Below are 455,302 nucleotides of genomic sequence, written 5' to 3'. Positions count from 1 at the left end.
GGTCGATGGACTTCCCCGTCTCCCACGACGCCACCGTGTCGGCCACTGTTTCGACCGACGCCGGTTCCTCGGCGTCGCGGAGGTAGACGAGGATGTACCGACTCCGGCGCGACGCGAGCGCGTCGAAGACGTTGTCCTGCGACAGCGGCGGAGCCTCGATGTCCGGTTGGCGAGGTGTCGTTACCGACTCCGAACCACCGTTCGCCCCGTTGCCGTCCGTGATTCCGTCTTTCATCTTATTGCGATACGCGTTTGCCGGGGGTGTCTCTGGTGGTTCACAGATAAAGGCATTTATATACAATCTCACCCCGGAACCCCGACGCTGTCGGCGAAATCACCCACTACGAGGCCCCTTCCGCAGTCTTAAGCCTCCGGAGCGAAGACGGGGAGGTGTGCCCAAGGCGATACGTGCGAGCGTGACGGCGGGTCTCTTGCTTCTCGTCGTAGGAGTATTCGCCGTGGCGACCGGTCGGACCTTCCTCTTCCCCAGTCTCGGTCCCTCTGCGTATCTGCTGGCGACGAAGCCGCGAGCGCCCGAGAGCCATCCGCGCCGCGTCGCAGGCGGACACCTCGTCGGCATCGTCGCAGGCCTGCTCGCCTACTACGTCCTCGCGCCCGGACTCGTCGTCACGTCGCCACCGCCTGCGCTCTCGCCCGCTGGCGTGTCGCTCGCTGTCAGTGGCATCCTTTCGGTGACGCTAACGACTGGCGGTATGGTCGTTACCGACCTTCGTCACGCTCCAGCGTGCGCGACGACGCTCATCGTCTCGCTCGGCTTGTTGCCCACGCTCTTGGACGCACTAATCATCGTCGCGTCGATACTCTGCTTGCTCGCCAGCAACCACGCGCTACGGATTTCCGGCGTCGCTCCGCAGGGCGACACCGGCGAGCGTTCACCCGCTGGAAATTAGTTGCTCGCCTCCCTACCTGCTCGACTCGTTCGTCGCCGTCGCGTTCACTGCCTCGTCGTACCACGGCGGTCGCTCGACGGTCGTCTCGCCGAGCGCCGTGAACCGACTCGTCTGGCTGACGTGCCACGTCCGGTTGCCCGACGTGGCGTCGTACTCGACGTGGTACTCGTGGACCAAGCCGTCGGAATCGACGAGTGCGGTCATCGAGACGTTCGACGCCGACTCGACTCCGAACAGCGAGGCGAGAGTCGCGTTGTCGGCGACGCCGGTCGAATTGACTCGATAGAGGGTCGTTCCGTTCTGCGTCGTCGTTCGGGTGACGCTCGTGTTCAGCGAACCGAACAGCACGCTGAGCGTGTCACGCCCAGTTCGAGCGCTAGCCACCGAGACGCCGCGACCGTTCGACTCTCGGTAGGTCGTGCCGTTCTGCCCTTCGACGGCCTCGAAGGTCTCGTTCTCGCCCGACCAGACCTCGATGTCCTGTGGGAAAGCAGGCGTCACCGACGCGTTGCCCGAAAAGTCGTACCGCCAGAAGACGCGCGTCGGTTCGTGTGCGACCTTCGTCGTGGTGTTCGTTCGGGAGAGGACGACGACGGTCGCGTTTTGATTCCCGGTCCCGTTCGACGCCAGTCGCTGGCTCTCTGCCGTGTAGGAGGTGTTGGCCAAGACAGCGGCGTGAGCGTCGGCTAAGAGAGTGGCGTCGGTCACGCCGGACTTAGTGAGTCCGGGGGCCAGTTGGGACTCCGATTCGTTCGTGGTGTTCGCTTCGCCTGTCGTCTGGGTCGTCCTGGTCGTTTCGTCCGTCCTGGTCGTCTTGTCGATTGCACCGATTGTCGTGCCTGATGGCGATTCTCCGGCGGTGGTCGGCGGGGCGGTGCCACCGCTGGGGAGATTGTTGCAGCCAGCGAGGAGGAGCATCGCGGCTACGAGGAGGGTCAGGGCGGTACTACGTCGCATACCGGGAAGTTGTTCGCCTTGCTATAAGTATTTTAACGCCGACAGAAAAACTGGGAGAAGAACTCTTTACGCCGCTTTCGCGCTGGGTTCGGCGTCTGTTTCGTCTTCGTCTTCGTCTGCGTCGTTCGCACCTGTCTCGTCTTCCCGAACTTCGCGCACGAACTCACAGAAGTTGTCGAAGACGAGTTTCGCCTCGCTGGCCTTCGCGTAGTTCTCGTCGGTGATGCCGTCCAGCACTCGCTGTTTGCGCTCGTCGGGCAGGTCCTTGCCCTCGGTCACGTCTCTGGCGGTCTCGGTGTCGTACTCGGGGTGGAACTGCAAGCCGAAGACTCGATTCTTCCGGAACCCGTGGTTGGAGTAGTCGTTGGCCGCAATCTCTTCCGCATCGGGCGGCAGTTCGACCACCGCGTCGGAGTGAGTCGTAAACACGGTGAATCGCTCGTCTACGCCGTCGAACAGTCGGGAGTCGCCGGTCTGTTCGACCTCGCGGTAGCCGATTTCGTACTCGCCCATGTCCTGCACGTCGCCGCCGAGAACGTCCGCGAGCAACTGGTGGCCCCAACAGATGCCGAGACACGGGACGCCAGCATCGATGGCCTCGCCGACCCATCGCTTGGTCGGTACTATCCACTCTTCGTCCCAGTAGACCGACGACCGCGACCCGGAGACGACGACGCCGTCGAAGTCGGTCGTCTCGGGGAGATGGCCGCTGGTCGCGTCGAACTCCACGAGGTCGGCGTCCAGTTCGCGCCGGAAGTTCCGCCGCGTCATGGTCCCCTCGTGGGCGGCGTTGATGAAGGCGATACGAAGTCGCGTCATTACAGGAACGAAGCCACCCTGTTCAAAAAGGGCTTGCGCTACCGGGAGTTCTGCCGGTATCTGCGTTCGGATGGGGTCTGCAGTCGCGTTCTGGGTCTCCGGTCTCTCACCCGTCCAACTGCCGCCGCAGTTTCGCCCGATTCACTTCGCCCGTCGGTCGTCGCGGGAGGCTCTCTACGGTCGTAATCTCGCGCGGAACAGCCCCGTTCGGAAGCCGTTCGCGTGCGAACCCCCGAACGTCGGCGGCGTCGGCCGACCCGACGACCATCGCTCGAAGTTCGTCGTCCGTGCCGCCCGCGCCTCCCCCCACGACGCCTGCCGCAGTCACACCCTCGTGGCGTTCCAGCGTGCGCTCGACCAATCGGGGGTGGACGCGCTCGCTCCCCGCTCGAACTTCCTCCGAAGAACTGCCGAGGACGCAGTAATCGCCGTCTTCGCGGTAGGCAACGTCGCCCGTGGCGACCCACTCTGGGAAGGGTTCGCCGTCTTCCACGTACCCCGCGGCGACCACTGGCCCGCGAACTTCGAGGTCGCCGACTTCACCGTCCGCTGTTCGCTCGGCGTCTTCCTCGCTCTCTCGGACCACGCGCAGTTCACAGTCGGGAAACGGACGCCCGACGTAGTCGGGGTCCATCGCTCTGTCGGCGCGCTCCGGCGGAACGTAACAGTTCGCCCCTGTCTCCGCGCTGGCGTAGATTCGAACGACGGGCACGCGTCGAGCGACCGCCTCGCGCACGTCTGTCGGGAGTCCTGTCCGCGTGGCCGCCCAGTCGAGACCGTCGAAGTCCGTGCGTTCGAACGTCTCGTCGGCGACGAGTTCGCGGTACTCTGTCGCGCCTGCGAGACAGAACGTGACTCCCTCGTGCTGTATCGTCTCCAGCGCGTCGCTCGGGTCGAACGCTCGCAGAAGGACGACTCGGCCACCGGCGTACAGTAGAGGTAGGGCCGTCCTGAGCAGTCCGTCGGGGTCGGAAAGTGGTAACAGGGCGGGCGCACAGTCTGCGCGCCCGAGACCCCACGCGGCCCCGACGGTGACGCAGTTCCACTCGGCGGCGCGAGTGGGTACGTCCACGACGGGAGGCGCACGGCGAGGCCCACTCCGGGAGTCGGTGCGCGTTTTCCGTGTTGGGTCCGGATGCAGGTAGAGTGACGTCCCGGAGTTCGAATTCGGCCGCTCGTAGGACTCGGTCTCCAACCGAGCGAACTCCTCGAAACTGTGGATTCGCTCGTCGGGAACCTCCCGAACGAGGTCTCGCTGGGCCGCCTCGTGGACGACGACTGCGGGCGAAATCGTGTCGAGCGGCCCCTCGACTGTTGCCGGTGTGAGGCGGTGCGAAATCGGGGCAAAGATAGCTCCGAGACGCCGAGCGGCGAACAGGAGCGCGAGTACCTCGATGCGATTGCGCGAGACGACTGCGACGGCGTCGCCTGCCTCGACGCCCAGTGCAGCAAGTCGGCGCGCGGCCGATTCGGCTTGCTCGTCCAGTTCGGCGTAGCTCACTCGCTGGTCGTCGGTGACGTCTACGACGGCCGTGCGGTCGCCCCAGAGGGCCGCACGGCGTTCGAGCGAGAGTGACATCGAACGCAGTACAACGTGGCTGTACGTAGTCGTTGTCCCGGACGGAGGTGGTCGCGGTTGTGGTCGCGGTCGTCAGGTCAATCGTCGCCGGGTGAGCAACACGACGACGAAGAGTCCGAGGAGGACGCCGGTGCCGAGCAGTACCAAACTGACGAACATGGAGAACAGGTTGGAGAGGCAGGCCCGCTCGGTGAGCAGTCCGTCGCTAAAAATCCGAGAAGCCCCGTGGGTTCCGAAGACCGTGTCCCCCGACGGCAACCAAGAGGAGGGAGATGCCGGTCAGTATCTGCTCTGTGGTGCGCATGTGTCGATATATCGAATTAGCCGACACGTCTCTTCTGGTCAGTACCGTCGCGCCCGGAGTGCCACGCCAGCGGTCGAAACCAGCACGACGGCTGTGTAGACTCCCCAGACCGTCCCCGTCGTCAGTTTCAGTGCGACGGCTCCGCCGAGGACGGCAGTCAGTGCGCCGACGAGCAGCGTGAGTCCACCGACGAGGTTCGCCAGCGCGGCGTCGTTCTCGACCGTCTCAGAGTCGAACCCGGCGACGAGGTGCATTCGCCCCTGGAATCGGATGAAGAATCCGAGGACGGCGAGGAGTCCCGCCACGAACCACAGAGTGACTGCCGACATCGACTCTGGCATTAGTTCCGTGTTACTAACCCTGATACTGAAAACTTCGGGTTTCTGCTCAGTCGTCGCGTTCCGCTTCGAGAAAGCCCACGAGCGCGTCGTTGACCGCTTTCGAGCGTTCTACGAAGCAGAAGTGTTCGCCCTCAAATAGTTGCAACTCGCCTCGCGGTAGTTGCTCGGCCAGCAGGCGACCGTTCTCGACTGGGAGTACTCGGTCTGCCGTGCCGTGGCCGACGAGCGCGGGAATCGTGATTTCGTAGAGGCGGTCGCTCACGTCGAAGTCGTCCATCGCCGCGAAGTGGGCCTGTTGGACCTCACGACTCGCGTCTTCGGCCGCTCGCCAACCAACGATTTGCTCCACCAGTTCCTCGGTCTCCAGCAGTTCGTCGCTGGCAACCGGTTCGAGCGACGTGCGGAGCGATTCTCTGTCTTCTGGGTCGGCCGCGAGTTGCTCCCGAATTTCGGGGGCTGTAGATGTGGCCTGCGGGCCGCCCGGCGAGGTGCCGAGTAGCGAGAGCGTCCGCGCACGCGAGAAGTCGAGAGCGTACTGGAGCGCCACCATCCCACCGAGTCCGACGCCGACGAGGTGGGCGTTTCGCGTGCCGAGGTCGGCCAGCACTGCTTCGAGGTCGGCCGCGAGGGTCGCTACGTCGTATGGTTCGCTGGCGTCTGAGTTCCCCGTTCCGCGAGCGTCGTAGGTGACGACTTCGTGTGGCCCGGCGAGTGCGGCGTGTTGCCAGCCCCACAGCCACGCGCCGTACCCGGCGTCCGGCACGAGGACGACCGGTGTGTCGTCTGCCAGTCCCTCGCCCGCAGTCTCGTAGTAGATGTCCACGCCGTCGCTCGTGGCAGTCGGCATGGTCGATAGTTGGTCGGCGCTCCGCTTCAATCGTTTCGTTCGGTCTGCCGAGCGACGACGAGCGGCCACCCGTCGGCCCCTTCAAGGTCGATTCTCACGTCGGCGAACCCCGCGTCACGGACACGCTGTCGAATCTCCTCGGCAGTGAACGTTCGGAGCGACATCTCCTCGGTGACCTTGGCCGTATCGCCCGATTCGCGGTCGGCCAGTTCGTACGTAAATTCAGCGTCGAGGCGGTCCGGGTCCGTGTCGGAGTCGTGGTCCGAAGTCGTACTTCGGGACTGTCGCCGGACTCGAAACCGCTCGCTCTCGAACGTCTCGTCTTTCTCGTGGTCGTCCTCCATCCGCTCGGTCGGGAAGTAGTCGAACAGCGCGACGCCGTCCGGTTCGAGGTGCGCGCGGACGTTCTCGAATAACCCCCGAACCTCCTCGTCTATCGTCGTGTGACCGGTGATTCGTCCGAGTGCGACCACGGCGTCGAACGTCGCCTCGAGACTGTCTTGGGTCGCGTCACCGACGACGACCGACGTGTCGTCGGTTCGCGCTCGCGCTCGTTCGGCCATCGACTCGTGCAGGTCGAGACCGACGACCGTGTCGTATTCCTGCTCCAGTCGGGCCAGCAGTCGCCCGGTGCCACACCCGACTTCGAGGACGCGCTGAGCGTCCGGTGCGAGGTCGGTGACGAGGCGACACTGGTCGTCGTAGTCGAAGTGGCGCTCGTAGACGAAGTCGTACACTGGAGCTAGCGACGAGTACATGTGTCCTTCCTCGATGTCTTGGCTCCGCAGTGTCGCAATTACGTCGTCGAGACTTCGCATGCGAAGTCGGTTGCGCCGCCGCGGGAAATACGCTCGGGTGGTGTGTCACGCCGTCAGGATTCCATCTCCACCACGTCCAAGCTTCCGTCAACCACGACCCGGAGCGTTTCCCCACCTGCTTCCACGTCCACCGCGACTCGCCACCCCTCCAAGTCATCTTCCGAACCCACTTCCAGCACCTCCGTCAGATTGTCCGAAGAGACGAACTCAACCGCCCAAACTCGCCGCTCGGAGAGGTCTACGTCTCGCTCGTAGCAGAACGACACCACGGCCGGTTCGAACAGCAGGTGGGCACCGACCCGGGTGTAGTTGAACGCGCCGCAGTGGTCACAGGTTTGCAGTGCCAGCACGTCGTTGACCTCCTCGCCGCCGTACCTGTGGTCCTCGTCGAGTTCGAACAGGTGCGGCGGCATCTGTCCAGCGCAGTACGGACAGATGCGATTCGAGAGGGTCGAGAGGTGGTCTCGAATCCGCTGGTCCACGATTCGGAGCGTCTCGGTTTTCGACTCCGGCGCGAGACTGCTCGGCGGCAGGTGGCGGTGGTAGTAGTCGCTCTCGCAGTCCGGGCAGTCGATTTTGAAGATGAAGTTATCGTAGCGGCCTTGCATCGCTCCATCACAGACGTGACACGCCGCATCGAGGTCGAACCGCGGAATCGTCACGTCTTCGGTGTACGTTCCGGCCCGCATCGACTGGTAGACGCGCACGCCCGGAAACCGGAGGCGGTACCCCTCGTCTCGCTGTTCCACGAAATGCCCGACCAACTCTCCCAGATGGTAGTTGAACCGGCCGCTCTCCTCGATTCCCGCTCGGCGACGCAGTTCAGAGAACGGTATCGGTTCGACGCCCATCGGGTCGGCGGCGTCGCCGAGCGCCCGGACGATTCGCAGGCGCGTCTCGTCGGCCAGCAGCGTGAACGCGTCGTCGGGGTCCAGTTTCCCCTCGGTTTCGACGCGGAACGACTCTCCCATACCTCGCCTCGTTCGAGCGTCGGCGAGATTACGTTTTCGGGAGTCGCGTGACGCTTCGGGAGTCACGTGGCGAGTTCGACGGGCGCGTGACGACGGCGTTTTTACGCTCGCTTGCGAACGCCGAGGCCATGGAAGCCATCAAGGACAGCGTCCACGACCACATACCAGTCGGGGACCTCGCGGCCGACCTGCTGGAGACCCCGGAGTTCCAGCGGTTGCGCCACATCAAGCAACTCAGTACGGTGCGACTCGTCTACCCCTCCGCGAACCACACTCGATTCGAACACAGCCTCGGTGTCTATCACCTCGCGCGCCAAGCCCTCGACTGGCTCAGCATCGACGACGACCGAGCGAAGGCCGTCCGCGCCGCCGCGCTCCTCCACGACGTCGGTCACGGTCCCTACGGCCACCAGACCGAGGGCATCATCCAGCGACGACTCGGCAGACACCACGACGAAATCGAAGGCCTGCTCTCCGCTGGTGAACTCCCCGAGGTCCTCGAATCGCACGGTCTCGACCCTGAACGAGTCGCCTCACTCGTCGCGGGTGAAGGTGACCTCGGGCAACTCGTCGCCGGGGAACTCGACGTGGACCGCGCCGACTACCTCGTTCGGGACGCCTACCACACCGGCGTTCCCTACGGCACCATCGACCACGGTCGCCTGCTCTCCGCACTCAGAATTCGGGACGGGGAACTCGTCCTCGCGGAGGGCAACGTTCAGACCGCCGAAAGCGTCCTCGTCGCCCGTACCCTGATGAACGCCACGGTGTACCGCCACCACGTCTCCCGAGTCACTGGCGCGATGATAGAACGCGCCGGAGAGCGACTGTTGGACGGCGCGCCGCTCGACCCCGAGGAGTTCGCCCGGATGACCGACGACCGACTGCTCGCGGCGTTTCGCGCCCACGGAGCGACCGCCGAGACGGCCGACCGACTCGAACACCGGGACCTCTACAAGCGCGCGGTCTGGGCGGACCTCGAAGACGTAACGGAACCGGTCGTCACAGCGGACCACGAGACGGTTCGGGAGTTCGAGCGCGACATCGCGGCAGACGCTGGTGTCGCCCCGGAGTACGTACTGGTCGATACGCCCGGAGAACCCAACATTCCCGAGACCTCGACGCGAGTCGTCGTAGACGGCGAGATACGGCGACTCGCCGACGAGTCGCCGCTGGTCGAAGGGTTGCGGGCCGCCGGCCGTGCCCAGTGGCGCTTCGGCGTCTACGCGCCGGAAGAACAGGTCGATGCAGTCGGAAAGGCCGCCGAGCGGGTCCTCGGTCTCGACGCCTCCGCGGTCGATAACTAGGACATCGGTCCCCCTCCGTACCGTGGCTGCTGTGCGTGCTGTTGGCTGCCGACCTGCGAGACGTTCCACTGCTCTCTCGCGGTCTGGCCGACGCTCACCGGTTGTCCAGTAGTGTCTGTCTGCTGTCCAGTCTCACTGGTCTGTTGTCGGGCCACTCCGGTCTGTTGGCCCATCGCCGCTCCAACTGTTTGGCCGGTCTGTTGTCTGCCCATCTGCTCCTGTCCCGTCATCTGTCGATTCCCCGCCGTCTGCTCGGCCATCGGCTGGCTCCCCGTCACTTGTCCCGTCGCCTGTGGTGTCTCGACTCGCTCGCGGGCCTGCTGATGGGCTTCGAGGAACCACAGTTGTTTGTCGATTTCACGGGATAGTTCGGCGTACAGGTCGCCCGTGTCCTGGTCGCCGTAACTCATCGAGGCGTCGATGTTCGCTCGCAGGTTCGCGGCGTGAATCGCCACCCGTTCCACGAGTGCCGCGACGTACTCCGGTCCTGTGGTGACGCGCTCTGGTATCTCGGGAATTCGCGAACTCGACGCCGCCATTCGAACCGTGCCGGTCGCTTCCCCGCCCAGTTCGGTCGCGCGCTCGGCGATGTCGTCGGCGTGTTCTTCCAGCACTTCGGCTATCTCGTCGAACAACAGGTGGAACTGGTAGAAGTTCCGCCCCTTGACGTTCCAATGGGCGTACTTCAGTTGCGTCATCAGGTCCGTCGTGTCCGCGAGGCTCTGATTCAGTAGTTCGACGGACGAGGCTCTAGTCTGTGGTGACAGGTCGTTCGCGGTCCGGAACCAACTCTGCTGGTGCTGGCTAGGTTGTATGCTCATTGTTTCCCCCGACGCCGAGTGACGACGAGCGCGGAAAAGAAGGTTTTCGCAGGCGAGTGAGGGGTCTGACCGAACCGGGGCGAACTGCCTCGTACGGCGACAACTGCTTTCACGCTCCGTGTCGATTCCCGGTTGTCTATGGGGGACCACGAATGGGAGTACGAGACGCTCCGGCCGCCGCGGGAGGGGACGAAGAAAGAGGCTCGGGACCCGAAACGCCAACTGAACGAACTCGGCGCGGAGGGGTGGGAACTAACGGCGACCATCGAATACGTCGGCGGCGGGACGAAGTTCCTGATACTCAAGCGACCCGTCCCAGTGGCGAACGACGACTCCGTAGGGCAGACCGATGAGTGAGGGCGACGGCGAGAACGACCACGACATCAGCACCGCGAACACGATGCGCGAGCGGACGGACGAGAGTCGTCTCAAACTCCGCCTCCTGCTCCGGTCGAATCGCCTCGCCGTCACCGGCGTACTGGCGGGAACAATTTTCGTCCTCTTCGTGCTGTCCGGGCAGTTCGTCTTCCCAACGTTTCGCTCGACGGCGCTGTCCGGCGACGTGGTCGAGACCATCTTCTCGACGATGATCAGTGTCGTCGTCACCGGCACGACGCTCGTCGTCACTATCAACCAACTCGTTCTCTCGCAGGAGACCGGCCCGCTGGGCGACCAGCGTAAACGGATGAGCGACGCGATGGACTTCCGGACCTACGCTTCGGAACTGCTCGGGGAGACGACGCCGTCGGACCCTTCTACGTTCTTGCGGGCCATCGTAGACGTGAGCGAACAGCGGGCGAAGGTGCTCGGTGACGCTATCGCCGACAGCGACGACGCCGAACTCCGAGACGAAGTCGAGGAGTTCACCGACAGCATCACCGGGAACGCCGAGGAGGTCAAAGACGAACTTGACGGGGCGGAGTTCGGCACCTTCGACGTGCTGTTCGCCGCGCTGAACTTCAACTACTCGTGGAAAATCTTCCAAGTCGAGCGCCTCCGCGACGAGTACGAGGACGTGCTCACTGACGACCAGCGCGAGTCGCTGGCCGACCTCCGCACCTCGCTAGTGATGTTCGGGCCAGCCCGCGAACACGTCAAGACGCTGTACTTCCAGTGGGCGCTGGTGGACCTCTCGCAACTGATTCTGTACGCGGCGGTCCCCGCGCTCCTCGTCGCGGGCGTCATGCTCGGGTTCGTCGGTGGCGAGTCGTTCCCCGGTTCGACGCTCGGCGTGAGCAACCTGCTCTGGGTCGTCGCCGTCGCGTTCACGATTACGACGATTCCGTTCCTGCTGTTTACGGCCTACGTCCTCCGAATTGCGACGGTAGCGAAGCGTACGCTCGCCATCGGGCCGCTGATTCTGCGGGAGTCACAGCGGTGAGCTACGCTTTTTCGATTTCCAACTCGAAAGACCACTTCGCGATGGCTTCCCATTCCTCGACATAGCAACTCTCTTCGAAGGTGTACCGACCGGGCGGCAGACAACCATCGGCGCGGTGGTCAGTCCAGACTTCTGCCTCGCGGGAGAAGGTATCGCCAAGTTCGACTTCGTGGAACCACGCCGCGAGGTGGTATCCGAAGCCCTCTTCGGGTCCCTTGTCCACGCGCCAGCACTCCGGTCGCGTCTCGTCGCGGTCGAAACGACCGCTCGGAACGAGCGCAATCGTCTGGTTCGACACGTCATCCACCAGCGGGAGCGTCATCGTCGGCTGCTCGGCCCCACTGCTGATTGTGACGTCCTCGTCACCGACCCACTGGAGTTCGGCCCGAAGCGACGCCGGATCGTCCTTGGTCACCTCACTCCTTTGCATCTCGACGGAGAGTTCGGCGGGGATGACTGTCGGTTGGGAGACTTGGGAAACCGAGACCCGACGGAAAGGCGTGTCGGCCATCGTTGCTCGTCGGTTCCGCGTGTCAGACGATAAGCCTTGTTTCGACTCCCGCACGTCTCACGGACGAAAGTCTGAGCGAACCCTCAAGCACCTACAGTTCGAACGACGACACACGCAGATGGCTCGAACGCTCGAACTCCCCAACGGCGAATCCGTCACGAGCGAGGACGTGTTCTTGTACAACAACTACCCGTACCGGGTCGTCTTCGTGGACGACGAGGAGTACGAGTTCGAACTCTCGCCGCTCCACTGGGGCGGTGGCGACATGGACATCCCGTTCCGTGACCGGGAGGCGCTGGTCGAACAGTGGGGGTCGGAGTCGCGCGGGACGCTGACACCGACCGAGTGGGATCAGTGGCTGCGCGAGGTTCGCCACGACGACCGGTTCGGCGACGACGAACTCAGCGTACTCGCCCGGGAACTCCCGAATTCGGACGGACTTCTGACGAGATTTCGCCGTGCGCTCGGCTTGTGACTGGCGACGGGTTCGTTTTACTCCCCTTCTCGTTGTCTGCTGACTGTTTCACGCCGAAGGTCCTCTCAACCCTGCTCTTTGCTTCTCACGGTCGGGAGTTAGGCAACTACTTACGCAAAAATATAATATGTTAAACCATTTCACGCGTCCACGAAACCGTTCCGGCCGTCTTATGAACATACTCAAACACGTCCTGTTCCCGATAATAGAGTCCATAACAAAGTGGTTGGTCGGCATAGACCGAAGTGCGCCCGGCGGCTCGGGCGCAGAGCGTGCAACGCACGGCCACCCCCGACGTAGCCGGAGGCGCTGGTGATGGGCTGGCATCTCATCAACGTGTCACCAAACCTCCCACGAAAGTTCTCATTTCGGGACGCCGTCGATTCTCGCTATCTCCTTTCAGGACTGCACCACGCGCGGGGAACTCCCCGCGCGTTGGTTCTCAGGTACGCATCCAAGTGTGACCAGTGCCGTCGCTCCTCGACTAACGCCGTTACTGCGAAGGCTTCTCGACCGGCGTAACCTCTTCCATGCGGCCACTCTTCTGGATAATGTCGAAGGCAGTCAGCAGGTCTGTCCGCGAGATGATGCCCGCGAGTTCGCCGTCAGCGTCGATGACGAGCAGCCGACCGATGCCGTGCTGTTGGAGCTTCTCGAAGGCCGAGATGGCGTCGCCGGCCGCTGGAATCGTCTTCAGGTCGGTGGTCATCACGTCTTCGACTCGGTAGGCGTCGCGCTCGACCTGTGGCACCTCGCGGGCGTCCTCCAGCGTTATCATGCCGACGAGTCGGCCGTCGTCTAAGACCGGATAGCCAGTGTGTCGCTGGCGGAACATCGTCTCGAAGAGGTCCGCGATCGACGTGTCCGGCGAGACGACGTCGAGGTCGGTAGTCGAGGTCATCACGTCGCGCACGCGCACGTCGCGAAACGCCGTGGACATCACCGTCTGTTGGGCCTCGCTCGTCGCGCCGATGTAGATGAAGAACGCGATACCGATGAGGATGATGTTGAACTGCAACAGGCCGAACAGGCCGAGCAGGACGGCGAACATCTTCCCGACTTCGGCGGCGGTTCGGGTCGCGTCGGCGAACGACCGATTGCGCGCCAGCAGTGCTCGAAGGACTCGTCCGCCGTCCATCGGGAAGCCCGGCAGGAGGTTGAACGCCGCGAGGACGAGGTTCATCAGCGCGAGATAGCCGAAGATGAACCTCGCCGTCGGAAATCCGTTGGGAATCAGGAACAGCGCGAACACGTACGAGACGACGCCCAGCGCGATGCTGACAGCCGGTCCGGCGATGGCGATGGCGAGTTCCTGTCGCCAGTCTTCTGGTTGGTCGGTGAGTTGAGCGATGCCGCCGAAAATCCACAGCGTGATGGAGTTGATGGGGAAGCCGTAGCGCATCGCCACCAGCGAGTGGCCGAGTTCGTGCAACACGACGCCAGCGAACAGTCCGATGGCCGAGACTGCGCCCAGTATCCACGGCATCGGTCCTGCCGTGAGTGTCCCGTTTTGGAGGTCGATTCCCCAGAGTAGGTTGAGGATATCGACCCACTGGCCGACCTGTGAGCCGATAATCCACGCGAAGATAGGGAGTATCAGCAGGAACGTCAGGTCGAGTTTGATGGGAATACCGAACGCTCGACCGACCGTGAAGCTCCTCATACTCCCCTCTACTGTTGGAAGTATCTTAAGGGTGCGTGGTGATTTGGGGGGTCGCGGTGTGACGATTTGGGTGGCTCTCTCGAACGCCGAACTGCCTCGAACTGTCTCGAAGCGTCCTACCGCACCCAGCACGTGTCAGAAGAGCTTGGAGGCTGGGTGGTCGATATCTCGCACCTCTAGAACGCAGTGGCTTTCAGGATAGCGGTTTTCGAGTCGTTCGATTCTCTCTCGACTCTCGTCGTCCGGCGAGAGACAGTCTGACGTACCACCTTCTAACCCAAAGTATTCAAGACCCCACCTGAGACATGGACGTATACCGTGGCGGACACCGAGTATTTCAGACGGACGGCGGTTACCGGTCTCTCTGTCGGACCCGCAGAAGCGGAGCGGCTTCGCGGACTTATCGAAGAGTGGAAACGCGGCTGTCAACTCGCGGTCAACGAGGCGTGGGGTGTCTGTCACACCCGGAGCGAAGTACAGCAACTCGCCTACGACACGCTCCGCGAGGAGACGACGCTCGGGAGCCAGCACGTCGTGTTGGCGACTCATCGAGCCGCGGAGGCTATCAAGCGTGCACAGGACCGAGACGGCTCGAAACCGGAGTTTACGAGCCCGTCGGTCACGTTCGACACCCGGACGATGACCGTTTTCGACGACCGGACGGTCAGTCTGACGACGACCGACGAACGCGTGCGTTGTGACCTCTCGCTTTCAGCCGACGGTGGCTATCAAGCGCAGTTTCTAGACGACGAGCAGTGGGAACCCGCCAAGAGCACCCTCCACTATCGCGACGGCGAGTTCGTCCTGCATTTGGGATTCCGCACGCCGCGCCCGGAAGTCGAACCACCGACAGAGGGCGCGACCGTCTTGGGCGTCGATTTGGGCGTCGAGAACCTCGCGGTGACGAGTACCGCCCGATTCTTTTCGGCGGGCGAACTGAACCACCGCCGCGAGCAGTTCGAGCAAGTCCGGGCGTCGCTTTCGGCGACCGGAACGCGGAGCGCCTCGCGCACGCTGAAGCAAGCAGGCTACAGCGTGGACCAGTTCGTCCGCGGACGACTCCACGAGGTGGCGAACGGCATCGTGGACGAAGCCGAGCAGTACGACTGCCAACTCGTCGCGTTCGGCGAACTGAGTGAGGTCGTAGACATCCTGCCCGAAGCAGACCCGTTCCACGAGTGGCTGTTCTCCCAACTGCTCTCGCTGGTAGAGTACCGCGCCGCAGCGCGCGACATCTCGGTCGTGCAAGTCAATCCGGAGTACACGAGCCAACGCTGCATGGAGTGTGGCTTTACCCACCCGGAAAACCGAAATCTGGACGAGGGGCAGTTCGAGTGCCTGAAGTGCGAAGCCTCGGCCAACGACGACTACAACGCCGCGAAGAACATCGCGTTCCGGTGTGTGCGCCGTGGCCCGCTCTCCTCCCGTGGTCTCGGTGCGTCGGCCTGCGCGCTTCGCTCGGGTCTCATCAGTCCCAACGACGGATTCACGCCGTACGCGGAACTCACGGACGCACCGCGGTCTGATTGACTTTTTGTACCCGCCGTTCGTAGCGAGGTGTATGAGCCAGACACCCAAGCCACTGGTGCGACGCGCAGACGACATCGAGTACGAGTCGGTCGGTGCCGCGGAGGGCATGTCGAAGGGCGTCCTCATCTCCGAGGAGCAGGGCGCGCCCCACTTCGCAATTCGGCGGTTCGAACTGGACGCAGGTGCGGAAGTACCGAAGCACACCAACGAAGTCGAACACGAACAGTACGTCCTCGAAGGCGAGTACGTCGTGGGAATTGATGGAGAGGAGTACACCGTCAGCGCGGGCGACTCGCTACTCATTCCGGCGGGTGTCGTCCACTGGTACCGCAACGAGGGAGACGACGCTGGTGCCTTCCTCTGTGCGGTTCCCAACGGTAACGACGAGATAGAACTGCTGGAGTAGGAGAAACTACTCGCACTCCGGAAGCGAGACGACGGCGTCTATCTTTGCCGAAATCCACGCCTCCGGTACCGAACGGTCCTGTATCCGGACTATCGGTCGTCCGTCCTCGCTGTCTTCGATTTCGAGTTGCACTTCGTCGTCGAACCGCCCGGGTAATCGTTGATTGTGACGCCCTCTCATGGTTTCGATGCGCTGTTCATCCCGCGCTTACCCCGAGACGGCCTTTGTTATTTGCCGGTTGTAGGAAGGTATTCTGAGAATAACTCCTGTCTCAAGACGTTATTTTGAGCTTATACTGGGTTATTGTCTCATTTCCTCCGACAAAGGTCGCGGGAGATCGCTTCTTTCTGAGCCGGGAGGCCTGATCGTCCGCAGTTGTTGCTGATTGCAAGACAAACGCTGTTACTGCTCGATTTGTCAGTCGAACAGCCTAGGTGAACCGCAGAACGCCGTCACAAAGGAGACCACCCCCGCACAGCACCGCCTCAGCCACACGCCTCCCTTCGCTCCCTTCGGTCGCTTCCTCCGACTCCGAGTCGCGTAGTCGGGTGGAGAGGGACGTGGCAGTCGCGTGCGTTGGCGGTGCTGTGCGGTTGCGGTCTCCTCGGTATCGGGAGTAGCTAGCTTCGCCGGGGTCTCATCTTACTCGCTGTCGCTCTGTCCCTTTCCAACTCGCTCCTCCGAACGCCACGCACTCCCGAACACCAACCGCCATTCCGAATTGCTAAAATAGCGCCAGCAACTACCCACGAGCGTGTCAAAGCAGGTCCCGCAGGTCGATACGCTGTTCCTCCACGAGTCGGTCAGCGGCGACTACGTCGCAGTCGTGAACCGAGACCGGGAGCGCGTGTTGCAAGCGAAGCTAGAGCTCAAGGAGACGAACGCCGGGCCGCGTCCGGCGAAGTTCCGCGTCCTCGAAGGAACGAGCGAGGAGCCACGGAGTCCCGACCAGTTTATCGAAATCGCTCGCAGAGCCGAGCGCATCCGCATCTCACAGCAGACTTCCGAGCAAGCACGCGAGGAGTTCCAAGAGATGCTCGACGGCTACCAACTGGACGCGAAGGCAGTCCGGACTTGTCGGTTCTGCGCCTCCGACGGCTACTACTCGCCGATTACGTCCGACACCGCAATCGACGCGGGTAAGGAGTACATCTGCCCCGACTGCGCGAAAGAGGAACTGGAACGAGAACTCGCCTTCCAAGGCGACTTGACGCGGGCCGCCAAGGACCGCCTCGAAGACCTCTTGCTGGAGGTCCAAGACCTCGAACGCATCACGAACCTGCTGAAAGGGCAACTCGACCCGGACCTGACGAAGTTCGACGAAATCAGCGCGAACGTCGAGGACGTGGACCCCGTTCCGGTCCCCGACTTAGACCTCCACCCCGGTATCCAGAACCTGTTGGAAAGCCGGTTCGAGGAACTCCTTCCAGTGCAAAGCCTCGCGGTGGAGAACGGCCTGCTCGACGGCGACGACCAGTTGGTCGTGAGCGCGACGGCGACAGGCAAGACGCTGGTCGGCGAGATGACCGGCATCGACCGCGTGCTGAACGGACAGGGCAAGATGCTCTTTTTGGTGCCGCTCGTCGCGCTTGCCAACCAGAAGCACGAGGACTTCGAAGACGAGTACGGCGACCTCGTGGACGTGACGATTCGCGTCGGCGCGAGCAGGGTCCGCGACGACGGCCACGCCTTCGACCCGAGCGCGGACGTGATAGTGGGGACCTACGAAGGCATCGACCACGCCCTTCGGACAGGGAGAAACTTGGGCGACATCGGCACCGTCGTCATCGACGAGGTGCACACGCTCAAAGAGCAGGAGCGCGGTCACCGTCTGGACGGCCTCATCGCGCGCCTGAAACACTACTGCGAGACCCGAGCGAAGAAGCAGAACGACTACGGCGGTGCCCAATGGGTCTACCTCTCCGCGACGGTCGGGAACCCCGGTTCGCTCGCCAAGTCACTCGAAGCCAATCTCGTGGAGTTCGAAGAGCGCCCGGTCCCGCTCGAACGCCACGTCACCTTCGCCGACGGCCAAGAGAAGCCCGAAATCGAGAACAAACTGGTCAGGCGCGAGTACGACCGGAAATCTTCCAAGGACTACCGCGGCCAGACCATCATCTTCACGAACTCGCGGCGGCGCTGTCACGAGATTTCCCGGAGACTGGAGTACAGTTCCGCGCCGTACCACGCCGGACTGGACTACGGCCGCCGGAAGAAGGTCGAGCGCATGTTCGCCGACCAAGATTTGGCGGCAGTCGTGACGACTGCCGCGCTCGCCGCAGGTGTGGACTTCCCGGCCTCGCAGGTCGTCTTCGACACGCTAGCGATGGGTATAGAATGGCTCTCCGTCCAGGAGTTCCACCAGATGCTCGGCCGCGCGGGACGCCCGGACTACCACGACCGCGGGAAGGTGTACGTCCTCGTCGAACCCGACTGCTCGTACCACAACAGCATGGAGATGACCGAGGACGAAGTCGCGTTCAAACTCCTCAAAGGCGAGATGGAGAACGTCGAGACCCTCTACGACGAGAGTGCGGCTATCGAGGAAACCTTGGCGAACCTCACTGTTGGTGGGTCCCAAGCCAAGCGACTCAACGGCCGGATGATAGGCGACGTGCCGACGAAACACGCAGTCGGCAAACTGCTTGAGTACGACTTCATCGAGGGACTTTCGCCGACCGACTTAGGCCGCGTCGTCACCACCCACTTCCTCGCGCCGGACGAGGCGTTCCGGATTCTGGACGGCGTCCGCAAGGAGAAGACGCCGTTCGAAATCGTCGCCGACCTCGAACTGTACGGCGACGAAGAGTGACCACTACGTATCGCGTCCACGACTGATGTTCTGCATCTCGCCGCCGCATTCGGGACAGTCGCCGGGGTTGTGTTCCGCTTGGGTTCGGTAACCGCAGTTCGAACACTCGAACGTATCGCGAGGCTGGTCGTTTGCGTCGGTAGTTTCGTTCGATTTTTCGGGTGCCATGCGACTCTGCGCGACGCGGAGCAACTCGTGCTTTCGGGCCGAGTTCATGCTTTCTATATCAGGTCTCAACCCCGTTTTCTGACGAACGTCTGACGCTCGTCTGCTCAACATTAATATATCATTCGGCCAAAATCAGCGTCAATGGGTACGGCAGAAACTGAAGTGGGATACGGTGTTTCAGCACCGTTGTACGAGACGCGACACGACGACGACACGTCACTCGGTGTAACGATAATCGACGCAATCGCGGCGGTCGAAGAAATCGACCCGATGTGCGAAGACCTCGGTCTGTACGAATCTGTAGATTTAGAGGCAGTCGAGACGCTGTTCGAACACCGGCCGTCCGGCGAGCGATGGCGGTTCGAGTTCACTGCTGGTGGGTACACCGTCATCGTGGACGGCGACGGTTTCGTCACTGTCTTCGAATAGTAGTTACTCATTCGATTCTCGACTCGTTGTCGCTCGCGCTTTCTCCGTCCCTCGTTCCCACACACTTTTTGACTGTTCGCCGAGTTGTAACGCTCGTGGTACTCGCCGAGTTGACGACGGGTATGCTCGTAGTGTTCGCCATTATCCTCGTCGCGCTCGTCCTGTTTGCGACGGAACCGGTTCCTATCGACATCACGGCTATCGGCATCATGGTGTCGCTGATGGTGCTCGAACCGTGGACGCAGGTGACGCCAGCACAGGGCGTTTCGGGATTCGCCAGCACTGCGACTGTGACGGTACTGGCGATGTTCGTCCTGAGCTACGGCGTCCAGCGAACCGGTGCGGTCCAGATTCTCGGCCAGAAGATTGCGGCGTTCACCCGCGACGACGAGACGAAGCAACTCGGCGCGACTATCGGCGTCGTCGGGCCGATTTCGGGGTTCATCAACAACACCGCCGCGGTGGCGATTCTGTTGCCGATGGTGACCGACCTCGCCCACGAGGGCAAGACATCGCCGTCGAAACTGCTCATTCCGCTGTCCTACGCGTCGATGTTCGGCGGCATGTTGACACTCGTCGGCACCTCGACCAACATCCTCGCGAGCGACCTCGTGGCCCGACTCGCCGCCGACCAACCGCAGGTCTTCCCGGAACTACACGCGTTCTCGATGTTCGAGTTCACCGGTCTCGGTCTCGTCGTCACCGTCATCGGCACGGTTTATTTGATGACCGTCGGGCGGTGGCTTCTCCCCGAACGAATCCCGCCGAAAGAAGACCTCACCGAAGAGTTCGAGATGGGGAACTACCTGACGGAAGTCGTCGTCCGCGAAGACTCCCCGCTCGTCGGCCAGACCGTCGGCGAGGCACTCACGGAGACCGACCTCGACGTAGACCTCGTTCAACTCATCCGCGACGGCCAAACGTTCGTCGAACCGCTCCGCCCGAAACAGATTCGCCCCGACGACATCTTCGCAGTTCGAACCGACCGGGATACGCTGGTCGAACTCCTCGACGCCGAGGGTCTCTCGCTTATTTCGGAGTTCGACGTGAGCGACGAGGAGTTAGAAGGCAACGATACCGAGCGAAGCCTCGTCGAAGTCGTCATCTCGCCGCGCTCCTCGCTCGTCGGCGAGACGCTCGCAACCGCGAACTTCCGGGACCGCTACGACGCCACCGTCCTCGCGCTCCGTCGCGGTCCCGAACTCATCCGGAAACGGATGGACCACACCGAGTTGCAAGTCGGCGACACCTTGCTGGTGCAGGCGACGCCCGAGAGCATCTCTCGGCTGAACGTCAATCGCGACTTTATCGTCGCCCAAGAAATCGAGCGCCCCGACTACCGCGAGGGCAAAATCGCGCTCGCAATCGGTATCGTCGCCGCCGTCGTCGCGGTTGCGGCACTAAACATTCTTCCTATCATGGTCTCCGCGCTCGCGGGCGCACTGGTCATGGTCGTCACTGGCGTGCTGAAACCGCCGGAAGTGTACGACGCTGTCGAGTGGGACGTTATCTTCCTGCTCGCGGGCGTCATTCCGCTCGGCATCGCCATGGAGCAGACCGGCGCGGCGAACCTGCTGGCGGACCTCGTAGTCGCGAGTGCAGACTTCCTCCCCGCAGTCGCCGTTCTTGGGGTCTTCTATCTCGTGACGGCGATTCTGACGAACATCGTCAGCAACAACGCCAGCGTCGTGCTGATGATTCCGGTCGCCGCCGAAGCGGCCAGACAACTCGATGCCAACGCCTTCGCGTTCGTGCTGGCGGTAACGTTCGCCGCCTCGACGGCATTCATGACGCCTGTGGGTTACCAGACGAACCTCTTCGTCTATGGTCCCGGCGGGTACAAGTTCACCGACTACGTGAAGGTCGGCACGCCCCTGCAGTTGGTCTTCGCCGTCGTGACGACGGTCGGCATCGCGGCGATTTGGGGCGTGTGACTCTCGCACGCACGCTGGTTCCACAAACGAAACGTTTTACACGCACACCCGGCTACTGATGAACGCGGGATCGTGGGGTAGCTTGGTATCCTTTCGGCCTTGGGTGCCGATAACCCTGGTTCAAATCCGGGCGATCCCATTTTCCAGCGGCAAACTCGTGAGCGTCGCGTAGCGGCGCGAACGAACGCCGCCGCTGGAAAATGGCGTAACGAGGATTTGAACCCAGCAAGTCGCATGCCCGGACCGTCTTGCCCAGGTTCAGAATCCGGGCGATCCCATACAACCTTTTGCTGCGCTCCGAAACGCGAGCCGTCGGCTCGCGTTTCTCCGCTGGCAAAACGTTGATGAAAAGCACTGCGCTCCTCCCGTTGGTCGTCGCTTGGCCCGCTCGCTTCGCTCGCGGCACAAATACTTCGACCGACCGCACAGTCCCGCAATCGCACAGCACCACTACCGCATAGTACCGCACAGCAACGCTAATCCGCCACCTCGAACGCACTCGCAATTGACTCAAACCACTTCCGCTGGTCGTCGGCTTGCACCGCCGCAGAGGCCGCACCCGCTGCGTCCGCACCTAGTTCGAAGGCGCGCTCGACGTCGCTTCGCTCGCTGATGCCGCCGCCCAGAAGCACTCTCGTCTCCGGTGCAGTTTCTTCGACCATCGCCACGAACTCCCGGACGAGTTCGGGATTCGACTCGGGAAGCGAGTTCCCCGTCGCGATGTCGTCGGGATTCTCGAACAGGAGACAGTCGGGGTCGAACGAGAGGACAGCGCGCCCTTTCTCCAGCGTATCGACGCAGACGATGGTCTCCAAGTCGCAGTCTGTGCAGGCCTGTACAGTCTCCTCCATCTCTGCTAGCGTCGCTTGCGATTCCGGATGATTCACAACTACGCCATCAGCACCCGCTTTCCGTACTGTCTCGGGCAGAATCGCGCCGTTCCCCCGGCCCGTCCCACCGGCATCGACCGACTGTGCGACCACCGGGAGCGACGTGTTCTCGGCGACGAGTCGCAGGTCCGGCGTCTGTGGCGCGACGACGAAGTTGGCCGCCGTCGCCTCCTGTACTGCTTCGATGGTCTTCGCCAGCGCCACGCCGTCCTCGGCGCTCGTTCCGTCGTACACCTTGAAATTAACGAGAAAACTGGGGTAGGGGAGCGTCATCGCCCCCGACTTCACTCCGGAGCGTCTTAGGAGTGGTTCTCTGTGGGCTCTTCCGCTGTGGCGTCCGTGCCGCAGGTCTCGCAGTCGTTCTGGCTCCTGTAGTAGACGAGACCGCCCAACAGTCCAGTCGAGACGACGCCGAGCAGGGGCCGCAACGGGTCGAAGTACGTCATCAGCGCGGAACTGCTGAACAGTGCCAGCAGGAAGACGTTGTAGATAGGGCAACCGAACGCGAGGAAGCCACCGACCGTGCTTCCGATTGCGAGATGCCCCGATTCTTCTTCGCTCACCGGTCGCTGAGCGGCGTACACACCGACGAGGGCAGCCGTAGTGGTCAGAAACAGGTAGTCAAGCACGGTCCGTGGTATCATCCGGACGTAGAGCGGGTTCGGAATCAGCCCCGTGACGATGCCGAACAGAACGAACGCCCCGCCTCCGACTGCGACTCCCTTGCGGACGCGCCGCGGCTCCAGATTCATCTCTCGATTCGGACGATGAACGTCACGACAAAAACCACTGTGGGTCCGGGCAGGAACGTCCCTGGTCGGACAGTAGACGACGGTCAAGCTATGTAGTGAACGACTGTCGGGCGATACAAGTGGGTTCGACGGGTGGTCAAACGTAACGAGACACATGCAGCGACCTCACCCTCTCCGAGAGAACGTACGCACTTCCGGAGCGTGTCGAAGATGATCCCTCCCAGAATCGGCGTTGACGTGGGCGGCACGTTCACCGACGTGACTCTGCTCACGACCGACGGCGAACTGGTGACCGCGAAGGTCCCCTCGACGGCCGACCAGAGCGACGGCGTCCTCGACGGCATCGAGAAGGCCTGTGAGGCAGGCGACGTAGACCCCGCCGACCTGCGCGAGTTCGCGCACGCGATGACCGTCTCGACGAACGCCCTGCTCGAACGCGACGGCGCGAAGACCGCGCTCGTCACGACCGAGGGGTTCCGCGACGTGCTCGAAATCGGTCGCCAGACGCGACCGGACCTCTACGACTTAGACGCCGAGAAGCCAGACCCGCTCGTCCCGCGACGCCACCGCTACGAACTCGCCGAGCGGGCGACGGCGGAGGGAGTCAGGGCACCGGTAGACGACTCTGAAATCGACGCGCTCGCCGAACAATTGCACGCCGCCGACGTAGAGAGCGTGGCCGTCGTCTTTCTGCACGCCTACGCGACTCCCGAAAACGAGCGTGCGGTCGCCGAGCGACTTCGCGCCGAACTCGACGTGCCGGTGTCGGCGTCCCACGAAGTCCTCGCGGAGTTCCGCGAGTACGAACGCACGGCGACGACGGCAGTCGATGCCTACGTCACGCCGACAATCGACTCGTATCTCGGCCGTCTCGAACAGCGGGCACTCGATGCAGGCGTGCCAGCGCCCCGAATCATGCAGTCGAACGGCGGCATCACCGACGCGAAGACTGCCCGGTCGAACGCCGCAACGACCGCTTTGTCGGGACCTGCGGCGGGCGTCGTCGGCGCGAATCAGATCGCAGGCGAGACGACGAACGAACAGAATCTCGACGGTCTCGTCACGCTCGACATGGGCGGCACGTCGAGCGACGTGAGCCTCGTCCGCGAGGGCGCGGCCGAGCAGACGACCGACACGACGATAGCCGACGTGCCGATTCGACTGCCGATGGTCGATATCCACACCATCGGCTCGGGTGGTGGGAGCATCGCCCGAATCGACGCCGGTGGCGCGCTCCGCGTCGGTCCCGAGTCGGCGGGTTCCGAACCGGGTCCGGCCTGCTACGGCAAGGGCGGCACCGACCCGACCGTCACCGACGCGAACGTCGTCCTCGGCTACATCGGCGACACGGCCGCTCTCGGTGGGGAACTCACCATCGACGACGAGGCTGCACGCGACGCCCTCGAATCGCTCGCCGACGAAGCAGATCTCGACTCGGCGCGCGAGGTCGCGGCGGGCGTCTACGACGTGGCCAACGCGAACATGAGCAGAGCGGTTCGCTCGGTGACGGTCGAACGAGGATACGACCCTCGTGAGTTCGGACTGGTCGCCTTCGGCGGCGCGGGACCGATGCACGCCGCACCGGTCGCCGACGCCCTCGGTATCGACACCGTCGTCGTCCCGCTGGCAGGTGGCGTCCTCTCGGCGTACGGCCTGCTCGCGGCCGACGAACGCTACGACGAGGTTCGGACACATCTGGTCTCGCTGGGCGAGGCAGAAGGCGGCGAAATCGAGTCGATTTTCGCCGACCTCGAAGCGAGCGTCCTCGACAACTTCGCCGACGGAGCAGGAGACGCGGCCGACGCAGACGAAGCCGATGCGAGTGTCGAATACGCCGCAGACCTCCGATACGAGGGCCAGAGCTTCGAACTCTCGGTGCCGGTCGATACCGGCGGCGACGGCCTCGAACTGTCTCGACTCCGCGAGCGATTCCACGCCGCTCACGAGCAGGCCTACGGCTACAGCGTCGAGGAAGCAATCGAACTCGTCAACCTCCGGGTCACCGCGTCGATAGAAAACGAGACGACGAATCCGACCTACGAACCCGAGGGCGACAGCTATCGCGCCAGTCGAACCGCGTTCTTCGGTGGTGACGCGTTCGAGACGGACATCTACCGTCGGCGTGGGCTCGAAGTCGGTGCCGAAATCGACGGCCCGGCAGTGGTCGAGCAGGCCGAGAGTACGACCGTGATTCCTCCCGATTGGGACGGCGTCGTCCAAGGGGACGGGACGCTCGTCCTGACGCGAGGTGAGAAAAGATGAACGACGAGAGCGACGACACTGACCAACAGCACGATATCGACCCGGTAACCCTCGAAATCCTCCGCAATCAACTCGAAGGCATCGCCGAGGAGATGGGCCAAGTCCTCATCCGTGGCGCGTACTCGCCGAACATCAAGGAGCGCCAAGACTGTTCGGCCGCGCTGTTCGACGCCGACGGCCGGATGGTCGCGCAGGCCGAACACATCCCGGTGCATCTCGGCGCGATGCCCGCCGCGGTCGAAGCTATACGAGACAAAAACCCCGAACCGGACGAAGCGTACGTCCTAAACGACCCCTTCCTCGGTGGGACGCATCTCCCGGACATCACTATCGTCTCGCCACTCGCTCCAGAGGGAAGCATCGTCGGCTACGCCGTCACCAGAGCGCATCACGCCGACGTAGGTGGAATGACTCCCGGAAGCATGCCTGCTGGCGCGACCGAAATCTACCAAGAAGGCGTCCGAATTCCCGGTACGCGACTCGTTCGGGACGGCTCCGTCGAGGAGGACGTACTCGAACTGCTCGTGACCAACATGCGCAACCCCGACGAACGCCGCGCCGACCTGCGCGCTCAGCTCGCGGCGAACGAGCGTGCCGAAGAGCGAATCGGGGAGTTGCTCGCAGAGAGAGACTGTGAGGACGACTCGCTACAGCCGGTCTTCGACGCCGTCATCGGCTACTCGCGCCAGCGAATCGACGCCGAACTCCGAAAATTCCCGGACGGCACCTACCACGCCCACGACGTGTTGGAGGGCGACGGCGTCACCGACGAGGACGTGCCAATCGAAGCAACCATCACCATCGAGGAAGCCTCCGTCGCGGTCGATTTCGCGGGCACGGCCGACGAAGTCGCAGGCAACCTCAACGCGCCGCTCGCCGTCGCCAAGAGCGCGGTGTACTTCGCCGTCAGAGCCGTCACGGACCCCGAGATACCGCCGAATCATGGTTGCTACGAGCCAATCTCGATTTCCGCGCCCGAGGGATGCCTCCTCAACCCCACTCCACCGAGAGCAGTCGTCGGTGGCAACGTCGAGACGAGTCAGCGCGTGACCGACGTCGTTCTCGAAGCCTTCGGCGAGGCGGCCCCCGAGCGAGTCCCGGCGCAGGGACAGGGCACGATGAACAACCTCATCGTCGGCAACCGTGACGGTGACGGGTTCACCTACTACGAGACCATCGGCGGCGGGTTCGGCGCACGCCCAGAGAAAGACGGCATGGACGGCGTGCAGGTCGGCATGACGAACACGCTCAACACGCCCGTCGAAGCACTCGAATCGGAGTACCCCATGCGTGTCGAGGAGTACGCACTCCGCCCGGACAGCGGCGGTGCAGGAACTTATCGTGGCGGCCTCGGACTCGTCCGCTCGCTCACCGTCGAAACCGACGCTGTAGTCTCGTTGCTCACGGAACGCCGCAAGTACGGGCCGCGGGGTGCAGAGGGCGGCGAAGACGGCCAACCGGGCGTCAATCGAATCGACGGCGAAGAAGTCGGTGCGAAGACGACGAGAGAGGTCGATGCTGGCACGACCGTCTCGATTCTCACCCCCGGCGGTGGCGGCTACGGCGACCCAAAAGAGCGCGCGAAGTCGACGATCGAGGAGGATCGCAGGGACGAGAAGGTCGGAGAGTCGGGCGAATAGCCGAACATCTAAGTCATTATCACGATAATGATTATCGTAAGAATGACCCGCAACCGTGCCGCCGAACTCGCGCAGTTCGAACGTCGTTCGGTGGTATCGCGGTGAACCAACACGGCAGTCGCTGGCGATTGAGGACTACATTCGCGTAGGTCGAGTATGCTCGGGATACAGTGGCTACGAACGTATTTGGACGCTCTCGAACACGGCTGGAACTCCTTCGGACGCGGGTGGGACTCCCTCGGACGCGGTTGGCGCGCCGTGTTCTTTGGGCTTCTCGTCGTCCTCGTCTTCGCACTCCTCTAATCCGATGTCTCTCCGAACGCTCCTCCCCGGAATCGGCCTGTTAGTCGCTATCGGCGCGGTTAGCGAAGCGGTCGCCCACTTCGTCGGCGCGAACGCGTTGCTGGTCGCCGTCTTCTGTGGACTCCTGCTGGCTAACGGCTACGGGGTCCCGTCCCGATTCGAGTCCGGCGTCGAGACGTACAAACTCTGGCTCGAAACTGGCATCGTCCTGATGGGCGTTCGCGTCTCGCTGGACGCCGTCCTGGCGGCGGGCGTTCCCCTCATAGTCACCGTCGTCGGCATCGTCGCGTTCACCGTCGCAGTCGTCGAGGTACTCTCTCGGCGCGTGTTCGGCCTCTCCGACCGACTCGGGTCGCTGTTGGCGGCAGGGGCGAGCATCTGTGGTGTCTCGGCAGTCGTCGCCGTCGCTGGCAGTATCGACGCCGACGAGGAGAGCATCGCGTACGCGACCAGCACCGTCCTCCTGTTCGACGCCGTCACACTGTTCGCGTTCCCGGTAGTCGGCCGCTCTTTGCACCTCTCCGACCAACTGTTCGGCATCTGGGCAGGGCTCAGCATGTTCAGCACCGGCCCCGTCACGGCCGCGGGATTCGCGTACTCCGACGTGGCCGGCCAGTGGGCGACGCTCACCAAACTGACCCGAAACGTGTTGCTCGGCGTCGTCGTCGTCGCGTACTCCATTCGCTACACCGACACCGGCGGCGACTCGTCGGTGGGTCTCTCCCACCTCCGGCGCATGTGGCGTCGGTTCCCCAAGTTCGTCCTCGGGTTCGTCGCGCTGCTGGTCGCCGCGAACGTCGGTCTGCTCTCGCCCACCGACGTCGAACGAGTGTCAGTCGCGTACCACTGGCTGTTTCTGCTGGCGTTCGCCGGTCTCGGCATGAACACCGAACTCTCTGACTTCCGTCGGACGGGGCTTCGACCGGTCGGCGTGCTGTTGCTCTCGCTCGTCCTCGCCAGCGTGGTGTCGCTACTGGTCGCTCGGTTCGTCTTCTGACTACCGACGCTACGACTCCGTTTAGAGTGAACGACCGCTCGCCGGTGAGAAAATACTTGTCGCTCGACTTGGATGAACCGCGTATGGCCGCCATCGAACTCCGGTCCCTCCAGAAGCAGTTTGGCGACTTCGTCGCGCTCCGCGGCGTGGACCTCACCGTCGAGGAAGGCGAGGTGTTCGGATTCCTCGGCCCCAACGGTGCGGGGAAATCCACGACCATCAACATCATGCTCGACTTCATGCAGTCCTCCGCTGGGTCGGCGCTCGTCTTCGGACGCGACGCCCAGAAAGAGTCCCGCGAGATACGCCGCCGAACCGGTGCGTTGCTGGAAGGCTACGGCGTCTACCCGCGACTCACCGGGCGCGAACACGTCCAGCACGCTATCGAGACGAAAGACGCGAGCGACGACCCCGACGAACTGCTCGCCCGCGTAAACCTCTCGGCGGACGCGGACCGCCGCGCCGAAGAGTACTCGAAGGGGATGGCCCAGCGGATGGCAATCGCCGTCGCGCTCGTCGGCGACCCCGACCTACTCGTCCTCGACGAACCATCGACGGGACTCGACCCGAACGGCGCGCGAACGCTCCGGCGAATCGTCAGCGAGGAGGCCGCAGACGGCACGACCGTCTTCTTCTCCTCGCACGTGTTGGAAGACGTGCAGGCCGTCGCCGACCGCGTGGGCATCTTGCTGGACGGCCGCCTCGAAGCGGAGGGCAGTATCACCGAACTCCGTCGGCAACTCGGCGCGGGCACGACGCTCGAAGTCGAGGTGGGGTACGTTCCGAGCGGCTTGGTGGAACGCCTCCAAAATATCGAGGGCGTCCGAAACGTGACGACGGACGTGTCGAAAATCGCCGTCTCCTGTGAGGGCGACGGGCAGACGAAACTTGACGCGCTGACGACCGTCGCGGACGCTGGCGTCTTCCAAGACTTCGCAGTCCGGGAAATATCGCTGAGCGACGTGTTCTCCGAGTACACGGAGGCGAAGCGATGACGTGGCAGGACGTGGCCCGCCGTGACCTCCGGAGCGTCTATCGCTCCCGTCTCGGACCGGCCGTCGCCATCCTCACGCTCGCGTTCACCGTCGGCTCGGTCGCGCTCATGGCGTACCTCTCGAATGGGTATCGGCCCGACACGGACCAAGCCGTCTTGGTCCTCAGCTCGGTTCTCTCGTTCGTCGTCCCGTTGATGGCACTGTTGAGCAGTTATTCGGCCATCGTCGGTGAACGGACGACCGGGAGCGTTCGCTTCTTGTTGGGGCTCCCGAACTCGCGCGCAGAGGCCTTCCTCGGTAAGTTCGTGAGTCGTTCCGTCGTCGTTCTGGCACCGCTCGCTGCCGGGATGTTTGGTGCCACCGTCGTCGTCGAGGGGTTCTATCAGGGTGGGTCGTTCGCCGCCGTCCCGGTCATCGCACTCGTCTCCGCGATACTCGCCCTGTTGTTCGTCGGATTCGGACTGACCGCCTCCGCGATGGCGGACACGGACACACAGGCTGTCAGCCTCGCCGTCGGCATCTACGCCGTGTTGCGCGCCGGATGGCCCGTTGCTCAGTGGCTCGGAACGCGTCACTTGGACTACGCTGACCCGAAGCCTGAGTGGTACTTCTGGTTCGGACGGATCAACCCGCTGAACGCCTATATCCGCGTCACCGACGTACTCCGGCCTGAGATGTACCATCCGCTGATTACTCGGACGTCCGAACTCGACAGCGTGATACTCTCACCCGAGTTCGCGCTCGTGGTGCTCGCCTGCTGGACTATCTCCGTGCCGCTGGTCGGACTCGCCTACTTCCGACAGCGAGATATGTTGTAACGTCTCTTTCCGCTCGAACTTCCGTCCGAGTTCTATCGTCCGTTTCGGCCCTGAACCTTCTTCTCTCGACATAGCAAGACCTTTAGTTTCGATTCGAAATACTCAGGTATCGTGTCTCGTCTGCCGAACCCAGTGCGGGGACTCATCCACGCTATCGGTCTGTTGCTCGTCCGTCTGGGCCTCCTCGACCCGGAACACGAGCGACGGACCACGGAGCTAGCGTGGCCGCGTATCCTCACCGGAGTGGCGCGGATGTCCAAGAGCGCCGTGGACGTGGCGATGGTCGGCGCGGCAGTCGGCCCGGTGGCCATCGCGGGCGTCGGGTTCGCCACGCCGTACTGGGGCGTCGCGTTCTCGCTCGGCGGCGGTTTCGCTGGCGGGACCATCGCACTCGTCTCCCAGAGCTACGGCGCGGAGGCGCGCGAGGAGTTAGAGCAAGCGATTCGGTCAAGCGTCGCGCTCGTCCTCGTGGTGACTCTGCCTGTCGCCGTCTTATTCTGGGCGTTCCCGACAGAACTCGTCGCGGTCATGACCGACGACCCCGAGACCGTCGCACTGGGTGCTGAGTACCTTCAAATCGTCGCGTTGGGTGTCCCGTTCGCTGGACTGAATCTGGTCGGCAGTCGAATCTTCATCGGCGCGGACGACTCGTGGACGCCGATGGTCGTCCGGTCGGGCGGCGCGCTCTCGAACATCGCGTTCAGTGCCGTCCTCATCTTCGGGTTCGATTTCGGTGTCGCTGGCGCGGCAATCGGGACGGTGCTGGCGAACGTTGTCGTCACTGCGACGTTCGCCGTCGCCGTCGTCGCCGGGTGGCTTCCGGGCCTCGGCAGACTCCCCGTGCAAATTTCGGCGTTCGATTCGTACTTCGACGGCGAAACCTTGCGCCAGTTGGTCAAAATCGGCCTCCCCGTCGTCGGTCGGAATCTGGTGTGGACCGTCGCGAAATTCCCCATGATGGCCATCGTCGCGCTGTTCGGTCCGAGCGTCGTCGCGGCGTACGTCGTCACCCGCCGAATCTGGGGCCTGATGAACACGCCCGGTTGGGGCTTCGGTCTCGCGTCCAGCAGCCTCGTCGGCCAGAAACTCGGCTCCGGCGACGAACAGGACGCCGAGTCGTACGCCCACGACGTCCTCATTTTCTCGGTGGCGACGTACACCTTCGCGGCAGTCGTCGTCGGACTCTTCGCAGAGCCAATCGTCGTCGCGTTCCTCGGCGACCCGACCCACGACTCCGTTCCGGTCGCGGTGGCGCTCGTCTACGTTGCCTGCGTCGCTATCGGCCCGCAGGGTATCAAGGCGGCCGCGGCGGGTCCGCTCGACGCGAGCGGTGACACCCAGTGGCCGTTCTACAGTCAGGTCGTCGGGATGTTCGGCGCGGCCATTCCGCTGGCGTATCTCGGCGCGACTACCTCGCTCGGACTCGTCGGCCTCTCGCTGACGTTCGTCGCCGAGACGACGATTCCCGCGGCTATCAACTACTATCGGTTCTCGACCGGCCGCTGGAAGCAGATTAGCCAGTCGTTCGGTCCGGACGCGACTCCGGCGGACGACTGAATTCGGGTGACCGAGACGCGACGCAGGTCGCTCGCGTCGGAGAACCTAGACTTACTTGTCGGCGACCACGAGTACTCACCAGACGAATGGCTCCCCTCACTCGCCGCCACCTCCTCCACGGCACGACCGCTCTCCTCGCCACCCTCGCGGGGTGTGGCGGAGAATCGACTACCACGTCGTCGTCCTCCGCCAATCGATTCGAAAACGTCGAGAAGAACCCCGAACAGTACCCGCTCCGCAACTCGGGCGACGAACAGGTCGTCTGGACCCGAGAGACGGCCGACGGCAACGAGGGCGACTCTCGTCGTCACTTGTCCCAACGACTCTTCGCGGACGCTTCGAGCGCCAAGTCGCTCGTGTTCGCCGACGTGGACGGCAAAGCCGAAGCAGAACAGTTCGTCGCCGACACGGACTTCGACACCGAGACGCTGTACGTCGAACAGAACCGGGTCAACGAGTGTTTCGAGGAAGAACTCTGCTACGTCTCGTGGAGCGCGACGGAAATCGACACCAGCTACGGCCGCCGGTACCGGGACGCCGACGTCGAGTGTAGCGTCGAAGTCCGCGATACCGTCGCCCAACTCATCCGGGTTCCCGACACACTCGACCCCGACGAAGTGACCGGATACGGCTCCGGCGGCAGTAGCGGTGGCTGTCGGTACCCGCCGCCGCTTCAGACCACCGGCGAGACGACGACGTGGGCAGAGACGGAGACAAAAAATGCGACTCGGACGACCGGGACGACTAATCAGACAACCGAGACGGAGGGGGAGAACTGATGGCGAGCGAACGCCTGTCCCGTCGAGGTTTTCTCGCACTCGCCGCGACCGGCGCGCTCGCGGGCTGTAACGCGCTCCCGGAACCGTTCTCCGAAGACCAGCAGTCGCCGAAACTCGACGCGAGCGAACTCGAAGCGATGGCGAGCGAGGACGGGCCCGACGTTTCGCCGCCGAATCCCGTCGCCGTCGAGCAGTCGTACTTCGATGAGAGCGTCGCCCGCGTGGAGAAACGCCTCGAAACAGTGCCAGCACCGCTCGATTCCGACGACGTTCCGAACGAGGCGATTCGCAAGCGACTCGTGGGTGCCTACGAGCGAGCCAACGACGAACTCGACGCCCTCTCGGGCGCAGAACCGTCGGTCGCGGCACTGGACGACGTTCGTCGCGCTCGCGAAAACGCCCAGTTCGCCGCGACTGCGTGGGAGGTCATCACGACGGACCGCACGCGCCGAGACGTAGCGAGACAAATTCCCGAGATTCGGTCGGACCTCGACGCGTTTCGGGGTCGCTGGCAGTATCTCGGCGACGACCCGATTCAAGCAGTGTTCGTCCACGAGACCATCGAATCGTTGGTCGGTATCGCCGACCGGCACGCGGAGCGCAACCAGCGACAGCGGTACGCCGACCCGCAGAATCCACTCGCAGTCGGCGAATTCGCGGGTCGGCTCGAAGAAGCCCGCGCGGCCGTCGCGGACGCAAGCTACCTCTACGACCAGTTCGAGGGTTCGCTCGACTCAGCTCGAAATCTCCGTCCCACGTTCGAGCAGACGAGCGAGTCCCTCGGCGAGACGCTCGCAAAGCGCCGAAGTCGGCTTCCGACCACTACCGAGAACGGCGAGGCGACGTTCGTCGAGCGTGACATCTCCGAGACGCTCGCCGAGCGCGCACTCGAAGAACTGTTCCGAGACGCACGCTACTCGAACCTCGACGAGTTCCGAACTGAGGGCCGGTACGCCCACGCAGTTTTAGAAGCACACTCGGACCTCGCAGAAGTTCGCGCGTTTCGGTCGCTCCGCAAGCAGGTCGAAGACGGTCGAAACTTCACAATCGAGAGCGCCGCCGACGTGAAGTCGCTCCGAGCGACGGCCGTCGAAGCGATTTCGAACGCGCCGTCACAGACACGGTACGGACGACTCGCACGCGAGGTGGCGTGGGACCTCAGTGGATACGTCGAATACGCAGACGAAGAGTTCGGCCGAATCCGCAGTTCGCCCCGAGCGGACTGGGTCCACAGAGACGTCGTGAACTATCTCACCGCCACCGAGATTGCGCGGGCCGTTCCGTCGGCGAGCGACGACGTGGGCGACGAACTCCGCGACTGATTAGCGAGCGGTCGAACGCTCGGTTCTTCCGCGGAGCCGATTGCCCAGAACCGCTAGCCACGGCGTCCCGTACTCGTAACCCATCGCCGTGAGCGCACCGAGTGAGACGCCCCACGCGACGTGGCTCACGAGCGTGAGCATCGAGAGGTTCGGAAGCGGTGCTGGAATCCCGACGAGTCGCAACCAGACCGCCGAGACGAACCCGGCGGCGACGAACCAGAGGAAGAGTCCCCACGCGAGACCGATGGCAACGTGCGCGGAGAGTCGGGTTCGGTACGCTGGCGGGGCCAGCGAGAGTAGTCCGGCGAAGACGAATCCGAAGACGGCGCTGTGGAACTCGTGGGTGAGCCAGCCGACGACGGTACTCTCGACGCCGTACAGCACGCCGATGATTCCGATGGAGCCACCGAGAAGTTCGGCCACGAGACCGTAGACGACGCCCGCGAGTATCGCCGCACCGAGCGTGACGACGAGATTCGGGATGGCCGGGCGGACGCCGGTGAGGGTCGCCGGAACCGGCCGCACGTCGGCGTCGGTGCCGTCGATTCTCGCCCGGGGTAGGACGACCGTAATCGTCGTTCCCGAGTCGTCCACCTCGGTCTCTATCGAACCCTGATAGCTCTCCACGAGCAGTCGAACGACGTTCAGGCCGAACCCCACGTCCGGGTTGTCGAACTTGTCGATGTCGCCGGTTTCGAGGAGCACCTGTTGACTCTCGGGAAGCCCGGGGCCGTCGTCGCTCACGCTCACGCTGACCCTGTTCGCCGTCGCCGACACAGACACTTCGACCGCCGCTGTGTCCGAACTGTCTGGCCGTTCGTCCTCTGACTTCTTGTCCGCGGAGTAAGCGACGGCGTTTTCCAACAGATGAGTGAAGACCTGCTCAAGTCGTTCGTTGGCGCGCACGGCCAGCGTTTCCGACTCTAAATCGAGCGCGACGTTCGCGTCCGGATACTGCTCGCGCACGGCTTCGACGCTCGCTTCCAGACAGGCTTCAACTTCGACGACACCCCCCGACAGTTCGGTACTCCCCGCGCTCTGGGTGAGGTAGTTCACTTCTTCGATAGTCTCTTCGATGGCGTCCGAGCGCCGTTCGATGACGTCCGCGGCCTTCTGATTCGCGTCCGCACCGAGCGACCCGTACCCACGAATCACCGTGACGGAGTTGAGTATCTCGTGGCGGAGCAACCGGTTCAGGACTTCGAGTCGGTTCGCCTGGTGGCGGAGTTCGCCCCGCTGGCGGCGGTTGCGCGAGGCGTACAGTCCGGTCAGCGTGCCGCCGACGCTCCCACCGATGAGGAAGTTCGAGAGGTAGGTCTGCGAGCGCATCCCCGCAACGTCGGGGAGACCACCGGTCGTCGAACCAAGTAGCGTGAGCAGTACGAGGACCAACATCGTCCCGGCACCCGCGACACACCAGAGCGCCGTCGTCCGGACCAGCGAGCGTTCGACGTCTGCGACGGCCAACGCCACGCCGAACGCCGCCAGTCCGAGTCCGAGTACCAGCGGCACGACGCCCGCGAGGTAGAAGTTGAGCGGTTCTTCGTAGATGGCGAGCGTGACGGTGAATCGCGTGAGGAAGAACCCGATTCCCGCGACGACGAGTCCCCAGTAGTTGACGTGTGTGCCCATCGCTACGTTCTGGCGGAGACGTTCTCACCAGAGACTAAATATGTATGGTGGTCGTTCACGTCGCTCGTCAGATCAGTTCGGGACGATACAGGCTCTCTGCTTAGATATCAAGGTGTACTGGATAAATTATCTATCATTGGAAATTGTATTTTGAGCGAAAGGTATTTGTGGTGATAGGGAGGGCGACTCCATATGCCACTACCTTCTGGAGAGTCTCAGCTCAACGGGTCGCTGGTCGATAGGTGGAGGCGACAGGTCGATGCAGGACCACGAAACACCGCTCCGCAGGAGCAGGTCACTCTCGGAGATGGCGGACAGTCTCCTCACAGTCGCTGAGACTCCTTTTCCCCGTCACTGCGGAACGTGCACGTCGAATCTGGCACCGCCGAGGTCCGACTCGCCGACTTCGACGTGCCCACCGTGTTGGCGAGCGATTTCCTCGACGAGGTGGAGGCCGAGTCCCGACCCGGCGTTTCGACCCATCTTCTCCCCGCGTTCTAACACTCGTTCTCGCCGCTCGGCAGGGATGCCGACGCCGTCGTCTTCGACGGTAACGACAACGTTGCCGTTCTGAGTGCGACTAGAGATTTCGACTGTCGTCCCCTCGGAGTGCGTGATGGCGTTGGCGACCAAGTTCGAGAAGAGTTCTTCGAGGAGCGGTCCGCCGGAGACCGACGGCCCGTCGATACGGTCGATTTCGATGCCGTTCTTCGCCGCGAGTTCGCGGTGTCGCTCGACGACGGTTTCGAGGAGTCTGTCGCGCTCGTGGCCGTCCTCGACGCACGGGTCGAAGTCGTCGGCACGCAACAGCGTATCGACGTTGTCGATGATGGAGTTACACTGGTCGAGTTCTCTTCTGGCCATCTGGAGTCGTTTGGTCGTCTCCGTATCGAGGTCCTGCTCGGCTATCTCTTCGAGGTAGCCCGCCACGAGTTGCTGTTTGTTTCGGAGGTCGTGGCGCAACAGCGAGTGGAGGAACGCCTCGCGGTCTTCGGTGGCCTTCCGGTCGGTAATCTCCATCGCCGTGAGATACACCCGCGAATAGTCGTCGGCGTACGCGTCCGGCACGTTCACTTCGAGAATCTCGTGTTTCCGCTCGCCGTCGAGCGTCTTCGACACCGACTCGGTTCTGAAGTGGGTCTCTCCGTTGGCGACGTTGAGCATCAGCGACTTGTTCGCCTCGTAGGACTCTTCGGTGAACATCTGCTCGATGTTCTCCATCAGTTCCTGCTTCGTCTCGGCCCCGTAGTAGTCCAGCGCGTTCTCGTTGACGTCGAGGATATCCACTTTGTCGAGCAGAACCTTCACCTCGTCTGGGTGCTCCTCGAAGTACGACTCCAAGTCCTCGGTGTCGTCCGCGAGTTGGTCCGCGTACGCCTTCATCTCCGAGAAGTCTTCGACCCAGAAGACGATGGGATTGTTCTCGAACAGCGATTCGTATCGCCGTTCGGACTCCCGTCGAGCGAGTTCCGACCGGTGATGCTCGACCTCTTGTTCGATAGCTTGGGCCAACACCCCGTACTGGGAGGAGGGGTCGCCACCTTTCTGGAGGTAGCGGTTCGCGCCGAGGTTGAGCGCCTCGATAGCGACCTCTTCGCGTCCTCTGCCGGTGAACACGATGAACGGGATTTCACAGTTTCGCTCACCGCGGAGCGTCTCTAGAAACTCCAGACCGTCCATCTCGGGCATCTGGTAGTCCGAGACGACCACGTCGTACGAACGCTCTTCGAGTAGTTCGAGTCCGTCTTCGACTGTCTCGGCGGTATCGACCGTGAGGCGAGGGTCCTCTCGTTCGAGATACAACTGCGCCAACTCGACTAACTCCGGCCTGTCGTCTACGTACAGTACCCGATACTCGGTCACGCTACTCCCCCGATCCATGTCACAAACTCACATTGATACATGTTACCTAAATAAGCTTGCATTCGTGTCGGATTATTCGTGACCAATCGTAGATAGTCTCGGCCACTCACCCAAGAATTTCGTCCGCGAGCGTCGGCACGAACGTCCCCACGTCTGTCACCATTCCGATAGCTTGGGCGCTGCCGCGGTCGAGCAGTTGGGTCACGGTCGCGGGGTTGATATCGACGCAGACGACTCGCGTCGTCGAAGGGAGACAGTTGCCGACGGCGACCGAGTGCAACAGCGTCGAGAGCATCAGCACCATGTCTGCCTCGTGGGCCTGTTCGCGGATGGCGTTCTGGGCTTCCACCGCGTCCGTGATGGTGTCTGGAAGCGGCCCGTCGTCTCGTATTGACCCTGCGACGACGTACGGCACGTCGTTCGCGACGCACTCGTACATCACACCCTCCTCGATGTGGCCCGCTTCGACTGCTTCCTCGATGCCGCCTGCGCGAATCACCTCGCTGATGGTGTAGATGTGGTGCTTGTGGCCTTTCCGCGGGTGTTCCATCGTCTCCACGTCCATCCCGAGAGAGGTGCCGTACAGGCCGCGTTCGATGTCGTGGACGGCGAAACCGTTGCCCGTGCTGAGCATGTCTACGTACCCCTCGCGAACGAGTCGTGCGAGAGCGTCGCCAGCGCCCGAGTGAATGAGCGCAGGCCCCGTCACGGCGAGAATCTTGCCCCCTTCCTCTTTCGTCTCGACAATCGAGTCGGCAATCTCCCGAATCGTCGATTCGGACGGGCGCTCGCTCGACACGCCGCCCTGCATGAACCCGAACGGGCCACTGGACCCACGGGGTCGCTCCGGCGGGTCTACGCGCACGCCCGCCTCGTCGGTCACGACGAGGTCGTCTTCTTCGATGGCGTTTAGGACTTTGGTGTAGGCTCGCGGGGCGTCTCTCCCTTTTCCTCCCTCCGGTTCCACGACGATGGCGCAGTCCATCTCGATATTCTCGACCTCGACCCACTCGTCGTCGTAGCGAATCTGGGTCGGGTGGTTCGTCGTGGAGTAGAACCCTTGCGGGACGACCTGGTCTGCGGGTGCCCGTTTCAGGGTGACGTTCGGCGGGTTCGTGAGGTGGGCACCGTTCTGGTTGAGTTCGTGCAGAATCGACTTCAGCGTCTCCTCGTCGTCGGCCGAGACCGTCATCCGGCAGTACGACTCGGCGTCTTTGTGCTTCCCGACGTCGAACACCTCCACGTCGAAGTCGCCGTCGAGTTCCATCACCACGCCGAAGCATCGTTCCATCATCCCCGAATCGATGATGTGGCCCTCCAACTCGACTGTGCGTGCTGCTGTCATACGCATGCAGAAGGCGGTTGGCGGTATCAAGGTTGCCACGGCGGCAACGAATCTACTGGATTTCTCGAACCAAACTGATTACTCGTTGACGCTCGAACGCGGCCCCATGTCGGACGAGGAGACGACCCAACCGGAGACGACGGACGCCGCTCCACAGGAGGCGTTCGCGCTTATCGGCAACGAAGTCCGTGCCGAAATTGTCCGCGCACTCGGCGCTGAGCAGAGCGGTCACGTCGTCCTCCCTTTCTCCGAGTTGCGTTCGCGGGTCGCCACCGACGTGAACAGTAGCAAGTTCAACTACCACCTTCAGGAACTCGTCGGCCAGTTCGTCACCAAGACCGAGGAGGGGTACAAACTACGGCCCGAGGGACTGAGTCTCTATCGCACTATCGCCGCCGGTTCGTTCACCCGCGAAGCGTCGCTCGCCCCGTTCGAAGTCGGACTCGACTGTTACTTCTGTGACGCGCCGGTCGAAGCGACGTACGACGACGGTCAATTCTTGATCCGGTGTTCCGACTGCGGCCATCGCTACTGTCACACGATGGTGCCACCGAGCGTCGTGGACGACCAGCAAGAACTGCTCACCCGAGTCGCCAACTACACTCGCTACGAGACGCTGGCCGTCGCGGGTGGCGTCTGCCCGACGTGTCTGAACGGAGTGGGGACGGAGTTCATCCCCGCTGGCGAGTCGCCACATCACGCTGGCGACCAACTGGACGTGTTGGCCAGGCGGTCGTGTGACCACTGCGGCGAGACTCACTTCATGTCGCTCGGCGTCGCACTCCTCGACCACCCGGAACTGGTGACGTTCTGCCACGAACGCGGCCTCGACGTGGCGACGACACCGATTTGGGACCTCGAATTCGCGTCTACCGACCGCTCCGTGACCGTCCGCTCCCGGGACCCCTGGGAAGTCGCGCTGACGCTTTCGCTCGACGGCGACCGACTGGAACTGGTCGTGGACGGCGACCTCTCGGTCGTCGCGACGAAATATAAATAATTCTACAAAAACGCGCTTTCGGGAACGCCCTTGAGGGTGCCGCGAGACGACCTATTCGATGGCGAACGCTCGGAGCCTGCTTTGGAGATACTACGTCTACCGAATCACGGGCGCGACCGGGTTCTACCTCCCGGTCAGTATCCTCTATCTGAAACACCAAGGGTTCGGCCTCGCCTTCATCGGACTCGCACAGGCCGCGTTCCTCTTTGCGATGGTCGCCGCCGAGATTCCCTCCGGCTACCTCGGCGACCGACTCGGACGGCGCGCGAGTCTCGCCCTCGGAAACGGCTGTCGCGCGACTGCGATGGTTGCGCTCGTCCTCGCCGACACACCGCTCGCGTACCTCGGGGTGAAAGTCCTCTGGGCCGTCGGGTGGGCGTTCCGTTCGGGAACCCAAGACGCGTGGCTCTACGAACTGCTCGAAGCTCACTTCGACGAATCGGCGTTCGCACGCATCGACGGCCGCGGAAGCACTGCCCTCCTCGCCACCTCGGCAGTGACCGCCGTCGCCGGTGGCGTCCTCTACAGTTTCGACCCTGCGCTCCCGTTCGTCGTCAACGCCTGCCTCGCCGCTGTGGGGGTTCCACTACTGTTCACGTTCCCCCGACTCGAAGATAGCGACCAAGACGACGCAGAAGCGGACGCTACCGACGACGTGTTCACCGCCCGCGAAGCAGTTCGAATGCTCCGACTCCAAGCTAACCGACCAGCGATTCGGTGGTTCGTCGCGTACGCTGCGCTGTTCAACGGCCTGTTCGGCCTGACCCGGACGTTCGAACAACCAGCCCTCGACGCCGCTGGCGTCCCCGTCGTCGGGTTGGGACTACTCTACGCCGCGTTCAAACTCGTCTCCGCTGGTGCGGCCTCGACCGTTGGATGGCTCGAAGAGCGACTCGGAGTGTACGGCGTCTTCGCACTGCTCGCGCCCGTCTTCGGCGTCGCGTACGCCAGTCTCGCGCTCTCGCCGCTGCTGTTGGTGCCGGTGCTGGTTCTCTACCGGACTACGCGGGTAGTCGTGCGACCGATTCAGAACCAGTATCTCAACGACAGACTCGGCAACGTCGGGCGGGCGACGGTCCTCTCCGGTGCGTCGCTCGTCCTCTCGCTGGCCAGCGGAGCCGCGAATCTCCTCGGTGGTTGGATAGCCGAGACGATGGGTCCCGTGCAGTTCCTGCCGTGGGCAGGGCTCACCGTCGCGGGAGTCGGCGGTGTCCTCTGGTTAGCAACTTCGCCCGTTCGCTCCGACGCGACGGCGACCGGAGTCGGTGCGACGGGGGTGGCCGAGACGGATTGAATCCGGGTTCCTCTCCGCTCACTGTCGTCTCTCCTTTCTGTTGTATCTGTACCTTGTCGTGTTTATTTCTGAATTTGTGCCCACAAGATTTTCATAGGGGCAGTATTTGGGACTGAGTATGGCCCACCCTCAGCGAGTCCCTCCTGCTCCGTCGCGCCGCTCTTCCGAAACGTCACAGAACGACCGTGTCAGCCCGCTCTCGCACCCGGCGAGCGGCGGGCGCACGCCGCGCGCAGGTGACGGAAAATGAACTTCAGTCCGGACAACCTCCACCGACTCGGCGGCATCACGGGACTCGGGTGGACGACTTCGATGCTCGGATATCTGACCACCGTCGTCGGCGTCGGCGGTTCCTACGCGACGCGACTGTTCACCGACCCTCACTCGTTCCTCTACGCTGGCGGCATCTTCTTCCTCGCCACGCTCGGACTCGACAGACTCGCTCAGTCGGGAACCGAAGAGAAACCCTGAACGTCTAGCCGACGAGCGTTCGAGTTCGTTCTGCGACTGCCGACCGGAACGCCTGCACGTCGAGGTTTGTCTCGCGATGGAAGAGTCGCCGATGCTCCTCCCGGACGATGGCTTCGAACAGTCGCTCGAACACCGAGTCGAACGTCGCCGGACGCCCCTCGGATTCGAGTTTGCGAGACACGGCTTCGACTCGCTGTTCGGTGACGAACTCGCGGGCGATTTCCTCCGGCGACCCGTCGAGCGGAGTCGGGTCGCTTCCGGTCGCAGTCGCTCCGAGGAGTTTCGCCCGTTCGCCGGTCTTGCTCCGGAGGACGACGCCCGCCGCGGGTCCGTCGTACCAGTTCGACTGCGGGAGTTCGTACGAGTCCGGGTCGAAATCGGTCGCCCGCACTTCCTTTTCGAACGTGTTGACCGAATCGAGGCCGAGACGCGCGTAAATCTGTTCGGCGACGTCCGGCGGGAAGAACCCTCCCTTCTCGTCGGACCAGACCTCGTAGCCGAGAACCGACGGGAGTGCGTCCCAGTCGTAGTCGATGCTATGGCGATGCGTTGCGACGCCGCCGAACACTACAGACTCGACTTCCGCTGTGGCGTCTCGAAGCGCCTGCCTGTCGAGGCGTTCGCGGACGTGGCGCACCGCGTGGCGATACGGCGCTGGCACGTCCTCGGCGTCGAAGGTGCGCTCGCCGTCACCGAACTTCAGCAGTCCCGATTCGAGGAGTCGAAACTGAAACTGCGCACCGTCTACGTACTCCTGAATCCAGAGGTGGCCGCCGTCGAGCAGGCCTGACGGTGCGTCCTCGACCTGCGGAATCGCCGGGAGGTGGTTCATCGCGTGTCCGTAGTTCGTGGCGGTCGGTAACTCTTCCCCACGAAAATGAAATATATATTACTTAAATGCCGTTCTGCGAGCGCTTTAGTGACAGTCGCTAGTAGTTCGGCGTAACTCGACTATGACTCGGTGTTTCTTTGGTCTCACCTCGAACTGGAGTGGTGCGTAGATGGGTCGGTTCGACCTCTCGCCGACGGAGATAACCGAGGGGTCCATCCCTCGTGCGCTGGTGGTCCTCGCCGCACCGCTGTTCGTTCAGAACATGGTGCGGGTCGCCCAGCAGGTCATCGACCTCTTCTGGGTCGGCCGGTACAGCAGCGACGCCGTCGCCGCAATCGGTCTCGCCTCGCCCGTCGTCTGGTTTCTGCTGGCCAGTACCATCTCCGCGACGTTCGTCGGGACGCAGGTACTGGTCTCCCAGCGCGTCGGCGCGGAGAATCACAGCGGTGCGCGCAGTGCAGCGTTCACCGGCATCCTCCTAACTATCGTCTTGGCAGTCGGCGTCGGCGTGCTGATGTTCCTCAACGTCGAGACGCTCCTCGAATTGGTCACGAGTACGCGACCCGACGCCACCGGCAGTGCGGAACTCACCCGCCTCGCGACGCGCTACCTCGAAGTCATCGCGCTCGGCATCGTCTTCGCGGGCCTGAGCGACGTTATCGAGGCGGCGTTCCTCGGTTGGGGCGAATCTCGGGCCGCCCTCTACATGAACGTCTTCGCTGTCGTCGTCAACGTGAGTCTCGACCCGCTGTTCATCTTCGGCGCGGGACCGATTCCGGGGATGGGAATCCGTGGTGCCGCGCTCGCCACCGTCGCAGGCTACGCCGCTGGTTTCCTCCTCGGGCTGGCGTTCGTCGCACGGGGGCGCGCTGGCGGCATCTTCTCGTGGGCGACTGCACGGGTCGATATCGACGAGTTCCGCGAACTGCTCGACGTCGGTCTCCCGAAGGCCGTGCAGGGGGCCGCCGGAAGTAGCGGCGGCATCGTCATGGTCCTCATCGTCTTCGCGGTGGCCGGTGCGCCCGGGTTGGCGGCGTACACCGTCGGGAGTCGCGTCGGGTCGCTCTCGTTCCGGTCGATTTCGGCGCTGAGCAACGCCGCCCAGAGCATCGTCGGCCAGAACCTCGGTGCTGGCAACCTCGACCGTGCCACCCGGACGACGTGGACGGGCGTCAAAATAGGAACCGCACTCCTCGCCACAGTCGGGGCCGTCCAGTGGCTACTCCCCGGATTCATCACGCACCTGTTCGTCCCTGAGATGGAGGGTCGCTCGTTCGTCCTCGCAGTCGCGTACCTCCAAATCGTTGCGGTCGGTTATCCCGCGAAGGGCGTTCTCTCGCTGGTCAAAGCGGGTTTCAACGGTGCGCGCCGAACGAAGGCGACCATGGTCGCGTCGCTCGCCCAGACGTGGATCCTCCAACTGCCGATTGCCGCAGTGGCCGGAATCGCTCTCAGTCTCGGCGTCGAAGCCGTCTTCTGGGCGCGGCCGCTGGCGACGACGGTGATGGCGGCCTGTCTCGGTAGCTACTACGTCTATACGACGAACGACGGGATGTACGCCCGTGCCGCAGAACGAGTCGAGACGACGCCGAGCGACTAGCTACTCGGTAATCCACACGTCGCCTTCTACCGTGTAGATGTAGCCGCGATTCTCCAGACTCTGGAGGAGTTCGTCTGCGCTGACTTCGGTGTACCCGTCTTCTGCGAGGACGGCTTGGGCGTCCTCCCACGTTCGGCCCTCCTCGGACTCGAACGCCGCGTCGAGTAGCGCGAGGGCACGTTGTTCGCTCGGCGGTAGTGGAGTTCGCTCCCGCATCGTATTTAGTTCATTTCGCAGGGGGTTGTAAACTCTTCCCCGACTCTGCTACCGATTTGGGGTACGTCTCGACCTAGCTACTTCCGTCTGCGACGCAGCGTCCGACAGTTGCCGTCCACAGCCGACAGTGAATCTCAGCGGTTCTCCCGTCGTTTTTCGCGGATTTTGTCGTCGTACTTGAGTGTCGTGATGCGCTCGCGTACCTCGTCGAGTTCGTCCCGTATCTCGTTCGTCCGGTCGATGTTCTCTTCCAGGAAGTCTATCATCCCCTGGTCGAACTGGCTGTTTCCCCCCTCGATGAGTGCCTTTAGCTCCTGTAACTCTGTCTCGTTCGTGCGCGCGTGTTCCAGCGCTGTCTCGACGCGAGTCTCCATCGGGTCCAGTTCGTCCTCGACTTGCTCTCGGACGTACGACTTCGTCGCCAACCCAGCGGAACTGCGCGCGAACCAGTAGAGGAACCCGCCGAGCGTGCTGCAGATCGTCACGCCGATGCCGACGAGTTCTACGAATTTCATCGCTCCTATGTTTTCCATTATACAGTATTCGTGTCCTGTCACTCGTTTTGCCGCCCCCACCACGGTCCGACGAAACGGAGACGGAGTTATTCGACGTATCCTCCCGAAATACCGACCTCGAACGACTGCTGGTGTCGGTCCGGTGAAGTCACAGTCACGGGAACGTCCGCGGTGTGCGACCCGTTCTCCTCGTCATCCAAGGTGAACGTGTACCGCTCGCCTTGGACGGCGAGCCAGCACTCACCGCCGTAGTTTCCCGACACCGTGGCGGTCGCCTCGATAGCTTCGCCAGCCTTCGGCTTGTCGCCGCGCAGTCCGTCCAGTTCGAGGTCCTGTCCTTCCATCTCGATGCTCACAGTTTCGTCGAACGATTCCACGTAGGTCGATTCGTCTTGGTCGTCTGCCATCAGTTTCACTCCGAGTTCTGCTTCGATGTTCGTCGCCTTGCACAGCACCGAGGCCTTCGCGGACCCGGCGAACAGTTCCGCGAGCAGTTCGCCACTCGATTCGAGGAACACCGGCGACCCGCTGTCGCCACCCTCCGAAATCCGGGACGTGATGAGTTGGTCGCGCAACGTCACCGCGCCCAAGTCGCCGCCGTACTGCACGGTGACGGTCGCGGAAGTCGCTTTCACCTCACCGGCCGTGACACCGGTGGTTCGACCGGTCTTGACGACTGCTTCGCCGAGGAGGTCTCCGGCGTTCTTTCGGTAGACGCCGGTCGGGTAGGTGTCGTCGAGGTCGTGGTACGTCGTGGCCTCCTGCTCGGTTTCGACCGACCGCGCGGCGACGTCCACGCTCGTGCCGTTCTCGATGGGGACGTAGCCAGCTAACTTCCCGACGCTATCGGACTCGTCGCCACCGTCGTACGGCGACGGTTGGAGAATCGACTCGCCGAGGGCTGCTTCGTTCGCTCGCGCGTAGACGTGATTGTTGCTAAGTCTGACGCGCTCGCCCTCGGAAACACTGTTGTCCCAGTCGGCCGCGGTGATATCGACGACTTTCGCGGGATACAGTCCGGCCGTTCCGGCGGTTATGTTCGCGTTGGCTTCGCTGACGCCGCCTTCGACGGGCCGGTGGCGGTCTTGGCGCATCCCGTGGGCCGCCGGTAGTTCGTCTTCGCTCTCGGCCGTCAGCGGGGTCAACTCACCGAGTTCTTCGACTGCACTGTCCTTCTCGACGTTTCGCTGTACGACGTGGTCTGGGTCTAGCTCCGACTCTGGCACTTTCTTCGTCACGAACGCGACGACGCGGTCGTCGCGTTCGTCGTACTCTACGCCGACGACGTTTTCCAGTTCGAGGAGGACCTCGAAATCTCGCGTGTGTGTCATATACTCTCCTGAAGAATCGCGTCCGCACCGCGTCCACGCGACCTCCCCTACAATTATGTCTTAATTTTTATATATTGGTTTTCCACGGTGCGGCTCGAAATGACGAACGGACTCCGTGAGAATCGCCACGATTGCCGCCTCGAACCGCTACGTCCGATACTCGAAATCGAGTTGACGACCCTAGTCGGAAACGTCCACTCCGGGCCGAAATCGAATTCTGGGCGGCAGAAACGTTCGCGTTGTTACGAGTTAGAGGTAGCCCATCGCTTCGAGCCACTCGGTGTCCGGTTCGCGGCGATGCACGAGTTCTGATTCTTCTCGCCTGACTTCTTCGTACAACTTCGCTAACTTCGCTTTCTGAACCGGATTGTCTATCCGTCGCTGGAGTCGATACCCGTCCTCTGGGTCGGGACTCGTTCGGGTTTCGAGGAGGAGCGTTTCGTCGGTGTCGAGAGAGAGGTACGCCTGTTCGCTCGTTCGAACCCCGTCGCCGAAACCGCTTCCCGCGGTTCTCCCTCCCATCGTGTAGCCTGCGAGTTCGCCTTCGAACTCGGTGAGGTCTACGCCTTCGTACTCGTGAGGTATCTGATCCATCGGTACGTCGGCACCAGACGCTATCGTCTCGATAGTCGGCAGCACGTCGATAGCTCGCGCGTTGGTCGATACGTCTACTGAGTCGTTCTCGAACAGTGGCGAACAGAACGCGATAGGAACACGTGCGACGCACTCTTCGGGGAAGTGACTGTGTGCGAGTTCGCCGAACGGGTCGCTCGTCAGCGCCTGCCCGTGGTCGCCCCAGAGGACGAACAGCGTGTTCTCGTACAGTCCCATCTCCTGAATCGTCGCTAGCAACTGCTCGTGGGCGGCACCGGACAGCGCCAACTGTCTTCGGTACTGTCGATGATTGAACTCGGGGTCCCCCGACTGGTCGGCGGTGAAACTCCAGTCGCTGCTATCGCTTGCTTCAGTCTTGTGGAGGAGCCAATCGTGCAGGAAGACGAGGTCGTAGTCCCCGAACTGCCTGACGTTCTCTCGGTACTCTTCTGGACCGGGAACGGCCGTCGAATCGCCGTCGCTGTCGTCTAATCGTGCCGGGAACCATCGCGAGAAGTCGAACTCGACGTTCTCGCCCGGTTCCAGTCCGTTGACGAGACCCGCGCCGTCGTCGGTGATGGCGGAGGCGCTCGCGCTCTCTGTCGCACTCAGTAACGTCTCTTCGCCCTGATATTCGTCGCCGAAGGCGTACACGCCGTGTCGGGGTGGGTTCAGCCCGGTGAACAGGCTGGCGTGAGCCGTCGGGGTGTACGTCGCTTGCGTGGTCCCGCGATACCAGACGCCGTTCGGATAGAGGTCTCTGTACGGTTCGTGGTACTCCCACCGCAGACAATCGACGGTGATCACGACGATGCGCTCGATCCGGTCGTCTACAGGAACGGTCGTGGTCATGGTGGTGAACGGTCAGTCCCGAACTCCGCGATGTCGGCGTCCTCGATTGACGGGGTCGTCACGAGAAGACACTTCCGAGTGCGTTGGTCGCCTTGTCCCTCAGGTACGACCCCGCGGTGTTGTACTTGTAGTCCATGATGGGTTCGCCGGAACTGAGGTCCCAGCCACCGACTTCCGACACGTCCTCCACGTCGTCGTGGTTCCACGCTTCCTGTGGCAGTTCGTATCGGTCGCGTACTTCCTGCCAGTGCTGGTTGATTATCGCCCGGTTCTCCGCGTAGTAGTCCTTGTAGACGGAACTAACCCACGCGCGTTGGCGGTCAGAGGCGAGTGCCCGCTGGAGCAGGTAGTGCTGTTTCTTCAGCGCCTCACCAGCGTTCCCGCCGACTCGCGTGTCGTGTCGCCGCTGATGGTGCGGGGCCGTCGAGTGAACGTCCATCGCACCGAATCGACGCTGGTGGTGGACCATCGGAGCCTCTGCGACCTGATACACTTCGCTGACGTGTCGGCCTCGTTGGTCGAGTATCTCTTCGTGGATGATGCCGCGCCAGCGCGGCCGCTTCTTGTCCGCGTCGATTTCGTCGGGATTCGGACAGTAGAGCCGATAGTCGCGGCCGATTCGCCCACTCGCCTTCCGACGGGTGTGGACGTAGGCGTAGTGGTCGAACTCCCGGCCGAACCACTCCTCGTCGAGGACTTCGACTTCCACGTCTGCGCCGATAGAGAGCGTGTAATCGCAACTGGCTTGCTCTTCCATACGGCGGCGTTGGGTCGCCGGTCCCTCGACGAGGTACTCCCACTCGCTCGATTCGATACACGTGAACGGGATTCCGTGTTCGTCACACCACGCTTCGCAGACTGCGACGGTGTCGTCGTCGCTGTCGCCGTCGAGGATAACTAGTTCGTCGAAGATGGGCCACGCGGAGTCCAGCGTGTCTTCGATGTGCGATGCTTCGTTCAGTGTCAGGATACAGGCAGTGATGTTCGTTTGCATGCGTCTTACTCTCGGTTGAGGACGAGGGTGTCTGCGTCGCCTCGAACGCGGTCGAGGAGTGACTGGTACCGTCTTCGAACGGCTTCGTCGTCGGTCGGTTCGGCGAGTGCGTACCCAGCGTCGCCGTCCGGTCGGTGACGGGTGCGGTAGAGCTGTCGGACGTCGCCGTTGTAGAGGCACCACTTGGGGCCGCGAACGGCGTCGCCGGTCCCGGACTTCGGCGTCGTCGGACTCATCGTGTAGCCCGCCAGTCGCCCCTCGAACGTGGTGAGGTCGATGCCCTCCATCTCGTGGTCGGGGTCGTCGAATCTGAGGCCAGCGTGGCGCATCACCGACCGGAGCGTCGGTAGCACGTCCACCGACCGGGGATTCGTCTCGTGGTCTACTGTCGTCGCTTCGAACAGTGGCGAACAGAACCCAATCGGGACGCGACAGCACGGTTCGTGTGCGTCGTGAGCGTGCCCGAGGTCGCAGTCTGGCTGTTCGTTCAGGCACTCGCCGTGGTCGCCCCAGACGACGAACAGCGTGTTTTCGAATAGGCCACGATTTCGAAGGGCCGACAAGAGGTTCTCGTGGGCGGACAGACTCATCTGCTGGCTCTTGCGGTAGCGCCGGTGATTCTCGGCGGGGTCGGTCTCCGAGATGGTGTAAGTCCACGCGCCGGGATGGCCGCGGTCGGCCCCGTGGACGACCCAATCGTGGAGAAACGTCACGTCGTGGTCGTCCAGACTGTCGAGCAGTGCGTCTGCGTCCTCGGGTTCGCGGAACTCGTCGTCGTGCTTGGCGTTGTCGAGTCGCGGCGCGAACCACTTCCGGAACTCGACTATCGGTTCGTTGGTGGCGTTCAACCCTGCGATTACGTCGCCGTCCCGCGTGATGCGAGAGCGACTCGCTGCGTCGGTCACGGTGAAGAGGCTCTCGTCGCCGACGTACTCGTGACCGAAGTCGAAGACGCCGTGTCGTGGCGGGTTAAGTCCGGTGAACAGGCTGGCGTGTGACGTCGGGGTGTAGGTCGCCTGCGGCGTCCCGCGGTACCAGACGCCGTTGGGATACAACTCCCGGTACTCGTCGTGGTAGTCCCACCGCAGACAGTCCACGGTGACGACGAAGACGCGCTCTATCGGTTCGGCGAGCGGGACGTTCGTCGTCATCTATGCGTACTCTGTGGGCAGGCGGTGACCGACGGAGTCGTCGGGGATCATAGCAGGTGTCGCTCGACGATTTTGGTCATCTGTTCGATGAAGCGTTCGCGGGCGAACTGCTGGGCGTGTTCGCTGATGGCGTCGGGGTCGTACTCCTCGGAGTCGAACTTCTGCAAGTCGCCCGCGAGTTGGTAGTGGTCGAACCCTTTCGGGTCGAACAGTTTCCCGCGCTCGGTCTCTATGGGTGGTTTCGGGTCAGCCTCGAACCCTTCGCCGACCGATTCGAGGAAGCCACCGGAGGCCGGGAGCAGACACGGCGTCCCGCAGGCCATCGACTCGACGGGGACCATGCCGAAGTCCTCGCGCATGGTTCCCTGCAAGGTCGCCTTCGCGCCTCGATAGAGGTCGCGGAGCGTCTCTTCCTCGACGTAACCGAGGGTGTGAACGTACGGCGAGTACTGTGCCTCGCGGCGAGCGTAGTCTTCCAGCGTACCGGTGCCGACGATGACGAGGTGTTCTTCGGCCATCTTGGCCGCCTCGACCAGCACGTGGACGTTTTTGTAGGCTTCCAGTCGCTGGGGAGCGAGGAAGTAGCTGTCGAGTTCGAGAACGTCTCGTTCGGGTTCGCCCGGCGTGAACAGGCCGGTGTCGATGGCCGGATACACCACGTTCATCCGACCACGAGAGACGTTCCACGTCTCGTTCGTGTGGTGTTTCGTCCGCTCGCTGTTCGTGACGATGTGTTCGGCCTTCTTCGTCGCACGCTTCATTCGACGTGCGTTGCCCCACCGTTCTCGTAGGAAACTGAACTTCTCTCGGAGTCCCTCCGTGTTGTCGAACATCTCCCAGAAGTAGTCGTTCCACATCTTCCCGGCGTGGTGCATGTAGGTGACGTACGGGAGCCCGGTCATCTCCGCGAGGATGGTGCCGTGCATGTCGGTGGCGACCAGCGCGTCCGTGGAGAACTTCTCGACGTCCACCTTCTCCAAGTCCTCTATCAAGACGGCTGGAATCGGCGACTGAGCGAAGAATTGGTCCGTGTTTACTTCGTCGTCCAGGTCCTCGTCTTCGTTGTCCTTGGCGACCTTGCGGATTCGGTGGCCCATGTCCGCGTTGAACTGCTTGTCGAACCGCTGGGGGTCGTACGAGAGGGTGTACACCGGTGCGTTGAAATCGACCGCGAGCGCGCGGACGATCTCTTCGGCACCCCCCTGAATCATCAGACTGCCACAGACGATACCGACGCTGGATTCCGAGAAGGGGTCTTTGAACTCACTCATTGTCCTCACCGATGGTGAACGTCTCTTCGTCGTCGTTCGCTCCGTCGTCCGACGGGAGGTCAATGCTGAACTCCGAGTCGTCGAGTGCGTCGCCGACGAACTCTTCGATGGCGTCGGCGTCGTTCTTCAGCGAGAGCGTGCTGTCGCCGAACGCGCGATACTCGTCCAGCGGGTAGCCGTAGTTGACAGCCATCGCGCCAGCGAACTCCTCGATGGTCGCGTCGGCGTCGTCGGCGTCGTAGACGATTGCCATCACGGCCGTCGCGTCGCGGTGGTCGGCTGGTCGGCGATGGACCGTCGCACCGAGAATCTTCATCGAACGGTCGATTGCCTCTGCCGCGCCCCGCGCTCTGACGGTCGCGTCTTTCGCGTTGTCGTCTCTCGTGGTGAATCTAATTTCGTAGAACTCCATCGTGGTCACTCCCAGACGTAGTATCCTGCTGTTCGTTCGTCGGACGCGGCTTGGAACTCGGCGTCCGCGTCGAGACTCGATTCGACGGCCGTCGCGTACTCGTGGTTGGTGACGATTCTCGAATCGGCCCACCCGCGCTTGGTGACTTCTTGCTTGACCAAATCGAGGACCGTCGAGTCGTCCGGCACGCCGTAGAATCGGACCATCGCTTGATACGACCCGACGCTCGACTCGATGTCGGTGATAGGTTCGTACCAGTGACTGTTGGGAACGACCGCGACCACGCCTTGGTGTTCGGGTTTCGACGCGTGTCGGACTCGGTAGAGTCGCAGGCCGTCTGCTCCTTCGTCGAGGTCCGACAGGTGGTGATTGAGGAGTTTCCCGACGTTGCGGTACGACTCGCCGTCCTCGTGGAGCGTCTCGGCGACGGCTTGGGTCTCGTCGGGGACCGCGACCGAGAGGAACCAGTCGCCGTCGTCGGTCAACGCTTCGAAGTCGTCGGGGTCTACGTCGCCAATCATGCTGGCACCCCCAGCATGAGCAGGACGCTGTTGTACTCCCCGGCGTAGCCGTCGTTGGTCTTCAACTGGAGGTGATACGAGTCGTAACCGCTATCGTTCAGACTCGTCCACCCGCTGTCTCCGACGCCCCATCCGTCGTTGGCGCTGACCGAGATTTCGGTGCCATTGACCGACGAGGCCGCGTTCTGCCGGTACATCCGGGCGTACGTCGTGCCGGAGTTGTCCCAGTGTTTGAGGTGGCCGTAGAGCCGACAGTAGAGGTTCCCGTCGCTGTCCTTGTAGTCGTCGGGATTGAACGTGATGTCGGAGTTCGCAATCGTGTTGTACCCCGTCGAAGAGGTCGAGGAGCCTTCCGCGCCGAACCGTTCGGTCGCCACGATGTGGCACTTCGTCGAGCCGTCGTCGTAGACCGGTGCGAGGTCGCTCGCGTGCATCCCATCGACCATGTCGGCGTCTGCCTTCGCGGAGGCGTTGCCGGTGTGGATGATGGCGTTGCCCGCGATGGTGGACCCGGACGCTAGCGTCGCGCCCGTCTGGACGTCCACCGCCTCGACAGTCGGGTGTGCCCGCTCGAAGTGGGTCTGCAACCGCGCTTCGATGGCGTCCCAGGTCGCTCCTTCGGTGAACTCGCCTTCGCCTTCCGCGACGTAGACCACCTCGTCGTCGGTGGACGCTTCGGCGACACACTGGGCACAGACGCCCTTCTTTCGCTGGCCGTCGATGTCGTGGTAGTCGGTGTAGCCGTACCAGAACTCGTGTTCGTGGTAGTCGATGACGCCGACGTTCCGCTCGCCGTCGGCCGACAGTTGGACGACCGGGTCTACGGCGTCGCCGACGAGACCGCTCAACACGCGGTCGGCGGTCTCGCGCGAACTGTCGAGTTCCTCGGCCAGTAGCGCGACGGCCTCCGGCCGAGGGAACAGGTCGCCTTCTCGTTCGTGAAACACGGTCGCCGCGTCTCGTAGCAACGACCGGACGTGTTTGCGTTCCGATTCTGCTCGTTCGAGTACTGCTGCTGCGTCGAGTTGGGTCATGTTACGTTGGTTCGATTCTGAACTGCGTGCCGGGGATGACCGAATAGGAACTGTCACCCGGTTGTTTCCACGCGACGGAGATGCCGTCGCCGCCGGTGCCTTCCTCGTAGCGGGCGCGGAACGAGTGCCACCCTCGCGAGAGCGTGACCGTTCCGTTGTGCCCGTAGTTGCCATCGGTACCGTGGCCGTCGTACCAACCGACGACGACCGACCCGTCTATCGAGAGGTCAGTCGCGTCGTCTGCGTCTAGGCCGAACGTGTAGTCGCCCGCTTCGGGAATCCAAATCTCGCCGAAGGCTTCCCACGCGTAGCCGTCGCCCGGCAAGTACGGCGGTTTTCTGTCGGGGTAGTCGCTACTCGTAGCCCAGTTGAGCGACCCCGGATGCGTGCCGAGGCCACCTGCAGAGACGCCCGACGAGTCGAGGTCGAAGTACGCGTCCAGTCCCGACTTCGTCGTCGGATGACTGTTGCTACTGTGGCGACTGCTGGTGTCGTACCACTGGTAGAGCAACTGGCCACGGGCGAGGTCGGTCCGCGTCTTCCCGTCCACGGTTCTGGCGTCGAAACCACTGGCCGTGCCGTCGTTGCCGGTGTGCCAGACGCGCTTGCCGCCCGCGGTCGTCCGCGAGCGCAGAATCGCGCCGGTCTCGACGGCGACGGAGTCCGGGTTCACGGTCGAGTGTGTCTGTTCGTAGTGTCGTTCGATGTCTTCGGAGACGGGCATCCACGACTCCTCGGCGGTCGTCGTTCGGAACACGTCGTCGTCGGTAGTCACCTCGTGGACGCACTGGGCGCAGACGCCGACGCGATGGCGACCGTGATAGTCGTGGTAGTCGAGGAACCCGTACCAGCCGTCGCCTTCCACGAAGTCGAGGACGCCCACGAACGTCTCGCGGACGGTTCGCACTGCGACGACGGGGTCCACTCGGTCGCCGGTCAGTCCGGCGACGAGGTGGCCTGCCGTGGGTCCGTCCACGTCGATTGCTTGCGCGAGGGCCGCTACCGCGTCTTCGCGCTGGAGCAGTCGGCCCTCCCGGTCGTGAAAGTACTCGGCCGCGTCTCGGAGTAGGGTCTTGTTCATCTTTGCCACTCTTTCGTTCGTGAAGTCGGTGGACTCGTCGCTAGAGTCGAAGGCGCAATCGCGCCCACGTATCACCGTATTACACCGATAGGAGTTGTCGGTATAATACCAGTTTTCGTGGTCGAATCAGGATACTCCGGCGTAGATGTCCTGTATCTCGCTTCGAGTGAGTTTCCGTCGGTAGATTCGAGCGTCGTCGATTTCGCCATAGAACGGAAAGTCACCGTCGGCCCGCCCGCCGATAGCGTCGGTGTTCTGACTGTCGGCAGAATTACCGGAGGTAGCGAACGTCGCCACTTCCACCCCGTCGAGATAGCAATAGACTGTGGTGCTGTCCCACGCTTGGGCGAAGTGATGCCACGTTCCCGACGAGACCGGTTCGTTGTGTTCGGACCCGTCGTGATAGTACCGGAGTTTCCCTTGGTCGCTGTTGTTCCGTCCATCGACGCCGGGGTGAATTCCGTTGTTCGTCTGGAGCGTGAAGATGGTCTGGAACGTCCCGTTCGCCGCGTCCGTCGTCCGAATCCACGCCGTGAGCGTGTACTGTTCGAGGTTCGGGAAGCTCTGGCTTAACGCGACGCTGTCGTCTGCGCCGTCGAACGAGAGCGCGTACTCGCTGGTCTTGGCGTCGCTCGTCCACGACGCGCCCGAAATAGTCCCGGAGTTCGTTCCGCCAACGGTGTCGTAGTCGGCGGCCGTGTTGCCGGTTCCTCGCTCGAACGGATACCACAGTTCGAGTCCCAGTCGGTTCACGTCGAGATGGCGCTCTACGCCGCTGTCCGCGCGGCGATTCAGCGTTCCACCAGACACGCCGTCGAGTTCGTTCGCGTCGAAGCAACTGCCTGCGCCGTCGTTGCCGGTGTGCCAGACGCGGTTGCCGCCGACGGTCGTCCGCGAGCGCAGCACTGCGCCCGTCTCGACGGCGACTGCAGTCGGGTCGATTTCGGGATGGGCCTGCTGGCGATGTTTTTGGAGGTCCGTTCGAAGGCTGTTCCAACTGTCTTCGTTGGTCGTCGTTCGGAACACGTCGCCGTCTGCCGTCGCCTCGTGAACGCACTGGGCGCAGACGCCGACGCGGTGTCGGCCGCGCAGGTCGTGGTAGTCGGTGTAACCGTACCAATCGTCGCCTTCCACGTAGTCGATGACGCCGACGTAGGTATTACGGGGTGCCCGCAGTGCGACCACCGGGTCCACTCGGTCGCCGGTCAGGCCGGCGAGGAGCGCACTGGCAGTCGTCGCGTCCACGTCGAGGTGCTTCGTGAGTCGCCCGATTGCGTCGTCTCGCGGGAAGAACGTCCCTTCCCTGTCGTGGAAGAACTCGGCGGCGCTTCGCAGGTGCGTCTCGTCCATCAGGCCACCCCGTCGTAGATGTCCTGTATGTCGCCCTGCGAGAGCGCCCGGTGGTAGACTCGCACTTCGTCTATCTTGCCGTCGAAGTAGTTGCTCGTCTTATCGTCGTCTTGGTAGGTGGCCTCGGAGCCACAACCGACGAACCCGTACCGGTTGGTCCCTGTCCCGATGGAGTTCCCGTCACCGAACGCTGCCGTCTGTGCGAACTGCGAGCCATCGACGTACAGCGTGGAGTTGCCGGTCTCGTGGTCGTACCGCGCGGCGACGTGGTGCCACGACCCGTCCGCGATAGACCCGCCGGGAGTGTGGTCGTACGTCGAGTCACCCTCTCGCGTCAACTTTAGCATCGGTCCGCCATTGTCCATCCCGAAGCGGTAGTACTCGCTTCGGTCCCACGAGACGAGCGACATCTCGGCCGTGCTGGTCGTCTGCATCCAGCACATGACTGTGAACTCGTCGAGTTCCCCGCTCTGGGTGTAGACCAGTCCGTCGTTGACGGCCACGCGGTCGCTACCCCCGTCGAACGAGAGCGCGTTTCGGATGCGACCACTGGTCCACGACGGGCCGATGATGTCGCCGGTCGCGCCGTGTTGTGAGTGGTCGCTCAGGCTTCCGCCGGACCCGAGGTCGAACCGGTACCAGAGTTTGAGTCCGAGTCGATTCAGGTCGAGGTGGCGGTCCACGCCGCTGTCCTGCCGTCGGTTCAGCGTCGCGCCGTCGAGACTATCGACGGTCGGTGCGTCGAAACCGCTCCCTGCGCCGTCGTTGCCGGTGTGCCAGACGCGGTTGCCGCCGACAGTCGTCCGCGAGCGCAGGATTGCGCCCGTTTCGACGGTCACTGCTCCCGAATCGACGGTCGGATGCGCTCGCTCGAAGTGCCGCCGGAGGCCTGCTTCGAGTGCCGTCCACGACTCATCGGGTTCGACCGTCGTGGTGTACACTTCCTCGTCAGTCGTCGCCTCGTGGACGCACTGTGCGCAGACGCCGCGTTTGCTCGGCCCACGCAGGTCGTGGTAATCGGTGTAACCGTACCAGCCGTTGCCTTCCCAGTAGTCGAGAACCCCGACGAACGTCTCGTCGGGCGTCTGTACCGCGACGACGGGGTCTACCCGGTCGCCGGTCAGTCCCGCGAGCAGGTCGCTCGCGGTCGTCGCGTCCACGCCGAATCGTCCCGAGAGCGACCGAATCGCTCGGTTGCGCGCGAACAGTCGTCCCTGCCGGTCGTGGAAGAACTCGGCCGTGGCGCGAGGCGTTGGCTGGGTCGCGTTCGGGTCACTATGCATCGTCGTCTCCTGTGTGTCCGTACTGAATCGTACCATGGCTCTCAGAGAGTCACGTCTTCTAGCAATCGGCCACCGAGAGCGAGCGCTCCGTCGCCGTACGGCACTCGCTGGTCGCCTTCGTACAGTTGGAACCCAGTCACGTACACGTCGCCGGTCGTGGACTGCTGGGGATAGCCGCAGTACCACCGGAACTTGCTGACCGCGCTCGTCCCGGTGTCGAACGACTTGGTCACGTACTGCCACGTGTCGCGTTCGCTCGGAAACCCGCCGTTTGTGGTCCCGAGTTCGGTGCCGCTGGGGTCGTACCACCGACTGTGGAACAGTTGTTCGTCGCCGTCCCAGTCGCCGGTTGCGTAGACCCACGCACCGAGGGTGTAGGTGCCCGCAGGCTGGTCCTCGCTCGGATCCACGTCAAATTCGTACTCGCACGTTTCTCCGGAGGTCGGACCGAAGTGCAGAACGTAGTCCGTCTTAAGCGGGTTGCCCGCCGTGGGTTCCTCGATTACCTCGAAGTACGACGGGTTGGTGTGCCCACCTTCGGGTTGCGGCCGGTCGCCGTCGGCCATCAGACCGTTCGAGAGGTAGCTCTCGGTTCTGGGCGAGACCTGCATCTCCGTCGCGCAAAATTCCGTGAAACCGTTTGCGATGCCGCGAATACCCGCCACGTCGCCGTCCGCGAACGGCGTGGCGCTCGCTCGCTTCTCGACCTGCACCGCGTCGTAGTAGATGTCGCCGGTCCCGCCGTAGTGACCGTAGAGATATACCTTGAGTTCGTCGCCGCTGTCGTCCGACGAGACGGTGTAGGTGTACTGGCCACGCGTCCACGACCCGTCCGCGTTCGCATCGACGCTGTCCTTGCCGACCCACGTCTGGTCCGTCGGGTTGTAGATTCCACAGACGGCGCGCTTCCCGTCCGGAGATTTGCACCAGTAGCTCAGCGTCAGTTCGTCGCCGACTGCGAACTCGCCGCCGACGTAGCCGAGCGTCTGGGACGCGCCGACCCACTCGCCGTCGTCGTCGTGCATCAGCAAACACTGGTCGCCGTAGACACCGCCGCTTGCGACCTCGGGGCCGGTTCCAGTCGTCGCGTTCCACGACCACACTGCCGAGTCGTCTTCGAACGAGGCGTTTTCCACCCAGTTCTTCGTACCGGGCGCGACGGCGAACCCCGTCGCGTCAGTCTCGACTTCTTGCAACTCGCCGGTCAGTAGGAGGTCGCTCCCGGGACGCTCTTTCACCGAAGCGTCGCCCCGAACCGTCATCTCGTGTCCGTTTCCGCTGAGGTCGGATACCGAGGTGTCGCCGGGGCCGTTGAACTGCCAGTAGCCCGCGAGGTCGGCTTCGCCGCCGCCGGGGCCGTACTGGGTGTGCCGAACTTCCTGCTGGGAGAGGCCGCGGTTCCAGAACGCGACCCACGCCACGTCGCCGCTTGGAGTCGAACCGGCACCTCCGTGGTTCCAGACGCCGAAATCCGTCGAACAGGTCGGTTGAACGCCGCTCTCGGCGCGACCCACCAGTTCGTCGCCATCGACGTACAGTCGTTGCTCGGTCCCGTCCCAGATGCCGGTGACGGTCACCCATTGGTTGACGACGACGTTTCCGCCGCCAGCGGTGAGCCACCCGCTATCGGAACCGAGCCAGAACGACCACGTGTCGTTCTCCGATGCGTAGAGGTTCCAGCCGGTTTGGTTCGAGCCGTTTCGTTTCTGGACGACGCCGCGCCAGTTCCCCTGACCGCCGGTGATTCGACACCGAACCATCACGGTGAACGTCGATGGAGTCAGCGTCGCGGTCGAGGGCGTTGACGCGCCGTCCGTGGTCGGACAGCGAAGGTAGCCTCGCTTTCTGAGCGTTGCGTCGGGCATGTGTAGTTCGTCGTTGTGATGTCGTGGTTGGTCGCGTCGTTCGAATTCGGTGCTACTGGCTGCATGCGTTGATTCGGTGGCGATACGGCAGTGGTCGTGAGAGGCGAAGCCGAAGCGAACGCCGTCGGAGCGAACGTCGGCAGGAAGTAGTGTTATCGCTCGTCCAATCGGCCGACAGACAGCCGCGTCGGCGCGTCTTCCGCGACCGTCGCTCCGTCGAGTGCCGTCTCCTCGTCGAACTCGACGGCCGAAATGACGCCGTCTTCCCCTACGTCGAACGCTCCGGAGTCGGCGGCGTCGGGCGTCTTCACGAGTCGGAGGTCGCGGAGCCGAATCGTCTGGTTCGTGTCGCCCGTAGTCGGTCCCGTCCGGTACAGTTGCAGTCGGTCCATGTCGTCCCATGGCGTGCTCGACGCGCTGACGTACTCGTCGCTATCGACGGGGACGTAGAACTCGTTCCACCCGGTCTGCCAGCCGTCGGGCGAGACGACGCCTGCCGACCACGCCACTTTGAAGCCTCTATCGTTGTTGTCTTTGGTGAACTCGAAGGTTTTCGGCACGTACGTCGTGTCGGTCACTTCGGCTTCGCCGACCACTGCGATACTGCCGAGCGTGTCGTCACTCTCGGCCCAGTCGCTCAGGTCGGTGTCGAGTGGGGTGACTGTTGCGAGCGACCCGTACTCCTGCTGGCTGCAGGCGAACGTCTCGTCGTCTATCATCAGTCGCTCGTCGTACTCCACGAACTCGTGGGCGTGGAGCGTCCCGTTGTGGTCGAGGCTGGCGCGGTTCCGGTAGAGATGCTCGATTTCACTCGCCGAGAGCGCGCTGGCGTACAGGCGAACGTCGGCGAGTTCTCCCGCGAAGTACTCGTCGTTGAACCCACCGATTCGGTAGTCCGCGTCCGCGAACGAAGGGGTTGCAGGCGAGTCCGTACCCACCTGCTGGTCGTCCAGGAACACCGTTCGCTCGCCGGTGTCGGCGTCGTATCGCGCGACGACGTGGTGCCACGACCCGTAGTAGTTCGACGTACTCACGTTCAGGTCGTCGCCCCAGAAGTAGAACTTGAACCCACCGTCGCCGTTCGTCCGTAGCGAGAACGTGTCGCTCCCGTCCTTGCCGCCGAAGCCGAAGACGTTGTTCGAATCGTCGGCGTCCGAATCGACTCGGAGCCACGCCGAGAGCGTGAGCGACCGGTCGCCAGAGAGACCGAGGTTCGGCAGGGTGATGCGGTCGTTCGTGCCGTCGAACGACGCACAGGTCGTCCCGAGGATACTCCCGTCTGCTTGGGAGACGCCGGAAGCGTCACCGTCGTAGCCGTGACCGGTGCTATCCGGCGCGAGTCCGGGCCGAGAGCCTTTGCCCTGCACGAACTCGTCGGACGGCGCGGTGCCGTACTGGACCTGCAACCCGCACAGCTCCAGCGTCTGGGGACCGTAGTCGTAGCCCCACTGCCACGACGGAGTGACTTCCTTGTCGGTCGTCAACTCGACCGTCGTCTCGAATCGGTGCCACGTGGCGTCTGCTTCGAGCGAAAGTCCGGTCCCGTCCCCGTACTCGTTCCACGATTCGTTAGTCGCATAGAGCTGACAGGAGAGTCCTCGCGGGTCTCCCGACGAGTCGGTCAGTCGGTACCACCCCGAGAACGTGAACGTGTCGCCCGCCGAGGCGACGACGCTGTCCGCGCCGTTCTTGTGGTCGCCGTGCCAGATTTTGTCGTCCTCGCTCGTCCCCGAGTCGTCCCCCGTCGTCGTCTTCTCCATGACGAGTTTGGTCGTACTCTCGGGTGCGCTAGGCGCGGCGGGGTCGTCGGTGACGCTGATGGTTCCGCTCCCGTTACCGTGGGTCACCATGTTCCACTGCGGGCCGAGGTTCTCTGAATCGTAGATGTTGTCGATGGGTTCGACGAGGTCGCTGCACTTCCAGCGCCCCACTTCGTCACGGGCGAAGCGCCGAATCTCGCCGTCGGAGACGGCGTGGTCGTACAGTCGCAACTCGTCGATTGCCGTGTCGCTGTCGTTCTGGTCGATCTGCAGGCCGCCGGAAATCTGTGGAATCGGGTTCGAGACGTTGGCAGTGTCGATTTCGGTGCCATCGACCCAGACGCCGACGTTGTCCGGTTGGCGGCGGATTACGAGCGTGTACCACTCGTCGGCGGGGCCGATGTCGTGGTTCGACAGCGTCGTGTTCGTGTCCGTGAGACCGAAGTTACACCAGTAGTCCGCACGGCCAGTATTCGAGTCGGCGTTACCGCGTTCGAGGCGGCGCTCCCATCCTTTCGGGTCGTCGTACCGGAGGATGTCCGCCCACTGCTTGCTCGAACTGTCGATGCGAATGCGAACCGCGACGGTCAGTTCGGTGCCCGAGAAGACACCTTCCATCTCGCTCGTGAGCGGCACGTCGAGTGCGTTGCCTGCACTGACCAGTGCTTGTCCTGTCTTCCCCTCGGTGTAGGCAACCGACCCCGAGAGGTCGTGGTCGGACCCCGACCGGTCTTTCAAGTCGCCGTCGAACGTCCACTGTGCGACGAGCGTCACGCCAACTCCTCCTTTGCTACGATTTCAGTACTCATTCAGTTCACCTCCGAGGCCGAACACGCCGCCCTCGTCGCGGGCCAACCCCGTCGAGAGGGAGAGGTTCGTCTCGTCGAACGCCGCGGCTTCCACGACGCCCGTCTCCGTCGGCAGTCGTGTCGGCCCAGCGTAGCCGTCGGCCGACGACGCCCCGAAGAACGTCGTCTCGTCGTCGTTGCTGTAGTTCTCGAACATCGCCCATTGGGGGGCCGAGCAGACGAACTTCGTTCCCGCGGCGAGCGTGTACGAAACGTCTCCCTCATCTATCTGGCAGTAGGTCGGCGCGTTCGCGGCAGACCCGCCGCTGACCGTCTGGGTGTCGATGCTCGACCCCGACGGGTCGTACACCTCGACGGTCGCGCCTGCTTCCAGTCCGGCGAGCGTGACGAACTCCGCGCGAACCGGGAGGACGTACTCGGTGGCGAACCCACGCCGGTCGAAGAACGTCGTCATGTCGCCGCCGTCACCGTCACCCTGCGTGTCGCAGGTAATCGGCCCGTCGGCGACGAGATTCACGGCGACGCCGTCGTACTGGCTGTTCGAGTACGGCGACCAGTGGTCGCCGCGACTCAGCGTGTTCGAACTCGACGTGCCGTCCGACGCGTACGCCGTCACCAACGTGCCGTCTTCGAGCGCCACGACGTTCATCCCGCCACCGGGAACCCCCGTGAGTTCGGCCGTCGCGGGATAGAGCGGTCGGTAGTCGCCGCTCGGTTCCGCGAAGGCGACGACGGGTTCGTCACTCTCGATTATCCATTGGTCGTCGTCGTCGGTGGTCGAAACGGTCACGTGCGTCTGAGCCGGGACGGTCGTCGTCGCGTCGGGCGCGTACGGGTCCGAAGCCACCTTGTACACGTCTACGGTCGCGTCGGCGTGCGTCGCGTAGAGGTGAAGCGTAATCGGCCCGTGGCGGTCGTTTCGCCACGCGAACTGCGTGCCGCGCCAGCCGAGTGGTACGCCTGCTCTGTAGTCGCCCGAGTAGAGCGGTTCGTCAGCCGAAATCACGTCGCCGTCACTGACGGACAGTGAGACGGTCTCCTGTGCGGTCAGCGTCGTCTGCTTCGCGCCGTCTACGTAGACGTCGGTGCCGTCTCGAAGTGCGGCCAGTTCGGCGGTGTCGCCGACCGAGACGTAGCGCGCACCGTCGGCACCACGTCGAATCGGATGCTCGACGAACTCGTGGGCGTGCAGGCTCCCCCGGTCGTCCAGCGTCGCGCGATTTTCGGCCAGTTGGCCTATCGCCTCGGCGGAGAGTTCGGTCGCGTACAGTCGCACGTCGCTGATTTCGCCGGACCAGTGCGTGCCGTCCTCGGAAATGTACCAGTCGCTCGCGTTAGTGTCGAAACTCCCCGTCGTGGAGAACGTCTTCGAGGTGGCGAGTTCGCCATCGACGTAGAGTTTCGCCTCGCCGGTCGCTCCGACGTGAGTGAACGCGACGTGGTGCCACTCGCCGACGGCGAACTCGCTGTCGGGTGCGTCGGTCTTCAGTCGGTTGCCGCCGACGTAGACGCTCCCAGAGAACGTGCCGCCCTCTTCCAAGAGGAGTCGGTACGGCGACCCCGAGCGACTACAGATTCCTCGCCAGTCGTTGTCCGCGGTCTGGTCGGGGTCGATGTCCGACCGGACCCACGCGCTAATCGTCACTGCTTCACGGACGTCCAGCGAGTCGTCGTAGGGGACTTCGACGTGGTCGTCGTTCCCGTCGAACGTGTAGCACCGTCGCGTGAGCGCGGTGTCGGCCGTCGTCTTCGCGCCGCTTGCGGTGCCGTCGTTGTCGTAGACCGAACTGTCCGTGGCCGTGCCGTTGAGTTTCCAGTGGCCCACGAGGCCGCGACTCACCTGTCGAATCTCCACCTCCGACAGCGCACGGTCGTAGAGTCGTATCTCGCCGATGTCGCCGCCGCAGTCGTGCGGATTGATGGCGAGGTCGGTGCCCGCGTCGATGGGCGTGACCGACCCCGACACCGACTCGGAGAGAATCTTCGACCCGTTCGCCCACGCGCTCTGTTCGGTCGGCGTGCGCCGTATCACGAGGTGGAACCACTCGTCGCTCCCGACGCCGAACGAGTCCGTCGAAACCTGGTTGCTCGCGTCGGCGAAGTTGCACCAGAAGTCCGCGGTGGCGCTGTTGTCGGCGTTGCCGCGTTCGAGCCGTCGCCTGTTCCCGTCGGTATCGAAGTACCGGAGGATGTCGGCCCAGTCGTCGCCGTCGGTGTGACTGGTCTGTTTCCACCAGACCGAGACGGTGAACTCCTCGCCGCTGAACACGTCTTCGATGGACGAAGACACCGGAACCGAGACGGTCGAACCGTCGCCGACCAACGCGCGGCCCCATTTGCCGTTCGCGTAACTGACAGCCCCCTCCCCGTCGTTGCCGTTACCGGTGGCGTCGGCCAACGTTCCGTCGAACGGCCACGCTGCTCTGAGCGACATCTACCCGGTGTAGTTGAATTCGAGTGCGTTCGTCGAACTGTTCGCTCGGACTTCGAAGTCGCCGTACTGCGTGGCGTTCGACCCCATGTCGAGGTCGCCGCTCATCGAGTCGCCCGACTTCTCGACGTGGGCGGCCTCGACCGAGAGGTTGACAGAGCCGCCGAGCGCCACCGACCCACCTCCGGAGAGGCCGTTCCCCGCGGAGATGGTCACGCTGTCGTTCGACAGCGCGAGGTTGTCGCTCCCGTCGTCGGTGAGACCTGCGCCCGCGAAGTTCGCCGGTTCGACGTTCAGCGTGGTCGAACCACCGAGTGCCGTCTGGCCACCGCCCTTGAGACCGTCGCCCGCGGAGACGGTGAGGGAATCGTTTTCGAGGCGACCCTGTGGGACGTGTCCGGCCGAGGTGTCCCAGACCGTGGTGCCGCCGTCTTCGAGGTCGTTGCCACCCATGTCGAGGTTCCCTGCCATCGTGTCTCCGGAGTTCTTCACGAAGTCGTCGTCCACCGAGAGGTTCAGGGTGCCGCCGAGTGCGACCGACGCTTCTCCGGAGAGGTTGCCGTCGTAGCTCACGTCGATGGCGTCGTTTTCGAGGCGACCCTGTGGGACGTGTCCGGCCGAAGCGTCCCAGATGGTCGCTCCGCCGGTCGTCTGGAGGTCGTCGCCGACCGACAGCGCGCCGTTCGGTACTTCGAGTTCGCCGCCCTCGTGTGCGCGAGCGATGTCCTGTCCGGCGGACTCGTCGTACAACTTGACCTGTCCGCTTCCGCTGCCGCTCGTTCGGACGTGGAAGTCGTCGTGGCGAGCGCGAACGTCGTCGGCGTTCACGTCGGCGACTCTGTCCAGCGAGTTGTACTTGAGGTCCACGTTCGTGCCGAACGCCGGGAACGTCGTCCAGTGACCATCGACCGCGTGGCGCTCGGCGTACACGTCCCCGTAGTGGTCTTCGAACTGGAGGTCGCCCGTCGAGGACTCCTTCGTGACGTAGCGGCCGCCGAGCGTGTACTCGTCGGTCTGGTCGATAGAGAGGGCGCTCCCCGACTGCGTGATTTCGACGTAGTAGCTGTCGTCGTCGAGTTGTTTGTCCGTGTCGAGGAACGTCGGCGTCTTCGACCCGCCGCTGGCCACGGTCACGCTCTTGGTCTCTTCGATGACGAGCGTGCCGCTGGCGTCGCTTCCGCGGTACAACTCGACGGTCACGTCCTCGGTCGCCGAGGACGAGGTGCCGTTCGACACCAGCACGTCGGTCTTCGTGTGGATGTCGCGCTGGGACGACGCCGTGAACGTGAACGACTGGGGCGTCGATGACTCGGTTATCGTGTCGGCGGGGTTGCGACCGACGCCGAGGCCGTCGAGGTCGAGTTCGGCCTGTCCGCCCGCCTCGTGGAATTCGGCGTGGTCGCCGAGCGTCTGGTTGAGCGCGTCGATGTCCTTCGTGACAGCCCACATCGACCAGTTGTCGTAGGCCGCGACGGGTTGTTTGCCCCGCTCGTAGGTCTCGTCGCCCTTCGTCGGTTTCGTGCCACTGTCCGTCCAGATGTAGGAGTTGGTCGTGATTGCGTTCGTCATTGGTCGCTCACCAAGTCACGGTGGTTCCGCAGGTGTTCGAGTGCGATGCGGTCTTTCTCGATGGCGCGTTCGAGTCCTTCGACGCGCCCGTCGATACCTTCCAGTCGCTGTTCGAGTCGCCGAACGCGCTCGCCGAGTTGCTCGCGAACGTCTTCTCGCTCGTCGGCAGGGACGCTCGTCGAAATCCCGCCTTCGAGGTGCTGCATGACGAGTTGGTCGTCGTCGGCCGACGCGATTCGCTCGGCGGTGTATTCGAGCGCGTTGATTCGGTCGTTCGTCTCGCGCCGCCGTCGTTGAGTCTCGGCCAACTGCTGGTTCAACTGCTCGACGGACTCGCGCTTGCGAGCGAGCGCCGTCTCAGCGCGAGCGGCCTCGGTGTCGCCCTCGACCGCAGTGAGGATTCGTTTCGCCTCTGCTTTCCCCTCTGATTGGGGGTCGAACGAGTCGCCGGGTTCGGTCGGCGACTCGTCACCTTCGGGCGATGCAAACCCCCCGTCGCCGTCAGTCGGTTCGATTCGCTCGTTCGAGTCGATTCGCTCGTTCGACTCGATTCCGTCGCTCGATTCCGTTCGCTCGTCTGGTTCGGTCCGGTCGCTGTCTGCGTGTTCGAGTTCTTCGGTTTGCATGGTTACAGAATTCCGGCGTAGGTGCCGTTCTCGACCCCATCGTCCGGGTCGTAGTACCCCTTCCCGGGGTCGTTGCTACCGTTCTCGTAGTCGTCTACCGTCCGGTGGATGAACGTCCCGCGCACCTGCACGACCGACCGAACGCCAGCGCTCCGCACTTGGTCCACGAACGAGCGGAACTCCGAGTCGGTGACGCCCGCCGCTTCGAGGTCGCTCTGCCAAAACTTGACCGTGAACCGGCCGGGTTCGACGTCGAACTCCTCTTCGATGGCGATTCGGTCGGAGTTGACGTTGAGCAGGATTGCGGCGGTCTCCTGTATCTGTTCGATAGTCGCCCCGCTCAGGAAGCGCCGAAGTTGCACCTTGAGCCGACCGCGGTAGTGGTCGTCTGACTCACCGCTGTGGCGCGTCGTCTGAACTAATTCGCCGAGTTTGTCGAGTTGCGCGCCGGTCGCGTCGTCGATGACCTTCGAGTCGAGTGTCTCGTGGTTCTTCTCGCCCAACTCGCCGACTTCGCTCGCAATCGTCTGGAGTAGGTCGTGCCAGAACGTCCCCTCGTCGTCGGGGTACGGACTCTTGAGCGTCCGACTGAGACGCTCGAACGACTCGTCCTCCAACTCACCCAGTAGTTCGGGGTTCGTCTCGGATTCCGTCTCGGCCACGCTAGTTCACCACCACGTCGAGCCAATCGAGGTCGGTTCGGGCGACGCTCGTCTCGCCGACTTGGACGTTCGAGCCGTCGAGGTCGCCTTGTTCGCCGAGCGCGATGTCTACCTCTTGGACGCCGGTCACGTCCATCACGGCCGCGAACACTTGGTCGTAGATGACGTTCTCGCCGATTTCCGTGCCGGAGAACTCCAGTCCCGCGGTGTCTTCGCCGCCGACGTAGTGGACGACGTTGTCCTTGATTTTCGTCGCGCCGTCGCTGGGGAAGGTGTTCGTCGTCGTCACGTCGATGTCGGCGTAGACGTCCGTCTGGGTCGCCCGCTGGAAGTTCTCGGTCTTCGTGATGCCGTCAGTCGTCTCGGCAGTGCCGGACTCGTCGCCGTACGACTGGATGCCCGCGGGTCGGGAGTCGAGAATCGCTTGCGCGATTTCGTCGGGCGACCCGCCCAGCACTGTCGCGCGGAACGACTTAGCGGGGAGACCGCCCGACCCCGTGTTGTCGTTCAGCGTGACGTTTTCCTCCATGTAGACGTTCACGATGTCAGCGGAGGCGTTGAATATCTCCGACCGGACCGCGTCCATCGTCGCGTCGCCGGACTTCGCGAAGGTGTTCTCGTACCGGAGTTTGAACTCGGCGTCCGACTCGCGGTCGCGGCCCTCCACGAACCCGATAGCGGTGTCGCCAGTCGGTTGGGGGTTCGTCACGGAATCGATGCCCGAGAGCGGTTCTTTGAGTTCGGTGAGGGTGTTGGCCGCCAGGTTCGTCTCCTCGCCGAGCCACTTCTCGTCTACGTTCGTCTCCCAGGGTTTCTTGCCCTCGACGGCCACGGTGACGCTCGTCTCGCCCGCGGGCAGCACCGCTTCTTCGACCGTCTTGAACGGGATGGCGGGCTTCTCGTCGGTCTTGCGCGTCGTCACCTCGCGGCCCTTCGAGACGGTCTTGTCCGTGTCGTTTGGGTTCTCGGTGCGGAACTCCACTTCGCCGGTCGCCGAGCGGCGCGGGATGCGGGACATCCCCGCCAGCGACAGGAGTTTGTCGAGTTGCGTGCCGAACGCGTCCTCGTAGTAGGTCGCATAGTAGTTCTCTTCTGCGGCCTCCCAGAGACCGGCGACTTCGATTGCGACCGTGTCCAGCAGTTGCTTGAGCGGCGAGGACTGTTTCAAGTCGATGTCCTCCCCGGCCTCCTGCTGAATCTTGTCCATCAGGCTGTCCTGGATGTCGTCGATGTGCTTTCGCTCGAACGTTCCGTCGTCTTGAACTCCGTAACTCATTGTGTCACCTCGAACGTGTGTTGGCTGTCGTCTACGAGCGTCACCGTCACCTGCACCGACGCTCGTCGGCTATCGTCGCGGTCGATGACCACTTCGTCTACCTTTTTCACCCGGTCGTCGCGGTCGAGTGCCTGTACGACTTCGAGTTTCAGTCTCGGTTCGCTGGTTCCCGTGGCGGCGAACATGTCGAGGCCGTGTTCCGGGTCGAACGGGTCCTCGCCCTGTATCGTCGCCAGCGTCACTTTCAGGTCCTGTACGACCGCCTCGTGGCCGCGGACCCATCGGATGGTGTTCAACTCGTTCACTTCGAGGTCACCGCTCGATTCGAGTGCCAGCGTCTTCCCGAAGCGAGTCATCTGATTCAAATTTTATCACTCTCCTTATGTATGTGTTTTCGACGGCAGTTCGCCGTCACCATAGTTTCGTCCATCACGATAGCTCCGTGTCTGTGCCATCCTCGTTCGGCGACTGAGTGGTCGCCGTAGCGCCGTCGCTCAGCGTCACGTCGTGGGTGTGGTCCTGTACGGCGACCGACTCAGCGGCCGCGGGGTCGCCGATGCTGACCGTCCCTTCGAGTTCGATGCCGTCAGATTTGAGCCGAATCGTCTGCCCGCTCGGATGCGACACCGTCGTCTCCTTCGTCTCGGGGTCGAGTCGCAACTGCTGGCCGGTTTCGTCGGCTAGTGACACCGTGCCGTCGGGTTTGACGCGAATCACGCTGTCTGCGTGCGCGATGAGGTACTCGCCCGGTTCGTGGTCCGGAATCGTGTCTTTCTCGTTCCAGACGCAGGGGAAGAAGACGGCGTCCTGCGGCGCGAACTGCCGCTGCTCGTAGCTGATTTCGCGGTGCCCGCTTTGGATGAGCAGTTCGTCCAGTGGCTCCTTCGTGTGCAGGACGAACCCTTCGTCGCCCTGCTGGATGGGGGCAATTTCGCCGTAGCCGTCGCCGGACGCGAACGTCGCGGCGATGGGAACTTCGTCCACGAGGACGTTCTCGTCCCGCTTGAAGCTCACCGTGCATCGCCGCCGCTCGTCGTCTACGGACTCGACGACGACCATCGAGACGGTGTAGACGCCACGCAGTTCGTCGGCGACGTACTCCCGGAGGAGCGAGGGTAGCTTACTCATCGGTGGTCACTCGGTACCGCTGGTCTGTTTCGCCCACGCGAACGACGCGCGGGGAGTCCATGCCCGTGACGTGACTCACCTGCTTCGAGAGCGCCGACAGCTCGAACTCGGTGCCGGTCGCTATCGTCGTCACGTCGAAACTTCGACGGCCGCCGTCGAGTTCGACGTAGCCGAGACAACTGCGACAGCGCCAGCCCTCTGTCTGGCCCCACTGGTCGTCCAGCATGGCGTGTGCCACGCCGTCGCACGCCGGGCAGGGTATCGTCGGTGGTGTCGTAACGTTCATTGTACGGTGTATTCGACGTCGAGCGGCGCGAGACGCCCCTCGACGTAGTGGTCTCCCGTCTCGGAGTCCGAGACGTATCGATACTTGGTCAGCGAGTACGGCCCCTGGTAGCGGTCGGTGTTCACGACGACCGAACCGCCACGTCGGAGCCGTGGCTCGCAGAGCGCTTCGAACTGCAAGCCGCTCTCTTCGGCCTTCGAGTCGCCTTCTGCCTCGCCGATGCTGACGAGCGTGTTGTCGAAGGACAACTCGACGGCCTCTTCCTTGCGACCGTCCTTGGTCACGAAGTACAGCTTTCCGGCCTCCACGAACCACTCCCACGCGGTGTCGGTCCGCTTCTGGGCTTCCTCGACGAGTCTGTCGAGCCAGTGGCGGACGGGCTTGTCTTTCGTGATCATCCAGTTGTTGTCGAGTTGCTGGCCGACCGCCTCGACCTCGCCCGTAGTCAGGCCGATTTGGTTCGCGATGTCGGCCGCCACGCCGTCCGGTGCCTTGCCGTACCACGTCTTCGAGAAGCGACGGCTCGTCTGCTCGTCGGTCCGGTCCTTCCCCTGCAACCGGAACTTCACGTCGTTGCCGTCGGCTTCCTTCTTCTTCTTGCGGACGACACCGTGAACCACGCTCTTGGAGGGACCGTTCTCCCACCCGAGGACGATGCGGCACTCGTCGCCCTTGCCGATTCGCTCCCACGAGGCGTCTGTGAGGTTCCAGATGGTCACGTCGAAGAGTAACTCACCGTCTTCGCTCATCTCGACCTCGATGTCCACGTCGAGGTCCTCGATGCTGAGTTCGCCGACGTCTACGCGGCGATACTGCTTCCAGACCATCAGCGGTCACCGGTCTCCAGCATCTGGTTATCCTCTTTCGTCATTCTCGACCACCCGCCGTGCGCGGGAACACCCCGAGAACGACTTCGCTCCCGAGGTTCTGTGGCGTCACCCGCTCGGCTTTGTTCGCCGGGTCGAAGAGGACGAACGTGACGTAGGGGTCCAGTGTGTACTCCCGCATGAGACACGCGGGGGCACGGACGAACCCCCGGTCGGTGTTCTCGTGGCTCACCCGGAGTATCCAGCGCTGTAGCTCGCTGTTCCAGTCGAATCGGATTTCGAAGCGATGGCCGGGCCACGCGTCGAGTTCGGTCGTTTCGAGCCGAATCGGCTCCTTGCGTTTCGCCTGCTCGGTCGGAATGGGAATCGTTTCGACAGTCATCAGAAACCAATCGCGTCAGCGAGGTCGTTTACGGTGTCGTCGAGGCTCCAGCCGCCGCCCGAGGAGCCGTCGTCGCCCGTGGAGTTCTCCTGCGAACGGGCCAGCGTCACGTCGGCCGCGTCGGAACTTCCGGCGAAGACCGACCCGTTCCCGCGGCCGTCGGTCGAATCGACGACCAACGTCGCGGTCCCGGTGCGGGCCTCCTGAATCTGGGTCACCGAGATGCGAACCGAGTAGTGACTCGTCGAGGACGCCTGCTGGTCGATCTGCAGGTCGTCCAGCTTGCTCCGGCCGAGCGAGACGAAGCCCACGGCCACCGGAAACGGCTCGTCGGCGTCGCGCATGTCCGCGAGCCGCGAGTACGTCCGCGGTTCGACCACCGCCTCGACCTTCACCGAGACCGGTTCCGCGCCGACCGACGTTCCGTACGCGAAGCCCTTCTCGGTCTTCTTCGTCGGCGCGTGCTGGCCGCCTCGTTCGTTCACCTTCGTTACGTTTGTCAGCGTCACGTCGCCGACGAGCATCGTCGTCTCGCCGCCCGTCGCCGCCGTCGGTCGTGCGAATGCTGCGTTCATGTTAGAGTAGGGAGCCTGCCGCGTCGCTGCCCATGTCGAGGACGTCCTCGATGCCGCCTTGCGCTTGCTTGACGGCCTGTCGCTGGGCGTCGCGGACTTTCTTGTCTATCTTCTGTGCGTCGTGGACCTCCCCGTGGAAGTGAATCTGGGTGTTGTTCTGCTGGGACTTGCCGCCGCCACCGCCGCCCATAATCGAGCCAGCGAGGTCGCCCGCGGCGTTGCCGATACCGCCAGCGACGTTTCCGGCGGCCTGCCCGGCCGCACCGACGGCGTTGCCCACGTCGGACGCCATCGAGGCCGCGCCGCCGACAGCGCCGCTGGCGACCGAGGCCGCTCCGGAGACGGCACCGCCGACCGCATCGGCGGCACCTTTCGCGGCGTCCATCGCGCCCTGCACCGCGCCGCCGATAGCACCCGCGGCACCCGAGATGCCGTCGGCGATACCGTTGGCGATTTCACTGCCGAGCGAGAGCGCGGCCTTTCCGAGACCGCCGAGCGCACCACCCAGTGCGGACAGTATCGCGCCGCCGATGGCCGCCGGTGCGCCGAGGATTCCAGAGGCGATAGTCTTGACGAGCGACGCACCGGCACCGGTCAGGTTCGACAGCGGCCCTCGCTGGGCGTCGCTCGACGGCAGGAACGGAACGACCGCCGAGAGGGCGGTCGAAATCGCGTTCTTCAGCACTCTCGGTCCCGCAGTGACGAGCTTCTTCGCCATCGCCTTCACGAAGCCGATGCCCGCGTTGGCGAACGCGGTGAGCGTCTCCTTGGGGTTCGAGACGAGTCGCTTGATACCACCGAGTAGCGAGTCCACGACGCCCATCACGCTGCCGACCGCGCTCTGGAGCATCGCGCCCACGTCGTCCAGCAGGCCGAACTGTTTGAGGATTGCCCTCACGACAGGGATGACGGGGAACAGAACGCTGAGGAGCGTCTGTGCCCACTCCATCATTCCCTGGGGCTTGCCGCCGACGCCAGCGAGCGACCCGAGCAGTGCAGTAATCTCCGAGACGGACGGAATGAGCGCCATCACGGAGTCGAGCAAGCCACCGAAGATGCCGGAGACATCGACCGCACCGGTCATCTCCAGTGCGCCTACCAGTGCCACGATGGCACCGACGAGGACGAGGATGAGACCGACACCGGACATCGCGAGGAACGTCGTCCACACTGTCGTCAAGATGCCGACTGCGGTCGAGGCCGCCGACGAAGCGGCGCTGAACGCCCACATCGCGCCGGACACCGCGTAGCTCGCCGCCGCAGACGCGTAGGACGCCGCGGCTTGCGCGCTGATGAGCGACACGAGCGTTCCCGTCACGACGGCGACTGCGTTCTTCGCGCTCGCTAACGTCCAACTCGCCGCTGCTGAGGCGTAACTCGCCGCCGCAGACGCGTAGTCGCGGACGATGCCGACAGCCTTCGTCGCGTTCTCACGGTTGATGACTGACGTGACCGCGGTGACTGCGGTTCCGAGCGCAGTCTTCGCCGCACTGTACACGTTCGTCGCTTTCGTCGCTGCCCAGTCCCAGGCGGCACTGGCTTTCTTCGCCGCTGTTTCGGCGACCGTGGTGTTTTTCACCCACTTGATGGCGCCCGAGAGTTTCTGTTTACTCCAGCTTAGGCCGTTCGTCGCCTTCTCGGCTGTCCATGCGGCAGCCGCATAGGTCTGCAGTGCCATGGCGCTGACCGCCATCGCCGAAGCCACGGCTGCCTGACTGGCGGCGAGTGCAGTGACCGTCGTCAACAGGATAGCGAATCCGACGCCGACGGCCTCCAACAAGCCGGGGTACTTGTTCAGCTCGGTGACGACGAAGGTGAGGACGTTGACCAGTGCTATCAGTACCGGAATCACCCCCTTCATCACGAGGTCAACGAACTTCCCGAGTTTCCTGTTGAGCGTCTTCGTCTTACTCTTGAACTCGTCGCTGTTCTTCTTTGCCTCTGCGAGAACGGCACCCCATATCGTGCTGAGTTGCTTGAAGGCCGCAGTTGCGAGCCCCACCTGTTTCCCGGCCGCGTCTACGCTGGCTTTGGCCCGGTCCATCGCGCTACTGGTGTCTCCAGTAGCTTTGTTGACGTTGTTGATTCTCGTCTCCGTCGCTTTCATCCGCTCGTTGAACTTGTTCACCGAGTCTATGCTGCTGAAGAACTGTGAAATTCCCATTTTCCAAGAAATTGCTTCTCAGTCGTCCTTGACGCGGACGACGTGTTCGTGTCTGGCCACCGACGGGTGGACCCCGTTCGAGGCCGCTGTCGGCGATGCGGGAGCCGAACCCGTCGAACCCCCGACGTCTCCGGTGTTCGGATTAGGTCTGTTCGACCGCTGTTCCTCCTGATGAGCCCCGATGGCGATAGCGTAGGCGTATCGCCGACGCCACGGCCACGCCGCAATCTCCTCGATTGGCTTGTTCAGCCTGAGCGCGAGCGAGATGGTGATGCGGCCAGCGGCAGACCGGGCCCATCCGGCTACTCGTTCAGAAATCCCTCGCCTAGTCCGAGGAACTCGGCGGCCTGTCCGGCGAGACCGAGTTTGGCTGCGAAGGACATCTGTTCCCAGCGGTCGTCTGTGACCTCGGGCTTGGCGACGACGAGTTGGACTAGCGCCTTCATCTGTGCGCTGCGGTCGTCGTCGCCGACCTGGTCGAGTTCGTTGAGAACGGTGTCGTCGTTCTCCGGTTCCTCGAACAGAAACTTCATCCCCTGAATCTCGTGGACCTCGGGTTCTCGCTTACCGCCGAGCGTCCACTCTTGGTTCTCGAAGTCGAAGTTCTCGGGGTCGGCTGCCGAGGATTCGTTACCCCCGGTAGATGCCTCGGCAGCCCCCTCGTCGCCCGACTTCCCAGTTTCGAGGTCGTCCGTGTCGAGCATCTCGTCTACGGTCTGTTCGACCTCGTCGTTCGTTTCGAGGTCGCTCGCGTCGCGTCGTTCGAGTACGGTATCGTCGTTCATAGTGGCTGATGGTACGTGTTATCGGTGAGTGACTTCGGCGGCTTCCCACGAGCCCTCGACCGTCGGGACGCCGTCGAGTTCGTAGTCCGAGGGACCGTAGTCCGTCAGCATGCAGTCCACGAACGTACTCTCCGAGCGCGGTTCGCTCTCGGCGTAGGAGATGGTGATGTCGAAGACCGTGCCCTCTTGGAAGAGGTCTTCGAGCATCGGTACGTTGTCGGAAGTCGCCTTCACTGCGAAGGAACCGGAGAACTCGCCGGTGCCCTTGACCCAGACGCTCCCGCCGTCGAGGGTGCGTTCGAGTTCGTGGGCCTTCGACTGGTCGTAGCCGAAGCTGTCTAAGTCAGCAATCTGTTCGCCGTCAACCGTGATGGAGATCTCACGGGCGTCGTATTCTTTGTTTGGCATCTGTAGTCACTCCTTAGGCGCGGACGTTCAGCTCGACGCCGAACTCGTGGACGTTGCTCGCGAGCGTTCCCTGGATGGTGATACCCGGGAAGACGCGGTTGGACTTGTCCGTGTCCGAGAGTTGGTCGATAGTCGGTGCGGTCACTTCGAGTTCCGAGAGCGGCGCGCCGTTGGAACCGACGTACTGCTGGAGTCGGCCACGAATCGCGCCGAGAATCTGGGAGCGGCCGTCCTTCGTGAACGGAATCTGGTCGTTGCCGAGTCGGAGGCTCTTGAGCGCCTCCTGTGCTTCGTTGGCGATGAACGCCTCGGTGCGGCCCACGTCGAAGTAGCGGTAGTTCGAACTCGCGCCGGCGGTCGTCAGCGAGTTCGACAGCACGAGGGTGCCGTCCACGGAGATGATGGCGTTCGACGGGCCGTTGCCGTTCTCGTCGCCGCCTTCGAACGTCTCGGTGGTGCCGGGGTCGCCGACTAGCGAGCGGCGGTAGAGACCGGTGTCGAAGGGGTAGCCGTCGCCGTCCCAGAACGGGTCGAACCACGCAGGGTTGACGCCGAGTTGGCCAGCGATGTACGCCGCGACGTCGTCGCTGGACTTGTGGGCGGCCATGATGAGGTCGCCGCTCGGGACCGCACCCGCGACATCCTGTGCGGTCTGGAGTGCGGTCTGGTCGTCGGCCGCTTGCGAACCGTTCATGTGCGCGGCGACGACTGCGGCGTCGATGGACCCGGCGAACGAGACGAGTTCGCCGAGGTTACCGACGTGCTCGCGCTCACAGCGGGTGTCAGCGAGGACGAACAGGTCGATGCCGAGCGGTTCGAGTTCGGGCTTCAGACTCGACCAGTCGAGGTAGTGGTAGTCGGCGACGATGCCGGAGGCACTCCCACTGGTTGATTCGCCGGTGACGACTTCGCCCGTCTCGAAGTTGACGTACGCTTCGTCGGTCGCGGGCGACTCGTTCGCGTCCGGCGGACTGGCTGTCTTCGGCACGACGGTCTTGTCGGTGCCGTCTACTGCGATGCTGACTGCGTCCGTGTCGTCGTGGACGGGGACGTTCGAAATCGTGCCCGTACTCGTACTGGACGCGTCGCCGCCCAGCAGTTCGCCGGAGGCAGTCTTCTCTGCTGCACACGCCGCGACCCACGATTCGACGCCCATTTCGGAGAGCGCCTGCGCCGCGGTGTACACGTCGCTCTGGTCGCCGAAGTCGCTGGCCACGTCGTCGGGACTGGAGTATCGCTTCGCGTTGTTGTACCCGACAGATGGTTCGGTCGTGGAATGACCGATCAGTGCGATGTCGTTGTACGTCGGCTTCGCCGTCGCGCCGGTCGAGGCCGACAGGTCGATGTTGACTACTGAAACTGGCATGGGACTGGCAACTATCTCTACTGCCGGGAGCTTATATATCAGTTTTCCGACAACACCTGGAACGGTGGTTTTTGGTGGGTGTGAGGAGTCGGGAATCGAGTTCGGCGGGGAGAATCTGCCCGTTGAACTATCGCGCAATCGCGAGAAGAAGTTCGGTAGGACGACCTGGCTGGTACTGCGACCGGACCGCTCAGTCCGCGTCGAAGCTGTACTCTACGTCCTCGACTGTCTCGACCGTCTCGGTGTGTTCGTCGGTGTAGTGGAGTCGAACGCGGAACTCGTACTCCTGCACGTCGGTCCCCGAGGGGTCCGCGTGCGCGTCGTGAACCGGCGACTTCGAGAGTCGCGCGACGACCGGACGCTCACCGTTCGCACCGGCGCTATTCTGGTCGAAATCGTACTGGAAATGTTCACGCAGTCGCCGTGCGAACGACTCGGCACGTTGCTTCGGCGGCACGTCGTCGGCGTTCGTCGCGTCTTCGACGAGGCACGTGACGGACAACTCGTCGTAGAGTCGCGTCGCGTACGTGTACTCGTACGCGTTCTCGCCCTCTCGCTCGTCGATTTCGGCCACGCCGCCCATCGACTGCTCGTCGGTCTTTTCGACGCTTCGTTCGTTCCACCCGAGAATTGCCTCGGGGTAGCTTCTCGTGTGACTCTCGTCGTCCCACCACGTCTGGAAGTCGTAGGTGTACGTCGTCCCGTTGGACGTGACGCTGTAGGAGGTCGGAAGACTGTTCGTCAACCTGATTCGCTCTTGGTGGGTCAACATGCGCGGTCACTTCCGTGCTGGCTCGGGAACGTATTGTGGAACATACACATACTGTACTTTAGCCATGTTCTAAATGCGGTTTGGTCAGTTAGGGCACGCCGTCCGAGCGACGATGGGTGGTTCGAACCGCTCCGCGGCGGGGCCGCCGTGTTCACGGATCGCTAAACTGCCGGATTCGGTACACTCGTCGATGCCGTCCAGTTCTCGGACGGACTCGTACAGCGATTCGGCGTCGCCTCGGTCGGCGAACGGCACGGACGCGCCCACGACTGGGTTTCCGAGTCCCGTCTCGTCTACGTACGTCTTGTGCCCGGCCGCATCGACGCCGGGGGTCTCCGGGCCGGGCACTGCGTCGAGGACGAAGTCGGCGAACGCGCTATCGTCTACTTCGAGGACGAACTGTACCGCGTAGGTTCGGTCGGTCTCTTCGTCGTTGCTGAGCGACATGGTTCAATCAAGACACAGTAGGATATAAACTGGTTTTCCGCGTCGGTGTGATTTCAGACTGATTCAGAACAAAGTCGTGACTCAGAACCTCGCTATCCCCGAAAAAAGTACAATGCGGGCACTGAATTGGACCGTCAGACCCTAAATACGGCCCTGTTCCTCTTCGAGACCGGACTCGACGATGTCGTCGAGGACCGACATCCCCTGTGGCGTGACCACGGCGTCGTCGTCCTCGTCGATGTCGAGGGTTCCTCGCTGCTGTTTCATCTTCTTGCGGTACTTCCGAACGGCCCAGACCGAGCAGTTCGCCTTCTTCGAGATGGCTCGGTTCCCGAAGAACGGGGCACAGGCCATGATTACGACTTTCTGCCAGTCTCGTAGCTGTTTGTTAGGCATCGTGTGGTGGCTGATGGATTCTCGGCAGGCGTCTCGCGCGCCGCGAGACGCCCTTCGATAGTTGTCGTGCGATTCTGTGGCGGTCCCGTTCGAACCACAGCGGGTCCGAGACCGCCGTTATTACTTTTACCGGGCTGTTATTAGTTAAAACTATTGGTGCTAATAAATGGTTTCGAACAAGTTGAAGAAAACGCTATCAGACGCGCGAAAACCGGGCGGAGCGTGGCGTGGAACGACCGTCGAACGACATGGGGTCGTCGTCGAACGTGCCGAGGTCGCTCCCGGTCTCTGAACCTCCATATCGACCAACTTGCGTCGGCGCGGTCAGTTCCTGTTCGACGTACCACGCACAGTCCTGAATCGCGTCGGCCGCGAGACCAGTCGTCGTTTCGTCGGTGTCCAACCACGTCTGTGGCGACTCGTGGTACGTTTCGAGTGTGACCTGCTGGCCGTCCGCCCCGGTCGCCCACTCGATGGCGACGTGACACTCTTCAGTCCACGCGTACCGCGCTGTTGCGCCGACTCCGTCGGAGGCGACGGCGAGCGTTTCGACGACCCACCCGTCCCCCAGATGGTCGGCGATGCGTTCCATCTGCTCGATGCACCCATCTGGCATACCCACATATTGTCAGTGTTCTTTTATACTCGTTTTCAGCAGGCCGCCGAGACCAGTAATCTATTTGTGGGGTGGGTTCACACACGTCGATATGTCTCGTCCAGCGGACCGACCCGAGCGTGAACCGACTGGCAAGTACGTCGGCTCGACTGTCGTGGACCTCACCAAGCGACCGGATGGCTCGTGGGAGGCGACCCAAGACGGCATCGACGTGGTGGGGACCGGCGACTCCGCGGCGCGAGCGACCGAAGACATGGCCGGAAAAATTGCGACGTTGAAAGAGACCGACGACCGCTGAGTTCTGTCCTCGATTTAGGAGTGTTCGCGTTCCGGTTGGCCAGTCGCCGCCGACTCGGCGTAACTCCGCGAAGACGTTGAGAGAATTCCGTAGCTCGTGCTGCCGCAACTCGGGCACTCGTCCTGTACGGGACGGACGCCCGTCGGCGTATCTCGTCCGACGCGCGTCTCGGTACAGTTCGAACAGCGAATCGTGTGAAAGACCATGGTTTGTCAGGCGTGTTGGGTCAGCTGAAACTCGTCGATACGGGGGCTGGCGAGTTCGTCGAGTCGAGGCGTCGCGGCGACGGTCTTCCTGTCGAACTCGACGATGCCCGCTTCCTCCATGCGCGGAAGGTGGTTGTGCGCGAGCGAGAAGCGCACTCGTCGCCGGGTCTGGCGGTCGGAGCCCTCCGTGGTCTCGTCTACGGTCTCGGCAACTGCTTCGGTCAGTTCCCCGCGAGTCAACACCTGCGCCTCGTGAAGCACGGAGATGACTGTCCGACGGAGCGAGTTGCTGCGCACGTCGAACCGGGTCTCGAAATCGACCGTGGAGCCAGTCCCCGGTCGGTGGCCGCTGGACGGAGAACTACTTTTGGACATACGAGAAAGTACACTAGCGAGGCTCCTAAGCCCCAGTAACGCTCCATTCCGTTTTCGACCGTTCCGCTCGCTTCGCAGATATACTACGTCGAGAGACAACTGACGAGACGATTCCGGCGCAGTCTTGCGATTTTACGCTCCCAAAAATTGCTCTAACGACCCGGTAACGAGTGCTATATACTGGATAACACGGTAAACTATCACTCGGAAGATAGTCGGCGCTCGTCTACAGTTCCCGCACCTCGTGCGGACTCGCTTCTAGCATCGAGCGCGCCTGCTCGAACGCCTCGTGTGGCGTCTCGAACTCGCCGTGGTGTGCCCACTCGTCGTCCTTGGCGCTCGTGGTATACACGTCGAACTTGCCGCCACGATACTCGTGAGACTCGACGTAGAGTTCGGTCTCGACGGTTTCGTCGTCCACGAGGAGCCACACGCCCAGTTCTTTGCCCCCTTCGAGGTCCCGCCTCCGTTCCCAGTGCATCCTGACGGCGTACCACGTGCGACTAATTAATCGTTGGTTCCGAAATCCGTAGACCGTTTTTCTGACTGTGACTATCGTTCAGCATCCAGTCGGCGCGCGCTGGCGTGACCCTCGTGGTCACGCCGAACTCGTGCGAGGGACGAGGACCGTAGGTCGGAGCGTAGCGGAGACCGAGGACCGCAGTCGGTTGGGGAGGTGTGTGGCTGAGGCGGTTGCGGTGCTGTGCGGTTTCTCCTTGGTACCGGGAGTAGCTAGCTTCCTCTGTTCGGCTATCTCTACGTAGCAACCTGCATAACCACAACTTCCTCGTAGAAAGCCCCCGGCCGCTCGCGGTCGTCTCGGCGACATATTCGGCGCAAACAGCGCGCCGAATAGAGGCCACCGAGACGACCACGTAAACGCGAGCGCGCTCCGCGCCTCCGGCGCTCCGCATCGAGGCGCGCGATGCGCGCCTCGCACCCGGCCCCTTTCAGTCCCACCCGGTAGTTTGCGTCACCGGTCGCTTCCAGTTGAAGGTGTCACTGCGCGTTCCTCGTGGAAAGTGTCACAGTCGATACTACCCCTCGCCACCACCCGAATCACCCCACGTACGCTTCTGTGGCAGAAGGAAAAGCTATAGTACCGTCGTAGCCCGAAATTCGAGCATAATGACCGACGGAACTGGCGAGCAGCGCGAGCGGGGGTTCGACCACGCCGCAGTCGAACCCAAGTGGCAGGAGGCGTGGGACGATGCCGACGTGTTCCGCATCGAGGACAGCGCCGAGGACCCCAAGTACGTCCTCGCGATGTTCCCCTACACGTCCGGGAGCCTCCACATGGGCCACGTCCGGAACTACACCATCACCGACGCGTACGCCCGATTCGAGCGACTGCGCGGCGAAGCGGTCTTGCACCCGATGGGCTGGGACTCGTTCGGTCTGCCCGCCGAGAACGCCGCCGAGGAGCGCGACACGAACCCGCGCGACTGGACGATGCAGTGCATCGACTCGATGACCGAGCAGTTCGAGTCGATGGGCTTCGGCTACGACTGGGAGCGCGAGATTACGACCTGCGAACCGGAGTACTACCAGTGGAACCAGTGGCTGTTCAACAAGTTCCACGAAGAGGGACTGGTCGAACGCCAGAGCGCGGAACTCAACTGGTGTCCCTCTTGCGAGACCGTCCTCGCCGACGAACAGGTCGAAGGCGAAGCCGAACTCTGCTGGCGGTGTGACACGCCCATCGAACACCGCGAGATGGACCAGTGGTTCATCACCATCACCGACTACGCCGACGAACTCCTCGAAGCATTAGACGACCTCGACGGCTGGCCAGCCAACGTCAAGGAGATGCAGCGCAACTGGATCGGCCGCCAAGAGGGCGCGAGCGTCGAGTTCGAAATCGAAGGCTACGGAACTGCCGAAATCTTCACGACTCGTCTCGACACGATTCACGGCGCGACGTTCTTCTCGCTGTCGCCCGGCCACCCAATCGCACAGGACCTCGCCGAGGAGAACGACGACGTTGCAGAATACGTCGAACGCGTCGAAGCCGCCGACGAAGACGAAATCGAGGAAACCTCGGGCGTCTTCACCGGCGAGTACGCCACGAATCCGGCCACGGGTGAGGAAATCCCGGTCTACGTCGCCGACTACGTGCTGGACGACGTTGGCACGGGTGCCCTCTATGCTGTGCCCGCTCACGACGACCGCGACCACGCCTTCGCGGAGGCCCACGACATCCCAATCGAGCAGGTCGTAGAGCCGAACCCTGACGCCGACGTGTCTCCCGACGAAATTGACGTGCAGGAGGCCGCTTACACGCCAGACGGCGTCCTCGTCAACAGCGGCGAGTACGACGGCCTCGAAAGCGAGGAAGCCCGCGACAAATTCGTGAAAGTCTTCGACGGCGAGAACCGCACGGACTACCGACTGCGCGATTGGGGCGTCTCCCGCCAGCGGTACTGGGGGACCCCGATTCCGATGATTCACTGCGACGACTGCGGCCACGTCCCGGTCCCCGACGAGGACCTGCCCGTCGAACTGCCGGAGTTCGTCCACACCACGGGGAATCCGCTGGACGCCGCCGAGGACTGGAAGCACGTCGAGTGTCCCGACTGTGGCGGCGATGCAGTGCGCGAGACGGACACGATGGACACCTTCGTTGACTCCTCGTGGTACTTCCTGCGGTTCGTCTCGCCAGACCTGGGCAGTGCGCCGTTCGATAGCGAGCGCGCCAGCGACTGGATGCCGGTGGACCAGTACGTCGGCGGCATCGAACACGCCGTGATGCACCTGCTGTACGCGCGTCTGTTCACCAAAGTGCTGGACGACATCGACCTGCTCGAAGGGACCCGAGAGCCGTTCCGGAACCTCACCAACCAGGGCATGGTGCTGGGCGAAGACGGCAACAAGATGTCCAAGAGCGGCGACAACGGCGTCTCGCCACAGCGCATCATCGACGAGTACGGTGCCGACACGGCCCGCCTGTTCATCATGGAGGCCGCCCAGCCGGAGAAGGAGTTCGCGTGGAGTCCCGAGGGCGTCCAGTCGGCTCACAGCTTCCTCCAGAACGTCTACAAACTGGTCGAGGAGTATGCAGACGGCGAGGTTTCGGCCGACGCAGAACCCAGTGACCACGCAGTCTCGGAGTACGTCGCCCGTGAACTCGACGCCACGGTCGCAAAGGCAACGGACGAATTCGAAGCCTTCCGGTTCAACCACGCGCTACAGGCGGTGCGAGAGATGATTTCCCTGCTGCGCCGCTACCGGGAGTACACCACGCCGGACGCCGACACCTTCGAACGCGGCCTCCGAATCGCCGTCAAGCTACTCTCACCAGTCGCGCCCCACGTCGCCGAGGAAGCGTGGAACCGACTGGGCGAAGACGGCCTCGTCGCGGAGGCCGACTGGCCTGCCGCAGACGCCCCCGACGACTACGACACCGAGCGCCAACTCGTCGAGAACACCCGCGAAGACGTGCGCGATATCGTGGATACGGTGGGCATCGAGGACCCTCAAACCATCACGCTCGCCGTCGCACCGGAGTGGAAGCACCGCGCCCACGAAATCGCGATGAACGCGGACGGCAACGTCGTCGGCACCATTATGGGCGACGAAGAACTGCGCGAGGTCGGCAGCAATGCCGCCGACTTCGCGAAGGACTTGGCCGCCAAGTCGGAAGCACTGGACGAGCAACTTTCGCCGGAGCGCGAGCGCGAGGCCCTCGAACGTGCCGCGTGGCTCCTCGAACGCGAGTTCGGTGCCGACGTGGTCGTTCAGGACGCCGACGCCGATTCGAATCTTGCAGGGAAGGCCGCTCCCGGCCGCCCTGCCATCGACATCGCCGAGTAGGCTTCGACCAGGTCTTCTCTCTCGTTCCTCTCCCGTGAGAGCCGATTATATTCCTAGAATGATTTAATATGCCTTGCCGAAATCCTTTTATCGTAATTCGTTGTCCTCTGCTACAAAATGGCGGCAAAAGACGGAACGAACGTTTGCGAAGTTGTGACGAACGTCGAAGACGACGTGACGTACGTCCAGAAAGCGTGTGCATACATCACGCGAAACGACCCCGAGTCGGCCACCGGACGCGAGTTGCTGGTCTTCGAAGGACCAGGCCACGAGGGGTTGCAGATACCGAAAGGAACCATCGAGTCGGGGGAACAACCGCACACCGCGGTGTTGCGAGAAATCACGGAGGAGAGCGGTCTCGCAGTCGGTGAGACGCAGTATCTGACGACTGACGTGTGGACTCGTCGTCACTCACCACCGAAGCGGTACGTTCGCCACTTCTTCCACGCGAACGTTGACGAGTCGCGCGACCACTGGACTCACACCGTCACTGGCGAAGGCGAAGAAGTGGGGATGGACTTCGAGTACTCGTGGGTCGAACTCCCGGCGTCTGGCGACTTTGCGCTGGCACTCGACGATTACGTGCATCTGCTCGGCCAGAGTTCGTAGCAAGTCGAACGGTCGCCGGTCTCTCTTCTAACGGCCGCGGGTCTCCCTTTTCTGTCGGGAGGGTGTGACTAACGACACGACCTATGTCGCTCCGCGTCGAACTGTCGCACATGTGTGGACGAACCTCGCTCTTCGTCCCGCAGTCCGTCCTCGAAGAGCGCTTCGACGCGACTGCAACGAAGCCGATTACGCCACGATACAACATCGCACCCGGCGACAGGTTGGCGACGATTCAGAACGACGCGACCGACGAAATCGACCAACTCGAATGGGGATTGGTTCCCTCGTGGGTGGACGACCCAGACGACTCGCCGAGACCAATCAACGCGCGCGCCGAGACGGTCGCCGAGAAACCGATGTTCCGAGATGCGTTCGAGAAACGCCGGTGTCTCGTCCTCGCCGATGGCTTCTACGAGTGGCAGGGCCAGCGCGGGTCGAAACAACCCTACAGGATCACCCGGCGCGACGACCAACCGTTCGCGTTCGCGGGGCTCTGGGAGACGTGGGACGGCGGAGACGACCACCCGAATGGTGAGAACGGCCACCGCGAGACAGTGACGATTATCACGACCGACGCGAACGAAACCGTCGCCGACGTTCACGACCGGATGCCGGTGATTCTCGACCGAGAAGACGAACAGATGTGGCTGTCGGCGACCGACGAAAAACAGTTACAGGGCGTGTTAGACCCGTATCCGGCAGACGAGCTACGGGCGTATCCCGTCTCGAAACGGGTGAACAATCCCGCGAACGACTCGGCGGACGTTATCGAGGAGATAGACGTGGGCGAGCAGGTCGGCTTCGACGAATTTGGGAGTTGACGCTCTGCGAGGATTCGACTGTTCTCACGAGGTCGCTACGCTGTAGACCGCGGCCCCGGAAACCAGCGCGATTAGGAGTCCGGCACCTGCGCCGAACGTGATGCCAGTCCCAGTGTCGCCGCCCATCATATTCGCCATGACGAGTCCCCACCCTGCACCGATGCCGACGCCGATACCGATGCCCGCTCCGATGGCCTTCGAGCGGTCGTCGTTCGACTGTCCGACTTCCGACTGTCCCGTTTCCGAGTCACCTGCACTCATATCTTTTAAAACGAGTCGGAGTCCTATCACGTTACTGCCGATATCGGTCTCTCAGCTATCGCAGTTCCACTGCCTCGTAGACCCCCGCGATTCCCGTCTCTTCGACTTCGGCAATGACTTCGTCGCCGTCGTTCGCTTCCGTCTCTGCGACTATCGTCACCGGTTCGATTGGGTCGCGCAGGAGGAACGACTTGATGCGTTCGAACGGAGACGGGTGGCCGCCTTTCCGGCAGACGAGGACGTACCGCGACTCCGCGAGCGAGCGCAACTCGCCGTCGAGGTCGTGGTCGTCTAACTCGTCGGGTCCCACGACGTGCAGAACCTCTCCTCGCAGTGTCTCGACCATACTGATTGCAAGTACCCGGTACAGATGTGCCTTACTCGTCGTTCGCCGTTCGTCGTTCGTCGTCTCTTTCCAGTCGCCTCTCGTCTGTCGCCCGCCTACCCGAGAGACCAAAGGGAGTGGCGTCCAAGTAGGAGACAGAACCGATGGTAACGTTTGTCGAGGAGGTGCAAGCTGTTGAAGATGGGAACGTCGAACAGTTCGACCAGCGGTTGGCCGAACGAATCGAGGCCGTCACCGAGGCGGTCGAGTATCTGGAAGAGTGGACTGAATCGACCGAAGAGACGCGGGCCGAGTTGACCTCGAAGTACGAGATGGCCAAGACGTTCGCCCGAAACGAGATTCGGGCCGCGGACGACGACGCCGACGCAGAGAGCGTTCCGGCGACGGAGTTGCTCGACCATCCAGCGGTGAGCGAACAGACGAGAGAGAACCTGAGCGAGTACAGCACGAAACTCGCCGTCTTCTTCGACGAAGAGCAGTCCTACAGAGAGGCCCGACAAGCGATACTGGACGCGGTCACCGCAGAGCTAGACCTCTACAACGACGTACTACTCGAACTAGACTCCGGCGAGAGTTCCGTGACGGACGCGAAACAGCGAATCGCTCGGTTCGCCCGCGACGGTTCGATTGGCCCGGCGAACAAGACGGCGGTCGATATCGTCCTCGACTCGGACGCCGACGAAGAGCGCTAACATGAAGGTCCTCGTCGCCGGTGGAGCGGGGTTCGTCGGTCTGCCCACCTGTCGAATCTTGGCCGAGCGCGGCCACGACGTGACCGTGGCTTCGCGCACGCCGGACACTGCCGAACTGCCATCACAGGTCGAGACGGTCGCGCTCGACGTGACCGACCCCGACTTGACCGAGGCCGTGAGCGGCCACGACGCCGTGGTCAATCTCGTCGCGTTGCCGTCGCACCGAGACCCTCGCGGACGAACTCACGAGTCGGTCCACCGCGACGGAACCCGGAACCTCGTTAGGGCGAGCGAAGAGACCGATGTCGAGCGATTCGTCCAGATGAGCGGACTAGGTGTCGAGTCCGACGTGGACACCGCGTACTTCCGAGCGAAGCGCCAAGCCGAGCGAATCGTCCGAGACTCCGACCTCGATTGGGTCGTCTATCGCCCCTCTGTCGTCTTCGGCGACGGCTGTGCGTTCCTGCCGTTCGTCGAGCGCGTCACTCCACCCATCTTCGCGCCCCTACCTGGTGGTGGCACGATGGAACTCCAACCGATGTGGGTCGAGGACCTCGTGCCGATGCTCGCCGACGGTGTCGAGGACGAAAGGCGCGTCGGCGAAATCTACGAACTCGGCGGCCCGGAGCGACTCACGTTCGCCGAAATCGTCGAGCGGGTCAACGACGGCGTCTCGGTGGTTTCGGTACCAAACTCGCTCGCGTCGGTCGGATTCTCGGTCGCCGAGCGCGTTCCCGGTGTCCCGTTCGGCCGCGACCAGTTTCGGGTCTTCGCGGCAGACAACGTGGTCCCATCGAACGACGTGACGGCGTTCGGGGTGTCGGAAGACGACCTTCGGAGCTTAACCGACTACTTGGACAAGTAACTCACTACCGACTGAGACGGTTGTACAGCCACGCGAAGGCGTACCCGCCAGACGCGCCGTCCAAAAACGCCCAAACCGCTCCGATGGCGATGCCGGTGGCGCTCTCTCCGTAGCCCAGATACGCGTCTGCGAGAAGATTCTCCCAGCGTTCGGCCCACCCGTAGCGAGCGATGAACCCAATCCCAGCTACGCCGAGCGACCAGAGTAGTCCGCACGCGAGCGCGAAGGCGCGCTCGTCGAGTCTGGCGTGACCGAATCGGTCGGCATCGTGTTCCGAGGTAGTGCGACTGACTCGGTCGCTTTCGTATCTCTCCCCCATCGTTCGTCGCTACGACGACGTTCTGGATAAGTGTAGTCCCGGTACTTTCTCGCGGACGACTCCGGTCGCTGGATTCGTCTCTCTCGTCGGCCGGGCACGAACTGAGTTCGGGAGGTTTCTCAGTCGTCGGCGGACGCGGCGGGGTCCGAGATTCCGGACGCTTCGTCGCTCGTCACGGTGATTCCGCCAGTCAGTTCGGTGTGTGAATACGGCATGTCGATACCCTCCGCGTCGAACTTCTCTTTCACCGCCTTGACGAACGCCGCCTTGACGCCTGCGGCGCTGCTCTCTTCGGGGTCTATCCAAACGCGGCCGTCGAGAACGACTGCAGACCCGCCGAGTTCCGAGACGGGTGCGGCGGGTTCCGGGTCCGAGAGGACGCCGTCGAGTTGCGCCCCAACGTTCGTGATTGCCTCTTGGGCGTGGTCGATGTCGTCGTCGTAGCTGATACCGAACCCGTACGAGATTCGTAGTTCGTCGTTGGCGACCGGATTCGTCACTACGTTGTTCGTCAACTCGGAGTTCGGGACCGTCACGAGTTCGTTGTCGAAGGTGTTCAGTTTCGTCACTCGAAGGTCGATTTCTCGCACGACGCCGACGTTCCCATTCCACTCTATCCAGTCACCGGTCTGGAACGGTTCGTCTTTGAGGATGAACACCCCCGCGACGAAGTTAGCGATGAGGTCCTGAGCGGCGAATCCGAACGCGAGCGAGAGCGCGGCGACGACTGTCGCAAATGCCGCGAGAACGACGCCGAAGCCAGCGACGCTCGCGGCCATAGCGAGGCCACCAACGAGGGCGAACGCCCCCGCGATGCTACTTCCGAGACTCACTACCGCGGGTGAGAACCCTCGCGTGTCGAGTACTCGTCGAGTGAGACGAACGAGGATTCGCTTCCCGATGCCGTAGATGAGTACGAACGAGACTCCGAAGACTGCCAGCGTGACCGCGAACCCGAGGAGGAGATCGCCGACATTGTCTGCTGGCAGTTGTTGGTTCTGTGCGAATAATAACAGATCTATCACGGAACCCGTCATCGACTGTACTTTCCTAGTCAGGGTCTATACTTATACAGGCCATAACCGGAGTAGACGCGCTCTGCTACCCAACGGACTCTTATCGACGGTACTCGTCTTTTCGGCGGAACAGTTCGCTCGGCTACCTCAGTCTCGATTGAGTCGCCCCACGCGTTCGTCGGGCACGTACTCGGGGTAGTCGGTCCCGTATCCACAGAGCCGACCGATTGGAGCCAGGAGTTGGATGCCGAGTCGCTGGAGCCAGATAGGGAACAGAGCGAGGTAGAGCAAGTCGTCGAACTCGTCGAGAACTGGCGCGAGTCGAAGTGGATTCAGCGGCATCCCCGACGGCGTCGCTACGAAGTCACGCGTGAGGCCGTAGGTGAGATACATGAACGACTCCGTGCGGAGCGCCGGTCGGACTTCTCCGACCACGTGCAACTCTTCGTCGCCAGCGTTCCAGAATTTGTGTGGCTCGCCCGCCGGAATCTCTGTACTCTCGCCCGCCGAGAGGTGGCGAGTCGTCCCGTCGTGCCAGACGCCGAGGACGCCACGCCGGACTTCGAGGTATTCGTCCTGTTCCGGATGGACGTGCTTCATCGGCCCGTGCGACTCCGGCGGGATGTCGAGCCACATCTCGAATCGGGCGTACTCGCCGTCCGTCTCGTCGGCAGTTTCGAGGTACCGAACGTGCTTGCCACTCTTCGGTGCCTCGACGATTGGCGCGCCCACGTCGTCGCTCATCGCTACGTGGCAGTTGTTCGGAGTGTCAGATAAATTGGTCCCTCTCTGGGAACTTCAGAAGATTACTGTCGCGGCGAGCGCGCCGTTCGAACGTCGGCACCGTCGCGGACGATGTCCTCGCAGTCCGGGCAGACGCGCGGTTCGTCGAGGTCGGAGGGAGTAAAGACGCGGGCGTACTGGGCAGTGACGAATGAACCACAGTTTTGACAGTTCGGCATACGTATCGAGTCACAGTCGTCAATTATATACTTTCTGTCTGTTTCACCGGAGTAGAAATGCGAAGCGACCGGAGGCGTCGCCTCGACACGTCGCCGACTCACTTTCACTTCCGGCGTACTTTGCGAAGGTTCTTAGCAGATGAGGGAGTAACCAGTTGGTGAATGGCTCGCGCGGAAAACACGGAGCTCATCGACAACTTCGAGCAGTTCTATCGGCGGTACTACAGCGACGAAATCGGCGACCTCGCACAGAAGTACCCCAACGAAGAACGGTCGCTCTACGTCGATTGGCAGGACCTCTACAGATACGACGCCGACCTCGCAGACGACTACCTCGCCCAACCCGACCAGATGCAGGAGTACGCCGAAGAGGCGCTACGTCTGTACGACCTGCCGGTAGACGTGAGCCTCGGACAGGCCCACGTCCGCATCCACAACCTCCCCGACCCGACCGACATCCGTGAAATCCGCGCGCGACACGTCAAGACGCTCATCAGCGCGCAGGGCATCGTCCGCAAAGCCACCGACGTTCGCCCGAAGATTCAGGACGCCGCCTTCGAGTGCCAGCGCTGTGGCACCCTCACGTACATCCCACAGAGCGGCGGCGACTTTCAGGAACCCCACGAGTGCCAGGGCTGTGAACGTCAAGGCCCCTTCCAAATCAACTTCGACCAGTCTGAATTCATCGACTCCCAGAAAATTCGGGTTCAGGAGAGTCCCGAAGGATTGCGCGGCGGCGAGACGCCACAGAGTCTCGACGTACACATCGAAGATGACATCACCGGCAACGTGACGCCCGGCGACCACGTCACCGTGACCGGCATTCTGCACCTCGAACAGCAGGGAAGCGGTCAGGACAAGTCCGCCGTCTTCGAAGTGTACATGGACGGCGTCTCGGTGACCATCGAGGACGAAGAGTTCGAGGACATGGACATCACCGACGAGGACAAGAAGGAGATCGTCGAACTCTCCCAGCAGGACGGCATCTACGAGCAGATGGTCGCCTCGATGGCCCCGGCAATCTACGGCTACGACCAAGAGAAACTGGCGATGATTCTCCAGTTGTTCTCCGGCGTCACGAAGCATCTGCCGGACGAATCCCGGATTCGCGGCGACCTGCACATGCTTCTCATCGGTGACCCCGGTACGGGTAAGTCCCAGATGATTTCGTACGTCCAGAACATTGCGCCACGGTCTGTCTATACGTCCGGTAAAGGCAGCAGTTCGGCCGGTTTAACCGCAGCGGCTGTTAGGGACGACTTCGGCGACGGTCAACAGTGGACTCTCGAAGCCGGTGCGCTCGTCCTCGCGGACAAAGGTATCGCGGCAGTGGACGAGCTAGACAAGATGGAGGCGTCGGACCGCTCGGCGATGCACGAGGGCCTCGAACAGCAGAAAATCTCCGTCTCGAAGGCCGGTATCAACGCCACGCTGAAGTCTCGCTGTTCGCTCCTCGGTGCGGCGAACCCCAAGTACGGCCGATTCGACCAGTACGAGCCAATCGGCGAGCAGATAGACCTCGAACCCGCACTCATCTCTCGTTTCGACCTCATCTTCACGGTCACGGACCAACCCGACGAGGAACACGACCGCCGACTCGCCGAACACATCATCCAGACCAACTACGCGGGCGAGTTGAACACCCAGCGCACGGAGATGAGTGCGCCGAACATCTCCGCCGAGGAGGTCGAAAGCCAGACCGAGGAAGTCGCGCCAGCCATCGACGCCGACCTCCTGCGGAAGTACATCGCCTACGCGAAACGCAACTGCTACCCGACGATGACCGACGAGGCGATGGAGACGATTCGGGACTTCTACGTGGACCTGCGGACGAAGGGCGCAGACGAGGATGCCCCCGTTCCAGTGACGGCGCGTAAGTTGGAAGCGCTCGTCCGCCTCTCGGAGGCGAGTGCGCGCGTTCGACTCTCCGACACCGTGGAAATATCCGACGCCGAGCGTGCCGTCGAAATCACGCGCTCCTGTCTGCAAGACATCGGTGTGGACCCCGAGACGGGGCAGTTCGACGCCGACGTGGTCGAGACTGGGACTTCGAAGAGTCAGCGCGACCGCATCAAGAATATCAAGCAACTCATCGCCGACATCGAAGAGGAGTACGACGACGGCGCACCCGTCGATGTCGTGCTTGAGCGCGCGGACGAAATCGGCATGGACCACTCGAAGGCCGAACACGAGATTGACAAACTGAAACAGAAGGGCGAGGTGTACGAACCCTCGACAGACCACCTACGGACGACGTAGATGGACCGAATCTCCGCCCTCCGGAACATCGAGGACGCACTCGCCGAATTCGAGTCCGGCGAGGTTGACCTCCAGACGACCCGACAGCGCGTCTCGAACGTCTTGCAGACCTACGCGACGGAATTCGAGGACGACCAGTTGGCGGCCTACCGCGCGGTTGGGGAGGAAAGTGCCAACGGACTGGTGGTCGTCGCGTCCTCGCACTCGCAGGCCAGAAGTAGAGTGAAGAACCTTCTCGACGCCGAAAACGTCGAATTCGACCTCGAACAGCTAGGATAGCCGATGAGATGATGACACCAGCCAGAGGGGAAAATAAATAAACTAGGTCGTATAAGATGAATACGAATAGCTTGGTTTCCCACCAAGTTCGAGTCAGCTACGGCCGCGAGACAATCTGAGAGAACGCACGGATGCAAACGAAGGGTCACAACGGAGGCGGTTCGTTTCGAGACGACGTAGAGCGCGGGGCTTCTGTTCTGCTGCTCGCTCCATCGCTCCACGAGTCTACCGATAGCGCCTGCCTCGACCTGCTTTCTCTCGACGACCCGGACGAGGAGAATCTGCTCTGGGTGACGTACACGCGTTCGCCCGACTCCTGCGTCCAAGATTGGCTCGGCCACGCGGGCGAACGCCCAGACAACATGCGCTTCGTCAGTGTCGGCGAGACGACGCGTTCTGCGTCGGCCGTCTCCGGTAGCGGTGGCGCGTCGCCGCCCGGCGGCGACCTCGTCGAGACGCTGTCGAGTCCCGGCGACCTCACCGGTCTCGGTATCAAACTGAGCGAGATCCTCAAAGAGTGGAGCGCGAACGACAACCACACGGTCTGTTGTTTCCACTCGTTGACCGCGCTGTTGCAGTACGCCGACCTCCAGACGGTCTACAAGTTCCTCCACGTGTTGACCGGTCGCTTCGAAGCGACGGAAGTAACGGCGCACTTCCACCTCGACCCCGACGCCTGCGACACCCAGACGGTCAGCACGCTCACGTCGCTGTTCGACACGGTCGTCGAGTTCGACGACGGGGACTGGGTCGTTCGGTCCCGATGAGGTAATTTTAAATCGGAAACCGCTGCAAGTTGGCTTGTGCTGCTGGTCGTTACGTACTCTCGGGAAGCGCGCCAGACGCTTCGAAACGTCTGTAACACCCACGAGGAGTCGGTCGTTCAGCGATTCGGTCGCGCGGCGCTGTTCGAGGCGACCGAACTCGGCGCGTTCCTCGCGCTTCGACTGCGCGAGAAGCACGACGCCGACGTGCAGATAGAGCGCACCGTCCCGTTCAACGAGTTCGAGACGGTCGGGGACGACGTTCGAACGGCCGCCCGCGAGTACGAGAGCCGCGACCAGCCGAGTACGTCCTACGCGAAGTTCGCGGCCGGAACCGACTGCCCCGACCCCGAGGCGATGGCCGACCGAGAGCTATGAAACTGCGATTCGAAGGACGGACGTGGGCGGGCAGTGCCATCGACTTTCGTGGCGCAGAAACAACGGTCTCTCCAGAAACCGTCTTCGAGGCGATTCGAGACGGCGAGGACGAGCGGGTGACCTGCCCGGAACCGCGGCCAATCCACGGTCACGTGGGTCTCGTCGTGCCCGATATCGAGTTCGACCGCACCGACGCGCTCTCGGCCGCCGCTCGCTCACGTGGCTCCCACGCGCCAGTGGACGACGAACTGCGGGCCGTCCGCGAGCGACTCGAAGCCCTGTCTCCTGCGTCTATCAACCTCCGAAGTGCCCGACGCCGTGTCGCTGACGCCAGCGGTGCGGAGTCAGAACTCCGCGAGCGCGTGGCCTCGCTTCAGGGGAGGGTCCGCGCACTGCGGGACACCGGCGGCGACCCGACAACCGCCGAAGCGGAACTGGCAACGGCGACGGGAGAACTCGCAGAAGCCGAAACCGAACGCATCGCCGCAGAGCAAGCGTTGGCGACCGCCCGCGAACAGGCCCGCGAGAGCCGCGAGAACCGGCGGGAACGACTCCGCTTGCAGGACCGCGAACGCAACCTCAGACGTGAGGCTCGCGCTCACCTCGCCGAGCAGTTGCGCTCGGAGTTCGACGCCGCGCTCGACCGATTTTCAGACGAAGATTCGACCGCACAAGCCCTCGCAGTACTTCACGTCGCCGACGTACGAGCGCCCGTCGTGGTGGCTTGCGAGACTCGCTTCGAGAGCGTCGAATCCGCTGCCGACTGGCTGGACGCGCCCGTCGTTCGGGTCTGAACGTTTAACACCGAAAACGGGACGAACAGGGTGCATGGTGAACCTCGACTGGCGAGTCGAAACCTCCGAAGGAGTGACGCTCGCCGAACTGCTGGTTCGAAACTCCGCGAGTGTCGCTCGACGCGTCCGAATCGGCAACCGTCTCGACGGCCCGGTGTGGCCGCCCAGACACGAGGGCGTCTCCGAGGCCGGGTGGGACGACGGCGGTTTCGAGGGCGTCGTCCCTGCTGGCGAGCGACTCGCACTCGGCTACGCGAGTCCTGCGCCAGCAGCCGAACCCCCCGCAGAAGTCGTCTGGAGCGAGCGTGCAGCGAGCGAGGGCCGAGCAGGAGAGCGCGCGCAGGAGGCGCGCTCTCCTGACGACTCGCATACGAAGAGAGTGACGAGCGTGAGCGCCGCGACGACGCCGTCCGGCGTCGTCCGCGCGCTGGGAGACGGTCGCCCGCCAGCCGACGCCGTGCCTGTGTCCGTCTCTTCCGAAGAAACAGCATCCGAACCAGCACTCCCCGGCCCCGTCGAGTCGTGGTTCGCCGCAGTCGAGCGGCGCGCGGAGCGCGCCGCGTCGCTCGCGAATGGGACTCCCGAAGTCGGTCGCCTCGAAACCGACCGCCAGCAACTGCTCGCGGTCGCACGTCGCGCCGAACAGTTGGCGACGCGTGTCGCCAGCACGCCAAACACTCGGGGCGACGACCGGAGGACGCAGTGATTCTCGCCGTCGTGGGCGGGAAGGGTGGCGTCGGCAAATCGACGGTCGCACTGAACCTCGGCGCGGAATTGGACGCCGTGGTCGTGGACGCCGACCTCGGGATGGCCGACTTGCCGAACGCCAGAGCCCCCGACTTGCACGACGTACTCGCCGGGCGCGCGGACCCGGTCGAAGCGGTTCAGGGGGTCGGCGGAGTTCACCTACTTCCTTGCGGTCGCACGCTCGCCGGAGCGCGCGCCAGCGACGTGACTGACCTCGCAAGTGCAGTCGAAGCAGTAGCGGCGGAGTACGGCACCGTCGTCGTCGATTGCCCGGCAGGGATGGCCGCAGACGTCGGCGTCCCGTTGCTCGTCGCCGAGGCGTGTGTCCTCGTGACGACGCCGCGGCCGTTCGCGCTCGCAGACGCCGTCCGAACGCGCGAGTTGGCCCGCGAACTCGACTGCGGTCTCGTCGCCGCGGTGCTGAACCGTGTCGTCGGCGACCCGCCCACAGAACGAGTCCGGCGTGCGCTCGGTGCCCCGGTCGTTTCGATACCTGACGACGACCGAGTAGCGCGCGCTCAGCGACACGGGCGACCGGTGCGGTCGCTCGTCGGCGAGAAAGACGGTCTCCCTGCGCAGTTCGCTACAGTTGCAGAAGAAGTTCGGTGCTGTCGCTAACTCGCTCCGAAATTACCCTTCGAGGTCGTAGTACGTCGAGCGGAGCGTCACGGGCGTCACGTCGGCCACGTCGGCGGCAGCCTTTTGAGTGACTTGGTGGGCAGTCTCGCACGCAGCGGCGTACAGACAGGCGGCGGCGAACCCGCTCGGGTCGCGGCCGCCGACCAGGTTCTGTTCCCGTCCTCTTTCGACCAACTCGCTCGCTTCGTTCTCGACTTCGACCGGCAGGTCGAGTTGCGTGGCGAACCGGGGCAGATACTCCCGTGGGTCGATGGGACCGGTCGGCAGTCCCAACTCACGATTCAGCGCGTCGTAGGCGGTCTTCAACTCGCTCCGGTCGGAGCGAGCGACTTCCAGCACCTCTTCGAGCGTGCGCGAGACGGAGTCAGTACGACAAGTGGCGTAGACGACGGCCGCCGAGAATCCTTCCAGCGAGCGCCCACGGAGCAGGTCTTCGTCTTGGGCCGATTCGAAGAGGACGCAGGCGCGGTCCCGGATGTTCCGCGGCAGGTCGAGCGCACCGACGAGGCGCCGAATCTCGGTGAACGCGTACACCTGATTGCGCTCTTTCTTCGAGGAGATCCGCGCGCGGTCGTGTTCGCGGCGCATCCGTGCCACGCGTCGACGCTTGCGCCCAGTCAGTCTGCGGTCGTTGCCGTGGCCGATTTCGGTCGTCAGGCCGCGGTCGTGGCGCGAGCGCGTCAACGGTGCGCCAGTACGCTCGCTCTCGCCTTCGTCCTCGGCGAACGACCGCCACTCCGGCCCGCGGTCGATACGGTCCTCGGCGACGACGAGGCCGCAGTCGGTGCAGACGGTCTCTTGGCGGTCGGGAGTCAGTCGGCCGTCACATTCCGGACAGGTCGGCGTCGTGTGTGCTTTGCTCATCACAATCGAAACTTCGCTCGGAATAGTATTTAAACGAACGACGAAACTGCTCGAATCGGCCGAAATCGGCGGGAAGAGCGTACCGGTAATCGGTACGTTCCTCGCCGCGGAAACTATTTATCCTCAAATTTGTTGGAAAAATTTAAGTAGATGACGCGACCAGTTTCGCGTATGACGCTCTCGGACATCGCCGACGGGTTGGAGGTGACGACTGAGCAGTGCGACCGCGGCGTCGCCACTGTGGACGACACGGGGAGCGACCTCCGGGAGCGACTCGATTCCTTCGAGGCGGAGTTGCCCTGCGACGTGGACGCGGCCGCGACAATCGTGGACGCCCACACGTCCGGCCGGGCTATCGGCGACGGAGCACGAGCGGCGGGTGTCGCACCGATAACGGCCGCCAAAGTGCTTCACCTGCTCGGCTGTGAGGGCATCTCGCCGCTGACGCCGCGCGCCCGCGAGATTCTGCGCGACTGGCTGTCGGCGGACCTCTCGCGCTCGGACGCCCTCGCGCTCACCGACGCGTCCGAGACGGAGTTCGCGTTGGCGACGTTCGTCGAGACTCACGACCCGATTCCCGGCGCGAGCGACGCGCTGGAAGGCGCGCTCGCGCCCGAGGGCGACGCCGCCGTTCGGAAGCAGGAGGTTCTGAGCGGGACGATGAGTTCGCCCGGCGACTTGCTGTAAGGTTCGAGTGAAGGACCCGGATTCAGCGTACCGCTCGTATTTTATGCTAGCCTTCGATAGTGACTTCCAATGAACATCAGCATCATCGGGTCGGGATACGTCGGCACCACCGTGGCCGCGTGCTTGGCGGACCTCGGTCACGACGTTACCAACGTCGATATCGACGCGGATATCGTCGAAACCATCAACGCGGGAGATTCGCCCATCGACGAACCGCAACTAGACGGACTCATCGACGAGCACAGCGGTGAGCGTCTTCGGGCGACGACCGACTACGACGCCATCCTCGACACGGAACTCACGTTTCTCACGCTGACGACCCCCAGCAACCCCGATGGAAGTCTCGACACGTCTATCATCGACGCTGCGACCGAGCAACTCGGGGAAACGCTGGCGGCGAAGGACGGCCACCACTCCGTCGTGGTCAAGAGTACGGTCGTTCCGGGCACGACGCGAGAGCAACTGATTCCAATTCTGGAACGGACCTCGGGGGGCGTCGTCGGCGACGAACTCCACGTCGCCACGAATCCCGAGTTCTTGCGAGAGGGGAGTGCCGTCTCGGACTTCTTGGACCCAGACCGAGTCGTCGTCGGCACCAGCGACGACCGCATCCGCGACCAACTGCGGGAGGTCTACTCGCCGCTCGACGGAGTGCCGGGCGAGAAACTGTTCGAGACCGATGTCTCCACTGCGGCGATGATAAAGTATACGAACAACTCCTTCCTCGCCTCGAAAGTGTCGCTGATAAACGACATCGGCAACGTCTGCAAGGAGTTCGGCATCGACACCTACGAAGTGGCCGACGCGCTCAAGCTAGACGACCGGATTTCCGAGCGTTTCCTCCGGAGCGGACTCGGGTGGGGCGGGTCCTGCTTCCCGAAGGACGTCGCCGCGATTACCCACGCCGCCACGGAACGAGGCTATCAGCCAGCGATGCTCGAAGCGGCGGTCGAAGTGAACGACCGCCAGCCTCGGCGTCTGTTGTCGCTGATGGACCGTCACGTCCGCGTCGAGGGGAAACCTGTCGCCGTTCTGGGGTTGTCGTTCAAGCCGGACACGGACGATACGCGAGGCTCTCGGGCCATTCCAGTCATCGACGGCTTGCAAGAACGAGGGGCGAACGTCGTCGCGTACGACCCCGCCGCGACCGAGAACATGCGCGAACACTTCCCGGACATCGAGTACGCAGACAGCGCGCAGTCAGCCGTAGAGGGTGCGGTAGCGGCACTCGTCGTGACCGACTGGGCCGAAATCGAGCGACTCGACGACGAACTCGACCGGATGGCCACTCCTGTCGTGATAGACGGCCGAAACGCGATCGACCGGCGCGACGGCATCGTCTACGAAGGGTTGACGTGGTGAGGTCCTTCGAAGCCCCCAGCTAATCTGTCAACTGAAGCATTTATCCGAATCGCTCCCGAAGCGGCGTATCCATCTATGCAGTTAGTATCCTCGCAAGATAATACAGAAATTGCCTACGGACGAGATGGAGACGGGCCGCCGGTCGTCCTCGTCCACGGTGGCTCTGCGACTCGCCACAGTTGGGACGCACTGACCCCGCCCCTCGCCGACGACTACGAACTGGTCGCCCTCGACCGACGCGGGCGCGGCGACAGCGGTGATGGGGAAGAGTACAGCCTCGAACGTGAGGTGGCCGACGTTCGCGCAGTTATCGACGCACTCGACGACGACCCCATTCTGTTCGGCCACTCGTTCGGCGCGCTGGTCGCGCTCGAAGTTGCGCGAACGACCACAGTCGAGCGATTGGTGCTGTACGAACCCGCGTTGTTAACTGGTTCTCATCGAGAGGGTGCAGTCCTCGCCGACCGGATGCAGGAGCGCCTCGACGCCGGTGAACGGCGCGAAGCCGTCGAACTGTTCTTCCGCGAGGCCGCCGGAATCGAGAACCTCGAACCGTTGCCGGTCGGTCGCGTCGCCGAAATCGCCGAGACCATCGTCCGCGAGAACCGCGTGGTCGAACGGTACGAACTCGACGCCGACCTCGAAATTTCGGTTCCGACGCTCCTTCTCACGGGCGAGAACGGCCCGGAACATCTCCGCGATGGAGTTCGTACACTTCACGAACGACTGGCCCAGAGCCGACTGGTCGAACTATCCGAGGCAGGTCACGTCGGCATTTCGACGGCACCCGAACAGGTCGCACAGGAATTCCGAGCGTTCGCCGACGAAGACTGAACAGTTCAGCGTAGCGCGTCCGGTAGATACTCCTCGGTATCGAGGTCGAGCATCCCCGGTTCTTCGAACTCCAGTGTCAATTCTACCTCACAGACGACCTCAGCGGCGTTGGCTATCGCTGGCGCGAACGCCGAGTCGGTGTCGGTGACGCTCGCAGGCACGTTCTCGACGGTCGTCGTTTCGCTTTCGGGAACGACGGCGTCGGCACTTCGCATTGGACTGTCGCCCTCGGCCTGGTTGGCGACGACGCTATCGACTGCTGCGCCCACGTCGGTAATCCGACCACGCGTTCGCTGGAGGGCGTCAACGCCACGCTCACTGGCGGGCGCGACGACTGCAACGCGGTCTGCACTCGTGATCGCCGCGACAGCTTGATTCGCGGCGACTGGCGGCGTGTCCACGAGAACGTGGTCGAACCGCTCGTTGGCGTCTGCGAGGAGCGTCACGAATCGCTCGGCCGCGCCCGCGGTCTTGGCGCGAGCCATCCGTTCGAACGCCGCGCGGGCCGGACAGAGCGCGAGTTCGCCCGTTACGTCGTCGCTCACTTGCTGCTCGTAGAGACCTGCGTCCAGCGGACTATCGGTCTCGTCCGTGAGCAAGGTCGTCAGGTCGGTGTCGATGCGACCGGAGACGTGGCGTGCGAGTCCTTCCGTGGCGAAGGCGGCGTCTACGACGGCGACGGTCCTGCCGTCGCGGGCGAGCGTCGCCCCCAGTTCGACGGCCAGTCGGGTTGTTCCGGCCCCGCCGGTCGCACCGACGAGCGCGGTAGTCGAGTCGGTCATTGATTCGAGCTTGTTTCGAGTTGATATAAAAACGTACGGGTCCAACTTCGCGCATCGGAGTGGTCGTGTGAAAGACAACGTTCGGGGTCGTCACCGGGATAGGCGCGAAAAGCGCATGACTGCGACAATGACTGGAATTTTATGTTTGTCAGACAAGTATAAGGGAGCGGATAAGATTAAAGTCGTCCGAGCGAGACGTAGTACTCCCTAGGCGAAAGACTCACTGGAGAACCGCGATGGTGGAACGTCGTTATGTTCTCCGTCCGACGGTATAAGCCTTTCCCAGAGTGGCGACGCTGTCCCCCGGATTTCGTACCGAGACGCGTTCGACCGGACGCCGAACGCGACCGCGACTGGACTTCGGACGGTTCCAACTGGGAGTTCGGACAGCCACGCCGCACCTCACAGGACCAACCCATGGGCTCGATAACGATACAGAACGGATTCGACGTAGAGGAACACGCCTCTACTGCACTGGACGGACGAATAGAGATAGACCTCGACGACCCAGACCACGTTCGGTTCGTGGTCGCAGCGAACGGTGCCGTCGATGAAACGATGGTCGAACGCGCTGGCCTCGTCGTCAGCGACGGCCCGCCGACGCTCGACGCGTGGTGGCTCCTCGTCGCTCCGCTCGCTGCCGCCCTCGCGCTCGTGCCGGTCGCCCTACTCGCGCCCGGCGCGCTCCAGACGGGAACCACTCCGGCGGGACTTCTCGCGTTCGCCCTGCTCGTCCCGTTCTTCCTCCTCTGCGTCGCTGGGACGGTACTGCTCTACCGAGACGCCACCGCGCTCGGAGCAGTAGGCGCGGAGTGGACGCCGAACCCGTGGCGGTACCTCGTCCCGGGCGCGCTCGCGCTAACGTTCGCCCGCTCGTACCCGGTGGTGCAGGCCAGCGGGAGCGGTGACGAACTCGGCGGCTTCGTCGCGGGGACGTTCGTCGTCGCGCTCGTCGCGTCGTCGCTACTGGCGGGACCAGTGTATCTCTACGATCGGCATCGACACTTGGGACTGCCGTAGATCAGGGCAGCAGCGCCAGTCCGAGCAACGCCGTCGAAATCAGCACGACGAGCAGCGTGACCGCGAGAAGCACCACCGCGAGCAGTCGGTCGTGTTGGGCTTGGTTGTCCGTCTCGTCGGTTTCGGTGTCGTCGGCGCGGGTGCCACTGACGACATCGACGAACCACTGCGTGGCCGCCGAACTACGCTCTACTGCCCACCTTCCTGCCGCCCTACACCGCCGACCGACCCATCCGAGGAGGTGGACGACGAGATGGCCGAACTCCGAGAGCGGGGTGTCGGACTGTTCACCGGCAACCGTCCTGTTGCTGGTTTTGCCACCGCCCCCGCTATCATCCGTCTCCTCTCCTCGAAGTCGCTCGACTTCCGTTTCGAGTTCTTCGATTCGCTCTTCTTTCTCTCGAAGCTGTTCGCGTAGTTCTGCAACGTCTGCGTCCGCGCTGGCCGGGTCGGCGTCCGTCTCGACCGTTTCGAGCGCGGCGACTACGTCCTCGCTCACCGTCTGGAGGTCCGGCCGGTCGAAGTCGTCTAGTCCCGGCGTCGCGCCCGCGTCGAAGGTCCGCTTGCGGCGGAACTGCACCCGTTGGACCGACTCGTCCCAGTCGGTCATCAGCAGCGCTTCGCCGTCGCCGAGTTCTTGGACGGTCGATTCGGCGTCGGTCCCGAGAATCCGGCCGACGACTTTGGTGTCGTTCTCCCACGTCAGGCGGTGCCAGGCAATCCAGTCGCACTGGGTGATGAAGTCCTTGTCCACGGCGGCGGGTCGCTGAGACATTCCACAGAGGCCGAGTCCGCGCTTGCGGCCGCGCTTGGCGACCCGGACCAGCGTCTCGCCCACGTCGCCGAGACCCCCCGACTCGGGGACGAACTCGTGCATCTCCTCGACGAACAGCAGGAACGGCTTTCTGGCGCTCTTCTCGCGGCGGAACAGCGCGCCGACCACGGCGTCGATAACCGCTTCGACCTCGTCGTGGTCGGCGTACCCCGACACGTCGAGGATGACGGGGACGTTCTCTTCCAGTGCGAGTTCGGCGAGTCCGTCGGCGTGTTCGACGCCAACCCGCACGTCGCAGGCGTCGTCGCCGCCGACGTGGAGCATCTCGTACGCTTCCTTCAGGCCGTAGTACTCCCCGTCGGTGTCGATGACGAGCAGCGGGACGTTCTGTTCGAGCAGTTCTTCGGCGACGACGCTCGCGGTGTTGGACTTCCCGGACCCGGACTTCCCGGTGATGAATCCCCGGCCGGTCAACACCTCGACTACCGGGAGCGTGAACCCGTCGTCCGTGACGGTAATCGTCTGGTCGTCGCCCATGTCGGTCCGGGGGTTTCGAGGCCAAGGGTAAATGCTTACTGTCGGAGTGAGTTGGGAGTTTTTCAGATTTACGGGAATAGAGTATTCCATCGACATTGTTGACGCAACCGCTTAGAAAGCCCTCGCACGCTCGCGGTCGTTCAGCGACATATCCGTGCAAACCGCCGGAAGACAAACCGCGTCTTCCGAGGTCACACTCGCTCCGCTCGCGTGACCGCACGCGGATAGGGGTCGCTGAAGCGACCACGTAAACGCGAGCGTGCGGCCCCTTTCATTCCCACCCGTGGTTTGTGTAGCGGGTCGATTCCGGTGGATGGAGTCACCGAACTCTGTCTTGACCGATGAGTCGCCTTCGTTCGAGCGGTGGCCCGTTCTGGCCGCCTATCTGAACAGGGCCGTCCGAATCCTCCAGTAGGTTTTTAGCGTCCCGGTTGGAGCAACCTTCCATGGTCTCGGCCGATTTCGACAGGGAGTTCCTCGCTCGTGCTGGGGGTGCTGTCGCCGCCAGCACCGTCGTCCTCACTGCGAGTTTCGTCGGCGTCGTCGCATTTTTCACAGGTTCCGCGAACGGTGTCGGCGGCCGACTCCCCTTCTACGTGCTGACGATGGCCGTCGCGTTTGCGGCCACCATCTTCGCGCTCGACGACCCCGAGGCGGACGGTTCGCGGGTCATCTCCGCGACGGCGGGCGTCACGGTGGCTAGCTTCGTCCTCGTGACGCTCGCTGGCGAGGGATTCGTCTACGCCGTTCGGTTCCCCGGAAAAGTACTCGCGTCGAATCTACTGGTATACTTCGCGGCGGCCGGACTCATCTGCACCGGTCTCGCCTACTGGGCACTCCGCCACTGGCGGGAGTTCACCGTCGATTCCGCCGCGGAGGCAGAGGCGGGGGCGGACGCGGAGTAAGCGTCACGAACCGGCGCTCGCCCCCCTATCGCCGTACGCCTCGTTCCGGTAAACGACCACCTTCTCGTTTTCGAGGACGACCACGAGGTCCGACTGCTCCGAGAGGAACTCGTAGGTTCGGTAGTCTGTCTCCTTCAGCAGGACGACGTACTTCACGTTCAGTGGCGCGACGGCCGCACCGAATTCACTTGACGGGGCCGTCGTGCTGTTCGACGCGTCGTCGGAATCGCCCCGATACGTCCGAAGCAGTTCGCGGACGCGGGCGTGTTCAGGGTCGGTGGCCTGACTGCGAATCGCTCCGACTTCGGCGTTCTTCCCCCGAAGTACCGGCCGCTCGAAGAAGAGGTCCGTGGGGTTCGCCACCGTTCGTTCGGTGAACGAGAGGTCAAGGTACTGGTGCCACGGCAACACTAACACCTGGTACTCTCCCGCGTCACCTGCGGGCGCGTCGCCCGCAAACACGTCGTTCGCGGCGTGCCACTCCTCGGGATATTCCGTCGTCCCGACTTGGCCCGACAGTCCGCCGAGCATCGGTGCCGCCGAGAGGAGCGGCACCGCGAGCAGGAGACCGACGACCGCGACAGTCCCTACTGTTTGCCAGTCGCCGAGTGGCGTCTTGCCGACGCTAGAAATTCGTATTTCTGTTCCTCGAAGCAAAGCGTCCACGCCGAGTCCCCCGAGCGTGGCGTAGGCCAGTGCGAGCAGTCCGGCGAACTTCTGGGAGTCGCGCATCCCTCTGAACGGCGGAATTGCTTCGAAGAGAGCACGAAACACCGGTTCCGTCCGCGTGTCTGCGACCCCGAGCGCGAGGACGAGGCCACTCGCGCCAGCGAGCGCGACCGCACCTGCGAGGACGGCGACCTGCGGGTCGCTCTTTTCGACTGCCGAATCCCCGCGATACACTGCCAGAAGGCCGAACACCGCGAAAAAGAGGACGACAGAGAAGAGACCCAGTGCCACGGGCAGAGAGAGCATCGCGGCGGGCGCGGTCGCCCCGCCCCGCCAGAACCCGTCGAGCATGGCGACCGACAGCGCGACGTTGTCCGCAATCGTCGGTCGCGGTTTGAACACCGCGAGGTCGGCCCCGGACACAGCCGCAAGTTTCGTGCCACCGACGACGGCGTGCCAGAGCGCCGGACCGAGCCAGTAGCTGTTGACGACTGCGCTCGCCGCGACGAATTTGCCGAATCGGCGAACGGGCGCTCGAAGTTGGTCACCAACTACGACCGCCACGACGAGCGCAAAGCCGCCCGCCACCGCGAGCAGCACCACGGCGTGCGGGTCGAAGACGGCGACGAGCGTAGCGAAGCCGACCGCCGGAAGGAGTTCGGATTCTCTGACTTTTTCACCGTCTTCTGCGACTAGATATCTCACTAGCGACCAGAGCGCCAGCGGCAGGAGCGCGTACCCCCACAGGAAGTACCAGTGGCCCGCGAGCAGTCGGACGTACACGAACGGGTTGACCGCGTACAGCGTGCCAGCGAACAGTTTCGCGGCGGGCGCTCGCGCCGGACACGCCCGGTAGGCCGCGAGTCCGGCGACGGCGACCAGCGCGACCAGCAGGACCTTCTGAATCGCCCAGTCGGGGACGACCAGCGCGGCGGCGTCCAGCAGTGCCAAAAACGGCAGTCGGCCGTAGTACAACGGGTCTTTCGCGTCCAGCAAGTACGCCACGTAGTCGGCGTTCGGCCCGAACACCATGTCGAGCGTGAGGACGTACCCCGGAGCGAGCAGTGGCCCCCAGACCAACAGCGAGAGACCGACGAAGTAGGCCGTGGTCGCGCCACGCGCTGTCCACAGACCTACTCGCGCTCGGGTTACGAGGGTGCGCAGTGCAGTGAGCATTCAGTCGTCGCCGTCTGTCGAGGTGTCGCGTTCTGCGAGCGGGTCAGCATCGACGCTCGAAGCGGAACCACTCGACGTCAGCGAACCGAGTCGTCGATTCACTCTGGCCACTACCCGGAGTCGAATCCCGACGAGCGCCACGCCGACGAAGAGCCACGACAGGAGCCAGAACTTGACGACGGGCAGTCGAGACCCGCCGCCGGTCCACCGAATTTCGTCTGCGTCGGCGTTCGTGAACCCGTTCGCCCACCCGGCGGCCCGGAAGTGGTCTGCGTCCGGCGGCCCCTTCCACCGCTCGTCGTAGGAGGTGTGTAGCACCGTCACCGACGAGTCGTCGAACGCGCCGACGACCCAGTAGTCGATGACGACCGACTCGCCGTCAGGTTCGGAGTAGACCGTCGCGTTCTCCGGCACTACGTCGTCAGCGCGCTCTTTCGGCACTCGCACGCCGACGCCCTGCCGGAGCGAGTCGTCGAAGACCAACTCGCCGCCGAGAACCGTCTCTGCGTCAACGAGTCGGACGCTCGCGTTCGTCGCATCCGTCGCGTTCGTCTCGCTCGCCGAATCGAGGTTGACTGAGACGTTCGTCGCCACGTCCGGGGCTTCGCTGGCGTTCACCGCGATGCCGGGCACGCGGGCGGCGGCCGCCGGGAACTCCGTCTCCGGCGGATACGTCGTCCGTCGGACGCCGACGTCCGCGACGACTACGCGCTCGTCGGCCGGTTTCACGCGTATCGACAGCACCGACCCGCGCGCCGTGACGACCTGCTTGGAAGCGTTCAGCGGCACGGAATCGACCGCAGTCGGCGACTTCGCAGACTCGTTGTCGTACCAGTAGAGGAGTACCTGTCCGTCGCCGGTGGCGTTGACGCGCACCCGATAGGGATGGCGCTCGCGAACTCCCGACGCCGTCTTCTGGGCGATTGGGAGCGCTTGCTCGTCTTCGCCCGTCGTCAACTCCGCGGCCGGTCCGGAATCGGTTTCGACCACCTTGAAGGAGGTGGCTCCGTCTTTCTTCGGTGCCCACCAGTCCGTGAAGTTCTGCTCGAACGAGGGGTTCGAGACGACGTTCTCGCCGACAGTCGAGACGGTCGCCTTCTGGGGTGCCGAGACGGCGTGGACACCCTCGGTCTGGGACGTACGACCCTCGACTTCGACGCCCTGCACTTGGTAGACGGCGTAGCCATCGACGCGCTCCCGGAAGGAGAACGACACCGACTCGTTCAGTCGCGTCTCGAACTTCGAGGTGTTGCCCCAGAGCCACGGCGCGCCCCACTTCTCGACCAGTCGCGGCTTCCCGGCGTCGTACCGCGCGGGCGCGTCTGCATCGACCACGACGTACTTTACGCCGAGGGCCGCGAGTCGCTGGCGAACTTCCTTCCCTTCTCCCAAATCACTGAACAACTCCCTGACGTACTCGACGTTCTCGATGCCGTGGAGGACGCCGCCGCTCTTGATGCCGACGTGGTTCGGGTAGGCGTGGCGCAGGCGCAACTGGGTCGTGTAGCCGTACGGCACCCACAGCGCCTTGCCCTCCAACCTGTCGGTAATCGTCTCGTACTCCTCGGGCACTGAGTAGTCGTCGCCGCGAATCTCTTCCATCCCGAGCGCGCCCGCCGTCGGCGCGGCGTACGACACCAGTGAGAGGGTCACGACGGCGACCAGCACGACGTTCGCAATCGGCGGCCCAGTTCCGTCGCCCCCGAGTCGTCCCTCGGAGAGCAGCGAGTCGCGGCGGACAGCAGGTCCCGGCGTCCGGCCGAGCGCGACTTCGAGACCCGCGCCGAATAGCACCGCGAGCGCCAGCAACAGCGGATACTGGAGCTTGATGGGGTTCCGAACCGACCATAACAGCGGAATCGCGTCGAACAGGGGGTACGTGAGACCAGCGCCGGTCAGACTGACGAACGCGACGACGCCGCCAGCAACGGCGTAGAATGGCCGCAATTCCGTTCGTCTCCACGCGAGCAGTGCGATGCCCGGAATGGCGAGACCGACGACCATCGCGGGGTCGTCGTTGTAGCCGAGTTGACTCATCGCTCGCACGCCACGGTTGCCCGCGAGTCGCACGACTGCGAGGGGGTCGGCCGCCGCGTAGTTCCACTTGAGTGTCTCGTAGAGTAACGTCTTGCCGGTGTCGAAGTTCCCCGCGCGTTGGAGGACGTGGTGGACGTTCGGCAGGGAGAGCAGAATGCCGATTGCTCCTGCCGCGACCAACTTCGCCAGCGTCCTGGGCGCGCGCCAGGTCCGGTACGCCAGAAACGCCGCGAACGGGCCGACCATCCAGAAGCCGAGCCACGGGACGACCGTCGTCGCGCCGAAGACGGTCCCGGCCTTCAGCGAGTCGGCCCAGTCCTCAGTCTCCGTGATTTTGTACAGATAGTGCAACACGAGCGGCAGCCCCGCGAAGCCGATGAGCGCACTGAGGCCGCCGTTGGCGAACTCGCCGACGGTTATCGGGTTGACGGCGTAGATGCCAGCGGCGAGATAGCGCGCGTCGAGTCGCTCGACGAACCGCCCCGAGAACACCAAAAACGCCAGAAAGCCGCAGGGAATCAGCGTCAGGTAGAACAGGTTCTGGCCGAGCGCACCTCCGACGGCAGTCACCGCGCCCATGTACGCGGGCAGGACGTTGTAGATGTACGCGTAGCCCAGTTGCTGGTCGTGCCACGTCTCGACGAACTTCCCGAACGCTCGGTCGCCGAAGTACGGCGAGAAGTCGCCGAACGCGTACAGTTCGCCGAGTTCGATGCCCCACAGCAGGGCGACGTACGCGACGGCGAACGCGAGCAGGCCGAGACAGTGACGGAGCGTCCGGGGGTCCCGAAGTCGCCGCAAGTGAGCGCGCAGACTCATCTCAGAGGTAGCCCAAGTCCTTCAGCTTCTGTTCGACGCCCTCGTCGTGTTCGAGTCTGCGTGGCTCGTCGCGCCGGACGCCGACCGGCGCGCGCTCGCCGGTCTCTCCGAACAGGCCGAGGCTCTCGCCTTCCATCTCGTCGGGCACCGGCACGTCGAAGGCGTCCAGTACCGTCGGCGCAACGTCGTACAGTCGGGGGTTCGATTTGTCGAGGTCGCCGAGGTCCGGCCCGAGTGCGGACAGAATTCCCGTTCGGCGGTGGTGTGCGATGATGTCGCCGTCGAGTTCGTACTCGAAGGTGACGCCGGGTTTCACCACGTCGCTGATGACGTAGTCGGTGTGTTCGACCACGAGGTCCGGCACCCGCACGTCGCAGTCCGGCCAGAGGTCCGCGCCGAAGTGAACCTCGTCGATGAATCGTTCGCCTGCTCTGTCTTCGACGGCGAGTAGGCCCTCTCGAATCTCCTCGGCGACGGTGCGGTCTTTCGTGTAAATAAGGGGCGCGAGCGCGATGGCGTCGCCGTCCCAGTCGAGTTTGTCTTGGGTGCCCTCCAACTTCCGGTTGCCCGGCATCTGGCGTGCGATTCGCAGGAGCAACTCGCTCGGGAAGACGGTGCGCAGGAGGCCAGCGAGTCGGAGTTTGTTGACGATGGCGTACGCGGTCTGGTAGTCCAGTCCGACTGCGCCCGCAACGTCGCCGAAGTCGAAGCCGTCGTCGTCCACCGACATGTAGCCGTGGTCTTCCAGCCACGTGTTCAGGTAGAATCGCCCCTTCGAGCGACCGAACCCGTGGTCGGACATCAGCACGACGTTCCACTCGGAGCCGAGTCGCTCCACGAACCGACCGAGTTCTCGGTCGATGCCCTTCCAGAACTCCTTGCAGGCCGCCGAGTCCCACTCGGTGTGCTGGACGGTGTCGGTGACGTAAATCGTGACGTGGACGAAGTCGGCGTCTTCGGACAACTCGACCGCCACGTCGAACTTCTCGTGGGCGGCCGCGACGGCGTCGTCCAAGTCGTCTTCGTCCCGGGTCAGGTAGTACTCCGGCAGGACCGTGTAGTCGTCCGCGGCGAGTCTCTTCTGTAAGGACGGCGGCCGCGCGAAGTCGTCGGCGTCGGCGAACGGTCCGGCGACCATCGAGCCGTCTATTTCCCGTGGCGGCGACGTACTCGGCATGTTGACGACGGCGCTTTCTCTCCCTGCTTCGCCGAGGTAGTCCCAGATTTCCCGGTGGGTGAACGTCTCGTTGCTCACGGTGGTGAACCGCTCGCGCTCGAAGTCCGGTTCCACGAACGTGAACACGCCTAAATCGCCGGGAGACATCCCGGTGGCGTAGCACTTCCACGCCGGAATCGAGATGGGTGGGACGCAACTGTCGAGGTCCGCGCGCATCGAGTCGGCAAATTTGCTGAGTGTGGGCAACTCGTCTAACCACGGGTCGAGCAGGTCCCACGTCGCACCGTCGAGACCGACGACACAGACCTTCACGCGACCACCTCCGACGAGGGTCGGGCCGAGCGTGCGGCCGGCGCGTTCTGTGATTCCGTTCCAGTCGTCGCGTTCGTTCGTTCGCCGAGCGGTGCGATGAGTCCGAATTCGGTGAGTGTTGCGTTCACGTAGTTGTCCTCGCTGTAGACTGCACTGTTCGATACCGTGGACCACTCTCCGTCGAACCGCCAGAGTTCGAGGGCGTCCTCGGTGGTGTCTGCGTCTGATACTGTCTCCTGTTCGTAGCTGACCGCAAGGTCGAGTCGGGCCGACGAACTGGTCGGTTGGGTGCGGACGAACCGCTCGATTCCGACGTAGCCCTCGGGGAGCCACGGCTGTCGCTCTACCGACCCGAGTGCAACGTCTGTCGCCACGACCGAAACGACAGCTTCCGGCCCCAGCGTCAGGTTCGTCGCCGTCGCGTTCGTCGTGCCAGCGGTCGCCAGGAACTCCCAGCCCGAGGCGTCCGTCGCCGCGACCGACGAGAGACGACTGTCCGTCGCCCCCGAGAGCCAGACGCCGTAGCGATTCGCCTCGACCGTCGCGTTCTCGACCGTCGTGTCTCTCGTTCCGGCGAGTCGAACGCCGGAGATGTCGTTGTCGAACGCCGTGACGTTCTCCAAGTGGTTGCCAATCGCTACGTCGGGTCCCGGAGTCTCGGAACCGCCGGCGTCCACGCGGATGCCGCCCCAGTCGTTCTGCACGGCTGTGACGTTAGTAATCGCGGTTCGGCTCGACCCCGAGACGTGGACGCCGAACCGGTTTCCAGTGGTCTCGACGCCGTCGATGGTGGTGCGGTTCGACGCGGCGACCAGCACGCCTGCGTACTCGTTGAAGTTCACGCTCGCGTTCGAGACGTTGTTGTCGGGGCTCCGTGAGAGCCACACGCCGCGGTCGTTGCCCTCGGCCACCGCATCGTGGACGGTGCTGTCGCTGGTCCCGTGGAGTCTGACGCCGGTACCGCCGTTCGAGCGTGCGACGATATCCTCGACTTCCATCTCTTGTGAGCGCTCGATTCTGACCCCTGCCTGCTGGTTGTCGGTCAGGCTCGTGGCTCTCACGTCTACGCCCTCCGATTCCTCCACGAACACGCCAGCTTGGTCGTTGTCCCTAACTTCGTTCGCTTCGAGCAGGTTGGGACCGGTCCGCCAGAGGTGGACGCCTCCGTCGGCGTTGCTCACGATGGTCGTATCGACCACCGCGTTCATGTCTGTCTGCGCGAGGTAGACGCCGACGCCGTCGCCTCGCCGGATGGTGGAGTCGGCGAGCAGATTGTCGCTCCCGCCGTAGATGGAGACGCCGTCCCAACCACTCTCGACGATGCGACTGTCGCGTATCGTGTTGCTCCGAGCGTGGTCGAGGTTGTAGCCGTACTGAACCGGGTGTTCGACGGTGTTGTTGACGAAGCTGTTCTCGTGGGAGTTGCGAACGTCGAAGCCATCCAAACCGCCCCGGACGACGTTGTGCGAGACGAAGTTGCTGTCAGAGCCGTCTAACAGGTCGATGCCGCCGTCTACCACCGTGTTGTTGGTGACGGTTGCGCTGTCGGCGTTGGAGAGTCGAAGTCTCCCGACCGCGTTCGCCTCGATTTCGGTGCCCGTCGAATCGACCACCTCGAATTGGTGGGCGTCGTTTCCGCGGAGGGTCGTCCCGGTCGCAGACAGCACCCGGACGTCGCGGTGCCAGCTAAGCCCGAACGTGTTGTCGGTCACCGCGTTGTTCCGTCCGCCCGGACTGACCCGGACGCCGACCGACGTGTAGGAGATGCTGCTCTCGGTGACGAGGTTGTCGTCGCTCGCTCCGCCGTCTCCAAGCCGAACGCCGAACCACGCGTCTTCGATAGTAACGTTGACGACCGCGTTTCCGTCGCTCCCGCCGACGACGTTGATGCCGCGCGAGAACTGCACGACGTCGAGATTTCGGACGGTGACGTTGGACTCGGTCACGTTGACGCCCACGACGTACCGCGACTGACTGCGGTCCCACGTTCCGTCGATAGTGTGCCCGTCGCCGTCGATGGTCACGTCGGCCGCCGCGACCGTAATGCAGTCGCCGTCCTCGCTCGTGACGATATCGGCAGTGAGGACGTACGAACCGGGTGCGTCGAGTGTGGTACAGGCGTCGATAGTCGTCGCCCCGGCAGCGCTCGCGTGCCCGGTGACGGCACCTGCGGCCGACAGCGAGACGAGTGCGGCGACCAGCAGGGTCCGGACCTGCTCAGACATAGCCGAGGTCCTCCAGTCTGTCGCGTGCGATGCCGGAGACGCTCACGTCGGCACCTGTCCCGTCCGGCCACGGTGGCAGTGTCTCGGCGAGTCGCCGTTCTACGTCTCTCGGGAGGTCGGTCGGGTCTTCGTCGGGGAGCGAGAAGCCTGCCGCCACGTCGTCGCCCTTCGAGACGAGGAGCTTCCAGTCGCCAGAGTAGGCGGCCTTCTTCTCGTGGCCGTAGCGCGCGGCCTCCACGAGCAACACCCGGTCGTCCGGGCGCTCCTCGAACAGCGATTTTCCGCTGGTCGAGAGCGCGTTGGGGTGTCCGAGCGCGTCGCAGAGCGTCGGCGCGATGTCGATGAGCGAAGTTGGTCCCGCCTCTACGTCGAGGCCCTCGACGACCAACGGCACCCGTGTGAGACACTCGTAGGGGGTGCCGCCGTGGTCCACGCAGTGGGCCGGTCTGGAGTCCACGAAGTTGTCGGCGTCGTAGCTCGAATGCTCCCAGAACGCCTCGCCGTGGTCGCCAGTGACGACCAGCGCGAACTCGTCTCCGACGTGGCGCACGAGTCCGTTTCGTAACTCGCGGAGCTGGTCGTCCACGTAGTCCGTGGCGGCCCGGTAGAGGCGTTTTCGATGCGCCTGATACCGTCGCGCGGCCGAACCGGGGTCGGTCTCCGTCTCGAACGCCCACCGCCGAATATTTTGGATACTGTCGTCTACGTCGTGTTTCAGCCAGTAACACCCTGGCGGGTCCACGGGTTCGTGGAGGTCGCCAAGATGCAGATATGCGAAGGTTCGCTCGTCGCTGCGCTCGTCCAGCCAGTTTCGATAGTCAGCCAGCAACTCCTTCGCTGGTGCGTCGTCGTACAGCGCGTGGCGCTCGAACCGCCCCGACAGCGCGAAGAAGGGCATATGGAACGCGAACGCGCCGTAAGTGTCGTAGCCCGCGGCGGCGAACGCGTCCGAGAGCAACTGCTGGTCGTCGGGGAGTTGCGGGGGCACCACGAGGTCGTCCGCCCCCCGATTTGCATCGTCGGATTGGCGCATCGCTCCGTGTTCGTGGGGGTACTGCCCTGTGAACAGCGAGGAGACTGCGGGGAACGTCCACGGCGCGGGCGTGCGAGCGGTCTCGACCGACCGCTCGTGGAGGAACGGCGTCAGCGAGGTGTCGAGGGTGTCTGCGCGGAGCGCGTCCACGACGACCACGAGGACGTGTTGGGGGGCATCAGTGGCGGGAGCCAACTCCTCTCGCTCTCGGGCTTGGAATGTTCTGTCTGCCCGTCTGCGCTGTACCCGGTTGTACGGCCGAGCGAGTCGCCGGACGACTGCGTTCGGCAGGTAGCCCGCCGCTCGCATTCCTGCGCTTTCGAGTCGTTCGACCGGGCCGTCCGTCACGGCTCCTCACCCCAGACGCGGACTGCGGGCGTCTCGCAGTCCGGACAGACCACCGCGTCGGTGTCTTTGAACTCGCCGCGCGATAGGGTACCCTCACAGTTCGGAAGCGGGCAGTCGGCGTCGGCGAGTCGGGAGAGTGCGTCTCTGGCGGTTCGTCGCTTTTTCGCGCGCTGCTGCTCGCTCACCGCGTCTGGCATTCGCCGTACACCTCCGCGAAGCGTTCGGCCGCGTCGGCCATCGTGAACTCGTCGGAGGCGGCGGCGTTCTCGCTGGCCATCTCGGTGAGTCGCTCGCGGTCGTCCCACAACTCGACGATTCGACTCGCGATTTCCTCGGGGCGACCCTCCGGCACGAACGAGGCGCTCCCGCCGGTCTCGACGGTCGCGGTTCGCATCCCTTCTACGTCGAAGGCGAGCACTGGCCGCCCGTACGACTTCGCCAACTGGAAGACGCCGCTGACGCCCGTGCAGGTGCGATACGGCATCGCCAGTAGACTCGCGCTCTCCCAGAGTTCGTCCATCTCGTGGTCTTCGACGTAGCCCGTGAACCGAACGCCGGGCGTGCCCGAGAACTTCTTCTCCAACTGCTCGCGGTAGCCCGGGTACCCCGGATGGGAGTCGCCCGCTATCCAGAGTTCGGCGTCGGGCACCTCCTCGTGGACGAACTCCATCGCTTCGACCATCGTCTCCACGTCCTTCGTCGGCCCGAGGTGACCGAACACCATGATGCGCAAGGGAGCGTCCAGGTCTGGCAGCTCGGTGGTCGTCCGTTCACCCGCCGCTCGTTCGCTGGCCGTCCGGAACGTCCCGTGTGGTACGTGGCGAACGTCCGGAGCCTGATACCGACTCGTCACCACGTCCAAGTACTCCTCGGAAGTGACCGTCGTCGCGTCGCCCAACAGGACCATCTGGGTCGCCGCCACCGCGCCGAGTCGCTCCATCACGCCGATTTCCTCTTCGACCACCTGGTCGTCCACGACTTCCAGCAGGTCGTGGAGCGTCGTCACGACCGAGGCGTCGGAGAGTCGGCTTATCAGCGGCGGGAGCGCGAGACCCGCGAACCGATAGCGGTTCTTCGTCCCGAAGTATGTCATGTGGATGTTGAAGTGAACCACGTCGTAGTCGTTGCCGACGAGTTCGCGGAGCAGACTCGCCGTTCCTCTCGCCGAGTCGCGTTGCCAGACGCGACGGACGACGTAGTCGTCGCGATGTTCGACGCTCGGCGCGTCGTCCGAACACTGTGCGAGGACGGTCAGGTCAACGTCGTCGCGCGCCCCGAGTTCGGTTGCGAGGGCTTCGCAGTACTCCGAGAGGTGGCCCTGTAACGGCGGATGACACGACACCATCGCTACCTGCTGGCTTCCCGGCGTCGAGGCACGCCCCGGCGCGGCGGTGCGAGTGCGCCGAATGCGCTGGAGAGACGACAGCATCTTCGGCACGTCGCTCTTCAGTTGCACGTCCGAGTCGCCGCTGTCGTTCCACTCGATGGACACTTCCCGGATGGTGAACCCGCGGTGGTAGAGTCTGGCGACCAGTTCCGTGTCGAACGAAAACCCCTCCTCGGCGTTGTGAGCGGTGACGCTCTCCCACGCCTCGCGAGTGAACGCCTTCGCACCACACTGGAAGTCCCGAACTGGGACGCCGGTCGCACGTCTCGCGAGGGCGCTGTATCCGGCGGCAAACGCACGCCGGAGCGTCGATTGCCCCGCTCGTCGCTCTCTCGAAATTCCCCGGGAACCGATGGCCACGTCGGCGTCGCCGCTCTCGACTACGCGGTAGAGGCAGGCCAACTCCTGCACGTCGATGGCACCGTCGGCGTCCACGAAGCCGATTACGTCGGCGTCGCTGGCGTCGAGGCCGTCGATGAGTGCGCCGCCTTTGCCCCGCCGGTCGTCGCTGACCGAGAGCGTCACGCGCTCCTCGCCGTCGATGTCGCGAAGTGCCTTGCTTCCCGACCAACCGGGGTCGTCGGCGCAGACGACGACCTCGTCCCAGTCGGCCGCGAGTAGTTCCTCGACGAGTCCGACCCACGATTCGACCGGTTCGTCGTAGATGGGGAGGACGACGGCTCGGGTCGGCTCGCTGGCTTGCTTCGCCGTCCCGGCCGCTGTCGTGGACTTCGAGACGGGCCGTCGCGGCGGTGTCTCGTCGTCCGAATCGGTCCCCTGTTCGCTCGTTTCTGTCGCTTCACTCCGTTCACTCGCTGGTTCCGCTCCGCTTTCGTTACTTGCTTCGACCGCTCCGTTTTGCTTCCCCGAATCGGTCGCCGCGTCCGCGGCGGCCGGTTCGACTGTCGATTCGTCTGTTCGAGTCTCGGTTTCGTTCTTGCTCATTGTTTCAGTTTCACAGCGACGTACCCATACGCGAAGAGGAGGGCGTTGGTGACCACCATCACCTGAACCACCTGGATCATAGAGGCGTGAAAGCGCCAGAGCAGCAGAATCTCGACGCACGAGGCCGCGGTGAAGACGTAGACGAAGCGGTTGCGGTCGCGCGCGAGTTGGAAGTTGAGAACCACGATTGCGAGGACGGCCGCCACGATGGCCAGCCCGTACCAGCGCAGGAGTGGCGCGGCCTCGACGTACGCCGGGCCGAAGACGAGCGCTAGCAGGAAACGGGGCGCGACCCAGTAGGCCAGCGCGCCCGCTCCGGCGACGGCCGCCGAGTAGGCGAGCGCCCGGTCGAGTAGGCCGTGCAACCGCTGGTCGTCCGCTCGGTCGTGGGAGACCTTCGGGAACAGCGCCGACGTGATGCCGGTCGGGAGGAAGACCAGCACTTTGCCGAGGACGCTCGCGGCCGTGTAGAGGCCCGCCTGATGGTCCGTGAAGAAGTGCTTGACGACGATGACGTCCGCCGTCGCAGGCACCGTCAGGCAGAAGCCAGCGAGCGTGGCGGCGGGCGCGTAGCGGTACGCCCGCCGGTAGTCGAAGTCGTGACCACGGAGTCGGTCGGGGACGGCGCGGAGGCCACCCTCGAACTGAGCGTGTATCCACGCCGTCGTGACGACGAGCAGTGCGAGGACGGCCAGCACGACCGCACCGAGTGCGCCCGCCGCGGCGTAGCCCGCGGCGACGAGCGCGACTGCCGCGGCGAGTTTCAGCACGGCCAGCGAGAGTCGATAGCCCGCGAGCGCGCCGAAGCGTTGGAGGCCCTGTAGCGCCCCCAAATTCGCCCGCAGGACGAGGACGCCGAAGCCGTTCAGCGCGACGAGCACGACCAGTGTCGGGTCACCCAAGCCGACGAACGACGCGACCGGTCCGCTGGCCAGCGCGAGGCCGCCGAACACGACTGCGCCGAACGCGGTCGCTCGGAGTTGCAGGCCGGTGACGAACGCGCCGACCGACCCATTAGTTCCGAGCGCACCGCGCTCGCCGTCTAGTTCCGCGACGAACCGCGAGGAACTGAACCGAACGCCGGTTCCGAGGACGTTCACGAGGTACAGCAGGGCGAACGCCGCCCCGAAGACGCCGTACTGCTCGGGGCCGAGCGCTCGTCCGACGAACACCTGATAGAGGTAGTTTAGTCCGCCGATGAGGACGGTCGCCGCCGACATCAGCCCGCCGTGTCTGAGCAGGTCGTCGGCCCGGAGTGCCCCGCGGAGTGCGGTGACGGTCGTCTGTCCGAACGCAAGCAGTCGTCGGCCGATAGTTCGACCGGAAAACTCTCCCGACATCGACTATCGGAAGAGTGAGGCTGTTCGGTGGCCGTTCGTCGCCCTGTCCTCGAAGATGGACCGTACGAGGTCGGCGACGACGGAGACGACGCGGCGCACGAAGTCTCGCAGGTCGCTGTTTCGGTCGCCGTCGTTGCCGTCGTCACCGTCGCCTTGGTTACCGTCGTCGCCTTGGTTACCGTCGTCGCCGTTGTCGTCGTCACCGTCACCGGGGTTCTCGCCCGGTTTCTCCACGGCGAATCGAAGTTGACCCGCTTCGATCGGTTCGCCGTCTGCCGTCGCGCTCGCTCGAAGCAGGTACTCGCCCTGCTTGAACGCGCGGGCGTCGAGTTGGATTTCGAAGACCACGGTTCGTTCGTCGTCGCCGTAGCCGTAGCCATACCCGTAGCCGTAGCCGTAACCCGAGTCGCCGTCTCGGTCGAGTCGGGTCACGTCGAGGGACTTTCGCAAGCGGTTGACGCGAATCTCGCCCTCGCCGACGACGCCGCGCTCGGGCGTCACGCTCCGAACCGTGCCGTCTGGTGCCACGTCGATGGTGACGACTTCCCCGTCCTCACCGTCTGCTGGGCGAAGCGCGAAGGTCACACCGTCGAGCGTCGCGTCGCTCGGAACTTCGACGGCGGCCGTGTACGTGACCGTTTCTGGAACACTCACGGTGTCCGGGCCGGACACCGTGACGCCCGTGGCCGCCGATGGCTGGGCGGCAACGAGCAAGGACGTAACGAGCCCAATCGTAATTATTGCACTTACTACGACGTCCCGACGTAGCTCAATCATGTATCACTCTGCCGCATTGCTCTCTTTTTTCTAGCATTCCACACCTCAGATACCAATTCATTTGGACCAAAATAAACTTATCTTCAGTTAATAATCTAAATTAATATTTCTAAAATTCTCTGAGGTATGTCTGACATTAGTCTAGAATCTAGGTCTATATCTCTATTGAGGCTACAAATCGTAGAGAAATGCAGATAGCAAAACAAACCGAGAGGTAATAATACTGATGGCCAATATACGAGAAAACTAGAACGAATACCGACGGCGAGCGGACGCACTATCTCGGACGAGTCGAATCGCAGAAACAGAGTCGAGGTTCAACGACTTCTATTCAGCTGTTGTCGTGAATCGCACCGGCGATTTTGTCGAGTTCTTCGTCCGAGAGGTTCGGGCGCTCGCCCGCGACGGCGTGAATCGGGTGGCCGTCGTCGCCGTCGAACCGCGGAATGACGTGCCCGTGGACGTGCGGCACTTCCTGCCCGGCCGCCTCGCCGTCGTTGAACGCGACGTTCGCGCCGTCGGCGTCCACGGCGTCCTGTACGACGGTGTTCAGTTTGTGGAGGACGCCGAAGACCCGCGCCGCAGTCTCTTCGGGCACTTCGTCCAACGTCTCGTAGTGGTCCTTCGGAATGACGAGCGTGTGGCCTTCCGCGAGGGGGTTGGCGTCGAGGAACGCGATGACTTCGTCGTCCTCGAAGACGGTGCGACTCGGGATTTCGTCGGCGACGATTTTGCAGAAGATGCAGTCGTCTTGGCTCATGTGTGGTCGTGTTTTCGGTCGCTTCGGGTTTGTAGTTTGTCGCTGTCGGAGACGAGACTGTCCTCGATGTTTCCTCCGATAGCGGTTCCCCGCTCTGCCCCAGTGGCCATTGTGAACACTTGCCAGATAGTGTTTTATACTCCCCACTACAGTGTTCTGTCACGATGAGCTACGACGCGGTGTTGTTCGACTGTGACGGTGTCATCGTCGAGATGCCCGACCGAGCAGCCATGACGGACGCGATGCGGCGCGTCCAACAGCGATTCGGACTCTCCGTCCCGCCGGAGAACGTCGTCGCCGACTTTTTCAGAGGCAATCTCTCGGCTATCACCGAACGCTGTCGAGAGGCGGGAATTGAGCGCGATTCGTTCTGTGCGGAGGCAGCACGGGAAGCCGTGAGCGCACAACTGACCGAGATTCGTTCGGGTCTCCGTTCGCGGTACGAAGATGTCGCGGCGATTCGGGACCTAAACTTGCCGCTCGGCGTCGTCAGCGACAATCACCCGCGCGTCCTTTCGTTCCTCCTGCGCCAGTTCGACCTGACGGGACTGTTCCAAACGGTGCGCGGTTGTCCGTTCACCCCTGCGGGACTCGAACGCCGCAAGCCGGACCCCAGCAACGTCGAAGCCGCGATGGAAACGCTCGATGCCGAGACCGCCCTCTACGTCGGCGACCGCGAGGTAGACGTGCTCGCCGCGGAGAACGCCGGAATCGACTCTGCGCTGGTTCGACGTGAGGACGCGAGCGAACAGGGATTCGACGTGTCCCCGACCTACGAACTCGACTCGCTGTGGGACCTCCCGGCGACGGTTTGAATGTCACGAGCGAACCTCGGATTTTGAGGAGCGTTCTCGACCAGCACTACATCTTGGGACGACTTCTCGGAGCTAGCTACTGCCGAAACCTATGAGAGACCACACCGCCCCGAAACCGCGACCGCATCAGCCACGAACCTCCCCAACCGATTCGCTCACGTGTGTTCGCTCATCCCTCGCGCGGTCGCACCAGAGGTGCGACTTCGCGCACCGAAGTGTTCCAAGTCAGCTTCGAGACAGGATTCCGGTGTCACGGCGCGCGCTGGCGCGGCGCGTCAGGGCCGCGCCAAACCCGTGCGAGGGATGAACGTCGAAGGCTGAAAGCCGAGACGTGAATCGGTTGGGGAGGTGTGTGGCTGCGGTATCCTAGGCTTCGGGAGTAGCTAGCTTCATCCTCTCTTCCGGCCCTGACAACGACGCTAAGATAGTTCCAGCACTTTCACGCCAGCAAAGTCTATTTCCGCTATCGAATCACGACCAACCCCGGACATACAGATCGAACTGCACAACCGAACCCGATTTAACTCCGTAGGAGAACAAAACCAGTATGAGCAGGTTCGGCGAAGTAGACGACCAGTACGAACCGGACGCGGTCGAGGACCGCGTGTTCGACTACTGGGACGAGGTAGACGCCTACGAGAAGGCCAAGAACCACCGCGCCGACGGCGAGGACTTTTTCTTCGTGGACGGTCCGCCGTACACGAGCGGCGCGGCCCACATGGGCACGACGTGGAACAAGACCCTGAAAGACGCCTACATCCGCTACCTTCGGATGCAGGGCTACAACGTGACCGACCGGCCGGGTTACGACATGCACGGTCTGCCCATCGAGACGAAAGTCGAGGAGGAACTCGGCTTCGAGAACAAGAAGGACATCCAGGAGTTCGGCGAGGAGAATTTCATCGACGAGTGCAAGGAGTTCGCCGAGGACCAACTCGTCGGCCTCCAAGAAGACTTCAAGTCCTTCGGCGTCTGGATGGACTGGGACGACCCGTACAAGACGGTCAACCCCGAGTACATGGAGGCCGCGTGGTGGGGATTCCAGCAGGCCCACGAGAAAGGTCTCGTGGAGCAGGGCCAACGCTCCATCAGTCAGTGCCCGCGCTGTGAGACGGCCATCGCCAACAACGAAGTCGAGTACGAGGACGTAGAGGACCCGTCCATCTACGTGAAATTCCCCCTCAAGGACCGCGAGGGCTCCCTCGTCATCTGGACGACTACGCCGTGGACCATCCCCGCCAACACCTTCGTCGCGGTGGACGGCGAGATGACCTATCAGGAAGTCCGCGCCGAGAAAGGCGGCCAAGAAGAGACGCTCTACGTCGCCGAGGAGTGCGTCGAGGGCGTCCTGAAGGCGGGTCGCTACGACGACTACGAAGTCGGCGAGACGTTCACCGGCGAAGAGATGGTCGGTTGGGAGTACGACCACCCCCTCGACGAGGAGGTCCCCGACCACGCCAGCGGCGAGGGCACCTTGCAGGTGTACACCGCCGACTACGTGGAAGCAGACCGTACGGGACTCGTCCACTCCGCGCCGGGTCACGGTGAGGAGGACTTCGAGCGCGGCAAAGAACTCGGCTTGGACATCTTCTGTCCGGTCGGCGGCGACGGCGTCTACACCGCGGAAGGCGGCAAGTACGAAGGCCAGTTCGTCAAGGACGCCGACGAGGAACTCATCGCCGATTTGGAAGCGAAGGGCCTGATGCTCCGCTCGGACACGGTGACACACAGCTACGGCCACTGCTGGCGCTGTGACACCGGCATCCTGCAAATAGTCACCGACCAGTGGTTCATCACCATCACCGACATCAAAGACGAACTGCTCGCCAACATCGAGGACAGCGAGTGGCATCCCGAGTGGGCGCGCGACAACCGCTTCCGCGACTTCGTGGAAGACGCGCCCGACTGGAACGTCTCGCGCCAGCGATACTGGGGCATCCCAATCCCCATCTGGACGCCCGAGGACTGGGACGGCGGCATGGACGACGTGAAGGTCGTCGGCACCCGCGAAGAACTCGCGGAGATGGTGGACCAAGACGTGGACCCCGACGAGGTGGACATCCACAAGCCGACCGTGGACGACCTCACCATCACCGAGGACGGTACGACCTACACACGCGTCGCCGACGTGTTCGACGTGTGGCTGGACTCCTCCGTGGCGTCGTGGGGCACCCTCGACTTCCCCGAGGAACAGGAGGCGTTCGAGGAATTGTGGCCCGCCGACCTCATCATGGAGGCCCACGACCAGACCCGCGGTTGGTTCTGGTCGCAACTCGGCATGGGGAGCGCCGCCGTCGGAAAAGTGCCGTACAAGGACGTGCTGATGCACGGGTGGGCGCTCGCCGAGGACGGCCGCAAGATGTCCAAGTCCATCGGAAACATCGTCTCGCCCGGCGAGGCCATCGAGCGCCACGGCGCGGACCCGATGCGCACGTTCCTGCTCCACCAGAATCCGCAGGGCGACGACATGCGGTTCTCGTGGGACGAGATGCAGAACATGCAACGGGACCTGAACATCCTCTGGAACGTGTTCCGGTTCCCGCTCCCGTACATGCGTCTGGACGAGTTCGACCCCGAGGAGACGACCTTGGAGTCTGTCTCCGCGGACCTCGAACTCGTGGACGAGTGGGTCCTCTCGCGACTCCAGACGGTGAAGGCCGAGATGACCGACCACTGGGAGGACTACCGCCAAGACAAGGCACTCTCCGCACTGCTCGACTTCGTGGTCGAGGACGTGTCGCGGTTCTACATCCAAGTGGTCCGCGAGCGCATGTGGGAGGAAGAGGACAGCGCGAGCAAGCAGGCCGCGTACGCGACGTTCTACGCGGTGCTGTCGGACCTCGTCGCCCTGTTCGCGCCCTACGCGCCGTTCGTCGCCGAGGACGTGTACCAGAACCTCACTGGTGACGCGGGCTACGACACGGTCCACATGCGCGACTGGCCCGAGGTTGACGAGCAGTTCCGCGACGAGCAACTCGAAACCGACGTGACGCTCCTGCGCGCCATCGAAGAGGCGGGTTCGAACGCCCGCCAGCAGGCCGAGCGCAAACTCCGCTGGCCCGTGACGCGAGTCGTCGTCAACGCCGACGACGAGCGTGTCGTCGAAGCAGTCGAACGTCACAGTCACCTGCTGGCCGACCGACTGAACGCTCGGAACGTCGAACTCGTCGCGCCCGGCGAGAACTGGGGCGAACTCCACTACAGCGCGGAGGCCGACATGAGCCTCCTCGGCCCGGAGTTCGGCGACGACGCAGGACGAGTCATGCAGGCGCTCAACGCCGCCGAAGTCGAGTCGATGGACCTCGACGCACTCGAAGAAGCGGTCGAAGCTGAGACCGGCATGGACGTTGACCTCACGGACGAGATGGTCGAGTTCGTCACCCAGACGCCCGAGGGCGTCACCGGCGTGTCGTTCGACACGGACGGCGACAACCGCGGCGTCGTCTACATCGACACGGCACTCACCGAGGACATCGAGAGTGAGGGCTACGCCCGAGAGGTCATCCGACGTGTCCAAGAGATGCGCAAGGAGATGGACCTCGATATCGAGGAACGCGTGCGCCTCGAACTCGACATCGCCGACGAGCGCGTCGAGTCGCTCGTGGACGAGCGACTCGACCTCGTGAAAGAGGAAGTCCGCGCCGACGAGGTCGGCGCGGTCGAAGACGGCCTCCGCAAGGAGTGGGACGTGGAGGGCGTCGAGATGACCATTGCGGTCGCGCCGCTGGCGGAAGTGCAGGCGTAATTACCGCCTCCCGGGAGTGTGACTGCGGTGGGTGGTGCTGTGCGGTCGCCTCACCAAGCCACCCCAGACGCGAGAATTTGGCCGCGATGCGGCCAGATTTCTCGGCGTCCCTTTTTTGGTGCAGATTTTTCGAGGAGTGGTGCGCGGCGCGCAGAGCGCGCCGCAGCACCCGACGAGAAAAAGGTGCAGTGTTACATATGAGTGTCCGCACTAAAGGGGTTAGAGTTCGTACTTCGCATACGGAACCACGGAATACACTGTGCGTCACTCCTCTCCTTCAGACGTGGAGGACATGGATACTATGGAAAATCGTGCCGGTGCTGCTCCATACACGTGTCAACACGTGACCGCATCACACGGTCTCCACGCGTTCCGAAGCGAGGAACATACCATGTCCAACTACTCTAACTCTAACGCGCACGACTCGTCGAAGCCGAGAGGCGAGTCCAAGCAATCGACTGCCCTCGGTCCTCCGAACGGGGACTCCGAAGGAGAGTCGTGGGAGATGCGTCGAACGGTCGCCGACGAACGCCGCCAGCACCTCCTTCGATCGCTCGGCGAACACGACGGACCACTCTCGGTCACCGAACTCGCCGAACTCGTCGCCGGATTCAGAACGTCGGACGACCGCGAGTGTCCGACTCCCGTCGCCATCGAGCGCGAACGAACCCGCCTCTGTCGCGTGGACCTCCCGCAACTCCACGACGCCGGATACGTCGTCTACGACGCCGACGAATCGGAGGTTTCGCTTCCCGAGTCGCCGAACCGAGAGTTCACGTCTGTTCAGGCCGACGACGACTGAGAGAGTACCTATTCTGCGTGCGTTCGCGACCGGTTCGATCATTCGAAACTGCGACTTCTCACTGCCGACCAACGTCCCCCATCTTCATCGACTAATGTCTGCTTTCGTCGTCCACCCCCACTCAGTCGGTCAGTTTCGAGTTCACTCACACCTGCGTAAACCTAGATACTTAACTGTCTGCCAATCGACCGAGGAGACGGGACGCCCAATCGTTCGGGTGAATCGGTAGGTGGTCAAATGTTTGTGAATGCAGATGCATCCCGCGGTGTAGAACGGCAGGTAAGCTATTTGTTGGTCTCTCGGGTGGAGGAACTTCGATGACGAACTGCAAGGGGGAACTGGACGCTTCGATTCCGACCGACGCCGAACCGCCGCTTCCGGTCGATACGCTCTTCGACGTGTTGTCGGATTGGCGACGCCGTCGCGTCTTGTGGCGACTCGATACCGAGGACGACCCTGTCGCACTCGCCGACCTCGCAGCACTGCTCGTTGCCTGTTCGAACTCGACGCTCGATTCGGACGCGGCGCGGGTGTCGCTTCACCACTCGATTCTGCCGCGACTCGCTGCCGAAGGACTGGTCACCTACGACAGAAACGCTGGGCAGGTTGTACTCTCCGATCTAGGGGCACAGTTGCGGCCGTACGTCGCGCACGCGAGGAAGTTAGACCCGAACGCCAGTGATTGAGGTACGTAGACGAGGCGACTACCGCGGTGGTTCGATGGTGTACAGTCCGCTGCTCCGAATCGTGACGTGGTAGCCGTCTACGTCGAAGGAGACGCGGCCGTTGTCGCGTTCGCTGCCGTCGTGGCGAGGTGCGAACAACAAGTCGAGTGCGTCGGGGTCGATGTGGTCGTGGAGTCGTATCGACGTCACGTCTTCGTCACGAACGTCGGCTAACGCCAGCGCGACGCGCGTACTCGCCCGCTGGTCGGAACGACAGTCTCCGACGCGAATCGCCGGATTACTGGAATTTTCTGGCAATTTTCTCACCCGTATGGAATATCGACTGCCAGGAATGTGGCAGCCGGACACGTAGTGGTAGGTGGTTGGGATTTTCGACCACGCGCCAGTCGAAAGTCGATTCCCAATCACAATTAAGGTTTTGTGATTCTGTGGGTGAACGCATTTGTGGTGATTCAGCTCCCGAAATTCTCCGAATTTCTGTGTGATACCACCCAAGAAATATATCTTCAATTCTTCTCAGCGTGAATTTTCTAGAGATGGGAAAAAATACCGTGATTTGTATATGCAAGCACGCTCCTACTCACGACTAACTCCGAAACGGTCGATGTGATACGTGCGGTGCGTCGTGTCGCTCGCCGTTCGGTAGGTGGTTGGGCATGAGCGACGAAGCACAAATTACCGTAGTCGAATTGTTGCAGCAACTAGGACTGAAAGAATACGAAGCGAAAGTGTTTGCGGCACTCGCCCGCTCCTCGAATAGCACTGCCCGAGAAATAAGCGAACTCGCGGACGTACCGCGAACCCGCGTCTACGACGCTGGCGAACAGCTGGCGTCTCGCGGTCTGGTCGAGGTTCGTCACTCGAATCCGAAGCGATACCGAGCGATTCCAATCGGCGACGCCGTCGAGATACTCCGCAGTCGGTACGACGCGCGCTTCGAGCAGTTGGCGACCGCACTGACGGAACTGGAGACGAACTCCGAGTCCGCTTCGGACTCGACTGACGGCGTCTGGTCGCTGTCGGGTGTGACGACTATCGCCGAAATCACCGAACAGATGGTCGAAGACGCCCAGCGTGAAGTGTTGGCCGTCCTCGGTTCGACTGCCGACCAGCAGGAACTACTGGACGCGCTCGGTGCGGCGTCCGACCGCGGCGTGACCGTCTACCTCGGCTTGTTGACCGACGACGAGGACGAGCGAGACCGGGCGTTCTCGGCAGTCCCGGACGCCAAGACCCCGCCGCTGTTGGAAGACTGGTTGAACGATTCGGAAAGTACGGACGACAAACGAATCAGTCAACTCATCGTCGCCGACCGAGAGCAACTGCTTCTCAGTGCAGTTCGCGAGCAAAACGGCGACACCGTCCAGAATGCGATTCACTCGAAGGGGTTCGGCAACGGCCTGCTGGTCGTCGTTCGACGACTGCTCGAAAACGGACTCCCCGAGTAGAACTCCCCACGGAGTCCGGCCTCTCTCAGAGCGCGTCTGCTAATTTCGGCGCGACCGACACCTCGCTGACGGCGCGCTCGATAGTGTCGGTGCCGTACACAGTCTCGACGCCTGCCCGCGAGAGTTTCGTGTAGGCGTCGGCGGCGAGCATGGGATGGACGCAGGTGACGAAGACGCGACTCGCCTCGCGTTCGTGGAGGATTTCGACCGCACCCGACATCGTGGACCCGGTAGCGATGATGTCGTCCGTGACGACCACGTCGCGTCCCGACACGTCGGTGTCGCTCGGCGTCAACTCCACTTCGGTACTGGAGTGGCGTACCTTCTCGAAGTAGTCGGCGGTGCCGGTGCCGTAGGACGTTTTGACGGTTTCAGCGATGTCGATAGCGCCCGAATCGGGCGAGAGGAACACGGGGTCGTGCAGGTCGTCGGGGAGCGGTTCGGCGAGTCGTCCGGCCCCGTCTACGGACTCGGCGGGCACGTCGAAGAAGTCACAGACTGCCTCTTCGTGAGGGTTGACCGTCATCACGCGGTCGGTACCGGGGGAGAGCGCGCGGGCAACCGCTCTCGCGGAGACTGGTTGGCCGGTCTCGAAGGCCTGGTCTTGGCGCGCGTAGCCCATGTACGGCAGGATGGTGACGACTTCCTCGGCACCCCACTCGCGCACGGCGTCCTGTAACTGGAGCAGTTCGAGGTGGGCGTCCGAGGAGACGGTCGAACCGACGACGATAGCCCGGTCGTCCTCGAATCCGGGGGCGCTCGCCATCACCTCGCCGTCAGGGAACCGCTCGTACTCTACGCTCGCCAACGGTTCGTCCAACTCGGCGGCGAGTTCGGCCGCCAGCACCTGCGAGGCTGACCCGCTCACGATCATATTCGTGGGGTGGATACGGGAGGTTAAACCGATTTTCACTCGTGGCTGTTCGGGAGGGGTTCGTCGGCTGTGACAGGAATATCAGGGATATTGGGTTAGTGACAGAAAACTCCGCGACGACAGCGACTGCTCCTCCAGTAGAGCACTCCTGAACGATAGCGACTTCCTCCGCGACAACGACCGCTACTAATCCCTATACAAAGGAGAAACCGCGCCGCACAGCACCGAACGAGCCACATCTTCCCACCCGATTGCGGCTCTCGATTTCAGAAAACGCAGCACGCCGCGTTTTCTGAGCTATGGTCCTCATCCACCGTCAGCGCAAGCTCTGACGAGCCTTGGCTCACATTCGTTCGCCAAGACCTCGCGCGGACTGGTCGTGGCCCAAACCACGGGCCACGACCGCGCGCGCCGGTTGGTCAGTGAAAACCCAATAAACCAGTTTCTAACTCAAGGCGTCGCAATTGCTTTCACGCCCGGCAACCCCAACACCTGCTTGCGCCACCCATCGCCGACCGACAACAGAAAATCACCATCCTCAGTCGCGGCGTACACCGCGTCGTGTCTCACCACGTCTTCCGAATCGCCCTCTGTCGAGCTCTCGTATACGTCGTCGCCGTGGGCCAGCGTGACGACGCTCCCTTCGGTCGGTATCTCCACGGAGTGCCACTCGTCGTCGTAGCCGAACAGGCCGTCCTCGCCTGCGGCGTGTGCCCGACCGAGTTTCCCCGTGTTCTCGGTCGCACTGACCGCGACGAACTCCCCTTCCAGTACCTCCATCCAGCCGTTGCCGAGCGTGTAGAGACCGTCTGCCGTCGCGGCCAGCGGAACGCCCTCAGTGGACACGTCCCGCGCGTCGGCCAAGCCGACGTGGTCTAAATCTCGCGCTTGGGCCCGATAGACGCCCGACTCTGCCGCGAGCAGGGGGCCGTCGATTGCGCGCACGTCCTCCAATCGGCCAAGTTGTCGCCACCCTCCGCCGTCCTCCCGGAAGACCGCGCCGTCCTCACGAGCCACGAGCAGGTCCTCGCCGTCGAAGCCGACCGCAGTCGAGGCACCGACTTCCAGCGGTTCGAAGCCCTCCGTGCCGTACACCAGCGTCTCCTCGTCGGTGGCCACCGCGACGCGGCCGTTCCGCCCAGCTACGTCGCGGGCCGTACACTGGTGTTCCAACCCGAACTCGCCCACGAGGTCGTCGGAGGTTTCCACCCCGGCGACTCCGAAGTCGCCAGCGACGTACACCGGAGTAGAGTTCCCCGTCCCCCGGTAGACTCGCTTCTCTTCGATGCTGACCATACTAGAACTCGGTTGTCGGGTCAGAAATGCGTTCGGGCTTTCGGCCACGAGACAAATCAGCGAATTGAGGCTCTGGGGTCGCCGAACCGGCCGTCACGGGGTCACACGGCCGCCTGCCACCGGAATCCCTTTCACCTCCGGGGTACCAGCCACGCTTATGAAGGTATTCGGGTCGAGCGGCACGCGCGGGGTGGCCAACGAGGAACTGACACCCCAGTTCGTGCTGAAGGTCGCTGAGGCCGCGGGGACGGTCTGGCGGGCCGACCGGGTCGCGGTCGCTCGGGACACCCGTGCGACGGGCCAGATGCTCGCCGACGCGGCCGCCAGCGGTCTCGCCAGCGTCGGCGCGAACGTCGATAGACTCGGCGTCATCCCGACGCCCGGCGCACAGGCGTACGCCGAACGCGAGTCGGTGCCGGTCGTCATGATTACGGCGAGTCACAACCCGCCGGAGTACAACGGCGTGAAACTCGTCGGCGCGGACGGCATCGAACTCGCCGTCGCGGACTTAGAGCGCATCGAACAGAAGTTCCTCGCCGAGAAGTTCGAGAAAGTCCGCTGGAGCGAGACGGGCACCAGCAGAGAGATCGAGAGCGCCCGGCGGGAGTACGTCGATTCGCTGCTCGACAGCGCCAACCGCGAGAAAATCGCCGACACCGACCTCACCGTCGCGCTGGACCCCGGCCACGGTGCGGGGTCGCTCACCTCGCCGGAGTTCTTCCGGAAACTCGGCTGTCGCGTCGTCACCACCAACAGCCAGCCGGACGGTCACTTCCCCGGTCGGAACCCCGAACCGGTCCCGGAGAATCTCGAAGACCTCGGCGCACTCGTTACTGCCGCGGACGCCGACGTGGGCATCGCTCACGACGGCGACGCCGACCGGGCCATCTTCTACGACGAGAACGGCGAGTACATCGAGGGAGACGCGACGCTCGCGGCGCTCGCCGCCGCGGAACTCGACCCCGGCGACTCGGTCGTCTCGGCGGTCAACGTCTCCCAGCGACTCGTGGACGTGGCCGACGACCGCGAGGCGTACCTCGAACTCACGCCCATCGGTTCGACCAACATCATCACCCGAATCGAAGACCTCCAGAAGAAAGACCGCCACGTCCCGGTCGCCGGTGAGGGAAACGGCGGCATCTTCTTCCCCGACTACCGACTCTCGCGGGACGGCGCGTTCACCGCCGCACGATTCCTCGAACTGCTGGCCGACCAGCCAGCGAGCGAAGTCGTCGCGCCCTACGACGGCTACCACAACGTCCGCATCAACATCGAGTACAGCGGCGACGCGGAACGCGAAGCCCTCCTCGAAGCGGCCGAGGAGGCCGCTGACGAGACCGACGCCGACTTGACCACGCTCGACGGCTACCGCTTCGACTACGGCGACGCGTGGGTGCTGACCCGACCGAGCGGCACCGAGCCGATGGTCCGAATCTACGCCGAGGCCCGGGGGGAGTCTCGGGCCATCGAACTCGCAGAAGAGATGGAGGAAAGACTGCGGGCGGCGAAGGCCGAAGCCTGAGAAATTACTGCGACCGCTCGGGGTACTCTTCCAGCGCAGATTCCAACTGCTCTTTCCGCTCGCGCAACTGCTCTAGTTCCCGCTCCACCTGTCCGTTCGCCAGTTTCTCGCGCTCTTCGCTCGCCAGTTCTGCTTCGGCACGCGCCGCGGTCCGAAGGCGCCCGAACTCCGCTTCGTCTCGGGTCAGGTCTCGCACCTCGCGCAACTTCGCGACCACGTCTTCCGGCGCGAACTTCGCCACGACCGCAATCAACTCGTCGGCGCGCCAGCGCAGTTCTGCCCCTTCTCTAGGGGGCCACTCCACTTCGAGCGGGTGGCTATCCAATCGTTCGAGATACGTCTCGTTGGTCGCCACGGCACGCTTGAGCGCGGCGGGGTCCTCGACGTAGTGGTCCAACTTCGAGTTGGAGTACCGAGAGAACTCTACCAGTTCTGGAATCGGTTTGGTGCCTGCTTCGCGCGACTCGACGTACGAAACGAGAGCCTCGGGTGGCTGGCGAAACTCCACGAGCGGATACTCCTCGGTCGCTTCGACGAAGTCGAGTACTTCGCGGGCGCTCGCGTCTTTCTTGAACGTGGAAAACGCCGTACTCACCGCCTCGTCGTAGGATTCGATAGGCTCGCGGAGGTTTTCGGTTGGGGCTTGGAGGTCTGCGTCGCCGAGTTCGAGCAGATTTTCGTGGGACTCGATTCGCTCTCGCGTCTCCACGAGGTCCGTCGTCACGTCGCGTCGGGCTTCGCGATACTGCGCTCTCGCTTCGCGGCGCTCGTCCAGCAACGCTGCGATGTCTGCGGCTCCTTCGAGGTCGGTACGAGCGCGCTCGAAGTCGCGTTCGCTGAGTCTGCGTTTGTCGATGCGCTCTTCGGCGGCCTCGAACGCCTCGCGCTCTGGCAAGTCGTCGGCCAGACTCTCCACGAGGTCCGCGAACTGCCCCTGAAACTCGAGGTACGCTTCGAAGTCGCCCGTGCCTGTGGCACGGCCCTCGTAGCTGTCGAGCAGTTTGATTGCTTGCTCGTAGGCGTCGGCGACTTCCTCGACGGTCTCCTCCCCATACTCCGAGACTCGTCGCTCAGTTTCGGTTACTTCTGTGGCGGCGACTTCGAGTTCGCCGGTCGGGTCGCCTGCGTTCGTCGTCGTCGTTCCGGTGTTCCTGCTCATCGCACTACTCGTACACGTCGTTGGGGTCGAAGGCTTTCTCTGCGACCTCTTCGCCGTCGATGTTTCGGTAGAAGCAGGTCTCGTAGCCCGTGTGGCAGGCTCCGCCCTCTTGGTCCACCAGATAGAGTAACGTGTCGCCGTCGCAGTCTACCCGGACCTCCCGGACGTGCTGGACGTGCCCGCTCGTCCCGCCTTTCTGCCACAGTTCCTCGCGACTCCGCGAGTAGTAGTGTGCGAGACCGGTCTCGCGCGTCTTTCGGACTGCCTCGGGCGTGACGTAGGCGAGCATCAGCACCTCGCCGCTCTCGGCGTCTTGTGCGATTGCCGGGATGCGGCCGCGCTCGCCAAAGTCGAGGTCAACCTCGGGGGACAGGGCGTCGCTCATGTGTCGTGGTTCGGGTTTCCCGGCGATATGTTTTGTGTGTGCTACTCCTCGACGCCGCACTGACCTTTGTAGTAGATGGTCTCCTCGCAACTCGTCGCGTTCATCTGCTCGGAGTAGACTGCGTCGGCGAAGCCACGCTGATTGAGTTTCTGTGCCGACTTCTGCGAGAGGTAGTAGTCGTTCTCGTAGGAGAGGAACCCTTCGCAGGTGTGCATCTGGCCGTTGCAGTCTCGGCCGCCGATTTCCCGGACGACGTTGTGCAGGAGTTCGTGCGTGATGGTGTGGGCCTTCCGTCGCGCGTCGTCGCGTTCGGAGCCGAGCCACGGCGTGACGATGTTCGTCTTCGACCCGCCCGCGTTGCCGCTGCCGCGAATCGGAACGCCGTCTCCGGCCATCACGACGAGGAAGTGACTGCCCGTATTCTCGCCGATAGTGTTCTGGTTGTAGAACTCCCGCATCGCCATGAAGCCGCTGACGCCGTGTGTCGTGGTGCCGTCGTCGTGTTCCCACTCGTCGATAGAGCGGTCGATGCGCTCCTCGTCGGTGAAGTGGACGTTGATGCCCGTCTCGCCGTCGGGGTTCTGTACCGGCATGTCGGCGTACCACTCCTCGACGTTGTCGAAGACGCTGAACGGGAGCGTGTACTCAGTGTTGCGGAGGTAGATGACGTGGACGAACATGTCCTTGTGGAGCGGGTCGGCTTCCGAGAGGTCCGCACCCTTCGGACTCTCTCCCCTGACTTCCCAGCCGTCGAGCAGGTTGTCGCCGTCGGTGTCTGCGAGGGTCGGGTCCAGCGGCCCGTTGACTTCACGCTTGTCCGAAAGACCGTCGCCGTCCGAATCCGCGCTCGTCGGGTCCAAGCCGTCTTCTGCCTCTTTCGCGTCTGGAATCCCGTCGCCGTCGGTGTCTTTCGAACGCGGGTCTGATTTCTCCCACGCGACGATGTTGCCGTACGTGTACGTTCCATCTCCCGCGGGGTTACCGTACAACTCCTCTCTGTCGCTGAGTCCATCCCCGTCGGTGTCGGCGACTGTCGGGTCAGACCCGAACTCGTACTCGGTGTCGTCGTCCAGTCCGTCACCGTCGGTATCGCCACTGAACGGATTCGTCTCGCCCAACTCATCCGTTCCCGCGATACCGTCGCCGTCCACGTCGAGTGCGAACGCCGTCCCGACGCCCGTAGCCACCACGAGCAGAAAGACGACGCCGACCAGTCTCGGCGTCAGTTGCACCATGCGCATGACCAATCATGGATTTGGTATAAAGGTTGGTCAGCAGGTGAATCTTCGCTGGATTTCTGTTCGCTCGTCTCATCCGCTTTCGGCCCGTTCTCTCGTCGTCACTCGATTTCTGCTCGGCCGCTCGTCGCGCTCCGAATCCGGTCTCGAAGCGCGTCTGCTTGCTCCTCGGGCACCCGAACCTCGAAGGCGACCTGCTCGCCGTACTCTGCGTCGAACTCGACGCCATCTCTCGGATTCTCCGCTCGTTCGTCCCGACGCGCTCCGCGCGTCGCGCTTTCGAGTACTCCTCGCACCGTTCCCGAATCGTCGTACTCGACCGTAATCTCGAATCGCTCGTGTGGTTCCGCTTCGACCACGCCAGCGGCCTCGACGGCTTCTTTCACAGCTTGGGAGTACGAGCGCGCAAGGCCACCGACCCCCAGATTCGTCCCGCCGTAGTAGCGCGTGACGACGACTACGACGTTCTCGATGTCCTGTTGCTGGAGAACGTTCAGCGCAGGCTTGCCCGACGACCCGGAGGGTTCGCCGTCGTCGCTACTCCACTCCCGGAGCGGGTCGTCGCGCACTCGATAGGCGGGCACGTTGTGGGTCGCGTCGGCGTACTCCAACTCGATTTCCTCGATGAATTTCTCGGCTTGCTCGCGGCTCTCGACCGGTTCGGCGTGGCCGATGAACTCCGACCCTCGCACTTCGAAGGCGGCCTGTCCGCGGTCTGCGAGAGTTCTGTAGGTGTCGTCGCTCATTCGCTTCCTCCGGCGTCTGCCTGCGCGCCGTCGCTCCGTTGGGCACTCTGGGGGTCTGCACCTATCGACTCGGCACCCTCGGCGTCCGGAGACGGCGTCTCGCCGTGGACGAGGTCCGGCACGACGATGCGCGCCAGTTGCACCAGCACCACGGCGACGAGCGGACCGAGGAACAGTCCGTACCAACCGAACAGCATGGTGCCGCCGATGTACGCGAACACCATAAGTCCGCCGTGGAGGTTCCGTCCCGCGATGTACGGTCGCAGGACTGCGACGGGAAGTAGGTCCAACAGCACGAGACACACCGCAAAGAAGACCACGGGGAACCAGAGTGGTCCCGCACCGGTCGCCGCCTCGTAGCCGATGTACGCGCCCACCGGCACGTAGACGATTTTCCCGACGACCAGCGGCACGAGCGTGGCGACTCCAGTCAGGAGCGCGAGCAGTGTCGGCACTGGAACGCCGAGACCCGACGGCGCGATGGCGTTCAGTGCGTTGTAGACGACGACGCCGAGTCCCATCACCGCGAAGACGGTCAGCAGGTTGCCGACGTAGACCTTCTGGAGGTCTTCGTCCACGGCCGCGACGTAGGCGCGTGCAGTCGAGTCTTCTGCGGCGATCTGCTCGCGGAACCAGTCCGCGACTCGGTGGTCGTCTCTGAGCAGGAAGAACGCGAGCATGAACGAAAGCGAGAGGTGTGCGAGACCGCCAGCGATGGTTCCGAGGACGCCTACCACCGTCGAGAGCATCTGTTCCTGTGCGTTCTGTCCCGGTCCGGCAATCTGTCTGAGGCGTTCGACCGCCTGCGTCGGGTTCTCGGGCGTGCCGGGGAGGTATCGCGCGAACGACGACAGCGGTGTGTTCGTCAGCGCGCTCAACTCGCTGAAGCCCACGAAGACGGTGTAGCCGACCAGCGCGACGACCGGAATCGTCACGAGGAGGAGCGTCGCGGCGGCCGCACCTCCTGTGGGAAGTATCGTGCGCAACCGCTGGTACGCCGGGCGCGTCCCGTAGTAGACGAACAGACCCAATACGACCGTTCCGACGAACGCGTGGAGGACGAACAGAAACACGACGAGCATCGCCAGCGAGAAGGTCCACCACGCGACTCGCTTGCGGTCGTCCGGGAGCCAACTCATGGCAACTTGCTACGGGACGGAGAGGGAAAGGTAGGCGGGCCGACGGCGAAAGCAGAATCGCTTACTTCAACTCTATCTTCCGAACGAACTCGAAGTTCTTCAACTCGTTCAGCACGTCGCCGGGAACGTCCTCGTCGGTAACGATGTAGAGTCGCGGGTCGTCGGTGAATTCCGGGTCCTCGCTAATCGTCTGGCGAATCGAGATGTCGTTGTCCGCCAGCAGGGTCGTAACGGTGGCGACGATGCCCGGTTCGTCGGCGTCGGCCACTTCGATGGTGAGGACGGTGAGGTCCAGCACCGGCGCGAGGTCCATCAGACTCGGAATCGAGGAGATGTTCTGGAAGATGCGCCGGAGTTGCTCGTCGTCAAGGATGGCGTCGGTGGTCGAATCGACTACTCTGCGGTCCACGTCGATTTCGCGGGCGATTTGGGTGTTGGGGATTTCGATGCCGCCCGACACGACTCTGCCCTCGTCGCTCACGGAGAACCCGCGTTCGAGGAGCAAGCGTATTACGGCTTGTTGGGAGGGGCTTCCCTCGAACTTCTGCATTATCTCGTCGAACATTGATTGGTGAGTAGTGGGGTATCGAGGGGTTTAGTCGTTGTCTCTCGCTTTCTTGGTTTCAACTCTGTCAGAAGTTTCGACGTGAGTTCGAAGGAGAACACTTCGAAAGAATCAGTGGGACTGTGGCCACCCAGAAAGCCCCGCCCGCTCGCGGTCGCTGGCGCAGGATATTCTGGCCTCTCCGCACAACTCGGCCAGAATAGTGGCCTGCGCAGACGACCATGCAAGCGCGACCGGGCGGCTCCTTTCAGTCCCCCGAACACCGCACCGTCTGAGCCACGCCCTCCCCAACCGACTGCGCTTCTCAATTCCGGGAAACGCGGCGTGCCGCGTTTCCCGAGTTGCGATGCTCATCCCTCGCACAGTGTTGACGATAGATGAACTCGCGCCAGCGCGCGCCGGAGTGGACTGTCCACCTTCGAAACAGCAGTTGAGATAACCCCACAAAACGCCCGGTGAACCAGACCACAGGGCGGGACTGAAAGGGGCCACTTGCTCGCGTTTATGTAGTCGTCTCAGCGACATATCGGTGTCTCTCCGGCAACGCCCGACACCGATATGTCGCTGAGCGACCGCGAGTTCTGTTGGAGCAAGCTCCAACAACATCACGCTCACTCCGTTCGCGTGACCAGGTGGGGGCTTTCGGGGTAGTCACATCAGCTGTAACTGTGCTGTCGCTGTAAACTATCACACCAAACCCAACGTCCTACAGTTGCCCTTTCGTACTCGCCACGTCACTCCGTCGTTCGTCCACCCGCGTCGCGTCATCCAAAGCCCGAGCCACCGACTTGAACATCGCTTCGATTTCGTGGTGCGCGTTCTCCCCCTCGACACCAACATGAAGCGTCAGTCCCGCGTTCATCGCCAGCGACCGCATGAAGTGCTTGGCCATCACGCTCGTCATCTCGCCGACTCGCCCTTGCGAGAACTCACCGTCGAACTCGAACAGCGGCCGCCCGCTCACGTCCACCACGACCGAGGCCACTGCCTCGTCCAGCGGCACCTTCCGGTCTGCAAACCGCTCGATGCCGCGCTTGTCGCCGAGTGCCTCCTCGAACGCCTGTCCCAAGGTTATCGCCACGTCCTCGACCGTGTGGTGGTCGTCAATCTCCAAATCCCCATCACAGCGCACCGTCAGGTCGAACAGGCCGTGTTTGGCGAAACTGCCGAGCATGTGGTCGAAGAAGCCGATGCCCGTCTCGACGGTGGCATCGCCGTCGCCGTCCACGTCCAGCGTCACCTCGATGTCCGTCTCCGCCGTCTCGCGGGTGACGGCGGCCGTGCGGTCTGTCATGCCTACAACGTTGGACCGGAGGTACAAGGTCGTTACCTTCGGCGCAGTCGCATGACGAGCGTCTGACGAGATTATATTACTGTGTTTCCTGTAGGAGGAAACGATAGAGATGCAGAAATCTGACGTGCTGAGTACGTTGATGGTGCCGACGGGAGGACTACTCGCGCTGACTGGCGAGGGCGCAATTCTCGGCGTCCCGCTACTGGCCGCCAGTGCCTATCTGTTCGCGGGGTCGAACACCACGCCGGACCGCGACGAGGTGGAATCGACGATTCGACAGTTCACGCACTAATCCAACGTTCGTCCGTCAGTCGAGCGTCTTCGCTTCTTCGAGCGTGAACTGTCCTTCGTAGAGTGCCGTCCCGACGACGACGGCGGCGGCACCTGCCTCGCGGAGTGCGCGCACGTCGTCTAGCGTAGCGACGCCACCCGAGGCGATCACCGGAATCTCGACGGCTTCGACCACCTCGCGAACGCGGTCGGTTTGGACGCCTTCCAGTTTGCCCTCCACGTCTACGTCAGTGAACAGAATCGCGCCTGCGCCCAACTCCTCGTAGCGCGCCGCGGCCTCTGCGGGGTCGAGTCCCGTGCTTTCGGTCCACCCCGAGACGACGACTTCGCCGTCTTTGGCGTCTAAGCTGACGGTGACTGCCCCCGGATACTCCTCGCTAATCTCGGCCACGATGTCGGGGTTCTCGACTGCGGCGGTGCCCAGAATCACGCGGTCCACGCCTCTTTCAAGGAGGTCGGTTGCGTCCTTGACGGTACGAATCCCACCGCCGAGTTGCACGTCTACGTCCGCGGCGTCCAGAATTCGCTCCACCGCGTCGGCGTTCTGGCGCTCGCCCTCGAACGCGCCGTCGAGGTCCACGAGGTGGAGCGTCTCGGCACCGGCGTCTATCCACCGCTCGGCGGCCGCGACCGGGTCGCCGTAGGTTTTCTCGGTGCCGCGTTCTCCTTGAACGAGTTGTACGACTTTGCCGTCCTGCATGTCTACTGCCGGGACGACTTCGAACTCGGGGAAGTGGGTCATGGCTGGGGGTTTGTGGTGGGAGGGCTAAGTTCTCGCGCTTCCGGCTAGCATTGTCTGGGTGTGGGTTTTGGGGGGTCTGCTGGTGAATTGGAGATGCTTGTGTTTCGAACTTCGCTGTTGGTGACGTACACGAGAAGCTAGCCACGCCCGATACGCAGTAAGCTTCGACTTTCCGCGGTGACTGGCCAGTCTTCGAGTCGAAGCTAGCTACTCCCGAAACCAAGGAGAAACCGCACCGCCTCAGCCACACACCTCCCCAACCGATTGCGGTCCTCAGTACGGACGACGCGACGGAACGCGTCGTCCGGGCTTGCGGTCCTCATCCCTCGCACGAGTCGCTCCTTCCGTCGCTCCCGCGCGCCGAAGCAGGTGTGAAGATACGTGAACCTGATTTCTCATCACGGCGCGCGCTGGCGCGAGGCTTGGCTCGCGCCGACACCGTGCGAGGGATGAGCGAACGAACGTGAGCGAATCGGTTGGGGAGGAATGTGGCCCGTGCGGTGCTGTGCGGTCTTCATAGGTTTCGGCAGTAGTGCTGTTCTCGAACTCGGTGTCTCCTGTAGCGTTCGATAGTGCTGTTCTCGAACTAGTCAAGCGAACACTAGCTCTCGTTTTCTTATCGCAAATCCCGTTGCTACCACTCGTTTCAAGCCCCCTCCACACGAACAAACCCCCATGTCACTCGTCGCGTTCGACTTCGACGGAACACTCTCGGACTCGGAGATGACGGTCCTGCTCGGCAGCCAAAAAGGAGTCGCCGACCAGATGGCTGACATCACCGAGCGTGCGATGAACGACGAGATTAGCTACGCCAAGAGTCTCCGGGACAGAGCCGCTCTGCTCGAAGGACTTCCCGAGGAGGACGCCCAGACTGCCTTCGACGAGGTGGTCCTGCGACCCGACGCCGGAACCCTGATTCGGGAACTCAACGACGCGGGCGTCACCACCGCGATTCTCACCGGCGGGTTCGAGCGCGGCGTCGAAGCAGCACTCGCAAAAGAGCGCGTCTCGGTGGATACCATCGTCGCCAATCGACTTCCAATCGAGGACGGCGAACTCACCGGTGAGGTCGAAGGCCCGCTCATCGAGGGCACGAAAGACGACGCGCTCGAACGACTCGCCAAGGAGCGCGAGATTCCTATCCGCGACACGTACGCAGTCGGCGACGGCGCGAACGACCTGCCGATGCTCGAAACCGCGGGCCACGCGATTGGGTTCATCCCCAAGCGTGCCGTTCGGCCCTCCTGCGACGTGGTCGTCGCCACGATGGAGCGACTCCACACTATCTTCGAAGAGGACGGGCTACTCGACTGAACCCCCGTCATCTCGAAACAGCTCAAGTGCCGATATCGGCCTCTTGATAGCACGTATCCAGCTATCTTTATCTCCTCAGCGAGCGTATATGTGTTCGGTGAAAAAGAAAATGACTCGTTACGACCCCTTCGAAGAGATGGACCGCATGTTCGAACAGATGCGAACCCGCATGTGGAACGTCGGCGGGACACGCGGGTCGCTCCCCGTCGGCTCTCGCGGTGAGATGACGCAGGGCGACACCAGTATCGACCTCCAAGAGCGCGAGGGTGAGTTCGTTCTCGTGGCCGACCTGCCGGGATTCGAGAAGGAGGAAATCGACCTCAAACTCGACGACGACACGCTGACTATCGCCGCCGAACACGAGGTCGAAGAGATGACCGAGTTGCCCGCCGGCGAGACGACCGAGGGCGAGATGGTCGGCACGACTAGCTTCGCCCGCTCGCGCAAGGTCGCAGAGCGCGTTACCCTCCCCAAGGAAATCGAGGACGAGGGAATCACCGCGACCTACCGCAACGGCGTGTTGGAAGTCCACCTGCCCATCGCTGAGGAGCAGGAGGAAGACGACAGCAAGAAAATCGACATCAGCGACTAAGCGGATTTTTCGAGACTCAGTCCTCTGTTAGCGACTGCAAATACTCGTACTTCTGCTCGTAGCCTCGCAACTCGGTCGGCAGTTCGTCGGCAGTGAGCCACGCGAGGTCCGATATTTCTTCGTGAGACTCGATTTCCGACTCGCTCAGTCCCGTTCCGTCGTCAGTCGGTCGTCCAGTGAACACCGCGACCGGAATCGGCAGATGCTCGGGGACTCCCAAATCGAGTTCCATCGTGCGCACGAACAGCACTCCGGTTATCTCACACTCGACGCCGGTTTCCTCTCGCGTCTCGCGCCGTGCCGTCTCGGCAGGAGTCTCGCCCGATTCGCCCGCGCCGCCGGGCGTCTCCCACTCCTCCCGAATCGAACTGTTGACGCAGAGCAGTTGCGCCTCGTCGTCCGTAACGACCGCTCCAGCGGCATAGGGATAGTACTGCTCCTGAAACGTGTCGGCACTCTCCGGAAACGAATCGTCGTCGTCGTCGGACAACGGGGAGACTGTCAAGGAGTCGAGTCGGGGAACGTCGCTCCAACGCTCTTCGATGCCAGTGACGACCCTTTGGGCGTCGGCATTGATTGCGTCTCGAACCGCGGCGCGTTCGTCGAGATTCATGGTTGCTCTGCTCACTCGTCCTACGAGTATGCTGTCTCTGACGCCGTACCCTTTTCACGCCGCCGTCCCACCGTTCGACACGTGACAGACATCGCTATCGTCGGTGCGGGCGTGGCCGGTCTCGGGGCCGCCTACGCGCTCCGCGACGCCGACGCGACCGTGACCGTCTTCGAACGAGAAGCGGCGGTCGGCGGTCGCGCGGCGACGCGTCGCCGCGCTGGATGCGTGTACGACGTGGGGGCGAACTACGCAAAGGGTGGGGACGACCGAGTGGCGAATCTCTTCCGCGAAGTACTGTCGGACGGCCTCGTGGACACCGACGGCCCGGTTTGGACCTTCGACGACGAGGGCGAGATTTCCGAGGGGAAAGACGACGACGCGCCGAAGTGGACCTACGAAGACGGTCTCTCGACGCTCGGCGAGCGTCTCGCAGACGCGAGCGGTGCGACGATTCGAACCGGGACCGAGGTCGTCGGCCTCGCACGCGAGGCCGACGACTGGCGCGTCCAGACTAGCGAAGACACCTTTCGCGCCGACGCGCTCGTTCTCACGCCGCCCGCACCGCAGACTGCCGAACTGCTCGCCGGAGCCGACTGGGACGACGAGCGGCGCGAGACCTTGCCGGACGAAATCGCTCGCGTGCCGTATCGCTCGCTTCTCACCGTCGCGCTCCACTACGACTACCGCCGCGAGGAACCGTACTACGCGCTGGTGGACACGAGCAAGGACCACGACCTCGGATGGGTCGCCCGCGAGGAGTGCAAGCCCGGTCACGTACCGGACGGCGAGAGCCTGCTAATCGTCCAGCCATCGCCGCGCTGGTCGGCCGAACACTTCGACGACTCCGACGAAGACATAGCGGTCGCGGCCGCCGACCGCTCTGCGGAACTGCTCGGCGACCCGGACCGCTATCAGCCCGACTGGTTCGACGTGGTTCGCTGGCGCGACGCGCTTCCGGACGCGAGCGCCGACGAAGAGGTGCTGTCGGAGGCGGCGAGTGTGGACCTCTACTTCGCTGGCGACTGGGTCGTCGGCGAGGGACGGGTTCACGCCGCACTCCGGAGTGGGTTGGAAACTGGGAAGCGACTGGAACTGTGACCTGACTCGAAAATGGAAACTGAGTGAGAGTAAATCGCGGTTGTTGGTAAATCGCGGTTGTCAACTCCGTTCGGACTCTCCACGACCGCTTTCGACTCGCTTTCCTCCCTATTCGCTCGAACTTCGCGTCGCTGGTCGAGAGCGGCCATACTCGCTACTTCGTAACGGCTCGGCGTGGTGACTGAACTTCCCTCCCTGTGACAGCAGTGGGATTCGTTCGAAACACATGTGCAGAAACGTGTAGTTGACTGGTAGTGACGGCTGGAATGCAGGAGGAAATGTTGGTGTAGTACAGAAGTGGTGTGTGAACACGGTGGATACTGCTCGAAATATCGAAATATACGTCTGCAACCACAGTTACCCCGGCCATGCCGTGTTAATAACAATGGTGTAGGGGGCTGTGCTAACGACTGCACAATCCGTGGAGAGGACCTGTGCAATGCAACGAGGGGAACGCCGATGACTCGAACGACAGTACGACTCGCCATCGCTCTCGCGGTGATGTTTGCACTCACGGCCGGCACGGGCTTTGCCGTCGCCGACACGAGCAAAAACTCTGCGAGCAAGTGCAAGAAGTACAAGTACAAGATCAAGCACCATCCGCCGGGCAATCCGTCCAACGTGCAGTATATCTACGTCGGTAGTTGGAGTGCAGTGAAAGCACACAAACACAACCACGGTGACAAGTTCATCAAGAAAGTGTGTACGAAGTATTAGTAGCCGTTCTGAATGGAAAACACCGACGTCGTTCGGTTTTTATTCGACTACGCCCTCCGGACTCGCCGTCCTATCCCCGCCGAAGCCACACCACCGATGTCCCCGACACCACACTCACCGCGACGACGTGCCCGAGAAGTGCCAACACTAGCACCTCCCGAGGCCAGACGAACGGCACCAGCAAAAGCTGAACCAGCGCGAAGCCGATAGTCAACAAGTCGATACGGAGCAGGCGCGAGCGCGTCGCTTCTTCGAACTCGCCGCCGAACCGATACGTCCGCCAGAGTCCCGTCACGCTGGCCCACCAGCCGGTGCCGATGCGGTAGCAGAGGTCCCACAAAATCAGCAGCGCGAGGTAGATCACGGGAATCGGCGGTACTTCTCGGAACAAGGCGCGAAAGAGCGGCGGCGACCCTCCGTGAGGGTCCACCGCGAACACGTAGGTCAGGAAGGCGACGAACCCCAACACGCCCAGCACGACTTCGATGCTGGACGAGAAGAGCAATCTGCGGTAAGTATCGGGCACTTCGACTTGCCGAATTTGCGCCCCCAGTGCGAGCATGACGTAGCTTCCAGCGGCCGCGACGACGACGGCCGCCGTGCCTGCCGGAACTGCCGCCCAGAGGTCGTAGAGTGCGGCGAACGCCAGCACGAGGCCTTCGAAGAGGACGAATTGCACCGTCACGGCCGAGCGGTCGGACAAATCGACGCCCGGAATCGCGCCGACGATGCTCTCGTACACCCACGTCTCGCCGTACTCGGGGTCGGTCGCGACCGGGTCGGTCCGAACCGAATCCGAACTCATCGGCTCATTCGCCCGCCAGCGCCCGCTCGACGGCTTCCTCGAACGGCGTCAGTTCGACGGGGAGCAACTCGCGGATGGGGGCGTCGTCCGCGACGACGGGATTCTTCAGCCCGTTGATGAGCGGGTGGGCGACGCTCTTGGGCACGTCGGTCACGAGGTCCACCCAGTACGCGGAGAGTTGCGGGGAGAGGACCGGTACCGGCACGACGACCGGGTCGCGGTCCATCAGTTCGCCGGTTCGGTCCAGCATCTCGGCGTAGGTCAGCACCTCGGGACCGCCGATTTCGTAGGTCTCACCCGCTGTCTCGGGTACGTCCAAGACGCCGACCAGATACGCCACTACGTCGCGGACGGCGATTGGCTGACACTCGGTGTGGACCCAGCGCGGCGTGACCATCACCGGCAGTTTCTCGGCGAGTTCCCGGACCATCCGGAAACTCGCGCTCCCCGCGCCGATGACGATGGCGGCCCTGAGTGTCGTCACTTCGAAGTCGCCGTCGGCTAGAATCGCCTCGACTTCGCGCCGGGACTTGAGGTGTTCGGAGAGGCCGTGGCCCGTCTCGCCGAGTCCGCCGAGGTAGACGACGCGCTTCAGGCCCGAGTCGCGCGCCGCGGCCACGAAGTTCCGCGCCGCGAGGCGGTCGCGTTCGGCGAAGTCCGGCCCGGTCTGCATCGAGTGGACGAGGTAGTAAGCCGCGTCGATACCGGCGGACTCGCTCCGCTCGTCCGACGACGTTCGTCTCGCTCCGCCCGACGAACTACCGTCGAAGATTCCCGCCAGCGTCTCACGTTCGAGCAGGTCTGCTTCGACTACCTCGACGCCGTCCGGCGCGTCGTAGCGTTCGGCGTCCCTGACGAGGGCGACGACATCGTGGCCCGCGTCGAGCAAGGCGGGCACGAGGTGGCCGCCGACGAACCCGGTTGCTCCAGTGACCAACACGCGCATTTTCCACTACTTCGGCGGCGATGACCATAACTGTCGGCGGCCCGCCCAATGCGGACTGACAGACTGGTCGCTACATCTGTCCGGGAAGCAGTCGAATCCCTACGCCTGTCCGGGCTGTGGTCTCCGGGCCAACACGACTCGAACTTCGACCCGCTGGCCGTTCCGTAGCACCGTCACCGTCACCGTCTCGCCCGGCCGCTTTTGGGTCAGCACGCTCCCGAGGTCTTCCGCGGAGTTGATTCTCTGGCCGTCGATGGAGAGGATTACGTCGCCGCCGACCGGGACTTCGAGGCCATCGACCTGTCGGGTTCCCGTACTTCCGCGCAGTGCTTCTGCGGCCGGACTCCCAGTCACTGTCTCGACGACCAGCACGCCGCGCGTGACGTTCAGGTCGTTCGCGGTGGCGACGATTGGCGACACGTCGAGCGTCGAGACGCCGAGATAGGAGTTCGCGTAGCTTCCGTTCTGGACGAGCGCCGGAACGACTCGCTCGACGCGCGAGGCAGGCACGGCGAACCCTGTATTGTCGCTCCCCTGTGCGCCAGCGGTGTTCACGCCCACGACTTGCCCCTGACAGTTCACGAGCGGCCCGCCGCTGTTGCCGGGGTTGATGGCCGCTGTCGTCTGGATGGTGTTCGGAATCGGGAACGTCGGCCCGTCAGGCCCACCCGCGGGGAGCGAGCGGTTCGTCCCGCTGACGATGCCGTTCGTGATGGTGCCGCGCAGTCCGAGCGGACTGCCGAGCGCGGCGACGGGTCGCCCCGGTTCTGGCTGACTCCCGTTCACCGCGAGCGGGTCGGCGTAGTCGGGCGTGTCGTTGACTTCCAGCACTGCGAGGTCGCTGTACACGTCGGTTCCGATTACGTCGGCGGTGGCCCACTCGCCGCGGTCGAACTGCACTTCGACCGCCGAGGCATTCGCGACGACGTGTTGGTTCGTGACGATGTGGCCCGAATCGTCGTAGACGAACCCGGACCCGATGCCGCCGCCGGTCTGGCTTCGGACCTGCACGGTGACGACCGAACCGATGGTCTCGTCGTACAACTGCGTGAAGTCGCAATCGGTCGGTTGTGCTTGTGCAGTTGGTCGCGTTTCTGGAGTCTGTTCGAGAGTCGTACTCCCGACTGCCGTCGCTGGTCCCCATCCCACCAGCGCGAGCAACAGGACGCCGACTGCGATGTGTTCGCGCATCTCGTACAGTGCACGCCAGCGACGGCTATCAAACTCGGGGTCGCGGCATCCCGCCGAGAGACGTGAACCTTTTTCCGACCGCCCGCCAACGCTCTCGCATGTCAGAACCCAACGTCCTCTCCTCGTTGCCGGACAAACCCCTGTTGGACTCGAAAATCGAGCGAATCGCCGACAGCGACGCGGTCGATTGGACCGAACCGCTACTCCGCGGCGAGGGCGAGCGCGAGAACGTCGTCAGCGGCTGGTTACTCGAAGTGAACGGCACCGTCCACGCGCTCTTCTACGCGATGGACCACTGGGTCTCGAAGGGGTCGTTCGACGCGGACGGACTCAGCGACGACGAGAAACGCGAGCGCGGCCGTGAACTGCTCGGCGCGTAGGTCGGCCGACTCGGCCGTCTGCGACGACCGACTACGACAGCCGTCGCGTCTCGGTCTCCTGTTTTCAGTCGCCCGTTCTCGGCCTCCGGTTCTCAGTCTCTTGCTTTCAGTCTCTCGTTCTCAATTCCCGTTTTTCCCTCCGGGTCGGACTCCGGTCGTCACCCCAGTCGTTTCGTTGGGCAGTTGGGTCGTCGCTGTCGGCGGTTGCGCCGTAGTCGTCGGCGGTCGTGCTACCGTCATCTGCGGCACTGCCGGGAACGACGGCCGTTCGCCGAGCGTCACCTCGACCGTTCGATTCCGGTCGTTTCGAAGCACGGTGAAGTTCACCGTCTCCCCCGGTTCGGTTTCCAACAGGAGGTACGTCAGGAGGTCTTCTTTCTCGGCGACTGGGGTGTCGTCCACGGCGAGAATCACGTCGCCGCCGAAGGGGTTGCCGGTCTCCTTGTCGATGGCGGGCGCGCCGCGCAACTGGCCGTCCGCTGGTCCGCCGGGAAGCACGTCGGCGACCATCACGCCGCGCGAGACGTTCAGGTCGTTCTCCTCGGCGATTTCCGGTCCGATTCCGACGACTCGAACGCCGAGGAACGAGTGCCGGTAGTTTCCGTCCTCGATGAGCGTCGGGACGACCTCACGGAGCGCCCGCGAGGCGATGGCGAAGTTCACGTCTGCGAACACTGCCCCGCCCACGGTCATGCCGACGACTTCGCCGTCGCAGTTGACCCACGGCCCGCCGCTGTTGCCGGGTTCGGTCGAGGAGTCGGTCTGTAGCATCGGTGCCAGCGTCCGGTTGAAGCCGTCTCGGTACGGGAACGTGACCGCCCGCTCCACGCCGCTGACGATGCCTTGGCTTATCGACTCCTCGAAGCCGAACGGTTGCCCGAGGACGGCGATGCGCTGGCCGCGCCGTGTCTGGTCTTCGGCGATGGGCAACTCTTCGGCGGAGTCCGGCGCGTCGGTAACGCGGAGGACTGCGGTGTCCGTAGCGTCGTCGGTCCCGATGAGTTCGGCCTCTCGCCAGCGGTCGTCGTTGAACTGCACGTCGTACTCGGTGGCGTTGTAGACGACGTGCCAGTTCGTGACGACGTAGGCGGTCGAAGTTCCCTCGTTCACCCGGTAGACCCAACCGGAGCCACCACTCACCTGTCCGGTCTCGTTCGAGACGTTTATCGTCACGACGGCGTTCGTCGCCGTCTGGAACAGCCTCGTGTAGTTACACCGTGCCTGCACTTGGAGCGGTTTCGAGTCGCTGTCGCTCCCTGTTGGCGATTCGACGGCCATTGGCGCGTCGATGGCCGCCGCTCCGCCGCTCGCATCTGACGTTCGCGTCTCTGCGTCCTGTGCCCCGGCTCCCATCGCGTCAGGCCCGATAGTCGCTACGCCGCCCACCGACCCAGCAGCCACCACTACGAGGACGAATAGCCCCGCTAATAGTCGTTGACTCATTCCCGAACAGGCCCACGACGCCCCGTACAATGAATGTGCGGGTCGTTGACACGCCTACGGAATCGTTCAGTCGCCGTTTCGAACTCGCTCAGTCGCCGAACAGACTCGTGTGAACCGGAGCGAACTCCCGCTCTTCGGCGTCGCTGACGGCCTTCCCTTCGACGCCCGCCGCGATGAAGTCCCGAATCGGTGGGCCGACCTGTTCGGGTTCCACGAGGAAGGCGTCGTGTCCGTGGTCGCTCTCGACCACGTGATTGGCTGTCTCGACGCCAGCGGCGTCGAATGCCGAGGCGAGTCGTTCCGACTGCTCGACCGTGAAGTGCCAGTCGCCTGTGAAACTCACGAGGAGGGCTTCGCCGGAGAATCCAGCCAGTGCGTCAGCGTCCGAGTCGTAGCCAGACGAGAGGTCGTAGTCGTCCATCGCTCGGGTGAGGTAGAGGTAGCTGTTGGCGTCGAAGCGCTCGGCGAACTTCTCGGCCTGATAGTCGAGATACGACTCGACTTCCCGGTAAGGGAAGAAGTCGCTCGCGGGGTCGTCCGGTGCGAAGGCGTCGGCGATCATCGCCCGGCCTGCCGACCGGCGGCCGAACTTCCGGTCCATCGAGTCCTTCGAGAGGTACGTGACGTGGCCCAACTGGCGCGCGACGGCGAGGCCTTCTGTCGGTTCCGTCTCGTCTTCCCCATAATACTCCCCGCCGTTCCAGTCATCGTCGTTCGTAATCGCCCTGCGAGCAATCGCTTCGATGGCGAGCATCTGGGGGTCGAGTCGCGCCGCGGTCGCGAGCGCGACGACTCTGTCCACGCGCTCGGGGTAGCGTTTCGCCCACTCCAAGGCGTTCATCCCGCCGACGCTTCCGCCGACGACGGCCTTGAGCGGCCCGATGCCGAGGTGGTCGAGCAGTCGGTGCTGGGCGCGCGTCCAGTCGGTGACCGTGACGGCGGGGAAGTCGGTACTGTAGGGGTCGCCGGTTTCGGGGTCGAAGCTGGCCGGGCCGGAACTGCCGTAGCACGAGCCGGGGACGTTCGCGCAAATCACGAAGTACTCACGGGTGTCGATGGCCTTGCCGGGACCGACCACGTCACTCCACCACGCGGCGGCCTGTCCGTCGGTGTCTTCGTTTCGAGCGGACCCCGTCACGTGCGCGCTTCCGGTCAGCGCGTGGCAAATCAGGACCGCGTTGTTGCCGTCGTACTCGCCGTAGGTCTCGTAGGCGACTTCGAGCGGGATTCGTCTGCCGCACTCGAACTCGAACTCGCCCAACTCGGCGGTGTCACAGGTCCGGTTCATGTTGTACTAGCTATCGCCTGTTCCACGTCGGCCAGCAGGTCCGCCGGGTCCTCGATGCCGACAGAGAACCGAACGAGGTCCGGTGAGACGCCTGCGGCACGCTGTTCCTCGGCGGACAACTGGGCGTGGGTCGTACTCGCGGGGTGAATCACGAGCGTCTTCGCGTCCCCGATGTTCGCCAAGAAACTCGCCAACTCGACGTTCTCGCAGAACGCCTTGCCACCTTCAAATCCGGCTTCGAGACCGAAGGCTATCATCCCTCCATACCCTCCATCCAGATATTCGACCGCGTTCTCGTGGGTCTCGTGGTCCTCCAACCCCGGATAGGAAACCCACGCCACGTCGTCGTGGTCGGCGAGATATTCGGCGACAATTGCGGCGTTCTCGCAGTGGCGCTCCATTCGGAGGGGCAGCGTTTCGAGGCCCTGCAAGGTCTGCCACGCGTCGAAGGGTGACTGCTGGTTGCCCAGACTCCGGAGCGCGCGGAATCGTACCGCAGACGCCAGCGGGGCGTCCGCGAAGTCTCGCGAGAAGTCGGTATCGTGGTACGCCGGATTCACGCCCGCGAGTTCCGGGTAGTCGTCTTCGTGTGCCTCCCAGTCGAAATTGCCGCCATCGACCAGCACGCCGCCGACTGTGGTCCCGCTCCCGTGGAGCCACTTCGTCGTGGACTCCCAGACTACGTCCGCGCCGTGTTCCAGCGGCTTACAGAGCGCGGGCGTGGCGAAGGTGTTGTCCACGACGAGCGGCGTGCCCGCCTCGTGGGCGACGTCGGCCACGCGCTCCAAATCCGGCGTGACGAGCGAGGGATTCCCCACGGTTTCGACGTGGACGTACGCAGTGTCTTCGTCGATTGCCTCCTCGTAGGCTTCGTAATCGAGCGTCTCCACGAACCGGGCTTCGATGCCGCGTTTGCTGGCGGTCTTCGAGAGGTAGGAGGTCGTCCCGCCGTAGGTGTCGGTCGAACAGACGACGTTGCTTCCTTGGTCGGCGAGGACGAGCGTCAGCGAGTCGAGCGCGGCCATTCCGCTGGCGGTGGCGACTGCACCGGTCCCTCCTTCGATGGAGGCGAGGCGCTCTTCGAGCGCGCGCGTCGTCGGATTCGAGATGCGAGAGTAGATGTCGCCCTCCGCGTCGAGGGCGTAGAGGTCCGCGGCGTGGTCGGCGTCTTCGAACTCGTAGGAGGTGGTCTGGTACAGTGGCGGTGCCCGCGCCCCCGTCGCGGGGTCGGCCCCGTGGCCCGCGTGGAGACTGCGAGTGTCGAAGCGTGGCTCGTCGCTGGTCATGTGTTATACGCATATTCTCGCAAGATTTTATAACCGCCAGTTACGGCAAGGCTTGCAGGGACGAGATGAGTGGTGGGTTTGGTGTGATGGAGTACAGTCGATTCGAAATACGCTGGCCGCTCGCAATGAACCGCAGAAGTCAACGTGATTTCGGCCGCTTCGTACCGCGAGGATTACTGCAACTGTGACCGCCTCGAAAGCCCCCGGACGCTCACGTCTAAAGGACGTGAGCGTCCGTTCCCTTTCGGAAGTCCTACCCGTTCGGTTGGTCCGACGGACGATTATTGATGGGTAGTCGAAAGGGCGTTTGCGGTAGCGAGTGGCGTCGAGTCGTTCGCGAACCGGTAGTCTCCGACTTAGACGGGCGGACCGAGCGGTAGCGAGAGCGGACAAACTATAACCGTGCGTGAAATACAAGTCAAGTTATCAATGAGCGACGTGGAGATTGAAATCGTAGAGTACGACCCCGAGTGGCCGGTCCGGTTCGAGCAGGAGGCCGCTCGAATGGAGACGATACTCGGCGACCACGTACTCCGCGTCGAGCATATCGGTAGTACCGCCGTACCGGGACTCGCGGCCAAGCCCATCGTAGACATCTGTCCGGTCGTTTCGGACATGGACGAGGGCCGGAGATGTGCGGAACTATTGCACGAGTCTGGCTACTATCTGAGCGACAAAGACAGGGGCGACGAGTGGATAGAACTCGGCCGAGTCGCCGCGGACGACCAGCACTTCAACGTTCACGTCCGACCACAGGACTCGGAAAGCCTGCAGAACAACCTTCTCCTTCGAGAGTACCTTCGCGACCATCCGCAAGCACGAGACGAGTACGCGAGGGTCAAACGGGCCGCCGCAGAGGAGCACTCCTGCGACGCCGAAGAGTACACCCGGAAGAAATCCCCCGTCATCGACTCCATCCTCGAAAAAGCGCGCAAAGCGGGGTACGAACCCAACCTGTAGCGCGGCGGGGAATTCTGCGCACCGCCAGTTCGAGAACTGGCGCAACTACTGTGAAAGTGACATCAACGGATACACTGCCGACGTGAGTCCGGCGAGTAGCAGTGCCACACTCGATGCCGTCGAGGTGGCACCCGTAACCAGACACGTGGTACCCATCGCTGACGAACAGATGCTTCCGATGGATGCGATGTAAATGACCGTCGAATCCTCCACAACTGCTGGGTACGCTGTAAATGATTTATGTTTTCCGTGACAGTACGCCAAGCGAAACGGAACGCGCTCTACCTACGCTGACGTAGAGTGCGCCAGCGCCTTCAGGAACAACCACGCAAATCCGCCGATACCAAGTAGCAGGCCGACTACCACTAGTTCTTCAGCGTACTTGACGAACTGAACAACTTCTATCAACAGGAGCGCGATAACTAAATACGCAAGGCGATCCACCTTCGCCGCGAGTTCGGCGTTCTCCACGGACCCTTGGTCGTCTGTCATCTGTGTCACTCGCTTCCGACCCATCGTAAAAGATAGGAAACTACGCTCAGACAGTCCGACCATGAGCGAATTCGTCGTGCCGCCCGCGCTCGAACGTGGGGACCGCGTCGCCATCGTCGCTCCCGCCTCTAATCGCGCGACCGACTTCTCGCACGTCTACGAACTCGGACTCGACAGACTGCGAGACGTGTTCGGTCTGGAACCGGTCGAGTTTCCGACCGCGACGAAGGACAGCGAGTACCTCTACGACCACCCCGAAGAGCGCGCCCGAGACTTGATGGACGCCTTCGTGGACCCCGACATCGACGGGGTGATGACCGTCATCGGCGGCTACGACCAAGTTCGCGTGCTGAAGCATCTCGACCCCGACGTACTCAGAGAGAACCCGACCCGGTTCTACGGCATCAGCGACAACACCAACTTCCAGAACTACCTCTGGAACCTCGGCATCGTCTCGTTCTACGGCGGGACGCTGATGACCGACCTCGCCATGCAGGGGTCGATGCACGACTACACCATCGACTACCTCGAACGGGCGCTCTTCGACGACGAAATTGGCGAGATTTCTCCGGCGGAGCAGTTCACGGACGACGACCTTGAGTGGGCGGACCCCGCGAACTTGGAGAAACACCGCGAGATGGAACGAAACGCTGGGTGGAAGTTCCGCGGTCCCGAGACGACCGTCGAGGGCCGAACGTGGGGCGGGTGTCTCGGCACGCTCGACATGCAGTTGCGCACCAGCACGTACCTCCCGACGCCGGAGGACCTCGATGGGAGGGTCTTCCTGCTCGAAACGTCCGAGGAGATGCCCGACGCGATGGACGTTCGACAGTTCCTGATAGGCATGGGCGAACGTGGCCTGCTCGAACGATTTTCGGGCGCGCTCGTCGGGCGAGCGAAAGCCCGCAGTCCCTTCGAGGCTCGGGGTCCCGAAGCCCGCGAGAAGTACCGACGAGAGCAACGCGAGGCCATCGTGGACACCTTCGAGGAGTACAACCCCGGCGCGCCGCTCGTCTTCGACGTGGACTTCGGCCACACCGCGCCGGTCGTCCCGATTCCGGTCGGCGGGACGGCGCGAATCGACCCCGACGCAGAACGCATCGAGTTCCGTACCTGAACCGTGACCGACCAGCATAAGGCCCGACAGTTCCAAGACGGGATATCTCCGTGACTTCCTCCGGACGCGACAGACCGATACTCGCCACGGCGGTGTTCGCTGTCTTGCTGGCGCAGGTGTTGCTCTACCCCGGCGTCCCGGACCTCGTGAGTGCGGTCGGCGCGACGACGACGCTCGACGCGAGCATGTGGTTCCTCGCGGCCGAGTTCGCCGCGTTCGTCGTCTGCGCCGGTCTCTGGGGTGCCGCCAGCGACAGTTTCGGCAAGCGCGGGCCGTTCATCGCGGCGGGTGCGCTCGGTGGCGCTGTCGGTTACTTCGCGCTCGCGCTCCTCCCGGAAGCGTTTTCGCTGTCGTTCGGTGCCGTCCTCGCCATTCGCGTCTTTCAGGGTGCGATGACAATCGGCGCGTTCTCGCTGGCGATGACGATGCTGATGGACTTGGAGGGCGGCCACGGCAAGAACATGGGCGCGGCGGGCATCGCCATCGGCCTCGGGACGGCCGTCGGCGCGCCGCTCGGCGGCCAACTGTACGGCGTCGGCCCTCTCGTCCCGCTCTACGTCGCTGGCGTCCTCCTACTCTGCGTCGCCACGCTCACGCCCCTACTTTCGGACCGCGCGCCCAGCACCGCAGAGCGTCGAGTCCGCGAAGCACTGGCGACGCTCGCCGACCAACCGACGCTCGGCGTGCCGTACGTCTTCGGCTTCATCGACCGCTTCACGGCGGGCTTCTTCGCTCTCGTCGGCACCGTCTACTTCCAGTCAGAGGCCGGGTTCGGTCTCGACGCCGGAACGACCGGTATGATGCTCGGCCTCTTCTTCGCGCCGTTCGCCCTGCTCCAGTATCCGTTCGGCGTCCTCTCGGACAGAGTCGGCCGCACGGTCCCCATCGTCGTCGGGTCGGCGCTATACGGCCTCGCCGTCGTCGGCGTTGGACTCGCGCCCACCGTCACGACTGCTGGCGCGGCGATGGTCGTGGTCGGCGTCATCGGCGCGCTGATGGCTCCGGCAACGATGGCGCTCGTCACCGACTTAGCGACCGAGGAAGGAAGAGGCACCGCGATGGCCGGGTTCAACATCTTCGGGAGTCTCGGCTTTCTGGCGGGAATCGTGATTGGGGGAACTGTCGCAGACGAAATGGGCTTCTTCGCGGCGTTCGTCGTCGCTGGTGCGTTAGAGACAGCGATTGCACTCGTCTCGATTCCGGCGTTCTTCAAGTTCGACCTCGGAGAACGGGGAGAAGGAGCGGTGTTCGGGCGGTAACCGGGAGTTCGGAAGGTACTCAGCGTAACGTCTCGCGCGCCGCCTCGACGCCTACTTCTCTGTCTACGTCTGCACCGACCTCTTCGAAGGCCTCACCAATCGTACGCACGCCGCGCAGAATCTGCTCCGAGGAGAGGTGGCCCATGTTGCTCACGCGGAAGATTTCGCCGCCGAGGTGGGCCTGTCCACCACTAATCGAAACGCCCCGGTCGTCCACGGCGTCGAAGAAGTCCTCGGGGTTCTCGCGCACGTCTGCGGGCAGGGAGATGGCCGTGAGCGTGTTCGAGAACTCAGTCGCGTCGTTGCGCTCGGGGAACATCTCCAGTCCCATCGCGGTGAAGCCGTCGCGGAACGCTTGCGATTGGTTGCGGTGGCGCTCGATGCGGGCGGGCATCGTCTCCTCGGCGATGTCTTCGACGGCGAGAGCCAGTCCCCGAAAGAGCGGTACTGCGCTCGTGAACGGCGTCTGGTGGGAGTCGGCCTTCCGCAGGTGCCAGTCTAAGTCCTCGTAGAACGGCGCGCTGTCGCCGTCGAAGCGCTCTTGGGCGCGCTCGGTGGCGTACATCGCGGAGGTGCCCGGCGGGGCCGCGAGACACTTCTGGGCGTCCGTGACCGCCACGTCTACGTTCCAGTCGTCGATGCGAAACTCGTCGCCGCCGATGGAGGTCACGCCGTCCACGACGAACGTGGCGTCGTGTTCCTTGGCAATTTCGCCGACTGCTTCGACCGGATTGAGCAGGCCGGTACTCGTCTCGTTGTGGACCATCGTCACCACGTCGGTGTCGTCGTCCACGGCCTCCTCGACTGCTTCGAGGTCGATGGAGTGGCCCCACGTGGCCTCCACGGGGTCCACGGAGGCGTACCGGTCGGCGATACGTTTGAACCGACGACCGAACTTGCCGTTGACGAGTGGGACGACGTTCCCACCGTCGCCGACGAGATTCGCTACTGCGGCTTCCATCGCCATCGTCGCGGTGCCGTTGAAGATGAGGCTCGTGCCGTCGCTCGCGGTCGAAGCGCCGTCGAGTGTCGATTCGGTGAACACGTAGTCGAGCGCGTCTTGCGCTCGCTCGTAGACGGCCTCGAACTCCGCAGAACGGTGCGAGACCATCGGTTCGCTCATCGCTTTTCGCACCTCGCGCGTGACGGGGACCGGACCCGGATTCAAGAGGAGAAAGTCCTCGCGCATGCGTCCACTGTTCGTCGCCGTCGGCTTAAGTACGCGGGTCGTCGCAAATGCCGCCACGGTCGTAGGGCGTGCTTGCCCACAGCCGTAGGGTGTCTTTGACCACGCGTAGGCAGGCAACAGCGTAATCTACGTCCTGCTTGTACTGCTGGTGCCATGGTGAATTTCACCGACGACGACGAAGGCAAATCTGTCGTCATGGGGGACGAGAAAGTGGGTATGATTACCGAGGTCGAGCACGGCACCGCGTACGTGGACCCCGACCCCGGCATCACCGACCGAATCAAGGCGACGCTCGACTGGGGCGACCGCGACGAGGATACGTATCCGTTGCAGGAAAGTCGCGTCGATACCGTCACCGACGACGAGGTTCGTCTGCGAGACGACCTCTGAACGGAGAGTCACTTGCGCTCATTTTTCGCATAGTCGCGCCGTGATACCGTCGAGATGGTCGAGTCCGACGACTGCGACGACGGGTCCGCGCTCGCGGAGCGAGGCCAGTCGCGTCGCCATGTGTTGCTCGCGAGTGTCGTCTCTGAGTCGAATCGGTTCCGGGGTGTCGAACGCGCGCAGTAGCGATTGGGTCTGTTCTGCCTGCTTGCGTTCGTCGCGGGCCTGCACGTCGGGAGAGTCGGTCGAATCGCAGTCGTGCTTGACCGGTGAATCGACCTCGACGCGGAGGCCAGTTCGAGTGGCGACGGCGGCGGCCATCCGGCAGACGAGCGCGTGGCGCGTCACCGAACCGACTCCCGAGAGGACGCGTCGAACGGTCGTCGTCGAGGCACGTTCGTCCCAGCAGTTCCGAGCGAGTCGAGCGAGAAACGCTCCAGTCGGCGCGTCGATGCCGACCACGTTCGCTTCGGCTTCGGCGGCCGCGCAAGCGGCCGCGCTCATCTCGCCGCCGAATGCTGGTGTCTCGCTACTGGAATTCCGGGCGTACGTCTCGTACAGCGGCACCGCGAGCGGCGGTGCTTCGAGCGCGACGACTTCGGGGTCGCGCTCTCGGACGATTTTCTGCGTCCGGTAGACGCTCGCGGGGTGGTCGTGAACGACGCCGACCAGCGTCACGTCGCTAGCAAGTCCGGATTCTGTGTGTACGTACTCCTCGCGTAGCCGAGGGTCGCGCTCGCGTGCCATGAACTCTCTGGGTGGGTATCACGCACCCGTCTTAGTCGTTGCTACTCACTTCCTTTTCAGTTAGAACAATAATATTGAATGGTTCCGGATGTCGTTACCTCAACCAGTCAAAGTATACCCTTCGAGTGAGCATATGGATGCGATGGGCCGGTGTGAACCGTTCGAATCGGGCGTCGAAGTCAGAGGGGACGTCGTGGACGCGGTCCTCCGGGCCGCTGGCGAACTCTCGACTGCCTACCAGTCGCGGATGGAGGCCGCACTCGCCGAGGAAGGCATCGACGACCCGAGACCTGACGAGTGGTACTCCCAGCGGGCGTATCTCCACGCGCTCGACGCCATCGTCCAGTCTGCTGGTCCGCAAGTCGTGACGACCGTCGGCGAGCAGATACCGCGGAACGTCGATTGGCCCCGCGAAGTCGCGACGGCCGAAGACGGTCTCGGACTACTCAACGAGACCTACCAGGACAGTCACCGCGGGGGCGACGTCGGCTACTACGACTTCGAGCAGGTCGCCGCGTCGGCGGGACGGGTCTTCTGCAAGAATCCCTATCCCTGCGCGCTGGACCGCGGCGTCGTCGCTGGCGTCGCCGAGTGGTACGGCGAGAACGAGACCACCGTCTCGGTCACGGAATCGGGCGAGACGTGCCGTACCGAGGGCGACGCCGAGTGCGTCTATCGGGTATCGTGGTGAGCTTGCCACTGTCTCCCCGTCGTTTTATCGCCCACCAGTGCTTGCGCTGAGGTATGAGTGAGTTGGACGCCGACGAGAACCCGTACGTCGAGGACCCGACGACGGAGTTCGAACCGGTCGAAGAGTTGGACGAGCAGGGTGCCGAGGAGCAGGCCCAACAGCTACGAGAAGCTATCAGGTATCACGACTACCGGTACTACGTCGAGAACGACCCGGTAATCGGCGACCGAACCTACGACGTGCTGTTCACGCGCTTGCAGGAACTCGAAGCAGCCTTCGACATTCAAACCGCAGACAGTCCGACCCAGCGCGTCGGCGGCGAACCGCTTTCTGAACTCGGAACTGTCGAACACGTCGCGCCGATGCTCTCCATCGATTCCAGCGGGGAAGCCGACGACGTGCGGGACTTCGACGCCCGGATTCGCCGGGAAGTGGGCGACGAACAAGCGGACGGCGTGGAGTACGTCTGCGAACCGAAGTTCGACGGCCTCTCGGTCGAAGTCGTCTACGAGGACGGCGAGTACGTTCGCGCGGCGACTCGCGGCGACGGCCACGAGGGCGACGACGTGACCGAGAACGTCCGCACCATCGCCAGTGTCCCCCACCGACTCAGAGGAGATTATCCCGACTATTTGGTCGTTCGTGGCGAAGTGTACATGCCAGAGGACGCCTTCCAGAAGCACAACCGCGAGCGCGTCGAGCGCGGCGAGGACCCCTTCGCGAATCCTCGGAACGCGGCGGCGGGAACGCTTCGACAACTCGACCCCTCCATCACCGCAGAGCGCCCGCTCGACTGCTTCTTCTTCGACGTGCTAGATTCTTCAAATGGGTTTCAGAGCCACTGGGGCCAACACGTTACTCTTCCGAACTTCGGCCTGAAGGTCAACGACCGCGCGGAACTCTACGCGGACATCGAGGACGCAATCGAGTACCGAGACCGCTTGATGGACGCCCGGCCGGAGTTGAACTACGAAATCGACGGCGTGGTTATCAAGGTCAACGACTTGGCTACCTGCGAGCAGTTGGGAACCACACAGCGCGCCTACCGGTGGGCCTACGCTTACAAGTTCCCTGCGCGCTCCGAAGTCACGGAAATCACGGACATCACTGTCCAAGTCGGCCGAACGGGCCGACTCACGCCAGTCGCTCTCTTGGAACCGGTAGACGTCGGCGGTGTCACCGTCTCGCGGGCCAGTCTCCACAACCCCGAGGAAATCGCCGAGATGAACGTCAACGTCGGTGACGAGGTGAAGGTCGAACGAGCGGGCGACGTGATTCCGTACGTCGCCGAAGTCACGGACAAGCGGAGTTCCGGCCACTACGAGTTCCCCGACCACTGTCCGGTCTGTGACAGCGCAGTCGAGTTCGACGGGCCGATGGCGTACTGCACTGGCGGTCTCGCGTGTACCGCCCAACTCGTCCGCGCAGTCGCCTACTACGCCAGCGACGACGGCCTCGACATCGAAGGGTTGGGCGGCGAGCGCGTCGAGCAGTTGGTCGATGCGGGACTCCTCGAAGACAGTCTCGCGGACCTCTACCGAATCGAGAGAGACGACCTGCTCGAACTGGAAGGCTGGGGCGAGAAGAGCGCGGAAAATCTGTTGGGAGAACTCGACGCCTCGAAGCATCCGCGCCTGCGCGAGTTCCTGTCGGCGCTCGGCATTCCGAAGGTCGGCCCGGCGACTGCGGCGGACCTCGAACGCGAGTTCGGCGACTTCGAGGCGATTCGGGAGGCGTCTCAGGAAGAGTTAGAGCGGGTGGACGGCATCGGCCCGAAAGTCGCCGCCCAAATCGTGGAGTTCTTCGACTCCGAGAAGAACGAGCGGGTTATCGACGACTTGCTCGCCGCTGTCGGGCCGCTGGAAACGCCCGACGATACAGAGACCGGCGACGAATTAGCAGGTCTGACCTTCGTCTTCACCGGGTCGCTCGACGGCTACACGCGGAGCGAAGCACAGGAACTGGTCGAGGACCACGGCGCGAACGCCACGAGTAGCGTCTCGGGCAACACGGATTATCTGGTCGCAGGGGACAGTCCGGGGTCGAAACTGGACGACGCCGATGCGAACGACGTACCGGTGCTGGACGAAGAAGAGTTCGAAGAACTGCTGGAAGAACGGGGAGTTCTGTAGGACTCGTCCTACAGGTCTGCTTGGTCGAACGCCCAGTAGCCGACTGCGACTGGCACGAACAGCCAGAAGAGGAGGTAGATGACGACGAACGCGTTCGACAGGAAAACCGGAAGCGACTCGCCGAGTACCTGTGCGGCTTTCTGTCGGTTGAAGAGGCCGAACATGAGTAGTCGCGACTGGAACGCAGACTCCATCAAGACTGTATCGACGAGCGTCTTGTACGCCTGCGTCGGGTTCATCAACTTGATGAACAGTAGCGCCTGATACTTCCCTTCCGTACCCAGTCCAGCGTACTTGGTCAGTGCGTTCACGACCTGATTGGCGAAGGAATTCCAGAGGACGACGAACCAGAAGAACAAGCCAATCGATGGGATGATCGCAAGTTCGTTGCTCTCTGCCGCCGCTGAGATACCGACCGACAACCCCACGAACACGACGCCGAGGAGCACCGTCAGTATCCCGAACAGCAGGAAGTTCACGAACTTGAACGACAGCGAGGTGAACAGCAGTAGGAACGCGGCGACGACGAACCCGATGATGATCGGCACGGTTAGGACTGCGCCGCGGCCCAACACTTTGCCAAACACTACGTCTTCGCGGGAGTGTGGGAGCGAGAGCAGGAGTTTGAGCGAGCCAGACGCTCGTTCGCGGGTGATTGCCGCGTACGCCATCACGATGGAGATGAGCGGAATGAGGATGGACGTTCCCTGTTTCATCAGGTAGATGAACACGTCCGAGGTTCCGCTTTGGCCCTGCGACGGTGCGGTACCCATCTCTAAGTAGAACAGCAGGAACAGTGGGAGTGCGAATATTCCGACGAACAGCACTGTCAACGCCCACAGCCACTTCGAGCGAATCGAGTCTTGGAAGTCCTTCCGAGCGACTGCTTGCCAACTCATGCTGGCACCTCCTCTCGGTCGGTCGTGTAGGCCATGAACAGGTCTTCGAGGGAGGCTTCCTTCGTCTCGAAGTCCTCGACAGTGACGCCTGCGTCTTCCAGCGTCGAGAGGACGGTGGTCTTCTGGTCGCCTTCGCAGGAGACCCGAAGCGTGTCGCCGCTTTGGGCCACTTCCGAGACGCCGTCGAGGTCCCGGACCTGCTGAAGCGCGTCCTCGGTCACGTCGCTGACGGTCACGCGCATCACAGTGTCGGCGCTCGTCGCGTCGCGGAGTCCTTCGATGGAGTCCTCGGCGACGAGTTCGCCGTCGCGCATGATGCCGACGCGGTCACAGACCGACTCGACCTGTCCGAGGATGTGGCTGGAGAAGAACACCGTCGCACCGCGGTCGGCCTCTTCTCTCACGATGTCGCGCATCTGGCGCGCGCCCGCCGGGTCCAGTCCGGTCGAGGGTTCGTCCAGAATCAGGAGGTCGGGGTCGCCGACCAGCGACATCGCGAGGACGAGCCGTTGAGCCATCCCCTTCGAGTACCCGCCAGCTTTCCGGTCGCCGTCGCCCGTGAGGCCGACACGTTCCAAGAGTGCGTCCGGGTCGTCGTCTGCTTCCTTCGACTCGATGGCGAACTCCAAGTGTTGGCGACCGGTCAGTCGGTCGTACACGGAGAAGCCCTCCGGGAGGACGCCGAGTCGTTCTCGCACCGCGACGCTCTCGTCGTGAGCGTCGTGGTCGAGCACGCGCACCTCGCCTTCCGTCGGCCGGACGAAGTCCAGCAGCATGTTGATGGTCGTGGACTTGCCCGCGCCGTTGGGGCCGAGGAAGCCGAACACCTCGCCTTCTTCGACCGTGAAGGAGAGGTCGTTGACGGCGACGACGTCGCCGTACCGTTTGTGTACCCCGTCCAGTTCTATCGCGGTCATATGCGCCGCTTTTGCCTCACCCTACGTAAAGGCTTGTCCTTATCGTGTCGCGTCAGGAAGGATTTCCAGCGACGTTCGAACGGAAAAACGGCTCACACCGCGTCGTCTGGGTCGTATCTGTTTGCCATCTCTCTGGCTTCGTCGGCGTAGCGTTCCCGCACCTCTTCGTCGTCTACAGCCTCTAAGCTTTCCGGGTCGGCGTCGATACCTGCTGTCACGTCCACTTGCTGAAGCATGTTCATCGACCGCTGTTGCTGGAGGCGGCGTTCGCCATCCGTAGTCGCGTACACGAGCGTGACCAGTCCCTTGTCGGTGTACGTTCGCTCGACGAGCCAGAGTCGCACGTCGGTGTCGTCCATACAGACCATTTCGTCGGTAGGCTGTTGAATCCCGTTGGTTCGTCCCGTGTGGCCGGAAATTGGCATCTAACCGTCCTCTCAGTTTATTTTTTAGTCTGTAAGATGGTAATCACACTTTCCCAATACTGCCAGTAGTGTTAAGAAGGAAAGGAGCGTATCGGTGTGACGAATGACAGTATCTGGGTGGCAGGCACGCACGAAGACTGGTGTACTGGGGAGTGCACCGACACGGGTACGGGGAATCGACCACGAACGCTATTGCGGTCATCGAGCGAACCAGTGACGACGACTGAGTCCCCACTGTCGCAGGCGACCGACGACCGCCTCGACAGCATGCTCTTCCAAGGCGAAGAGGTCGAAGAGGAGTTGACGATGGAGGGTGCGCGTCTCGCGGTCACGACCCATCGTGTCCTCGTGTTCACCCCCGACGGCGACGCCAACGGCCGACTGTTCGACCACGAAGACCGGCCGAACGTCCTCGACGCGAACGTCCAGACCAGCGGCCGCGACGCCTACGCGGGTTGGGGCGTCAAGTCCGCGGTGTACGGCGTCGTCTTCCTCGGCGGCGGTTTCGTCGTCCAGAGCAGTGGCATCCTCAACACGCTCGGAGAAATCAAGACGCCGGAGTCGGGTCCGGGCGCTGGCATCGCGCAGTTCGCGGCCACGCTCCCGACTGTGTTCACCGTCCTCATCACCGGTCTCCTGTTGGTCGGCGGACTACTGCTGCTCGTGGCGGCCGGACTGGGCGCGTTCTACTACACCTCGCGCTCCGACGAGTTGGTCATCGAACGAGCGGGTCGCGACCCGATTCGCGTGCCGATGCAGGAAGGCGAGGAAGGCGAGCAGATCGCTCGCCGCCTGCGCACGGTCGTAGGAACAGGTTCAAAGCCCAGCACCGACTAGCTGTTCTCGATGGATGGGGCCGCCGTCCGGGAGTCCGCATCGTCGTTACCGCGGGACCCCGGGGTCTACCAGTTTCAGCAGGGAGAGACGACGCTCTACGTCGGCAAGGCCGTCTCGTTGCGCGAGCGCGTTCGCTCGTACGCCGACCCGCGGAGCGACCGCATCCGTCGGATGGTCCGGCGCGCGGACGCCATCGACTACTCCGTCACGGACACCGAAACCCAGGCCCTCCTACTGGAGGCGAACCTCATCAAGCGGTTTCAGCCCCGTTACAACGTTCGGCTGAAAGACGACAAGTCCTACCCGCTCGTCCAACTGACCGACCACGAATTCCCCAGAATCGAGATAACGCGAGACCCCGACCCCCAAGCCAGAGCCGCCCGTGGGAGCGACGGCCCGCGCGTGTTCGGCCCGTTCACGAAGAAGACACAGGTCGAAGTCGTCGTGAAGGCGCTCCGTGAGACCTACGGTGTGCGAGGCTGTTCGGACCACAAGTTCGCCAATCGCGACCGGCCGTGTCTCGACTACGACATCGGTCTCTGTACCGCGCCCTGCACCGGCGAAATCGGCGAGGACGCATACCTCGCTGACGTGGAGTCGGTCGTCAGATTCTTCGAAGGCGAGACAGGCGTGCTGGCAGACCCCCTGCGAAGAGAGATGGAAGAGGCCGCTCAATCGCAGGAGTTCGAGCGCGCGGCGAACCTCCGAGACAAACTCGACGCCGTCGAAGGATTCCACGGCGGCGCGGGCGAAGCCGTCGCCAGCCAGCAGGACGAGCGCGCCGTAGACGTACTCGGCGTCGTCCTCGAAGGCGACGACGCGACGGTGGCGCGTCTGCACAGCGAATCGGGCCAACTGGTCGAACGTGAGCGTCACGCCGTCTCGATACCGAACGATTCGGACGGCGACACGCGCTCTGCGGCCGTCGTCTCAGCGTTCGTCCCGCAGTACTACGCCGAGCGCGAGTTGCCCGACGCCCTACTGCTCTCGGAGCGACCGGACGAACAGGAGGTGCTGGACTGGCTCGAAACCGAGGGCGTGGCGGTTCGCGTGCCGGGAGCAGGTCGTGAGGCGACGCTCGTCGATTTGGCGCTGAAGAACGCCCGGCGCGGCGGTGGCGAACCGGATGCGCTCGCGGGACTCCGGGACGCGCTGAACTTGGCGACGATTCCCCGCCGAATCGAGGGGTTCGACGTGAGCCACGCCCAAGGCAAGAGCGTCGTCGGGAGCAACGTCGTCTTTGCGGGCGGCACCCCAGAAAAGGCCGACTACCGGCGGAAAAAGCTGGAGGACGTGAACGACGACTACGCGAACATGTACGACCTGCTTCGCTGGCGCGCCGACAGAGCGGTCGAGGGCCGCGACGACCGGCCCGACCCAGACCTACTGCTCATCGACGGCGGCGAAGGGCAACTGGACGCGGCGCGCGAGGCACTGGACGATGCCGGGTGGGAGATTCCGGCAATCGGGCTTGCGAAGGCCGAGGAACTAGTCGTGACGCCAGACGGCACATTCGACTGGTCCAAGGACGCAGACCACTTGCACGTGCTACAGCGAGTGCGCGACGAAGCCCACCGCTTTGCGGTGCAGTACCACCAGACCATCCGGGACGGCGTTTCGACGGAGTTAGACGGTGTGCCCGGCATCGGCCCGCAGACGCGCCGGAAGTTGCTTCGCAGATTTGGAAGCGTGGAGGGGATTCGAGACGCCTCGGTGGCGGAGTTGCGCGAGGTAGAGGGCGTCGGCGAGAAGACGGCGGAGACCATCGGGACTCAGCTCTGACTCTTCAACTGCTCGCGGGCCCGGCCGTTCCACGCGACGACGAGCGAAACGGCCAGCAGGACCGCGAGAACGAAGAGGAACGCAGTTCTCGATATCAGCAACAGTGCCCCGACGCCGAATCCGAGCGTTCCCACCGCCGCGACTCGAAACTGCTCGTACCAGATGCCCGCCGCTCCCGTCACCGCGAACACGAGCGCGAGGAAGTACGCGAGTAGCCACTGCTGGCTGACGCCACCGAGCAGGAGGACGAGTAAGGACAGCAGGAGGACTACGACGACTGCAACGGCGAACCCACGGGCCAGCGCGACGCGAGTACTCGTCATACTCGATGGTTGTTCGTCTTGCGTGATAAGGGTACGTGAGACGGTGGATTGGTGTTTTTCGCGCTTACTCGGTGACATTTCCGGCGCGGGCAGTGCGGAGAGCGGGCCTCGGACAGTGAGTAGCGAGGGACTCGGCGAGTTCCTCGGACCATGCGAGCGGTGCGAAGCGCGAACGTGTGGCTCTCGCGGTGCGGAGCGGTGCTATGCGGGGCGTTCTCTCCTCGTTTTCGGGAGTAGCTAGCCTCACTGCTATCTACGTCGCTACGTAGCACTCAAAGCAAGCGACGTATTTTCTCCGAAAGTCTAACCTCGGCGGTTGACTCGCCAGTTATTGCACCTCCAACCTCAGCCACGCCGGAAAAGTGACCAGCACAATTAAGCCGCTCCCCCATAGTGTAGGTGACATGAGCAATCTCTTCTACGAACTCGGCCGCCTCACCGGGGGTGGCGGAGGCGACGGTAGCGGACCGTCCGGCGGGAGTAGCAAGAGCCGCGAAATCGGTCGCTATCTCGCCATCGCCGTCGTCGTCCTCGCTATCTTCTTCGCCGTTCCCTCCCTGAACTTCGGCGGTATCGTCGCCCTCGTCGCCGCGTTGGTACTCGCCGGAATCATCTACAGCGCGGTCGAAATCGTCGGTCCCTACGAGAAACGCCCGATGACGGTGTTCGGCGAGTACAAGAAACTGCTCGGTCCCGGTATCAACGTGGTCATCCCGCTGGTCAGCGAGACGCACGTCTACGACACGCGAACGCAGACTCTCGACGTGCCCGAGCAGGAAGCCATCACGCGCGACAACTCGCCGGTCATCGCAGACGCAGTCATCTACATCCGCGTGATGGACGCCGAGAAAGCGTTCCTCGAAGTCGAGAACTACAAGAAAGCCGTCTCGAATCTGGCCCAGACAACCCTCCGTGCCGTGCTGGGCGACATGGAACTGGACGAGACGCTGAGCAAGCGCGAGGAGATAAACGTCCGCATCCGCGAAGAGTTGGACCGGCCGACCGACGAGTGGGGCGTCCGGGTCGAGAGCGTCGAAGTCCAGAAAGTGATGCCCTCCCAGTCGGTCGTCAACGCGATGGAGAAACAGACTTCCGCAGAGCGCCGCCGTCGCGCCATGATTCTAGAGGCACAAGGCGAACGCCGCGCCGCGGTGGAGACGGCCGAGGGCGAGAAGCAATCGAACGTCATCCGCGCGCAGGGCCTGAAACAGAGCCAGATTCTGGAAGCCCAAGGTGACGCCGTCTCGACGGTCCTCCGCGCGAAGTCCGCCGAGTCGATGGGTGAGCGCGCCGTCGTCGAGAAAGGCATGGAGACGCTCCAAGCCGTCGGTGACGGCGATTCGAACAAGTTCGTTCTCCCGCAGGAACTCACCTCGCTGGTGGGTCGCTACGGCAAGCACCTCACCGGCAGTGACGTGAGTGCGACTGACAGTGAGTCCCTCGACAGTCTGGCGTTCGACGAGGAGACGAAGGAACTGCTCGGTCTGGACGACGTGGACGAACTCCTCGCGGAGATGGACGACGTGGAACTCGAAGACCGCGGCGAGGAGCGCGAGAAGATGAAGGAAGTTTCGCAGGACTGAACTCGTTTTTCTCAGAACGCCCCGAGGACCATCACGAACAGCGCGACGGAGATGATGGCGAACAGGCTACCGACGAACTTCTTGATGGTACTCGTCTCCAGCGCGTTCGAGACGTAGGGCGCAATTTGCCCGCCAGTGACCGTCGCGGGAACGGTGAAGATGACCATGTTCCACGGCGTCGAGGCGATGCTCAGGGAGTGACCGCCGACCAGTCCGCCGCCGAAGACGTGGACGAGCGAGGCCAGAATCGCGGTCAGCGCGACCACGATGTGGTTCGTGCCGATGGCGACTCTGACCGGGACTTTCGTGCCGAGCATCGAGACGATGCCCAACTCGCCGATGCCGAAGCCAGCGAGTCCTTGGAACGTGCCGCCGACGCTGTAGTTGGCGAACCGGCGCAGGTAGCCGCCGCGGTTGTAGACGTAGTCGTCGCCCTCTTGGTCCACTCGCGTCACCGTACCAGCTTCGTCGGTTTCGACGCCTGCGGGGCCGAGCTTTCCGTCGTCGTTGGGGAGGTCACGCGAGTCGGTGCCGCCGTCGGCGATCGCCTCGCCGCTCGACGCGCTCTCTGATTCCTCGTGGCCGAGGTCGGCCCGAAACAACAGATAGGAGGCCGTCATGAGCGCGAGACCGAGCAGCAAGTGGAACACTGGCTTCGGGATGACGAACGACAGGAGCGCGCCAGCTATGACGAACGGAATCGCGCCGCCGACGAGCGTGAGCGCGAGTCGGCGGTCTACGAGTCCGTAGCGGATGAACGCGACCGCCGAACTCGACAGCCCGAACGCCTCGCTGATGAGGCCGATCTTCACCAGCGTCTCGGGTTCGAGCGGATGCGCGAACAACGGGAAGATGAAGATGAGGAACGGCACGAACAGCGCCGACCCGCTGATTCCGACCGTGTTCACGATGGTCGCCCCGAGCAGGAAGAAGGGGAACAGCCACCAGTACTCCAACCAGTACTCTGTCCCACCGCTTCCCGAGGTCGGGGCGAAGAAGTAGACGGCGGTGACGAACAGCACTGGCGCGGCGAACACGAAGAAGTGCTGGTACTTGAGGAACGACTTCTGCACTTTTCCGAGGGACGGCGTCTCGACTACGTTTTGGAGTGACATGGTTGTGTTCGAGTTCGGATGTTAGCTGTCGAAAACGAGTTCCACTGCCGGTGTCGAGCGTCCCACGGCGGAACGATGCTGGCCCACGGTCGATGCGGAGACTATTTGCGGTCGCATCTAAGTAATTCCTCCTCTAGGCGGCTGAATCGGGTGTCCGGGGTCGGACCGTGCGCTCGCTACCTTCGAATTCATAGTACCACGGTCTAAACGAGCCCCGACAGAAAAATGTTATCAACGAAATAGAATGAAATTATAGACCGTTATGGTCCCCGCAGGGGACGACGAGAGTGGCTATCGAGAGGGTGTCAGCGGCGGGAGTGTCCCTCACTGGACGATAAACTGGCCAGCTATCTCCTTGACCTCCTTCATCGTCTTCGGCTCGTCAACGGCCTTCGGGTACGGGTTCGACACGTTCAGTTCGTTGAGGAAGCTCGCGTGGCGGGCTTCGACGCTGTGGATGCCGATTGCGGCCGAGAACACGTCGTCGTTCGACACCGAGGGGGCAGCGCCCTTGTACGCCGCGACGCCAGTGTTTTCGAGCGCCTTCGCCACGCCGAAGAACTCACTGGCAGTTCCGTAGCCGAAGTCGTACTCGGCTTCCTCGACGGGTGTGCCGCCGAGTTTCTTCACTGTGTTCGTGATGGCCTTCACGTGGGCCGCCTCGTGCTCGCCGACTGCGCGGAGTCGGTCGGGGACGGTCATCCGAAGTTCGTCGCCGTACTCCGACAGCACGTCGGCGTTCATCAGTTCGTCGTCGCTGAAGTTCTCCAATCCGTCGCGGTAGAAGGCGTTCTCCAAGTGTTCGAGCGTCAGCGCGTAGTTCAGAATCTTCACGTCGCCGGTGCCGTCGTCCTTCTTGCGGTCTGCTGTCGGCTCTTCTGCCATCTCTTGTGTCGTCTCGCTGCCGCCCATGTCGGAGGTGATGAACTGGCTGGCGATTTCGATGACCTCGTCCATCGACTTCGCTTCGTCCACGGCCTTTGGGAACGGCGACGAGGAGTTGACCATGTTGAGGAAACTCGCGTGGCGGGCCTCGACGCTGTGGATGCCCGCGGCGGGGCCGAGGATGTCGTTGTCTTTTATCATTGGTGCCGCTCCGGCGTAGGCCGCAACACCGGTGTTTTCGAGCGCCTTCGCGGTGGTGAGGTACTCGCTGGGCGTCTCGTAGCCGAAGTCGTACTCGGCTTCTTCGACGGGTGTGCCACCGAGTTTCTCGATAGTCGCGCTGAGCGTCTTCACGTGGGCCGCCTCGTGTTCGTCCGCGACTTTCAGGTACTCGGGCACGTCCATTCGCACCGTCTCGTTGAACTTGCTCACCGCGTCGGCACCCATGAGTTCGTCGTCGGAGAACGTGTTCAGGCCCTCGCGGTAGAAGGCGTTCTCCAAGTGTTCGAGCGTCAGCGCGTAGTTCAGTACGTCGAGGTCGGGGTGCGGCTTAGACATCTCCTCGGTGGTGGTCTCCTCCGTGGTCGTGTCCATCATCTCGGAGGTGGTCTCCATCGTCGTGTCCATGCCGGTCGTCGTCTCGTCGCCACTGCCGCCGCCAGAACAACCAGCGAGCGCGGCCGTCCCGACGACGGCAGTTGCGGTCAGGAAGTTCCGGCGGGTTCGGTTGTCGTTCGCGTTGTCGTCGCGGGTCATGATTCGTTTCGAGCAAACCGCTATCAGTAAAAGAGGATATTCCGAACTTCGACCGGAGTTTCACCCACTCCTCACCCAAATTCGTTCAGGTTGAGGTCAAAGTGGTCCTGTTTGAAATCCGAAAATCACCGTCTGGCAGCAAACCTTCATGAGTTATTGGCTGTAGGTCGATGACATGAACCAGAGTTCGATGGATGAGAACAAACAGCAGGAGAAGCGGAGCATTGAGTTGGCTCAACAGAAAACGCCAACAGGGCCGAGTGTTCGGTCCCGTGAGTTCTGGTTCGAGCATATTTGGTCAATAAGCGTCGTCAAGAATTTTCTGACAAAAAACATCGTGGGTAAGTTCGATGGTTTGGCCGTTGTACTCGTCATTGCAGCTTCGGCTTTGGTGGTCTTTTCATACGATTCCGGAGGGAATTTCCTTGCTGTCTCTACTGCCTGTTTTTCAGCAATTTTCACCGTCTTGGCTATCCGGGAGACTAAGCGTAACCGAGAAGCAAGACACGCCCCCACGTTGTTTCTCGCCATTCGGAACGGCAAAGAGTTAGGTCTAAAGAACATCGGAAATGGACCAGCCCACGAACTCACAGTTGAGGACCGCGAGATTTCGGATGAAAGTTTAGTCGAAAATGCGATTGTCGAAGCTGATGGCTTCATCTCTCTTGAACCAGAAGACGCAGAAGATCGTATTTTAGAAAGAGCAGAACCAATCCAAGTCAAGATGAGCTATGGCGACTGTTTAGGAGTTGAACACACAAACATCGTCCGAGAAGCTAACCTCTCCGATTGGCAATCGAGCTAAAACTCGCCTTTCGGTTCCGGCACGCCACCCTCCACCTCGACATCAACGTCGAACTCCTCGCGCAACTCCCGCATTCGGTCCCGAATGTCCGCCGCAAGTTCGAACTCCAGATTGCTCGCGGCCTCGTTCATCCGGTCTTCCAGTTCTGCAATCCGCGCCTCTGCCTCGTCGTCCGTCTCGGGGTCGCCGGTACTCATGCCGGAGGTGTCAGTTTTGCTCCCCGGTAGATTCGCTTCCGAGACTTCCTTGTCGATGGTCGTCGGCGTGTAGCCGTGTTCCTCGTTGAACTCGCGCTGAATCTCGCGGCGGCGGCGTGTTTCGGAGATTGCATCGTCCATCGCGTCCGTGCGCTCGTCGGCGTAGAGGACGACTTCACCGTTGACGTTCCGCGCGGCGCGACCCATCGTCTGGACGAGCGAGGTTTCCGAGCGCAGGAAGCCCTGCTGGTCGGCGTCCAAAATTGCGACGAGCGAGACTTCCGGGATGTCCAATCCTTCCCGCAGAAGGTTGATGCCGACGAGAACGTCGAACTCCCCGAGTCGGAGCCCTCGGACCAGTTCGTGGCGTTCGAGCGTGTCCGTCTCGTCGTGCATGTACTCGACGGCGACGCCCGCCTCTTCGAGGTACTCGGTCAAGTCCTCGGTCATACGCTTGGTGAGCGTCGTGACCAGCACGCGCTCGTCGTTCGCGACCTGCTGGTCGATGCGGTCCATCAGGTCGTCTATCTGGCCCTCGGCGTCCGCAACCGAAATCTTGGGGTCCACGAGATGCGTCGGCCGAACGATTTGCTCGACGATTTGCTCGCTCTGCTCTTGCTCGTAGTCGGCGGGCGTCGCGGAGACGTACAGCGTCTTGTCGGTCTTCTCTTGGAACTCCTCGAAGGTGAGTGGCCGGTTGTCGTAGGCGGTCGGCAGTCGGAAGCCGTTCTCGACGAGGCTGTCCTTTCGGGATTTGTCGCCCGCGAACTGGCCCTTGATTTGGGGCACCGTCTGGTGGGACTCGTCGATGACGGTGAGGAAGTCGTCCGGGAAGTAGTCGAGTAGGGTAAAGGGAGCGTCGCCGACCTCCCTGTCCGAGAGGTACACCGAGTAGTTCTCGATGCCCGAACAGTAGCCCGCCTCTTTCATCATCTCCAAGTCGAACGTGGTGCGCTCCTCGATTCGCTGGGCGGCCACGAGGTCGTTGTTCCGCTCGAAGTACCGAATGCGGTCGTCCAAGTCGTCCTCGATTTCCGCGATGGCGTCCTGCATGGTCTGCTCCGGGATGGAGTAGTGTTCTGCCGGGTGGACGAGGACTGCGGGTTCTTGACTCTCGACTTTCCCCTCCAAGGGGTCCACCTTCATCATGCGGTCGATTTCGTCGCCCCAAAGTTCCACGCGCACGGCGTAGCGGCCGTACATCGGGAAGATTTCGATGGTGTCGCCCCGCACGCGGAAGGTGCCCTGCGTGAAGTCCACGTCGTTGCGCTCGTAATTCAAGTCAACGAGGCGGGCCAGCAGTTCGTCTCGGCCGATTTCGTCGCCCGTCTCCAAGCGCAGGCTCATGTGTTCGTAGTTGGCCGGGTCACCGAGACCGTAGATTGCCGACACCGAGGCGACGACGATTACGTCCTCGCGCGTGAGGAGCGAACGCGTCGCGGAGTGGCGAAGCCGGTCTATCTCCTCGTTGATGGAGGCGTCCTTCTCGATGTACTTGTCCGTCTGCTCGACGTAGGCCTCCGGTTGGTAGTAGTCGTAGTAGCTGACGAAGTACTCGACGGCGTTGTCCGGGAAGAGATTCCGGAACTCCTCGTACAACTGGGCGGCCAGCGTCTTGTTGTGCGCGATGACGAGCGTCGGTTTCTGAATCTCCTCGACCACCCACGAGACGGTGTTGGTCTTGCCCGACCCCGTCACCCCGAGCAGGGTCTGTTTGTCCATCCCCGACTGGTAGCCCTCGGCGAGCTGTTCGATTGCCTCGGGTTGGTCGCCCGCGGGGTCGAAGGGCGCATCGACCCGGAACTCGGTCTCTGCCTCGGGTCTGTCGGGGGAGAGTGGTCCCTCCTCGGCGTCGCTCATTGTAGAGTTTGGTTGGGGTTGGAGCTACTTTAGGGGGTCGTTTGGGAGTGGGACGATGGGTTGTGTGTGGTACTAGAGATGGTACATTCGGGTGTCGAACTGAACTCTGGTGTCGAACTGCGGTGAAGGGACTCCGAGAAGCTAGCTTCGACGCTGTAGGAACCACCAGTCCGTCCTCTCCAAATTAACACTCCCGCGAATTCCGCTCTTCCAAATCAACACGCTCACCAACTATCCACTACTCGAACGACAGATCGCTCGGGTCTTCGGCGACGACCCACCAGTGAACGTCCTGTTTTGGATGCCTGCGCTCGACGTGGTCCTCTAACTCGTCGCCGCCCTCGAAGTCCTTCCCGCAGAGATTGCATCGGTGGTGCTTCTTGCGTGGCATGACGAACGATGTACGCGATTCTGTGGCTAAACGTTGACGGCGAAAAATCGACTGCTCGTCTCAACACACCGGTTTCGGATTGACGCCCATCCCCTCTAGGGTCTCCGTGTATTCTTCGTAAGCCGCATTAATCGCGCCGCTGGCGGTCTCTTTCGCGCGGTCCCAGTCGTCGTCGCTCTCGCACACCTCGTCCAGCAACGCTTCGATTCGCTCCAACTGTCCGTCCAAGTCGTCGCCCAAGTCGCGGAACAACTGGGCGGTCTGCGGGTCGGCCTGCCCGACGAAGAAGCCGACCATCTGCTCTTTCGATTTCTCGCTGGCGATAGTTCTCCCTAAAAAGCCGCCGACCCGGCCCGCGGTGTCGTCCACGTCGCGCAGGTACTCGTGAACTGCCGGAACCTCACTCGGTTCGTGGTCTTCGTCCAACTTCGCCGTAACCTGTTCGTAGTGGTCGCGCTCCTCCGCAGCGGTCTCCCCGAAGGCTTCGCTCGCGGTCTCATTCGCCTCCGAATCGGCCCACGCCTCGAACGTCTCGGCGGCGGCGTACTCGGCGTCGGCCGCGGCGGCGAAGACGACCTGCGGTTCCATCTCGCCCTCCGTCTCGGCGTACAGCGACTTCGAAGAGCCGAGTCGGGAGAGCGCGGTCTCGTTGTCGTCGCGGACGGTCTGGACGAACTCCTCTGGATTCATAGATTGAGGTACGCAGGGTGGCGGTTTGTAACCTACGACGGCGGCGAAAGGTGTGGAAGTGGCGGGTTGTCGGTGTGTAGAACCAGACCATGCAAACTCGATACGGTGAAACTTTGGTCAGGGCGCGTGCGGTCGCACCCTCGTGGTGCGACCAGTTCGCGCGAGGTCTTGGCGAACGGACGTGAGCCAAGGCTCGGAAGAGTCTGCTCTTCCGGTGGACGAGTAACGGAGCGCGGAAGGCGCGCGACTGCGCGTCTTCCAGACCCGAGTAACGCAGTCGGTTGGGGAGGGACGCGAGGCGCGCGGGTGTTGCGGAGAGCGGGCCTCGGATGGCGAGCGGCAGAGCCGCGAGCGGTGGCCGTCGCGGTGCTGTGCGGTCTCATTGGTTTCGGGAGTAGCTAGCGTCACTGCGTGCGTCGTTGCTACATAGCAGTCAATACACCCGCAGTTTCTTCCTCGAAAGCCCTCGGACGCTCGCCACCGGCAGACGGTCCTGCTCGCGCTGCTGCGCGGGCTGCGACTGCCGAGGTCTCGTTCGCTTCGCTCACGAGACGGTCGCTGACGCGGGATACTCGCGCTTCTCCGCACCGCCCAGCGCGAGTAGTGCCCGCGCAGACGACCAAGTCAAGCGCGAGCGTCCGACCCCTTTCAGTCCCGCCCGTGTGGTTTGTATCACCGGGCGTTTTCGTCGCCAGTTTCACCGAGCGCTGCTGGTTGCTTGCGTCCCCGAGCGTTCCCGATCGCCTGTCTCACCAGCCGTTTCTGGTGGTTTGCGTAGCCGAGCGAAAGACGCCGTTTGACTCTCGGATACAGAGAAAGCCCAGAATCGCGAGAAAACAAAAGAACGAGTTCGCGGTTAGTTACTGCCGGTCTCGATGGGGGCATCCACGAGGTTGCCCCACTCCGTCCACGAGCCGTCGTAGTTCACGGTGTCCTCGTAGCCGAGCAGTTCGTGGAGTGCGAACCACGCGACCGAGGAGCGTTCGCCGATGCGGCAGTAGGCGACCGTCGTGCCGTCGCCGTCGATGCCTTCCTCGGCGTAGAGCGATTCGAGTTCGTCGCGGGTCTTGAACGTGCCGTCCGCATTCGTCACAGCGGCCCACGAGATGTTCTTCGCGCCGGGAACGTGGCCACCGCGCTGGGCGGTCTCCTGCAGTCCCGGCGGGGCGAGCACTTCGCCGCTGAACTCCTCGGGCGAGCGAACGTCCACGAGCGGAACGCCGCGCTCGATGGCCTTCTCCACGTCGTCGCGGTAGGCGCGGATGCTCTCGCGCGGGCCACCTGCCTCGTAGCTCTGTGCGGAGAACTCCGGCACTTCGTCGGTGGTCGGGTAGTCGTTTTCGAGCCAGTACTCGCGGCCACCGTCGAGCAGTCGCACGTCGTCGTGGCCGTAGTACTTGAACTGCCAGTAGGCGTAGGCGGCGAACCAGTTGGAGTTGTCGCCGTACAGCACCACGGTCGAGTCCTCGGTGATGCCGTGGTCTCCGAGCAGGTCCTCGAAGTCAGACTTTTCGAGGATGTCGCGCTGGGTCTGGTCCTGCAGTTGGGTCTCCCAGTTGAACCCGACTGCGCCCGGTGCGTGGGCCTCCTCGTAGGCTTCCGTGTCTACGTCTACTTCGACCAGTCGGTACTCGGGGTCGTCGCTCTCGAACTCGCTCAGGCGGTCTTCGGCCCAGTCAGCCGAGACCAGCACGTCGTTTGCGTACTCGCTCATAACCAGTTTCGAATAGACGTTCTCGGGTTATATCCCTGTTACCCCCGGTAGGTTCCGCCTTGTGTCGGGACTTCCGGAAAGGTTTGCCGGGTCCCCCCGGCGAGCCACCTCGTCCCCCCAATCTGATACGTCATCGCCACCGGGAAGCGGAGACAATTGCCGCTACCTGCGAGCAACGGTCAGAAGTCGGCCCGAACGGCGCACATAAACCACCGGCCCACCTACTCCTTCTCGATGCACCAGAACGTCGTAGTGAGCGACGAGTGGCTGTCTGAGCGACTGTCAGCGGTAACGGTCGTTGACGTGCGTGACGGCTGGGAGTACGACGGCATTGGCCACGTTCCCGGCGCGGTCAACGTGCCGTTCGACGAGTTTCGGAGTGATAGCAACACTGACCAAGGCATGCTCCCCGGCGAGGAGAAGTGGGCGGACTTGCTCGGCGATTCAGGAGTCAGCGACGACGACACCGTCGTCGCCTACGACGACATGCACGGCGTCTTCGCGGCGCGGTTCTTGGTCACCGCCGAACTGTACGGCCACGAGGACCTCCACCTGCTCGACGGCGACTTCAGTTCGTGGACGCGCGAACACGAGACGACGAGCGAGGTTCCCGAACAAACCGGGACTACCTACGAAATCAGCGAGCCAGCACATTCGCCACTGGTCGGCCAAGACACCGTCGAGCAGGCCATCGACGACTCGGACGCGGTCGTACTCGACACCCGCGACCCCGAGGAGTACGCCGAGGGCCACATTCCGAGCGCGGTCAATCTCGACTGGCTCGAACTGGTAGACGACGAGACGCGGGGACTGAAACCCCGCGAGGAACTCGACTCGATTCTGGACGCCCACGGCGTCACCCCCGACAAACAGGTCGTCCTCTACTGCAACACCGCCAGGCGAATCAGCCACACCTACGTCGTCCTCTCGTCGCTGGGCTACGACGACTTGGCGTTCTACGAGGGCAGTTTGACGGAGTGGGAGGCGGCGGGCGCGCCTATCGAAACTGGCTCCGAATAGCGCTACGCCCCTTCTCCGTTCACTTCCACGCTCAGCAGTTCTGCCGCTTCCACCAGCAACGCGACGACGAGCGGCCCAGCGATGAACCCGACCGGGCCGAGACTCAGTAGCCCGCCGGTGAACCCGACGAAGTAGAGGCTACCCGGTAGATGCGCCGTTTCCTGCGCCAGTCGCGGCCGAATCACCGCGTCGGGAAGCCACGCAACGAGTACGCCGCCGAAGACCACGACCAATAGCGCACCCGGTACGTCGCCCACGGTCACTCGATACGCCGCGAGTACGGCGAGCAGAAACGACGGGCCGACGATTGGGAGAAACTGGAGGAAGCCAGCGAACAGTGCCAACGTGACGAAGAACTCGTAGCCGAGGACGTAGAACACCGGTAGCGCCAAGAGGAACGTCCCGGCGGCCGTCGCGGCCTGCAAGACGTAGATGGCGAACAGCGTCTCTCGGGTGCGGTCCTCGAACGACGCCGCGATATCTCGGTACTTCGGAGGAACCAACCCGAGCAGCGCCCGGTGGGCTTGCTTGCGCCGCACGAGCAACGCGAAGACGAGGAGCGCGAACAGCGTGAACTTCAGCGCGAGAACCGGTGCGAGTCGCGCTATCGCCAGTGCGAAGTCCCGCGTGTTCGCTCGGACGAACTGAAACACGACGCTAGCGTCGAGGACGTAGACGAAGCCGAGTAGTTCGAACGTGAGACTTTCCGGCAAGTCGCCCAAGAGCGCGAGCAGTTCCGTCTGTCGCCGGTAGAGGAGGAACCCTGCGGAGAGGAACGCGAGCAGGACGCCGACGAACGCGACGACGGTGGCGACCGCACTGGCCATCCACCGGGAGACCCCACGCTCGACCAGCCATCTGTGCAGAGGCGTGAGAACGTACGCAACGGTAATCGCGAAGAAGACCGTGCCGAGAACGTCGAACAGCACGGCCGCGGCGACGATAGCCAGCACGGCGAACAACCCCGTCAACACGCGTTGTCGCGCTCCGCTCATACCGGGCCATCGAACCACTGCGAGAAAACTGTTCGCTCTGAGCCACCCGGCGACCGCTCCGGTCGTCCCGGCGCAGTCTATCGAAGCGAGCACCCGCCGCAGGTCGTAATCTCGGTTACCGAACGAGGAGTGATAGACGACGGCGGGCGATAGACTAAGGATGGTTACAGGCGTCGGAGACGGTTCAAACGGACGACTCCGAGCGTCTCGTGTCTGACGGTCGCTTCGTCTCGGAGTGTCTCCTCTCACCGAACTGGGAGGCGAACGAGACTGAAAACTTGTAAACGACGGGTTCCATCGAACGGTACTGGACCGAAATGCTCGTTTCGCTCGTGCAACCTTCGATTACGAAGAGGCCGAGCGCGCTATTCGTCGGTTTGACGCTCGACGTTTGCGCTACGCTCCTCGTTGACGATTCGGTACCGATTTCGCGCCACTGAACCATTTCCGCCGGGGTAATCCGCCATACTCCGAACTGCGTCTGAGCAACGGTCTGTAGAACGTCTCGTACAGTCGGCAAACGGGTGACTGCCCGATACTACACTTCCGTATCTACAGAAAAAATCGTTGAAATACTCCAAAAGAACGGATTTAGGGCGTTTTCGAACCGGTTCGTAGATATATTTCGCCGTTGACCAAATAGGGTGAATCTAGCTCGTTGAACAGTTGAAGCCCTTTATGCGGGGTTCCGGCTTACAGAAGTAGTGCCCCGAAGAGGGGGGAAAACAATGGCAGAAGACGAAACAGAAACCTACGAAGAAGAGACGGGGGAATCGAGACGGTCATTCATGAAGAAGGGAGCAGTTGCCGCTGGCGGACTGGCCCTCGGTGCCGCGAGCGCGGACAGTGCGGCGGCCCAGCAGTCCCGAAACGTCCTGGTGTACTCCTACCAGTACTACCCGGGCGTGCGGTTCCGCGTAATCGCGCCGCTCCAACAATCGACCACGGTGCGCGCGCTGCGCCGCCCCGGCGGCCAGACCGTTCCGGAAATCAGCCAGCCCGACGACTACAATGGCTACGTCATCACGTACCGACTCTCTACGGGCGGTGACACCGACCGTGCTGCCGGTATCACGACGTTCGCGTTCACGCGACAGAACCTGCAGACTGGTCGGAACTACCGCATCGGCGTCGATGCGACGGTCTTCAGTTCCCGCCTCAGCCTACTCTCGTCGCAGGCGCGTCTCCAAGGGAACTGAGAACGTCTCACAGTTCCGTCGTATTCGAAACTGCACTTTCGACCGTATCTAATTTTTCCACGTAGATGACTCGGAGACGTTACCCGGGCGGGGACGACCGCGGACACCGACGGGAGAGGCGATGACGACCAGCCAAAGGAGACGAACGACTGACCAACGAAAACGAACGACTACCCAAGGAAGACGAACGAATGAGTGACCAGTCACGCACAGTCGAGCAGTCGGCTATTTTGACGAATCGAGAGACAGCCGTGACCGACGAGCAGACGGCGAACGACGACCGAACGGCGGGCCTCCAGCAGACTACGACCGACGGCAATCGAAGACGCGGCACCGCCTTGGTGTTCGCCCGCGAGTTCTATCCGACCGCGAGATTTCGAATCGTCGGCACGCTTTCGGCGAGCATCACGGTTGCGATGCTCACCGAACCGACGGGACGGCCGGTTTCCGTCATCTCTCAACCGGACGACTACAACGGATACGTCGTCTCGCTGAACATCGGGACCGCTCCGGTCTACCTGTTCGTGTTCACGAGACGATTCCTCCGGTCGTCGGGTCGCTACGCGTTCGGGACCGAGACGACGTACTTCAGTTCGGCCCTCAACTTACTCGAAGTGCCGATACGCCGCATCGACGAGCAACAGTGACAGACCGCTAGACCGGCGTCGCGGGGGTCGCTAATTCTGCCGGAGGCCATCGACGTTTCGGTCGCGGACGATACCGCTGTCGCGGTCGTAATCGACCGCGCCGTAGCGCTCCAACAGCGGCAGGTCTCGCTCGTGCAGGCGCAACTCGACCGTCCGCTGTTTGGGGTCGCTGGTCGGGCCCGGTGGCCGGTCGTGCTTGCGGACGAGCAGACGCTCGGCGAGGTCGGCGAGACCGACCGCTCCGTCCGCGCGCCGAATGTACCGGAGGGCGGCTTTGCACCCGGCGTTCGCCAGTACGTCGTACCGACCGGTTCGTGACGAACTGTCGATTTCGATGCGCGTCTCTGTCGCGTCCTTGATTCGGGTCACACAGTTTCAGTAGTGACCCTCGACCCATACGCCTCCGGCATGAGAGCGACTGCCCCTTATTAATTAGTGAAATAAACCTTCAACGTCGGCTATCGGCTCCCAGAACGACGAATCTCTAGTCTCGTCCTACATCACGCTAATTAAGTACCACTGGATTCAACCACCGAGTAATGAAACGACGAACCTTCGTTAAAAGCGGCGTCACCGGCACCGTCGTCGGACTCGCTGGCTGTATCGGCGGCAGTGGTGACGACGCGACGACCACGGAAACGACCGAGAGCGGTGGGACGGACACGGAAACGAGTAGTGCGACGACGACCGACTCGGGGACCGAGACGCAGACCGAGCAGAGTCTCAGCGGGACGCTGCAGGTCGCGACCTACAGTTCGTTCGTAGACGCGCCAAGTTCCTCGCCGGGACCGTGGCTCAAGAAGACCTTCGAGAAGCGCCACCCCGACGTGACCGTCGAGTGGAAGACGCCCGAGAACGAGATGAACTACTACATCCAGCGACGCGCGCAGGGTGTGGACATCGACGCCGACCTCTACGTCGGGGTCAACACGGACCATCTCATCCGAATCGACGACAAACTTGGGAACAAGGAACTGTTCGCCTCGACGGGCGACTCGCTTTCGAACTACGGGCACGTCAAGGACAGTCTCAAGTTCGACCCGAAGAACCGCGCGGTACCGTACGACACGGGGTACATCAGCCTCGTCTACGACAAGAACAAGGTCGAGACGGCTCCGACGACGTTCGACGACCTCACGAAAGACCCTTACTCGGGCAAACTCATCGTGCAGAACGCCCAGACTTCCGTCACTGGCCGCGCCTTCCTGCTCTGGACGGTTCACACGCTCGGGGAAGACCAGTACCTCGACTACTGGAAACAGCTCAAGAACAACGACGTGAAAATCCTCGGCTCGTGGGACGACGCCTACACTGCCTACGAGAACGGCGAAGCGCCGATGGTCGTCTCCTACTCCACCGACCAAGTGTACGCCAACCGCTACGATCAGGACATGAGCAAGCACCAAGTCGGCTTCCTGAACGAGCAGGGCTACGCCAACCCCGAGGGCATGGCGAAGTTCGCGAACACCGACAACCCCGAACTCGCCGAGGCGTTCATGGACTTCATGCTCTCGGCGGAAGCACAGGGTAAAATCGCCACGCGGAACGTCCAGTTCCCCGCGACCGACTGGGCGAAGCTCTCCGCGGAGTTCGAGAAGTACGCGAAGGTGCCGAAGAATCCGGTCACGTTCACGTACGACGAACTCAAGGGGAACGTGGACGAATGGGTCGATTCGTGGGCACGAGAGATAGCGAGCAAGTAAGCGAGAGCGGGAGCGAGACCAGAGTGAGCGACGCGACCGAGAGTCTCGAAAACGCGAGCGAGGAGGACGAGTCGTGAGCCGAGACGAGCGAGATGGCGGAAGTCGGAAGTCCGACCACCGCACCGACGGCGGCCAGACTGCTGGCCGCCGAGAGTCCGCGACGCCGAAACGAGGACTCGAGTGGTTCGAACGCCACGCGCTCGCCATTCTGGGAGTCGCAACTGCGCTCGTCTTGGCGGTCCTCTTCTACTACCCCGTCCTGACCGTCTTCGTCGAAGCCGTGCGCGTCGGCGGCCAGTTCAGCCTCGGTACCGTCCGCGAAATCCTCACCGACTCGTTCTACTTCGGAGTCCTCGCGCCACTTCTTGGTGGAAACTTCTCTGAACTGGGCGACGTCGCCGCCAGCACACCGCTCGGCCTGTTCGGATTCACCGCGTTTCAGGCGTTTCTCTCCACGATTGCCAGCGTCGCGCTCGGCTTGCCCGGCGCGTACGTCCTCTCGCGCTACGAGTTCTGGGGCCGCCGGACGATTCGGTCGCTGACTATCCTGCCGTTCGTCCTCCCCTCCATCATGGTCGCCATCGGCTTCGTCGCCTTCTTCGGGACGAACGGCCCGCTGAACGACCTGCTCGGATTCTTGGGTCTCGGCCAAGTGAACCTGCTGTTCACGCTCGAAGCGATAATCGTCGCCCACGCCTTCTACAACGCGCCGCTGGTGGCACGCGTCACGACGGCGGCGTGGGAGGGCGTGGACGCCCGGATGGTCGAGACGGCGCGAAGCCTCGGCGCGAATCCGATTCGGGCCTTCCGTGACGTACTCGCGCCGCAACTCCTCCCCGCAGTTCTGACCGGCGCGCTCCTCACTTTCGTCTTCACATTCATGTCGTTCCCCATCGTCCTCGCGCTCGGCGGGTTCGAACTCGCGACCGTAGAGGTCTGGGTCTACTCGCTGGTGCAGGATTTGGACTATTCCGAAGCCGCAGTTCTCGCAGTCATCGAGACCGTCCTCTCGCTGGTGCTGACCTACGCGTACCTCCGCTACGAGGCTCGACAGGCGGGGAGCAATCGCGCCGTGAATCCGCCGCCGAGGAAGCGACTGGTTCCCGGTGAGTGGACACCGAGCGCGCTCGCCGAACGCGCGGGCGTCCTCGTCTACGCAGTCGTCGTCGCAGTCGTCTTCGTCGGCCCACTCGCCAGCATGGTGGTCGAGAGTATCACCGGTCCGAACGGCTTGACGTTTCAGTACTACCAGTTCCTGCTCGAACGCCAAGCGACCGGAGCCTCGTTCCAGACGAAACCCGGCGTCGCCGTGCAGAACTCGCTTCTCTTCGGCGTCGCTGCACTCCTCGTGGCGCTCCCGATGGGCGTCACGATTGCAGTACTCACCACGCGCGGCGGCCGGGGGAGCAAGGTGGCCGACGCCGCGGCGATGGCCCCCCTCGCGGTCAGCGGCGTCGTCGTCGGACTGGGGATGTTGCGAGGGCTGGTCTTCGGCGTCGAACTGTTCGGCACGCGATTGCAAATCGGCGGCCCGGTCGCTATCGTCGCCGCCCACGCCGTCGCCGCGTATCCGTTCGTCGTGCGCAACGTCGCGCCGCCGCTCTCGGGCATCGACCGCTCGATGGTCGAATCCTCGCGGGCGCTCGGTGCGTCTCGCGTTCGGGCACTGCTCGACGTGGAACTCCCGCTCGTGGCGTCGGGCGTCGCGGCGGGCGCGGCGTTCGCCTTCGCAATCAGCATCGGTGAGTTCGACTCGACAGTGATTTTGGCCACGGGAAGTACGAGCTACACGATGCCAGTCGCCGTCGAACGCTACATCGGCAACCGGACGTTGGGCCCCGCTACTGCGATGGGAACGGTCCTGCTCGCGGTGACGAGTCTGAGCTTCGTCGTCATCGACCGACTGGGAGGTCGATTCGAGCGTGGTTGACCTCGAACTGTCCGAGGTCTCGAAGGCGTTCGACGGCGTCACCGCGCTCTCGGACGTGAGTCTGCGAGTCGAGGACGGCGAGTTCTTCACGCTCGTCGGGCCGTCTGGCTGTGGGAAGACTACGACTCTACGAGCAATCGCTGGCTTCGAGACCCTGACTTCGGGCGAGGTGTACTTCGCCGACCGCGAGATGTCCGGGGCCGCCCCCGAGAACCGAGACGTGGGAATCGTCTTCCAGAACTACGCGCTCTTTCCGCACATGACCGTCGCGGAGAACGTCGCCTACGGACTGCGGTTCCGTGGGACGCCCGGCGGGCAGTCAAAAGACCAGCGAGTCGCCGACCTGCTCGAACTGGTGGACCTCGCTGGCTTCGGCGAGCGCGCTCCCGACGAACTCTCCGGTGGCCAGCAACAGCGCGTCGCGCTGGCGCGGGCGCTCGCGCCCGGACCCGACGTACTCCTGCTGGACGAACCGATGAGCGCGCTCGACGCGCGACTGCGCCAGAGCCTGCGAACGCAGGTCAAGCGGATTCAATCGGAACTCGGGATTACGACTGTCTACGTCACCCACGACCAAGAGGAGGCGCTGGCGGTCAGCGACCGCGTGGCCGTCATGAACGACGGCCACGTCGAGCAGGTCGGCAAGCCAGAGGAGGTGTATCGCCACCCCGAAACCAGATTCGTCGCGGAGTTCCTCGGCGACAACAACGTCTTCGAGGGCGAAGTCTGGGCAGACGGTGTCGCCGTTGGCGACACTGTCTTCGACGTTGCGGGCGTGGATGCCAGCGAGGGCGAATCGGTCGTCTTCTGCGTCCGCCCGGAAGCACTGGAACTCGGCGGCGACGGAACCGCCAACGCCTTCGACGCTACCGTCGAAACTGTCGAGTTCCTCGGCGAGTCGTTTCGCGTGCATCTCGACTGGGCGGGGCGCGACGTGACTCTGCGCGTGTCCGAGCGGCCAGATTCGTCGTGCGTGACTGTCGGTTTCGCTCCGGAATCCGCGCACGTCGTCGAGTACGGCGGTCGAAAAAAGTCTTCGAAGACGGCAGACGACTGACGGTTAGTCGAGCGTCGAGAACTCGTAGTCCCGAACTATCGTGTCGCCGTCGTCGTCGGTGACTCGCACTGTCACCTCGATGCTTCCACAAGCGGGCATCGTCACTTCGGCGGTCTTGCCCGTCACTTCGTAGTCGCCGTCACCGTCGAGGTCCCACTCGACGCTCTCTATCGTCTCTTCGTTCGTCGAGTTTACACGGAGTTGCACCGTGGAGTTGCCGTCGAGTGCTTTGTCCTCGGCGTTTTTCGGCGTCGTCTTGAGTTCGAACGCAGGACCGTAGTCTCTGTCTCGCGGTTCGTCCGGAGCGAGGCGATGTTCTACCGGTGGTTGCGTCTCACTGCCGTTCAGCACGTAGAGGTTGCCGTCGGTGCTGTACTGGTCCTCGTCCGCGACGTACACGTGGTCGCCCACGGGTGCCGTGGCAAACGGGTCCATCTCGGTCGTTCCGTCGTGGGTCGCGTAGCTCCACTGTTCGGCCCCATCCATTCGGTCGAGCGAGTAGACGACTGTTCGGGACATGTACGTCTGCGTTGCCCCTTGCGGGTTGTCCTCCACGTAGTCGCCGTCCTGTTTGGGGTAGTCGCCGCTGACGTACACTGAGTCCTCGCCGACCGATGGTGCGGTCGTGAGGAGTGCCGACGTCTGGAACTGCCAGTCTTCGGCACCGCTCATCGCGTCGAGTGCGTGGACCGCGCCGACGCGTTCGTCGTCGCCCTCTTCGCTGTGGTCGTCTGTGGCGACGTAGACCGTTCCGTTGTCTACTGCCGGGGCGCTCACCCAGTCGGACTTGCTGTCTTGGAAGTCCGCAGTAACCTTCTGCTTCCACCGCTGGTTGCCGTCAGTCGAGAACTTCACGACCGTATTCGGTTGGAGCGTCACGTAGACGCCCGAGTCGGTGGCCGCCATTCCTTCGGACGCGCCGTTCATCGTAGTGGTCCACGCTTTGTCGCCGCTCGCCGCGTCGTACGCGACGACGTCCGTCGAATACTCTGGGTCGTACTCGTCGGTGCTGTAATCGGTCACGCTCTGTCCGACTTCGACGTAGAGTGTGCCGTCAGCGACGGCGAATCCCTTGACGTACCGAGAGGTCGTCACGCCGTCGTCGGTAGTCCCGCCCTCCGTCGGTGGCGAGATAGTTCGGAGTTTCTCGCCCGTCTCCGCGTCGAGCGCGTACACCGTGTCGTTCGAGATGGCGTACACCGTGTCGCCGACGACGACCGGCGAGATGCCACGGTCCCAATCGACTGCACCGGTGAACTTCCACTTCGTCTCACCGGTGTCGGCGTCGAACGCGTAGAAGCCGCGTTCGATGCTGTCGTTCCGTTGTTCGTAGCCGCCCGCGGTGTACGCTTCCGTGGCGACGTAGACCGTATCTCCGGCGACCGCTGGCGTTCCAGCGACCTTCGGAATCTCGTTTCGGGACCACTTCAGTTCGCCAGTTTTCGCGTCTCGGGCCGCAACTTTGCCTTTGCTGATTGCTACGTCATACTTCATCTCGATACCGACGTACGCGGTTCCGTCCGCGACCGAGACGCCGGTCGGTTCGCCGTCGAGTGCGTCGGAGTGCCACGCCGTCCCGGCGTACTCCGCGCTCGGCCCGGCGGCGTTCGTCGCGCCGGTGCGACCGTCGTCGGCGCGGTCGCTCTCCCACGCGTCGCTGCTGGCGTTCGCTGCTGTCGGTTGTGCTCCCATCACTGCCCCACCGAGTGTCGCCCCGGAGACGAGGAGGAGTCCGGTGAGGAAGACGCTCAGTAACTTCGTTCGCCTATCCATTTTCGATTCCAACTATCATTTAGTTGTCTTGTATATCGTTCGAACTCCCGATACCGTTCGGCAGTCGATTCGTCTCGACCGACCGCGTGGCCGGTCTGACGACTGCACGAAGTATGGTTAGACGGTTTACTATTCGGCGGCTAAGGACCGGACAGCTGATTTATTCGGGGGGCAACCACTCGACAAAGCAGTGACTAATCGCGCTGGTCGAGAGGTCGTCACGTCGTCTGCGCTCACTCGACTTCCGACTCGCTCACGACCTCTACCGCGCCCCGCATCGACTGCGGGTGGAACGCACAGAGGTACTCTGCCATCGCCGGCGTCGCCTCGAACGACGTTTCGTGGGTCTCGCCCACGTCGTCCCGACTGCTGGTATCGGCGAGGTCCTCGCCGCTCGCGTTCACCACGTGGAAGTCGTGTTCGACGCCGTCTAGGTTCAGCCAGACGAGTTCGTACTCTTGGCCCGCTCGAAGTCGAAGCGGTGGATTCGGGCGGCCCTGAATGGCGCTCGGCGCGAGTCCGAGCCAGTAACCGACCCGTCCGCCGAGAACGATGGTCTCCGCTTCCAGAACTGGCACTCGACCGCTCTCGACGGTCGTTTCGGACTCCGTGGCCGTTTCGGTCGCACCACCTGACTCGACGGCCACCGTCCCTCGCATCGTCTGGGGATGCACTGCACAATAGTACTCGGCCATCGCAGGCGTCGCTTCGAACTCGACGGTTTGGGTCACGCCCTGCTCGGACAGTACGTCCGTCTCGACGAGCGAGTTCTCGTCGGCGTCTTCGACGACGAAACTGTGCGGAATTCCGTCGGCGTTGGTCCACGTCACGCGGTACGTCACGCCGGGTTCGAGCGAGAGCGTCGGATTTGTCGCCCCCGCAACCGACTGCGGCGACTGTCCGACCCACCCCGAAACCCGCGCGTCCAGCGCGATTCCGGCCGTCTGGGTCCTTCCGAATTTTCCGCCTCCCCGTACGCCCCCGATTCCTGCGAGTGCCCCGGTCGTCGCGGCGGCCGCGAGGACGGCCCGCCGCGACAGCCGCGCGTGTTGATTTTCCCCCATCGAGGCGCGTTACAACTGCTGAGCGGATAAATTGGACGGACACTCTCTACGCCGTTCGACGTAGCGGTGAAAAAGGATGCGACGCCGGTCGATTCGAGGACCGTCGAAGCGTTCGATGGTCCTCGAAGCATTCCGATGTCTTCGAAGTCGCTCGCTTACGCTCCGGCGTCGAGCGTAATCGTCTCCGTCGCTGTGTCGCCGTCGCTACTGGTGACGCGCAGTGTGACTTCGACGCTGTCGCACGCCGGGACGGTCACTTCCGCACGCTTGCCAGTGGTCTCGAAGGTGCCGTCACCGTCGAGGTCCCACTCGTAGGTGGCTATCTCGTCGTCCTCGTCGCTCGCGTTCGCCCGTAGTTTCACCGTCGAGTTGCCCGCAAGTTCTCGCTCTTCGGCGTTCTTCGGCGCGGTCCGAATCGTCGCCGTCGGTTCGGAGTCTCGCGTCCGCGGTTCGTCGTCTGCGACCTGATGCTCGTCGCTCGGTTTCGTCTCGCTCCCGTTCAGGCTGTAGACTTTCCCACCGGAAGACAACGCTCGGTCGTCACTCTCGGCGACGTAGACGCGACCGTTCACGGGTGCCGTGACGAACGGGTCCTCGTACCACCTTCCGCTCTTGGTGGCGTAACTCCACCGCTGGCTTCCGTCCGCTCTGTCGAGCGAGTAGACGACCGTATGGGAGGCACTGGCGTGAATCCCGTACTTGGTCGGTTCCTCGCCGCGGTAGCTCGCGCTGTAGTCGCCCACGGTTGCGTAGTCGCCGCCCACGTACACCGCGTCCTCACCGACCGTTGGCGCGCTCGTGAGTCGCGCGGCAGTTCGGAACTGCCAGTCTTCGGTGCCCGTCTTCACGTCCAGCGCGTGAACCGCGCCGACGCGTTCGTCGTCGCCGTCTTCGTAGTGGTCGTCGCTGGTGACGTACACCGTTCCGTCGGTGACCGCAGGTTCGCTAATCCAGTTTGGTTCGCTGTCCTCGAACTTCGCTCGCACGGGCCGCCGCCACTCGACGCCCCCGTCGTCCGCCGACAACCGGTAGACGACGTTCGGTTGTGCGGTGACGTAGAGTGCCCCCTCCGAGACTGCAGGACCAGACATGTCCGACGCGGCAGGGACTGACACGTTCCACTGTTGGCTCCCGTCGCTGGTCGAGTAGGCCGTCACGGTTCCGTCTGCTCCGGTCACGTAGACCGTTCCGTCGGTGACTGCGAGGCCCCCGTAGCCGGTGTAGCCATTGACTCCCGCCGAAGTCTCCACGCTCCAGCGTTTCTCACCGGTCTCCGTGTCGAGTGCGTAGAGCGTCCCGTTCGAGATGCCGTACACCGCTCCGTCGGTGAGGACGGGCGCGGTCTCCCAGTCGGTGGTTCCCTCGAAGCGCCACTTCGTCTCACCGGTGTCGGCGTCGAGTGCGAAGAGTCCGGCTTTCCCAACATCGTAGCTCGGCGGACTGGTGATCGTCTCCGTGGAGACGTACACCGTGTCACCGGAGACCGCGGGCGTACCGACCGCGACCGAGAGGTCAGTTCGGTTCCACGCCTCCGCGCCAGTCGTCGCGTTTTGAGCGACGACTGCGCCCTTACTCACGGCGGTTTGGTGTTCGGTTTCGTACCCGACGTAGGCGGTGCCGTCTGCGACGGCCACGCCGGTGGGCTCGCCTTCTCCCTCTGTGTCCCACGCGGTGTCTGCGTACTCCACGCTCGTTCCGGCGGCGTTCGTCGCGCCGGTTCGCGCACTGTCGGCGCGGTCGCTCTGCCACGCGTCATCACTGGCGTTCGCCGCCATCGACGACCCGGCGAGGACCGCCCCGCCGAGCGAGGCCGACGAGACGAGGAGGAGGGTCGTTACTAGCAGTACCGATAGTTTCGTTGTTCGTTGCATCTCTGTTGTCACTAACTGTCGATTTAGCCGCTCGGCCGACTGTCTGACCGAGGGCGACACCGCCCCCGAGTACAGTTAGTCAGTTTACTATTGATTGAATAACAGACGCTCTCGCCGCAGTTATTCGCCGCACAATCTGATAGGGGAGTCGGTAAGAGTACAGAAATCGGGAACGAGAGCGCGAGCGTACCATCAGTCGCGCCAGAACCGCTCCAACCCGAGCGACAGCATGTCCGGACTCACCGGTTGGAACTCCTCGCGTTCGTGGTCGGGGAAAAAGTCCCGCACGCTGTTCCACGACTCGCGCGCGTAGCGTTTGTCCACCAACACTCGCACGCCGACTTCGTCCCAGCCCCGAATCACCCGGCCGAGCGCCTGTCTGGCCTTTCGCACCGCGGGCACGGTCAGGGCGTACTCGAATCCGTCGCCGAACGCTCGGTCGTAGGCAGTTCTGACTGCCTTCGTCCGGGGACTCGCGGTGTTGATGATGGGGACGCCACAGACGACTGCCGCGTGAAGTTTGTCGCCCTCGTAGTCCACGCCCTCGGTCAGCGTGCCGCGCAGACTCGTCACCAGCACTTTCGACTGGCCGCCGAAGAACTCGTCTTTCAGGTCCTCGGTCACGTCGTCGGCACTCGACTCGTCCAGCAGAACTGGCTTTTCGATACTGGAGTTCTCGCGCAGCGTCTCGGCGGCCCACTTCGCCTCGGCGTAGTTGGGCATCCCGACGAGGACGTTGCCGGGCGACGACTGAGCGACGTCGCGGAGCGCGGCGGCGTACACCTGTCTTGTCTGGGTCTCCTCGTCCGTCTGGCCACGGTTGTCGTAGGTGAATTTGGGGGCATCGACCGCGAAACTCTCGCGGTTCTCTTCGGGGAAGTTCAGGCCGTAGGTTCGCTCCACGACTGGTCGGCGGTCGTTCTCCTGAAGATGGTTCAGCCCCGTCACCTCCTCGAACACGTCGAGCGGTTCGAGCGTCGCGCTCATCAGGACGCCACCGCCGAACTCCCCGAGTTGCTCGCCGATGGCGTCGCTCGGCACGCAGTTCTGCATGGCGAGGCGGGCGTTGTATGCGCGTCGCCACGACTTGTTCGGCTCCATGTCGTTCCACGTCCGCTCCAAGACGATTTCCCGGAAGTAGTGCTCGTGGTCGTTGCGATACCACTCGCCGAGGACGCGACCAGCGGGGAGGCAGGCGCGCTCTTTCTCCTCGTCTTCGGCCTCGTTCAGGATTCGAGACACCACCGCGCCGACTGCCTCGGCGCGCACCCAGACCCCATCGTGGTAGCCTCGGTCTTCGGCCCACTCGCTGATCTCGTCCTGCTGTGGTTGCGTCGGGGGTCGCAGTGGAATCTCGTCGTCCGGCAAGTCGGTCAGGTTCGACTTCCAGCCGCGATGCTCGCGTTCGAGGTGGGCCGTGACTCGGCGGTCCAACTCTTCGCGCAAGTCCCGGATGAACTCGCGAGTCTCCTCGATTTCCGAGAGGTTCACGTCGCTGTCTTGCAGTTCGCCGCGCACCAGATTGGCGTCGGCGGTGGTGTGGCTCTCCTTGCCCTCCTTGTCGAATTGGAGCGGTTGGATAACTCGACTGAGTTCCGATTCTGCGTCTCGAAGCGTCTGGTCGGCCACCGCGTCGCTCACCAAGTCGCGCACGCGCGGTTCCAGCATGTGCGCCTCGTCGCAGACGACGAACGTCTCGTCGTCCAGCAACGCACCCGTGAAGGTGGCCGTCGTCACGGGGTCGAACGCGTGATAATAATTTCCGACGACGACCTCGACGTGGGGCAGTAGCGCGCCCATCATCGAGTGCGGGCAGGTGCCGTGCTGAACGGACAAGGAAACCAGTTCCTCAGAGTCGATGAGTCCCATGCTGTCGAAGTCGAACGGCACGGCTTCGATGGGGTCGCCGTCTTCGGGCACGTCTTCGAGGAACTGCGCGTAGAACGGGCAGTATTCGAGGTCGTCGTACTCCGGCATCTCCGGTGGGTAGGGCGTCGGTTCGTCGGCTGTTTCGAGGTAGGAGGCAGCCGCCCGGCCCTGATTGCGGCTATCGGCCAAGCCGGTTTGCTGGCTTCGAGCGCGCGAAACGAGATTCTGAGCCGTCGTGGAGCCACCCTCCCCAGTTATCGCGCGGGTATCCTCGCGTAGGGTCTCACAGCGGCTGTAGACGTTCTCGTCGTCGATGCCGCCCGCATTCTCGCGGTTGTACGGACACACGTCGGCCTTCCCGACGAGCGTCTGGGCGGTGACGGGGTCCCAGTTGTCGGGCAAATTTTCGTTGATGGTCTGGAGGTCTTCTTCGAACTGGCGCAACTGCTGTTTGACACTGGTCAGGACGAACACTCGCTCGAATTGGCTGTCGGGGTCCCGAACGAGGTGGATGCCCGCGGTCAGCGCGAGCATCGTCTTGCCGGTCCCGCAGGCTCCTTCGAGGACGGTGAACCCACCGTCTTCGGCGGTCTCGACGGCTGTCTCGATGCCGTCTACCTGCTCGTCGTAGGGGTCGTCGTGGCCGAACACCTCGCGCCACGAATCGGCGGAAGTCACTGCCACGAGGTTGCTCGCCTTCGGGTTTGAACCTTCGGAATGCGAGGTGGAAGTGAACGCGAGTTTGTGAGATACTTCGTTTCGAATTTGGAGGACGACGTGACCGAGACTGACAATTGAGTTGGTTGACATTTCCGGTGGAGTGAGGACGACGTGAGGCTAGCTACTCCCGAAACCAAGGAGAGACCGCACCGCCCCGCACAGCACCTAACGGGCCACACGCTTCTCCACCCGATTCGCTCGCACCGAAAGACAAACCGCGTCTTCGGAGCCTTCGTTCGCTACGCTCACGAAGACTTCGCTCACTCATCCCTCGCACGAATTGTCGGACCACGAGGCACCGACGGACAAACCGCGTCCGTCGAGCCTGCGTTCGCACCGAAAGACCCGGAGGGTCTTTCGAGCCTTCCTTCACTTCGTTCAGGAAGACTCCCCTCACGCAGAGTCCGACACCACGCTTCGGGTGGATTCTGAGGATGCGCGAAACTGTCTGTAGGTCATCGGCGCGCGCTGGTCGCGGTCTTGCGCCCGCGACCAAACCTCGCGCGAGGGACGAGGCTTGCGAGACGCTCCGCGTCTTGCTGATCTGCGGATGTAACCCGCAGATATCGGAGCGCGGAAGACGCGCGACTCCGCGTCTTCCGAACCTGAGAAACGCAGTCGGTTGGGGAGGGTGTGGCTCGTGCGGTGCTGTGCCGTGCGGTTTTCTCGGTATCGGGAGTAGCTAGCTCTCCGATGTTGTTCACTGGCGTGCTAACTTCAACTTCCGTGAAAACACCCCTACGCGGCTAGCGATGCAAACCGTTACCCGGCCCAAACCACAACTCCCGACTATGACTACGGAAGAAGACGACTTCGACCAAACACAGTGGAGCGAAGAACTCCAGAGTCACCGCGAGCAGAAAGACGAGATGTTCGCCGACCACCCACAGTCGCCCATCCCACCAGAAGAGCGCGAGGACTTCGACGGCCTCGACTACTTCGACCCCGACCCCAAGTATCGCGTCACCGCCGACGTCGAGGTCCACGACCAACCCGAACCTGTCGAGATGGACGTGAGTGCGGGGCGACCACAGCGATACCTGCGCGTCGCCACGCTCCGATTCAGCATCGACGAGGAAGCCTACGAACTCACAGGCTACCAGCAGGAGAGCCAAGACGGCCTGTTCGTCCCGTTCCGGGACAAGACGACTGGACAGCAGACGTACAAAGACGGCCGCTACATGGAGTTCGAACCAGAGGCCGACCTCGCCGAAATAGACGAGATGACGCTGGACTTCAACCTCGCGTACTCGCCGTTCTGCGCGTTCAGCGAGACGTTCTCCTGCCCGCTCGCGCCCGAGGAGAACTGGCTCGACGTGGAGATTCTGGCTGGCGAGAAAGACTACTGAACTCCGCGAGAACACTCGCGGGCGGGCTAAACTACTTCCTGCCTGCTACCGAGTCGTTGGTATGGCCGACGACCCCATGTCGAACTTTCCGGTTCCGGAGACCGAGGACCTACCAGACGACCTCCGAGAACGAATCGAAGAGGAGACCGAACGCGCCGGGTTCACGCCGAACGTCTTCCGCGCGTACGGCTACAAACCGAGTCACTTCCGGCCGTTCTTCCAGTACCACGACGCACTGGTCGAGGACACGCCGCTCGACCGCGAAGAAGTCGAGATGATAGTCGTCACGGTCAGTGGCGTCAACGACTGTCTGTACTGCGTGGTCGCCCACGGCGCGCTCTGTCGGTTTTACAGCGAGCGCCCGAAACTCGCCGACCAACTCGCCACCAACCACCGCGCCGCCGACCTCTCGGAGCGTCGGCGCGCGATGCTCGACTTCGCAGTGAAGTTGACCGAGCAACCGGGAAGAGTAACAGAAGCAGATCTCGACGCACTCCGCGAAGTTGGACTCTCCGACGAGGAAATTTGGGACGTGGGGAGCGTCACCGCCTTCTTCAACCTGAGCAACCGCATGTCCACGCTGGCGGACATGCGCCCGAACGAGGAGTTCTACACGTTCGCGCGGGAGATGGAGTGATTTCTCGACCCCCAATATTTGTGTATAAGGGGCATACAAGCTACCTAAAACACCCTAATTTGTATGCCGGAAAAATATATACGTCTTCTCGGCCCACCAGTAGCCATGTCAGCAACGACGTGGAACGACCCGAATCACTGCCCGTTCTGTGGCACCGAACTCGAAACTCCCGGCGCGGGCTTCGTGGACCACCTCGGAACGAGCGAAGAGTGCGAGACCGGGTTCGAGACGTGGAGGAGTAACGTCGCAGGCGACCTCGCTGGCGGTTGGAGCGGATAAGAATATCAAGGCGCGACGCCGACGGTCAACAACGTCCCGAACTCCCGATATCGCTCGACCATCGCCTCGCGGGTCTCCCAGTCGTCGGTGGGGAACTCGCTCTCGTCGGGGATGTCGATGTCTCGGTCCGGAATGTTGTCCTGCTCGGCGACGTAGAGACCTGCTTCTTCGAACGCTTCGCGGTACTCTGCGGCCGACCAGCGAGTCATCTCCACGTCGATGAACTCCTGCCACTCGTGGGAGTGGACGTTCTCCTCGTAGTAGTTGACCGCACAGTAGAAGGTGCCACCCGGTCGCAGAACTCGTTTGATCTCTTCTAAGGTCTGTTGCGGGTCGTTGGCGTAGTAGAACGCCTCCATCGTGAAGACGTGGTCCACGCTGTCGTCGGCGAACGGCAGGTGGTCGAAGTCGCCGACCAGAAAGCCGACGTTGTCGTCGTCGGTGTACCCGCGGGCATTCTGGGCCATCTCCGGCGAACCGTCGAGACCGTACGCTCGACCGGCGCGCTTCGTGTCGCGGAGCGCACGAAGCGCGTACCCGCTCCCGGTGCCCAAGTCGAGGACCGTATCCCCCGCATCCACGGGCATCCGAGCGAGGACGTGCTTCGCCGTGTGCCAGTGGCGGTCTTCCATTCCCTTGTCGCGGCCGTCGGCCGCCCACTCGTCGAACTCGTCGCGGACGCTCATGCAGGCAGGGAGGAATGCGAGCGACAAAATGGGTTCGGAACGAGACTCCGACGCGGCGCTCCTCGTGGCAGGAACCTTTTACGCACGGGGCCTGTCACTTCGCGTATGGTCGGAAACAAGAAACGGTTCGCGCTGGCCGACTCCGCCCAACAGATAGTGGGCGGGTTCCTGCTCGCCGGGCCGTTCGTCGTCACGGAGGAGGTGTGGCGACTCGCAGAGAACATGGAGACGTGGCAGGGACTGCTGACGGTCCTCATAGTCTTCGGCGTCGGCTACGGCGCGCTCTACAAGGCCGACGACGAACGCGACCCCGACCGCGAGGCGGAGGTCGCGGGCATCCCCTCGCGGTTCATCTCGCTGATGCTCGTCTCGTTCGGGTCCGTCGCTATCCTCGTCCTCGTCTTCGACGCACCCGAGACGTTCCTCTCGGACACCTATCTCGATGGGGTCTCTCGGCAGACGATGGCGACGACGCTCAAAGCACTCTCCGTCGGTTCAATCTTCAGCGTCGTCGGCGCGGCCACCGCTGACAGCGTGTTCTGACTCCTGTCTGTTGACTCCTGACTGTTGACCCACGGGCTTAAGTCGGCCCCTCCTCTTATCGGCCGATATGAACCATCACGTCGTCGTCTCGGCACGGAGGCCACCTCCTCGCAAGCGCGCACATGACGACTGAGGCCCCGGCCGTCAGTCGGTCTGTCGTCCGGCAGGCACTCGCTCGGGTCGAGGTGCCCGAGCAGCACCGATTCTCGGCGGCCGACGCGACGATTACGCACGTCGATGGCGGCGTCAACGACGTGTTCTTCGTCGGCGGTCCCGACCACGACGAGTTCGTCGTCAAGTTCGCGGCCTACTCCACGAGGGCACACTTTCGCGCAGGCGTCGCGGCGTATCGGTTGCTCGCCGAATACACCGACCTCCCGGTTCCAACAGTCTACGCCTTCGAGGAGAACCCCGCTGAGACGCCGCCGTTCGTCGTGATGGAGCGACTCCCCGGCGAGGAGTTGGCCGCGGACTTCCGAGATGTGGCGAGTGTGACGGCCCCCGACGCGGTGCGAATTTTGGGTGCCGTCGTCGGCGAGTTCGCAACGATTCCCGAGTCAGCGACCGACGGATACGGGCCGATTCAGTCGTTCGATGACGATGGCTCGGGACCACGGGCCGTCGCCAACTTCGACGACTGCGCGACGATGCTCGTGGAGTACGGAGAAACGCTCTACGACGGCTCACCGGACCACGACGCGCTCGAAGAAATCGTGCCAGCGGTTCCCGAGTTCCTCCGCGCGAATCGGGACCGATTTCCGACCGAACCGACTCCTTCCGTGGTCATCACCGACCTGTCTCCGCAGAATCTGCTGAGTCGTGATGGAACTCCGCCGGACGGCATCGACGGCGTAACCGGAGTGTTCGACTTAGAACGCGCCAAAATCGGGCCGCTCGAATTCACCGCCATCAACACGGAGTATCTCCTGTCGAGGTACGTCTCCGACCCGGACCCCGTCCGCGAAGCACTCTACGACCCGCTCCCGTTCGACTCGGACGTGCCCGCCCGCGACCTCTACCGGTTGATCGCCATGGGACGGTCGGTCAACGCGCTCGCGCGCTGGTACGACCCCGGCACGCTGGAGTACCGTCACCGTGGACAGGAACTGGCCACCGAAATCCGTCGAATCGTCGAAAATCGTCCGCCGCGTTGACCCCCGCCAGCGCGCCCTGACCCGCAGTCTTAAGTCCGTCCCCCGTATTACCGGACGATATGGATTATCAACTCGCAATCGAGAACGCGCCCGACACGATTCCCGGTGGCACGGGCATCCTGCTTCTGCATCCCAGTACCGGTGAAACAGATCGCATCGACACCGACTTCCTGAAAGCCGACACGGACAACTTCCTCGTCATCTCCACGCGAACGACCGCGCGTGAGGTAAAACAGAAACTCGACCACTACGACGTAGACGAGACCAAAGCCGAGATTCTGGACACGCTCAGCATCGAGCGCGGTTACTCGCGACGAAGCACCGACAACGTCCACTACGTCTCTTCGCCCGACGACTTGGACGGCATCCTCGAAATCACCGAGCGATTCCTCGAAGAGACCGATGGCAAGCGCCGTATCAGCCTCGACTCCATCACCGAGATGGCCTACTACGCAGACGAGGGCGACGTTCGGGACTTGATTCAGGACGTGCTGGACATGCTGGACGAACACGACGCAGTCGGTCTCTTCCACCTCTCGAAAGGCGTCCACGACGAGGTGCAGGTCGAGCAGTTCCTCGGCATGTTCGACGCCGTGGTCGATTTGGACCGCGACGGCAACGTCTCGGCTGACTTCTGAACGAACGGCTATTTCTCTCGGAGTGGACGAACTGAGGAGTCTGACGCTGGTTGCGAAGCGTCTACCCTGTACCGAGAGGGGAGCGTGAGAACTCCGAGACCCCGCAACTCCGAAATCCCCAAACGACCGATTCTAGGCGACCAACTGGACCTAAGCGTCCAGCAAATCGCCTCGATACGACACGCTGAAACGCGCTCAGATTGCGTAATCGACCCCGCTAGAGCGATTTGCGGCCGTAACGCCGTCTCGAAAGAGAGAGGCTTAAGTGTCTCCACAGGAAAGACGGATTCATAATGGCGAACGGCAAGTACGCAGCGCGGAAGCTGAAGAAGGACCGCCAGAACCGTCGGTGGTCCGACTCCGATTACGCCCGACGCGAGCGCGGTCTCGGGGAGAAGTCCGACCCCCTCGAAGGCGCGCCGCAGGGCCGAGGTATCGTTCTCGAAAAAGTTGGCATCGAAGCGAAACAGCCCAACTCTGCGATTCGGAAGTGTGTCCGAGTCCAGCTCATCAAGAACGGCAAGCAAGTCACCGCGTTCTGTCCCGGTGACGGCGCTATCTCGTTCATCGACGAACACGACGAAGTCACCATCGCCGGTATCGGCGGGGCGAAGGGTCGTGCGATGGGTGACCTCTCCGGCGTGAACTACAAGGTCGAGAAGGTCAACGGCGTCGCGATGAAGGAACTCGTTCGCGGGAACGCGGAGAAACCGGTGCGATAATCCATGGCAGCAGAAGACCAACCCGACCCCGACAAACCTGCGGGCACGGACGAAGAGGGCGCGGCAGCCCAACTGTTCGGCGAGTGGGACATTACCAACATCGAGTACGACGACCCCTCGACCGAGCGCTACATCACGGTGACGCCGGTCGCCCACACGATGGGTCGCCACGCTGGCAAGCAGTTCCAGAAGAGCGAGATTTCCATCGTCGAGCGACTTGCCAACCGACTCATGCAGACCGAGGAGAACACGGGCAAGAAACAGCAGACGATGCAAATCGTCCGCGACGCGTTCGAGGACATCCACGAGCGCACCGAGGAGAACCCGATTCAGGTGCTCGTCCAAGCGGTCGAACACTCCGCACCGCGAGAGGAGACCGTCCGCCTCAAGTACGGTGGCATCTCGGTCCCGAAGGCAGTTGACGTGGCACCTCAGCGCCGCGTCGATCAGGCCCTGAAGTTCATCGCGGAAGGCGTCCACAGTTCGTCGTTCAAGACGACGACGAGTGCGTCCGACGCGCTGGCCGACCAACTCGTCGGCGCAGCGAACTACGACGTCCAGACCTACGCGGTCAACCAGAAAGAAGAGAAAGAGCGCGTCGCGGCCGCGGCCCGCTAAACTCCGCTATCCTCTTTCGTTTTCTCGCTTCGTAGCGACGGCTATCGACAGCGCTGGTTGGTCACGCTATCTGTCGAGTGCCCACCGACTGACGACGAGTAGTGCGAGACCGACCGTTCCGGCGATAGCGACCGGAGCGACGCCCGTTCCACCGACGAGGAACGCCACTGCGAACCCGAGCGTGAGCATCCCGAGGACGGCGAACGCGCCACCGACGCCCATCGTCCACCAGCGTTCGTCTGTGTCTCCGCTAGGGTCGCTCGTGCGCTCGGCGACGAAGACGGACACGAGGGAGAACCCCAGACAGAGCGCGAGCAAGACGGCTTGGAACGACACCGCGAAGCCTTCCGACCGAAGCGCGTGTTCGACCGTATCGGCACCGGCGACGAGGAAGTAGCCGGGCGGGAAGCCGACCATTCCGAACGCGTAGAGCGAGAAGAAGACCGCGAACGCGACGGCAGCGTCCCGAATCTGGCTTTGCAGTCGTCTCTCGGCGGTCGCTGTTGCCATATGCAATAGTGGTTACCGAAACGACATAACGTTTCGTGCCCGCGCTCACTCCGTCCGCGGGTCGGTCACGTCGCAGAGCGCGTCGCCCAGCACTTGGAACGAGACGACGGTGAGCGCCAGCGCGGCCGTCGGGAAGAAGACGCCCCACCAGAAGGAAGTCGGGAACATCGCGCTCCGGGCGCTAGTCGTCAGGACGTAGCCCCACGACGCCTGCACGTCGGAGCCGATACCGAGGAACGCGAGGGTCGCTTCCAGCAGGATGAGCCAACCGACCTGTAGCGTGACTGCCGTCAGTACCGCGTTGAGCGTGTTCGGCACGACGTGTTTCCTGACGATGGCGAACTTGCTCGCGCCCGAACTCCGAGCGGCGCGAACGTAGCCCTCCTCTTGGAGTTGGAGCGCCTCCGAACGGACGATTCGAGCCACGCCGCCCCAACTCAGGAGGCCGAAGACGAGGACGATGAGGAAGAAACTCCCGGCGAGTCCCTCGGTGATGTGGTTGAGCGCCTCTTGGGTGAGGATGATGACGAAGAACGCCGGAACGGACTGCTGAACGTCCACGTAGCGCATGAGGAGTTCGTCGATTCGGCCGCCGTACGTCGCGGCCGTCGTCCCCACGACGGTAGCCAGCGGGACGATGAGCGCGATTGCGACGGCGGCCATTTCGAGGGCGATGCGTGTCCCGGCGACGGTCATCCCGACGACGTCCTTCCCGCCGCGCGTGGTGCCGAAGGGATACGTCCACGTGCCGTGACAGCGGCCGTTCGTGACCTCGCCAGCACAGGTGGGCGCGGCGCTTTCGAGGATGCTGAACCCGACAGGTGGCTGGCCGATAGGGACGCCGTAGACGCCCGCGCTTCCGATGGCAGCCTCGTTCGGCTTGAAGACGACGGGTCCGACGAGTCCGACGACGGTGAACGCCACGAGTACGAAGAAACTCGCGGTCGCCCAGCGATTCTGTCGGAGTCGTCGCCAGTACGTGCGACTTCGCTCTCTGTTCGTCACTAGCGGCACTACGAGGTAGCAGACGAGCGCGCCCAGCGAGTACAGAAACAGCCAGTCGAGTCCCGTGAAGTCCACCGAGAAAACGACCGAATCGACTTTGAAGACGCCTTCTCGGTCGGCGAAGAAGAGCGCGAGCAGGGTGAGGAGGTATCCGGCGAACGCCCAGTCGCGTCGTGCTAACCGGGAGAGTCCGCTATCGACCTCTTCTAAGTCGTCGTACAGTTCGACGAACTGGTTCATCCAGACTCACCGCCTTCGATTCGCGGGTCCAGAATCGTGTACGCGATGTCTTGTGCTAAGTTGCCGAGCATGACGAAACAGATGGGGAAGATGGTGGTTGCGAGGATGAGACCGATGTCTCGACTCCGAATCGCGTCGTAGAGCAACGACCCGAAGCCGGGAATGCCGAAGATGACCTCGATGACGACGACTACGACGAACATCACGCCGACCATCTCCGAGAAGAACAGCGACAACAGCGACGAAGCGGCGTTTCGGACGACGTGGGTCACTATCGAGCGGGTTCCGGCCCCGTTCGCCCGAAGCGTCCGGATGAAGTCTTCTCTGAGGATTTCGACGGATTCTGAGCGCGCGTAGCGGAGTTGTATCGCGACCATGTTCACCGCCAGCACGAGCGCGGGGAGCGTGATTGCTCCGAGGTTTCGCCCCGTGAAAAGCGCCAGTTCAGTCTCGTAGCTGAAATTGTACCACTCCAGATAGTCCACGACGAAGATGAACAGCACGTCGGCGGCGACGATGGTCGGTATCGCAAAGCCGACGTACGACAGTCCGCGGAGCGCTCGGAGGGCCACGCTATCTCGATACTTCGCCGCGAAGACACCGAGGAGGACGCCGAAGACGACGGCGATAGCGATGGAGGGGACGAGGTAGGTCAGCGTGACCGTGCTCGCGTCCGCGAGGAGTCCCAGTATCGGTTCCCCGTACAGCGTGTTTCCGAGGTCGAGCGTCAGGAAACTCTCCATCCAGGTGAAATAACGCTCGTGCAGCGGTTGGTCGTAGTTTCTGAGCGCCCGGTACGCTCCGCGGTCCATGCCGAGTTGGAACTGGTTCGGGTCTGGCGTCAGCGCGAAACTCAGGAAGAGTCCCGTGAGGACGGCCCAGACGCCTGTGACCGTCCACGTGAGTCGGTAGGCGATGTAGCGTGTTCTGCTCATAGGGGAGGAGGCGTCACGGCTGGCGAAACTCCGGGACCACGACCGCGACTGCCTTTCGTTATCGACTCACCTGTTTCGCCTACGACATAAACCTTCGCTACTAGTTATCACGACGCGTCCGGCGCGCCGACGAGGACGAATCGACTCTCCGTGTCGCCGTTGTGAATCTGGCGAGTGGATTCGGGAGCGATTCGGAGCGCGTCACCCGACTCCATCGCCACGTCTTCGCCATCTACCGTGACGGTCGCTTCGCCGTCGAGCAGGACGTACACCTCTTCTTGGCCGTCACTGCCGTGGTCGTGTTCCTTGCCGGTCCACCCTGCATCGACTTCGGCAACGGTGACGCCGAGGTTCTCGCAGTCGAGGGCGTCCCGCAGGAAGTGCAGTCCGCCACCGACGGGTTCGACGCTCTCGTACTCGGTTTTCGTGTAGGGCATGCCCGAGTACGTACGAACGCGAACGAAGAATAGCTACCGCCGACCACCGCTTAGTCGCCGAATAAATAAGCCCGTAGCGTCGATATCCTGACGTAATCATGGACGAAGCACTCGAAGCCGTGGAACTCGTCGCGGACTCGGAACTCGAAGGCGCGTTCACGTGGTTGCTTCGCATCGTCGGGTTGCTCGTGCTACTGGCCGGAGTCGGGCTCTGGCTGTTCACCGAGATGGGCCTGCTCGTCCTTCCGGCAGTTCTCATCGTCGTCGGCCTCGTATTGCTCGTCGCGCCGAGCATCTTGCTGGCACTCGCAGAACTTACGTAATCGATTGCACAAACTAACATAGCACCCACTGCAGCTGACCGACTTTGGAACCACTGGCGCGCTCTGCGCGCCGGTTTGCGGTGCTGTGCGGAAGTCGCACTACCGTACCGAAGACGCAGAGAAATCTGGCCGCGCCGCGGCCAGATTTCTCCGCGTCCATTTTTTCATCGACGTTTTTTGGAGTACCGAGGGACTCCGTCCCTCGAACCATGCGAATAGCGCGGAACGACGTTCCGCGGACCGTGCGAGCGGCGAAGCCGCGAGCAGACGGCCTGCGGCCGTGAGCAGAGAGTGGTGGCCAGCGCGCGAAGCGCGCTGAGCCACCCGACGAGAAAAAAGGTCGCGGTTAATCCGCGGCCTGTTCGCCGGCGGTTCCACTTCCGAGCGCGTACTCCCTCGTTGCATCGACCAGCGTCTTCCGGTACTCGCTCTCGCCGGGGTCGGGCCCCAGCGAGGCGAATCGGTGCTTGAACCCGGCGAAGTCGATGCTCGGCGCGTCGTTCGCGGCCGCGTGCGCGAGATCATACAAGCGGTGGTCGTCGGCGACGAGGTCGTGGCGCTCTACCAGCGCGAGCGCGAAGGCGGCGTTGACGACCGTGATTTCTGGGTCCGCTGTACTCGTCAGTCGGAGGCCGTCTTGCTGTCGGGCCGGTCGGTCGGCGACCGCCGCGGCCAACTCCGATTCGAGGAAGGCGACGAGTTTGTCCGTCGGGCCGACTCGCAGGGTGATGTCGTCGGCGTAGATGTCCTTCATGTGGTTGGCGATTTGGTAGCAGTGCGTGAGTCTGCGCCGTTCGACCGACTTGCCTGCCAGCGCGAGAAACAGCGCCTCCTCCGTCGATTGCGTGTGGGAGGGATGGGACTGTTCGTGGCGTGCCATGTGGGCGTACTCGTGGAGTGCGAGTTCGCGGGCCATCGCACTGGTCGCGGCCTGCCGGGAGATGTTGAGGACGTGGTGGTCCTCGGGGTGGGCGGTCCACGTCCGCTCGTCGGGGTTGTCTCGAACGTGGACGCGGACTGGCAGGTCGAGGTCGTGTTCGGTTTCGAAGAGGTCACGTGCGCGGAGGAACGGCGTCGCGGGGCCGGGACCGTGGACGCGAACATCCATGTGTATGGTTGACAAGGCTCCTTGCGTAAAGACTCTTGCGTTGGTTGCAGTCGTTGGACGGTGCCTGCGTTTGACTCACGAGCTTTCAGACGGTGAAAACTATCTCGATGGCGCTCCCTGTCGAATTCGGACCGCTACCGAAATCCCTTCGTTATTTGTTCACACCTCCGTTCGCGGTGAAACACTACCCTTTTCAACCTCCTAACGGTAGAAATCCACAATGGGAAGACGAAAGAAGATCGTCGAACAGTGTGAGCGACTGATGGACAATCCGGACCAGATCCGGAACATCGCTATCGCCGCACACGTCGACCACGGTAAGACGACGCTGACAGACAATCTCCTCGCTGGTGCAGGCATGATCGCCGACCAGGGCGAGGCGACGCAGTTGATGATGGACACCGAAGAGGACGAGCAGGAACGCGGTATCACCATCGACGCCGCGAACGTCTCGATGACCCACGAGTACGAGGGTGAGGACCACCTCATCAACCTCATCGACACGCCGGGCCACGTGGACTTCGGTGGCGACGTGACCCGAGCGATGCGCGCTGTTGACGGCGCACTCGTGGTCGTGGACGCAGTCGAGGGCGCGATGCCCCAGACCGAAACCGTCCTGCGACAGGCGCTCCGCGAGGGCGTCAAGCCGACGCTGTTCATCAACAAGGTGGACCGCCTCATCTCGGAACTCCAAGAGGGTCCCGAGGAGATGCAGCGCCGCCTGCTCAGCGTCATCGACGACGTGAACGAGTTGATTCGCGGCATGACCGAGGAGATGGACGACATCGACGACTGGACGGTCTCCGTCGAAGAGGGCACCGTCGGCTTCGGGTCCGCCCTCTACAAGTGGGGTGTCTCCATGCCGTCGATGCAGCGTACCGGGATGGACTTCGGCGACATCATGGACCTCGAGCGCAACGACAAGCGCCAGGAACTCCACGAGCAGACGCCGCTCTCGAACGTCATCCTCGACATGGTCTGTGAACACTTCCCGGACCCAATCGAGGCCCAGCCCCGTCGTATCCCGCGCGTCTGGCGTGGCGACGACGAGTCCGAACTCGCAGAGCAGATGCGTCTGGTAGACGAGGACGGCGAAGTCGTCCTGATGGTCACCGACATCGGTATCGACCCGCACGCTGGCGAAATCGCCGCCGGTCGTGTCTTCTCCGGCACGCTGGAGAAGGGTCAAGACCTCTACGTCTCCGGGACGGTCGGGACGAACCGCGTCCAGTCCGTCGGTATCTACATGGGTGGCGAGCGCGAGGAAGTCGAGCGCGTCCCCGCCGGTAACATCGCCGCAGTCACGGGCCTGAAGGACGCTATCGCCGGTTCCACGGTGTCCAGCGTCGAGATGACGCCGTTCGAGTCCATCGAACACATCTCGGAGCCTGTCATCACGAAGTCCGTCGAGGCAAAGAGCATGGACGACCTGCCGAAGCTCATCGAGACGCTCCGACAGGTCTCCAAGGAAGACCCGACCATCCAGATCGAGATCAACGAGGACACCGGCGAACACCTCATCTCCGGGCAGGGCGAACTGCACCTCGAAGTCATCACCCAGCGCATCGAGCGCAACCAGGGCATCCCGGTCAACACCGGTGAGCCTATCGTCGTCTTCCGCGAAGCGATTCAGGAGGCGACCGACGTCATCGAGGGCATCTCGCCGAACCGTCACAACCGCTTCTACATCGAAGCGCAACCGCTCTCCCAAGATATCATCGAGAGTCTGCAACTCGGCGACGTCTCGATGGACATGCCCGAGCAGGAACGACGTGAAGCCCTGCAGGAAGCTGGCATGGACAAAGACACCAGCCAGAACGTCGAGGAGATTCACGGCACGAACATCCTCATCGACGACACGAAGGGTATCCAGCACCTGAACGAGACGATGGAACTCGTCATCGAGGGTCTCGAAGAGGCACTCGACGACGGTCCGCTCGCCGCCGAACCCGTGCAGGGGACGCTCCTGCGTCTGCAGGACGCGAAGCTCCACGAGGACACCATCCACCGTGGTCCGGCGCAGGTCATCCCTGCAGTCCGCAACGCGGTCCACAACGCGCTGGTCGCTGGCCGCGTCAAGCTCCTCGAACCGATTCAGAACGTCCGCATCGACGTGCCGAACGAACACATGGGTGCGGCGTCCGGCGAGATTCAGGGCCGACGTGGCCGCGTCGACGACATGTACCAAGAGGGCGACCTGATGGTCGTCGAGGGCATCGCGCCTGTCGACGAGATGATCGGGTTCTCCTCGGACATCCGCTCGGCGACCGAGGGTCGTGCCTCGTGGAACACCGAGAACGCCGGGTTCCGCGTCATGGCCGACAACCTCCAGACCGAGACCATCGTGGAGATCCGCGAGCGCAAGGGCATGAAGACGGAACTGCCCGAAGCCATCAACTACTTCTAAGGCGGTCTCTCTCCTCGCGGCTTTTGCGGTTCTCCTTTCGACTGCCACCGTTCGAGCGACTGCCATCGCAATCGATCAGCGCGTTCGCACTCCCCGACTCGGACTGGCTTGCTCTACTTCTGGCACTTTCGACTCAGGTTCTGGTGCTGCCAACTCTCTTCAGGACCGGCCTGTCGGGCACTTAGGAGGCGAATAATAAAGCAGGTTGTTAGCATACTTCGATACGTACCGGAGCCATGATACCTCTCGTAACCTTCGTCTGGGTCACTCTCGTCACGCTCCTCTGGGTTGCTATCACGGCGGGCATCTGGGCTATGCTCTACGCGAGCGGTGACCCATCACCGGGCGTCCCAGCCGCAACGTCGAACGATTGACTGTTCGGGTTTCTGACTCGCCACTCGGTGTGCTCGTCTTCTTTCGGTTGGAACCGCAGTTTTGGCCGGGTTTCGAACGTGGTCGGCGGTACCGTTATCTGATTCTTCGCTGGTCGTATCGTCTGTTCCGCTTGCAGTTGGTTCTCTTCGCTTGTAGGGTGGTCCACGCTGCACGTTCGATTCGCTGTGAGTAATCGACTAATCGTCCGTCGCTATCGCTCGGCGTCGGGTACTCTGGTGAGGAAAATAGGATGGAGGCTGTTCAGTTGGACGCCTTATCGCTCCCCGCGCACGATTACTTCTGCGTCGCACATCGGGCAGACGGTCGTCTGGGTCACGTCGAACGTGCCTTGGCAGAAGACACAGACGTGTTCGCTGTCGGTCAGTCGGCGCGTTTCGGACACGTTGTCTGTCGTGGACATACTCAACGCATGGACTCGGCGGGGTATTATTATGAGCTGGCTAAGTCAATAGTTACCACACCACACGAATTGGGATGGTACTGTTTACCGCGCAACTCCCAACCGTTTCAGGCCGTTGTGTATCGTTGAGATCCGGACTGTCTGTGAAACAGACGATTCTCTGGGTCGTTCTCGACTACCCGTCCTCAGCCGTTCTGGCGCTCTTCTATCGGCATATTCGTCTGAAATACTCGGGAAAAATACTCTTCGAAACTACGGGATAGACCGTTACATCTCCCCGGAACGATACGAAAGGTGTCAATCGACCCCGCTCCGACCACGTCGCCCCCCCATCCTCTCGCTGGATTGAAAATTACATCTCTTCCTATTAAATGACAATCACGCAATTTTTAATTAACTTCTATGCCGTTATACTCTCGGGGGTCTCGTACTGATGAACCGTCGAACGTTCCTCGGCACGCTCGGGTCCGGGTCGGTGGCCAACTTCGCAGTCGGCCAGAGTCTAGTCGATACGCTCGCTACGGGTGACCGAGAGTGGGTGAACACGTTTCGATACGGCGATGCGGGTCGATACGATTCGGTGAACGTCGAGATTTACAAGCCGACCCACACCGACTCGGTGTATCGATACTGGTCCCGAATCGGCGCGCAGAACGTGTTAGGTCAGGCCACCGACGACGGCTACATCTCTGGCTACCAAATCACGGAGTGGAACATCGACTGGACGGCGGACTGTGACGGCGACCTCCTCGCGCAGTGGAACGACTACCGAACCAAACAGGGGTGGACGAGAGACGGGTCCCATCAGTTGATAGTCAATTGTGGTGACCCCGGTCCCGCGGGCAAAGCAGGGTCGGGAGACGCGTGGCGGACGGACCGTTCGTGCTGGGTGAAAACGTACCATAACGAAAAGGACGAACTGCCGTTCAAGCACACCGTCGCACACGAGGTGCTCCACAACTACTATTCGAGCCTCGACTGCGAGACGGTCAAGTCGCTGACTGGGCCGCACAACTCCGAACACTCGCTCGGCACCGTCATCGACCGGGACGGCCAGAACCTCGGAACCCCGCTGGCGGACCCGGACCACTGGAGTGCTGGCCGTTGTTCGTACTACGGCGAATCGACCGACGGGGCTACGATGACCCTGTCCGCCTGCGAGAAACAAGCGCTTAAGTACAGCGCAGACCACTGGAACGGTCGGCACTGATAACGATTTTCGAACTATCGAGAGCCACCTCGTCAGCTACGAAGTTCGCCCAGCGTTCGCAGTGCCGGACGCCCGAACATGGCGAAGACGATGCCGAACCAGAGGAGTCCTAGCAGTATCGCGCCGCTGTAACTCGCAAAGACGCTGGTCTGGCCGTTGACAGTCGGTGCGAACCAGTTCTCCGAGTTGGTGTTCTGTAGTCGTTCGATAAGCGTGTAGAACCAGAAGAGACCGGGGGAACTCATCACCGCGAGCGAGAAGAGCATGGCGAGAACGTCACGCACCGGTGCCCAGTCGGAGTTCCACTCCTCTTTCGGGAAACTGTAACTCATCTCACCTGAACTGTCGCTTACTCTTCTCCAAAAAGATTAGGAATCTAACTACTATGCGGGGGGTCGTCGTTTCTTGAATCCCGACCGCGTCTTCGCCCGGCCAGTTTTGCACTCGACTGAACCTTTTTGCCCGCCCACGCGTGAGAGACACATCACATGAGCGACGATGCGAGCGCGGACGGGACGGCACCGCAGGCACACACCGTCCGCTTAGAACTGGTAGACGAACCCGGCGAGTTGCTCCGGGCGCTCGAACCCATCGCGGACAACGGTGGGAATCTCCTCTCTGTCTTCCACGAGCGCGGTTCGCTGACACCGCGGGGTCACATCCCCGTCGAGGTGGACTTAGAGTGTCCGCCCGACCGGTTCGACGCCATCGTCACCGGACTCCGAGACGAGGGGGTCAACGTGATTCAAGCCGGGGCCGAACGCTACGGCGAGGAAGTGACCGTGCTGCTCGTCGGCCCGCTCGTCGAGACGGACCTCTCGGAGACGCTCTCTCAGATAGAAGACGGTGCCGACGCGGCGGTCGAAGACCTGTCGCTGTCGGCCCCCGACGGTGCAACCGAGGAGGCGAGCGCGCGACTCCGACTGGCGGCCGAGATGGGACGAACTAGCGACGTACTCGCCGTCGTGAACGAAGTCGCGGCCGAGAAGGACCTCCACGTGGTCGAACCGCTGGCCGAACTGGAGGGGTCGGCGTGAAGTTAGCCGTCCTCGGTGCAGGGGCAGTCGGGCGCTCCGTCGCCGAACTCGCTGGAGAGTACGGCCACGAGGTCGTCGCGCTCGCCGACTCGTCAAGCAGTGTCGTGAACGATAGCGGCATAGACGTCTCCGACGCACTCGCGCACAAGGACGACGAGGGGCGCGTCGGCCCGGAGGACCCCGAGACCGCGCTCGACGCCGACTACGACGCGCTGGTCGAAGCGACGCCGACGACACTCGGCGACGCCGAACCCGGATTCAGTCACGTCCGAACGGCACTCGAACGAGACCGTCACGCCGTGCTGGCGAACAAAGGACCAGTCGCCGAGCGGTACGCGGACCTCCGCGAACTGGAACGCGCGAGTGACGGAGCGGTTCGCTTCGAGGCGACGGTCGGTGGCGCGATTCCGGTCCTCTCGACCATCGACGACTACGGGCCAGAGACCATCACTGCCGCGCGCGGCGTCCTGAACGGGACGGCCAACTTCATCCTCTCGCGCATGGCTGCGGAGGGACTGGACTACGAACACGTCCTCGCGGAAGCCCAAGACTTGGGCGTCGCCGAAGCAGACCCAGCCTTCGACGTGAACGGCACGGACGCGGCACTGAAGTGCGTGATTCTGGCGAACGTCCTTGGCGACCGGGAGTACACGCTGGACGACGCCGAAGTCGAGGGTATCGCCGACCTGCCGGGGACCGCGCTCGACCTCGCGGCCGAAGACGGTCGCACGGTACGACTCATCGGGGAGGCGACGCCAGCGGGCGTGCGCGTCGGCCCGCGACTCGTCCCCGAAAACGGAACGCTCGCCGTCTCGGGGACACGTAACATCGTGCAACTGGAGACCGAACACGCTGGACGACTGAACATTAGCGGGCGTGGCGCGGGTGGTCCGGAGACGGCGACGGCCGTCCTCGCGGACGTGAATCGACTCCGCGACTGAGTATCGAGACCGACTTTTCGTCGCCCTCGATTCGCTCGATTCGTCGCTCACTCGCCTAGACCATGTGATGGTCTAGCAGTAAACGCCAGAGGGCGTCGGGGTCGGGTGCATAGCGTATCGAAATGGTTTTAACCGCTTCTGCCAAAAGATTCCGACAGAGCGCGTCTGCGCGTGAGATATCAATGAGCGACAAACCACACCAAAACTTGGCCATCATCGGCCACGTCGACCACGGTAAAAGTACGCTCGTGGGACGACTCCTCTACGAGACGGGGTCGATTCCGGAGCACGTAATCGAACAGAACAAGGAAGAAGCAGAAGAGAAGGGCAAGGGCGGCTTCGAGTTCGCCTACGTCATGGACAACCTCGCCGAAGAGCGAGAGCGTGGTGTCACCATCGACATCGCCCACCAGGAGTTCGACACGGACACGTTCCACTTCACAATCGTGGACTGTCCCGGTCACCGCGACTTCGTGAAGAACATGATTACCGGCGCGTCCCAGGCGGACAACGCCGTCCTCGTCGTCGCGGCTGACGACGGTGTCGCGCCCCAGACCCAGGAGCACGTCTTCCTGGCTCGTACCCTCGGTATCGACGAACTCATCGTCGGCATCAACAAGATGGACGTCGTCGACTACAGCGAAGACGACTACAAGCAAGTCGTCTCCGAGGTTCAGGACCTCCTCAAGCAGGTCCAGTTCAACACGGACGACGCGAGCTTCATCCCGATTTCCGCTTTCGAAGGCGACAACATCGCCGAAGCGTCCGACAACACCGACTGGTACACCGAGGAGACGCTCCTCGAAGCCCTGAACGACCTCAAGGCACCGGAGCCGCCGACGGAGGCCGACCTCCGTCTGCCCATCCAGGACGTGTACACGATTTCCGGTATCGGTACCGTCCCGGTCGGACGTGTCGAGACGGGTACCCTGAACGTCGGCGACAACGTCAGCTTCCAGCCGAGCGACGTTGGCGGCGAGGTCAAGACCGTCGAGATGCACCACGAAGAGGTCCCGAAGGCAGAGCCGGGTGACAACGTTGGATTCAACGTTCGTGGCATCGGCAAGGACGACATCCGTCGCGGTGACGTCTGTGGTCCCGCCGACGACCCGCCGAGCGTCGCCGAGACGTTCCAGGCCCAGATCGTCGTGATGCAGCACCCCTCGGTCATCACGGACGGTTACACGCCGGTCTTCCACGCCCACACGGCGCAGGTCGCGTGTACCATCGAGTCCATCGACGCGAAGATCGACCCGTCCTCCGGCGAAATCGCCGAGGAGGACCCGGACTTCATCCAGTCGGGTGACGCCGCGAAGGTCACCATCCGACCGCAAAAGCCGCTCAGCATCGAGCCGTCGTCGGAGATTCCGGAACTGGGCAGCTTCGCAATCCGCGACATGGGCCAGACCATCGCAGCGGGTCAGGTCCTCAGCGTCAACGAGCCATAACGCATGCAGCAAGCACGCGTCCGCTTGGCGGGTACGAGCCCCGAAGACTTAGACGACATCTGCGACGATGTCCGCGAGATTGCCAGCAAGACCGGCGTCTCGCTCTCGGGTCCCATCCCGCTCCCGACCAAAACGCTGGAGATTCCCACTCGGAAGTCCCCCGACGGTGAGGGGACCGCGACGTGGGAACACTGGGAGATGCGCGTCCACAAGCGTCTCATCGACATCGACGCCGACGAACGCGCGCTCCGCCAGCTCATGCGAATTCAGGTTCCGAACGACGTGAGCATCGAGATCGTCCTCGAAGACTAAATCTCGACGTCGCGACCTCAACTGAACTTCTCCATTTCTCAGTTTCCGTAGCCGCTGGCTCGGCAGAGTTCCGATAGGATTTCACTCTCAGCACGACGCTCGGTGCATCGACCGGCAGTGTCGCCCGGTGACGCAAACCACGGGCGACGCTCGGTGACGCAGACCACCGGCAACGCTCGGCTAACCAAAGAACAGGGTGGGAATGAAAGGGACCGCGAGCGTGCAGGGGGCTTTCGAGGTAGTAATGTCAGCGATGCTGGCACCTGAATACGTAGGAACTGCTACCCCGAACACTACTCATAGCTCGCCCCTGAGACTTTTGTCATCTCGCTACCAAGGTAGTCTGTGAACTTCCGCAAGAGTCCGACCGTCCAGACGTTGGCGGTGTTCTGCGTCGTGTTCGCCGTCCAGTCGCTCATCGGACTGGTCGCTCAGGGGCTCGCCACGCAGTTGTTCGTCCTCCACGCACCAGTCGGGAACAACCCGCTCTCGCTCGTGTTGAGTGTCTATGCCCACGGTAGCGTCGGCCACCTCTTCTCGAACGCGCTCGTCCTCGTGCTGGTCGGCATTCCGGTCGAGCGCACGACGACGAAGTGGCGGTATCACGGCTTCTTCGCCACGGTCGGAATCGCCGCTGGCGTCTCGCAGGTCGTGTTCACCAGCCTCGTCACCTTGGGAACCACGCGGCCGGGCGTCCTCGGAGCCAGCGGTGCTGTGTTCGGCCTGTTCGGCTACCTACTCGCGAGCAACGTCGTCGCGGACACGCTGTTAGAGCGCCTGCCACTCGGTGCCCGCGGGCAACTGGTCGTGCTGTTCGTGTTGGCGATGGGCGTGACGTTGCTCACGGCGTCACCGGGCGTCGCACTCGTCGCGCACTTCACTGGCTTCGTCCTCGGCGCACTCGCGGGCCGTGTTCACCTCTTGCGCACACGTGCTGAAACACAACCTTCTAATAAGTGGGAACGATACGGTTAATCGCAGTTGCGGGCTCGTAGATCAGCGGCAGATCGCTTCCTTCGCAAGGAAGAGGCCCGGGGTTCAAATCCCCGCGAGTCCATGATTTTTGCGCGAGTTACACTGTGAGCGCCTCGTGCGCTCACTACTTCTACGAGCGCAAATTCTTTCGTGAGCGGGGATTTGAGCAGACCAGTCGCAGGCCCGCGGACGAGACGCTTCGCGTCTCGAAAAGGCGAGCGATGAACCTGCGAGCAAGCGAGCAGGAACGGCTGGTCGAGTTCAACATCTCTGCGAGGCTACGTGCAATTTCTCGCGGTCGAAGGTCCGAAAACTCACCGGCTCAGTAGCTGACAGTAAACGAAAGAGGCGAACCACGAATCGGTTGAGACTGAGTGACAGTGTACCCGGAATCTTTTCTATTCCGGTGGGGAAGTTTGCCCAATGACAGACTGGGCCGAGGAATACGCCGAAACGGACGATTTGAACGAGAAGTACGGCCTCCTCCGTGCCGAGATAACCAGACTCCGTGGTCGAAGAGACGACGTCGAGTTCTTCGACACCGATGCAGTCCGTAGCGACGTTCGACGACTAAGCGACGCAGTCGCTGGCGACCTGATAGTGTTCGTCGCAAACGACTTCGGATTGCCGGTCGCGTACCGGCCGAGAGACGTGTCGAAGGACGCTCAAAACGAGATTCGGCAGGCGATTCTCCAAGACAAGTACGACGAAACGAACGAGGACCTGAACAAAATCCGTCGAGAATTACTGGACGAGCATCTGGGCATCCACAAAGCTATCGTCGCAGAGTCCACCGAAGAGACCGTCAGATACCATCTTCCGGAAGGGTCGAACGAGACGACCAACTTCATCACCGTTCGTGAGATGGTGGGGCTAATCGACTACACGACGAACAGTTTCCAGAGCGACGGACTGACCGAAACCTACTGACGTCGATGGGTTCCTGTCGATGAGTGGGTGTGATTTCACCACGTCTCCCGACAGGGGTTCGTCAATCGGGCCACAGTCAATATAGATTCGTACCGAACTATATCGCTCCTAGTTCGAGTTTTATCCCCCGCGTCCCAACGAAAAAACGAGGTGTACAGACACGTGAGTTCCACCCAAACCACCGAGAAGACCATCCTCGAAACGATAGACTGAGAACGTACCTCCCACGTCGGCGCGCTCGAAGACGCCCTCGACGCCGGGCCAGTCGTCGTGGACCAGCGGTGTTTCGACCTCCAGCGCAAGGGCCTCCTCCGCCCGGTCGGTGCTGGCCGGTACCGACTGACGCCCTCCGGGAAGCGACGACTCCGGCGACTCCACGCGCTCGACGGGTAGTTCTATTACCCTCCTGTTTTCTCTATCATCCTCTCCATTCTGCCGTGCGCCGAGCGTCATACAATCAAGCACAACCCTTACCATACTTGAACCTAAGAGAACGCACGAATGAGTCTCAGGTGTTCGCTCCTCGGTCACAACTACGGGGACGCAGAAATCGAACGCGAGCGCGAGGAAGAGGGAACGGAAGTGGTAGTCACGGTCAGGGAGTTCAAAGAGTGCGACCGCTGTGGCGAGCGCAGCGTCGTCTCGGAGAACAAGGAAGTCACCGCCTTAGAGACCCCAACGCAGTCGGCTGACACTGGAGCGTCCAGTGGGGGTGCCGGAAGCACCGGTAGCCCGAGTGCCGGTGGCGGAAACGGTGGTAGCCCGAATGTGGGTAATCCGAGCGGCAACGCTCCCAGCGGCGGCAGTCCCGCCGGTGGCCAATCCGACGTGACCATGGGCGGCCAGTCGGACACTGGTGCGGGTGCAGACGGGCAAGCCACTGGCACTCCCTCCAGTACCGCTCCGTCTATGGACAGCGAGTTCGAGGCACCCCAGTCCGCGGAGGAGGACGACGGCGTCATCCTCGAAGACGACGATGACGACGAAGCCGACGATGACCGACAACCCGGTCAGTGGCCCGACAAGGACGCGAACCGCTCCTCTTCAGAGGAGAGCCAAGCAGGTGCGTGGCCGGAGGTCGGCCGCGAGGACGACGGCTACGACGCCGAACCGTCGGACGGCGAGGACGCGGACGTGCAGTTTGGTGGCGGCTTGACTCCCGAATCCGCCCCTGAGTCGTCTTCCGACGACGAAGCAGAGTTCGTCAACGCGGAGGGCGACAATCTTCAAGCACAGAACAGTGCCCAGCGCAGTTCGAGCGGCGGCCACCGCGAACTCTCCTCCGGGTTCACCGCGGGCGCGAGCGCACCGTCGGCGGCGAGTCCGTCCGAGGACGACGACGTCGATGCGGAGTTCGTCTGTCCGGAGTGCAACTTCCGAAAGGAGGTTGCAAACTCCTCGATGCGCGCGGGCGACATCTGCCCGGAGTGCCGTCGGGGCTACATCGCAAAGGAATAGGGCGGTACATTCAAGAGTAATCGAGACGCGAAAAGGGTATACATCCCCCCATCCAACAGACCGTTACCATGAAAGAGTACAAGATGCGACGAGGCGAGCACTTGGAGGACCGAATCCCGGACATGAAGGCCAAAATCGAGGACTTCTTCGGCGAGATTAGCGGCACCGAGGAACACAACGGCCACGAACTCTACGTCGTCGAAGACCCCGACAACCCCGTCTTCGAGCGTATTATCGCCGGAACTGCAGAGTACAGTGGCAAGAAAGACAAACTCGCGGTCCACTTCGAGGAGCGCCCCGCCGAGGACGTCATCGCGGAAGGTAACGCAGACGCCGCCGCCGACGCGGTCAGCAAGAAAAACGAGTTCCTGCTCGACGCGACCGGCCGCGACGCGAAAGCCCGCCGTGACTCCATGAAGCGCACTGTCGAAGACGACGCCGAGACGCCCGACGGCGTCTCGTAGAGCGACTTTCTGGGACTCTCGACTCTTTCGTTCTGTTGTTTTTGCGACTGCCGCGCTTTTCTTCCAACCAGCGACGTCTCTCTAGCTCGGAACAAAAGACGGAGAAAAGAGAGCGAAGGACGTTACCGGCCCAACTTCTCTCGACTGACGTTGATGCCCGTCGGGGTGACCAGAATTTGGTCGTCGCCCTTCTGGACGATGTCGCCGTCTACTTCCCGGGCGACCTGCTGGAGTTCGTTGGTGATGCGCTCTACGGTGGTGTCCTCGGTGCGCAGGCGGGTGATGTCAGCGACGACGAGGTCGCCGTCGTAGATGGCGTCTTTGATAGCGATGACGTCTTGCTGGCCCTGAATCTCGGCGATGTGGACCTGCATCGCGGCGTCGCTGGTCGCCGTATCGAAGTCGTCGAGATTGAGTTCGACGTAGTCCTCGGCGTTGCGCGAGTCCCGTTCCCCGAGGATTTTGCTCATGAAGCCCATAGAGATATGGGCCAGTTGGAGCGGTATAGTTCTTACGTCAGACGGCTTCCAGACGAGAAGCTTCCGTCGAGAAGATTTCGTTGAGAAGCTTCTATCGAGACGACTTCGCGTCGTCTCGTCTGCTCTACTTGCACGCGTCGCCGCGAAGCCGACCTTTTTGCGCGCTACGCTCGTCGCCTCTCGCATGACCTTCAGCATCTGTGTGCGAGAAGAGTACGAAAGCGAGGACGGAGACGACCAGACCAGATTCGGCGTGGCCGTCACGACCCGCCTGCCCGGCGTCGGCACGCTCTGTCCGTTCGTCAGCGAGAACGGTGCAGTCGCCACCCAGAGCCTCGTCAACGTCTAACTCGGAGAGAAGGGCGTCGAGTATCTGGACGACGGACTGGCCGTCGAGGGCGCGCTCCAGAGCCTGCTCAACGCCGACGACGGCGCGGCCCAGCGGCAACTCCACGGCGTCGATTCGGAGGGCACCTTCGCCTTCTCCGGCGAGGAGTGTCACGACTGGTACGGCCACGTCGAGGGCGAGGGCTACACCGTCGCGGGCAACCTCCTGACCGGCGAGTCGGTAATCGAAGCCGTGGCAGACGAGTACGAAGAGAGCGCGCCGCCACGCGGCGCGAAAACGTCGAGTGCGGAGACGCGAGACGTCCGGGACGATACTTCTACACCGCTCGCCGAGCGCCTCGTCGATGCACTAGCAGCGGGTCACGCGGAAGGCGGGGACAAGCGCGAAGAACTCCACGTCCAGAGCGCGGCACTCATCGTCGAATCCACGGAGGACCGCGAGATGGAACCGTACTACGACGACCTCAGAGTAGACGCGACCGAGACGCCAATCGAAGACTTGCGCGAGACGTACGAACTCGCCAAGGAGGGCTTCGAGATGGCGGTCGAACGCTACGAGGAAGCGTACGAGGACGACAACATGGACGCCGCAGAGTGAGCGGCGGAACGGACGGGGCAGTGAAGCATCCGACCTCAGTCGTCAGCCGACGCCGTTCGGGAATCGACCGACTTCGTCCGATTCGAGAGAGAAATACCGATTACGACTCCGAGGGCGACGACGCCGACGAACGCCAGCGCCACCGTGGGTGTCGTCGTATCCGCGACCCGGCCACCGACGAGCAGGATGGGGACGCGAACGATGGCACCGACGAACGCGACGGCGCTGAGGGTCGTCGCACGGCCGATGGACTCGGCGTGCTCGTTCAGATAGGCGCTGTGAATCGGCTGGACGACTTCCAAGCAGGTCTGGAAGCCGACGACGGCGAGAAGCGTCGCGGCGACGGTCGCGGTAGCCACACCACCCAACGCTCGCACTGCGACGAGGGGAACGACCATCGCGACTCCGCCGACGCCGACCAGCGCGAACAGCGCGCCACGCGCACCGAGTGCAACCTGGAGCGCGTCGGCACGGTCAACCGCGGCCGCCGACAGCGCGGTGAACGCGGCGTACAGACACCCGAGGACGACGAACTCCGGGAGCGGAACGCCAGCGACCGTGAGCGTCGTTCGAGGTAGTACGCCGACGACCACGGGTTGGAGGTAGTCACCCGCGGCGAAGCAGACGCCTCCAAAGACGGCGACGACACCGACGATGCCGCGTAAGTCGGGGCGACCGAGGAATCGCCGGACGACCGTAAGCGCGCGGCGAGGGGTGAGCGGATTGTCGCTTTTCTCCTCGTTTTCGTCTGCTGTCTCCTCACCCTCGCCACTTCTCCCGCGATACTGCGCGTTCGCCGGGAGCGAGGCGACGATGCCGACGCCGGTCCAGCTTAGTGTGGCCGCACAGGCGAACGGAATCCACGGTTCGACGACGTAGAGGAGACCACCCGCGACCATCGTCGTCGCCGTGACCCAGAGGCGCAGTGCGGAGCCACGACTCTCGATTTCGGTGTATCGCCCGGCTTGCTCGTTCTCGTCCAGCACGTCGTAGAGCCACGCTTGCGTACTGCCGGACTGGAAGGTGCCTCCGAGACCGAGGACGACGAAGACGCTCACGACGGCGGCCGTCGAGCGGACGAACAGCCACGAGGAGATGCCGACTGCGAACAGCGTCTGGCTGAGCAGGAGGCTTCGACGCCTGCCGAGTCGGTCGCCGACGTAGCCGCTCGGGACTTCCCCGAGGACGGTGACGGCGGCCATCGCCGACCCGCCGAGTGCCAAGTCGGTGAAGGTGACGCCGCGAGTAACGAGGAAGACGTTCAGGAACGGCCCGATGAAGCCGATGGCGCTGATACAGCGGTAGGCGTAGTAGGTGAGGACCGCCCGGCGAAGGTCGTTCACTGGGACCGCCTCCGGGAGGATTCGGAGTGGTCTTGCCTTCGACGGCGGTGGGGTGCTTGGAGAGGCGTCTGCGCGTCAGCGAAACTGTACTGTCGGTTCGAACTGCGAGTTGCGTGTCGGAACATGCGGCGTGATGGAAGCTAGTTGCACCGCTGGCCACGTTCGGGAATCTGCTGGAACCACTCCCAGCATGAGGCCTGCGTCGGCGACTCTACGGTCGGAACATCACGCCGTGTTCGACATACACGAGAAAGATGGTGAAGAAATGATAAAAGTATTCTTTGGGTGTGTGTCGCAAACGCAGTATCCGTTCGGCGCGCCTTCGGCCCTCAGCGCACCCGAGTGGAAAAGGTGGCAGTGTGGCTCTAAATCACGAACTCGTACAACTCGTCGCCGACGTGGTGGAGCGAGGAGACGACTTTGCCCTCGTTGCCGACCATGTCGTCGCCGTCGGTCTGCGCGCGCCCGATGGCCAGCACTTTGCCGTGGGACTCCTCGGCGATTGCGACGAGGTCGCCCGACGCGATTTCCGCGTCGGCCTCTACGATACCGGGGCGCATCACGTCCGCACCGTCGCTGACGAACGAGACGGCTCCGGCGTCCACAGTCACGACGCGCGTCTGCGGCGGGTACTCGTTCGCGCCGTGGACGGTCAGGAACGGTTCGTCGTCCACGTACAGCACTGCCGGTTCGCCATCGACCAGCACGAGGTCGAAGTCGCTGTCTTCGAGTTCCACGAGTTCGTAGGTGTCGGCGTCCATCTCGACGCCCAGTTGTTCGGCGAGTCCGTCCTCTATCTCCCGCACTTCGTCGCTGCGGAGGTGGTGGCGCGATTTCACTTGCATACCCGCACGTGCGTCGTTTCGCGGCTTAATACCCCCGCCTTCGGTTCGCGCGGGGATAAGCGTAAAAACCCGCCCCTCATACTCCCACGTATGAAAGCAAAGCGGGAGTACCGGAACCGGAAGGAAGTCGAGGTCGCCGTCCTCGACGCTCTCGTCGACCGGGGCGAGGAAGGTATGACGGTGTTCGAACTCCGGTCACACGTCGAGGCCGATATCGACGAATTGGAAACCGCGCTCGGCGAACTCAAAGAAGACCACCTCATCGACGCCACCACGAACGACCAGCGAACGCTCATCACGCCCGACGAGCGCGTGGTCCCCGACCCCGACGAAGACCCCGAGGAACCCTCGTTCGTGGACCGGATTATCGAGAAGTTGCCGCTCTAGGATTCGGTGCGTGTTGGTTCGGTTCCTGCTGAGTGTGATGGGGTTCCGACAATTTCGGAGACTACATGACTTCACTGTTGAAGCTAGCTACTGCCGGTGCAAATGAGAAACCGCCCCGCACCGCGAGCACCACACGCCTCCCCACCCGACTCACTTCGTTCGTCCACCGTCACTTCGCTTCGCTCGTGACGAGCCTTCAGTCACTTCTTCCTGAAGACCTCGCGCGGTCGCACCTTCCGGTGCGACTTCGCGCGCCGTGTGTTCAGATATATGCGCGAAATTAGCCAAGCCACTCGGCGCGCGCTGGCGCGACCGCAGAGCGTGTCGCGCTAACTTCGCGCGAGGGACGAGGACCACAACGCGGACGACGCGACGAGTCGCGTCGTCCGAACCTGAGGACCGCAGTCGGTTGGGGAGGGATGTGGCTGAAGCGGTCGCGGTGCGGTCTCTCCTCGGTTTCGTGCGAGCAGGGTGCTTCTCTCCAGAAGCACCTCTCCTGATCGCGACAGCACAAGATTCGGTGCGAGCAGGACGCTTCACTGAATTACCAACCACAAAGTCACGTCCTCCACCCGGGGTCCTTCCACAACTCACTCGAACACGCATGCAAAGCCGACCCTTTAACCGCCCGAGACCCCCACACACAGCTATGACAGTAATCGAGGACCAGCAGACGGACCTCGGCGCGACGTGGACCGAGGTCGGCGGGCGCTCTATCCCGGCGGAGTACGGGCGACCGGAGCGGACTCACCGCGCGGTGCGCAACGTCGTCGGCATCACCGAGATGCCCTACGGCGTCGTCGTCGTCCGCGGCGACGACCGTGTCGAGTACGTGGACAACGTCGTCTCGAACGCCGTGCCAGAAGCCGACGGCGAGGGCGTCTACGCTCTCCTGCTCGACCCGCAGGGCGGCATCGAACTCGACATGTACGTCTACAACGCCGGGAGTCAACTCCTCCTGTTCGTCCCGCCGGGGCGTGCCGAATCGCTCGCCGCCGACTGGCGCGAGAAGGTGTTCGTCCAAGACGTGGACATCGAGGCCGCGAGTGACGGGTTCGCCGTCTTCGGCGTCCACGGGCCGCAAGCCACCGAAAAAATCGCCAGCGTCCTCAACGACGCCGGGGCACCCGACGGCCACCTCACCTTCGACCGCGGCCGAATGGCAGAAATCGGCGTCACCGTGATTTGCACCGACGGACTCACTGGCGAAGAAGGGTACGAGGTCGTCTGTACCACGGGAACGAGCGAGACCGAGACCGGCGAGGTGTCGAACGCCGAACGGGTGTTCGACACCCTGCTGAATCACGGGCTGAACGCCGCGCCGTTCGGCAGGCAGACGTGGGAAACGCTCACGTTGGAAGCTGGAACGCCGCTGTTCGACACCGAGTTGCAGGGCAACGTCCCGAACGTACTGGGCCTGCGGAACGCGCTGGACTTCGAGAAGGGTTGCTACGTCGGCCAAGAGGTCGTATCACGCGTCGAGAACCGCGGACGGCCGAGCAAGCGATTGGTTGGACTGCTTCCCGAGGCAGTACCCGAATCAGGCGCGGCAGTCTTCGCGGGCGACGAGGCAGTCGGCGAGGTGACGAGAGCGACGGCGAGTCCGAGCAGAGAGGAGCCAATCGCGTTCGGACTGGTGGACTACGAGGCCGGCGGCGACCCGGACTCGGAGCTAACCGTTCGCGTCGATGGCGAAGAAGTCCCTGCGAAAATCACCGAGTTGCCGTTCGTGGAGGGGAGCGACCGGTCTGCTCGCCTGCCGACGTACTGATTTAATTCCCTTCGATAGCGTCGATGACCATCGCGGAGGCGACGACGGCCTCCTTCGGCACGCCGCTGGCGTCGTCTATCTCCACGTCGTACTTGTCCTTGAACGAGAACTGGCCGTCGATGGTACCGACGTGGCCGCCGTTCGCGTCGGTAATCTCGTACTCGTGGGGAATGAGGCTGAAGATGGCGTGGATGTGCCGAAGGAACGAGACCAGCGTACTCTTCGACTCGATTTCGGCGAGCATCGCTTCGGTGTCCGGGTCTCGAATCTTCCACTTGTCGGTGAGCAGCGTGAGGTTCTCGTCCAGTGTGACGACGGGCTGGTCGGTCCGACTGTCTATCAGTGCGTAGTTGCCCGCCACGTCGAGGATGCCGCCCGCTTTGACGGTGAACGCCTCGTTACCGTCGCCGTCGGTGAAGGGGAACTCCTCTTTGAGCTTGAACATCTTCTGTTTGCCCTTCAGTACCAGATTCCCGGCGCTGTCGTAGGCCTTGTACTTGTTTCGAATCAGCGATTGGACGACCTGATACTCGTCGTCGGTGAGGTCGAGACCGCTGATGTCGGGGGAGGACATAGGTGTGGATTGTTACCAGTCAGTTAAAAACCTTGGCGAGTTGCCGGATGACGGCCCCGAGCAGAAACAGGACTACAACGCCAGCGACTAGCGGTTCGACGGGATGCTCCTCGGTCACTTCCCGATACACCTCGGGGACCGCTTCACCGCGCTTCACTCTGAGGTACTGTCCCGCGCCGCCCCGGCGGACGAGTCGATGCACCCATTCCGGGAACGCTTCCGGGACCGCGGCGGGGTCTACGAGCCTCGGTGATACGCCTCGATACGCGCTCCCCTGATAGAGTATAGTGCATTCGTCTGCCGCTCGAACGTTTTGGTACCAGTCCACGTCGATTCCGTACGGGAGTGGAACGACGAACCAGTCACCCGAGGTGGCGACGACGACCGGCGTATCGTACGTCCGTCCGGATCGACGACCGATGTGGCGGACGACGCCGTACGGAGAGAAGCGCCGACCGGCAAACCGCAGTGTTACCGGATTGAGCGATCGTTTGTTGAACACCCGAACGCGATCTCGGATTCGGCGGTACGTAGGCGCGTCGTCGGGATACGTGGACTCTTTGTCGGCGGCCATCGAAATCGTACGTTCACTAGCCGAGTGAGTCCTTAAGCGTACTCCCGGGTTGGTCCACCGTGTGCCCAGTCTCGTGATGGAACTCCGTCGGCGAGGTGCCGAGTGACAGCAACCACTTTCACTCCGGTTTCGACCCGGACCGACAGGGTTTCACCCCCCAAGTTCCAACCTGCGTTCGAATGAGCAAGGACTACATCGACGTTCGGGGAGCAGAGGAACACAACCTCAAGGACCTCGATATTTCTATTCCACGCGAGCAGTTCAACGTGGTCACGGGGCTGTCGGGGTCGGGGAAGTCCTCGCTCGCCTTCGAGACCGTCTACGCCGAGGGCCAGCGGCGGTACATCGAGAGTCTGTCGGCGTACGCACGCAACTTCCTCGGCCAGATGGACAAGCCACAGGTCGAGAACGTCGAGGGACTCTCGCCCGCTATCTCCATCGACCAGAAGAACGCCGCCAACAATCCTCGCTCGACGGTCGGGACCGTCACCGAACTGCACGACTACTTCCGACTGCTGTACGCGCGCATCGGGACGCCTCACTGTCCGGAGTGCGGACAGGAAGTCGGCGAGCAGAGCGCCCAGAACATGGTCCGGCGAGTGCTAGAACTGCCGGAAGGCACGCGAGCCAAAATCGCCGCGCCGGTCGTCCGCGACCAGAAGGGTGCCTTCGAAGACCTCTTCGACGACCTCGTGAGCGAGGGCTACAGTCGCGTCGAAGTTGATGGCGAGGAGTTCGACCTGACGATGGATAGGCCAGACCTCGACAAGAACTACGACCACGACGTGGACGTCATCGTAGACCGCGTGAAGGTCAGCGACGAGGCCCGCTCTCGCATCACCGACAGCGTCGAGACTGCCCTCGAAGAGGCTGACGGCGCGCTGAAGGTCATCTTGCCGAATCCACCGGAGGAGGCGGCGGCCGAAATCGGCGGCGCGGCCGCTCGCTCTACAGGTGACTTGGCGGGCGAAGCAGACGACCGACTCGTCGTCGAGTTCTCCGAAGACCTCGCCTGCACGCACTGTGGTATCGACTTCCGGGAGATAGAGACACGGTCGTTCTCGTTCAACAGCCCACACGGCGCGTGTCCGGAGTGTGAGGGCATCGGCGAGACGAAGGAGGTAGACGAAGACCTCGTCGTCGTAGACGAGAGCAAGCCGCTGAAGCACGTCTTCGAACCGTGGAGCTACAACCGGACGTACTACCAGCGCCAGATAGACAACGTCGCGGACCACTTCGGAATCAGCGTCTCGACGCCGTTCGAAGACCTCCCGGAGGACGTACAGCAAGCCTTCATCTACGGCACCGACGAGCAGGTCCACTTCGAGTGGCGCACCAAGAACGGGGTGCGAGAGAAGGACGAGCGCTTCGAGGGGGTCATCCCGAACCTCGAACGACGCTACGTCGAGACTGACTCGGACAGCACGCGCGAACACATCGAGGACTACATGGCCGTCACCGAGTGTCCGGTCTGTGAGGGCACGCGACTGAACGACCAGAGTCGCTCGGTGTACGTCGATGGCACTGCGATTACCGAAGTGAACGAACTCTCCATCGGCGACGCGCTCGACCACTTCGAGGGATTGGAACAGAACTTAGACGAGCGCGAGACGAAAATCGCCGAGGAGATTCTCAAAGAGATTCGCGCACGACTCGGGTTCATGGAGGAGGTCGGTCTGGAGTACTTGACCTTGGACCGCGAAGCCTCGACGCTCTCGGGCGGCGAGAGCCAGCGAATTCGACTTGCCACGCAGGTCGGGTCCGGCTTGGTCGGCGTGCTCTACGTGCTGGACGAACCGTCTATCGGCCTCCACCAGCGTGACAACGACCGTCTGCTGAACACGCTCGAAGGGCTTCGAGACTTGGGCAACACCCTGCTCGTCGTGGAACACGACGAAGCCACGATGCGCCGGGCGGACAACGTCATCGACATGGGGCCCGGTCCGGGCAAGCGCGGCGGCGAAGTCGTCGCACAGGGGACCGTCGAGGAAATCGAGGCCTGCGAGGAGTCCATCACGGGCGATTATCTGTCGGGGAGGAAGGACATTCCCGTTCCCGACGACCGCCGGACGAGCGACTCCGCGCTGACAGTGAAGGGGGCACGCCAACACAACCTCAAAGACCTCGACGTGTCGATTCCGGTCGGCGAATTCACCGCGATTACGGGCGTCTCCGGCTCTGGTAAGTCCACGTTGATGCACGACGTGCTGTACAAGGGACTCGCCCGCGAGATGAACGACAACACGAGTGTGGACCCCGGCGACCACGACGACATCGAGGGCATCGACAACGTGGAGAAGGTGCGACTCATCGACCAGTCGCCAATCGGGCGCACCCCGCGGTCGAATCCCGCGACGTACACCGGCGTCTTCGACTACATTCGGGAACTGTTCGCCGAGACGAAACTCGCCAAACAGCGCGGCTACGAGCGCGGCCGCTTCTCGTTCAACGTCAAGGGCGGCCGCTGTGAGGAGTGTGGCGGGCAGGGCACCGTCAAAATCGAGATGAACTTCCTCTCGGACGTGTACGTCCCCTGTGAGGAGTGCGACGGCGCACGCTACAACGACGAGACGCTGGACGTGACCTACAAGGGCGCGACCATCGCCGACGTACTCGGTATGTCCGTCGAGGAAGCCTACGACTTCTTCGAACACGACCAGCGTATTGCTCGGCGTCTCAAGCTTCTGAAAGACGTGGGTCTCGACTACATGAACCTCGGCCAACCGTCCACGACGCTTTCGGGCGGGGAAGCCCAGCGAGTCAAGTTGGCGGAGGAACTCGGCAAAAAGGACACCGGCGACACGCTGTATCTGCTCGACGAACCGACGACCGGCCTCCACAAGGAAGACGAGCGGAAACTCATCGAAGTACTCCAGCGACTGACAGACCAGGGCAACACCGTGGTCGTCATCGAACACGAACTCGACTTGGTGAAGAACGCCGACACCGTCATTGACCTCGGCCCGGAAGGCGGCGAGAACGGTGGCCGTGTCGTCGCGCAGGGAACCCCTGAAGCCGTTGCTCGCACGAAAGAATCCCATACGGGCAGGTATCTCCGAGACATGCTACCCGCCGTCGAGCTAGAGGGACCGCGAGCGGACGAACGAGTCGCTCCGGCGACCGACGACTAGAAATCGGTATATTTCTACTAATCCTGGTGCGGTATGAGTAGGTTAATGCCCGGAACTCGGGCGTTACTCCGGGAAAATATAAAATTCGTGATAGTCATCGGCGGCTAAGTACTGGATAACAAAGTGTGGTCCCGGAGAAATTGGCGTACCGTGTCAAGGCGGGGGGCGACGGCATTAGCACAACAAGCGATTGCGCGACTTCGGTAGCATGAGTTCGGCTGATAACACACCGGAACGAGAGAGACTGTCCGAAGATCTCATCTTCGACGTCCTCAAGAACCGACGGCGACGGTATACGTTGCATTACTTGAAACAGCAGGACCGTCCGGTCGAGCTGAGCGAACTCGCAGAGCAGGTCGCAGCGTGGGAGAACAACACGACCGTAGAAGGACTGTCGGCCAACGAGCGCAAGTCGGTGTACACGTCGTTGTATCAGACACACTTGCCAAAGCTGGCGGACGCGGGTATCGTCGATTACAATCAGAATCGTGGCGTGGTCGAGCTATCGGCGAACGCGGCGCAGTTGGAGGGGTATCTCCGTCCACAGGACGAGTTTCCGTGGATACGGTACTACCTCGCTCTCGCTGTCGTGAGCGCAGTTCTCGTCATCGGGGACTTTCTCGACGTGCCACCGTTCTCGGCGATTCCGAACGAAATCTGGGGCGTCCTCATCGTGGCCGCCTTCGCCTTCTCGGCACTGGCCCACTACCTGCGACGGCGGCGACTCGCTCGGCAAGAACGGCCGTCGAACGTCGAAAGCTGAGACTTCTGGACAGAACGGTGATTACTTGGGTGGGAGGATAGTACGGGAGACCGAATGTACGATTTCGTCGTGGTCGGTGCGGGACCCGCAGGCTCGCGGTTCTCGCGCCGCGCCGCCGAGGCGGGCTACGACGTGCTGACGCTCGAACGCGGGGAAGTCGGCAAACCCCTCGCGTGCTCGGGTCACGTCAGTACCGACATCTGGGAGTTCACGCCCGACGGAGCACGCGAGGAGTTGTTGCAGAACGAGGTGTACGGCGCGCGCTTCCACGTCGGTGGCCCGCGAAGTGACGACTACCCCTTTTATAAGCAAGAGGTCGTCTCGAACGTCATCGACAGAGTCGGTTTAGACGTCCGTCTCGCGGCGGCCGCAAGAGAGGCGGGTGCAGACCTCCGAGAAGACCACAGCGTCTCGTCGGTCGAAGAACACCGCGAGTACGTCGAAGTAACGGCGAATACGCCTGACGGCACCGAGACGTACCGAGCGAAGATGGTCGCTGGCTGTGACGGGCCCGTCTCGCGGGTTCGGACCGAACTCGGCCTGCCGGAACCGGGTGAGAAACTGCAAGGCGTACTGGGTTTCAGCGAGGAGGACGACCCTGGCGACTACGTTGACGTGCATCTCACTGCCCCCAAATTCTTCGCGTGGCGAATCCCGCGAAGCGACGCCGGAGTCGAGTACGGACTGGCGGCACCGCCGGGGTCCGAGCCGACCGCAAAGGAACTGTTCGAGGAGTTCACCCAGAACTACGACATCGAGACCAGCGAGTTCTGTGCCGGGATGATTCCGGTCGGGCCAGCACCGCGCGTCAGCAGTTGGCGCGGGTTCCTAATCGGGGACGCGGCGGCCCAGACTAAGCCCTTCACCGGTGGCGGGATTCTGTACGGCATGACCGCCGCCGACCACGCAGTTCGGGAAATCGACCCCGACGACCCTGACTCGCTACAGAACTACGAGTCGGCGTGGCGCGACGATTTGAGTACGGAAATTCGACTCGGCCACTGGATTCGCCGCGCCTACTCGTTGCCCGAGCCAGTGCAGAAAGCGGGGCTGTCGGCGTTCTCGGGCGAAATCGGCGTCCACATGGACAAGCCGACCTCGTTCTTCTCGAAAGAGCATCTCTCGAAACTGCTTTCGCGGTCGTGAAACGGTGGGAGTGGTTTCGTGAAGTGGACTTTCTGACTTTTGGCGCGCGCTGGCGCGGCGGATAAGTGGCCGCGCCGAAGCCGCGCGAGGGATGAGCGAACGAATGTGAGCGAATCGGGTGGGAGGTGTGTGGCTCTCGCAACAGCTTGTTGGAGACGTAAGAAATCCGTGCGCTACGCGCGCGGATTTCGAGCGTCGGTTTTTTGGTCCAGATTTTCCGAGGAATGGTGCCGAAGCGCGGCGGAGTCGCGCGCTGGCACCCGACGAGAAAAAAGGTGGAGCCACAGCACATACCTTTCTCCGAAACCTATCTAGAGAGTATGGTCGAAGAAGATCTCGGAGAGGCGACTATCGTCTACGAAGACCCGGACGAGGGCACCGTCGAGAAGACGGTCCAGAACGAGCACGTCGCCTACTTCCAGGACCACTGGATGGTCAAGACCGGCGAGGACGAACAGGGTCGGGACACCGTACGGCGGATTCCCACGACGAAGGTTCACTACGTCGAGCGCACCGTCGAGGAGTTCCAAGACGAGATGAAGACGTTCCGCGACCAAGTGCAGTCGTTCACCGACGACCTGCGCTCGAAGTTGCTCGGCGAACACGGGTCGCACGGGCGAGGCAGTGGGGAAGTCGAAGACGAAGAGGTGTACCGAATCGACGTGGAGAGCGGCGAAGAAGCGAAGGACGACGACGAGGAGTAGTCGAAACGACGTATCGACGGTCTGTTGCTACACTTTCTCCGGTAACCAGCCCCCATCGACTTCGATGTTTTCGCCGCTGATGTAGTCGCTTCCCTCCTCCAAGAAGAACAGCATCGCTTGCTCCATGTCTTCGAAGTTCGCCGGACGCCCCCGCGGCAGTTCCTCGGGGAACTCGTCGGAGTTCTCCACCACGTAGGGCGAGATGGCGTTGACCGTGATGCCGTCGTCTTGCGTATCGTTGGCCAACATCCGCGTGAACATCAGCACGCCAGCCTTAGCGATGAAGTACGGCGCGTTCTTCGGGTTGACCAGTCCCTTCTCGGAACTCGCATAGCCGACGTTGACTATCCGGCCCCAGTTTTGCTCGCGCATTCCGGGCAGCGCGCGCTTACAGCAGAGGTAGGTACCATTAATATTGGCCTGCAAGACCGTGTTCCATTTCTCGTACGAAATTTCCTCCCAGTGAGCGGGCGCGAACGGGCCGACGTTGTTGACTAGCACGTCTACTGTTCCCAATTTCTCCTCCACGCTGTCGAACATCGCCTCGACTGCATCTGGATTCGCTACGTCGCCCTGCACCGTCGTCGCCTCCGGCGCGCCTCGCTCGCGCGCTCGCTCGGCGACTGTCTCGGCTTCCTCTTCGCTCGACCGGTAGTGGACCGCCACGCTCGCGCCGCAGTCGGCCAGCGAGAGCAGCAGTTCGCGGCCGACGCCCGTCGCGCTCCCGGTGACGAGCGCGATTCGGCCGTCTAACTCGGGTCGTATCATGCTCCCAGCTTCGACCCGGCGGTATAATTTCCTTGCCGCTCGCCGCGCAGGTTGTTTCGTTGACGAGTAAACCGCCCCACACGTTTAATATTCGGGAGAAAAATCCTTTCGTATGGCTCTTGAGACGATACTGCTCGCGGTCGGACCCGGAGACGCCGACCGAGCGGAGGAACTGGCACAAGCCGCAATCGATGTCGCTGAACCCGCCGGTGCGACCGTCGTCCTCGCACACGTGTTCACCGACGACGAGTTCGACGAGGTCATCGACCGCCTCGACTACGACCCGGACGGCGAAATCGACCCCGACGAAGTGGCCGCCCGTCACGCGACGGTACGCGAACTCACCGATGAGTTCGACGACGCTGGCGTCGAGTACCAAGTCCGTGGCTCTGTCGGCCCGCACGGCGAGAACATCGTCGCGCTCGCCGAGGACGTTCACGCAGACCGCGTCCTCGTCGGCGGCCGCACTCGGTCGCCCGCCGGGAAGGCCGTCTTCGGCAGTACCGCCCAAGAAGTGATGCTATCGGCTCCCTGCCCGGTGACGTTCGTCCGCGGCGACTGAACTCACTCTTCCACGCGCCCTTTCCACTCGCGCTCCTGCTGTCGCTCGGCCACGTGTCGCGCACCGTCGGCTATCGAGTCGCGGGTCTCTGACTCGAACGAGACGACCTCCGAGAGACACCCCGACTGGAAGGCTTCGAGGACGCCGTAGGACCACGTGTCGTCTAAGACGCCCTGCGGGAGCAACTCTGTGCGCAAGCGGTCGGCGAGAGCGTCGTGGCCGCTCGCGCGCAGCAGTGGTTCGGCGTCCGCGAGGTGGTCCATCGCGTGGCCGGTCGCGTGGTGGAACTGCACGAGGTGGCCGTGCGCTCGGTGGAGCCACTCGACGCCGAGTTCGACTTCGTGGAGTGCCGCGATTTCGTCTTCGGAGAGGTTGTCGTCGGAATCATTGGTCATGTGTTAGCACACGGTGTGAGACGTACTACGAATTTCGCTACTCCGAGCAGTGGCATAGTCATAACACGACACCCCGTCGTGCCAACGAACGGCATACTCGTTGGCGAGTAAATGCTTGTAGTTAAGTGCGCCGGGGTACTCAATCACGGCCTGAATGGCGTACTACGCGGGCGTTGACCTCGGGGCGACGAACGTCAGGGCGGCAGTCGCTGACGACGGCGGGGACGTAGTGAGCGTCCACCGCGCGAACACGCCCAACGGGCCGACTGGCATCGCCGTCACGGAGGCAGTCTTGACGTGTCTCCGCGAGGCAAGCGAGTCGGCAGACATCGACCCCACTCAGATCCGTGCGGCAGGTATCGGCTCCATCGGGCCGCTGGACTTGGCCGCGGGCGCGATAGACAACCCGGCGAACCTTCCCGACACTATCGATAGGATTCCACTGACGGGGCCGGTCGGCGAACTCATCGACAGCGAGCGGGTTTTTCTCCACAACGACACTATCGCGGGGGTCATCGGCGAACGCTTCCACAGCGAGCGCAACCCCGACGACATGGTGTATCTCACTATTTCGTCGGGTATCGGTGCTGGCGTCTGCGTCGATGGCGAAGTCCTCTCCGGATGGGACGGCAACGCTGGCGAAGTCGGCCACATGGTCGTGGACCCGCAAGGACGGCGCACCTGTGGCTGTGGCCACGAGGGCCACTGGGAGGCGTACTGCTCCGGCAACAACATCCCCCGCTACGCCGAGATGCTCGCCGAAGACGACGAGAGCATTCAGACCGACTTGCCCATCGAAGACCCCGATTTCGACGCGGTTGACGTGTTTGAACACGCTGGCGACGACGAACTCGCCGACCACGTCGTCGAGCAACTCACGCACTGGAACACGCTCGGCTTGACCAACATCGTCCAAGCGTACGCGCCGCTGGTCATCTACATCGGCGGTGCCGTCGCACTGAACAACGAGGAACTCGTCGTGGACCCCATTCGAGAACGCCTCGGCGAGATGGTGTTCAACAACGTGCCGGACGTGCAACTGACGACGCTCGGTGACGACGTTGTCCTGAAGGGTGCAATCGCCAGTGCCCTGACTGGCGGCACGGGCGACCGGTCGAAAATCTAACCGGAAACGCCGGTCTCGCTCGCCGATGCCCGCTTATTTATCCCGTTGGGGTCCGTTACTGGTGCTATATGCGACGGCGCGAGTTTCTGTTGGGTGTGGCGGGAAGTTCCGCGCTCGCTTCTGCTGGCACCGTGAGGGGTCACCCCGGACCGTATCGCTACCTCGGGAGAGTTCCGATAACCAACGCCCGTGAGGCCGTCCCCGGCCCGAACGGCGATTACACGTACGTCGCCGCGACCAGTGGGTTCGCGGTCGTGGACACGAAACTCCCCAGAGAGCCGAAACTGGTCGTCGAACGACGAAACCTCCTGTCGGACCGCGAAACTGGCCCGCTTCGGGACGTGCAGGACGTGAAAGTCGAGGGCGACCGACTGGTCGTCGCGGGACCTGCCGACCCGTATCGCAACGACGTGTTGCAGGGGTTCCTACTCTACGACGTAAGTAATCCCGAGGAACCCCAGCGACTCGCCTTCTTCGAGACTGACTACCCGATTCACAACTGCTTCATCCGCGACGGGCACGTCTATCTCACTGGTAACAACCGTGGTCGCAACCCCCTCGTCGTCGTAGACGTGAGCGGCGACGAACCGACGGAGGTCGCCCGCTGGTCGCTGTTGGACCGCGACGACCGCTGGAGGAACGTTTCGCCGGGGCTTCGGACGATTCACGACGTATGGGTGGGTCGAGACGGTCGGGCGTATCTCGCTCACTGGGACGCCGGAACGTGGATTCTCGACGTGAGCGACCCCACGAGTCCGCAGTACGTCGCCCAGATTGGCGGCCGACCCCTCTCGAAGTTGGCGAGCATTCCACAGGAGAACACTCGAAATCGGGTTCTGAGACTCCCGGGCAACGCCCACTACACGATGCCCAACGACGATGGCACGTTGCTCGGCGTCAACAAGGAAGCGTGGCAGGTCGGCGGCAAGGGCCGCCCCGGCGGCGTCGAACTGTGGGACATTTCGGACCCGAAAGACGCACAGAAGCTCTCGACCATCCAAGCACCGCCGTCTCCGGACCCCTCTATCGGCGGGACGTGGACCACCTCACACAACTTCGACATCGTCGGCGACCGCCTGTTCACCTCGTGGTACGAAGGCGGCGTGAAGATTCACGACGTTTCGGACCCGGCGAATCCCGAGCAACTGGCGTGGTGGCGCGACCCGGAGAACGCCGTCTTCTGGACGTCGAAACTCGCCGCCGAGAAGTTCTTCGTCGCCAGTAGCATGGGCAGACCCAACGACGAGAAGGGAGCACTCTACACTTTCGGGAACCACCCCGGCCAGCAGAAAGACGCGCCGCTGCTCACCCAGACGGGCAACGCGACGAAAGCGACGGAGGTGTCGCGCGCGACGACCGAGAACGAGGCAACGTCGAACGAGACGACCACCCAGTCGTCCGGGTCCTCCGGCGGTGCGCCAGGATTCGGTATCTCGGCGACGGTCGCGGCCCTGCTCGGTGGCGCGGCGTGGCGAGAACTGCGAAAGTAAACCCAAAGCCCTACCACCTTCGGAACCAAGACCTACGTATGACTGACGACGATTCGTTGAAGGCCCGCGTCGAACGCTGGCTCACGGGTCAGATGCCCATCATCAGCATGCACGGCGGCACCAGCGCCGTGCAGAAAGCCGACCCCGAGAGCGGCGAGGTCGTCGTCGAACTCGGCGGTGCGTGTTCTGGCTGTGCCATCAGTCCGCGGACGACCCAGAACATCAAAATCGACCTCGCCAAAGACTTCGACGAAGTGGACGACGTGACGGTCCGAGTCGCCGACGACGGGATGGGCGAGTGGGACATCGACCAACCGGAGAGCGTCATGGGCATCGACCGCAACGAAGGTGGCCGCGGCGGGCGCGGCGAAGGCTCACCGAATAGCGATCACTTCTGAGACAACGTTTTGCTGCGCTCGGCCGGTGGAAGCCAACGGCTTCCACACGACCTCGCTGGCAAAACGTTGATGAAAATCACCGGAAGACAAACCGCGTCTTCCGAGCCTTCCTTCGCGTTCGCTCAGGAAGACACGTCGTCACCCGCGCCAGCGCGCGCAGAGCGCGCGCTTCTGCGGGTTCCTCGGACGCGCTCGCTCGGCGAGATTCCGAAGGAATCTCGCCTCCGCTCGCGGTGGGTGTGCTGGGGTGTGAGGACGAGTAGTAGCTACGTGGTGGACTGCGAAAATTCTCGATACAGTACTGATTGCGAAAATTCGCCGAACTCTATTCCTTCTCTTCTTCAGGCGTCTTCACAGCCTTCCCGACGGCCTTCTCGGCGACGGAACTCGGGATGTCCGTGGGGGTAGTCAGATACTCTTCCAGCACGACCATGAGGACTGCGACGGCGACGAACGCTCCGCCGACGAGCATCTTCCCGTCGAGGAGCATCTGCACGCCGAGCAGGCCGATAGGGAGCGCGAAGACGAGCGTGGCCGCGAGTTGAATCGTGCCCATGATGCCCGGTTTGCTCATTACCACCCCGTAGCCGCCGCCACGGCAAAAACCCCGCGGGCACGACTCGCGTCGGCCGACGCGAACCGGCATCGTCGCGATTCGTCTCGGGTCCGCAACCCTTTTCATCCGAACGCCACCACATTTTCGATATGTTTACCGGAATCGTTGAGGAGTCGGGCGAGGTACGCGACGTGACCGTGACCGAGGATGGACGACGACTTACCATCGGCGGCGAAGTCGTCACCGAGGACCTCGAACGCGGCCAGAGCATCAGTGTCAGCGGCGTCTGCCTGACCGTCGAGGAGTTCGGGGGCGTTGACGCGTCGGCAGACGCGTCTGCTCGTCGGACGGAGTCCGACGGTGACTGGTTCGAAGTGTTTCTCGCGGCCGAGACGGTCGCCAAGACGTATCTGGGAGCAGTCGAAGTCGGCGACCCCGTGAACCTCGAACGCGCGATGCCCGCCGACGGCCGCTTCGACGGACACGTCGTGCAGGGCCACGTCGATACGACGACGGAAGTCGTCGGTGTGGAACAGGTGGGAGAGGACTGGCAGTACGAGTTCGCTGTGCCGGACGACTACGCGAAGTACGTCGTGGACAAGGGTTCGGTCACGCTCGACGGCATCAGCCTCACCGTCGCGGACCTCCGTGAAGACACCTTCACGGTCGCAATCATCCCCGAGACGCGCGCCGTGACGAACCTCTCCGAAAAGGGCGCAGGCGACCCCGTCCACCTCGAAGTGGACGTAATCGCGAAGTACACCGAGCGGATGCTCTCGGAGGCCGGGACGGAACGAATCGACTTATAGTTCTGGACGAGAGTACACTGTTTCATGCTCCCCCGAGACGCCTTCGACCGGACGACCCTCGTCGGTGCGGCGATTCTGTTCGCCGCCGTCGCCCTCGTCGCGTTCGCACTCCCCGTGGCGTATCGCTCCGACCTCTCGCAGGTGTCGCTGGTCGCCGTCGCCGTCTCGCTGGTCGGGTTCGGCGTCGAGTATCGCGGTAGCGCTGACCCAACTCGCCGAAAGGGCCTCCGCGCCGGGGCAATCGGTGGCGGTCTCTGCGTCTTCCTCGTCGCGGCACAGGCGGCGACGAAACAACTCGACTATCTCCCGATAATCGCGGCCAGCGCAGTCGTCCTCCCGGTCACGTTCGGCGTGGTCGGCCACGTCTCTGGAACTATCGGCAACCACGCCTCGGAGTACTGACACGTGGCCGTAACTTTTTAAATTCGGCCTACAACGCATTACCGAATGCGACGTTTCGCGCTGTTGGCAGGGTTACTCGTCGTCGGAGCGACGGCGGTGGCCACATCCACCGCCAGTCCGGGTCCCGAACCGGCACTCGTCACTGCTGGCGCTGGCGTGCTGGGTGCTGGCGTCGTCGGTGTCGCCGTCGAAGGCGTCGGTACGTTCGGTTCCAGTTCCGAAATCGACCGCTTCGTCGTCGCGCTCGGTTCCGGCGCACTGTTCGTTCGAGTCGCGGCGGTCCACGTAGTCGCGAGGCCGCTCCGCTACGACGGCGTGGCACTCACGGCTCTCGGCGTGTTGACTGTCGGCGTCGTCGTCGGCTATCGCGCCGCGGCACTCACGGCTCTCGGCGTGTTGACTGTCGGCGTCGTCGTCGGCTATCGCGCCGCGGCACTCACGGCTCTCGGCGTGTTGACTGTCGGCGTCGTCGTCGGCTATCGCGCCGCGGACGACGCACTTGACGGACTCAGACAGGGACTGTTGGCCTGCGGACTCGGCGGTGTTCTCTGTGTGTTGTTCGTCGCGTACAACGTGGTCCGACTCGACGCGCTGACTGCCTTCGACGCCCTCGTCGCCGGAAGCGGCGTCGTCCTGCCGGTCGTCTTCGGGTTGTTCGGTGCCGTCTCGGGCGTCGCTGGTTGGTGGCTCGCTGACTATCTTTCGGCCCCGGACGCGCTCGCTTGAGTGCGCCGCGTCCGTTCGACCCTCACTTCGACTCCGTCTCGAAGGAGTCCCCTTCTTGTTCTGGTTGTGCTTGCGCCTGTGCCTCCGAATCTTCGAAGGTGACGCTCTGACCCATGTTGGTCTGCTGGTACGCCTGCCGGTACCGGGAAATCTTCCGGTAGAGCAGGTAGCCGAAGACACCGTCGTAGACGACGACGAACGCGATGAACGCGACGCCCGGATTGATGCTTGCCCCGCTCAGTTCGAGGAGCGGCGTCAGGTACGTGACCGACGTGTTGTACGTCGCGTGGATGAACCCCGCGATGAGCAGGCCCTTGACCGCGATGGGGCCCGCGTTCTCCCGGTTGAACTTCGCTAGTCCGAGGTAGTAGCCAGCGAACGCCGAGTAGATGACGTGGCCCGGCCCGGCGAGGAGTCGAACTGCCGCCGTCTGGCCCGCGTCGGCGATAGCTTCGGAACCGAGTCCACTGGCTCCGCTCAGTCCTTGCGTGATGTAGATGGCGTTCTCGATGGTGGCGAAGCCGAGCCCTGCCATCGCGCCGTACACCGCGCCGTCGATGACCGCGTCGAAGCGGCTACTGCGGAACGCGTACAGCCGAATCGCCAGCCACTTCACCGTCTCTTCGACCGGCGCGACGATGAGATAGAAGAACAACACGAGGCCGATTGCCGGGACGAAGTTGACGAAAATCGGCTGTGCGATGGTGTTGACGATAGCAGCGAACCCGGCGAACAGCACTCCGAGCAGGAAGGTACCGACCAGTAGTGTGAGCGGCTCGGAAGTCGTCACGTCGGCGTACCAGATGTATGCCGCCAGCGCGAAGGCCGGGACGACCGACAGCAGGACGAACGCGCCGATGTACGGTTCGCTGATGGCGGCCAGCCCCGAGAGCAGGAACTGCGCGACCAGAATGAGCAACGCCAGTAAGACGACGACCGCTCGCGCCGAGAATCTCAGAACTCGATAGACGACGCTCGACAACCGGTCCAACCAACTCCGCTCTTCCCACGTCGCGACGTCGTAGAGGTCGGCGGAGTCGGTCGCACCCTCTTCGACGGGGTCCCGTTGCGGTTCCATCGCCAAAGGCTATGCAGGCCACTACTAACTATCTGGTCCCCGAGTGCGCCTAGTACACCTTAGTGGTGATAATATGCCATTAACACTTTGGCCGGAATTCTTTTCAACAGGAACCAGTCTAAACGTGGGTAACGATGACGTACCAAAGCACAAGCCGAGGCATCATGTACAGCGCGCCGCCGAAAGGCGAGCGAAACGACGAGAAAACACGACCGGAGACAACAGAATCCGAGACCGAAACAGAACACGAGACGCCCACCATCGAGAATCCGACCCAAACGACCGACGCGAACTGGACCGGACACGTCCCTGCTGACGACTGACCCCTTCGACCGCCCGAATTCGGACCCTGCGCCGCTCGCAGACGACCCCGTTCCCCCGACTCCGATTCCCCGACGCGATTCCGCTGAGAGATTTTGATTCCGTTCCCGCTTCGACCCCCGCTTTTCCGAACCGCCAGACCGATGGTCGCGCCGCCACAGTAGTCGCCTATGAGCTTCGATTCCCGCACGCGCCGCGCGCTCCGCGAGGCGGGCGTCTCCGAGGACACGTTGCGAGCGGCCTCGGAGACCGCCGCCAAAGACGCCGAGCGCGTCGCCGACGAACTGGAAGCCTTCTTCGCCGACCACGACACCGTCTACTCCGACATGGACCTGACTCACAGTAGCTCGGAGTTCCCTGAACACACTGTCGAGTACGCCGACTTGTTCACCCACAGTGAGGACGTTCGCGGGTGGCTTCGATTCGATTCGTGGGGCGTCTACGTCGAAGGCGGCCGCATCTTGGACGACGAATTCGTCGAACTCACGCTCGGCCCGACCGTCCACGAACGAGTGCGATTCGCCGCCGACCGCGAGTCGCTATGAGTCGCGTCCGACTTCGCGGCATCTACACGACCGCACTGACCGAGCGACTGCGCGAGCAGTTCGACGTGGTACAGGCGTCGCCGCCGATTCGGCGGCGCTTCGACGCGGACTTCGACCACGCGGAGTACGACGCCACCGTCGAGACGACCGACGACCGGCAGGGAGTCGGCGTCGTCGGCGACGACGCAACTGTCGAGCAGATTGCCGACGCGCTCGCCGCCACCGGCATCGACACGTTCTGCTGGACCGACTCTGCACCGCGTGGTGCGATTTTCGATGGTCTCGTCACGGAGACGCTGGGCGGCGGCGCAGTCGTCGATTTGGGAGACCGCGAGGGCTATCTCCCCTTCGGCGAGATAGACCGGCGAATCGACGTTGACGACCGCGTGCGCGTGCAGGTCCACGACCCCGCGGCCCCGTGGGTGAACCAACGACCCGGACTCGGCACTGAAATACAGACACAGGGCGGTGTCGCCAGTCTCTCGAAGGGTATCGACCGAATCGTCGCGAAGGGCGACGACGCGACCCAAACGGAACTCGCCAGAACGACCGAGATGCTCCCGACTGACGTCCCCGACGACTGGGGCGTCCGCTGGGAGTACGCCGCCGAAGAAGCAGGTCTAGACGCGATGGACGGCGCGCTCTCGCAGGCCATCGAAGAAGCCGAAGCTATCGACGGCGCGCTCGCGGACACGCCGGACCTCGCGGAGCGAGACGGAGTTCCCCATCAAATCGTCGCCCCGGAAGCCACGACGTGGCTCTGGTTCGGCCGCGAGTCGCGCTTCGGACTGGACGACCTTCGAAGGGAAGTCACGACGACGATGCCGGGCCACCACCGCGTGAAGGCCGCCCATCGCTCGGCCAGCACGGCGGTCGATTTCGTAGAAGACCTGTGTAAGATGTCTGGCGAGTTCCGAACTGGCGCAGTGCTGCGCCAGTTCGGCCCACGGGACGGCGGGAAGACGAAAATCGTCCACGGCAAGCCCGACGGCCGCTGTTTCCCGCTGGGTCGCGGCGAGGTGACGAGTTTCGACCCCGACGAGGGGAAACTGACCGTCCAGCGAGAGATGTCCGGCAGGGGCACCTACGACGCCTTGGAAGTCCCCCGCGAGTCGGGCGACGTAGCCACCACGAAGTTCCGCGAGGGGCGCTGGTGGTATCCGACGGTCTACCGGAGCGAAGACGGCGAGACGAAGGGCACCTACGTCAACATCTGCACTCCGGTCGAACTATTCCCCGACGAAGCGCGCTACGTGGACCTCCACGTGGACGTGGTGAAATTCCCCGATGGAACGGTCGAGCGCGTGGACGACGACGAGTTGGACGCGGCAGTCGCGGTCGGCAACATCTCTGAAGCGTTGGGCGACAAAGCGCGTAGCGTAGCGAGTAGCGTCGAGAACGCGTTGCGTTAAGCGGCGAAAAACAAGGGTCGCCGCTCCCGTCGCGCCGACTGGTGAGACGCAGTCGTCCGCGCCGCCGAACCGGGAGCAGGTGGGACCCCGACACGAGCGACAAGTGGTGGTTGCTCGTCGCGGTCCACCTAGGTGCGATTCCACTGCTGTTCGCGCTGGCGCTCGTCGGGCGGGGCGTGGTTCTCCTCGTCGGTCAGGGGTCCGCAGGCTTCGTCCGGACGCTCCTGCTTCTGGCACTGTACGTGATGTTGTTCGTCGCCGGACCGGTCGGCGTCTTCTTCGACAAAAAGTACGTGCGGAGCGTCTCGGGGTGGACGCCGACACGTTGGTACTATCTGATGTTCTTCGTGCCGTTCAGTTGGGTGATGGCCGCGGACTACCTCTGGCGGCGACACAGACACGTCGGAACGCCGTGAAGACTACAGAAAACAGGCAGCTACGCCCTCACTGCGCGGCCGCTTCTTCCAACTCTAGAATCTCGTCTACGCCCTTCCCGTTCGGTTCGTTGTACAGCAGTACGTCCAGCGGGAGCGTCGGCGCGCCGTTGACGAGGTTCTCCATCACGACCAGTCGCTCGCGGGCACGGGACATGCCGACGTAGAAGACGCGCCGTTCGTTGTCGGTCAGGACCGGTACGGGGTCGGTCTTCGAGGTGTACTCCTCGTCGCCGGGCACGTCGTCGGGGTCTACTGTCGCGGCCATCTGCTCGACCACCTTCTCGGTGAGGTCGGTGGCGACGAACACGTGGTCTGCCTCGCGACCCTTCGCGGAGTGGATGGTGCCGAGGCGGACGCGGTCGGGTTCCATGTCCTGATAGTCGCCGTTGAAGTACGCCTTCATCGAGTTCTTCTGGAAGCTGGTGACCTTCCGAACCATGTCGGCCGCGGAGGCCGGACCGGGCATGAACGGCGCGAAGTCCTTCACGAAGTCGGGGTCCACTTCGATTTCGGCGAGGTCGTCGGTGTCTGCCTCTTCTTTCTTCTCGTCCAGCGCGTCGAAGAGGTCGTCGCGCTCGTTGGTGCCGAACGCGGAGTCCATGAGCATGTCGGCGAGGCGGCGGGCTTGCAAGCCCGTGATGGGTTCGCCAGCATCGACCTTCTGGACGGCTTCGACGTATTGGCTCAGTCGGTCGGTCCACATCCGCTGGTCGGTCAGACAGCGGAACGGGATACCCTCGTCGATGAACTCGTCGATGAAGCGGAACATCTGGTAGCGCGCCCGGAACAGCAACATCAGTGTCCCGTCGTGTTCGTTCACGGTGAACCGGACGTTTCGGACGAGTTCGAGCATCGACGGGCTGTCGATGGCTTCGACCGTCCCGCCCTCGATTCGGGGTTGGAGATTCTTCTCTTGGCGCTTTTCGAGGTGGCCGATCTCCTGTTGGACGACTTTGAGAATCTTCGAGGGAAGACGGTAGGAGGTGTCGAGAATTACGTCGTTGCCACCTTCGTCGAGGAGCAAGCTCGGGTCGGCACCCTGCCACGCGTAGACGACCTGGTCGTCGTCGCCCGCGATGAGGACTTTCTCCATGTGGGGCTTCCACTCCTCGTAGACGTCGTACTGCAGTCCCGTGATGTCCTGGAACTCGTCGATGACGAGGTAATCGACGTTCGGGAGGAGCGAGCGTTGCTTGACTCGTTCGAGCATGTCCGCGAAGCCGACGAGGTCGTTGTCGCCCTTGTGGGCGCGCCAGCCACGAATCGCCTCGGGAACGTCGATTCGGTCGTCGTCGCTGGGCCACGTCGGGGTGTACTTGTTGCCCTCTTGGGCGTTGTCGTCGATCTCCGGCGGGAGACGCACTTCCTCGTCGTTCCACTGGAACGGCACGTCGTACCAGTCGGCCACGTCGCGCCGGGTGCGCTGGAGCCACTGACTCGTGGCGATAATCTTGTTGCCGAGCGTGGTCGAGCGAGCGGTGCGACGGCCCGCGCCGCTGTACTCGTCTTCGAACTCGATACCGAAGTCTTCGCAGAACTCCTTCTTGTCGGATTCGCCGACGACGTCGTTACGCGAGAGGTCGAGCAGTTCGTACGCCTTCGCGTGCATCGTGCAGACGCTGCCCTGCAACGAGCGCGGGTTGAGGTCTCGTCGCTCGGCGAGACGCTCCCGAACTTCGTTGGCGGCCGCGCGAGTGTAAGACACGAGCAGAATGTCTTTGACGCCCACGTCGTCTTGGTCGAGGAGGGCTTCGACCCTGTCGAGTAACTCCGTCGTCTTCCCGCTACCCGGCCCACCGAAGAGACGGGTAACCCGTTCGTCCGTCGGATCTTGGCTCATTACACCAACCACATGACCCGACCACCCATAAAACGCGTGAATTCCTTCCAGCAGTTTCGTCTCCGCTCAACAACAGTCGTCGATCCGTGTCGAAAGACGAGAGATACGTCGAAACGCGACTTCTCTTGTCCTGTCTCAGGAGTAGCTACGAGTTGTTCCGTGGCGAACGTGCCTGTCGAACGTCACTTCCGTCTCGTATCTTGTCTTCGCACTCCGGGCAGACGCGCGGATTCTCGACACCACGAGGGGTGAACACTCGGGCGTACGCGTCGGTGACGAAAGAACTGCAATTCTGACACTCGGGCATTTCTCTTGTAGACCTACGAAAATCTTACATTATATATCTGCCGACACAGATTGGATACTTTCGCTTGGTGAACAGTCGGGACGACTGTTCAGGCACTCGATTCGACGGCGACTAGATACCGCGTTGATACGTATTTTCGTCCTGAGCAACTTGCCCCGACCCCGCTGGTTAACTCGCCAGCGACCCTACTACGGACGATGGTTCTCTCGCTCGACGTTCTTGCGCTGGCGCTCGTCCCCGCACTCTTGTGGGGTGCCAGCCCCATTGTCTCCAAACGCGGCATGGCGGGCGGTGGCTCCTCGCTCCAAGCTTCGCTGGTCGTCGTGCTGGTCGATACCTCGCTCTACTGGACTGCGCTGTTCGTCTTGTACGGGAGTTCGCCACTGTCGGGTCTCGACGCGACGACTTTCGGCGTCTTCGCGTTCGCAGGACTCGTGGGGACTGCACTCGGCAGGCTTGCCACTTTTACCGGCGTGGACCGCGTCGGCGCGAGCGTCAACAGCGCGGGCGTCAGTACTCGACCGCTGTTCGCCACGGCACTCGCGGCCGTCTGGCTCGGCGAGACGGTGACGCTCACGACGGCCGCAGGCGTCCTCGTCTTGGTCGGTGGTCTCGTCGCACTGGCACTGGCGAAGGGCGGCGACGTCTCGGGGTGGGAACCCAGCGAGTTGCTCTTCCCGCTCGCGGCGGCCTGTGCGTTCGCAGTCGGGAACGTCGTCAGGAAGTTCGGACTGGACACGACGCCAGCGACGACGTTGCAGGCGGTCACAATCAACGAGACGGCGGCCCTCGTCGGATTAGTGGGATACGCATTGGCGAAGGACCGGCGGGACGTCCTCTCCGCACCGAAGCGCACGTACGGCTTATTCGCAATCAGTGGTACCTTAACGGCAGTCGCTCTGCTGTCGCTGTTCGAAGCACTCGACAGAGGACAGGTCGCGGTCGTAGACCCGCTCGCGGGAACCGCGCCGCTGTTCACGACGCTGTTCGCGGCGGTTTTCCTGAAGGACTTGGAGCGGGTCACCCGCGGCGTCGTCGCGGGCGCGTTGCTCATCGTCGTCGGTGCTGCGGTGATTACGGCGTTGTAGATGAGCGAAGAAGAGTCGCTCGTCGTCTCTAGCTCCGATTCTGCTCTCGACGCGCTATGCTACTGCTATCGCGCTATTCCGGTCGCCAACCACACACTGTGCATTCACTCGCAGACGTATCGTGAAGGCCGCTGCACTCCGGACACTGCTTCTTGTTGTATTCCTGCTGCCAGCCTACCGTTTCGGTTTCGTGGCCGCGGTCGGACAGGAACTCGTCGAAGAGGTCGTCGTCTCCGGTTGGTGCGGTCGCCATACATGCTATGGTAATGCATACCTCCCATATAATGGTACTGGTCGAACAGTTCGTGTAAATTCACTGTCGGAACCCCTAATTTCGGTTGTGGGGTCTCTTACCGCCGGAAATAGGCAGGGCTTAACGAATTACGCGTCGCGAAAATCCGGGTTTCGTGGGGAAATCGCGGGGTGTAGCGAGTGGAAGTTGACGTTCGTTCGAGTCGGCCGAGTGGCTCGGATTTGGGAGGGCTTCTCGAACTTTCACGGGCAACTGGCGCGTGCGGTCGCACCCCTTCGGTGGTGCGACCGTTCGCGCGAGGGACGAGGGAGCGAAGCGACCCAGTCGGTTGGGGAGGTGTGTGGCCCTCGCGGTGCGGGAGTCGCACCAGCATCAGGAGATTCGAGAACTCAGCGCGTGAGACGCGCTGAGTTCTCGCATCGCTTTTTTGGTCCAGATTTTTCTCGGAGTGGTGGCAGGTGCGTGGAGCGCACCGTTGCCACCCGACGAGAAAAAAGGTGGTTGCCGGGAGGTGTGTGGCCCTCGCGGTGCGGTGGCGGAGCGGTGCGGTCTCTCATCGGTATCGGGAGTAGCTAGCACTAACGTCTTCGCAGAAATAGCGTCGTCTCGAACGTCGCTGGCAGTAATCCAGGTTACTAGCTCACCTTCATCCCTCGCTCTTCCCATTTACTCCAGCGCGAGCAGATGAAACGACGACTCGCCGGTCTGGGCAATCACGTATAGCACGCCGTCATCCAACACTGGTCCCGGACCCACTCGCCCGTGGAACGACTTCTCGAATCGCTTCGCCGGGCTACTACCACCGGCGTCGAGACCCTTCGGCGTCGGGTCGAAGGCGTACAACTTGTCGCCACCCACGAACAGCGTGTCGCGGCCGATAGCGGGAGCGGTCCCCGACCAATCTCCGATGTCCTGTTGCCACACTTGCTCGCCGGTATCAGTATCGAGCGCCTGCAACCCGTCGGACCCGGCCGCATAGAGGTGTTCCTTGACTGCGAGTCCGCCGTTTGTGCCGGGGATTTCAGCCTTCAACGCGACATCGCGGTGGGGTGCCTGTCCGAACGAGATACCCCACGTCGTGCCGTCGAAGCAACTCACGTAGACGTTCTCCCTACCCGCGGTCGTCGGAACGTCCGGTCGAGACGGCAGATTCCACTCCCCGTGGCCGGTCCCCTCGAAGTCGATGAGATACAACTTCCCGGCTTGGGAAGCGACGGCGAGGTAGTGGCCCGCGTAAACCGCGGGCGAACCGAGCAGTTCTCCGAACAGTCGTCGCGACCAATCGACTTCGCCCGTTTCCACATCGACGCGGTGCATCGTCTCGTCCGCAGGCACGTAGAGCCAGTCGCCCGAGTACATCGTGGGCGTCCGAACGAAATCCTGTTCCGTGAACTCCGTCTCCCACTCCGGCTCGCCAGTCTCGGCGTCGAGGGCGCGCAGCGTATTGCCGAAGCCGAGATAGACCGTGCCCTCACGCACCAACGGCGTCGTACTCGTCTCGTCTTTCGTCCACAGTTCGCTCCCGTCCTTGGCGTCGTACACTTCGAGTTCGTACCGAATCGACTGGTAGACGCGGCCCCCTGCGACTATCGGTGCCTGATTCGTCAACTGCGGCACTTCGACTCGCCAGCGTTCTTCGACGCCATCGACGGGTGCCTTGCCGTCCCACACTGCGCGGGTGTTTGCGGCGTTACAGCCGAAACTCGACCACTCGCCGTTCGCGCCGGCGAGGTGGTTGTCCGGGTCGGGTATTTCGTCTACGCCCGGTTTCGGCGGGTCGTCCGCGGTGATTTCTGTAGCGGCGTTGCACCCCGCGAGCGCGACACTACTGGCGCTCACGCCGAAGGTAGCGAGAAACGTCCGTCTGGAGGGCATGCCCGGGCGTTCTTGTGGAAAACTAATATGTTTTGTCGAATCGCCTGTTAGAGGTCGTAGATGTCGCCGAACTTCTCCTCGACGTAGTCGAGATAGTACTTTGCCGTGAGGTCCTCGCCGGTGGCCTCGCGAATCAGTTCGTCGGTGGTGTAGCGCTGGCCCTGCTGGTGGACGTTCTCCTCGAACCACTCGCGGATGGGTTCGAACTCACCTTCTCGAATCATCTCGCGCGGATTGTCCAACTCTTCCTCGATGGTCGCCCAGAACTGCGCGGCGAGCAGACTGCCGACAGTGTAGTTCTGGAAACTGGCGAAGCTCTGGGTCCAGTGGATGTCCTGTAGACAGCCCTCCGAGTCGGTGTCGGGCCGAACGCCCAGATACTCTTCCATCTTGTCGTTCCACGCGCCCGGAATCTCCGAGACTTCGAGGTCGCCCTCGATGAACTCCTGCTCGATTTCCGAGCGGAGGATGATGTGCATGTGGTAGGTGACTTCGTCGGCCTCGACGCGAATCAGGTTCTCCTCGTTGACGCGATTCGCGGCCAGATAGGCTTCCTCTGGGGTCACGTCCGAAGCCTGCGGGAAGTGTTCCTTGAACGTCGGCAAGAATAGTTCCCAGAACTCCCGCGTTCGTCCAACATGGTTCTCCCAAAAACGCGACTGCGATTCGTGGACGCCTGAGGAGCGAGGTTGGCCGAGCGGCGACCCGTAGGCGTCCTGTCGAAGGCCGAGTTGGTACGTCGCGTGACCGAACTCGTGAATCGTCGAGCCAATCGGGTCGATAGGGTCGTCTTCGTGGAACCGCGTCGTCACGCGAGCGTCGAACTGGTTGCCGGACATGAACGGGTGCGGCGCGGTGTCGAGGCGGCCGCGAGACCAGTCGTAGCCGAGCAAGTCGAGTACGTCTTCCGCGAGGTCGCGCTGTTCGTCCTCGTCGTAGGTGCCTTCGAACACGTTCGGGATGTCCTCGGCGGCGCGAATCTCCTCGATGAGCGGGACGAGTCCTTCCTTCAACTCCTCGAAGATGCGCTCGACGGTGTCGAGTCCGAGGTACGGTTCGCGGTCCTCGAACATGACCTCGTACGGCCCCCGACTCGAATCGATGTGTTCGGCCCGCTCGGTCTGCAACTCGACCAGTTTTTCGAGCGTCGGCGCGAACTCCGAGAAGTCGTCGTCGGCCTTCGCGGCCTGCCAGTCGTCTTGGGCTTCCGACCCGGTCTGGGCTATCTCCTCGACCAGTTCGCCGGGTACGTCGGTCGCGCGGTCGTACTGCAGTCGAATCTCCCGGACGACTGCCTCTTGCTCGTCGGTCAGGTCCTCGCTTTCTGCAGCCTCCAGCAACCTCCCGGTCTCGTCGTCGGTCAACTGCTCGTGGTGGACCGCAGAGAGTGCGGAGAGTTGCTTCGAGCGGGCGGCGGTCCCCTGCTCGGGCATCATCACCTGCTGGTCCCAGTAGAGGACGCCGCGGCCGTCGCCGAGGTAGCTGATCCGCTCGTAGCGTTCGAGAAGGTCGTCGTAGGCGTCTGCCATACTGTCGCGTTGGCTCGATGATGTATTAACGTCCGGGTCCCGGCGAACCGCGTGGGGTTCGGTGGCGTGGGACGTATCGACTGCGAAAAAAGCGGTTCAAAGCAGGAACGATACCACTGCCAACACGAGGAAGGCGACGACTAGCCACTTCGCGATGTCCATCGACAACCCCGCGACGCCGCCAGCGCCGAGTACCCCGGCGACGATTGCGAGGACGAAGAACGCGACAGCGAGTTCGAGAATCGCCATCTCAGTGGTCCCCTGTCTTCTGTGGTCGGTTGCTACTCTGTCCGGTCGTGCTGCAGTTCGTGTTGAATTGCATGCCTCCGTACCAAGTCACAGACCTGTATAGGCTCCCGGCCGGACAGGTCAGGGTCTCGAAGTCAGGTTTGGGGTCTGTAGGACCTGCACGCAACGTTTAAAGTGGCAACGAAACAAAGTCTTCCTCGTGCCCTCTCGAAGACAGGTCCTCGCGGCGGGAAGTCTCGCGCTCGCAGGGAGTGCGGGTTGTCTCGGCGGTTCGACTATCGGTATCGGCGGAACTGACGACACTACCGACAGTTCCGAGACTGTCGCGACCAGCACCGTAGACCAGACGACCGCTGCCAGCGAGGCGACTACTGCTGACGAAACGAGTCTCGCCAGTGCAACCAGTGCCGACGCGGACGCGTTCCGAATCGTGGTCGTTGACAGCGACGACGAAGTCCAACTCGTCACTGGAGTGGATGTGGCCTCGGTCGGCGAAATCGAATCGGCCAGCAACGGTAGTGGCTACCGCCTTCCGTTTCGACTCACCGACGACGGGACGACGGCGTTCGCCGACGGACTCGAACAGGTGGGAGCGTTCGACAACCCCGAGGACCACCAGATTCGGACGTACTTCGAGGCCGAACTGCTCTACGAGGCGGAACTCGGTCCGGGCTTGGCCGACGAAATCGAGTCGGGCGAGTGGAACGGGGAGTTCCTGTTCACGGTGTCCGAACGGCAGACCGCAGAATCGGTGAAAGCAGCGTTGAAAAAGTAGAAGGAAAAAATGACCGAGCGCGGCGATTAGTAGTCGTCCAAGTCGTACAATTCGCCGTACTTGCGCTTCACGTAGTCGAGGAAGTAGTCGGCGGTGTACTCCTCGCCGGTCGCTTCCTGAACCAGGTCGTCAGTCGTGTACTGCGAACCGTGCTGGTGGACGTTCTCGGTCAACCAGTCGTGCAACTCGTCGAAGTCACCCTCACGCACTTGGTCGTAGAGGCCCTCGATGTCGTCTTCGGCGTGGGCGAACAGTTGGGACGCCAGCACACTCCCGAGCGAGTACGTCGGGAAGTAGCCGAAGTCGCCGTGACTCCAGTGGATGTCCTGTAGACAGCCCTCTGCGTCGGTGTCCGGCCGGATGCCGAGGTACTCCTCGTACTTGTCGTTCCAGACCTCCGGCACGTCTTCAACGTCTAAGTCGCCGCGAATCAGGTCGCGCTCGATTTCGAACCGGACGAGGATGTGCATGTGGTAGGTCAACTCGTCGGCTTCGACGCGAATCAGGTTGTTCTCGTACACTTCGTTTGCGGCCTCGTACACGTCTTCGACGGACGCTCCCTCTAGTTTTTCGGGGAATCGCTCCTGCACCTTCGGCAGGAATCGCTCCCAGAACGCCTCCGAGCGACCGACGTGGTTCTCCCAGAGGCGCGACTGGGACTCGTGGACGGTCATGTCACGACTCTCGCCGAGCGGCGTCCCGTACTGCTCGCGGGGCAGTCCGAGGGTGTACGTCGCGTGGCCGAACTCGTGGACCGTCGCCATCAGCGCGCCCAGCGGTTCCTCGGGATTGAATCGCGTGGTGACGCGGGCGTCGAACTGGTTGCCCGACGAGAACGGATGCGGCGCGGTGTCGAGACGGCCGTGTTCCCAGTCGTAGCCCAGCGTGTCGAGCACGTCGCGGGCCAGTTCTTCCTGCGTGTCCACGTCGAACTCTCCCTCGAAGGTATCGACGGCGAGGTCGGCGTCGCTCTCTCGCACGGCGTCCACGAGCGGGACGAGTTCTTCGCGCAGTTGGTCGAGCACTTCCTCGGCTTTCTCGATGCCGAGATACGGTTCGTATTCCTCGAACAGTACCTCGTAGGGGTCCCGCTCCGGGTCGATGTGTTCGGCGTACTGTCGCTTGAGTTCGACCAGTTTTTCGAGCGTCGGCGCGAACGTCTCGAAGTTGTCTTCCTCCTTGGCTTCCTCCCAGACCGGCATCGCTTCCGAGGAGGTCTGGGAAATCTCTTCGACCAGTTCCTCGGGGACCTTCGTCGCTCGGTCGTACCTTCGTCGGGTCTCGCGGACGACGGCGGCCTGCTCGTCGGTCAGGTCCTCGTCTTCCAACTCGTCCAGCATCTCGCCCATCTCGTCGGACGTGAGCAGTTCGTGGCTGAGCGTCGAGAGCGCCGACCGCTGTTGGGAGCGCGCAGGCGTGCCACCCTCCGGCATCATGACCTCTTGGTCCCAGCCCAGTACCATCCCGGCGTTACTGACGTTCGAGAGTCGTTTTACTTTCTGCAGGAACGCAGAGTACGTCTCGGACGCCTCGTCCGTGGCGGCTTCGCTTGCCATACGCGGCGGCTATGCTGGGAGCGATTATCAAAGCGCGGGTTTCGGAACGAAGGTCCGCTACAATCGAGACAAAGCAGTCGTCACAGTTGTTCCGCGGCACCCAGATACGTCCGATAACACCGCTCTAACACGTCGATACTCACACTCTCGTCTTTCGTGTGGGCCTCCCCCGGTTCCGAAGCCCCGCAGACCACGCAGGTGGTTCCAGCCTCCGCGAGCCATCCGGCGTCCGTGGCGTGCGGTTTCGAGACTAGCTCCGGGTCGCCCGTCTGGGCCCCTATCGCGGCGTTCAGCACCAACTCCGCGAACTCCTCGTCGTCGCATCGCATCGGCGGCAGGTCTTGGTCGATTGTCCACTCGACGCCGTCGATTTGCTCGGTCGCTTCGAGGTCGGCGCGCTCGCCGGGAACGGTTCGCTCGTCTACCGTCAGTTCGCACCGCTCGGGAATCACGTTCCACGCGCTCCCACCGTCGATTTCGGTGACGGCGACGCTCCCTCGCAGTCGCTCGCTGAACACCTCCACGGCTGGGAAGTCGAGGTCACGAATCACGTCTACGGCGTCGGACGCACGATAGATTGCGTTCTCGCCTGCCTCGGGTTCGCTGGCGTGAGCGGCCGCCCCACGGGCGGTGACCGTGCTTCCGCGCCGACCCTTGTGCGCGACGACGACATCGGTAACACCCTCCTTGGAGTAGTTCGTGGAGCCTTCCGCGACGATGGCGTAGTCTGGCGCGAAGCCGCCTTCGATGGCCGCTCGTGCGCCGACGCCGCCGATTTCCTCGCCGACGAAGCTGGCGAAGACGAGTTCGCAGTCGGGGTCGGCATCTCGAATCGTCAGCATCGCGGCCGCTACCGCGCCTTTCATGTCGGCGGTGCCTCTGCCGTAGAGTCGGCCGTCGCGCTCTTCGACGACGTAGCTTCCGTCGTCTGTCGTCTGCGAGTCGGCAGGCGGCACCACGTCGTGGTGGCCGACCAGCGCGAGCGAGGGACCGGACCCGCGCCGGGCGATGACGTTGCCGGTCTCGTCGCGGGTGACGCTCGCCTCTGTGTTCTCGCGGAGCCACGCCTCGATGTAGTCTCCTGCGTCCGTCTCGTCCTCGTGGGAGGGAATCGAGACGAGTTCACGGGTCAACTCAGCGACTTCGCTCGTGGTCATGGGTGTCGTGTGACTCCGCGGCGGCATAAATCGGTGGTTGGCGGAAGCCGAGGTGTCGATTCGACTTCAGACCGCTTCGCGCTGGAAGTCCCGGACGGCTTCCCGCACGCGGTCAAGTCGCGCCGAAGTCTCGCCGGTCGTCTCGGAAGCGAGTCGGTCCAGTTCCGCGCGAATCTCTTGGAGGCGGTCGGCCTTCGGTTCCGCGTCGCTCGCTCGTATCTCCGAGAGTGCCTGCTCGACCGAGGTGAGCGGTTCGCGCACGTCTCGACTCGCGTCGTTCCGTATCTCGCGTATTTCCTCGTGGATGGCGTCGAAGTCAGCCATGCCCTGGACACGACGTTCTGGACGATATCGGTATTGCCTCAAAAATAATGCTCTCGGCTAGGTTCGCTGCTCGGGCCGCAGTCGTCGGCGACTTAGATGTCACGGTCGTCGGCGATTCGTTGGCTCAGATGCCACAATCGTCGGCGAACTCGTAGCCTGCATCCTCTTGGGGACGGTTGTCGGCTTCGCGAAGTTTCGACTCGATGGCGTCGGCGACCCACGCTTCGACTGACTCGCCGTCGCCGAGCGAATCCAGAACGCGCCGCTTCGTCTCGGCGTCGAGCGTGACGACGATGTGTTCGTGCCGCATGCGCTCTGGCACGGGAGCGACGCCGATAAATCGCTCGCCGAGGGAACGTTTTTCCAGTCCGCCGACGTATCACCACTCGAATGCCCGGTTCGCTCTCCACTGCCGCCCGCGAAAACGACCTCTGGAAGTCGCTCGGACTGCTCGCGCTTCTGGTTTGGGTGTTCGCCGTCTTCGGCGACGCGTCGGTGGCGTCGTTTGCCCCACTGGTCGTCATCACTGGCGGGTTCGCCATCGCAAAGACCGTCACCGACGCCTACGACCTGCCGGAGAGTCTGGCACTCACGCCCCTCGGATTCGCGCTGGCGGGAGGTGCGGCGACTGGCGTCTTGGTAGAAGGGAACCGTCCGTGGCTCTCCGCGCTCCTCGGTGTCGCCGGACTCTGGGTCGTCTTCGACGCGATTCAGCAGGCGCGCCACGGCGACTCTGGAACGAGCCAAACGGAAGCGTATCTCGACGGCGACGACCGCTCGGAGACGATGCTCCGGTTTCAGTTGCTGAACCGGGTCGTGCAAGCAGTTCACGCGGAACCGCGAACGCGAGCAGAACTCGCAGACGACCTCGACCTAACGGAGTCACGAATCGAGCAGACGCTCTCGGTGCTTGCCGAGCGGGGCTACGTCTATCGGGACGGCGACGTGTATCGAGCGCGAGACGAGAAGTTCGGGAAGTTCGCGCCGCTTGTCCGGTTCGTTCGGTGGCTCCCTCGAAGGCTCGTCCGGCCGTTTCGATACTGACGCTAGGAATTCTCCTCGACGGTCTCAGAGAGCGTGTCGGCGGCTTCCTGTGGTCGCGGCGTGGCCCACGCCGCGACCACGAGACCGCCGACGGTGTTGAACACGAGGTCGTTGATAGCGTCGTCCAGTCCGTACTGGACGAGGACACTCTTCCCACCGACCAGTCCGACGGCGAACTCCAGAATCTCCCACGACACACCGAGCGCCAACACGAATATCAGGACGAACACGAATCGGAGTTCGGAGCCGAGAGTCGTCTGCTCGGAGTTGCGGTCGATTGCGACGACTGTCGCATATCCAACACCGGCGACGATGGATGCAGACAATCCGTGGGTTACAGCGTCGTACCACGGGTACTGCCGGTACGGTCCGAGGACTCCGACTGCGTGCAGGAACACCGCTAGCGCTATCCAGACGACGTACCCTGTCGGGAGTGCCACCCCGGCGTCTCGGCGGAGCAGTGCCGGGACGAAGGTCACGGCCAACCCGAGTCCGCCGTTGACCAAGATGCCTGTCTCGCCGCGGACGAGTCCGTACCCTGCGATGGCTGCCAGTCCGGCTTGTAATAGGCGGACGACCCATATCTCATGTCGCCCGCTCGGGAAGTTCACGCGCCGTCACCTCCCTCGTCCGTCACTGCCGACCCGGAAGCGTCCATCGGTGCGCGGGTCCGGAAGTACACCTCGAAGAAGAGCGCGGCGATGACTCCGGCGACGGTCGCCTGCACGAACTCCCACATCAGCGTATCCAGTGACCCGAGCAAGTCGGTGCGGAGATACGCGTCCGAGTAGAACTGGAGGACGGCCCAGACGCCGATTGCGGCCATCGTCGTAAGCAGGACGGTGACGGCGGCGAACCACGGCGACATCTCGGCGGACGTGAACAGCGCCAACTCGGTCACGACTGCGAGCGCCAGTGCTGCGACGGCCAGATAGGTCGCGTACTCGCCGACCCACGCTGGCCCGAACGGCCAGAACGCTCGGGTCACCGCCGGGAGGACTGCCAGTCCGACGACCTCCGGCGGAAGCATCGCCGCAGGGTCTCGGAACGCGACCGGCGGTAGCAGTAGAATTGTGACCATACCCACCATGAAGACCGTCCACGCGAGGTCGCCGCTGAAGACGTTCTCCGGGACCGCTATCGCGAGGAGGCCGACGAGCACCCAACTGCCGGTGTTCGCGTCGTCCACCAGCGACGCGAGCGTTGACATGCATGGAGAACAAGGACCTCGACGGGATTGAAACTTGCTGCCGAGCGCGTCCGAGGAAGGTATCCTTATCAACGCTCACTCCCAACAAACTCCCATGAACGTACTGCCGGACACGAGCGTCGTCGTCGATGGCCGGGTTTCCGAGCGCGTCGCCGACGAGTTCGCCGGCGCGACGGTCCTCATCCCGGAAGCCGTCGTCGCCGAACTCGAAGCGCAGGCCAACCGCGGCGAAGAGAGCGGTTGGGACGGACTCTCGGAACTCCAGCGACTCGCAGACCTCGCCGACGAGGACGCAATCGAACTGGAGTACGTCGGCGAGCGACCCGACACAGACGCGGTCGGTGCCGCCAAAGAGGGCGAAATCGACGCGCTCATTCGCGAACTCGCGGCCGAACACGACGCGACGTTCGTCACGAGCGACGCCGTCCAGAGCGAAGTCGCACAGGCGAAAGGACTCAGCGTCGAGTACATCGCGCCGAAGACGGACGAAGCGGACGAAATCGGCCGCCTCGGCATCGAGGACTACTTCGACGAGCAGACGATGAGCGTCCACCTCCGCGCCGGGGCCAAGCCGATGGCCAAGAAGGGCGACATCGGCGAGATGGAGTACAAGCCTATCGGCAACGAGGTCATGGACGACGAGACGGTCAAAGAGTACGCCAACGAGATACTCGAAAGCGCGAAACGGTCCAACGAGGGCTTCGTGGAACTCAGCGAGCGCGGCATGGACATCGTGCAGTTCCGCGACTACCGCATCGCCATCGCGCAACCGCCGTTCGCCGACGCGTGGGAGATTACCGCCGTTCGACCTATCGTCAAAACCTCCATCGAGGACTACGAATTCGCCGACGAACTCCAGGACCGACTGCTCGACCACCAACGTGGCGTCTTGGTCTCCGGTGCGCCCGGTGCCGGTAAATCGACGTTCGCCCAAGCAGTCGGCGAGTTCCTCGCCGATAGCGGGTTCGCGGTGAAGACGATGGAGAAACCGCGCGACCTGCAGGTCGGGCCCGAAATCACCCAGTACACCGAACTCGGCGGCGAGATGGCCAAGACGGCCGACTCCTTGCTTATGGTGCGGCCCGACTACACCATCTACGACGAGGTGCGCAAGACCGACGACTTCGAAGTGTTCGCGGACATGCGACTCGCCGGTGTCGGCATGATTGGCGTCGTCCACGCGACCCGCGCCATCGACGCGCTCCAGCGACTCGTCGGCCGGGTCGAACTCGGCATGATTCCGCAGGTCGTCGATACAGTGGTCTACATCGAAGCAGGCCAAATCGCGAAAGTGTACGACGTTTCGACGCAGGTCAAGGTGCCCGAAGGTCTGATGGAGGAGGACCTCGCGCGCCCGGTCATCCAAATCAAGGACTTCGAGACGGGCAAACCGGAGTACGAAATCTACACCTTCAACCGACAGGTCGTCACCGTTCCGCTCACCGAGGGCGAACAGGAAGAGAGCGGCATGTCGAAACTCGCGCGACAGGAAATCGAGCGCGAGATTCAGTCGGTCGCTCGCGGCCCCGTGGACGTGAACGTCGAAGGCCAGAACCGCGCGACGGTGTACGTCAGCGAGGACGACATCTCCTACGTCATCGGCAAGGGCGGCGGCCGAATCGACGACATCGAGAACCGACTGGGCATCGACATCGACGTGCGAACGCACGCGGAGAAACCGGATTCGATGAACACGGGAAGCAGTGCCGAGCAACCGCGCGGCGCGGTCGTGACGCCGGAAATCACGAAGCGCCACATCGTCATCCCGACGGAAGGCCACGCTGGCGAGACCGTCGAAGTGCAGGCCGACGGCGAGTACCTCTTTACTGCGACCGTGGGCAGAGGGGGCGACATTCAGGTCTCGCGCGGCAGTGCGATTGCCGAAGAACTGGAGCGGGCTATCGACCGCGAGCGCGCAATTACGGTGACTGGGGCTTAGCGGCGACTTCGATTTCTGGATTCCGTGTGCAGATTAGCAGGTTTCGGGGTTACTGATGCTACTGCTTCGACAGCGCCCGCCCGCTCATTATGAATTGTTTCCACGACTGCGACTTTTTCGAAAGCCCCCGTCCGCTCGCGATCGCTCAGCGACATATTCGGCGCAAACCGCACGCCGAATAGGGGTCGCTGAAGCGACCACGGGCCCTTCGGCCCGCGACCGGACACCGGAAGACGTTCCTGCTCACTTCGTTCGCGGGCGTGCGACTTCCAAGGCCACCCTCACTCCGTTCGCGTGACCGGCCCCTTTCATTCCCACCCCGTGGGATGGTCAGTCGGGCGTTTCCGTGGAACGTGGCACGGAGTGTCCTATCTTCACAACTCCTTCTCGTACCAGACGTGCTCCGAGTCATCACTGTCTTCTATTACCTGATACCCGTGCGACTCGTAGAATCGCTTGGCCTGCTCCAAACTCTCGGTCGTCTGTAACACGACTTTCTCGAACCCCGCTTCGCTCGCTCGCTGTTCCAACTCCGCGACGAGTTCGGTGCCGATGCCCTGCGACTGACATTCGGGTCGAACCGCGATACTGCGGAACCGACAGACGGCATCGAGCGGTTCGTCCTGCGGCGGGAGGCCCGCGGCCGAGTACGAATCTGCGAGCGCCGAGAGCGGTTGAAAACCGCCGATTGCGAGGATTCCATCGCTGTTCACCGCGACGAAAAACTCCCCACCTTCGTCCAGAAATTCGCGCTCTATGTGTCGCAGATACCGATTGTACTCCGGTGAGAAGTCCATCGCCGAGTCGCGGAGTGCCTCGTCGTGGACCTGCCACACCTCGTCTTTCAGCGAGTCGTCGTACCGTCGAACGTCACACTGGAGGGCCATGCCAATTGGCAGTCACAGGCCCGAATAGTATGAATCAGTCGCTCGCTGTCTCCGCTACGTGCCCCTCGACCAGTTCTGAACCGCCGAGATATCGCTCCCACAGCACCAGCAAACTCGGCAGGACGACCACGCTGGAGACGAACGCGAAGATAATCGTCGTCCCCGTGACGAGGCCGAACCGTTGGAGCGACGGCACGAGCGCGAACAGCAACACGCCGAAGCCACCGGCAGTCGTCACCGCACTCGCCAGTAGCGCGCCGCCAGTTCCCGCAAGCGTCGTCTCCAAGGCCGCCGTCGCACTGGCGCTCTTCTCCAACTCCTCCACGAAGCGCTCGCTGATGTGGATGGCGTAGTCTACGCCGATACCGATTGCGATGCTGGCGATGATGGCCGTCTCCGTGTTGAACGGAATCCCGAGCAAGTACATCGCGCCGAGAATCCAACTCAGTGCGAAGACGACCGGAATCATCGTGACTGCGCCGAGCGAGAGCGTGCCGTAGCGCCGGTAGAAGATGACCGTGAGGAAGGTGACGATGACCCCGAGCGTGATGAGGAACGTCTCGACCAGCGTCGTGAGCAGTCCTTGCTGAACGATTTCGTTGATGATGGGTTGGCCAGTCGCCGTGACGGTCAGATCACCGTCCGACTCGATAGTCCCCGCCACGCTTCGCATCTCGCTCGTGACGACGCCCGTGTCCGACCCGCCCCGAATTGCGACCGAGAGTCGGAGTGCTTGATACTCACCGCCGTCTCGATAAACCACGCTCTCGGCTTGCTCTGGGGCCGCCGCGTACACCGCGTCGTACACTTCCGCCAGATTCTGGTCGGGGACGCCATCGCCGTCGGTGTCGTGTTCGGCGACGACCTGCGCGACGGTCTCGTTCTGGGCGGCGACGCTCCGAATCACCGACAGCGGACCATCGACCTTCGGGTTCCCGTTGGCGAGCGTGATGGCCGTCGAAGATTCCTCGATTCGGTCGCGTCCCGCGGCGACCCGTTCGAGCGCGTCGTCCCCTGTGACGGGGCCTTCGACCAGTATCTCGACTTGCGAGCGGTCCCGCGACTGGACGAAGTTGTCGTTGAGGAAGATGACGTTCTCCCGCAGTTCGTAATCGCCCGGTTGGAGCAGGCCGGGGAGCGAGTCCATCCACTCGGGAGAGTCTTGCGGCAGGAAATCGACCTGATTAATCGAGGTGTCGATGTTCGTCGCGGCGTAGCCACCGCCCGCGCTGACGAGGAGCGCGACGAGGACGACGGCGATGGGAATCTTTCTCGCCGTAATCGCGCCGACGCTCAGCAGTCGCCCGGCCAAACTACCGCCGGTTCCGAACGCCGTTTTTTCACGCTGGAAGCCGAACCGTTCGAGCAGCGTTTCGAGTTCGAGTTTCAGTGCCGGGAGCAGGCCCGCGAAGACGACGAACGCCGAGACGATGCCGAACGCGCTCACGAGACCGAACTGCTGGATGGACGTGATGGGACTGACCAGATTCGAGAGGAATCCGACTGCGGTGGTGAACGTCGTCGCCGCCAGCGCGACCGTGACGCCAGCGAGACCGACGCGCATCGCGTCGGCGGGCGAGCGGTCGCGGTCCGCCGCACCGGCTTCCCGGTAGCGCATGACGACGTGGAGCGCGTAGTCGATACTGAGGCCGATGAGCAGGAACGGCACCGCGATGATGATTTGGGTCACGCCGATTCCGGCCCATCCCATGAACCCGCCCATCCAGACCAACACGAGGAGCGTACCGAGGAGACCGAGCGCGACGTCTACCACGTCGCGGTAGGCGACCCCGAGGACGCCGACGATGAGGAGCAGTGCGAAGGGCGTGATGACGGCGAAACTTTCACCAGTGGCTTGCCCCGACTCCTCGTCCACGATGCCCGCACCGAAGACGAACGAGTCGGTCGATTCGACGGTTTCGTCTGCGAGGTCGCGGGTTGCAAGCTGTGCAGAAACAACGTCTTCGGAGAGCGCGTCACCATCTCCGCCGGTCTGCTGGAAGACGAAGAGGACGCGGGCGTCAGCAGTCGTGGTTCCCGGTTCGTACTCCGTCGAGAGCAGAGTGAAGGGGTCAGTCGGTCCCGTCGCTTGCTGGTCGGGGTTCAGTACGTCGAGCAGGACACTGTCGATTTCCGACTGTGACATCGACTCCAGTTGGGCGATTTGTTCGTCCAAGGTCGGTGGCCGTGCTGGCGGTCCTGCCTGCTGTCCGTCGTTCGCTGGTGGTCCAGCACTCGCGTTTTCGCTCCCGCTCGAATTGCTTCTGCTCTGTGCCTGCTCTTGACGAATCGCTTCGATTGCGACCAAATTCGACAGGCCAACTGTCGATTGCCCGTTCACGAGTGTCGCGTTCACCGTCTCGTTCTGTCGGAGTCGCTGTTGCAAGCGTAACGTCTCCACCAACGACCGTTTCGTCAGTACGTCGTCGCCCCGGACGACGACCTGCATCACCGTCGTGTTCTCCTCGCCCGTCGAGAAGTTCGCCTCGACGTAGTCGAGTTTCTGTGCTTCAGTCGAGTCGCTCCCGAAACTGGCAATCGTGAGTCCTGAATCGACGCTCCCCACACCGTAGCCGACAGCGACAGTCGCGAGGAGCAACACCGCCAGTACGACGCGACTGTGTTTCGTGAGAACTTCCGCGTAGCGTTCGGCGAGTCCCATCTGTCTCTACGTCGTCGTTCGCACCACTGGTATAAAGAGTTGTAGATAATTACAACACAAACTCGGCGCGACACTCGAAACCACTTACTGCTTGAAGCGTCTCTCTCCGAGCAGACGACATGAGTGCGCACGACGCGATTTCGGCGTTGAAGGAACTCGGCCTCTCGAACTACGAGGCGCGGGTGTTCGTCGCACTCCAGCAACTCGGAACCGCGACGGCCCAAGAAGTGAGTCAGGTGTCGGACGTGCCGCGCTCGCAGGTGTACGGCACGGCCGACGACTTGGCGAGCAGAGGCTTTCTCGAAATGGTCGAGTCCTCGCCGAAGCGCTACCGCGCGGTGAGTCTCTCGACGGCGCGCAAACAACTCCAGTCGCGCATCGAGCGCCAGCAGGAACGCGCGTTCGACAACCTCGAATCGCTCCAGCACGAACACGCAGACCACGCCAGCGAGAGCGACGTCTCGACGCTCCACGGCCAACACGGCATCGACGAGCGACTCGTGGAACTGGTCCGGAGCGCCGAGGAGCGCGTCGTGTTGGTCGTCGGCGATAGCTCGTTGCTCTCCGAGACGGCCGAAACCGTCCTCAAGGAGAAAGCCGAGGCTGGCGTCTCCGTCGTCGTCGTCACCGAAGACTCCGAAGTCGAGAAGCGGTTCGCGGACGACGTCGTGCAGGTCGTCGTGGCGAGTCGCGAGCGAACGGGCGGGTTCACCGGGCGAACGCTGCTCGTAGACGACTCGACGGTCCTGCTGTCGGTGCTGACCGACGGCGACGACCCCGAACCGTTCGAGGAAACTGCGCTCTGGACCGCCGACACTCGCATCGGCCACATCCTCGCGCAGTTCGTCCACGCGGGGATGCAGTCGGGATTCGGCGAGCAGTACTGACGATTTCGCAAGTCGGCGACGTGACTCCTGAGACGGTCGAACGACTAAAAGAAACAGTCACGCACGCCGTCGCGTCGGTCTCACTCGGCGCACTTCTGCGGGTCCGCACACTCAGCTTCCGTTTCGAGAGGCGCGTCGATTTCGTAGAGGTTCTGACGTGCGTCCGCGAAGTAGACGTCTTCCTCGACGACGCCGAGTTCTTCGAGGCGTTCGAGGGCGTAGCGGACGGTTCGAGCCGACAGCATCGACTCCTCGACGATCTGTTTCTGGGTGAGCGAGCCTTGATATTCGAGGACCTTGAAGACGAGTTTCGCGCTCGGTGGGAGGTCGTCTAGTTCCTCACGCTCGGACTGAGACACCATCATTACGTTTCGAAACAGTCCACCCCAATAAAACCCCACGACCTTTTCCTGCGGGGTGGTCGCCGACGGCGACCACCCGCTGGCAAAACGTCGATGAAAATCACGTCGTCACCGCCTCCGCAGGCCGCAGAGCGGCCTGCTTCGACGGTTCCTCGGACGCGCTCGCTCGGCAGCGCGCGGAGCGCGCCGCCTCAGTTCGCGGTAGCGCGCGGTGTCTAACCGCACAAGATTCACCGAGTGACACAGCGGATAGTTTCGGCAGTCGAGACGAGGAATGTTTCGACAGGCGACACAGGAACCAATCCCAGCAGGCGACACTTCCCCCTGCGGTCGAGTACCAGCAGTCGTACCGCGAGCGAATCGAGGTTCGCAAAGCGCGCCTCGTTGAGCGAGCGCGGGCGACGAATCCCTCGGAGGCAGGCCGTTGGCCTGCCGGAGAGGGTGAGGACGGCTTTTCATCGACGTTTTGCCAGCGGGTGGGCGCGACGCGCCCACCCCGCAGCAAAAGGTTGCGGGGCATTTTTCTGCTAGGGTCCCCGAGTGACGCGTATGGCTACCGAACAGGTATCAGAACGACGCTCCTCGCACCTTCGCGGGATTACGGTGACGGCGGTCTCCACGCTCGCTGGCGTGGCCGCGGCAGTTGCGTCCTCGTCAGTCCTCGGGATGACGGCGAAGGACCAACTCGGCTTGGGTATCGTGGGCGCGTTCGTTCTGCTTCAGATGCCGCTGTTACAGGGGCTCGGAATCGACGTAAACGACTTCTCGGTGAAGGACTATCTCTACGTCGTCTTCATGACGTTCTCGCTGTGGTTCGTCACGTGGACGATTCTGCTGACTAACAACGTCACCTTCTAACAATGGCAGACGACAGCATCGCCGTCGTAGACTTAGAACGGTGTTCACCGGACCGGTGCAGTTACGAGTGTAAGAACTACTGCCCGCCCAATCGCACCGGCAAGGAGTGCATCACCCTCCGCGGCGAGGACGCAGACGACGGGCAACCCGACCAAGTCCACATCAGCGAAGAGATTTGCCTCGGGGAGACTTGCGGTATCTGCGTCGAGAAGTGTCCGTTCGACGCTATCGAAATCATCAACCTTCCGCAGGAACTCCAAGAGGAACCGGCCCATCGCTACGGCGAGAACGCCTTCTCGCTGTACGGGCTTCCGGTCCCCCTCGAAGGGCAAGTCACCGGCATCCTCGGCCCGAACGGTATCGGGAAGACGACGGCCGTGAAGATTCTCGCGGGCGAACTCGCGCCGAACCTCGGCGAATACGCCGACCCGCCGAGTTGGGAGGAAGTCCTAGACACGTACCGCGGCACGGAGCTACAGGAGTACCTCGAAACGGTCAAGGACGGCGACGTGAACGTCGCCCGCAAACCGCAGTACGTGGATAAGATTCCGGACCAGTTCTCGGGGCCGACCTCGAAACTGCTCGAAAACACCGACGAGCGCGGGGTCATGGACGACCTGTTGGAACGTCTCGAAATCGAACACGTCGTGGACCAAGACATCGACAGCCTCTCCGGCGGAGAACTCCAACGAGTCGCGCTCGTGGCGTGTCTCGCCCGCGACGCCGACTTCTACTTCATCGACGAAATCACGCCGTACCTCGACATCAGCCAGCGGGTCACGGCGGCGCGACTGGTTCAGGAGATGGCCGAGGAACACGGTAAGTCGATGCTCGTGGTCGAACACGACCTCGCGATTCTCGACCTCGTGGCGGACAACCTCCACGTCGCGTACGGTGAACCCGGCGCGTACGGTGTCGTCACTTCGCCAAAGTCGGTGCGTAACGGCATCAACGAGTACCTCAAGGGGTATCTCGACAACGAGAACATGCGGATTCGCCCCTCGGCCATCGAGTTCGAGGAACACGCGCCCCGGCAGGTCACGCGGGCCGACACGCTCGTGGAGTACCCCGACATCACGAAGTCCTACGGCGCGGGCGAGTTCGCGCTCGACGTAGAGGGCGGGAAGATTCGTGAGAACGAAGTGTTGGGAATCGTCGGTCCGAACGGCATCGGTAAATCGACCTTTGCGAAGTTGCTCGCGGGGAAACTCGAACCGGATTCGGGCGACCTCGACTTCGAACTCGACATCGCCTACAAGCCCCAGTACATCGAAATCGACCAGCCGATGCGAACCGATTCGTTCCTGCACTCCATCACGGACCAAGTCGGGTCGTCGTACTGGAACACCGAAATCGCCCAACCGCTCCAACTCGAACGCATCATGGAGCAGAACCTGACCGACCTCTCGGGCGGCGAGCGCCAGCGAGTCGCCATTGCGGCTTGCCTCTCGAAGTCCGCCGACCTCTACTTGCTGGACGAACCGTCGGCGTACCTCGACGTGGAACAACGAGTTCGCGCGACCCGCGCCATCCGTCGGTTCGCCGAACAGCAGGACGCCACCGTGTTGGTCATCGACCACGACATCTACATGATAGACCTGCTGGCGGACCGCCTGATGGTCTTCGACGGCGAACCCGCGGTGGCCGGTCACGCCAGCCAACCGAAGGGAATGCGCGACGGCATGAACGACTTCCTGTCGAACCTCGACATCACGTTCCGGCGCGACGAGAACGTCGGTCGCCCGCGCATCAACAAGCCCGGCAGTCAACTCGACCGCCAGCAGAAGAAAGAGGGCGAGTACTACTACGCGCCGTAACCGCCTCACCCGGTTCTCGACCCTTTTTTGGAGTTTTATCGCTCGTACTCGAACCGTTCCTCACCGTTTCACGTTCGTTCCAATCGCTTAATACGACCATAATAAGGGGTTTTGGAGCCTAATCGTGGTGACACATGAAGCGAACCGTCCTCCGCGTACAGGTGTTGCTGCTCGTCGCGGCGCTCGTCGTGTCCGTCGCCGCGCCGACGGCAATCGGTGCAACGAGTAACGAAACGGCGACGACTGGGGCGATGCAGGGGGAAGTGTCGAGTGCGCACATGAATGCGAGTCCGTCGAGTCCGAACGCTACTTCGACCCACGAAGTGGGCATCCCCATCACGAGCGATGCGACGTTCACGAGCGTGAAACTGACCTACGAAGGTGACGCCAACGTCAGTGCCGTGGACGCCGGAAACGTCGTCCGACTCGGAGTGGACCGCGGCAACAACGGTGGCGGTTACGGAGTGGACGTGGACGCCACCGACACCGTCACCAACGTTTCGGCGAAGGGCCAGACGCTCGTCATCAACACGACGGGCGACCTGAATCTCAGCGACGGCGACGAACTCATCGTCGCCTACGAGGACGTGAAGAACCCCTCGAAGGAGAAAGACTACGCGCTTGACGTGGACGTGAACCCCGACCAGAGCGGTGGCACCGGCACGGCGACGCTCACGCTCCGTGACCACGTGCCAGCAATCTCGATGATCCTCACCGGAAACAAACCGAAACAACTCACCGTCGAGCATCTCCTGCCCGCCGACGAGTCGGGCTTCCTCGTCGTGACGAACGAGAGCGGTGCAGTCATCGGCACCTCGTCGCAACTGAACGGTTCGACTCCGTACGAAAGTGAGTACCAGACGGTCGAACTCTCGCGCTCGAAGGCGGCCCAGAATGCCACGGTCACGTACTACGACGACTCGAACGGGAACGACGAGTTCGACGCCAGCGAGGACGAACCGTTCACGGTGAACGGCAAGAACATCACGAAGTCGGTGCAACTGGCGAAGATGCAGGCGACGACACAACAGACGACCACGTCGGAGTCGAACGCCACGACGACTGGCGTGACCGACACCACGACAGACGTGGGCGAGACGACGACCGCGGCCTCGACCACCGAGGACAGCGGTAGTAGTGGCACAGTCCCCGGATTCGGTCCTCTCGCAGCACTCGTCGCGCTGGTCGGCGCGGCCTTGCTGGCGACTCGCCGGTAGTCCTCCGAAACTGCCGTTCCTCCCTCTTTTTGGTCGAACATCCGTGAAATACGTTCTCGTACGTACATTCGGTGGATTTTCGTGAGCGGCAAACCGAACGATTTTCGTGTAAGAGCTCTTACCGCCGACCAGTGACATCGGCCCTCCCCGCGTGGCTCGGGTCCGGACACGAGCGACGTGCCAAACTGTTCGCCTGCTTCGCACTCGCGTCGCTACTGGTCACCACGGTCGGCGTCATCGCGGCCCCCGACCAGCCACGAGTGACGGTCGCGGACCAGCGACCCGACTCGAACACCCTCGTCGCCTTGCAGGGCTACCACGACGAGGGTCGAGCCATCGAAGTCACCCCGGACGGCGACGTCGTCTGGGAGTACGCGAAGACGGACGATATGTTCGACGTGGAGGCTCTCGGGCCAGACAGGGTCCAACTCTCGACCGCCACGGAGGTACCCGACGAACAGTGTCCGGCCCGCTTCCAGAACGACGGCTTCGAAAACTGCGTGCGAAACAGTCTCCGAATCGTCGAGCAGTCGAACAACGAGATTCTGTGGGAGTACGCGTGGTACGACGTGGAACTCCACGAACACGAACTCCACGACGCCGACCACTACACGGTCGATGGAGAGGACCGCTGGGTCATGGTGGACATGGGCAACGACCGTGTCTTCGCAGTCAATCGTCAGAAGGAAATCGTCTGGCAGTGGAACGCCAGCGACACCTACGACCGCCCCGCCGACATGGGGCCGGAGAGCGACTGGACGCACGTCAACGACGTGGACCGGATTCGGCCGGGCGTCTTCCAAATCAGTCTGCGAAACTTCGACACCGTGGCCGAACTGCACGTCGAGAACGACTCGGTGACCGTCGAGCCAGTAGTCGGCCCGAACCAGTTCGCAGGCAAGGGCGAGAAACTCTACGAACAGCACAACCCCGACAGACTCGCGAACGGCCACCTCCTCGTGGCGGACAGCGAGCGCGACCGAATCGTGGAGTTCGACCGCTCTGGCAAAGTCGTCTGGAAGTTCGGCGGCAGCGGCACGCTGAACTGGCCGCGAGACGCCGACCGCCTCGCCTCCGGCCACACCCTCGTCACCGACTCCTACAACGACCGCGTGGTCGAAGTGGACGAGAGCGGCACCGTCGTCTGGGCCGTCGAGACGGGGTCGCTTCCCTACGAGGCAGACCGCCTGCCGGTGGAGTGGAGCGACGGCGCGCGCGCCGAAGGTAGTGCGGACCGACCCACTGCGCCCGAAGCAAAACTCGCTGACGGCGGTCGGGATGGGTCGTTCTTGGAACGCTACGGCGGGTTCGTGGTCGCGATGGCTAAGTACGTCCTCCCAACGGGACTCGGCGAACAGGTCTTCTCGATACTGTTCGGCGTCGTCTCGCTGTTCGGGGCCGTGATAGAAGGAGTTCGGTGGCGGAAGTGACGAATTAGTTTTTACTCGCCGTCCGAATCCGAGTCGCCGTCGGACCAGTTGCTTCCATCCCACCGGACGCGCGTCTGGTCGATGCGGTAGTCGTCGTCGTACATCTTCAGGCGGACGGTGAACGACCCGCACCCGTCCGTCTCGACGGTCGTCGTCGAACCAGTGTCGTCGATAGTGTCGTTGTCGTAGACGTCCCAGAGGTAGGTCACCGAATCGTCGAACCCCGTCGAACCGCTCCCGTCGAGCGTGTAAGTGCCGTCGCCTTCGTCGCGGACTTCGATACTGGCCGACGGTCGCTCGTCCGGTATCTCCTCGTCGGTCGATTCGGCCACGTCGTAGGCGGCCAGTCGCTCCGTCTGTGTTCCGTCGTTGGCCGTCCAGCCACTGCCGACGTACATCTTTCCGTCCACGACGAACGGTGACGTCTGCCACGTCCGCTTGGTGTTCGCTTCGTCGTGTCGCATCGCTTCGCGGACGACGCCGTCGTGGCGGTCGATTGCGAGTACGACGTCGATGCGACAGCCAGTGCCGTCTCGAACCCACGAGACGCAGTAGAGAGTGTCGCCGACGACGGTCAACTGTTCTCGGACGTTGCCGAACAGCCAGCGAGCCTGTTCGTCACCAGTTTCGGGGTCGAGTTTGAGAATCGCAACGTCGTCATCGTCGTCGTCCGAGTCGACCAGCGCGTAGAGAGCATCTTCCGTGGCGACGAATACCTCGTTCAGCGAATCCAGCCTTCGTCCCTCGAAGTCGGCTTCCCACAGGCGAGCGCCGGTCTGAAGTTCGAACGCTTGGATACCGCCGTGGTAGACGGGCACGTACGCGCGGCCGTCTCGAATCGCGACGGGTGCAAAGAGCGTGCCGGGGCCTTCCTCCGACCACACTTCGTCTCCGGTCTCCACGTCGAGGGCGACCACGCCGAAGTTTTCGACACCGTCGTAGCCGACGACGACCAAGCCGTCCTTCACGGCGGGCGCGTTCATTCGGACGGTTCCGAGTTCGTGTCGCCAGCGTTCGGTGCCGTCGTGGTCGAGGGCGACGACGGCCGTCTCGGTGTCGATGTAGACGCCCGACTCGTGGGCGGTCACCTCGTCGTAGTTGTCGGCCTCGTACGACCAGCGCCGACTGCCGTCGGCGATAGCGTACGCGTACAAGTCTCCATCCGCACGGAGGTAGAGGGAATCACCGAAGACGGCTGGCTGTTGAGGGTAGGCGTCCACGTCGGCCGTCCACTGGACGGTGCCGTCTGTGGCGTCGAACGCGTACAGTTTTCCGCCGCTATCTACCTGTCGCGCGAAGTACACCGTTCCGTCGGCGGCTACCGGGTCGGTCACGAGATATTCGTCGTTCCACTCCTGTTTCCACGAAGACTCGAATCCTCGCGCGGTCGGCCCCTCGGGTTTGTAGCCCGTGTTCTGGGGACCGCATCGCAAGTGAGTCCACCCTTCTGTGGAAGACTGGTCGTCGCTGTTCGTCGAGTCGCTCGTCGATTCCGTGCCCGTGACTGTCGCGGCCAGTCCGGTGCCACCGACGGTGAGACCGACGGTCTTGAGGAACGTGCGCCGTGAGTTCGTCATATAGTTCGGCTCCGAAGTCCCCTTAGCTAGGTGCCAGTTTTACTATATAGCTGCTAAGAATTTTCGTCGTGAGTAAACGACCTACCAACCACTCGCAAACGACCCGCTAAACGGTCCAGAATCGTGGAATATCCGTCGAAATGTCCCTCGGCAAAAATCCCGACTACAGAACTGTCCGCTGGCAGGAGCCACAGAGGTTCTCTTCTTTCACGTCTACTTCGCGCACCGTCGGCGAGAAGTTCATCACACAGCGTTTGTTGTCGCAGTGTTCCAGCCCCATCGTGTGGCCGATTTCGTGGACGACTTCCTTGCGCACGCGGTCAGAGAAGATGTCGGCGGCGCTCCGGTTCGAAAAGCCCCCGTCGCTGGAAGTTTGGAGTCGATAGGTCGAGATGACGCTGCCATTGCCGTCGAGGTACGCGAGTCCGAAGACGTAGTTTCGGCGGCGGTAGAAGAGGTCATTGGGCGTGATGGCGATGTTCTTCTCGCCGGAGCCGAGTCTGCTGGCGAGTTCGATGAACTCCTCGGCCCGGTACTGGTCGCGCTTTTCGTCGTGCGCACCGGTCGGGACGGGTTGGGCGTCGTGAATAGAGACGTCACAGTCGTAGACAGAGCGCAGGGCGGCAGAGGCTTGCCGCTTGACCGGTGCTGGTACGTCCCCAACGGGGACGACATCGACGAGCATGGGAACTACTATGCAGGGCCGCCCCATAAACATCCCGCCGTGCAACCGCAAACCTGCGACGCCATCGCCGCCCGCCTCTCGGAGTTCGAGACGCTCGTGGAGGTCGGTATCGGCAACCGGCCAGACGTGGCGCGCGCGCTCGCCGACGACGGAAAGATAGTTACCGCGACGGACGTCCACCAGCGCGAGGTCCCGCCCGGCGTCGAGTTCGCCGAAGACGACGCCTTCGACCCGGACCTCGCGGTGTACCGCATCGCCGACGCCATCTACGCACTCAACGTGCCGCCCGAACTGCATCGCCCGCTGCTGGACATCGCCGAACAGGTCGATGCCGCACTGCTCTTTACGACCCTCGGCGGCGACCAGCCAGCGATTTCAGTCGAGCGCGAGACGCTGCCGGGCGAGACGCTGTTCGTCGCGCGCGAGTGAGTGTCCCGACTCGCCCGAGTAGTGTGTTAACACACCTCTGGCGTTATACCGCTGAGTCGTGTAGGTCACGTATGGGGAGTTGCAAGCGGTGCGGCGAGAAGGTGACTGGTGAGCGAGGCTGTTCGTACTGTGGTCACACGTACTGCCCGAAACACCAACTGCCAGAGAAACACGACTGCTCGGGCGTGAAGAACTGGGACACTGAAGGCGAACGGTTCGACAGCGGATTCGACGGGATTAGCTGAGCAACGTCCGAATGAGCACCGAATTAAGCCTTACGCGCGACCACGACCTCTGCGGCGTGCTGGTGCGGTTCCCCACCTGACTCGTCGTCGAAGACCAGTTCCTCCTCTTCCAAGAGGTCCCAGTTCTCGTAGTACTCGCGCAACTCGCCCTGCTCGTAGCAGTACTCGTTGTCGCCCCAGTCGGGCGCAGTCGGAATCTCGGGGTGGTCCACGAACGCGAATAGCGCGTGGACGCCGCCCGAACTCGTCTCTCGCTTGAACTGCTCGAACTGTGCGTCTCGATTCTCTGGTCGTAGATACTGAATCGTCCCGATGGAGTACAGCAGTTCGACCTGCTCGGGCAGTTCTATCTCGTTCACGTCGCCCCGAATCGTCTCGACCGACTCCGAAACGCCGCGCTCGTCGGCCAGTCGCTCGGTCTTCTTCAGACCGGCGGGAATGGGGTCGATGGCGAACACGGCCAGTCCCTGCTCTGCGAGGTAGACGGCGTCCCGGCCTTCGCCTGCGCCGATGTCCACCGCCGTTGCGTCTTCCGGAGTGTCGAGATAGTTTACCGCGGTCTCCGCGAGGTCGTTCGGTTCCGTGCCCCAGTAGTACTCCTCGTCGTCGTACAACTCCTGCAACTCGGCGTGGTCCATGTGACTCCCTTACTCGCTTCCACTAGAGAACTTTCGATTTCGGGCGCAAGACCCATACTGCCGCTTCGACTATCCCCTCGCATGCAAGCGGACGCTGTCGTGCTGGACATCGACGGAGTACTCGTAGACGTTGCCGACTCGTACCGCCGAGCGATAATCGAGACCGTCGAACTGGTCCACGGCGACACCATCGAAAAAGCAGAGATTCAGCAGTTCAAGGACGCGGGCGGGTTCAACAACGACTGGGAACTGACCTACGCCGTCGCGCTGTACGTCCTCGCCAGCGAGGAGCAGATGGACCTCGACGTCGAAGCGTTCACCGACCGCATCGCCGAACGCGGCGGCGGTCTCGACGCCGCAGCAGCAGTCGTCGATACTGCGGTCTCCGAGGAAGCCAGCGACCGAGTGCGCCGCGACTGGAACCCCGAACACCTCCGAGACGTGTTCCAGCAGTTGTACCTCGGCGCGGACCTCTACGCCGACCTCGAAGGAAACCAAGCAGACCTCGACGCGCCGGGGTTCATCCACGACGAACCGGTCATCCTCGAATCGGCGACTATCGACGCGCTCGAATCGTATCCGCTGGGCATCGTCACCGGCCGCCCTGCCGCAGAGGCCGACATCGCCCAACGGCGAGTGAATCTCGACCTGCCGACCGACCGACGGTTCACGATGGACGACTGGGAGGGGGGCAAGCCACACCCCCACGCCCTGACGACGCTCGCCGAGCAGTTCGACGCGGAGTCGGTCGTCTTCGTCGGTGACACGTTGGACGACGTGAAGACGGCGACGAACGCCGCCGAAGCGGACCCCGACCGCGAGTACCACGGCGTCGGCGTCCTCACTGGTGGCTTGACAGGCGAGGAAGGCCGCCGGAAGTTCGAGGATGTAGGTGCGCGAGCGGTCCTCGGGTCAGTCAACGACTTGCCGGGCCTGCTTGACAAGTAAGGAGAACGTCCTGCCTACATCCCCTCCCTCTTTAGGCGCTTGTCGATGCAAGCCGTCAGGGGTTCCGTGGATGGTTCCAAGCAGGGATATGGAACCTCACCCGTCCGACTCGCTCTCGCTGGACGAACTGTTCGACCTCCTGTCGAGTCAGCGGCGGCGTCACGTCTTGGACTTCCTGTCCGAAACGTCGGCCCCGACGACCATCGACGCGCTCGCAGACGAGGTTGCTGTCCGTGAGGCTAACGACCAAGACGAGATGTCGCAGGAGAGTGTTTCCCGTATTCGAACGACGCTCCACCACAGCCACGTCCCGAAACTCGTGGATCACGGCGTCCTCGACCACGACGAGTTAGCAGAGTCCGTGGTTCCCGGCGAGAACATCGAAGACGCGACTCGCCTGCTCGACGCCGCACGGGCGAATCGAACGTCGGTCGCGGACTCGACTCGTCTCCAGGCCGGAACGAACTAACCGACCGCATCGCTTTTGCTGTCGGGGGAGAAACAGCTTCGACATGGACAGGTCTCGGCTCGGTCACGCGGTGCTGGATGCGGTTTTCGTCTCGTTTCTACTGGCTTCGGTCGCCGGGCCACCGGACCCAGTCACACAACTCCTCTACTTGCTTCCGGCACTCGCAGTGACACTCCCGCTCGCCTATCACTACGACGTGCGACTGCTTCGGCGGATGTTCCGCGGCGGGTGGAAACGATTCCTCCTCTTCTTCGTGGTGCTGGTCGTCACGCAGGCCATCTACAACTACTCGAACCACTTCGCGTCCGGATTCGTCGGGTCGATTAGCACTGCTATCCACCTCGCGGGAGCGGTGGTCGCCCTCTGGCTTGCCTACTTCGGCGGCCTCGAAACACTCCGTGGCGGCTCGGAGGTAGCATGAACTGGCGACGAGTCGAACGCGGCGCGTGGTCGCTCCTGCTCGGCGGGTTTCTGGCCTTCCTCGTCGGCGGTCTCCTCGCGCCGAATCCGAACAGCTTCCTGCCATACGCAATCGGCTCGCTCGTCCTCACGCTCCCAGTCGTCTACTGGCTTCTGGGCCGCTCGTGGGACGACGACCAGACGAATCCGGGGCAACCGACGCTGTTCTTCGTCGTGATTATGCTCGTCGGGACGGCAGCGTTTCAGGCAACTGATTTGCTGGTGTCACGGGACACGACGGTCGGAACGCTCGTCGGTGCCGCTGCCTTCGGGTTCGCGTATCTGGTCGCCCGCGGAGTCGCCTACCACGGCGGGTACGAGCGATTGCGGGACGCGCTCGGCTAAGGAGCTATTCGAGCGGCGGACTCTCGAACTCGCTGCCGCAGTCTTCGCAGACGACTTTCGTCTGTGGTTCTCTCTTCGCTCGCGTCGCTGTCTCGTTCTCCTCCTCGGCGAGCGTTATCCGTAACCGGGCGCTCCCGCAGTCCGGACAGTCCTGCGGAACGCGCTCGACACCGCAGTCGGGACAGACGAACGTGAGACCGTCGTCCGTCTCCAAGCGCAGTTGGTCGTGACCGCAGTCTGGGCAGTCCGCCGGAATCCGCACGTCTTCGCCGTCGCGGGGTGCCCCGACGGCGAGTGCGACGAGGACTTCTTCGCCGTCGTTTCGCCCCGACTGGAACTCGCCGGGCGCGAATCTGACTGCGTGCCCTGCTTCGACGGTGAATTCTCCTTCGAAGGTCTCGAAGGTCGCTTCTCCTGCAAGCACGACGAACACCTCCTCTTGGTCCGCGTGGGCGTGTAGCCCGCTTGGGAACCCATCGCCGGGTGCGATTCGGTAGTGGTTGAGCGCCACGCCGGTCGTCCCGAGGGGGTCGGAGAGCCGTCTTTGCTCGCTGTCGATGCCGTCCTCGCTCCCGAAGGCGTCTGCTGTCACACTGTCGAGCGAGACGTGTTCCATGCTCGCCAGTTCGGGTAGCCCCATCAAATGCGATGCGGTATTCGAGATTCGCTCGTTCTCCCGTTGCGTTTGCCGCAGTGAGGAACGCTTATTTCCGTTCCGAGAAACGTTCCCGTATGCGAATCGCACTGCTTGGCGGGACCGGTGACATCGGGCAGGGGCTGGCACTGCGCTGGGCGCACGACACCAACCACGAGGTACTGATTGGCTCACGCGACCCGGAGAAGGCCCGCCAGAAGGCCGACGAGTACGAGACGGAACTAGACAGCGTCGGCGTCGAACGCACGGTCAAGGGCTTCGCCAACGAGATGGCGGCCGACCGCGCCGACGTGGTGGTGCTGGCGGTTCCGGCCTACCACATCCGGGATACCGTAGAGGCCGTCGCCGACCGCATCGAAGATGCAGACGCACTCGTCACCCCCGCCGTCGGGATGGACCGCGACGACGAGGGGTTCCACTACAAACCACCGAAGGTCGGGAGCGTGACGGAGTTGGTGGCTGAGACTGCCCCAAAGGGCGTCCCGGTCGTCGGTGCTTTCCACAATCTGGCGGCAGACCGACTGGCGAATCTCGACGTGGAACTGGACTTAGACACCATTCTGGTCGGCGACGACGAAGACGCAGTCGAGACGGTTTCGATGCTCGCCGAGCAAATCGAGGGCTTGCGCGCGCTGAAGGCTGGCGGCGTAGCGAACGCGGCTGAAATCGAGGGGCTGACGCCGTTGCTGATCAATCTGGCAATGGAGAACGAGGGCATGCACGACGTCGGCGTGAAATTCTTCTGACTGGGGTTTCGCGGTTTCTTCGTCTGGCTTTCGAGTTGCGTTGACTGCGCGAGTCACGACTCGGTATCGACAGCAGCTAGCCTCACTGAAGAAATTTCGTCCACGAAGCTACCATAGGCAGTCATCCCGAAAGCGCCCGTCCCCACCGAAGCAAGTCCTCTCTACCGACGCTCACGCAGTTCAGCCCGCAACTCGGCCACGTCCATGTCCTTCATCGAGAGCAGGACCAGTAGATGGTACACGATGTCGGCGGCCTCGTGAGCAATCTCCTCGCGGTCGTCGTCCTTCGCCGCCAGAATCAACTCCGTGGACTCCTCGCCCAACTTCTCAAGTACGGCGTTCTCGCCTTTCTCGTGGGTGAACAGCGACGCGGTATACGAGTCCTCGGGCAGTCGCTCTTTGCGGTCTTCCACGACGGCGAACAGTTCGTCGAGTATTTCGTCGGTACTCGTTTCCGAGTCTCCGTTCTGCCTGCTCATAGCCCCAGTTCAGCGACTTCGCGGATGTCCTGTAGCTCTTCGAACTCCTCGCGGGCGCGGCGGCCGTTCTCGAACACTTCGTCCTCCACTTCGATGGGAGCGTTCGTGCGGGCGACCAGCGCCAGCGAGTCGCTGGGCCGGGCGTCCACGACCGTCGAGTCGCGGGCCGTGTCGAGGTGGAGGTCCGCGATGTAGGTGTTGTCCTCCAGCGCCGAGACGACGACGCGGGTGACTCGACCGCCGAGTTCTTCCATCACGTCGAGCAGGAGGTCGTGAGTCAGCGGCCGACCGATGTCCTCGGCTTCCATGCCACGAGCGATGCTCACCGCTTCTTCGAATCCGATGAAAATGGGCAGCACGTCCTCGTCGTCTTCGGGCGCGAGAACGACGACGGGCACCGGTCCGTCCTCGGTCATGGCCACGCGCACCGCGTCGATTTCGGCGTTCATACTCACCCCGAGGGGAGCCAGCAAGTAAAGCCTGCCCTACTGTGGGGCTTGCTCCGCATTCGCGTCTGCGCCCGACTTCCCCTCTGCCACTTCCTCTAACACGTCGAAGAACGCCAGCCAGTGAATTCGGGAGTCGTCGGTCAGTTCGGGATGGAACGACGTGCCGACGACCGGGCCGTCCCGAACTGCGACCGGGCGGCCGTCCCAGTCGGCCAGTACCTCCACGTCCTCGCCCACCTCGGCGATGAGCGGCGCGCGGATGAACACCGCGGGAAACGGTTCGTCGAGACCGGTCACGTCGAGTGGTGCCTCGAAACTGTCTTTCTGGCGGCCGAAGGCGTTGCGTTCGACGGTCACGTCGGCCAAAGAGAGGTTGTTCACGCGCTCGTCGCCAGCGTCCGTGGCGGCGACGATGAGACCCGCACAGGTCGCGAGGACGGGCTTTCCGGCTTCGACGTGCGCGACGATTTCCTCGGCGATGCCCTCCGAGTCGAGCAGGCGCGAGATAGCGGTCGATTCGCCGCCGGGCATGAGCAGGAGGTCACACTCCGGCACCGTCCCCGACGTGCGGATTTCGACGACTTCGACGTCCCGGCCGTGGGACTCGGCCGCCCGCCGAATCGCGTCGGCGTGTTCGCTGACATCGCCCTGTACGGCGATGACGCCAGCTTTCAGAGTCATACGCTGAGGTTAGACTGGGACAGCAAAAAAGGGTCCGTCTCGATGCAGACAGGGTCTCTCTGGCTACGCGACGTGGTACTCGTTACGAGACATGGTACTCGTCCCGGAGTACCTCGCGGTGTTCGGCCGCGCGGGCCTCGATTTCTCGCTCCGAACGTCCGGCCATCTCTGCTTCCAGATTCACCATCAGTCGCAGGCGCGCGCCGAACTCGTAGAGTCGGCGGCGAGCCTCGAAGTCGCCGTCGCGCTCCAGCGCGTCGCCGTTCGTCTCTCGGTAGCCGTCGTAGAGCCGTTCCCGGAGCGTCTGCTGGCGCTCGGCGTCGAACTCCGGCCAGTCGATGAGAATTGCGTCGGTGATTGCGAGTTCGCTCTCTGCGGTCGTTGCGACGGGCGTCGCCCAGTCTACCACTGCGTTCGTAATCTGTGAACGGCCGCTCTCTCCGTCCAACAGCACGTTCCCGAGTCGGTAGTCGTTGTGCGTAAGTACTGGCTCGAACGGTCCCAGTTCGCGGAGGTCGTCGGCCAGCGCTTCCGCGCGCTCCGCGATTGCTGGCGCGAGGTCAGCGAATCTGGTTTCTTCGAGTCGCTCGGCGTTGTGCGCGAGCCACGTCTCGAAGTGAGTCGGCCAGTCGGCGAACTCCCGGACGAACGCCATCTCCTCGGCACCTGCTTCGACGCCGAGCATCCCGAACGCGTCGGCGGGAAACGCCGCGTGGAGTTCGCCGAGATTGCGTCCGGCCTCGACGCAGACGCGTTCGAACGACTCCGGCGAGAGGCGGGTCGGGGCGAACTCGTAGTTCTCGCCGGGCACGCGCTCGGCGAGGAAGTAGGGGGCCGCGTCGGAATCATCCGTGTCGGAGTCCCTCGAACCGAGTTCGCCATTGCCGAGGACCTCCGGCACGGGAACGTCCGTTCGCTCGGCGACCTGTCCGAGGAGGACCGACTCGGCGCGACAGCCCTCGGGGAAGTGGTGGTCGCCGATTTTCAGAACGAGTTCGTGCTGGTCGGCGTCAGGTTCGTGCTGGTCTGTAGCCGTTTCCACGGTGAGAAAGTAGACAGTGTTCTTGCCGCTCTCGGCCTCGGTTACGTCGAGAAGGTCGGCGTCGGGGAGTGTGTCAGCGTCGGCGACGACAGCGCGGAGGGTCTCGCGGGAGTGGGGACCGGGAAGTTCCTCGTCAGCGTTTGACATGTGGGGGAAGTCGAGCGGACTACTGATATACTTTCTACCGCTCGTCGCCCGTGCGAGAGCCGAGCCACGTGCCGAGTGTCAAGCCGTAAATCAAGTGGCCGACGTGGAAGACGAGGCGTTCGTCCGAGTCGAGCGTCAGGTCGAGCAGTTCGTTCAACAGGACGCGCTCGCCGACTGCCGAGAGTGCGAGACCGTAGAGCGTCCCCCAGAACAACCCCGCGAGTTCGCTTTCTGTGACCTCCCTCGCGTGGCGTTCCGGTGCCGTCGCGCCGAACGCCGCTCCTGCTACCGTGCCGTAGAGGAGGTGCAGGACGAGGCCCGGAATCGGGTGGTCGTTCGGGTCGCCGCCAGCAACGAACTTCGACCAGAACAGCGCGGTCGGTGGGAGTGCGTGGGAGATAGGCAGTCGATAGCCAGTCATCACGAGCGTGGCGACGAAGCCACCTTTCGCGCCTTCGACGATTCGGGCGAGACGAGCGGACGAAGACGGTGGTGGTTCGAGAGCAGTCGTACCGTGGGAACTGGTCGCGGCATCTTCGCGCGGACTATCGGCGTCGCTCTCGGAGAACCAGCGCATGGTCGGACAGGCTACGAGAGCCGTCCAAGTAGTTGTAGTGGCCGAACTCAGAGGCCGACCACGTTCAGCACCAGAATCATCACGCCGAAGAGGACGCCGAACGCGACGACCGTCTTGGGGTCGATACGGATGGCGTTTCGGTCCTCCGCGTCGAAGTAGCGAACGAGTCCTGCGCTGGACATCAGTCCGCCGTCGTTCTTGCTCATAGTCGTGTCTCTGTTCGCTCCTCGCCTAAACCTTTCGGAGCAGCTTTTCGGAAATCCGGCAAGTCGAGACTGGTGGGAAACCCTTATGCGCGCGGCGAAGATAGTTCCGTCCAGAGCAACATGACTGTGACCCTCAAGGACTTCTACGCGGATTGGTGTGGCCCCTGCAAGACCCAAGACCCCATCATCGAGGAACTCGAAGCCGACTGGGAGGGCGTCGAGTTCGAGAAGGTGGACGTAGACGAACACCAGGACGTCGCCAACGAGTATCAGGTCCGCTCGATTCCGACCATCGTCGTCGAGAACGACGACGGCGTCGTCGAGCGTTTCGTCGGCGTCACCCAGCGCGACGAACTCGAAGACGCGCTCCAAGAAGCGGGCGCTTAGAAACGGATTTTTGCTGTGCGGTCTTCGCGTGGTGAGTTGGTTGGTAGTGGTAGCTGAATCGGTATCGGTAGTGGTAGCTGAATCAGCAGTCGTGAGTTTTGGAGTGGACTCAGTGACGAGAGGCTTCCTGCAGTGAGAGCAACGACTTTGATGAAGCTTCCTGCTCACACGTGGCGGATAGCAGGAAGCCACGTCGTCCCGAAAACCTCGGAAGCCAGAGTAGCGCAGCGATCAATTACTAACTGAGAATCACCACTCGACACCAAAATCACGAACCCACCAATCCACGCTCTACGGCTCCACCTCCTCGAAGCGATGCAGCACTACCTCGCTCCCGTCGTCCCACTCGAAATCGTCGTGAGCGCGGTTCAGCATCTCGCGATACTGGGCCAAGTCTCGCATCCCCTCGGCCTGCGCGTCCTCGTCGGTCAGGTCGCCAAGCGTCCGCTCCTGCACTTCCACGACTTCGAACTGTTCGCCCTCGATTTCGAAGCGGTCGCCCTCCTCGGCGTACTGGTGGCCGCGATGAATCTGTGTCACGTCGCCCGCGAGGGCACCCTCTCGCATTCGACCGTTCGGGAGTAGCGTGTCGGCGTCGGTGTCTGCCATACTCGGTGCATGGGCGGCCACGCCAAAGAGCCTACTCCTCCGCAATCCACCCGCCAACCGCACCGGCCAGCGCGCTCTCCAAGCCCAACACCAGCGCGAGGACGACACCGAGGACGAAGACGCTCCCGCCGACGACGGGACCGAGAGGTCCCAGACCGAACGACCCGACGACGCTGATTACGAGACCAAGAACGATAGCGAGGACGATGCCACCGATCGAGCCAGCGAGCAGGCCGTGCCACGCACCGCGGCCGATGCCACCGGCGGCCATGTAGCCCGCGAGGAACCCGCCGACGAGACCCGCCGTGAGTTGGCCGAGACCCGGAATGACGATGCCTATCGTGCCGACGATTACGGAGACGACGAAGCCCCATCCGACTGCGGACCAGTTGGTCATAGATAGGGTACGGCGGAAAGAAGTAAAAGCGTAGTCCCCAGAAACGACGCTACCAGGGGGATTACGTACTCAGCGACTCGGTCATCGTCCGAATCGTCGTGAGCAGGTCGTAGCCGAACCAGCGCGTCAGCACGAGCGTCGAGAGCGCGTACGACCCGACGCCGACCAGCACGAGCGCGCTGAAGGCCAGAATTCCTTCAGACAGTCCAGCGGTCTCTCGCACCCAGAACACTGCGCCGCCCATCACCGCGCTCGCAACTAGTGGGTACCCAATCAGCGCGAGTAGTTCCCGCATCTCGCCATCGACTTCCCTGACCGCGAGATAGCCCGCGACCGGTTCGGAGAAGAACAGCGAGTTGACGACGATGACTCCCGCCGTGCCAGCGACGCCGTAGGCCTCCGTCGCCGGGTAAATCAGCACCGCGATGATGGCCAGTTTCCCGAGCTGAATCTTCGTCGCGAGGTCGGGCTTGCCGACCGCTTGGAACAGCGGCCCGGTCGTCGCGCCGAGCGAGCGAAGCAGGCCCCAGAGCGCGAGAATCTGGAACAGCATCACCATCGTGTCGGTGGACCACTTCGGCCGGAGGAACGTCTCGGCGAACGTCGGCGCGACGACGATGATGCCGACGGCGGCCGGGAACGAGAGGAACGTCGTCACCTCGACCGTCTTGAAGAAGCCTCGTCGGAGCGTCTCGGTGTCGTCCTGAACCTTCGCGTACGCCGGGAAGACGACGCTGGAGACGACTTTCGTGATTTCGGTCGCCGGAGCGTTCGAGAAGCGATAGGCGACTTGGTAGAACCCGAGCGCGCCCGCACCGATGAACCACCCAACGAAGGCGTCGTCGCCCTCGTTGATGAGGTAGACCACGATGCCCGAGAGGGTAATCCACTTGCCGTACCCCAGCAAGTCACGAATCTGCTCGCGGTCGATGTTGAGTTGTGGTCGATAGGGATGAATCGCGTACGAGAGGACGAGCGCACTCGCACGCCCTGCGATGGTGCCGAGGACGAGCGCCCACGCGTTGCCGAGGATGAACGCCGCGGTGATAGCGACGACGACGCCGACGACTGCTCTGCCGACGATGTAGATGAACTGCTTGTCGAAGTTGAGTTGCTTCCGGAAGTAGACGCGGCCGGGGTTCTCGAAGCCCTTCAGAATCGGTATCACTGCGATGCCCTTGACGAGCGGTCCTGCCTCCGGCGCGGAGAAGAATCCCGCGACGAACGGCGCGATGAGGAAGATGACGCCCGCGAGGACGAACCCACGCACGACTCGGAGCGTCCACGCTACGTCGAGGAACTCGTCTACGTCGTCGGCTTTCTTCTCGATGAGTGCTTGGTCGAGACCGAGCGTAGACATGCGGCGCACCGCCGCCAGGGTCAACAGCGCGTAGCCGACCAGTCCGAACTGCGTCGGCGAGAGCAACCACGTCAGCACGCCGAGTTTCAGAAACTGGAGTCCGCGTCCGATGATGTTGGCCAGCGACGCCCAGATACCACTCCTGAGTACGTCGCCCAGCACGCCGTCGTCCGAGACGAGCGAGTTGACGCGTTCGATGACTGTCGTCAGCACGGAATCACCGCCGACTCGCTTCGCCGTCTACTATCCCTCGTTCGGTTCCGTTCCCTTCTGGCGGCACGTCCTCGCCGTCGTAGATGCGCCGGGTTCGCTCGGCAATCGCGTCCCAGTCGAACTCCTTGGCGCGCTCGTAGTTCCGTCGTCCGGCCGCCTCTACGTCGGCGTCGAGTGCGTGGCGCATGGTCGCTTCGAGGTTGTCGGGGCCGCGCTCGTAGAGGAACTCGTCGGTCTGGGCCAGCACGTCGGGGAGACAGCCGATTTCGGGCGCGATGACGACGTTCTCGTAGGACATCGCCAGAATCGCGCTTCCGGACGTGAGGATTCGGTCGAACGGCAGGGCGACTGCGTCGGCGGCCCGCATGTAGCGTTGAATCTCGTCTTCGGGGATGAACTCGAACTCGGTGACGATGCGGTCGTCGGCCTCGCATCGCTCGCGAAGTCGTCGCTCCTTGCCGTCGTCTTCGGGCGGTCGTCCGGCGATGAGCAGTCTCGCGTCTTCGTCCTCGTCGAAGTTCTCGAACGCCGATAGCAGGTCGTCGAGTCCCTTGTACGGCTTGACGTTGCCGAAGAAGAGGAATACGGTCTCGTCGTCCTCGAAGTCGAACGAGTCGCGCGCTTCCTCGCGGCTCATCGTGTTCTCGTAGGCGTCCGCGAAGTGACCGTGGTCTACTGCGACGACGTTCGAGCGCTCGTCGTCCGGGACGTCGTAACCGTCGGCGATTTTCGACCGGACGCCCTCGCTGTGGACCATGACTGTCTCGGAACTGCGTGCGACGATTCGGCGAAGCCAGAGCTCGAGTTTCGGCCGTTCGGCCTCGTGACCGAGGTAGTTGTGAACCGTCCAGACGACGCGCACGCCCAGAAGCTTGCAAAGCATCAACTCGAACAGCAGACGAAGACTGAGTAGCGCGGCGTAGAACGGATTGTCGGAACTGACCAGCGAGTCCATCCAGTGGAGGTGGACCACGTCCGGCCGGTCTTTGAGGAGGTGTTTCGAAATCGGGAGCGGGTCGGTGTGGTCGCCGGGGATAACGTCCACGTCGTAGGAGGACAGGGCATCCCACAGCGATGGCTGGTAGGGATTGCCGTCGTACGTCGGGAGAAACAGGACTGTAAGGGGCTTACGAGACGAGGTCACTGATAACGGAACAGTCGCACGGATTCCGTATAAGTGTTGTCTCATGCAGTGAAGTCACTCCCGGACATCGTTCAAGGCTCGGCCATCATAGGATATTTCCGCCCTGGTCGTATCCGCTTTGGCATGAAGGTCCTCCGCCGAAGGCGGTTTCTACTCCCCCTCCTCGTCGTCGCTCTGGGAGCCGTTCTCCGCCTCTACGCGCTCGGTGCTGAGAGTCTCTGGACTGACGAACTCATCACCGTGAACTTCGTGATGGGGATGACGGCCCCCGAACTGCTGGTCCGAATTCCCCAGACCCAACCCCACCTCCCACTGTACTACGTGCTGCTCGACCTCTGGATCGGTCTCGCCGGAAGCTCCACGACGGCGATGCGACTGCTCTCGGCGCTGTTCGGCATCGGCTCTGTCGGCGCGTTCTACGCTCTCGGCCGCCACCTCGTAGACCAAGAGGTCGGATTGGTAGCCTCGCTGTTGCTCGCACTCTCCTCGTTTCACGTCTACTACGCCCAAGAAGTGCGGATGTACAGTCTACTGACCTTTCTCACGATAACGTCGTTCTACGCACTCGTTCGGTTCCGCGAGTCGCCGACTCGTCGAACCGGCGTGGCGTATCTCTTGCTCGCCGTCGCCGTCGCTTCGACGCACTTCTTCGGCATCTTCGTCGTCGCCGCGCAAATGACGTATCTCGCGGTCAGACTCGACTCACTCGCGGACGACCGACTGCTCGGACTCCCCGTTCGCCGACTGCAGCAAGGCTACGCGACGGCGGCCCTCGTCAGTCCGTTCGTGATTATAGGCGTCGTCTCGTTGCTCGACCACGTCCCCCGATACCACTACATTCCGTACCCCTCACTCTGGGGCGTCGTCACGACTATCACCGAATATCTTGGGTATCCGGAGGGGACGGAACCGTTCGCAATCGTCGGCCTGTTCTGTCTGTTCGTCGGCACGGCGACACTCGCATTCGTGCGGTTCGACGCCGCCGACAGGCAGTCGGTCGTCTCGTCGCTTCGTTCGCCAAAGTTCGGCATCGGCGACGACGAGGACCGAGACGCGCTGACCCTCGCCGCGCTCTGGTTCGCGGTTCCGTTCGGCGGTCCGCTCGTGCTCTCGTATCTCGTCACGCCGCTGTTCTGGCCGCGCTACACTATCGCCGCCTCCACTGGCTTGCTCTTGCTGGTCGCCATGGGCGTGCGAAACCTCCCGCGCGGACAGCTTCGGGTCGCAGTTGCTATTCTGCTCGCGGTGAGTCTGGTCCCATCGACCGCGCTCTACCACACCCAGACCGACAAAGAGCAGTGGCGAGCAGTCGGTACGACCATCGAACAGGACGCCGAACCGGGCGACTACGTCCTCGTCGTGGACCGTATCACCGCTCGCGGGGTGCGCTACTACAGCGACCGCTCGGACATTACGATTCGGGGCGTCGCCGTCGAAGGGTCCGGGACGGGACGCGACCCAGCGCCGACGAGCAAGTTCGAGAATTCGACCGATTCGCGCGACCGCATCTGGGTCGTGTTCTCCCACGCACCCGACTCTGAGCGCCGTCGCGTGCTGAACGTCGTCAACGACTCGCGCACGATGGTCCGCCACGAACAGTACGAAAAGGTCGAACTATATCTGTTCGTCTCGGAGGGCAACCAGTCGAGTTCGCGGGCGACGGTACCTGACGCGCCACGCGCGACGAACCGACCGACACAAGCAAGTAGACAACGGCAGGGTTTTGCCGCGCCGCTTTGACCACCCGGTATGGTCAGTCTCGCGTTCTTCGGTAGTCATCCGCTCGGCGAGCGATGTCTCGAACGACTCCACGACCACCCCGAGGTGGACGTGTCGGTCGTCGTCACGTACCCTCGCGACTACGACGGCTGGTGGGACGGGTCGGTCCACGAACTCGCCGCGGAGTTGGGTTACGACGTGCTGACGCTAGACGGGGAGACGCAAGTTCTCGACTATCCGGTCGAGTATCTGCTCAGCGTCTACTATCCCAACATCCTCGGCCCGGACCTGCTCGACCACCCTTCGGAACTCGCGCTCAACCTCCATCAGGCAGAACTACCGCGCTACCGGGGGAGCAACGTCTTCAGCCACTCCATCATGAACGCCCGCGAAGACGACTACTGGCAACACGGCACGACGCTCCACGTCATGGCCGAAGACGTAGACGCCGGCGACGTCATCGACCGCGAGTTCGTCGAGATTACCGAGCGTGACACCGCGCGCTCGCTCTACGAGAAGACCCGCGAAGCCTCCGTCGAACTGTTCGAGCGCCAACTGCCGAACGTCGTCTCGGGCGAGGTTCACTCCCAGCGGACGCCCCAATCCGAATTTGACGGCCCTCGCTACTTCTACAACAAATCGAGTCTCGACGGCCTCAAAGAAATTGCGCCCGAGGAATTGGCAGACGAAGGGCGCGAAGTCGAACTGTACGACCGGATTCGCGCGCTCGACTTCCCGCCGCACGAACCGGCCTACACTCGTCTCGACGGGCGGAAGGTGTCGCTGACGCGTCGAAACTACGAGTGAGGCCGCTCGCAGTCGAGCCACCTCACTGGTAGCCGAACTGCACCGCCTCACCCGTCTCGTCGGAGCGTTCGGCCGCTTCGAGCAGTTCCACCGCCTCCGCGCCGACGCGCCCCGGTGCGCGCGGTTCCGACCGCGTCGCACAGTCGTCCAAGAACGACTCGACTTCGATGCGGAGCGGTTCGCCCTGTTCGGCCTCGATGCGGTGTTTGCCTTCCTCTCGGGCACGTAGCTGACCCTGTTCTTTCACGACTTCGGCGTCGTGGAGTTCCAGCACGTTGTCTTCGAGATAGTCGATGTGGGCCGAGCGCTGACTGCCGACGACGGTCAAATCGCGGCGCTTGCCGAACACGGGGACGTTCCACGACTCGTTGATGACGCCGGTCGTCTCGCCGTACGAGAGCGTGAGCGTCGCCGTCTCGTCCACGCCGTCTCGAATAGTGGAGTCGAGTTCGCAGTGGAGTCTGTCGGGTCGCTCGCCCAGCAGGTGCGAGTAGATGTCTACGTCGTGGACCGCGAGCGAGTAGAGCGCGCCCACGTCGGGCCGCGGCGTGCGGAACGCGTAGCGGTTCGTGGAGAGGTACTGAATCTCGCCGAGTTCGCCGCGGTCTACTCGCTGTTTCAGCTCCGCCAACGCGGGGTGGAACCGGAAGATGTGACCGACCGCCAGCACTCGGTCGTTCGCCTCTGCCACTTCGACCAGTCGCCACGCGTCGTCTGCGTTCGTCGCCAGCGGCTTTTCGACCAGTAAATCGATGCCCGCAGAGAGCAGTTTCTCGCCGAGGTCCACGTGCGTGGTCGATGGCGTCGCCAACACTGCCGCATCGACGCCGCGCTCGACGAGTTCGTCAACGCTGGTCGCGTAGGGAACGTCGTACGAGGTGGCGATGTCGGAGACGCGCGACTCGTCTACGTCGCACAGCACCAGCGACTCTATCTCTCCTTCTTCGAGCAGTTCCGCACCCACGCGGGCGTGGTTCGACCCCCAGTAGCCCGTGCCGATGACCGCGAAGTCCAGCGTCACTCGAAGTACGCCTCGATTGCCTCGCAGACGCGGTCGATTTCCGACTCGGAGAGACGGGGATGCATCGGGAGCGAGACGTTGCGCTCGTAGAGGCGTTCGGTCTCGGGGAGTGTCGGGAGTTCACCAGCGACCGCGGGATGGTCTTGCACCGCCGGGTGCTGGTGGGCAGGCGTCTCGTAGTGGCGACCGGTGTCGATGCCGCGCTCGTCCAAAAAGTCCCGGAACGCTTCGCGTTCGTCCGGCGGCACCTGCACGACGTAGAGGTGGTAGACGTGCGTCGAATCGGGGGCTTCTGTCGGCGTCGTCACAGGGGCTACGTCCGAGAGTCGGTCGGTGTACTTGCTCGCAACCTCAACGCGGGCCGCGTTCCAGCCTTGGACGTGTTTCAGTTGCTCGTCGCCGACGGCGGCGTTCAGGTCGTCCAGTCGGTAGTTCAGGCCGAGCGTCTCGTGGACTCCGTTCTCGTCGCGGCCGTGGTTCCGAATTTTACGCGCCGTCTCGGCCACGTCCTCGCGGTCGGTGACGAGCATGCCGCCGTCGCCGCCGACGGTCATGTTCTTCGAGGGGTAGAAACTGAACGCGCCCGCGTCACCCGCGGTACCTGCAATCTGGCCGTCTCGCTCGGCGAAGTGGGCCTGACACGAGTCCGCGACGACGGATAGGTCGTGGTCGTCTGCAATCGTCGTGATTGCCTCCACGTCGGCCATCTGGCCGTAGATGTGGACCGGAAGGATTGCGGCGGGATTCGCGGCGTCGGCGACCTTCGCTTCGAGGTCCGCGGGGTCCATCGTGTACGTCTCCGGGTCGATGTCTACGAAGACAGGCGTCGCGCCGACAGAGAGAACTGGACTGACGGTGGCGAAGAACGTGTTGCCCGGCACGAACACCTCGTCGCCCGCTTCGACGCCGACTGCGCGAAGCGAGAGCAGTATCGCGGCGGTGCCGCTACTGACCCCGACTGCGTGTTCGACCCCGCATTCCTCGGCGAAGTTCTCCTCGAACGTCTCCAGTTCGGGACCCTTGACGTACCGCGTGCTTTCGAGGACGTCGGTCGCGCGCTCGACAATCTCGTCGTCTACGTAGACGTCAGTGAACGGAACTCGCTCGGTCATTTGCATGGCGACTTCTCTCTCATATTGTCTGCTACTCCGGGTCGTTCCCACTCAGTTAATCGGATGCTAATGGGGGTCTGGTCGGCTTTTTCCCACTCCTTAGCTCTCCCATAGTAATGCGGATGTGGTCCGTAACTTGGGACAATGTCTGCACTGGTTAGCGCAGTAATCCCAACCTACAATCGCGCCGAGTACGTCGGCGGCGCGATAGAGAGCGCGCTGAACCAGACGTACGACGACGTGGAGGTCGTCGTCGTCAACGATGGCTCGACCGACGACACGCGGGACGTGCTCTCGACCTACGAGGAAGACGACCGAGTACGCGTCCTCCACAACGACGAGAATCAGGGCATCCCGACGACGATGAACCGCGGCATCGACGCCGCGGACGGCAGGTACGTCGGCGTCTTCGGCGACGACGACCGCTGGCGACCGACGAAAGTCGAAAAGCAGGTCTCGAAGTTGGAAGGCGCGAACGACAACTACTGTGGCGTCTACACCGACGGCGTCATCACTGACACGGACGGCGAAGTCGTCCAGCGCGTCGAGTCCGGCGTCGAAGGCAACCTCTTCCCGCACATCTTCGTGGAGATGACCGTGTTGCCCCATTCGAGCCAACTCGTCCGGAAGGAGTGTCTCGAAGCAGTCGGCGGGTTCGACGAATCGTTCGAAATCGCCTGCGACTGGGACCTCACGGCGCGACTCTCCGAGGAGTACTGCTGGAAGTACGTCCCCGAAGTGCTGGTCGAGCGCACACACCACGAGGACAACGTCACCGGCGACGCGGACTACGACGTGCGCGCTCGGCGACAGATGTACGAGAAGCACCGCGACACCATCGCCAAGCACTCGAAGGTCCACCGGAAGTTTCAGGCGGCGCGCAAGCGCGAACTCGGTCTCCGCGCGCTCGAATCCGACGAGCGATTCGACGCGCTCCGGTCGTTCGCCACCGCGTCTGCGAACGAACCGCGGTTCGACCACGCCGCGTTGCTGGCGCTCTCCCCGTTCGGGATGGACGCCATCTCCTCGGCGCGCCAACTCAGAAACGACTCCGATTCCGGAGAGGCGACGTGACACAGGACCGTGGACCTCGACAAAACGAGCATCAGTCTCTACGTCTCGCGGATTCTCGTCAGCGTCGTCGGCTTCGCGGGCACCGTCTACTTCGCCCGCCTGCTCGGTGCGTCCGGTCTCGGCGTCTACTTCACCTTCGAGACGGTCGTCGTCGTGCTGGGCGTCTTCGGCCGCGTCGGCGTAGACAACGCCATCGTCAAGCGTCTGAGCCAGTCCGAGAGCGACGCCCAGCGAGGCACCTACCTCGGCGGTGGCCTGCTGTTGGTCGCAATTCCGTTCGCCGTCGTCTCCGCAGGCGTCCTGCTGTTCGCGGCCCAACTCGAAGCGATAATCGAGTTGGCAATCGCGCCGCTCGTCGTGTTGACGCTCGCGCTCACGATTGGCCGTCAACTCGTGATTGCGACGCTTCGGGGCGAGCGCCGGGTGGCGACCAGCGGCGGCATCGAACTACTCGGCGAACTCGCTCGGGTCGGCGCGAGCGTGGCGCTCGTCGTCTCGGGTTTCGAAGTCCTCGGACTCGTCTACGGCTACGTTCTGGGACGCGTTGCGACGGTGGTCGTGGGCGTCCCGCTCTTGCGAACTCGGCCCAGACTACCCACCCGCGAGACGCTCCGGAGCGTCTTCGACTTCTCGAAGTACACCGCGGGACTCGACCTGAGCTTTCTAGCGTACAGTTGGCTCGACACGCTCTTGCTGGCCATCTTGGCGACGAAGGCCGCAGTCGGCGTCTACGAGGCGGCGTGGCGAATCAGCGCGGTGACGATGCTGGCCGGGCAGGCCATCGGCATCTCGCTGGCCCCGAACGTGAGCAACTGGCACGCCGCTGGCGAGCGCGAGGCCATCGAGAACGCGTTCACCAGCGCGACGACGTACGCACTCGTGCTGGTCTTCCCGGCAGTCGTGGGCGCGGCGGTGCTGGGCGACGCCGTGATGGGTGTCCTCTACGACTTCGACGCCCCGCTTGGCGCGACGGTGCTGGTGGTCCTCGTCGCCGGAAAGCTGTTTCAAGCGCTCCGCGACGTGGTCCAGAGTACCTTGCTGGGCATGGAGCGCCAGCGACCCGCCTTCTGGGTGAACGTGACGACGCTCGGCGCGAACTTCCTGTTGAACCTCCTGCTCATCCCGGAGTACGGAATCCTCGGTGCCGCCGCCGCGACGGTCGCTACTTCCGGCATCGCCGCGCTCGCGCAGTTCTGGATACTCCGCAAGACGCTCCGCGCCAGCATCGACAGAACGGCCGTCGCGTGGCAAGCGGGGGCCGCGCTGGTCATGGGAGGCGTCGTCTACGCGCTGACGGCGGTCGTCTCCCCAGCGACGATTCCCGGTCTGTTCGCACTCGTCGGCGCGGGCGCGGCAGTGTACGGTCTCGTCGTCCTCGGACACGAGGGAATGCGCGACCGGATTCTGGGGTTGGTCCCACGACGAAGCGCAGTAGAGGCATAATACAGTAACTCATGACAAGAAACGTCGTACTGCTCTGTCTGGACACGGTTCGCAAAGACTACTTCGACCAGTTCGCGCCGCGACTCCAGCGACTCGCGGACGTGACGTTCACGCAGTGTCGCGCCGTGAGCGCGTGGTCCACGCCGAGTCACGCGAGCATGCTGACCGGCGACCTGCCGTCCGACCACGGCGTTCACACGCACGCCCTCGACTTCGAACGACTCGACAGGGACGACACGCTTCTCGGGGACCTCGAAGCCCACCGTTCGTTCGGCGTCAGCGCCAACGTCTACGCCGGGTCGGCGTTCGGCTTCGACGCGCTCTTCGACGAGTTCCGGGACGTGTCGCGCTACCACCGGTTCCCGGACGCACTCGACGCCGAGACGTTCGTGGACGACCACGGCGGGAACGGGGTCGAAACGTACACTGAACTCCTGAAGACTGTCGCCAAAGACGACCGGCCGCTCCGTAGTCTGGCGAACGTGGCGCTCTTCCGGGGCAACGACCTCGTTCGACACGGCCCGCTCGGTGACGCTCCCGAACTGTTCGACGACGGTACGGCCGTCGTCCGGCGCGAACTGCTAAAACGCGTCGAGAGTGAGGAGAATGCCGACGGCACCGAAGAGCCGTTCTTCTGCTTCGCCAACCTGATGGACGCCCACGAACCCCACCGCACGATTCGAGGCTACGACGAGACGCTCCACTCGGTGCCGAACGATTGGACCAGCGAGACGTTCGACAACGGCGACGTGATTCAGAATTCCGGGGAGTACGCGACCGACCTCGAAAACTACCGGGACCTCTACGGCGCGTCCATCGACTACCTCGACCGCGTGGTCGCCGGCACAATCGAGTCGATACAGGAGCGAACGTCGCGCGAGACGACGTTCGTGATCACGGCCGACCACGGCGAGAATCTGGGTACGGAGGCCGACGAAAGCCTGTTCGGCCACCTCGCCAGTCTCTCGGAGGGCGTCCTGCATGTGCCGCTCCTGCTGGTCAATCCGCCCGACGGGTACGACGAGACGATTACGGAGTACGCCTCGCACCTGTCGTTGCGGGAGCTACTCCGGGGACTCGCGGCGGGCGAGACGCCGGACGTAACCGAGGACAGAATCACTGCGGAAGTCGTCGGCCTCACGCCCAACAACGATTCACTGGCCGACAGCGACGAGGCGTACTGGGACCGCTTGCTTCGCTGTGGCTACGAGGGCGACGAAAAGGTCGTCTGGGACAGCCTCGACGAGCGAACGACGTACGAACTCGACAGGGAGCGACCCTGCTGGCAGGCAGAGCTGTCGGGAGACTCCTCCGTCCCCGACTGGGCCACAGCGCGCTTCGAAACCGACGCACAGACCGCCAAAGAACGAGCGAAGGAAACTGACGTGGACCGAGACGTGAGCGACGACGTGGAACGACGACTCGCGGAGTTGGGATACAAATGAGCGGCGACCCGTCTCGATACACTGTCGAGGCGCTTCCCGATGTAAACCTATTTCCGACAGGTGTGTCACGCGACCGTATGGCCAGCAGAACGTCCGAGCGCCGCCGCGGCCCTCCCGACGCCTCGCCGACCGTCGCGGTGGTCGGCCTCGGCTACATCGGACTCCCAACCGCGTTGCTACTGGCGCGCGAGCAGTCGGTCGTCGGGGTGGACATCGACGAAGAGAAAGTCGCCGACATCCGCGCGGGTCGCCTCCCGTTCGAGGAACCGGGACTCGACCGACTGTTCGCGGACGTTCGCGACCGCTTCAGGGTGCAGACGACGGTCCCCGACGCGGTCGATACCTATCTCATCGCCGTCCCGACGCCGCTGGACAAACTGACCGACGTGGCGAACCTCAGCTACGTTCGCGCGGCCACCGAGACGGTCGCGGACGCGCTCGACCCCGGCGACTTGGTCGTCCTCGAATCGACGGTGCCTCCGGGCACCTCCGAGCAACTCGTCCAGCCGATTCTCGACGCGAGAGGCCCCAGCGGCGAAATCCGGTACGCCTACTGTCCGGAGCGCGCCTCGCCGGGCGACACGCTCCACGAGATGGTCCACAACGACCGCGTGGTCGGCTGTGCCGACGAGGCGACCCAGAGCCGAATCGACGGTCTCTACGAGTTCGTGGAAGGCGAAAACTTCCTGACCGGCCCGACGGAGGCGGAGTTCGTCAAGCTCATGGAGAACACCTACCGCGACGTGAACATCGCGCTGGCGAACGAGTTCGCCCTGCTCGCGGAGGACTACGGCATCGACGTGCAGGAGACCACCGAACTCGCGAACGAGCATCCGCGCGTGAACGTCCACTACGCGGGGCCCGGCGTCGGCGGCCACTGTCTGCCCATCGACCCGCAGTTTCTCACCCAGTCTTCGACGGCGTCGCAACTCGTCTCGACGGCCCGCGACATTAACAACTCCATGCCGGTCCACGCGCTCCACCTCGTCCGGAGTCTGCTGAGCGAGACGAACGTCTTCGAGCAAGACTCGCTCCCGCAGGTCACGCTCCTCGGCGTCGCGTACAAGGGCGACGTGGACGACACTCGCCGAACTCCAGCGCTCAAACTCCACCGACTGGCGAAAAACGAGGGCTACGACGTGCGCGCAAACGACCCCCACGTCGAGGATTTCGAGATTCCGCTCGAATCGATGACCGACGCCGCCGACGGGAGCGACTGCCTCGTCGTCGTTACCGACCACGACCACTACACCGAACTCGACCCTGACGAGATTGGCTCCGCGATGCGCCACCGGAACGTCGTCGATACGCGAGGACTCCTCGACGCCGACCGCTGGCGGGACGCCGGATTCACCGTCAGGCGACTCGGCGACGGGCGGCGATAATAAGGTAATAATAAAGCCCGTTCCACCAGAATCGGTCGGTCAGTACATGCGAGACGAGGTTCTCAAGCGATGGGTCAAACAGCCGGAGGTAGCGCCGATGTTGCAGTATCTCCGCGACGCCGAGAAGGAGTCCGCGTGGGAACTGTTGGGCGAGCGCGGCCGAGTCCTCGACATCGCCTCGGAGTCGAACGTCACCGAAGGCTTGAACGCCGAGGCAATCACGCGACTCGACTTCTCTGCGGAAGCTATCGACTACGCTGGTGAGATACTCGGCGAGACGGTCGATTCCTACGAGTGGGTCGAACCCGAAGAACCGACGCTTCCGTTTCCCGAGGACCACTTCGACGGGGCGGTCTCCATCGGGCCGTACGACTGGCGGTTCCTCGACGTGGCGACGCTCACCGAGGAGATGCGCCGCGTGCTGGCGGACGACGGCCTCTACGTCTTTTCGGTGCCGACGCCGCGCTCGCCGTACTACGTCGGCGGCAAGTACCGACTGCGCTACTACACCCCCGACGAAATCAAGCGCATCTTCTACCCGATGTGGCGACTCGAATCGTACGACCTCGTCTACCAACTCCCCTATCGTGCCCACGCGAAGGTCAGCCACTCGCCCCACTGGGCGCAGGGTCCCTTCGTGAGACTCGCCGAGAAGCAGTCTGACAGACTCTCTGCGCGCGACGACTGGGACGACGCCTCGTATCTCGTCCTCGGTCTCCAACCGTTCGACTACGACGGCTACCTCGACAAGGCGCTCGACTGTCTGTTCCGGCCGGTCGGAGAGAACGGCTTCTGGGACGACGAGGAAGAGCGCCTGATTCGCGCTCTCGACTACGAAATCGACGGTAACCGGCTCTCGTGGACGCCCGACGACTCGAACCAGTGGCGCTACGCCCCGTTCGCGCTGATGGGTCTCATGCAGTGGCGTGCGTCTGCGGAGGGTGATGGGACGTACGACGAGCAACTTCGTTCGCAACTCGACTACTTCGCGGACGCCGTGGCCGACGATTCGACGCTCCGGGAGATGCCGAGTTACGGCATCGGCCCGCTCCTCGTGGCGTTCAGTCTGGCTTCGGAGGTGTTCGGCGAGAGTGGCGCGGACGACGACGAGGACTACCTTTCGGTCGCCATCGACCTCCACGACCACTCTGCGAACCGCTTTGATTTCGACCACAGCGAGGACAGTCTGGTTCTCTACGGTTGGACGTTCCTCGCCGAGCAACTGTCGGGCGACGAGAAAGACGCGGTGCTGGACGACGTGGACGGTGCGATGTACGAAATCGTGGACCAGCAGAACGCGTGGAAGACGCTCTTTTACTTCGACAACCCGACGACGCGCCGCCACCAGAACCAGATGTACACGCTCTGGGGACTCTGTCGCGGCATCGAGGTGACGGGGAGGACCGGGTATCTGGAGAACGTTGAACAGGTACTGGACTACACCGTCGAAGAGCGCATGCAAGACGACGGCGCGTTCATCTGGGAGGACCCCTCGAACCGGGCGTATCTGGGCACCGAAGCCCGCCGAACCTTGGGGTCGGGAGACGCCCGGCCGCCACACTGGGAGTTCCTCTACGAGTGCCACCAGACGTTCTTCGTCAACGCCGTCGCCCACTACTACGCGGCGGGAGGCGAGCAGAACTACGACCGGGAACTCGGCGACGCGATGGAGTGGATTTACGGACGGAACGCCCGGGACGAGAATCTCGCGGCGGTGAGCGGTCTCGACGTGCCGATTCGCTTCATGACGTTGGACGGGGGTATCGAAGTGGAAGACCAGATGTTCAAGGGGACCTACGAAATCGGTTCGTACGTGATGGCGCTGACTAATTTCTTGACGGGGAAGGCTAGGTCGGGGTAAGAGTCGGGATTGCTGGGTTTTCACTAGGGTGGGACTTTCTGGGATGACTTGTCGGTCATGACCGTTGCTACGTAGCCTCGACGACCGCAGAGACGCTCGCGACTCCCGAAACCGAGGAGACCGCACAGCACCGCGACCGCACCAGCCACATGCCTCCCCACCCGACTGCGCGACTCAGGTTCGAAAAGCGCGACATGTCGCGCTTTTCGCGCTCGTTGCTCGTCCCTCGCGTGACTCGTCGGACCACGAGGGTCCGACGGCACGCGCCGAGAGGAAGGTGTAGATTCAGAAATAGACCCTGCCACTCTCACTCGAACGACTCGTACACGTCCACCAGCGTCTCGCCTTCGTTCTGCCAGTTGTACTCGCCATCCACGGCTTTTCTCGCATTCTCGCCCAGTCGCTCCATCTGGTCCTCGTTCGTCGCCAACGCCACGACTGCCTCGGCCATCGCGGCGTCGTCGCCGTCGTTGATGACGTAGCCCGAGTCCGTCTCCTCGACAATCCTGCCCAGCGGCCCCACATCAGTAACGACGACCGGATTCCCGAACGCCATGTACTGGAAGAGTTTGTGCGGAATCGTCGTCGCCGTGTGCGGATTCTCGGTGTGGAGCACGAACGGCACGTCGCTGGCGGCGACGTAGGAGGGAACCTCGTCCAAATCGACCCACCCGGTGAAGGTGATGTTGTCGCTGGCGTCGCTCTCGGCGGCGAGGTCCCGGAGGTGCTGGTCGTACTCTTCTTCGCCCGCGGCACCGACGAGCAGGAGACGCGCATTCGGTACCTCCGCGACGATGTCGTCCATCGCGCGAATCGCGGTTTCGAGGCCGCGGTGCGGGCCGAAACTCCCGATGTAGGAAATCACGAACTCGTCGTCGTAGCCCACGTCTGCGAGGTCCGCGTCGTCGAATCGAGAGCGTTCGACCGTGTTCGAGACCACGCTGAGTTTCTCCGGGTCGGCACCGCAGTCTTCCAGATAGTGCTCTCTTGCCTCCTCGACCACCGTAATCACGTGGTCGGCGCGCTCGACGCACTCCGATTCCAACTGCTTCAGTCGGGACTTCGGCGTGAACGTCTGCTGAATCGTCTTTCTGGGTAGCGCCATCCCCTCTCGCCACTGTGCCGCCGCTTCGGGATAGTTCTCGTGGAGGTCCGCGACGAGCGGAATCCGGTACTTCTCGGCGACCGAGAGACCGGTCTTCACGAGCGGGAGGTCGTGGACGTGCAACACGTCGATGTCCTCCTCGGCGACGAATTTGGTCATCTCGCGGTCCCAGATGCGGTCCCAGAGCGTCGTCACGAACAGCGCGGTCTTGACGGTTCGCTGAACCGGTCCGTAGTCGCGTTCGCGGTGGATGCGTCTGATTTCCACGTCCTCGAATCGGTCGGTCGCCGGTTCGTCCGGGCGACCCAGACAGAGGAGAAACACGTCGTGGCCCGCGGCCGACAGCGTTCGCGCTTCCTTCTCGACTCGGACGTCGTGTGGATAGAAGTTCCGTAGTACCATTCCGATTCGCATCGTACACCTACTGACTCGCGCAGTCGTCGCCGTACGGAAGCGCGGTCGTTGTTCCCACAGGGGCGCGAGAGTCACTTAAGCAGTTCGGAGGGTTACGAGAGGTCGGTTGCGAGAATCTCGGCGACTCGCTCGCCAGCGTCGCCGTCGCCGTAGAGGTCCGGTTCACCGACCATCGAGTCGGCCTCCGACTCGTACACTGCGGCCAGTCGTTCCGCGAGGTCTGCCGGAGCCACGAGTTCGTTCACGCCCGCTTCGACGGTCTCCGGTCGCTCGGTGTTGGGCCGCACGGTCAGACACGGCACTTCGAGGACGGCGGCCTCCTCCTGTATCCCGCCCGAATCGGTGACCACGAGTCGCGCCGCCGATTGGAGACGGAGGAAGTCGAGGTAGCCGAGGGGGTCGATTAGCCGGAGCGACCCTTCCGGCCGAACGTCGGACGCTTCGAGGGCGTTCCGCAGGCGCGGGTGTGCAGGCAAGACGACCGGCGCGTCGGCCCCGTCGAGTGCCTCCATAATCTCGCCGAGTCGGTCGGTCTCGTCGGTGTTTCGCTGTCGGTGAATCGTCGCCACGACGTACTCGCCGGGCGTGAGGTCGAACTCGTCCAGTACGGTCGATTCCTGCTCGGCGACCGCGCTGTACCGGCGGCAGGCGTCCACGACGGTGTTGCCGGTGACGAACACCGTCTCGTCGTCCTCGATGCCCTCGCTTGCGAGGTTGTCGGCGGCAGCTTCCGTCGGTGCGAACGCCCAATCGACCACGTGGTCCGCGAGGACGCGATTCACTTCCTCGGGCATCGACCGGTCGAAACTGCGGATTCCGGCTTCGACGTGGCCGAACTTCGCAGAGGACTTGCTCGCGGCAAGCGCGGCGGCCAGCACGGTGTTCGTGTCGCCCTGCGCCAGCACTGCCTCGGGGTCGGTTTCGGCGATGGTCTCCCCAATCGCCGCGAGCGCGTCGGCGGTCTGTCGGCTGTGACTCGCGCTCCCGACGCCGAGGTACCGCGACGGTTCGGGCAAGCCGAGCGTCTCGATGAAGGTGTCGCTCAACTCCTCGTCGTAGTGCTGGCCGGTGTGGACGAGTTCGAACGAGAGTTCCTCGTGGTCTTCGAGCGCCCGCACGACGGGTGCCATCTTGACGAGTTCCGGTCGCGTCCCGACGACGACCAGTACGTGGTTCATTACGTGGGTGTTCCGAGAGCGGTCGAAAGTAGCTTTGGACATCGAACGCTCCCTCCGTGACTTGTGGACTGGCTTGGAGCTGGAGGGACTCGGCGCGCTCGCGTGGTCTGTGCGGGCGAAGTGGTTCGGTGTGTGGCGGCGCGGTGCTGTGCGGTGGGTAGCGGTGGGTAGCGGTGGGTGGCGGTGCGGTGCTGTGCTGTGCGGTCTCCTCGGTTTCGGGAGTCGCGAGCGTCTCTGCGGTCGTCGAGGCTACGTAGCAACGGTCATGACCGACAAGTCATCCCAGAAACCCCCCGACCAGTCGCGGTCGTCCTTCCTAGTGGTTGTCCAACCGAGCGTTCACAGACCGAACCCCACTTTCTCCACCCTACTCCAAACCCACCTTCTCTGCGTACTCCTCGAACACTTCCCACGAGGGGTCTACTTCGGGATGCTCGACGCGTTCCCCATCCAGATACACTCCCTCGCCCTCCCCGACAGTCCCAATCTCGGCGGCGACGATGCCTTCCGACTCCAGCGCGCGTAACACCTCGTCCACCCCACTCGACTCCACTGTCAACAGTAGCGACCCCTCGCTGGTCGTGGTCCACGGGTCGATGCCGAAGTAGTCGCAGGCTTCTCGAACCCCCGGCAGGAACGGCACTCGCTCTGAATCTACTGCCAAACGCACCCCGCCAGCGCGAGCGACTTCGACCAGCGCGCCCTGCACGCCGCCCTCCGTCGCGTCGTGCATGGCGGTAACTGGTCCGGCGGCCGCGGCGGTCAGCGCGTCCCGCACCGGACTCATGTCGTAGAATCGTTCCTTCGCGTCTGCGATGGTCGATTCTGAGAGGTCGATGGCGTCCTCGAAGAGCGGCACCATGAACCCGGCCGCTTCGATGGCCGGGCCTTTCGTCAAGAGGACCTTGTCGCCCGCTCGCGCGCCGTCGGGCCGCACTAGGTCGTCTGGGTCACCCACGGCGAGTGCCGTCGCGCCGCCGACCCACGGATACGAACATCCGCCGTAGCGGGCGGTGTGCCCGGTGACGATGCTGACGCCGAACTCCGTGGCTTCGCGGTCGAACGTCTCCCAGACGGTGCGGAACTGCTCGTCGGTCATCTCCGGCGGGAGGGTAAAGGAGACGGTCAGATGGCTCGGTGGAATTCCGCTGACTGCGGCATCGGAGAGAGCGACGTGGACGGCGAACCACGCCGCCCGCTCGAAGCCCAGCGCGGGCACGAGCGAGAGCGGGTCGCTCGCCAGTACGACCGCCTGTTCGCCGACTTCCACGACGCCGAAATCGACGCCGTGCTGGGGGCCGAGCAGTACGTCCTCTCGCTCGGCCCCGAGGTTCGGATAGATGTGTTCGTCGAAGAACTCGCGGTCTACCTTGCCGAGGTCGGTCATTGCTCCGTGTTATTTTCGGGGAAGCCAAAGCGGTGATGGTTCGAACGCGGACCTGTCTCTCTCCGAACCCTACCTGGTTACTCTCGGTAACTAGGTAGCTCCGGGTAACTATTTAGGGCGAGAGGCTGTACGCCCAAGTATGAGCGACACAGACGGATCGCCGAGTGACACGGACGAACCGCTGGAGGTGTGGTGCGCCGGGAAGGAGTGGTGCCCCATCACCTCCACGGCGACGGTCATCGGCAAGAAGTGGCATCCGGTGGTCATCCACCGTCTGCTCGAACACGGTCCGATGGGGTTCAACGAACTCAAAGAGGACGTAGACGGTATCTCAAGCAAGGTACTGTCGGATAGTCTCGAAGACTTAGAGGACAAGTCGTTGGTGAACCGCGAGATAATCAGCGAGAAACCGGTTCGAGTCTCCTACTCGCTGACCGAGCGCGGCGAGTCGCTCCAGACGGTCATCTACGAGATGGCCAAGTGGGGTGCCGAACATCTCGCCGCGCCCGAGGAAGTCGAAACTACGTCGTGACCATCCCCGACTCACCGGACGAGCGCTCCGAACACTCGCTCTTCGATTTTTCGGAGGTGCTCGCCGACGGTCGTCGGCGCGATTCCGACGACTTCGGCGACGTCCTCGTGCGTCGCCTCCCGAGGGGCACGGTAGTAGCCAACCGTGACTGCGGCGTCGAGAACTTCTTGTTGGCGCGTAGTCAGCAGCCTCGTGAACGACGTTTCGTCGGGTTCGTACTCGCCAGTCTCCACGACTTCGAACTGGACGCTGTCCTCGTCGGTAACGCTCCGATACATCTCCCGAAACGCTGACTCGCTCCCCACGTAGGTTATCCGAAGCGCCCCGTCTGCAGTGATGCGAATCGGCATGTCGATGGCAACGTCCGACTCGCGCTCTCGCTGCAGCATCCGTCTGGTGGTGTCCGTCGGTTCGAACTGACTCACCGCCATCCACCGTTCTCTCCCGGAGACGAGCGAATCGACGACACGAGGCGACTCCTGCATTATCTGCTCGTATCGGTCCCTATTGCCGCTTCCTTCTGCGAACAAAAACACGGTATCGTCGGCGAGGAGCGTCCCGGACTTCGCTTCCCGAGTCAGGCGTCTCGACGGCGAACTCCGCACCTGACCGCCGGACGCGTCGCGGACGTCGCGGACTGTTCCAGATAGCTGTCGCTGGCTCACTCGACATCCATTTGCTATCGCGTAATTCAGTTTATCACCGTCTCGTAGCTCGCGGCGAGCGGATACCGCCACCCGACGCCGAACGCCTTCGCGGTGACTTTCAGCACCGGAGCGGCCTGCCAGCGCTTGAACTCCGAACTGTGGAGCATCGACAGCACTTCTCGAACGACGGCGGGGTCGTGGCCTGCCGCGACGACCGCCTCGCTCGTCGCACCCTCCGCGACGTAGAGTCGCAGAATCTCGTCCAGTGTCTCGTACGGTGGGAGGGTGTCCTGATCGGTCTGGTCGGGGGCTAATTCGGCTGACGGGGGGCGATTCAGCACGCGCTCGGGAATGACTCGGCCCTCACTACTCTCGTTCACTCGTCGCGCCAGCGCGTACACCGTCGCTTTCCGGCAGTCGGCCAGCGGTGCGAGCGCGCCGACCATGTCGCCGTACAGCGTGCAGTACCCCGTCGCCAACTCGCTCTTGTTGCCGGTCGCCAGCACGAGTCGCCCCGAGTCGTTTGCGAGTGCCATCAGCGTCGTCCCGCGAATTCGGGCTTGCAGGTTCTCTTTGGCGACGCTTCCGAGCGAGTCGAACTGCGCCGTGAAGCTTTCGAAGGTCTCCTCGATTGGAATCTCGCGGAACTCGATGCCCAGATTGTCGGCGAGCGTGGCGGCGTCTTTCTCGCTCGCGTCGCTGGTGTAGCGCGTCGCCATCGCCACGCCGAGGACGTTCTCGGGGCCGAGTGACTCCGCGGCGAGGGCGGCCGTCACCGACGAATCGACGCCGCCCGAGAGGCCGAGGACGACGCCTTCGAACCCGGATTTGTGGACGTAGTCGCGGATACCGAGTCGAATCGCGCGTCGGACCAGTTCGGTGTCGTCGAACGCCGCGCCGATGGCCTCCGGTCGTTCGCTCACTCCGCTCGCTCGCGCTAACTCGCCTGCTCCGCGGCTTCGCCGCTCCGCTTCGAGGTCCTCGTTCACTTCGTTCACTCGGACCTCGCCAATCTCGCAGACTGCGAACTCCTCCTCGAACGCCGCGAGTCGGCACCCGAACGCTCCGTCCGAATCGACCACGAACGACCGGCCGTCGAAGACGACTTCGTCGTTCGCGCCGACCTGATTGACGAACACCAGCGGAAGTCCGTGGTCGGTGGCGTGGCCCGCCATCAGTCGCTCGCGGAACGCTCGCTTCCCGACGTAGAATGGACTCGCCGAGAGGTTGACCAGCAGGTCTGCCCCGGCGTCCGCGAGGTCTTCGATTGGGTCCTGTTCGTAGCGCGGGCGCTCCCACACGTCCGGTTCGTTCCACGCGTCTTCGCAGACGTGGACGCCGAGCGTGGTTCCGTTCAGGCCGTGGGTCACGATCGATTCGCCGCGTTCGAAGTAGCGGTCCTCTTCGAACACGTCGTAGGTCGGCAGCAGGCGTTTGTGGGTGGTTCCTCTGAGTTCGCCGCCAGTGCAGAACGCCGCGGCGTTGTAGAGTGGTCGCCCGGTCGCGTCGGGATTGGGGTCGGCGAAGCCGACGAGGAGGGCGAGGTCGTCGTCCGTGAGGGTTGCGACGCTGTCGAGGGCGTCCATCTGTGCCGCGACGAAATCTTCGCGTTCCACGAGGTCGCGGGGCGGGTAGCCAAGCAGTGCGAGTTCCGAGCAGACAAGCAGGTCGGCGTCTGCTTTGCGGGCGCGCTCGACTGCGCCTGCTACCTTCTCGCGGTTGCCGTCTACGTCTCCGACGGTGTAGTTCAGTTGTGCGAGCGCGACGCGGAGTGCGGTCATCGCCCCCTAAAGAAGGCGGGCAGTTCGTTAGTCTTGTCGGGGGTCACGCTCTCGCTCTTCGTCCTGAATTTTATATCGGAACGCGCGACCAACTCGCCGGGATGGGACACCGCGCACTCCTCGCGTACGAACGTGCCGACGGGAACTACGACCTCCACCGCTCTCACTGGGGCGGTGCGAACTTCGCGCTCGCCGACGCAATCACCGTTGACGACCCGTTTGCCGACCGCGTTGCAGGCACCGTCGATTTCGAACCGCTCGCGACGGACCTCGAACTCACAGAAATCGTCGCCGACCATCTCGACTTCCTCCACCACGAGGCCTTCTACCGAGTCGCGAGAAACTACGAAGTCACGCCGTTCCACGTCTGCTGGTTCGGTCTGGAAGCAGAATGTGAGACCGTCGAGCGGAGCGAGACGGTCGGCAACGGCGTCGCCGTGGAAGCCGAACCGCCGGACGACTACTTTCGGGGATGGTTCCGTGGGACGAAGGCGACGGTCGCCGAACTGGTCGATAGGGGACTGTTCGCGCCCGACGACGCCAGAGAGTATCTCGTCACGCGAATCGCCTCGTGGGCCAGTGAACGGGAGGTACTCTGAGAGCGGTAACCGCGCGAGGTGACGCGTTTTTGTAGTCGCGTCGCATACCCCCAGACAGTGACCACTCAAGAGGAACGCGACAGGTCGCTCCAGCGTCCCGACCCCGAGACGGCCCGCGAGTGGCTCGCCCAAGCCATCGACCGCGGCGACATGATAACCGTCTTCGGCCGCTGTACGGTCGCGTACGAGGGTCGCGCGTCGAGCCACCTCGGCCCGGGCGACCGACTGGTCGTCCTCAAGCCCGACGGGACCATCCTCGTCCACACCGAGGAGGGCCAGCAACCGGTGAACTGGCAACCGCCGGGTTGTACCCACGAGGCCCGACTGGCCGCGGAGGACCTCGAAATCGAGAGCGTGCGCGACTCGCCCGACGAAGAACTGCTCGTCACGTTCGAGCGCGTCCGACAGGTGACTGCGTTCGACGTGACCGACGACCACGAGTTGACGTTGTCCGGTTCCGAAGAGGACTTGCGGCGACGAATTCTGGACGACCCCGACCTCGTGGAAGCAGGCTTCGTCCCGCTGGCCACCGAGCGCGAGACGCCCGCCGGAGCGGTAGACATCTACGGCGAGGACCGCGACGGCGCGACGGTCGTCGTGGAACTCAAGCGCAAGCGCGTCGGTCCTGACGCGGTGGGGCAACTCGCTCGCTACGTCGAGGCACTGAAGCGAGACTTGCACGCCGACGCAGACGTTCGGGGCATTCTGGTCTCTCCCTCGGTCACCGACCGGGCGCGGGAACTGCTGGCGAAGAAGGGATTGGAGTACGTCGCGCTGACGCCGCCCTGATTCATCAGAAGTTGGTCACCTTCGACTGGATTCGCCCGTCGTCTATCTCCGTAGTCTTCTCGTCGTCACCGAAGTACCGGGCCAACTCGTCCATCCGAACCTCGTCGCTCTCCCGCAAGAATGCGAGCTCGGTGAGCGACAGCGTCTCGCCTCGTTCCAACTTCTTCCGGAGTTGTTCGGCGGTGAGCGACTGGAACGTCAGGTCGAAGTCCACTGTCGCCGCTCGCTCGTCTTTCGCCTCGGCCACGTTGATGCCTTCAGTGAGTACCGTCTCGAACTCGACGTCGGTGTCGTTCGTCGCCTGATAGACGAAGGCGACGGCCGATACGAGCGCGTCCATCGCTTCGGTACCCTCGATTTCCTCGAAGCGCTTCTCGAAGACGAGTTCGCGGTCGTTCTTCGAGAGGTGTTCGACGAGCAGTTCGAAGTCGAAGATGGCTTCGAAGATTCGGTTACGAATGCGAGCGCGAGTGTTCCGCTCGGACTGGACGCTCGCGAGTTCGGTCTCGCCGCGCAGGTACGCTCGGTCGGCCTCACTCAGGATTCCGCGTGCTCTCTCGTCCTCGGACATAATCTGTTTCTGGTTATGAGTTAGGGCATACGGATATAAAGATAACTTGTTTCAGGTTATAGCTTCGGATATCGACAGAACACTTATAGGATAGTTCCCTGATACAATTCACGAGAACTGATGAGCGATTTCGACTCCGTTACCACGACCCGGCCGTTCCACGCCATCGTAGACGCCGACTCGATTCAGCAAACCGTCGCGTTTGCGTCCGCCTTGTTCGAGGAGTGCCATCTCCAGTACGACGACGACGACGGCATCCGACTCTCGGCCATCGACGCGGCGACTGTCGCGTCGGTCGAAATAACGTTGGAAAGCGCCGCCTTCGACGCACTCGAAGCGACCGAGGGCCACGTCGGCATCGACCTCTCTCGACTGCAAGACGTGGTGAAGATGGCCGACCGCGGACAGCTAATTGAGTTCACCCTCGACACCGAGACCCGAAAACTCGAAATTTGTATCGACGAACTCGAATACACGCTCGCTGTCATCGACCCCGAGACTATTCGCTCGCCGCCGGACCGGCCTAGCGAGGGCTTCGACTTCACGGGTGCTGTCGTCACCGACGCGGGTGAGTTCGAGCGCGCGATTCGCGCGGCGGACATGGTTTCAGACCACCTCGCGCTCGGTCTCGACGACGCCGAGGAGGTGTTCTACGTCGAGGCCGAAGGCGATACTGACGACGTGTCGCTCACGCTGTCGGCAGACGAACTGGTCGAGTTGACGCCGGGCGACGCCCACTCGCTGTACTCGCTGGAGTATCTGCTCGCCATCGAGCGGGCGATGTCCAGCGACCTCGAACTCGACCTCCGGATGGGCACGGAACAACCGCTCGAAGTCGAATCCGGGTTCGCCGACGGCGCAGGCTCCGTCGAGTATCTGCTAGCGCCTCGCATCTCCGCGACCTGAGAAGACCGCTATTCGAACTCGCGTTTCAGTTCGGCGAGTTCGTTCATCGCCTCCAGCGGCGTCATCGTCGCCACGTCGATGGTTTCGAGGCGAGCGGCGACCTCGCCGCTCGCCGCGCCATTCTGACTGGCCTCGTTCCCGCCGTTTGCTCTCGCGGATTCCCCGTCCGCGGACACGAGTTCCGAATCGCTCTCTCTATCTCTTCCCTCCACATCCTCACACAGCAACTCCCGCGAGCGCTCGACGACTTCGTTCGGGACGCCCGCCGCGCGGGCGACCTGGACGCCGTACGAAGCGGTCGCCGCGCCCGGCCGCACGTCGTGGTCGAAGACGACCTGCTCGCTCGACTGGTCGGCCGAGAAGTGCAGGTTGAACGCCCCCGGAAGGGCGTCTGCGGTCTCGGTCAACTCGTGGTGATGCGTCGCGAAGAGCGTCTTCGCGGCGATTTCGTCGTGGACGTGCTCGGTCACGGCCCGCGCGATGGCGAGTCCGTCGGTGGTGCTGGTGCCTCGGCCCACTTCGTCCAACAAGACCAACGAACGGTCGGTCGCACTGCGCAGAATTGCGGCGAGTTCGGTCATCTCCACCATGAAGGTAGACCTCCCGCCCGCGATGTCGTCGCTCGCGCCGACGCGGGTGAAGATGCGGTCTACTGGCTGGATCTCGGCGCTCGACGCTGGGACGAAGCTCCCCGTTTGGGCAAGTACCGTAATCAGCGCGACCTGCCGCATGTACGTCGATTTCCCGGACATGTTCGGGCCGGTGACGACCGCGAAGTGCGAGTCGTCGGTGAGGTGAACGTCGTTCGGGACGAACGACTCCTCGGTGCGCTCCACGACGGGGTGGCGACCGCCCTCGATATGGATGCCGTTTCCTCCTATCTCGGGCCGATTGTAGTCGTGCGTCGCCGCGACTTCGGCGAGTGCCGTCAGGACGTCCAACTCCGCGAGTGCATCGGCGAGCGCCTGCACGCGTTCGGACTCGGCGGCGACGGTCGAGCGCACGTCTCTGAACAGTTCGTGTTCGAGGTCGTCCGCGCGATTCTCCGCGCGGATAATCTCGTCTTCGCGCTCCTTCAACTCGGGCGTGTAGAACCGCTCTGAATTTTTCAGCGTCTGTCTGCGCTCGTAGTCGTCCGGCACCGAGTCGAGGTTCGGGTTCGTCACCTCGATGTAGTAGCCGTGGACGGAGTTGTGCCCGACTTTCAGCGAGTCGATGCCGGTTCGTTCGCACTCTTGCTGTTCGAGCGAGTCTATCCACTGCTTGCCTTCGCGCTCTGTCTCGCGGAGGTCGTCCAGTTCGTCGTCGTAGCCCTCCCGAATCACGCCGCCCTCCGTAATCTCGCGGGCGGGCGTCTCCTGAATCGCGGCACCGACGAGGTCCCGGATCTCGGCGAGTTCGTCCAGTCGCTCTCGCAGGTCGCTGAGCTTCTCGGATTCGAGGTCGGCTATCTCGGCTTTGAGTTCGGGGACGACTTCGAGCGTCGATTTCAGCGAGCGCAAGTCCCGTGCGTTCGCCCGGCCTCGTGAGATGCGGGCGATGAGTCGCTCGATGTCGTACACGTCGCGCAGTTGCTCGCTGACTTCCTCGCGGGCCTGTACGTTTCGCGTCCACTCCTCTACGGCGTCGAGTCGGGCCTCGATTCGGTCGGGGTCGAGCAGCGGTCGTCGGAGCCAATCTTTCAATTTGCGGCTTCCCAGTGCGCAGGAAGTCTCGTCCAGCACGCCGAGAAGTGTCGCGTCGTCGTGGCCCCGGACGTTCCTGCGCTCGAACAGCTCCAAACTCGAAAGCGCCACCGCGTCCAACAGCATGTACTCCCGCGGTTCGTAGCGCGTGAGGTGGTTGAGGTAGCCCAAATGGTCGTCTTCTCCGCCGCGTGTGTACTCCGCGTAGGCAAGGAGCGCGCCAGTGGCTCGAATTTCAGCGGGTGCCGCCAGCAGGTCGTCCGGCGACCCGAAGTAGTCGCTGACACGTTCCCGGGCAGTGTCGAGGTCGAACGCCGCGGCGTCGTACGGCGTGACCATGCACTCCCGACCGAACTGGTCGGCCGCCGCGCCGGGTTCCACGATAGCTTCGGCGGGCGCGAAGCGGCTGATTTCGTCCTCGATGGTCGTCTCTCTGCGGGTGCTGGTCGCGTAGAAGTCGCCCGTCGAAACGTCGAGCATGGCGAGACCATATCTATCGCCTGCGGCGGCTTGCTCTGCCTTGGTGCCATCCTCCGTGAGACACGCCACGAAGTTGTTGTCCTCGGTGTCGAGCAGTTCGTCTTCGGTCAGGGTGCCCGGCGTGACGATGCGCGTGACGGCGCGCTCCACGACGCCAGTCGCCTCCTCGGGGTCCTGCACTTGGTCGGCGACGGCGACGCGATATCCTGCGTCGAGCAAGGTCTCGATGTACGACTCGGCGTTGTCAATAGGGATGCCCGCCATCGGGTAGGTTCCGGTCGAATCCTCGCGCTGGGTCAGCGCGATTTCGAGCAGGCGGGCGCTCGTCTCGGCCGCCTCGCAGAACGTCTCGTAGAAGTCGCCGACCTGAAAGAGGACCAGCGACTCCTCGTACTCCGAGCAGAGTTCGAAGTACTGGCTCATCATCGGCGTCAACTCGTCGCTGTGTTCGGCCATCTTCTCGGGTGGCCCCAGCGCCGCGTCCATGGGATACCGCAGGGTTCGGAGGTGGTTATTTGCTCCGGATTTCAGTCTGCTCGTCCCCGTCGTTATTCCTCATTCTTGCTTTCTTCCGCTGGTACCGTCAACACCGGCACCGGCGACGTTCGAACCACTCGCTCGGCCGTGCTACCGGTGACGAACCGGTCCAGTCCAGTCACGCCGCGCGTCCCGACGACGAGTAGGTCGGCGTCGTTGTCCGCCGCGTAATCGACGATTGCCGCCGCGGGGACGCCTTCCATCACCGTCGTCGTCACGTCTACGTCGCCGTCCTCGTCGTCGGTCGTGACCTGCTCGATGGCGTCGCTGACTGCGTTTTTCGCCTCGATTTCGAGCGACTCCAGCAGCGCCGCCGACTGTGAGAGTCGCGTATCGACCACCGACAGCACGTGAACGGTCGCGTCGTAGGCGTTGGCGACGGTCAGCGCTTCGGTGATGGCGTCGTCTGCGGGTTCGCTCCCGTCGGTTGCGACGACTATCGTCTCGTAGTCGGTCGCGTCCTGTCCGTTCGCTCGCACCGTCAGCACTGGCACTGGCGAGTACCGGACGACGCGCTCTGCGGTGCTTCCCACCAGAAAGTGTTCGAGGCCGGTCCGCCCGTGGGTTCCCATCACCACGAGGTCGGCGTCCCACTCTGCGATGGCGTCCAGAATCGCGTCCGCCGGGATGCCCTCCCGGAGTTCGCTCGTCGCTTCGACGCGTCGCTCCGCCGCGGCGTTCTCGACCGCTTCGGTGGCTTCCTCACCGTCGTGTTCGAGTGCCTGCGTGACTGGGTCGCCGTCCGCGTCGCCGAACTCTAAGCCGCTGTAGCGGTCGTCCACGACGTACAGGGCGCGGACGAGACCCCCGAACCGCGATGCCAGTTCCACCCCGTGAGTCGCCGCCCGGCGGGATTCCTCGCTCCCGTCGGTTGGGACCAGTACCCGGTCGTACATAATCGGACTACGGGCCGAGATGCCTAAATTACTCTGTCGCCAAAACGGGGTGTGACCACTCGCTCAGATTCCCCCGACACGCCGGTCCAGTTGGCCGACGCCGATGAGTTAGCCGCCTTCGTCGCCACTCACGACCTCGTACTGGTCGATTTCTACACGAACGGGTGTGCTATCTGTCAATCAATCGAACCTGTCGTCGGCAACGTCGCCCGCGCGACCGAAGCGGCGGTCGGCACGCTGAATCCCCGTGACGACCCCGAGCTAATCGACACATACGACGTGCGGAGCGTGCCGACCCTGTTGCTGTTCGAAGACGGCGAACTGGTCGATAGGTTGGCGGAGGGGTTTCAGGAAACGCAGGCGGTCGTGGAGTTTGTGGAGAATCGCGGGGAGTAACCTATCGGGCACTGACGACAACTCGTCCCGGCCGAAATCTCCGCGACTGACGCTCTTTTGTCCCCGTGGTCGTTTCTGTCTCGTATGACCAACGACGCGCTCGCCGTCTATTCGGACTACGTCTGCCCGTTCTGCTACCTCGGGAAAGCCGCGATGGAGCAGTACCGCGAGCAGGCAGACGACCCACCCGAAGTCGAGTGGCAGTTCTACGACCTTCGAGGGTACAAACGCGACGACTCCGGCGAGATTCACGACGAGGTAGACGATGGCAAGGACGACGACTACTTCGCGCAGGTCGAGGAGAACGTCGAGCGTCTGAAAGACCGCTACGACGTGGAGATGACGCTCGACTACTCGCTCGACGTGGACTCGTGGGACGCCCAGCAGGCCGCGCTCTACGTTCGCCAGAGTTACGACGAGGAGACCTTCTTGGAGTTCCACGAGGCGATTTTCGAGGCGCTCTGGCAGGACGGGCGCGACATCGGTGATGCAGACGTGCTGGTCGAGATTGCGGAAGGTGTTGGCTTGGACGGAGCGGAGATTCGGGATGCGACCGAGGACGAGACCCTGGAAGCAGAACTGCGCGAGCGATTCGAGGAGGCGCAAAAGAGAGGTGTGAGTGGAATTCCGACGTTCGCGTACGAGGGGCACGCGGCGCGAGGTGCGATTCCGCCGGAGCAATTCGAGCGACTAGTCGAAGGTGCCTGACGACGGAGACCCAAAAGCTACTGACTGACTGCCCGGACGACCCGTTCGCGCGCACCGAGCAAGGTCTCCAGATGGCCGTGTGCGTCCAACACGGTCAGATTGGCGTGAGAAATCGATGCGGAGAAGTCGCGTACCCCTTCGACGGGTACGTTCTCGTCCAGTTCACCGTGCCAGAACCGGACCGGACAGGACGTCGTCTCGGGGTCGAAGTTCCACGACGAAGCGAACAGTTGGGAGTCTCTAACCGCCCCGCTTGCCGTTTCGGCGAATGCTTCCCGAAAGTCATGTTCGACCAGTCGTGCGACTCGCTCGGATACTTCGACAGGACTCGATTCGGTGGTGTACTGCGAGACGATTGCGTCTGGCGGAAGCAATCGAGCCAGTGCGGCCTGAAATCCAAACCCCGCCGAGAGGAGACTCGGCGTCGTCGTCGCCAGTCGCCGCATGACTCGGAGGGCCGTCGGTAGGTTCTCCTCGTATGCCGGCGGAACGGCCCCCGAAACGAGGTCCACGGAACGAACTCGCTCCGAGGCACTCGTGGCGGCCGCGAGCGCGTACGGCGCGCCCCCAGAGAAGCCCGCGACGGCGACTCGCTCTGCATCGACGCTCTCGGCGAGTGCAGCGATTCCCTCCTCGATGTCCGGGAGGTCGTAATCGCTCGGAAGTGCAGAGCGGCCGTATCCCGGTCGGTCGGGTGCGAGTACGCGGACGCCGTTCTCGCGCGCCATGTCGTCGAAGAGACGGCCGAGGAGGCGCGAACCGGGGGTTCCGTGGAAGAAGACGAGCGGCGTTCCCTCGGGGTCGCCGTACGTCGCGTAGCAGAGCGTCGTCCCCGCGCTCGTTTCGACAACTTGGGGCGCCGTCTCTTCGGAGTCGGCGGAATCCACAGCATCGTCGGGCACTGAGAGTGCGTTGGTAGTCATCGTCTGGCGATTTTCGCGTCAGCGTGGTGGCGGTACTGCCGTTCCAGGCCGGTCTATTAAGTAGTGGCGGAGACGAGTCCTCGACATGCGACGCGTTTCGGTCGTGTTCGACCGCTCCCGACAGGACGCCCATCCCCTGCATCGAGCGGTCATCGACGCTGCGACGGTTTCGACGGCTACCGTGCTGACGTGGGACGCCAGTCGTCCGACTCCGACGACGCTCTCCCGACTCGATGCACCGCCGTCGGTGGTCAAGCCGCTAGTGAACGACCTCTCGGCCGTGGACGACTACGCGCTCTCAGACGACGACGGGGCGACGTACGCGTTCGTCCAACAGGAGCAATTCGAGATGGCTCCCCGACTCGCGGACGCAGTCGCCGCGTCCGGCATTCTGGCGCTCCCGCCGATTACGTACCGTGAGGACGGCACCATCAAGTTCACCTTCGTCGGGACCCACGACGCCCTCCAGACACTGTTCGAGAAACTCGAAACGGCAGGCGACTACGAGATTACGAGCGTCGGCGAGTACGGCAGTCCTGCCGGACGGTGTCGGCTTACTCCTCGCCAGCGGGAAGCACTGAAAGTCGCCGTCTCCGTCGGCTACTACGACGTTCCTCGCACCGGGTCGATGAGCGAGGTCGGAGCGACGTTGGACTGCTCGGAGAGCACTGCCTCGGAACTCGTTCGGAAAGCGCAGGCGGCGGTCGTCACGGGGTTCGTGGAGTGAGAGTGGATTTGGAAGACGGTAGCTGGCTGGGCTCCCGAGTGAGTAGGGACGAAGGAGACATTCAGTTGCGCTACTGGTTCCGTAGCGACGACACGTCGTCGTGATAGCGCGCGCCAGTTCTTCGCCAAAATCCACGAACTGACCTGAAACCGTCTTCTACAAACTCTGATTCCCCGCCCGAACCAGATTCCCGGCGAGCAACGCGACGCTCGTGACGAAGAACAACGCACCCAGCGGCGAGGCCAAATCGACGAACAGCCAGTAGAGCGGTGCGGCCGCAGCAGGTCCGACCGACACGACCACCAACTCGGAGATGACCGGGCCACAGCAACAACAGGCGTTCGGGGCCGCGACGGCCGCCGACCCCGCAGTCGTCTCCATCGCGCCAGTGCCGTGTTCGGTGCGCCACTGATACGCGAGCAGCGAGGCGTTCAGCGCGACCAGTACGGCGACGAGACCGACCAGCAGGGCCATTCCGACCGAGAGGACGCCGCTCAGTGGCACCGTCCCGATGGCGTCGTGGAAGTGGAACTCGACGCCGGGCCAGTAGACTAGCGGGTTGGCAACCTGCGCAGTCGTCACGAAACTCTCGTTCAAGTCCACGCCGCCGCCGGGTTCGGGGACGAACGTGAGCATCCCCATCGAGAACATGAAGAACAGGCCCGCGATGGCACCTGTGCCGACGCCGAACCAGCGAGCGACCGAGTCGCCGAGGGCTCGCCGGATGAGGCTCCCGGCGTCCGCCCACAGCAAGTAGCCGACGCCGATTGTCACCGCCAGCGCCAACACGTAGCCCAGCGGGTTCGTCAAGGCGCTCGGAGCCAGCATCGGATAGCTGACCCAGAGGCCGAGCAGGATACCGAGGCCCGCGTATCGCGGCCGGTCGGGCCACTGCATCCGGCCGACGACGAGACTTCCGATTGCGATTGCGACGCCTGCGCCGACGGTCAGCGCACCGAGTGCCGACCGCGAAACCGGTGGTTGACTCGCCGCCAGCGTCTCGACGGGCGACAACTGTACGAGTCCGACTGCTCCGATTGCAGAGACGACGATGCCAGCGAAGACGCCTGCGAGCGCCACCTTCGCCGAGATATGGCGCTTCGAGTACGCGCTCCCGACGATGCCCGCGACGCCTACGACCAGAATCAGCAGCGCGAGCCATTGGGGAAGCGGCGGCGCGGCCTCCCCTCCGTGGGCCGAAGCGACCGGGACAGTCCCCAGCGCCCCGAGCGTCGCCAACAGACGACCGACGGCTTTCGAACGGTTCGTCCGGTCCATGTCGGGTCCTCGGCGTTGCGCCGGTATGTATCCGTTGGAACCGTCCGTTCGCCTACCCGACGACGGCGACGCCGATGAGTCGTCCCACGACGAACGTCAGCGCAGCGGCGGCGAGTCCGACGACGACCTGCCGCCCACCCGAATACAGTGCACTACGGCCGGTCAGTACCGTGATTCCCGCGCCGATGACGAACAGCGCCACCCCGCTGACGAATAGACTGGTGACGACGGCCGTCGTCCCGGCGAACGCGACGAACGGGACGACCGGAACGATAGCACCCAGTGCGAACAGCACGAACGACGTGACGGCGGCCTCGACTGCGGACCCACCGAGTTCCTCGGGGTCGATACCTAACTCTTCGCGGGAGAGCGTGTCGAGTGCCGTGTCCCGGTCGGCAACCAGTCGCTCTGCGAGGCTTCGGGCTTGCTCTTCGGGCAGGCCCTTCGCCTGATAGATGAGCGCGAGTTCTGTCTCCTCCTCGTCGGGGACCGCCCGCAACTCCTCTCGTTCGACCGCTATTTGTCGCTCGTAGAGTTCCCGGGAACTCTGCACGGAGAGCCACTCGCCCATCGCCATCGACCCCGCGCCAGCGAGCAGTCCCGCGAGTCCCGTGACGAGAATCGTCTGGGCGGCGAGCGCCGCACCCGTGACCCCCATCACGAGGCTCAAATTCGAGACGAGTCCGTCGTTGGCACCCAGCACGGCCGCCCGGAGGGCGTTCCCGCTGGTCGTCCGGTGGCGGCCTTCGAGGCGCGCGAGCGTTCCTCCTTCCATGCCCGTCGGCGCGTCAATAGCCGACAGGAGGCGAGCGTGTGACTCCTCGTCGGTTGGAAGCGACGTGTCGCGCGATTCCGTTTGCGTAGCGTAGCCGCTGGTGTCGCCTGCCTCTGCACCGCGGAGCGTCGGCAACACGGCGTCCGGGCCGAATCGACGAGCGACCCACGACAGCACTCGCGCCCGCCAACTGGGCGAGGGTCGCTCGGCAGACTCCCCGGTCGATTCCAGCGTCTCTAACCAGAAGTCGGCGTGTTCGTCTTCGGTGTCGGCCAGACGCTGATACAGTTCCGCGAGGTGCGGCGACGACTCGACCTCGGCCAGCGTTCGATACACCGATGCACTATCCACCTCGGCCTGTGCGTTCGCTCGATAGCGCTCGACGTCGGCTTTCGAAGCCTGCTCGCCACTCTGTGCCGGTCGCTCTGCTGTCCCACCCATGACTCGTGGTTCGACGGCCGACGATTTATGTGTGCAGTCGAAGACGCTTCAGGCGAACCCCTTCAGCAAGTCGCCGACCACGAACGCCACTGCGGCCGCCGTCATGCCGATGACGAACATCTCCGCGCCGTTTCGGACCCAGCCGCGAGCCGTCACGAGGCTTCGACTCGCACCCACGACGAAGAACGTGAGACCGGTCACCGCGACGGCGAGCGGAAACTGTGGGTCGAGGTCCAAGATGTAGGGCGCGAGCGGGAGCCATCCGGCGACGACGAACGCGAGGAAGGTAGCGAAGGCGGTTTTGGCGGGCGACTTGCCGCCGTCGTCGTCTGCCTGAACGTCTCCGCGCGCGTTCTCGTAGTCCATCTCGGAGCGCCTGCTCAGATAGTTGCTCATGCCCATCGAGAAGCCGTCGGCGAAGAGGTTCGCCGCGCCGAGGACGACCACGATACTCGGCGAGAGCGCCGCTCCTGCCACGCCCGAGACGACCGCGAACGTCGTGACGATGCCGTCGTTCGCGCCGTATACCAGTTCCGCGACGTACTCGCCGGGAGACTCCACCTCGTCACCGAGTAACACTTCTAACATGGCACGTGATTCGATTCGGGAGTCTAAAGTTGTCCCGCCAACGCTCTACGAGTTCTCGCAGAAACGTTCCACTGATGGGACTGACGGTCGAGTCTCGTGGTCGCCACGAACAGGAACAGCAGGAGTAGTCGTTTAGTACTGAAAAATCAAAACTCACCCGAGCAGGTACCCCAGCGAGGGGTACCGCTCGATCAGCGTCTCGCCGCCGAGGTCGTACTGCTCGATGTAGGCGTCGAGGCCGAGGATGCGGCCCGCGCCGAACGCCGCGACGGCGAGGAAGACGAGCATGTACGCGAAGTCGCCGTTGATGAGCCCGTGTCCCACGTCCCAGTTCGAGAAGTAGAACATGAGCATCATGAACGCGCCCCAGAACGCCGCGAAGCGGGTCAGGACGCCGGTGATGAGCGCGAGGCCGATGAGGAGTTCACCCCACGGGACGGCGACTGCGAGGACCTCCGCGAACCACGCAGTCGAACCCATCCACGCGAACAGGTCGGCCAGCGGGCTCGCGGCTGGAACCGCGTTCGTCAGGTAGCCCGTCGCGCTGAACGGCTCTGCGGCGACGATTTTCGACCATCCGGCGTAGAAGAACGCCCCGCCCATCATCAGACGGAGGGCGAGGACGAACCACGCGCTGAGGCTGTGGGCCTTCCCGCGAACCGTGTAGCCGCCAATCGTGCTCTCGAACTCGTTCGTGTGTTGGATTTCGTTGGTAGTCATGGGTAACACCTTACGACTAAACAGACGCCAGCGAAGCGCATATAAGCAGATACCATTTCTCAAGCGCTGAGAACTACGCTACTGGCAGTCACGGCGGTTTTCTCCCTTCTCGGCTTCGGCTACTCAGTCAGCGTTCACGGGACACGCTTCCTCGGCGTACTCGACCTGCGAAATCGATTCGATTGGCTCGTCTCCGCAGACCGGACAGTCCGGGTTCTGTTTGAACGCGACTTCCTCGAAGGACATGTCCATCGCGTCGTAGAACAGCATCCGGCCGTCGAGCAGTTTCCCCTCGCCCAAGAGGTACTTCACCGTCTCAGTCGCTTGAATACAGCCGACAGTTCCGGGAAGTACGCCCAACACGCCCGTACTCGCACAGTCGGGGACCATTCCCTGTGGCGGTGCCTCGGGGAACAGACAGCGGTAGCAGGGGCCGTCGGTGGTGAAGGTCGTAACCTGTCCTTCGAACTTGTAAATCGCGCCGTGAGAAAACGGCGTGTCCGAGAGCGTGCAGGCGTCGTTGACGAGATATCGCGTGCGGAAGTTGTCCGAGGCGTCCACCACGAAGCCGTAGTCGGCGACGAGTTCCTCGACGTTGTCCGGTTCGACTCGCGTTTGGTGGGTCTCGACCGTCACGTCAGGATTTATCGTCCGCACGTAATCCGCGGCCGATTCGACTTTCGGACGACCCACGTCTGCGTCGCCGTGGACGATTTGGCGCTGGAGGTTGCTCAGTTCGACGTCGTCGTCGTCGGCGATGCCGAGCGTACCGACGCCTGCCGCCGCGAGATACTGGATGACCGGCGACCCCAATCCGCCTGCCCCGACGACCAGCACGCTGGCGTCGAGCAGGGCCGACTGCCCGTCGGGACCCACCTCGTCCATGATGATGTGCCGCGAGTAGCGGTCGAGTTGGGTCGCATCGAGCGAGAGACTCATGGCTGGTGGTTGGGGGCGTTGCGGTAAAAAGTCGCTGTTGACCGTGACAGTTACTCGGTCGTGGAAGGCAATAATTCTCGTCCCGTCGAAATCACCGGAGTCATTATCCGATCCCGAATCATCTTGAACGTATGAATCAAGCGACAGATACTACTTCGACAGTCGCCCGACCGACAGGAAACGCCTCGTTCGGCAAGCGGTTCGTGGCACTGTTCGCGCTCGGGATGGTCGGCGTCATCGCGGTGGGTATTTCGACGGCCACCGGCGAGGGAGGCGTGCCCGGGCTCCCCGAAGTTTCGACGCCAGTTCTCGCCGTATTGGTGATGGTCCAACCGGCGCTTCTGCTCGCGCTCGCAGTCGCAGTCGGAACGCTCCTCGCGCCCCGCGTCGGATTGACCTCGCACGTGGACGAGCGCGTTCGCGGCGGGCCGTCGGTTCTCGGGTCGCTCCGTGAGGAACTCCTGTTGGCTATCGGCGTCGGCGGACTGACGTTCGTCGCCGTCGTCGGTGGCGACGTACTCTTCGCACCGTTCGTCGCCGAGAGTCTCGAAGCGGCGACTCCCGTCGCTCAGACGCAGACGATTTCGGGACTGCTGGCGAGTCTTCCGGTGCGATTGTTCTACGGCGGTATCACCGAGGAACTCCTGCTTCGGTGGGGCGTCTTGACGCTGTTCGCGTGGGCAATTCACGCGGTCCTGGCGCGGTTCGGAAACGCAGGCGAGACGCTTGCTCCCGCGACGGCGTGGGTGGCAATCGTCCTCGCCGCGCTCCTGTTCGGCGTCGGTCACCTCCCGGCACTCGCGTCCATGGTCGAACTGACTCCCGCGCTTATCGTCCGAACGGTCGCTCTCAACGCAGTCGCCGGAATCGGATTCGGTTGGCTCTACTGGCGCAAGAGTCTGGAAGCGGCGATGGTCGCTCACGCGACGTTCCACGTCGTGCTGGTCAGCGTCTCGGTGTTGGGGCTGTTGGTTGCGTGAAGCGGTGCTGGGGCTACTGATGAGCTGAAAGAACGAAAAACGAATTGGACGCAGTGCGTGCAGAATCGCTTACTTCGCGCGACCCTGACCGCCGTTGTTGCTCGGGCGGTTGTGCTCGGTGCCCTTGCCCTTCTTGTAGAGGCCGCGGTTGTCCTTGCCAGCGCCGGTCAGACCGCGGAACGCGCGGCCCTGGTGGTCGTCGTTGCAGATCCAGTTGAGGTCGTCGTCGTTCTGGATGGCACCGTGTTCGGGGTCGATGAGGATGACCTCGAACCACTTCTGACTGCCGTCCTCGCCGACCCAGTAGGAGTTGAGGACGCGCAGGTTGCGGTACTTGCGACTGGCGCGCTCTTCGCCGATGCGCTCCAGGTTCTTGCGTCGGTAGATGCGACTGACACCTTGGCGCTTCGAACGGCGGCCAGCCTTGAACCGCTCCTTGCGAGCGGAGCCTTTACGAACGCTAACGCGAGCGACGACGACACCCTGCTTCGCCTTGTAGCCCAGTTCGCGGGCCTTGTCGAGGCGGGTCGGTCGGTCGATTCGCTCGATAGCGCCCTGCTTGCGCCACTCCTGCTTTCGCTGCCACTGGAGTTCGGCGAGGTCGCCGTCACTTGGGTCTTTCCACGCTTCCTTGATGTGGGAGTAGAAACTTTTTGCCATGGTTTCTCACCACGGGCGTTGTGTGGTTCAACTCGTGCGAGATTCGTAGAATCTCACACGAGTCACATCCCGTCCTGTGTGCGAGCGACCGATTCGGCCACGACAGCACGAGTCGGTCGCGCTCGTGTCCACAGGTGCCCGCTGGTGCCCGTGTCGTCCAGCGAGTTGTCGTTACTTTTCGGCGTCGGCGTTTAAGGGCTTCGTCTTCAGCATAGCGTGTGACGCCGAAGCATGGCGGTGTCGGGACACGAAGGACCCTTCCTTGCACAGGAAAGCCTCCCTTACACACGAAAGCCGCTACACCGTTCCGTCCCGACCGTTCCAGTCGGAAAAGCAGATAGTCTAGAAGTATACGCTATTTACTCGCCGAGTAACTAAACGCGTACAACGGTTACTGGGAGGCATGACGCACAGCACTGTCTGCCGTCGATGTATCACCGCCAGACCGTCGCAGTGCGACGGAGGTCGATAGCATGGCTATTCTCGAACTCGCAGTCGCGTTCTTCGTCATCGCGGTCATCGCGGGTATCTTCGGCATGCGGGGCGTCGCCGGACTCACGATGGAGATAGCGAAGTTGTTAGTACTCGTCTTCCTCATACTGGCGGTCGTCTCACTGCTACTGTGAGACCACGCGGACGAGTTCCGCTCGTCCGCCGAACTCCACCGGCCTCACTCGTCCGCCGCGAACTCGCGGACAGTCTCGAACGACCCGTCAGCGAGGGCCGCGGTCACTGCCGACGAATCGATTTCTTTCGGTACTAGTTGCGGGTACTTTCGCTGGAAGTAGCCGACGATGTTGTTCACGTCGCGTTCGAGCAACTCTTGGCTGTTGTCGTGGTCGGTCGGCACGGCTTGGGGCCAGTCGAAGATGGTGATGCCCTCGTTGTTGACGAAGACGTTGTACTCGCTCATGTCCGCGTGGACGAATCCTTCTTCGTAGGCGGTGCCCATCTCCGAGAGGACGAGGTTCAAGATTGGCACGACCTGCTCGTCCTCCAATCTGGTGCGAGACAGTTCCACGCCGTCTATCTTCTCCATGATGATAGCGTGGCGGTTCTGGTCGATTGGACGCGGCACGCGCACGTCCGGGTAGAGGGTTTCGAGTGCTTCGTACTCTCGCTCGGCGGCCTTCCGGGCGGTGTAGAGCCACGAGACGTGTTCGCGGTCGGACGTGTAGTCCCGCTCTTTCATGACCTCGCGGAAGTTCGTGTAGCCTTCGCGGTGGTACTTCAGCGCGTGGGGCTTGTACGACTGGACCTCGTACACGTCGCTCTCCTTGCCGACGCCGAGCGGCGCGCCGAACCCTTCGATAGTCTCGCGCTCGGCGAAGGTGTGGAGCGCGAGCGCGTCGTACCCCTCGAACTTCAACTGGTAGCCCTCGTACTGAATCGTCTTCCGTTCGAGCAAATCGCGGTCGAGACAGCGGTCGAGGCGGTACTCTACCTCCTCGGGGGTCAGTCGAGAGAACTCCGGAATCTTCTCGCGGGCGACCCACTCCGAGAAGCGCATCCCCTGCTCGACCCCAGAGAGCAGGTGGAAGTCCTCCGGCTCCAACTCGGCCAGCAGGCCCGCGACGTTCTGAACCATCGGCAGAGAGTAGACGCTCGGTGGGTAAAAGTTCCGCGCGTCGGGCCGACACCATCGCGATACACTCTCTGGGAGGGTACAGCACTCGATTCGCGAGACGAAGCAGAGACCGTCAGGGACGCGTCTCGGTCGCTTCGCCAGCGTCGGCTGACCGATGCCACCGTCTCGTCCTCGCGGATTCCACCGAGTTTCTCGTCGAGGCCTGCTGCTTCGAGTAGACGACAGACCTGGGCGTTTGCCCCTGCGACCCAGCGGTCGGTTCCGTCGGATTCGAGGTCGTCGTATACGTCTTCGAGCATCTCTGCGGCGGCGAGGTCCACGATGGGCGACGAGACGAGGTCGAATACGACCAGTTCGACCGGTGTCTCGTGCTTCTCGATTCGTTCGAGTAAGTCCTCGCGTATCGTCGTCGTGTTCGCGTAGAACAGTCCGCCATCGACGCGAGCAAATAGGTTACTCCGTCTCCGCACCTATCGCCCGAACTGTCCACTGAACTGCGCAGAGTCTCGCGTCTTCGCGTCCAACTCGTTCTGTACCGGTGGCCGGGACGCTCCCGCCTCCACGTCTAACTCTTCGTCCAGTACGTACAGCGTGAAGCGATACTCGTGAGGCGAGTCGCCCTTCGGTGGGCAGGGTCCGCGATAGCCGACTTCGCCGAAGTCGTTTTCGCCCTGCTTCGCGTCGCCGAGGTTCCGAACCTGCTCCGTCTGGCGAACGCCTTCGCCGATTTCGACGGTCTCTGCAGGCAGGTTCCAGAGCAACCAGTGGGTGAACGTTCCGCTCGGTGCGTCCGGGTCGTCTACCACGACTGCGAGCGCCGCGGCGTCGTCCGACACGTCGCCGATGGTCAACTCTGGCGACACGTCCTCGCCTTCGCAGGTGAACTTCTCGGGAATCGATTCGCCGTGGGTGAACGCCGAGGTACGAAACGAAACCATGTGCCGTCAGCAGTTGCTCGTGAGCAGTCGAGTTAGTGATGACGGCCGGTAGTGGTGACGGTCAGCGACCGTGACCTGCAAGGCCCTCACAGAGAAGTGGTAAGGAGATTTTCGACGAGGCCCAGTATCTGGTCGCGCTCGGTCACTGGCTTCTGGAGGTAGGAGTCGTAGCCGAGTTCCCGGATGGTGTCGTCGGGAGCCTCCGCGGAGATGATGGCGACGCGGCAGTCGATGCCGCGCTCGTGCATCTCCGTGAGGACGTCTTCGCCGGACTGTTCGGGCATCCGGCGGTCGAGGAGCATCACGTCGATGGTGCCGTCGAGTTGCGCTATCGCCTCGGAACCACTGTAGGCGGTTCGAACGTCGTACTGACTGGTGAGCCACTTCGCGTACGCGTCGGTTATCGCTGGCTCGTCGTCGACGACGAGGACGGTCCCAGACTCCTCGGTGGAGTCCGACGGCTCCGCGTATGCCTCGGGCTTCTCCGGGTCTACTGTCGATTTCGACTGGGAGTGACGGGCATCTGGAGGCGTTCCGTCGCTATCGTCTACCATTTCTTTGTCCATCGGCGATTCCTGCTCCGTAAGTAGGGCAGTTGATTGTAATCGAAACAGCGATTCCGACCTTGACCGTCGCCCACACGGTGCCGTCGAATACGCCACGGTTGGGTATTCGTGGGGAGAGTTTCACTCGACTGAGTTGTGCCCCAGTCGGGGATGACTATCGGCCGAGTGCGGCACGGAGTTTCCTGTTACAACGTTTCTGTCTCACCCCTAATAATTGTTTTCTCTTTCGTAGTAACAGACTAGACAATCATAGTATATAATTTTCGAATATTCGAGACGTACCATCGAAACACACTGTTCGTCACGGCGAGATGACGCGTCGATTCTCTCACCACAAATATGCGTTCTGGCCGCTGTGGCTGGTTTCAGGAGCAGACTTATACGTCTCAGTTGGCTAGACTCCTTCGCCAATTAACCGCCATTCCCCGCCAGAGGAGGTTTCAGATGACCGATAATACGCACAAAGAACACGCCATCACTTCGCTGCAGGAACTAGGCCTCAGCGGGTACGAGGCGAAATGTTTCGTCGGACTCACACGGCTCTCCAGTGGGACCGCCAAAGAGATAAGCGAAATCACCGACGTTCCCCGTTCACGGGTGTACGATTCGGTGGAAAAGCTACAGCGTCGTGGACTGGCAGATGTCCAGAATTCCACGCCGCGGAAGTACCGTAGCGTCCCCGTAGAGACTGCCGTCCGTGCCTTCCGCAACGAGTTCGACTCGAACGTCGAAACCGCGAGTCGGTGTCTTCGACAGGTCCAGTCGCCGTCGCCGAACGACGACGGCGACCTCTGGACGATTTCCGGCCGAGAGAACGTGACCGACCGCGGGTCGGAACTCATCTCGGAGGCCGACACCGACCTGTATCTCGGCCTCTCGGACTCGGTAGCCGATGCCGGACTCGAATGGGTACGGGCCGCCACAGACAGGAACCTCGACCTCACGGTCAGCGTTTCGTCCCAGTCGCTCGAACAGCGCGTCGAACAGTTCGTTCCCCGAACCGACGTGACCGACCGGACGAACAAACCGGGACCGAGCATGGTCCACGATGCTTCGGTCGGCCGCGTCCTCTTGGCTGACGGGACGAACGCCGTGGTGAGTTCCGTGGAAGGCGTCTCGACGAGCGTCGAGCGCGAGAGCGCGGTTCTCGCCAGAGACGGGAGCGTCGGAACCGGTATCGTCGCAATGCTCCGGGAGGTGCAAGGACTTACGCACGCCGAACCACCCGCGACTGCGAAAGGGGCACAGACCACTGGACCGGACGGCTCTGGAACCGGCGACTAGTTTTCGGGCGCGCTCCGCAATTCACTTGCCACCCCCACGCCAATCCCGAGTATGGCGCTGGCTGACCGCGAGTGGCGACTCGTCCGCGAGGAGTCGTGGGACGGCCCGGTGAACATGGCGTTGGACGAAATCGCCGCCGCGACGGCGGCCGAGGGTGGCCCGCGAACGGTCCGAGTGTATCAGTGGGACCCCTCGACGCTCTCGCTCGGCTACCGACAGGACCCCGAGACGGTCGATTGGGAGTTCTGCGAACGGGAGGGGATCACGGTCACTCGTCGCCCTACTGGCGGCGGTGGCATCTACCACGACCGCTACGCCGACATCTCCTACACCATCGTCGCACCCGCCGAGGAACTGCCGGGCGACCTGATGGAGACGTACGAGATGCTCTGTGAACCCATCTTCGACGCCTTCGAGAAGTTGGGCATCGACGCGCGGTTCACCGACGAGGAGATGCCAGCGATTCATCAACCGGCGTGTTACCTGCGGAAGTTGCACCCCGCACACGACATCGTGGCTGGGAATGATGGCAGAAAGATTAGCGGCAACGCCCAGTACCGCCGCAAGGACGCCATCATCCAGCACGGGTCGCTGAAGTTCGACCTGAACACCGAGCGTCACCTCGGGGTCTTCTCGGACCCGGACACGTCTCCCGAGGAGTTCCGCGAGCGCGTGACGACGGTCTCTGAACAATCCGACGCGACCCGCGAGCAAGCGGTCGAAGCACTCGAAGACGCACTCGCGGACTGGGCCGACGCCGACGAGGGGTCGTGGACCGATCTGGAACTAACCGACGCCCGCGACCACGCCGACCGGAAGTTCGGAAGCGATGCGTGGACGCGAGACCGGGACGACCCGACGGCGTGACACTCGCTTTTACAACCCGAACGTCTCCGACTCGTTCCCGCCGAACTCCTCGACGATGACCTCGTGAATCTCCGAAATCGGCGGTTGGTCACGCGTCGGGTCCACTGGATGTTCACCGACCCACTTGTAGCGGACGACGCCGTCGGTGTCCAGCAAGAAGCAGGACCGACGTGAGCGGGGTGCTACCTTGAACGCGCGATAGTACACGTCGAACGCCTTCGTGAGCGTCAGGTCCGTGTCGGCGTACAGCGGAAAGTTCAGGTCGAGGAAGTCGAGGAACCACCGGTGCGTGGGCACGCCCGACTTGCTGACGCCGACGACCTGCACGTCGTCGGTGCTGTTGAACCAGTCGTAGTCGCGGAACGAACACCACTCAGAGAGGCAGTCGGGCGTGAAGTCGTTCGTGTAGAACGAGAGCAACACTGGACTGTCGGCCCAGAGCGACGACAGCGACGTCTCGGCCGTCTCGCCGCCCGGCCGAACGAGCGTCTCGCTCAGGTCTGGAACAGTCTCTCCGACCGCTAACCCGTTAGAACTCCCAATCGACCGAAGGATGTGAACGAATCGACTTAAAAACTAACTCTCGACGCTCCGAATTCGTAGCGCGACTACGCTCCGCTCAGGCCGAACAGCAGTTCGGTCCCAACTCTAACTCCGTCGCTTCCGCCACGTCTGTTAGAAAACGATCCAATACTAATTGGCCAGCAGTCCTCAGACGAGCAGTTGGATGTCCGCGTCGGCCATGTGTTCGAGCGCTGTGGCCGCGCCGACGCCGACTTCGACGCCGTCGTAGAACTTCGACTCGTCGTAGTCCATCAACTCGATGGTCATCTGGCAGGCTTGCAGTTCGACGCCCATCTCGATGGAGGTGTCGATGAGTTCCGCTATCGTCGGCGTCCCCTGTTCGTCTATCTTCTTCTCCATCATCTTCGTCGCCATGGAGTCCATGAACGGGAGGGTCGCCACGGCGTTCGGCATCGGCATGCTCGGGTTGCCGACCGCGCTGAGTTTGAGGTCCTTGGACTTCTCCTCGTGGAGGATGTCGAGGCCCCAGAAGGTGTGGAACACGACTACGTCCCAACCGAAGGCGGCCGCGGTGCTGGCCAGAATCAACGGCGGGTACGCCATGTCGAGGGTTCCCTTCGTGGCGATGATGGTCATCTTCTTCTGGTCGTCGCTGGTGTCGGTTTTCACCGCTGCCAACTCTTCCTCCAACTCGTCGATGCGACTCTGTAGGGCCGCCAACTCCTCACCCTCGCCGTCGGGGGCGTCGGTCGTCGGTTGTGTGTCGGTGCTCATGGATTACTCCGTCTTGCGGACGTAGTGCTTGTAGACCGACTCGCCGCCCTCCTCGCCTTCTGCTTGTTCGAGGAGTTCGACACCGTCGGTCGTGTTCGCCCACCCTTTCACGTCGCTCATGCTACCAGAGTCGGTCGATAGGACTTCGAGGACTTCGCCCTCGGAGAGGCCATCGGCCGTCTGCTTGGTCTTCACGACGGGCATTGGGCAGGACAGTCCTTTCACGTCAAGTGTCTCGGTGACTTCGAATTCCGTGCTCATAGTGTAAATCACCCATGTGCTATCTTGGGCTCACCCCACAATACTAGTCCCGGGTACAAAAACTCGTCGAATTGTGGAAACCGCGCTCGACTGTTGGGCCTCGGTCATAGCTGTGTGCGCGGAAAGAATAACTAATAAGTTCTCTATGCCGCTTTTCTGGCAATCCGACTCTCCTCTTCTGCCCTCCACTCCTCAACAGTATTGCGTAGTAATCGAAATACTATGCAAAGGCTTATGTGCGGCCGTCCGGTACCGTTTGGTGAAGACATGAGTGAAGAAGCATTCCCGACTCCCGACGTGGAAGTGGGCTCTATCGAACCGGAGACGCTGAAAGAACAGATCGACAGCGGTGAATCGGTCACCATCCTGGACGTGCGCGCTGAATCCGAGTTCGACGAGTGGCACCTCGACGGTGACTCGGTCGAAATCGTCAACGTCCCGTACTTCGACCTCCTCGACGGCGTGGACGAATCGGACTTGGAGCGAATCCCCGAAGGCGACCCGCTCGTAGTCGTCTGCGCGAAAGGTGGTTCGAGCGAGTACATCGCCGGGCAACTCATCGAAGCAGGCCGAGATGCGGTCAACCTCGCCGAGGGCATGAACGGATGGGCGACCATCTACGAGTACAAAGAGGTCGAGACAGACGGCGACGCCCTCGTCGCGCAGTACCAGCGCCCTTCCAGCGGTTGCCTGGGATACCTCGTGGTCTCCGACGACGAGGCAGCAGTCATCGACCCACTCCGGGCGTTCACGAACGTCTACAAACAGGACGCGAAGGCACTCGGTGCCGACCTGCAGTACGCCATCGACACGCACATTCACGCCGACCACATCTCGGGCGTGCGTGACTTGGTCGAGGACGGCGTCGAAGGCGTCATTCCGTCCGCTTCGGTTGACCGTGGTGTCACCTACGCTGACGACGTGACGCAGGCCGAAGACGGTGACGTCTTCGAAGTGGGCGAAACCACCATCGAGACGGTGTACACGCCCGGTCACACCTCCGGGATGACCTCCTATCTCGTCGATGGCGAACTCCTCGCTACCGGCGACGGCCTGTTCATCGAGAGTGTCGCCCGCCCGGACCTCGAAGAGGGCGACGACGGCGCACCAGACGCGGCGAAACAACTGTACGAGTCGCTCCAGGAGCGCGTCCTCACGCTCGACGACGACGTACTCGTCGGCGGTGCGCACTTCAGCGACTCGGCCGAACCTGCCGCAGACGGGACCTACACCGCGACCATCGGCGAACTGACGGAGACGATGGACGCGCTCTCGATGGAGGAAGACGAGTTCGTGGAGTTGGTACTTTCGGACATGCCGCCCCGTCCCGCCAACTACGAGGACATCATCGCGACGAACCTCGGACAGCAATCGGTCGATGACGAGGAAGCCTTCGAACTCGAACTCGGCCCGAACAACTGCGCAGCCAGCCAAGACGCACTCACGAGCGACTAAGCCGAAGGATAGTCGTTCACCCACCATAATCAATGAGTATGGAACTACTACCAGCACTGACGTACGCCGAGCTGTTCCCCAACGGCGTGATGCGGTACGCCATCGGGGGACTACTCATCGGTCTCGGTGCCGCCGTCATCTACCTCGGCACGGGCATCATCGCAGGAGCGAGTACGTTCCTCGAATCGACGTGGTCGTACGCTTCCGATCTGCCCCGATTCAACCGACGCAAGTACCTCGATTCCCGCGACTGGCGTGTCGTGTTCACGCTCGGAATCGTCCTCGGTGCAGCGGTCTACGCAGTCGTCTTCCAGGGCGGCACGTGGACCACCGAGGTGCAGTGGTGGCGACTGCTCGGCGGGGGCATCCTCGTCGGCATCGGCACTCGGGTCGGTAAAGGCTGTACGTCAGGCCACGGCGTCTGTGGTGTCGGGTCGGTCTCCGAGACCTCGCTCGTCAACGTCGCAACGTTCATGGCCGTCGCCATCGGGACCGCACAACTCGTTCAGGCTCTGGGGGTGACGCCATGAGTTCGGACCAACAGCGACACCCGGCGTTCATGCCGCTGATATTACTCGGCGGACTGATATTCGGGTTCGGACTGGGGTACAGCCACATGGCGCGCCCGGAAGTCGTCTTGAACTTCCTGCAGTTCGACGACCTCGGACTGCTGTTCGTGATGGGTGGGGCCGCGGTCACCACCGGTATCACGTTCTTCGTGGCGACCAACCTCCTCGACCGGGCACCCTTGACCGGCCGACAGTACACGCGCCGACTCAAGTCGTTCGACCAGAACGTCCTCGTCGGCGGTGCCATCTTCGGCGTCGGTTGGGGCGTCTCCGGAATCTGTCCCGGTGCCGCGTACGCCAGCCTCGGGGTCGGCAACTTCCCCATTCTGTGGGCTATCTCCGGGATGTTCATCGGAGCGTACCTACAGGGCTTCTGGCGGGCGCGCTCCGCCGACACCGACTCCACGGCCGCCGTCAGCGACTGAACCGACTTTCGACCACTCGTTCTCTCGTCAACTCGCCTCGAAGAGCGACGGCACTACCGACACGCTCTCGGAAGCCCGTCGAACGCTACGTCGGCGTCTTGTACACACAAAACAATTTCATATCTCTCACCGAGCTTCGCTACCCGCCCAAGTCACGACTATCGACTCCATCTCCGTTCTCGAATGAACGGACTTCGTCTCTCGTAGCTATCTATAACTTATGTCTAACCATGTATGTGGTACTCAAATATGGTATTGTGCAGTATTCCCAAAACCGTTAAGTGGGGTAGTCGGCTACTAGCAATCGCACAGAAATCCATGAAGCGCACAAGACTACTCGACGTATCCAACCATGTTCGGAATTGAAACCCTCTCGGGCCCCACCGGGGCCGCCGCGTTGATCGGCATCGTGCTGGTCGAGGCGATTCTGCTGTACGTCGGCTACGGCGTGCTGGAGCGACTGTTCGGCCCGACCATCACGGACGTACTCCGAGGTGACTAACGATGGAGATATTCGGAGTTGCGGCCTCCCTACTGGGGATGTTCGCCGGATTCGGTTTACTCATCGGTCTCCTGTTCGGCTTCTTCGGAATGGGTGGCTCGTTCCTCGTTACGCCCGCGCTGCTCGTGATGGGGTACGAACCGGACGTCGCAGTCGCGTCCGGCCTCGCGTTCGTGTTCGGGACCTCGGTTATCGCGACGCTCAAACACCGTGACCTCGGCCAAGTAGACTACAAACTCGGCGTGCTGATGATCGCCGGTACCACCGCAGGCATCGAGGTGGGGAAACTCGGTCTGCACTGGCTTCAGGACATCGGGTTAGCTGATACGGTCGTCAGCGTCGCCTACGTCGCCCTCCTCGGTGGCATCGGCGTGTTCATCACGTACCGTGCCATCAGCGGTGACGGTGGTGGCGGCGTCAGTCACGACGCAGATGGGGACGACGAAATCGACCCAGACGACATCCCCGAGATAGCCAAGACGATTCAGTCGTACCGGATTCCGCCGATGATGACTCTTCGGGGCGGCGTGCAGGTCTCGCTGTGGATGATTCTCGTCGTCGCGTTCGCTACGGGGCTCCTTTCGGGGCTACTGGGCGTCGGCGGCGGTTTCATTCGAATGCCCGCCCTGTTCTACCTCATCGGCGTTCCCGTGCCGGTCGCGGTCGGGACCGACCTGTTCGAGATCGTCTTCTCGGGCGGTATCGGTAGCTTCCTGTACGCGATGGACGGTGCAGTGGATCTGGCCATCGTCGTTCCGCTGCTCGCAGGGAGCGCGCTCGGTGCGCGACTCGGCGCGGCAGCGACCAGCCTCGTGGACGAGGACGACATCAAGGTGTACTTCGGCGTGATGCTCCTGCTGGGTGCTATCGCCGTCGCCGTGCGCAAAATCGGCGGCATCTTGGAGATGCCGGTTCTCGATACGGTGAGTCTGGCCATCATCCTCGGTGCTGCGACGCTCGTCAGTGGCGCAGTCGTGGTCAACTCCATCCGGGAACTCCGCACGGAGACTCCCGCAATGGCCCAGACCTCGGACTGATAGCACGAGCGACACCGGTCGTCCGGCGATGCTGTTTCTCGACGTGGTTCTCTCTTCGTCGAGCGTCTTCGCCAGTCTCTCAGTTGACGGGGGGTAAACTCCGTCGTGCTGGTCGGTTCGAAGGCGTCGTTGGACGAGATAGCAGTGTTGTACACACTATGCAAAACCTTTTACGTGCCTACTACCTAGGCTGGGATAGATAAAATGGCAGATTCGATGTCCGAGTACCTCCAGAAAGACATGGAGTGTGAGGGGTTGCTCGAATGCATCCACGGCCTGAAAGAACTCGACCGTGAGTGTTTCCAAGCGCTAGTCACCAGCGAGGAACCGCTCACCATCGACGAAGTGGCCGACCGCGTCGAGCGCGAGCGCTCGACGGCGTACCGTTCCATCCAGCGACTCCTGCAGTCTGGATTCGTCCAGAAGGAGCAGGTCAACTACGAGCAGGGTGGCTACTACCACGTCTACCGGCCGACGGACCCGGACGAAGTCGCCGACGACATGCAGCGGATGCTCAACGACTGGTACGCCAAGATGGGTCAGTTGCTCCAAGAGTTCCGCCAGAAGTACGACGAACAGCCCGCGATGGCCGAGAACTAAGGGTCGGCTGCTTTTTGCCGACGAGATGACGGTCGCGTAGCTACTGCTGGCGTATCCACCCGGGCGCGCACTGGTCGCGGCCTTGCGGTTTGAGGTCGCGACCAGTTCCGTGTGAGGGATGAGGACCACAGCTCAGAAGACGCGTCGCGTCTTCTGGAATCGAGGACCGCAGTCGGGTGGGGAGGCGTGTGGCCGTCGCGGTGCGGTGGCGGTGCGGTCTCTCCGTTGCACCGGGAGTAGCTAGCCGCAAGTCTCCGCTGACGGTTGCTCTCGTTGATGCTCGCCCTGTGTCACTAACTAATCGCAAGTCAGCAACGCGAACTTTCGAGACGCCAGCGAATCCTCTCACTACGCCACCAACACCCTAGCCCCGACACGTCACCGTTTTCAGCACACCTCCCTAACTCCAACCCAATGGAACGAGCGCGGGCCGTCGAACGAGCGACTGAAATCCTACAGACCGTCGAAGAAGAGACGATGCCCGTCCCCGTCCGCGAGGTGTGGGTGTACGGCGACGTGGCGCTCGGACTCGACCCGGTCGAGCGACTGAACGTCTACGTGACGAAGGACATCCTCCTGCGCGGTGACGCCGACGCCGCCGCGGAGTTCGAGCAGACTCACGGCGTGAAGGGCGTCGGCAAGACCGTCCGTGCAGAGTGGGCCGAGCAGTTCCCCGAGTACATTCGTGCGAACGACAACGGCCACGCCGCGCCGGAGAAGTGTCTGGCCGCCCACTTGCTGGAAGACGACGAACCGGTGCATCTCGAAGTCTGCAACTCCGGATTCGAGGACAACGTCACCCAGCGACTGAAGGGGGCAATCGCTCGGGAGAACTACGAGCAGATTCTGGACCCCCGCGGCGTCTGTCTCTGGGCCGACGGCCAGCGCTCGGACGAGGCGCTCCGCAAGCTACGCGAGAGCGAACTGGCCTTCCCGACGCTCCCCGACGCGCTGGAGATGCTCGGCATGGACGCCGAGCAGACGACCGAGGCCGCCGAAACCGTCGAATCCTACCGTAAACGGCAGGAGGGCGCGACGGTTCGGGGCGACGTAGTATGATTCGAACAGGCTGGAACAGGTAGCGATTCGTTTCGCGCGAGGGTTCCCAACACACCCGCCTCGACCACTCGCGCGCTGGTTTTCAGGTCACGACCGAGATTGGCCGCGCGCTGGTATTTGAACCTTCGCAGGGCGCTCGCTCACTGGTAAAAACTGGAAAAAACCCGGTGCGTTCCCGACGGTTGCCACCGAGTTCACTGGTGCGACGCTATCCCTCGAATCCGTCTTCGAATCGGAACGTGCCGTCGCGCTGGACGATTTCGTCGTCAACTTCGATGTAGGAGTCCTCCGCCATGTCCACTATCATGTCCATGTGGACCGCGCTCTCGTTGTACGTCTGGCCGTCCGGAACCGTCTCCCGAATTGCACTACCGACTGCGAGGTGGACGGTGTCGCCCATCTTCTCGTCGAACAGCATGTTGTAGGTGAACCGGTCGATGTCGCGGTTCATGCCGATGCCGAGTTCGCCGAGACGGCGCGCGCCGTCGTCGGTGTTCAACACTGCGGCCAGCACGTCTTCGTTCTTCTCGGCGTCGTGCTCGACTACGTCGCCGTCTTCGAACCGAAGCCACGCGTCTTCGATTTCTCGGCCTTGACGGACGAGTGGCTTATCGAACAGCACCTCGCCCTCGACGGAGTCCGGAACCGGCGCGGTGAACACCTCGCCGCCGGGCAGGTTCTTCTCGCCGTAGTCGTTGGCCGTCTTCATCCCGGCGACACTCATTGTCAGGTCGGTAGTCTCGCCCGAGACGATGCGGACTTCGTCTGCGGGGTCCAGAATCTCGACCATCTGGGACTGGTGTTCCCGCTGGGCGTCCCAGTCTTTGTTGACAGCGCCGTAGACGAACTCCTCGTAGGCTTCGGTGCTCATCTCTGCCTTCTGCGCTTCGCCCGACGCGGGGAACTGGGTACCGACCCAGCGTTTGTTCGTGCGCTCGTCCACTATCGGTCGCTGGGATTCGGCGTAGGCGGTGTGCTTCGCTGGCGGGACGTCGCTCATCTCGGCGGTGTTTCGGTCGCCTTTGATGATGATGACGACGTCCGTCTCCTCCATCATCGCGAGGGTGTGTTCGTTGAGTTCGAAGTCGTCGGTGTCGCCCGCCTGAACGAACGCCCGTGTCGCACGAGTACTCGATAACGTCACGGAAGCATTCGCGCCGATTTCCCCTAGCTTTTCGGCGACTGCGACGGCGAGGTCCTCGGCGGCGGGCGGTGCGCGGACGAGGACGTTGTCGCCCGCCTCGACCTGCGTCGAGTGGTCGGTCAGAATCTCGGCGTGGTCGCGGATACGTGGGTCCATATCTTCCAGGATAGTCGCTCGCCTGATAGCTTTTTTCGAGTCGCTCGGTTGCGCCGAGTTGACGACCTCGACAAGTCATGCCGACTCGACAGAACCGACAGTCACGTAGAACGGCACGACCTCGACTCGCTTGTACTCCGCTTCACTCATCTGCTCGATGGTCTCCCGACCCATCTCGCGCCAGTCGCTCCGCAGGTCGTCGTAGCCTTCGACGTCGAGGTCACCGGCCAAGAGCGTTTCGCGGTCGCTCGCCAGTCCCTCGCCGCTGGCCTTCCGCTTGGCCGCCTGTACGTCTGCGTCTCCGTAGGGCGGTTCGATAGTTCGGGTGTGGTAGTGCGTGCGCGTCGAGACGTTCGAGAGCCCCGCTTGCTCGAACACCTCGCGGGTCCCCTCTCCACCGAGTGTCACGTCTGTCGGGACGCCCTCCAGATACGCCTCCCGTGCGCGGGCCGCCAGTGCTCCCTCGCTATCGACCGTCGATTCGACCGACACCGCCGAGTTGTCGGGTTCGACCGCCGCAACGAGGTCCGCGGACACGCGGCGGAACTCCTTGACTGCCGCGACCGGGTCCGGCAGGTTGATGAGCAGTGCTTGACAGACCACGAGGTCGAAGCTGTCGTCGGAGAAGGGGAGGCGGGTCGCGTCTCCAGCGACCACCGGAACGACCTGCTGTGCCACGCTCAGTAGTTCTCCGTCGGCGTCGGTGCCCACGACTTCGCCGGGCGTCTCCTCGGCCAGTACCCCCGAGAGTTCGCCGGTGCCACAGCCGACGTCCAGCACGCGCTCGCGCGAGTCGAGTTCGAGGTCGGCGAGCGCGGCCCGGTCGTCCCACATCCCGCGGCGGGTGTTCCGGAGGTAGTCGGCGGAGAACTGGCGCACGTGAATCGTCTCGTTGTTTCGAACGGGGACGAGAAAAGCGGGGCGGTCTGGGTCCGTCGGCCGAAACACGGCAATCGAGCGGGGGAACCGACAGTGCTACACTCTACAGCGAGAAGGTTCATCTGTGTCGTCACCACGAGCAGACTTTCTCTCGGGCGTCCGCGTCGCCGCGCCGATTCTGCTGGGGGTCGTCCCGTTCGGGATGGTCGCGGGCGTCGCCGCGGTCGGCGTCGGTATCCCTGCGGTGCAGGCGCTCGCCATGTCGGTCATCATCTTCGCCGGGGCGTCCCAACTCGCGGCCATCGAACTCGTCGGTCGGAGCGCGCCAGTCGTCGTGGTCGTCTTGACCGTCTTCGTCGTCAACCTCCGGATGGTCATGTACAGCGCGTCTATCGCGCCGTACTTCGAGTCAGAGTCGCCGCGCTGGAAGGCCGCGCTCTCGTACTTCCTGACCGACCAGGCGTACGCCGTCTCGTTGCTGGAGTTCGAGAACGACCCCGAGACCAGTCGCCGCTGGTACTACCTCGGCGTGGGAATCCCGCTCTGGGTGACGTGGCAGGCCGCGACGATTGCTGGAATCGTCCTCGGAGCGCAACTACCCGCTGGCTGGCACCTCGAATTCGCGGTGCCGCTGGTCTTTCTGGCGGTCCTCGTCCCGGCCGTCACCGACCGTTCGACGGGGGCCGCGGCAGTCGTCGGCGGGACCGCTGCCGTCGTCGCGCACGGACTCCCGTACAACCTCGGACTCGTCACCGCCGCAGTCGTCGGTATCGCGGCCGGCTTGGTGGTCGAGGAAGTCGCAGGGGAGAAAGCGACGGACGAGACGAACGAAACGAACGAGACGACGAACGACGCGGAGGGCGGTCACTGATGGCCGAGACGACCTTCGACGCCACGACGCTGTGGCTGCTCATCGTCGCCGCTGGCGTCGGGACGTACCTGATTCGCCTGTCGTTCATCGCGCTGTTCGGCCTGCTCGACGAGGTCCCCGAGCGAGTCGAGCGGGCGCTCCGTTTCGTCCCCGCGGCGGTCCTCTCGGCGCTCGTCGTTCCGGACATCGTCTTCGCCGACAGTACGCTGGCGCTCTCGCTGGGCAATACGAAACTGTTCGCTGGCACGCTCGCGGCGCTCGTCGCGTGGCGAACGGAGAACATTTTAGCGACGCTTGTCGCAGGGATGGGCGCGCTCTGGTTGTTAGAATTCTTCTTCTAATCGCGGAGCGTCGTCACGACTGCGGCGAGGATGGCTATTACCGCCATGGCAGTCGTCCACGAGTTTCCGCCCGAGCCGAACCGAATGTCGAACACCGTGTAGGCGACGACTCCAGCGACGAAGCAGACCACGGCGAGGAGGGTCAACAGTGTTGAACGTGAGCGCATACGAGAGACTTTGCGCTGACGTGACAAAAGCTCCGTGGGAGCAACGCGCCAGAAGGTCGGTCGCCGAGAAAGTATATCAGTCGCCTCGCAGTATCGACTGGCGTTCGAGTAGTCGCCATGACAGAACGCGACGAGACGCCCCGAACCGATACTTCGACAGGGTACGACAGCTTAGCAGAACGGGCAGACGAAGACCTCGACAGGCAGGGGAGTCCGTGGGGCGACAGCTTCTTTCAGGAACACTACTCGTGGCCCGCGACAAGAGCGATGCTTCCCGACGTGACCGGCGACGAGGTACTCATCGCCGGTTGCGGGCGCGGCGACCACGTCGAGTGGTTCCTCGAAAACGGCGCGACAGTCGTCGGCATCGACGCCAGCGAACGGGCAATCGAAACCGCTCGGGAGCGATTCGGCGACGAAGCCGACTTTCGCCACGCAGACGTGTCTGACCCGCTCGACTTCGAGGCTGACAGCTTCGACCTGGTGTTCAGTCACCTGATGCTGGGCCATCTCGAAGCGTGGTCGCCGGTCTTCGATGAGTTCCATCGAGTACTCACCGAGCGCGGAACGCTCGCGTTCACCGTGATTCACCCCCAGTACCTACGCGAGACCAGAGACATCACGAACCACTACGCGACCCAGCGCATCGTGGTGCAGTGGCCGGGTGCCGAGATTCCGGCCTACTACCGGCCGATGAGCGGGATAGTCGGACCGCTACTCGAATCGGCGTTCCGACTGGAGTCGTTCGAGGAACCGAAACCACGCGAATCGTTCAGAACACACTCTCCCGACCGATATCGGGCCGCGATGCGCTCGCCGCAGGTACTCTGCGTTCGAGGGCGTGTGGTGTCTAAAGAGTAAGTCGAGTCGGTTGCTTACTGTGACTCTTCGATTTGCCAGTAGAGATACTGGCGAACGAACTGCGAGAAGTTGTCGTGGCCACACTTCTCGCAGTCGAACCCGTTCCACTCCTCGGTGGAGAAGACGTACCCGCAACCGTTTCGACAGCTTTCGCCGCCGAACTGGTCGATGAGTTTCGCTTCGAGCGTGTCGCGGTGGTTCGTATCGAGGTGGCTCTCTCCTCGCTCTTTCAACGTCTCGCTGGTCGGTGCTTCGATGGTCGAATCACAGAACTCGCAGTCCAGTCGGAACTGTTTCGTCTGGCTCATGTAGACCTACGTCGTGTTGGTCCACTCTCAGGGGTACCGAACGGAGCGTCAGCAGTAGTGGACTTGTGGAGTTCGTCTATCAATTCCGCCGTCATATGTGTAAGTAGTAGTTGACATAACTAAGTAAGCCATCGGGGTGCAAGCGAACGTCGTATAAGTAGGCCGTCGTATGTATGCCGAAGTCGTCGCCTCATCGGTGATTCGATAATTCAAACCTCTCTTATTTACTTTCTGCCATTATCGAGTTCGAGAGGAGTGTGTTGACTCCCCGTGCGATTCGCCGGGAGAACGACTGGCGCGTGATGCCCATCTTCTCTGCGAGTTCCGACAGCGACGTTTCGCGGGGGACGGCGAAGTATCCCTCCTCGAACGCCAACTCCAGTGCTTCGCGCTGTTTGGCCGTCATGCCGTAGGGGTTGTTCCGCGACTCGTTCGGGTTCCACACTCGCTCGACGGTGTTCGGCACGTCGCACTCGTTGAGGAACTGCTGGAACGACGAGAGCGTCTCGTGGTCCCGTCCTCGCAGTTCGAACCGCCACGTCTCCTCGGTCCCCATCGCTTCCTTGATGTGTAGGTCTTGGTCGTCGATCTCCTTGAGCAAGCCATCTATCTCCGTCTCCCACTCGATTCGATAGAGCGTCCCGCTCGTCCCGACGTCCACCCGTTCGAGGCTTGCCACGCGGTCTTCGTTCTCTACTGCGTCTTCGAACGCCGCTAAGTCGGGTGCGTCCGCCCAGAAGTAGGGGACGAACGTACTTCCGGTCGGCACGAACTGCGTGAGTTCGATGCGGTAGTCGGTCCCCGCCACGACCCGGCCCAGTTGGAACGAGTCGGCCGGGATAGTGATGTCCGCGGCGACGCTACTCATCGTGATTGCCCCGCAGTCCGAGAGCGATTCGACTGTCGAACTGTCCCACTGCACGGCCAGATTGAGTAGCATCACTCGTGCTCCGCGATAATATCTCGATAGATGACATAGATTGTAGTTGATGATGCAGAACGCGTGGGAACTGTGTGACGCGCTCCGCGCATCGAACGCGCGGATGAACTGCTCGACACCGCCCAAGCGACAGAACTGGCCTCTTCTGTCAGTCGAGCGAGCGCGCAGTGTGTGATCGTGGTTCCGTGTGTTACGATTATAGTCACATAGGGATACATCTGTGGCTTCTAGACAATTATTTTATACTACGGGATTCGTCTCTCGCGGCACAGGTGGTTTCGCGGTTTCGCCGAAAAAATAAATCGTCTCTTCCAATCCTTCGCTCACTCCGTTCGCTCAGGCATCGCTACTCACGGGTCACGTTGCGAAAGTCCGCTGGAATTTCGCGGTTCCCCGTTCGTATTATCGAGGCCTTCACTCGCTTCGCTCGTTCACGCCTCGCTACCTCGCAACTCTCCACGGCTTCGCCGTTCCGAATCGAGACCCTCACTCACTCCGTTCGTTCGCGTCTCGCAACTCCCTCACCTTCTGGATGTTCCAGGCGAATCCACGCCCGTCTTCGTGGGGCGTCTCCAACACGAGCGGCACGTCCGCGAGGTCCGGATGGTTGACGAACGCCGACATGCCCTCCTCGCCGATGAGACCCTCGCCGATGTGGGCGTGTTCGTCCTTGTTCGTGCCACACTCGTGCTTAGAGTCGTTGAGGTGGACGCAGGCCAGATTTTCGAGACCGACTACCTCGTCGAACTCCGCGACCGTCGAATCGACTGCGTCCGCGCTGGAGAGGTCGTAGCCCGCCGCGAACGCGTGGGCCGTATCGACGCAAACTTCGAGGTCCTGCTCGCTCTCAGAGAGGACGTAGTCCAGATGCTCGAAGTCGCCGCCGAGTTTCGTGCCCGACCCGGCGTCGCTCTCGATGAGGACCGTGACGCCCTCGGGAACGTCCAGTTCGTTCAGTGCCGAGACGGCGTTGTCGAGGCCGCCTTCGACGCCCGCGCCAGTGTGCGCGCCGAGGTGGACGTTCACGTAGGGAATATCGAGTTTGTCCGCGGCATCGACTTCCTTCTGCATGCTGTCGATGGATTTCTCGCGGAGGCCGTCCTTCGGCGTGCAGAGGTTGACGAGGTACGACGAGTGGATGACCCACGGCCCGACGTCGTTGTCGTCGGACAGCGTTTTGAACTGTGCTGCTTCGTCGTCGTCGATGTTCGGGTCCTGCCAGACTTGCGGCGAGTGGGTGAAAATCTGCCCACAGTTACCGCCGTCCTCCACCTGTGCCTCGACGGCGTTGAACACGCCACCAGCGATAGATTCGTGCGCTCCAACTCTCATACGTGCGGCCAAGCAGGGATGGGGTAAATGGGCTTCGGATTGCGAGAGGCGAACGAGCGAAGCGAGTGAGGCTCTCGTAGCGGAGCGACGGAGTCGCGGAACAGGCGGATTGCGGGGCGTGGACGAGCGAAGCCAGTTTTCCGGCGCGCGAAGCACAGCGACTATCGCGACTCGAATACGGGTTGGTAGTCCGAATGATGGCCTCGGGCAGCAGTTGCAACCGCTGTCCTGCGTTTTACCTCCGCAGGTGGCTCTCCCGCTCAGACGCAGTAAACTACTTAGTGCTATACAAAATGCAGGGGGCGGCCTCGTTCACCGGACGAGTAAGTCTAGCTGATGTGCGACGTAGACTAACTCACCTGCTGAAATTTGGGACTCTCGCTCTTTTCGCCACTGCTCGACTTGCTCCGACCGAACCGTCCCCTCCTTCTCGACTGCCCCCGAGACCATCGACACGATGCAGTGCAGGAAGTACGCTTCGTCCGCGGGATACACCGACGCTCCTCCCTTGCCCTTCTTCTTGCCGGGGCGAACCACCCAGTCGGAACTTCCCACCGCGAGAACTTCGCCATTCTCGGACACCGAACTCAGCAGGTGTCGTCCCGCTCGACTGTCGCCCGACTCGTCCAGATGGTCGTGGAACGTCCGAACGAGACGACGCTCGAACTCCCTGTCGGCCACCGGTTCGAACGCCGTCTCGCCGTCGAAGGTGAGCGGCAGGTACGCCACGCCGCCCGAAGCGAGCGCGTTTCGGAACGCCCCGAGTGCGTCGAGCGGACCCACGAGGTCCGCGAACGACTGGGCGACTACCAGGTCTACGCTCCCAGCACGAGATTCGGCAAGCACGTCGAAGGCGTCGCCGACCACGAACTCGACGCTGACCTGCCGCTTCCCTCGGGAGAACACCAGCTTTTCGTCGCGCTCGCCAACTGCGTACCCCTGCGCGGCGGCGCGTTCTGGAAGTCGCTTTCGCGCTATGGCGACGTTGGCTTCCCGGCGGTCGATTGCAGTGTAGCGCACTTCGTCGGGAAGCCACGCTTCAGTAAGCAGTCGCTCGATTGTCGTGCCGATTCCACAGCCGACTTCGAAGGCGCAGAGGGACTCTCGTCCCGAGAGCTCTGCGGCGAGTCGGCCTTCGACGCGTCGATTCAGTGCCCGGTCGTCAACGGTCCGTTTGGCCGAGAGGTAGCGCTGGAAGTTCACGCGGGGACCTCCCGCTGGTCGGTGTCGGCGACTTGTTGTAGAAACCCGCGAATTTCGGCCATCGTCTCGTTCCACCCCGGATGGGCTTCGTAACGTCGCCGTGCGGCGAGGCTCATCTCTCGCAGTCGCTCGCGATTCCGGAGCAGCTCCCGGACTGCCTCGGCGACGGCACCGGGACTCTCGGGAGCGACGAGGAATCCGTCTTCTCCGTGGGTCACCAACTCAGTCGCACCGCCTTCGGTCGTCGCCAGTGCGGGCAGTCCGAAGCTCATTCCCTCCGCGTAGACGATGCCGAACCCCTCGTACGTCGAGGGAACCGCGAGCAGGTGACTTCTGGCGAACGCTTCGGCGAGCGCGTCGTCGCCGAGTCGCCCGCGAAACGTGACGCGCTCGGAGAGGTCGTTCGCACGCACCTGCTCGCGCACGCGTGCGAAGTAACTCTCGTCTTTCTGCTCGCCGACGACAGTCAGTTGCCAGTCGCCCGCGACTCCTCGGAGTCCGTCGAGAAGCGTGTGCAGTCCTTTCCGGGGAACGAGCGCGCCGACGAAGAGAACTCGGAACGGGTCGCGGTCAGTCCGCTCCGCGATAGCCCGCTCGACGTCGCCGATTTTGGGGTCGAATCGGTCGCCAGCGGGACGGGCGACGATGGTGGGCGGAGCTTCGTCGGGTCTCCATCTTGCGAGGCGTTCTGCCGCTCGACGAGTCGCGTCGCTGGCGTAGATTGCAGCATCTACTCGCTGGAGGTAGCGCCGTTCGATTCGTCGCTCGACCGGTCGGCCGAGTCGTTCGCGCCAGCCAGAGCGCGCTTCGCTGGCCCGGAGGTGGTGAACCAGCGCGACGACTGGCAGGTCGGGGTCGGTAGCGACCAGCGAGGGATGACAGAGTTCGTCTTCGACCAGCACGTCGAGGTCTTCGGGGAGATGCCGCCCGACTTTGGAACGCAAACTGTCCGCGAGCGAGCGAGAATAGTTTCGCCACGGGAGTTCGACTACTTGCACGTCGTCGCCTGCCTCTCTGAGCGCCTCGACTAACTTCCTGTCGTAGAGGAAGCCGCCGCTGGTCGTCTCGATGTCGACGTAGACGACGATGCCGACTTTCATACCTCCCTCTCGAACGACGCCCACGCCACGTCGTCCTCTCGGAGTTTCACCGCCAGCGACTCGACTTCGGGGGCGTCGAACTCCGTGAGGAAGCGGTCGCCGAACAGTCGCGCGAACTGTTCGAGACTCGGGTTCAGTCCGTCGAACTCCGGGAGGTCGTTTAGTGTCGCGTCTCTGTAGCGGGCAACCGTCTCGTCCGCGCGGTCGCTCACTGCGTCGATGTCCACGAGATACCCGTGTTCGTTCAGGCGTTCTCCCGAGAGCTGAATCTTCGCGGTGTACGCGTGGGAGTGTCGCTCTCCCTCCGGTCCGGGGTTCGGGACCGTCAGGAAGTGCTGTGCGACGAACGACCGCTCGACGGTGACGCTGTACATCCCCTACGGAGGCGACGGCCAGCGTCTTCAAGATTCGTACCGGAACAGCACGCCGAGCGCGTCTTCCGGGTGTTCGTCCAGCAGTCGATACGCTCGCTCGGCCTCCTCGATGTCGAACTCGTGGGTGACGAACCGCTCGGGCGAGAGGTCGGCAAGTTCGTCCCACGCCACGTCGAGGCGGCGGTCCTTGCTCCAGCGGCCGCGCAGTTCGGGGTCGATGGTGCTGACCTGACTGCTCTCGACGCGCACTCGACTGCGGTGGAACCGGCCGCCGAGGTCGAGTTCGACTGGCTTGGTGCCGTACCACGACCCGATGACGACCCGCCCGTCGTAGCCAGTCGCGGCGATGGCGGAGTCGAGTGCCCCGGGTTGTCCGGAGAGTTCGTAGGTCAAATCTGTTCCCTCGTCACCGAACTGCTCGCGGATTCGTTCGCTCGCGCAGGCGTCTTCGCCTGCGCTCGCACACTCTCCCTTCCGGGGGTCGAGCGTCGCGTCTGCACCCAACTCGGCAGAGCGAGCGCGGCGAGACTCGTAGCAGTCGAGCGTCACCAGCGAGTCGAGCGGATAGTTGGCGAGCAACCCGGTCGTCAGCAGTCCGACGAGACCTTGCCCGAAGACGGCGACGCGTTCGCCCAGCAGTGGCGCACCGTCGTGGAGGAAGTTGACTGCAGTTTCGACGGTTGGGAGGAACGCGGCCGCTTCCGACGAACAGTCCTCGGGCACGGCGAGCAGGTCGGAAACCGGCGCGCAGAAGTGGCTCTCGTGAGGGTTGAACGCGAAGACGCGCTGGCCGACCCACTCAGAATCCACGTCCGGTCCCGTCTCGGTGACTCGACCGACCACGGCGTAGCCGTACTGGAGCGGGAACTCGAACGACCCCGACAGCGTGTCCAGCGTCTCGTCGGTGGTCATCTCGGTCGGTGCGTCGCCCCGATAGACGAGTAGTTCCGTGCCCGGACTTACCGCAGAGTACTCTGTGCGAACCCGAACTTCCCCTGCTTCGGGGTCTGGACACTCTCGCTGTCGGACGGCCACGTCTCGCGGCCCGGTGAAGTACAGTGACTGACCCACGGTTCCCCCGACGACGCAGTAGTTCGCGTCGCCAACCGAGGTACGGTGGCTTCACGTATCGTTCTTTGGTTAGAGACGAGACAGAATTCGTCGTACCAACCCGCACGTTCGCTCGGCCAACGGTCGCAGGACGGGGTTCGCACCTATGGCGAGATACGCTCGCCGTGGCCGATAGTCCTCGCCTGCCAGCAGACCGAGTGCCTGCGCGACCGCTCGGTGATTGCCGTCGGCGACCGTCACGGGCGAACACCCCTGTCTGGTCGAGAGGACTAGCGGGCCGCCCGGCGGCTGGTCGCTGAAGCGCAGAACTTTCCGAACGTCCACCCCCGTTTCGGCGGCCAACCGGTCGGGGTCTTCGTTCGCGACTCGTCTGGCCGCACCCAGCACGGTCCCGTCGGGCGAGAGCGCGCGCCACCGAAGATTCTCGGGTCCCTCGACCACGTGCAGTCGCTCGAACGTCTCGCGGTCGAGCGAGAGTTCGTACCACGTTGGACTCTCGCGCCAGACGAACGCGGCCGCACCGGGCTTGCGTTCGAGCAGTTCGTCCAGTGCCTCGCGGTCGGTCAGTGTCCCGAGTGCATCTGACTCTATTGCCCCTCGCTGGCACTCCATTCGAAGCCATTCTCGGACGACCTCGCGTTGGGAGATGGGCCGCGGGTCGCCGACCGCCGCGGCCGTCACCGCCCGCGGGAGGTCAGTCTGGCCCGTCGCCATCGTCTCCTGCGAGCAGGTCGTGGATGTCCTCGTCGTCCAGTAGGTCCACGAGGTTCGCACCCTGTTCGTACTCGCGTTGCTCCTCGGCCGTGAGCCAGTTCGATACGTCTCGGTCGGCCATCAACTCGACGAGTTTGTCGTCCAAGTCGTCGGGGTCGTATCCTGACACGGGCATGGCAGCAGGAGTACGACCCGTGTTACCTTAGGGCATTCGGCGTGGCCTGCGCGAGTCGGTGAGAAATTCGCTCACGAGAGTGAGCGTCGTTCCGATTTCGTTCGCGGCGTTGACCCCTCTAACGCGGCAGCTACACTGCTCTTCCGACCGGTTTGGGTGAGCCACCGCTACCACCTCTGAACTGATTTCATATCCCGATAATTGATTTATCGGCACGAGGCGAAACCGTCAAACGCCCGGAAACGCAACTCTCGTCCGATGGACTGCGACAAGTGTGGCGACGAGGCGGTCATGCACGCGGCCTACTCCGGCCTCCACCTCTGCGAGGACCACTTTACGTCTTCTGTCGATAAACGGGTCCGTCGTCGCGTTCGAGAGGACAACCTCGTCCCCGACGACGCGACGCCAGACGACCCCGAGACGTGGGTCATCGGTCTCTCTGGGGGCAAAGACAGCGTCGTCCTCACCGACATTCTCTACCGAACCTTCGAGAAAGACCCGCGAATCGAGTTGGTCGCGCTGACGATTCACGAAGGTATCGAGGGCTACCGAGACAAGAGCGTGGACGCCTGCGAGGAACTGACCGCGGACCTCGACATCAGCCACGAACTCGTCACCTACGAAGAGGAGTTCGGCGTCCAGATGGACGACGTGGTCGAGAAAGATCCGGAGAACATGGCGGCCTGCGCGTACTGCGGCGTGTTCCGACGGGACTTGCTGTCGCGCTACGCCGAGGAACTCGACGCGGACAAACTCCTGACGGGTCACAATCTGGACGACGAGGCAGAGACTGCGCTGATGAACTTCTTGGAAGGGGACGTGGCACAGGTCGCCAAGCACTTCGACGCCAGTTTAGGTCCGTTCGGGGGAGGAGATAGTGACTCCGAGGATTCGAACGACGGCCCGCGAACGCGCAGCGACCAAGACAGCTTCGTCCCGCGCGCCAAACCGCTTCGCGACGTGCCCGAGAAAGAGGTTGCGCTGTACGCCCACCTCCGTGACCTCCCGGCTCACATCACCGAGTGTCCCCACGCCGAGGAGGCGTACCGCGGCGAGATTCAAGAACTGCTCTACCAACTCGAGGAGAACCATCCTGGGACTCGTCACTCTATCATGGCCGGGTACGAAGACCTCGCCGCACTGGCCGCAGACGAGTTCGGTGCGAGCGAGGAGGGAGACGACGGTGACGAAGACGGTCCCGAACTCAAAGAGTGCGAGCGGTGTGGTTCGACGACGACCCGAGACATCTGCCGGAAGTGTTCGCTGCTGGACGCGATTCACGCCGCCTGATTCTCTACTCTAGTTCGGGGGTCAACGCCTCGAAGACGAGCGAACACAACTTCTGTTCCGCACTCCGCAGGTGCTGTGAGAACGTCGAGAGCGAGATACCGAGTTCGCTCGCCACCGCTTCGCCCGACTTCTCGCGCGGACTCTCGAAGTAGCCGCCTTCGTAGGCCGCGAGGAGAACTTCCCGCTGGCGGTCGGTCAGCAGTTCCTCGACGGCCCGCTGGAGTTCCCGCCGGGAGAACAGCGGCGTCGTGTAACTCTTCTGTCGGCGTGCCGCCACTGTCACCGATGGGTGAGACTCTTGGAAGCGCGCCACGACTTTGCTGGTGTCGTAGACGTTCGGAATCTCGGCGACGATGTGGGCGACGCCGTCGGCACTGGAGAGGTGTCGGGGAATCGCCCCGGCGTCGGTCAACGACGCGACGAAGTGCTTTTCGGGGTTGTTTACGCGAATCTCGGCGATACCGCCAGCGTCGTCGCCGTCTATCATCCGCGCTTCGAGCGCCTCGTACGCTTCTATGGCGGCCAACACGTCCTCGTCCGAAGCGCCGGAGAACGAGTGAAAGATAGAGTAGGTGTTGTCTCCGTTCGGCATTATCTGCTCGACGTGAGTCGAACAGCCGGTCTGCTCTGGAATTGCGACCAACGGGTAGCTCGGGTCGGTGACGCGGAACTTCACCTCGACCACCGAGTCCGACTCCGCGCCGCCCCCTGACTGCGACATAGTTGAAGCACTTACTGTCTATCAACTAAGTGTTTGCGTGACGTATCGGCCAGTGTAGGCACTACTTGGAGTCGTCCAAAAGACGCAATCCGCGACCAGAGAAAACGAAGTAATACGCGAACGAACTACCGGATGACGTCCAATCCGTTGTTCTTCTCGACTTGGTCCTGTCCACCGTCGCTCGTCGCGTTCCAGGACTGGTTACCGCCGTGTTCGTTTCCCGCCGACCCACCGAGTTCGGACTGGTTGTTCTCAAAGTTCTTGCTCGCGTCGAACGACTGGGCGTCCACGTCACGCATCTGCTCGCGGGACTTGTCGGCCTGTTTCTGCGTGCTGGGGCCGAGGACCTGCGCCGACTGGACGCCGGTCATGATGGCCATCACGCGCACCTTGCCTTTGTAGTTGTCCTGAATGCGAGCGCCCCAGATGACGTTCGCGCTGGCTTCGAGTCGCTCGGTGATGTTGCTGGCGATGGACTCGGCCTCTTTGAGCGTGAGGTCCGGGCCACCCGTGATGTGAACGAGACCACCGGATGCACCGCGGTAGTCCACGTCCAACAGCGGGTGGTTCATCGCGTCGCGGACGACCTCCTCGGTCTTGTTCTTGTCCTGTGTCTCGCCGACGAGCATCACCGCGACTCCGCCTTGGTTCATGATAGACGTCATGTCGGCGTAGTCGAGGTTGATGAGCGACGGCTGGGTAATCGTCTCCGAGATGCCCTTGACGGTCTCGGCGATAATCTGGTCCATGACCGAGAACGCCTTGCCGATGGGCAGGTTCGGGACGTAGTCCAGCAGACGGTTGTTGTCCAGCACGATGATGGAGTCCGCTTCGTTGCGAAGCTTTTCGAGGCCTTCTTCGGCCTTCACCGTACGTGCGCGCTCGACGTTGAACGGCGTCGAGACCATCCCGACGACGATAGCGCCCTGTTCTTTCGCGATCTTCGAGACGACGGGGGCTGCACCGGTGCCGGTACCGCCACCCATGCCAGCGGTGACGAAGACGAGGTCCGCGTCACCCAGCACTTCTTTGACGGTTCCCTGGGCCATCTCGGTCGCGCGTTCGCCCATCGAGGGGTCGCCACCCGCACCGAGACCGTTGGTCAGGCTCTTGCCGACCAGAATCTTCGTGTCGGCCTCGATCATCTTGAGGTGCTGTTTGTCGGTGTTGATGGCGACGGTGTCCGCGCCGTCTACGCCGATGTTGTAGAGGCGGTTGACCGTGTTGTTTCCTGCACCACCACAGCCGACGATGACGATTCGTGGGTCGCCAAACTCGTCGCCCGTCGAAGATGCGTCCATCTCGCGCTTCTCTTCTTCGGCGTTTTCCAACGCGTCTTGAACGATATCCTGCATTGTCTACACCTTCGCCCACGACCGCTTGCTCGTCGCTTGGTCGTTGTTGCCCTCTTGTTCTTTCAGCATGTCTCGAACGGCCGCCCGAATCGCCTCACTTCGATTCGGGAACTCGCCGGTCTCGACCATCTGTTCGACTTCCTCGATTTGTTGTTTCGGGATGCGTAGTGTCACACGTTCCATGTCTTGTATTCCCCTGAGAGACGGCACGCGGTGGACCGCGCATGTTGTCTTACGCCGTGAGGACGCGCAACACGGGCGTTAACCCGGGGCGCGCCTCGTGTGTAAGACGACCGTCTTACGCGAACGTATCCACATGGTCAAAGGTTAAATAAGTACCGGACGGTGTAAAACGTTGTCTTACGACTGGTCGAAAACGTCCGCTGCGGGCGTTCTCCGGCCGCAGCTCGGGCAAAAGCCCCAGTCCGACCGAATTTCGTCCCCGCAGTCACAAAACAGTCGTCGGGCGGCCTTCTCGCCGCAGTTCGGACAGTAAACGTGGTCGTCGGACAGCGTCTCACCGCACTGGCCACAGTCGCTCTCGCCACCGGTGTCGGACGCCGTCTGACTCGGCTCGCCACGAGTCGGTTCGGCGTGCCCCGGTGCCCGCTCGTTTACGTTCGTTCGGGCACCCGTCGCGTGAGCGTCCGCCGCTCGAACCGGTGCGTCACTCTCCAGCGTCACGTTGACGTTGATGTCTTGAGCGCTGTCGCGCGACTGTCGCTCCCGCGTGGCGAGTCGCTCGGTCACGAGTTCGTCTACGCGCGCTTCGAGAACGCCGTCGAGACTTCCGGTGCCGGAAGCGGCCGAACTCTCGTTCGCGTTCGCCTCCGCCGCCGTCTCTTGGGGCGCGCGCTCGCTGCCCGCGCCGCCGTCGAGATACTCGCGCAGCGCTTCGCGCATGACCTCGCTCTTGGACGCGTCTAACGCCTCGATCTGTTCGACGAGGTCGTCGTCCGCCCGGAAGGTTATCTTGCTCATGACGCGATTCGTATCAGTTCTACACAGCCCTTCCTATTTGAATGTTCCTACTGTCCGACAAGCGGGAGACGAGATGCCGTCCTCCGATTCTCCAATTCGGCCATTCTTCGGGTTCGGTTCTGTCGCCGATTGGGTAGGTTCGGAGCACGGGCGTTTATTATGAGTGGGAGCGTGTCGCAATCTCTCACTGAATAATAACCCTTAAGTCTGGCACGGGGCCTACGTTGTAATGCGTTCGACCGCCCTTAGCTCAGACTGGTAGAGCAGTCGACTGTAGATCGACTTGCCCCCCGTTCAAATCGGGGAGGGCGGACTGATTTTCTCGGGACAACGTGAACGAGCGAAGCGAGTGAACCGTCCCGAGAATTCTGCGACCCGACCCGATTTGAGCTTGTGAGTTGCACGCCCGGAACGGCGCGAAGCGCCGCATGCCCGGAACGTCTCACAGTGTTCAACATCGGGGAGGGCAGACTTCTTCCCTCGTTGAATTACAGTCGAGAGCGCAACGCTCGCTACGAACCGCAGAGGTTCTCGTGATTTTGACCGCTTCGAAAGCCCCCGCCGGTTCACGGCGCGCCGCGCCGTTAGCTCGGGAGAGCTCCGCTCTCCCAGTGTTCGCGGTCGTCTCGGCGACATATCGACGCAACCCGCGCGCTGACGGAGCTTGCTCCGTCAAGTCTGCACTCGCTTCGCTCGTGCAGACGCCGAATAGGGGTCGCCGAGACGATCACGCAAGCGCGAACGGTCCGAGGGACGGAGTCCCTCGCTATTCGCGTGACCGACCCCTTTCAGTCCCACCCTGTGGTTTGGTTCACCGCCTGTTTTCGGTGGTTTGTGTCACCAGCCGATACCGTCGGCCGGTCGGCCGAGCGTGGTGGTGGTTCGAACTCGACTCACACACCCCAGATAAACGCGATGCCGAACGTCGTCACGACTGCCAGTAGCAACTGCAAGGGCGCGCCCACGCGAACGAAGTCCGTGAAGCGATACCCTCCCGGGCTGTAGACCATCAGGTTCGTCTGGTAGCCCATCGGCGTCATGAACGCCGTCGAGGCCGCAAACGTCACCGCCAGCGCGAACGCGAAGGCGTCGGCACCGATTCGCTGGGCCGTACTGACTGCAATCGGCATCACCAGTGCGACGCTGGCGACGGGCGTGATGAGATTCGCGAGCAGTCCCGTCAGCAGGTAGAACAGCGCGAGCGTCCCGAGCACTGGAAGCACCGTCGCGACACTCGTCACGTGGCTCGCGAGGAACGCCGCGCCGCCGGTCTGTTCGAGCGCGAGGCCGAGCGGAATGACGCCCGCGAGTAGGAAGATGACCTCCCAGCTAACCGCGTCGTACGCTTCCGACGGGCGAATCAGGTCCGTGGCGACCATCGCCACGACGCCGCCGAGCGCCGCGATGACGATGGGCAGGAAGTCGAGTGCCGCGACGGCGAGGACGGCGGCGACGATGCCGACGGCGAGCGCGGTCTCTTCTCTGTCTATCGGTTCGGCTTCGATTTCGGTCTCGTCGGCACCGACCGTCTCGGTGACGCGGCAGTCACCGGTCGCTTCGAGGTTACTCAGACCGGTTTCGGTGACGTACAACAGTAGCCCGTCGCCTTCGTTCAGTCCAGCCTCCGAGACGTCCTCGACGCGGAGTTCTTCCCCTCGTCGCGCAGCGAGGACCGTCGCGTCGTACCGCTCGCCGAAGTTCGTCTCGCCGACGGTTTGGCCCAGCAAACTCGACCCCGACGTGACGACGACTTCTGCGAGCGTCCCACGGCCGTTGCCGACCGACAGTTCGGCTTCCGTGACTTCCGCGCGCGGCAGTCGGCGGAGTCGCTCCCGCATGACGAACTCCTTGACTGCTTCTTCGTCGGCCCGCACCGTCAGCACGTCGCCCGCCTCGATTTCGCGGTCGGTTCGAGAGGCAACGAACGCTTGGTCGCCCCGGAGCAACTGGAGAATTTTGACGTGGTCGGCCTGAACGTCCGCAGCAGTCTGGCCGACCAGTGGCGACGACTGGGTGACGTACACCCGCGCGAGTCGCCCACCGAGTCCGAACTCCTCGGTCAGGTCGTGGGGTGCCACGCGGGCGGGCAAAAGCCACTGACCAACCGTCAGCAGGTAGACCACTCCGACGATGAGGACGAGAACGCCGAGCGGCGTGAACTGGAACATCGAGAACGGCGCGCCCGCGACCCCCAGATTCGCGGCGACCGAACTCGCTACGAGGTTCGTCGCGGTGCCGACGAGCGTCAGCGTCCCGCCGAGCATCGCCGCGTACGACAGCGGAATCAGGAGCTTCGACGGCGAGGTGTGGTTCCGGTCGGCGAGGTCGGTCACCATCGGGATGAACAGCGCGACGACTGGCGTGTTGTTGACGACGCCCGCGAGCGGGCCCGTGACCCCGACGGTCGCCGCGAGCAGCCGCTCGCGGCTTCCCGCTGTGTATCGGGCGATGATGGCTTCTAACTGCCCGATGACGCCAGTTCCTTCGACGCCCGCGCTCAGGATGTACATCGCGACGATAGTCACCGTCGCCGCGTTCGAGAAGCCAGAAATCGCTTCTTCTGCGGAGATGTGGGTCCACGGCTGGAGGACGACCAGCGAGACGACGACCGCAATCGCAGTCGTATCGGTCGGAAGTCGCTCGGTGACGAACAGCGTCACGGCGACTCCGATGAGCGCGAACACGACCGCGGTGTCGGCCGTCAGCGGTGGCCCTGCCACTCTCGAATCTCCCTCGGCGTTCCGTTTTCACTCATTTCGTGGCCATCCCTTTTGGTTCGACTCTCTACGCACGCTCACCTCAACATTTCGACCGTTGAGACGAACTACAACTTCTACAACGACGACTACAACTCGCCCGCGAGGCCAAACGTCTCTAGCTCTCGCGTTCCCAACACGTCCGTGACGGTCTCGTAGAGGTCCTGCAACTGCGGGCCGGTGTGGCTACCGTTTCGGTCTTCCACCCAGCGGTAGCGGACGACGCTCTCGCTGTCGATGAAGAAACACGCTCTGCGCGCACGAGGGGCGACGCCGAACGCTCGGTACGTGACGCCGTAGTCGCGCGCTATCGAGAGGTCCCGGTCCGAACAGAACGGGAAGGTCACGTCCAAGTAGTCCACGAACTCCTGGTTCGTGCGGGGTCGCGCTCGGTTGACGCCGACGACTTGGACGCGCTCGTCCGTGGCGAACCAGTCGTACTCGGCGACCGCGCTCCGCTCGTGGAACGTCTCCAAATCGAAGTCTGTCGGCTGGAAGACCAACAGTACCGCTCCGTCGTCGCACAGTGAGGAGAGCGACACCGCAGACGTCTCTCCGTCTGGCCGAACCAGTGGCGCGGTAAACGCAGGGGCCGCGGTTCCGACTTCGGGACCTCCCGAATCACCCATACAACAGTGTCCTGCGGTATCTGCCTAAAATCTTCGTCAGACGGAGCGCGTACAACTGGTTTTATTTGGGTGGGTCTCTCAGCGCCGGTATGGCAACGTCGCTGGTCGTCGATACGGTCGTCGTCGTCGGGTTTCTCGCGTTCTACGGCGGCCTCTCCCACGACTTGGGTGCGACGACCGAGATGCTCCACCCGCGTCTCGGCATCGCGCTCTCGCTCTCGACGTACGTCGCCGCCGGAGTCGCCGCAATCGTGGCCGTCGCCACTGTCGCCATGGAGGCGCTGCGCGCCAGCGGCGTCGTCGCGACCGCCGGAACCGTCTTCGGAGTCTCTCTGCTGTTCGCCGCGCTCTTCGGACTGTTCTTCCGACTCGGCACGGCCGTCTACACCGTCTTGCTCCGGGTCGGACTGGACCTGAGCTGAGAGCTTCGAGTCGATATCTCTGCTCGCTGACTCCCTCCGACAGACGCGTCTGTCACAAAGGCCCGCTTAACCCCCTCGCACCGAAACGGCCAGTCGTGGTTTCGCATGACCCGTGACCGATTTATTCGGGGGTTCCCCGAATAACCAACCCCTCACAGACCGCGACGTACAGCTTCTGGACACCACGCTCAGGGACGGCGAGCAAGCGCCGGGCGTCTCGCTGTCGCCCGACGAAAAAGCCGAGATAGCCGCGGCGCTGGACTCCGCTGGCGTGTCCACAATCGAGGCAGGGAGCGCTTGCACCGGCGACGGCGAGCGGGCGACGATTCGACGAGTCGCCGACCTCGACGTAGACGCCAGAGTCACCAGTTTCGCCCGTGGCGTCCAGTCTGACATCGACCTCGCGCTCGACTGCGGCGTGGACGGCGTGAACCTCGTCGTGCCCGCAAGCGACCGCCACGTCGAAGGCAAGGTCGGCACTAGTCGGGACGACGTAGTCTCGACCACGACCGACCTCGTGGAGTACGCCACCGACCACGGCCTCTGGGTCGAAGTAATCGGCGAGGACGGCTCTCGGGCCGACCTCGATTTCCTCGAACGCCTCGCTCGGGCCACCCACGACGCAGGCGCGGACCGATTCTGCTTCGCGGACACCGTGGGGTACACCAGCCCCGAACGCGCCCACGAAGCTGTCTCACGCCTCGCCGAGTTGGGGCCGACCAGCACGCACACCCACGACGACCTCGGACTCGCCGTGACGAACGCGCTCGCGAGCGTCGCCGCTGGCGCGGACCTCGTCCACGCGACGGTCAACGGCGTCGGCGAGCGCGCCGGAAACGTCGCGCTCGAAGAGGTCGCCATCGCGCTCGACCACTGCTACGGCGTCGAGACGGCGGAGACGACCGCACTCTACGACCTCGCCCAAACCGTCGCCCGCGCAACGGACGTTCATTTGCCGCCGAACAAGGCCGTCGTCGGCGAGAACGCCTTCGCCCACGAGAGCGGTATCCACACGGACGGCACGCTCAAAGACGAGCAGATGTACGAACCATATCCTCCTGAAAAGGTAGGTCGAGAGAGACGCCTCGTTCTCGGCAAACACACCGGCCGAGCGGGCGCGAAAGCCGCACTCGAAGAACACGGCGTCGAGGTGGACGACGAGGAACTCCAAGCGGTCGTCGCCCGCGTCCAGCGACTCGCCGAGCGAGACAAGCGCGTGACCGACGCCGACTTGCTCGCAATCGCCGAAGACGTGCAGGGCCGCGAGCGCGAGAGTCGCCGCGTCGAACTGCTCGAAGTCACCGCGACCAGCGGCGGGCGCACCCCGACTGCGAGTGTCAGACTTCGCGTGGACGACGAGGAACGAGTCGCCAGCGGCACCGGCGACGGTCCAGTCGATGCGGCCGTCACGGCCGTCAGAAACGCCCTGCACGACAACGCACACACGCGCCTCGAATCGTACCACGTAGACGCGATTACCGGCGGCACCGACGCCGTGGTCACCGTCGAAGTCGAGATGGCACGCGATGACCGCTCGGTGACGAGCGCGGCCACCGACGCCGACATCACTCGCGCCAGCGTCGAAGCGATGGTGGACGCGCTCGACCGACTGCTCGTGGTCGATTCGGCAGACGAACCAGCGGTCGCGGACGACTGAATTCTAATTCAGTCGGACTACTTTTTGGCCGCGAATCGCTTTCCGTGACGTTGGAGGAACGCGACGCCGCCGAGTAGCAGGAGCGTCCAACTCACCCAGTACCAGAGCCATGGCTCGACGACGAACGCGGCGAGTCCGTAGCCGACGGTGACGATTCCCAGTCCGCCGCCGACGCCGCCGACGAGTCGAGCCAGCCCTTCTCCGTCGGCTACCGTCTCCGACCGATAGCCGGAGATGAGTCGCACGTCAGTTCTGTACCGGATTCGGTAGCCGAGGTAACAGATGAACAGTCCCGACACGACCATGAACACGAGCGTGGCGAGTGACTCTTCGGTGACTCCGGATACCATCGTTCCCAAGACGTGTTTATTTCCACAAGTTTGTATCGGACTGCCGACCCTCGCGCTGGTTCGACCACTACTTCTGTGGTTGGACCCACCACTCCTGTTTATCCTGTTCGCCGCCTAACTACTCCTATGAACGTCTTCGACAGAATTCGCCGACGAAGCGGGACCGAGGGCGACGCGGAGCGAGGCGTCAGTTGGCCGGCCTTGCTCGCCAGTATCGTCGTCTGTCAACTGGCAGGTATCGTCCCCTCGATTCTGACCGCGGACGACGTGGCGACGTGGTATCCGACGCTCGTCAAGCCAGCGTTCAACCCGCCGAATTGGGTGTTCGGCCCGGTGTGGACGACGCTCTACTTGCTGATGGGTATCGCACTCTACCTCGTCTGGCGGAGCGACGCGGGGCGGATTCGACAACTCGCGCTCGCCGTCTTCGCCGTCCAACTCGCGCTGAACGCCTCGTGGACGCTGGTGTTCTTCGGTGCGAACCTGCTGTTCGGCGGCCTCGTCGTCATCGTCGTACTACTCGCCACAATCGTCGCGACGATTGTCGCGTTCGCACGCATCGACAGACGGGCCGCCGCGCTGTTGGTTCCGTACCTGCTGTGGGTCAGCTTTGCGACGGTTCTCAACTACGAACTCTGGCGACTCAACGCCTGAAATCTGAAAATTCGACGTTCGACTGCTCGCGCAGGCACCGCCTAATTCACTTATCACTCCGCTAACGACCCGTTGCTCGGTCTATAACAAAGTCGTGCAGTAGACTACCACAATTCGTGTCGAATCGCTCGTACTCGGACGCATACGGGACGGAGACAGGTCGGTACGCCGTCGGAGCGAACCGCCTCGGTCTGCTCGCCGTCGTCTTCCTCGGCAAGTCGCTGGACGCGATTAGCACCATCACGGTCCTGCAACTGCGAGACGACGTCTACGAGTCGATGTGGCTCACCCGAACGCTGATAGAACACATCGGCCTCGTCACTGGCGTCCTCGTCACCGTCGTCATCGCCGTCGTCGGCGTGGCGATTCTGGCCGAGAGCGGCGAACTCGTCTCTCGGTTGGTGCCCGACGAGTGGGCACCCGACGCCTACCCCCGTGCGTTCCGCGTCGTGACCTACGCCTCGGCGGGCGTCTGGTACGGCTATCTGGGCGTGCACAACTTCATGTTGCTGTTTTGACCGTGGATCCGGTGTTCGCGTGTCTGGCTACGCAACGTCGGTGGCATTTCGTTCTATAATTATCCACTATTTCCACGTTTAGTCCTAAAATAATGGAATTTTCACGATTCTACCGCCCACATAGTGATATGCGTTTTCGAACTATTCGCTGTCGAGGTACCCCCGATGGAGACTCCAAGACGGACGTTTCTGAAATCTGCCGCACTGGCTATCAGTAGTTCAGCACTCGCCTCGACGGTGACCGGTGACACCGGCACCGAACTACCTGCATCGAAGTCCGACACGCTCGATTCCACAGACAGTGGGTGGAGACAACCCGGATTCGGCTCCGGCGACACGTGGTACAACCCGCGCGGCGCGTATCCCACGACCCTCCAAACGAAGTGGACCTACTCGTCCGAGGACCGAGCGATTCACGATCCTGTTACCGCCGACGGCTCTGTCTACGGCGTCGGCAAGCGCACAGGGGCGATGGAGCCACACCTCCACGCCGTAGACGCTGAAACCGGAATGCAACAGTGGCACACCGAGGTGAACGACGACGTTCGGAACCCGTTTGTCGTCGGGCAGGCTGTCTACTGCGTCGATGATTCCGGTATCTGGTCGTTCTCGACCGACGACGGGAGCGAACGGTGGCACCACGACGACTCCGGTGTGATACTCGTGCAGGCGACGAACGACGGGGTGTACGTACTCGCAGACCAATCGGTCTACAAGCTATCGACCGACGACGGTTCGACGCAGTGGACCGTCGATATGTCGGCCGAGTTTCCGGACGACGACTACGTCCGAATCGAGACGATGGTGGTCGGAGATGGCGTCTTCCTCGCCACCGAAGATGGAGTGTACGCCTACGAGACGGACACCGGTGCGCGGCGATGGAGCTACGATATCGAAGCGACCGACCTCGCCGTCGCCGATGGGACACTCTACCACTTCGACACCCTCGGTAACCTCTCGGCGCTGTCGGTCTCGACCGGCGAGAAACGGTGGGGGACGAACAACCGGACGAAGAGCTACGTCGTCCGCGAAGACTCGCTCGTCCTCCAGACCAGCAGTGGAGTACTGACGAAGGTGGACGCCGAGTCGGGCGAACGGCTGTGGAACTGGGACCCCGAACTGGGGTCCGACGTGGACTCCCGGTCCCATCTGGTCGGTGCTGGCGACGCGCTCGGCCTCGTCATCCGTCACGAGGACGGCGACACCAACTGGAAGTCACTCGCACTCCTCGACCCGGAGAACCGCGACACGCGGGTGTACCACCTCACCGAGAGCGTCGAGGAACCGTATCCGAACTACACCGCTCCCGTTATCGCCGACGGAACTGCGTACGTCGCCGCGGGCGGTGGCAACGACGACGATTCCGACGACGCACTGTACGCCGTTTCACTCTTCGGGTCGAAACCGGACGAGTCGGAGAACCGCGCGCCCTCGGCCCGCATCGACTCGGAAGCGGAGGGATGTGGCGATTCCTACGCGCTGGATGGCTCTGCGTCCGCGGACCCCGACGGTTCGGTCGTCAAGTACGAGTGGGACGTCGGTGCCGACGGAACCGTAGACGACACCGGCGAGACGACGACTGTCACTGTTGCGGACGGTGAATCGGTCTCCGTGCGGCTCACCGTCATCGACGACGATGGGGCAACGGCATCAACGACGATAGAACTGTAACCCGGTTTTCGTCGCCGGGTGTCACCGACCGTCGGTTTTCGAATCTCCTGCCCGTCCGATTTTCGACGCCCCGGTACCGACACTTTCGGATAGCTGTCAGTAGCGACTACTCGAAGCGTTGGAAGTTGGAAAAGCGCCGAGAGAGAGATTTGAACTCTCGAGTCCGTGAAGACAGTAGATTTCGAATCTACCGCCTTGGCCAGGCTAGGCTATCTCGGCTCGTCTCACCGTACTGCCGTCTCGGACTTAGTGGTTTCGATTCGGTCGAGTCGTTCGACCTCGAAGGAACCTCACAGTTCAGTGAACCGTCACCTTGAAGCGCGTCGGTTCCCCTTCAAGGGGTATGAACGTCACCGAGGCGAGCGAGCAGTGCGAGTCCGTACTGGACACGATTGGCGAGGCCGTCATCGCCGACCGGGAGTTTCTCGAAACTGTCATGCTGGGTGTGTTGGCGGGCGGGCACGTCCTGCTCGAAGACGTGCCAGGCACCGGAAAGACGCTGACTGCGCGAAGTTACGCGTCCGCGCTCGGACTCTCGTTCTCCCGTGTGCAGTTCACGCCCGACCTACTCCCGGCGGACGTGACCGGCACCCACGTGTTCAACGAGCAGGACCGCTCGTTCGAGTTCAACGAAGGCCCTATCTTCGCCAACGTCGTGCTGGCCGACGAAATCAACCGCGCGCCCCCCAAAACCCAAGCCGCGCTTCTCGAAGCGATGGAGGAGGGACAGGTCACGGTGGACGGCGAGACGCGCGAACTCCCCAAGCCCTTTTTCGTCATCGCCACGCAGAACCCCGTCGAGCAGGAGGGAACCTTCCCCCTGCCGGAAGCCCAAGTAGACCGCTTCGCCGTCAAATCGTCCATTGGCTACCCGGACGTGGACGGCGAGTACGAACTGCTTCGCCGGCGTGCGGGCCGCGACGAGCAAAGTCCCTCCGTCGGCACGGTACTCGACGAGCAACTCGTCGCGGACATCCGGGACGTGTCCGAGACGGTGCGCGTGGACAACGACCTCCTCGAATACATGGCGAACGTCGCCCGCGCCACCCGCGAAGACCGCCGCGTCGAAGTCGGCGTCTCCCCGCGCGGGACCCAGCGACTGTTCGAGGCCGCCCGCGCTCGCGCGGTTCTCTCCGGCCGAGAGTTCGTCACCCCCGACGACGTCAAGCGCGTCTCCCAGCCAGTGCTCGCCCACCGCGTCGTGCTGACCCCCGACGCGCAGGTCAACAACGTCGCCAAGTCCGCTATCGTCGAGCGCGTGCTGGACGAGGTGGAAGTGCCGACCGTCGAGTAAGCGCCTCTGACGAGCGTTTCGACCGTCGTCCATCGGCCGTTTTCACTTTCACTCCGCTTGGCTCGTTTTTATATCAGTTCCGCGACCATCGGCAAGGTATGACCAGCGACGAGAGCGAGGAGACGGCCGACACAGACGGGGAGGAAAAAGAACTCAAAGACCTCGACCCGAACGCCGAGGAGGCCGCACGGAAAGTAGAACGCCAACTCCGGCGCGTCCGCCTCGAATCGAAGCAGTAGTTCAGTTTCGCAACGCCGAGGTCAGCACGACGGCCGCAATCAGCAGAAAGACGAGCGCCGTCACCGGTTGGCCGCCGGCCGCCGCGACGTACACCGCGTAGGCGAAGCCACCGGCACCGACTGCGACGACTGTACTTCCCGCCGCGTGCATCACTTCTAACCTCGTCGTCTCGGCTTCTCGACCCAACTGTTCGCCGACGTTGATAGCCTGCTCGCCGAAGTCGTAGGCCAGCACCGTCCCGATGATGGCCGGGAGGAGCAGGAAGACCGACGGTGAGGCGAGTCCCGACACGAGCGTCCCCACGAGCAGTGCGGCCGTGCCGAGCGTGACCGCTCGGCGCGACCCGCGGAGGACCCCCAGCAGGACGACCAGAAACCCGGGACCGGCGACGCCGAGTCCGAAGGTACTGGCCAGTCCTGTCGCGACTGCCGCGAGCGCGGCGGCGCTCGCGGCGAGCGCCGCGGACATGCGGGCTGGCGACCGGTCGATTTCCCGGGAGTCGGTCACGCTCGCCACCCCCAGACTGCGTCTGGCGAGGTCTGCAGACCTCCGGTCATGCAGACCACCTCCGGACGTGTCCGACGGGGTCTGTGTTCGCTACGCTCACACAGACCACCTCCGACCTGTCTTAGCTAACGCCGCCCCCAACTTCTCGTCGGGGTCCCAGTCTACGACCCGGACGCCACTCGCTCGCAGGTGACTGATTCGATGCCGACGCTGGGCACGGGCGAACCGCTGGCCGGGCGTCGCGTCGCCAGTCGGGTCCGGACTGACGACGGTCACGAGGTGGCCCGCGGCGTCGAGTCTGCGCGCCACGTTCGGGGCGAAGTCGTCACAGAGCGGCGAGAAGAACACCACTTGCGAACTCGGCGGCAGTCGCTTGCGAACCCACTTCAGTCGCGTCGTCGGGTAGAACAACTCCTCGGAGGGAACTGGCGAGAACGCCTGATGGGTCGCCAACAGGTTCCGGGCGCGAGTCTGGTGGTCGTGGCCCGCTCCCGGTGCGAGCCAGCACGTTTCGGGCCCGAACGAGGCGATTCCCACGCGGTCGCCCGAGTCGAGCAGTCTCGTGAGAACCTTCCCGGCGGCGTCCACCGACTGCTGGAGGGCACTTCGCTCACCCTCGCCGCGCGCGAGGTAGGCGTCTTCGCGCGTATCCACCAGCAGGACAACGCTCGCGGCTTTCTCCTCGCGGAAATCGACCGTCGTCAACTCGCCGGTTCTGGCCATCCGGTTCCAGTCCACGCGAGAGAGCGGGTCGCCCGGTCGGTACTCGCGGGTCGCGTGGAACTCGACGCCGCTCCCGCCGGTGTCGGTCGTCACCCGGCCGGTGTACTGCGTGGTCTGGGCGCGCAACGGCACGTCCACGGTCGTCCCGAGTTTCGGCACGCAGGTCAGCGTCGTCTCACAGTCGATTCGGAGGTCGGTCTCGATTGCGCCGCTGAAGTCCCGCGCCACGACCAACACCGGGTCGAAGTCGTGTTCGCCGCGCTCTGCTTCGACGGTGTATTCGAGGCGTGCGGACTTACCCGGCCGCAGAGCAGTCCCAAGCCGTGCGGAGCCGTCGGTAACTGGCACCGCTTCGGGGACGCCATCCACGATTCGCAAGTCAGCGAGCGTGTTCTGGCCGACGTTCTCGACCGTCAGTCGCACGTGTACGTCGTCGCCGGGTAGTGGCTCGTCGTCGCTGACCTCACGGGTCACGTCGAGTTCGACCTTGGGCGCGCTGGCGGTGCGCGCGTACGCCGCGAACGCGACGCCGACGACGCCACCGAGCAGGACGACCGGATTGTTGAACAGCACGCCGACTGCACCTGCCAGCAGTGCAACTGCACTGATTCCGCGCAATCGATTCGTCTCACGGATTCGCTGGCGTCTACTCGTCATTCGTCGTTCTCCTCCGTCGCCCCTGCTTCTCGCCGTTTTGCGTCTGGGTCTGCCGCGAGCGCCACGGCGTCGGCAGTCCGACGCACGCGATGCTGGAACAGCGACTGCGTGCTGACGGCGAGTCGCAGACGGTCACGGATCGGCGGTCTCGGTGCGTCCGCGCCGCCGAGGAACGCCGCCGCGTGCGGGTCGTCGGTCCACGTCCCTGCTCGGAGCATCTCCTCGGCCTCCTCGCGCGAGCAGTTCTCCCGGCGAGCGACCGCCGCGAGCGCCTCTGCTTCGAGCGTCTCGCGGAGTTGCCTGCGCTTGCGAATCGACTCGCGGCGCGGCCCGGAGTTCAGCGCTGCCACCTGCTCGTCGAACTCGCCGCCGGGCGTCGGCATCGTCTCGACAGTCTCCACGTCGGGCGTCTCGACGCCTTCGACGTCGGTCTCCTTGCGAGCGCGCGCGATGCGAAGCCCCTGCACCAGCGCGAGCAGGCCGACCATCGTCACGGCGAAGTAGCCAGTTCCGATAAGGGAAGCGAACCCCGGATTCACGACCATCAGCACGCCCGCCGCGACTGCGGCGATGCCGACGGTCGTGAGAATCGGATGGTCGTCACCAACCGTTTCGAGGAGGTGTGCGTCGTCTTCGAGGCTCATCGGTCGTCTCCATCACGGTCGTTTGCTTCGTCGTCTCCGTCGCCGTCACTGGACGCGCCAGCGTACTCGCGCTCGATTCGCCGGAGGGCTTCGACCGCTCGCGCTTCGCGTTCGTCGGTCGGCGTCTCGCCGCCGTACCGAACTGCCTCGAAGAGGTCGGTGAGTTCCGTCACGTCCTCGCGGGCCATCCCGGCGTCGGTGGCCGCCGCGGCGAACTCCGCGGGCGTACTCGACTGGGGGTTCGCCACGTCGAGGTGCGTCGTCATCTCGCGCCACGCGCGGTACACTTCGTTCTCCACGTTCGTCGCCGATTCGATGCGGTCTGCGGCCTCGCCCGCTGCGCGGCCGACCGCTTGGATGTCCTCGTCCGTCTCGGCTTCGGGGAACGACTCGGCTTCCTCGGGGTCGTCGCCAGACGAGGACGTAAAGAGGAGCGCGATGGCTCCGACGAGCGCGACTGCTAACCCGAGCATCAGGAGGACGGAGGGGTCTGTCGGCGAGATACCCTCTCCCGCTCCAGGTGCGCCGCTGCCGCCCTCCGGCAACGAGGAGTTGTTCGAACTGTCCGGCATCGAGACGAGCGGTCCAGGACTGCTGGTGACGCAACTCGTCAAAATCGCGTGGGCGAGTAACAGCGGGAGACCCACTGGCCCGACGTACGCGACGACACCGAGCGCGCCGAGTCGCCAGTATGCGACGGCCGCCCCGGCGACGAAGAGGCCGAAGAGCAGGAGGATGGTCCACCACTCCGAGAGGACTGGGTAACAGGGCAGGCCGAGACTCCCGGCCTCGTCGCCCTCGGTAATGTTTCCGAACATCGGTCCAGCGTCTCCCCCACTACTGTTGGGGACGCCAGCGTCGGAACTCGGTGAACCGAAGCCGAACCCACCGCTGTCGGTCGTTACCGCAGTGTTCAGGGTTGCCGCCGCCAGTCCGATGGCGAGGACGGCCAGGACGGCGAGGACGATAGGGCGTACGGTATCGCGGTCCACGAGGGAAGGTAGCGCGATTGATACCTTATGAGTTTGGAATTTTCTTTCAGGACGGCGTCACGTGTGGTGGTTAGCGTCATCGCAGATCTCTCCTCGAATTTCCGGGATAGACTACGAACATTTAAATCATATACGAAGCCGAACAAACTGTATGCCCAACTCCCACACCCTCGAACTCGCCACAGAAAACCCCGAAACCGACGATTCACTAAAAGACGACCCCGAAGCGTGTTGACATCCTTCCACTTCCCGTGAAGTGAACTTCCTCCGCAGGCGCACTTCTGTCGCGTCCTCGAAGGCAATGTTCCCCCGAACGGGGTACTCTAGTTCGTGCGTGCTTCTTTGGGATTTGTCCACGAGAGAGGGACGTCTGTGGTTGAACGCCAGTCATGATTGTCCCACTCGAAGCGCACAGGCCGTGCCATCGGCCCAACTTCGATGTTCGCTTGCTTTACCAAGAACAACTTCGATGCATCAAGATCTGCATGTCCCTCGTGCCCACAGGGACACCAAAAAACATCCCCGTTACGCGTTGTGCGGTTCTTCTCACCACATGCAGGACACTCTCTGGTCGTATCTGCTTCCGATTCTTCGTGGACCGATATCCCGTACTCTTCACAGACCGACTCAAGCCGAGTAATGAAGCGGCGAAACGCCCAGAAGTTATGCGTTTTCTCGTTCACTCTGACGCTCCAATGTGTAGAGAGGACATTCGATAAGTCGCCGACGAACACGTCAGCAACCTCGTTCTCGTAGAGTCGCGTGCAAAGATCACGTACGAGAGCGTCTTGGGCGTGATTACGTCGATTCGTCCGCTTTCGATACAGTCGGTCAATTCGCTTGCTCGTTCGACGCCGCCCCGACATCTTCGAGCTATAATACGCGATTCGCTCTGTCGTCTCACGGAACTCCTCAAAGACCTTCTCCCCATGATACAGATATTGTTCTCCGTTTGAGACGGTGCAGGCGACGAGGTTATTCACACCGATATCTAATGCAGCGACCGCACCGCCTCGCTGTGGCTCTTTTTGAGAGCTATCTACTGTGACTGGCTGAATAGCTCTGTACGACTCCGTCGTCTCATCATAATAGAGTTCTAACTGCCCTTGTTTTCCCTCCCACTTCGGTCTGCCAGCTATCTCTAAGCGAAGTTGCTCGTGATAGCCGAGGTCGTACTCCGCTTTCAGCTTTTGCCCCACCGAAATCTCAAGTCGTGACCGCTTGCCCCATGCAACTGAGTATCGGTCACTTCGAATGTACGTCCGCAATTCTCGACCCTCTGCTTCGTTCCCCCAGTATCCTGGCGGGTTCGCCTTCTCTGGGTTCTCCTCAAGCACTGCGAAAAACGACTTCCACGCGGTGTCGTTCTTCCGCTTAAGTTGTTGTGCCGTGGGAGCCCCGAGGACGTGCTTGTATTGGTCGTAGTAGTTTGGTGCTTCCCAGACTGACTCATCGTCGAAGAAGCGTTGCCGTCGTTCGTAGGTGAGTTCATTCCACAGACTCGCTGATGCGTCCAACAGTCGGTGTAAGAGTTCGCTATCAGCATCAGACCGTGGAACGATGTTGAAGATGTTCGTTCGTTTCATGCTCTGGAATTCACTACTCCTGTGACTCCTCGATTTTGACAGCCAGCACCCCTGCTGGCTGTCCAATAAACTCCCCTCTTTGACCGACTCCCTGAGTTGTTCCAATATCTCAATCCGGCCCAGCTCGCTCTGTCTTCGTACCGTCCTCGTATCTAAACGTAAGCACGACGCCAAACCTGGCACCCCGTAATGTCCTCGCCAACGGCCTGAACGTACGCGCCAAGTACAAACCCTACCCGGATGTGGTCGCAACCGTTACGGAACACGAATCCGGATTCAAGTACGACATAGTCAAACCAATATTCTCCACGAACGGCACCGATCCCTTTTAGCGAATCACGATGACACTCGATTGCGACACTTCGTACTACCCAAATAGCCGATTCTAACCGAAGGTAGGCTGTGATCCACGGTTTGCGACATGATCAAGCAAATCCGCCGCTCCGTAGTACTGCACGTGCTCCGTACCTTGTCTGGGTTCGATTGGATGGACGCGTAGTTCGTTTGGACTCTGATTCGCCAGAAGTCGCGTCTGCACTCATTCACTATACTCGAGACTTGCACTATTTCCACGTTGTAGTTCATCTGAAAATCTGCAGTAGGCTTATCTACTCCTTCATAGTAGGCTGTGTGGTAAGATAGCAAACAACAAATTTAGGAGAACCAATCAATGACCGAAACACCAGACGGCGACGGTCCACAGTGTCCGAGTTGTGAGACCCCGATGGTGGCGCTCTCGGAAGACGAAAACCTGGGTTGGGGATGTCCGAACCACGAGTGTACCGACTACAATCCGTCTGCGCTCGTCAACCGAACTAATGATTATGATTCTAGGTCTGAACCCAGTACAAGCAAGGACACGGCACCGAGGGACTGGCCATCACTTGACGAAGACGGGAACGTTCTCCCCCTTGCCGAACAAGACGACGTATACAAGCCTACGACGAACTCCGTTGAAACCACCGACGACGATGGACTGTTCAAAGAGTTCCATAACGCTCGCGAGCAAGTCGCCAACGAGACCGAAAATGACACTACGGTCAACGAAGAGGATACGGAGAATGAGGATGAGCGCAATTTACGCGGTTGGATTTTCGGGACAATTTTCGGAATGGTAGCACTTGGTAGGCTCGTGTCTGGCTCGTTCCTCGCTGCGTTAATCTACGCCGGGGTCACGGGAGTACTACTACCACCGAGTCGCGCAGAACTCACCGAGATCCTGGGACGTGAACTCTCCACGAAAGCGTTGGTCCTGATTGTCGTCATAGGGATGGCGGTAGCCGGTGCAGTGTCACCTGCGCCTGGCCAATCGGCAGGTAATCCCAATAGTGGAGCTGAATCGGGGCCGGGTGTTCAAGATACGTCTACTTTGGAGAGTGCGCCGCCAAGTGTCTACGAAATAGAAAACTGGTTGCAAAATAAAGGATTAGTAGTACTCGAAATCTATGAGGAGGGTGGTGAGTTGAACGTAATCACCGAAATGCAGTACACGAAGGAACAAGACCGCAAGCGAATTGCACTTGTTGCTGAGATTTATGCAAGGGCTGTCAAAGAAGGATATAATCAGATGCTCCACGGAGCGGTTATGACTGTTGATGCGAGTGAACAGGCTCAATACGGGATTTCTGTGTCGGAGGCGAAAGCCTACAATTCTGGGAAAAAATCTTTCCAAGAATATGTGGAGGAGATAATGTGGCAGTATTGCTGCCGATAGAATCAATATTCTCTAGTTCTTCAACGCTATGCAGTCGCGCTCGGCGTCATCAGCGAGGACGGCCCGCACATCTCGATTCGCAAGCAAGCAAGCACCGGAAGCGATGACGCCCGTTGATTTGCTGGCGAGCAACAGCATCTCGACCGAAATCGTCGCGCTACTCTGGCAACTGTACGAACATCACGGCGTCGTGCTATTCTCCGGACCGACGGGCGTGGGTAAAACGACGCTTATGAACTAGCGCAGTCAAAATCTACTAATATATCACCCCGAATTCTTCCACCAATGATAGAACAAATATTCTTCACCCTGGGGCAGAACGTGGCGGCCGCAGAACAGTCAGGAAACTCATTTTGGGCAGATTTGCAGGTAGGCGCGGTTTTGGGATTTGCAGCTACCCTTCTTGCAAGTTTTGGAGTCTGGTACCTAAACAAGCGAAACCGAAAACGACGGCTAAGAAAAGCGATTGTCGCGGAGCTTCAGAAACAGGAAGAGAAAGTTGAGCAAGCAGTTGAATCACTGAAAACAGAGGGCCCAGTTGACTCAGAAAGCAGCTCGAGTAATTATGAGGTGGATGCTTCGGAGCTTCCAGCCTCCGGGTCCATTCCTACCACAATATACGAATCAAATGCGGCAAATCTAGGCGAACTACCGAGTGATGAAGTTGAGGCAATTGTGAACTATTACTCCACATTACAGACCCAAAAGGCGATAATTGAAGCAATTAGAAATGACGGGGGAGCTCTCTCAGCTGACAAACGAGACCTCCATAACGAGATGCCGGACCTTAATACCGCCAGAACGGAACTTATCGATAAGCTGGACCCTTGACAGAGGACGGTGAGACTTTTCGGGAAGACTTTTTACCCCTTCTCTGTAAGTAGCTAGAACGTACAGAAGCGAGACAACTCCCAACGGGGCTACAAAATTCCGATGCCTGTGAATCAATTCGACTTCCTTGACGCTATGGACCGGGACTATGGTTCCCGCGAAGACTTTGTCGATTTTATACAGACAGAGTCAAAGCTAGAAAACCTGAAGAAGAATCTGAACCTTGTTGGCTCGGTAAGTAGCTACGACCGCTCCAGCTTCCTTCAGTCACTTGAGAGCCACTTTGAGGTTATTGAAGAAGGGGAAACCTTGGTCTTGCTTTGGGCCCCCAAGGAGAACATTCCATACTACGTTACCTTGGATGAACCGGAATTTCCAATATTCTTTACTGCCGCAAATAAGACAGACGAGATTCCAGATACTCTCGGAAAATATCTAAAAAATGACCCTGCGATGAGTCGGATGTGGGTCGGCAAACGAGAGATGGAACGCCTCCGACAACGGATGGTGCAGGAGTACAACCATCTACTAATTCCGGAATTCACAGCAAAACGGTCGAAACATTCCGATATCCCTGCAAAGAAGCGGCCAAATTATGACCGCACTTTCCGGTACTGGGCGGATGATGGATTGGAAGTATTTCGTCACGTAAAAAGTCGCTACGGTGTTCTCCCTACTAACATCCAGTTTGAGCAACCAGGTTCGTTCAAATGCCAGGTTACGCAAGAAGGTGTGTTCACATCTATCAATGAGGGAGTACTACAACTTTCAGACCTTATCGATAATACCATCACTCGGCTCCGGTTTGTGAAGGACCAAATTGATTCGGCTGAGTACGAGGACGAGGTTTCGATCCAATCACTCCAAGATACGACTTTCTCCTACAGCAAGCCGTGGGCTATCGAATTAGAGGACCGGCCTTCAGTTGAAGACATTGAGCATTTCAAGGGCAATCTAGCTGCTAGTGACCTCCAGTTTAAACTCATAGACTTCGACCCTGACAAAGAGAAGCAGGCTTTCGATGCGGAGTTAATGGACAAAGAGAATTACGGACGGACAGACTTGAAGACGAAAGAAGACACAATTCGGGTTTATCCAAACGGTCCCTCATTCATAGACGAGTCCATTCGCATTTATAATTTTGTGGACGACTACATTGACCCAAATCTTGAGGCTATTGAAGTAGTATGACGGATTACGAGGACCCCACAACGTTCGATAGAGGTTTCTATGAGTCCTTAAGTCCGAATGACCAAGACCGGTTTGAGGATGACTTTAAGCACAATCTCTCAGACTTCGACGCATCTGCCATCAAACGGACACTCAAAGCCGAATACGACAGGCAAGATGAGCATCTAAAGCTGGTTAAAGCTACTAGTGCCTGCTTCCACGTGAGAGGAGGGGTGGCTACTAATAGTGGGTTCAAATTGTATGGAGTAAATCCGCTATGTGGTATACACGAAACTCAAGCGGACATAGTAGCAGTAAACAATGAGCACAACTGTGTCTATCTCCTCATCGTCTTCTGTGAGATAGGTGGCGAACGGATGGATGAATGGGTAAAAAACGTCAACGAAGCCCATAGGTTCTTCAGTAAGCCGGAAACCAAGGATGCCCTCCGTCAGAAATTGAATATCAATACAAGAGATATTGAGATCGGCTATGTCACGCTGACCCGGGAAGACGATACCGTTGGGATGGACTTCTCCATTCTAAGCAGACAGTGTGACGCTAACCCTTATGCAGTATGGGAATGCGACACTGGTGACAGGTGGATACGCCATGTCGAAGGTTCATTACCCCACCCAGATTTAGAGTCGGAGTTCGCGAGCGACTTAGATTATTCAAGACGGAAGGAACCAATCAATTTTATATCAGGGACGCATCCCATCTTCCCATTAGAGAGAAATATTCTAAAAATTGTCTCAGAAAACAAGACGTTCAATACTGACCCTATTGATGAATTTGACCGGGACACGTTCCTTGACTTTCATAGCGATGAACTAAAGGTATTCTGTACTTCCAATAACGAGGATGCGGTCAAAGAAGCCGAAGCTGATAGGATTCTTTCGGCAGGGGTAAATTCAAGGATACTTACCGATAAACCTTCAGAATTGGAAGAAGGGGATTACAAGGTAGTTTATTCAGGAGCGCGTGGGCCAGAACATGCGAAAAACGCCGTAGAGCCCAGGTATTTCAAATACATGCCGCAATACGAAGTTGGAAAGAGAGCGTTCAAGAAAACGAAGGATGAGTTCAACAAATCGTCTGGATTGAGCGATTTCGTATAAGGTTTAGATACCTAATCGAGAGATATTCTCCCGGTAGAGATCTTCGATATCCTCGTAGTACGTATGGAGAGACGTGTGAATCGGCTCGTTCATCACCCCCTTCCGCGCCGAATCACCACGCATGTACTTCGCCAGTTCCTCGTTCGCGTTCTGCTGAACGCACCACCACGACGTTCACCTCCTTGTGGTCCATTTTCGACTGACGCACCAACAGGTCGTGAATGTGTAACTCTCACTTAGACACTCCCCAGTATCCGCTAAAATCGATATTTCCCTTGGCCGTGATTTCGGGCATCATCTCGAAACTCCTGCCGAGCGTCACCCCACCGCACTAAGAAGGATTGCCCGTCACGTACCCCTTCCAATGTCTCTTCAACAATCTCAGATCTATCCATTACATTAGATTGAATTTGATCTTCAATCTTACTCTCAATATTGTAAAATTGATGTGCGACTATTCCAATCTTGGTATCGTATTGGCTGTCCTCGACATCATCTTCCGAAATAATGCTTGTGTAGTTGTTCACCACTGCGGTCTGTGTATCTACGTCTCGATTCTGGGCTTGGGCTATCATATCTGCGGCAAAGTATACTCTTGTCTTTTTCTTTTCATCTTTAGGCGTATCCAAGAATAATGCGGTGCCGAGCAAGTAGTCGTCACGCCGTTGTTCCGCTGGTTCGTTGTTTGGTCCCTTTCGGAAATCCGGGCCTATGACTGCATCTACTGCGCGATAGAGGACCGGGTGCGAACCAAACGGTGGGTCGATTCGAAGGTTTTCTGAGATCAGGTCGGAGAGTCCCATGTTGTACACCTGTTCTTTCGTCAGTAAAGTATTCAAGCCACCGGACAGTTAGGACCTCAGGAAGCCTAGTACTCTAGTATTTTCCTGGACCAGATTACTGCGGGATGAAGACTTAGGGTTCCGGACTACCTAAGTTGGTAGATGGCTCGTCGATACACTATCTCGATATCTTCGTAATAGGTGTGGATGTACTCGTCAATCCCTTCACGCTTAGTAATTGACTCGCTATCGGGCCGATCACCGCGAAGGTATTTCACGAGTGGCCTTGACAGGTCTCGTTCCACACGCCAGAACGTCGTGAAACGATGTCGTCCGTAGTGGCTGAGAACCGGACGATAATGCTCACTCTCCGCGTACTCTGGGTGGAACACGCTCCGCCAAATCTGGTTGACGTTCTTCTTCCTCAACTGGTGGCCCTTCTCGCTGAGGAACACCCACGGTGCGTCACTATCAGGCCGAACGAGCAGATACCTCGTGAGTACGTCTCGTAATTCAGAATCGACTGGTAGCACTCGTGGGCGACCGGATTTGTTCCCATATCTGTCGTGGGGAACGTAGACCGCGTTCGAACGATCCTCTAACATCCAGTGCCCACCGAGCGAGGTGTAGTGGTCTTGAAGTTCTTGGTCTTGGATGTCGAGTTCACCAAGGGGAATGTTACAGACCTCAGTAGCGCGCAGTCCGAGTTTGAGTTGAATGAGGACGATAGCTAAATCTCGGAGCGTGTCGATTCGACTGATTAACTCCCGAAGCTCAGAAAGTGGAATCCGAGGTAGTGGCTTCTGTTCTGGTGCTTCCAGTGAGACGGTCTGTTTGACGATTGTAAATGGGTTGTACTCTGTGGAGTGCGGAAAGCTTGGAGCGGCCTGCCAGTACCGATAGACTTCTTCAAGTTTCCGTACTTTCTCCTGCACAGTATCAGGATGGTTGCCCTTCTCCTCGCGTTCGTAATCGATGAACGACCGAAGGTGTCGCGGGTTGGGACACGCAGGATGACGGCCCTGCTCGTGCATGTGTGCTTGCCATTGTTTGAACAGTCGATGATAATCGTCGCGCGTTCGCGGTGCGATGCTCTTCGCGTTGAGGACATCGCTGACGAACAACTCGAAGGGGTCTACGCCCGCCGCTTCGAATGTTTGCTCGTATTCGGCCAGCGGGTCGATTTCTCTATCGAAGGCTTCAGCGAGTCGCTGTCGCTTTTCGTAGGAGTCCTCGGTCATTCGTTCGTCCTCCCGCGACCGATTTTCGTCTCCCAGACGACGCCAGCGTGCTCAAAGTTCGCAGCAGCCATCAGGACAGGATGATACAAGTGCGGATGGTCAGGATGATTCTGTAGCCACTCGTAGAATCGCTCCAACTTCACCCAATACACGTTGTACGCCGTGTTTAGCGACACTTGGTCGATCAGGTCTGCCATCCATGAGTCCACAGCGGCGGGGCGAGCGAGTGCGTGATGCCGTCCCTGTGCTTCGATATGTTCCTTCCAGCGTCGTCCAGCGAGTCGGTACTTCTCTTTCGTTCGGGCCGAATCGTACCTCTCGAAGAGATACTCCGTCAGGAACGTCTCGTAGGTGTCTTCGCCTTCATACTGGTCATGGAACTGTTTAAGTTGTCGCTCGGTGGGAACGTCGTCCAGTTGTTTGTAGACGCCCATCCGGTCTCTCGGGTCTGTAGATTGCGTTCGAGACATGGCTCACTGGCCGCCTACTTGCGGCCGTCACCCTTGACGGCCGCAAATAAACATCGCACTCAGTAGTGGTTCCGCCCTCCTACTTCAATCTCAGCACACCCGGTGTTTATCGTTCGCCACCCCGGATCTCTGGCCCTGTTGAAACCCTCCCCTGATTATAAATTTGAATCGACTGTAGGCAATACAGAGTGTGTATCTATCGATTCTCCTGTAGAGAACCAATATACTTCCCTCTCTGTGTGCCTAACTCCTATATCCCACTCATAACAAACACCAATTATGTATGAATAGGGGGATATGTGTGGGGAAGCAATCGACGTCCTCTTGAGCGTACTTTCAGTCTTCGGAGCCATCACTGGTAATCCGGGGACCGTGGAAATCGGAACTGTAGGAAGAGCGGTGTGTGAAATACTGAATGCAAATTCAATATCGAATGCGGATATTGGGCCACTCGTTGACTTCCTTGTTGAGACCGATTTCATCCCAGATACCCCAGAGGCTAGAGAATCCCTCTCGGAACTAATCAAATGGGTTCTAGATTGGCTCTTCTTCGATTAGAGTTGAGGGTCAACAGTCCGCCGGAGGACTCGTGTAGAAACCTGTCTCAAACCGCCCGAATCGTTCGGACTCAACGTCTCCCATTCTTTATCACGACTGCTATCTCTGAGCAGTTCCCTCTGCTCAATTCGCACCACGTATCGCTCGCGCCACTTACTGTCACGCCCGAAGGGTTTCAACAGAGACGGATCTCTAATAGAATCACTCACCCTCGCGTCCATCTTCCTCCAATACTTGCTTTACAGCATCAGGATAACGTGCTATCAACTGCTCAGCGATAACGTCCAAATGTGCATCCCTCAGCTTGTTCGCTTTGGTTTCGTGCTCAAACCATTCATTGAAGATATGCTCGTCTGAAACAGGGAGCGTACATTGGGGACAGTAATTCCAATCTGGTTCGATATCCTCTCCGCAATTCCAGCATTCCAATTGTGCCATGACCCCACATACTTCGCGAGGAGAGTATATCACTCTCACCACGGGTCACGGCGTCGTCGGTACCACTCACGCGGAGGATATCGAAAAGTTGGTGAATCGCGTGGTCGAGCAGGGTCTGCCGCCGTATCTCTTGCAGGAACTCGACCTCGTCGTGTTCCCGCGTTACGTCGAAGGCGAGCGGTACGTCGCGGAGGTGGTCGAACTCGTCAGCGAGTCGGAGTTCCGAGAGTTGGACGCTTCCGGCGCGCGCTGTGGCGAGATTCGCAAGGACGAGACGAGCGTCTACTGGAATACCGTCGCGTGGCGCGACCACGATGGGGAGTTCCGGGTGGCGTACGACCATCCGCAACTCGATGGGCAAAGCGAAGCTGAGGCTCGGAGTCTCGATTTCCGTTTTTTCCATCATCTCGCCAAGCGGACCGACCGTACTGTGGAGGAAGTCGAAGCGGAGTTCCATCGCAAGCATCGGTACGTGCAGTACCTAAAGAAAGAGGAGATGAACGACTTCGAGGAGGTGTTTGGGTTCCTCTCTGACTTGCAGACGAACGAGGCGGCGACGGTCGAGCGGGCGCGGCGAGAGGTAACGTAGTCATCGGAAGTTGTCGTAGCGACGTGCTGCTCGGCGTGGATTTCGGTCGCGCCGATGGATGCGGATGCGACTAGATGCTTACCGTTCGTCCTGATAGTCGTCGAACCACGATTCGACCGTCTGTGCGATGGCGCCGGTCGTGCTGCCGAGGTTGAGTAGTTGGTAGCCTGTGTCGGCTTTCTCGTTCACGTCGTCCATCCCGAAGCCGAGTCCACCGACGGGTACGTCGGCGTCGAGGCTGGCCTGCCGTATCTCCTCGACTTTCTCTTCCACGTCCGGATGTTGGGGTTCGCCCGGGTGGCCGAGCGAGACCGCGAGGTCGAGTGGGCCGATGAAGACGAACCCGAGTTCGGGGACGTCGAGAATCTCGTCGAGGTTATCGACTGCAGTCTGGCTCTCTATCGTCACGCCGACTAGCGTCTCTTCGTCTTCGGTTGCTACGTAGTCGTCGGCCTGTCCCCAGCGACTCGCTCGGGGGTTGGCGAATCCACGGTCACCTGGACTGTCGCCGTACCGGAATCGAGAGGCTCGAATCGCCCGCTGGGCGTCTTCGGCTGTCTCGACCCGCGAGACGAATACGTTCCGGACGCCGGCGTCGAGTGCCTTCCGCACGAGTGAGGGGTCGGCGGCGGGCAATCGGACCAGGAGTTCGGTCTCGGTCTGGTCGGTAGCTCTGAGCAGGTCGTCGAGTCGCTCGCCGTCCCAGGGACTCGGGCCGGCGTGCTCCAGGTCGAGCCAGACGAAGTCCAGTCCTAACTCGCCATAGAACTCCCCGAGCGTCGGGCTGTAGGTGTTGTCGAGGACGCCGAGTGCTACCTCCCCGGCTTCGAGCGTGCGCCGCAGTTCGTTGGTCCGCGGTGATTCGGACATGACACGGGGAGGACGACGGGCGAGTGGATAAGTGTACCCGCCGCCGTTTCCGTCATCGTTTCACCGGGGGTTATCGAGCGGTTGTTGCTCGTACCGCTCCAGTAGAAGCCGACTTAGACCCACTCGCCTTCGAGAATTTCGGTGACTTGCTCCGGGTCGATAGCGATAGTGAACTGGTCGTTGTCGCTTTCCTGACTCGACACGGTCGTCGTACTGGCGACTGTCGTCGTGCTGGCTACAGTGGTCGTACTCGCCACTGTCGTCGTATTCGTCGTCGAAGTGGACGTAGTCGTCGTGGTCGAACCATCGCTATCGCCGCCGCGCTCGACGATGGTGCCACCGGTGCCGACGGCGACGTCGTACGTCGGGCCTTTCGCGGCCCCGTTGAGTTTCGTGTCGGTCGGCGTCTGCATGCGCGTCCACTGTCCCGTGGATTGTCGTTCGTAGACTTTGCCACCCGCACCCGCGGCGAAGCCGTCGTCGTCGTTTCGGTCGATGCCGCGAATCGCCTGTCGGTCGTCGTCGATGACGTGGGGCGTCCAGCGATGGCCGTCGTAGCGGTAGACGATGCCGTTTCCGGCGGCGACGTTGATGTCTCCGGTCGCGATGCTCGCCACGTCGAAGAAGCCCTCGCCCGAGAAGTCGATGCCGATTTGACTCCAGTTCGACCCGCCGTCGGTCGTCTCCGCGACGAACTGACTCGTGCTGATGACGTGGCCTTGATTCCGACTGTGGAAGTCGATGCCGGGGATGGTAGAGCCACCGCCGGGCTTGGTGACGTCCTTGTACTTGACCGCACCGGAGTCCTGTCGAATGCCGACGAGTAACTCGCCGGAGCCGTTGACGAAGTAGAGCCGTTCGTTCGCGCCAGCGTTGCCGACGACGGCGACGTCTTCCCAGGTACTCGTCTTGCCCTTCGGGGCCGAGTAGTTCGTCAGCGTGTTCGTGTCGATTCGGTATTCGCCGATGACGCCCGACCCGCCGACGAACCAGACTGCTCTGCCGTCGTCGGTCACGTCCGCCCCTTTCAGCGGTCGGCTTCGGGCCTGTGGGCCGTACTCGACGATTTTCTGCCAACCGTCCGTTTTTCGCTGGAGTACGTCGCCACCTGCTCCCACCGCGACGGGTGCTTCGACCGTGTTGACCGCGCTGAACAACGTCTTCGTCGTCGGCACGTTCTCTACGACGCTGAACTCGTTCTCCGACGACTGTCCAGCACCAGTGGTAGTCATCGCTCCGACCCCTGCGACGGTTAGAATCGATGCTCCTGCGGCCTTCACGAACGTTCGCCGAGATTCGTTCGGCATATCTCACTGTTGTATTCGGGATAAAATAAATTGTAATTATTGAGTAGAATTTATTAGTTTATTCTCTGAGCCGCAGTCGGGTTAGAAATCGTATTCTCTCGCCGTGGTCGTCGAGACGTTCGGACATCCTTCTCGGGCGAACAAGCCCTACGACTCTGGGACGGCCCGGGACCACTGTCCCTCAATCGGTGGGGTCATCGACGACTGTCTCGGTGTCGTCGGTACCCGCGTGCGTTAGGAGCGTAATCTCGTGGCGTTCGTGGACCTCGCCCGTCACTCGGTTCTGTAGTCTGTGGAACACGCCGTCGGAGCCGTCGTTGTCAGCGCACCGCGCACACTAGAAGCGGTGGTTCGTCGGTTCCCACGACCGGTGGCCGTTCGGACACGACCACTTCCAGCGGTCCAGTTCGTCTTCGACGTGGATTTCTACTGTCATTGCACGTGAAATAATGGATTTGTCCTCAGAAGGTGTGAGCCTTGTACTGGGTGAAAGTGGAACTGGAAAATATCTTAAAATACTGACGGTTGCTGTCGCGCTCGACTAACATTCGTCTCAGTCGCATTCGATGTTCACCGGCGAACGGTTCGTCACTCCGTGCCGGGTGGCCGACTTCGGGCCAAAGTTATACGAGCGACGGTCTCGTGACACTGTTGGGGGAGAAACACGTGACGTTGTCCGATACGCGAGGGGGTTCGTGACGCGACGCACGTCCCGGCGGTCGTTCGTCGTGGTCGTGGTGGCACTGTTGTTGGTCTCGTCGGCCGCGTTCGCTGTCGCCGAGAGCGAGTCGGTCGCTCCGAGGGTCGAACAGCAAACCGCGACGACCGACTTGCCGCCGACCAGTTCGCCGACGATTGACGGGGAGACGACTCGCTCACCGCCGACTACCCAGCGAGGCGGTACGACGCTGACTGGTTCCACGAGCGACTTCGTACTCGTCTCGACCAGCACGAACGCGCCCGTCGATGGCACCGGCAGTCTGTCACTCACGTTCCGGAACGTCGGCGAGACCGTGTCGAACGCGAGCGTCGTCGTCCAGTCGCCGAACGAGAGTGTCAGGTTCGGCCCGTCCCAGAGTGCCCGTCGGTCGCTCGGTGAGTGGGTCGGCGGCGAGCGGCGAACGGTCACGTTCGACCTCTTGGTCGAGGAGTTCGCCGAGGTCCGGACGTATCCGTTCATGGCGTTCGTCAGATACACCGCCGCGAACGGCACCCGGCAACGGGCAGGGCCGTACATCTTCGACGTGCAACCGTCCCAGCGAATCCAACTCGACCGGTTCGAAGTCACGCGAATCGCCTCCGACGCACAGGCAGGCGAGACGGGAACCATCTCGGTGACAATCGAAAACACTGGTCCAGACGTGCGGGACGCCGTCGTCACCCTTCGGTCTCTCAACGACCAACTTCGATTTGGACGGCGGCGCAACGCGAGTCAGTTCGTCGGCGAGTGGTCGAGCAGCGAATCGATAACCTTCGACTATCGCGTGCGGACGAGCAACGACACGCTCGGCGGAAGCTATCCGTTCGTCGTCTCCGTGTCGTACCTGGCGAACGGCAGTCGCCAGCGGAGTACGTCGAAGGTGTTCGGCGTCGTCCCGGCGCCCGAACAGTCGTTCGCGTTCAGTAACGTCACCAGCACGCTCCGCGTCGGCGACGAAGGCACCGTCAGCGGCACGCTCACCAATCAGGGCCCGGCAGTCGCGCGGGACGCCGTACTCGTCCTTCGGTCTCGGAGTGACACGTTCTTCCCACGCGAGCGGGAGTACGCCCTCGGGACGCTCGAACGAGGGCAATCCGAGCGGTTCCGGTTCCGAATCGACGTGAGCGACAGCGCCGACCGTGGGCCGCGACAGCTCTCGCTCTTCGTCAGATATCGGAACCGAGACGGGGACAGCCTGCGAAGCGACCCGCTCACCGCGCAGGTACTCGTCCGAGAGCGACGCGACGAGTTCGTCGTCGAACCGATACGGGTGACGGTCGAAGCGGGGTCGTCGGCAGAAGTGACGCTCCGAATCACGAACAACGACGACCGGATTCTCCGGAGTATCGACGCTCGCTCGTTCGTCGATAGCCCGCTCTCGCTCGACGACAATCAGGCGTTCGTGACTCGGTTGGCACCGAACGAGACGACGAACATCTCGTTCCGCGTCAGCGCGGACGCTGGCGCGCTCGCAGGCACCTACCCGTTGACCCTCGACTTCCAGTACGAGACGCCCGACGGCGAGAAGCGGCTCTCGGACACGTACGAACTGCCGATACGGGTCGTTCAGCCCGAGCGAGACGGGCTCTTCTCGTTCCTCGAAACTATCGACCTGCCCATCCTCGGGGCCGCCGTCCTCCTCGGTCTCGTCGCCGTCGTCCTCGTCGCCATCCGGAGGTGGCGATGAGTGGCCGACTACCAGCGAGTCATCGACTGGCTGGACGCGTGGATAGTCGAGCGGTCGAAGACGGTACTGGTCGTCTTCCTTCTGGCCACCGCCGTCTTCGGATTCGGTCTGACGCAAGTCTCAACGGAAGCGGGGACGAGTCAGTTCACCGAAGACAACCCCGCACAGGAAGCGTTCGACGCCGTCAACCGCGAGTTCACCCAACCGTTCGAGGCCGACAATGGGACGACCCAACTCGTCCAGTCGGGCCGGAACGTCCTCTCGAAACCGGAGCTGGTAGCGATGCTGACCGCGATGCAGCGCCTCGAACAGCGAGAGGAACTGCGGGTCGCCTCGACCACGAGCGCCGCAAGCATCGTCGCTCGCACCCTCGACCCGAACGCGACCACGCTCGAAGCCCAGATTCGCGTACTGGAGCGAGCGACAGACACGGAAATCGAGCAAGCAGTGAGAGAGGCGGCGCAGAACCCGTTCTTCCGAGCACTCCTCAGCAAAGACTTCAACCCGCGTGCCGCGTCAGCGTCGGCGACCATCGGTCTCGTCGAGCATCGCATTCCGGGCGGCGTCTCCCAAGACGTCGGTGCGGAAGCCGACCCAGAGACGGACCCGCTCGCACAGATACAGTTGCGCTCGCAGGGAGTCGTCGAGTCTGTCGAGAGCAACATTCGGGTGTTCGGCGCTGGCATCCTCACCGCTGAACTGGCGAGCGTCACCTTCGACTCGCTGCTACTGGTGATTCCAGCCGCCTCGGTTCTCATCTTCGTCTTCCTGTTGTTCGCGTACCGCGACCCGTTCGACCTCGTCCTCGGCGTCGTCTCGCTCGTGATGACCATCGTCTGGACGCTCGGGTTCACCGGCCTCGTCGGCATTCCGTTCACGCAATTGCTGGTGGCAGTTCCGCCGCTATTGCTCGCGGTCGGCATCGACTACGGCATCCACGTCATCAACCGCTACCGGGAAGAGCGCGTCACCGGCACGGGCGTGAAACCGTCGATGCGTCGAGCGACCGACCAACTGCTCGTGGCGTTCTTCATCGTCACGGGGACCACCGTCTTCGGGTTCGGGTCGAACGCGACGAGTCGCCTCCAACCGATTCGAGAGTTCGGCGTCGTCGCGGCTATCGGCATCGTCTTCACGTTTCTCATCTTCGGCGTCTTCCTCCCGGCGGCGAAGGTGGCGAGCGACGACTTCCGGCGTCGGCTCCCGATTCCATCCTTCGGCGAGCGACCGCTCGGCGAGGCTGACTCGCCACTGGGCAGACTCCTCTCGGGGAGTGTCACGCTCGCTCGACGCGGTGCCACCGCTGTCGTCGTGGTTTCGCTCCTGTTGACGGTCGTCTCGGGCTCCTACGCGACCGGCATCGACACGTCGTTCTCGAACGAGGACTTCCTCCCGCCCGAGGAGACACCGCCCTATCTGGAGGTTCTCCCGGAACCGTTCGCGCCGGAGACGTACACGGTCACGGAACTCACCAACTTCCTGCAGGACAACTTCGAATCCGGCGAAGCCGACACGGTGACTGTCTACGTCAGAGGGCCGTTACGCGAAGACTACGCACTGGAATCTATCCAGCACGCGAGTCAGAACCCACCAGATTCGTTCCTCGTCACCGACCGGCAGGCAGAGGCCCAGAGCATCGTCACCGTCATCCGCCAGTACAGCGAGCAATCGGAGTCGTTCGACCGCCTCGTCGCGCGCAACGACCGCAACGCCAACGGCGTCCCCGACGACGACCTCCAACTGATTTACGAACGATTGCTCTCCTCGCCAGCGCGAGACCGAGCGCTCCAGTACATCACCGAGGACTTCCGGAGTACGCAGGTCGTCTACTCCACCAAGAGCGACGCCGAACCTGCCGTCGTCACGCGGGACGCTCGTCGCGTCGCCGACCGCTACCGATTCGACGCGGTCGCGACCGGCGAAATCGTGGTGTTCCAAGCTATCGCCGACACCATCTTCGCGTCCGCCATCCGAAGCCTCGTGACGGCGCTCGCGCTGACCGCGCTCTTCCTGCTTGTCCTCTATCGACTCCTCGTCGGACAGGCGGCCTACGGACTCATCAACCTCTTCCCCATCGTCGTCGCCGTCGCACTGCTCGCCGGAACCATGCGCCTACTCGACATCCCGTTCAACGCCCTCACCGCGACAGTGCTGGCCATCGCGCTCGGCCTCGGCGTAGACTACTCCGCGCACGTCGTCCAGCGCTTCACCGACGAGTTCGAGGAAGGAGTCAGCGTCTTCGACGCGCTCGCCGCGACTGTCCGGGGAACCGGCGGCGCGCTCACGGGGAGCATGCTCACGACGACTGCGGGGACCGCGGTGTTGGTCTTGGCGATTACGCCAGTGCTGGGCCAGTTCGGTCTCGTGACCGCGCTGAGTATCTTCTACTCGTATCTCACCGCGCTGTTCGTGACGCCTTCGATTATTGTTGTCTGGGCGCGGTGGACGGGGAAAATGGACGGTAATCGTCCGGTCAACGGCGCACCGGGCAGTCCGCCGAAGTAGGTCGCTCTCGCCTCGGACTTGAGAACTAAGTGTCCGCCGCCGAATGTCACGACGAATGCGAAACTACGAGATTACCGAGGTCTGGGACATTCCGATCCGCATAAACACGTCGCTACTTGTCTTCCTCCCGATACTAGCGTGGTTGATCGGGAGCGGTCAGCAGATCGAACTGTACGCCGGGCTCATCGAGGGGCTGACCGGCCGCGGGTTCGACCCGGCCAGCCTCCGGGCGGGGGCGACGCCGTGGGTCATCGGCGCCGCGGCGGCGGTCGGCCTGTTCGTGAGCGTGACCATCCACGAACTCGGCCACTCTTGGGTCGCGCTCCGCTACGGCATCGAGATCGAGTCGATTACGCTCTGGATCCTCGGCGGCCTCGCGTCGTTGAAGACGATTCCCAGAGAGTGGAACCGCGAGTTCTGGATCGCTATCGCCGGCCCCATCTCGAGCCTCCTCGTCGCCGCGGTCTGTTACGCGGGGCTCCTCGTCGCCCCCGAGACCCTCCAGGCCTCGAGATTCGTCGTCGGCTGGCTCGCCATCTCGAACGTCACGCTGGCCGCGTTCAACCTTCTCCCCGCGTTTCCGATGGACGGTGGCCGAGTACTGCGGGCGCTGCTGGCGCGCGACCGACCGTACGGCGCGGCGACACGCATCGCATCTCGCGTCGGTGTCGCGTTCGCGTTCCTCTTCGCCGTCGTCGGGGCGCTCAACTTCCAGATAATCATGCTGCTGTTGGCGCTGTTCATTTACGGGGCCGCGACGACGGAGTCGCGCACCGTCCTCCTCGACGAACTGCTTGAAGGGATCACGGTCGGCGACATCGTCTCTTCCGACCCTGCGACCGTTCCCGCGACAGCGACGGTCGAAGATTTCGGCGCCCAGTTGCTGCGAGAGCGCCGACCGGTCCACCTCGTGACCGACCACGGTGGCGCGGTCGTCGGCCTCGTCACCCTCGAGGACCTTCGGAAGGTCAAACGCGAGGACCGAGAGACGACGCGGGTCGAGGAAATCATGCAGGACGCGCCGCGATTCGACTCGAGCGCCGACGCCTTCGACGCGCTGATCCAGTTGAACCAGGCCGGTCGCTCGAACGCCATCGTCGAAGGCGCCGACGGACTCGTCGGCGTCCTGACACAGGCCGACTATGCCAACGCGATGAGCATCCGCCGCTAACCCCGCGGGCGAAGCGACTCTATTCCGCGGGTCACTCCGTCCCGTCGTAGGAATGCTCTATCTCGGGTTCGCCGCCGATGCGCGCGTTCAGCCGGCGCGTGAGGAAATCGAAGACGGCGACCAGCGGGTACAGTACCAACTCGACGACCGAGAGGGGACGGGCAACCCGGAGCGCCCACCGCTTGGCGTGGCCGAGTCCGTACGCTTTTGGGACGATCTCGCCGAACACCAGCACGACGAAACTGGCCAGCACTGTCGCAACGGAGACCGCGCTGCCCGTGGGAATAACTTCGATCAACAGCGCGGTCGTGATGCTGGCGATGGCGACGTTGACCACGTTGTTGCCGACCAGAATCGTCACCAGCAAGCGGTGGGGGTCGCTGCGGAGTTCCCGGAGCATCTCCGCCCGCTCTTCGAGCGAGGCGTCCAGCTCCGAGCGCTCCGATTCGGAGAGGGTGAAGATGGCCGTCTCGCTGCTCGAGAAGAACGCGCTCAACCCGACGAGAACGACGATGGCGCCGACGCCGAGGACAGTGACGCTGAGTGAAGCCATGGTCGTCCTCGAGAGCCCGAGACAATGAACCCCCTCTTTAGGCGTCCTCCTTGCCGGAAGTCGAGAGGAGGGACTGCCGGTGCCGCCCACACCAACTCTCCCGCCGCAGTGGGGCACCGTTGGATTCATCCTGACGCCTAAGACGTTGCGATGAGTACCTCACGAAACTCATCCTCGCTCGCACCGCGTGAGACGTTGGAGATCCCCCGTCCCGTCGCAGCATCTCGCTTCCAATACATTTAAATTATATACCGTGACAACTCGGATTTATGCTACGCAGAGTCGTCGGGGTGCAGCGATGAGTACCAGCGTCGGAGCGTCGAACCGAGGACTTCCAGTCCTCGACAGAGTCCTCTACGCGCTCTTTTCGCGCCACGCCGACCGCACCCGCCACGACGGCGACCGCAAACGCTACCGCGCCACCGACGTGACCGCGAGTTTCGACGTCTACCTCTCGCGCACCTACGGCCTCTCGTGGGTCGTCTTCGCGCTCACCGCAGGATGGATGGCCACCCTCACGCTCACCGTCCCCGAACCCACGCTCTCGACGGCGGTCGAATTTCTCCACCGCGGCACGCCGATTCTCAACACCGTGTCGCTCCCCAGCGTCCCCCGAACCTATCTCGCGCTCGCCGTCGCTACCGTCGCTGGACTCCTCGGCAAGTACGCCACCGTTCGCGTGAGCGGACTCTACCTGAAGTGGGCCGCCGACGCCCGCCAATCCAACATCGACCGCACGCTCCCCGGCGCAGTCCGGTACCTCCACGCACTCTCCTCCGGAAGCGACGACGGCGCGGCCATGCTCCGGAAAGTCGCCGACCGCGAGGAAGCCTACGGCGAGACGGCCGTCGCCTTTCGAAAGGTGCTGAACAAGTCCACCCTCACCGGCAGTTTCGGCGAAGGACTGCGACTCGTCGCCCGCGACACGCCCTCCCGAGACGGACTCGCGCCATTCCTCGTGAAATTCCGCGAACACGCAGAACAGGGACCAGACTCATTGAGTTAGTAGCTATATTTTTGACCAGTTTGCTGCTATCATTTGATTCTTCTCCTAATACTATCTCACCATTCTCTCCAACAGAGCACAAATCCTAATGATTATTAGTTATGTAATTGTGTATGGCCGCGTGGTATGGGTTCAAAAAACAAAATATCCCGACGACATCTGCTCGCTGCAACCGGCACTCTCGCATTAGGATATGGGATTACCAATCAATCACTTGCCTCGGAGATAGATGCTACTCTTGCCCAAAACGAGTTGCAACTGCTTGTTCTCAATAGCTCCAGTGTCGTCCGCGTCGAATACGAATTCGCTATTTCCGGTGATATAATAAAAACTGTTGACACGGGCGGGCTGTTTTCGCCTAGTGTAGTTACGAAGGACGCAGACGACCAAATCAGCAATCCAGACGAATATGATGGGAAACTCGTTCGAGGTGCAACACAGGGTGGAGTCGATGCGTACGTTTTCTCAGGACAACTTGAGTCATTCGACTCGACCAACTGCGGTCAATTCAATGTCTGGCTGAATGGGGAGAGACAGTCTGCATGCGCGATGAATAGGGAGTATCCAAAAGGCATTCCGGGAGACGGAACATCACTCCCGAATCACATCGTCATCTTCGGTGGAGGCGGTAGCAACGTGATCTACTACGAATTCAGCGTCAGCGGAGAGATCGAACCAAGTTCAGAGAGTGGGGGTGCGCCTATTGCAGATCGATACGTTTCGTTCAATGACGATACACCCGGCCGAGAGGGAGACCGAATCTCGGGACAGACCGCAAGAGGTGCGGTCGCTGGGGGCGGCGACGCGTACCGTTTCTCGGGTGACATCGTTTCTTTTGAGATTGATGGAGGTGCCCAAGTGTACCTCAACGGAGAACAGGTCAATCCTGATGACCTAGGGTCTGACGACGGTGCAGACGACCCTTCAAAGGCAATCGAGTTCATCGATTGCACAACCGCTCGTGTCGTGGGTGATTACCAAGAGGTGATGATTTATTGGTCCGGATATGTTCCTGGAATAGTGACCAATCTCGATAGTGTCGGAGAGGTTTCTGGAGACACTGTTATCGGTCTTGCTGACCTCTACGGAGAAGACTCTGACTTTGAAAATCACGTTGTACTTAATTCTGTTGAACTTTATAAGGAGAAATCGTTTGATGGCAACCCAGATATCCAGAAGAGAAACCCTAACAGAGAAGCTTGCGACGAACGCGCACGGCCACAGAAGCCATCGTTATCCATTGAACAGATTACTCGGACTGGACAGTCAACGTACGACGTAACGTTCGGGTATACAAATCCGAACGATATCGTGATATTCGCGACAAACAATTTCGAGACCGGGCATTCACTAGATAGTCCTCCAGACCGGCTCCAGCCTGGACAGCATACCTTTACTGTCACATGGCAGCCTGAGCGTGATGATGAGCGTCTTCTGTGGGATTTCTATCCCTCTGGCTATGGCGGTCAAGAAACAGTTAGTGTTGCAACTCCGACCCACGAGGAGGTTCGTGAACAGTGGATGTGGACTGTTGACGAACTCCGAAATAGCATCGATGAATTTGCACCGAGTGATGCGGAGGTAGTCTCTGAAACGAACTCCTCGCAAACTATCCGGCTCTCGAATGGTCGCACTGGAGCTACACTTACTGTTTACGACGATGGAACAGTAACCTATGAAAATGAAGATGGGTGGTGGGACGTAGACATAACTCGCGAAGAACTCGTTCGGTCGACGGAGGATGTAGCTAACGCTCAATCGATGGCTACCCCACAGAGTGCAGCCGTGTCGAACTCAGCGGTACAGAGTATTGACCAGGCCGGAGATACGTACACCATCACTATTGCAGTCGATAGCCAAGGCTTTGGACAATCACCGGGACTGCTACAATTGGTACTTGAAGCTGTGGCTCCTACTCTTGTGAGCTACATCATCAGTCTGCTTCCTAACTCTGGAAGTTACTCCGATTTCATCATTTCCATCCTCCGATCTATTGGAACCGCATTGATTACCGGAATTCTGGCTCAGTCGGCGACGATAACCACGGAGCGGACAACCGAAACAGAATCCGAGACAACGACTAAAACTACTGAGACGACAGACGAACCCGCGGAAGACCCAACAACCACGACAGCTACTGAAACACCAGCCGCCCCGACGACAGAAACCACGACTCCAACTACAACCACGGAGACGCCGACAACCACCACAACTACAGAATCAACCACAACGACAAGTGAAGTAGACCAAGAGGAGGAAGAAACAACAGTTAGGAATTATTTGCTCGGTTCCCTCTTTCTTCCCTGAGTCAGTTTCTCGTTCAGCCATCAGATTGCTGGCCCACAAAACTCCGTAGACTCGCATCCGTTTGGTCGTCTATATACTCACGAATCCGTTCTGCTCGCCAACCAAGAGGTGACAACACGCTCTCGGCCGCCCGAACCAACTCTCCAGCGTAGAATTCCGCGTCGTACGTCTCCGTTTCATTCACTAACGCGACGCGCTCACGCGACTGTTTGGAGTCATCTATCACGACAAACTCCACGGATTGGCCTGGGTGCAAGTCTCGGCCACCGTCCGAAGCTCGTTCCAATGCCGCGACCGTTCGCGTCGATTGCTGATACTCCTCTACGCGCTTTGAGGTGCGCGTCGTAATCGCCAGGGCCAATGGGTCAACCTCACCGCTTCGAAGCTCTTCGAGCGCGCGTTGAAGTCGATCACAAACTGCCTCCGGTGAGCGGTACTCGTCGAACGTCTCAATGAGTTCCTGTTGTACCTCGGCAATGAACTGCGGTGTGCTTCGCTGGCGACACTCCACCCCACGAAACTTGTACTCGCCATCGTCGCCAGCGAGCGACCCAAAGTATTTCGTCAGCGCGCCCGCCTTGGAGTTCCGCATGGGCACGAACGCCACCCACTCGTACTCCGCCTCGTACTCCAAGCGAATCCCAACATCGTCGGTGATCTCTGTGGCGAGGTCGCGTAGTGGTCGTTGGTCGTCGCCCTCGCGGGGTGTCACCCAGATACTGTCCACGATTCCATGCACGACACGCCACCCACCGCGCTCTAAGGCCAGCTTTGCGTCCAGTAGTATCTCGCGTGCGAACGCGTTGATTGCTTCGTGGCACTCGATGCGCCCGAACTTCGCATTACTGAACCCCTGATAGCCGAAACAGGAGACGAGAATCCACTTAATCGCATCTGACCGGCCCTCTAACTCCCGCAATCGCTCTTCGTCCTCGGTCTCTCGAATCTCGGCCTTGGTTTCGTCGCGGTCATCAATCAGCGGCTGGAGTACGTCCGGCAAGTACCCCCGGTCGTCACAGAGACTATAGCCGATTCCGGGGACGTCCTCACGCCCACTGTGGCACTCACACCGTATCTTCTCAGGGGAGATGTTTCGCGTGCAGATGATGTTCGGATATAACGACGAAAAATCGAGTTCGTGGACTTCCTCGTGAACGCCGACGTCCGGTGCGAACGTGAACCCGCCACGGTCGCCTTCGTGGAGTTGCCCCATCGTCTTGAATTTCTCCGGTCGCCACGCCTGCCACGGCACCAGCACGTCCCGCGAGAGCGCCTCCCGAATCTGGATTGCAGTGAGAACGTTCCCGATGGACGCCCACGCCAACTCCTGCAGGGGCTTCCGAGACCGTTCGACGAGGTCCAAACACCCGGAAAGATTCGTTTCGCCGAGGAAGAACGTGTTCGAACGGTCGATAATCACACGGCCCGGCACATTATATCGGGCGGCAGAATGCCCGACCCGGCCGTAGCTGGTGTACGTGGATTCGCCAGCGAGTTGCTGGAAGCCCGGTCGCCGTCCGAGTTGGAGGTCATAGCCGAAGCGGTTGGCTATCTGGTGCAGTTCTGCGAGAAGTTGGGCTGAATCCACAACCAGTACGTCCGGGTCGGCGCGCTCGATGCGTTCCGCGATAGTCGGCAGTGCCACGTCAGGCGACCGGCCTACCTGTTCGCCGCCGACTGTTAGTGGTGCGACCTCCGAGTCGCTGAATTCGTGAGCGTGGCCTTCGATTGCGAGCGTGGAGAGTTCACGAGAAGGGAGTGGTGAACAATCGGTTTCGAGGCAGTACCGGAACTCCCGGGAGAAATCCACATTATAGCAGCGGTACTCGCCGGGGTCACCCCACTCGTGCACCCAGCGGGCCATCCGCGACACTTCCTCAATGTCGCTCACGTCTACGCGAAGCATCTGTTCGTGGTCGTGTCGAAACCCCGGTCGTCACTCCTCGAAGGCTGTTCGAACGACGGTCGGAAACTGTTCAAGCACGTCCCGAGCGTTCGTAAGCGACTCGTCGTCTCCGTCGCCGACACCAACGTAGAAACTCGGGGTGTAATCTAGTACGCGCTCGCCAACCGCGCCGTCGTCGGTCAGCGACCACGCTACGACTTCGCCGTCGAGAAAATCGATTTTGTAGGACATCGGTCCTACGCGCCTGATTCCGTCGCTGGCGGGCTCTCTGCGCGCTCGCCTTCCAGTTCTGCTTCGAGGTCCTCGATACGCTGCTCTTGGGCGAGACAGATCGAGAACAAGATAGCGTTCATCGGATTCTGTGGGTTCAGATACCCGCCCGCGTCAGCGAACTGTCGGGCGTCCTCGAACAAGCGGTCGAATCGCTGTTTGTCCGGTCTTCGGAGTGCGCGTCGGTAGTCCTCCCAGTTGTCGTGTACCGACCGCAGGACGTCACGATACGTTGGATTAGTACGACCCATTCACAGCCACCTCCTGCGGTGTCTCGGTGGATGCCGTCTCGTATGCTGGCTGGCGGGCTTCCAGTACGCGTTGCCAGAACGCAATCGTTGTCTGGACGACGCCATTGCCCATCGGATAGACGAGCGTCTCGAACTCCTCAGAGGAGAAGCGTGGCCCGAACTTCGTCTGCTCGACAGTAATCGTCTCGTCGCTGGCCGCTGCAAGCGGGTCTGAGAACGAATCCGCCGTCGAGCGCGTCACGAGGACGGGAATGTCGTGACGACGAGCAAGTCCCGCGACCGTCGCCAACGCGCGGAGCATCAACTCGTCGCCTTCGTCAGCGTAGGTCTCAGTCTCACGGTAGAGGCGGTCAAGTTCGGGACAGACGACGAGCGACGTCTCCTCGTCAATCTGCTCTGGGAGTCGTTCAACGAGTCGATAGTGCTGGTGCGGCGTAAACCCGCGAGCGACGTGGATTCGGTCGAGCGTCCGCATACTCGGCGCGAGCGACGCAAGCGACTGCGTGACTGCGTGGCCGCCCGCGTCAACCCACACCGCACTTCCATCGTTTAGTAAGAGGTGATCGAGGACGAGCGAATGAAGTGGTCCCGTCACTCGGTCGTCTCCCTCCATGTCGAGAAGATGCACTCCTGACTGTAATTCTGGCAGCTCCGGTTCCGGCGACGTGTGGTGGCTCTCTCCCATAAATACGGTTTGTCTGGGTATCGGGTTAAGCGTCGGCGCGCGGCTTCCAGAAATTCCAGAACAAATGTCGTTCCCTGCGGATGTACGAAAGAAGGGCTGAAGTGCCGGAATTGATTCGTTTCCGGAAGTTGCCGGAACCGTGACTTGGCAGACCGAACGACTTCATTTGGACGACGTTTGTAAGTCGTTCGGTCACTGCCGAGACCACCGTGATATGTCCCCTTATCTGGATGTCGCACTTGGTTATGCTGTGGACCGGGAACGTATGCGTGGACGTTCTCCTGAGACTACTCTCGGTGCTGTGGAGCGGACATCAAACTGACAGCACCTTCACCGTCCATCGTACGCCCTAGTTCACGGAGACACTATGACTAACCAGAACTCCCACTCAACACAGTCGGATGACTCGTCCGATGAAGCATGCCTCCAGCGGACGTTCAACCCCGAAACAAGACGAGTGAGTGACGTGGTCGTCAGTAGTGTCGCGTCATTCACGCAGACTGAACCGACGGAACTCCCCGCCCTTGCAAACTTCGTTGACCCGGACGCACTGAACGCGCTCTTTCAGACGGAAGCGCATAATACGTCACGTCTCACAGAAGGCGAGGTTCGGTTCGAGTACAACAAGTACGTCGTTCGGGTTCAGTCCGAAGGGACGGTCACGCTCTACCAGCCCAGTCAAAATACGACTGAGTGACTGAACACTCACCCTATTCGAACCACCGATAGCCCCGTCTGAAGAGTGATTCGTTCACTCAAACCCACTGAACGTCTCCGAAACCGATCGATACGTCCTATTTCGACTCGTCCCCACGGCCTCGATTACGTCGTACTGATCCATCTTCGAGAGATAGTTTCGAACCGTCCGGTCAGACTTCGGGTCGTCCATGCGCTCTTGGTACTCCTCGTACAGTTCGCTCGGCGAAATCTCGTCGTATTCTTCGATAATCTCGTAGATGGTGTGCTGGTGGGGCGTCAGTGTGTCCACGTCTTTCTCGTGGCGCTCTACTCGGGCCTTCGGCATCGCGGATTCGACGACCTCGCTCGTAATCCCCTCGTCGTACTCACGGTGGGCTTGCCGGGCGGCTGTCCGGAGGATACTGATTGCGACTCTGGCATCGCCAGCGGCGGCATCCGCGATTCTCGCAAGCTGCTGCTCTCGAATCACGCCGTCTTTCAATCCGGCTTTCGCCCGCGCGTCGAGGATAGACACGAGTTCGTCCTGATGGTACCGCTCGAACGTGACGCGCTCGCATCCTCGTAGACGACTGGTCAGGCGGTCGTCAGCGGTGGCGAACAACTCTTCCTCGCGGTTTGCTATCAGTAGCATCGAGAACTGCGGGAGTTCGTGAAGATGATAGAGCAAGCGTTTGTCTTCGAGTTGGTCCACTTCGTCTAAGATGACGACGACTGGCGGGCCATCATATCGGCGGAGGCGGTCGAACAGTTCGTCGCGCGGCGTCGATTGCCGGTGAATATCGACGGTCTTGCCCAGGCCTTCGAGGATGCTGTAGAGGGTACGGAACTCGGAGAAGTTCTGCCAGCAGTTCACATACTGGTACTCCACGTCGAGGGTCTGTTCGCGGAGTTTCTCAGCGGTGTACTGTGCCAAACAGGTTTTGCCGACGCCAGACGGCCCGAGCAGAAGTGTGGTGTCGGCGGGGTTGCCGTCCGTGAGTGGGGACAGAATCTCGGTGAGGTGCGTGACCTCGGCGTCTCGATGCTCGACTTCGCTCGGGACAAATCCGGTGCGCAGGACACGAGCATCGGTAATCATATGTAGCGGTATCAGGTTGCTGGGACTTAAACACGAAGGCCCCGTTTCCGGAACTTCCAGAAAGGGTAGCACACAGTGGGTCTCGGGATCTATTTATCTGCTAATTCGCATACTCGTTCTCAATCCATTCAAGGATTTCGTCGTGCCCAACGATGCCCTCAGGCGCTCGCTCCTCGTCGACGAGGACTGGTTCTGGCATGTCACCCGAGAGGGCATCGATATCGGAATCGTCAGGTGGGAACTGATGGCCGTGGTACTCGATATTCCTGTCTTGGAGTGCATGGAGGATGTCGCCACAGCGACCGCATCGGTCATGAGTATAGATATTGACTTGCATCCGTTCACTTGTCCTCCAAAATATCAAGGTGTTGTCCGATTTCATTCGCTTCGTCTTTATACCCCCGTGGTCTGTCGTTCACGACGAGTAACACAGAACCAGTCGATAACGTTTCAATTTTCCACGCTGGAGCAGAGAACAGTCGATCTTTGCCGATTTTATCGATCATTGGCTTTGAGAAGATATTGAACCAGAATAGCCGTCGCGGATAACTCGATTCGATTGTCTTTTCCGGGAGTTCCACGTCGACTGAATCGAAATCCTCGACCGCACCATAGGCGTAGACAGGATCCGAAATCTCAGCGAGTGATCGCGCTACTTCCAGAAATTGAATTACTCGCTTCGTTATATCCGAATTATCTCCTTCCGTATGAGATCGGAATTGCGAGGACGATATTTTGAGACCAAAATGGGGTGTAGACGGTATCCGGTGTACGTCCCAATTCAATTTGAGGTCAAATCGGATGTCTTTATACCAAAATTCGATGCCACCCTCTTGATCTGAAGCTAGTCTATTAATAGCCGAGTCTGTCTCGATATTCTTCGGAGCTCTTTCTAGGTCACCGGAATGATATTTAACGATATCAGTTCGGCCATTCTGTTTCGTCGTACACCCAATTTCGAAGCAGTTCTTGAGTATCTCTTTTACGAACTTCTCGTTAAATGCATCCTCGAATAGATACCACACTTGTAAGAAATCATGTACCATTTGTTGTTCCTCTGTTAGGTGTTATCTGCACCTTCTGTGAACTGAATCTCTATCTCCGCTCCGTATTCATCTTTTACTATTTCTTCCCAGTGTGAAGCAAATTCGTTTTGTCGTGACGACCCCACAGAAAAGTCTTTAATGACGTACGTTATAGATGTTCCATCTAGTGTACGTTTGCTATTGCTGTTTTTATAGGCAGTGACTGCATCCACTTTGTTGTCTACATCGTCAAATTGGCTCCTTCCTAACTGGGACCATTCAGAATTCTTGACTTCTATCACATCACCGTTTTCAAGCACTATATCCAGTTCACCTATTTCACCTTCACTACCCACATCATGACTCATAAGGCGAACTCGCTCTGATCCGTATTCGGCCGCGACTCTCGTTTCATAAATGGGACCATCAACATCGCCATTAACTCCTTGCGTAGCAATGTCCTGAATGACATTTTCGAACCCGTCTTCGTCTTTAACCTCCGTAGCATCGTTCGCAAACTGTCCCACTTCGTCCGCCGTCATTTGTCCATCAGCAACCCTATCAGCAAGAACTTCTCGGGCCTCTGGCGAATGTGCTGTATCAAGTCGGAGCAGTTGCTCGAGGCTAGTTTGATCTAATTCTTCAATTAATTTGGCTCCAGTCCCATCTGTGTCTGCAAGGAGTTGGTTGGCAGCTTTGCGTTCAGAAAGGTCAAGCGAGTCTAACCTTCTGACGACGAGTTCCACATCGCCCGTGGACACATCGACATTGTCAGATCTCCACGCATTAACGAGCGCACGCTGGGAGTCAGCATCCAGTTGGTGGAACTGTTTGAATGCCCGGTCATCCAGACTGCTCGCCATTTCCACGCCGTATCTGCCAGTCTGAGCGTAGACGCGCTTCGAAGACCCTTCGTTTACGTCTAACCGCTCCAACCGTGCATCGAACTGCTCCGCATCGACATCCGCGTCTATCACGGCGTCTTCATATTGGTCCTGCTCGACCTCGCTCAACTCCGCACAGCCACCGCCAGCACGCTCGAAGGTCCCGACGCCACCGCCACACGCCTTCTTGAACAGCGCGTCGAAGTCCTCGTCGTCCATCCACCGCAGGGTGGTTGCACCCTCGTCGCCGTGGCGGGCGAGATAGTCGGTTACGCGGTCGCGCTCGGTTTTCGAGAGGTCGTCCGTATCGACGTCACCTTTCCGTGAGAGTCTCCAGAGCCGATACGTTGCGCCAGCCGATTTCGCCCGGCGAAGCACTGGTCCTGTCGCTTTCTTCCCGCCGCGTGCGAGTCCTACCGCGACGCGAGTTTTCCCACGGTCGTATGGACTCTTGATGCGCATCGCGGTCTGTCCAGCACGAGTGGATTTTGCGAAGTCCTCTATCGCTTCGACCGTTTTCGTCCCTTTGAGAGCTTTTGCGGCTTGCGCACCGTAGAGTGTCTTCACGATGAAACCACCCGCATAGCCACTGTACCACGCTCGGCGGTACTCCTGATAATGCTTGGTTCCTTTCGAATAGGGGTTGTTCGTTTTCTGTTTATCTTTGAGACTCTCCGCCATCGCATTGATGAACATGTCTAGCAACCCTGACTCGTCGAGCAGTTCGATCACCGAGACAAGTCCAGTGATGAAGCCAAGTGGGTTCTCAGCGAACGCCTTCACCGACTGAATAGTGCTACCGATGCTCGCTTGGAAGCCCGAACATGCGCCAAACCCATTGGCGAACACGCCATCAGAGCTGTTCTTGATTGCCCCATAATAATAGCGAGTAGTCGAACTAGTTCGAGACTTGGCACTCAGTCCACAGTCATTCGCGCGACGGAGACCGACCGCAGTTTCGGAATTTCCGTGGCGGTCTGTCGCCGTGATTTCGACCTTCGCACCAGACAACCCGCCACCGCCGTACAGTTCGCTAAACGAGGCGTTATGACGACTAACGAACTTCCACGGTCGACTCGAATATTTTTGGTTCCCGTTTTTCGTGACGGTGGTTTTCTTCACCGTACTTGGATCAACCGCATAGTAGACCAGCACGTACTCGATTTTCGTTCCGTTCTCACGGGACCGATAGCCAGTTTTTGCTAACCGAATATCCGGCGCCCGATAATCGAAGAGTGTCGGGTCAGCGCCGATAGAAGGCTCTCGACCGTCGATGAGTCCGTCATCGTCGCTGTCAGGGTCCTTCGGGTCGGTTTTGTAGAGCCACTCTTCTCGGTCAGTTAGACCGTCGTCGTCCCCGTCAGCTTCGAGTGGATCAGTCTTCACCCTATCCTGGGTCAATGCCTCCTGTTTTTCACTGGGAGACTGCGCGTTGAGATAGGTGAGAGACGCTTGCCGGTCCTGAGTCACACTCAGACGGTACGAGTTTCGAACTTCCTGCTCGTCGTCTAACCCGTCTTGGTCTGTATCCCGAACAGTCGGGTTGCTCCACAACTGCTGGTAGACGTGTCCGTGAACTTTCTCGCGTCCACGAATTTCGTAACTGTCACTGAGTCCATCGCCATCAGTATCGGCTAACCTTGGGTCCGTATCGAGACACTGGCCAGTCCCATCTCGAAGCCCACAGGTACCGCGCTCAACAGCGTCGTACAGGCCATCTCCGTCGGTGTCGTACCCGATTTTGAGCGCGTTGATTTCGAACGTCGCACGGCCGACAGTCACGACCTTAATCGTGACCTTTTCGCCCGCGAACTGCGAGACGTCTTGTTCGACTGCTTCGAAGCCACCAGCTTTGTCGCCTTCACCGCCGGGGATGACCGCTTGTGCCCCTAAGTTACGGCTGCGGATATTCTCCGTGCTGAATCCTTCGACGGTGTTTTCTTCGCCGTAGACTTCGACTCGGTTGTCGTTCGGTCCGATGACAACGAGTTTTGCAATCGACCGCTTGCTTACGGCGTTAGCCTTCGCAATCGTACCGACAGTGATGGTGTCTGCGTCCCTGAGTGTAACCGTTCGTTCGAGGCTCGAGTTTCGTGGACAGCCGTTAGATTTCCAGCCTGGGAATTCTGGGCAACTGTCGTAGTAGTTTCTGGTGTCGTCCGAGTCGTCGTTGATGGGACAGCCGTCGGAGCCCATCCCTGGTTCAGTCGGACAGTCGTCGTAGTAGTCCTGTGTGCTGTCACTGTCGCTGTGTTCGGCACAGCCTTGGTCGGTGCCTTTCGTGTTGTCACAGTCGTCGTAGTAGTCGTTGTAGCCGTCTCCGTCGGTGTCGGTTGGACAACCGTCGCCTTCTCCTTCTCTGGTATCACAATCGTCGACGTAGTCTCGGATTCCGTCGTTGTCGCTGTGTTTGGAACAGCCGTCGGACGCTTCACCAGGCTTTCCTGGGCAGTCGTCGTTTCGGTCGTAGGTTCCATCGCCGTCGGAATCCTCTTTCGAATCGTGGGTCGTAACTTCCTTCTCCGTGGTCTGCTCGGTGGTCGTCGAGCATTCATCGTCGCCACAACTACCACCGCCTCTCGGCAGGGTCGGAGCAAAGCTAGCATTATGTGATTCGTTTTCGGTGGTTTTGTTGGCGTCTCCTTTCCAGTCTGTGTCGTTACGTAGCGAGCGGTTCACCGACCCGACAACGACAGTCGAATTTCGCTCGTTGTCGTCGGAGTCGCTCCGGAGCGCGAAGGAGCTAACACTGTCAGTGGAGTCAATCTGAGCGGAAACGTCACCTGTGCGCTGCCAGTCGCTGAGATTGCTGAAGTTCTCGGTATTCGACCACTTCGAGGGGAGTGACTCGTTGAATCGTGATTCCCACTTCTGGGAGTCAAGGACTGTGTACGAGGAGAAGTGCGGTGTCGTAGCCGTCACGGTGTCGTTCGCGGCGTCCACCGTCGAGTTCACCGGCACGAACGTTTGGAGCGTCTCATTGTATCGGTACGCGCCGAGCCCAGATTCGTTCGTGTTCCCGACCTTCGATTCGTTGTATGGGAGGGTGATGTTCGCGTTCGTGAAGTTGGCTTTCGCTTCGAACTCGTAGACGTTTGACGCGCTCACGTTCCGGACACTGTCGGTCTCTAGAATCGCTTTCGAACTGTTGTTGACCGAGACCGTCGCCGCAACGTTCCCTTCACCAGTCACGTTGACCGTAACGCCAGTCTCGTTGTCCGTCTTCCCGGTGGTGAACGTCTCGTTTCCGTCGAGAATTCCGTCACCGTCCGTATCCGCGACCGTTGGGTCGGTCGGGAGGTCGAGTTCTTCGCTGTCGTTGAGGCCGTCGTCATCCGTGTCGATCACCAGTGGGTCGGTTCCGTATTCTTCGATCTCTGCAGCGTCCGAGAGTCCTTCGCCGTCGGTGTCCGAACGGTTTGGGTGCGTTCCGAGCTTCTGCTCGCGCTCCGTGTCGAGATCGTCACCGTCGAAGTCCTCACGACCGTCAGCAATCGAGTCGTTGTCCGTATGGGCTGTTCGGGGATCAAGTAGTTCGTACTGCAGTTCGTAGCCGTCGTCGAGTCCATCACCGTCGGTGTCGTTGTCGAACGGATCCGTTCCTATCGCGTACTCGTAGTAGGTCGCTAACCCGTCGGCATCGAAGTCCTCCGTTCCGTCACTGATGTTGTTGCCAGCCTCGTCCGATGCCGTCCGTGTCGAGTTACTGTCTGCTATCGTGGGGTCAGTCTTCGACTTATTCAGCTCCGTGCTGTCGTTCAACGCGTCGGCGTCGGTATCGGGGTTCGTCGGGTCCGTACCATGCTCGTGGACTTCTGGACCGTCCCAAATCGTGTCGTTATCTGTGTCTCGGTTGAGCGGGTCGCTCGCGTACTCGATGACTTCCAGTCCGTCTTCGAGGCCATCGTCGTCGGTGTCGTTGTTGAATGGGTCTGTCTTGTTGGCGATTTCCGGTCCGTCGAGCAACTGGTCGGTGTCAGTGTCGTTGTCGAGCGGGTCCGTCCCATATCTCCAGATTTCGATTCCGTCGGTCAGATTGTCTGTGTCGGTATCGGCCTTCGTCGGGTCGGTGCCGTACTCGTGGACTTCAGGCCCGTCAGTAACGTTGTCTCCGTCGGTGTCCACGACGAGCGGGTTCGTGCTGTAGTTGTGGACTTCAGGACCATCAGTCAGATTGTCGGCGTCTGTGTCCGGAACGAGCGGTTCGGTGTCGTGTTCCTTGATTTCCAGGCCGTCCTTCAGATTGTCGTTGTCCGAGTCAGGGTTGAGTGGACTCGTTGCGTACCGTTTGACCTCTGCGCCGTCACTGAGTCCGTCGTCGTCGGTGTCGCTGACGAGCGGGTTGGTATTCTGCTCGTGGACCTCGGCACCGTCACTGAGTCCGTCGCCGTCCGTATCAGCGTCGAGTGGTTCCGTTCCGTACTTTCTGACTTCCTCGCCATCAGTGAGACCGTCACCGTCGGTATCAGGATTGGTGGGTTCGGTCCCATACTGGTCTACTTCAGCTCCGTCGCTGAGGTTGTCATTGTCGGTATCCGCTTCGTGGGGGTGTGTCCCGTGTGATTGTTCGCGGTAGTTGTCTAACCCGTCGTCTTCGAAGTCTTCGCTTGCGTCCGAAATCCTGTCTCGATCAGTATCGGTGAGATGCGGGTCAAGATAGTTGTATTGCAACTCAAAGCCGTCGCGGAGTCGGTCGTCGTCGGTGTCTGGGTCGAGTGGGTCGATGGCCGCGTCGAACTCTTCGCTGTTAGTTGCACCGTCACTGTCGAGGTCCTCCTCACCATCCTGCACGGCATTGTTCGACTCGTCTGGGTTGGTAAGGCTGGAGTCGCTGTCCGGATACAGTGGCTCCATCTCGACGACTGTCTCGTTGCCGTCCTGAATCGCGTCCCCGTCAGTGTCTGGGTCAAGCGGGTCTGTCTCGTACTCTTGGATCTCGACGGCGTCGTTCAACCGGTCGTCATCAGTGTCAGTATCCAGTGGATCTGTGTTGTATTCGTGGACTTCGGGTCCGTCCTGTAGGCCTTCACCGTCCGTGTCCGCGACCAGGGGTTTCGTCTCGTGGTCGTGAACTTCGGGGCCGTCTTCGAGGCCATCGCTATCCGTATCGACTACGAGCGGGTCCGTACCGTAGTCCAGAACCTCCGAACCATCGTCGAGACGGTCTTTGTCGGTGTCCGCAGCGAGTGGGTCAGTGTCGTGCTTCCAGAGTTCCTGGGAGTCAGACAGTCGGTCGTCATCAGTGTCTGGCTTGAGGGGGTTCGTTTCGAACTCTTCGACCTCTTCGGCGTCAGTCAATCCTTCATTGTCGGTGTCTGGGTCGAGGGGGTCTGTTTCGTGTTGATGGACTTCTGGTCCATCTTCGAGCCCTTCCCCATCTGTGTCAGGATTGAGCGGATTCGTTTGGTGAGTATTGACTTCGGGACCATCTTCGAGTCCGTCGCCGTCCGAGTCGGCGTTCAGCGGGTCGGTGCCATATATGTGAACTTCCTCGCTGTCATTCAATCCGTCACTGTCGGTGTCGTTGTCGAGGGGGTCCGTGCCGTAGACGTGGACTTCCGCGCTATCGTTGAGTCCTTCGCTGTCGGTGTCCGTATCGAGTGGGTCGGTTCCGTACTGTCGAACCTCCTCACTGTCGTTCAGGCCCTCACCGTCGGTGTCGTTATCCAACGGGTCGGTCCCGTATTTGTTGACTTCGGGTCCATCCAGGAGTCGGTCGTCGTCGGTGTCAGGGTCGAGCGGTTCGGTCCCGTACCTATCTATTTCGGGACCGTCTTCGAGGCCGTCGTTATCGGTGTCTGGGTCGTTTGGATTCGTGCTATAATTCTGTTCACGAATATTGGTCAAGCCGTCCGATTCGAGGTCCTCTTGAGCGTCAGAAGTTCCATTTCCGTCCGTGTCCGAATTGATGGGGCTAATGTTCTCGTATCGAATTTCGAAGCCGTCACGGAGACGGTCGTCGTCGGTATCTGAATCGAGTGGGTCCGAATCTGCACCCTGCTCCTGATAGTTCGTCGCGTTGTCTGTATCGAAGTCTTCGCGGTCGTCGGGCGTCGTATTCGCCGATTCGTTTGCGATCGTCTTACTAGAGTCGCTGTTGGCATCGAGCGGATTCGTATAAGCACGCCGGTGTTCGAAGTGGTCTCGGAGTCGGTCGCGGTCTAATTGGAGGGTGTCGTTGTCATGTTGGACGATAGTCGGATAGTCGGTGGTCTTCGTCTCACCGAGGTTCGTTCCGGGGTCGGTGGCAGTCACGATGATCTCGTGAGGACGGTCGGTGAGTGAGACGGTCGCCACGAACGTCGCGTTCGACCCCGGTTTAGTGGGTCTGGAGACGGCGACGACGCGCGGTTCGCCATCGACTGTTAGCGTGACGTTCGTCAGGTCGTGCGTGCGAACGTCGAAAACGCGACCCCGGATTGTCCGTTCAATCGACCCATTGTATCGAGGGTCGCTCCGAGAGGTGATGGTGACGCGGGGATCGACCGCTCGGTCCATGATGTCGAGCGCTCGTTGGGCGTGAATCCACGCTTCACGGTACTGAGCGATTGCACCGGCTGGGTTGCCGTTCGCTCGTAATTTCTCGGCGCGGTCGAGTGCCGCAGAAGCGTTCTGGATTTCGCCACTGGCCGCCGTATCGTCGTGGGCGATGCCTCGTTGTCGAAGTGTTTCTCGCACGCGCCGTGCGTCACCGAGTGCAGTTTCTGCGAGTCGTTTGTCCGAATCAGCGAGGAGTTGCGTTACTGTCGGTGCGTGAGATTGGACAGATGCAGCAACTCGCTTGTCCGCTTCGAACACGCTCGCATTGACGATGCGGTTCTCGTCGATAAACTTCGGAAGCGTGGCGTTCAGGGTGTTGAGTCGCTTCTGCTTGACACCACTATTTCGACTGTTCGTGTCGGCAGATGGTTTGCTGGCGCTTGCTGCACCGCTTTCCCCCTGCTGCCCACGACCCCTCTGCTTGCCTTTCCCCTTCTTCTTCCCCTTTCCTTTGCCACGCTTTCTCCCCCGTTCTATCGTAGTCTGAGTTGTCGAAGTTGTGGTAGCAGTTTGGAACGTCTCAGTTGCGGTCTTATTCTGAACTGTTGTTCTAGTAGTTTGTTTGGACTTGCCCGGTTTGTTGGGTGCTCCAGTTAGAGTGGCGTTAGTGAGGGTATCTATTGCATCCTGTTTGAGGTTAAGGGCTTTTGGTCGCGTTTCATCTGTTGTCGTGTGGGTATCGGTTTGCTCGCCAACCAGCGTCTCGACTGTTGCCGATGTATCTGGTGAGAAGGAGACGGCTGGAGTGACAGATGCGCTTATGAGGAGGACTGCAAAGAAGACCGATAAGATCTGCCCAAATCTACTCATTGAAGCAATAATACCAACATCATGATTTAAATTTTTATATAGGTATTATATCTGATAATCAACGGCATGAGTGCCTAAAAACAACGAAACCCGTATATGAGGTGTTTATCGTGAGTGGCTTTCTCATCACCGCTAATCGGCGGGATGTACTTTTAGATCGCCTTGCAGTATGCGAGAATCACCACTACTTGAAACGTATCGTATGGTTCAGAAACAGATCGCTGCGGCGAGGTTCGACCATGCTATAGAAGGAGAAGGATGCGGGATGCCACTCTGGATAGCTATCTTCAAGCCTGTCAAACGGGACATCAAGTGCTTGAAGGACTTCGGAGAGAGACTGGCTTCTTCGAATTCGGTGAATACTGACAGATAATAGTCGTGGATACTACACTCTTCGAGGGATACAAACCGACGCTAATCCGGTGAATTAACGGAGCAAAGTGTGTGTTACTCTCTGATTTCGGACGATGAGATTTTGATGTGAGGGCGGCGGTTATGAGATGGTAGGGGAGTACGTTTTGTGGGGCGTAGGCACCTATTTCGTGGGTTCTTTGGGCGTTTGGCTGTTGTGGGGTAGATACTCATAGATTACATCGCTCCCTCGTTCCGGTCCCCGAATCCGAATTCGCCGTAACATCCCCGGATTCGTCCGTGAAATCGGGCGTTTCGCGGAATTAAGGCACGCGGTTCGAACCTCAATCTCGAAGGGCTGAATATCACGTTCTAAACGGCTCTTTCGTCCGTACTCGGTGGATGGTGCGTCTGAGCTGTAACTGCCGAGCTGCTTACTCCTACGCTCTGCCCGTGAATTAATATCGTTACAGACCGCTGCAGTCTCGTGGTTTCCCGGAATCAACTCCGGTTTCTATCTCTCTTCTTATTAACTCTTGGATTGGGTTCTCAGCGCCTCTCTCACCACTTCTCAACCCCACTCGTCCCGACCCGTCACTCGTACTGGCACCGTTCTCCGTCTCTACTACTACAAACCGTCTTCACAGCTATTCTCTCGGTGAATACTCGGAGTGTTGGCGAACGCTATGACCGCTAGGAACTCTCTGGAGCGATGAGAATCTCTGAAACCGCGTTTTGTGGGGTGTCACGCCGGATTCACGGCTATGATTCAGCCAGGGTAACACGTCTGCTGGCTGGAAATATGCTGAAGTAGGTCGGGTTCATTTACAAACCAATCTCAGTGCCCTCAAACACCACTCCGACCCCGCCTCTCCGCTCGGAACTACCAAAATCGCTCTGTGAGTACGACCACTGGGTGTGTTGGCGTGAACAAACCCGGAAGAACAACACAAAACCCACGAAAGTCCCAGTGAACCCGGAGACAGGGCAGTTCGCATCCACGACGAAGCAAGAAACATGGAGTGACTTTGAGACCGCGCGCGCCTATGCTTCTGGGGATAATTCGGCGAGGGGTCTCGGGTTCGTGTTCAGCGAGAACGACCCTTTCGTGGGGGTTGACCTCGACGACGCCCGAGACCCCGAAACTGAGACGCCAATGGAGTGGGCGGACTCGATTATTGAGCATCTTGAGTCCTACACCGAAATTAGTCCATCCGGAACTGGGTATCACGTCCTCATCGAAGGCGAACTCCCACCGGGACGGAACCGACGCGGGGACGTGGAACTCTATGAGACCGCGCGCTTTTTCACCGTCACCGGCAACCACGTCACTAGCACGCCCCGGACTATCGAATCGCGGAGCGACGGCCTCCGTACTGTGTACTCAGAACACGTTGCAGACGAACCGGAGTCTGCAGACCAATCCTCGTTGGGGGATCACGAGACGACTGACGAACCGGATTCAACGCTCAGCCTTTCGGACGAGGACTTGCTGGAACGCGCACGTGAGGCGTCGAACGGGGAGAAGTTCGAGCGCCTCTGGCGTGGCGACACCTCAGGATATGATAGTCACTCGGAAGCGGATATGGCGCTTGCGTGCCTGCTCGCGTTCTGGACGGGCGGCGACACCACCCAAATGGGCCGCCTCTTCGAACAATCCGGACTCCACCGCGAGAAATGGGACACCCAACATTATGGGGATGGGAGTACGTACGGCGAGAAAACACTCGCCCGTGCTGTGAGTGTGACCACTGACTCCTACTCACCACCAGCACAGACCGATTCAGCAGCAACTGATGCCGACGCACCCGAACCAATACCGGAGCCGGAACCGGAACCGGAGGCTGTCGAAGTAGCGGAGATTGAAGAGGAAAGTGAGGAGTCGAATGTGAACCTAGAAGGCAACTCACCGGAACGCATGAAAGACGGTGAGACGGCTTTTGGGCTGTCGGTTGCATCTGGGGACCTCCACGAGCGAGAACGCGCCCGAATCAAGACCATCCTCGAGCTTGAGGAGCAACTCCGTGAATTGGAAGCTGAGAACGAGCGGCTTCGAGACGAACGCGATATTGCACGAGCGACCCAATCCAGGCTCGAAGACGAACTTACAGCAGAATCTGACACACAAACGGGCTTTTTCGCGTCGCTCCGTGGATTCTTCTCGAAGAAAGCTGAGTAAGACGCTCTTCGATTCTATCCAATAGGTCTGGGCAGGGAGTCAGAGGTGCCGTGTGGCTATCCGGTCGATGAATTCCTTTCGGTGCCAGCTGAGTACTCCAGTCGCGATACCGAGAAGGAATCCTACGAAGTGTGAGAGCGTGTTCGTCCCACCCTCAAACGGTGGGAACGACAGGAGGCTTTGGACACCCCAGGACGCGACAAACGACCCCACGAGTAGGAACCCACCAACAAGGTACGCTCCGCGAAGCCTCCCTTCTTCAACGCAGTCGACGTGCGACAGTGAGAGTAGAAGTCACCCAATCTCGGGTGGCTCGACCTCGAGCAGTGAATCTCGGAGATACCGGAGCGTATGAATCTCCGTACACCCCGGCGCGTCCAAAGTGAAAATTTGGGGTGCTGAGGACTCACTATAGGACTTCGCAACCCGGACCTTCCCTGTCGGCGGGTCGTTCAACGCACTCAAGACCTTGTGTGCGCCTTCTCGGTTCTCCACAATCCAGATCGCGTCCTCCGGGTCAAGTTCAGCCATCTTATCATAGTCTTCGGGGACTGCCCGCAGCGTATCATTGTTCGAGCGCTCAGCCTCAACGACGACTCGGACTTCGCCCTCGCTGTCGAGGCCCGCGACGTCCAACCGATGGCCGTCATCGAGTTCATAATAGGGAACGACGTCTACCACCGAGGACTCGGCGTTCGTTTCGTATGCTGTTTCGACGTACTGGCGGCCGAACGCAACCATCACACGATGGAGTGTGGACTCCCCAAGATCCCCAACCCCGTGCCCATAGGAGACGCCCTCGCGGTGAGCAACCTGAATCTCACTTCGACCCTTAGCAGTCACCGTGTACAATCGGTGTGGGTGGTCACAATCAATACGCAGTAGCTCATCATCGAGGAGTTCCTGGAGGTCCTCACTCTCGATGCCGACGTACTCCTGTAAGCGAAGCATCGTATCCCAGCGTGGGTCGTACTCGTATTCTGGGTCGTACTCGAACTGATGCGCACTATAGACGGCCTGCAGGAAACAAAGCTGGCGGTCAGAATACTCGCTCTCCCTACGCTCTGATTCTGAAAGCATCAATCCAACATCAGAGATCGGAATCTTATCGCGATCCACCCGAGCGAGACTCGAACAACACTCAATCCCCCGGAGAATACCAGATAACGAGGCAGTGTATCGGTTCTCGCATTCTCCGCAGACGATAGCGTGCAGGTCTCCGTCATACGTGATGCACTTCGGAAGCCGCTTCGTGTATGGTAACGCCGAATCCACACGCGCACTCGAAAGGTCCTCGGTCGTTTCGCTTTCCGCCGTCGTCTCGGTACTCTCAGTAGCCGTCGTCGTGGTTTCTGATTGGTCGTCGGTGACGAGGTCGAGGCCATGATCCAGCCGAGAGCGGTCCCGGACGACGTCGAAGAGCGCGTTGAACGCAACCCGCGCCATCTCCGAGAGCGGGTCATCGCTCTCCGGATGCCCAGATGGGAGTGGCGCAGATTCGAGTAAGAATGGCCGTGGCTCAGGCTCACCGAAAGCTGCGGGCAAGCGGACGAACCACTGGCCCCGCCGGAGCGCACGCAACCGATTCCCGACTTCCCTTGGTGGCATCTCTTCGGTGGCGAGCTTCTTCTCTAAATCAGGGTCCACCGCAACATTTCCTGTGACAATCGTCGAAACGTTATTCAGGATCTCCGCGTACGCCTCTGAATCCGCTTCTCTCACTTGGGCAGGGAACTGCATCGCCAGCGTCACCGACAACCCGAATCCACGAGATTGGGATAGTAAATCCGTCATCAATCCTGAGGCCGCAACGTCCGCCGCCTCCTCCAAGTACAGATTCACTAATGGGAGGTCGTCTTGAGTAGTCGTCGGCGACCCCCCGTTTTTCATGTAGAGACCGTAGCGTCGACGCAGCGCCGTCCAGAGATTCGACAAGAGCGCAAGCGTGAATCCGTTTCTGCTTTTGGATCGAAGTTGACTCGTATCCACGACCACGACTGCATCCTCATCCAGCACCTCGAAAAAATCAAAGTAGGGGTCGTCGCTACCGTCCTCGAGATTTGGCACGTGATTGAATAGCCGAGCAAGTCGATAGTCCAGTGGGATTTTCTCGATCCGATTCTGCACGCCCTGCATGACTTCGGTGAACGACCGCTTACTATTCGTCACCACCCCACCCAACAGCACAGCAAGGTCCTCATCACTCACCGAGGGTGCATCCCGCGTCTCTTTCATCCGCGTTGTCGCCTCCTGGAGTTCCCGATGTGAGAAGGCATCCGAACCATGTACGGGGTCGAAGAGCGCTTTCACGAGATACCGAATGATGTCCGGGGAGCGAACTGCACTCTCGAAGTTCTCACGACCCATAATCCCAACCAGTATCTCGATATAGTGGTCCACGACATCTTGGACGGCGGTCTCGCGGTCCACGCCCGCGGCAAGCTGTGGCCTGATATCGAAGAACGAGAGCGCAGGCAAGACCTCCGAGCACTCGAAATAATAGACGTTGTCGAGCGTGCCATACTTCGCGTAGTGAGCGCGCAAATACTCGACTGGCATGCCGTCACCCTTCGGGTCGATCAGAATCGAGGGGCCGCGCGTCGCCGCATGATTCTCCAGCATTCCCGTCGTAACGCCCGTGGATTTCCCTGATCCGGTCTTCCCGAACCACGCGACGTGCAAGGGTTGCAGTGACGGTGGGAGCGAGACCGGACTCGATTCAGGACGACCGTCCTGCGTCAACGGGACTCCAAGTGTGAGTCCCTGTTGTCGATACCGTGCGAGCCGCTCTTGGGGTGGCCGTGGAATAACCGTTTGCTCGCCGGGCGTGAGACCGAGGGCGCGTTCGGCGTTCGTCGAAAGCGTACTCCCTCCTAGGAGACAGAAACTCGGGACTTCATCATGCGCCGCCACAATCTCCGGACTTACTCGACCCCGACCAGGGAGTTTTGAGCTGAGTCCCGTGGTCATCTGTTGGAATTCTCGGCCAGTGATTGCGTCAAGTAGGTCGAGTGCCTGTGACTTTCGTGGTGGCTCAGACGCACAGAGGGCCTCGTAGTGTGTGTTCGCGCCTATCCGGTAGTCTCGCCCACTTACTGGTGTGAACGCTGTCGAGAGCGAATCCACGGTCCGTTTCGCTTTCCCTGCACTCTGGGCGGTGGTCGCCGCCCGAACATTCACCGAAAACCCATGATGCGTATCCCGGTCTTCGAGCGCATCAAGTCGCCGTTGGTTCTCCGGCGCAACTGGTTGCTCACTCGCACTCTCTGTGGAATAGGACTCTTTTGGAGCGAACAGCTTGGTGATGAGCTTCCCAATAAAGGACTCTTCGTTCTTCTTCAAACGGCGTTGACGGACGCCTGCCTCCGTCATCCAATCCGGCTTCGGTTGTAATAGGACTTGGAAGACGACTGGCGTGTCTGTGGTAGCGAGCGTTTCCGCTACGGACGCCAGTGGCGGACGCGCCGACGACTGCTCAGTATGGAACTCATCGAAGGGCGTGAGCCGCGTCTGCCAATCCGCACGCCGCTTCCCCCGCCCAACGAACTCAACACCAGCAAGATGGCGTTCGTCGTCCGACCCCTCCGCGTCAGTGTGAAGTAGCGAGTCGGGGATGTCGAGTACGGACGCCGGATCAAAGGTACATTGTTCGAATTCGTAGCGGTCAGGGAAGAGGCCCCGAAGCAGGGTTTCAAGCGATGTGAGATCCGGGTCTCCTTCTAAATCTTCGTCGTGAAGCCCAACATAGTACTCAATACCGTCGCTACTCGCAACGAGTACCCATTCGATTGTTCGCGGTGTGAGCGGGTCGCCTGACCGTCGCTTTCGCCACGACCGGTCATCGAACGGCTCAGCGAGACTATGAAGTCGCTGAATCTGGCTTGGAATCGCGTCCACGCTAATTCGGTCTGATGTCGGTTGAATACGAACGTACCGGCGTGCTGGGGCTCTTTCATCAGGCGAATCCGTAGGATTTCTCGTAGGGGCAAGTGACGTAATACTCTGCGCTCACACCCCGACACGATAATTGCTCGTGAGCGCAAGCAGGAAAGTAAGCCTCTGGAATATAAGACTAGAGACACTCCACGCCATAGTCAGCAACCTCGAAAGCCCCCGACTGCTCGCGGTCGCTCGGACGACATCTCCGCGCAACCGCACACGGAGAGGGGGTCGCCGAGCCGATCACGCGATACGCGAGCAGTCGGCCCCTTTCAACCCCACCCGTGGACTCCTCACTACTCAGAGCCATCCTAGAGTGATGTGTCCGTACTGGACGTTCGGTCTCCAATCAACTTGCTTGGGTCGGTGCGGAGAGAGTTCGTTTCGTCTGTTCCAGTCGTCTCCAGGCGTTCTCCGAACACGCGGAGAGTACATTTCGTCTGTTCTTCGTTCACACACCCAGCCCACACACTCACCACTCCGTCGGCGAGACAGAGAGTACGTTTCGTCTGTTCTCACACCTACGTCCAGCAACACTCGTCCCATCCACCCCCGATATCACTGACACCCCGTACCGTGAGTATGACTTTCATACGCTGACCGACCATCTCCGAGCAGATTGGGAGACGCCTTGGCTGTGGTCTCCGTGAGCACGGAACCACGAGACAGTACATTTCGTCTGTTCTCTCGCCACCGAAAACGCCCCAGAAACACGGGGGAGCGACCAATATAGGACATATTCAGATCTATAGGGTCGTCTCCTCGCTGCGCACACAGAGAGAGTACATTTCGTCTGTTCTCACAACCAATCTGGAGTCGCCACCAGCAATCCACAACCACCCCACATATCGAGTTTATATCTTTGCGTAGCGGCAAACACGCTCTTCGAGCGGTATAAGCCCATATGACGTAGTATTACTCACGAAATGTACTCTCACTGTATTACTTATAAACAGTGAACAGACGAAACCGAAGTACATGGGTTTTAAGCGGGCTCGGTTTGAGGTCGAGAACGAACAATGGGCGGGCTGTTTAGCGACGTCACAGACACCATCTTCCTAGAGAAGGAAGTCCTCGATGAAGAGTACCAGCCAGACGAAATCCTCGAACGCGAAGACGAAATCAACGAATACAAATCCGCATTCACGGACGTCCTGTTCGGCCGGAACCCCTCGAACGTCATGCTGTACGGAAAAGCAGGTGTGGGCAAGACCGCGGTCACACGATACGTCCTCGAAGAACTCAAAACCGAGACTGAGGACCGCGAGGACGCAGACGACCTCTACGTCCACCGCCACAATTGTAATGGGGATACGATGTTCAGTGCGGTGCGCACCCTCGTAAATGGTCTTCTGCCCGAGGAGAGCGCGCAATTCCCGAAGAAAGGTCTGTCTCGGGCGGACGCGCTCGAAGAATTCTACGCGCAACTCGAACGCCTTGGGGGCACCCATCTCGTCGTCCTCGACGAAATCGACCACCTCCAGGACGCAAACGAACTCCTCTATGAGTTGCCGCGAGCCCGTGCGAACGACTACATCACCAGCGCCCGCATCGGCATCATCGGCATCAGTAACAACTACACGTTCCGCCAACACCTCTCCGCGAAAGTCCAGGACGCCCTCAAAGAAGAAGAAATCTCATTCAGCACCTACGACGCGAACGAACTCCGAGCCATCCTCCATACTCGCGCCGAGAAAGCACTCTCCGAGGAAAGCTACTCGGATAGCGCGATCGCGAAAGCCGCGGCCGTCGCGGGCCGTGACACCGGGAGCGCCCGCCAAGCCATCGACTTACTGCGGAAGGGCGCGGAAATCGCCGAAGAAAACGACGAACCCAGAGTCAAAGACGACCACATCGAGCTTGCACGGGAAGCCGTCAAACGCGGCCGCCTCCAAGACAAAATCAAAGACCAATCACTGCACGCTCGACTCGTCCTCGAAGCGGTCGCGAAACTCGACCACGTCGGGGAGACTCCTGCTCGCTCGAAAGCCATCATGAAAACATATCGCCGGGTCGCCAGAAAACGCGCCGAAGAACCCCTTACGACACTCAAAAGCATCCAGAACCACTTGAGTGACCTCTACATGCTCGGATTCTTACTGCGGAGCGAGGAGAACGAAGGCCGGAAAGGCGGCTCCTATCACGAATACGACCTCGACATGGACGCCAACGTCGTCTTCGAAGTCTGCGACCAACTCGACAACGAAGACGCCGTCTAGCAATAACGTCTCGTTCGTTAGGACTTTTCGCGCTGTTGGAGTTCCCATTCGACGGCCGAGTTCGGTACTCAGCAGCCAGGACGTGATCCGTCTGCAGGACGTTCACTCCCCTCTATGGAGCTAGCCTTTATTCCGGAACCACTGTGCGAGTTGCTGACTGAACGCGTCATAGACTCCAAGCCCGGTTTGGAGGGTTTCGTACACCTGGCTATACTCTACCTTGCCGTACTCGTGAGCCAGTACGTTTCTGAACCCGATAGCGGCAACGAGCGTGTTCATCGTCTCCTCATCGATTACTCCCTCCTGGCCCAGAACTCGAAGCGCTTCCTTGGACGCGCTCCCCTCGAAGTCAAAATCGTTCGTCGCGACGTGTTGGGCGAGGTCAGAACACGCCTGAATCGCGTTCTCGAACATCCGTTCCACCGCGCGTTGCTCGGTGGTCTCTCTGAGAAAGTCCGCACGAGAGAGCGACCGTTGTTTCGCCTTCAGTTCCCCGTGGTACTGTTCGATCTGTTCGAGTTTCTTCGAGACAACGCGCTCGTCAGCCATGCAGGCCGTCCTCTGCAATACGATCAATCACGCGCTGTTGCTGATCGCGAATATCATCGCGTTGATCTTCGAACGAAGCCTCGATATCAGCCTTGAACCGTCGGAATGCCTCTTTGTTGCCACAGAGGACATCGCCGTTGACGGCATCGTGGGCCACCCCAATCGGAAGCGTCTCGATGTCAGAAATGTCGACGAACGGAGCATCCTCTCGTTGCAGGTCACCCGAGAGGAAACACCGCTTCCGGAAGCGCTCATGCGACGACAGCGTATCGCTGAATTTGACCGCGAGATCGATATCGGACGATGGACGTGCGTCACCCGTGAGTTGCGATCCGAACACCACTACAAACTCGATGTCCGGATCATGACAGAGCGACTCCGAAAGACCGGCGAGGACTTGTGAACGCCCATCAGTCGTGTCCATACGCTACATATTGGCGTATCGGCACAAAAGAATTCCGCCCTTCAGCATCAACCACTCCACATTATCCTCCCACTCGTCTTCTCCCGTGAGATCCGCTGACGCGAGCCAAAGCGTCTGTGAGTTGCTGGGGATGCAGTCTCTATGGCTTCTTTCGAGAGCCCCCGACTGCTCGCGGCCATTCTGCATCAACCACTCGACGTATTCGTCCTACTCGGCTCTTCCTCAGAGTTACTCGGAGACAGTGCAGAGAGTCTCCATATCGGCGACGAGTTCCTGAGTTCGGGAGTGGAGCGCGTCGATGTCCTCCTCAAGTTCGTTGTACCCATAGTCCGCTTGCTGGCGAAGCTCAGAGAGCTTGCTGAAAAATCGGCCATCCCGTCGTGGGGCGTCGCCGACCGAGATGATTTCGGAGCCGAACAGGGAGAGCACGCCACCGTGGGACGTGGGCTCGAATCCGCGGTCGTAAAGGGCTGCTTGGACGGAGTGAAACGCGGGGTAGTAGAGACGATTTATCACTGCGGGTCTGAAAGATCGGCGTCTCGCGCTTTCGTGGCATCATCGAGGGCTTGGCGTGCCTGTTGGAGTTCCCGTTCGACGGACGGGTTTGTGTCGTCAGCAGGCATACGAGCGTCCTTCAGTGACGACGTTCCGGATGAACGGGTTTCCCTCCCGCTGGTAGCGCTCGAACGTGGCTTCCGAAAGGATGTGGAGTTCGACGACGGGACCGTACTCAATCATCACATCTAGAGCGATATCGCGGAGCGAATCAGCGATCGTCTCGCGGTCGGTTTTGGTGTCATCGCCGAGGACGACGAGGACGTCAACGTCGCTTGAGCGTCCGTGGGCGTCGCCGTGGACGGTGGAACCGAACACGTACAGCTCAGTGATCTCATCGCCGTGACGGGACCGCGCGCGGTCGACGAACGCCGCCGCTGCATCAGTGTGGGCATCGGCGGGGAGGGACTCATGCGCAGCCTCATCGTTCATACACGAAGATACGTGCTTCGGTGTCATTTATATTTCCCCTGCGGAGTGCCACTAGAGGGGCGAAGACTTCTCTCTCACAGTCTTTCGAGGTGACCCACGGAATTCCGACAACTCTGGCACGCTCAACAGCTCCGACTCGCCGTGGTCCTCATCCCATGGCGGTCCTTACACCGGAAGACCCAATTCTTCGTCTGCCGAGCGTTCTGTCTGAGTCTAGAAGACATCGTCTCGCTCGGCGACCACGCCGCCCCGTTCAATCCTCCTGTTGGTTGGTCAGGACTAGAATTGTTCCTCTAGTACACGCAGACGCTCACGACACTCCAGTACGTACAGAACTCGTCTCTCTGAGAAGTGCTGGGTGGTCTGAAACAAGAGCGTTTCAACAAGGATAGCTTAGTCCATATCGGTGAGACAGAGAATCCACACGAGTCGGTAGCGCTTATCGATTACAACGAGTGTTTCGTCCCACGCTAGGATCGGAGGCTGGAACCAGTTACACCACTGTTCGCTGGTCCGGTAGGCATCAAGATCGGAAAATCGATAGTCGAACGCTGTGTCGACGAACTGCTCTCCCATTCGTTTGGCGTCCGCAGCAGTCCCGTACGTACTCGGCGCTTCTTCCCAATCTGGGCCGCCACCCTCAAACCCATAATACGCACCACCGAACATCAACAGACTCGCGAGATGACCATCGACCTTGTACGGTGACAGTCGCTCTATCGTGGGCTCTTCAATTTCCGCTCTGTGCAGGTCAACGAGTAATTCATCACCAACCTCCATCTCGCCTGCTGCCGTGGCGAACGCCTCAGAGGTGAACAGATGCTCATAGAATGCTGCACCCGCATCAACATGACTTGCCGCACGATATGCGAGTGCCGGCTGATTCGTTATCCGAACCACCGCAAGCACTGCTCCTCCATTGATCATCATCTCCTCGAAAATAGAGACGACGTCCGTGATCTCGGAGTCCGCTATCTCGACTGGCTCAAACTCAATCTTCGGTACCAGCCCTGCAACCGACGAATTCGAGACATCGTTAGCCCGCAACCATTCTGATTCGGGAAATTGTTCATCTCGGTCCATACGAGAGTGCTTCTGTCACCCCGCAAAAAGATATGGGAGAACCACTGCGGGCAAGTAGAGAGTTCTCCCATACTGAATACGCTTCGCTGGCAGCACCAGTAGCACCATTCTGACGAGGAACTTCTCACGGAGCAGTGACGCAGTTACTGTGAGAGCGGACTGCGTTTGAGTTCTACGAAGGCCCTCACCCGCTCGGCGGCCGCGACTCGCTGTGCTCCTCACACCGTTGCGGTGCTTACGTCGCCGGGGCCTGCCGACCGGATTCGCCCCTTCGAACTCCACCAGGAACGTGGACCGTGTCAATTCAATCATTCACCTCACCGTTCGTATTCTCGTAGATGGCACGCCCCGCTCGCTTCTTGTGCCCGGTGCTTGCTCACACTCTTCGGTTGCCAGCGGGTTGGTCGGTCGGTTCCTGCGCGCGCTTCGCGTGCTCAGAACAGCGACAGACTAACTCCGCTGGCCACTCGCACCGAGCACTCCAGCGCGCGCTGCTGGATGACTATCTTTCGTGCTCTCGCTCGCGCCCAGCAATGCTGGGCGAAGGCGCGAGCGAGAGCGTAGCAGATGAAGAGTCGGACAGAGTGTAGAGTTGTGACTCATGTAGAGGTGAGTCTCGGAAAAGACGCGGTAGAGGACGCGCCTTCGGAGCTATAACTCCAATGAGTAGTACGTACCAGATCGGTAATGAAGTTTCGGACGACGAACAGACAGTCGAACAGGAAGAAGAGCGATTCGAGGGGGTCGAGGAGCGTGTGGAGCTACGGCCCACGGTCGAGTTGGAGATTCAAGCGAAAGTCGATCTGAACCACCCAGACGGCGTTGGGCGAGGACTCACCCTCGAAGCAGAAGAGCGACTGCTGGCACGCGAGCAAGAGATTGGCCGGACGCGAGAGCGAGCCGACCGAGGGCAAGACGCAGAGCGTGAGGCGGGGACGCGAGGGACGGTGGCGGTGGGGAGTGTCGAGCAGCGCAGGACTTTCGAGAAGCGAGCGGCGAGCGTGGACCCGTGGTGTGACCCAGACAGGAAAGATCCGCGTGAGATGCTTTCGCGGGACGAGTTGGCGGCGGTGAACAGACAAACCGTGCGATTAGACGAGAAGCTCCGTGGATGGACACGGGCGGCAATCAGCCGGCGGTTGGCTGAGCGAGTTGCAGATGGAGCGAGTATGACGAGCGCGGTCATGGCCGTGTACGAGGAACTACGGACGGCTCCCGGGCAGGTGATTCCTATCGGTAACGTTGGGGAGGTGAATCGGCGAGAAGTGAGTATTGAAGGAACAGTGAGGAAGCTATGGGAGCCGTCGAGTCCTGTCATTCAGCAAGTTGGGTTGATAGAAGACGAGACCGGCGTCGTCAGGTTCACAGCGTGGCGCAAGAGCGATGTGCCAATGGTGCGAGAAGGCGAGACGGTTGAGTTCCGGAGCGTGGCCAAAAACTGGTACGAGGGACGATGCTCAGTTGCGCTCACAGGGTGGAGCAGCGTGCATTTCCCTGAACGCAGGCAGTGGTGAGAATAGCACGATTCCACTTGCTTCTCTTTTATTGATACCATCCACCCGACGCCCGCCTCCCCGCCCACCGCTCCGTGCTCGCTCGGTGAGACATGTGCGTCTCACCTGCTCTCGTTCGCTCCGCTCACGAGAACTCCGCTGCGCGCGCAGCCACGACCCCTCCTACAGGTTTGTTCTTCCTAATTGCCATGCTGGATAAGATCAATGCAACCAACGAGATGGTCACAGAAGCGTACCGTCTCGTTGGTGCTCTTCCTTGAAACCTTCAAGTGGTGATAGCTTTCAGTGACCGTGCTGAATACAGAGCGTGAATTGAGCATTTGTGCTCCAAGCATTCTTTTTGTACATACGAAATCGACTACTCTTGAAATAGAGTAACCGGAGTCACCCATGCCCATGCTACCCAATAACAATCTATATGGTCACTGTGGGTAGACCTCATGGTTCGTCCACACCGTCACTCATCTACGAGACTCATACTTGTTGGCGTTCTCATCGGGATGCTTACGACCACAGGTCTCGCAACGGCCGTGGCCGAATCCCAGTCCTCGTTCTCAATGCAAGAGCGGGAACGGCAACCGCCGACGGAAATCGATTCATGCACTACCATCAATGACCCCGGACGCTACGTCCTCACCACAGATATCGAGGACAGCGACGCGAACGTCTGTATCGACATCCAATCGAGCGAGGTCTACTTCGACGCGAACGGGCACACGATCGACGGGGCACGGACCGACGAGGTCCTCAACGAGAGCGCCCAGGGGCCAATCCCCTCGCCGACGAGCGTCGCGGTCGGCGTCGGTGTCGACGTGCCAGGATCGCTCTCGAACGTCACCGTCACCGACGTCACGGCCACCCGTTCGGTGTTCGGCGTCTACGCGACCGACCTGACCGACCTTCGGGTCGAGAACACCACCGCGTCGACCAACGGCTACGGAATCTTCGTCAACAACTCCAGCGACTCGACGGTGGCCCACACCGCTGCCCTGGACAACTTCGCCGATGGGATCGACGTCAATTCCCTGCGCGGGCGGCAGGTCACGGGGATCACCGTTACCGACAGCGTCGCGTTGCGGAACCGGTACGAGGGCATCGCCGTCTGGAACGCGAGTCACTCGGTGGTGGCCGACAGCGTTGCCGCGGAGAACGGTGAAGTCGGCGTCCTGTTCGAGTCGGAGACTCAGCGGGCCAGCGTCAACAACACGGGGGCGAACGTCACCGCGAGAGCGAACGGCTACCTCGGCTATAAGGACGGTATCGGCATCTTCCACGCGAGCGATTCACTCGTGACCAACAGCACGGCGGTGAACAACAGCGGCACGGGGATCGCCTTTGACGCCCTCGATGAGACGGTGAGCAATAATACGGTGGTCGACAGTACGGCCACTGAGAACAGTGGCGGCGTCCTCGTCATCAACTCCACCGACACCATGGTAGCGAACGTCACCGCGAGTAAGAACGTTCTCGGAATCCTCTCCGTCGACCGTATCGACGGCCTGGTAATCACGGAGAATACGGTCGATGACAACGAGTTCATCGGCCTGATCGTGGACGGAGGGGCGGGAGTGGCCGTCACCGACAACACCGTCCGCAACAGCGGGTACGTCGGCATCAACTTCGCCAACACGGAGAAGGCCCTCCTGGCCGGGAACGAGGTGACGGGCACCAGAGGAGATGCGTCCTTCGATGTTCCGTTCCCGGCTGCGGGGATCCTGCTGTCGAACGTGTCGACCAGCGGCGTCGTCGACAACACTGCGTCCGAAAACAACGTCAGCGGCGTCCTGATGCGGGAGGGGAACGAGAATCTCATCCTGCTCTCGAACCGTGCGTCTGGGAACGCTGACGACGGCGTCACGGTGAACGCCTCGGAGTCCATTGCGCTGATTTTGACCACTGCGAACAACAACGGCGACGACGGCATTGAGGTCACCGCCTCGAACCGGATCCTGCTCGTGGGGAACACACTCGACGGGAACGGCGACCTGGCGGTCGAAATCAACGAATCGGAGAACGTCATACGACGCGGTCCTCCCGGATGGTCATAGCGGCCGTCCGCGAATTCGGACGACGCACGGCCGGGTCCCCCTTAGTGACGGGGGTACGGAATCCACTCGGGTGATCGTCTCTACGGTGAGGAAACCGAAGTTTGCCTCCACGCTGATGCGGCAAATGGCTTGCCGCTTGGCCGACTACCGGCTGGGGTCTTCTCTGTCTCTACCGGTCGCCGTCTCTGCCCAGTGCAACAGTAGCTGTGCTGCATTTGCGCCCTGTATTCAGCACGCTAATTCTGCCAGTCCTTGGATGAGTTGTTGATGAGCGTGATCAATAGACGCTCTGAATTGAGCGCCAGTTGCACGGCCTCCCCCTGCGTACCGACCCCGTGCTCTCAACCACTGTTAAATAGGCATCACCGACCTTCACCCTCGGATTTCACTGCCCTCCGTACTCGATGGCGCGCCGGACGAAATCACACGCCCCAATCTGTTAACCAACAACCGCAGGGGTGACGGCCGCACTTGTTGGTTAACCCACTCTCACCGTTGTTCTGAGTCGGTCGCTGTAGTTGTTGAAGAATCTCCCGTTGATGGGCGTCAAGTGAGGTAGAATCCAGTTTGCTCGGTGCGCACTATCTAGTATGTCAGGAGGCTTCTCCCAACTAGTATTGAATCGTAAACTTAACGTGTATCTGATGGGTCAAATTTACCACTAATGGAGCGACGAGAATATCTCGTAACTACTGCGTCAGCAGTTGGTACGGCACTAGCCGCAGGCTGTACAGGGAGCGACCCAGAAAGTCAATCTGACGGGTCTCCTACCACTGAGGCTCATACTACCACCGAGGCGCAGACAGAGGCTCACCTGGAGAAAGCCGGCGAGGCGCTTGACAAAGCCGCCGAAAAAATATCGGAGGAGAGCGATAAGTTCTCGGAGGTAGACATCAGCAATAGTGGAATAGACTTCAAGACGGCCACGATCAACGAGTACCTTGATACAGCGTCGAACGAGCTAGACGCCGCTGAAGAATCAGCTTCAGATAGACAGCTAGAATGGATTGATACTGCACGCGACTACATCGCGTTTGCCCGCAAATTCACCGAGTTCGGCGATACCACTGCTGAAGGATTCTCACAGATAAACACAGGGCTAGCGTATTTTGATTCGGAACGGTACACAGATGCAGCGGAGGCACTGAAGGAAGCTCAGAATACGATAGACAAGGCGGACGATGCCCTAACTCTCGTCCAGGATCGGGCAGACAAGATGGATACGAGTGTACTGAACGATCTTGATCAGATTGAGATCACTTCACTACAAACGAATCTCTCTGATCTTGATGAGGCGATACCTGTCCTTAGCGTCTTTGCGAAAGGACTTCGAGACGTTGCGCTGGGAATGGTGGACTTCACTGAAGCAAGTACGAACATAGATAACAGCAACTACACTAAAGCTCAACAACTGTTCAGCGAAGCAGAAAGTGACTTCGCCAGCGCGCACAGTGCCTTCAAGGACAAAGAGGAGTCTGCCCCATCCTCGGTCAAATCTTCGATTATCGAACTAACCTGTTATTCTAATGCCCTAAAAGACGGCAGTTCACACTTGGCTACAGCAGCAGCAGCCATAGAAAACGGCAATCAGGAACGGGCAGAGGAAGCAAGTGAGAAAGGCAAACAAGCTCTCAATCGGTGTGATTTCAGCTCCTAATTAGACGTCCGTCTCCGTTATCTCCTCCAGTTTCTCCAATTCCGTATATTGGTGGTAGTCAGACTGATTCTCAGCGATGAACTTGACAGGATGACGTAACCAGAAACCTGCTTATTGCTCACCGCTCACCGACGGACCACGAGGTCTCGGCCTCAACAGGGAGCTCGTCAGTGTCCAGAGTCTCGGCAATCTCCTCAGCCGTGACGCTCCCCTGTCGCTCGGCGCGCTCCATCAGCTCGACGAACGCACCGGTCGGGACGGCCACGTTGTTCCCGCGCATCTTGAGATAGAACTCTGCCGCGCGGTCGAGAGCTTTGCTCTTCGTGTTCTCTTTGGTCGCTTCAAGGAGGTTCTCCATCCGTCGTTCCCGCGAGTCGGTCATTCTAAGCCGCATAGAATTGCACACGTCCCCCAGAATCCTAGTTTTATCGACTGTCTGGAAGCGAGGGAGTATATAAAGAAGCGAATTTCGGGAGGAGTTCGGCGAGTTCCGGAAATTGGTTCGTCATCCTCGACCACTCGATTTGCACACGGACCCCGGTCGAGATGTGTGCAATTCTGGGGATTGATTTCTGTGGTCTTACGACCCCGAGGGGTTGGACTTTAGAAATGTATCCTCAAATGGCACTATTCACTCATCTGAAGAATCCTCTACGATACTTATTTCCTCATCAGTTAATCCATACAACTCATAGATGACTAAATCAATCAAGTGTTCAGTGCAGTCGATCTTCTTTTCTAATTCTTCTGCACGGTCCTTTGTGTCAATGTAGCTTTGGAGACCGTCGGAAACCTCATCCACGACGGGAAGGGTCAACGAACGCAATCGGTCTACAAGCGAATTCGTTTTTGTCGCAGTCGCCCGGAAGTTAGCGAATCCACCGGCTTCATCAACAGCTTTGGGAAGGAATTCTTCAATGAGATCTGCCTCTACTTCTGTAAGGTCGGTAATTCGCAGCGCTGGAAGTAAATCAGTCTCTGTGTAACCCCATTGATCTGTTTCGTGGTTATCTTCCTCATCAGGCTTGTAACGAGCTGTGAGTCGTATTTCGACGGTGTTCAGTGTTTCACGAACTACCGAAGCCTTACCAATTCGAAGATTTGGTCTATCGTCAGATGTCTCTTGAAGAATAGATTCAGCTGAATCTTTGGGGGGTTGAGTAAGCCCTATTTCCGACAGTGTTGAACCGTCGGAATAGCCACCGAGGTGATCCAGTATTGAGAGGTTGAGATCCGAGAGTTTATCCACTAACTGGGTAACCTCCGGAACGATGAAGGTAATGAATTCATGCGCGACTGCAGGAGGTTCGCAATTGACTGCCTCAGATATCTCCGTAAACTCTTCGGGCTCAACTGGTTCGAGAATAGATTCTTTATACAGTTGATAGGCAGATTCTGATTTTTGTTCGACATTAATGTCTACATCGAAGTCAACTGACCGAACTGGTGCTTCATTTAGGTCTCCCGCGTTAAACCGGCTATATCCTTGCATTTTCGCAGGGGACAACTGAACAAGATACTCTGAAAGAAGCTTTGAGTTTAGAAGAGCTAACAGATACTCATCCGAGTACTCATCTGTGTCCGAGATGAATCCAGGACAGTTATTCCCACTAAATACAGTCCTCTCTTTCAGCCACCCAACACAAGTCCGAGTTGCGAGTCCTCGAAACAGGAGTTTCTGTGCCTCAACATAATCGAAACGCCCTGGCCGCAAGAATTGATACCAGTCCGGGCCTTGCGCATAGAATTTCCGTGAATCCTTTCGTTCGGTGAGTTCATCATGATGTTCAGAGAGATGCTTATGGATATTCGGATACTCCTGATTTAGTCGGGATTCTTCAAGGAGGATTGAATCACCATTCTCAGACCGATACGGGTAAATTAGATAGTGTTCTGGGTCAACCGTTGCAAACCGCTGTATCTCCTGATTCTGGTGGGCATATGGGAATATAAGTTCTTCTTCAAGATTTTTCTCTTGAATTGTCTCCTCATCTACTACGAATACATCATCGAGACCAGTAATTGCTCCAATATGGAAATGTCCAAGTTCGGACAACGGAGTAGTTTGAGTCCGTGTGTCGAGAGTTGCGCGGAGATCCAGTTTATCTAAGACCCAACTATCTTCGTCTAGCTGCGAATAGGATATATCACGAAACTCCTGCTTCCTCACAGAATCCAGTGTAAGGTCTGCTTCTTCAGTGACTTCGGCATATGAAAGTGTGTCTTTACACTTCTTAGCCATAACAAATATCGCAGGGTACGTCGAGACACCTTCGAATACTGGAAGCGTGTTGAAATCGAGTATCTTCCGAATCCGACCGGCGGATAGATAATCTCGCGCAGTCCGACCGTAATCCGTCGAAATCCACTGTGATGTGGAGATGTATGCTGCATAGCCCGTATCGTTGAGTAGATTAATAGCTGCCTCTATGAATGGAAGAGACAAATCAGTACGACTCGCGCAAGAGTCATATTCGGAGAAGAGATACTGGGTAAGTTCCTGATGAATCCGCTGAATTCGTACATATGGTGGATTTCCAACTACCGCGTCGAATCCTGCCTGTTCCATTTGTTCCCCTTCTTCACTAAAGAACACCTCAGGGAACTCCAGTTCCCAATGGAAGAAGTCTTCTTCTTTTGCAATTTTCTGTGCAGACCTAAACCAATCTTTTCCGCGAATTTCGCTCCAATCATCTTCATCTTCGATTGCCTGGGCCATTATTTCGTAAGCATCCTCATCTACATCCACCCCAAATTGTTCGGCAGTATGAACATTGGCCAATTCAAATAACCGTTGATATAATGGATCTGCACGAATCTCAGCATAGATCTCCTCCATTGATTTGATTTCTTCCAGTGATTCATTATCTATGGAGAGAAGGTCTTTCATTAGGTCCATCACATGCTCTAAGGTACGTTGACGAACACGAGCAAATGCCTGAAGAAGAGTAAGCTGTCCACCGTTCTCTACGGTATCATCTGCCAATACTTCCATAATATTCGAGCCTACTAACGAATTTCCAGCCTTCAAATGATGGTCAAGGAACGCAAGTGGCTGGTCGGTTGCCAGAGTTTCGAGCCACATAGAGAGCTTAGCCAACTCGACGGCCATTCCGTTGAGGTCCACGCCATAGATGCATTCCTTGGCGATCTCTCGTCGGAGGTCCTGCTCGTCGTACGATTGAATCTCCTGTTCGCGCACTACTTCCATGACTCGCTCGGTGAGATAGCCCGTCGCCTTCGTGAGGAAGTGACCGCTCCCCATCGCCGGATCAAGCACCTTCAGATTTAGAATCCGCTGCCAGAACTGAGCAAAGTATTCTCGGTCGCTCGGTTCAAGTCCGTCTTCTCGAAGATCGTCATCGATGTCCGAAATGAGTGGGTCTATCGTCTCCTCGACGATGTAAGCAACAACGTAGTCCGGCGTGTAGTATGCTCCTGTAGCCTTTCGCTCTCCGTCGTCGTTGACGACGTACAGTTCTCCCGTTTCGACGGTTTCGACGGCGTCTGCAACGCTAACCTCTGTCGCAGGTTTCCATACCTGTCCACCGTCGTCAGAAACTGCAGCGTACTGCTCGGGTGCGATACGGAACTCGTGTTCCAGCAGTCCCTCGTAAATCGTTCCGAGATGCCGCGTGTCGAGGTCGGCGTAGTCGGCAAGTACGAAAGATCCGTCTTCGCTCTGGGTTGTACCGAGACGGTAGATGACCTCCGAGATGTATCGGTTCGACACTTGGTTATCTGCAAGGAAACCGTGACTATCGTCGTCGAACAGTCCGCCATTGTACGGTGGAATGCCAAGCGATTCCTCGCCGGTATCTACGAGTCGGAACAGGTCCTGAAGGCGGCTCCACATGGACGTGGAGTGCTCGCTGTAGTCTTCGAACGAGTCTCCGGCTTGGATATCGCCGTGGATGTCTTGCCGAAGTTGGTCGAGACTGAAATTGGCTTGATAATCGTCCTCTGCAGTAGGATCATCAGGGTGTATTAGATGCCGTGATTCGGCATACAACACGAACATCAGCCGGTAGAGGAGAACCAGCGACTGTTCTTTCAGTTCTGCTCGTGCCTTCTCGTCGGCCGGGTCGATATCGAGGTCGTTCGTCTCGACGAATCCCTCGCCGAGGATTCGAAGTGCGGTGAAAACGTTATCCTGTAGGTCTTCGCCGAGTTCTTGAGCAGCTGTCTCACTCTCGTTCCAAACGGTATCGAGGAACGAGGTACCGGAGGTTTCTCTGAACGCTTCCGGGCGGAAGAACACGTAGAAGTATTTGAACGCGTCCAAGTCTCCAGATTCGAGGATCTCCGGCAGATCAATCTCGTAGTACGTCTCCGTAGCGTAATCTTTGGTGCCGTAGAGACGCCACTTCTTACCGTCGGTGAGAATACCCCACTGAAGCCGTTCGGGGGTGTGTTCGAGATAGTATTTGATTTGGTGAGAAGCGTCTCGATAGGACCGTTGCTCGCTGAACCGCTTGGAAAAGTCGTAGTCCCATTGCTTCGCTTCGAGAACTGCCGAGGAGAGGTTGAACGTCGCTTCGAGATCTCCATCTTCCTTTCTCAGTGCGGCGTCTCGCCGCCCCTCTTCCGATTCGAAAAGTAGGCGGTCGGTGTACCCGCCACTGTTCGGTAATGATGTTTCTGAGAGGGTGCCGAAACCGAGAACATCGAGAACCTCGTCTATCCAAGAGTCTATCAGTTCGTCCTCGTTGTGTCCCGCTACGAGGTCGCCCTCTGTTTCCCAGAGCACCTGCAGTTTGTTGAATGCTTCTTGAGCTTCCTCATCGCAGTCCCAGTAATCGAGGTCGTCAACACGCTCATCAAGGTAGTACCCGGAGAAGAGATTTGAGTTGAGGTACGGATCCGGGGAAAGGGTCGCTTGGCTCATCGCTGGTTGTTCTGATGGGCGAAGTCAACATGTATGAATGTATGGGATGGAGATGAACGAGTCGTATGACTTCAAATTGGAGAATATACGGAAATGTCGGCCATTACGACGAGGACACAGAAGCGCGTAGAGGAATAGTGGGCTTCCGAGATACAACGACAGTATTCCGTAATCTACTGGTCTCCTATTGGAAGTAGCGACGGAGCCAATCTGTTGCGCGCTCACTCATTGGTCGCTCTTTCTCGATTTCTGCCCAATTTTCTTTTAGACGTTGTTCATACTCTTCGATAGCAATGGTTTCACTGGACAACGCATTCAATCCGAGTGCAGGTGATTCTCCCGTTGGTCCTTCAATAGGGAGAAGTAACCGATCATCACTACCAAATTCTGTGCTTATGCCTTCCGGAATTGGATACCACAGCCACTTTTCTCGGTCTTGAAGCCAATAGAACCCCACGTAAGTACAATCTGAGTATTTCTTGTATGCTGATTCGTGGAAACTTCTCCTACTTAGGCGGAGATAGACGGTATCCGAAACAGAGCGTTCTGGTTCAGATTCCCACTTTGATAGCGGCTTCCGCTGGTGGGATTTGCTATCAACTTGGGTAGAGTAGACGGTCCCGACTACCGTACAATCTGATTCGAGTTCAACTTTAATATCAATACAGTCGTCATACAATCGAGATACATTATAACCTTGTTTATGAAGTAGGGTTCTCAGATTCTCTTTTGCCCTTTGAGTGGGGCCGTAATCGATATCATATCGGTAGACTGCAGCTAACAACAGAGTTGCTTGCAGTTTTTCTCGCAGACGATGAACCTCTTTCTCAGAATAGGATTCAATTTCCCCAGATACTATCGATTGGGCACTACGGAGACGATCCTGATCCCATTTGGTTTCTTGAACCACACCTGAGTGCGAAACAGGCTTTACCTGAGTTGCATCAAACGAGGAGAGGGAAACTGCATTCGGATCTCCGACCCATTCTTTCATCGCGGACCAGTGATTTTCACAGAGTTGAATTTGAAGAGATTCCGTTTCTTCCGAGAACGTAACTTCATCTCCATTTTCCATCAGAGATGCGGTCTGAGATGGGAGTACCATAGATATGGTCATCTTCTCACCATCTCCTCGGTAAATGCTTGTCCCACAGACGGCGCAGGTATGTGGACCAGTATCTAAGTTGTCCGGTAAGGCTTCTTCCATCATTTCGTCTAACAATTCATTCATTTGAGCCACTTGCTATCTTGTGGAGCGATTCTCTGATTATAAAAATATGACGACGACAAAGAACTGGAGGAGTTCTGCGGGTCAATCTCCGGCAGTACGTTCGTTTCTTCGGGAATGGTCCAACAGGGCGCGAGCGTGGAGGGCTGGATTGTGTACCGAATTCCTGCGTCGCTTTCCCGTGAGGAGATGCAGATTCACTGGGAATCGGGTATCAGTCGGCCTGAGCGGAACGACCTCGGGCAGAGGCGAGGTGGGACGTGGTATAAGGTATTGGTCGTAGTGGGTTCTGAACAGTGGTTTGCGCAATCTTTCGTTGGGCCGAAGTACGAAGTAGGGACATCCCGTTAGAGTAGAGCGAGGAATTTGCTCTATGGCGAAAACTTGTTTACATAAACCTTTAGTTAGGATAGTACGCAGAAGAAGTCAAGAAATTATGGTGGAACAATGTCTGCAGAAATAAACAGCCGAAGGGGAATGTTAGAGTTTTTTCAGGCTCGGTTAGTGGGTACTCAGAAGAACCTCGCTGAAGAGCAAAAACTCGATGATGACCAGAAAATGGTCAAAACCTACATCATCGAATCGAATATCGAAGTTAGCGAATTTTTGGAGCAGACAGACGAGGTTAAGGATGTGCGTCAGATTGGGGATGAACTCCACGTTTTAGAAATCAAATATCGTGGAGAGGAGGGGCAGTATTATCTCGATTCGAGCGATAACCGTTTTTGGTCTCTTTACACCCTCTCTGGTTCTCAATTTGCCCGGCGAACATTTGAGAAGCTAACTACTACTGACGGAAATGGGCTTGACCACCCCTGGATTCCAAACGATACTCAGCGTGAAGTAATTGGCTGGGGCCAGTTCAAAGGGGCTGGACTAAAGAAACTCGGTGATGATGCTTTTCCACCAGAGTACGTGAATGAACAGGTTGGCATCGGTGACTTCCGGCTCAACCTGAACGGAGACGATACACAACAAATCTATTCGATGTTCAAACAGAACACCGATATTGAAAAAATCCTCTCTCTATCTCGCATCAAAATCCGCCGTGAAAAGGGGGATGAGTACATTACAGAGCGAATTACGAGTGATGGTGCTTTCACCGCTCGTGGAGGCTCAGACATTGAGCTTCATTTAGACACCGTCGAAAAGGTCAAAGACCGATACCGGGAATTGATAAACCTCATCGAGGAAAATCATCTTCTTTCCTACGACGAGGTAGACCACGGTACTCGTGTCAACGGTAGCCACTTACGGATTGACTTGGAGAACCAGATCGACGATATTGAAGAGTTTATTTCGCACGTCGTGAGCGGAGGTAAGCCGTTCCGTCTGATGGGGACGACGACGAAGCTCAAGGATGAGTATTATAAGATGAAAGGAGTCGATCTCCACAACGGCGATAAGATTACGCTGGAGGTCGGCCCGACTTGGATACGAGTCTACCTCTACGAGGGTGCCTGTGGGAACACAGCTCTCCGATTATTTACTAATCTTCAACAGCATTATGACCCTGCGGCGACGATGGACATTGAGAATGTATAGTGTGTCGCCGCACACCGTTCAAATAAACGGTTGGGTTTCCCTCGCAAAAGACCGGAGAGGATTCTCTCATTCACTGGCACGGTACGAATACGAGTGTGACCTTATCGAATCCGAAATGGAGGTTGCTGACGACATAGTTCACCCGGACGTAGTGCTGACTTCTGGCCCTAACAACCACTCGATAGTTGCGGAGTGCAAGTCGAAAACGCTGGATGAAGACCAACTCCGACGATACCAGCTTCTCGAAGGAAACTCCGACACACTTCTGCAGAATTCGAGCCTGGATTCTCTCGTCGATTCGTCTATTTTCAAGTTAGAAACGTGCTACTCGTCGCTCTCAGATCTCTCTACGCGGAAATTATTAGTGAACACAGACACGACCTTTGTTCAGTTCAAACACTCCCCAAGTAGCGGTGTTTTAATCAAGAACTCTATCGAGTTCGATTCAACAACCCTTGCATCGGCTTTCCCAATCAATATGGACCCCGACGAAGCACTCCCAACCGAATATTATCCCTTCGACGTGGATCAGCAAGAAGACAGTGAGCAATTCGTCTCCACAGTAATTCAAGCACTACTACGGGCCGCATTGGTGAAGGACACAACCGACATTGAGGAAGTTCTGGAAGAGGTTCACTTTCACTGGAACCACATTAGCGACGAGAAGCAGGACCGCTTCATCACGGAAACGGAGCATCTACTTCAGTACCTGAAACGGAAGGAACTTCAGGGGTACATCGAAAATGTTGCCGATGCGGAGGGTAAGTGGCGGGTTTCGGCCCAGACTGCTCAGGCACTCCAAGACAGAATGGAGGGGCCGGAGTTTGTCGAGAAAATTGCGCAGGAAATCAGCCCGCAGACGAGCTTAGCCGAATATTAGATTCGATATATCCTCGGCTCCAAGGTCAAAGTTTCTTTGAGAACTTTCTTGCTCAGATTGAGGCCGCTCTCTTCCAGAAGCTCAAAGATTCTATCGTCGCTTCCGGTTAGCTACGAAACTCCACAACGCCCCAATAGTGAAATTTTGAATATCCACTCAAAATCACGAACTCTATCTTAGGCAGTCACTCTTCAGATAACAGAAGTTGTTCTGCGGTAATCTCACCGTCAAGATAAGCAAGTCCAGTTTCGCTAATTCGATAGTACGCTGCGTTTTCGTCCCGCATCTCAAGGAGTCCTCGCTCTGTGAGTTGCTTCAATCGGCGTGAAAATGTGGCTGGGCTTTTATCGAGCGTTTCGAGTTCGTTGACGAGATGATACCAGATGGGTCGCGGTGGTAATGCGACTTGCGCTCCACCAGGCCTTCCGAGTGCATGGAGGAACTCAAGAATTGCATCGTCAACTTCGGACATACCTGGAACTCGTGGCCGCATACATCGGTGTGTCTATTCGAGGTGGAGTTAACTGCTCTGAATGCGGTGTAGCGACGTGATATACCGCGTACACAGAATACAAGCTGTCGTAATGAGTGGGTTGCCATACGAACCGAAGCTAGCTCGTTTGAATTTGCCTGCTACCCTACACTCAAGTGAATGAATTGGGTTTTCTTCAGTAGTAACTAGTATTTATCCCATTATATGTCCGACAAATTAGACGAACTGCTCCAGAAACGAACGTCAGTTGGACGCTCAGCACGACCGCTGCGTTCAGCTACTCACCCTCAGAAGGATACCAAAATAGGATCTTCACCGCTTCCGATGGGTACAGGACGTATATCCCATCTCTCCTACCTTTGAGCAGGGCTGTTTTTCTGCGCCTGCAGGGGTGCAGGCGCACTCGATTAGCTCGCGTCTGCAAGAGAGTGACCATTCGTGACTACTCGAATCCAATCCCAGATTGAAGCCGCAGACGACGACCTACAAGACTGGCTCAGTACCTACGCGGAGGCTGGTGTCCCAGAACTCGCGCTCGTCGCGCTCCTACAAACACAAGCCGCCCAAATCGAACGAACCGGATACATCCCACGAACCCACTCACTAAGACAGAATGACCTCGATGGAGGTCATTAATCTCGATGTCGTTTCTTCCTCGATTCCTAAGCAACCTCGCTCGCCAGCAGACAACTGTGTATGAGTGCCGTCGGTGTGGCACGACGCTCGACACCCCTGAATCGAGTTGTCCGTACTGTGGGCCGAAAGACGTTGTCGAGTACAATCTCAGTTGAGATGCTTCGAGTTAGCGTTTCATCGGAGGGTTTGTTTATAACGCGCCAGCAAGCAGTGCTGGCGCGAGTCGGAGTAGAGAGACAGAGCTGTGACTGTGAGAGTACTGCGTCGGTGGGACAACTACCATGCATCTCGTAATCTATGCGCTCGTAGACGCATCGACCGAAGACGAAGCCCTTGCAGCCGGAAAATCCGCGTTCACGCATCTTGTCGGGACTGGGTATGCGCCGTTCGACTACTACGTGACTTTCGACCAAGAAGGGACCACAGTAGCCGGAAAAGCCCGTTGGGGTGACCTGCCAACCGCCGCGAAACTTGACTCACCAGCAGGCAAAGAACTGCTTGAGGAGGCGTGGACGGCGACGGAGCGAGAGTTCGAACGCAACCTCGAGAAGATCAAAGACGGGCTCGCAGACCACGATGACGAAGAAATCATGCAGGATACGGACCTCGTCCGCTATGCATGTTATGCGCTGGGCGCGTACCGTGGGTCGTCCGTTCGCATGTATACGGAGGTCGGAGATGGGATCCGTGATGCAGTCCACTTAGAAAATGTTGTTGAGCGTCTCGAAACGCCGTGGATAGTGCCTGCGGACGTGCATTACTAACACGTTTTATCAAACGGTGTTGTGACGGAATATATCGTTCCAGAGAGAATGTGTCGTTCTACAAGATAAGGGTGAAGGAGGCGTCGGAACACTCAACCTATTTGATTGTTACTATTGGAAAAAATTAGTAAAAATCACTGTGGTTGGCGTTGCCAATACAGATATGGTGTCGAACGCATCCAATTTCGTGGACTGGCTCGCTGAGAACCCTAAAATGATGGGTGTCTTTTGGGCTCTCGTACTAATATTTTCAGAGACAAGTGTTGTCGCGAGTGGTGGAAACGCGATTTACGGGCCATAAGTTGGCTTTCTATAGCCAGTTGTGACTCCATACCAAGTTCCCGTCTTCAATTAGTGGTACTGTCGTTCCGGGAAGAATACTTTGGAACGTGTTCTTCGAAACATTAGATTCTCCGCAGATTCCCACTCCGACGTAATATTGGTCGAGATCCGGGAGGTATGACTGAAAGATACTCCCAATATTCGTGATGCTAATGGGATAGACATACGGTTCAAAAGTATACTCATCTTCATACACTTCCCCCGAATTATTATTTATATAATATATGAGTGGTAATCCGTTTTCACATTGTGCGATTGCGACTCCTGGGTCACCAATCACGACATAATTTCGGCCTATCGTGGTATATTCTTCTACAATACTCATCGCACTCCCCACACTGAATCCACGATACAGTAATCGAGCCAGTGTTTCACCAACCTCCATCGCTCCTGTATTCCCAACGTCGCCCAAACTACTGACCGTGGCATTTGCGCCAGCCTCCAATACAGCAACTCCTTGATTATGTGAACGACACCCATTCAAGAATACAATTGTTGCTCCGACGTTCGACAGTGTAGTTGCGTCAAGGATGCCATCTGGACACTTGAATCCGGACCCGTCGATGTGTCCGATGTAGTGTACGATATCGGTGTCACGAGCGAGTATATCACGTAATTCATCGGTGGAAACCTCGAATTCACAGGTGGCATCAACTAGGATATCCTTGCGATTTCCGTAAATCTCCGAAATGGCATCCCATTCTTCACGCATCTCGGTGTCATTACAGACGACCGTGATTTCGATGAACCCGTCTGTTACTTCTGGTGTCTCATTAGCGAACCCTGCCGGATGTAATTTTGACCCATGAATCGGTGTTTCTTCCCCAATCCATGACTTCTCTAGTGTGTTGGTCTCTGGTAGCGAAATGTATTCACCAACTCCCGGTATCCCCCGTGTAGAAATGCTTGAACTACCACCATTGTCTTGGTCGCTGCCTGTTCCTCGGTACACCTCCCGTGTTCCTGTCGATCGAACAAAGGCTGCATCAGAGGACGCACGTCGTAAGAACGAATCAAGTGCATCTTGAACTTCTTGCTCTTCTTCCGTCGGTTCCGGTTGCTGTTCGCGTTGTTTGATTCTAAGCAACGATAGGTCGTTTACGAGGTAGGGTAGTAACTCGACTGCATCACTAGTCGGTCGCGTGTAAGTCGTACGATGCCACATAGGCATGAGTGCTTCAACCACTTCATCCGGTACTGTTTCATATGCCTCAAGACGTTGGACAATCGAGGCATCGTACAGCGCCGGGATATCCAAGTTGGTTCGGTCTTCGACAATATCACGCTCAGCAAGTGGGACGGGGTAGTGACCTTCAGTCCTGATAACACAGTCAAGGACGAACATCCGTTTGAGAAGGTGTTCAACTCGGTCCGCACAGACCCTAGACTGTTCCCCAAGCGAATAGTCAAACCCAGAATCAGTTGTCACCACTGCTGGGGTGCCTGGGACGACTTCAGCCCCAAGGTAGTACGCGAGGGGAGCAATCGGATAAATCGCGTCGTACTCGGCAGGGATTTGAATTGTAACTCCCGTTTCTGGAGGTTCCATATGGTCGGGGATACGGAGTTCGTCACCTAACTCAAGGCGTGGTGGGTGGCCTCGTAATGTTGGCCAGGCACGCTCTGGCGACGTGGTTTTAATTGTCGAGCCAAACGTCGAGAGAGCGGCCATCACTTTTTCAGGATCGTCAGGAACGGTAATTGTCGAGCCAGGAGAGCTGTGGTAGGAGCGCGCACCAATCTTGACAGACGTGAGTTCATCAAATAGTATCTCTATTCTATCACTGGTAGTGTCGACCCGTATTCCACTCTTCAGACGCAGATATATTTTCAATGGTCCATGTAACTCTATTAGATAATCATCGGCACCAAATTCTCGATTTGCTTGGGGGCTGATTGATGCGATGTTCGTGCCGTCTGGTCTTCGAATGTCGAGTGCAACTGCGTTCGGGAGTATAAGACTCGCCGTCTCTATCCGGCAGGCTCCTGTGACTGGAAATGTAAACCCCTCAGTTGGCGCCGGCTCTGGGGTGACTGGGGCACTTGTGAGGAAAACGAACCGACGGGTCTCAATTGGGTCGATTATTTCGAGACCGGATGTGTTTGAGAGTGAAGTGAAGGTAGGTTTCATTGCGTGTTCGACCCCCGAATCTCTATCGAGTTGTCTCACTCATTCGATAAAACTCCTTGGGGAACTATTCCAGTAATTCAACACGAGACCCCAGTCTTCCACGGAAACTCAGAGCGGATGCCAGTCAGTCGTTAACTCGCGTTCTGGAACGTGCCAGCGTTGCTCGGCTTCATGTTCGTGTTCGACGGGATCAACAGAGCGAATCTCAATGATCGCATCCATATCGCCGGCAAGGGCCTGAACTCGCTCACTAGTGTAATTTTCTCGAAGAATATAGTGCGCCATTCCATCGTACTTCGTGACTGCCTGACCAATCCAGCCGAGTGCCTGAAGGACGACGTCTTCGTCGTGCTGTTCGAAGAGTGAATCGAGCGAATCGATTCCGACGCGAAGCTCAGTGGGGTTCAAGCCACTGGGCTCTGCTTGGTCGGCGAACTCGTCCATTTGCTCGATCAGCGTTCGTTGAAGGCCTCTAAGTTCGGGGTCCGCCACGGAGATTTCGGGGATTCCCGCTAAATTACGGGGCGTACTCTCATTCGTGGCGGTGGTGACCGAACGTGGTGCGCCAGCGTGGTTGATGATTTGGGTAGTCTCAGGTAGTGGACGAGGTGTTTCGTTCGCGCCCGGTAAGCGGTCGGCGATACTCTGGGTAGTTGCGTCAGTCACTGCGAGGAGACGGTAGCGAGTGATATCTGCGTCTCCTAATAGCCGTGAACTCGCTTTCGTGTAGAGGTAGTCTGTGACGTCACCGACGACGAGTAGGTTACAGCCTGTTGACTTCAACTCATGGAGGACACTGAGGAAATCTGCATATTCATCGGGTGGGTCGGCTTCCCGGTCGCCGCGCACTGTAGAACCGCCGGACATGATTATTATCGTGATGGTATGATAACTATACTTATAAAATTTCTCTCTTAGAGATATAGAATTGAAGCGACGACTACCAAGTTACAATCCAATTCTGAGTGTATTTTGCAGAGCGGCAGTTCATCAAGCGAATCCGCTATCCATCCGAATACCGGATAGCAGTCATCATCTTCGCCAGTTTCTCAAAGAGAGTTTTTCTGCCCCAGAGGGGTGCGGGGCAGACCACCTGCCCGTAGGAACTGACCAGCAATGGCTATCCAACCAGTATACGACCGCGCGTTCGACGAAGACGTAGACGACCACGAACCCGAACTGACCAGCGAGCGATCGTGTGAGGAATGCCACGGCCGACTCCGCACACGGGACGGCGAAACCGCCTGCACGGAGTGTGGCTTACTCATCAGGGAGTACCGACTCGACCACCGACCAGCACCATTCTACGAAGACGACGACAAACAACCCCGGACAGGCGCGCCGCTGAGTCCAACGCTCCACGACTACGGACTCACAACCGAAATCGGCTACCGGAAAGACGCAGCCGGAAACACGCTCCCTGTGAGGAAACGACGGCAACTCACTCGCCTACGACGCCACCACAGCAACGCGCGCTGGGGGACGACAGCAAACAAGAATCTGGGTCGTGGCTTCAGCGAGATCGGCCGACTCACCACGGCACTCGAGATGCCTGGAACCATCCGAGAACAGGCCTGCACCATCCTCCGAGCGGCACAGCGTGAAGACCTCTTCAGTGGTCGAAGCATCGACGCGCTCGCCCCAGCCAGTGTCTATGCCGCGTTACGGTGTCTCGGCCTCCCGTGGACGCTTCCAGAACTTGCCGGCGATGCCTGCTGTGACGTCAGTGCTGCACGCCAGTCCTATAATGTCCTCAATCGTGAAATCGAACTCCCAACGAGACCCGTTCGGCCGAAAGCCTTCATCCCCCGATTCGCGTCTGCGCTCGACGTTCCCGCGAGAGTACGACGGCGAGCAGGCGAACTCGTTGAACAAGCAGCACAGGATGGACTCACGATGGGGTCGAAGCCTTCGGGTGTGGCGGCTGGCGCGCTCTATCTCGCCGCGCGAAAGACTGGTGTCTCTCTCACTCAAGTCGAGATCGCCGAGACAACGAGCGTTACTCCGGTCACCCTCAGACGACACTACAAGCGTCTCGCTGAAGCAGAGGTTGAATCCTCGTAGCAGCTGTTTGTGCGCCCTCACGGGGTGCAGGGCGCAACTAGTCCCTGCACTACGACTCATGACCGAGAAAGACCGACCATCGATTACAGTAGTGCGGCAAGCGACGTTCACTCCTGAAGGCGACTTGGAAACGAGCGACGAGAGCGTCGAAACCTCACTCGAAGACTTCGGGGCGAGTGTTGACCACCACGACCGCGAACCGCGACTTGACGAACCGGAAGCCGAGACGTTCGGTATCGACGACCGACCAGCAACCCATGAGCGAGCGACCACCGACCAAGCAACCCTGTTCGTAGATACGGACGACGACCAGCGGACGCTCGAAGGAGACCGTGTCGCTGAACGGTGTCGTTTTGACTCATAATTCAGAGTCGCTCAGACTCGGAGACTGAGCGGCCACCCACAGTAGTTCGATATCACGGAGCCTAGTACGATAGTAGTTCACTGACCGTCCACCGGGGTACACAGACTCGTAGAAGTAGCACGTTCACTCCCGGTCAGTTAGATCTGTGACTGGCGTATTCGAATATAAGTGCGATGCGTGTTTTCTACGAGCTACCATGACCATCGACTGGCACAAGGACAGATTTGATCTCGGGAACTCAGGCCACGCGCCCACGAGTGGTCCCGATGGCTCGCCAACCTGTCGATGGCAGTGTGATGTCGGTTACAGCGTTCCAGGGACGCCTGCTGTCGTCGGGGACAGTGTCTACGTGGCAACGATGTATCCAACGGACTCAAAGCCGAACGTCCTCGGCGTCAACCGGCACACCGGTGAGATCACAATGGAGACCGCTTCCGATGATCCTTTCGGTGAGACGCGGGGCTCGGTGTGTGTCGCTGACGGTATCGTCTACGTTTCGGTCCTTGACGACCCTCCAGTGACCCGAGGATACGACGCGAAGACCGGCGAGCGCGTTCGGGAGTATGACGTCCAACCACCTATTCATAGCGACAAGTCTCCTTTCATCGCCGACGGTGCAGTCTATTCGGCCGTCGACTTCGCACTGGGGGCCTTCGACGCTCGCTCGGAAGAAGCGCTATGGACTCACAATCCGGAGGCGGAGATCTATGGAACGCCTGCGATGTCCGACGGCACTCTGTACGCCGGAGGTGTCAAGACGGTCGGAGAGTCCGTTGAGAGTGGTGACGATGATTTCCCGTACGCAGAGCAAGTAGCCTCTCGGCTGCAGGCAATCGACGCGGCAACGGGTCGCGTGGAGTGGGAGCGCAATATTCTCCCGAAGCCAGAGACGCCGGCCGTAGTTGACGGTACGTGTTATGTTTGTGGTCAGCAACCGTACCGGCGGTACGCAACGTTCGACGTGCCAGCGGATATCAAAGATGCGATACGGAAAGAGCGGAGCGATGGCGGCATCCCTGAGTACGGCGTCGTCCAGGCAGTGGCCACCGATGATGGCTCCGAGCGCTGGCGAAGAAAGCTATCAGAACCGGTCCGGACGCCGCCAGCAGTCACCCGCGAGCGGGTGATTGTCGGGACCGATGCAGGAACCATCCTTGGCCTGGATGCCAAAACGGGTACTGTAGTGTGGAGATTTCAACCCGACAAGGCTGAGCGAGTCCGAACGGCACCGGCAATCGCAAGCGGAGTTGCCTATGTCGGGAGTGGGCAAACACTCTACGCGCTCGACATTCGTTCGGGGACGGTCCAATGGCAATACGACATGGACGCGGTCATCGGTTCCTCACCAGCAGTCGTTGATGGAACGGTGTACGTGGTCGGTGCGGACAATATGCTCAGGGCAATCGAATGAGTCTCCCTGCTACTGGACTGCCACGGCCGGAAGCGTTCTAGGACTACCGCGATTGCGGCCGCCCTTCGAGTCCCACTCAAAGCACCTTCTACAGCATCAGCAACCACTGAACCCTGCTTTTCCGGGGGATTTTATCTGCCCCTTCGGGGTGCGGGGCACCCAGTATCGTGCCTCGCAGATACCATGTCGATACGGAAACAATCCGGAGACAGTAGTTCAGACCCAACCGAACACGTTCTCTCCGTGCTGGAGTTCACGACGAGGACCGCCAAACGCGCCCAATACGAAGCCTTCGAATTCACGGTCACTACAGACGGTGTCGAGGTTAGAAACACGAGTCACGCAAACCCAAGCGCGCACGAATACCTCGTCACCGTCCACAATGGAATTCCCAAACAGTGTGGATGCCCCGCTGACGCGAAGTACGAGGGAGCCTGCAAGCACCGACTTGCGGTTGCGATTCGAACACCCATTCTCGAAGCTGCAACGCATCGACTAGCCACTGACGGCGGCGTACAGACTGCATCCCCACAAGACGACAGTGAACGGCCTGACGACTGTAACTGCGTCGCGGGTAGTGACTTTCCCTGCTGGGAGTGCTATCGGAGTGGACGGCGCGACCTACCTGAAGTATAGCATGCGTCTTGCCAAGACAGGGGTTTAGACAACCCATTGTAACGCTAATATGGCCTAAGTTCCAACGAGAGGACGCTAGTCCGCACAGCAATTTTATAGTCGCTCTGACTTGACTGAGACATGAACACCGACGTAGAGCCGAGCGACTGGACGTGCTTGGACTCATGGTGGTCAACATACACACGGTCTGAGTCGATTAATCAAAACCTCAACTCAGCGCATGTCCTGGACAATGAGCGACTGCATGATTGCTGGGGCGAATTTGATCCGTGGTGGCAGGTACAGACTGACTCGTCTCCTATCGCACAAGACTTCGCCTCGGCCCAAGTGTTCGTCATGGAACGGCTTACTGACTGCTGGGAGGAACTTGACTCATGGTGGCACACGTACATTGAGACTGGCAACGAGACGGCAGCAACGATTTCCGGCCTGCTTGCAGAGTCCAACGAAGAGTGGGAACGCTCTGACGCTCCCTTCGACACAGATCCGCTAACTGCGGACTTGAGCCGAAATTGGGGCAAGCGGGGGCCGCTTCAGCCGAATGGCGAGGTGGAGTGGTCGCGGTGGCTGGCACAGTTACTACGCCCAACCAAAGCCCTCGGAACGGAATTATTTGACCTTCCGGCGGATGAGGCTCCGAACGAGGTCATTCGGGAAGACCAGCTTTCGAAACCCGATGGGTCGATCCGCCGACCAGATCTCTTATTATTCTATGCCAAGCGTGGGGTCTCGATTGAGGTGAAGCTAGGTGATGAGAACTATCGGAAGACAGCTGACACGGCGAAGCTCGTAGAACAACATTACGACGACCAACGATGGGCGCACACGCTTCTCTTGCCGAAGAGACAAAAGAAGCGCCTTGATGCTATTGTTGAGCCTGCACTCAGTTGCAAGCATGAGGAACAGCTTCAGATCGAGTGGGCCGATCCCGGACCCATCGACGTGCTATACTGGCGTGACGTGACCGCGGCAATTCGTTCGGTCCTGCGTCAGGGACTGGTCGATGATGACCATTGGGCGGCCAACGCGTACCTATTTTGTGCGGTTGCTGAGCAACGAATTATGAACTTCCAGCCACAATCCGTTGTAAAGCGATTAGCGGCCCCCACAAACGTTGTAGATACGATTCAGCCAATCAGAATTACAGATACGCTTGAGGAACAACTAACGTATCTCCGCGAGAGGGTAGACCCATGACGGATGAATTCCTCACAAAAGGACTTGAGAACGACAGGTACCTGAAGGCACTCCGACTGATTAACCAGTTCGAGGATGAAGTCGAAGCGGCATTGCATGAGTTCAATCAACGGATGGTGGACGAACACCCCGACCTATTCGAATCACGTACTGATACTAGTACGAAATCCAATCGAAGTTCCTCTAGCGGGATAGCGACTCATCGAATCAACCATCTGATGAAGGGACCACGGGCTCCGGAACAGGATAAAACTCAAAGACTGAATGTCCACCTCTACTGGATGCCGCCGACAGAGTACGGTCGTAGAGATGTCGATGGCGCACTGCGGACGGTTGGGTATAAGGTTAAGTATGCTGACCCGGCTATCGATGAAGAGGTGGCAGAACAGACTCGGAATCGTGACTGGGACATTGAAACCTCGAAAAATCCGTATGACTCCAACACCGTCTTCTACCGGCACGTCAGTTCGGCTGGGGATTTCAAGGGGACCATGGATACGCTGGTTAAGCACTTCTCAGAGTTCGGCGACGCATACGCAATTGACTGAGACCCAAAAATATTGTTCTGTTGAATATCTAATAATCTGATAGAAGATAACCTGCGCAGTACGCGGTCCGAATTTTGCAAGCTGGTTCCCCCAATTCTCATGGTAAGAAACGTACAGCCTTGAGTTTCCAAGTTCTCAAACTACTTGCCCAATTCGAACGCGGATACTCTCGATTATCCCGCTGCCTCAACTGGGTCCGTATCGTCGTCACCATCGAGCGTGAGTTTCACGTCGATCTCACCATACCAGACGACGGGCCGCTTCGCTCGTCCGTCCTGCTCGAACTCCACGACGCCCAACGCTTCGAGTTCGCTCAGCGCCGATGAGACGTTCTTGATATCGCGGTCAACGAACCGCGCGAGTTCTCGGACACTTGAGGGCTCGCGCGTCGAGATTGTCCGCAGTAGTTCGACGTTCTTCGCACTCAGGACCCGGGCGAGCGCTTCTTCGTCCGGGACCGAGAGTGTGTTCTTCTGTTCTATGTCGTCAATGTCGCCTTCGTCGAGTCGACGAAAGTCTTCTTCGACGTCGTCGAAGAACTGGCTTGCCGGTTCGACGCGAATTGTGAGCGTATTTTCGGTCATGGTAGGGTTCGTGGGTGTGGTCTGCAGGTGCGTTCAGCGTTCGATATCGACTGGAATCTCCCGTCGGAAGCGTTGGAGGAGTGCTTCGTAGCCGGGAAATTCGATTTCTTCGACGTACTCGCCTTCGTGGCGTTCGTGGGGTCCGTGGTGGTTGTCGTAGCGAATGTACGGGTCGTCTGCTCCCTTCTTCCCGTAGTGAAGTACGGACTTCACTCCATCCGGGAATTTCTCGGACTTCGGGACTTTCAGGATTCGTATCTTGATGATTTCCTCGCCGAAGTCGAACCGCCGGTTTTGGATTACCGTTACGTCATTCCCGTCGTCGCGTGCCATCTACACATGATGGTGGGAGGGCCATCAAAATAAGGTTGCTGGTGGGAACGCCATCATAGAGGCAACGACCATACGGGCTTGCTATTCAGCACGCTTGCTGAGATATATCACCGATGGAGGATTCCACCAGCGCCTCGTCGCCTTGTTTTTCTCGCGCCCTATGGGGCGAGGCGCTCCCCAGAGTGCCTGATACTCAATGGCCGAAGACAACACAGACGAGCGCGAGAATCCCGTTTCGTTCGCGGATTCAGAGACGCGCGCAGACGAGATGCAACACACGGTCGAAACGTGGCTCGCCGACCTCCAGGATAGCGTCGAGGACGCAACGGCCAGCGACCAATTCAAACAATGGCTTGACTTCCAAAGCCGATTCCACGACTACTCCGTTCGAAACTCCCTGCTCATCCACGCACAGTGCCCGGAAGCGTCAAGGGTCGCGGGCTATCGGACGTGGCAGACGGAGTTCGACCGCCACGTTCGAGCAGGTGAATCCGCGATCTGGATCTGGGCACCTATCATCGCCCGCCAATGCCCCGAATGTGAGCGCAGTCAATCACGCTGTCACCGCTCCACGACTGAAGTCGTGGGCTTGTCCGTGGACTTCCGGTCTGCCGACGAGATGTCGTAGGCGGTGTAATCGCCGTTCCCGTTCAACGTCCCGGACTTGAGGGCGAGATGACCGTCGCCCAACCCATCGGGGCGTTTGCCCGATGGTAAAGATAGCAACTTCTTGCCGATGTTCTTCGCCGCGTTGTAGTCGCCGTCAACCGAGTACCCACAGTTGTTACACTCGAACCACCCATCCGAATTACGGTTCGTGCTTGACTGATGCTCGCACCGAGAGCAGGTCTGGGAGGTAAACGCAGGCGGTATCTTCTCAACATGAATACCGTACTCGGCGGCTTTGTACGCGAGCATCTCTTGGAGTTCGCGGAACGCCCAAGTGTGCATCTGGCGTTTCACTTGGTCGTTCCCGTTGTCCATCCGCTCGCGGATGTGCGTCAAGCGTTCGACCGCGATGTACGTACAGTCGTGGGCGTCGGCTTCCTCCACGATGCGTCGAGAAATGGTGTGCAGGCGATTCAGCACGAAGCGGTTTTCTCGCCCCGACAGTCGCCGGAGTACCTGCTTGGCGGAGCGAGTGCCTTTGTGCTGAAGGCTTCGACGCACACGGAAGTAGTGGTTTTGGCCCCACAGTAGTTCGCCACCATCGTAGAACGACCCCGTGCTTGTCACGGCGACGTTCTTGAGGTTCAAGTCCACACCGAGAACCGTATCACCGTCGCGTTCTTCGACCTCTTTCTGGATGACGATGTGAAGGTAGAACGCATCCTCTGCTTCGCGGTAGTGAAGCGTTCCCATCCGTTTCTCGTAGTCGTCATCATCGAGGTAGGATTTCTGGTAGTCCCCGAGAACGTAGTCCACGGCGACACGTCCGTTGATGGTCGAAAGGGTGGCCGAGCGGTCCTTGATGGTCAACGTTCGTTTGTCGTAGACTGCTGATGGTTCGTTGAATCGTGGGAGTGGTCGGCTGTTGCCGTTCTTCCAGTCTGCAACGGTGGACTTCATCGCTTCGACGGCTTTCGAGTACGCCCGAACACAGAGGTTCGCGGGGAGGTCTGTCTCGTCTCGCAGGTCGTGGTACACCCGGTCGTGTATCTTCGACTTGTTGAGGATGAGATAGCCGTCTTCGTTACGACCGTTCTCTACGGTATAGTTGCAGGAGTGGTTGAACTGGTCGATAGTCTGATGGAGGTCGTTCTTTCGGTCCTCGGGAACCGAGAGTTTGACCGGAATGGTTCGTTTGACCTCCATCTATAACTTCACATACGAACCGTTGTTTTATTAAGATCACGGCCGGTGTGGAGGAGTCAGCCTGCTACCGTTCATGGTTTACTCCATCCTTTGTCAGATTCCTCTCACGGCTTCAGCCGTGGGCTTCCTCCTTGCAGTCATGTGAACACTCAGACTGTGATTCAGACGGGATACCCCCAGAGCAGTGGTCGAAGGGCGTCGTCGGCTTTAGGCCGGTTCCAGTCTTCGACGTAAGCCAGACCGAGGGCGAACCACTCCCCGAGCTCGATACGGACGTGTATGGGGATGCTCCTCAGTTGGTTCCCGCGCTCCTCGACGCCGCAGATGGACTCGAAGTACAGGCTGAACTCCTCTCGCCTACTGAGTGGGAGTATGGGTCAGCGGATGGTGTCTGTGAGTATCGTGGAGGCGGTGAGTACCCGAGAGTCGCAGTGAAAGACCAGTCGAATCGGGCGATGGTTGCTCATTCGCTCGTCCACGAGTACGCCCACGCCCTCCTACACGTCGAAGAAGACGACGCCCAGTCCGCCCGTGAAGTCGAGGCTGAAAGTGTTGCGTACGTCGTCAGTCGCGCACTCGGTCTCGATGCGGAGAATGCATCGTTCTACATTGCAGCATGGCGCGAGGACGAAACGCATGTTCTCCAAGACCGATTAGGACGTATCAATCGCACCGCAGCGAGGATTCTCCAGAACGTCCCGGACTCCGCGTAAGGGAGAGAATCGAATTGTATCTCAAATTAGACGAGCCGCTTTCTCAGCTATCTCGTTCCGTGAGTAATGATATCATTTCAGATTCCAAAATATACCTGCGAAACGCAATACATATTTAAATATCGTAGGTTCCATTGATGATTGTCCCCCGTCGGTTCGGCCTATGACAGCGGAAATCCCGCTGTCGAAACGACTTCGAGCCTGCGAAGGACGAGAGGTCTATGAAACACGTTCCCCCCTTTCGACCTGATCTGGACTGTTCTCAACTGACCCTGCGCTCGCCGCGCTCGTTCATACCGAAGAGACGACCAATACTCACAACAGGAGCACTCCTCCTCTCGGGGACCGCTTTCGCCTCGACGCCAGTCGCTGCCCAACAGCAAGTCGGCTCAGATATCTGTGGCACACCACTCGCGGACACCATCAACTTCGCAGCACCCCTATTCGTGGGAATTTTGATGATCTCCTCGGCGATCCTCGCGTACATCCTGCATAATGCCGCTGCCCTTCCCAAGAATCCGGATGCCGTCGAGGGAATCAAGAATTGGCGGAATCGCGCAGCTTTCAGTACTGTGACGACACCGCTGTTCGCGGTCGTCATCCAGCTACTGATTCAATCAACGGGCGTTGGGCTGACGGACTGCGTGAACATCATCCCATTCTTCTAAACTGGGATGTGCACGCTCCGGCTCCGTTCCATCGTTGTCCTCCTCGTCCTCACAGCAGTACTCACAGTGCCAGCGCTCGCCCAACAACAGGGGCCGCGTATCGAACCCATCGGTGGCGGGCTCACTGACTCCAGCGCGACCGAGCAGACCACCGCGACGAGTGAGACGACCACAACTCCCGAATCAACGACTGCGTCTCAGGCATCGGGAGAGCCAACGACCCCGCGGGGGAATGAGTCGGGTGACCCAGCCTATGAGGGGACGTGTGCTGACCTCGGGCCGTTCAGTAAAAGCATCTGTAATGGGATGCTCGGCGCGGTCAAAGACATCGCGGAAAGCTTCCTTCGCTTCGCACAGGATACTGCGGAGTGGGCTGTGGAGTTCCTCGTCAGTCGTCCCGTCCCACTCACGGATGGTGACCCAGAGTTCGTGGACCGTCCGACGAACGCACCCATGGATACCGTCTATGACCTCTGGCTCACTCTCGGCCTCCCGGCGGGACTCGCGCTCTGGGCGTTGTTCATGCTTGGGTTTCGAGCGAGCGTCTTCCTCCCCGGTCATATCGCCACCGCACGCCAAGCGAAATCACTCGAACTCAGGGGCTGGCTCGCGCTCTTCGGTATCCTCGGGTCGTGGATTTGGTGTGCCTTCCTGCTGCATCTCGCGTCGGGGTTGACGGTCTGGTTCGCGCCCGCCGGGGAGGAAATCGTTGCGAGCTTCGAAGTTATCGTCGATAGCGCGCTCGCTGCCGGACTCGGAGCCATCCTGCTCGCGTTCTCCTCCGGAGTACTATTCTTGGTCGTTGCGCTCGTCTTCGGCCTCTCGTGGCTCGCGGTGTTCGTACTCATTCCCGCGATGCCTGTGTTCATCGCGCTTTCGTTGCCCGCGTTCTCGCTCTTCCGACCCATCTCAAGTATCGGACGGCGACTCCGCGGCCTGTTCGCACCCTCGGTATTCGTGCCGTTCCCGGCAGCCGTCATCCTCGGTGTCGGGTATCCCGTCATCAACGCGATTCACGCTTCCTTGGATACTGGTCTTTCCAGTTTCGCGGGCGTGGACTCGTTCGCGTACATCATCCTCGTACTCGCGATGTGGTTCTGTGCCGTCGTCTCACCGATCTTTCTCTATATCGGGAGCAGACGCCTGCGGCCACTTGCGGCGCTCACAGCAGGCGCGCTCGGCGCCGCAACCGGCTCACAACTCGCCAGTCGCTCCGGAGGACTACGGGACCGACTCTCCAACCGATTCGCACGCAGTTCGTCCTCGGCCGCATCGAACGCCGGTGCCCGCGTCGACCCCCTCGAAGGTTCACCATTCACGCGAAACAACAGCGGCGGCTTCGGAGGCGGACTCAGTGGCGAAACACCAGTCGGAGCACTCGGGAGTGGGTCAGAGAGAGGCATGCCAGAGACTGCGGACTCTGGTGCAGGGGGTGGAACGAGTGAGAATTCTACCAGCGGCAGTTCTCGTGGACAACCGCGAAACGAGTACGCGAAGACTATTCCTGACGGCGTGCAGTTTGAGCGCGTCGAAGACCGAGCCAAGTTGGACCAGCGCAAGTACGACGCCGGATACTTCGACAGTGGAGGAGAATATAGGTCTCTGAGTGATGGGCCTTCAAGTGCCGGATGGCTGCTTGACGAAGGCGGATTTAATCGAATTGCTCAGAAACGTTCTGAAGAAGCAGTAGTCCTCTATGACGATAAGAAGGGCAAATCATTCGATGTCAGAAATATAGTCCAAGATGGCAGATATCGTGCTGCTCGATATGATGAGCAACACGAGAGTAGTGTCCGGGACATTGGGAGGACGAGGGACCCATGACGGGGGAGGAGGGCAATATTCGTTCATCGAACCAGGACGAACAGCTAATCTCTCGCGTTTCTCGACGAGATAATTACAACTGCCAAATTTGTGGGTCTATTGTCCTCCCAAGAGGGAATGTCGGGAATACGATGTACCCTCTCGATACAGCCGAACCTAGCTCCATGGTGGAGAATAACGTCACTGTCTGTTTCGACTGTATGGAGTGGCGTCCTGAGACAGAGGTTGCTCGGAAGATTGAGACTGCGAAGCGACTTCGGAATGCTTCTCGGGGCGTCAACACTCTCTACGCGAGGAAACTCCTCAAAACTGGTATCGAGAAGACACGGCTCTTCGTCTTCGCTGGCCGCGCGCTCTTCGTTCGGCGTCTCACAGTCGGACTAACCGCACTCGTCGTAGTCCTCACAGCTATCCTGAGCGTCGTTGCGCTCGTTGGAACGCTCTTCGTCTCGGTGGAGACAGGCGTTCAGTGGACTCTCACCGTCAGCAACTCGCTCCGGACCACCGGCGCGTATCTACGTACTCGTTCATGGTTGCTCGTCGCTGCTCTCGCAACTGCCTATGCATTACACGTCGCGGAGCGCGAGCGTGAGTACTTGCTTGGCGTGCAGCGCGAGCGACGACGCGGTGGTGGCCGCGACCTCCCGAACTACCGTGACTACAAGTATCCGCGCTGGCAGCTCCTCGTCGCGTTCAGCATCCTCACAAGTATTGGCGCGCTTGACTGGTTTGCACTCTCGGTCGGTCTTCGAGACGGGTCACGGGTTGGTGCGTCACTCCTCTGGCTCACAGGGAGTATTGGAGTCGCGGTCGCCCTTCGCGCGGCGCTCCGTGAAGACCGGGACGCGAGCGGCTTCGCGGTTCGACCAACCCCATGGGTGGGAGTGTCCCGACTTGCGCTCGCACTCGGTAGTGTTGAGATCGCGACGACATTCAGCAGTCGAACATTCCTCCCCGAAGCTCTCACCCAGACTGGGTTCGCCCTCGTTCCTCTCGTCGGCGTTGGCTACGTCCTTCGACGGACTATCGAACGCCACACCGGGTGGCGACCCTACCTCCCGTATTTCACTCGAACTCTGATATCCGCCCCCCGAGACGACCCACCACGCGAACAGCACGACCCAGAATATCCAGAAGAAAACGATTCAGACTTATGACTCAGACTGATCCACGTCGGCGCGTTCTCGATGAGTTCGGCGCTGGCGACGAAATCGCAGGTATAGACACCGACTACACGCTCAGCGACCTGAAGGCATTCATTCCCGCAGTCGCACTCGCGTTCGCGTGCCTGCTCGCAGGTGTCGCTGACGGCGGTCTCCTCGCAGTCCTCGCAGGCATCCTGAGCGCACTCGGAATACTCGCTATGACTGCCGTTGTCATCGTCATCACGCCTTCCCACCTCACCCCGCAAGAGTGGGTCACGCAAATCCTCCGGTTCAAACGAGCGCCGAAACAGCGGTCGATTGTCGGCCAGATTCCAGACGAACAGACGGAGGTACTCACTGGTATTGCTCGGTTCGACGCGGAGAGCGATGCAGTCGAACGTGACGATGGCACGCTCGTTGGTGGCGTCCGAGTTGACCCCGCGAACATGGCGCTTGCCACAGACGAAGAATGGCAGGCGGCAGCGGACGCGCTTGGTCAAGCACTGAACTCGCTTGAGTTCGACATCCAGATTCGCTCGACAGCACGCCGCGTCGAAACGGACGACTTACTGGCAGGCTACGACACACGCTTGGATGACCCGGACGTCCGAGAGAACGAAGTACTCCAGGAACTCATCAAGGTATATCAGCGCGACCTCCCTCACGAGTTCCGAACGCGGGGGACGAGCGTCCGTGAATACCAGATTCTGATTCCCGTCCGAATTCATGAGGTGCAACTCGCCGAACGTGGCGCGCTTGCCCGCCTCGAAACCGTCTCCGTTATCGGGCCATTCCTCGGTCTCCTTGGCGCGGAGAGTACGCGTCTGACTGACGAGGAAATAGAACGCGCCCAGCACGAGTTACTCACTGAGAGACGGCGAACCATCGAGGACGCGATTCGTGGCCTAGAGTCGTGTACTGCGGAAGCAGTGACCGCAGCCACGCTAGCGAGTTGGGTGGAAGAAGCGTGGACTGGCCGCCGCACCCAGTACGACTCCGGGCGAGCACGTGAACGCCTCCGCACCCGACTCGTCACCACTGACGATTCGACGGTGGAGGTGTGAGTTGATGGCGCTCTTTCAAACCATTCTGGCAGCCGTCAGTGGTACTATGGGGAGTCGTTCTGAGCGTGAGTACACAGCGGGACAGTCTCTCGTCGAGGAGACGACCCAGCACGCGCGACTCGTCGCGCCATCAAGTACCCACTTGGAGTCGGACGCGATGCGTACGGGCGACTGCTGGACGACCACCCTCTTCGTTCTTGATTGGCCGAAGGCTGCGGACCCTGGTCTCTTAGAGACGATTACGACACATCCCAGTGCGGACGTAGACCTCTCACTGCATGCAAGTCCCCGTTCGACAGAGCAGGGAATCCGTGAGTTCGAGAATGCGATTCGTGACCTCGAAACGGTCCGTCGAGGGAAGGAGAAGAATGGTGACCCGTCCATCGATTTGACTGACCGGCGTCTCCGTGACCACCGCGAGCTACTTGGCCAACTCACGAATAACTCTCAGACAGTCTTTGATGTCACTGCATACATCACGATTCGTGGGGAGACGAAACAGACCGTCGAGCGAGTATCGAAACGCATCCAGACGGAACTCGCTAAACGCCAACTGACGACGCGTCCAGTTGATTACAACCAAGCGGACGGCGTGGTCAGTGGAAGCCCAATTGCAAAGGACACCATCTCAGAGTCGATTCCGGAGGCTCGCACGCCAATGCTCGGGTGCGCACTCGGCGCCTCGTTTCCGTTCTCGACGACCACGGTACTCGAAGACACCGGAGTTTTGTATGGGTTTCACGCGACGACAGACGCTCCCGTGGTCGTGGACCGATTCAAGCGCCCAAATGGGTATAATGTCCTTGCCGCAGCAAAGATTGGGTCCGGAAAATCAGTTACCGCGAACCTCCTGAGTCTGCGCGAAATTGCGAACGACCCTGAAACGAGTCTGATTCTGCTTGACCCACTGGATGGGTTCCGTGGTCTCTCAGATACCTTGGGTGGTGACCGTATCGTTGTTGGTGGCCAGCGACGACTGAACCCGCTCGAAATCGAAGAGACACCTGCGTCCGTCCTCGAAGCAACGCCGGACCTCGACCCGTTCGGCCAGCGTCTCGAAAGCGTCATGGGGTTCTTCGAGACGTATTTTGGACATCTCGACTCCCAGGGCGACGGCTTGGATACGAACGCGCGAGCCGTCCTCGGACACGCAGTCAGGGAAACCTATGCTCGTGCCGGAATCACTCGTGACCCAATAACTCACAGCGAGGAGAGTCCCACAGTGCGAGACGTCTTCGTTGTGCTTGGTGAGATGGCTGAGGATGCTCGTCCGTTTTTGGAGACGGGAGACGAGGTGACGACGCCGACTTCGACGGAACTCGAAAAGTGGGAGACGCGTGCGGCTGACCTGCGGATTGGGATGCGGCCGTTCATGGGTGATGGAGAGTTTGCGAATCTCGCCGGGCAGTCAGAAGTCACTCTCAGGGAGTCGAAGGTCACCTACCTGGACCTCCAGCAGGGTGAAGCAGACCACGACATCGCGTTGATGATGCAACTGCTCTTCGATGCAGTGTATGAGCGTGCGAAGCAGACGCAGAATCGCGTGATATTGGTTATCGACGAAGCCCACTATCTGCTCGAAAACGAAGGCTCACTTGACTGGCTTGCCCGGGCGTACCGCCACTCGCGCCATCATGACCTGAGCGTCCATCTCGTCACACAGGAAATCGCGGACTTCTTCGCTCACGAGAAAGCCGAAGTCCTCGCCAAAGAATCCTCGATCAAGATTCTCCAGCGACTTCCGGGGTTGTCCGAGGAGCATCGGAACCTACTAGGACTGAACGAACGCGAGGGAACGTTCCTCAGGCAGGCGAAACCAGGTACGCGAGAACGTGGATACAGCCACGCGCTTGTCTGTGTCGAGGATGAGGGACACTTCCCCGTGAAAGTGACCGGACTACCAACAGAACTGCAACTTGTTGACCCAACTCGATAGCACCTTCTTCCGTACTGCCAAATTCTGTCCCGCTTCTCGCTACCTCGGTGGCTCTGTTGAACCTCTTAGAGTGTGACAAGACTGGTAGGCTGAATACAGCGTGCGTATCAGTATCGATTAGTCTGAGAAACGTCTCGTTCCGATATTCTTGTCAAGTAGTTCCACCGCATCCACGGGGCCCTGCTCGTCGCCTTGGTGGAGGACTTTCGAGGTGCCATCTTCTTTCACCCAAAAGCAAACATCGACTCCTCCGGGGCCCTCCGCCTCAACGGTTATCATCCCATCTTCGCGGAGCATGCGGGTAACGGTCGAAGCCTCTGGATTCTTAACGTCAGCATCCTCCCCAATCCACTTGATGCGGTCCCCCATTTCTGCTTCACTCGCGACCTCCCAGACGGTCGTCATGCCCCAAGTTTCACAGAGTGGCCCATTCAACGTTGCGGGTGGTTACCCACAAGGGATGTTAGTATATCGGGTGAATTCGTTCAGGTGTTGAGCATCCCCCAACTGTCTATTAAGCGGGAACGGCGATTCACCCTACTTTAATTGCATCTTGTTGATATATAGAGTTATGTCGGAAAGAGTGATCGCTTCTGGAGAGAAGGCTATCAGAAAAGTGGAAGAAGTAGATCGGTTCACCTATAAAACCGAGGGGTAAATAGACGAAAACAACCCCTTGAGGTGGTACGGACAAAGATTCGAACGTCAGGTTCTGGAGACAGGCGAAAAGAGATGGAACTTCCGGGGAATTGAGGTGGCGAATATCTGCTGAGTTTCAGTCTTAGCGACACAGACCCTTTTGAAGATGCTCTTCATGTTAACCTGAGTTCCGCTAACGTGTTTTATCCCGAGGAGTTTTACCTCAACGAGAAAGGATAGAACTCCTGACTGCTGAATACACCCTCTATATTCAGAATAATGCCCCCGAAGACATCGGTACAGTGTTCATACAGATCTGCTAATTAGATTTCCTTTAATATTTCCGTGGTTATCGAGACAAGGTTTCATTCCAGTCACGCCAGACGAGGGAAATCTCACTCCTCCCGGACTAGGGAGTCCAATATGAACTCGTCGATGGAGCGCCAGGTCTGTTCGGGAGCATCCTCCTGGTCAAGCGAAAGCTTGCGGCCACGGGCGGCATGAATGAGGTCGGTGATCATCTGCCCCATCCGCTCGGCGTCGACGTCGCGGAAGACGCCCTGTTCGATGCCGTCCTCGACGACCTCTGTAATACTCCCCCGGATGCGGCCGTAGTGTTCGTTGAAGATTTCGCGATGACGCTCGTCGTTCTGGGCGTGGGTGAATAGCTCGTGGTAGACCTTCATGCGGTCCCAGTGGCTGAAATCTTCGAACTCAGGTCCGAATAGACACCGGTGGATGCGGACGTCGAGTTCCTCCCTGGGCGGGGCGTCGCCGTCGATCTCCACGCTCCCCTCGTACTGCTCGATGATGTACTCGAGGAAGTGCGACATCAGATCGTACTTGCCGTCGTAGTGGTAGTGGATGACCTGGCGGGTCATCTCCATCTCTTCGCCGATATCGCGCATTCGCAGATTGGAGTAGCCGTGCTTGCTCAGGGCTCGGAAGGTCGCCTCCATTATCTCCTCCCGTGTGTCCGGCGGCACGTCTCCCGTCCCCGATTTGCTCATACTGGAGAATCGCGTGAGCAGGGCATTTATCGCTTTTTCCTCGAACAGGCGTTTTACCGCACGGTAATTTTTTACCAACTGGTTACAATGGTGTGAGTGCACATGGCAAGGAAGATGATCCAGAACGGAGACATCGTCTCTCTGGACGAGGATGTCGGGAATCTCGAAAACGGGGACATTCTCATCGAAGATGGCGAGATCGTCGACATCGGCCAGGACCTCTCGGACACGGCGGGCGACGCGGATGTCGTCGACGCCAGCGACCACGTGGTGGTCCCGGGCTTCGTCGACTCGCACATTCATCTCGCACAAACTCAGGTCAGGGGCATCGCTGGAGACTGGTCACTCATGGGTGAATACTTTGAGCACATGCTCGGCAATATCACCGGCATCTACCAGCCCGAAGACATGTACCTCGGCGGCCTCTTCGGTGCGCTGGAGAAGCTCTATACTGGGACGACCACGGCCCTGGACTGGTCGTACCCTAACTCGCTCGAACACGGCGAACGGGCCATCGACGCGCTGAAGGACGCTGGACTGCGCGCGGTGTACACCTACGGCCCGCCGGGCGACGACGCACCGAAGTGGTGGTACGACAGCGACGTCGGCCTCCCCGAGCAGAACATCCGTGAGCTCTACAACGAGGAGATCCGCAACCACGACCTGCTCAGCCTAGCGATCGGGCTCCGAGGGCCGGATTTCTGCACCGATGAAATCGCCCGCAGCGACTTGGAACTGGCGCGTGACCTGGGCGTCATCGCCACCATCCACATGGGCGCCGCTCAGTGGACCTCCTCGGAGTACAACCCAGACTACCAGGGATTCGGGGCCATCGAGGATATGCTCGGCCCGGACGTGAACATCGCCCACGCGAACCACTTCTCTCAGGAGGATATCCAGCACGCCGTCGACCAAGGCGCCACCTTCTCGTCGACCCCCGAGGTCGAGATGCAGATGGGTCACGGCATCCCCGTCACCGGGAAGGTGCTCGACGCTGGCGGCCGCGTAGCCTGGGGCGTCGACGTCTGTTCGAACGTCTCCGGCGACATGGGTAGCCAGATGCGCATCGGCCTGCAGGTACACCGGATGCTGGAGAATCAGGACCTACTTGAGGCGGGCGAGGAGGTCATGGAGACCGAACTCAGTGCTCAGAAAACTCTCGAGATGGCGACGATCGAGGGCGCGAAGGCGCTGGGTATGGAAGACGAGATCGGGACGCTCACTCCTGGCAAGCGCGCCGACATCGTCATGATAGACACGAACGACTTCATGACGGCGCCGTCGCATTCGCCGGTCCAGACCGCGGTCTTCCAGGCTGACCAGTCCCACATCGACACCGTCCTGGTCGACGGCGAGTTCCGCGTCCGCGACGGTGAACTGCTGAACGACCTCGTCGACGAGGAGTTCGATCGGTTCGTCGAGTCCGGCGAGCGCCTCATCGAGGAAGCCGGCATCGACCTGTAGCGTCCCTGAACCACCCTCAATTCCATCCACAATATGAGACTTGGAACCTACACTACCACAGACGATTCAGCTCCCTGGACGGGCGTCCGGACCGACGACGACACGATTGTGAGCCTTCCCGAAGCCGGCCAAGCGTCAGGCCTGGGTCTCCCCGACTCGATGACTGATCTCCTGGCCTCGTACGCCTGGCGTGAGAAAGCCGACCTCGCGGTCGCCTACGCCGAGGAGACGGGCGTAGGAATCTACGACGCCGGCGACGTTTCTCGTCACGCTCCGGTCACGAACCCACGGAAGGTGGTCTGTGTCGGGCTGAACTACCGCGACCACGCTGAGGAAGGTGACAACGAAATTCCGGACACTCCGGTCTTGTTCTCGAAGTTCCCGACAACGGTCGCCGGCCCTGAGGATACCATCGAATGGGACCCTAGCCTGACTGAAAAGGTTGACTACGAGGCAGAGTTAGTCGCCGTCGTCGGGGAACAGGCCCGACGCGTTGAGGAGAGTGAAGCAATGGACCACGTGGCTGGCTTCATGGTCGGCAACGATGTCTCCGCCAGGGACCTCCAGCACGGCGACGGCCAGTGGGTTCGCGGCAAGAGCTTAGACGGCTTCGCCCCCACCGGGCCCGAACTGGTCTCGATTGACGAGGTCGAAGACCCACACGACTTGGACATCTACGCGGAGGTCAACGGCGAGCGCCTCCAGGATTCCTCGACGGAGCACCTCATCTTTGACATCGGCGAACTGGTATCGTTCTGTAGCCAGGCGTTCACCCTAGAACCCGGTGACCTCATCTTCACCGGGACACCGCCGGGCGTGGGCGTCTACCGCGACCCGCCAGTACTGCTTGAGGAGGGCGACGAGGTCACCATTGGCGTCGAGGAGTTGGGTGAGATTACGAACGACTGCGCCTTCGACTGATTCACGGTTGGCGGTCCTAATCCGGCCGCCTACCCGTCGAAACCGTAGACTGTTTTCGGGTTCTCCCAGACTACTTGGCGGATCGCGTCAGGTTCGATGCCGTACCGGTAGAGTTCGAGGAGGGCCCGCTTGAGGGCGTAGGGGTCGGTCCGCAGAACGTTCGCGCAGTCGGTGTCGACCATGATCCGTTCGGGACCATACTCGTCGATGGCGTTGGCGACGTCCGCGGCGTCGACCCCGACCAGCCAGGAGTGGCCAATCGTGTAACTCAGGTAGGCGTCGGTCTCCTCCATCAGGTATTTGGTGTTGTTGGAGTCCGCGTGGGAGGCAACCACCTGCTCGTCGGCCAGACCCGCATCTCGAGCCTCGGCTATGTCGATCTTCACCGCTTCTAGCGCGGGGTTCTCCGCGTCGATGACCGGGTCAGTTCCCAGTCCGTAGTTCTTCTCGTAGCCCGGTGTCTCAACGTCTTCGCGGTACTCGCGCTTGGACTCGGTTCCGGTGTTTGGCGTGTGGAGTATGACCGGCAGATCGTGGTCGGCAGCCAGTTCCATCTGTGCGCCGACGACAGCGCGCTGTTCGCCCAAGTCCCAGGTGGCGACGTGCTGGCTCGGCGTGACGCCAGTCTCGCCGACGGCAACGACCTCTTCGAGGGCCAAGTACTCGTGCATCGCCTCCAGCAGATCGTCGGGGTTCTCGATGCGGACACCGGTATGGACCCCTAGTCCCAGGCGAGCCTGGAAGAAGTGGTTGCGCTCGATGGCCGCCCGGCGGTTGATGGCATCGTCCCAGAGGAACCGCACGTCCGCGGCCTGGACGGGTTTGTAGGGCGTCCAGTGATAGCCCGAGGCTACCATCACCATCCCGGCACAGCCGGAGAGGGCGTAGCGCTCGCGGTCGTCCCACGAGAGGGTCTGAGCGTGGTTGTGCCCGTCGATCCAAGGAAGGTTCAGCAGGTCAGTCGGTAGGTCCGACTCTTCTTGGAGATACGATGCGTCCGTCGGTCGTGCGGTTGGATAGGTCGAGTTCGGATCCATGGGTCCATCTGCGCTCCGGGATAGGCTAGGTTTCCGGCCTCGTCGCTGTCAACCCTCGCTTCGGCCGGCGTCCACTTATCGTTTACAGCTTGGTAAAACCTTATTGTGTATCGAAAACACATCTCACGTATGTCGTTGCTCATCGGAACCGACGACGGCCTATTCCATGTCGACTCGGTTCCCTTCGAGAAGGGGGAACCCGAGCAAGTGCTGGACTGTGGCGTGGTGACCGCGGTGAAGACCTTCGACGCTGCTGAGGGCGTCTTCGTGGCGTCCTCGGAGGGTGCCTATCGGTCGACCGACGGAAAGTCCTGGACTGACCTGGGCGTTCCGCTGGGCGACCGCTTCTGGCACGCCGGTCAAAGCGAGGTGTGGTCGATTCTCGTGACCCCGGAGGCTTGGTACGCGGGGACGAATGATCCCTACATCTACCGATCGGTCGACGACGGCGAGACCTGGGCCGAATTGAAGGGCTTCCGTGAGCTGCCCTCCCGTGGCCACTGGGAGTCTCCAATCGATCCTCACTACGCCCGGCTCAGAGCCTTGGAGCAGATCCCAGGACGGCCGGATGACCTGATCGCCGGCGTCGAGGCAGGTGGCATCCATATCAGTCACGACGGTGGCCAGACCTGGACGGACCGTCGGGACACCATCGTCGACGACATCCATCAGGTTCTGCCTATCTCAGAGGACGTTTGGTTGGCGACGACAGGGTACCTTGACCACAACCTGGAAAACCTCGGGATGGGTCACGCAGTTGGGGAAGGAGGCCTCTGGCGAACGGTCGACGGTGGGGACTCTTGGGAGAGGGTCGACCGCGGCAACGACTTCTCGTACATCCGCCGAGTGTTCATTCACGACGGGACGGTCATCTTTTCCGGTGGCGAGGAGGCCCCACCGGCCTGGGTCAATGACGAACATGAGAGCGCGCTGTTCGAGTCGACGAACTTCGGCCGCGACTGGGAGCGGGCTTCCTACCCCGGCGAGCCCCACGAGGTCGTCGAGACCTGGACGATCCACGACGGAGAGGTCCTCTGTGGGTCTGGCCTGTTCGACGTTCCGGATACCCGTGACGACGTGGAAGGACGCGTCGCCAAGCGAACCGACAACGGCGAATACGAGACCGTCGGTCATGTCGCCTCAAACGTCAGCCGCATTAAATCGCTGGAGCCATGAGCGGGGCGGCGCCGTCTAGACTCGGGCGGTTCCTCTTCGCGGGAACACTGCTGTATATGGCGGTCGACGGCTTCCGCAGCAACGAGAAGCGTGTCGAGATTGCCCGGGAGAGTGGCGTTCCAATCCCCGAGGTCGCGGTCCCGTTCGCTACCGGGATGTTGCTGGTCGCGAACCTTGGGATCCTAGCCTGGAGGTACCCCCGGGCCTCGGCGGGTGCGCTGGTAGTGTTCTTCCTGAGTACCACTCCCGTCATCCACAGCCTCTGGGAGATGGAAGGCGCCGAACGGAACAACAATAAGATTAATTTCTGCAAGAACGTGGCGCTGACCGGCTGTGCTATCGTTCTGCTCCACGAAGCGGACCAAGATACGAGTCAGTAGAGCGGTAGATTAGGCGACTGGTTACTGACACATAGTTTTCGCCTGTGGGTGATAACTCCCCAATTGTAGTTCACACTCTCCTTGACTCCGCAAAAGGGGTGTCCTACCGAATCCGTGTTTTGTATCCAACCACGAATTCGCCGACTGTCCGACCTCTGTCAGCAGATAATTGACCAATACAGTGGATGTACTCAGTACATCCCCGCTACTTAGTCATTGAGAATAGTAGGGTATCTCATGGGAATCGATTTTCCAAAATGGGTGAACGAATTCGAGGAGCAGTGGGAGGACAAGCCGATTGAGTACTTAGATGAATCTGGCCGTTGGAGGAAAGACGCCGATCCGCTATTTGGTTCAATATCAGCAGCGATTCAGTCCCGCGAGGAAATCTCAGTTACTGAGTTGCAGAAAATCAGCCAATGGAAGCTTCAGGGGAAGAGAAACGACTCAAATATAACCCAGAACGAAACGTCTGAGGTAGAACGACGAAGCCGGGTTGCCCTACAGGCATCTGATGATCTCGAAGCAATTGAGAGTTTAACTCGACTCTTGGGGGTTGGGGTTCCACTTGCCTCAACCGTACTTACAGTAGGTCGCCCGACCGAACACGCAATTATTGACTATCGCGCATTTCGAGGGCTTGCAGCTGCGAAACCCGAGATAGCAACCCCTGAAGAATACACTACATATGCCGAATTTTTGGAGCACTTTCGGACGTACCTCACGAAAGCAGAGACATATGAATATTATATAACTCACATTCGGGAACTCGCTGCGGAAAGGGGACTCTCCTCACGGGAGATCGATATGGCACTATGGGCATTCGATAAAGCGAAGGCGTAATCGAAAGCGTCTGCAAGATACGCGCTCTCTTTTCAGCACGCTGCCTACAAAGTGTCATCGTTAGAGCATCTCGACAGAGCTACCTCATTTATATTGCGGCCACCCAGGGGTGGGCCGCATGGAATCCAACACAGAACAAGTCGAGTTAGTTAGAACGAACCCTCCCTTCCCTGAATCAGGACCTGAGGCTCTCAACCTTTCGAACGGTGGATTCAGCGCAGATACGAATATCTTCACGGCGGAGGGTCCAGTCGGAGTGGGTGACCTCACCGTTGGAACACTCGTGTACGCGCTTGACCCGACAACGAAACTCATCAAACTGAAGCTGGTCACGAAGATAGAGCGCGTCCCATTCGACGGCGAACTCGTCGCACTCGAAACGAAGCGCGCAGACCTTCGAGTAGCACCAGACCATCGTATCCCCTACTGTACGAAAGCAAATACTGAGGTGCGATTCAAGCGGGCTGACAGCCTCCACGAACGAGCCTACTACAAGTTCATCAACGACTGGCGACGACGCCCCGGTCGTCGTCTCGATACGGTGGACATCACAGACTTCGTAGACGACTACGAGATTTCCGCCTCCTTCGAGGAGCACGGACATACGGTACGAGCAGCCCTCCCAGACGGCTGCGAACCAGTTCGGAACAACGGTCACACTGGCTATCACTTCGACGCGGAGACGTTCAAACAGTACCAGACCGAGATCGAAGCTATCGCAGAGGACGTGACGATACGCCACGGCCCGAACCATCATCGACGACCCTATCGCTTCGATGGGGATGACTTCATCCAGTTCCTCGGCTGGTTCGTCACCGAGGGGTCTGTGCACTGGTCGAAGAGCAGTGACACCGCACAAGTCAAACTCGCACAGAACGACGACCGATATCGCCAGTCTATCCGAGACCTACTGGAGCGCATGGGACTACTCAGCTACAGTAACGAGAGTTATTCGGGGTTCAGTTCGAAGGTATTCGGTCGCCTGTTCGAAGCCCTCTGTGGACGTGGCAGTCACAACAAACGGCTTCCACAGTTCGTCTGGGATCTTCACGAAGACCAACAACGACTGCTTCTCGACGTTCTACTCTGCGGGGATGGGAACGACCGCCAGACGTACTATACCGCAAGCACACAGCTTGCAAACGACGTACTTCGGCTGTGTCTCGAACTCGGAATCAAACCACGGTATTCTCGGCGCCGGGGAGTATGGCAGATCTATGTTCGAACGACCAAGGATGGGTTCAACTCTACGAAGCACGTTCAGAGCGTACGGGCTGAAGGGGATCTGTATCGGCTTACTGTAGCGGATTATTGTACTGTGATAGCTGGCCGGAACGGGAAGTACCAGTGGGTCGGTGTCAGTGGTGTCAGTTAACTCAATATGAGTCGGACGAACTGTTCGCAGAGTCCCCCAAACTTCGAGAAGCACGAAGCTCGAATTCTGTCTTCTGTATGCCTCTCTCGGTTTCTCCCGACATATCATATGGTCCCCTCATAGGAAGGATCTGCAGTTATGCTCTCCCTCCAGTCGAGAGCCATCACCGCTGGAGTCACCGTCCTTTCTCCCGCCTCACCAACCAATATAAGAACTCAAATATATTCTATCTATAGGAATTACCAATGAAGAGAATATCAAGGCGACAGACGCTCCGAATCTGCACGTCGTCTTCGATAGTTCTGCTTAGTGGATGTCAAGGCGACTTCCCCGAAAGTCGCACAATTGACTTTACAGATGTCCAAGTGACCAAGAAAGGAGCAAAGTGGCTTGTGGAGACCACTGTCAGGGCACGAGATAATACAGGACGTGGCTTCCACAACGTCACAATTGTTGGTCGTTCGAAAGACGACACCGTTGTTTGTCGCAAGTTCGTAGGGAATATGTCCGTTGAGACTGGTCAAACAGAAGTCCAGATTACACTTTCGTGTTCTAAGTTCCCAACGAGTATCATCCCCAAAGCAGACGAATCTACCTGCGAAGAGAATGCGTATCTTGATAAGCGCGTCTATAATAAAGAATGGCTCTGTTGAAATCCTCAGAGAGTTACAGGACCGAGCAGTAGTTTGACCGAATGCAGGCCCTCCCGAAGTCTCGGTTGCTCCGGTTCATTGAGCAGGCGTATCACTTTGCTCGTCGAACAACCGCTCGATACGCTTCGAAGTTCTCGAAACGACGGTACACACTCCACCAACACATCGTTTTACCTGAAAAGTAGGCGCTAAGGTCCCTTCCTCAACGAGCGAACCGTCGGTGAGCGAGTAGGGAGGGGATACAGCGCCGTCCCTCGTGCAAACAATTATGTTTCTACCGACCACCTAATCACGGCACGGCGATGGAATACACGCACCGCTTCCGCGCCCGTCCGAACGAGGAGGTAGCGGCGGCACTCACCCGCCACATCGACATCCATCGTCAGGCCTACAACCACACCCGCTACGAATACGAGAACCTGCCCAGTGACACTGACACGATCGGCAGCGCGTACAAGCACCATAAGCGGTTGACCGAGTGGAAGGACCGGTTCCCAGTGTTCAGCGAGGTTCACTCGAAGGCCCTCCAACGCACCGTCACGCGGTTCTACGACAACCTCGGCAACCTTTCTGACCGGAAAGCCGCCGGGTACAACGTCGGGAAGTTGCGATGGAAGCCGCCACGAGAGTACCGCAGTATGACGTATTCGCAGTCTGGCTTCGAACTCAAAAACACGAGTGGCCAGACGGCTACGTTGTGGCTCACGAAAATTGGCGACATCCCGATCCGCTACCACCGCGACATTCCCGACGAAGCAGTGATCAAAGAGGTGACGGTCAAGCACGAATACACCGGCGAGTGGTTCGTCTCCTTCGCCCTCGAAGTCGACGACGCCGACCTGCCGGAGAAGCCGCCGATTGACGAGTTGGAAGCAGGTGAGTGTGTGGGCGTCGACCTCGGCATTCTCAACTACATTCACACGAGCGACGGCCTCTCCGTCGGGAAACTGGACGTGGAAGCCGAGTACGGACACCTACGGAAAGCGCAGCGAACCCTGTCGCGGCGCGAGCAGGGCAGCGAGAACTGGGAGGAACAACGCCGCCGGGTCGCGTCCATCAAGCGCCGAATCCGGCGGAAAGTCCTGGACTTCCAGCACAAGCTCACGACATGGCTGGTTACCGAGTACGACGCCGTCTTCGTCGAGGATTTGGACGTGAAGCCGCTGCTCGAGGATAGCCAGAACGCCCGAAACAAGCAGGATGCCGCCTGGCGGCAATTCATCACGCTCTTGCAGTACAAAGCCGACCTGCACGGGTGTCACGTCAAACAGGTCGACCCGGAGAACACGACGAAACAGTGCCATGAGTGCGGCGTGAAGACCGACAAGCCGCTCTGGGTGCGGGAACACAGTTGCCCATCCTGTGGCTTTCTACTGGAGCGTGACTGGAACGCCGCACTCAACGTGCTGGAACGCGGATTGCGGAAGCTAGGGCTGGGACAGCCCGAAGTACAACGCCTGCTGGAGACCGGTGCCGCTGTGGACGCGACTCATCGGGAGTCGGTGTCTGCAAGCGCCGTCGTTGAAGCAGGAAGCCCGACCGAGAGGAAGGGAAGCCCCGGCCTCAACGAAGCCGCCGTCACGGCTGAGTAGGCCGGGGTAGTTCACTCTGCCTCAAAGTCCGGAAGAACACGACGTATCGGATGCTTCTCGACGAACTCATCGAGATGCCTCGGATTCGACGTGCCATCGATCTTGAAGAACTCCCCTCTCCTTCGACGTTGTGTAACGCGTTCAACCGGCTCAATATGGCTGTCTGGCGGGTTCTCCTCAACCTCTCCGTTACGCTTCTCCCGACCAACGGTATCGTCGGGATCGACGCCTCCGGGTTCGACCGCAGTCATGCCTCAACACACTACACGAAGCGAACGAAATTGACGATTCAGCAGTTGAAAGTCACGCTTCTCGTAGACACGAGAGCGAACGCGATTATCGACGTACACGTGACGACGACACGGAAACACGACTCGCAAATCGCACCGTCGCTCATCAAGCGAAATACCGACGAAGTAGTTGTTCTCCTCGGAGATAAAGGGTACGACGACCAGAAGATTCGAACGCTTGCCCACGAGCAGGATGTTCGTCCGCTCATTACACACCGCACGTTTTCGTCGCTCCACAAGGCGTGGAACGCTCGGATCGACGCCAATCTCTACGGGCAGCGTAGTCAGAATGAGACGGTAAACTCTCGGCTCAAACGCAAGTACGGTGCCTTCGTCCGGTCACGACGCTGGTGGAAGCAGTTCCGTGAGCTCGTCATCAAATGCGTTGTTCACAACGTGGAACGCGCCCTCGCAATTTCACGCGATGAGTACGAGCGTCTGTGATTCTGCGAGGAGCGGACTGCTGAATAGAACGGGTGCTGGTACCGACGTCGGATCCCGTATCGGTGAACCCACTGGTTGGGCCGGGGTGGACCATGTACCGAATACGGGGCCGAGAGATGATGCGTCCGCGAACGGTGGACGAGAACGCGTGCCAATCAGTAGCAGGCCTTTACAGCTGGAAGCCCATGGGACAGACAATGGTTACTGAAGCGACGTTCACGGTTCCGTCAGACCAGTTCCCGCTGGGGACAGTGTTCAAGCAACTGCCGGACGTGACTGTCACGCTGGAACGACTCGTCCCCGCACAGAACGTGGTGATTCCCTACTTCTGGGTGCGGGGAACCGAAGTCGCTGACATCGAGAGCGCGTTCACTGAACACCCCGGCGTGCAGGGGATCCGGCTCGTCGACTCTGTCGAGGACGAGTACCTGTTACGCGTCGAATGGACGCTGGAGTACGATGACGTGCTAACCGTACTGGCAGAGACATCGATTCCACTGATCGAGGCTATCGGTACAAACAAACAGTGGACGTTCGATGTCCGCGGTGATGAGCGACGTGACATCGTAGAATTTCAACGGCGCTGTCGAGAGCTGGATATCCCGATCACGCTGACGTCACTAACCGCACTCACCCCGGTTGAGACGGCGATCGAAGTCATCCTCACTGACACCCAGCTAGAGGCGCTGGTGCTTGCCTACGACCGGGGGTACTTCGAGTCTCCCCGCGAGGTCACGTTGGAAGCCCTCGGCGAGGAACTCGGCATCTCACAGCAGGCCGTCGGCTCCCGCCTCCGTGGAGGGATCAAGGCAGTCCTCGGGGACGCGCTCTCGGGCCACACAGTCAACCCCGAGTGAGTACGTAAAAACGGTTTGTGTGCGAAAAAGGCAGTAAGGACGGTTTGTGTGCGAAAAAGGCAGTAAGGACGGTTTGTGTGCGAAAAAGGCAGCCTGATTGCCCCTGGTACCTTGTGTGATTATAATGAATGCAGATCTCGACTTCGAGGCACTCGCGCACGAACAGCGCCGTACGCTCTTGCTCGCCCTCCTCGAATCGAACCCGCAGGACGCAGGGTTTGAATCCCCTACAGGACACTCAGTGCTGACCGACGCCGAGCAACGAGAGCAGATCGAAATGTTTCACATCCACTTGCCAAAACTCGAAGACCACGGCTACATCGAGTGGAACGAAGAGACAGATCAAATCGTCAAAGGGCCGCAGTTCGACGAGATTCGGCCATTGCTCGAATGTATCGCCTCCGACGACGCGGAGTGACGACGAAGAGGTGATTGCTTTCGTACGCGTAGTCGCATACCCATACTATACATGAGTCCGTCATCACCCACTTCATCAGCCAATGCGTGGAGTCACGCCGTAATCGAGACTGTCGCCACGAAGATGGATGTTCACCCCACTGAATTGCCCGAGAAACTATACGACGTGGTCGACCCCGGCTCATTAGATTCGTTGTTCGCAAACAAAACCCCGACAGACGGCACTGTGACGTTCACGTACTGCGACTACACAGTCACTGTCACCGCAAACGGCGACGTGAGTCTCGAATAATAGCGGGTCATCCGGCGCTACGACACTCCCCCGAGACGGACACCCGCCCCATACGCCACACACGCCCTCGATGCCGTCGTCCGTCTCGCCTTCGTCACGCAGCCACGTCTTCGCACTGGCAATCTCGGTATCTCATTCTCGCCGTCGTCTGAAACAACTGGGAGGGTCACAAGCCCATTCTAACAGTTGGCCAACGGTGAAGTTGAACTTCGATCACTGAGTCCTGCTGAGTACACCTCTGTACGTAACACCGAGTGCCGGAAAGTCACGTGACCGACGCTTCCTCCTCTATTCAGCGCGGGTGCTGAAACCTATCATCGTTTGAAGATTTCAACAAGGCCATGAGGATCTGTTTAAATTATTTGGACCTGACAGATGTTGCGTGTTGAATATAGAGGTACGTCGGTCACAGCGACCACGTTTTATTCACGTTGAAGTTTCTGAACGTGATGTGTACACCGTTGGTGCGCATGAAACTCTCCACTGGTATATCTCTCTTCGCTGTCGGAGGCCTGCACTGAGCCAGTACCGGGAAAATACGTTAATAGACTCACACTGTACCCCTTCACATGGGACGTGACTTGGACGACGTTGACCGGAGTATCCTGTACCTGCTTCAGCGGGACGCCCGGAACACGACCGCACAGGAAATCGCAGACACGGCAGGTGTCTCCGCCAGTACTGTCCGCAACCGAATCGACCAACTCGAAGACGACGGTATCATCAAAGGCTACCACCCGGAGATAGATTACGAACAAGCCAACCTGCCGTTGCAAATCACGTTCGTAATCTCTGCGCCGCCAAAGGAACTGAAAGAGTACTCGGAGCAGATTCGGGGGATTCAGGGCGTAATTGACGTTCGTGAAATGCTGACTGGCCGACGGAATGTCCACGTCGACGTGGTCGGGACAAGCACGAGTGACATTACCCGAATCACCGACGCGATCCACGACATCGGCATCGAAATCGAGAGTTCCGAGATGATGAGGCGGCGGCACGTCCAACCGTTCAACCACTTCTTTTTACAGGGGACGGACGAGACGAGCGCGCACGCAAACGGCCCGGACGAAGACGACGAGTCCCCCACAGAGTGAACGCAAACTCATTTCGGGAAAGCACAGAATATGGCCCAATCATTCCGTAAGGCACACCCGGGAATTGAGAAGGCACAGTTCAGGCAATCACTCTCTGTGGAAAACCGAATTCGTCGGTCTGCGTTCACAACATCGTTATCCGTGTGGTGGTTCTATCAGAAAACGAAAGATGTAACCATCGGAGTCGACGGCCCCTCTCGGTGGCCTCTCACCACAACCATGAACGACAACGCCTTCACGGCACTCGCAAACGAACGCCGACGAACACTCTTGCTCAACCTTCTCGCATCGAATCCGCAGGACGCGGGAGTCGAATCATCCACAGGTGAGTCGGTACTGACCGACGCCGCGCAACGGGCGCAGACCGAAATGTACCACGTCCACCTACCGAAACTCGAAGACTACGGCTACATCGCGTGGGACAAGGACGCCAATGAAGTCGTCAAGGGGCCGCAGTTCCATGAGATTCGCCCCCTACTCGAATTTTTGGCGTCCAACAGTCCGGAGTGAGCAACGTAGCGGACGATAGCCTTCGTCACCGTTACAAGCGCAGTCGCACCTCTATCTACACATGAGTCCGTCGTCACCCACATCGTCACAGAAATTGAGTACTGCCGTGATTGAAGCTGTTGCCAAACGGATGGACGTTGCTCCCACTGAACTGCCCGAAAGGCTACTCGACGTGATTGACCCCGACTCGTTGGATTCTCTGTTCGCCAGCGGGAACCCAGCGGACGGGACAGTGACGTTCACCTACTGCGGATACAGTGTCACTGTCACCGCAGACGGCGACGTAACCCTCGAAGAATAGCCGTACCTCACTACGGGTAACGACCGAGAGACGATTCGTCGGGTCGGAGTTCGTCGTCGGGCTACCCGTCAGTTAATGTCGCCAATCAGACGAGCCTGGGCGACCGCGAGGTTCTGTTCCCCTACAATCTCCACACGGGCTATATCGGTTACAGCGCCCTCGTCGTCGAGTAGTCGATTCTCGGCGTCATTGCCCTGTCTGTAAATTTCAAAAAGAGGTGATTTGTATGACTCACCTCGTGACCGACTCGCGCGCTGTATTCAGCACTCCCGCTGAAACCTGTCGCTGATTGAGGATTTCAACAAGGCCTAAAGAATCAGATTCATGGGTGGAGAAGTCAGTTGAATGTTGATAGGTAAGGGACAAAGTGACAAAATTTATTATAGATAGTAAAGATAACTAATAGTATCACTGGTGTCGATTATTGAACAACCACTGATTGCAGCAATGGAACCACCTATTCTATGCTCAAAAATCCATCACTGCCATTATCTCGTCCTTTGACAGTACTTATGCTGATATTGGCCACTTTTTTCACCGGTTGCGTGACATCCGCAAACCATCACGATGTGTACTTTTCTGGCGATATTGAAACCCAGAATGGCCAGTTCCTCATGGATGGAAACGTTTCGGTCGGAATCGGTGCTGCCCCAGATACGACGCTCGAGAACGTGTCTGTAGTGCTCTATAACGAACAGAAACACGTGATTCGACGTATCCGAATTGGAGAACTTTCGACGCACGGACCACCACAGAAACAGCAAATCAATCTCACTTTGGACACTATTCCCGCTTACGTCGTCATCGAATCGCCCGATTTCTGGCAATCGAATACGGAGGTGTACGTAAGTGGGTACGAACGTCCCGGTGATGGCAGTCGCTACAAGGACTACTCGAGGCACAGTCCCAGCGAGAAATTCCCCGACGAACCACCATAATATTGAATGATAGAACTAAAATGCATCCACTCTTCAAGCATACCGTCTGTGGCTTACTACTCATTACTCTGGTCACAGGATGTGCAACCTACCCGGCGGGTGAAGAAGTTGAGGTCGCCTATATGGGTGTACCTACGTCGTCGGATGGCACCTTTCAGATGGATGGTCGGATTGCTATCGGAGGAGGAGCACCCGAGCAGGATACTTTCAAAAACGTGAAAATTAAGTTGTATACAAGCAATGGGACACAACTCTGTGGCGTCACAATTGGTGACCTTGACTCACACTCGGCGCGACACAACGTCTCACTACGGTATAATACTGTCCCAGAGTACGTGATTATCACATCGCCTGATTTCTGGGACGAGAAAGTGAGTGTGAACTATTTCCAACGACGCTCCGACAGCCAGAATTACACCCGAATAAGCGTATCTTCGAAACAAGACCTTCCAGTATCTCTTATCGAATCTAACCGGGTCTCATGTACGTAGAACCACTACGTTGTGATAACCTCCGCCACCCCTCCCGCGACCGTGCTGGCTGACCGAGCGCGGTACGGCGGAGATGACCGTGGTCGCAAGGTCCATGAGAGGTACAAACTGACCGTTGCGTGCCTCCGCAGAATTAGGTCGATAATCTACGTATTGTGATCGGATGGATAGAAACCCGGTATTTCGTCGCTCAATAACCGAGGAGGTGTTGTCGATTTTCTAAATGTTCTCGGAAGCGGGTGGATAACTAAGTAATCGTACAAAGCACTCTGGTGGTATGTCCGGTGGTGCCTCGAAAACTGGGGACGAATCGTTTCGACCGGATTCGACGGGTCGAGACGACAAGTTTCGAGAAAGTGAATCGAGCGAGTCCGCAGACCGACTGACTCGGCGCTCCGTCTTGTTAAAATCAGGACTCTCAGGAGCGATTTTGCTCAGTGGGGACGTTACGGCAACTTCGGATACGTTAGAGTCGTCCGTCAGTGAATCGTCGAACAGGTTTCGACAATCGGTCGATTGTGAAGAATACCGCCAGAGTCTCAGTTGTCGGGAGGAACGGGAACGGTTACTGAAGGAATTGCGGGAGGCGAAAGCAAAATACGACAATTGCATGCGGAGAAAGGCCGACATAGAGGAACAGAACCGACGGTTACAGGAAAACCTCGTGGGGGAATTCGGAGTTCGACACGATTGTTTTACCCCGGAAGAATGTGGGTATCTCGCCGTGCCGTCTTGCGCTGGCGAGTACGCGATTTACGAATTACAGCGGAGATTGTTAGCTCGATTGTTAGAGGAGTGTCAGGACGTTCCAAGAAACGTTAAATCTCGACGAGAGATAAATCGCGCTCTCAGGCATCTGTACGGGGAATTGAACCGATTAGAAGAACAGCTGATAGACTTAGACTATGAAATCGATGCGCTTACGCGAGAGATAGAACAAACGAATAAACTCTCTATTGGGGGATTCTCTATCGGAGCGGGTGCTGCTAGAATTGTTCTGCGCCCGCCAAACGGTAGTCGCTGGGAGAACGCTTGGGATACGCGAGAGGCCAAGTACGCACAGCGGAAGGAACTAGAAAAGATGATAAAAAGAACGAGAAATCAGATTTCTCAATTAGAGCAACAGCGTGCTTGTCTCAGTGGGGACAGGGTGATCGAGCCGCAGGATGATTTGAAGTACAATCAGAAAATAGACGCGGGCAAGCGAGCAATCAGGCGATTATCACTACAAAGTGAGACTACTACAGCAATTCAAGACCAACCGACTGTTGACGTAGTTGATGTTCAATCGTACGCGTACGACGAAGCTCGAACCTTCGAACCGTGGGAGCTCGATTTCGAGCCTCCGACGAACGATGCCGAAGCTGTGTTTCAAGACTTCGTCCGCAACAGTCTGTACCAAGTGTTCGTAGACTACGATTTAGCGGTAAGTTATTCGAGGTACGCCACTGCTTTCGACACCAGAGTGACGTACGAAAACATGCAGTACGTCCCACGCTTCGAGATTCTTCCGTTCGTCGAGGCCGAACTCAAACAGATGAGTGCGATCATCTACAACGCCGAAGCGTCCGTAGCCCTACTTGAGGAGGCCATCGAGATGCGACCTGAGGTGAACGCCGCGTGGGAGCAAGCCGGTGACGACCTCTCGAATTTATCTCCTGACGAAGTAAAACAGCGAATCCGTGAGTCGTGGAGCGACGAACCGTATCGAGACGAACTGCTCCGAACGTATCAGTTGACGCCGCTCCAATGGGATGTGTACGTCGGTTGGACGGACGACGCTGTCGCAGCACTCAACGACATCGACATCGAAAATTCGACTCCGACGGAGTACTTGGACGACGAGTGGGAAGCACTCATGCGCGACCTCGCCGCGGGGAACCGAGCCGTGGCCAACTCCTTCCGTGAGTCCCGTTCTACCCTTCGAGAATTGTGGCTCGGTTCGTCGCGCGTAGCTGGCTAAGTTGTTTCCCCTTCTACGGTCGTGGTGGTGGTAGTCGCTCGGACTCTTCTGTTAGTCGTATTTTCTACGAGTTCTGTCGGCACCGCTCTTAGATACCATCGGACGCTCATATTTTCGAGCGTGGAGTTCTCGCTGGTTCCGACTTCGTTTACTCTCGGAGCGGACCGACTCGGTTCCCAGTCGGGTTCGATTATCCCTTCGGTAACGTTCGCGTCGAGAGCGACGTTCCGACCGGTGAACGAAACGACAGTGGCAACTTCGACGAACGAGAACTCCGCAGCCTCGGTCGGGTCAGTCGAGACGTTATACCGCCTGATAGACGCGACGGTCAAGTTCCGAACGATGTTCTGTGACGCTACTGCTGTCGAGTAGTACGACCACAGTTCGGAATCTCGAACGTACGTCTCTCGGATGACGTTCTCGCTACTCCGGTCGATGAAAATCGCCGCGGGATGGTCTACTGAGACGGTGCGAAACGTCTCGGGTACGGTGATTTCTACCCCTGTGGTATTGAGTATCGTGTTCCCCGTGAGAAAGTTCTCGTTCGCCTCGTTGGTGAGCGTGATACCGCTGTACGCGTTCCCTTGAACCCAATTTTCGGTCACTTGGTTTCGACTGGACTGGTTTATTACGATTCCCGCGGAGTAGTTCACCTGAGCAGTGTACGGGTCTTCACCGGTCGTGTTTCGTATCACGTTACCTTGGACGATATTTTGGTTCGCTCCATCGACTACTGAAACTCCGCTGTGAGCGTTCGCTTCGAGGGTGTTGTTCGTCACCGTATTCAGAACCGAGTTATCACGGACGAGGATACCGTTGAGGCCGTTCTGTTCAACTAAATTCGACTCCACTATGTTGCTGTTCGACCCCCTTGCGAGTGCAATTCCAGACAGCGTATTTGATCCGATATCGTTGTCTCGGACGGTATTCTGACTCGAATTTCGGAGATAGAGGCCGTCGTATCGCCCCGTATTCCGAATCGTGTTTTCAACGATACTGGACCCCGTCGTCTCGAAGAGTTCCATTCCGTCGAGAACGCTGTTATTTATTTCACTGTTCGTGACACTGCTGACCGAGACGTCGTCGAGAACGACGCCTATCGTACTGTTCGTCGATTCCACCGCTTCCGTACGGATTGTGGTTGATTGGAATAGTCCGACACCCGTCGCGGTCTGTTCGGTCGTTACACCCCGTATATTGCCGTCGGTTACGTCGAAGAACGCAATTCCGTAAACCCAATCTCTGACCGTCAATCCGGAGATTGTAACGTTTTCAGACTCCGACACGAATACTCCGTGGTACGCCCACTGTGAAACGGTCGCATTTGCAGTCCCGATTTCCGTCGCATTTGCAAACGCTTCGAAGAGGCTGTCTCCGACTCCTGTGTTCTCGCGGAGAACACTCCAATTGCCGTCGATGGTGTGTCCGGCACCATCTAAGACGACGTCGTCTGCCTCGATTCGAATGCACGTAGCTTCCGTACTGTTTAGAATATCGGCCGTGAGCGCGTAGTGGCCCGATTCGGTAATCGTCGTGCAAGAGTCGATTTCGGCGGGGGTGGAACCGCCCGTCTCTTGATTTACGGGTCCCGGTGCGACGAGGCCACTCATGAGTACGCTCACAACCAGCAGTACGGTGTGGTCACTCATCCCGTAGGCAGACTGGGGGCAGTCTCTTTGTTATTGACGCGTGACTATACACTCATCCTCGGTTGCCTCAGACGACTTTTTCCTCCATCGATAAATTACTCGCGCGTACCAGACAGGAGTGCGGCGAATAACTAAGCGCAAACTGGCCGAATAATCCATCCTCATGCAGGTTGTCACGAGACTGCGAACCCTGCGACTACGAGCGTTCGTTTTTGTTTTGCTCGTTAGTTTCGGGGTCCTCATCGCCGCCGTCTCACCAGCGGTCGCACACTCCGTTCGGGCCGACACGCATTCGAATCGGGTCGCCCCCGATTCGTGTACGACGATTACGACGACCGACCGACACGAACTCAGAACCAACGTCACGACGACTACTCGAAACATCACGACGACTTCTCGAAGGTGTATGCAAGTACGAGCAGACGACACCGAAGTAGTATATCCAAGGGAACCACCGTCGAAGCCGGTTCCGTTGACTATGGAGAACGTCGGTCGGTACGTCGCCAGATACGAGGAGGTTCGACAGCACAACGCGCTGCACAACCAGAGTGACTGGCGACTGGTCGAGGTTAACACGTACTGTTCTCCTTCGAGGGTCGAGAACGAGGAGAACGGCTTCGTCGTGAGCGTGAGATGTGGCTGGAATGCTGTGGACGTAGACGTGAGCGGGAATGTAACCGTCGTCGATGGGGCAGGATACACGACTACGTACTTCGTGAACGAAACGATGACCGACCGTCGGAGCGCCTATTGGGGAACGAGTACGCCGGCGGGTGCGATAACGACGTTTGCTGATCGAAGTGGAGACGAGGGACGGTTGCCGCTTGACTTCTTCGGACTGTTGCTCTTGTTCGGCACGCTGGTCGCGACTCGGTCCTATTCTTCCGGAACGCGATGACCAGTGCACTGTCGAATGGCGTACCACACCTCTCCACGATGGGTCTCCGAAGAGATGCGTATCTCCTCGCGGTGCCGACTCGAACGTGACAGTACCATCACTCGATTGACGGCTTAGCAGTGGAAATTCACATATCCCTCAGATAGTTCGGTAAGCTGGGACAATCCGGCTGCTATTGCGGGGATGATATGATAGAAAACAGTGTGTTTCGGCCATTCCACGACCCGTAACGGCTTCTGTATCCACCGTCGAAACTTACTAATATCGCACAGATACCATAACTGTCAATCGGTTATTAGGAGTGAACTGTCGACCAGTGGGTGGGGAATTCGATGACAGCACGAAAATTCGCCATCGTCCTCGTCGTTCTCGGCCTCGCGACCAGCGTCGCTGCGATGACCACAGGCGCGGCCGTTATCGACGGGAATTCCATGGGGACCAGCTCCAATGAGGTTGGTCAGCAAGACGGGACCGAAACGACTACACAAGAAGAGGAGACGACGCAGGAAGCCGAAACGACCACGGAAGGAGAGGAAGAGACGACGCAAGATGGAGAGACGTCCGAGCTTTCGGCCGAGCAGCGCCAGGCGATTACTACGGGCGTGCAAGCGGGAGTCGATGCCACCGAACGAAGCGGAATCTCGGTCAGTGCCCAGGAACAGGAGACGATCCTCGAAGCGGCTATCGCAGGTGCGAATCCCGGGACGAATCCAATCATCCTCGAAGAGGCGGCATATGGCGTCGCATACGGTACGTTAGGGTACGGTGCG

The 455,302-nt window shown here is 61.3% G+C and carries 446 protein-coding genes, 4 tRNA genes and 7 pseudogenes (2 of these 457 running past the window's edge); 217 read left to right on the top strand and 240 right to left on the bottom strand.

The annotated features are described in order from the left end of the window. Nucleotides 1-235: the 5' portion of a DUF7344 domain-containing protein gene (locus F7R90_RS15560; RefSeq protein ID WP_158058319.1), read on the bottom strand. 188 nt of this gene lie to the left of the window's left edge; only the first 235 of its 423 coding nucleotides appear in the window; it begins with the start codon at nt 233-235; its stop codon lies beyond the left edge, outside the window. A gap of 157 nt (nt 236-392) precedes the next feature. Between F7R90_RS15560 and F7R90_RS15555 the strand changes: the two genes are divergently transcribed. Continuing rightward, on the top strand, nt 393-911 hold the full coding sequence (locus tag F7R90_RS15555; protein WP_225741196.1) for an HPP family protein: 519 nt from the start codon (nt 393-395) through the stop codon (nt 909-911). Nucleotides 912-923: 12 nt separating this feature from the next. Here the strand turns inward: F7R90_RS15555 and F7R90_RS15550 are convergent, their stop codons facing one another. The 8 genes from F7R90_RS15550 to F7R90_RS15515 all read right to left on the bottom strand — a co-directional run bounded on the left by F7R90_RS15550 (nt 924) and on the right by F7R90_RS15515 (nt 7,547). Next, complete coding sequence (locus F7R90_RS15550) at nt 924-1,868, bottom strand: hypothetical protein (RefSeq protein ID WP_158058317.1); 945 nt, start codon at nt 1,866-1,868, stop codon at nt 924-926. Nucleotides 1,869-1,934: 66 nt separating this feature from the next. Then, on the bottom strand, nt 1,935-2,687 hold the full coding sequence (locus F7R90_RS15545) for a type 1 glutamine amidotransferase (RefSeq protein WP_158058316.1): 753 nt from the start codon (nt 2,685-2,687) through the stop codon (nt 1,935-1,937). Between the two features lie 106 nt (nt 2,688-2,793). Beyond that, nucleotides 2,794-4,266, bottom strand: coding sequence for a class I adenylate-forming enzyme family protein (locus F7R90_RS15540; RefSeq protein ID WP_158058315.1), 1,473 nt, complete (start codon nt 4,264-4,266; stop codon nt 2,794-2,796). A gap of 72 nt (nt 4,267-4,338) precedes the next feature. Next, a complete protein-coding gene (locus tag F7R90_RS15535; protein ID WP_158058314.1) occupies nt 4,339-4,524 on the bottom strand; it encodes a hypothetical protein in 186 nt (61 codons plus the stop codon). Between the two features lie 84 nt (nt 4,525-4,608). Then, on the bottom strand, nt 4,609-4,911 hold the full coding sequence (locus tag F7R90_RS15530; protein ID WP_158058313.1) for a hypothetical protein: 303 nt from the start codon (nt 4,909-4,911) through the stop codon (nt 4,609-4,611). Nucleotides 4,912-4,957: 46 nt separating this feature from the next. Beyond that, nucleotides 4,958-5,758: an alpha/beta fold hydrolase gene (locus F7R90_RS15525; protein ID WP_158058312.1), complete on the bottom strand. Its 801-nt coding sequence runs from the start codon at nt 5,756-5,758 to the stop codon at nt 4,958-4,960. Between the two features lie 26 nt (nt 5,759-5,784). Next, entirely contained in the window at nt 5,785-6,576 is a 792-nt protein-coding gene (locus F7R90_RS15520) for a class I SAM-dependent DNA methyltransferase (RefSeq protein WP_158058311.1), read from the bottom strand. A gap of 53 nt (nt 6,577-6,629) precedes the next feature. Then, nucleotides 6,630-7,547 (bottom strand): winged helix-turn-helix domain-containing protein, encoded by a 918-nt coding sequence (locus tag F7R90_RS15515; protein ID WP_158058310.1) that lies wholly within the window; start codon nt 7,545-7,547, stop codon nt 6,630-6,632. A gap of 128 nt (nt 7,548-7,675) precedes the next feature. On the opposite strand from F7R90_RS15515, the gene F7R90_RS15510 reads away from it, so the two are divergent. Then, entirely contained in the window at nt 7,676-8,854 is a 1,179-nt protein-coding gene (locus F7R90_RS15510) for an HD domain-containing protein (protein ID WP_158058957.1), read from the top strand. On the opposite strand, the gene dps is transcribed toward F7R90_RS15510, so the two are convergent. Continuing rightward, complete coding sequence (dps, locus tag F7R90_RS15505; protein ID WP_158058309.1) at nt 8,851-9,675, bottom strand: DNA starvation/stationary phase protection protein Dps; 825 nt, start codon at nt 9,673-9,675, stop codon at nt 8,851-8,853. The two genes, F7R90_RS15510 and dps, sit on opposite strands and share 4 nt — an antisense overlap. 138 nt (nt 9,676-9,813) lie before the next feature. Between dps and F7R90_RS15500 the strand changes: the two genes are divergently transcribed. Further along, nucleotides 9,814-10,032 (top strand): hypothetical protein, encoded by a 219-nt coding sequence (locus tag F7R90_RS15500; RefSeq protein WP_158058308.1) that lies wholly within the window; start codon nt 9,814-9,816, stop codon nt 10,030-10,032. Beyond that, a complete protein-coding gene (locus tag F7R90_RS15495) occupies nt 10,025-11,056 on the top strand; it encodes a hypothetical protein (protein WP_158058307.1) in 1,032 nt (343 codons plus the stop codon). The genes F7R90_RS15500 and F7R90_RS15495 overlap by 8 nt, the downstream gene beginning before the upstream one ends. Before the next feature lies 1 nt (nt 11,057). On the opposite strand, the gene F7R90_RS15490 is transcribed toward F7R90_RS15495, so the two are convergent. Then, complete coding sequence (locus tag F7R90_RS15490) at nt 11,058-11,567, bottom strand: hypothetical protein (RefSeq protein WP_158058306.1); 510 nt, start codon at nt 11,565-11,567, stop codon at nt 11,058-11,060. Between the two features lie 118 nt (nt 11,568-11,685). On the opposite strand from F7R90_RS15490, the gene F7R90_RS15485 reads away from it, so the two are divergent. Continuing rightward, the gene (locus F7R90_RS15485) at nt 11,686-12,042 is read left to right on the top strand and encodes a hypothetical protein (RefSeq protein WP_158058305.1); all 357 of its coding nucleotides are present in this window, start codon (nt 11,686-11,688) and stop codon (nt 12,040-12,042) included. 493 nt (nt 12,043-12,535) lie between these two features. On the opposite strand, the gene F7R90_RS15480 is transcribed toward F7R90_RS15485, so the two are convergent. Further along, entirely contained in the window at nt 12,536-13,705 is a 1,170-nt protein-coding gene (locus F7R90_RS15480; RefSeq protein ID WP_158058304.1) for a CBS domain-containing protein, read from the bottom strand. Nucleotides 13,706-14,023: 318 nt separating this feature from the next. Between F7R90_RS15480 and F7R90_RS15475 the strand changes: the two genes are divergently transcribed. Beyond that, nucleotides 14,024-15,235, top strand: a complete 1,212-nt coding sequence (locus F7R90_RS15475; RefSeq protein WP_158058303.1) for an RNA-guided endonuclease InsQ/TnpB family protein — start codon at nt 14,024-14,026, stop codon at nt 15,233-15,235. Nucleotides 15,236-15,266: 31 nt separating this feature from the next. Next, complete coding sequence (locus F7R90_RS15470; protein ID WP_158058302.1) at nt 15,267-15,641, top strand: cupin domain-containing protein; 375 nt, start codon at nt 15,267-15,269, stop codon at nt 15,639-15,641. 6 nt (nt 15,642-15,647) lie between these two features. Here the strand turns inward: F7R90_RS15470 and F7R90_RS22730 are convergent, their stop codons facing one another. Next, nucleotides 15,648-15,773 carry a hypothetical protein gene (locus tag F7R90_RS22730; RefSeq protein WP_267905097.1) on the bottom strand — a complete coding sequence of 42 codons (126 nt, stop codon included), beginning with the start codon at nt 15,771-15,773 and terminating at the stop codon, nt 15,648-15,650. Between the two features lie 622 nt (nt 15,774-16,395). On the opposite strand from F7R90_RS22730, the gene F7R90_RS15465 reads away from it, so the two are divergent. Then, the gene (locus F7R90_RS15465; protein WP_158058301.1) at nt 16,396-18,453 is read left to right on the top strand and encodes a DEAD/DEAH box helicase; all 2,058 of its coding nucleotides are present in this window, start codon (nt 16,396-16,398) and stop codon (nt 18,451-18,453) included. Nucleotides 18,454-18,456: 3 nt separating this feature from the next. Here F7R90_RS15465 and F7R90_RS15460 read toward each other — a convergent pair whose 3' ends face one another. Then, a complete protein-coding gene (locus F7R90_RS15460; protein WP_158058300.1) occupies nt 18,457-18,621 on the bottom strand; it encodes a rubrerythrin-like domain-containing protein in 165 nt (54 codons plus the stop codon). A gap of 141 nt (nt 18,622-18,762) precedes the next feature. Here F7R90_RS15460 and F7R90_RS15455 point away from each other — a divergent pair, with 141 nt between their 5' ends. The 3 genes from F7R90_RS15455 to F7R90_RS15445 all read left to right on the top strand — a co-directional run bounded on the left by F7R90_RS15455 (nt 18,763) and on the right by F7R90_RS15445 (nt 21,123). Then, the gene (locus F7R90_RS15455) at nt 18,763-19,050 is read left to right on the top strand and encodes a HalOD1 output domain-containing protein (RefSeq protein ID WP_158058299.1); all 288 of its coding nucleotides are present in this window, start codon (nt 18,763-18,765) and stop codon (nt 19,048-19,050) included. A 122-nt stretch (nt 19,051-19,172) separates the two neighbouring features. Continuing rightward, nucleotides 19,173-20,984, top strand: coding sequence for an SLC13 family permease (locus F7R90_RS15450; protein ID WP_158058956.1), 1,812 nt, complete (start codon nt 19,173-19,175; stop codon nt 20,982-20,984). Between the two features lie 66 nt (nt 20,985-21,050). After that, a tRNA-Pro gene (locus F7R90_RS15445) sits at nt 21,051-21,123 on the top strand. Nucleotides 21,124-21,460: 337 nt separating this feature from the next. Here F7R90_RS15445 and F7R90_RS15440 read toward each other — a convergent pair. Both F7R90_RS15440 and F7R90_RS15435 read right to left on the bottom strand, forming a co-directional pair. Beyond that, a complete protein-coding gene (locus F7R90_RS15440) occupies nt 21,461-22,147 on the bottom strand; it encodes a triose-phosphate isomerase (protein WP_158058298.1) in 687 nt (228 codons plus the stop codon). 26 nt (nt 22,148-22,173) lie between these two features. Next, nucleotides 22,174-22,626 carry a hypothetical protein gene (locus F7R90_RS15435; protein ID WP_158058297.1) on the bottom strand — a complete coding sequence of 151 codons (453 nt, stop codon included), beginning with the start codon at nt 22,624-22,626 and terminating at the stop codon, nt 22,174-22,176. 210 nt (nt 22,627-22,836) lie between these two features. Between F7R90_RS15435 and F7R90_RS15430 the strand changes: the two genes are divergently transcribed. The 9 genes from F7R90_RS15430 (at nt 22,837) to F7R90_RS15395 (ending at nt 33,299) form a co-directional block, all read left to right on the top strand. Then, nucleotides 22,837-24,888, top strand: coding sequence for a hydantoinase/oxoprolinase family protein (locus F7R90_RS15430; RefSeq protein ID WP_158058296.1), 2,052 nt, complete (start codon nt 22,837-22,839; stop codon nt 24,886-24,888). Then, on the top strand, nt 24,885-26,528 hold the full coding sequence (locus F7R90_RS15425; protein ID WP_158058295.1) for a hydantoinase B/oxoprolinase family protein: 1,644 nt from the start codon (nt 24,885-24,887) through the stop codon (nt 26,526-26,528). Before F7R90_RS15430 ends, F7R90_RS15425 begins: the two co-directional genes overlap by 4 nt. A 156-nt stretch (nt 26,529-26,684) precedes the next feature. After that, the gene (locus F7R90_RS22295; RefSeq protein WP_192498336.1) at nt 26,685-26,831 is read left to right on the top strand and encodes a hypothetical protein; all 147 of its coding nucleotides are present in this window, start codon (nt 26,685-26,687) and stop codon (nt 26,829-26,831) included. A 4-nt stretch (nt 26,832-26,835) separates the two neighbouring features. Continuing rightward, a complete protein-coding gene (locus F7R90_RS15420; RefSeq protein ID WP_158058294.1) occupies nt 26,836-27,828 on the top strand; it encodes a YeiH family protein in 993 nt (330 codons plus the stop codon). 83 nt (nt 27,829-27,911) lie between these two features. Further along, nucleotides 27,912-28,823 carry an ABC transporter ATP-binding protein gene (locus tag F7R90_RS15415; RefSeq protein WP_158058293.1) on the top strand — a complete coding sequence of 304 codons (912 nt, stop codon included), beginning with the start codon at nt 27,912-27,914 and terminating at the stop codon, nt 28,821-28,823. After that, nucleotides 28,820-29,641 (top strand): ABC transporter permease, encoded by an 822-nt coding sequence (locus F7R90_RS15410; RefSeq protein WP_158058292.1) that lies wholly within the window; start codon nt 28,820-28,822, stop codon nt 29,639-29,641. Before F7R90_RS15415 ends, F7R90_RS15410 begins: the two co-directional genes overlap by 4 nt. A 111-nt stretch (nt 29,642-29,752) precedes the next feature. After that, a complete protein-coding gene (locus tag F7R90_RS15405) occupies nt 29,753-31,198 on the top strand; it encodes an MATE family efflux transporter (RefSeq protein WP_158058291.1) in 1,446 nt (481 codons plus the stop codon). An 86-nt stretch (nt 31,199-31,284) separates the two neighbouring features. Continuing rightward, entirely contained in the window at nt 31,285-31,977 is a 693-nt protein-coding gene (locus F7R90_RS15400; protein WP_158058290.1) for a hypothetical protein, read from the top strand. Then, complete coding sequence (locus F7R90_RS15395; protein ID WP_158058289.1) at nt 31,977-33,299, top strand: hypothetical protein; 1,323 nt, start codon at nt 31,977-31,979, stop codon at nt 33,297-33,299. Before F7R90_RS15400 ends, F7R90_RS15395 begins: the two co-directional genes overlap by 1 nt. On the opposite strand, the gene F7R90_RS15390 is transcribed toward F7R90_RS15395, so the two are convergent. The 3 genes from F7R90_RS15390 to F7R90_RS15380 all read right to left on the bottom strand — a co-directional run bounded on the left by F7R90_RS15390 (nt 33,300) and on the right by F7R90_RS15380 (nt 38,139). Further along, entirely contained in the window at nt 33,300-34,931 is a 1,632-nt protein-coding gene (locus F7R90_RS15390) for a sensor histidine kinase (protein WP_158058288.1), read from the bottom strand. It lies immediately after the preceding gene. A 351-nt stretch (nt 34,932-35,282) separates the two neighbouring features. Beyond that, on the bottom strand, nt 35,283-36,812 hold the full coding sequence (locus F7R90_RS15385; RefSeq protein WP_158058287.1) for an ATP-binding response regulator: 1,530 nt from the start codon (nt 36,810-36,812) through the stop codon (nt 35,283-35,285). A gap of 88 nt (nt 36,813-36,900) precedes the next feature. Further along, nucleotides 36,901-38,139 carry an ornithine cyclodeaminase gene (locus F7R90_RS15380; protein WP_158058286.1) on the bottom strand — a complete coding sequence of 413 codons (1,239 nt, stop codon included), beginning with the start codon at nt 38,137-38,139 and terminating at the stop codon, nt 36,901-36,903. Nucleotides 38,140-38,245: 106 nt separating this feature from the next. On the opposite strand from F7R90_RS15380, the gene F7R90_RS15375 reads away from it, so the two are divergent. The 3 genes from F7R90_RS15375 (at nt 38,246) to F7R90_RS15365 (ending at nt 40,904) form a co-directional block, all read left to right on the top strand. Continuing rightward, nucleotides 38,246-39,139, top strand: a complete 894-nt coding sequence (locus F7R90_RS15375) for a winged helix-turn-helix domain-containing protein (RefSeq protein ID WP_158058285.1) — start codon at nt 38,246-38,248, stop codon at nt 39,137-39,139. Nucleotides 39,140-39,197: 58 nt separating this feature from the next. Then, a complete protein-coding gene (locus tag F7R90_RS15370; protein ID WP_158058284.1) occupies nt 39,198-40,433 on the top strand; it encodes an MFS transporter in 1,236 nt (411 codons plus the stop codon). 246 nt (nt 40,434-40,679) lie between these two features. Next, nucleotides 40,680-40,904, top strand: coding sequence for a hypothetical protein (locus F7R90_RS15365; protein ID WP_158058283.1), 225 nt, complete (start codon nt 40,680-40,682; stop codon nt 40,902-40,904). A 4-nt stretch (nt 40,905-40,908) separates the two neighbouring features. On the opposite strand, the gene F7R90_RS15360 is transcribed toward F7R90_RS15365, so the two are convergent. Further along, nucleotides 40,909-41,736 (bottom strand): RNA ligase family protein, encoded by an 828-nt coding sequence (locus F7R90_RS15360; protein ID WP_158058282.1) that lies wholly within the window; start codon nt 41,734-41,736, stop codon nt 40,909-40,911. 169 nt (nt 41,737-41,905) lie between these two features. On the opposite strand from F7R90_RS15360, the gene F7R90_RS15355 reads away from it, so the two are divergent. Further along, nucleotides 41,906-43,336 carry an MATE family efflux transporter gene (locus F7R90_RS15355; RefSeq protein ID WP_158058281.1) on the top strand — a complete coding sequence of 477 codons (1,431 nt, stop codon included), beginning with the start codon at nt 41,906-41,908 and terminating at the stop codon, nt 43,334-43,336. On the opposite strand, the gene F7R90_RS15350 is transcribed toward F7R90_RS15355, so the two are convergent. From F7R90_RS15350 to F7R90_RS15185, 34 genes are all read right to left on the bottom strand, one after another. Then, nucleotides 43,337-43,552 (bottom strand): hypothetical protein, encoded by a 216-nt coding sequence (locus tag F7R90_RS15350; RefSeq protein WP_158058280.1) that lies wholly within the window; start codon nt 43,550-43,552, stop codon nt 43,337-43,339. A 134-nt stretch (nt 43,553-43,686) separates the two neighbouring features. Beyond that, nucleotides 43,687-44,067, bottom strand: a complete 381-nt coding sequence (locus tag F7R90_RS15345; RefSeq protein ID WP_158058279.1) for a hypothetical protein — start codon at nt 44,065-44,067, stop codon at nt 43,687-43,689. Between the two features lie 86 nt (nt 44,068-44,153). Further along, a complete protein-coding gene (locus F7R90_RS15340) occupies nt 44,154-45,398 on the bottom strand; it encodes a chymotrypsin family serine protease (RefSeq protein WP_158058278.1) in 1,245 nt (414 codons plus the stop codon). 249 nt (nt 45,399-45,647) lie between these two features. Further along, nucleotides 45,648-46,844 (bottom strand): alkaline phosphatase family protein, encoded by a 1,197-nt coding sequence (locus tag F7R90_RS15335; protein WP_158058277.1) that lies wholly within the window; start codon nt 46,842-46,844, stop codon nt 45,648-45,650. A gap of 58 nt (nt 46,845-46,902) precedes the next feature. Further along, complete coding sequence (locus tag F7R90_RS15330; protein WP_158058276.1) at nt 46,903-47,838, bottom strand: glycosyltransferase; 936 nt, start codon at nt 47,836-47,838, stop codon at nt 46,903-46,905. A gap of 5 nt (nt 47,839-47,843) precedes the next feature. After that, nucleotides 47,844-48,989 carry an alkaline phosphatase family protein gene (locus F7R90_RS15325; protein ID WP_158058275.1) on the bottom strand — a complete coding sequence of 382 codons (1,146 nt, stop codon included), beginning with the start codon at nt 48,987-48,989 and terminating at the stop codon, nt 47,844-47,846. A 47-nt stretch (nt 48,990-49,036) separates the two neighbouring features. Continuing rightward, entirely contained in the window at nt 49,037-50,260 is a 1,224-nt protein-coding gene (locus F7R90_RS15320; protein ID WP_158058274.1) for a glycosyltransferase, read from the bottom strand. Beyond that, nucleotides 50,253-50,672, bottom strand: coding sequence for a hypothetical protein (locus tag F7R90_RS15315; protein WP_158058273.1), 420 nt, complete (start codon nt 50,670-50,672; stop codon nt 50,253-50,255). The genes F7R90_RS15320 and F7R90_RS15315 overlap by 8 nt, the downstream gene beginning before the upstream one ends. A gap of 5 nt (nt 50,673-50,677) precedes the next feature. Next, nucleotides 50,678-51,193 carry a hypothetical protein gene (locus tag F7R90_RS15310; protein WP_158058272.1) on the bottom strand — a complete coding sequence of 172 codons (516 nt, stop codon included), beginning with the start codon at nt 51,191-51,193 and terminating at the stop codon, nt 50,678-50,680. Beyond that, a complete protein-coding gene (locus F7R90_RS15305; RefSeq protein WP_158058271.1) occupies nt 51,190-52,227 on the bottom strand; it encodes a hypothetical protein in 1,038 nt (345 codons plus the stop codon). The genes F7R90_RS15310 and F7R90_RS15305 overlap by 4 nt, the downstream gene beginning before the upstream one ends. A gap of 1 nt (nt 52,228) precedes the next feature. Further along, nucleotides 52,229-53,308 (bottom strand): PA14 domain-containing protein, encoded by a 1,080-nt coding sequence (locus F7R90_RS15300; protein WP_158058270.1) that lies wholly within the window; start codon nt 53,306-53,308, stop codon nt 52,229-52,231. 126 nt (nt 53,309-53,434) lie between these two features. Further along, complete coding sequence (locus tag F7R90_RS15295; RefSeq protein ID WP_158058269.1) at nt 53,435-54,658, bottom strand: LamG domain-containing protein; 1,224 nt, start codon at nt 54,656-54,658, stop codon at nt 53,435-53,437. Next, nucleotides 54,658-55,977 (bottom strand): LamG domain-containing protein, encoded by a 1,320-nt coding sequence (locus F7R90_RS15290; protein WP_158058268.1) that lies wholly within the window; start codon nt 55,975-55,977, stop codon nt 54,658-54,660. The genes F7R90_RS15295 and F7R90_RS15290 overlap by 1 nt, the downstream gene beginning before the upstream one ends. Before the next feature lie 5 nt (nt 55,978-55,982). Next, nucleotides 55,983-57,806 carry a LamG domain-containing protein gene (locus tag F7R90_RS15285; protein WP_192498335.1) on the bottom strand — a complete coding sequence of 608 codons (1,824 nt, stop codon included), beginning with the start codon at nt 57,804-57,806 and terminating at the stop codon, nt 55,983-55,985. Between the two features lie 152 nt (nt 57,807-57,958). Then, nucleotides 57,959-60,340: a LamG domain-containing protein gene (locus F7R90_RS15280; protein WP_158058266.1), complete on the bottom strand. Its 2,382-nt coding sequence runs from the start codon at nt 60,338-60,340 to the stop codon at nt 57,959-57,961. A 24-nt stretch (nt 60,341-60,364) separates the two neighbouring features. Further along, nucleotides 60,365-62,809, bottom strand: a complete 2,445-nt coding sequence (locus tag F7R90_RS15275) for a LamG domain-containing protein (RefSeq protein ID WP_158058265.1) — start codon at nt 62,807-62,809, stop codon at nt 60,365-60,367. Further along, on the bottom strand, nt 62,810-64,375 hold the full coding sequence (locus tag F7R90_RS15270) for a hypothetical protein (RefSeq protein WP_158058264.1): 1,566 nt from the start codon (nt 64,373-64,375) through the stop codon (nt 62,810-62,812). Continuing rightward, nucleotides 64,372-65,001: a hypothetical protein gene (locus tag F7R90_RS15265; RefSeq protein WP_158058263.1), complete on the bottom strand. Its 630-nt coding sequence runs from the start codon at nt 64,999-65,001 to the stop codon at nt 64,372-64,374. The genes F7R90_RS15270 and F7R90_RS15265 overlap by 4 nt, the downstream gene beginning before the upstream one ends. A 2-nt stretch (nt 65,002-65,003) precedes the next feature. Then, nucleotides 65,004-65,663: a hypothetical protein gene (locus F7R90_RS15260; protein ID WP_158058262.1), complete on the bottom strand. Its 660-nt coding sequence runs from the start codon at nt 65,661-65,663 to the stop codon at nt 65,004-65,006. A 1-nt stretch (nt 65,664) separates the two neighbouring features. Further along, entirely contained in the window at nt 65,665-66,939 is a 1,275-nt protein-coding gene (locus F7R90_RS15255) for a baseplate J/gp47 family protein (RefSeq protein WP_158058261.1), read from the bottom strand. Continuing rightward, entirely contained in the window at nt 66,936-67,295 is a 360-nt protein-coding gene (locus F7R90_RS15250; protein ID WP_158058260.1) for a GPW/gp25 family protein, read from the bottom strand. The genes F7R90_RS15255 and F7R90_RS15250 overlap by 4 nt, the downstream gene beginning before the upstream one ends. Nucleotides 67,296-67,368: 73 nt before the next feature. Next, complete coding sequence (locus F7R90_RS15245) at nt 67,369-68,067, bottom strand: hypothetical protein (protein ID WP_158058259.1); 699 nt, start codon at nt 68,065-68,067, stop codon at nt 67,369-67,371. Beyond that, nucleotides 68,060-68,353, bottom strand: a complete 294-nt coding sequence (locus tag F7R90_RS15240) for a hypothetical protein (protein ID WP_158058258.1) — start codon at nt 68,351-68,353, stop codon at nt 68,060-68,062. The genes F7R90_RS15245 and F7R90_RS15240 overlap by 8 nt, the downstream gene beginning before the upstream one ends. Continuing rightward, nucleotides 68,350-69,180 (bottom strand): hypothetical protein, encoded by an 831-nt coding sequence (locus F7R90_RS15235; protein WP_158058257.1) that lies wholly within the window; start codon nt 69,178-69,180, stop codon nt 68,350-68,352. Before F7R90_RS15235 ends, F7R90_RS15240 begins: the two co-directional genes overlap by 4 nt. Nucleotides 69,181-69,220: 40 nt before the next feature. After that, entirely contained in the window at nt 69,221-69,562 is a 342-nt protein-coding gene (locus F7R90_RS15230) for a phage baseplate plug family protein (protein WP_158058256.1), read from the bottom strand. Next, nucleotides 69,562-70,137, bottom strand: a complete 576-nt coding sequence (locus F7R90_RS15225) for a hypothetical protein (protein ID WP_158058255.1) — start codon at nt 70,135-70,137, stop codon at nt 69,562-69,564. Before F7R90_RS15225 ends, F7R90_RS15230 begins: the two co-directional genes overlap by 1 nt. A gap of 1 nt (nt 70,138) precedes the next feature. After that, nucleotides 70,139-72,265, bottom strand: a complete 2,127-nt coding sequence (locus F7R90_RS15220) for a hypothetical protein (protein ID WP_158058254.1) — start codon at nt 72,263-72,265, stop codon at nt 70,139-70,141. A gap of 338 nt (nt 72,266-72,603) precedes the next feature. Beyond that, nucleotides 72,604-73,086 carry a hypothetical protein gene (locus tag F7R90_RS15215; protein WP_158058253.1) on the bottom strand — a complete coding sequence of 161 codons (483 nt, stop codon included), beginning with the start codon at nt 73,084-73,086 and terminating at the stop codon, nt 72,604-72,606. Between the two features lie 18 nt (nt 73,087-73,104). Then, nucleotides 73,105-73,494: a hypothetical protein gene (locus F7R90_RS15210; protein ID WP_158058252.1), complete on the bottom strand. Its 390-nt coding sequence runs from the start codon at nt 73,492-73,494 to the stop codon at nt 73,105-73,107. A 13-nt stretch (nt 73,495-73,507) separates the two neighbouring features. Further along, entirely contained in the window at nt 73,508-74,860 is a 1,353-nt protein-coding gene (locus F7R90_RS15205; protein WP_158058251.1) for a DUF3383 domain-containing protein, read from the bottom strand. A gap of 190 nt (nt 74,861-75,050) precedes the next feature. Next, the gene (locus F7R90_RS15200) at nt 75,051-75,632 is read right to left on the bottom strand and encodes a hypothetical protein (protein ID WP_158058250.1); all 582 of its coding nucleotides are present in this window, start codon (nt 75,630-75,632) and stop codon (nt 75,051-75,053) included. Nucleotides 75,633-75,716: 84 nt separating this feature from the next. After that, on the bottom strand, nt 75,717-76,079 hold the full coding sequence (locus F7R90_RS15195; RefSeq protein ID WP_158058249.1) for a hypothetical protein: 363 nt from the start codon (nt 76,077-76,079) through the stop codon (nt 75,717-75,719). A gap of 141 nt (nt 76,080-76,220) precedes the next feature. Beyond that, the gene (locus F7R90_RS15190; RefSeq protein WP_158058248.1) at nt 76,221-76,475 is read right to left on the bottom strand and encodes a hypothetical protein; all 255 of its coding nucleotides are present in this window, start codon (nt 76,473-76,475) and stop codon (nt 76,221-76,223) included. Nucleotides 76,476-76,671: 196 nt separating this feature from the next. Next, nucleotides 76,672-77,091, bottom strand: coding sequence for a hypothetical protein (locus tag F7R90_RS15185; protein WP_158058247.1), 420 nt, complete (start codon nt 77,089-77,091; stop codon nt 76,672-76,674). A 91-nt stretch (nt 77,092-77,182) separates the two neighbouring features. Between F7R90_RS15185 and F7R90_RS15180 the strand changes: the two genes are divergently transcribed. Next, nucleotides 77,183-77,389, top strand: a complete 207-nt coding sequence (locus tag F7R90_RS15180) for a hypothetical protein (RefSeq protein WP_158058246.1) — start codon at nt 77,183-77,185, stop codon at nt 77,387-77,389. Nucleotides 77,390-77,601: 212 nt separating this feature from the next. On the opposite strand, the gene F7R90_RS15175 is transcribed toward F7R90_RS15180, so the two are convergent. Both F7R90_RS15175 and F7R90_RS15170 read right to left on the bottom strand, forming a co-directional pair. After that, nucleotides 77,602-77,970 carry a DUF7344 domain-containing protein gene (locus tag F7R90_RS15175; protein WP_158058245.1) on the bottom strand — a complete coding sequence of 123 codons (369 nt, stop codon included), beginning with the start codon at nt 77,968-77,970 and terminating at the stop codon, nt 77,602-77,604. 226 nt (nt 77,971-78,196) lie between these two features. Then, nucleotides 78,197-78,451 carry a hypothetical protein gene (locus tag F7R90_RS15170; RefSeq protein WP_158058244.1) on the bottom strand — a complete coding sequence of 85 codons (255 nt, stop codon included), beginning with the start codon at nt 78,449-78,451 and terminating at the stop codon, nt 78,197-78,199. 647 nt (nt 78,452-79,098) lie between these two features. Here F7R90_RS15170 and leuS point away from each other — a divergent pair. The 3 genes from leuS (at nt 79,099) to F7R90_RS15155 (ending at nt 83,213) form a co-directional block, all read left to right on the top strand. Continuing rightward, nucleotides 79,099-81,783: a leucine--tRNA ligase gene (leuS, locus tag F7R90_RS15165; protein WP_158058243.1), complete on the top strand. Its 2,685-nt coding sequence runs from the start codon at nt 79,099-79,101 to the stop codon at nt 81,781-81,783. 117 nt (nt 81,784-81,900) lie between these two features. Continuing rightward, on the top strand, nt 81,901-82,392 hold the full coding sequence (locus F7R90_RS15160) for an NUDIX hydrolase (RefSeq protein WP_158058242.1): 492 nt from the start codon (nt 81,901-81,903) through the stop codon (nt 82,390-82,392). A gap of 110 nt (nt 82,393-82,502) precedes the next feature. Beyond that, on the top strand, nt 82,503-83,213 hold the full coding sequence (locus F7R90_RS15155; RefSeq protein ID WP_158058241.1) for an SOS response-associated peptidase: 711 nt from the start codon (nt 82,503-82,505) through the stop codon (nt 83,211-83,213). A gap of 24 nt (nt 83,214-83,237) precedes the next feature. Here the strand turns inward: F7R90_RS15155 and F7R90_RS15150 are convergent, their stop codons facing one another. After that, entirely contained in the window at nt 83,238-83,474 is a 237-nt protein-coding gene (locus F7R90_RS15150; protein ID WP_158058240.1) for a hypothetical protein, read from the bottom strand. A gap of 55 nt (nt 83,475-83,529) precedes the next feature. Then, nucleotides 83,530-83,820: a DUF7526 family protein gene (locus tag F7R90_RS15145; protein WP_158058239.1), complete on the bottom strand. Its 291-nt coding sequence runs from the start codon at nt 83,818-83,820 to the stop codon at nt 83,530-83,532. 143 nt (nt 83,821-83,963) lie between these two features. Here F7R90_RS15145 and F7R90_RS15140 point away from each other — a divergent pair, with 143 nt between their 5' ends. Both F7R90_RS15140 and F7R90_RS15135 read left to right on the top strand, forming a co-directional pair. After that, nucleotides 83,964-84,512: a hypothetical protein gene (locus F7R90_RS15140; protein ID WP_158058238.1), complete on the top strand. Its 549-nt coding sequence runs from the start codon at nt 83,964-83,966 to the stop codon at nt 84,510-84,512. A 1-nt stretch (nt 84,513) separates the two neighbouring features. After that, the gene (locus F7R90_RS15135) at nt 84,514-85,377 is read left to right on the top strand and encodes an NAD(P)H-binding protein (protein WP_158058237.1); all 864 of its coding nucleotides are present in this window, start codon (nt 84,514-84,516) and stop codon (nt 85,375-85,377) included. Between the two features lie 4 nt (nt 85,378-85,381). On the opposite strand, the gene F7R90_RS15130 is transcribed toward F7R90_RS15135, so the two are convergent. From F7R90_RS15130 to F7R90_RS22290, 4 genes are all read right to left on the bottom strand, one after another. Then, nucleotides 85,382-85,696, bottom strand: coding sequence for a bacteriophage holin (locus F7R90_RS15130; protein WP_192498334.1), 315 nt, complete (start codon nt 85,694-85,696; stop codon nt 85,382-85,384). Between the two features lie 119 nt (nt 85,697-85,815). After that, entirely contained in the window at nt 85,816-86,733 is a 918-nt protein-coding gene (locus F7R90_RS15125) for a mechanosensitive ion channel family protein (RefSeq protein WP_158058236.1), read from the bottom strand. A 126-nt stretch (nt 86,734-86,859) separates the two neighbouring features. Further along, complete coding sequence (locus tag F7R90_RS15120; protein ID WP_158058235.1) at nt 86,860-87,456, bottom strand: cupin domain-containing protein; 597 nt, start codon at nt 87,454-87,456, stop codon at nt 86,860-86,862. A 62-nt stretch (nt 87,457-87,518) separates the two neighbouring features. Further along, nucleotides 87,519-87,674: a DUF7563 family protein gene (locus tag F7R90_RS22290; RefSeq protein ID WP_192498333.1), complete on the bottom strand. Its 156-nt coding sequence runs from the start codon at nt 87,672-87,674 to the stop codon at nt 87,519-87,521. A gap of 162 nt (nt 87,675-87,836) precedes the next feature. Here F7R90_RS22290 and F7R90_RS15115 point away from each other — a divergent pair, with 162 nt between their 5' ends. The 7 genes from F7R90_RS15115 to F7R90_RS15085 all read left to right on the top strand — a co-directional run bounded on the left by F7R90_RS15115 (nt 87,837) and on the right by F7R90_RS15085 (nt 93,513). Continuing rightward, nucleotides 87,837-89,933: a minichromosome maintenance protein MCM gene (locus tag F7R90_RS15115; protein ID WP_158058234.1), complete on the top strand. Its 2,097-nt coding sequence runs from the start codon at nt 87,837-87,839 to the stop codon at nt 89,931-89,933. Then, complete coding sequence (locus F7R90_RS15110; protein WP_158058233.1) at nt 89,934-90,212, top strand: DUF7854 family protein; 279 nt, start codon at nt 89,934-89,936, stop codon at nt 90,210-90,212. It abuts the gene before it with no gap. A 131-nt stretch (nt 90,213-90,343) separates the two neighbouring features. After that, nucleotides 90,344-90,979 (top strand): DUF7504 family protein, encoded by a 636-nt coding sequence (locus tag F7R90_RS15105; RefSeq protein ID WP_225741195.1) that lies wholly within the window; start codon nt 90,344-90,346, stop codon nt 90,977-90,979. A gap of 36 nt (nt 90,980-91,015) precedes the next feature. Next, nucleotides 91,016-91,354, top strand: a complete 339-nt coding sequence (locus F7R90_RS15100) for a DUF7855 family protein (protein ID WP_158058232.1) — start codon at nt 91,016-91,018, stop codon at nt 91,352-91,354. Continuing rightward, a complete protein-coding gene (locus F7R90_RS15095; RefSeq protein ID WP_158058231.1) occupies nt 91,351-92,148 on the top strand; it encodes a DUF7856 family protein in 798 nt (265 codons plus the stop codon). The genes F7R90_RS15100 and F7R90_RS15095 overlap by 4 nt, the downstream gene beginning before the upstream one ends. Before the next feature lie 34 nt (nt 92,149-92,182). Then, nucleotides 92,183-92,854: a DUF7857 domain-containing protein gene (locus F7R90_RS15090; RefSeq protein WP_158058230.1), complete on the top strand. Its 672-nt coding sequence runs from the start codon at nt 92,183-92,185 to the stop codon at nt 92,852-92,854. Then, complete coding sequence (locus F7R90_RS15085; RefSeq protein WP_158058229.1) at nt 92,851-93,513, top strand: MinD/ParA family ATP-binding protein; 663 nt, start codon at nt 92,851-92,853, stop codon at nt 93,511-93,513. The genes F7R90_RS15090 and F7R90_RS15085 overlap by 4 nt, the downstream gene beginning before the upstream one ends. Before the next feature lie 12 nt (nt 93,514-93,525). Here the strand turns inward: F7R90_RS15085 and F7R90_RS15080 are convergent, their stop codons facing one another. Continuing rightward, on the bottom strand, nt 93,526-94,398 hold the full coding sequence (locus F7R90_RS15080) for a transcription initiation factor IIB (RefSeq protein ID WP_158058228.1): 873 nt from the start codon (nt 94,396-94,398) through the stop codon (nt 93,526-93,528). Between the two features lie 171 nt (nt 94,399-94,569). Between F7R90_RS15080 and F7R90_RS15075 the strand changes: the two genes are divergently transcribed. The 3 genes from F7R90_RS15075 to F7R90_RS15065 all read left to right on the top strand — a co-directional run bounded on the left by F7R90_RS15075 (nt 94,570) and on the right by F7R90_RS15065 (nt 97,281). Beyond that, nucleotides 94,570-95,085, top strand: coding sequence for a DUF7858 family protein (locus F7R90_RS15075; protein WP_158058227.1), 516 nt, complete (start codon nt 94,570-94,572; stop codon nt 95,083-95,085). Nucleotides 95,086-95,154: 69 nt separating this feature from the next. Further along, the gene (gene aglM / locus F7R90_RS15070) at nt 95,155-96,447 is read left to right on the top strand and encodes a UDP-glucose 6-dehydrogenase AglM (RefSeq protein ID WP_158058226.1); all 1,293 of its coding nucleotides are present in this window, start codon (nt 95,155-95,157) and stop codon (nt 96,445-96,447) included. Between the two features lie 75 nt (nt 96,448-96,522). Then, complete coding sequence (locus tag F7R90_RS15065; RefSeq protein ID WP_158058225.1) at nt 96,523-97,281, top strand: alpha/beta fold hydrolase; 759 nt, start codon at nt 96,523-96,525, stop codon at nt 97,279-97,281. A gap of 5 nt (nt 97,282-97,286) precedes the next feature. On the opposite strand, the gene F7R90_RS15060 is transcribed toward F7R90_RS15065, so the two are convergent. Next, on the bottom strand, nt 97,287-98,063 hold the full coding sequence (locus F7R90_RS15060) for an AAA family ATPase (protein ID WP_158058224.1): 777 nt from the start codon (nt 98,061-98,063) through the stop codon (nt 97,287-97,289). Nucleotides 98,064-98,480: 417 nt separating this feature from the next. Here F7R90_RS15060 and F7R90_RS15055 point away from each other — a divergent pair, with 417 nt between their 5' ends. Continuing rightward, on the top strand, nt 98,481-99,083 hold the full coding sequence (locus tag F7R90_RS15055; protein WP_158058223.1) for a hypothetical protein: 603 nt from the start codon (nt 98,481-98,483) through the stop codon (nt 99,081-99,083). Nucleotide 99,084: 1 nt separating this feature from the next. Here the strand turns inward: F7R90_RS15055 and F7R90_RS15050 are convergent, their stop codons facing one another. Next, the gene (locus tag F7R90_RS15050; RefSeq protein WP_158058222.1) at nt 99,085-100,395 is read right to left on the bottom strand and encodes an ATP-binding protein; all 1,311 of its coding nucleotides are present in this window, start codon (nt 100,393-100,395) and stop codon (nt 99,085-99,087) included. A 446-nt stretch (nt 100,396-100,841) separates the two neighbouring features. On the opposite strand from F7R90_RS15050, the gene F7R90_RS15045 reads away from it, so the two are divergent. Beyond that, entirely contained in the window at nt 100,842-101,300 is a 459-nt protein-coding gene (locus F7R90_RS15045) for a hypothetical protein (RefSeq protein WP_158058221.1), read from the top strand. Nucleotides 101,301-101,303: 3 nt separating this feature from the next. On the opposite strand, the gene F7R90_RS15040 is transcribed toward F7R90_RS15045, so the two are convergent. From F7R90_RS15040 to F7R90_RS14995, 10 genes are all read right to left on the bottom strand, one after another. Then, nucleotides 101,304-103,145, bottom strand: coding sequence for a hypothetical protein (locus F7R90_RS15040; RefSeq protein WP_158058220.1), 1,842 nt, complete (start codon nt 103,143-103,145; stop codon nt 101,304-101,306). After that, the gene (locus F7R90_RS15035; protein ID WP_158058219.1) at nt 103,146-106,001 is read right to left on the bottom strand and encodes a hypothetical protein; all 2,856 of its coding nucleotides are present in this window, start codon (nt 105,999-106,001) and stop codon (nt 103,146-103,148) included. It abuts the gene before it with no gap. A gap of 1 nt (nt 106,002) precedes the next feature. Beyond that, nucleotides 106,003-107,490, bottom strand: a complete 1,488-nt coding sequence (locus F7R90_RS15030) for an alkaline phosphatase family protein (protein ID WP_192498332.1) — start codon at nt 107,488-107,490, stop codon at nt 106,003-106,005. Continuing rightward, nucleotides 107,487-109,715: a NosD domain-containing protein gene (locus tag F7R90_RS15025; RefSeq protein WP_158058217.1), complete on the bottom strand. Its 2,229-nt coding sequence runs from the start codon at nt 109,713-109,715 to the stop codon at nt 107,487-107,489. Before F7R90_RS15025 ends, F7R90_RS15030 begins: the two co-directional genes overlap by 4 nt. After that, nucleotides 109,708-111,096: a sulfatase-like hydrolase/transferase gene (locus tag F7R90_RS15020; RefSeq protein ID WP_158058216.1), complete on the bottom strand. Its 1,389-nt coding sequence runs from the start codon at nt 111,094-111,096 to the stop codon at nt 109,708-109,710. The genes F7R90_RS15025 and F7R90_RS15020 overlap by 8 nt, the downstream gene beginning before the upstream one ends. Beyond that, nucleotides 111,093-111,293: an HVO_A0556 family zinc finger protein gene (locus F7R90_RS15015; protein ID WP_158058215.1), complete on the bottom strand. Its 201-nt coding sequence runs from the start codon at nt 111,291-111,293 to the stop codon at nt 111,093-111,095. Before F7R90_RS15015 ends, F7R90_RS15020 begins: the two co-directional genes overlap by 4 nt. Continuing rightward, nucleotides 111,278-113,428 (bottom strand): glycosyltransferase, encoded by a 2,151-nt coding sequence (locus tag F7R90_RS15010; protein WP_158058214.1) that lies wholly within the window; start codon nt 113,426-113,428, stop codon nt 111,278-111,280. The genes F7R90_RS15015 and F7R90_RS15010 overlap by 16 nt, the downstream gene beginning before the upstream one ends. Continuing rightward, nucleotides 113,425-114,768, bottom strand: a complete 1,344-nt coding sequence (locus tag F7R90_RS15005; RefSeq protein ID WP_158058213.1) for a lipopolysaccharide biosynthesis protein — start codon at nt 114,766-114,768, stop codon at nt 113,425-113,427. Before F7R90_RS15005 ends, F7R90_RS15010 begins: the two co-directional genes overlap by 4 nt. 3 nt (nt 114,769-114,771) lie before the next feature. Continuing rightward, nucleotides 114,772-115,482, bottom strand: a complete 711-nt coding sequence (locus F7R90_RS15000) for a hypothetical protein (RefSeq protein WP_158058212.1) — start codon at nt 115,480-115,482, stop codon at nt 114,772-114,774. 394 nt (nt 115,483-115,876) lie between these two features. Beyond that, nucleotides 115,877-116,305 carry an HIT family protein gene (locus tag F7R90_RS14995; RefSeq protein ID WP_158058211.1) on the bottom strand — a complete coding sequence of 143 codons (429 nt, stop codon included), beginning with the start codon at nt 116,303-116,305 and terminating at the stop codon, nt 115,877-115,879. Between the two features lie 164 nt (nt 116,306-116,469). Here F7R90_RS14995 and F7R90_RS14990 point away from each other — a divergent pair, with 164 nt between their 5' ends. From F7R90_RS14990 to F7R90_RS14975, 4 genes are all read left to right on the top strand, one after another. Then, entirely contained in the window at nt 116,470-117,120 is a 651-nt protein-coding gene (locus F7R90_RS14990) for an HAD family hydrolase (protein ID WP_158058210.1), read from the top strand. A gap of 547 nt (nt 117,121-117,667) precedes the next feature. Further along, a complete protein-coding gene (gene ileS / locus F7R90_RS14985) occupies nt 117,668-120,865 on the top strand; it encodes an isoleucine--tRNA ligase (RefSeq protein ID WP_158058209.1) in 3,198 nt (1,065 codons plus the stop codon). Between the two features lie 391 nt (nt 120,866-121,256). After that, nucleotides 121,257-121,667, top strand: a complete 411-nt coding sequence (locus F7R90_RS14980; RefSeq protein WP_158058208.1) for a DUF7344 domain-containing protein — start codon at nt 121,257-121,259, stop codon at nt 121,665-121,667. A 317-nt stretch (nt 121,668-121,984) separates the two neighbouring features. After that, the gene (locus tag F7R90_RS14975) at nt 121,985-122,353 is read left to right on the top strand and encodes a DUF7344 domain-containing protein (protein WP_158058207.1); all 369 of its coding nucleotides are present in this window, start codon (nt 121,985-121,987) and stop codon (nt 122,351-122,353) included. Between the two features lie 18 nt (nt 122,354-122,371). On the opposite strand, the gene F7R90_RS14970 is transcribed toward F7R90_RS14975, so the two are convergent. Next, nucleotides 122,372-122,650: a HalOD1 output domain-containing protein gene (locus tag F7R90_RS14970; protein ID WP_158058206.1), complete on the bottom strand. Its 279-nt coding sequence runs from the start codon at nt 122,648-122,650 to the stop codon at nt 122,372-122,374. A 359-nt stretch (nt 122,651-123,009) separates the two neighbouring features. Here F7R90_RS14970 and F7R90_RS14965 point away from each other — a divergent pair, with 359 nt between their 5' ends. Beyond that, nucleotides 123,010-123,801 (top strand): TrmB family transcriptional regulator, encoded by a 792-nt coding sequence (locus F7R90_RS14965; RefSeq protein ID WP_158058205.1) that lies wholly within the window; start codon nt 123,010-123,012, stop codon nt 123,799-123,801. Nucleotides 123,802-123,826: 25 nt separating this feature from the next. Here F7R90_RS14965 and F7R90_RS14960 read toward each other — a convergent pair whose 3' ends face one another. Both F7R90_RS14960 and F7R90_RS14955 read right to left on the bottom strand, forming a co-directional pair. Continuing rightward, the gene (locus tag F7R90_RS14960; protein WP_158058204.1) at nt 123,827-124,675 is read right to left on the bottom strand and encodes a ribose-phosphate diphosphokinase; all 849 of its coding nucleotides are present in this window, start codon (nt 124,673-124,675) and stop codon (nt 123,827-123,829) included. A gap of 450 nt (nt 124,676-125,125) precedes the next feature. Further along, nucleotides 125,126-125,971 (bottom strand): HVO_0234 family beta-propeller protein, encoded by an 846-nt coding sequence (locus F7R90_RS14955; protein WP_158058203.1) that lies wholly within the window; start codon nt 125,969-125,971, stop codon nt 125,126-125,128. Nucleotides 125,972-126,128: 157 nt separating this feature from the next. Between F7R90_RS14955 and glmM the strand changes: the two genes are divergently transcribed. Further along, nucleotides 126,129-127,493 carry a phosphoglucosamine mutase gene (glmM, locus tag F7R90_RS14950; protein WP_158058202.1) on the top strand — a complete coding sequence of 455 codons (1,365 nt, stop codon included), beginning with the start codon at nt 126,129-126,131 and terminating at the stop codon, nt 127,491-127,493. 4 nt (nt 127,494-127,497) lie between these two features. On the opposite strand, the gene F7R90_RS14945 is transcribed toward glmM, so the two are convergent. The 7 genes from F7R90_RS14945 to hisB form a co-directional block, all read right to left on the bottom strand. Further along, nucleotides 127,498-128,652, bottom strand: a complete 1,155-nt coding sequence (locus F7R90_RS14945; RefSeq protein ID WP_158058201.1) for a DUF7118 family protein — start codon at nt 128,650-128,652, stop codon at nt 127,498-127,500. Between the two features lie 4 nt (nt 128,653-128,656). Next, nucleotides 128,657-129,037, bottom strand: coding sequence for a phosphoribosyl-AMP cyclohydrolase (gene hisI / locus F7R90_RS14940; protein ID WP_158058200.1), 381 nt, complete (start codon nt 129,035-129,037; stop codon nt 128,657-128,659). Nucleotides 129,038-129,078: 41 nt separating this feature from the next. Then, nucleotides 129,079-130,272 (bottom strand): hypothetical protein, encoded by a 1,194-nt coding sequence (locus tag F7R90_RS14935; RefSeq protein ID WP_158058199.1) that lies wholly within the window; start codon nt 130,270-130,272, stop codon nt 129,079-129,081. 104 nt (nt 130,273-130,376) lie between these two features. Then, nucleotides 130,377-131,021: an IMPACT family protein gene (locus F7R90_RS14930; protein WP_158058198.1), complete on the bottom strand. Its 645-nt coding sequence runs from the start codon at nt 131,019-131,021 to the stop codon at nt 130,377-130,379. Further along, nucleotides 131,018-132,160, bottom strand: a complete 1,143-nt coding sequence (locus F7R90_RS14925) for an AI-2E family transporter (RefSeq protein ID WP_158058197.1) — start codon at nt 132,158-132,160, stop codon at nt 131,018-131,020. The genes F7R90_RS14930 and F7R90_RS14925 overlap by 4 nt, the downstream gene beginning before the upstream one ends. A 61-nt stretch (nt 132,161-132,221) precedes the next feature. Next, a complete protein-coding gene (locus F7R90_RS14920) occupies nt 132,222-132,725 on the bottom strand; it encodes an ACT domain-containing protein (RefSeq protein WP_158058196.1) in 504 nt (167 codons plus the stop codon). A 706-nt stretch (nt 132,726-133,431) separates the two neighbouring features. Further along, nucleotides 133,432-134,019 (bottom strand): imidazoleglycerol-phosphate dehydratase HisB, encoded by a 588-nt coding sequence (hisB, locus tag F7R90_RS14915; protein WP_158058195.1) that lies wholly within the window; start codon nt 134,017-134,019, stop codon nt 133,432-133,434. A 109-nt stretch (nt 134,020-134,128) separates the two neighbouring features. Between hisB and F7R90_RS14910 the strand changes: the two genes are divergently transcribed. Next, a complete protein-coding gene (locus F7R90_RS14910) occupies nt 134,129-134,311 on the top strand; it encodes a hypothetical protein (RefSeq protein ID WP_158058194.1) in 183 nt (60 codons plus the stop codon). Nucleotides 134,312-134,326: 15 nt separating this feature from the next. Here F7R90_RS14910 and hisA read toward each other — a convergent pair whose 3' ends face one another. Continuing rightward, nucleotides 134,327-135,052, bottom strand: coding sequence for a 1-(5-phosphoribosyl)-5-[(5-phosphoribosylamino)methylideneamino]imidazole-4-carboxamide isomerase (hisA, locus tag F7R90_RS14905; RefSeq protein WP_158058193.1), 726 nt, complete (start codon nt 135,050-135,052; stop codon nt 134,327-134,329). A gap of 675 nt (nt 135,053-135,727) precedes the next feature. Here hisA and serB point away from each other — a divergent pair. Both serB and F7R90_RS14895 read left to right on the top strand, forming a co-directional pair. Continuing rightward, a complete protein-coding gene (serB, locus tag F7R90_RS14900) occupies nt 135,728-136,366 on the top strand; it encodes a phosphoserine phosphatase SerB (RefSeq protein WP_158058192.1) in 639 nt (212 codons plus the stop codon). Nucleotides 136,367-136,463: 97 nt separating this feature from the next. Next, complete coding sequence (locus tag F7R90_RS14895; protein WP_225741194.1) at nt 136,464-136,958, top strand: Hsp20/alpha crystallin family protein; 495 nt, start codon at nt 136,464-136,466, stop codon at nt 136,956-136,958. 16 nt (nt 136,959-136,974) lie between these two features. Here F7R90_RS14895 and F7R90_RS14890 read toward each other — a convergent pair whose 3' ends face one another. Further along, nucleotides 136,975-137,571 (bottom strand): NUDIX hydrolase, encoded by a 597-nt coding sequence (locus F7R90_RS14890; protein WP_158058190.1) that lies wholly within the window; start codon nt 137,569-137,571, stop codon nt 136,975-136,977. An 81-nt stretch (nt 137,572-137,652) separates the two neighbouring features. Between F7R90_RS14890 and F7R90_RS14885 the strand changes: the two genes are divergently transcribed. After that, nucleotides 137,653-138,669, top strand: a complete 1,017-nt coding sequence (locus tag F7R90_RS14885; RefSeq protein ID WP_158058189.1) for an NAD(P)/FAD-dependent oxidoreductase — start codon at nt 137,653-137,655, stop codon at nt 138,667-138,669. A 459-nt stretch (nt 138,670-139,128) separates the two neighbouring features. Further along, nucleotides 139,129-139,386, top strand: a complete 258-nt coding sequence (locus tag F7R90_RS14880; RefSeq protein WP_158058188.1) for a hypothetical protein — start codon at nt 139,129-139,131, stop codon at nt 139,384-139,386. Nucleotides 139,387-139,456: 70 nt separating this feature from the next. Here the strand turns inward: F7R90_RS14880 and F7R90_RS14875 are convergent, their stop codons facing one another. From F7R90_RS14875 to F7R90_RS14865, 3 genes are all read right to left on the bottom strand, one after another. Further along, the gene (locus F7R90_RS14875) at nt 139,457-140,191 is read right to left on the bottom strand and encodes a DUF7530 family protein (RefSeq protein ID WP_158058187.1); all 735 of its coding nucleotides are present in this window, start codon (nt 140,189-140,191) and stop codon (nt 139,457-139,459) included. A 4-nt stretch (nt 140,192-140,195) separates the two neighbouring features. Continuing rightward, the gene (locus F7R90_RS14870; protein ID WP_158058186.1) at nt 140,196-141,137 is read right to left on the bottom strand and encodes an NAD(P)H-binding protein; all 942 of its coding nucleotides are present in this window, start codon (nt 141,135-141,137) and stop codon (nt 140,196-140,198) included. 99 nt (nt 141,138-141,236) lie between these two features. After that, entirely contained in the window at nt 141,237-142,328 is a 1,092-nt protein-coding gene (locus F7R90_RS14865; RefSeq protein ID WP_158058185.1) for a S1C family serine protease, read from the bottom strand. A 98-nt stretch (nt 142,329-142,426) separates the two neighbouring features. Between F7R90_RS14865 and F7R90_RS14860 the strand changes: the two genes are divergently transcribed. Then, nucleotides 142,427-142,708: a hypothetical protein gene (locus F7R90_RS14860; protein WP_158058184.1), complete on the top strand. Its 282-nt coding sequence runs from the start codon at nt 142,427-142,429 to the stop codon at nt 142,706-142,708. Nucleotides 142,709-142,828: 120 nt separating this feature from the next. On the opposite strand, the gene F7R90_RS14855 is transcribed toward F7R90_RS14860, so the two are convergent. The 3 genes from F7R90_RS14855 to F7R90_RS14845 form a co-directional block, all read right to left on the bottom strand. Next, entirely contained in the window at nt 142,829-144,151 is a 1,323-nt protein-coding gene (locus F7R90_RS14855) for a S1C family serine protease (RefSeq protein WP_158058183.1), read from the bottom strand. An 88-nt stretch (nt 144,152-144,239) separates the two neighbouring features. Next, the gene (gene metX, locus F7R90_RS14850) at nt 144,240-145,439 is read right to left on the bottom strand and encodes a homoserine O-acetyltransferase MetX (RefSeq protein ID WP_158058182.1); all 1,200 of its coding nucleotides are present in this window, start codon (nt 145,437-145,439) and stop codon (nt 144,240-144,242) included. After that, on the bottom strand, nt 145,436-146,725 hold the full coding sequence (locus tag F7R90_RS14845; RefSeq protein WP_158058181.1) for an O-acetylhomoserine aminocarboxypropyltransferase/cysteine synthase family protein: 1,290 nt from the start codon (nt 146,723-146,725) through the stop codon (nt 145,436-145,438). Before F7R90_RS14845 ends, metX begins: the two co-directional genes overlap by 4 nt. Nucleotides 146,726-147,154: 429 nt before the next feature. Between F7R90_RS14845 and F7R90_RS14840 the strand changes: the two genes are divergently transcribed. Next, a complete protein-coding gene (locus tag F7R90_RS14840; RefSeq protein WP_158058180.1) occupies nt 147,155-147,685 on the top strand; it encodes a GrpB family protein in 531 nt (176 codons plus the stop codon). 285 nt (nt 147,686-147,970) lie between these two features. Here the strand turns inward: F7R90_RS14840 and F7R90_RS14835 are convergent, their stop codons facing one another. Then, nucleotides 147,971-148,177 carry a hypothetical protein gene (locus F7R90_RS14835; RefSeq protein ID WP_158058179.1) on the bottom strand — a complete coding sequence of 69 codons (207 nt, stop codon included), beginning with the start codon at nt 148,175-148,177 and terminating at the stop codon, nt 147,971-147,973. Between the two features lie 61 nt (nt 148,178-148,238). Here F7R90_RS14835 and F7R90_RS14830 point away from each other — a divergent pair, with 61 nt between their 5' ends. Together F7R90_RS14830 and F7R90_RS14825 are read left to right on the top strand one after the other, a co-directional pair. Beyond that, on the top strand, nt 148,239-149,294 hold the full coding sequence (locus F7R90_RS14830) for a S66 family peptidase (RefSeq protein ID WP_158058178.1): 1,056 nt from the start codon (nt 148,239-148,241) through the stop codon (nt 149,292-149,294). Nucleotides 149,295-149,344: 50 nt separating this feature from the next. Next, nucleotides 149,345-150,553 carry an MFS transporter gene (locus F7R90_RS14825; protein WP_225741193.1) on the top strand — a complete coding sequence of 403 codons (1,209 nt, stop codon included), beginning with the start codon at nt 149,345-149,347 and terminating at the stop codon, nt 150,551-150,553. A 19-nt stretch (nt 150,554-150,572) separates the two neighbouring features. Here F7R90_RS14825 and F7R90_RS14820 read toward each other — a convergent pair whose 3' ends face one another. Beyond that, nucleotides 150,573-151,742 carry a pyridoxal-phosphate-dependent aminotransferase family protein gene (locus F7R90_RS14820; RefSeq protein ID WP_158058177.1) on the bottom strand — a complete coding sequence of 390 codons (1,170 nt, stop codon included), beginning with the start codon at nt 151,740-151,742 and terminating at the stop codon, nt 150,573-150,575. Between the two features lie 153 nt (nt 151,743-151,895). On the opposite strand from F7R90_RS14820, the gene F7R90_RS14815 reads away from it, so the two are divergent. Then, a complete protein-coding gene (locus F7R90_RS14815) occupies nt 151,896-152,132 on the top strand; it encodes a PRC-barrel domain containing protein (RefSeq protein WP_158058176.1) in 237 nt (78 codons plus the stop codon). Between the two features lie 18 nt (nt 152,133-152,150). Here the strand turns inward: F7R90_RS14815 and F7R90_RS14810 are convergent, their stop codons facing one another. Next, nucleotides 152,151-152,876 carry a TraB/GumN family protein gene (locus F7R90_RS14810; protein WP_158058175.1) on the bottom strand — a complete coding sequence of 242 codons (726 nt, stop codon included), beginning with the start codon at nt 152,874-152,876 and terminating at the stop codon, nt 152,151-152,153. 142 nt (nt 152,877-153,018) lie between these two features. Here F7R90_RS14810 and F7R90_RS14805 point away from each other — a divergent pair, with 142 nt between their 5' ends. Both F7R90_RS14805 and ligA read left to right on the top strand, forming a co-directional pair. Next, nucleotides 153,019-153,567, top strand: coding sequence for a hypothetical protein (locus tag F7R90_RS14805; protein ID WP_158058174.1), 549 nt, complete (start codon nt 153,019-153,021; stop codon nt 153,565-153,567). 53 nt (nt 153,568-153,620) lie between these two features. Next, entirely contained in the window at nt 153,621-155,699 is a 2,079-nt protein-coding gene (gene ligA, locus F7R90_RS14800; RefSeq protein WP_158058173.1) for an NAD-dependent DNA ligase LigA, read from the top strand. An 8-nt stretch (nt 155,700-155,707) separates the two neighbouring features. Here the strand turns inward: ligA and F7R90_RS14795 are convergent, their stop codons facing one another. The 3 genes from F7R90_RS14795 to F7R90_RS14785 all read right to left on the bottom strand — a co-directional run bounded on the left by F7R90_RS14795 (nt 155,708) and on the right by F7R90_RS14785 (nt 157,874). After that, entirely contained in the window at nt 155,708-156,598 is an 891-nt protein-coding gene (locus F7R90_RS14795) for an ABC transporter permease subunit (protein ID WP_158058172.1), read from the bottom strand. After that, nucleotides 156,595-157,515, bottom strand: a complete 921-nt coding sequence (locus F7R90_RS14790; RefSeq protein WP_158058171.1) for an ABC transporter ATP-binding protein — start codon at nt 157,513-157,515, stop codon at nt 156,595-156,597. The genes F7R90_RS14795 and F7R90_RS14790 overlap by 4 nt, the downstream gene beginning before the upstream one ends. Before the next feature lie 92 nt (nt 157,516-157,607). Beyond that, entirely contained in the window at nt 157,608-157,874 is a 267-nt protein-coding gene (locus F7R90_RS14785; protein WP_158058953.1) for a hypothetical protein, read from the bottom strand. A 279-nt stretch (nt 157,875-158,153) separates the two neighbouring features. On the opposite strand from F7R90_RS14785, the gene F7R90_RS14780 reads away from it, so the two are divergent. Then, on the top strand, nt 158,154-158,777 hold the full coding sequence (locus F7R90_RS14780; protein ID WP_225741192.1) for a hypothetical protein: 624 nt from the start codon (nt 158,154-158,156) through the stop codon (nt 158,775-158,777). Between the two features lie 9 nt (nt 158,778-158,786). After that, nucleotides 158,787-160,559 (top strand): excinuclease ABC subunit C, encoded by a 1,773-nt coding sequence (locus F7R90_RS14775; RefSeq protein WP_158058170.1) that lies wholly within the window; start codon nt 158,787-158,789, stop codon nt 160,557-160,559. Here the strand turns inward: F7R90_RS14775 and F7R90_RS14770 are convergent. Then, nucleotides 160,550-160,882, bottom strand: a complete 333-nt coding sequence (locus F7R90_RS14770; RefSeq protein WP_158058169.1) for a hypothetical protein — start codon at nt 160,880-160,882, stop codon at nt 160,550-160,552. The two genes, F7R90_RS14775 and F7R90_RS14770, sit on opposite strands and share 10 nt — an antisense overlap. Nucleotides 160,883-161,286: 404 nt before the next feature. Between F7R90_RS14770 and F7R90_RS14765 the strand changes: the two genes are divergently transcribed. Then, complete coding sequence (locus F7R90_RS14765) at nt 161,287-162,465, top strand: SPFH domain-containing protein (protein WP_158058168.1); 1,179 nt, start codon at nt 161,287-161,289, stop codon at nt 162,463-162,465. Nucleotides 162,466-162,476: 11 nt separating this feature from the next. On the opposite strand, the gene F7R90_RS14760 is transcribed toward F7R90_RS14765, so the two are convergent. Next, a complete protein-coding gene (locus F7R90_RS14760; RefSeq protein WP_158058167.1) occupies nt 162,477-163,580 on the bottom strand; it encodes a sulfite exporter TauE/SafE family protein in 1,104 nt (367 codons plus the stop codon). A gap of 324 nt (nt 163,581-163,904) precedes the next feature. Beyond that, nucleotides 163,905-165,221: a ferritin-like domain-containing protein gene (locus F7R90_RS14755; protein WP_158058166.1), complete on the bottom strand. Its 1,317-nt coding sequence runs from the start codon at nt 165,219-165,221 to the stop codon at nt 163,905-163,907. A gap of 175 nt (nt 165,222-165,396) precedes the next feature. Between F7R90_RS14755 and F7R90_RS14750 the strand changes: the two genes are divergently transcribed. Next, nucleotides 165,397-166,026: a hypothetical protein gene (locus F7R90_RS14750; RefSeq protein WP_158058165.1), complete on the top strand. Its 630-nt coding sequence runs from the start codon at nt 165,397-165,399 to the stop codon at nt 166,024-166,026. On the opposite strand, the gene uvrB is transcribed toward F7R90_RS14750, so the two are convergent. The 4 genes from uvrB to F7R90_RS14735 all read right to left on the bottom strand — a co-directional run bounded on the left by uvrB (nt 166,023) and on the right by F7R90_RS14735 (nt 170,878). Then, nucleotides 166,023-168,083 (bottom strand): excinuclease ABC subunit UvrB, encoded by a 2,061-nt coding sequence (gene uvrB, locus F7R90_RS14745; RefSeq protein WP_158058164.1) that lies wholly within the window; start codon nt 168,081-168,083, stop codon nt 166,023-166,025. The genes F7R90_RS14750 and uvrB overlap by 4 nt on opposite strands. A gap of 238 nt (nt 168,084-168,321) precedes the next feature. Further along, complete coding sequence (locus F7R90_RS22285) at nt 168,322-168,474, bottom strand: hypothetical protein (protein ID WP_192498331.1); 153 nt, start codon at nt 168,472-168,474, stop codon at nt 168,322-168,324. Between the two features lie 60 nt (nt 168,475-168,534). Continuing rightward, nucleotides 168,535-169,164: a rubrerythrin family protein gene (locus tag F7R90_RS14740; protein ID WP_158058163.1), complete on the bottom strand. Its 630-nt coding sequence runs from the start codon at nt 169,162-169,164 to the stop codon at nt 168,535-168,537. Between the two features lie 856 nt (nt 169,165-170,020). Beyond that, on the bottom strand, nt 170,021-170,878 hold the full coding sequence (locus F7R90_RS14735; protein ID WP_158058162.1) for a sulfurtransferase: 858 nt from the start codon (nt 170,876-170,878) through the stop codon (nt 170,021-170,023). A gap of 234 nt (nt 170,879-171,112) precedes the next feature. On the opposite strand from F7R90_RS14735, the gene F7R90_RS14730 reads away from it, so the two are divergent. Then, nucleotides 171,113-171,898, top strand: a complete 786-nt coding sequence (locus tag F7R90_RS14730; RefSeq protein WP_158058161.1) for a sulfurtransferase — start codon at nt 171,113-171,115, stop codon at nt 171,896-171,898. A gap of 2 nt (nt 171,899-171,900) precedes the next feature. Here the strand turns inward: F7R90_RS14730 and F7R90_RS14725 are convergent, their stop codons facing one another. Further along, the gene (locus tag F7R90_RS14725; RefSeq protein ID WP_158058160.1) at nt 171,901-172,893 is read right to left on the bottom strand and encodes an AI-2E family transporter; all 993 of its coding nucleotides are present in this window, start codon (nt 172,891-172,893) and stop codon (nt 171,901-171,903) included. Between the two features lie 728 nt (nt 172,894-173,621). Here F7R90_RS14725 and F7R90_RS14720 point away from each other — a divergent pair. Together F7R90_RS14720 and F7R90_RS14715 are read left to right on the top strand one after the other, a co-directional pair. Then, complete coding sequence (locus F7R90_RS14720; RefSeq protein WP_225741191.1) at nt 173,622-174,092, top strand: twin-arginine translocation signal domain-containing protein; 471 nt, start codon at nt 173,622-173,624, stop codon at nt 174,090-174,092. A 191-nt stretch (nt 174,093-174,283) separates the two neighbouring features. Next, nucleotides 174,284-174,739: a hypothetical protein gene (locus F7R90_RS14715; protein ID WP_158058159.1), complete on the top strand. Its 456-nt coding sequence runs from the start codon at nt 174,284-174,286 to the stop codon at nt 174,737-174,739. A gap of 30 nt (nt 174,740-174,769) precedes the next feature. On the opposite strand, the gene F7R90_RS14710 is transcribed toward F7R90_RS14715, so the two are convergent. After that, nucleotides 174,770-175,108 (bottom strand): DUF7344 domain-containing protein, encoded by a 339-nt coding sequence (locus tag F7R90_RS14710; protein ID WP_158058158.1) that lies wholly within the window; start codon nt 175,106-175,108, stop codon nt 174,770-174,772. A 170-nt stretch (nt 175,109-175,278) separates the two neighbouring features. On the opposite strand from F7R90_RS14710, the gene F7R90_RS14705 reads away from it, so the two are divergent. The 3 genes from F7R90_RS14705 (at nt 175,279) to F7R90_RS14695 (ending at nt 179,429) form a co-directional block, all read left to right on the top strand. Then, nucleotides 175,279-176,442, top strand: a complete 1,164-nt coding sequence (locus F7R90_RS14705) for a thiamine ABC transporter substrate-binding protein (protein ID WP_158058157.1) — start codon at nt 175,279-175,281, stop codon at nt 176,440-176,442. A 73-nt stretch (nt 176,443-176,515) separates the two neighbouring features. After that, on the top strand, nt 176,516-178,372 hold the full coding sequence (locus tag F7R90_RS14700; protein WP_158058156.1) for an ABC transporter permease: 1,857 nt from the start codon (nt 176,516-176,518) through the stop codon (nt 178,370-178,372). Then, nucleotides 178,365-179,429, top strand: a complete 1,065-nt coding sequence (locus F7R90_RS14695) for an ABC transporter ATP-binding protein (RefSeq protein WP_158058155.1) — start codon at nt 178,365-178,367, stop codon at nt 179,427-179,429. Before F7R90_RS14700 ends, F7R90_RS14695 begins: the two co-directional genes overlap by 8 nt. 3 nt (nt 179,430-179,432) lie before the next feature. Here the strand turns inward: F7R90_RS14695 and F7R90_RS14690 are convergent, their stop codons facing one another. The 4 genes from F7R90_RS14690 to F7R90_RS14675 all read right to left on the bottom strand — a co-directional run bounded on the left by F7R90_RS14690 (nt 179,433) and on the right by F7R90_RS14675 (nt 186,684). Beyond that, nucleotides 179,433-181,202 carry a PQQ-like beta-propeller repeat protein gene (locus tag F7R90_RS14690; RefSeq protein WP_158058154.1) on the bottom strand — a complete coding sequence of 590 codons (1,770 nt, stop codon included), beginning with the start codon at nt 181,200-181,202 and terminating at the stop codon, nt 179,433-179,435. Between the two features lie 233 nt (nt 181,203-181,435). Continuing rightward, a complete protein-coding gene (locus tag F7R90_RS14685) occupies nt 181,436-182,266 on the bottom strand; it encodes a plastocyanin/azurin family copper-binding protein (protein ID WP_158058153.1) in 831 nt (276 codons plus the stop codon). Nucleotides 182,267-182,421: 155 nt separating this feature from the next. Continuing rightward, a complete protein-coding gene (locus tag F7R90_RS14680) occupies nt 182,422-184,137 on the bottom strand; it encodes an outer membrane protein assembly factor BamB family protein (protein WP_158058152.1) in 1,716 nt (571 codons plus the stop codon). A gap of 192 nt (nt 184,138-184,329) precedes the next feature. Then, nucleotides 184,330-186,684: an ATP-dependent DNA helicase gene (locus tag F7R90_RS14675; protein ID WP_225741190.1), complete on the bottom strand. Its 2,355-nt coding sequence runs from the start codon at nt 186,682-186,684 to the stop codon at nt 184,330-184,332. 833 nt (nt 186,685-187,517) lie between these two features. Between F7R90_RS14675 and F7R90_RS14670 the strand changes: the two genes are divergently transcribed. The 3 genes from F7R90_RS14670 (at nt 187,518) to F7R90_RS14660 (ending at nt 188,991) form a co-directional block, all read left to right on the top strand. Next, nucleotides 187,518-188,075 carry a DUF1684 domain-containing protein gene (locus F7R90_RS14670; RefSeq protein WP_158058150.1) on the top strand — a complete coding sequence of 186 codons (558 nt, stop codon included), beginning with the start codon at nt 187,518-187,520 and terminating at the stop codon, nt 188,073-188,075. A gap of 61 nt (nt 188,076-188,136) precedes the next feature. Next, on the top strand, nt 188,137-188,712 hold the full coding sequence (locus F7R90_RS14665; protein WP_158058149.1) for a peroxidase-related enzyme: 576 nt from the start codon (nt 188,137-188,139) through the stop codon (nt 188,710-188,712). A 105-nt stretch (nt 188,713-188,817) separates the two neighbouring features. Then, entirely contained in the window at nt 188,818-188,991 is a 174-nt protein-coding gene (locus tag F7R90_RS14660; protein ID WP_192498330.1) for a DUF7501 family protein, read from the top strand. 5 nt (nt 188,992-188,996) lie between these two features. Here the strand turns inward: F7R90_RS14660 and F7R90_RS14655 are convergent, their stop codons facing one another. Continuing rightward, a complete protein-coding gene (locus F7R90_RS14655; RefSeq protein WP_158058147.1) occupies nt 188,997-189,677 on the bottom strand; it encodes a class I SAM-dependent methyltransferase in 681 nt (226 codons plus the stop codon). A 105-nt stretch (nt 189,678-189,782) separates the two neighbouring features. Between F7R90_RS14655 and F7R90_RS14650 the strand changes: the two genes are divergently transcribed. From F7R90_RS14650 to F7R90_RS14630, 5 genes are all read left to right on the top strand, one after another. Then, nucleotides 189,783-190,220: a DUF2391 family protein gene (locus F7R90_RS14650; RefSeq protein ID WP_158058146.1), complete on the top strand. Its 438-nt coding sequence runs from the start codon at nt 189,783-189,785 to the stop codon at nt 190,218-190,220. 122 nt (nt 190,221-190,342) lie between these two features. Next, on the top strand, nt 190,343-191,374 hold the full coding sequence (locus F7R90_RS14645) for a phosphotransferase family protein (RefSeq protein ID WP_158058145.1): 1,032 nt from the start codon (nt 190,343-190,345) through the stop codon (nt 191,372-191,374). 59 nt (nt 191,375-191,433) lie between these two features. After that, nucleotides 191,434-192,012, top strand: coding sequence for a DUF7090 family protein (locus F7R90_RS14640; RefSeq protein WP_158058144.1), 579 nt, complete (start codon nt 191,434-191,436; stop codon nt 192,010-192,012). 293 nt (nt 192,013-192,305) lie between these two features. Continuing rightward, nucleotides 192,306-192,734, top strand: coding sequence for a 30S ribosomal protein S12 (locus tag F7R90_RS14635; protein WP_158058143.1), 429 nt, complete (start codon nt 192,306-192,308; stop codon nt 192,732-192,734). A 3-nt stretch (nt 192,735-192,737) separates the two neighbouring features. After that, nucleotides 192,738-193,352 (top strand): 30S ribosomal protein S7, encoded by a 615-nt coding sequence (locus tag F7R90_RS14630; protein WP_158058142.1) that lies wholly within the window; start codon nt 192,738-192,740, stop codon nt 193,350-193,352. Between the two features lie 66 nt (nt 193,353-193,418). Here F7R90_RS14630 and F7R90_RS14625 read toward each other — a convergent pair whose 3' ends face one another. The 4 genes from F7R90_RS14625 to F7R90_RS14610 form a co-directional block, all read right to left on the bottom strand. Further along, nucleotides 193,419-193,862 (bottom strand): hypothetical protein, encoded by a 444-nt coding sequence (locus F7R90_RS14625; protein ID WP_158058141.1) that lies wholly within the window; start codon nt 193,860-193,862, stop codon nt 193,419-193,421. A gap of 45 nt (nt 193,863-193,907) precedes the next feature. After that, nucleotides 193,908-195,107, bottom strand: a complete 1,200-nt coding sequence (locus F7R90_RS14620; RefSeq protein ID WP_158058140.1) for an ABC transporter permease — start codon at nt 195,105-195,107, stop codon at nt 193,908-193,910. After that, nucleotides 195,104-196,042 carry an ABC transporter permease gene (locus tag F7R90_RS14615; RefSeq protein ID WP_158058139.1) on the bottom strand — a complete coding sequence of 313 codons (939 nt, stop codon included), beginning with the start codon at nt 196,040-196,042 and terminating at the stop codon, nt 195,104-195,106. The genes F7R90_RS14620 and F7R90_RS14615 overlap by 4 nt, the downstream gene beginning before the upstream one ends. A 107-nt stretch (nt 196,043-196,149) precedes the next feature. Next, nucleotides 196,150-196,479, bottom strand: a complete 330-nt coding sequence (locus tag F7R90_RS14610) for a cupin domain-containing protein (protein ID WP_158058138.1) — start codon at nt 196,477-196,479, stop codon at nt 196,150-196,152. Nucleotides 196,480-196,577: 98 nt separating this feature from the next. Between F7R90_RS14610 and F7R90_RS14605 the strand changes: the two genes are divergently transcribed. Beyond that, complete coding sequence (locus F7R90_RS14605) at nt 196,578-196,802, top strand: hypothetical protein (protein ID WP_158058137.1); 225 nt, start codon at nt 196,578-196,580, stop codon at nt 196,800-196,802. A gap of 346 nt (nt 196,803-197,148) precedes the next feature. Here F7R90_RS14605 and F7R90_RS14600 read toward each other — a convergent pair whose 3' ends face one another. Then, nucleotides 197,149-197,910 (bottom strand): DUF5781 family protein, encoded by a 762-nt coding sequence (locus F7R90_RS14600; protein WP_158058136.1) that lies wholly within the window; start codon nt 197,908-197,910, stop codon nt 197,149-197,151. A 220-nt stretch (nt 197,911-198,130) separates the two neighbouring features. Here F7R90_RS14600 and F7R90_RS14595 point away from each other — a divergent pair, with 220 nt between their 5' ends. Then, nucleotides 198,131-200,317 (top strand): elongation factor EF-2, encoded by a 2,187-nt coding sequence (locus tag F7R90_RS14595; protein WP_158058135.1) that lies wholly within the window; start codon nt 198,131-198,133, stop codon nt 200,315-200,317. Nucleotides 200,318-200,553: 236 nt separating this feature from the next. After that, nucleotides 200,554-200,691: a hypothetical protein gene (locus tag F7R90_RS22280; protein WP_192498329.1), complete on the top strand. Its 138-nt coding sequence runs from the start codon at nt 200,554-200,556 to the stop codon at nt 200,689-200,691. A gap of 275 nt (nt 200,692-200,966) precedes the next feature. Here the strand turns inward: F7R90_RS22280 and F7R90_RS22275 are convergent, their stop codons facing one another. Next, nucleotides 200,967-201,113 (bottom strand): hypothetical protein, encoded by a 147-nt coding sequence (locus tag F7R90_RS22275; protein WP_192498328.1) that lies wholly within the window; start codon nt 201,111-201,113, stop codon nt 200,967-200,969. Between the two features lie 433 nt (nt 201,114-201,546). Between F7R90_RS22275 and F7R90_RS14590 the strand changes: the two genes are divergently transcribed. Next, nucleotides 201,547-202,323: a hypothetical protein gene (locus F7R90_RS14590; RefSeq protein ID WP_158058134.1), complete on the top strand. Its 777-nt coding sequence runs from the start codon at nt 201,547-201,549 to the stop codon at nt 202,321-202,323. A 32-nt stretch (nt 202,324-202,355) separates the two neighbouring features. Here F7R90_RS14590 and F7R90_RS14585 read toward each other — a convergent pair whose 3' ends face one another. After that, nucleotides 202,356-202,655: a hypothetical protein gene (locus F7R90_RS14585; protein WP_158058133.1), complete on the bottom strand. Its 300-nt coding sequence runs from the start codon at nt 202,653-202,655 to the stop codon at nt 202,356-202,358. A 156-nt stretch (nt 202,656-202,811) separates the two neighbouring features. Here F7R90_RS14585 and F7R90_RS14580 point away from each other — a divergent pair, with 156 nt between their 5' ends. From F7R90_RS14580 to F7R90_RS14550, 7 genes are all read left to right on the top strand, one after another. Next, the gene (locus F7R90_RS14580) at nt 202,812-203,360 is read left to right on the top strand and encodes an amino acid-binding protein (RefSeq protein WP_158058132.1); all 549 of its coding nucleotides are present in this window, start codon (nt 202,812-202,814) and stop codon (nt 203,358-203,360) included. Further along, nucleotides 203,357-204,301: a homoserine dehydrogenase gene (locus F7R90_RS14575; protein WP_158058131.1), complete on the top strand. Its 945-nt coding sequence runs from the start codon at nt 203,357-203,359 to the stop codon at nt 204,299-204,301. Before F7R90_RS14580 ends, F7R90_RS14575 begins: the two co-directional genes overlap by 4 nt. A 182-nt stretch (nt 204,302-204,483) precedes the next feature. Continuing rightward, nucleotides 204,484-205,749, top strand: coding sequence for a translation elongation factor EF-1 subunit alpha (gene tuf / locus F7R90_RS14570; protein WP_158058130.1), 1,266 nt, complete (start codon nt 204,484-204,486; stop codon nt 205,747-205,749). 3 nt (nt 205,750-205,752) lie between these two features. Continuing rightward, nucleotides 205,753-206,061, top strand: coding sequence for a 30S ribosomal protein S10 (gene rpsJ, locus F7R90_RS14565; protein ID WP_158058129.1), 309 nt, complete (start codon nt 205,753-205,755; stop codon nt 206,059-206,061). Between the two features lie 345 nt (nt 206,062-206,406). After that, nucleotides 206,407-207,036 carry a rhomboid family intramembrane serine protease gene (locus tag F7R90_RS14560; RefSeq protein WP_158058128.1) on the top strand — a complete coding sequence of 210 codons (630 nt, stop codon included), beginning with the start codon at nt 206,407-206,409 and terminating at the stop codon, nt 207,034-207,036. Nucleotides 207,037-207,046: 10 nt separating this feature from the next. Next, a tRNA-Ala gene (locus tag F7R90_RS14555) sits at nt 207,047-207,118 on the top strand. A gap of 341 nt (nt 207,119-207,459) precedes the next feature. Further along, entirely contained in the window at nt 207,460-207,966 is a 507-nt protein-coding gene (locus F7R90_RS14550; RefSeq protein WP_158058127.1) for a hypothetical protein, read from the top strand. Between the two features lie 120 nt (nt 207,967-208,086). On the opposite strand, the gene F7R90_RS14545 is transcribed toward F7R90_RS14550, so the two are convergent. Next, a complete protein-coding gene (locus tag F7R90_RS14545; protein ID WP_158058126.1) occupies nt 208,087-208,419 on the bottom strand; it encodes a hypothetical protein in 333 nt (110 codons plus the stop codon). Between the two features lie 48 nt (nt 208,420-208,467). Between F7R90_RS14545 and F7R90_RS14540 the strand changes: the two genes are divergently transcribed. Both F7R90_RS14540 and F7R90_RS14535 read left to right on the top strand, forming a co-directional pair. Beyond that, the gene (locus F7R90_RS14540; RefSeq protein ID WP_158058125.1) at nt 208,468-209,424 is read left to right on the top strand and encodes a DUF7093 family protein; all 957 of its coding nucleotides are present in this window, start codon (nt 208,468-208,470) and stop codon (nt 209,422-209,424) included. Between the two features lie 68 nt (nt 209,425-209,492). Beyond that, nucleotides 209,493-209,888: a DUF5611 family protein gene (locus tag F7R90_RS14535; RefSeq protein WP_158058124.1), complete on the top strand. Its 396-nt coding sequence runs from the start codon at nt 209,493-209,495 to the stop codon at nt 209,886-209,888. A 122-nt stretch (nt 209,889-210,010) separates the two neighbouring features. On the opposite strand, the gene F7R90_RS14530 is transcribed toward F7R90_RS14535, so the two are convergent. Beyond that, nucleotides 210,011-210,367 carry a cell division protein SepF gene (locus F7R90_RS14530; RefSeq protein WP_158058123.1) on the bottom strand — a complete coding sequence of 119 codons (357 nt, stop codon included), beginning with the start codon at nt 210,365-210,367 and terminating at the stop codon, nt 210,011-210,013. A gap of 184 nt (nt 210,368-210,551) precedes the next feature. On the opposite strand from F7R90_RS14530, the pseudogene F7R90_RS14525 reads away from it, so the two are divergent. Further along, a pseudogene (locus tag F7R90_RS14525) lies at nt 210,552-211,313 on the top strand (DUF1028 domain-containing protein). A 35-nt stretch (nt 211,314-211,348) separates the two neighbouring features. Here the strand turns inward: F7R90_RS14525 and F7R90_RS14520 are convergent. After that, nucleotides 211,349-212,656: an MFS transporter gene (locus F7R90_RS14520; protein WP_192498327.1), complete on the bottom strand. Its 1,308-nt coding sequence runs from the start codon at nt 212,654-212,656 to the stop codon at nt 211,349-211,351. A 365-nt stretch (nt 212,657-213,021) separates the two neighbouring features. After that, complete coding sequence (locus F7R90_RS14515) at nt 213,022-213,501, bottom strand: RNA-binding protein (RefSeq protein ID WP_158058121.1); 480 nt, start codon at nt 213,499-213,501, stop codon at nt 213,022-213,024. 90 nt (nt 213,502-213,591) lie between these two features. On the opposite strand from F7R90_RS14515, the gene F7R90_RS14510 reads away from it, so the two are divergent. Both F7R90_RS14510 and ygfZ read left to right on the top strand, forming a co-directional pair. After that, on the top strand, nt 213,592-213,888 hold the full coding sequence (locus tag F7R90_RS14510; RefSeq protein ID WP_158058120.1) for a DUF6432 family protein: 297 nt from the start codon (nt 213,592-213,594) through the stop codon (nt 213,886-213,888). A 649-nt stretch (nt 213,889-214,537) separates the two neighbouring features. After that, nucleotides 214,538-215,659: a CAF17-like 4Fe-4S cluster assembly/insertion protein YgfZ gene (gene ygfZ / locus F7R90_RS14505; RefSeq protein WP_158058119.1), complete on the top strand. Its 1,122-nt coding sequence runs from the start codon at nt 214,538-214,540 to the stop codon at nt 215,657-215,659. Nucleotide 215,660: 1 nt separating this feature from the next. Here ygfZ and F7R90_RS14500 read toward each other — a convergent pair whose 3' ends face one another. Further along, nucleotides 215,661-216,233, bottom strand: coding sequence for an LURP-one-related/scramblase family protein (locus F7R90_RS14500; RefSeq protein ID WP_158058118.1), 573 nt, complete (start codon nt 216,231-216,233; stop codon nt 215,661-215,663). 19 nt (nt 216,234-216,252) lie between these two features. Continuing rightward, nucleotides 216,253-216,807, bottom strand: a complete 555-nt coding sequence (locus tag F7R90_RS14495) for a nitroreductase family deazaflavin-dependent oxidoreductase (protein WP_158058117.1) — start codon at nt 216,805-216,807, stop codon at nt 216,253-216,255. A 179-nt stretch (nt 216,808-216,986) separates the two neighbouring features. Between F7R90_RS14495 and uvrA the strand changes: the two genes are divergently transcribed. The 4 genes from uvrA to F7R90_RS14475 all read left to right on the top strand — a co-directional run bounded on the left by uvrA (nt 216,987) and on the right by F7R90_RS14475 (nt 222,551). Next, nucleotides 216,987-219,938 (top strand): excinuclease ABC subunit UvrA, encoded by a 2,952-nt coding sequence (gene uvrA / locus F7R90_RS14490; protein ID WP_158058116.1) that lies wholly within the window; start codon nt 216,987-216,989, stop codon nt 219,936-219,938. Nucleotides 219,939-220,146: 208 nt separating this feature from the next. Beyond that, nucleotides 220,147-220,701 (top strand): DUF7344 domain-containing protein, encoded by a 555-nt coding sequence (locus tag F7R90_RS14485; RefSeq protein WP_158058115.1) that lies wholly within the window; start codon nt 220,147-220,149, stop codon nt 220,699-220,701. Nucleotides 220,702-220,755: 54 nt separating this feature from the next. Next, the gene (locus F7R90_RS14480; RefSeq protein ID WP_158058114.1) at nt 220,756-221,847 is read left to right on the top strand and encodes a geranylgeranyl reductase family protein; all 1,092 of its coding nucleotides are present in this window, start codon (nt 220,756-220,758) and stop codon (nt 221,845-221,847) included. A 320-nt stretch (nt 221,848-222,167) separates the two neighbouring features. Further along, nucleotides 222,168-222,551: a hypothetical protein gene (locus F7R90_RS14475; protein ID WP_158058113.1), complete on the top strand. Its 384-nt coding sequence runs from the start codon at nt 222,168-222,170 to the stop codon at nt 222,549-222,551. A gap of 27 nt (nt 222,552-222,578) precedes the next feature. Here F7R90_RS14475 and F7R90_RS14470 read toward each other — a convergent pair whose 3' ends face one another. Beyond that, nucleotides 222,579-223,319, bottom strand: coding sequence for an SDR family NAD(P)-dependent oxidoreductase (locus F7R90_RS14470; protein WP_158058112.1), 741 nt, complete (start codon nt 223,317-223,319; stop codon nt 222,579-222,581). Between the two features lie 112 nt (nt 223,320-223,431). Between F7R90_RS14470 and F7R90_RS14465 the strand changes: the two genes are divergently transcribed. After that, nucleotides 223,432-223,881, top strand: coding sequence for a universal stress protein (locus F7R90_RS14465; protein WP_158058111.1), 450 nt, complete (start codon nt 223,432-223,434; stop codon nt 223,879-223,881). Between the two features lie 2 nt (nt 223,882-223,883). Here F7R90_RS14465 and F7R90_RS14460 read toward each other — a convergent pair whose 3' ends face one another. Beyond that, nucleotides 223,884-224,276, bottom strand: a complete 393-nt coding sequence (locus F7R90_RS14460; protein WP_158058110.1) for a hypothetical protein — start codon at nt 224,274-224,276, stop codon at nt 223,884-223,886. Between the two features lie 154 nt (nt 224,277-224,430). Between F7R90_RS14460 and F7R90_RS14455 the strand changes: the two genes are divergently transcribed. From F7R90_RS14455 to F7R90_RS14445, 3 genes are all read left to right on the top strand, one after another. Beyond that, a complete protein-coding gene (locus tag F7R90_RS14455; RefSeq protein WP_158058109.1) occupies nt 224,431-225,402 on the top strand; it encodes an ROK family protein in 972 nt (323 codons plus the stop codon). A gap of 68 nt (nt 225,403-225,470) precedes the next feature. Continuing rightward, nucleotides 225,471-226,892 (top strand): LVIVD repeat-containing protein, encoded by a 1,422-nt coding sequence (locus F7R90_RS14450; RefSeq protein WP_158058108.1) that lies wholly within the window; start codon nt 225,471-225,473, stop codon nt 226,890-226,892. Nucleotides 226,893-226,930: 38 nt separating this feature from the next. Next, nucleotides 226,931-227,290 carry a NifU family protein gene (locus F7R90_RS14445; protein ID WP_158058107.1) on the top strand — a complete coding sequence of 120 codons (360 nt, stop codon included), beginning with the start codon at nt 226,931-226,933 and terminating at the stop codon, nt 227,288-227,290. Nucleotides 227,291-227,615: 325 nt separating this feature from the next. Here F7R90_RS14445 and F7R90_RS14440 read toward each other — a convergent pair whose 3' ends face one another. Then, the gene (locus F7R90_RS14440; protein ID WP_158058106.1) at nt 227,616-227,864 is read right to left on the bottom strand and encodes a DUF7533 family protein; all 249 of its coding nucleotides are present in this window, start codon (nt 227,862-227,864) and stop codon (nt 227,616-227,618) included. A 131-nt stretch (nt 227,865-227,995) separates the two neighbouring features. Here F7R90_RS14440 and F7R90_RS14435 point away from each other — a divergent pair, with 131 nt between their 5' ends. The 3 genes from F7R90_RS14435 to F7R90_RS14425 are packed head-to-tail and all read left to right on the top strand — an operon-like array spanning nt 227,996 to nt 229,783. Next, entirely contained in the window at nt 227,996-228,655 is a 660-nt protein-coding gene (locus F7R90_RS14435; protein ID WP_158058105.1) for a riboflavin synthase, read from the top strand. Nucleotides 228,656-228,679: 24 nt separating this feature from the next. Beyond that, a complete protein-coding gene (locus F7R90_RS14430; RefSeq protein WP_158058104.1) occupies nt 228,680-229,057 on the top strand; it encodes a hypothetical protein in 378 nt (125 codons plus the stop codon). A 45-nt stretch (nt 229,058-229,102) separates the two neighbouring features. Then, entirely contained in the window at nt 229,103-229,783 is a 681-nt protein-coding gene (locus F7R90_RS14425) for a hypothetical protein (RefSeq protein ID WP_158058103.1), read from the top strand. Nucleotides 229,784-229,805: 22 nt separating this feature from the next. Here the strand turns inward: F7R90_RS14425 and F7R90_RS14420 are convergent, their stop codons facing one another. Next, entirely contained in the window at nt 229,806-230,861 is a 1,056-nt protein-coding gene (locus F7R90_RS14420; protein ID WP_158058102.1) for a PrsW family intramembrane metalloprotease, read from the bottom strand. Nucleotides 230,862-230,995: 134 nt separating this feature from the next. Between F7R90_RS14420 and F7R90_RS14415 the strand changes: the two genes are divergently transcribed. The 4 genes from F7R90_RS14415 to F7R90_RS14400 all read left to right on the top strand — a co-directional run bounded on the left by F7R90_RS14415 (nt 230,996) and on the right by F7R90_RS14400 (nt 233,555). Continuing rightward, nucleotides 230,996-231,184, top strand: coding sequence for a hypothetical protein (locus F7R90_RS14415; protein ID WP_158058101.1), 189 nt, complete (start codon nt 230,996-230,998; stop codon nt 231,182-231,184). Between the two features lie 168 nt (nt 231,185-231,352). Next, nucleotides 231,353-231,727 carry a DUF7532 family protein gene (locus F7R90_RS14410; RefSeq protein WP_158058100.1) on the top strand — a complete coding sequence of 125 codons (375 nt, stop codon included), beginning with the start codon at nt 231,353-231,355 and terminating at the stop codon, nt 231,725-231,727. Continuing rightward, nucleotides 231,724-233,139, top strand: a complete 1,416-nt coding sequence (locus F7R90_RS14405; RefSeq protein WP_158058099.1) for a DUF402 domain-containing protein — start codon at nt 231,724-231,726, stop codon at nt 233,137-233,139. Before F7R90_RS14410 ends, F7R90_RS14405 begins: the two co-directional genes overlap by 4 nt. 41 nt (nt 233,140-233,180) lie before the next feature. Then, entirely contained in the window at nt 233,181-233,555 is a 375-nt protein-coding gene (locus F7R90_RS14400; RefSeq protein WP_158058098.1) for a hypothetical protein, read from the top strand. Between the two features lie 28 nt (nt 233,556-233,583). Here F7R90_RS14400 and F7R90_RS14395 read toward each other — a convergent pair whose 3' ends face one another. Both F7R90_RS14395 and F7R90_RS22905 read right to left on the bottom strand, forming a co-directional pair. Then, nucleotides 233,584-235,416, bottom strand: coding sequence for a UvrD-helicase domain-containing protein (locus F7R90_RS14395; RefSeq protein ID WP_158058097.1), 1,833 nt, complete (start codon nt 235,414-235,416; stop codon nt 233,584-233,586). Between the two features lie 145 nt (nt 235,417-235,561). Then, complete coding sequence (locus F7R90_RS22905; RefSeq protein WP_449272367.1) at nt 235,562-235,723, bottom strand: DUF7563 family protein; 162 nt, start codon at nt 235,721-235,723, stop codon at nt 235,562-235,564. Between the two features lie 197 nt (nt 235,724-235,920). On the opposite strand from F7R90_RS22905, the gene F7R90_RS14390 reads away from it, so the two are divergent. Continuing rightward, nucleotides 235,921-236,811: a DMT family transporter gene (locus F7R90_RS14390; RefSeq protein ID WP_158058096.1), complete on the top strand. Its 891-nt coding sequence runs from the start codon at nt 235,921-235,923 to the stop codon at nt 236,809-236,811. A gap of 73 nt (nt 236,812-236,884) precedes the next feature. Here F7R90_RS14390 and F7R90_RS14385 read toward each other — a convergent pair whose 3' ends face one another. The 4 genes from F7R90_RS14385 to F7R90_RS14370 all read right to left on the bottom strand — a co-directional run bounded on the left by F7R90_RS14385 (nt 236,885) and on the right by F7R90_RS14370 (nt 240,711). Further along, the gene (locus F7R90_RS14385; protein ID WP_158058095.1) at nt 236,885-237,064 is read right to left on the bottom strand and encodes an HVO_0416 family zinc finger protein; all 180 of its coding nucleotides are present in this window, start codon (nt 237,062-237,064) and stop codon (nt 236,885-236,887) included. A 666-nt stretch (nt 237,065-237,730) separates the two neighbouring features. Further along, a complete protein-coding gene (locus F7R90_RS14380; protein ID WP_158058094.1) occupies nt 237,731-238,939 on the bottom strand; it encodes an outer membrane protein assembly factor BamB family protein in 1,209 nt (402 codons plus the stop codon). 47 nt (nt 238,940-238,986) lie between these two features. Continuing rightward, nucleotides 238,987-240,468: a carboxypeptidase M32 gene (locus F7R90_RS14375; protein WP_158058093.1), complete on the bottom strand. Its 1,482-nt coding sequence runs from the start codon at nt 240,466-240,468 to the stop codon at nt 238,987-238,989. Between the two features lie 96 nt (nt 240,469-240,564). Then, the gene (locus tag F7R90_RS14370; RefSeq protein WP_158058950.1) at nt 240,565-240,711 is read right to left on the bottom strand and encodes a DUF1328 family protein; all 147 of its coding nucleotides are present in this window, start codon (nt 240,709-240,711) and stop codon (nt 240,565-240,567) included. Nucleotides 240,712-240,916: 205 nt separating this feature from the next. On the opposite strand from F7R90_RS14370, the gene F7R90_RS14365 reads away from it, so the two are divergent. Then, nucleotides 240,917-241,492, top strand: a complete 576-nt coding sequence (locus tag F7R90_RS14365; RefSeq protein ID WP_158058092.1) for a preprotein translocase subunit SecD family protein — start codon at nt 240,917-240,919, stop codon at nt 241,490-241,492. 26 nt (nt 241,493-241,518) lie between these two features. Here F7R90_RS14365 and F7R90_RS14360 read toward each other — a convergent pair whose 3' ends face one another. The 4 genes from F7R90_RS14360 to F7R90_RS14345 form a co-directional block, all read right to left on the bottom strand. Then, on the bottom strand, nt 241,519-243,048 hold the full coding sequence (locus F7R90_RS14360) for a carboxypeptidase M32 (protein ID WP_158058091.1): 1,530 nt from the start codon (nt 243,046-243,048) through the stop codon (nt 241,519-241,521). 80 nt (nt 243,049-243,128) lie between these two features. Continuing rightward, nucleotides 243,129-244,205 (bottom strand): M20 family metallopeptidase, encoded by a 1,077-nt coding sequence (locus tag F7R90_RS14355; protein WP_158058090.1) that lies wholly within the window; start codon nt 244,203-244,205, stop codon nt 243,129-243,131. A gap of 66 nt (nt 244,206-244,271) precedes the next feature. Continuing rightward, nucleotides 244,272-244,529, bottom strand: a complete 258-nt coding sequence (locus tag F7R90_RS14350) for a DUF7553 family protein (protein WP_158058089.1) — start codon at nt 244,527-244,529, stop codon at nt 244,272-244,274. A gap of 124 nt (nt 244,530-244,653) precedes the next feature. Next, the gene (locus tag F7R90_RS14345; protein WP_158058088.1) at nt 244,654-244,839 is read right to left on the bottom strand and encodes a hypothetical protein; all 186 of its coding nucleotides are present in this window, start codon (nt 244,837-244,839) and stop codon (nt 244,654-244,656) included. Between the two features lie 80 nt (nt 244,840-244,919). Here F7R90_RS14345 and F7R90_RS22270 point away from each other — a divergent pair, with 80 nt between their 5' ends. Then, nucleotides 244,920-245,573: a hypothetical protein gene (locus F7R90_RS22270; RefSeq protein WP_192498326.1), complete on the top strand. Its 654-nt coding sequence runs from the start codon at nt 244,920-244,922 to the stop codon at nt 245,571-245,573. 2 nt (nt 245,574-245,575) lie between these two features. On the opposite strand, the gene F7R90_RS14335 is transcribed toward F7R90_RS22270, so the two are convergent. After that, the gene (locus F7R90_RS14335; RefSeq protein WP_158058087.1) at nt 245,576-246,184 is read right to left on the bottom strand and encodes a hypothetical protein; all 609 of its coding nucleotides are present in this window, start codon (nt 246,182-246,184) and stop codon (nt 245,576-245,578) included. After that, nucleotides 246,181-246,783, bottom strand: coding sequence for a hypothetical protein (locus F7R90_RS14330; RefSeq protein ID WP_158058086.1), 603 nt, complete (start codon nt 246,781-246,783; stop codon nt 246,181-246,183). The genes F7R90_RS14335 and F7R90_RS14330 overlap by 4 nt, the downstream gene beginning before the upstream one ends. Before the next feature lie 94 nt (nt 246,784-246,877). Between F7R90_RS14330 and F7R90_RS14325 the strand changes: the two genes are divergently transcribed. Then, nucleotides 246,878-248,722, top strand: coding sequence for a PINc/VapC family ATPase (locus tag F7R90_RS14325; RefSeq protein WP_158058085.1), 1,845 nt, complete (start codon nt 246,878-246,880; stop codon nt 248,720-248,722). 374 nt (nt 248,723-249,096) lie between these two features. Here F7R90_RS14325 and F7R90_RS14320 read toward each other — a convergent pair whose 3' ends face one another. Beyond that, nucleotides 249,097-249,609 carry a GNAT family N-acetyltransferase gene (locus tag F7R90_RS14320; RefSeq protein ID WP_158058084.1) on the bottom strand — a complete coding sequence of 171 codons (513 nt, stop codon included), beginning with the start codon at nt 249,607-249,609 and terminating at the stop codon, nt 249,097-249,099. A gap of 34 nt (nt 249,610-249,643) precedes the next feature. Further along, nucleotides 249,644-252,271: an efflux RND transporter permease subunit gene (locus F7R90_RS14315; protein WP_158058083.1), complete on the bottom strand. Its 2,628-nt coding sequence runs from the start codon at nt 252,269-252,271 to the stop codon at nt 249,644-249,646. Between the two features lie 119 nt (nt 252,272-252,390). On the opposite strand from F7R90_RS14315, the gene F7R90_RS14310 reads away from it, so the two are divergent. Next, nucleotides 252,391-253,158, top strand: a complete 768-nt coding sequence (locus F7R90_RS14310) for a TrmB family transcriptional regulator (RefSeq protein ID WP_158058082.1) — start codon at nt 252,391-252,393, stop codon at nt 253,156-253,158. Nucleotides 253,159-253,238: 80 nt separating this feature from the next. On the opposite strand, the gene F7R90_RS14305 is transcribed toward F7R90_RS14310, so the two are convergent. Then, nucleotides 253,239-253,517, bottom strand: a complete 279-nt coding sequence (locus tag F7R90_RS14305; protein WP_158058949.1) for a MarR family transcriptional regulator — start codon at nt 253,515-253,517, stop codon at nt 253,239-253,241. A 552-nt stretch (nt 253,518-254,069) separates the two neighbouring features. Here F7R90_RS14305 and F7R90_RS14300 point away from each other — a divergent pair. The 4 genes from F7R90_RS14300 to F7R90_RS14285 all read left to right on the top strand — a co-directional run bounded on the left by F7R90_RS14300 (nt 254,070) and on the right by F7R90_RS14285 (nt 258,842). Beyond that, on the top strand, nt 254,070-254,378 hold the full coding sequence (locus F7R90_RS14300; protein ID WP_158058081.1) for an EMC6-like membrane protein: 309 nt from the start codon (nt 254,070-254,072) through the stop codon (nt 254,376-254,378). 2 nt (nt 254,379-254,380) lie between these two features. Next, a complete protein-coding gene (locus F7R90_RS14295) occupies nt 254,381-256,195 on the top strand; it encodes a ribosome biogenesis/translation initiation ATPase RLI (protein ID WP_158058080.1) in 1,815 nt (604 codons plus the stop codon). Nucleotides 256,196-256,329: 134 nt separating this feature from the next. Next, entirely contained in the window at nt 256,330-257,412 is a 1,083-nt protein-coding gene (locus tag F7R90_RS14290; protein WP_158058079.1) for a PGF-CTERM sorting domain-containing protein, read from the top strand. Between the two features lie 131 nt (nt 257,413-257,543). Beyond that, nucleotides 257,544-258,842: a hypothetical protein gene (locus F7R90_RS14285; protein ID WP_158058078.1), complete on the top strand. Its 1,299-nt coding sequence runs from the start codon at nt 257,544-257,546 to the stop codon at nt 258,840-258,842. A gap of 11 nt (nt 258,843-258,853) precedes the next feature. Here the strand turns inward: F7R90_RS14285 and F7R90_RS14280 are convergent, their stop codons facing one another. Both F7R90_RS14280 and F7R90_RS14275 read right to left on the bottom strand, forming a co-directional pair. Further along, nucleotides 258,854-260,419 carry an outer membrane protein assembly factor BamB family protein gene (locus F7R90_RS14280; protein ID WP_158058077.1) on the bottom strand — a complete coding sequence of 522 codons (1,566 nt, stop codon included), beginning with the start codon at nt 260,417-260,419 and terminating at the stop codon, nt 258,854-258,856. 163 nt (nt 260,420-260,582) lie between these two features. Beyond that, on the bottom strand, nt 260,583-261,104 hold the full coding sequence (locus F7R90_RS14275; RefSeq protein WP_158058076.1) for an archaemetzincin family Zn-dependent metalloprotease: 522 nt from the start codon (nt 261,102-261,104) through the stop codon (nt 260,583-260,585). A 39-nt stretch (nt 261,105-261,143) separates the two neighbouring features. On the opposite strand from F7R90_RS14275, the gene F7R90_RS14270 reads away from it, so the two are divergent. Both F7R90_RS14270 and F7R90_RS14265 read left to right on the top strand, forming a co-directional pair. Beyond that, the gene (locus tag F7R90_RS14270) at nt 261,144-261,533 is read left to right on the top strand and encodes a UPF0146 family protein (RefSeq protein WP_158058075.1); all 390 of its coding nucleotides are present in this window, start codon (nt 261,144-261,146) and stop codon (nt 261,531-261,533) included. 71 nt (nt 261,534-261,604) lie between these two features. Then, complete coding sequence (locus F7R90_RS14265; RefSeq protein WP_158058074.1) at nt 261,605-261,778, top strand: AN1-type zinc finger domain-containing protein; 174 nt, start codon at nt 261,605-261,607, stop codon at nt 261,776-261,778. 23 nt (nt 261,779-261,801) lie between these two features. On the opposite strand, the gene F7R90_RS14260 is transcribed toward F7R90_RS14265, so the two are convergent. After that, complete coding sequence (locus F7R90_RS14260) at nt 261,802-262,416, bottom strand: methyltransferase domain-containing protein (protein ID WP_158058073.1); 615 nt, start codon at nt 262,414-262,416, stop codon at nt 261,802-261,804. An 81-nt stretch (nt 262,417-262,497) separates the two neighbouring features. Here F7R90_RS14260 and F7R90_RS14255 point away from each other — a divergent pair, with 81 nt between their 5' ends. The 4 genes from F7R90_RS14255 to F7R90_RS14240 all read left to right on the top strand — a co-directional run bounded on the left by F7R90_RS14255 (nt 262,498) and on the right by F7R90_RS14240 (nt 264,637). After that, on the top strand, nt 262,498-263,364 hold the full coding sequence (locus F7R90_RS14255) for a TIGR01548 family HAD-type hydrolase (RefSeq protein WP_158058072.1): 867 nt from the start codon (nt 262,498-262,500) through the stop codon (nt 263,362-263,364). Between the two features lie 88 nt (nt 263,365-263,452). Then, entirely contained in the window at nt 263,453-263,833 is a 381-nt protein-coding gene (locus F7R90_RS14250) for a DUF7344 domain-containing protein (RefSeq protein ID WP_158058071.1), read from the top strand. A 43-nt stretch (nt 263,834-263,876) separates the two neighbouring features. Then, nucleotides 263,877-264,254 carry a hypothetical protein gene (locus F7R90_RS14245; protein WP_158058070.1) on the top strand — a complete coding sequence of 126 codons (378 nt, stop codon included), beginning with the start codon at nt 263,877-263,879 and terminating at the stop codon, nt 264,252-264,254. Beyond that, a complete protein-coding gene (locus F7R90_RS14240; RefSeq protein ID WP_158058069.1) occupies nt 264,251-264,637 on the top strand; it encodes a hypothetical protein in 387 nt (128 codons plus the stop codon). Before F7R90_RS14245 ends, F7R90_RS14240 begins: the two co-directional genes overlap by 4 nt. A 4-nt stretch (nt 264,638-264,641) precedes the next feature. Here the strand turns inward: F7R90_RS14240 and F7R90_RS14235 are convergent, their stop codons facing one another. Further along, nucleotides 264,642-265,277, bottom strand: coding sequence for a cupin domain-containing protein (locus F7R90_RS14235; protein ID WP_225741188.1), 636 nt, complete (start codon nt 265,275-265,277; stop codon nt 264,642-264,644). A gap of 92 nt (nt 265,278-265,369) precedes the next feature. On the opposite strand from F7R90_RS14235, the gene npdG reads away from it, so the two are divergent. Next, nucleotides 265,370-266,038: an NADPH-dependent F420 reductase gene (gene npdG / locus F7R90_RS14230; RefSeq protein WP_158058068.1), complete on the top strand. Its 669-nt coding sequence runs from the start codon at nt 265,370-265,372 to the stop codon at nt 266,036-266,038. Between the two features lie 161 nt (nt 266,039-266,199). Here the strand turns inward: npdG and hisE are convergent, their stop codons facing one another. The 6 genes from hisE to F7R90_RS14200 all read right to left on the bottom strand — a co-directional run bounded on the left by hisE (nt 266,200) and on the right by F7R90_RS14200 (nt 269,619). Continuing rightward, entirely contained in the window at nt 266,200-266,517 is a 318-nt protein-coding gene (hisE, locus tag F7R90_RS14225) for a phosphoribosyl-ATP diphosphatase (RefSeq protein WP_158058067.1), read from the bottom strand. Then, nucleotides 266,514-266,966, bottom strand: a complete 453-nt coding sequence (locus F7R90_RS14220; protein WP_158058066.1) for a bifunctional nuclease family protein — start codon at nt 266,964-266,966, stop codon at nt 266,514-266,516. Before F7R90_RS14220 ends, hisE begins: the two co-directional genes overlap by 4 nt. A 36-nt stretch (nt 266,967-267,002) precedes the next feature. Then, complete coding sequence (gene pdxT / locus F7R90_RS14215) at nt 267,003-267,647, bottom strand: pyridoxal 5'-phosphate synthase glutaminase subunit PdxT (protein ID WP_158058065.1); 645 nt, start codon at nt 267,645-267,647, stop codon at nt 267,003-267,005. 82 nt (nt 267,648-267,729) lie between these two features. Beyond that, the gene (locus F7R90_RS14210) at nt 267,730-268,836 is read right to left on the bottom strand and encodes a phosphotransferase family protein (RefSeq protein WP_158058064.1); all 1,107 of its coding nucleotides are present in this window, start codon (nt 268,834-268,836) and stop codon (nt 267,730-267,732) included. Between the two features lie 34 nt (nt 268,837-268,870). Beyond that, complete coding sequence (locus F7R90_RS14205) at nt 268,871-269,413, bottom strand: hypothetical protein (protein WP_158058063.1); 543 nt, start codon at nt 269,411-269,413, stop codon at nt 268,871-268,873. Nucleotides 269,414-269,460: 47 nt separating this feature from the next. Continuing rightward, on the bottom strand, nt 269,461-269,619 hold the full coding sequence (locus F7R90_RS14200; RefSeq protein WP_158058062.1) for a preprotein translocase subunit Sec61beta: 159 nt from the start codon (nt 269,617-269,619) through the stop codon (nt 269,461-269,463). 72 nt (nt 269,620-269,691) lie between these two features. On the opposite strand from F7R90_RS14200, the gene trxA reads away from it, so the two are divergent. Further along, nucleotides 269,692-270,006, top strand: coding sequence for a thioredoxin (gene trxA / locus F7R90_RS14195; protein ID WP_225741187.1), 315 nt, complete (start codon nt 269,692-269,694; stop codon nt 270,004-270,006). 291 nt (nt 270,007-270,297) lie between these two features. Here the strand turns inward: trxA and F7R90_RS14190 are convergent, their stop codons facing one another. From F7R90_RS14190 to F7R90_RS14175, 4 genes are all read right to left on the bottom strand, one after another. Then, the gene (locus F7R90_RS14190; protein ID WP_158058061.1) at nt 270,298-270,615 is read right to left on the bottom strand and encodes an ASCH domain-containing protein; all 318 of its coding nucleotides are present in this window, start codon (nt 270,613-270,615) and stop codon (nt 270,298-270,300) included. A 31-nt stretch (nt 270,616-270,646) separates the two neighbouring features. Then, nucleotides 270,647-271,012: a DUF5518 domain-containing protein gene (locus tag F7R90_RS14185; protein ID WP_158058060.1), complete on the bottom strand. Its 366-nt coding sequence runs from the start codon at nt 271,010-271,012 to the stop codon at nt 270,647-270,649. A gap of 61 nt (nt 271,013-271,073) precedes the next feature. After that, on the bottom strand, nt 271,074-272,585 hold the full coding sequence (locus F7R90_RS14180; RefSeq protein WP_225741186.1) for a lipopolysaccharide biosynthesis protein: 1,512 nt from the start codon (nt 272,583-272,585) through the stop codon (nt 271,074-271,076). Nucleotides 272,586-272,589: 4 nt separating this feature from the next. Then, nucleotides 272,590-273,729: a glycosyltransferase gene (locus tag F7R90_RS14175; protein WP_192498325.1), complete on the bottom strand. Its 1,140-nt coding sequence runs from the start codon at nt 273,727-273,729 to the stop codon at nt 272,590-272,592. Nucleotides 273,730-273,852: 123 nt separating this feature from the next. Here F7R90_RS14175 and F7R90_RS14170 point away from each other — a divergent pair, with 123 nt between their 5' ends. Together F7R90_RS14170 and F7R90_RS14165 are read left to right on the top strand one after the other, a co-directional pair. Further along, nucleotides 273,853-275,469 (top strand): glycosyltransferase family 39 protein, encoded by a 1,617-nt coding sequence (locus tag F7R90_RS14170; RefSeq protein WP_158058058.1) that lies wholly within the window; start codon nt 273,853-273,855, stop codon nt 275,467-275,469. Nucleotides 275,470-275,478: 9 nt separating this feature from the next. Next, nucleotides 275,479-276,255, top strand: a complete 777-nt coding sequence (locus F7R90_RS14165; RefSeq protein WP_158058057.1) for a methionyl-tRNA formyltransferase — start codon at nt 275,479-275,481, stop codon at nt 276,253-276,255. Between the two features lie 22 nt (nt 276,256-276,277). On the opposite strand, the gene F7R90_RS14160 is transcribed toward F7R90_RS14165, so the two are convergent. Both F7R90_RS14160 and F7R90_RS14155 read right to left on the bottom strand, forming a co-directional pair. Further along, nucleotides 276,278-277,276 carry a Gfo/Idh/MocA family protein gene (locus F7R90_RS14160; protein ID WP_192498324.1) on the bottom strand — a complete coding sequence of 333 codons (999 nt, stop codon included), beginning with the start codon at nt 277,274-277,276 and terminating at the stop codon, nt 276,278-276,280. After that, the gene (locus tag F7R90_RS14155) at nt 277,273-278,388 is read right to left on the bottom strand and encodes a DegT/DnrJ/EryC1/StrS family aminotransferase (RefSeq protein WP_192498323.1); all 1,116 of its coding nucleotides are present in this window, start codon (nt 278,386-278,388) and stop codon (nt 277,273-277,275) included. The genes F7R90_RS14160 and F7R90_RS14155 overlap by 4 nt, the downstream gene beginning before the upstream one ends. Nucleotides 278,389-278,532: 144 nt before the next feature. Here F7R90_RS14155 and F7R90_RS14150 point away from each other — a divergent pair, with 144 nt between their 5' ends. From F7R90_RS14150 to F7R90_RS14130, 5 genes are all read left to right on the top strand, one after another. Beyond that, a complete protein-coding gene (locus F7R90_RS14150) occupies nt 278,533-279,462 on the top strand; it encodes a glycosyltransferase family 2 protein (RefSeq protein WP_158058054.1) in 930 nt (309 codons plus the stop codon). 9 nt (nt 279,463-279,471) lie between these two features. After that, nucleotides 279,472-280,905: a flippase gene (locus F7R90_RS14145; protein WP_158058053.1), complete on the top strand. Its 1,434-nt coding sequence runs from the start codon at nt 279,472-279,474 to the stop codon at nt 280,903-280,905. 11 nt (nt 280,906-280,916) lie between these two features. Next, nucleotides 280,917-282,350: a sulfatase-like hydrolase/transferase gene (locus tag F7R90_RS14140; protein WP_158058052.1), complete on the top strand. Its 1,434-nt coding sequence runs from the start codon at nt 280,917-280,919 to the stop codon at nt 282,348-282,350. Between the two features lie 77 nt (nt 282,351-282,427). After that, nucleotides 282,428-283,735, top strand: a complete 1,308-nt coding sequence (locus F7R90_RS14135) for a nucleotide sugar dehydrogenase (protein ID WP_158058051.1) — start codon at nt 282,428-282,430, stop codon at nt 283,733-283,735. Nucleotides 283,736-283,781: 46 nt separating this feature from the next. Continuing rightward, a complete protein-coding gene (locus F7R90_RS14130; RefSeq protein WP_158058050.1) occupies nt 283,782-285,596 on the top strand; it encodes a methyltransferase domain-containing protein in 1,815 nt (604 codons plus the stop codon). 307 nt (nt 285,597-285,903) lie between these two features. Here the strand turns inward: F7R90_RS14130 and F7R90_RS14125 are convergent, their stop codons facing one another. The 3 genes from F7R90_RS14125 to F7R90_RS14115 form a co-directional block, all read right to left on the bottom strand. Beyond that, nucleotides 285,904-287,115, bottom strand: a complete 1,212-nt coding sequence (locus tag F7R90_RS14125; protein WP_158058049.1) for a glycosyltransferase family 4 protein — start codon at nt 287,113-287,115, stop codon at nt 285,904-285,906. A gap of 92 nt (nt 287,116-287,207) precedes the next feature. Further along, the gene (gene wecB, locus F7R90_RS14120) at nt 287,208-288,335 is read right to left on the bottom strand and encodes a non-hydrolyzing UDP-N-acetylglucosamine 2-epimerase (protein ID WP_225741185.1); all 1,128 of its coding nucleotides are present in this window, start codon (nt 288,333-288,335) and stop codon (nt 287,208-287,210) included. Nucleotides 288,336-288,660: 325 nt separating this feature from the next. Next, on the bottom strand, nt 288,661-289,680 hold the full coding sequence (locus F7R90_RS14115) for an AIR synthase family protein (protein WP_158058048.1): 1,020 nt from the start codon (nt 289,678-289,680) through the stop codon (nt 288,661-288,663). A 139-nt stretch (nt 289,681-289,819) separates the two neighbouring features. On the opposite strand from F7R90_RS14115, the gene F7R90_RS14110 reads away from it, so the two are divergent. Continuing rightward, the gene (locus F7R90_RS14110; RefSeq protein WP_158058047.1) at nt 289,820-290,212 is read left to right on the top strand and encodes a winged helix-turn-helix transcriptional regulator; all 393 of its coding nucleotides are present in this window, start codon (nt 289,820-289,822) and stop codon (nt 290,210-290,212) included. 11 nt (nt 290,213-290,223) lie between these two features. Here F7R90_RS14110 and F7R90_RS14105 read toward each other — a convergent pair whose 3' ends face one another. Further along, a complete protein-coding gene (locus tag F7R90_RS14105; protein ID WP_158058046.1) occupies nt 290,224-290,877 on the bottom strand; it encodes a helix-turn-helix domain-containing protein in 654 nt (217 codons plus the stop codon). A gap of 26 nt (nt 290,878-290,903) precedes the next feature. Next, nucleotides 290,904-292,640, bottom strand: a complete 1,737-nt coding sequence (locus F7R90_RS14100; protein WP_158058045.1) for an NAD+ synthase — start codon at nt 292,638-292,640, stop codon at nt 290,904-290,906. 101 nt (nt 292,641-292,741) lie between these two features. Between F7R90_RS14100 and F7R90_RS14095 the strand changes: the two genes are divergently transcribed. Both F7R90_RS14095 and nucS read left to right on the top strand, forming a co-directional pair. Next, nucleotides 292,742-293,239 (top strand): DUF6735 family protein, encoded by a 498-nt coding sequence (locus F7R90_RS14095; RefSeq protein ID WP_158058044.1) that lies wholly within the window; start codon nt 292,742-292,744, stop codon nt 293,237-293,239. A 57-nt stretch (nt 293,240-293,296) separates the two neighbouring features. Beyond that, the gene (gene nucS, locus F7R90_RS14090; protein ID WP_158058043.1) at nt 293,297-294,028 is read left to right on the top strand and encodes an endonuclease NucS; all 732 of its coding nucleotides are present in this window, start codon (nt 293,297-293,299) and stop codon (nt 294,026-294,028) included. A 4-nt stretch (nt 294,029-294,032) separates the two neighbouring features. Here nucS and F7R90_RS14085 read toward each other — a convergent pair whose 3' ends face one another. After that, nucleotides 294,033-294,599, bottom strand: coding sequence for a hypothetical protein (locus F7R90_RS14085; RefSeq protein WP_158058042.1), 567 nt, complete (start codon nt 294,597-294,599; stop codon nt 294,033-294,035). Nucleotides 294,600-294,719: 120 nt separating this feature from the next. Here F7R90_RS14085 and F7R90_RS14080 point away from each other — a divergent pair, with 120 nt between their 5' ends. Then, nucleotides 294,720-295,505 (top strand): DNA polymerase sliding clamp, encoded by a 786-nt coding sequence (locus F7R90_RS14080; RefSeq protein WP_158058041.1) that lies wholly within the window; start codon nt 294,720-294,722, stop codon nt 295,503-295,505. A gap of 8 nt (nt 295,506-295,513) precedes the next feature. Here the strand turns inward: F7R90_RS14080 and mutS are convergent, their stop codons facing one another. Both mutS and F7R90_RS14070 read right to left on the bottom strand, forming a co-directional pair. Next, nucleotides 295,514-298,156, bottom strand: coding sequence for a DNA mismatch repair protein MutS (gene mutS / locus F7R90_RS14075; RefSeq protein WP_158058040.1), 2,643 nt, complete (start codon nt 298,154-298,156; stop codon nt 295,514-295,516). A gap of 62 nt (nt 298,157-298,218) precedes the next feature. Then, the gene (locus F7R90_RS14070) at nt 298,219-299,103 is read right to left on the bottom strand and encodes a universal stress protein (protein ID WP_158058039.1); all 885 of its coding nucleotides are present in this window, start codon (nt 299,101-299,103) and stop codon (nt 298,219-298,221) included. 51 nt (nt 299,104-299,154) lie between these two features. On the opposite strand from F7R90_RS14070, the gene F7R90_RS14065 reads away from it, so the two are divergent. Beyond that, nucleotides 299,155-299,499, top strand: coding sequence for a thioredoxin family protein (locus F7R90_RS14065; RefSeq protein WP_158058038.1), 345 nt, complete (start codon nt 299,155-299,157; stop codon nt 299,497-299,499). Between the two features lie 75 nt (nt 299,500-299,574). Further along, nucleotides 299,575-300,207, top strand: a complete 633-nt coding sequence (locus F7R90_RS14060; protein WP_368408563.1) for a DsbA family protein — start codon at nt 299,575-299,577, stop codon at nt 300,205-300,207. 17 nt (nt 300,208-300,224) lie between these two features. On the opposite strand, the gene F7R90_RS14055 is transcribed toward F7R90_RS14060, so the two are convergent. Then, nucleotides 300,225-301,130, bottom strand: coding sequence for an alpha/beta fold hydrolase (locus F7R90_RS14055; protein ID WP_158058036.1), 906 nt, complete (start codon nt 301,128-301,130; stop codon nt 300,225-300,227). 85 nt (nt 301,131-301,215) lie between these two features. Here F7R90_RS14055 and F7R90_RS14050 point away from each other — a divergent pair, with 85 nt between their 5' ends. Continuing rightward, a complete protein-coding gene (locus F7R90_RS14050; protein ID WP_158058035.1) occupies nt 301,216-301,857 on the top strand; it encodes a helix-turn-helix domain-containing protein in 642 nt (213 codons plus the stop codon). Between the two features lie 156 nt (nt 301,858-302,013). Here the strand turns inward: F7R90_RS14050 and F7R90_RS14045 are convergent, their stop codons facing one another. From F7R90_RS14045 to ubaA, 5 genes are all read right to left on the bottom strand, one after another. After that, on the bottom strand, nt 302,014-303,135 hold the full coding sequence (locus F7R90_RS14045; RefSeq protein WP_158058034.1) for a hypothetical protein: 1,122 nt from the start codon (nt 303,133-303,135) through the stop codon (nt 302,014-302,016). Nucleotides 303,136-303,187: 52 nt separating this feature from the next. Next, nucleotides 303,188-304,351 (bottom strand): VIT1/CCC1 transporter family protein, encoded by a 1,164-nt coding sequence (locus tag F7R90_RS14040; RefSeq protein ID WP_158058033.1) that lies wholly within the window; start codon nt 304,349-304,351, stop codon nt 303,188-303,190. Between the two features lie 48 nt (nt 304,352-304,399). After that, nucleotides 304,400-304,939 (bottom strand): VIT1/CCC1 transporter family protein, encoded by a 540-nt coding sequence (locus F7R90_RS14035; protein WP_158058032.1) that lies wholly within the window; start codon nt 304,937-304,939, stop codon nt 304,400-304,402. 153 nt (nt 304,940-305,092) lie between these two features. Continuing rightward, on the bottom strand, nt 305,093-305,659 hold the full coding sequence (locus tag F7R90_RS14030) for a DoxX family protein (protein WP_158058031.1): 567 nt from the start codon (nt 305,657-305,659) through the stop codon (nt 305,093-305,095). A 123-nt stretch (nt 305,660-305,782) separates the two neighbouring features. Beyond that, nucleotides 305,783-306,598: an SAMP-activating enzyme E1 gene (ubaA, locus tag F7R90_RS14025; protein ID WP_158058030.1), complete on the bottom strand. Its 816-nt coding sequence runs from the start codon at nt 306,596-306,598 to the stop codon at nt 305,783-305,785. A 131-nt stretch (nt 306,599-306,729) separates the two neighbouring features. On the opposite strand from ubaA, the gene F7R90_RS14020 reads away from it, so the two are divergent. Next, nucleotides 306,730-307,578: a CPBP family intramembrane glutamic endopeptidase gene (locus F7R90_RS14020; RefSeq protein WP_158058029.1), complete on the top strand. Its 849-nt coding sequence runs from the start codon at nt 306,730-306,732 to the stop codon at nt 307,576-307,578. A 69-nt stretch (nt 307,579-307,647) separates the two neighbouring features. Here F7R90_RS14020 and F7R90_RS14015 read toward each other — a convergent pair whose 3' ends face one another. Then, entirely contained in the window at nt 307,648-308,238 is a 591-nt protein-coding gene (locus F7R90_RS14015) for a 50S ribosomal protein L15e (protein WP_158058028.1), read from the bottom strand. A 479-nt stretch (nt 308,239-308,717) separates the two neighbouring features. Between F7R90_RS14015 and F7R90_RS14010 the strand changes: the two genes are divergently transcribed. After that, the gene (locus F7R90_RS14010) at nt 308,718-308,864 is read left to right on the top strand and encodes a DUF1328 domain-containing protein (protein ID WP_158058944.1); all 147 of its coding nucleotides are present in this window, start codon (nt 308,718-308,720) and stop codon (nt 308,862-308,864) included. Nucleotides 308,865-308,908: 44 nt separating this feature from the next. On the opposite strand, the gene F7R90_RS14005 is transcribed toward F7R90_RS14010, so the two are convergent. From F7R90_RS14005 to F7R90_RS13990, 4 genes are all read right to left on the bottom strand, one after another. Next, complete coding sequence (locus F7R90_RS14005; protein ID WP_225741325.1) at nt 308,909-309,793, bottom strand: serine/threonine-protein kinase RIO2; 885 nt, start codon at nt 309,791-309,793, stop codon at nt 308,909-308,911. Further along, nucleotides 309,694-310,296 (bottom strand): sodium-independent anion transporter, encoded by a 603-nt coding sequence (locus tag F7R90_RS22550; protein ID WP_225741183.1) that lies wholly within the window; start codon nt 310,294-310,296, stop codon nt 309,694-309,696. Before F7R90_RS22550 ends, F7R90_RS14005 begins: the two co-directional genes overlap by 100 nt. After that, nucleotides 310,297-310,764: a YbhB/YbcL family Raf kinase inhibitor-like protein gene (locus F7R90_RS13995; RefSeq protein WP_158058026.1), complete on the bottom strand. Its 468-nt coding sequence runs from the start codon at nt 310,762-310,764 to the stop codon at nt 310,297-310,299. An 86-nt stretch (nt 310,765-310,850) separates the two neighbouring features. Further along, on the bottom strand, nt 310,851-311,330 hold the full coding sequence (locus F7R90_RS13990; RefSeq protein WP_225741182.1) for a response regulator: 480 nt from the start codon (nt 311,328-311,330) through the stop codon (nt 310,851-310,853). Between the two features lie 444 nt (nt 311,331-311,774). Here F7R90_RS13990 and F7R90_RS13985 point away from each other — a divergent pair, with 444 nt between their 5' ends. Both F7R90_RS13985 and F7R90_RS13980 read left to right on the top strand, forming a co-directional pair. Beyond that, a complete protein-coding gene (locus F7R90_RS13985; RefSeq protein ID WP_192498322.1) occupies nt 311,775-312,614 on the top strand; it encodes a TrmB family transcriptional regulator in 840 nt (279 codons plus the stop codon). Nucleotides 312,615-312,665: 51 nt separating this feature from the next. Then, nucleotides 312,666-313,481, top strand: coding sequence for a lipoate--protein ligase family protein (locus tag F7R90_RS13980; RefSeq protein ID WP_158058024.1), 816 nt, complete (start codon nt 312,666-312,668; stop codon nt 313,479-313,481). Between the two features lie 9 nt (nt 313,482-313,490). Here F7R90_RS13980 and F7R90_RS13975 read toward each other — a convergent pair whose 3' ends face one another. The 3 genes from F7R90_RS13975 to F7R90_RS13965 form a co-directional block, all read right to left on the bottom strand. Next, nucleotides 313,491-314,024 (bottom strand): redoxin domain-containing protein, encoded by a 534-nt coding sequence (locus tag F7R90_RS13975; RefSeq protein ID WP_158058023.1) that lies wholly within the window; start codon nt 314,022-314,024, stop codon nt 313,491-313,493. Nucleotides 314,025-314,192: 168 nt separating this feature from the next. Continuing rightward, nucleotides 314,193-314,780 carry a DsrE/DsrF/DrsH-like family protein gene (locus tag F7R90_RS13970; RefSeq protein WP_158058022.1) on the bottom strand — a complete coding sequence of 196 codons (588 nt, stop codon included), beginning with the start codon at nt 314,778-314,780 and terminating at the stop codon, nt 314,193-314,195. A 3-nt stretch (nt 314,781-314,783) separates the two neighbouring features. Further along, nucleotides 314,784-315,041, bottom strand: coding sequence for a sulfurtransferase TusA family protein (locus F7R90_RS13965; RefSeq protein ID WP_158058021.1), 258 nt, complete (start codon nt 315,039-315,041; stop codon nt 314,784-314,786). A gap of 267 nt (nt 315,042-315,308) precedes the next feature. Here F7R90_RS13965 and F7R90_RS13960 point away from each other — a divergent pair, with 267 nt between their 5' ends. The 7 genes from F7R90_RS13960 to F7R90_RS13935 all read left to right on the top strand — a co-directional run bounded on the left by F7R90_RS13960 (nt 315,309) and on the right by F7R90_RS13935 (nt 320,688). Next, entirely contained in the window at nt 315,309-316,496 is a 1,188-nt protein-coding gene (locus F7R90_RS13960) for an MBL fold metallo-hydrolase (RefSeq protein WP_158058020.1), read from the top strand. 32 nt (nt 316,497-316,528) lie between these two features. Beyond that, nucleotides 316,529-317,026: a YeeE/YedE family protein gene (locus F7R90_RS13955; RefSeq protein ID WP_158058019.1), complete on the top strand. Its 498-nt coding sequence runs from the start codon at nt 316,529-316,531 to the stop codon at nt 317,024-317,026. Beyond that, on the top strand, nt 317,023-317,490 hold the full coding sequence (locus F7R90_RS13950) for a YeeE/YedE family protein (RefSeq protein WP_158058018.1): 468 nt from the start codon (nt 317,023-317,025) through the stop codon (nt 317,488-317,490). Before F7R90_RS13955 ends, F7R90_RS13950 begins: the two co-directional genes overlap by 4 nt. A gap of 352 nt (nt 317,491-317,842) precedes the next feature. Then, nucleotides 317,843-317,992: a DUF7512 family protein gene (locus F7R90_RS22265; protein WP_192498321.1), complete on the top strand. Its 150-nt coding sequence runs from the start codon at nt 317,843-317,845 to the stop codon at nt 317,990-317,992. A gap of 2 nt (nt 317,993-317,994) precedes the next feature. Beyond that, nucleotides 317,995-319,029 (top strand): sulfite exporter TauE/SafE family protein, encoded by a 1,035-nt coding sequence (locus F7R90_RS13945; RefSeq protein ID WP_158058017.1) that lies wholly within the window; start codon nt 317,995-317,997, stop codon nt 319,027-319,029. 204 nt (nt 319,030-319,233) lie between these two features. Next, complete coding sequence (locus tag F7R90_RS13940) at nt 319,234-319,629, top strand: helix-turn-helix domain-containing protein (protein ID WP_158058016.1); 396 nt, start codon at nt 319,234-319,236, stop codon at nt 319,627-319,629. A 414-nt stretch (nt 319,630-320,043) separates the two neighbouring features. Beyond that, nucleotides 320,044-320,688: a DUF7095 family protein gene (locus F7R90_RS13935; protein WP_158058015.1), complete on the top strand. Its 645-nt coding sequence runs from the start codon at nt 320,044-320,046 to the stop codon at nt 320,686-320,688. Between the two features lie 208 nt (nt 320,689-320,896). Here F7R90_RS13935 and F7R90_RS13930 read toward each other — a convergent pair whose 3' ends face one another. Together F7R90_RS13930 and F7R90_RS13925 are read right to left on the bottom strand one after the other, a co-directional pair. Continuing rightward, on the bottom strand, nt 320,897-321,988 hold the full coding sequence (locus F7R90_RS13930) for an aminopeptidase (RefSeq protein WP_158058014.1): 1,092 nt from the start codon (nt 321,986-321,988) through the stop codon (nt 320,897-320,899). A 75-nt stretch (nt 321,989-322,063) separates the two neighbouring features. Beyond that, the gene (locus tag F7R90_RS13925) at nt 322,064-322,867 is read right to left on the bottom strand and encodes a class I SAM-dependent methyltransferase (protein ID WP_158058942.1); all 804 of its coding nucleotides are present in this window, start codon (nt 322,865-322,867) and stop codon (nt 322,064-322,066) included. Between the two features lie 124 nt (nt 322,868-322,991). Here F7R90_RS13925 and F7R90_RS13920 point away from each other — a divergent pair, with 124 nt between their 5' ends. Further along, on the top strand, nt 322,992-323,738 hold the full coding sequence (locus F7R90_RS13920) for an AzlC family ABC transporter permease (protein ID WP_225741181.1): 747 nt from the start codon (nt 322,992-322,994) through the stop codon (nt 323,736-323,738). Next, nucleotides 323,738-324,079 (top strand): AzlD domain-containing protein, encoded by a 342-nt coding sequence (locus tag F7R90_RS13915; protein ID WP_158058013.1) that lies wholly within the window; start codon nt 323,738-323,740, stop codon nt 324,077-324,079. The genes F7R90_RS13920 and F7R90_RS13915 overlap by 1 nt, the downstream gene beginning before the upstream one ends. Here the strand turns inward: F7R90_RS13915 and F7R90_RS22260 are convergent. Continuing rightward, nucleotides 324,076-324,246 (bottom strand): hypothetical protein, encoded by a 171-nt coding sequence (locus F7R90_RS22260; RefSeq protein WP_192498320.1) that lies wholly within the window; start codon nt 324,244-324,246, stop codon nt 324,076-324,078. The two genes, F7R90_RS13915 and F7R90_RS22260, sit on opposite strands and share 4 nt — an antisense overlap. A gap of 117 nt (nt 324,247-324,363) precedes the next feature. Between F7R90_RS22260 and F7R90_RS13910 the strand changes: the two genes are divergently transcribed. Next, the gene (locus tag F7R90_RS13910) at nt 324,364-325,107 is read left to right on the top strand and encodes a class I SAM-dependent methyltransferase (protein WP_158058012.1); all 744 of its coding nucleotides are present in this window, start codon (nt 324,364-324,366) and stop codon (nt 325,105-325,107) included. Between the two features lie 14 nt (nt 325,108-325,121). Here the strand turns inward: F7R90_RS13910 and F7R90_RS13905 are convergent, their stop codons facing one another. The 9 genes from F7R90_RS13905 to F7R90_RS13865 form a co-directional block, all read right to left on the bottom strand. After that, nucleotides 325,122-325,415, bottom strand: a complete 294-nt coding sequence (locus F7R90_RS13905) for a hypothetical protein (protein ID WP_158058011.1) — start codon at nt 325,413-325,415, stop codon at nt 325,122-325,124. A gap of 220 nt (nt 325,416-325,635) precedes the next feature. Next, a complete protein-coding gene (locus tag F7R90_RS13900; protein ID WP_158058010.1) occupies nt 325,636-326,355 on the bottom strand; it encodes a helix-turn-helix domain-containing protein in 720 nt (239 codons plus the stop codon). Nucleotides 326,356-326,841: 486 nt separating this feature from the next. After that, nucleotides 326,842-327,687, bottom strand: coding sequence for a deoxyribonuclease IV (locus F7R90_RS13895; protein WP_158058009.1), 846 nt, complete (start codon nt 327,685-327,687; stop codon nt 326,842-326,844). A gap of 312 nt (nt 327,688-327,999) precedes the next feature. Then, nucleotides 328,000-328,890, bottom strand: coding sequence for a class I SAM-dependent methyltransferase (locus F7R90_RS13890; RefSeq protein ID WP_158058008.1), 891 nt, complete (start codon nt 328,888-328,890; stop codon nt 328,000-328,002). Next, nucleotides 328,887-329,990, bottom strand: coding sequence for a glycosyltransferase family 4 protein (locus F7R90_RS13885; protein ID WP_158058007.1), 1,104 nt, complete (start codon nt 329,988-329,990; stop codon nt 328,887-328,889). Before F7R90_RS13885 ends, F7R90_RS13890 begins: the two co-directional genes overlap by 4 nt. After that, the gene (locus F7R90_RS13880; RefSeq protein WP_158058006.1) at nt 329,987-330,364 is read right to left on the bottom strand and encodes a 6-pyruvoyl trahydropterin synthase family protein; all 378 of its coding nucleotides are present in this window, start codon (nt 330,362-330,364) and stop codon (nt 329,987-329,989) included. Before F7R90_RS13880 ends, F7R90_RS13885 begins: the two co-directional genes overlap by 4 nt. A 27-nt stretch (nt 330,365-330,391) precedes the next feature. Further along, entirely contained in the window at nt 330,392-331,435 is a 1,044-nt protein-coding gene (locus F7R90_RS13875; protein ID WP_158058005.1) for a zinc-dependent alcohol dehydrogenase, read from the bottom strand. Nucleotides 331,436-331,504: 69 nt separating this feature from the next. After that, a complete protein-coding gene (locus F7R90_RS13870; RefSeq protein WP_158058004.1) occupies nt 331,505-332,149 on the bottom strand; it encodes a hypothetical protein in 645 nt (214 codons plus the stop codon). Next, a complete protein-coding gene (locus tag F7R90_RS13865) occupies nt 332,130-332,324 on the bottom strand; it encodes a hypothetical protein (protein WP_158058003.1) in 195 nt (64 codons plus the stop codon). Before F7R90_RS13865 ends, F7R90_RS13870 begins: the two co-directional genes overlap by 20 nt. Nucleotides 332,325-332,582: 258 nt before the next feature. Here F7R90_RS13865 and ncsA point away from each other — a divergent pair, with 258 nt between their 5' ends. Then, on the top strand, nt 332,583-333,614 hold the full coding sequence (gene ncsA / locus F7R90_RS13860; protein WP_158058002.1) for a tRNA 2-thiolation protein NcsA: 1,032 nt from the start codon (nt 332,583-332,585) through the stop codon (nt 333,612-333,614). Nucleotides 333,615-333,618: 4 nt separating this feature from the next. Here the strand turns inward: ncsA and F7R90_RS13855 are convergent, their stop codons facing one another. From F7R90_RS13855 to F7R90_RS13840, 4 genes are all read right to left on the bottom strand, one after another. Then, complete coding sequence (locus F7R90_RS13855; RefSeq protein ID WP_158058001.1) at nt 333,619-334,335, bottom strand: helix-turn-helix domain-containing protein; 717 nt, start codon at nt 334,333-334,335, stop codon at nt 333,619-333,621. Nucleotides 334,336-334,460: 125 nt separating this feature from the next. Beyond that, nucleotides 334,461-335,690: a cell division protein FtsZ gene (gene ftsZ, locus F7R90_RS13850; protein WP_158058000.1), complete on the bottom strand. Its 1,230-nt coding sequence runs from the start codon at nt 335,688-335,690 to the stop codon at nt 334,461-334,463. 3 nt (nt 335,691-335,693) lie between these two features. Continuing rightward, nucleotides 335,694-335,873 carry a ribbon-helix-helix domain-containing protein gene (locus F7R90_RS13845; RefSeq protein WP_158057999.1) on the bottom strand — a complete coding sequence of 60 codons (180 nt, stop codon included), beginning with the start codon at nt 335,871-335,873 and terminating at the stop codon, nt 335,694-335,696. Between the two features lie 177 nt (nt 335,874-336,050). Next, nucleotides 336,051-336,671: a double zinc ribbon domain-containing protein gene (locus tag F7R90_RS13840; protein ID WP_158057998.1), complete on the bottom strand. Its 621-nt coding sequence runs from the start codon at nt 336,669-336,671 to the stop codon at nt 336,051-336,053. Between the two features lie 239 nt (nt 336,672-336,910). On the opposite strand from F7R90_RS13840, the gene F7R90_RS13835 reads away from it, so the two are divergent. Next, a tRNA-Tyr gene (locus tag F7R90_RS13835) sits at nt 336,911-336,984 on the top strand. Nucleotides 336,985-337,564: 580 nt separating this feature from the next. Here F7R90_RS13835 and F7R90_RS13830 read toward each other — a convergent pair. Further along, complete coding sequence (locus F7R90_RS13830; RefSeq protein ID WP_158057997.1) at nt 337,565-339,391, bottom strand: SLC13 family permease; 1,827 nt, start codon at nt 339,389-339,391, stop codon at nt 337,565-337,567. 125 nt (nt 339,392-339,516) lie between these two features. Next, nucleotides 339,517-340,056, bottom strand: a complete 540-nt coding sequence (locus F7R90_RS13825; RefSeq protein ID WP_158057996.1) for a redoxin domain-containing protein — start codon at nt 340,054-340,056, stop codon at nt 339,517-339,519. An 89-nt stretch (nt 340,057-340,145) separates the two neighbouring features. On the opposite strand from F7R90_RS13825, the gene F7R90_RS13820 reads away from it, so the two are divergent. Together F7R90_RS13820 and F7R90_RS13815 are read left to right on the top strand one after the other, a co-directional pair. Continuing rightward, nucleotides 340,146-340,478 (top strand): hypothetical protein, encoded by a 333-nt coding sequence (locus F7R90_RS13820; protein ID WP_158057995.1) that lies wholly within the window; start codon nt 340,146-340,148, stop codon nt 340,476-340,478. A 112-nt stretch (nt 340,479-340,590) separates the two neighbouring features. Further along, nucleotides 340,591-342,135 (top strand): 2-isopropylmalate synthase, encoded by a 1,545-nt coding sequence (locus tag F7R90_RS13815; protein WP_158057994.1) that lies wholly within the window; start codon nt 340,591-340,593, stop codon nt 342,133-342,135. Nucleotides 342,136-342,152: 17 nt separating this feature from the next. On the opposite strand, the gene F7R90_RS13810 is transcribed toward F7R90_RS13815, so the two are convergent. Then, on the bottom strand, nt 342,153-342,485 hold the full coding sequence (locus tag F7R90_RS13810; RefSeq protein ID WP_158057993.1) for a DUF3784 domain-containing protein: 333 nt from the start codon (nt 342,483-342,485) through the stop codon (nt 342,153-342,155). 126 nt (nt 342,486-342,611) lie between these two features. Between F7R90_RS13810 and F7R90_RS13805 the strand changes: the two genes are divergently transcribed. The 3 genes from F7R90_RS13805 (at nt 342,612) to F7R90_RS13795 (ending at nt 345,328) form a co-directional block, all read left to right on the top strand. After that, entirely contained in the window at nt 342,612-343,139 is a 528-nt protein-coding gene (locus tag F7R90_RS13805; protein ID WP_158057992.1) for a TspO/MBR family protein, read from the top strand. A gap of 116 nt (nt 343,140-343,255) precedes the next feature. Then, entirely contained in the window at nt 343,256-343,657 is a 402-nt protein-coding gene (locus tag F7R90_RS13800; protein WP_158057991.1) for a hypothetical protein, read from the top strand. A gap of 165 nt (nt 343,658-343,822) precedes the next feature. Next, the gene (locus F7R90_RS13795; protein WP_158057990.1) at nt 343,823-345,328 is read left to right on the top strand and encodes an outer membrane protein assembly factor BamB family protein; all 1,506 of its coding nucleotides are present in this window, start codon (nt 343,823-343,825) and stop codon (nt 345,326-345,328) included. 134 nt (nt 345,329-345,462) lie between these two features. Here the strand turns inward: F7R90_RS13795 and F7R90_RS13790 are convergent. Then, nucleotides 345,463-345,547, bottom strand: a tRNA-Ser gene (locus tag F7R90_RS13790). A 124-nt stretch (nt 345,548-345,671) separates the two neighbouring features. On the opposite strand from F7R90_RS13790, the gene F7R90_RS13785 reads away from it, so the two are divergent. Both F7R90_RS13785 and F7R90_RS22255 read left to right on the top strand, forming a co-directional pair. Next, nucleotides 345,672-346,622 (top strand): AAA family ATPase, encoded by a 951-nt coding sequence (locus F7R90_RS13785; protein WP_158057989.1) that lies wholly within the window; start codon nt 345,672-345,674, stop codon nt 346,620-346,622. Nucleotides 346,623-346,720: 98 nt separating this feature from the next. Beyond that, nucleotides 346,721-346,861 (top strand): hypothetical protein, encoded by a 141-nt coding sequence (locus F7R90_RS22255; RefSeq protein ID WP_192498319.1) that lies wholly within the window; start codon nt 346,721-346,723, stop codon nt 346,859-346,861. 1 nt (nt 346,862) lies between these two features. Here the strand turns inward: F7R90_RS22255 and F7R90_RS13780 are convergent, their stop codons facing one another. The 5 genes from F7R90_RS13780 to F7R90_RS13760 form a co-directional block, all read right to left on the bottom strand. Continuing rightward, a complete protein-coding gene (locus F7R90_RS13780) occupies nt 346,863-347,369 on the bottom strand; it encodes a DUF7519 family protein (protein ID WP_225741180.1) in 507 nt (168 codons plus the stop codon). 96 nt (nt 347,370-347,465) lie between these two features. Beyond that, a complete protein-coding gene (locus tag F7R90_RS13775) occupies nt 347,466-348,749 on the bottom strand; it encodes a DUF58 domain-containing protein (RefSeq protein ID WP_158057987.1) in 1,284 nt (427 codons plus the stop codon). Then, complete coding sequence (locus F7R90_RS13770; protein ID WP_158057986.1) at nt 348,746-349,393, bottom strand: DUF308 domain-containing protein; 648 nt, start codon at nt 349,391-349,393, stop codon at nt 348,746-348,748. Before F7R90_RS13770 ends, F7R90_RS13775 begins: the two co-directional genes overlap by 4 nt. Next, nucleotides 349,390-350,385, bottom strand: a complete 996-nt coding sequence (locus F7R90_RS13765; protein ID WP_158057985.1) for a DUF4129 domain-containing protein — start codon at nt 350,383-350,385, stop codon at nt 349,390-349,392. Before F7R90_RS13765 ends, F7R90_RS13770 begins: the two co-directional genes overlap by 4 nt. 323 nt (nt 350,386-350,708) lie before the next feature. Next, the gene (locus F7R90_RS13760) at nt 350,709-351,971 is read right to left on the bottom strand and encodes an RNA-guided endonuclease InsQ/TnpB family protein (protein WP_158057984.1); all 1,263 of its coding nucleotides are present in this window, start codon (nt 351,969-351,971) and stop codon (nt 350,709-350,711) included. Nucleotides 351,972-352,641: 670 nt separating this feature from the next. Here F7R90_RS13760 and F7R90_RS13755 point away from each other — a divergent pair. The 5 genes and pseudogenes from F7R90_RS13755 to F7R90_RS13735 all read left to right on the top strand — a co-directional run bounded on the left by F7R90_RS13755 (nt 352,642) and on the right by F7R90_RS13735 (nt 356,807). Then, nucleotides 352,642-353,685 (top strand): hypothetical protein, encoded by a 1,044-nt coding sequence (locus F7R90_RS13755; RefSeq protein WP_158057983.1) that lies wholly within the window; start codon nt 352,642-352,644, stop codon nt 353,683-353,685. Between the two features lie 24 nt (nt 353,686-353,709). Continuing rightward, nucleotides 353,710-353,923: pseudogene (locus tag F7R90_RS22840) on the top strand (ATPase, T2SS/T4P/T4SS family); the annotation flags it as partial. Between the two features lie 47 nt (nt 353,924-353,970). Then, nucleotides 353,971-354,516 carry a hypothetical protein gene (locus F7R90_RS13745; RefSeq protein WP_158057982.1) on the top strand — a complete coding sequence of 182 codons (546 nt, stop codon included), beginning with the start codon at nt 353,971-353,973 and terminating at the stop codon, nt 354,514-354,516. Nucleotides 354,517-354,624: 108 nt separating this feature from the next. Beyond that, nucleotides 354,625-355,707 carry a hypothetical protein gene (locus F7R90_RS13740; protein ID WP_158057981.1) on the top strand — a complete coding sequence of 361 codons (1,083 nt, stop codon included), beginning with the start codon at nt 354,625-354,627 and terminating at the stop codon, nt 355,705-355,707. Then, nucleotides 355,704-356,807 (top strand): hypothetical protein, encoded by a 1,104-nt coding sequence (locus F7R90_RS13735; protein ID WP_158057980.1) that lies wholly within the window; start codon nt 355,704-355,706, stop codon nt 356,805-356,807. Before F7R90_RS13740 ends, F7R90_RS13735 begins: the two co-directional genes overlap by 4 nt. A 257-nt stretch (nt 356,808-357,064) precedes the next feature. Here the strand turns inward: F7R90_RS13735 and F7R90_RS13730 are convergent, their stop codons facing one another. From F7R90_RS13730 to F7R90_RS13720, 3 genes are all read right to left on the bottom strand, one after another. After that, entirely contained in the window at nt 357,065-357,610 is a 546-nt protein-coding gene (locus F7R90_RS13730; RefSeq protein WP_158057979.1) for a hypothetical protein, read from the bottom strand. A 125-nt stretch (nt 357,611-357,735) separates the two neighbouring features. Continuing rightward, nucleotides 357,736-358,830: a tyrosine-type recombinase/integrase gene (locus tag F7R90_RS13725; RefSeq protein ID WP_158057978.1), complete on the bottom strand. Its 1,095-nt coding sequence runs from the start codon at nt 358,828-358,830 to the stop codon at nt 357,736-357,738. Further along, nucleotides 358,827-359,300 carry a hypothetical protein gene (locus F7R90_RS13720; protein ID WP_225741178.1) on the bottom strand — a complete coding sequence of 158 codons (474 nt, stop codon included), beginning with the start codon at nt 359,298-359,300 and terminating at the stop codon, nt 358,827-358,829. Before F7R90_RS13720 ends, F7R90_RS13725 begins: the two co-directional genes overlap by 4 nt. A 297-nt stretch (nt 359,301-359,597) precedes the next feature. Here F7R90_RS13720 and F7R90_RS13715 point away from each other — a divergent pair, with 297 nt between their 5' ends. Then, a complete protein-coding gene (locus F7R90_RS13715; RefSeq protein ID WP_158057977.1) occupies nt 359,598-359,858 on the top strand; it encodes a hypothetical protein in 261 nt (86 codons plus the stop codon). Nucleotides 359,859-360,059: 201 nt separating this feature from the next. Here the strand turns inward: F7R90_RS13715 and F7R90_RS13710 are convergent, their stop codons facing one another. Next, complete coding sequence (locus F7R90_RS13710; protein WP_158057976.1) at nt 360,060-360,296, bottom strand: zinc ribbon domain-containing protein; 237 nt, start codon at nt 360,294-360,296, stop codon at nt 360,060-360,062. 31 nt (nt 360,297-360,327) lie between these two features. Between F7R90_RS13710 and F7R90_RS13705 the strand changes: the two are divergent. Then, nucleotides 360,328-360,885, top strand: a pseudogene (locus F7R90_RS13705) (secretion system protein); the annotation flags it as partial. 78 nt (nt 360,886-360,963) lie between these two features. Here F7R90_RS13705 and F7R90_RS13700 read toward each other — a convergent pair. Next, the gene (locus F7R90_RS13700) at nt 360,964-361,755 is read right to left on the bottom strand and encodes an HpcH/HpaI aldolase family protein (protein WP_158057975.1); all 792 of its coding nucleotides are present in this window, start codon (nt 361,753-361,755) and stop codon (nt 360,964-360,966) included. A gap of 113 nt (nt 361,756-361,868) precedes the next feature. Continuing rightward, nucleotides 361,869-363,062, bottom strand: coding sequence for a WD40/YVTN/BNR-like repeat-containing protein (locus F7R90_RS13695; protein ID WP_192498317.1), 1,194 nt, complete (start codon nt 363,060-363,062; stop codon nt 361,869-361,871). A gap of 695 nt (nt 363,063-363,757) precedes the next feature. Between F7R90_RS13695 and F7R90_RS13685 the strand changes: the two genes are divergently transcribed. Genes F7R90_RS13685 through F7R90_RS13675 form a run of 3 tightly spaced genes read left to right on the top strand, consistent with a single transcriptional unit; the run spans nt 363,758 to nt 369,125 of the window. Further along, on the top strand, nt 363,758-365,449 hold the full coding sequence (locus tag F7R90_RS13685; RefSeq protein WP_158057974.1) for a COG1361 S-layer family protein: 1,692 nt from the start codon (nt 363,758-363,760) through the stop codon (nt 365,447-365,449). After that, nucleotides 365,450-367,954, top strand: a complete 2,505-nt coding sequence (locus F7R90_RS13680) for an efflux RND transporter permease subunit (RefSeq protein ID WP_158057973.1) — start codon at nt 365,450-365,452, stop codon at nt 367,952-367,954. A 55-nt stretch (nt 367,955-368,009) separates the two neighbouring features. Next, the gene (locus tag F7R90_RS13675) at nt 368,010-369,125 is read left to right on the top strand and encodes a site-2 protease family protein (protein WP_158057972.1); all 1,116 of its coding nucleotides are present in this window, start codon (nt 368,010-368,012) and stop codon (nt 369,123-369,125) included. Between the two features lie 31 nt (nt 369,126-369,156). Here the strand turns inward: F7R90_RS13675 and F7R90_RS13670 are convergent, their stop codons facing one another. Next, nucleotides 369,157-369,678 (bottom strand): DUF21 domain-containing protein, encoded by a 522-nt coding sequence (locus tag F7R90_RS13670; RefSeq protein ID WP_158057971.1) that lies wholly within the window; start codon nt 369,676-369,678, stop codon nt 369,157-369,159. Between the two features lie 298 nt (nt 369,679-369,976). On the opposite strand from F7R90_RS13670, the gene F7R90_RS13665 reads away from it, so the two are divergent. Together F7R90_RS13665 and F7R90_RS13660 are read left to right on the top strand one after the other, a co-directional pair. After that, nucleotides 369,977-370,684: a hypothetical protein gene (locus F7R90_RS13665; RefSeq protein ID WP_158057970.1), complete on the top strand. Its 708-nt coding sequence runs from the start codon at nt 369,977-369,979 to the stop codon at nt 370,682-370,684. Between the two features lie 126 nt (nt 370,685-370,810). Then, a complete protein-coding gene (locus F7R90_RS13660; RefSeq protein ID WP_158057969.1) occupies nt 370,811-372,991 on the top strand; it encodes a hypothetical protein in 2,181 nt (726 codons plus the stop codon). Nucleotides 372,992-373,004: 13 nt separating this feature from the next. Here the strand turns inward: F7R90_RS13660 and F7R90_RS13655 are convergent. The 3 genes and pseudogenes from F7R90_RS13655 to F7R90_RS13645 form a co-directional block, all read right to left on the bottom strand. Beyond that, nucleotides 373,005-375,128, bottom strand: a pseudogene (locus F7R90_RS13655) (type B DNA-directed DNA polymerase). Between the two features lie 5 nt (nt 375,129-375,133). Then, a complete protein-coding gene (locus F7R90_RS13650) occupies nt 375,134-375,418 on the bottom strand; it encodes a hypothetical protein (RefSeq protein ID WP_158057968.1) in 285 nt (94 codons plus the stop codon). After that, a complete protein-coding gene (locus F7R90_RS13645; RefSeq protein ID WP_158057967.1) occupies nt 375,405-376,103 on the bottom strand; it encodes a P-loop NTPase family protein in 699 nt (232 codons plus the stop codon). Before F7R90_RS13645 ends, F7R90_RS13650 begins: the two co-directional genes overlap by 14 nt. A gap of 367 nt (nt 376,104-376,470) precedes the next feature. Here F7R90_RS13645 and F7R90_RS13640 point away from each other — a divergent pair, with 367 nt between their 5' ends. Then, nucleotides 376,471-376,800, top strand: a complete 330-nt coding sequence (locus tag F7R90_RS13640) for a HalOD1 output domain-containing protein (protein WP_192498316.1) — start codon at nt 376,471-376,473, stop codon at nt 376,798-376,800. A gap of 54 nt (nt 376,801-376,854) precedes the next feature. Here the strand turns inward: F7R90_RS13640 and F7R90_RS13635 are convergent, their stop codons facing one another. From F7R90_RS13635 to F7R90_RS13625, 3 genes are all read right to left on the bottom strand, one after another. Beyond that, nucleotides 376,855-377,880, bottom strand: a complete 1,026-nt coding sequence (locus F7R90_RS13635; protein WP_158057965.1) for a Cdc6/Cdc18 family protein — start codon at nt 377,878-377,880, stop codon at nt 376,855-376,857. A gap of 100 nt (nt 377,881-377,980) precedes the next feature. Further along, on the bottom strand, nt 377,981-378,217 hold the full coding sequence (locus tag F7R90_RS13630; protein ID WP_158057964.1) for a hypothetical protein: 237 nt from the start codon (nt 378,215-378,217) through the stop codon (nt 377,981-377,983). A gap of 723 nt (nt 378,218-378,940) precedes the next feature. Further along, nucleotides 378,941-386,587: a hypothetical protein gene (locus tag F7R90_RS13625; RefSeq protein ID WP_158057963.1), complete on the bottom strand. Its 7,647-nt coding sequence runs from the start codon at nt 386,585-386,587 to the stop codon at nt 378,941-378,943. A 2,011-nt stretch (nt 386,588-388,598) separates the two neighbouring features. On the opposite strand from F7R90_RS13625, the gene F7R90_RS13620 reads away from it, so the two are divergent. Beyond that, nucleotides 388,599-389,669 (top strand): phage NrS-1 polymerase family protein, encoded by a 1,071-nt coding sequence (locus F7R90_RS13620; RefSeq protein ID WP_225741177.1) that lies wholly within the window; start codon nt 388,599-388,601, stop codon nt 389,667-389,669. 294 nt (nt 389,670-389,963) lie between these two features. On the opposite strand, the gene F7R90_RS13615 is transcribed toward F7R90_RS13620, so the two are convergent. Then, on the bottom strand, nt 389,964-393,566 hold the full coding sequence (locus tag F7R90_RS13615) for an ATP-binding protein (protein WP_225741176.1): 3,603 nt from the start codon (nt 393,564-393,566) through the stop codon (nt 389,964-389,966). Between the two features lie 1,061 nt (nt 393,567-394,627). Between F7R90_RS13615 and F7R90_RS13610 the strand changes: the two genes are divergently transcribed. Next, nucleotides 394,628-395,827, top strand: coding sequence for a Cdc6/Cdc18 family protein (locus F7R90_RS13610; protein ID WP_158057960.1), 1,200 nt, complete (start codon nt 394,628-394,630; stop codon nt 395,825-395,827). 120 nt (nt 395,828-395,947) lie between these two features. Here the strand turns inward: F7R90_RS13610 and hepT are convergent, their stop codons facing one another. The 5 genes from hepT to F7R90_RS13585 form a co-directional block, all read right to left on the bottom strand. Next, nucleotides 395,948-396,376 carry a type VII toxin-antitoxin system HepT family RNase toxin gene (gene hepT / locus F7R90_RS13605; protein WP_158057959.1) on the bottom strand — a complete coding sequence of 143 codons (429 nt, stop codon included), beginning with the start codon at nt 396,374-396,376 and terminating at the stop codon, nt 395,948-395,950. Next, the gene (gene mntA, locus F7R90_RS13600) at nt 396,369-396,800 is read right to left on the bottom strand and encodes a type VII toxin-antitoxin system MntA family adenylyltransferase antitoxin (RefSeq protein ID WP_158057958.1); all 432 of its coding nucleotides are present in this window, start codon (nt 396,798-396,800) and stop codon (nt 396,369-396,371) included. Before mntA ends, hepT begins: the two co-directional genes overlap by 8 nt. A 228-nt stretch (nt 396,801-397,028) precedes the next feature. Further along, entirely contained in the window at nt 397,029-397,316 is a 288-nt protein-coding gene (locus F7R90_RS13595; RefSeq protein WP_225741175.1) for a HEPN domain-containing protein, read from the bottom strand. Between the two features lie 96 nt (nt 397,317-397,412). After that, entirely contained in the window at nt 397,413-397,787 is a 375-nt protein-coding gene (locus tag F7R90_RS13590; protein WP_158057957.1) for a nucleotidyltransferase domain-containing protein, read from the bottom strand. 393 nt (nt 397,788-398,180) lie between these two features. After that, complete coding sequence (locus F7R90_RS13585; RefSeq protein ID WP_158057956.1) at nt 398,181-398,870, bottom strand: hypothetical protein; 690 nt, start codon at nt 398,868-398,870, stop codon at nt 398,181-398,183. A gap of 662 nt (nt 398,871-399,532) precedes the next feature. Between F7R90_RS13585 and F7R90_RS13580 the strand changes: the two genes are divergently transcribed. The 3 genes from F7R90_RS13580 (at nt 399,533) to F7R90_RS13570 (ending at nt 404,089) form a co-directional block, all read left to right on the top strand. Further along, nucleotides 399,533-400,384, top strand: coding sequence for a DNA-binding protein (locus tag F7R90_RS13580; protein ID WP_158057955.1), 852 nt, complete (start codon nt 399,533-399,535; stop codon nt 400,382-400,384). A 557-nt stretch (nt 400,385-400,941) separates the two neighbouring features. Then, the gene (locus tag F7R90_RS13575) at nt 400,942-402,432 is read left to right on the top strand and encodes a right-handed parallel beta-helix repeat-containing protein (RefSeq protein WP_192498315.1); all 1,491 of its coding nucleotides are present in this window, start codon (nt 400,942-400,944) and stop codon (nt 402,430-402,432) included. A 664-nt stretch (nt 402,433-403,096) separates the two neighbouring features. Then, nucleotides 403,097-404,089, top strand: a complete 993-nt coding sequence (locus F7R90_RS13570; protein WP_158057953.1) for a hypothetical protein — start codon at nt 403,097-403,099, stop codon at nt 404,087-404,089. Between the two features lie 118 nt (nt 404,090-404,207). Here F7R90_RS13570 and F7R90_RS13565 read toward each other — a convergent pair whose 3' ends face one another. The 3 genes from F7R90_RS13565 to F7R90_RS13555 form a co-directional block, all read right to left on the bottom strand. Further along, nucleotides 404,208-404,483, bottom strand: a complete 276-nt coding sequence (locus F7R90_RS13565) for a hypothetical protein (protein ID WP_192498314.1) — start codon at nt 404,481-404,483, stop codon at nt 404,208-404,210. Between the two features lie 237 nt (nt 404,484-404,720). Continuing rightward, on the bottom strand, nt 404,721-408,977 hold the full coding sequence (locus F7R90_RS13560; protein WP_158057951.1) for an Eco57I restriction-modification methylase domain-containing protein: 4,257 nt from the start codon (nt 408,975-408,977) through the stop codon (nt 404,721-404,723). 184 nt (nt 408,978-409,161) lie between these two features. Beyond that, nucleotides 409,162-410,217, bottom strand: coding sequence for a hypothetical protein (locus F7R90_RS13555; protein WP_158057950.1), 1,056 nt, complete (start codon nt 410,215-410,217; stop codon nt 409,162-409,164). Nucleotides 410,218-410,652: 435 nt separating this feature from the next. Between F7R90_RS13555 and F7R90_RS13550 the strand changes: the two genes are divergently transcribed. Further along, nucleotides 410,653-411,750 (top strand): hypothetical protein, encoded by a 1,098-nt coding sequence (locus tag F7R90_RS13550; RefSeq protein WP_158057949.1) that lies wholly within the window; start codon nt 410,653-410,655, stop codon nt 411,748-411,750. A 1-nt stretch (nt 411,751) separates the two neighbouring features. Then, the gene (locus F7R90_RS13545) at nt 411,752-412,630 is read left to right on the top strand and encodes a hypothetical protein (RefSeq protein WP_158057948.1); all 879 of its coding nucleotides are present in this window, start codon (nt 411,752-411,754) and stop codon (nt 412,628-412,630) included. A gap of 184 nt (nt 412,631-412,814) precedes the next feature. Here F7R90_RS13545 and F7R90_RS13540 read toward each other — a convergent pair whose 3' ends face one another. Further along, a complete protein-coding gene (locus tag F7R90_RS13540; protein ID WP_225741174.1) occupies nt 412,815-413,102 on the bottom strand; it encodes a helix-turn-helix domain-containing protein in 288 nt (95 codons plus the stop codon). Between the two features lie 459 nt (nt 413,103-413,561). Here F7R90_RS13540 and F7R90_RS13535 point away from each other — a divergent pair, with 459 nt between their 5' ends. From F7R90_RS13535 to F7R90_RS22900, 3 genes are all read left to right on the top strand, one after another. Beyond that, nucleotides 413,562-413,759 (top strand): HEPN domain-containing protein, encoded by a 198-nt coding sequence (locus tag F7R90_RS13535; protein ID WP_225741173.1) that lies wholly within the window; start codon nt 413,562-413,564, stop codon nt 413,757-413,759. Nucleotides 413,760-414,040: 281 nt separating this feature from the next. Further along, the gene (locus F7R90_RS13530; RefSeq protein ID WP_158057946.1) at nt 414,041-414,523 is read left to right on the top strand and encodes a hypothetical protein; all 483 of its coding nucleotides are present in this window, start codon (nt 414,041-414,043) and stop codon (nt 414,521-414,523) included. 163 nt (nt 414,524-414,686) lie between these two features. Then, entirely contained in the window at nt 414,687-414,824 is a 138-nt protein-coding gene (locus F7R90_RS22900) for a DUF7503 family protein (RefSeq protein ID WP_449272366.1), read from the top strand. A 9-nt stretch (nt 414,825-414,833) separates the two neighbouring features. On the opposite strand, the gene F7R90_RS13525 is transcribed toward F7R90_RS22900, so the two are convergent. Continuing rightward, a complete protein-coding gene (locus F7R90_RS13525; protein ID WP_158057945.1) occupies nt 414,834-417,035 on the bottom strand; it encodes a CHAT domain-containing protein in 2,202 nt (733 codons plus the stop codon). A gap of 69 nt (nt 417,036-417,104) precedes the next feature. Further along, the gene (locus F7R90_RS13520) at nt 417,105-417,863 is read right to left on the bottom strand and encodes a DUF7504 family protein (RefSeq protein WP_158057944.1); all 759 of its coding nucleotides are present in this window, start codon (nt 417,861-417,863) and stop codon (nt 417,105-417,107) included. 249 nt (nt 417,864-418,112) lie between these two features. Here F7R90_RS13520 and F7R90_RS13515 point away from each other — a divergent pair, with 249 nt between their 5' ends. From F7R90_RS13515 to F7R90_RS13490, 6 genes are all read left to right on the top strand, one after another. Next, nucleotides 418,113-419,060, top strand: a complete 948-nt coding sequence (locus tag F7R90_RS13515; protein ID WP_158057943.1) for a transcription initiation factor IIB — start codon at nt 418,113-418,115, stop codon at nt 419,058-419,060. A 58-nt stretch (nt 419,061-419,118) separates the two neighbouring features. Beyond that, nucleotides 419,119-419,424, top strand: coding sequence for a hypothetical protein (locus F7R90_RS13510; RefSeq protein WP_158057942.1), 306 nt, complete (start codon nt 419,119-419,121; stop codon nt 419,422-419,424). A 196-nt stretch (nt 419,425-419,620) separates the two neighbouring features. Then, a complete protein-coding gene (locus tag F7R90_RS13505; RefSeq protein WP_158057941.1) occupies nt 419,621-420,835 on the top strand; it encodes an outer membrane protein assembly factor BamB family protein in 1,215 nt (404 codons plus the stop codon). A 183-nt stretch (nt 420,836-421,018) separates the two neighbouring features. Then, nucleotides 421,019-421,471, top strand: a complete 453-nt coding sequence (locus F7R90_RS13500) for an SWIM zinc finger family protein (protein ID WP_158057940.1) — start codon at nt 421,019-421,021, stop codon at nt 421,469-421,471. A 120-nt stretch (nt 421,472-421,591) separates the two neighbouring features. Then, a complete protein-coding gene (locus F7R90_RS22545) occupies nt 421,592-422,668 on the top strand; it encodes a hypothetical protein (RefSeq protein ID WP_225741172.1) in 1,077 nt (358 codons plus the stop codon). Continuing rightward, on the top strand, nt 422,665-423,216 hold the full coding sequence (locus F7R90_RS13490; RefSeq protein WP_158057939.1) for a hypothetical protein: 552 nt from the start codon (nt 422,665-422,667) through the stop codon (nt 423,214-423,216). The genes F7R90_RS22545 and F7R90_RS13490 overlap by 4 nt, the downstream gene beginning before the upstream one ends. Nucleotides 423,217-423,389: 173 nt before the next feature. On the opposite strand, the gene F7R90_RS13485 is transcribed toward F7R90_RS13490, so the two are convergent. Further along, entirely contained in the window at nt 423,390-423,800 is a 411-nt protein-coding gene (locus F7R90_RS13485; protein ID WP_158057938.1) for an HVO_A0114 family putative DNA-binding protein, read from the bottom strand. 33 nt (nt 423,801-423,833) lie between these two features. Then, complete coding sequence (locus tag F7R90_RS13480; protein WP_158057937.1) at nt 423,834-424,133, bottom strand: toxin-antitoxin system TumE family protein; 300 nt, start codon at nt 424,131-424,133, stop codon at nt 423,834-423,836. Between the two features lie 196 nt (nt 424,134-424,329). Between F7R90_RS13480 and F7R90_RS13475 the strand changes: the two are divergent. Continuing rightward, nucleotides 424,330-424,713: pseudogene (locus F7R90_RS13475) on the top strand (ArdC-like ssDNA-binding domain-containing protein); the annotation flags it as partial. On the opposite strand, the gene F7R90_RS13470 reads toward F7R90_RS13475, so the two are convergent. Then, nucleotides 424,695-425,948: an RNA-guided endonuclease InsQ/TnpB family protein gene (locus F7R90_RS13470; protein ID WP_158057936.1), complete on the bottom strand. Its 1,254-nt coding sequence runs from the start codon at nt 425,946-425,948 to the stop codon at nt 424,695-424,697. The pseudogene F7R90_RS13475 and the gene F7R90_RS13470 sit on opposite strands and share 19 nt — an antisense overlap. 131 nt (nt 425,949-426,079) lie before the next feature. Here F7R90_RS13470 and F7R90_RS13465 point away from each other — a divergent pair, with 131 nt between their 5' ends. The 6 genes from F7R90_RS13465 to F7R90_RS13440 all read left to right on the top strand — a co-directional run bounded on the left by F7R90_RS13465 (nt 426,080) and on the right by F7R90_RS13440 (nt 433,298). After that, nucleotides 426,080-426,661, top strand: coding sequence for a hypothetical protein (locus tag F7R90_RS13465; RefSeq protein WP_158057935.1), 582 nt, complete (start codon nt 426,080-426,082; stop codon nt 426,659-426,661). Nucleotides 426,662-426,882: 221 nt separating this feature from the next. Beyond that, a complete protein-coding gene (locus tag F7R90_RS22540) occupies nt 426,883-427,329 on the top strand; it encodes a hypothetical protein (RefSeq protein ID WP_225741171.1) in 447 nt (148 codons plus the stop codon). A gap of 6 nt (nt 427,330-427,335) precedes the next feature. Continuing rightward, nucleotides 427,336-429,153, top strand: a complete 1,818-nt coding sequence (locus tag F7R90_RS13455) for a type IV secretion system protein (protein WP_158057934.1) — start codon at nt 427,336-427,338, stop codon at nt 429,151-429,153. 164 nt (nt 429,154-429,317) lie between these two features. Then, nucleotides 429,318-430,310: a hypothetical protein gene (locus tag F7R90_RS13450; protein WP_158057933.1), complete on the top strand. Its 993-nt coding sequence runs from the start codon at nt 429,318-429,320 to the stop codon at nt 430,308-430,310. Beyond that, nucleotides 430,307-431,362 (top strand): class I SAM-dependent methyltransferase, encoded by a 1,056-nt coding sequence (locus tag F7R90_RS13445; protein WP_158057932.1) that lies wholly within the window; start codon nt 430,307-430,309, stop codon nt 431,360-431,362. Before F7R90_RS13450 ends, F7R90_RS13445 begins: the two co-directional genes overlap by 4 nt. 4 nt (nt 431,363-431,366) lie before the next feature. Continuing rightward, nucleotides 431,367-433,298 carry a VirB4 family type IV secretion system protein gene (locus F7R90_RS13440; RefSeq protein WP_158057931.1) on the top strand — a complete coding sequence of 644 codons (1,932 nt, stop codon included), beginning with the start codon at nt 431,367-431,369 and terminating at the stop codon, nt 433,296-433,298. Nucleotides 433,299-433,415: 117 nt separating this feature from the next. Here F7R90_RS13440 and F7R90_RS13435 read toward each other — a convergent pair whose 3' ends face one another. Both F7R90_RS13435 and F7R90_RS13430 read right to left on the bottom strand, forming a co-directional pair. Continuing rightward, nucleotides 433,416-433,703, bottom strand: a complete 288-nt coding sequence (locus F7R90_RS13435; RefSeq protein WP_158057930.1) for a hypothetical protein — start codon at nt 433,701-433,703, stop codon at nt 433,416-433,418. A gap of 629 nt (nt 433,704-434,332) precedes the next feature. Continuing rightward, nucleotides 434,333-434,947: a TetR/AcrR family transcriptional regulator gene (locus F7R90_RS13430; protein WP_158057929.1), complete on the bottom strand. Its 615-nt coding sequence runs from the start codon at nt 434,945-434,947 to the stop codon at nt 434,333-434,335. A 102-nt stretch (nt 434,948-435,049) separates the two neighbouring features. Between F7R90_RS13430 and F7R90_RS13425 the strand changes: the two genes are divergently transcribed. Continuing rightward, nucleotides 435,050-436,411: an amidohydrolase family protein gene (locus F7R90_RS13425; protein WP_158057928.1), complete on the top strand. Its 1,362-nt coding sequence runs from the start codon at nt 435,050-435,052 to the stop codon at nt 436,409-436,411. Nucleotides 436,412-436,444: 33 nt separating this feature from the next. After that, the gene (locus tag F7R90_RS13420; protein ID WP_158057927.1) at nt 436,445-437,332 is read left to right on the top strand and encodes a fumarylacetoacetate hydrolase family protein; all 888 of its coding nucleotides are present in this window, start codon (nt 436,445-436,447) and stop codon (nt 437,330-437,332) included. A gap of 29 nt (nt 437,333-437,361) precedes the next feature. Here F7R90_RS13420 and F7R90_RS13415 read toward each other — a convergent pair whose 3' ends face one another. Then, the gene (locus F7R90_RS13415) at nt 437,362-438,369 is read right to left on the bottom strand and encodes a TatD family hydrolase (protein ID WP_158057926.1); all 1,008 of its coding nucleotides are present in this window, start codon (nt 438,367-438,369) and stop codon (nt 437,362-437,364) included. Between the two features lie 129 nt (nt 438,370-438,498). On the opposite strand from F7R90_RS13415, the gene F7R90_RS13410 reads away from it, so the two are divergent. The 14 genes and pseudogenes from F7R90_RS13410 (at nt 438,499) to F7R90_RS13345 (ending at nt 451,985) form a co-directional block, all read left to right on the top strand. Beyond that, nucleotides 438,499-439,545 carry a WD40/YVTN/BNR-like repeat-containing protein gene (locus F7R90_RS13410; RefSeq protein ID WP_158057925.1) on the top strand — a complete coding sequence of 349 codons (1,047 nt, stop codon included), beginning with the start codon at nt 438,499-438,501 and terminating at the stop codon, nt 439,543-439,545. Continuing rightward, the gene (locus F7R90_RS13405) at nt 439,542-439,925 is read left to right on the top strand and encodes a DoxX family protein (RefSeq protein WP_158057924.1); all 384 of its coding nucleotides are present in this window, start codon (nt 439,542-439,544) and stop codon (nt 439,923-439,925) included. The genes F7R90_RS13410 and F7R90_RS13405 overlap by 4 nt, the downstream gene beginning before the upstream one ends. A gap of 237 nt (nt 439,926-440,162) precedes the next feature. Next, a complete protein-coding gene (locus F7R90_RS13400) occupies nt 440,163-440,768 on the top strand; it encodes a hypothetical protein (protein WP_158057923.1) in 606 nt (201 codons plus the stop codon). Nucleotides 440,769-441,024: 256 nt separating this feature from the next. Then, a complete protein-coding gene (locus tag F7R90_RS13395) occupies nt 441,025-442,143 on the top strand; it encodes an LAGLIDADG family homing endonuclease (protein ID WP_192498313.1) in 1,119 nt (372 codons plus the stop codon). Nucleotides 442,144-442,837: 694 nt separating this feature from the next. Further along, nucleotides 442,838-442,969 (top strand): annotated as a pseudogene (locus F7R90_RS13390) (IS5/IS1182 family transposase); the annotation flags it as partial. A gap of 129 nt (nt 442,970-443,098) precedes the next feature. Continuing rightward, nucleotides 443,099-444,388, top strand: a complete 1,290-nt coding sequence (locus F7R90_RS13385) for an RNA-guided endonuclease InsQ/TnpB family protein (RefSeq protein ID WP_158057921.1) — start codon at nt 443,099-443,101, stop codon at nt 444,386-444,388. A gap of 14 nt (nt 444,389-444,402) precedes the next feature. Beyond that, a pseudogene (locus tag F7R90_RS13380) lies at nt 444,403-445,122 on the top strand (IS5 family transposase); the annotation flags it as partial. Between the two features lie 197 nt (nt 445,123-445,319). After that, on the top strand, nt 445,320-445,979 hold the full coding sequence (locus F7R90_RS13375) for a helix-turn-helix domain-containing protein (RefSeq protein WP_158057920.1): 660 nt from the start codon (nt 445,320-445,322) through the stop codon (nt 445,977-445,979). A gap of 124 nt (nt 445,980-446,103) precedes the next feature. Then, a complete protein-coding gene (locus tag F7R90_RS13370) occupies nt 446,104-446,397 on the top strand; it encodes a transcriptional regulator (protein WP_158057919.1) in 294 nt (97 codons plus the stop codon). 51 nt (nt 446,398-446,448) lie between these two features. Continuing rightward, nucleotides 446,449-446,688 (top strand): HalOD1 output domain-containing protein, encoded by a 240-nt coding sequence (locus tag F7R90_RS22835; RefSeq protein ID WP_158057918.1) that lies wholly within the window; start codon nt 446,449-446,451, stop codon nt 446,686-446,688. Nucleotides 446,689-447,257: 569 nt separating this feature from the next. Beyond that, a complete protein-coding gene (locus F7R90_RS13360; RefSeq protein ID WP_158057917.1) occupies nt 447,258-447,782 on the top strand; it encodes an Lrp/AsnC family transcriptional regulator in 525 nt (174 codons plus the stop codon). A gap of 219 nt (nt 447,783-448,001) precedes the next feature. Further along, nucleotides 448,002-448,292, top strand: a complete 291-nt coding sequence (locus tag F7R90_RS13355) for a DUF7344 domain-containing protein (RefSeq protein ID WP_158057916.1) — start codon at nt 448,002-448,004, stop codon at nt 448,290-448,292. A gap of 61 nt (nt 448,293-448,353) precedes the next feature. Beyond that, nucleotides 448,354-448,593 (top strand): HalOD1 output domain-containing protein, encoded by a 240-nt coding sequence (locus F7R90_RS13350; protein WP_158057915.1) that lies wholly within the window; start codon nt 448,354-448,356, stop codon nt 448,591-448,593. A gap of 2,909 nt (nt 448,594-451,502) precedes the next feature. After that, nucleotides 451,503-451,985 (top strand): hypothetical protein, encoded by a 483-nt coding sequence (locus F7R90_RS13345; RefSeq protein WP_158057914.1) that lies wholly within the window; start codon nt 451,503-451,505, stop codon nt 451,983-451,985. On the opposite strand, the gene F7R90_RS13340 is transcribed toward F7R90_RS13345, so the two are convergent. Continuing rightward, a complete protein-coding gene (locus tag F7R90_RS13340) occupies nt 451,982-453,634 on the bottom strand; it encodes a right-handed parallel beta-helix repeat-containing protein (protein WP_158057913.1) in 1,653 nt (550 codons plus the stop codon). The two genes, F7R90_RS13345 and F7R90_RS13340, sit on opposite strands and share 4 nt — an antisense overlap. A 406-nt stretch (nt 453,635-454,040) precedes the next feature. Between F7R90_RS13340 and F7R90_RS13335 the strand changes: the two genes are divergently transcribed. Continuing rightward, complete coding sequence (locus tag F7R90_RS13335; RefSeq protein ID WP_158057912.1) at nt 454,041-454,532, top strand: hypothetical protein; 492 nt, start codon at nt 454,041-454,043, stop codon at nt 454,530-454,532. 332 nt (nt 454,533-454,864) lie between these two features. Next, nucleotides 454,865-455,302: the 5' portion of a hypothetical protein gene (locus F7R90_RS13330; RefSeq protein ID WP_158057911.1), read on the top strand. 459 nt of this gene lie beyond the right edge of the window; 438 of the gene's 897 nt are visible here — the first part of the coding sequence; the start codon lies at nt 454,865-454,867; its stop codon lies beyond the right edge, outside the window.

Origin of the sequence: Halorussus halophilus (assembly GCF_008831545.1) — an archaeon.
GTDB lineage: Archaea > Halobacteriota > Halobacteria > Halobacteriales > Haladaptataceae > Halorussus > Halorussus halophilus.
This window is presented reverse-complemented; position numbering and strand designations above follow the sequence as displayed.

Coding starts and splice junctions, on each gene's coding strand:
- F7R90_RS13745 (WP_158057982.1), top strand. CDS start 353,971: ATGATAGAACAAATATTCTTCACCCTGGGGCAGAACGTGGCGGCCGCA.
- F7R90_RS13970 (WP_158058022.1), bottom strand. CDS start 314,780: ATGAGCACCGACACACAACCGACGACCGACGCCCCCGACGGCGAGGGT.
- F7R90_RS14715 (WP_158058159.1), top strand. CDS start 174,284: ATGAGTGACCAGTCACGCACAGTCGAGCAGTCGGCTATTTTGACGAAT.
- F7R90_RS14620 (WP_158058140.1), bottom strand. CDS start 195,107: ATGAACCAGTTCGTCGAACTGTACGACGACTTAGAAGAGGTCGATAGC.
- F7R90_RS15025 (WP_158058217.1), bottom strand. CDS start 109,715: ATGTCTGAGCAGGTCCGGACCCTGCTGGTCGCCGCACTCGTCTCGCTG.
- F7R90_RS13430 (WP_158057929.1), bottom strand. CDS start 434,947: ATGAGCAAATCGGGGACGGGAGACGTGCCGCCGGACACACGGGAGGAG.
- F7R90_RS15235 (WP_158058257.1), bottom strand. CDS start 69,180: ATGGTCTGGAAGCAGTATCGCCGCGTAGACGTCGGCGAACTCAGCATC.
- F7R90_RS13590 (WP_158057957.1), bottom strand. CDS start 397,787: ATGAACGATGAGGCTGCGCATGAGTCCCTCCCCGCCGATGCCCACACT.
- F7R90_RS15390 (WP_158058288.1), bottom strand. CDS start 34,931: ATGGGCACACACGTCAACTACTGGGGACTCGTCGTCGCGGGAATCGGG.
- F7R90_RS14610 (WP_158058138.1), bottom strand. CDS start 196,479: ATGCCCTACACGAAAACCGAGTACGAGAGCGTCGAACCCGTCGGTGGC.
- F7R90_RS15290 (WP_158058268.1), bottom strand. CDS start 55,977: ATGGTACGATTCAGTACGGACACACAGGAGACGACGATGCATAGTGAC.
- F7R90_RS15460 (WP_158058300.1), bottom strand. CDS start 18,621: ATGGCACCCGAAAAATCGAACGAAACTACCGACGCAAACGACCAGCCT.
- F7R90_RS14550 (WP_158058127.1), top strand. CDS start 207,460: ATGACAGACTGGGCCGAGGAATACGCCGAAACGGACGATTTGAACGAG.
- F7R90_RS13585 (WP_158057956.1), bottom strand. CDS start 398,870: ATGGACCGAGATGAACAATTTCCCGAATCAGAATGGTTGCGGGCTAAC.
- F7R90_RS15545 (WP_158058316.1), bottom strand. CDS start 2,687: ATGACGCGACTTCGTATCGCCTTCATCAACGCCGCCCACGAGGGGACC.
- F7R90_RS13425 (WP_158057928.1), top strand. CDS start 435,050: ATGGCAAGGAAGATGATCCAGAACGGAGACATCGTCTCTCTGGACGAG.
- F7R90_RS13910 (WP_158058012.1), top strand. CDS start 324,364: ATGACAGAACGCGACGAGACGCCCCGAACCGATACTTCGACAGGGTAC.
- F7R90_RS13450 (WP_158057933.1), top strand. CDS start 429,318: ATGGTGGAGAATAACGTCACTGTCTGTTTCGACTGTATGGAGTGGCGT.
- F7R90_RS13375 (WP_158057920.1), top strand. CDS start 445,320: ATGGTTACTGAAGCGACGTTCACGGTTCCGTCAGACCAGTTCCCGCTG.
- F7R90_RS14235 (WP_225741188.1), bottom strand. CDS start 265,277: ATGGGGCTACCCGAACTGGCGAGCATGGAACACGTCTCGCTCGACAGT.
- F7R90_RS15245 (WP_158058259.1), bottom strand. CDS start 68,067: ATGAGTAAGCTACCCTCGCTCCTCCGGGAGTACGTCGCCGACGAACTG.
- F7R90_RS15435 (WP_158058297.1), bottom strand. CDS start 22,626: ATGAATCTGGAGCCGCGGCGCGTCCGCAAGGGAGTCGCAGTCGGAGGC.
- F7R90_RS22255 (WP_192498319.1), top strand. CDS start 346,721: ATGACCAGCGACGAGAGCGAGGAGACGGCCGACACAGACGGGGAGGAA.
- F7R90_RS14785 (WP_158058953.1), bottom strand. CDS start 157,874: ATGGACGACACCGACGTGCGACTCTGGCTCGTCGAGCGAACGTACACC.
- F7R90_RS13995 (WP_158058026.1), bottom strand. CDS start 310,764: ATGGTTTCGTTTCGTACCTCGGCGTTCACCCACGGCGAATCGATTCCC.
- F7R90_RS14975 (WP_158058207.1), top strand. CDS start 121,985: ATGACGAACTGCAAGGGGGAACTGGACGCTTCGATTCCGACCGACGCC.
- F7R90_RS14450 (WP_158058108.1), top strand. CDS start 225,471: ATGCGACGGCGCGAGTTTCTGTTGGGTGTGGCGGGAAGTTCCGCGCTC.
- F7R90_RS13415 (WP_158057926.1), bottom strand. CDS start 438,369: ATGGATCCGAACTCGACCTATCCAACCGCACGACCGACGGACGCATCG.
- F7R90_RS13760 (WP_158057984.1), bottom strand. CDS start 351,971: ATGAAACGAACGAACATCTTCAACATCGTTCCACGGTCTGATGCTGAT.
- F7R90_RS15080 (WP_158058228.1), bottom strand. CDS start 94,398: ATGAGCAAAGCACACACGACGCCGACCTGTCCGGAATGTGACGGCCGA.
- F7R90_RS14730 (WP_158058161.1), top strand. CDS start 171,113: ATGCACCAGAACGTCGTAGTGAGCGACGAGTGGCTGTCTGAGCGACTG.
- F7R90_RS14055 (WP_158058036.1), bottom strand. CDS start 301,130: ATGACTACCAACGCACTCTCAGTGCCCGACGATGCTGTGGATTCCGCC.
- npdG (WP_158058068.1), top strand. CDS start 265,370: ATGCGAATCGCACTGCTTGGCGGGACCGGTGACATCGGGCAGGGGCTG.
- F7R90_RS14015 (WP_158058028.1), bottom strand. CDS start 308,238: ATGGCAAAAAGTTTCTACTCCCACATCAAGGAAGCGTGGAAAGACCCA.
- F7R90_RS14135 (WP_158058051.1), top strand. CDS start 282,428: ATGGCCAGCAGAACGTCCGAGCGCCGCCGCGGCCCTCCCGACGCCTCG.
- F7R90_RS15530 (WP_158058313.1), bottom strand. CDS start 4,911: ATGCCAGAGTCGATGTCGGCAGTCACTCTGTGGTTCGTGGCGGGACTC.
- F7R90_RS13400 (WP_158057923.1), top strand. CDS start 440,163: ATGGGAATCGATTTTCCAAAATGGGTGAACGAATTCGAGGAGCAGTGG.
- F7R90_RS22260 (WP_192498320.1), bottom strand. CDS start 324,246: ATGCGCTCACGTTCAACACTGTTGACCCTCCTCGCCGTGGTCTGCTTC.
- metX (WP_158058182.1), bottom strand. CDS start 145,439: ATGAACCGGACCTGTGACACCGCCGAGTTGGGCGAGTTCGAGTTCGAG.
- F7R90_RS15525 (WP_158058312.1), bottom strand. CDS start 5,758: ATGCCGACTGCCACGAGCGACGGCGTGGACATCTACTACGAGACTGCG.
- F7R90_RS15185 (WP_158058247.1), bottom strand. CDS start 77,091: ATGCCAGATGGGTGCATCGAGCAGATGGAACGCATCGCCGACCATCTG.
- F7R90_RS15275 (WP_158058265.1), bottom strand. CDS start 62,809: ATGTCGCTCAGAGCAGCGTGGCCGTTCGACGGAACGTTGGCCGACGCC.
- F7R90_RS13550 (WP_158057949.1), top strand. CDS start 410,653: ATGTCTGCAGAAATAAACAGCCGAAGGGGAATGTTAGAGTTTTTTCAG.
- F7R90_RS13675 (WP_158057972.1), top strand. CDS start 368,010: ATGCGAAACTACGAGATTACCGAGGTCTGGGACATTCCGATCCGCATA.
- leuS (WP_158058243.1), top strand. CDS start 79,099: ATGACCGACGGAACTGGCGAGCAGCGCGAGCGGGGGTTCGACCACGCC.
- F7R90_RS14925 (WP_158058197.1), bottom strand. CDS start 132,160: ATGAGTTGGCTCCCGGACGACCGCAAGCGAGTCGCGTGGTGGACCTTC.
- ftsZ (WP_158058000.1), bottom strand. CDS start 335,690: ATGCAGGATATCGTTCAAGACGCGTTGGAAAACGCCGAAGAAGAGAAG.
- hisA (WP_158058193.1), bottom strand. CDS start 135,052: ATGACCCACTTCCCCGAGTTCGAAGTCGTCCCGGCAGTAGACATGCAG.
- F7R90_RS14660 (WP_192498330.1), top strand. CDS start 188,818: ATGTCAGCAACGACGTGGAACGACCCGAATCACTGCCCGTTCTGTGGC.
- F7R90_RS14655 (WP_158058147.1), bottom strand. CDS start 189,677: ATGAGCGTCCGCGACGAGTTCGACGAGTGGGCGGCCGACGGCCGCGAC.
- aglM (WP_158058226.1), top strand. CDS start 95,155: ATGAACATCAGCATCATCGGGTCGGGATACGTCGGCACCACCGTGGCC.
- F7R90_RS14615 (WP_158058139.1), bottom strand. CDS start 196,042: ATGAGCAGAACACGCTACATCGCCTACCGACTCACGTGGACGGTCACA.
- hisB (WP_158058195.1), bottom strand. CDS start 134,019: ATGACAGACCGCACGGCCGCCGTCACCCGCGAGACGGCGGAGACGGAC.
- F7R90_RS15470 (WP_158058302.1), top strand. CDS start 15,267: ATGAGCCAGACACCCAAGCCACTGGTGCGACGCGCAGACGACATCGAG.
- F7R90_RS15265 (WP_158058263.1), bottom strand. CDS start 65,001: ATGCAAACCGAAGAACTCGAACACGCAGACAGCGACCGGACCGAACCA.
- F7R90_RS14290 (WP_158058079.1), top strand. CDS start 256,330: ATGAAGCGAACCGTCCTCCGCGTACAGGTGTTGCTGCTCGTCGCGGCG.
- F7R90_RS15310 (WP_158058272.1), bottom strand. CDS start 51,193: ATGATTGGCGACGTAGACCCCGACGACTTCGAAGCGTTGACCGACGAC.
- F7R90_RS14725 (WP_158058160.1), bottom strand. CDS start 172,893: ATGAGCGGAGCGCGACAACGCGTGTTGACGGGGTTGTTCGCCGTGCTG.
- F7R90_RS14260 (WP_158058073.1), bottom strand. CDS start 262,416: ATGGACCACGCCGAGTTGCAGGAGTTGTACGACGACGAGGAGTACTAC.
- F7R90_RS13730 (WP_158057979.1), bottom strand. CDS start 357,610: ATGGGACTCTCCGACCTGATCTCAGAAAACCTTCGAATCGACCCACCG.
- F7R90_RS13755 (WP_158057983.1), top strand. CDS start 352,642: ATGACCGAAACACCAGACGGCGACGGTCCACAGTGTCCGAGTTGTGAG.
- F7R90_RS22275 (WP_192498328.1), bottom strand. CDS start 201,113: ATGTCCACGACAGACAACGTGTCCGAAACGCGCCGACTGACCGACAGC.
- F7R90_RS13470 (WP_158057936.1), bottom strand. CDS start 425,948: ATGGAGGTCAAACGAACCATTCCGGTCAAACTCTCGGTTCCCGAGGAC.
- F7R90_RS13560 (WP_158057951.1), bottom strand. CDS start 408,977: ATGAGCCAAGCGACCCTTTCCCCGGATCCGTACCTCAACTCAAATCTC.
- F7R90_RS14020 (WP_158058029.1), top strand. CDS start 306,730: ATGAATCAAGCGACAGATACTACTTCGACAGTCGCCCGACCGACAGGA.
- F7R90_RS15125 (WP_158058236.1), bottom strand. CDS start 86,733: ATGACGGGTTCCGTGATAGATCTGTTATTATTCGCACAGAACCAACAA.
- F7R90_RS13905 (WP_158058011.1), bottom strand. CDS start 325,415: ATGAGCCAGACGAAACAGTTCCGACTGGACTGCGAGTTCTGTGATTCG.
- F7R90_RS22285 (WP_192498331.1), bottom strand. CDS start 168,474: ATGCCACGCAAGAAGCACCACCGATGCAATCTCTGCGGGAAGGACTTC.
- F7R90_RS14960 (WP_158058204.1), bottom strand. CDS start 124,675: ATGATCGTGAGCGGGTCAGCCTCGCAGGTGCTGGCGGCCGAACTCGCC.
- F7R90_RS15485 (WP_158058305.1), top strand. CDS start 11,686: ATGGCTCGAACGCTCGAACTCCCCAACGGCGAATCCGTCACGAGCGAG.
- F7R90_RS15060 (WP_158058224.1), bottom strand. CDS start 98,063: ATGACCGACTCGACTACCGCGCTCGTCGGTGCGACCGGCGGGGCCGGA.
- F7R90_RS14040 (WP_158058033.1), bottom strand. CDS start 304,351: ATGGGTGGGACAGCAGAGCGACCGGCACAGAGTGGCGAGCAGGCTTCG.
- F7R90_RS13795 (WP_158057990.1), top strand. CDS start 343,823: ATGGAGACTCCAAGACGGACGTTTCTGAAATCTGCCGCACTGGCTATC.
- F7R90_RS14190 (WP_158058061.1), bottom strand. CDS start 270,615: ATGGCAGACACCGACGCCGACACGCTACTCCCGAACGGTCGAATGCGA.
- F7R90_RS14790 (WP_158058171.1), bottom strand. CDS start 157,515: ATGACCGCGATAGAACTGGACGGGGTACACAAACGGTACGGCGACGTC.
- F7R90_RS13895 (WP_158058009.1), bottom strand. CDS start 327,687: ATGAGAGTTGGAGCGCACGAATCTATCGCTGGTGGCGTGTTCAACGCC.
- F7R90_RS15315 (WP_158058273.1), bottom strand. CDS start 50,672: ATGGAGTTCTACGAAATTAGATTCACCACGAGAGACGACAACGCGAAA.
- F7R90_RS14205 (WP_158058063.1), bottom strand. CDS start 269,413: ATGCGCTGGTTCTCCGAGAGCGACGCCGATAGTCCGCGCGAAGATGCC.
- F7R90_RS14540 (WP_158058125.1), top strand. CDS start 208,468: ATGAGTCTCAGGTGTTCGCTCCTCGGTCACAACTACGGGGACGCAGAA.
- ygfZ (WP_158058119.1), top strand. CDS start 214,538: ATGACAGTAATCGAGGACCAGCAGACGGACCTCGGCGCGACGTGGACC.
- F7R90_RS14255 (WP_158058072.1), top strand. CDS start 262,498: ATGCAAGCGGACGCTGTCGTGCTGGACATCGACGGAGTACTCGTAGAC.
- F7R90_RS14705 (WP_158058157.1), top strand. CDS start 175,279: ATGAAACGACGAACCTTCGTTAAAAGCGGCGTCACCGGCACCGTCGTC.
- F7R90_RS15370 (WP_158058284.1), top strand. CDS start 39,198: ATGGCGAACGCTCGGAGCCTGCTTTGGAGATACTACGTCTACCGAATC.
- F7R90_RS14645 (WP_158058145.1), top strand. CDS start 190,343: ATGACGACTGAGGCCCCGGCCGTCAGTCGGTCTGTCGTCCGGCAGGCA.
- F7R90_RS15050 (WP_158058222.1), bottom strand. CDS start 100,395: ATGGGCGACGACCAGACGATTACCGTCACGGACGACGGGTTCACGCTC.
- F7R90_RS13825 (WP_158057996.1), bottom strand. CDS start 340,056: ATGGGTGATTCGGGAGGTCCCGAAGTCGGAACCGCGGCCCCTGCGTTT.
- F7R90_RS14395 (WP_158058097.1), bottom strand. CDS start 235,416: ATGAGCCAAGATCCGACGGACGAACGGGTTACCCGTCTCTTCGGTGGG.
- F7R90_RS14665 (WP_158058149.1), top strand. CDS start 188,137: ATGGCCGACGACCCCATGTCGAACTTTCCGGTTCCGGAGACCGAGGAC.
- F7R90_RS14465 (WP_158058111.1), top strand. CDS start 223,432: ATGGCTCTTGAGACGATACTGCTCGCGGTCGGACCCGGAGACGCCGAC.
- F7R90_RS22265 (WP_192498321.1), top strand. CDS start 317,843: ATGTTCGGAATTGAAACCCTCTCGGGCCCCACCGGGGCCGCCGCGTTG.
- F7R90_RS15295 (WP_158058269.1), bottom strand. CDS start 54,658: ATGGACGAGACGCACCTGCGAAGCGCCGCCGAGTTCTTCCACGACAGG.
- F7R90_RS14890 (WP_158058190.1), bottom strand. CDS start 137,571: ATGAATCTCGACGAACGCGCCGCGGTTCGAGACGCAATCAATGCCGAC.
- F7R90_RS15210 (WP_158058252.1), bottom strand. CDS start 73,494: ATGCCAAACAAAGAATACGACGCCCGTGAGATCTCCATCACGGTTGAC.
- F7R90_RS22545 (WP_225741172.1), top strand. CDS start 421,592: ATGAACACCGACGTAGAGCCGAGCGACTGGACGTGCTTGGACTCATGG.
- F7R90_RS14455 (WP_158058109.1), top strand. CDS start 224,431: ATGGCGTACTACGCGGGCGTTGACCTCGGGGCGACGAACGTCAGGGCG.
- F7R90_RS14280 (WP_158058077.1), bottom strand. CDS start 260,419: ATGACGAACTCACGGCGCACGTTCCTCAAGACCGTCGGTCTCACCGTC.
- F7R90_RS14080 (WP_158058041.1), top strand. CDS start 294,720: ATGAGCGATTTCGACTCCGTTACCACGACCCGGCCGTTCCACGCCATC.
- F7R90_RS14310 (WP_158058082.1), top strand. CDS start 252,391: ATGAGTGCGCACGACGCGATTTCGGCGTTGAAGGAACTCGGCCTCTCG.
- F7R90_RS13530 (WP_158057946.1), top strand. CDS start 414,041: ATGCATCTCGTAATCTATGCGCTCGTAGACGCATCGACCGAAGACGAA.
- F7R90_RS15215 (WP_158058253.1), bottom strand. CDS start 73,086: ATGAACGACGATACCGTACTCGAACGACGCGACGCGAGCGACCTCGAA.
- F7R90_RS15430 (WP_158058296.1), top strand. CDS start 22,837: ATGATCCCTCCCAGAATCGGCGTTGACGTGGGCGGCACGTTCACCGAC.
- F7R90_RS15350 (WP_158058280.1), bottom strand. CDS start 43,552: ATGCGGGAGCGAACTCCACTACCGCCGAGCGAACAACGTGCCCTCGCG.
- F7R90_RS14210 (WP_158058064.1), bottom strand. CDS start 268,836: ATGTCAAACGCTGACGAGGAACTTCCCGGTCCCCACTCCCGCGAGACC.
- F7R90_RS15095 (WP_158058231.1), top strand. CDS start 91,351: ATGAAACTGCGATTCGAAGGACGGACGTGGGCGGGCAGTGCCATCGAC.
- F7R90_RS13695 (WP_192498317.1), bottom strand. CDS start 363,062: ATGCCGAACGAATCTCGGCGAACGTTCGTGAAGGCCGCAGGAGCATCG.
- F7R90_RS13990 (WP_225741182.1), bottom strand. CDS start 311,330: ATGGACAAAGAAATGGTAGACGATAGCGACGGAACGCCTCCAGATGCC.
- F7R90_RS15285 (WP_192498335.1), bottom strand. CDS start 57,806: ATGCCCGACGCAACGCTCAGAAAGCGAGGCTACCTTCGCTGTCCGACC.
- F7R90_RS13670 (WP_158057971.1), bottom strand. CDS start 369,678: ATGGCTTCACTCAGCGTCACTGTCCTCGGCGTCGGCGCCATCGTCGTT.
- F7R90_RS15520 (WP_158058311.1), bottom strand. CDS start 6,576: ATGCGAAGTCTCGACGACGTAATTGCGACACTGCGGAGCCAAGACATC.
- F7R90_RS15550 (WP_158058317.1), bottom strand. CDS start 1,868: ATGCGACGTAGTACCGCCCTGACCCTCCTCGTAGCCGCGATGCTCCTC.
- F7R90_RS14385 (WP_158058095.1), bottom strand. CDS start 237,064: ATGGCGACCGCACCAACCGGAGACGACGACCTCTTCGACGAGTTCCTG.
- F7R90_RS14920 (WP_158058196.1), bottom strand. CDS start 132,725: ATGTTCGACGAGATAATGCAGAAGTTCGAGGGAAGCCCCTCCCAACAA.
- F7R90_RS15250 (WP_158058260.1), bottom strand. CDS start 67,295: ATGACTCGCTTCGGGAAGACGCTGGCACTCGAATCGAGCGGTGACCTC.
- F7R90_RS14500 (WP_158058118.1), bottom strand. CDS start 216,233: ATGTCCTCCCCCGACATCAGCGGTCTCGACCTCACCGACGACGAGTAT.
- ubaA (WP_158058030.1), bottom strand. CDS start 306,598: ATGAGTCTCTCGCTCGATGCGACCCAACTCGACCGCTACTCGCGGCAC.
- F7R90_RS14045 (WP_158058034.1), bottom strand. CDS start 303,135: ATGGACCGGACGAACCGTTCGAAAGCCGTCGGTCGTCTGTTGGCGACG.
- F7R90_RS13505 (WP_158057941.1), top strand. CDS start 419,621: ATGACCATCGACTGGCACAAGGACAGATTTGATCTCGGGAACTCAGGC.
- F7R90_RS14410 (WP_158058100.1), top strand. CDS start 231,353: ATGAGCTTCGATTCCCGCACGCGCCGCGCGCTCCGCGAGGCGGGCGTC.
- ileS (WP_158058209.1), top strand. CDS start 117,668: ATGAGCAGGTTCGGCGAAGTAGACGACCAGTACGAACCGGACGCGGTC.
- F7R90_RS14355 (WP_158058090.1), bottom strand. CDS start 244,205: ATGACCACGAGCGAAGTCGCTGAGTTGACCCGTGAACTCGTCTCGATT.
- F7R90_RS13570 (WP_158057953.1), top strand. CDS start 403,097: ATGGAGCGACGAGAATATCTCGTAACTACTGCGTCAGCAGTTGGTACG.
- F7R90_RS13485 (WP_158057938.1), bottom strand. CDS start 423,800: ATGACCGAAAATACGCTCACAATTCGCGTCGAACCGGCAAGCCAGTTC.
- F7R90_RS13700 (WP_158057975.1), bottom strand. CDS start 361,755: ATGTCCGAATCACCGCGGACCAACGAACTGCGGCGCACGCTCGAAGCC.
- F7R90_RS22905 (WP_449272367.1), bottom strand. CDS start 235,723: ATGCCCGAGTGTCAGAATTGCAGTTCTTTCGTCACCGACGCGTACGCC.
- F7R90_RS15065 (WP_158058225.1), top strand. CDS start 96,523: ATGCAGTTAGTATCCTCGCAAGATAATACAGAAATTGCCTACGGACGA.
- F7R90_RS15055 (WP_158058223.1), top strand. CDS start 98,481: ATGGGCTCGATAACGATACAGAACGGATTCGACGTAGAGGAACACGCC.
- F7R90_RS14600 (WP_158058136.1), bottom strand. CDS start 197,910: ATGGATGTTCGCGTCCACGGTCCCGGCCCCGCGACGCCGTTCCTCCGC.
- F7R90_RS14475 (WP_158058113.1), top strand. CDS start 222,168: ATGGTCGAAGAAGATCTCGGAGAGGCGACTATCGTCTACGAAGACCCG.
- F7R90_RS14480 (WP_158058114.1), top strand. CDS start 220,756: ATGTACGATTTCGTCGTGGTCGGTGCGGGACCCGCAGGCTCGCGGTTC.
- F7R90_RS14875 (WP_158058187.1), bottom strand. CDS start 140,191: ATGAGTTCGGATTCGGTTCGGACCGACCCGGTCGCGACCGACCCCGAG.
- F7R90_RS14445 (WP_158058107.1), top strand. CDS start 226,931: ATGACTGACGACGATTCGTTGAAGGCCCGCGTCGAACGCTGGCTCACG.
- F7R90_RS15380 (WP_158058286.1), bottom strand. CDS start 38,139: ATGACAGCAGCACGCACAGTCGAGTTGGAGGGCCACATCATCGATTCG.
- F7R90_RS13480 (WP_158057937.1), bottom strand. CDS start 424,133: ATGGCACGCGACGACGGGAATGACGTAACGGTAATCCAAAACCGGCGG.
- ncsA (WP_158058002.1), top strand. CDS start 332,583: ATGGACTGCGACAAGTGTGGCGACGAGGCGGTCATGCACGCGGCCTAC.
- F7R90_RS14035 (WP_158058032.1), bottom strand. CDS start 304,939: ATGTTAGAAGTGTTACTCGGTGACGAGGTGGAGTCTCCCGGCGAGTAC.
- F7R90_RS14470 (WP_158058112.1), bottom strand. CDS start 223,319: ATGATACGACCCGAGTTAGACGGCCGAATCGCGCTCGTCACCGGGAGC.
- F7R90_RS15105 (WP_225741195.1), top strand. CDS start 90,344: ATGCAAACGAAGGGTCACAACGGAGGCGGTTCGTTTCGAGACGACGTA.
- F7R90_RS15425 (WP_158058295.1), top strand. CDS start 24,885: ATGAACGACGAGAGCGACGACACTGACCAACAGCACGATATCGACCCG.
- F7R90_RS15150 (WP_158058240.1), bottom strand. CDS start 83,474: ATGAGTGCAGGTGACTCGGAAACGGGACAGTCGGAAGTCGGACAGTCG.
- F7R90_RS14150 (WP_158058054.1), top strand. CDS start 278,533: ATGTCTGCACTGGTTAGCGCAGTAATCCCAACCTACAATCGCGCCGAG.
- F7R90_RS14155 (WP_192498323.1), bottom strand. CDS start 278,388: ATGACCGAGCGAGTTCCGTTCACTGACGTCTACGTAGACGACGAGATT.
- F7R90_RS14170 (WP_158058058.1), top strand. CDS start 273,853: ATGAAGGTCCTCCGCCGAAGGCGGTTTCTACTCCCCCTCCTCGTCGTC.
- uvrA (WP_158058116.1), top strand. CDS start 216,987: ATGAGCAAGGACTACATCGACGTTCGGGGAGCAGAGGAACACAACCTC.
- F7R90_RS14830 (WP_158058178.1), top strand. CDS start 148,239: ATGAGCGAATTCGTCGTGCCGCCCGCGCTCGAACGTGGGGACCGCGTC.
- F7R90_RS14265 (WP_158058074.1), top strand. CDS start 261,605: ATGGGGAGTTGCAAGCGGTGCGGCGAGAAGGTGACTGGTGAGCGAGGC.
- F7R90_RS14630 (WP_158058142.1), top strand. CDS start 192,738: ATGGCAGCAGAAGACCAACCCGACCCCGACAAACCTGCGGGCACGGAC.
- F7R90_RS15490 (WP_158058306.1), bottom strand. CDS start 11,567: ATGGCCGACACGCCTTTCCGTCGGGTCTCGGTTTCCCAAGTCTCCCAA.
- glmM (WP_158058202.1), top strand. CDS start 126,129: ATGAAGGTATTCGGGTCGAGCGGCACGCGCGGGGTGGCCAACGAGGAA.
- F7R90_RS14870 (WP_158058186.1), bottom strand. CDS start 141,137: ATGCGCGTGTTGGTCACTGGAGCAACCGGGTTCGTCGGCGGCCACCTC.
- F7R90_RS15075 (WP_158058227.1), top strand. CDS start 94,570: ATGACGCTCTCGGACATCGCCGACGGGTTGGAGGTGACGACTGAGCAG.
- hisI (WP_158058200.1), bottom strand. CDS start 129,037: ATGAGCGACGCCCTGTCCCCCGAGGTTGACCTCGACTTTGGCGAGCGC.
- F7R90_RS14965 (WP_158058205.1), top strand. CDS start 123,010: ATGAGCGACGAAGCACAAATTACCGTAGTCGAATTGTTGCAGCAACTA.
- F7R90_RS13405 (WP_158057924.1), top strand. CDS start 439,542: ATGAGCGGGGCGGCGCCGTCTAGACTCGGGCGGTTCCTCTTCGCGGGA.
- F7R90_RS15225 (WP_158058255.1), bottom strand. CDS start 70,137: ATGAACGCAGCATTCGCACGACCGACGGCGGCGACGGGCGGCGAGACG.
- F7R90_RS15090 (WP_158058230.1), top strand. CDS start 92,183: ATGGTGAACCTCGACTGGCGAGTCGAAACCTCCGAAGGAGTGACGCTC.
- F7R90_RS15360 (WP_158058282.1), bottom strand. CDS start 41,736: ATGAACCACCTCCCGGCGATTCCGCAGGTCGAGGACGCACCGTCAGGC.
- F7R90_RS14585 (WP_158058133.1), bottom strand. CDS start 202,655: ATGAGTTACAGTTTCCCGAAAGAGGAGTGGAACTCCGACTGGGCACCG.
- F7R90_RS14860 (WP_158058184.1), top strand. CDS start 142,427: ATGTCAGAACCCAACGTCCTCTCCTCGTTGCCGGACAAACCCCTGTTG.
- F7R90_RS15255 (WP_158058261.1), bottom strand. CDS start 66,939: ATGAGTTACGGAGTTCAAGACGACGGAACGTTCGAGCGAAAGCACATC.
- F7R90_RS13490 (WP_158057939.1), top strand. CDS start 422,665: ATGACGGATGAATTCCTCACAAAAGGACTTGAGAACGACAGGTACCTG.
- F7R90_RS14735 (WP_158058162.1), bottom strand. CDS start 170,878: ATGAGCGAGTACGCAAACGACGTGCTGGTCTCGGCTGACTGGGCCGAA.
- F7R90_RS14325 (WP_158058085.1), top strand. CDS start 246,878: ATGAACGTACTGCCGGACACGAGCGTCGTCGTCGATGGCCGGGTTTCC.
- F7R90_RS22280 (WP_192498329.1), top strand. CDS start 200,554: ATGATACCTCTCGTAACCTTCGTCTGGGTCACTCTCGTCACGCTCCTC.
- F7R90_RS13770 (WP_158057986.1), bottom strand. CDS start 349,393: ATGAGCCTCGAAGACGACGCACACCTCCTCGAAACGGTTGGTGACGAC.
- F7R90_RS14840 (WP_158058180.1), top strand. CDS start 147,155: ATGAGCGACGTGGAGATTGAAATCGTAGAGTACGACCCCGAGTGGCCG.
- F7R90_RS15375 (WP_158058285.1), top strand. CDS start 38,246: ATGTCGGACGAGGAGACGACCCAACCGGAGACGACGGACGCCGCTCCA.
- F7R90_RS14085 (WP_158058042.1), bottom strand. CDS start 294,599: ATGTCCGAGGACGAGAGAGCACGCGGAATCCTGAGTGAGGCCGACCGA.
- F7R90_RS14495 (WP_158058117.1), bottom strand. CDS start 216,807: ATGGCCGCCGACAAAGAGTCCACGTATCCCGACGACGCGCCTACGTAC.
- F7R90_RS14685 (WP_158058153.1), bottom strand. CDS start 182,266: ATGGGGGAAAATCAACACGCGCGGCTGTCGCGGCGGGCCGTCCTCGCG.
- rpsJ (WP_158058129.1), top strand. CDS start 205,753: ATGCAGCAAGCACGCGTCCGCTTGGCGGGTACGAGCCCCGAAGACTTA.
- F7R90_RS13635 (WP_158057965.1), bottom strand. CDS start 377,880: ATGATTACCGATGCTCGTGTCCTGCGCACCGGATTTGTCCCGAGCGAA.
- F7R90_RS15200 (WP_158058250.1), bottom strand. CDS start 75,632: ATGTTGACCCACCAAGAGCGAATCAGGTTGACGAACAGTCTTCCGACC.
- F7R90_RS14320 (WP_158058084.1), bottom strand. CDS start 249,609: ATGGCCCTCCAGTGTGACGTTCGACGGTACGACGACTCGCTGAAAGAC.
- F7R90_RS15325 (WP_158058275.1), bottom strand. CDS start 48,989: ATGACGACGAACGTCCCGCTCGCCGAACCGATAGAGCGCGTCTTCGTC.
- F7R90_RS14070 (WP_158058039.1), bottom strand. CDS start 299,103: ATGTACGACCGGGTACTGGTCCCAACCGACGGGAGCGAGGAATCCCGC.
- F7R90_RS15115 (WP_158058234.1), top strand. CDS start 87,837: ATGGCTCGCGCGGAAAACACGGAGCTCATCGACAACTTCGAGCAGTTC.
- F7R90_RS13855 (WP_158058001.1), bottom strand. CDS start 334,335: ATGTCGCAGTCAGGGGGCGGCGCGGAGTCGGACTCGGTGGTCGAGGTG.
- F7R90_RS15510 (WP_158058957.1), top strand. CDS start 7,676: ATGGAAGCCATCAAGGACAGCGTCCACGACCACATACCAGTCGGGGAC.
- F7R90_RS13610 (WP_158057960.1), top strand. CDS start 394,628: ATGGGCGGGCTGTTTAGCGACGTCACAGACACCATCTTCCTAGAGAAG.
- F7R90_RS14165 (WP_158058057.1), top strand. CDS start 275,479: ATGGTCAGTCTCGCGTTCTTCGGTAGTCATCCGCTCGGCGAGCGATGT.
- F7R90_RS13420 (WP_158057927.1), top strand. CDS start 436,445: ATGAGACTTGGAACCTACACTACCACAGACGATTCAGCTCCCTGGACG.
- F7R90_RS15135 (WP_158058237.1), top strand. CDS start 84,514: ATGAAGGTCCTCGTCGCCGGTGGAGCGGGGTTCGTCGGTCTGCCCACC.
- F7R90_RS13650 (WP_158057968.1), bottom strand. CDS start 375,418: ATGGGTCGTACTAATCCAACGTATCGTGACGTCCTGCGGTCGGTACAC.
- F7R90_RS13355 (WP_158057916.1), top strand. CDS start 448,002: ATGAACGACAACGCCTTCACGGCACTCGCAAACGAACGCCGACGAACA.
- F7R90_RS13845 (WP_158057999.1), bottom strand. CDS start 335,873: ATGGAACGTGTGACACTACGCATCCCGAAACAACAAATCGAGGAAGTC.
- F7R90_RS14865 (WP_158058185.1), bottom strand. CDS start 142,328: ATGCGCGAACACATCGCAGTCGGCGTCCTGTTGCTCGCGCTGGTGGGA.
- F7R90_RS13955 (WP_158058019.1), top strand. CDS start 316,529: ATGAGTATGGAACTACTACCAGCACTGACGTACGCCGAGCTGTTCCCC.
- F7R90_RS15410 (WP_158058292.1), top strand. CDS start 28,820: ATGACGTGGCAGGACGTGGCCCGCCGTGACCTCCGGAGCGTCTATCGC.
- F7R90_RS15170 (WP_158058244.1), bottom strand. CDS start 78,451: ATGCACTGGGAACGGAGGCGGGACCTCGAAGGGGGCAAAGAACTGGGC.
- F7R90_RS14485 (WP_158058115.1), top strand. CDS start 220,147: ATGAGTTCGGCTGATAACACACCGGAACGAGAGAGACTGTCCGAAGAT.
- F7R90_RS15335 (WP_158058277.1), bottom strand. CDS start 46,844: ATGACCACGACCGTTCCTGTAGACGACCGGATCGAGCGCATCGTCGTG.
- F7R90_RS14115 (WP_158058048.1), bottom strand. CDS start 289,680: ATGACCGACCTCGGCAAGGTAGACCGCGAGTTCTTCGACGAACACATC.
- F7R90_RS14930 (WP_158058198.1), bottom strand. CDS start 131,021: ATGAGCGACGACACCTACAGAACTCTCGCAGACCGCGGACAGGCCGCC.
- F7R90_RS14460 (WP_158058110.1), bottom strand. CDS start 224,276: ATGACCAATGATTCCGACGACAACCTCTCCGAAGACGAAATCGCGGCA.
- dps (WP_158058309.1), bottom strand. CDS start 9,675: ATGAGCATACAACCTAGCCAGCACCAGCAGAGTTGGTTCCGGACCGCG.
- F7R90_RS14580 (WP_158058132.1), top strand. CDS start 202,812: ATGAGCGACGATGCGAGCGCGGACGGGACGGCACCGCAGGCACACACC.
- F7R90_RS13900 (WP_158058010.1), bottom strand. CDS start 326,355: ATGCTACTCAATCTGGCCGTGCAGTGGGACAGTTCGACAGTCGAATCG.
- F7R90_RS13840 (WP_158057998.1), bottom strand. CDS start 336,671: ATGAGCAAGATAACCTTCCGGGCGGACGACGACCTCGTCGAACAGATC.
- F7R90_RS15495 (WP_158058307.1), top strand. CDS start 10,025: ATGAGTGAGGGCGACGGCGAGAACGACCACGACATCAGCACCGCGAAC.
- F7R90_RS15365 (WP_158058283.1), top strand. CDS start 40,680: ATGAACTTCAGTCCGGACAACCTCCACCGACTCGGCGGCATCACGGGA.
- F7R90_RS13640 (WP_192498316.1), top strand. CDS start 376,471: ATGACTAACCAGAACTCCCACTCAACACAGTCGGATGACTCGTCCGAT.
- F7R90_RS22835 (WP_158057918.1), top strand. CDS start 446,449: ATGAGTCCGTCATCACCCACTTCATCAGCCAATGCGTGGAGTCACGCC.
- F7R90_RS14995 (WP_158058211.1), bottom strand. CDS start 116,305: ATGAGCCAAGACGACTGCATCTTCTGCAAAATCGTCGCCGACGAAATC.
- F7R90_RS14200 (WP_158058062.1), bottom strand. CDS start 269,619: ATGAGCAAGAACGACGGCGGACTGATGTCCAGCGCAGGACTCGTTCGC.
- F7R90_RS14515 (WP_158058121.1), bottom strand. CDS start 213,501: ATGCAAGTGAAATCGCGCCACCACCTCCGCAGCGACGAAGTGCGGGAG.
- pdxT (WP_158058065.1), bottom strand. CDS start 267,647: ATGACTCTGAAAGCTGGCGTCATCGCCGTACAGGGCGATGTCAGCGAA.
- F7R90_RS14795 (WP_158058172.1), bottom strand. CDS start 156,598: ATGAGTTGGCAAGCAGTCGCTCGGAAGGACTTCCAAGACTCGATTCGC.
- F7R90_RS14755 (WP_158058166.1), bottom strand. CDS start 165,221: ATGACCCGCGACGACAACGCGAACGACAACCGAACCCGCCGGAACTTC.
- F7R90_RS14315 (WP_158058083.1), bottom strand. CDS start 252,271: ATGGGACTCGCCGAACGCTACGCGGAAGTTCTCACGAAACACAGTCGC.
- F7R90_RS15120 (WP_158058235.1), bottom strand. CDS start 87,456: ATGAGCGACGACGTGGGCGCGCCAATCGTCGAGGCACCGAAGAGTGGC.
- F7R90_RS14855 (WP_158058183.1), bottom strand. CDS start 144,151: ATGAGTCAACGACTATTAGCGGGGCTATTCGTCCTCGTAGTGGTGGCT.
- F7R90_RS14425 (WP_158058103.1), top strand. CDS start 229,103: ATGCGACGTTTCGCGCTGTTGGCAGGGTTACTCGTCGTCGGAGCGACG.
- F7R90_RS13980 (WP_158058024.1), top strand. CDS start 312,666: ATGGCGCTGGCTGACCGCGAGTGGCGACTCGTCCGCGAGGAGTCGTGG.
- F7R90_RS13805 (WP_158057992.1), top strand. CDS start 342,612: ATGAACGTCTTCGACAGAATTCGCCGACGAAGCGGGACCGAGGGCGAC.
- F7R90_RS14815 (WP_158058176.1), top strand. CDS start 151,896: ATGGTGAATTTCACCGACGACGACGAAGGCAAATCTGTCGTCATGGGG.
- F7R90_RS13950 (WP_158058018.1), top strand. CDS start 317,023: ATGAGTTCGGACCAACAGCGACACCCGGCGTTCATGCCGCTGATATTA.
- F7R90_RS14125 (WP_158058049.1), bottom strand. CDS start 287,115: ATGCGAATCGGAATGGTACTACGGAACTTCTATCCACACGACGTCCGA.
- F7R90_RS13410 (WP_158057925.1), top strand. CDS start 438,499: ATGTCGTTGCTCATCGGAACCGACGACGGCCTATTCCATGTCGACTCG.
- F7R90_RS13785 (WP_158057989.1), top strand. CDS start 345,672: ATGAACGTCACCGAGGCGAGCGAGCAGTGCGAGTCCGTACTGGACACG.
- F7R90_RS14375 (WP_158058093.1), bottom strand. CDS start 240,468: ATGGCAGACGCCTACGACGACCTTCTCGAACGCTACGAGCGGATCAGC.
- F7R90_RS14635 (WP_158058143.1), top strand. CDS start 192,306: ATGGCGAACGGCAAGTACGCAGCGCGGAAGCTGAAGAAGGACCGCCAG.
- mutS (WP_158058040.1), bottom strand. CDS start 298,156: ATGGACGCGGCGCTGGGGCCACCCGAGAAGATGGCCGAACACAGCGAC.
- F7R90_RS14750 (WP_158058165.1), top strand. CDS start 165,397: ATGAACCAGAGTTCGATGGATGAGAACAAACAGCAGGAGAAGCGGAGC.
- F7R90_RS14740 (WP_158058163.1), bottom strand. CDS start 169,164: ATGAATCCAGAGGAGTTCGTCCAGACCGTCCGCGACGACAACGAGACC.
- F7R90_RS13440 (WP_158057931.1), top strand. CDS start 431,367: ATGGCGCTCTTTCAAACCATTCTGGCAGCCGTCAGTGGTACTATGGGG.
- F7R90_RS15145 (WP_158058239.1), bottom strand. CDS start 83,820: ATGGTCGAGACACTGCGAGGAGAGGTTCTGCACGTCGTGGGACCCGAC.
- F7R90_RS15240 (WP_158058258.1), bottom strand. CDS start 68,353: ATGAACGTTACGACACCACCGACGATACCCTGCCCGGCGTGCGACGGC.
- F7R90_RS13340 (WP_158057913.1), bottom strand. CDS start 453,634: ATGAGTGACCACACCGTACTGCTGGTTGTGAGCGTACTCATGAGTGGC.
- F7R90_RS14535 (WP_158058124.1), top strand. CDS start 209,493: ATGAAAGAGTACAAGATGCGACGAGGCGAGCACTTGGAGGACCGAATC.
- F7R90_RS13945 (WP_158058017.1), top strand. CDS start 317,995: ATGGAGATATTCGGAGTTGCGGCCTCCCTACTGGGGATGTTCGCCGGA.
- F7R90_RS15395 (WP_158058289.1), top strand. CDS start 31,977: ATGGCGAGCGAACGCCTGTCCCGTCGAGGTTTTCTCGCACTCGCCGCG.
- F7R90_RS14880 (WP_158058188.1), top strand. CDS start 139,129: ATGACTCGAACGACAGTACGACTCGCCATCGCTCTCGCGGTGATGTTT.
- F7R90_RS22270 (WP_192498326.1), top strand. CDS start 244,920: ATGCCCGGTTCGCTCTCCACTGCCGCCCGCGAAAACGACCTCTGGAAG.
- F7R90_RS15540 (WP_158058315.1), bottom strand. CDS start 4,266: ATGTCACTCTCGCTCGAACGCCGTGCGGCCCTCTGGGGCGACCGCACG.
- F7R90_RS14955 (WP_158058203.1), bottom strand. CDS start 125,971: ATGGTCAGCATCGAAGAGAAGCGAGTCTACCGGGGGACGGGGAACTCT.
- F7R90_RS14100 (WP_158058045.1), bottom strand. CDS start 292,640: ATGACCGCACTCCGCGTCGCGCTCGCACAACTGAACTACACCGTCGGA.
- F7R90_RS22540 (WP_225741171.1), top strand. CDS start 426,883: ATGAAACACGTTCCCCCCTTTCGACCTGATCTGGACTGTTCTCAACTG.
- F7R90_RS14805 (WP_158058174.1), top strand. CDS start 153,019: ATGGGCCGGTGTGAACCGTTCGAATCGGGCGTCGAAGTCAGAGGGGAC.
- F7R90_RS14720 (WP_225741191.1), top strand. CDS start 173,622: ATGGCAGAAGACGAAACAGAAACCTACGAAGAAGAGACGGGGGAATCG.
- F7R90_RS14420 (WP_158058102.1), bottom strand. CDS start 230,861: ATGGAACCGCAACGGGACCCCGTCGAAGAGGGTGCGACCGACTCCGCC.
- F7R90_RS14775 (WP_158058170.1), top strand. CDS start 158,787: ATGGATGGGGCCGCCGTCCGGGAGTCCGCATCGTCGTTACCGCGGGAC.
- F7R90_RS14670 (WP_158058150.1), top strand. CDS start 187,518: ATGACTACGGAAGAAGACGACTTCGACCAAACACAGTGGAGCGAAGAA.
- F7R90_RS14350 (WP_158058089.1), bottom strand. CDS start 244,529: ATGGCTGACTTCGACGCCATCCACGAGGAAATACGCGAGATACGGAAC.
- F7R90_RS13435 (WP_158057930.1), bottom strand. CDS start 433,703: ATGACGACCGTCTGGGAGGTCGCGAGTGAAGCAGAAATGGGGGACCGC.
- F7R90_RS13445 (WP_158057932.1), top strand. CDS start 430,307: ATGACTCAGACTGATCCACGTCGGCGCGTTCTCGATGAGTTCGGCGCT.
- F7R90_RS13820 (WP_158057995.1), top strand. CDS start 340,146: ATGGCAACGTCGCTGGTCGTCGATACGGTCGTCGTCGTCGGGTTTCTC.
- F7R90_RS14680 (WP_158058152.1), bottom strand. CDS start 184,137: ATGCAACGAACAACGAAACTATCGGTACTGCTAGTAACGACCCTCCTC.
- F7R90_RS15010 (WP_158058214.1), bottom strand. CDS start 113,428: ATGAGCAAGAACGAAACCGAGACTCGAACAGACGAATCGACAGTCGAA.
- F7R90_RS13865 (WP_158058003.1), bottom strand. CDS start 332,324: ATGCCCGTGTCAGGATACGACCCCGACGACTTGGACGACAAACTCGTC.
- F7R90_RS15345 (WP_158058279.1), bottom strand. CDS start 44,067: ATGAAATTCGTAGAACTCGTCGGCATCGGCGTGACGATCTGCAGCACG.
- F7R90_RS13520 (WP_158057944.1), bottom strand. CDS start 417,863: ATGTCCGGCGGTTCTACAGTGCGCGGCGACCGGGAAGCCGACCCACCC.
- F7R90_RS13775 (WP_158057987.1), bottom strand. CDS start 348,749: ATGACGAGTAGACGCCAGCGAATCCGTGAGACGAATCGATTGCGCGGA.
- F7R90_RS14330 (WP_158058086.1), bottom strand. CDS start 246,783: ATGTCAACGCTCGCGTCGCTGGTGGACGACGCGAACACCGGCAGTTGG.
- F7R90_RS14380 (WP_158058094.1), bottom strand. CDS start 238,939: ATGCCCTCCAGACGGACGTTTCTCGCTACCTTCGGCGTGAGCGCCAGT.
- F7R90_RS15195 (WP_158058249.1), bottom strand. CDS start 76,079: ATGTCGCTCAGCAACGACGAAGAGACCGACCGAACCTACGCGGTACAG.
- F7R90_RS15035 (WP_158058219.1), bottom strand. CDS start 106,001: ATGAGTCTGCGCGCTCACTTGCGGCGACTTCGGGACCCCCGGACGCTC.
- F7R90_RS14390 (WP_158058096.1), top strand. CDS start 235,921: ATGGTTCTCTCGCTCGACGTTCTTGCGCTGGCGCTCGTCCCCGCACTC.
- F7R90_RS13660 (WP_158057969.1), top strand. CDS start 370,811: ATGGGTTCAAAAAACAAAATATCCCGACGACATCTGCTCGCTGCAACC.
- F7R90_RS14295 (WP_158058080.1), top strand. CDS start 254,381: ATGGCAGACGACAGCATCGCCGTCGTAGACTTAGAACGGTGTTCACCG.
- F7R90_RS15450 (WP_158058956.1), top strand. CDS start 19,173: ATGCTCGTAGTGTTCGCCATTATCCTCGTCGCGCTCGTCCTGTTTGCG.
- F7R90_RS14765 (WP_158058168.1), top strand. CDS start 161,287: ATGAGCAATCTCTTCTACGAACTCGGCCGCCTCACCGGGGGTGGCGGA.
- F7R90_RS14650 (WP_158058146.1), top strand. CDS start 189,783: ATGGTCGGAAACAAGAAACGGTTCGCGCTGGCCGACTCCGCCCAACAG.
- F7R90_RS22290 (WP_192498333.1), bottom strand. CDS start 87,674: ATGCCGAACTGTCAAAACTGTGGTTCATTCGTCACTGCCCAGTACGCC.
- F7R90_RS13960 (WP_158058020.1), top strand. CDS start 315,309: ATGAGTGAAGAAGCATTCCCGACTCCCGACGTGGAAGTGGGCTCTATC.
- F7R90_RS14405 (WP_158058099.1), top strand. CDS start 231,724: ATGAGTCGCGTCCGACTTCGCGGCATCTACACGACCGCACTGACCGAG.
- F7R90_RS14810 (WP_158058175.1), bottom strand. CDS start 152,876: ATGGCACGCGAGCGCGACCCTCGGCTACGCGAGGAGTACGTACACACA.
- F7R90_RS13935 (WP_158058015.1), top strand. CDS start 320,044: ATGGAACGAGCGCGGGCCGTCGAACGAGCGACTGAAATCCTACAGACC.
- F7R90_RS13370 (WP_158057919.1), top strand. CDS start 446,104: ATGAATGCAGATCTCGACTTCGAGGCACTCGCGCACGAACAGCGCCGT.
- F7R90_RS15110 (WP_158058233.1), top strand. CDS start 89,934: ATGGACCGAATCTCCGCCCTCCGGAACATCGAGGACGCACTCGCCGAA.
- F7R90_RS14835 (WP_158058179.1), bottom strand. CDS start 148,177: ATGACAGACGACCAAGGGTCCGTGGAGAACGCCGAACTCGCGGCGAAG.
- F7R90_RS14110 (WP_158058047.1), top strand. CDS start 289,820: ATGAGCGACACAGACGGATCGCCGAGTGACACGGACGAACCGCTGGAG.
- F7R90_RS14240 (WP_158058069.1), top strand. CDS start 264,251: ATGAACTGGCGACGAGTCGAACGCGGCGCGTGGTCGCTCCTGCTCGGC.
- F7R90_RS14050 (WP_158058035.1), top strand. CDS start 301,216: ATGCGACGCGTTTCGGTCGTGTTCGACCGCTCCCGACAGGACGCCCAT.
- F7R90_RS13915 (WP_158058013.1), top strand. CDS start 323,738: ATGGCCGAGACGACCTTCGACGCCACGACGCTGTGGCTGCTCATCGTC.
- F7R90_RS13810 (WP_158057993.1), bottom strand. CDS start 342,485: ATGGTATCCGGAGTCACCGAAGAGTCACTCGCCACGCTCGTGTTCATG.
- F7R90_RS15515 (WP_158058310.1), bottom strand. CDS start 7,547: ATGGGAGAGTCGTTCCGCGTCGAAACCGAGGGGAAACTGGACCCCGAC.
- F7R90_RS13715 (WP_158057977.1), top strand. CDS start 359,598: ATGTGTGGGGAAGCAATCGACGTCCTCTTGAGCGTACTTTCAGTCTTC.
- F7R90_RS15480 (WP_158058304.1), bottom strand. CDS start 13,705: ATGAGGAGCTTCACGGTCGGTCGAGCGTTCGGTATTCCCATCAAACTC.
- F7R90_RS13360 (WP_158057917.1), top strand. CDS start 447,258: ATGGGACGTGACTTGGACGACGTTGACCGGAGTATCCTGTACCTGCTT.
- F7R90_RS15400 (WP_158058290.1), top strand. CDS start 31,285: ATGGCTCCCCTCACTCGCCGCCACCTCCTCCACGGCACGACCGCTCTC.
- F7R90_RS13515 (WP_158057943.1), top strand. CDS start 418,113: ATGGCTATCCAACCAGTATACGACCGCGCGTTCGACGAAGACGTAGAC.
- F7R90_RS14820 (WP_158058177.1), bottom strand. CDS start 151,742: ATGCGCGAGGACTTTCTCCTCTTGAATCCGGGTCCGGTCCCCGTCACG.
- F7R90_RS15155 (WP_158058241.1), top strand. CDS start 82,503: ATGTGTGGACGAACCTCGCTCTTCGTCCCGCAGTCCGTCCTCGAAGAG.
- F7R90_RS15300 (WP_158058270.1), bottom strand. CDS start 53,308: ATGAACAAGACCCTACTCCGAGACGCGGCCGAGTACTTTCACGACCGG.
- F7R90_RS15160 (WP_158058242.1), top strand. CDS start 81,901: ATGGCGGCAAAAGACGGAACGAACGTTTGCGAAGTTGTGACGAACGTC.
- F7R90_RS14530 (WP_158058123.1), bottom strand. CDS start 210,367: ATGGGCTTCATGAGCAAAATCCTCGGGGAACGGGACTCGCGCAACGCC.
- F7R90_RS13725 (WP_158057978.1), bottom strand. CDS start 358,830: ATGACCGAGGACTCCTACGAAAAGCGACAGCGACTCGCTGAAGCCTTC.
- F7R90_RS14030 (WP_158058031.1), bottom strand. CDS start 305,659: ATGACTACCAACGAAATCCAACACACGAACGAGTTCGAGAGCACGATT.
- F7R90_RS14595 (WP_158058135.1), top strand. CDS start 198,131: ATGGGAAGACGAAAGAAGATCGTCGAACAGTGTGAGCGACTGATGGAC.
- F7R90_RS15175 (WP_158058245.1), bottom strand. CDS start 77,970: ATGTCCAAAAGTAGTTCTCCGTCCAGCGGCCACCGACCGGGGACTGGC.
- F7R90_RS15385 (WP_158058287.1), bottom strand. CDS start 36,812: ATGGATCGGGGGAGTAGCGTGACCGAGTATCGGGTACTGTACGTAGAC.
- F7R90_RS14545 (WP_158058126.1), bottom strand. CDS start 208,419: ATGACGCTCGGCGCACGGCAGAATGGAGAGGATGATAGAGAAAACAGG.
- F7R90_RS14275 (WP_158058076.1), bottom strand. CDS start 261,104: ATGCTCGTCGATGTCGTCCCCGTTGGGGACGTACCAGCACCGGTCAAG.
- F7R90_RS14300 (WP_158058081.1), top strand. CDS start 254,070: ATGGCTACCGAACAGGTATCAGAACGACGCTCCTCGCACCTTCGCGGG.
- F7R90_RS15330 (WP_158058276.1), bottom strand. CDS start 47,838: ATGCAAACGAACATCACTGCCTGTATCCTGACACTGAACGAAGCATCG.
- ligA (WP_158058173.1), top strand. CDS start 153,621: ATGAGTGAGTTGGACGCCGACGAGAACCCGTACGTCGAGGACCCGACG.
- F7R90_RS15180 (WP_158058246.1), top strand. CDS start 77,183: ATGTCTCGTCCAGCGGACCGACCCGAGCGTGAACCGACTGGCAAGTAC.
- F7R90_RS13720 (WP_225741178.1), bottom strand. CDS start 359,300: ATGTCTCGAACGCAATCTACAGACCCGAGAGACCGGATGGGCGTCTAC.
- F7R90_RS13885 (WP_158058007.1), bottom strand. CDS start 329,990: ATGAAAGTCGGCATCGTCGTCTACGTCGACATCGAGACGACCAGCGGC.
- F7R90_RS13335 (WP_158057912.1), top strand. CDS start 454,041: ATGCAAGTACGAGCAGACGACACCGAAGTAGTATATCCAAGGGAACCA.
- wecB (WP_225741185.1), bottom strand. CDS start 288,335: ATGTCCAAAGCTACTTTCGACCGCTCTCGGAACACCCACGTAATGAAC.
- F7R90_RS14945 (WP_158058201.1), bottom strand. CDS start 128,652: ATGAGCAGGAACACCGGAACGACGACGACGAACGCAGGCGACCCGACC.
- F7R90_RS14605 (WP_158058137.1), top strand. CDS start 196,578: ATGGACGAAGCACTCGAAGCCGTGGAACTCGTCGCGGACTCGGAACTC.
- F7R90_RS13645 (WP_158057967.1), bottom strand. CDS start 376,103: ATGGGAGAGAGCCACCACACGTCGCCGGAACCGGAGCTGCCAGAATTA.
- F7R90_RS15205 (WP_158058251.1), bottom strand. CDS start 74,860: ATGCCAGTTTCAGTAGTCAACATCGACCTGTCGGCCTCGACCGGCGCG.
- F7R90_RS13345 (WP_158057914.1), top strand. CDS start 451,503: ATGCAGTACGTCCCACGCTTCGAGATTCTTCCGTTCGTCGAGGCCGAA.
- F7R90_RS14130 (WP_158058050.1), top strand. CDS start 283,782: ATGCGAGACGAGGTTCTCAAGCGATGGGTCAAACAGCCGGAGGTAGCG.
- F7R90_RS13580 (WP_158057955.1), top strand. CDS start 399,533: ATGAGTAGTACGTACCAGATCGGTAATGAAGTTTCGGACGACGAACAG.
- F7R90_RS15005 (WP_158058213.1), bottom strand. CDS start 114,768: ATGTCGGGAGAGTTTTCCGGTCGAACTATCGGCCGACGACTGCTTGCG.
- F7R90_RS13455 (WP_158057934.1), top strand. CDS start 427,336: ATGTGCACGCTCCGGCTCCGTTCCATCGTTGTCCTCCTCGTCCTCACA.
- F7R90_RS13350 (WP_158057915.1), top strand. CDS start 448,354: ATGAGTCCGTCGTCACCCACATCGTCACAGAAATTGAGTACTGCCGTG.
- F7R90_RS13985 (WP_192498322.1), top strand. CDS start 311,775: ATGACCGATAATACGCACAAAGAACACGCCATCACTTCGCTGCAGGAA.
- F7R90_RS15015 (WP_158058215.1), bottom strand. CDS start 111,293: ATGCCAGACGCGGTGAGCGAGCAGCAGCGCGCGAAAAAGCGACGAACC.
- F7R90_RS13710 (WP_158057976.1), bottom strand. CDS start 360,296: ATGGCACAATTGGAATGCTGGAATTGCGGAGAGGATATCGAACCAGAT.
- F7R90_RS15440 (WP_158058298.1), bottom strand. CDS start 22,147: ATGACGCTCCCCTACCCCAGTTTTCTCGTTAATTTCAAGGTGTACGAC.
- F7R90_RS14770 (WP_158058169.1), bottom strand. CDS start 160,882: ATGACGAGTACTCGCGTCGCGCTGGCCCGTGGGTTCGCCGTTGCAGTC.
- F7R90_RS14845 (WP_158058181.1), bottom strand. CDS start 146,725: ATGACCAGCGACGAGCCACGCTTCGACACTCGCAGTCTCCACGCGGGC.
- hisE (WP_158058067.1), bottom strand. CDS start 266,517: ATGAGCAGGCAGAACGGAGACTCGGAAACGAGTACCGACGAAATACTC.
- F7R90_RS14760 (WP_158058167.1), bottom strand. CDS start 163,580: ATGTCACTCCAAAACGTAGTCGAGACGCCGTCCCTCGGAAAAGTGCAG.
- F7R90_RS13510 (WP_158057942.1), top strand. CDS start 419,119: ATGACCGAGAAAGACCGACCATCGATTACAGTAGTGCGGCAAGCGACG.
- F7R90_RS14345 (WP_158058088.1), bottom strand. CDS start 244,839: ATGCGGCACGAACACATCGTCGTCACGCTCGACGCCGAGACGAAGCGG.
- F7R90_RS13540 (WP_225741174.1), bottom strand. CDS start 413,102: ATGTCCGAAGTTGACGATGCAATTCTTGAGTTCCTCCATGCACTCGGA.
- F7R90_RS14185 (WP_158058060.1), bottom strand. CDS start 271,012: ATGACCAACTGGTCCGCAGTCGGATGGGGCTTCGTCGTCTCCGTAATC.
- F7R90_RS15455 (WP_158058299.1), top strand. CDS start 18,763: ATGGGTACGGCAGAAACTGAAGTGGGATACGGTGTTTCAGCACCGTTG.
- F7R90_RS15500 (WP_158058308.1), top strand. CDS start 9,814: ATGGGGGACCACGAATGGGAGTACGAGACGCTCCGGCCGCCGCGGGAG.
- F7R90_RS13385 (WP_158057921.1), top strand. CDS start 443,099: ATGGAATACACGCACCGCTTCCGCGCCCGTCCGAACGAGGAGGTAGCG.
- F7R90_RS15355 (WP_158058281.1), top strand. CDS start 41,906: ATGGGTCGGTTCGACCTCTCGCCGACGGAGATAACCGAGGGGTCCATC.
- F7R90_RS14250 (WP_158058071.1), top strand. CDS start 263,453: ATGGAACCTCACCCGTCCGACTCGCTCTCGCTGGACGAACTGTTCGAC.
- F7R90_RS14245 (WP_158058070.1), top strand. CDS start 263,877: ATGGACAGGTCTCGGCTCGGTCACGCGGTGCTGGATGCGGTTTTCGTC.
- uvrB (WP_158058164.1), bottom strand. CDS start 168,083: ATGAGCGACGCCGAGGAGGGACCACTCTCCCCCGACAGACCCGAGGCA.
- F7R90_RS13880 (WP_158058006.1), bottom strand. CDS start 330,364: ATGTACAGCGTCACCGTCGAGCGGTCGTTCGTCGCACAGCACTTCCTG.
- F7R90_RS15040 (WP_158058220.1), bottom strand. CDS start 103,145: ATGCTCACTGCACTGCGCACCCTCGTAACCCGAGCGCGAGTAGGTCTG.
- F7R90_RS15420 (WP_158058294.1), top strand. CDS start 26,836: ATGTCTCTCCGAACGCTCCTCCCCGGAATCGGCCTGTTAGTCGCTATC.
- F7R90_RS14220 (WP_158058066.1), bottom strand. CDS start 266,966: ATGAACGCCGAAATCGACGCGGTGCGCGTGGCCATGACCGAGGACGGA.
- F7R90_RS13575 (WP_192498315.1), top strand. CDS start 400,942: ATGCAAGAGCGGGAACGGCAACCGCCGACGGAAATCGATTCATGCACT.
- tuf (WP_158058130.1), top strand. CDS start 204,484: ATGAGCGACAAACCACACCAAAACTTGGCCATCATCGGCCACGTCGAC.
- F7R90_RS13500 (WP_158057940.1), top strand. CDS start 421,019: ATGTCGATACGGAAACAATCCGGAGACAGTAGTTCAGACCCAACCGAA.
- F7R90_RS15130 (WP_192498334.1), bottom strand. CDS start 85,696: ATGGGGGAGAGATACGAAAGCGACCGAGTCAGTCGCACTACCTCGGAA.
- F7R90_RS14430 (WP_158058104.1), top strand. CDS start 228,680: ATGCTCCCCCGAGACGCCTTCGACCGGACGACCCTCGTCGGTGCGGCG.
- F7R90_RS15230 (WP_158058256.1), bottom strand. CDS start 69,562: ATGACTGTCGAAACGATTCCCATTCCGACCGAGCAGGCGAAACGCAAG.
- F7R90_RS13665 (WP_158057970.1), top strand. CDS start 369,977: ATGAGTACCAGCGTCGGAGCGTCGAACCGAGGACTTCCAGTCCTCGAC.
- F7R90_RS15045 (WP_158058221.1), top strand. CDS start 100,842: ATGGTCTCGGCCGATTTCGACAGGGAGTTCCTCGCTCGTGCTGGGGGT.
- F7R90_RS14095 (WP_158058044.1), top strand. CDS start 292,742: ATGGGACACCGCGCACTCCTCGCGTACGAACGTGCCGACGGGAACTAC.
- F7R90_RS14140 (WP_158058052.1), top strand. CDS start 280,917: ATGACAAGAAACGTCGTACTGCTCTGTCTGGACACGGTTCGCAAAGAC.
- F7R90_RS13965 (WP_158058021.1), bottom strand. CDS start 315,041: ATGAGCACGGAATTCGAAGTCACCGAGACACTTGACGTGAAAGGACTG.
- F7R90_RS13630 (WP_158057964.1), bottom strand. CDS start 378,217: ATGCAAGTCAATATCTATACTCATGACCGATGCGGTCGCTGTGGCGAC.
- F7R90_RS15340 (WP_158058278.1), bottom strand. CDS start 45,398: ATGACACACACGCGAGATTTCGAGGTCCTCCTCGAACTGGAAAACGTC.
- F7R90_RS15415 (WP_158058293.1), top strand. CDS start 27,912: ATGGCCGCCATCGAACTCCGGTCCCTCCAGAAGCAGTTTGGCGACTTC.
- F7R90_RS15270 (WP_158058264.1), bottom strand. CDS start 64,375: ATGACGAACGCAATCACGACCAACTCCTACATCTGGACGGACAGTGGC.
- F7R90_RS14440 (WP_158058106.1), bottom strand. CDS start 227,864: ATGAGCAAACCGGGCATCATGGGCACGATTCAACTCGCGGCCACGCTC.
- F7R90_RS14640 (WP_158058144.1), top strand. CDS start 191,434: ATGGATTATCAACTCGCAATCGAGAACGCGCCCGACACGATTCCCGGT.
- F7R90_RS13930 (WP_158058014.1), bottom strand. CDS start 321,988: ATGGACCCACGTATCCGCGACCACGCCGAGATTCTGACCGACCACTCG.
- F7R90_RS14510 (WP_158058120.1), top strand. CDS start 213,592: ATGAAAGCAAAGCGGGAGTACCGGAACCGGAAGGAAGTCGAGGTCGCC.
- F7R90_RS15305 (WP_158058271.1), bottom strand. CDS start 52,227: ATGACCCAACTCGACGCAGCAGCAGTACTCGAACGAGCAGAATCGGAA.
- mntA (WP_158057958.1), bottom strand. CDS start 396,800: ATGGACACGACTGATGGGCGTTCACAAGTCCTCGCCGGTCTTTCGGAG.
- F7R90_RS14590 (WP_158058134.1), top strand. CDS start 201,547: ATGAACCGTCGAACGTTCCTCGGCACGCTCGGGTCCGGGTCGGTGGCC.
- F7R90_RS15140 (WP_158058238.1), top strand. CDS start 83,964: ATGGTAACGTTTGTCGAGGAGGTGCAAGCTGTTGAAGATGGGAACGTC.
- F7R90_RS15320 (WP_158058274.1), bottom strand. CDS start 50,260: ATGAGTGAGTTCAAAGACCCCTTCTCGGAATCCAGCGTCGGTATCGTC.
- F7R90_RS14360 (WP_158058091.1), bottom strand. CDS start 243,048: ATGGCAAGCGAAGCCGCCACGGACGAGGCGTCCGAGACGTACTCTGCG.
- F7R90_RS13565 (WP_192498314.1), bottom strand. CDS start 404,483: ATGCGGCTTAGAATGACCGACTCGCGGGAACGACGGATGGAGAACCTC.
- F7R90_RS13735 (WP_158057980.1), top strand. CDS start 355,704: ATGACGGATTACGAGGACCCCACAACGTTCGATAGAGGTTTCTATGAG.
- F7R90_RS22295 (WP_192498336.1), top strand. CDS start 26,685: ATGCTCGGGATACAGTGGCTACGAACGTATTTGGACGCTCTCGAACAC.
- F7R90_RS15190 (WP_158058248.1), bottom strand. CDS start 76,475: ATGCCTAACAAACAGCTACGAGACTGGCAGAAAGTCGTAATCATGGCC.
- F7R90_RS14990 (WP_158058210.1), top strand. CDS start 116,470: ATGAGCTACGACGCGGTGTTGTTCGACTGTGACGGTGTCATCGTCGAG.
- F7R90_RS14980 (WP_158058208.1), top strand. CDS start 121,257: ATGTCCAACTACTCTAACTCTAACGCGCACGACTCGTCGAAGCCGAGA.
- F7R90_RS14625 (WP_158058141.1), bottom strand. CDS start 193,862: ATGGCAACAGCGACCGCCGAGAGACGACTGCAAAGCCAGATTCGGGAC.
- F7R90_RS14910 (WP_158058194.1), top strand. CDS start 134,129: ATGCAGAAATCTGACGTGCTGAGTACGTTGATGGTGCCGACGGGAGGA.
- hepT (WP_158057959.1), bottom strand. CDS start 396,376: ATGGCTGACGAGCGCGTTGTCTCGAAGAAACTCGAACAGATCGAACAG.
- F7R90_RS22900 (WP_449272366.1), top strand. CDS start 414,687: ATGGTGTCGAACGCATCCAATTTCGTGGACTGGCTCGCTGAGAACCCT.
- F7R90_RS13940 (WP_158058016.1), top strand. CDS start 319,234: ATGGCAGATTCGATGTCCGAGTACCTCCAGAAAGACATGGAGTGTGAG.
- F7R90_RS14690 (WP_158058154.1), bottom strand. CDS start 181,202: ATGGATAGGCGAACGAAGTTACTGAGCGTCTTCCTCACCGGACTCCTC.
- F7R90_RS14435 (WP_158058105.1), top strand. CDS start 227,996: ATGTTTACCGGAATCGTTGAGGAGTCGGGCGAGGTACGCGACGTGACC.
- F7R90_RS14935 (WP_158058199.1), bottom strand. CDS start 130,272: ATGGTGCAACTGACGCCGAGACTGGTCGGCGTCGTCTTTCTGCTCGTG.
- F7R90_RS13870 (WP_158058004.1), bottom strand. CDS start 332,149: ATGGCGACGGGCCAGACTGACCTCCCGCGGGCGGTGACGGCCGCGGCG.
- serB (WP_158058192.1), top strand. CDS start 135,728: ATGTCACTCGTCGCGTTCGACTTCGACGGAACACTCTCGGACTCGGAG.
- F7R90_RS14415 (WP_158058101.1), top strand. CDS start 230,996: ATGACGTACCAAAGCACAAGCCGAGGCATCATGTACAGCGCGCCGCCG.